Raw genomic sequence first — 461373 nt, forward strand, 5'->3', positions numbered from 1 at the left:
GATCCTTGTTGGCCTTGGCCGTTTCGAGTTCCGTGTTCGTCAGGTCGCGGGTGTTCCTGGTCTCGACGACGATCTGCCCGGAGCGGGTCGGCGGGTGGTTGACCTGGATCCGCTCGTAGCCGGTCGCCAGCCAGTCGCTCCTGGCCTTGACGGGCTTCTTGGTGGCGTGCCACGCCTCCATGCGCCGCCCGCCGATACTCCCGGGCTCCTCCAGATACCTCACCTGGTGGCCGGACAGAGCCATGGCTTCGAGGTTTCCGCTACGGAAGCCGAGGTGCTTGACTCCGCCCTCGCTCTGCCGTCGCAGATACTCGTAGAGCTTCATCTGCCCGATGCGGGTGTCCCCGCCCCAGGTGCGGACTCCGTCCTTGTCGTTCCAGAAGTCCGTCAGATCATGGACGTCCAGCCCGCGACCACCGTCCCGGTGCTTGGCGGCCATCTCCGGATACTTGCTCTTCCGCGCGCGGTTGACCGCGGCATCGCCCGCGATGATGACGAGCGGGCCGGGCTGCCGACCCCCGGTCCGCTCGTGCAGGGCGTCGAGGATCTGTTCCATGCCGGTGTGGCTGGTGTCGTGCTCGACGTGGATCTCGCCGCGTTTGCCGCTGAACCGCGACCACAGCACGATCACCTCACGGCCCTTGTCGACGGTGATGCCCCGGCCGCCCAGCCAGTCGGCGACGGCGTCCTGCTGCGCGGGCGGGAAGCCCTCGTCGTCCAAGCCCCACGCTCGCCGCAGATCCTTGCGCCGGTCTGCGCTGAAGTTCTCGGCGACCCACTTGGTGCCTTCGTTGATCGGGAGGTTCAGCTTGGCCAGCTTGGTCCTCGACAGGGTCCCGCCGGCGGCTTCCACCGCCGCCCCGTTGAGATCAATGAGGACCTTCTCGGCCGCCTGCCTGGCCGCGGGCCCCTTCATGCTGTCGGCCCGCACGTGGTGCACACGGTCCGCTTCGACACCGCTGTCTCGGTAGAACCGGGCGATCTCGGCGCCCTTGTCCCGGGCATCGGCGCCCTCGGGGCCGCTGACCACGGTGACGTGCAGCGTCGGGTCGCCGAGCAGGGCTGCGGCGATGGCGAACTGGTCGCCCGTCGCGTAGCCGGGCTGTGTCAGCGAGCTCGTGTACGTGACGTCGGAGGTCGTGCGGTCCTTGTTGTGCAGGGCCGCCTTCTCCTCCTTGGTCGGCTTCTTCCTCCCGCCCCCGAAGTTCTGTGCGCCCTTGTTCCTCTTGTCGCCGTTGCCTCCGATGGATGCGCTGGGGACGGGGGGTGCGAGGGGCTCGCCGTCGGACCGGCCCATGGCGAGGTCCGCGTCCATGGCCGTGTCGACGCCGGACAGCGTGCTCAGGCCGAATGCCTCCTCCTCGCCGGAGAGTCCTGGCACGGGCGCCGGACTGCTGAGGGACAGCGGGACGAAGTCGCCGCCGCGGCGGCGGAGCCGGATGTGCGGGTCGCCTTCGGCGGGGGGACCGGGGTAGGTGTGGGCGGTGCCGTTCTCCTCGATCAGGGTGACGGTGGTGCCGGTCGCGGCGGCGGCCCACTCGGCCACCGCGCGGTCGGCTTCGGGGCCCCACGGGGCTTCGGCGAGGTGGCGCCGCAGGTGGTCCTCGCGGGCCTTCGGGCTCGGCGCGGGCGTGCCTGCCCGGAGGGTGAGGGGCGGGGGCGTGAAGAGCGAGTCGCGCTCCGCCGGGTCGCCGGGGAGGCCGTTCAGGCGCATCAGCCGGGTGGGCGGTGCCTCGGAACGGACGCGCAGCCGCGCCGCCTCGGCTGTGGGCAGTTCGGGCCGCTCGGCCGCCTGGCGCAGGGCTGTGGAGAGCGCCTCGAAGAAGCCGTTGCCGCGACCGGTGGGGGCGCCCTGGGTGTAGGTGGCGCCGTCGGGTGCGGTGAGTACGCCGTCCCGGTCCAGGTGGTAGCGCGGGCCGGTGGCGTCGGCGGGAGGCATCCAGGGCGGGGTGGCGTGGCTGCGGTGCGCGGGCGGCTTGGCGGACTGCTCCTCGGAAGCGGGGCGTGAGGGGTCCGCGTTCGCAGTGTTGCCGCCCGAAGTGCCGCTGTTGGACACGGAGTTGGCAGGGCCGGGCAGCGGAGTGGCGACCGGGGGAGGGGTGCGGGGCGGGAGAGCGGCGTGGAAGAAGCCCCCGGCGGCGAACAGGACCGGGTCGGTGGCCGGGTCGACCGCTGCCGGGTCGGTGCCGTGCGGGAGGAAGAGCTGCTCGCGGCCCTCGCCGGTGACCACGGTGAGCGGGGTGCCGAGGACCCGGGCGGCGAGGGCGGGCAGCAGGTCGGCGCCACCGTGGTCGCCCGCGCGGCGCTCGGGCGGGGCCGGTTCGCCGTCCGGGGCACCCGTGCCGTCCTGCCTCGGCTCGCTCGCGAACGGGCGGGAGAGGGCCGCGGTGGCCAGCGCCACCCGCTGCGCGGGGGTCGCCCAGAAGGTCTGCGGGAGGCGGCCGAAGGCGTCGAACTCGGCCTGCTGCGTGGCCGTCAACTCCACTCCGGCGGAGTCCAGTTCGTCCTGGGTGAAGGTGTCGGCGGCGTCCAGGGCGAGGGCGTCGAGCAGGTCCTCGTTGCCGTCCGCGCCCAGCGCCCAGGCGAGGCGGTCGCGAGCGGTGCCGATGGCTTCGCCGGTGACGACCGGGTCGCCGGGGTTCGCCGTGAAGCGGTCGGCGAGGTCGGTGCCGAGCAGGTGGGGCAGCCTGTCGCGGCCCTGGGCGGCGGCGAGCAGCGCGTGGAAGAACGAGGCACCGTCGTGCGGCATGTCGTGCACCTTGCGCACCGTGGCGCCGTCCGGCGAGATGAGGGTGCGCGGGGCGGGTCCGGTGCCGTCGATGATCTTGTACGGTTCGGGCGCCTCGGAGCGCCATCCCGGCTCGACGTACTCCTGCGCCCGTTCCGGTGCCGGGACCGAGGCCGAACCCTGGTGGTGTGCGGTGAGGCGGGAGGCGGCCAGGTGCAGCCGGTGGTGGTCCGCGGCCGCGGCGTCGGTGCGCCCCTCCCAGAGACGGACCTCATCGCGGGCGGCCTGCCAGGCCGCGACGGAAGGGGACTGGGACATGGCCTGCGGCAGGACGGTCGCGGTGTCGGGGTGGTCGTCGCCGAGTGCGGCCTGTTCCTCCGCGGTCAGGTCGAGCCACGTCTCGCGGGCCCGCGCCCGGGCGTCGTAGTAGCGCTTCTCGGCTTCGGCGAGGTCGCCCTGAGCCAGGGCCAGGTCGTCCCAGGCGGTGCGGAGGTCGTCGGGGAAGGTGGTGTCGTCGAGGAGGCCGTATTCGCGGGCGATGTCCTCGCGCAGCCAGACCAGGGCGGTGGTCTCGGCCTCGGCGGCACGTGGGCCGCGCCTGGCCTTGCCGAGCGCGTGCAGCGGACGGCTGTCGGTGATCCGGTGGTTCGCCTCGGCCACCGACAGCCAGCTCACCGGCAGCGCGAAGAGCATGCTGCGGCCGGTGACGACCTTGAGGTGGGTGCCGAGGGTGGTGTCCGCGGTGCCCTTCAGCGCGGTGCCGTCGTTCGCGCCGCCGATCGGGAGCGTGGCGCCCGGATTGGTGACGCCCGCGTTGCTGTTGCCCGCCAGCGGCGAAGTGCCCACCGCGCCCTCGACGTTGTCGGTGATGCCGGCCTCCAGCGCGTCGGAGGTGTTCGCACGCCGCATGGCCTCCATGCGCGGTTTGTTCTCCACGGAGAGCAGCCGGGCGCCGGTGCGGTGCATCTTCGCGTAGAGGCGGGAGTCGGCGGTGTGGGACTGGCCGAAGAGGCGGGCGGAGGACTGGGTGGGCAGCGGCGAGCCGTTCGCGCCGAGCGCCTCCCGGAAGCCGGCGGTCAGGCCCCCTTGGGTGGTGGCCTCCTGCTGGGCCTGGGCCGGAGCGGTGCCGAGGCCGGTGAGCGGGGTGAGGCGGGCGGAGCGTACGCGTTCGGAGAGGACCCCGCCGGTGTGCCGGCCGCCGAGGTCACTGTCGCCGAGGCCGTCCGCCCGGGCGGTGGCGAGAGTGAGGGCGTCCTGCACGTTGGCCGCGCCGCGGATGTCCACGGCGAGGATGCCGGAGCCGGTCCGGTCGTCGAAGGGGAGGACGTCGGATTCGGTGCCGCCGGTGCCGTCGGAGGTGGTGCGCCAGGCGGCGATGCCGTCCGGGCGGGCCTGGTCGGCGGTGAGCATCCTCACCGCGCGCTCCGGTTCCGGCACGTCCTGCTCGGTGACGGCGCCGTCGGCACCGTCACCGATCGGGGTGAGCAGGCCGGCCGGGAGGATCTCGTGGAGGCTTCCGACCGAGGCGACGGCGCGGGGCGCGAGGCGTTCTCCGGTCGCGTTCGTCATGGAGACGGTCAGCACGTAGTCGGTGACGACCTCGGCGTGCGCCTGGGTGGTGGCGATGTTCGGCATCGAGGTGCTGCCGCTGGTCTCGGTCCTGTTGCTCGACCGCTGCTTGGCCGCGGTGCCCTGGAGCGAGGGGTTGGCGGTGAGGACGCCGCTGTCCGCCCCGCGCTCACCGGCGCTGAGCGTCACATCGGCGCCGCGGTCCTGCGAGGTGCCGTCGACGTCGTCGCGGGCGATGGTGCGGTAGTCCTCCAACTCGTAGCCGGTGCGCAGCCGTTCCACGGTGGTGGTGACCGGGGTCAGCTTGAACCGGACCTGTCCGGGGCTGCCGCCGACCGGCAGGTGGTGCGGGCTGGACCAGGCGCGGTAGCGGACCGGCAGGGTCATCCCGTCGGTGGTCAGCTCGTGCAGGTGGGAGCGGAGGAAGTCCGGGGAGAGCCGCTGGAGGACCTGCTCCCGGTCGTGCGAGGGCACCCCGATCTTCTCCATCCGCCCCATCAGCTGCTGCGCCGCGTGGCTCGCGTCGAGCCGGCCGCTGGGGTGGGTGGGGAAGCGGCGGCCGCGCAGGAAGCCGGGCAGCCGGTAGCCGCCGCCGAGGTTGTGCGGGGTGGTGGTGCCCAGTCCGTCCGGGGCGAGCCCGGCCTCGATGGCGTCCTGCATCGGCAGGTGGAACATCACCGCGTCGCGGACCCGCTGGAGCGCGGCGGCGGCCCGGCGCGGGGCGAGGCGGCGGCCGAAGGGCTCGGAGAGCCGCCCGGCCGTGGAGCTGATCCGGTTCCCGGCGTGGGTGCCGACCGTGCCCATCGCAGCGGTCCAGCGGTCCCGCACGGCGACGGTCTCGGCGGCGTCGGCGACCACCAGATACATCCGCCCGGTGAAGGTGAGGATGGTGTTGCGCCCCCGGGTGAGGGTCTGCGCGACGCTGCGGCCCTTGCCCCGGGCGTACTGGAGGGCGGTCGAGTAGGTGCCGGACACCGCCTGCCGGCCGGGGGCCTGCTGGAGCGGTGTGTCGGAGCCCTGAACGCCGACAGTGGTGCGCGAGACGGTGCTCGCGCTGCCGGCGACGCGGTGCTCGTTGCCGATGGTGGTCTCGAAGTTGCCCGGCTTCGGGTCGCTCTTGACGCGTATGTTGTGCAACTCGCCGCGGACCGCGGCCTTCAGGTAGTGGGTCCGGAACGGCCCGGCGCCGGTCAGCCCGGTGATGCGGGAGCCGAACGGGCCCAGGTACTGGCCGAGTTGACCGGCAACACTGAGGTTCGCCATCGCCCGGCGCAGCGCGGTGCGCACCGGGGCGCCGGGTGCGCCGACATGCCACGAGGTGCCGGAGGCCCGGTCGGCGGTGTCCTGTACGAGCTGCTGGCGCTCCCGGCCGCCCTCGACGCTGAGCACCACGTGCGGGGCGCTCAGCAGCTTCCCGGTGAGCCGCCGGTCGGCAGAGTCCGTCCTCGGCAGCGGGCGGGTGCCGTCGAGGAGTTGGCTCGCCTCGACCGAGGGGAGCCGCTGCGGTGCGGGGGGCGCCGGGGCGGGCCGGCCGGGCGGCGGGTCGGCGGGGACGTGGCGCTCGGAGCCGTGCGCCGCGGGAACCGCCAGCTCCACCCGGCCCACGGTTTCGCTGCCCCGGCTGAACAGCGGCCGCTCCTCGACCTTGCTGACGAAGACGCCCGCGCCGAGCAGGCCGACCGAGACGAGCCGGGTCCAGCCGCGCGGGCGGCGGTGGCCCTCGAAGGAGGCGCCCAGCTCGACCTGGTAGCTGTAGAGGTCGGATCCGTTCTGCCACGTCAGGTGGTCGTGGGCGACCGCGACCGTGTTCCGGGCGGCCTTCTGGTCCGTCTTCGCGTGGCGGGCGCCGAGGGACGCGTTGCCGGTCTGGCGCGGCAGCCCGGCCCCGGGCACCTTGTCGTGGTCGCGCGGCGAAATGCCCAGCTCGACACCCCCCGAGAGGGTGCTGGATGCTTGCTCCCCCTGGCCGGATATCTCGGTGCCGATCACCGCGTTGCGCAGCGAGCGCTCGCTCATGGTCGTCTCGAACTGCCGGTCGGTGAGACGTGCCTTGAGGATCAGGGTGTAGTGGCCGCGGCGCACCTTGCCGTCCTCGGTGAGGGCGACCGGCACCCCGGTGGTGGTCAGGTCGTCCAGGCTCTGCGCCAGGCTGGGCCGGTTCAGCGCCTCGCGTACCTGGCGGTCGTTGTGCAGCGCGGTCCGCATCCGGCCGTCGCCGTACCAGAGCTTGGCGAGACGCGGGTACCGCAGCATCACCGGCGGAACGAACAACGACGGGTACGAGCGGTGCAGGGTGTCCAGGACGGTGTCCGCGAAGGCCCGCACGGGGTCCTGGGGGGCGGCGGGTTGCCGGTTCTGGTCCTGCTGGGCCTGAGGCTGCTGGTTCTGGTCCTGCTGGGCCTGAGGCTGCTGGTTCTCGTTCTGCGGTCGTGCCTGGTCCTGGTCCTGGTCCTGCCCCTGGTTCAGCTGGTTCTGCGGGTGGTTGGGGCGGAAGCCCTCGGCGCGGACCTGGCCGCTCAGGTGGACCGGATCCTCGCGGGTGAGGTACCACGGCACCGGCGGCTCGGCTTGCGGGTCGGGGCCCGCCTGGCCGGGCGTGCGGCCGTCCCAGCCCGCGAGGCGGCGCGCGTCCTGGGTGGATATCCAGTCCAGGCTGACCACTCGGACCGGACGGGCCGCCGCCGGCGGCTCCCCGGGCCCCCGCACCATCAGGGTGCGCTCCACCCGGTACAGCGCGACCGGGTGGTTGCTGACGCGGCCGGTGGTCTTCCGGGTCGCGTCGTTGCCGAGGTAGTGGCCGCGCCCGGTGGTGAGGTCAGCGCGGAAGAGCGGGCCGCCCTGGAGGCGTACGTCGGTTTCCGGGCCGACGAGGGTGTGGTTCGGCCCGGCGGTGACCTGGAGGCCGAAGCGGGTGTCGCGGACGTGGCCGCGCTCGTTCTGGTAAGTGGTCTGGGCGAGGTCGCGCAGCTCCGCCTTGACCGACTCGGTGACCAGGGTGGCCCGCTGCGGCACCGACCGCTCCACGATCAGGTGCCCCAGAGGGTGCTGTCCGCTGCCCCGGGTCAGCTCGGGCCCGGTGACCGGCCCGGAGAGCCTCCCGAACAGGCCGAGCAGCCGTCCCGGCCGGACGTACGAGACCAGGGTGCGGTGCGCCGAACTCCCTGGCCGCGCACCGGAGATGGCGAGCGCCACGTCCTCCGGGGGGTCCGCCAGGTACAGCCCGGTGGTGTCGGTGACCCGCGGCTCGACCCCGTCCGGGAAGGTGAGCGCCTTCGGCGCCCGCTGGGGTCCCTTGAAGGGCACGGTGAGGTCGTCCGGCAGCCGCCAGCTCAGCCCGTCCCTCATGCCGAACTCCGCGGCATGCACCTGTGTGTGCTGCCAACGGGGGCCCGGCGCCGGCGGGTTGGTCCGGTCGGTCGGCCTGTCGCCCGGGCCGGTGGTCTTCGGTGCCTCGGTGACGCGTTCCACCCGCACCCTGTAGTACACGTCGTCCAGGTGCAGATGCGAGCTTTCCGAGGCGCGCCACTCGGACTGGTTGTACGCCTGGGTGCCCTGGGCGTAGTCGGTCCGACGCGTCCAGCCCAGCGAAACGCCGATCTTCAGCAGCCAGTTGAGCGGCGGGCCCATGCTCAGGGCGGCGGCGATCCGGCGCCCGACGCCGACACTGCGCCCGCCGCCCGTACCGGCCTGACCGCGTCGCATGGTGTCCACGCCTACGGTGCCGCCGTTCGCGTCGGCGAAGCGCTCCCAGCGGTGGTACGGGATGGCTTCGACCGTCATCTCGTGGCCGACCCCGGACTTCTCCCGGCCCACGAAGCGGGCGCCGCGCGGGGCGGTGAAGGCGCCGGGCTGACTGTTCAGCAGGCGCAGCAGCTCCCCCTCGTCGAACTGGGCGCGCAAGTGCTTCGGCAGCTTGCCGAGGATTTCCCTGGCCACCTGCTCCGGCGAGCGCAGGGTGGTGACGCCCGGGCCGGTGAAGAGCCCGGTCGGGGTGGCCTGCGGGGTCCCGTCCATCCGGCCGCCCGGGGTGCCGTCTCCCGGGTCGGCGTCCGGGCTGAGCAGGACGGTCGGCAGTCGGCTGCCGTCCTCGAAGGCGACGGAGCGCGGCGCCGGGCCCGGCGGCGGGGCGTCCGGACCGGTCAACAGCCGGGCCGGGCGGTGCCGTTCGAGCTGGGTCTCCAGCGGCACCGGGTCCCCCCGGTCGGGGGTCTCGGTGCCGGGCGCCTCGGTGTCGGGGCCGAAGAGGTCGTTGACCCCGCCCATGCCGCGCAGCCACTCCGTGAACGGGTCCGAGCCGTCCGGGTCCGGGGTGGTGGCCGGGGCTGCTTCGGTGGGGACCGGGACCGGGACCGGGGCGGGGGCCGGGGCGGGGACCAAGGCGTCGTAGTGGTCGATGCCGTTGTACGCGAGGTGCAGGGTGCCGCTGCGGCCGCCCGGGTTGAGGGAGGTGACGAGGACGTTCCCCGGCGACTGCGGGTCGGGAAGGACACGCCGCAGGTCGAGGTCGAGGGTGTGCGCCAGCGCCTGCGGGAGCAGGTCGGCGAAGGGGGACGACCAGAGCCCGGGGAGATCGGCCGCCGCGGCGATCAGCTTCTCCGTGCCGAGACGACGCGCGTCCGCGGGCGCGGGCGCCACGTCGGCGAGGTGCGGGTAGGTGCTGTCCCGGAGGATCTGCCGCCACAGGCCGGGGTCGCCGTCGGTGACGACCGCCTGCGCGATCCGGTTCCACTCCTCGGTGATCCGGCTCTGCTCGTCCGGGTCCCGCACCCCGGCGACGGCGTCCATTCGCAGGTCGTCCACCACGGCGAGCACCGGGTCCGGGGTCGCTTCGGCCGCCGCGGCGGCCAGTTCTGACCCGGTCATCCGGTCGCGCAGCAGGCTGCGCAGTCCGGCGATGTTCCGTGCGGCCCACGCGGGCGGAACGTCCTGGCTGCGCGCGCTGTCGAGCAGCGCCCGGAAGAGGCCGTTCCCGCCGCCTGGGGTGCGCAGCCGCCGGAAGGCCAGGCCGTCCGCGTGCACCGTGTTCGCCGGGCCGGCTGTCGCGTCGCCCTTGCTGAACACGGTCAGGTCCTCGGCGAGGCTCTCCGGGTGGCTCGGCGCGGGTGCCAGGTCGGGCCTGCGGCGGGCGAGTTCGGCGGTGTCTTCGGGGCTCAGGGCCAGCTGGGAGAGCGGCAGCGGATCGCTGGAGAGCGACCAGGTGACCTGCGCGGAGGGCGCGTAGACGAGACCGCGTACGTCCTCCGGCGAGACCGGGGTGGTCGGCGGGAGCGCGGGCGGCGGCGGGGGCAGCAGGGCGTCGAGCGTGGTGTCGGGCCCGGCAGAGGAGCGCAACTCGGCTGCGGCGCGCAGGAATTCGGAGTACTGCTCGGGTGTGGGGTCTGCCGCCGGATCGGTGGTGGTGTCGCCCGTCGCGTCGCGCCGGTCGGTGACCATCCGGCGCAGCAGGTCCGGCGTCATCCGTCCGTCGCCGTAGCGGGCCGCGGTGTCCGGCCCGAGCCAGCGCAGGCCGTCCACGAACGCGAGCCCGGCGAGCAACTCCCGGTTCTCCGGACGCTGTTCGGCGTCCGGGCCGAGAGTGTCGCGCAGGGTGCGGATCTGCTGGAGGGTACGGGCCCGGGCGAAGGCGTCGGCCGGTTCCGGTCCCGCGTGCAGCCCGGCGTCGCGCGCCAGCCCGTCCAGGTCGGCACCGGACGGCTCAGGGGTGAAGAGCCGCCAGCGGCCCGGCCCGTCCGGCCCCTCGGTGAGCACCGCGCGGACGTCGCCGTCCCGGTCCCGGGCCGTGCCCACCTCGGTGGTCGGCGCGTACACCGGCCGCCCGGTCCGGTTCGCCACGTGCTGTGCCACCGGCAGGCCCGCCACCTCCGGCTGCTGCCCGGTCTCGCAGGAGAAGAGGACCAGCGGCCGGTCCTGATCGCCGTCCTCCGCCCAGGACTTGAGCACCACGCCGGCCTGTACGCCGCTCAGCCTCACGGTGGGGCGCGCCGCGTCCTCGGTGCCGAGCGTGACGGTACGGGAGGTGCCGTGCCAAGCGACGTAGTCCGCGCCCCGCTCGGTACCGGAACCGGGGAGCGCGGTCGGCGGGCCGGTGAAGACGGTACGCGGAGCGGGCGGCGCCGTGGCGGTCTCCGGGGCCGGGGGAGCGGAAATGGTGCGCACGCCGCGGAAGGTGTCCTGGCCGAGCAGCGCGCGACGCCCCGCGCCGTGCGCCGTATTGTCCTCGGCCGGGCTCTGCGAGATGGTCAACGTCCTTACGGCGCGCCCTGGTCGAGGCTTCACGGCCGCGTCCGGCACCCAGCGCCGCAGCTGCGCGACGGGCACGGTGTGGCCGTCCAGGGTGGTGACGACCGGCTCGCCCTCGGGCCGCGCGGGACCGTTTCCGTCGTCGGCGGTACTGCCGCTGTCCGCGGGCCGCACGACGATCCTCCCCGGCGGCGGGGGTGCCACGGGGGTTGTCTCAGGGGAGTTGTCCCGCGTGGTGGGCGGGGGCGGAGGCGGGGTGGTGCCGTTCCCGGGCCCGTGCCCGCCGCCGAGGCCGGTGACACGTCCGCCGGCTCCGTTGCCGTTGCCCGACTCCAGGTGCAGGTCGGTGGCCGTCTCGGTCCAGGGGCGGGACAGGGTGGCGAGTTTGGCCGCGGCGGGAGTGGTGGTGGCCGTGGAGTTCGGCCCGACTCCGTTGCCGGGTACGGGAGTTGTCGCCCCGGAGAGCGGCTTCGGGGGCTTGGCCGGGGTGGTGACCGGCTTGCTGTCGGTGGTCGCGGAACTCTCGGTGGCGGGGCGGGGTGCCGGGGTGGGCGTGGCGGGGGCGGGGGCCGGGCCGAGGGCGTCGGCGAGAGGCAGCAGCACGTCCGCGCCCGGGAAGGTGCTGTCCGTGGTGCCGGTCGGCGTCGCGGCGGGCGGCGGGCCGCTGAGCGGGCGGACCCGGACCGGGGCGCCCGGTCCCTCGCGGGTCAACTCGACGGCGGCACGTACCGGGCGCCCCGCCCCGTCCGGCGTGACCGGCGGCCCGAGAACCACGGCCCGGTCCGCCCCGGCCCTGTCCAGCAACTCGGCCGCCTCCGGCGCTCCCTCACCCGGGGGCGGCACCTCCGAGACCACGATCGTCAACGGCGGCTGGGAGGGCGAGGGGTTCCCGGCAGGAGTGGGACCTGCCTTCACGTCGTTGACGCCGCTGATGTCGCGTACGTCGCCGGTGCCGGTGTACGAGCCGGTGGTGCTGACCTTCGGCGGGGCGGGGGTGGTGCCGGCGGCAGGGGTGGGGACGCTGTCGACGGAGTGGGAAGTGCCCGTGGTCTGCGGGGAGTTGACGGTGTCCGGGGAGGTGGTGTTCTCCGGGGAGTCGACGGTCTCCGGAGAGGCGGTGCTCTCCGGAGATGTCGTGTTCTCCGGCGACTGCGAGGTCTGAGGGGCACCGTCCGTCGTGGTCCGCGAACCGTCCGCCGGGGCCGTACGGTCCGAGGCCGCGCTGTCCGGAGCCATGCCGTCCGGGGCCGTACGGTCCGGGGCCGCGCTGTCCGGAGCCATGCCGTCCGGGGTACGGGTGCCCTGGGGCGGCGTGGCGGAGGCTGCCGGGGTGCTTCCGGCGGTGGGGACGCCACCCGGCCGGGCGCCGGAGCCCGTGCTGGGTGCGGCGGATGTGTTGGAGTTGTTGGAGGCGGCGGGACCGCCGACACCCTGCCCCGGCACCGCACCCGTACCGCTGCCCTGCTCGGCCACCTCCTGCGGGGAGTTCCGGACGGTGTGCGCGGGGGAGTCCGCGGCCGCATTCGCGGGGGAGTCCACGACCGTGTTCTCCGGAGACACTTCGGGCGCGGCACCGTCCCCATTGGCGGTGATGTCGGCCTGGGCGTCCGCGCCGTGGTCCACCACCGAGCCGTCGGTGTCCCCGGTGGGACCGGCGACGGGGCTGATCGTGGTCGTGGGGCTGCTGCCGAAGGCATCCGGGGTGGTGGTGATCGGGGTGTCCACCGTGACAGGGGCGCCGAAGGTGTCGAGGGCCCGGCGGACGTTGTCGGCGTCGATCTGGGCGGCGGGGCTGTTCCCCGCGGGCACCACCCGGACCTCGGGCTGCTGCGACAGGTTGCCGTGCAGGCTGTCGCGGACTCCGATCTCGGTGCTGCCGGGCGGCTGGGAGCCGCGCAGGGCGGCAAGGTCGCGCAGCGCCTGCTCGCGGACCTCTGCGGGGCCGTTGTGGACCTGCTGCCACAGTGCGTTCTCGGCGGCCGACACGGGCAACGAGCCCGGGGAGTAGGCCGGCGGGTCCTGGGTCGCATACGGCGGCGGGTTCTCCGCGAAGCCGGGCGGGGGAGACTGGATGCCGGTGAAGTCGCCCTGACCGGTGCTCTGTTGGGTGACGGGCGGGGGCGAGGTGACAGCGGAGCCGTCGCCGCCCGTGGTGTCCGTACGCGAGGGACCGTCGGTGCGGTCGGGTCCGTCGCCGTCACGGGAGCGCGAGGAGCCGGCGGAGTCCCGCGTGCCGGAGCCGGTGTCGCCGCCGGAAACGGTGGGCGGCGGGGTGCGCAGTTTGTCGATGGCGTTGCGGAGTTCGGCGCCGCTGTTCAGCGCGGTGTCCGTGAGCGTCGCCTCGACCTGGCTGCTGATGCCCGCGCCGACGAAGGTGGACCAACTGGTGGACCAGTCGCCTTCGAAGGCGCCCTTGATCAGGATCTCGGCCAGCGACTCGCCGGAGCCGGCGGCGAGGAAGTCGGCCGTCCCCTTGATCCCGTAGTGCCCGGCCAGCGCGCCCGGCCGGTCGGCGTTGTTGTGCAGGAGCTGGTTGTTCCGCCACAGGTTGGGGTTGTTCCGGAAGGAGAGCGGGTTGTCCCGGGTGGTGTTGGGGCCGTTGGGGTCGGGGCCGTTCGGGTTGGGGTTGGGGTTGGGGCCGTCGTTCGGGGTGTTGCCGCGGTTGGGGCCGGGGTTGTTCCTGAGGTCGGGATTCGGGTTGTTCCGCAGGTTGGGGTTGTTCTTGAAGTTGAGATCCGGGCCGTTCTTGAGGAAGTTGTTGTCGTAGCTCCTGACGAGGCCCTTGGCGAAGTCGTTGAAGATGCTGGTGAACAGGCCCGCGGCGGCGCCGAACGCGGCGGACTTGGCGATGTCCTTCCAGTCGAAGCCGTCGGGGCGGCGGCCTTCCGGGGCGAAGTTCATCATCGCCAGCCGCACCGCGAAGGTGGTGAACGCCTCCTGGAACGCCTCGGACAGGGTCGGCGCGATGTGAAGCCGCTGCAGCAGATGGCTCATCGTCGCCAGGATCATGAACCGGCTGCGCATCTTGGCCATCATGATCTGGCTGGCCGATGCGCCACCCGTGAAGAAGGACATGGCCAAGTAGATGGCGATCTCGAGGAGCAGCCGGATGACCTCGGCGATGATCTGCCACTTGGACTCCATGATGTCCATGGAGGTCTTGCGCCGGCCCTCGGCGATCTTGTCGAGCTGCTCGGCGAACTCGCGCAGGTAGTTCTTGCCGCCGTCGCCGATGAACACGCCCATCGCCTTCGCGTACGACTTGGCCAGATCGTCCGGCATGACCTCGGCGATGTCGTGGATCGACTTCTCGATCAGCGAGGACATCCGGACGACCTTCCCGCTCAGCCCGGAAAAGGGCTGGCGGCTGTCGAAGGCGAGGTCCTCGTCGGCGTCCATGATCCTTTCCCCGGTGAGGATGAAGATCATCGCGTTGACCCGTGGCGATGGCTGGATGCTCATCGGGGGCCGTCCTGGAGGCCGCGCGGGCAGGACGGAGCGGCCGCTCCCGAAACGGTGCGGGAGCGGCCGGCGGTGCGGAGGTCAGCGGCGGCCATGCCCGCCCGGGCCGCCGTCGCCGTTCAGTCCGTCGGCGTTGATGCGGCTGTTGCCCTTCTCGATTCCCTCGATGTTGCGGTCGCGGGTGTCCTTCACCATCCGGACCTGGCTGACCGTGGCGTCGGTGATGCCCACCAGCGCGTCGCGGACGGACATCATCGTGTCCTTGGTGGTCTGCCTCTCCTTCTGCTCCTGCGGCTTGGCCTTCTCGGCGAACTCGCCCTCCGTGCCGGGCCACCTGACCGTGGGGATCAGCTCGTCGAGGAACTCCTCGGTCATGCTCTTGGCCAGGGAGCCGATCTCCTCCAGCTGTCCCGCCAGGGCCTCGATGCGCTGCGGGTCCACGTAGTAGCGCTGTCCCACGGTCAGTCCTCCCCGTCCTCGCCGAGCGCGTCCCGCCAGGCAGGTGTCTCCTGGCCGGCGCGTGCCGTGTCCTCGTCGTCCTCGCGCAGCACCTCGGGGCCGAAGATCCGTTCCCAGTCCAGCTCGAAGCCCTTCAGCTCCGGCACGTTGCTGCTGGGCTCGGCGAAGGGTGCCATCGCCTTCATCACATGCCGGTTCATCTTCAGGCGCGCCGCGTTCGCCGCCTCCAGGACGCTGGCGGCCAGCTCCTGGGGGGACATGTCGCGGTACTTGTTCTCCAGGAACTCGATCCCGGTCAGCTCACCCTGCGGGCCCGCGGTCGCCCGGACCGCGCGGTCGGAGGAGAGCACCGCGAACGACGCCTGCCGCAGCTCGCGCTCGGTGCGCGCGACCGCCTCCTGGGCTGCCTCGAGTTCGGCCATCGCCTTCTCCAGGCGCTTCTCCAGCGGTTCCGTCACGAGTGCCCCTCCCTGCTCCGCCGGTCTCTCCGTACGTCCGGTCCGCTTGTCCGGCCCTGGTCGCCGGTTCGTTCCTGCCCGGTGAGGGCCCCGCCACGGAAGCCGCGGACGGGTGGGATGCGTCGCCCCGCGGTGGTCACCGCCCGATGACGGCCGGGGCGCCGCCCTCTTCGGTGCCCCACACGTCCGCGTCCTCCTCCAGGTAGTCGGCGGAACTGGTGGACCTGCGGCCCGGCTCCGCCTCCTCCTCGGCACCGTCGCCGCCGGTGGTCGCCACCCGGGAAGCCGGGGCCAGGAAGGTGTCGCTGTCCTCCTGGCGGTTCCACGGGCTGCGCCGGCGGCGGTTGCGGCGCTCGCTCTCTTCGGCCGCGTCGACCAGGACGGCGCGCACCCGCTCGCCGTTGCCCTTCTCTCCCCCCGCCCCCATGCCGCCCATGCCGCCGCCCATCGGCATGCCGGGGCTGCCGGGAGTGCCGGGCATGCCGGGGGTACCGGCCGCGGAGGCGGGACTGAGCGGGGTGCCCGCGCTGCCTGCGGCACCGTCCGAGAGCGGGGCGGCGGCGGCTGAGTTGAAGCCGTCCGCGGAGAAGGAGCCCGCATCGGAGAGGCCGCCGGAGGTCGCGGTGCTCGCGTTGCCGCCGCCGAGGCCCAGCTCGGAGAGCGGCACATCCCGGGAGGTGGTGCGGTCCCCGCCGCCGGCGCCGAGGTCGTCGAGCAGGTCCGAACCGCCGGATTGCCCGGGCGAGTTGAGGTCCCGCAGATCCACCTTCTCGGTGTTGCCCTGCGTGTCGGTGACGGTGGCCACGCCGGTGTCCGGGTCGATGACCTGGGTGCTGCCGTCCGGGAACGTGGTGGTCAACTGACCGTTGTCCAGGGTGGTGGTCGAGCCGTCGGGGTTGGTCACCTCGGCCCCGTGGGTGAGGTCGGCGGTCGTGGTGGAGCCGTCCGGCTGGGTGGTGGTGAGCATCCCGTTGTCCGGGTCGAAGGTGGCCTTGCTGCCGTCCGGGAACGTGGTGGTGAAGTCGCCGTCGTCGAGCGCGGTGTGCCCGCCGGTCGGGGTCTCCAGGCCGGTCTGGTCGCCGTTGAGGTTCCCGAGGTTGCCCAGGTCGCCGACCGACTCGGTGGGCAGGTCGGCGTTGATGTCGCCCAGGTTGCCGAGGTCTCCGGGGCCGTTCTGGCCGTTGAGATTGCCCAGGTTGCCGAGGTTCTCGGTGGTGGTGGTGCCGTCCGGGTTGGTGGTCGTCGCCTGGCCGGTCGTGGGATCGACGGTCTGGGTGGTGCCGTCGGGGAAGGTGGTCGTCAGCTTGCCGTCGTCGCCGAGGGAGGTGACCGAGCCGTCCGGGTTGGTCACCCTGGCCCCGTCGCCCAGGTTCTGCGTGGTGGTGGTGCCGTCCGGGTGGGTCGTGGTCAGCGTCCCGTTGTCCGGGTCGAACGAGGTGCTGCTGCCATCCGGGAAGCCGGAGGTGAGCTTGCCGTCGTCGAGCTGGGTGGTGCCGCCGGTCGGGGAGTCGAGGGAGCCGCCGGTGCCGTTGTTCAGGTCGCCGAGATTGCCGAGGCTCTGGGTGACCGCGTCATTGGCCGCGGCGTTGTTCTTCGCGCCCGGACCGTTGTTGAGAGCGCCGAGGTTGCCCAGGTTCTGGGTGACCGGGGGCGGGGTGGCAGTGGACTCCTGCCGGCTGTCGCCGCCCGGGCTGTTCATGTCGCCGATGCTGCCCAGGGATTCGGTGACCTGGTCGTTCAGGTCACCGGTGTTGCCGAGGCTCTCGGTGACCGGCCTGTCCTGGTTCAGCAGGTCGTCGAGGTTGCCGAGGCTCTGCTCCGTGACCTTGTTGGGATCGTTGAGGCCGCCGAGGCTCTCCTCCATGGCCTTGGCCTGCTCCTCGGCCTCGCGCTTGGCCTCCTCCTGCTCGCGACGCTGCTCCTCGCGCAACTCGTCCTGGTACTTCTTGTCTTCCTCGCGCTGGTGCTTCTGCTCTTCGCGGAGCTCGTTCTGGTTCTTCCTGTCCTCTTCTCGCTGCTGGTTCTGGTCGTTGCGCAGCTCCTCCTGGTACTTCTTGTCCTCTTCTCGCTGCTTGTTCTGCTCTTCGCGGAGCTCGTTCCGGTCCTTCTTGTCCTCTTCCCGCTGCTTGTTCTGCTCGTTGCGCAGCTCCTCCTGGTACTTGCGGTTCTCGTCGTTCTCTTTGTTGATCTTGTCGTTCTCGTCGTCCAGCTTCTTCTTCTCGTAGTCGTCGCCGGCCGTGGAGGTCGACTTCGGCTCGGGCAGGTTCCCGGAGAAGTCCTTGGCCAGTTCGAGGAAGTGGTTGTTCAGCTCCGCCTGCACCTTCTCGGCGGCTTTGCCCAGGTGCTCGTCGATGCCCTGTGCCCACATCTTGGCTGCCTTGTCGCCGACCTTCGCCCAGTTCGCGACGTCGTTGAGGTCTCCGTACTCCGTGTGCTCCTGGGTGAAGCCCGCCTGGGGCTCGTGGTAGTACTTGTGCGTGATCGAGCGGGGGTTGCCCGATGACCGGACCTTGATCTCTGTCTTGGCGACGTTGTTCGCGTCCACCCACTGGGCGAGGTCGTCCAGGACGTAGCGCAGCACCTGGTGCGGGTCGTAGTACGGGGATTTGGCCCAGTCCAGCCATGCCTGCAGCAGGGTCCTGGCGGCATCCTCCAGGTAGCCGCGGCCCAGCGACAGCGCGCGCGAGTAGACCGTGCTGCCGCTGCCGGTGCCGGTATCGCTGCCGGTGCCGGCCTGGGAGCTGAAGGAATCGACGTAGCTGTCGTAGTTCTCGCGGACCTTCTTCAGCAGGCTGCGAAAAACCTCCGCCGCCTCGCCCTTCCAGCTTGCGTCGTCACGGCCGAAGCGGTCCTCCCAGTCCTTCAGTATCTCCGCGTGGTTCTTGAAGAACCTGGCCGCGTAGTCGAAGGACGCCCCGGTTTCGTCGAAGGATTTCAGGTCCACCTTGGCGGCGTCGGGCACTTCCAGGTTGCTGAACCGGGCGCCGCCCTCGGTGCCGCCGTCCCGCAGTGCCATGAGTGCCGTCCGCGGCCCGTTCATGTACTGGGCGAGCGCGACGCTGCTCAACTTGGCCTTGTTGTAGTCCGTGAACGCGTTGCCCTCACGGACCTGGGCGTCATCGACGTTGTCGGAGCCGGGGCCGGCGAAGATGATCTCGTCGCCGGACTTCACGCGGCCCTCGAAGACGATCCGGGCCTGCTTGATCGACTCCTTGGAGCCCCTGTCGAAGAACCAGATGTCGTAGTCCTCGCCCGCGTTCGTCAGGAAGCCGGAGTCCTTGACGAGCCGGCTGAGTTTGCGGTCCGAGATCTCCATCCGGAAGAGCTTGCCGCCGTGTTCGGAGCGGAGGCTGTCGAAGACGGAGTTGCGGTCCGGCAACGGATAGCCGGTGATGTGAGTGACCAGGGTGGCCCAGATGTCGCTCGACGGGTCGCTCTTTTCCCCGTACTCCCTGACGTTCTTGACGGAGTTGCGATCGTACCGATCGGCCACCGGGCGCCCTTTCTGGTCGTTGTCTGTCATCCGTGACGGTGCACGGCGTCCTTACGCGGGTGTGCAGTCGGGCGTTCCCACGCGGGCGCTCCGGGCGGTCGTGGCCCCGGCCGGCACGCGCGGAACGGGCTCACTTGTCGTCGTCGTCCTTCTTGTCGCCATCATCCTTCTTATCCGAGCTGTCGGAGCTGTCCGAGCTGTCCGAGCTGTCGGAGCTGCCGGCGGTGAGGGCGTCGACCTCGTCGAAGGTCTGAAGCAGTGTCTGCGCGTCGATCGCGTTGAGGTTCTTGTCCTTGGTCTTGTTGGCCTCGTCGATGGTCTCGGTGAGCGCCTCCCTCAACTCCTTGAAGAGCTCCATCTGGTCACCGAGCAGCTTGTCGATCGCCGTGGCCGCGGCGGTGATGTCCTTGATCAGAGTCGGCCCCGAGACCAGCGGGTCCTCGACCATCTTGCCGATGCGCAGGATCTGCTGGCCCTTCTCGAGGTTCTCCGAGGAGATGTGCCCGTCGAGGAGGTGGCCGAGCGGGCGGGCGCTGCCGTCGCCCTCCTCGCGGTGCTTCTTCGCGGCGGTGTACGCCGACTCCACCTCGTGATCCCGGAAGTTCTCCAACTGCTTGAGGTCGAAATGTTTGGTGTCGGCCTTCTCACCGGCCATGGGGCGTCCTCCTGCCGCTTGGTACCGGACGGGTGTACGAGAGCGGGACGGTCCGGCCGGCCGGCGCCGACGCGCGCGGACGGCCGGACCGGTGGGCCCGGGGCCGGGCGCGGGGGGTGTGCGCCCGGCCGGTGCTAGCGGGCCCGGACGTTGCCCCAGTTGTCGGCGCTCTTGCGCTCGTCGCGGGAGTGGTTGTCGTGGATGCTCTGGATCAGCTCGCCGCTGTCGCCGAGCAGCAGGGCCATGTTCTTGGTGGCCTGGTCCCACTCCGCCTGGACCTGGATGTACATCTGCTGGTCCGATCCCTCCCAGGAGCTGATGAGCGGCTTCAGCTCGTCCTCCAGGTTGTTGAGGGTCGTGATGATCTGCTGGGTCTGGTCCTTCAGTTCCTCGATGGCCCTCTGGACCACGGGGTACTGCACGTCGATGACGCCGTCAGCCATGACGTCTCCTCTCGGGTGGCCGGGCGCCAGGGCCCGGGAAGCTCACGGTGGCCGGCCTTGCCGAAACGGGCCGGCGCCGGAAGGGGGCGGGTCAGCGCAGTGCTTCGAAGACGCCCTGGGTGGTCTTGCTGTTGAGGACCTCGGTCAGGTCCTGGTTCTCCTTCGCCAGCCGGTTGGCGGAGGTCACGTTGTCCTGGAGTGCGTCGGTCATCTTGCTGATCTGGACGACGACCTTCTGCGCCTCGGCGTTCCAGCTGCGGAAGAGCTTCAGCAGGGCCTGCCCCTCGTCGCCGCCGACGCCCGAACGCGCGGCGATCTCGGCGACATTGTTCTGGGCTTTCTCGACCTGGCCCCGGGCCGACTCCAGGGATGAGACGCCCCCCAAGCCCTTGGCATGATCCGCTTTCCTTGCAGCACTGTCCGCCATGTCACGCTCCCTTCGTTCGAGTGAGTCTCGTCGCAACGTCGTCCGCTGAGGCTAAGGAGAATCGCGCTTTCCGCGCAACGTGTGCAGTACAAAATTGACCATCGGTCAGCTCTCCAACAACCCTGGGTGTGAGAGGAGTTGTCCAGAGGTTTCACCGGAGGGCGAATATGCCTGCTTCGCCAGGCGAGGAAGCGGGAAGTGAACTGTTTGCCGGGCGATGCGATTCGGGCGGGAAACGGGCGCGTGAAGAAGGCAAACGGTCACCGATGCAGCCCGTTTCCGAAATGTCCACGCTGCCCTGCGGGGATTACGTGAGTCTTACGGCAGAATTTTCTGAAGCTTTTTCTGAGACTCCACTCCGCGCCCCGCCATCCTTCCCGTCGCCTTACGGCGCGACACGGGGCCGGCCGCGGATGTTCCCCCGCGCCCGGCCCCGGTGCGACTCCGCCGACTCGGCGCCGTCGGCGCCGAGTTCGGCCGGTGTTCTCCCTGCCCTCGCCCTACTCCTTTTGCTCGGTGCTTGCGTATTCCTTGTCCCGCTCAGCGTGCTCAGCGTGCGGTGCCGGCTCTGCCGATGGCCTGGGCGGTGCGCCCGGTGTCGGTCTTGTCGGCGTCGCCGTCCGGCCCCCGCTTCTCCGTTCGCTCGGTGGTGCCGCGCTTCTCCGTTCGCTCGGAGGCACCGCACTCCGGAGCCGTGACCTCGGCTTTCGCGGAGCCCGAGGCGGCGGCCGGGTCCAGGTTCGCGCCCGTCGGGAAGGCCGCGAGCAACGGCGCCGGGACCGAGCCGATGTCCCCGGCCTCGTATCCGAGCGCAGCGAGCGCGTTCTTGGAGGAGACCCGGTACTTCACGCCGTTCTCCGCCACCAGATAGGTGGTCCCCGCGTGCGCGGCGCCGCTCGCGTGCAGGGCCCGGACCAGGGCGCCGTGCCCGGGTCGTACCACCGCGGCGTCCGGCGGGGCGCAAGCCGGCTCCAGTGGCTTGGAGGTACCTTCCGGCACCGCGACCGGGGCGAGCCGGGGCAATGGGGCCAGCACCGAGCTGATCCGGGCGCCGCCGTCCCCGCTGTCCACCTTCGCGCAGAGCGCGGTGCCGCGCGGCGCGGCCTGCGGGATCGGCGGCGCGTCGGGAAGCTCCGCGGACCGGGCCGGGCCCGCGTCCTCCGCCCGGTGTTCGCGCAGCGCGTCCGCGCCGACCGTGCGCGCCTCGGGCGACTGCCCCTGGTAGGCGTCCTTCTGGGTGGCCGGGTCGCCCAGCACCAGGGCGGCGCCGAGCCGGGTCAGCGGCACGAGGCCGTCACTGCGCAGCAGGTGGTACTTGCTGCCGCCGCCGGGCACGGTGACCTTGAACAGCTGGCCGATCCGGCTGGTCTCGCCGCCGAGTCGGGGGCCCTCCTCACCACGCCCCGGCACCGCCGGCGGGCTCAGCTCGGGGCCGGGCGCCAGCGCGTCCAGGAAAGCCGCGGAGACCGGCATCGCCCGCTCGGAGCCGTAGCCGAGGGCGTTGCGGGCGTCGGAGGCGCGGTCCAGGGGCAGCCTGCTGCCCCGCCACACCAGGTACTCCGTGTCGTCCGGGCCGCGCACCAGCACTCCGCGGTCTCCCTCGATCCCGCGGGCGTCCACCGGGGCCCCGGCGACCACGGTGGTGGCGCCCGGCTTGTTCACGCCGGTGCTCGCCGTGACACCGGAGGTGCTGGGCAGCGCCCCGCCCCGCCCGGTGACGCACATGTGCCAGGCGCCGTCGTCGAGTTGGCCGGGCTCGGGCACGGAGTCCGGGGCGCCGGGGATGCCGACGGGGGCACCCACCGGGATGTCCCGCAGCGAGGCGGTGCCCACGTCCTCGGTCGCCAGGTCGGAGCCGCCGATCAGCCGCGCCGAGGCGTAGTTGCGTACCGGGTGCAGCACGCCGTCGGCGCCGGTCCACAGGTAGCGCGCGCCGGTGTCGCGGTTGACCACCAGGTGCGCACTGTTGCGCCAGCCGTCGTTCCCGCCAGGGCGCAGCAGCCCGTAGACGGTGGTGCCCGCGCCGATCAGGACGGTGACCAGCACGCCGAAGATCACGCCGCGGGTGGTGCGCCCGAGCGGGCTCTCCGGGGCGTCCGGGTCGGCCGTCAGCAGGCCCGAGCTGAGCCTGCCCATCATGAAAGTGTGGGCATGCACCTGGTCGCGTTTGGACTGCACAGCCTCTCCTCAACTCGTTCTCGATGACCCGGTGTACGGGGTTGCTCAGCCGAACAGGCCGCGCAGCCAGCCGAAGAGGCCCGCCACCCACAGGCTGAGCGGCAGCAGCGCGACCGCGAAGAGGGTGTGCGCCAGCTCCGCCGCGCGGCCCCAGTACGGCAGCACCCGGCGGCCGGGCACCGTCCAGGCGGCGATCACGAGTCCGGCCGCGGCGGCGAGCAGCACCGCGAAGACCACCGTGCGCCCGTCGGCGCCGCTGTCCACCGCCCAGGCGCGGGCGAGCAGCAGCAGCCCCCCGATCCCGGGCACCGCCAGCGTCAGCCGCTGCCCGATGTGCCCCAGGCCCCGGCAGTGCAGGAGCAGCAGCAGGCTCAGCGTGAGGGAGGTCAGCACCTCGGGCAGGTTCGGGCGTTCGGCGAGGACGACGAGGGAGGCCGCGGCGACGGTGCCGGTGGCGGCGAAGAGCGCGGTGACCCAGCGCCCGGCCAACTCGGTGCGCTCGGCGACCTCCCCGCCCGCATAGGGCTCGATGCCCTCCTGGAGCTGGCTTGCGGAGGACGGCAGCGAGGGCATCCGCATCCCGGCCAGCTTGAAGGCGAACGGCGCCACCGCCCCGGCGCTGAGGGCGATCACCGCCACCACCAGCGCCACGGCGGCCGGCACGTCCAGGCCGGTGTATCCCATCAGGGCCCCGGCGACCGCGGTGGCCACCGCGACCACCGCGGTGGCCAGGAGTGCCGGAGCGCCGACCGCGGTGGCGGCGAGCGCGAGGACCGCGCCCCCCGCGCCCGCCGCCCCCGCCGCGAGCAGCCGCGCACCCACGACCCGCGCCGCGTCCGGGCCGGTCACGTCGCCGCCGGGCAGGACCCAGCCGGCCAGCGCCAGGCACGGCGCGACCAGCAGACCGAGGGCGGTCGCGGACAGCCGGTCGCCGACCGCGCGGCTGGCCGAGCCCGCGCCCGCGAGCAGCAGCAGCCCGGTCACACCCGCGCAGGCCGCCCTCGAGGAGGCGGTCACCCCCGGCCAGAACACCAGCATCAGGGCGGCCGCCACGGTCGCCACCGCGGTGCCCACCAGCAGGCCGCGGGCCGCGCCGGCGTGCCAGTTGTGCAGCCTGCGTCCTGCGGTGTCGGCTATCCCGTCCACCAGGTCGTCGAGCCGGGCCTCGGGCAGCGCCTCGGTGTGCGGGCGCAGATAGAGCACGGCGCCGTCGTCGAGCCCGGCGCGGGCCAGAGTGGTCTCCTCGTCGAGCGGGACGTCGCCGAGCCGCTGGAGCACCCAGCCGGCGTGGTCGAGTCCGGCCTCCTCGGCCTCCTCGCCGACATAGCGCAGCAGCGTGGGCAACAGGTCGGCGACCGGCACGTCGGCGGGCACGGCCAGATCGACGGAGACGCTCGGCGCGCGTACGGTCAGGCGGCACAGTTCGGCCACCGCACTGTCGGTCATCAGCTGAACTCTCGACTTCCGTAGGGGCTTTGGCAGGGGACACCCACCGGGAAAGGGGGAACGTGCGAAGAGTACGGAAGGCTCACGCGGCCGGGAACGGGGGGGCAGGGCAGGGAATTTGGGTTCGGGCGCCCGGCAACCGCCTTTCCGGCGTGGACAGGTCGCGTTCCGTGAATGCAGACTACTGCCGACGCCCGCCGGATTGTGCTGCGGACCGGACTTCCGCCCGGTACGGAGTCGAGCCGGTACGGTAGTTGTCCGCCCCCGCGGTTCCCGACCGGAACATTCGCCCGGATTTCACCATCGCCCGGGAACCGCAGGAATCAGTCGGTGCGGCACTTTCCCATGCCGGGTGTACCGGCATTCGGTGCGGGCCGGAAAGCCCAGTGAACCCGGAGGTTCTGTTCCTTGAGTGTGGTGCTGTTTCGCCGGCCGGCCCGCAGGCGCGGACCGGAGATGCCCGAGGGGCAATTGACCCTCCAGGAGCCACCGGTCCTGGCCGAGACGGTGCCGGACACCTCGGCGATATGGACCTATCTGCCGATGGCGCTGATGTCGGTGTCGATGATGCTGATGTTCCTGCGCCCCGGCGGCGGGAACGGCGTCTTCATGTATCTGGCGATGGGCGTCATGGCGCTCTCCGCCGGCGCCATGCTGCTGGGGCAGCTGATGCGCCGCTCCAGCGAGCGCAAACACCGCCTGAAGGGCGAACGCCGCGACTACCTCCGCTACCTGGCGCAGACCCGCAAGCGGGTGCGTGCCACCATCGTGGAGCAGCAGCGGGCGCTCGCCTGGCGCCACCCCGAGCCCGCCTCGCTCCGCGCGCTGGCCCGCACCTCGCGATTGTGGGAACGCCGCCCGGCCGACGAGGACTTCGGCGAGGTCCGGCTCGCGGTCGGCGAACAGCAGCTCGCGCTCGCTCTGAACCCGGTCTCCACCCGCCCGGTCGAGGACCTCGAACCGCTCTGCGCGCACGCCCTGCGTCGCTTCATCCGCGCCTACTCCACCATCCCCGAACAGCCCCTCGGCCTCTACCTGCGCTCCTCGGCCCGGATCCTGCTGCGCCCCGAGGAGACTCCCGGCGAGGAGCCTGCCGAGCCGGGCGTCCCGCCGTACGGGGAGAGCGGCGGAGCCCGGGCGGAGGCCAGCGCCGACGCCGTACGTGCCCTGGTGCGCGCCGCGGTCGGCCAACTGGCCGTATTCCACGCGCCCGAGGAGCTGTGTCTCGCGATCTGCGTCAGTGACGAGCGGCGGCCCGACTGGGAGTGGGTCAAGTGGCTGCCGCACGCGCTGCATCCGCACGAGGAGGACGGCGCCGGCCAGGTCCGCCGGATCACCGCCGATCTCACCGAGCTGGACGACCTGCTCGGCGCCGAGTTCGCCGAGCGCCCCGGCTTCGACCCGGACGCCCGCCCCGGCCGCGACGAGCCCTACACGGTCGTCGTCCTGGACGGCGTCACCGTCCCCGAGGACCACCGCTGGGAGGGGCACGGCTACCGCAACGCCGTGGTCCTCGACATCTCAGGGGCGCTGCGCTGGCGGCCCGGCCGCAACACGTTGCGACTGACCGTCGGGCCGGACCGGGTGAGCCTGGTGCGCACCGACCGCAGCCGCAAGGAGCGTTCCGTCCCGCTCGGCCGCCCGGACCGGCTCGGCCCGCTCGGCGCGGAATCATTGGCCCGGATGCTCACCGCGCGCCGCATCAGCCTGGGCACCGACATCGCGCAGCCGATGGATTCCGATGTCGAGCTGACCACCCTGCTCGGCATTCCCGACCTGCATCGGCACGATCCGCAGACCCTCTTCGACCGGCACACCGGCTCCGCCCGGCTGCGGGTGCCGGTCGCGGTCGGCGTGGACGGCCGCCCGGTGGAACTCGACATCAAGGAGTCCGCGCAAGGAGGCATGGGCCCGCACGGCATGCTCATCGGCGCCACCGGCTCCGGCAAGAGCGAACTCCTGCGCACCCTCGTCCTCGGCCTTGCCTTGACCAACTCCTCGGAGACCCTCAACTTCGTCCTGGTCGACTTCAAGGGCGGCGCCACTTTCCTCGGCCTGGAGGAACTCCCGCACACATCCGCCGTCATCACCAACCTCGCCGACGAAGTCGCCCTGGTGGAACGCATGCAGGACGCCCTGCACGGCGAACTCATGCGCCGCCAGGAGCTGTTGCGCTCCGCCGGCAACTACACCTCCGCCCTGGAGTACGAGCGGGCCCGCGTCGCGGGGGCCGAACTCACCCCGCTGCCCAGCTTGTTCGTAGTGGTCGACGAGTTCAGCGAACTCCTCTCCGCCCACCGGGAGTTCATGGACCTGTTCGTGATGATCGGCCGCCTCGGCCGCTCCCTCGGGGTGCACCTGCTGCTCGCCTCGCAGCGCCTGGACGAGGGCCGCATGCACCAGTTGGAGAGCCACCTCTCGTACCGCATCGGCCTGCGCACCTTCTCCGCCATGGAGAGCCGCGGCGTGCTCGGCGTGCCGGACGCCTACGAGCTGCCGGCCCAGCCCGGCAGCGGCTACCTGAAGTCCGGCGTGGAATCCCTGACCCGGTTCCGCGCCGCCTACTCCTCCGGCACCTACCGACGCCGCACCGGCGCGGTGGTCCAGGCCCGGGTGGCCAGCCAGGTGGTGCCGTGGATCAGCGGCTGGGTGGTGCCGCGCACCCTGGAGGCGCCGCCCGAACCGGAGCCGGAGACCGAGGAGACCGGTGACGAGGAGGCCTTGCTCGACGTGGCCCTCGACCGGCTGCGCGACTCCGGCCCCGCCGCCCACCAGGTGTGGCTGCCGCCGCTGGACGAGCCCTCCCCGCTGGACGCCCTGTTGCCCGGCATCGCCCCCGACCCCGAGCGCGGCCTCACCGCCGCCGGCTGGCCCGGCACCGGCAGGCTGCGGGTCCCGGTCGGCCTGGTGGACAAGCCCTTCGAGCAGCGACGGGACCCGCTGGTCGTGGACCTCTCCGGGGCCGGCGGCCACATCGCCATCGCGGGCGGTTCACAGAGCGGCAAGTCCACCCTCGCCCGCACCCTGATCGGCGCCCTCGCCCTCACCCACACCCCCACCGAGATCCAGTTCTACTGCCTCGACTTCGGCGGCGGCGGCCTCTCGCAGTTCGCCGCGCTTCCGCACGTCGGCGGCGTCGCGGCGCGGCTCAACCCGGAGCGGGTGCACCGTGCCGTCGCCGAGGTGATGACGCTGCTCGCCCGCCGCGAGCAGTTCTTCGTGGACCACACCCTCGACTCCATGCAGTCCTACCGCCGCCGCCGGGCTGCCGGAGAGTTCCCCGACGAGCCCTTCGGCGACGTGTTCATGGTGGTCGACGGATGGTCCACGGTCCGCCAGGACTACGACGACCTGATCCCGAAGTTCAATGAACTCGCCGCCCGCGGCCTCAATTACGGCATCCATCTGCTCATCACCACCACCCGCTGGGTGGAGCTCTCGGCCCAGGTCCGCGACCAGGCCGCCACCCGCCTCGAACTGCGGATGGGCGACCCGATGGACTCCGAGATCGACACCCGCAAGGCCCGCTCGGTGCCGCGCAGCGGCGGCCGCGGCATCACCGCCGACACCAAGATGCACTTCCTCGCCGGCCTGCCCCGACTCGACGGCAGCGGCTCGCTCGACGACCTCGGCGACGGCGTCTCCCACCTGGTCACCGAGGTGTCCCGACACTGGTCCGGCGCACCCGCCCCGCAGGTCCGGATGCTGCCGCACCGGCTCCCGCTGGCCGAACTCCCCGCGCCCGAGCCCACCGAGGGCGGCGGAATGCGGCTCCCGCTCGGCATCGACCAGGACGCCCTGGAACCGGTCTGGCACGATTTCAGCCGCACCCCCCACCTGATCGTGGTCGGCGACACCGAGAGCGGCAAGACCAATCTGCTGCGCCGCGTCACCGAGGGCATCACCGCCCGGTACGCCCCCAACGAGGCGAAGATCATCGTGGTGGACTACCGCCGGACCCTGGTGGACACCGTCCCCGAGGAGTACCGCATCGGGCACGCGATCTCCCTGGACAACCTCAAGGAGACCGTCGACGGCGCGGCCCGCGCGATGAAGACCCGTATCCCCGGTGCCGACATCGCCCCCGGCCGGATGCGCCAGTGCGACTGGTGGACCGGCCCGCGGCTGTTCATCCTGGTCGACGACTACGACATGGTCTCCGGCAACTCCTTCCAGAGCCCCTTCGAGCCCCTCTTCGAGCACCTGAGCCTCGGCTTCGAGATGGGCCTCCATCTGGTCGTCGCCCGTAGCGCAATGGGAGCCGGCCGCGGCCTCAGCGACGCCCTCCTCCGTCGCCTCGACGAGGCCAACAACCCCGCCGTCCTCCTCTCCTGCCCGCCCACTGAGGGTCGCCTCTTCGGCAACGCCAAACCCCGCAACCTCCCGCCCGGCCGAGCCCTCCACATCGCCCGCCGCCGGGAGCGGTTGATGCAGACGGCACTGGTGGAGGAGAGCCCGGGACAGGGGAGCTGAGAGAACGGCGAGGACGAAGAGTACGGAGACGTAGGGGACAGCGGGGGACACCTGGGGTGGCCCCCGCTGTTCCCTGTCTTTCGGATCAGCCGGCTGCCCAGGAGCACCACCCCGTGGGCCCGCAGGCCCCGCAGCCGTACGGCGTGGACCGGAACATCGGGCCATGCCCTTCCGGCCAGCTCGGGCCCGCGACGCCTGGCACGGCTGCCCGGGAGCTTCGCCCGGGAGGTGCCCCCAGCTGCGTTGTCGGGGCATGCGCGTAGGCCAACTACGAGGACGCTCCTCCGCCTTGCGACTACTGCTGGGAGGTGCCCCCACCCCAGTTGGCGCTGGGAGCCCCCACCCCAGCTACCGCTGGGAGGTGTCTCCCCCAGCACCAGACGCCGGGGGCTGATCCGAGCCGATCCCAAGACGCTGTCCAGGCGTCCTCGGCCCTCGGCTCATTCCTTCACCGCGCCGTTCATTCCTTTCCCGCACCGCCCGCTTTCGCCGGACGCCAACCCCGGGCGCGGGCCCGGGGAAGTGCGAACGCGGCCCAGAGGATGGTGAGGACGACGGCGGTGCCGAGGAGGACGAAGAAGGTGGCGCGGTCCGCGGCGCGGTCGGCGGCGGAGGTGTCGCGGAGGGTCACGGGACCGGCGGCGCGGTCGGTGTCGACGCGCGAACCGGAGTCGCCGAGGACGGTGGTGACGGCGGCGTAGGGATCGAGCTGTGGGATGTCGGCGGGGTAGGCGGTGGCCGTCAAGCGGCGGGTGACGGCGGCGGGAGAGGCGTCGGTGCGGGCGGCGCGGACCACCGCGGCGGCTCCGGCGGCGTATGCGGTGGCCACCGAGGCGCCGCCGCCGAGGTAGTGGCCGTCGCCGCGCGGGCCGCCGGAGACAACTCCGGCGCCAGGGGCGGCCAGGTCGATGCCGTCGGCGGGCAGGGAGCCGTCCGGGCGGGCACCGCTGGGGAGCATGTCGGCGACCGAGAGGACGCCGGGTTCGCCGGCGGGCCAGTAGGTACGGGACGGGATCTCGTCGGTGCCGGCCCTGGCCGGCGGATCGGGTGCGGCGGCGGCGACCACCACCGCGCCCGCGCGTCGGGCCTCGGCGACCGCGCGGGTCAGCGCCGGGTCGCGGCGGGGCAGGGCCGCCGTCACCGCGATCACCCCGGCCCGGGCGGCGGTCGCCTCGCGCACTGCCCGCGCGACGAGGTCGGCGCCGGCCTTGCCGCGCTGGTCGGTGCCGCGCAGGGCCAGGACTTTCGCGCCCGGGGCGACCCCGGCGAGGCGCGAGCCGTCCCCGCCGGTCCCGGCGATCAGCCCGGCCAGGAAGGTGCCGTGCCCGACGCAGTCGTCACCGGCTGCGCCCTGGGCGGTGATCCGGCCCCTGAGCCCGGCGGCGCGGGGGGCCACCCCGGTGTCGATCAGGGCGACGGTCACGCCCGCGCCGGTGCTGTGCCGGTGGAGCCGGTCCAGGTCGAGGCGTTGGCGCGACCAGTCCTGCTTCTTCGCCTTCTCGCGCGAGGCGGGGGTGCAGGCCGCCTGCTCGGCCTCCGGATCGAGCGCGGAGGGCATGCCGGGCAGGCCCTGGCCCTTCTTCCCGTCCGCCCGCCCATAGGCCGTGGGCATGCCCGGGAAGGGCGCAGCCTGGACCGGAGCGGCCGCGGGCAGCAGCAGGGCGGCGGCGAGGCCGGTGCCGGACAGCAGGCGGGCGACCCCGCCGGCGCGCGGCCTCACCGGGCCGCCTTCGGGGCCGCGGCCGCGACGTCCTCGGGGAGGAGGACGCGCAGGTCGTCCAGGGTGGGAGCGGCCAGCGAACTGAGCCTCCCCGCCTGGCGGGTGACCATCGACTCGACCACCTGGCGGGCCAGGCGGGCGTTGCCGAACGAGCGGTCCCGGGGCAGCGAGTCGAAGTACTTCCTGAGCAGCGGGCCGGTGCCGGGTCCGCACTCGTAGCCCATGCTGGTGGCCTGGGTGCGCACGATGGTGACCAGTTCCTCGGAGGTGTAGTCGGCGAAGGCGACCCGGCGCGGGAAGCGGGAGGACAGCCCCGGGTTGGAGGCGAGGAAGCGGTCCATCTCGTCGGTGTAACCGGCGACGATGACGACCACTTCGTCGCGGTGGTCCTCCATCAGTTTCAGCAGGGTGTCCACCGCCTCCTGGCCGAAGTCGGCGCCGCCGCCGCGCGGGGTGAGGGTGTAGGCCTCGTCGATGAACAGCACGCCGCCGCGGGCCCGTTCGAAGACTTCCCGGGTCAACTGGGCGGTGTGGCCGATGTAACGACCGACCAGGTCGGCGCGGGCCGCCTCGATCAGCTGTCCTCGCTGAAGGATGCCGAGCTGGGTCAGGATCTCCCCGTAGAGGCGGGCGATCGTGGTCTTGCCGGTGCCGGGCGGGCCGGTGAAGACCAGGTGGTGGCTGAGCGAGGGCACCGGCAGTCCGGCGGCGGCACGGTGGCGGGCGGTGGTGATGAGGTTGACCAGGTCCGTGACGTCGCGCTTCACCTCGGCCAGGCCGATCATGTCGCCGAGGCGGGTCAGCGGGTCGTTCTCCGGGGCGGCGGTCTCGGCGGCCTTGGATGCGGCGGTCGCGGAGACGTCCTCCGGCAGCAGCAGCTGCAGGTCGTGCTCGCCGACCTGCTGCTGGGTGGCGAGGCGGACCGCCTGCCGGTCCACCATCTCCTCGAACACCCCGCGCGCGGCACGGCCGTTGCCGAAGCCGGCGTCCCGCGGCATCGCCTCGAAGTGCGTAGCCAGCGCCGCCGCGGTGCCCTCGCCCAGCTCGTACTGGTGCTGGGCGCACATGTTCTCCATGATGGCCACCAGTTCGGGCACCGAGTAGTTCTCGAACTCGATGGTCCGCGAGAAGCGGGAGGCCAGACCCGGGTTGGAGCCCAGGAAGGAATCCATCTCGCCCGAGTAGCCCGCCGCGACCACCACCACGTCGTCGCGGTGGTCCTCCATCAGTTTCAGCAGGGTGTCCACCGATTCGCGGCCGAAGTCGGCACCGCCGTTGCCGCTGTCCGCGGTGAGCGTGTAGGCCTCGTCGATGAACAGCACGCCGCCGAGCGCCCGTTGGAAGGTCTCGGTGGTCTTGATCGCGGTGCCGCCGACGATCTGCGCGACCAGGTCGGCGCGGGAGACCTCGACCAGGTGCCCGCTGCGCAGCGAGCCGAGTTCGGCCAGGATCGCCCCGTAGAGGCGGGCGACGGTGGTCTTGCCGGTGCCGGGCGGGCCTGCGAAGACCAGGTGGCGGCTCATCGGCGGGGCGGGCATGCCGAGCTGTTCACGGCGCTGGGCGAGCTGGGTCAGGTTGACCAGGGTTCGCACCTGCTGCTTGACGTTCTCCAGGCCGATCAGCTCGTTGAGGGCGCCGAGCGGGCCGTCGGCGCGGTCCGGCGGAGGCGCGTCCGCGGCGCCGGAGCCGGCCGGGTCCGTGTTCTCGGCACTGCCGGTGCCCCAGGCGTCCCGCTTGCCGTTGCCGGTGCTGTTCAGGCCTTCCACGGCGAGCCGTTCGCCGGGCACGGTCTGCACCAGGCCGCCGCCCTCGTTCTCCCGGGCCAGGCAGTTCAGCAGCGAGACCGGCGCGGTGGACTCCACCCGGAAGCCGTCCTGGGCGCCTCCGGTGACCTCACAGCCGCTGAGCGAGGCGAGCGCGTCCTCGCGGAGCAGAAAGCCGTGGCCCTGGGGGGCGTGCACCGCGGTGCGGTTGGCGGTCAACTCGCCGCCCGCGGCGACCACCACGCCCTCCTCGCCGGATATCTCGATACGGAAGTCGCGGACGGTGACGTTGCCGCCGTCCTCCACGACCAGGCCGCTGGTGGCCGTGTCGGAGACCCCGCCGCCGGCCAGGTAGAGGGTGCTGCCGGAGGCCACGCGCACACCCGCGCCCTTCGGCCGTACGATCTCGCAGTCCTCCGCGCGCCCGCGGGCGTCCTGGGTGGCCGCGATGCCGTCGCCGGAGGGCTCGACCAGTCGGGCCCGGCGCAGCAGCGGGTTGGCGCCGCCGCGCACCGCGACCGCGGGCGAGCCGCCGATCACCTCCAGGCGGTCCAACTCCGGTGCCGAGTCCTCCTCCAGGAGCAGCGCGGTCTCGCCGCAGTCGCGGACCGTCAGGCCGATCAGCGCCGGGGAAGCGGCCCCGGCGACCCGCAGCGCCGCGCCCTGTGCGCCGTCCACCCAGCAGTCCTCGAAGGTGCCGCGGGCGCGGTCGGTGACCAGCACGCCATGGCCGCGGGTGCGCGAGACGCGGCAGCGGCGCAGGACCGGGTCGGTACCCGCGGCCAGCGCGATCCCGTTCCCGGAGGCCCCGGTGACCCGGACGTCCTCCAGCGTCGTACGGCCCTCGCTGCTCAGGTGCACGCCGGTGCTGGTGTCGTGCACCACGGTGCGGACCACCGAGGTGGTGCAGTTCTGCTCCAGGGCGATGGAGGGCTTGTCGGTGGACGAGATGTCGCAGTCCTCGACGGTGCCGCGGGCCTCGCCGTTGGCCAGCAGGCCGTTGCCGCGGGCGTCGCGCACCGTACAGCCGCGGATGCGCGCGTCGCCCTGCTCGGACAGGACCAGGCCGCTGGTGCCCAGATGCTCCAGGGTGCAGGACTCCACGGTGGTGGGCGTGGTCGAGGTGACCACGATGCCCGCGCCCTGCGGGTTGCTCACCCGGCAGTCCCGCAGCGCGAGCGAACCGGTGCCCCCGGCGAGCATCGCGGTCCAGGCTGCGCCGACCACCTCGCAGCCGTCGAACGCGGCCTGCCCGCGCCGCACGTCCACGGCGGGCTGCTCGGCGTCGCCGCCGCGCAGGGTCAGCTCGGAGAGCATCACGGCGTCGGCGCGCAGCGCGAGCACGCTGCCCGAGCGCGGCCGGATCTCCACCGTGCCCCGCCCCTCGGCGGCGGTGAGGGTGACCCGGGTCTGGATCACCAGGTTCTCCGCGTACGTCCCGGGCCGGACGCTGATGAGCGCGCCGGTACGGGCGGCCGCGAGTGCCTCACCGATCGTCCGGTAGCGGTCCCGGTCCCCGGGACCGACCGTCAGTACCTGGCGCGACACGCACCAACCTCCTTGCTTCGGCGGCGTCTTCGGCGGCGCCCCACTTCGCCGGGGGGCGCGTGCCGGCGAGCCGACGGTGCCATCATGCCGCGCCCTTCGGGCGGGCGGGGGTGTTCGAGAGCGGTGCTCCCGGTCCGGAGCGTCCGGTCAGACGCTCCACTTCTGGTTGTCGGTGCCCGCGCAGCTCCACAGTTGCAGCCAGGCCCCGTTGCCCCGGTTGTTGTCCTTGATGTCGACGCACTTGCCGACGACGGTGTTGACCAGGTCGTGGCTGGGGTTCAGGACGAACTTCTGGGCGGCGTTGCCGTTGCACCAGGCGATCTGGATGGGGGAGCCGTCGTTGAAGTTCGCGTTGGCCACGTCCAGGCACTTGTCCTTGATGCGGACGGTTCCGTCGGAGGCGAACCGCCACTTCTGCGCCTCGCTGTTGTCGCAGTCCCACACGAACAGCTTCCTGCCGTCGCTGAAGTTGCCGCCCGGTACGTCGATGCAGCGGCCCGAGAGATGACTCCACAGGGAGACGGGGGAACCGAGAGCCGGGCCCGAACCGGCCTTCGCGGGCCGGTTCTTCTCGCCGCCGGACCTCTTGCCGCCGCCTTGCTCCTTCGGCCGGTCCTTCTGGCCGGCGTCCTTCTCCGGCTCGCCCTTGTCCTGCGCCGGGGCGGACACGGGGGCTTCCCGCACCGGCTTACCGGGCTTGCCGGAGCCCTTCTCGCCGTCGCCCGAGGAACCGGTGTCGGGCGGGGTCACCGCGAAGTCGCCGGGTGCCTCAGGAGAACTCCCGTCGAGCACGGTTCCCGCCGCCCCAGGCGCCTTGCGGTCCTTGGCGTCGTCCCCGCCGAGCACCAGGAACGGCACCGCCACGAACAGCGCCCCCGCGACCGCGGCCCCGGCCAGTACGGCCTTGCCCGGCCGCCCCACCGGCCCGGTCCGCTGCTGCGGCCGGTCGATCGCGGTCACGGTCATGGTCCGTACGAGCGCGGGCAGCCGGCTCTTGGCCGCCGCGGCGGCACCGGGGTCGGCCTCGGGTTCGGACGGGGTGCCCGAGGCGGTCCCGGCCTCGGGCTCGGCCACGGTGGTCCTGCCCTGCGCGGTCCTCTTCTCGGCCTCGGAGGCCTTCGTACCGGCCTCGGCCGCGGTCGTCGCCTCTGCGGGCTCGGGCTCGGGCTCGGGCTGGGGTTCGGGCTCGGGCTGGGGTTCGGGCTTGGGTTCGGGCTCGGGCTGGGGTTCGGGCTCGGGTTCGGCGAGTGCGGCGGCCACGGCGGTCGCGGTGGCGTCCGTCCTCTCGTACTTCTCGCCGTCGGAACCGGACTCCGCGCGCGCCGCCGGGGATACCGGGGTTTGCTGGGCCGGGCACGTCACGGGGTCCTCCCTGTGGTGTGGGGCCAGGGTTCAGGAGAGCTGTCGGTCCGGTCCGCGAAGGGGCCCGCGACCGGAGAGCCGGTACGGTCCGCCGGGCCGGAGGGTGCGCCGGGGTCCTCCTCCGCGGCGTCTGCTGCGGGCGTCCCCTCGTGGCCCGCCCCGCGTACGGGGGCGGGAAGGCTGTCGGCCGGGACGATCAGGGGGGCCGCGGCACCGGCGTTGACCATCAGCAGGGTGCCGGGACCGCTCAGTGAACGGGCCAACTCCCGTGCCGGAAGCGTGTCATGGTGAAGCGCCTCGGACAGGAACTCGTGTGCCGGTGAGGTGAACAACAGCGCCACCGGGGCCCCGTCCCGCCCGGCGGCCGTGAGCGGCCCGCCGTCCGGCCCGCGCACCACGGTGACCTCCGCCTCCGCGAGCGCCGCGAGTGCCTCGTCCACCGAGCCGTAGCCGGTGGCGGCCCGTTGCGCCGCCGCGTCCACCGGGTCGGTGGGCTCCGGCCAGCCGAGCACCCGCGCCGAGGGCCGGTACGCCGGGTTGGCGCGGTAGTCGCCCACACCCCCGCTCTCGTCCGACTGCCATTCCCCCAGTACCGCCCACTCCGGCGGTGTCCGCTCCTCGGTCCACTCCGGGTCCACCACTCCGATCCAGTGCCCTGGTGCCCGGCGGGCAGCGGCGCGCACGGCTTCGGGTATCGCGGGGGTGCCGGCGGCTTCGGTGGTGCCGGAGGCGCGTGGTTCGGGGGCGGGTGGTTCGGGGGCGGCGACAGGGCCGGAGACATCGGGCAGCACCAACGGGGCGCCATGCCTGGCCTCTTGCCGTTCTCCGGGCCGCATCTCCACCTGAACTCTTGGGTCCGTACGAACTCTTGGGTGCCGAACGGCATGTGCACACGCCGACACTGCTCAGTCGGGGACGTCAACAGAATGCCACACCAGCCTTGTCCGTTGGGGTTCGTGAAAGGTCCGTATCGGTCGCCTGCGTGCCCGTTTGCTGCCCGGATGCAGAACTTTCCGGGAGTAGTGAGGCGCGGGTGGACAAAGCGACCGGACGGTCGGGGTGGGTGAGCGGTTACCTTTCCCCACCACGGCACAAGTGGGTACGCCGTCCAACCCGTTGAATTCACGCCTTCCGGCCGGAGGTCCGGGCCGGGGCCGTACGCGAAGATCTCGCAGCACGGAAAGGCATCGGATCCGCCTCCGGCCGGCACCGCGCCGGGTCACACGCGACCCGACGAACAGGACCGCGCCGAACCGGCTGACCTCGACGCAGCACTCGCCCAACGCCCGCCCGGCGCACCGGCGTTCGTCCGTGACCGGTGGCTACGCGGGCCTCTGCCCACCACCGACAGCTCTGCCCCTGAGGAGGAGTAACCGCATGTCCGCCGAGCACCACACCCCCGGCGCGAACGTGGCGGCTGCCGCCGCCCCCCGCGTACAGGAGGCCGGGACCCAGCCCGCGTCCTCCGCTCCGCCCGAGGACGCGTCGAGCCCGGTCGCCGCCCCAGAGGACACGCCGAGCCCGGCAACCGCCCCCGAGGCGGAGTCCGGCACCACCCCGACGGGGAAGACCACCACCGCCCCGCCCCCGCCCTCGGCCGCCGCCGGCACGACCGAGGCGCCCGAGGAGGGCGTCGGCGTGGCGGCTGCTGTCGGGACGACGCCGCCGGGCGTCAAGGCCGGTACCGGCGTCGACGGCGGACGCCCCCGCAAGCCGGTCCTGGCGGGGGCCGCGATCGCGGGCGCCGTTCTGATCGCCGTACCGCTGCTGCTGATCGGGGGCGCGAAGGACAAGGAGCGCCCCGACGACGGCAAGGCGCTGACCGGCTCCGACACCGTCCTGAACCCGGACCCCGCCCCCGCCGCCCTCGACGACTACGTGGCCGAGAAGTCCAGCCCGTCCCCGAGCAAGGAGAAGCCGAGGAAGAGCGAGGCCCCCAAGCCCGTCGTGCCGGCGGAGGAGCCCAGGACGAGCAGCCCGCCCAAGAAGAAGCCCAAGCCCAAGGCGGCCCCGAAGCGGAACTGGAGCACCGAGACCGTCTCCGCGCCCAGCGTCCTGGAGGTCAAGCAGGCCTGGACCACCAACCGCATCCGCATGACCATGCAGACCGACGGCAACCTCGTCGTCTACAACGAGAACGGCAACGCCATCTGGGCGTCCATGACCTTCGGCGACAACCATCGGGCGATCTTCCAGACGGATGGCAACCTCGTCATCCACAACGCCGACGACCGCCCCATCTGGGCCTCCAAGAGCCACGGCCACGAGGGCGCCCAGATGGTCCTCCGGGCCGACGGCAAGGTGGCCATCGTGGACAACGGCAAGGTCGTCTGGTCGACCTGAGCCCGGGCGGCGTGGCCCGTCGCCGGACCCTGCCGCTACGTCGAGGGCCGTGATCGCGCGACGGGTCGCCCGGCCCGTCGCGCTGCCCCATGCGTCCTGGTACTCCAGTCCGGTTGCGCGAATTTGCCAGGGCACCCGGCTGGGAACGGCTACGGCCACCGCGTGAACTTCAGAGGTTGTGCGAACTCCCGAGGATCGTGCGGTGGCCGCAGGTGATGCGTAGGCCCTGCCGCCGGAGGGCGAAGTTGGCCCAGCTCATGAAGCGGATCGCGGACCGATCAGGCCGAGGTGTTGTGCTGGTGCGGTGCTCCGGTCGACCCACAACGCCCGTACGGTGGGCGGCCGGATGGTTGTCGAAGGCGCCCAGGTGGTGGTCGGGGACGTCAACCGTCCGGAGAGCGAGGTGGGTTACGAAGCGCTGCGCCGTCGCCACCACCAGCGCTGGTCGCCACCACCAGCGCCGGATGAACGCGGCCGCGGCGCGGGCGGCGACCACGCTCTCGTCCGCTGTGCTGCCGTTCGACCGCCGATGGCTCCCGCACCGGCTCGACCGCCCACCGGCCGGCGCTCGGACCGTCGTACCGCCTTCGGGCGGTACGACGGTCCGGCGGCCCGTGACGTAGGACCCCCGTGCGGGTATGGGCCGTTCGCAGGCGGGCCGTCAATGGACTCTTCTACGGTTCTTCGGGGCTGTTCGGGCCGCGCCGATTCGAAACTAGGCAGTGGACCCGGTAGAACAGGGTGCCCCGCTTCCGCAGGACCTTGATCGTTTCGGTGCTGTGACTGTCCACGCCACCGCAATCAGCCCAGCTCAGCCGAGCCAATTGAAGCGGTGAGGCCAGGCTCGTATCCGAGGTGATCGACCGACAGGTTCCGACCCCAGCGGCAGGGGCGCATCCGATACGACGTTCAGGTGCGGCAGGATCGCGACTCGCAGGCAAGGAATGGCAGTTCGTCGAGCTGCGAAGGGCGCATGCCAAGTGGCGAGCTCTTCCTTGGCCTGCTGCGATGTGGACGTCCTTCCATCTCGTACGATCAGTCGGATCGCGGAGGCGCCGGGGCAGCCACCCGGCTTGTGACGTCGATGGGGGACTGGCATGCCTGACGAACCACAGAAGAAGGTGGACGAGTCCGAGTTCCTGGGGATCACCAAGGATCCGGCGGCGGCGCGTCTCCTGCGAAAATCGCTGGAGGCGGTTGCGGCGGGCGGGGCTGGAGACGCTCTGAAGGAGATGGCGCAAGAGGTTCTCTCCGGCCGTGTGGGTCTGCGCCAGGCGATGGATATCTCGGCGTATTCTGGCCAGCTGGTTGAGCAGGTCCATTCTGTCATGGAAGAGAAATGGGATTCGCTTTCGGAGAAAGAGCGTGAGGAGCTGGCTGCCGAAGGTCAGAGGGTCCTTGAAAAGCAGCGACAGGAAATCGAAGAAGAGCGTCAGCAGATGCAGGGCCAGAAGTCGTCCAAGAGTTCTCACGCCGGCGGTTGGTCGCTCTACTAGGCGATCAATTTCGAACCCCTTTGGCGCAAGATCGAGAATTCCCTGCCAGTGGGGCTGATGGTGGGTGTAATTCGCAAACTTGGAGGACAGATTGAATTTCCGTGTCGAGACTTCTGACCTGGACGGCTTCGCCAAACTTGTCGGCCGGGGTGCTGACGACTCGGGTCGCGCCGCCGACTATACGTCGAATGCAAAGCTTGAAGCAGAAGGTGGAAAGCTGTGGGACATGGTTGCCGGTGACCATGATAAACACCTCCACGAGGCAAAGAAGACCCTTCAGAAGCTTCAGTCAATCCTGGAATCGGGCAGCGCTGAACTGGGGAAATCATCCGAGTACTACAAGGAGACCGACCGGGACCAGGCGGCAAAGTTGGATGCCACCTACCCCGGGTCAAAAAAGACTGGTGGTGGGAAATCCGGCAAGGCGGCAGGCGATTTCACCGACGCGGAGGATGCTGCGTCCGCCTTGAAATCGGTAGGGGGCGGTGACGGGTATATCGACGGCCATGTCGCCGAGTACGACATGAATCCTGTGTCGAAAACAATTGGTACGGCACTGGATGTTGGCAGTCCATCGGCATGGATTGTTGAACTCTCCAAACTGACTATCGGATTCGATCCCTATGACTTTGTGAATGGTGTCATCCTTGGTTCCTGGGGCGAATACAGCGATTGCTCACAGGTCTGGGGTAACCTGGGGAGATTTTGTGATTCCCTCCATCGCAATATAAAGAAGGGGAATCAAGCGCTGAGCGCCACCTGGGATGGAAATTCCGCCGATGCGGCGTGGGTGTATTTCGATGAACTATCCCAGAAGATCACTCAGGTCAAAGAAGCTTTCGAGTCTTTGAAAGAAAACTACGATGCGGCCGCGCTCTATGTGTTTGAGCTCGGCGAAATGCTCAAGTCGATGCTGGCCGGCCTTGCCGACCAGCTGCTCGCTTGGGGCGCTACGTGGGTTGCATCGCGCGCAGTGGCTTTTGTTCCAGTTGGGGGATTGGTTGGTTCGGCTGCCCTGATGGCGCTGGCGGCAGCGCAACTCGTGGTCATTATGGAAACGTGGAACACAATTGCTTCGTCCCTTGATGCGGCATCTAAGGCATTGGGTCTTATCAATACCACGATGAAGGCAGGCGTAGCTGCCTTTTCGTCCGTGAAGGACTTCCCTGTCGTCGGCTCCGGTTACGACAACAAAGCTCTATGAGGTGCAGGTTCGAGGGGGTCGGGAGGTAGCTGGCAGGGGTTCACCCATCGGGATCTGGAGGGCGCTGAGCGAACCGTGCCGGGATCCTTAGGCCTGCGGTCACCACTGCACCTGGTTCGCTGATCTTCGCGGCTGAGTCATCTTCAAGGATCAGTGGCATGCGCGGCTGACAAGCCGTCCCACTTCCGCCGCCGCTCGCTGCCTACCGCATACTCCCCTCCTTGGGGGTCTGAACGAAAGCTCAGCGCTCGGCCTAGAACGTTCTTTGAGTCCTCATCAGTTCGTTGGAAGGGCTCTGTGCGCGTGAGGTGAGGTTCCCGGAGGTGTCAGGGTGTTGGCCCGGCTGCCGCGTGTCATGCGGGGGGACAGGTGGGTGGTCATACAGGTAGGGCTGGAGCCGCCCGCGCCACCGACAACCGCCGCCTGACATTCTCCAATTTTCACACTGGCGGGCACCTCTCCGGGAGGGGACCTGCGAAGGCAGGCAGGCTTACTGGCTCACCTGCCCACTCGACGTCATGGAGCCAGCACCCGAAGCGGGGCTGTTTCATGGGTCTGTCGATGTCATAGGGTCTGTCCATGCCAACAACGAGTTACCCGCGGCCCACCATCGGAGGCCGCGCCGCTGGCGTCGTCGGTCTGCTGGTAGCCCTAGGCGTCTGCGGCGTATCCGTATCCCAGGCCGCCGTCGCAAGCGGATTCCTGGGCACTGCAGGCAAGCTGACCGTCAGCGACTGCCACAGCGGGAGTGGCGGTCGCGGAGGCATGCGCCACTGTTATGGCACCTTCCGTCCGTCCGGGGCCGATGACGGTGATGGCCCCGTGAGCGATCCGCAGGCCCGAGTGAACACCCGGGAAGCCAACCCCGGCGACACGATCCAGGTCCGCAAGGGCAGCGACGGCTACGTCGTCGCCGGCATGGGTTCTGCCTGGGTCAATGTCGCTTTGGCTTTCCTGGGCCTGCTGATCGGTTCAGCAGCGCTACCCGTAACGGCGAGTGGCGTCTTTCCGCGAAGGGGCGCGTCGAATCAGGACTTCTTCGCAGCGGTACGCGGCACCCGGATCGCCTGGTTCGCCAAGCGCCTGGCGCTCGTGTCCACTGCCGGAATTGCCATATCTGCCTACCTGGCCTGGCTGTTCTGACTCCGCGTACGCCACGAACTCGGCTCACGCCCTACCCGAACACGAGACGCGGATCCTGAGACGGTCCTTACCCACTCGCTGTGCTGGATCAGCAGGCTGGCTATGGATGCCGGAGGGCATGGGGTCCGTTGCCTTGGTACAGGCCGCCGCCAGGCTCCGTCAGGAGATCCAAGCGGCGGGGGTGAGGCCCGAAGAGATGACCGCTGGCGAAGCGACGTGGCTGCGCTGAGCAGCACCAGCCCCTCTAGCGGGTGGCGCGCCCGCCCTGGCCGCGGCTGCCCTCACTCAGCTCGTACGCCGTCTCCGGGTCCGCGAAAGCAGGGGCAAGATGTTGGACCCCAACACGTCCGGCCCTGCCCCATGCGCACGGCACCCGGCCACTTGGTCGAACTCGGCGACCCCATCGAGGTGCTGCAAGCCGAGGTGTTGTGCTGGTGGGGTGCCCCGGTCGACCCACAACGCCCGTACGGTGGGCGGCCGGATGGTTGTCGAAGGCGCCCAGGTGGTGGTCGGGGACGTCAACCGTCCGGAGAGCGAGGTGGGTTACGAAGCGCTGCGCCGTCGCCACCACCAGCGCTGGTCGCCACCACCAGCGCCGGATGAACGCGGCCGCGGCGCGGGCGGCGACCACGCTCTCGTCCGCTGTGCTGCCGTTCGACCGCCGATGGCTCCCGTACCGGCTCGACCGCCCACCGGCTCGACCGCCCACCGGCTCGTCAGTACCACCGGGGCGTCCGTACCACCGGCCGGACTGCGTGCCGGACCGGCAGCCAGCGCCGTAGGACTCCCGTGCGCCGGTGGGCCGTTCGCACCGGTCGGCCTCAACCACCTGGCCACGGGGCGCAGATGACTTGGCGATGCGTCACGCCGCCGAGGTCACCAAGGAGAACACCGCGCCCTCCGGGTCCTCCACGGTGGCGAGCCGCCCCATCGGGCTGTCCCGCGGCGGCTGCACGACCTGCCCACCCAGTTCCGTGACCCGCTGCGCCGCCGCGTCGGCGTCGGTCGTCTCGAAGTACGTCATCCAGTGCGGACCGCGGTTGCGCGGCAGCGCGCTGCCCATGCCGTGGATCGTGGCCACCGGCCGTCCGTCCAGATGCAGCGTCTGGCAGTCGTGGTTCTCGGTGGTCACCGCCTCCGCCTCGTGGCCGAAGACCGCCCCGTAGAACTTCGCGACCGCGGTTTCCTGGGTGAGGAGTTCGTTCCAGACCGGTGTGCCCGGCTCACCGGCCAGTTCACCGCCCACGTGATCGCGCCCCTGCCAGACACCGAAGACCGCGCCTGTGGTGTCCGAGGCGATGACCATCCGGCCCGCGCTGCCGGCGTCGAGGGGGCCCACCCCCACCGTCCCGCCGCAGGCGCGGATCTGTTCGGCCGTGACGTCCGCGTCGTCGGAGGCCAGATACGTCGTCCAGGCCACGGGAAGCTGCCGCCCGTGCGGCAGTTCACCGATCCCGGCGACCACGCGGCCGTCGAGGTACGCCTGGACGTACGGGCCGAGTTGGCGTGGGCCCGGGCCGAACGTCCAGCCGAACAGGGCGCCGTAGAACTCCTGGGTCGCGGCCAGGCTGTGAACCATCAGGCTCATCCAGCAGGGCGTGCCCGGTGTGCGCCGGGTCGGTGCACCGGTCATCGTCACTCTCTCCTCGGACCATCGTGGTGGTCGTGCCGGGGAACGGGCGCGCCGACTTCGTGGGTGTACTGCGGGACGCCCGTCCAGATGCTTGCACCACGGAGCGCGCTCCAACCCTCGGCCGCGCCGCAATCTGCCGGTTACCGCCGGAGGATGCCCGATTTGGCATGTGCCCCGCCCCGGATCCGCACTGCGCGGTACAGATACGGCGGACCGTCGCGCCCGCCGTCCCCGGTGACGTCACGGGCGCCACAACAGCCTCACGGGTGTACGGCGCGGCGCGGGGACGACTGCGCGAGGATGGGAATCATGAATGCCATCATCAGCGCATCCGAACTCGCGAGTGTCCTGTCGGGGGAACGCCCGCCGGTCCTGCTCGACGTCCGCTGGCAGCTCGGAGGCCCGCTGGGGCGGTCCGCCTATGAGGCGGGGCACCTGCCCGGGGCCGTCTTCATCGACCTGGAAGCCGACCTCGCGGGTCCCGCGGGCGAGGGCCGCGGCCGCCATCCCCTCCCGGACCTCGAGGTCTTCGGCGCGGCGATGCGCAGAGCGGGTGTTTCGGGCGATCGTCCGGTCGTCGTCTACGACGGCGGGCTGGGGTGGGGCGCGGCGCGGGCGTGGTGGCTGCTGCGATGGGCGGGGCACGAGGACGTACGCGTCCTGGACGGCGGCCTCGCGACCTGGACCGCCCAGGGGCGTCGTGGGCTCTCGGCCGAGGCCCCGGAACCCGCGGAGGGCACGTTCGTGCCGCGGCCCGGCGCTCTCCCCCTGCTCTCCGCCGACGACGCGGCCTCCCTCGCGCGCACCGGTGTGCTGATGGACGCGCGAGCGGGGGAGCGGTACCGCGGGGAGGTGGAGCCTATGGACCCGATCGCCGGGCACATCCCGGGCGCGCTGTCCGCCCCCACGACCGACAACGTCACGGACGACGGCCGCCTCCGGCCGGCGAAGGCGCTGCGCGAACGGTTCTCGGCGCTCGGCGTCAAGCCCGAGGTGCCGGTGGGCGTCTACTGCGGCTCGGGCGTCTCGGCCGCGCACGAGGTCCTGGCGCTGGCCACCGCGGGCATCCCCGCGGCGCTCTACGTCGGTTCCTGGAGCGAGTGGTCCGCCGACCCCGACCGCGCGGTCGCCACAGGGGCGGATCCGGGCTGACCCGCCTCCTCACCCGTACGAGGCGGTGCCCGTCAACTCCCAGGTGGCGCGCCCCACTCAGTGACGCCCGCGGCACCTGGGAGTTGACGCAGCAATGCGGTCAGTCTCGGGCACACGGGAAAGCCCCCGGCCTTCAAGGCCGGGGGCTTCCTCACCGGTCCGCCGGTGGCGGGCCGTCAGTCGGCTGTCGGTCCTGCTGCTAATCCTGCTTCTTGCGGCGGGTGCCGAAGACGATCTCGTCCCAGCTCGGGACAGCTGCCCGGCGGCCCGGGCGGACGCCGTCCGCCTCGGCCTGACGGTCCGTGGTGCCGGTGAGCCGGTCCCGGTGACCGGCGACCGCGCGCGGCATCAGCACGTCCGCGTACGCCGAACCCGCGCCCGCAGCGGCCGGGGGAGCCGCCGGCTCCTCGGCGGGCTCCGGCTCCTCGCCGGGCTCCTCCTCCGGCGCCACCGACGTCTCCGGTACGACCATGTCGCCCCGGAAGCTCGGCACCGCCTCCAGAAGGCTCGTCAGCGAGTCCCTCTCACCGCTTTCGTCCGGCTCGGGCGCCGAAGCCTGAGCCGACCGGTCGGCGGGCCGCTCGCCGGACCGCTCGCGCGGCAGCCGGGCGATCCGGGGTACGAACGGGAAGCTCGGCTCCGGGGTGTCGTCCGTCTCGCCGATCAGGGCCCGCGCCTCGTCGTCGACGGCCTGTACGAGCCGCCGCGGCGGGTCGTACGTCCAGCTCGCCGAGTGCGGCTCGCCCGCGACGCGGTAGACGAGCATGACCTCCCAGGTGCCGTCGTCCCGGCGCCAGGAGTCCCACTGGACCGTGTCCCGGTCGGCGCCGCGCAGCAACAGCCGCTCGGAGACGGCTTCGCCGAGCTGCGGCCCGGTGTTCTCGCCGGGCCGGCGCACGGGTGTCTTCCTGGCCCGCTCGGCCATGAAGGCGCGCTCGGCGAGGACGGGTCCCTCGAAGCGCCGGACGCGGTCGACGGGGATGCCGGCGAGCTGTGCGACCTCCTCAGCGGAGGCACCGGCTCGTATACGCGCCTGGATGTCGCGGGGCCGGAGGTGGCTCTCGACCTCGATCTCGATCTGGCCGAGCCGCGCCCGGTCGTTGCGTACGGCGGCACGCAGCCGCTCGTCGATCGGAAGCGTGTACTCCGTGCTGTCCGCAGCCTTGAGCACCAGCCGTGTGCCGTCGTTGCTGACGGCCACGACACGCAGTTCGGGCATGGGGACCTCCCGGGTGGTGCCTGCCGACGTCACGTGCGTCGCTGCTTCCGCTAGTCGAGTGTGGCCTGCCCGGGTGCAGCCTGCCACATCATTGCCGAGTTGCCTGGCGTGTCGGGCATGCGCCCGGATACGCCGTTATGACACGGTTACTTTTTTGCAACTCTCAGTGACCGTATCGGTTGTCCTGTGCACCGTTGCCCGTGTCCCGCCGCGGCTCCACCGATCCGAGTGCCACCTGCGGCGCCCCGATGGGTCCGGCGGCAGGATGGGAAACCGGAGCCAGGGCTCGCCACAGTACTCCATTCGTGCCATGCCGGTGCAGTCGCCGCGCCGCGGAACTTGCCGTGCGCAAGGGAGTTGGGTGTGGAGCTCGTGGTGAACTGATGAGGGCTTTCACGGAATCCGCTGAATCGGAATAACTGATTCCTTCCTCAGTGATCGCCACCGGGGCGGGCCTCGGCCCGTCAACCGCCCGCCAACCACGGCCCGTTCGCGGATCGGAGCCCCGCGACAGGCCGACAGGAGGCGGACGGGGCGCGGAGCGTTCTCCCGTACGCCCGGCGCTATGCACCCGGTTGGGCGATTCCACCGCCTCGGGTGGCGGCTCGGGCGGGAGTTCGGGCCATAGGTCCGGCCGACATCGCGCTCGGCCCGTGGCGCGAACGCGGTCCGTGAGGGAAAGGCCCGAACTCCGTACGCAGCCAAGTGGCCCGGCCGCGCCCCGGAGTGATCCGGCGTCCGATCGGCTCAGTCGCCGAGGACGCGCCGCAGATACGCGTTGCCGAACACCCGCTCCGGGTCCAGCCGGTCGCGCAGCGCCGTGAACTCACCGAACCGCGGGTAGACATCGGCCAGGTAGGCGGCGTCGCGGGTGTGCAGCTTGCCCCAGTGCGGCCGCCCCCCGTGCGCGGTCATGATCCGCTCGACGGCGGTGAAGTACGCCTGGTGCGGGGTGCCCCGGTACATGTGCACGGCGATGTACGCGGTCTCCCGGCCCGACGCGGTGGACAGCGTGATGTCGTCGGCAGGAGCGGTGCGCACCTCGACGGGGAAGCTGATGCGCAGGCTCGAGCGGTCGACCATCGCCTTGACCTCGCGCAGCGCCTCCATGGCCGCCGTCCGCGGAAGGGCGTACTCCATCTCGATGAAACGGACCCGGCGGGGACTGGTGAACACCTTGTAAGGGATGTCCGTGTAGGTGCGGGCCGACAGGGCACGGCTGGAGATCTTGGCGATGCCGGGGATGGCCGCGGGCACCGCCCGGCCTGCCGAACAGACGGCCTGGAAGACGCCGTTGGAGAGCAGTTCGTCCTCGACCCAGCCGCCGATCCGTCCGAGCGGGGCGGCCGGGCCCGCGCTGCGGTTGTTGCGCTTGGTGTTGCAGTTCTCGGTGTGCGGGAACCAGTAGAACTCGAAGTGCTCGTTCTCCATGACGTGCTGGTCGAACTCCGCGAGGACCCGGTCGAAGGCCATCGGCTCCTCGCGGGCGCTCAGCAGGAAGACGGGCTCCACCGCGAAGGTGATCGCGGTGACGACGCCGAGAGCGCCGAGCCCCAGACGCGCCGCGGCGAAGATCTCCGAGTTCTCCTTGTCGGAGCACTGCAGGACCGAGCCGTCGGCGGTGACCAGCTCAAGGGCCTTGATCTGAGCGGACGTCGAGGCGGAGTCGCGGCCCGTGCCATGGGTACCGGTGCTGGTGGCCCCGGCCACCGTCTGCTCCATGATGTCGCCCATGTTGGCCAGCGACAGGCCCTCGGCCGCGAGGGCCTCGTTGAGCTGCTTCAGAGGGGTGCCGGATCCGATGGTGACGGTTCCCGCGGCACGGTCGATCTCCCGTATCCCGGCGAGGCGTTCGGGGCGTATGAGCACCCCGTCGGTGGCGGCGACAGCCGTGAAGGAGTGGCCGGTGCCGACGGGCTTGACCGTCAGCCCGTCCTCGGCCGCGGCAGCGATGATCCGGCCCAGATCCTCCGCGGAGGACGGTGCCACGGACCGTGCCGGGCGGGTGGTGACGTTCCCCGCCCAGTTACGCCACGCGGTGCTCGGTGCGGTCATCTGCGGATGCCCCTCCCCGCTCGGTTGCCGGCGCGAGCCGGCGGTACCCCAGGAAACCCACCGCCGCCGCGAGCGCCCCGGCCGCGGCCGGTACCGCGTACCCCGCGTCCGCCCCGGAGGTGTCCACCACCCATCCCGCGGTGGCCGAGCCGAGTGCCATGCCGACCGCGACCCCGGTACTCACCCAGGTCAGCGCCTCGGTCAGCTTCGCGCGTGGTACGTGCTGTTCGACGAGGGCCACGGTGGTCACCATGGTCGGCGCGATGGACAGGCCCGCGACGAAGAGCGCCACGGCCAGAAACGACAGGCTCCCGGCCAGTTGGAGGGGGATCATACTCATGGCCATCACGACCACGCCCAGCAGCCACCGCCGATCGGCCCGCCCCTTGAGGTGCAGCAGTCCGAAGACGGCCCCGGCGACGCACGATCCCAGTGCGTAGACCGCGAGCACCAGGCTCGCCGCGGCCTTGTGCCCCTCCTCCTCGGCGAAGGCCACCGTCACCACGTCCACCGAGCCGAAGATGGCGCCGGTCGACACGAACGTGGCCACCAGGACCTGCAAGCCGGGGGAGCGCAGCGCGGAACCCTTGGTGTCGTGGCTGCGCGGATGCGGCACCGGCTCCGTGGCGCGCTGGGCGGTCAGCCACAGCACGCCGATGATGAGGAAGACTCCGGCCAGCAGCGGCCCGGCCGCCGGGAACCAGGCCGTGGACAGCCCGATCGAGAGCACCGGGCCGAGGATGAAGCAGATCTCGTCGACGATCGACTCCCAGGAGTACGCGGTGTGCAGCAGCCGCGGGGAGCCTGCGTGGATCGCCGCCCAGCGCGACCGGATCATCGAGCCGAGACTGGGCACGCATCCGCCGCCGGCGGCGAAGACGAACAGGGTCCAGTCCGGCAGCCTCAGTTCGGCGCACAGCAGCACCCCGCCCACGGCGACGACCGAGACGAGCGTGGCCGGCCGCAGGACGCGCCGCTGGCCGTACCGGTCGACCAGCCGGGACACCTGCGGGCCGATGAGGGCCGCGGACAGAGCGATCGTGGCCGAGAGCGCACCGGCCAGCCCGTAGCGCCCGGTGAGCTGGGAGATCATGGTGATGATGCCGACGCCCATCATGGACAGCGGCATCCGGCCGAGAAGGCCCGCGGCGGAGAACGTCTTCGTGCCAGGGGCGGCGAAGATCGCGCGGTAGGGGCTGGCCAAGTGGACTCCGCTGGAGAAGGACCGGAGGGGCGCCGTAAGGAACGTTCGGAGCCGATACAGCTTACGGCTGAACCGGGGGTCCGGCGCCAGGCGATTTCCGGGCGCACCGGTACGACGCTCGCGTGGCACCCGTACGACGCCGGAGCGCGGTCCCGCACAGGGGCGCCCGCCCCGGAGCCTCCGCGAGGGTGGCAGGATCGAGGACATGCCCGAACAACCGGCCCACGCCCCGTACGACGCCCTGCTGCTCCTCTCCTTCGGCGGCCCCGAGGGGGAGGACGACGTGGTCCCGTTCCTGGAGAACGTCACCCGCGGCCGCGGCATCCCGCGCGAGCGCCTGGCCGAGGTGGGGCAGCACTACTTCCTCTTCGGCGGCGTGAGCCCGATCAACGCCCAGAACCGCGAGCTGCTGCACGCGCTGCGCAAGGACTTCGCCGACCACGGTGTCGATCTGCCCGTCTACTGGGGCAACCGCAACTGGGCGCCCTATCTGACGGACACCCTGCGGGAGATGGTGGCCGACGGGCGGCGGCGCGTCCTGGTCCTCGCCACGAGCGCCTACGCCTCGTACTCGGGCTGCCGGCAGTACCGGGAGAACCTCGCGGACGCCCTGGCCGCCCTGGAGAAGGAGGGGCTGCCGCTGCCGCGCGTGGACAAGCTGCGCCACTACTTCAACCACCCCGGGTTCGTCGGGCCGATGGTGGACGCGACTCTCGCGGCCCTCGAGGAACTGCCCGCGGACGTGCGCGCCGGTGCCCATCTCGCGTTCACCACGCACTCCGTCCCGACGTCCACCGCCGACACCTCGGGCCCCCTCGACGCCCACGGCAAGGGCGGTGCGTACGTCGCCCAGCACCTGGACGTGGCCCGGCAGATCGCGGCGGCGGTCCAGGAGGCCACCGGGACCGAGCACCCCTGGCAGCTCGTCTACCAGTCGCGCAGCGGCGCCCCGCACATCCCCTGGCTGGAACCGGACATCTGCGACCACCTCGAAGCCCTGCAAGGGGCCGGGGTCCAGGCGGCGGTGATGGTGCCGATCGGCTTTGTCTCCGACCACATGGAGGTCAGGTACGACCTCGACACCGAGGCCGCCGCGAAGGCACAGGAGCTGGGGCTTCCGGTCACGCGGGCCGCCACCGTCGGCGCCGATCCGCGCTTCGTCGCCGGCCTCCGCGATCTCGTCCTGGAGCGCGCGGCCCGGGAGCAGGGGCGCGTGGTCGAACGCTGCGCGCTCGGCGGGCTCGGTCCGAGCCACGACCTCTGCCACGTGGGCTGCTGCCCCGCCCGCGTCCCGCGGCCCGCCGCCGCGGGAGGCGACAGCCCGTACCCCCGACCGCAGGAGCAGGGAACACTGTGACCGACCGCCTGAAGAACGAACTCCTGGACCTCGCCCTCGAGGCCGCCCGGCGGGCAGGTGCCCTGCTGAGCGAGAGCCGCCCGGCCGACCTCGGCGTCGCCGCGACCAAGACCAGCGCCATCGACGTGGTCACCGAGATGGACATAGCCTCCGAGAAACTGATCACCGGCTATCTCTCCGAGGCGCGCCCCGACGACGGCTTCCTCGGGGAGGAGGGCGCGAGCATCGTGGGCACCAGCGGGGTGCGCTGGGTCATCGACCCCATCGACGGCACGGTCAACTACCTGTACGGGCTGCCCGCCTGGGCCGTCAGCATCGCCGCGGAGATCGACGGCGAGACAGCCGTGGGCGTCGTGGAGATCCCCAGCCGCGGCGAGACCTTCTCCGCCGTGCTCGGCGGGGGCGCTCGCCTCGGGGACCGGCCCCTGGACAGCCGCCCGTCGCCGCCGCTGGACCAGGCTCTCATCGGCACCGGTTTCGGCTACGTCGTCGAGCGCAAGCTCGGCCAGGCCGAGGTGGTGCGCCGCGTGCTGCCGCAGGTCCGGGACATCCGGCGCGGCGGGTCGGCGGCGATCGACCTGTGCGACGTCGCCTGCGGCCGGCTGGACGGCTACTACGAGCGGGGGCTCAACCCGTGGGACTACGCCGCGGGTGAGCTGATCGCCCGCGAGGCGGGCGCGCGCACCGGCGGCCGGCCGGGCGTGGCCCTGTCGACCGAACTGGCCGTCGCCGCCCCGTCAGGGCTCTTCGAACCGCTCCAGCGGATGCTCGACGAACTGGGCGCCTGGCACGACTGACTCCCCTCGGCCGGCTGTCCCTCGGGGGCCGGAAGAGCCGGCGACGGCCGATGCCCCGGACGGGCGGAGTTCCAGGAAAGGCGGAAGCTCCAGGAAAAGGCGGAAGCGCCCCGGCACCTCTCGGGTGCCGGGGCGCTTCCGCAAGGGTCGGGGCTCGTCAGGAGGTCAGTGCGCCGACTTCCACACCGTGTTCGGCGGCCAGGCGGTGCAGGTCGTCCAGCTCTCCCTGCTCCACGTCGGCGAGGAAGTCGTCGCCCGTCTCGCGAGCGCGCATGAGGTCGGTCTCCGTGGTTCGTATGCGCTGCAGCAGTCCTGCGGTGAACGCGTCCATGTGCGCCCCCTCGTCGTGGGTCGGTGGCACTGGGGATGTGCCTACGGCGGGTGACCACGGGCCCGGATCCTGCGGGGGACAGCAGGACGCGCCGAACTGCGCACGGGCTGTGATCTCGGGTGTGCCCTCGTCCTCCCCCTCCACCACCTCAGAGAAACCTCAAAAAGCGGGGAATCCGAATTTCTCGCTCCGCTCGCACCCCTTACCCCCGGTTTAAGGGGCTTCGAGGCAGGATGGAGACGCTCGGAAGCCGGCATCCGGCCTGACCACAGGCCCGTAGGGAAGGACAACCCCCGTGCGCGTACTCGTCGTCGAGGACGAGCAACTGCTCGCCGATGCGGTGGCCACAGGACTGCGCCGGGAGGCCATGGCCGTCGACGTCGTCTACGACGGCTCCGCCGCCCTGGAGCGCATCGAGGTCAACGACTACGACGTGGTCGTGCTCGACCGCGACCTTCCGCTCGTCCACGGCGACGACGTGTGCCGCCGGGTCGTGGAGCTGGGCCTGCCGACCCGCGTGCTGATGCTCACCGCCTCGGGTGACGTCAGCGACCGCGTGGAGGGGCTGGAGATCGGCGCCGACGACTACCTCCCCAAGCCCTTCGCCTTCACCGAGCTGACCGCGCGCGTCCGCGCCCTGGGGCGCCGTACGACCGTCGCGCTCCCACCCGTGCTCGAACGCGCGGGGATCAAGCTGGACCCGAACCGGCGCGAGGTGTTCCGCGACGGCAAGGAGGTGCAGCTGGCGCCCAAGGAGTTCGCGGTGCTGGAGGTGCTGATGCGCAGCGAGGGAACGGTGGTGTCGGCCGAACAGCTCCTGGAGAAGGCCTGGGACGAGAACACCGACCCCTTCACCAATGTCGTCCGGGTCACGGTCATGACCCTGCGCCGCAAGCTCGGCGAGCCGGCCGTGATCGTCACCATCCCCGGCTCCGGCTACCGGATCTGACGCAATGGCCCAGACACCCGCACCCCCGGCCGCACCCCCGAAGCCCACCTGGGACCCGCGGGAGCCCTCGCGTCCCTTCCCCTGGCTGCGCCCCACCATCCGGATACGGCTCACCCTGCTCTACGGCGGCATGTTCCTGATCGCGGGCATCCTGCTGCTCTCGATCATCTATCTGCTGGCGGCGCAGGCGCTGAACGTCGGCAACGAGCCGCTGTTCAAGCTGCTGCCGGGCAGCAAGGTCGCCCTGACCAGCAACACCTGCCCCGGCCTGAAGGAGGGGATGTCGGCCGACCAGGCCAACGTCGTCCTCGACTCCTGCATGGACCACCAGAAGGAGCTGGCGCTGGACGACCTGCTCCGGCGCTCCCTGCTGGCCCTCCTCGGCCTCAGCGTCGTCGCCTTCGCCTTCGGCTACGCGATGGCGGGCCGGGTCCTCTCGCCGCTCGGCCGGATCACCCGTACGGCCCGCCAGGTGGCGGCCACGGACCTGTCACGCCGGATCGAACTGGACGGCCCCGACGATGAGTTGAAGGAGCTGGCGGACACCTTCGACGAGATGCTCGACCGGCTCGCCCGGGCCTTCGACGCCCAGCGGCGGTTCGTGGCCAACGCCTCGCACGAGCTGCGCACCCCGCTGGCCATCAACCGCACGCTGCTGGAGGTCCAGCTCTCCGACCCCGAGGCATCCCCGGAGCTGGCCCAGCTCGGCAAGACGCTGCTGGCCACCAACGAGCGGAGCGAGCAACTCGTCGAGGGCCTGCTCCTGCTCGCCCGCAGCGACAACGAGATCGTGGACCGCAAGCCGGTGGACCTCGCCGAGGTCGCCTCACGGGCGGTGGAGCAGATCCGGGGGGAGGCCGAGGCGCAGGAGGTGGCGGTGCGCGGCGTGCGCGAACCCGTCGTCGTCCGGGGAAACGGCGTGCTGCTTGAGCGGATCGCGCTGAATCTGGTACAGAATGCCGTCCGCTACAACCACTCCGGAGGCTGGGTCGAGGTCACCACCGAGGCACTGCCGGGACAGGCGCTGCTGGTGGTCTCGAACACGGGACCCGTGGTGCCGGCGTACGAGCTGGACAACATCTTCGAACCGTTCCGCAGGCTCCGGTCGGAGCGGACGGGAAGCGACAAGGGTGTGGGGCTGGGGCTGTCGATCGTCCGGTCGGTCGCGCGTGCCCATGGCGGTGCCATCACGGCCGAGCCGCGGGAGGGCGGCGGGCTGGTGATGCGCGTCACCCTCCCGGTGTGAGTGTTCGAGGGCATTTTCGCTTTGAGTGGAATTTTCCGAGTTATCCTCGGAAATCTCCGTGTCCGACCATGTGTGATCGATCACATGGACGATTTTTCGGCCATCTACACAGTGTGATCACAAGGGGTGGTGAAAGCCGGGAAAATCCGGGTTTCCCAAGGTCCTGATCACGGGAAGTACACGGGGAGGCCCTGTGTAGTGCGACAACAGGACCGTGTACGGTCCCGATCGCCATCCAAGCCGATCACCTCTTCAGGGGTGCGGTTGGGTGTCGATTGAGTAACAGACCTTGATGTGAGGCAAAATCTCCGCCTCGGGTCGGGCACAAGTCCGGCCTCTCACGCGTTACGTGCGCTGGAGACACCGCAGACACCCAGAGGGGGAGAGCGACATGGCAACGGACTACGACACCCCACGCAAGACCGATGACGACCTCAACGAGGACAGCATTGAGGAACTGAAGGCCCGCCGGAACGACAAGTCGACTTCGACCGTCGACGTCGACGAGTTCGAGCAGGCCGAGGGCCTGGAGCTGCCCGGTGCGGACCTCTCCAACGAGGAGTTGTCCGTACGCGTGCTGCCCCGTCAGGCCGACGAGTTCACATGCATGAGCTGCTTCCTCGTCCACCACCGCAGCCAGCTCGCCGCGGAGAAGAACGGCCACCCGATCTGCCGCGACTGCGCGGCCTGAGAACAGGCGGCCGTGACGGGCTCCACGCCGCCCCGTCGGGAAACCTTCGGGCGGTGGCGGTCTCATCCGGATGCACGCGTCGAGCGGGGCCGGGCGGCCTCGCTCGCGAACGCGGCGAGCCGTGGGCTGACCAAGGGCCGACGGGGGGCACGCCTCGGTATCTCGGTGATCGTTGACCGGATCGTCGAGACTGCGCCGCGCATTCCGGTGCGCGACCTCGCCGCACTCCGCCGCCAGTTCCCCGGCCTCGCCCCCGAGGAGCTGGCGGACCGGCTGGTGGCCGGAGCCGTCAAGGGGTCCGCGGCCGTCGGCGCGAGCGTCGGCGCGGCCGCGATGATGCCCGTGCCGCCGGCGCTGCCCGCCGAGCTCGCCGCCGAGATCGTCGGTGTGGCCTCGGTGGAGCTGAAACTCATCGCCGAGCTGCACGAGGTCTACGGCCTCCGCCCGCCCGGGACCCTGACCGAACGCGGCACCGCCTACCTGGGCTCCTGGGCCGACGAGCGAGGTATCGACGTCTCCAGGCCTCTGACCGTCAACGCGGCCCTCGGGGTCCAGATGCGGCGGGAACTCCGCCAGCGTGTCCTCAAGCGCACCGTGCGCAACCTGCCGAACCTCATGCCGTTCATGATCGGCGCGGCGGTCGGCGCCATGATGAACCGGCGCGAGACCGGGAGACTCGCCGGAAAGATCCGGGCCGACCTGCGCAAGCGCCAGGTCCCCTGGGAGGCGCTGCCTCCCGCACCAGGACTGATCGAGGAGTTCGAGGAGCCGGGCGGCCCCAAGGCCCTTCAGGACCCTCCGAAGCCCCCCGGCGAATGATCCCGGGGCACCGTCCGTAGAGGGATCCGCGCCCTCAGGCCCGTACGGCCTGCAGCGCCGCCGCCAGACCCTCCGGGTCCCGGGTCGACAGGTACAGGTACGGCGTCGGGTCGGCCGGGTCGCTGACCTCCACCCGCAGAGCGGTGGGGATGTAGCTGCGCAGCAGCAGAAACGCCCGGGGATCGGCCTTGTACGTGCGCCAGGCGGCCGCCTCCTCCGCGTCCAGCACCTCGGTGGCCCCCAGGGCCTCGACCGGGACGCGAGCGTCCCCTGCGACCAGTGAGCCCGCCACCACGCGGATCCGCACCGAGCCGTACGCGCTGACCACGACCGTCGCCAGCGCCACGCCGCCGACCAGCCCGCCCAGCATCGGCAACGGGCCGAGGGGGACCAGCATCAACGCCACGGAGAGCCCGGCGAGCGCGGCGACGAGCCACCATGACCGGGGCGCTGTCAGGCGTTCTTCGTAGGACTGCATGCGCACAAGCTTGGCACGCCCTCACCGGCTGTCCGCCCGCGCGGGTAGGGTCAGCACTCGTGAGTGCACCATCTGTATCGCTGAAGCCGCCGGCGGGCGCCGCCCCGCCGCAGCGGCACCCCGAGGCGCCCGCGCCCGGTGAGCTCCTCGGGTCTCACTACGACCAGTGCTTCGGCTGCGGCGGGGACCAGCCGCACGGCCTGCACCTGGAAGCGCGTGCGGGCGAGGGCGTCAGCGTCACCGCCGAGTTCACGGTCAGGCCGGCCCACCAGGGAGCGCCCGGCCTGGCCCACGGCGGCGTGCTGGCCACGGCCCTGGACGAGACCCTGGGCTCGCTGAACTGGCTGCTGCGGGTGATCGCGGTGACCGGGCGGCTGGAGACCGACTTCGTACGGCCCGTCCCCGTCGACACCGTGCTGCACCTGGACGCGCGGGTGACCGCACGGCACGGCCGCAAGATCTACTCCTCCGCGGTCGGCCGCATCGGCGGTCCCGACGGGCCCGTCGCCGTGCGCGCCGATGCCCTCTTCATAGAGGTCAAGGTGGACCACTTCATCGAGCACGGCCGTGACCAGGAGATTCAGGCGGCACTCTCCGATCCGGACCAGGTGAAGGTCGCCCGCGCATTCGAGGTGAACCCGTGAGCCGTGCCCCGGTCGACGTGCTGATCCGGCGGGTGGACCCCGAGGTGCCGCTGCCCGCATACGGCCACCCCGGCGACGCCGGCGCCGACCTCGTGACCACCGAGCCGGCCGAGCTGGCCCCCGGGGAGCGGACCGTGCTGCCCACCGGGGTCTCGATCGCCCTCCCCGACGGGTACGCGGCCTTCGTGCATCCCCGCTCCGGACTGGCCGCCCGCTGCGGCGTAGCCCTGGTGAATGCCCCCGGGACGGTCGATGCCGGGTACCGTGGAGAGATCAAGGTGATCGTGGTCAATCTGGACCCGCGGGAGACCGTACGGTTCGAGCGGTTCGACCGGGTTGCCCAACTGGTCGTCCAGCAGGTCGAGAAGGTGCGCTTCCACGAGGTGGCGGAGCTTCCCGGCTCCGCGAGGGCCGACGGGGGCTTCGGGTCCACCGGCGGTCATGCCGCTGCGGGCGGCTCCGCCGGGGGAAATGATTACGCAGCGGTCGTTGCCGACCGGGAAGGACAGTGACGTGTTCGGACGTCGTCGCAAGGAACGCGCAGACACGGAGAGTGTCGCAGGCGCAGCCGACAGGCCGGCCGACGGCGTCGGCCCGGACGAGTTCGAGCCGGACGACGCCGCCCAGGACACCGGCGAGCACCGCCGGGTGAGCCTGCCGCCGGCCCCGCGGCCCGAGGGCCCGTGGGACATCTCCGAGGCTCACAACCCCGGCGAGGGGCGTGTGGACCTGGGGGGCATCCTCGTCCCCGGGGTCGAGGGCATGGAGCTGCGGGTCGAGGTCGCCGGTGACTCCATCGTCGCCGCGACCGTGGTGCTCAAGGACAGCGCGGTACAGCTCCAGGCCTTCGCGGCACCCAAGCGCGAAGGCATCTGGAGCGAGGTCCGCGGCGAGATCGCGGGTGGCATCACCCAGCAGGGCGGTGTCGTCGACGAGGTCGAGGGCCCGCTCGGCTGGGAGCTGCGTGCGCAGGTTCCCGTACAGCTGCCGGACGGCACCAACGGTGTGCAACTGGTGCGCTTCATCGGGATCGACGGGCCGCGCTGGTTCCTGCGCGGTGTGATCTCGGGGCAGGGCGCCGTGCAGCCGCAGGCCGCCGGGGTGCTCGAGCAGATTTTCAAGGACACGGTCGTGGTGCGCGGCGAGGGGCCGATGGCTCCGCGCGACCCGATCGTGCTCAAGCTGCCGGAGGACGCCCAGATGGTGCCCGAGGGCGTGCAGCAGGACCAGGCAGAGGGCTCGCGGTTCGCGGGCGGCGTGGACCGGCTGCAGCGCGGACCGGAGATCTCCGAGGTGCGCTGACGGCGGCTTGATCCAGCCCGAACGGTGGGCCGTACTTCCCGGTGGGGAGTGCGGCCCACACGCGTCGAGCGGTGGACCTACCGTGCCATCGGCGCCGACCCGGACACCGGGATGCGCCGGCCGGCGCATCTGCGTGGGTCCTCGCCTTCTCGGCCGTCGGCGCTGTTCCTCTACGCGTTGGGGCGGCTGCAAGGCGTGCTTCCCGGCTCGCTGGGCTTCGTCTCGATCGGCCCCGACCGGGCGTTCCACACGGCCACCTCGCTCGTCTCCAACACCAACTGGCAGTCGTACTACGGCGAGCAGGCCATGGGCCACGTCGTGCAGACCGGCGGCCGCGCGACGGCAGAACTTCTTCTGACGGCCGTGGGCATGACGGTCGCCGCCGCGCTCGTGCGCGGGTTCGCGTGGTCCCTGACCGGTGAACTCGGCCACTTCTGGGCGGACTTGGTGCGTGGCACCGGTCACGGACCGCACCCAGGGCCGGATCGCCGGATTCCTCGGCGATCCGCGGGTCAACGTCCTGGAGCTCAACACCGCGCTGAGCAGGCTCGCCGAGCACTGACGCCCCACCGCCGCACGCGGTCCGCCCCCGTACCTCCACCGAAGGCACGGGGGCGGACCGCATGCGCAGTCGTGCCGGCTACCAGACGTCCCCGTCGCGCCAGTCGCACACCAGGACGCCCTTCGGGTCGAGCCGGGCACGGACCGCCAGGACGTACAGACCGCCCTCGTCCCCCTCCGTGCGCTCGATGCCCGATGTGGCGAGCACGCAGGCGGGGCCCTGCCAGAGCTGCCAGCCCCGGGCCGTGTAGAAGCCGGACGTCCCGTCGGACGAGGACAGCGCCCCCAGCTCGTACGCCCCGCGCACCACCCGTTCCAGCTCCGTCATCACCGCAGCGCCGAGCCCCTGCCCGCGCCGGTCGGCGCGGACCGCGACCCCCTCCAGATAGCCGGTGCGCAGGGCGCGGCCGCCGTGCAGCAGGCGCCGCTGCACCACGGCTCCGTGCCCGACCAGCTCGTCGTCTTCCCACGCCGTGGCGTGCACCCCGCCCAGGGTGTGATCCCAGTCCGTTTCCGAGAAGTCGCCGTCGAAGGCGGCGTCGAGGAGCGTCCGGATGGCCTTGAGCTCGTTGTCGCCCAACTCCGCGGTGTGCGCGGCCCGTACGTCTGTCATACGACTCATCCTCGCAGCCTCCGCGGCGCCGCACGAGGCTCGCCGGAAAGGCCGTGACAGGGATTCCGCTTCCTTCCGTTTCATGCCGCGCGGATGCCCGAGGGAGGCGCGTCAGGGTTGCGTCAATACGCACCCTCAGCCCGCCCGATGCCCGATTTGTTCGGTCTCCCGCCCGTACAGTCGACAGCACGGCGGACCATCACACCGAGGACACATCGGCACTCCGAGAAGACAATGGAGCCATGGCACGCGGCAAGCTCAGGATCTACCTCGGCGCGGCGCCGGGCGTGGGCAAGACCTACGCCATGCTGTCCGAGGCGCACCGCCGCGTGGAGCGCGGCACCGACTGCGTCGTGGCCTTCGTGGAGTGTCACGGGCGGCCGCGCACCGAGGTGATGCTCCATGGTCTGGAGCAGGTCCGGCGCCGTGAGCTGGAGTACCGCGGCAGCGTCTTCACGGAGATGGACGTGGATGGCGTCCTCGCCCGCCGCCCCGCCGTGGCACTGGTCGACGAGCTGGCCCACACCAACGTCCCCGGCTCCCGCAACGCCAAGCGCTGGCAGGACGTCGAGGAACTGCTCCAGGCCGGGACCGACGTCGTCTCCACCGTCAACATCCAGCACCTGGAGTCGCTGGGCGACGTGGTCGAGACGATAACCGGCGTCCGGCAGCGCGAGACCGTGCCGGACGAGGTCGTGCGCCGCGCCGACCAGATCGAGCTGGTCGACATGTCGCCCCAGGCGCTGCGCCGCCGCATGGCGCACGGCAACATCTACGCCCCCGACAAGGTGGACGCCGCCCTGTCGAACTACTTCCGCCCCGGCAACCTCACCGCCCTGCGCGAACTGGCCCTGCTGTGGACTGCCGACCGGGTCGACGCCTACCTCCAGCAGTACCGCAGCGAGCACGACGTCTCGACGATCTGGCAGGCCCGCGAACGCATCGTCGTCGGCCTCACCGGCGGACCCGAGGGCCGCACGCTCATCCGCCGCGCCGCACGCATGGCCACCAAGGGCGCCGGCGGCGAGGTCCTGGCCGTCTACGTCTCCCGCAGCGACGGGCTCACCTCCGCATCCCCGAAGGAACTGGCCGTCCAGCGCACCCTGGTCGAGGACCTCGGCGGCACCTACCACCACGTCGTCGGCGACGACGTCCCCGAAGCGCTGCTCGACTTCGCCCGCGGCGTCAACGCCACCCAGATCGTGCTGGGCTCCAGCCGCCGCAAGACCTGGCAGTACGTCTTCGGCCCCGGCGTCGGCGCCACCGTGGCCCGCGAGTCCGGCCCCGACCTGGACGTCCACATCGTCACCCACGGCGAGGTCGCCAAGGGCCGCGGTCTGCCCATGGCCCGCGGGGCGCGGCTGGGACGCTCCCGGAACCTGGCGGGCTGGGGCGTCGGCGTGATCGGTCCCGTCCTGCTGTCCCTGCTGCTGACCAGCCTGGAGCCCGGCCCGGGCCTGGCCAACGACGTCCTGCTGTTCCTCTCCCTGACCGTGGGGGCCGCCCTGCTCGGCGGACTGCTGCCCGCCCTCGCCTCGGCGGCCGTCGGCTCCCTGCTGCTGAACTACTACTTCACGCCCCCCACCCACACCTGGACGATCTCCGATCCGGAGAACATCGTCGCCATCGCGATCTTCTTCGCGGTCGCCGTGGCCGTCGCGTCCGTCGTCGACCTCGCGGCCCGCCGCACCCACCAGGCGGCACGGCTGCGCTCCGAGTCCGAGATCCTCTCGTTCCTCGCCGGGAGCGTGATACGCGGCGAGACGAGCGTCGAGGCGCTCCTGGAGCGGGTCCGGGAGACCTTCGGCATGGAGTCCGTCGCCCTGCTGGAGCGGCAGAGCGAGGTGGACCCGTGGACCTGCGCGGCCGCCGTGGGCACCAAGCCGCTGCTGCGCCCCGACGAGGCCGATGTGGACGTACCCGTCGGCGACACCATGGCCCTGGCGCTCAGCGGCCGCGTCCTGCCCGCCGCGGACCGCCGTGTGCTGGCCGCCTTCGCCGCACAGGCCGCGGTCGTCCTGGACCGGCAGCGGCTGGTCGGGGAGGCCGCACGGGCCCGCGAACTCGCCGAGGGCAACCGGATCCGCACCGCGCTGCTCGCCGCCGTCTCCCACGACCTGCGCACCCCGCTCGCCGGGATCAAGGCCGCGGTGACCTCCCTGCGCTCCGCCGACGTGGCCTGGTCCGAGGAGGACGAGGCCGAGTTGCTGGCCGGGATCGAGGAGGGCGCCGACCGGCTGGACCACCTGGTCGGCAATCTCCTGGACATGTCGCGGCTGCAGACCGGCACCGTCACCCCGCTGATCCGCGAGGCCGACCTCGACGAGGTGGTGCCCATGGCGCTCGGCGGCGTCCCCGACGGCAGCGTCGTCCTCGACATCCCCGAGGACCTGCCGATGGTGTACGTGGACCCCGGCCTGCTGGAGCGCAGCGTCGCCAACATCGTCGAGAACGCGGTGAAGTACAGCCCGGACGGCGAGACCGTCCTGGTTTCCGCCAGCGCGCTCGGCGAGCGCGTGGAGGTCCGCGTGGCCGACCGGGGGCCGGGCGTTCCCGACCCCGAGAAGAACCGGATCTTTGAACCGTTCCAGCGGTACGGCGACGTGCCGCGCGGCAGCGGCGTCGGACTGGGGCTCGCGGTGGCCCGCGGCTTCACCGAGGCCATGGGCGGAACGCTGGCGGCCGAAGACACCCCCGGCGGCGGCATGACCATGGTGCTGAGCCTGCGGTCCGGCCCCGGCCGCCGCCCTGTCCACCCCGGTCTTCCCGCGGCGGCCACCTCATGACGGCGGCAGCGCGATGACGACCCACGACGCGACCGGGCGCGGCATCCCGGCCCCGGCACGACCTCGTACGGCAGAAAGGCGACGCCCATGACGCGGGTGCTCGTGGTGGAGGACGAGCCGCAGATCGTCCGCGCCCTGGTGATCAATCTCAAGGCCCGCAAGTACGAGGTGGACGCCGCCCCGGACGGCGCGACCGCCCTCCACCTGGCTGCGGGCCGCCACCCCGACGTCGTGCTCCTCGACCTGGGCCTGCCCGACATGGACGGCGTCGAGGTGATCAAGGGGCTGCGCGGCTGGACCCGGGTGCCGATCCTCGTCCTCTCCGCGCGCCAGACCTCCGACGAGAAGGTGGAGGCGCTCGACGCGGGCGCCGACGACTACGTCACCAAGCCCTTCGGCATGGACGAGCTGCTGGCCCGGCTGCGGGCCGCCGTACGGCGTGCGGAGCCCGGCGGAACGACGGGCGACACCGCGGTCGTCGAGACCGAGGGCTTCACCGTCGACCTCGCCGCGAAGAAGGTCGACCGCGGCGGGCGGGACGTACGGCTGACCCCCACCGAATGGCACCTGCTGGAGGTGCTGGTCCGCAACAGCGGGCGGCTGGTCAGCCAGAAGCAGCTCCTCCGCGAGGTCTGGGGGCCGTCCTATGGGACCGAGACCAACTACCTGCGCGTCTACATGGCCCAGCTCCGCCGCAAGCTCGAGGACGACCCCTCACACCCCCGGCACTTCATGACCGAGCCGGGGATGGGGTACCGCTTCGAGCTGTGACGGCTTCCTCCGCGGGTGACGTAGGGCACGGCCGGTGCCGTACGGGCCCGGGTCCCCGGACCGGAAGTCGCCCGCAGGGATGGGACGGTCCGGCACGCAGTGATCGGGCGGGCCCGGCCCCGGTACGCTTCCCGTATGAGTGCTGTCCCCCGTTCACAGAAGCCGGCAGGGCGGTTCCGGCGCATGCTCGACCGGCTGTCCTCCAGCGAGGAGGAACTGCACGCCGACGAGCTGCAGCAGGCGGCGGAAGCCGCGGGATGCACGCGGATCTCCGAGTGCGGCGACCGTCAGATCGTGAAGGTCACCGGCACCCTGCGGACGGTCACGCTGCGACCGCGGGCCGGAGTGCCCGCGCTGGAGGCCGAGCTGTTCGACGGTTCGGCCGCGCTCGACGTCGTCTGGCTCGGCCGGCGCTCCATCGTGGGCATCGAACCGGGCCGCAAGCTCATCGCATCGGGCCGGATCTCCATGAGCCACGGCCGCCGGGTGCTCTTCAACCCGAAGTACGAACTCCGACCGCTCGGACAGGAGTAGCCCCGGTGACCACCCCGGACAAGCAGCCCCCCCAGCACGACGCCCGGCCCGCCGAGGACGGCGCGCCCGGCCACGAAAGCAGGGCCGCCACGGAGGCGGCCCTTTTCGAGGCGTTCGGCGGTGTACGCGGCCTGGTGGAGACCACCGTGCCCGGCCTGGTCTTCGTCGCCATCTACACGGTGAACAAGGACATCCACCTCGCGGCCATCGCCGCCCTGGTGCTCGCCGTGCTGCTCGGCGTCGCCCGGCTGGTCCGGAGGGACACGATCAAGCACGCCTTCAGCGGGGTGTTCGGGGTCGCCTTCGGTGTCGTCTTCGCGATGATGACCGGCAACGCGAAGGACTTCTACCTGCCCGGCATGTTCTACACGCTGGGGTTGGCGGTGGCGTACATCGCGACCGCGATCGCGGGCGTCCCGCTGCTCGGCCTGATCCTGGGCCCGGTGTTCAAGGAGAACATGTCCTGGCGCACCCGGAACCCCGGGCGCAAGCGGGCCTACACCAAGGCGAGTTGGGCCTGGGGGCTGATCCTCCTCGCCAAGTCGGCGATCCTCTTCCCGCTCTACCTGTGGGCGGACGCGACGAAGTTCGGCTGGGTGCTCATCGCGCTCAAGATCCCGCCGTTCCTGCTTGCCGTCTATCTGACCTGGATCTTCCTCGCCAAGGCGCCGCCGCCGATCGACGTCTTCGCCGAGATGGAGGCGAAGGAGCAGGCGAAGGAGGACGCCGAGCGGGCGGAGAAGGAGCGGCTGGAGCAGAAGCGCTCCGGCGCACCCGCGGCCGACTGACCGACCGTCGGCGGAACGTACGCCGAAGGGCCCGGGAACCAGCTGGTTCCCGGGCCCTTCGCCGTAGCGCTGTGCCGTGCGGCTACTGGACTTCCTGCCGCACCGACAGCAGGTCCTCCAGCTGCTCCTCCCGCGCCTGGGCGGCGACGAACAGCAGCTCGTCCCCGGCCTCCAGGGAGTCCTCCGGGTTGGGCGTGAGGACGCGGTTGCCGCGGATGATCGTGACCAGTGAGGTGTCCTCGGGCCAGTCCACGTCGCCGACGCGGGTCCCGGCCAGGGCCGACTCCGGCGGCAGCGTCAGCTCGACCAGGTTCGCGTCGCCGTGGCTGAAGCGCAGCAGCCGTACGAGGTCGCCGACGCTCACGGCTTCCTCCACCAGCGCCGACATCAGACGCGGCGTGGACACCGCGACGTCGACGCCCCAGGACTCGTTGAACAGCCACTCGTTCTTCGGGTTGTTCACCCGGGCCACCACGCGCGGTACGCCGTACTCCGTCTTGGCCAGGAGCGAGACGACCAGGTTCACCTTGTCGTCGCCGGTGGCCGCGATGACCACGTTGCAGCGCTGCAGCGCCGCCTCGTCCAGCGAGGTGATCTCGCAGGCGTCGGCCAGCAGCCACTCGGCCTGCGGCACGCGCTCGACCGAGATGGCGGTCGGCGCCTTGTCGATGAGCAGGACCTCGTGCCCGTTCTCCAGCAGCTCGCCGGCGATCGAGCGCCCCACGGCGCCCGCGCCCGCAATGGCGACCCTCATCCCTGCGCCTCCTCGGGCCCCTCGGCGAACGCGGCCTCGACCTTCTCGACCTCGTCCGCCCGCATCATCACGTGCACGAGGTCGCCCTCCTGCAGGACGGTCTGGGACGTCGGCAGGATCGCCTCGCCCAGCCGGGTGAGGAACGCGACGCGTACACCCGTCTCCTCCTGCAGCTTGCTGACCTTCTCGCCGACCCAGGCCGGGGAGGCGTGCACCTCCGCGAGCTGGACGCGGCCGCTCGGGTCGCGCCACAGCGTCTCGGCGCCGGACGGCAGTAGCCGCCGCAGCATCTGGTCGGCGGTCCACCGCACGGTGGCCACGGTCGGGATGCCGAGGCGCTGGTAGACCTCGGCGCGGCGCGGGTCGTAGATACGCGCGGCCACGTTCTCCACGCCGAACATCTCGCGCGCCACCCGGGCGGCGATGATGTTGGAGTTGTCGCCACTGCTGACCGCGGCGAACGCGCCGGCCTCCTCGATCCCCGCTTCGCGCAGAGTGTCCTGATCGAAGCCGACGCCGGTGACCCGGCGGCCGCCGAATCCGGAGCCGAGGCGACGGAAGGCCGTGGGGTCCTGATCGACGACGGCGACCGTGTGCCCCTGCTGCTCAAGGGTCTGGGCCAAAGCGGAGCCCACTCGGCCACAACCCATGATCACGATGTGCATGAGGCCTCTACCCTGCACCTTCCCCTAGTGCTGTGACCTGCGCAAACACCGTCCATCATCCTTCCGCGTCCCGAGTGGCGGCAACTCATCGCCGGTGCCGTCGCCGGTAACGCTACCCGCGAACCCCGCAAGTGCGCCCATGGGCGGCTGGGCTCCGGAGGGAGCGACGGCTTACGATCCTCTGCGTGTCCAAACTGACCGACCTGCCCAAGCGGATTCTCATCGGCAGGGCCCTGCGGAGCACGCAGCTGGGGGAGACGCTCCTTCCGAAGCGGATCGCACTGCCCGTCTTCGCCTCCGACCCGCTGTCGTCCGTGGCGTACGCGCCCGGCGAGGTCCTGCTCGTGCTCTCCGTGGCGGGGGTGTCGGCGTACAGCTTCAGCCCGTGGATCGCCGTCGCCGTCGTCGTGCTGATGTTCACGGTCGTCGCCTCGTACCGGCAGAACGTGCACGCCTACCCGAGCGGCGGCGGCGACTACGAGGTCGCCAACACCAACCTCGGCCCCAGGGCAGGCCTGACCGTCGCCAGCGCGCTGCTGGTCGACTACGTCCTCACCGTCGCCGTGTCCATCTCCTCGGGCGTGGAGAACCTCGGCTCGGCGATCCCGTTCGTCGTCGAGCACAAGGTGCTCTGCGCGATCGGCATCATCGTGCTGCTGACGCTGATGAACCTGCGCGGCGTCAGAGAGTCGGGCAAGCTCTTCGCGATCCCCACCTACATATTCGTGGCCGGCGTCTTCGTGATGATCGCCTGGGGCGTCTACCGCGGTGTCGTCCTGGGCGACGACATGAACGCCCCCACCGCCGGCTTCGAGATCGAGGCCGAGCACACCGGCCTCGCCGGCTTCGCCCTCGTCTTCCTGCTGCTGCGCGCCTTCTCCTCCGGCTGCGCGGCGCTCACCGGCGTCGAGGCGATCAGCAACGGCGTCCCCGCCTTCCGCAAGCCCAAGAGCCGTAACGCGGCCACCACGCTGCTGCTCATGGGCGGCCTCGCCGTCACGATGTTCTGCGGCATCATCGGCCTCGCCATGGCGACCGACGTCAAGATGGCCGAGAACCCGGCGCACGACCTGCTGAACAACGGCACGCCCGTCGGGTCGGGCTACGTCCAGAACCCCGTCATCTCTCAGGTCGCCGCCGCCGTCTTCGGCAACGGGACGTTCTTCTTCATCCTGCTCGCCGCGGCCACCGCACTGGTGCTGTTCCTCGCGGCCAACACCGCGTACAACGGCTTCCCGCTCCTCGGCGCGATCCTCGCCCAGGACCGCTACCTGCCGCGTCAGCTCCACACCCGCGGCGACCGCCTCGCCTTCTCCAACGGCATCGTGCTGCTGGCGGGTGCCGCCGTGCTGCTGGTGTGGATCTACGGGGCCGACTCGACCCGGCTGATCCAGCTCTACATCGTCGGCGTCTTCGTGTCCTTCACCCTCAGCCAGACCGGCATGGTCCGGCACTGGAACCGGCACCTGAAGACCGAGACCGACCCCGCCAAGCGCCGCCACATGATCCGCTCCCGCGCGATCAACACCTTCGGCGCCTTCTTCACCGGCCTGGTGCTGGTGGTCGTCCTGGGCACCAAGTTCACCCACGGCGCCTGGGTCGCCCTGCTCGGCATGGTCATCTTCTACGTGACGATGTCCGCGATCCGGCGCCATTACGACCGGGTGTCCGAGGAGATCTCCGCGCCCGACGAGCCCGGCGACGAGGCGGTGCGCCCCTCCCGCGTGCACTCCATCGTCCTGGTCTCCAAGGTCCACCGGCCGACGCTGCGGGCCCTCGCCTACGCCAAGCTGATGCGCTCGGGCAGCCTCGAGGCGCTCACCATCAACGTCGACGCGGCGGAGACCAAGGCGCTCCGCGAGGAGTGGGAGCGGCGCGGTATCGACGTACCGCTGAAGGTCCTCGACTCGCCCTACCGCGAGATCACCCGGCCGGTGATCGACTATGTGAAGCGGCTGCGGCGCGAGAGCCCGCGGGACGCGGTCAGCGTCTACATCCCGGAGTACGTGGTCGGCCGCTGGTACGAGCATCTGCTGCACAACCAGAGCGCGCTGCGGCTGAAGGGACGGCTGCTGTTCACGCCGGGCGTGATGGTGACCTCGGTGCCGTACCAGCTGGAGTCCTCGGAGCTGGCCAAGCAGCGCGCCCGCAAGCGCGAGGCGTGGAACGCACCGGGCTCGGTCCGGCGCGGCCCGGTCGGCGCGCCCACGCAGCGCGACAAGGCGGGCAACGGCGGGAAGAACGGCACGACGGCGGGGAAGTAACCGCACGACGGCGCGGAAGTAGCGGCACGACGACGCGGAAGTGCGGAAGTAGAGCCCCGGCCTGCCGGGGGAGTGGTCCGTGGGGCGGCCGTCGGGTTCGGCTGCGCGGAGAGGCGGCGCAGCGCACTCGGGGCGGGGCGGCCGTCGGTTTGTGCGCTCCGGCGGGCGGCGCAGCGCACTCCGGGTGGGGCCGCCGCCGGGTTCGGCCGCCGCGGCGGGCGGCGCCGCGCACCTCCGGCCGGACGTAGACTGGACGGCTGTTGTCCATAACGTCGTCCCGCACCCACCGCCATGCTCAGGAGCGCCTCCCTCGTGTCCACAGATTCCGCCGCAGCCGCCCCGTCACTGGTCGGCGAGGACTACGAGGTCGAGGTGGGGCCCGTCGCGCACGGCGGGCACTGCATCGCCCGCACCCCGGAGGGGCGGGTGCTCTTCGTCCGGCACACCCTCCCGGGCGAGCGTGTCGTCGCCCGCGTCACCGAGGGCCGGGAGGACTCGCGCTTCCTGCGCGCGGACGCGATCGAGGTGCGTCAGGCGTCGCCGGACCGGGTCGAGGCACCGTGTCCGTTCGCGGGACCGGGCAAGTGCGGCGGCTGCGACTGGCAGCACGCGGCCCCGGGTGCGCAGCGCCGGCTCAAAGTCTCCGTCATCACCGAGCAGTTGAGCCGCCTGGCCGGACTCACCCCGGAGGAGGCGGGCTGGGACGGCACGGTCGAACCCGCGCCCGGCGACAAGGTCGCCAAGGGCGAGGTCCCGCCCTGGCGCACGCGCGTACAGTACGCGGTGGACACCGAGGGCAACGCCGGGCTCCGCAAGCACCGCTCGCACGAGGTCCAGCCGGTCGACCAGTGCCTCATCGCGGCACCGGGCGTCACCGAACTGGGCGTGGAGAAGCGGGAGTGGCCGCAGATCGCGGGCGTCGAGGCCATCGCGGCGACCGGCTCGCACGACCGCCAGGTCATCCTCACCCCGCAGCCCGGTGGACGGTTGCCGATCGTGGAGCTGGACCAGCCGGTCTCGGTCATGCGCGTCGACGAGAAGGCCGGGGGAGTGCACCGCGTCCACGGGCGCCCCTTCGTACGCGAGCGCGCCATCGGCCGTACGTGGCGCGTCGGTTCGGGCGGCTTCTGGCAGGTCCACCCGAAGGCCCCGGACCTGCTCGTCGAGGCGGTGATGCAGGGGCTGATGCCGCGCAAGGGCGAGATGGCGCTCGATCTGTACTGCGGGGTGGGGCTGTTCGCGGGAGCGCTGGCCGAACGCGTCGGCGAGAAGGGCGCGGTGCTCGGCATCGAGTCCGGCAAGCGCGCCGCGGAGGACGCCCGGCACAACCTGGAGGACCTGGACCGGGTCCGCATCGAGCACGGCAAGGTCGAGTCGGTCCTGCCGCGCACGGGCATCACAGAGGCGGACCTGATCGTCCTGGACCCGCCCCGCGCGGGCGCGGGCAAGGCGACGGTCACCCACATCGCGGGCCTGGGCTCGCGCCGCATCGCGTACGTGGCCTGCGACCCGGCGGCCCTGGCCCGCGACTTGGGCTACTTCGCCGAGGCGGGCTACAAGCCGCGCAAACTGCGGGCGTTCGACCTGTTCCCGATGACGCACCATGTGGAGTGCGTGGCGGTGCTGGAGCCGGCGGCAAAGGGATCGTGACACGCGTCCCCTCCGTCGTGGCGAGGCCGTGACGGGGTAGAAGGGGAGAGTGGACAGCGTCGGTTGGTTCGTGGTGGCCGTGGTTCTCGCGCTCACGGCAGCGGGGTGTGCGGCAGTCCTGCTCGTACGCCTCATCCGGGCCCGGAAACTGCTGAGGGACGCCGGCGTTCCGTTGCGGTCCAAGGCCCTGTTCTGGACGGCGGTCGTCTACACGGTCTCCCCGGTCGACCTGATCCCGGACCCGGTCTACCTGGACGACATCGGGGTGCTCCTGCTGGCTCTGCGCGCACTCCACTCCGCAGCCGCTGCCGGCAGGCCCGGTGGGGGACCGCCACGGGCGGGGCTCGGTGCTGACGGCGAGCAGGGCGGCGACCGCGGCCACCGCGAGTGGCTGGGGACAGGCCGGACCCGCGGCTGATCGCCGCATGTGTCGTCAGCTCATCCGCGTCTCGGGTCCCGCGCGTCACGGTTACCCGTACACGACGAGGGCCGTCGCCAGGCGCCGCGCGCCGCCGGCGGGGTATCGGCTTTGCCTGACGAAGATTTACAGTGCCGTCAGCAGCGGGCAAGATTACGTCTGTGATCCAGGGCTTGACCGGCCGATCGGGTCACCAACCTGTCTGTACAGGCGAGTTGATTGCCTTGGAATCATCGGTAGCCGTGGGGAAATGGCTGCGCTGTGCCAAAAGTGTGTTTCCGTACGCCCGTTGGGGCGTGTCGACATGACATCGGGTGTTCAGGACGAGTCGGCCTGTCCCGGAGCTCCGTTGAGCACTCCCCGTGAGCGCGGCGGACGATGAGCGGTGGCTGACGCGCGCCCTTGCCGAACTCGAGTCCCCGGACACCGTGCTCTTCCTCGTCGAGGGTGTGGCCGGCGCCGGGAAGAGCCGACTCGTCGACCGGGTGCCGGCCTGCGGCGGGGTGTGTGGCGCGGAGCGGCTGACTGTAGTGCTGACGGCGGCCGGTGGCCGGGTGGTGCGGTGGCGTTCGCCGGAGTCCGAGCCCGTCCGCACCCCACTCTCGGCTCTGGTCCGCTCATCCGGCCCCGTACTTCTCGTCGTCGAGGACGTCCATCAAGCCGATCCCCGGTGGCTGCACCAGCTTCGGCGACTGCTTGAGGATCCTCCTCCGGGGCTCGTCTGCCTGCTCACCTACCGACCGGAAGAATTGCCCGCGCCCGGGCTCGTGTTGGGCCGCACTGCACACCTTCCCGCGCGTCTCGACGTACAGCGGTTGCGGCTTGCTCCGCTGAGCCCGGCCGAGGTGGGTCAGATGGCCGCGGCCCGCCTGGGAGAGGGGCGCTGTCCGCCCGAGGTGGTGTCCGCGCTGCATCTGCGCTCCGCCGGCAACCCCCAGGTGGTCGTCGACCTGCTGCGCGCGTTGACAGGCGTCGCGGGGCGCGGAGACGGGGAGTTGCGCGTCGAGGACGTCCACGCCGTGGGCGTGCCCGCCCGTCTGGCCCAACTGGTGCTCGGAAGGGACGAGGCGCTCGCCGACGAACACCGCCCCGTGGTGCGGGCGGCGGCCGTGCTCGGCGCAACGGCCCTCACGACCATGCCCCTCTCCGGCCCCGCCTCGGCCATCGCGCCCGGTGTCTCCTCCGGAACCGCGGCCGCCACCGTGCCCGAACTGGCCGCGATAGCAGGGCTCGACGATGAGGACGGGCGTCTGGCGGTGGTCGCCGCACTCGAAGACGCCGTCCTTCAGGAGGGCGATCAGGCCCGCTACGGGTTCCCCATCCCCTTGGCGAGCATCGCCGTCTACGAGGGGATGCCGGGCCCCGTACGCCAGGAGCTGCATCGCCGCGCCGCCGACGTTCTCGCTCTGCGGCGGCCGGTGCCCTGGGGGGACGTGGCCGCGCACCGGCTGTCCGGCGGTCAGATGCGCCACTGGGCGCGGGCCGTCGCGCAAGCCGCGTTCGGGCACACCCGTCGCGGTGAACACGAGTCGGCGGCCCGTCTGTTGGAGGAGGCACTGGCGTCTCCGGCCGCACACACCGAGGTACGCGTACATCTCGGCCCGTTGCTCGCTCGGAGCGCCGCCTGGGCATCGGGAACCGACCGGACGGCCGTCCTGCTCGCGGAGATCGCCGATGACGAGGGTCTGCCCGAGGACGTGCGCGTGGAAGTCCGCCTCCATCTGGGCCTGTTGCTCCACAGCCAACGAGGGCTCGGCGAACGGGGGCGCAGTGAGCTGCGGGCCGTGGCGGATCGCGTGCGGACGCAGCCCGCAGCTGCCGCGCGGGCGATGTCCGAGCTTGCCAAGACGCACTGGCCGGGTACGGCGCTGTCCGAGAACCTGCGCCGGCTGCGGCAGGCGGAAGCGGCGGCCGACGACAGCGGAGATCCGTGCGCGCGAGCGGCGGTCGCGGCCGACCGGGTGGCGGTGCTGATGAGCATCGGCGACCCCGGCGCGTACCGGCTGGCGGATCAACTGGCGGATGGCGCCCACGTTCCTGACGCCCACGTTCCTGGAGCCCACGCTCCTGGCGCCCACGTTCCTGACGTCCACGTTCCTGGCGCCCACGCTCCTGACGCCCACGTTCCTGGCGCCCACGCTCCGGCGTCCCAGGGGCACACCGCTCGCGGCCTGTACGACGCGGCCCACGCCGCGCTCTGGCTGGGCCACAGCACCCGTGCCGGCCGGCTCCTGCGCGCGGGTGCCGACCGTGCCGTACGGTACGGCGCCCGCAACCTCGAACGTGCCGGGCAGGGCACCGCCCTTCTTCTGGACTGGACATCGGGTCGCTGGACGAACCTGACCGAGCGCTGCCAGGCGACGCTCCGCGACGGCCATCCCCTGTCGGGCCCCGCCGCCCGCGTGGTCCTCGGTCTGCTGGCTCTGGCACGGGGAGAGCGCGGGGAGGCCGCGGCATGGCTGTCCGCCGACGGCCTGCCGGGACCGGACCGAGGGCCGGTCCCGCTGCTGTCGGCGGCCGCAGCCGCACGCGTACGGCTCGCGCTGGCCGGTGCCGACAGCGCGAGTGCGGTGGCCGAGAGCGTCGTGGCGTGGGCCGCGCTGCGCGAGAAGGGAGTGTGGGCCTGGGCGTCCGATCTCGCTCCCTGGGCGGTTCGGGCGATGGCGGGTGCGGGGCAGCGGGGGCCCGCAGCGGAGATGACCGCCGAACTCGCCGCGTTCGCGGACGAGGCCGGTGCGTGGGCGGCGCCGGCTGCGGCCGCGGCATCGCTGTGGTGCCGGGGCATCCTCGCGGAGACGGGTGATGAGCCGGGCGGGGCCGCGGCGGCCTACCAGGAGGCGAGCGCGTCGTACGGGCGGTTGCCACGCCCGTACGAGGCGGCTCTGACGCTGGAGGCCGCGGGGCGTTGCGCCATGGCCGCCGCGCCGGGCGACACCGACGCCGCGCTGCGCGAACTCACCGCGTCCGCAGACCGGTTCCAGGACCTCGGTGCGGTCCGGGACGCCACGCGGGTTCGTGCGCTGCTGCGCGCGCACCGGGGCGAGGGACCGAACCGGTCGCCCGGGCGGCCGAGTTACGGGACCCGGCTCTCGCCGCGCGAGGAGGAGGTCTCATCGCTGGCCGCGGCCGGGATGCGGAACAAGGAGATCGCGGCCACCCTCCACCTCTCGGCGCGGACCGTCGAGCAGCATGTCTCGCAGGCGATGCGCAAGCTCGGGGTGGCGTCCCGAAGGGACTTGGCCGGGCCTCGTACATCCGAATAAGACCGATGTTTAACCCGTATCCGTAGGGCGTCGAATTCGGACGTCGGTGGTGATTCCGCGGCATACAGTCGTTCCGCCGGACTGTTGAGCGCGCGGACGTCGACCGATGAGGTGTGACGGCCGCGCGTCGGCGGACCGGTGCCCGTACACGGCTCCCGGGGGGAGAGCCGGCCGGATGTCCAGCCGTTTCACCCGGCTGTTCACCCGATCCACGTGTGCGGAGTCCGCCCTCGGGGGCGGCGTGCTTCCACCCCCTGCACCGCCGAACCCGGGGAACGCCCGTCCACGGATGCGCAGGGGCACCGGCCCGCTCGTTCCGGTTCGACGAACCGGAACGGCGCCGCGTGTCCACCGACCCGGAACCAGTACGGATCCGCGGCGCACGGTCACCCTGCCGTCGTCGCGACCGCTGGACCCTTGCGCATCGTGCACCACACGTCGGAGACCATCTGTGAGCTCACTCCATTCCATCGCCGTGATAGGTGGCGGCGCCGCCGGGACCGCTTTCCTGGCCGCGTACGCCCGCGAACTGTCCGCCGACAGCACGGCCTTACCCGCGGACGTGTACGTCTTTGAACCGACCGAGCGCTTCGGGCCCGGTGTCGCCTACGCACGCGACACGCTGGCGGCGCTGCTGAACCGCCCGATGTCCGCGATGTCCGTGGACCACAACGATCCCGGCCACTTCCGTCGCTGGCTGAGCCGTTCGGCGTCCCGAAGACACACCGCCGTCCTGCCGACGCCCCGGGAAGCGATGCCGGTGTTCGCTCCTCGCGTCGCCTTCGGCAACTACCTGGAAGGCGTGTTCCGGCACGCGTGTGACGATCTCGAACACCTCGGTGCCCGTGTCACGACCGTGCGCGACGCGGTCACCGAACTCACCGAGGAGCACGGGGTGTACACGGTCTCGACCGCGGGCGGAGGCCGCTTCACCACCGGAAGCGTCGTCCTGGCGGTGGGATCGCTGCCCCCGGCCGACCTCTTCGGGCTGAGCGGCGCACCCGGGTTCGTCGCCCAGCCCTACCCCCTGGCGCGGTCGTTGCAGAGCGTGGACGGGGCGGACGAGGTGCTGGTGCTCGGGTGCGGGCTCACGGCCATCGACTGCGCCCTCGTCCTCAGCGAGCAGGGCCGACGCGTGACGCTGGCGTCCCGCTCCGGTTTCGTACCGGACGTGCGAGCCGAGGCCACTGCCCGTTGGGACGATACGGAGCATGCCTTCGGCGCTCATTCACTGGCCTCGTCCGGCTCGGTGAGGCTGGCGGACGTCTATTCACTGATCGACACCCATCTCCGTGACCGGGGCACCAGCCTGAGGCACGCGATCCGGCCCTACGCCGAGCGCCGGCCGGTCCCGGACCTGCTGCGCTCCCGGCTCGCCGATCTCGGGCCCGTCGGTCTGCTCCAGCGTTGCGTCACCGGGATGACGCCCGCGTACTCCGCGCTCTGGCGGGCACTGCCGCCCGAGGACCAGCAGACCTTCCTCCGCAAGCACAACCGGGTCTTCTCCTGTGTGCGCAACCCCATGCCTCCGGAGAACGCGCGCAAGCTGATCCGCCTCGCGGATGCCGGGAGCCTGGATTTCCGGCGCGGCATCACAGGGGTGCGCGAGGAGGCGGGCGGCGGCTTCACCGCGGCATTCGCCGACGGGAGTTCGACCCGGTACGACCGCGTGGTCAATGCCGTCGGCCGGACGATCGACATCACCACCGCTCCCGAAGGATCGCTGCTGCGCGCGCTGTCGCGCCGTTCCTTGGTGGCGCCGCACCCGGCCGGAGGCGTCCGGGTGGAACCGGCGACCAACCGCGCGCTCCGTCCGGACAGTTCACCGCGCACCGGCTTCTACGTCGTCGGTGACCTTTCCTCGGGGGTGCACTTCCACTCCAGTTCCATGGAGTACGTGGCCCGGCAGGCGGCGCGCGTCGCCCGGCACACCGTGAACGCGTCCGGCCGGTACGAACTGCAGGCGGTCTGATGGGCGCCGGTGCCGGACTCTCCCGTGGGCTGACCCTGTGCCTGATGTCGCTGGTGTGTGTGCCGCAGCTCGCGCTCGCGGCCTTCGTCCCCGCCATCCCGGCGATCAGTGAGCACTTCGGGGCGGGCGAGTCCGACCTCAGCCGTTCGATGGTCGGTTACATGACCGCGTATGCGGCGTCCATGATCCTTACCGGTCACCTGGCGGACCGGTACGGACCCAAGCGGACCCAACTGGCCGCTCTCGCCCTCTTCGCAGGCGCTTCGGCCCTCTGCCTGCTGGCGAGTGGTGTGGCGGTCTTCATCGTGGGCCGGGTCCTCCAGGCGCTCGGTGCGGGCGCGGGCACGGTGATCGCCCGGCTCTGGGTGCAACGGGAGCTGCCGGCGCAGGAACGGCTGAACGTACTCACCGCGCTGACCACGGTGATCGCGGTGACCCCCGCGGTCTCCCCGCCGCTGGCCGGCCTGCTGGTGCAGTACACCTCCTGGCGGTCGCTGTTCGCCTGCATGACGGCGCTCGGGGTGGCAACGCTCATCGGGGCGGTTTTCCTGCTGCCCTCGGCAGGATCCGGCGACGCGCCCCCGGCCCCGGCCGCGCGGGGCACGGAACAGCCGGACACGAGGGCGGTCCGGGCACCGGCGGCACGGAGGGCCACGGATACGGAGAGCCGTACCCGGATCCGTACGAAGGCGGCCGGGCACGGGTCCGGCGGACTGCTCGCGGCGTACCGGAACGTCCTGGCGGACCGGGACTTCACGATGTTCGCGATCACGATCAGCCTCGCCTGGTGTGTGTACTTCACCTTCACCACGTACTCCAGCCACGCCATCCAGACCGGACTCGGTGCTTCGCCGGTGGAGTACGGAGCGCTCTACACCGTGGTGATCGCGGGCTACGTCTCGGGCAGCACCGTCGCCAAGCGCCTCGGGCGGGCCCGGTCGCTGGAATGGATCGCCCGTCTCGCGGCCCTGACGGCGGCTGTTGCGGCCCTCGCGATGACGGCCGGCGTGCAGTTGTGGCCGTCCGACCCGCTGAGCCTCGTCGTACCGATGGGGTTCTGCATGGTGGGGGTCGGGGCGATGTTCCCCACGTGCCAGGCCGGGATGATGCGCTACCGCGGGGAGCACGCAGGGGCCGCCTCGGGACTGTTCTTCGCCCTCCAGATGGCCTCGGGCGCCGCGTATGCGGGCGTGACGGGATGGGGCGGCGATCCCGGGTACCGGGGGCTCGCGGTGGCCATCGCCGTGCCCGCGCTCGTACTGCTGCTGTTCTGCGCCGTCATGATGCGCTCGGCCCGGGGTTCTTCCGGTGGGCGTACGGCGGAGGCGCCGGTGGATTCCTCCCGCGGTGTGTCGGTCCGGAGCTGACCGACGGAAGGAAGGCGGCTGCCCGCCGAGGCGGCGGGCCCGGCGGGCAGCCGCGACGCACGCGCGTCATGGACGGGGCCCGACCCGACTCGCGATCAGGAGATGCGGGCGTCGGCAGTCGGGCGGAGGGCGCGTCGCTCACCTGGTGGGGACCGGCATCTCTCTGCAAGGGCTCGGCGGCCCATCACGGCGGCCCATCACGGCCCCCGGTTTCCCGCGCGCCACGCGCCGTATGCCGAAGCCGGCGAGGACTGTCCGCAATTCATCGCTCGGGCTTCAATTCACCTGTGTGCCATGCCTCTTCGACGCATCGTCCCGTTTTCCGGTGAAGGCATCGGGCACTCGCATTCGTGGCGCTCCGACGATCGGAGCGGACGCGGAACCTCAACTACGAGAGAGGGGTGGAGCATGCTTTTCCTCGTGGCCGCACTCATGCTGCTCGGGGTCGTCCTCGGCGCGGTGACGCACGTCCCCGTACCGGTCGCAGTCATCGCCGCCGCCGTGATCATCGGCTGGCTGGCGTTCTACGGGATCCGGAAGCGTACGGCCCACCACCGGCACGGTTGAGTCGGCCGGCGTCGACGGTGCGTCGCGCTCACCGGAGCCGGAATCGGCCGCCGATGTGCGCCCGCTCTCACGCCGGATCAACGGCTCCGGCCGAGGAGCGGGAAAGAAAGGCCGGAAGCAAGCGACTTTCAATTTTCGCCTCAGGCAGAGGACGGTGAACAACGGAATGCCCACGCACACGTCCGAGAAGCGCATCACGTCCAGCATCCGTACGACGCCCACCCCGCCCCATTCCAAGGCGGCCGCATGGCGGAATGCGGACAGCATGGCCGTCGCCTCATTCGTTCTGGGCCTCGTCGGACTGCTGGTGTTCAATGTCTTCCTCGGCCCCGCCGCCCTGGTGCTCGCGGGGCTTGCCCTGTGGCACGGCACGCGGCACCGGAACAGGGCGTACCTGGGCTTCGTCCTCGGCGTCGCCGACCTCGTCGTCTTCTTCGCCGTGACCGCGGCGGACAACACCGTGACCTGGTGACCCGAGGACCGCATCCGCCCGCCTGCCCCTCCGCGGGCGTCACCGGTGGGCCCGGGACCGGCATCGGATGGCGGCCCCGTGCCTGCCTGCGTGCGAGTGAACGGAGAGGGTCCGCCCTCGCGTCACCCCCGGCCACGTGATCGGGCCTCCTATGTTGGCTGGCGTGCTACTGAGTTGTGCGTTCGTGAATCTCAAGCCCGGGGTCGGGAAGACGACCAGCGCCGTGTGGCTGGCGCACGCGCTGCATGAGTCCGGCTTCTCGCCGCTGCTCGTCGACGGCGACCCCGCCGGCTCCGCCCTGCGCTGGAGCGAGCTGGCCGACGGATTTCCGTTCCCGGTCGTCGCCCTGCCCGTGGGCGATGTGCACCGCCGGGTCAACGACTTCCTCGGCAACCGGCAGGCGGTCGTGCTGGACGCGCCACAGCTCGAGGACCACCCGCGCATCGCCCGCAGCATCATGCGGTACGCCAACGAATGGATCGTGCCGGTCACCCCAGCCCCCATCGAGCTGGACCGGATGGCTCCCATCCGGGGCGAGATGGGTGACGTGCAGTCCCTACGGGCGGAGCCGGCCCGTACGGCGGTGCTGCTGAACCGTACGAATCGAGCCGACGCCACGCGCACCGGTCCCGACTCCGATGCCCGTGAGGCACTGAACGAGTGGGGCTTCGAGGTGCTGGACACCCACATCGCCCGGCTCGATCTGTACGCGCAGTCGTTCGGGAGCCCGGTGCAGGCCAAGGGCTCGGCGTACATGGATCTCGCCGAGGAACTCATCGAGCGTCAGGAAGCCGTATGAATCAGCGCAAGGACAGGTACCGCGCGGCCCTGCAGCGTGGGGAGGACCCGCCGGCACCGGGGCCCCGCCCGGCCAAGGTCACCACGCTGAACAGCCGGTACGTCCGGGTGACCATCGAGGTCGCACCCGATCTGGAGCAGGATCTGACCCGGTGGGTGAGCACGCCGGTGTCCGCGCTGGTGCTCGCCGGGTCGACCCTCCTTCGCACCCTGACCGGCACGGCCACCGAGGTCTGCCGTCCCGCCGGCGACGGCACCCGCCGCGCGCAGGCGCAGTAGCGCGGCCCCGCACCGACATCGAGGCCCCCTCACCCGCCGGTGAGGGGGCTTGCTCACGGCCGCAGCTCAGCCCGCCCAGCGCCCCGTCAGGAACGCGAGGGCGAAGACCGTGGTCAGCGGGCCCATGAGGCAGAGATAGACGGACTTCATGCGCGGATACCGCAGGCTCCAGGACGCGAGGACGATCCACAGCGGCCACCACAGGAGCGTGGCCCGGGGCATGGACGTGTACCAGTACGAGGTGCCCAGCGCCCACAGTGCGAGAACGATGTACACGGCCTCCGGCCAGTGCCGTCGGCGGATCAGCAGCACCAGCAGCAGGAGCCCGATCACCATGACCAGGAGCTCCGCCTGGAACATGAAGGCGTATCCGGTGGGCCGGCTCCGGCCGAAGGCCGCGTGCCAGGTGTGCGCCCAGGCGTCCCAGGGGGTGTGGAAGGTGCGGTACCAGCCGCGTTCCTGGGCGTGCTTCCACGCCATCCAGTCGCCCGAGTGCGCCTGCAAGTACCAGCTGTAGAGCACCGCGGGCACGGCGGGCAGGGCCAGCCACGGCCAGCGGCGCCCGTGTCCGCACCTGCGGGCCGACAGAAGGAAGTGCACGGCGATCGCGGCGGCGAGGAAGAGGCCGCTGACCCGTACGGTCGTGGCCAGGGCGGTCAGGGCCGCGGCGAGAGGCCAGTTGCACCGGTGGGCGGCGAGCCAGGCGGGCAGGGCGAGGGCGAGGAACAGTGCCTCGGTGTAGCCGGCGGAGAGGAAGACCGCGCACGGGGAGAGCAGCAGGAAGGTGACGGCGCGCCGGCCGACCCTCGGATCGGGCAGGTACAGGCCGGCGATCCGTGCCAGGGCCAGTACGGCGACCGCGCCCGCGACGAAGGAGATCAGCAGCCCGGCCAATGTCCAGTGCGGGACGACGACATGGACCGCACGGAGGAGGAGCGGGAAGCCTGGGAAGAACGCCACCCGGTTGTCCGGGGTGGAGCGCGACGCCCCGGTCTCCCCGGGGAAGTAGCCGTTGCGCGCCACATGCAGATAGTGCGCCCAGTCCCACTGCTCGAACGGCGCCAGGACGGGGCCCGGATCGCGGGCGTCGCCCTCGGACGGAAACAGCCAACGCGCGGCGTAGGCGGTGACCCACAGCCCGACGCGGGTCAGGAGGTAGAGCCACAGCACGTCGCGGTCGGTGCGGGTCAGCCGGGACAGCAGGTGTGTTCCGAGGTGACGCAGCCGGGAGGGCGTACGCGTTCCGGTGGGGGACAGCCGGGAGCATGTAGGTGTTCCGGACGGGGGCTGCGACGCGGCGGGGCGTGCGTTCCATGTCCTGCCGTGGACATGGCCCGGCCGCGTCCTCCGGCGCCTGCCCCGGCCGTTCCCGGGGCGGCGCGGCGCGGCGGGCCGCATCGGTGTCTCGGCACGCCCCGGAGGTGCGGGGGAGCGCTCACGCAGAGCGGGTGACCCAGGTGGCAGAGCGGGCATGGGGGGACTCCAGGAGGGCATGCGGGCGCACGGGACCGCCCGTTGGCGGTCCGGCTGGTCGCCGACGTAGGGGAAGAAGGGTGGGGAGGGCGGGGCTACGGGGTGGTGGTCGAACTGCCCGAGGGGAAGACGGACTCGCTGCCCGCGGAGTTCGGAGGGAACACCGAGTTCCCAGGGACGGTGGGAGGGGGAGTCACCGTGGGAGTCGGAGGGGGCATGCTTCCCTGCGGGGCCGTGCCGGTGGCGGATTCGGGTGCGCCGGGCGTGGACGAGGGCGCCGTCGTACCGGGCGGGACGGTGGAAGTGGGCGACGGCGGCTCGCTCGTGGGCCCCAGCGGCGACTCTCCGGGCGAGGGCTTGACGGCCGGGACCACCGAGGTCTTCTGCCCGGGCAGAAGCGTGACCGCGGCAGCACCCCCGCCCGCGAGGAGCAGGAACGCTCCCGCCACGGCGACGGCGACGCGGCGCCGGTGCACCCGCCGGCCGCGCTCGGCGATGTGCTCCACGGGTGCGGCGACCGCCCGCGCCTGCCCGTGGTCGGCGACTTGCTGGAACAGGGACCGCAGCGGGTCCTGGGGCTCAGGCACCGGGGGCTTCCTCCTCGATTCGCGGTTCCTGCAGGCGGTGGGCGAGTGAGGCCCGCCCGCGGGCCAGATGAGTCTTGACCGTGCTGGCGGACAGGCTCGTCTCCCCGGCGATCTGCTCGACGGTGAGGTCGCACAGGTAGTGCAGGGCCAGCGTCCGGCGCTGCTGCGCGGGCAGTTCGCGCAGCGCGTCCACCAGCGCCACCTGCTCCGGACCCGGCCCCTCGACGTGGGGTGGGGCGCCGCTGCGTCTCCAGGCGTCCGCCGTACGCCGCCGGAAGCGCCAGCGGCTCACGGCCAGACGCCAGGCGACGGTGCGGATCCACGCCTCGGGCCGCCCGTCACGGTCGAGCTGCCCACGCCGGTTCCACGCCTTGACGAACGCCTCTTGCACGACGTCCTGCGCCTCGTACAGGTCGCCGAGCATCACATACAGCTGTCCCGTGAGCCGCGCGACCGTCCGGGCGTAGAACTCTTCGAACTCCTCGACGGTCAACTGCCACTCCCGGTCTCTCGCTTCACCGGGCATACGCCTGGCGGGGGACTTCCGGTCGACATCGCATCCGGAAAACCGGCGTGAGGGTTGTCACGCAACCGACAGGGCGGAATTCGCGTCACGTGCCGGCGGATGCAGGCAGGGCGGCTCCGTCCGGGCGCGGGAACCCCGGATTCGTACGGCGTTGCCCTCGCGGCACGGCGGGCACGGCGGGCACGGTCCTGTGCGCGGCGCCGGCGTCGGTCTGCGGCCATCGATCCTCCAGCGGCGTCGGACCGTTGCGGCGGTCTCCACGGGTGGGTCACCCCGCGTCGTGGCTTGCGCCGGAGGAGGCAGGGGTCTCCTCGGTGAGATCGCCGCTGTCACCGGGCCGTTCCCCCGGAGGTGGCTTTTTCGTGGCACCACGAGATGCCCGGGGCGCCCGGCCACTGCCGCCCTCGTTCCTGGCCGGAGCCGTCCCGCCGGCCTCCTCCCGCCGCGGCGTCCCCTCCCCGGCCCGACCATGGAGGCTGACAATCCCCGCGGCCCGGTGCCACAGTTGGGACATGCATCCCGCTGCCGCACCACGTCGGTCGCTCGCAGCCGCCGGGGCGGCGCGTGAAGTCGTCGAGCTGCTCGAGGTGTTGTGGGAACGAGGGCGGGACAGCGTGTCGACCGCCCCTGTGTCGGCCTCCCAACTCCGTGTGCTCTACATACTGGACCGCGACGAGGGCATCAATCTGCGCACGCTGGGCGAGGTGCTGGGCGCGGCACCCTCCTCCGTCAGCCGCCTCTGCGACCGTCTCCAGGGGCTGGGGTTCGTCGAACGCAGCGCGAGCCCGGCGAGCCGCCGGGAGGTGGAGATCCGGTTGACGGACCGGGGCGAGGCGTATCTCGCCGATCTGCGCGCCCGGCGCGAGGAGGCGCTGCTGATGGCGATCGGCACCATGCCCTCCGCCGCACGCCAGGCTCTGGCCGATGGGCTGGCCGGTTTCCGCATCGCGGTGGAGGAGGCGGATCCGCTGAGGGGCCGGGTGGGACCGTACGTTCGAAGCGGTCAGCCTGACCAGGTTCCGGCAGTCCCGCTAGATCGCTAACATTTGTTGCTCGACAACAGATCGCAGACAGATCGCAGACCGGACAGCGCAGACCACGGATCGCACGACCTCGGATCGCCGGGCCGTCGCCGCAAGCGGCGGCCACCATCGCGGCCCGACGCCCCGACGTCCCGGTGGACGCAGCACGGTCGGAGAACGACTCGATGATGAAGGGAACCGCGTGAGCACGAGCGAGGCCACCGTACGAGAACGCCTGACTCAGGCTCTGGCCGAACGCGAGGACGAGATCGCCGACCGCTGGGTCCAGCTCCAGATGGAACAGGTCGTCCTCGGAACCGACATCAGCGAGGCCGAACTCCGCGAAGAGGCCCGCATCCTCGTCAGCGCCCTGACCGGCGGTCTGGCGAGCGGAGTTCCGGTGAACCGGCTCGTCACCTCCCACAGCGACCTGAACGAGGCCGTGACGGAGCTGTCGCTGCGCCGGGCCCGCGCCGGGGCCACGCCGACCGCGACCTCGCTCGCGGTGCTGGCCCTCAAGGAAGCCCTGCTCCACGCCGTACAGGGCGGCACGCGCGACGCCGAGGAGCTCTTCACCGCCGCCGTGTTCATCAACCGGCTGCTGGACCCCGCCGGCGCGCTGTCGTTCGAGGTGTACGTCGAGGGCCGCGAGGAGATCATCCGCCGCCAGAGCCAGCAGCTCATGGAGCTGTCGACCCCGGTCGTCCGGCTGTGGCGCCAGGTGCTGGCCGTTCCGCTGATCGGCACCCTCGACACCGCACGGACCCAAGTGGTCATGGAGAACCTGCTGCAGGCGATCCAGGAGCACGAGGCGCTCGTCGCGATCATCGACATCACCGGCGTCCCGACCGTGGACACCGCCGTCGCCCAGCACCTGATGCAGACGGTCAACGCAGTACGGCTGATGGGCGCCGACTGCGTCATCAGCGGCATCCGGCCGCCGATCGCGCAGACCATCGCCCAGCTCGGCATCGACCTGTCGACGATCCTCACCCGGGCCACGCTCGCCGACGCGCTCTCGGCCGCGGTCAAGCTCACCGACGGAGCGGCACCCGAAGAGGAAGCGCTGTCCCTCCGGTGACCACGCGCCGGCCTACGGGCGTTCCGATCCTGCGGCTGGGCGACGTCCTGGTGACAGGGCTGCTCAACGAGCTCGACGACACGGCCGCGATGGCCTTCACCGAGGAGCTCACCGAACGTGTCTCCTCCGAGGGCGCGCGCGGGGTCCTCATCGACATCTCACGGCTGGAGATCATCGACTCCTTCGTGGCCCGCACCATGATGGAACTCAGCACGGTCGCCCGTCTGTTGGGCGCCCGGGTCATCGTCGCCGGCATGCGGCCCGCCGTGGCGATCACCCTCGTCGAACTCGGCGTCGAACTGGTCGGAGTGGAGACCGCGCTCAACGCGGAGCAGGGCATGACCGCTCTGGGCTGGCAGCAGACCGACCGTATCGAGCGGCCGTCGGAAAGGCCCCGGCATGGCGCTCCCCGGTGAGCCGGCGCTCGCCGCGTCCGTTCCGCCCCAGCCGGGGGGACGTCAACCGGACCAGGGGGATGCGGTGACGTACGAGGTGCGGACGGAAGAGGACCTGCTGGAGGTCCGGCACGCGGTGCGTGCGGCGACCGTCGAGGTCGGCTTCGGGCTCGTCGACCAGACGCGTGTGATCACCGCGGCCAGTGAACTCGCGCGCAACGCCTTCGTGCACGGCGGTGGCGGCACGCTCACCATCGACTACCCGCGGCGTTCGGGCGCCCGAGGGCTGCGCCTGGTCGTCAAGGACGACGGACCCGGCATCGCGGACCTCAACACCGCCCTCCAGGACGGATTCACCACCGGCGGGGGACTGGGCCACGGTCTCGGCGGCGCGCGCCGCCTCATGGACGACTTCGCCGTCCACTCCTCCTCCGGCGAGGGGACGATCGTGATCGCCACGCGGTGGAGGGCGCGGTGACGGCCTCGGTCGCTCCGCCGACCGTCCAGGTGCGCGTCGACCACCACAGCGCCGTGCACCTGGCGGCCGCGTCGGCGCGCGGTGTCGCGCAGCAGTGCGGTATGCCCGGCGCGCTGCCGGACCAGGCGGCGGTCATCGCCTCCGAACTGGCCAGCAACCTCCACAAGCACGCCAGGGACGGCACGCTCTACGTACAGCCCCTGCCGCTCGGCGAGGGGCTGGAGATCCTCACGGCGGACCGCGGCCCCGGGATCCCCGAGATCGAACGCTGTATGTCCGACGGCTACACGACCTCGGGGACGCTGGGGGCGGGCCTCGGCGCGGTCAGCCGGATCGCCACCGTCTTCACCATCCGCAGCAGGGCGGGTGAGGACTCGGACGCCGGAACCCTGGTCTGCGCCCGCCTGACACCACCCGGCGGCCGGGAAGCGGCACAGCAGTCCATAGGAGCGCTGTGCCTTCCGGTCGAGGGGGAGGAGGAGTGCGGAGACGCCTGCGCCGTGGTCGACACCGGTGAGAGCCGCACCGCCACCGTCGTCGACGGGCTCGGCCACGGTACGGACGCGGCGCACGCGGCCCGTACCGCGCTCCAGACCTTCCACAGCAGCCCCGAACGACCGCTGCCCGAGCTGCTCGCCGCCATGCACCGTGCCCTCCGCCACACGCGCGGTGCCGCCGTCGGTGTCCTGCGCCTGCACGACCGACAGGCCGACTACTGCGGGATCGGGAATGTCCGGGTGGTGACGCTCTCGGGCCGGCAGGTGGACCACCGGATGGGCGGACAGCCCGGAATCGTCGGCTGGAGCATGCCTTCGCCGCAGGTCCGCCGCCTGCCCCTGCCCTCCGGAGCGACCGCCGTCCTGCACAGCGACGGCGTGGACGCGCGGTGGGCCCATGCGTCACCGCTTCATCTGCTGAGACTCCCCCCACCCTTGCTGTCCGCCGCGCTCGTTCACGGTCACCGCCGTTCGCGCGACGACGCCACGGTGCTCACAGCCAAGCAACCCCAGAGGCCGCGATGACCCCCACCCCCCTCAGATGCGCCACCAAACCGGAGCTGGTGCGTGCCGTGCGTGCCGCCGCCCGGGCCCAGGCGCTTCCCGTGGACGTGAGGGCCCGGCTCGTCCTCGCCGTGAGCGCTGTCGCCGAGGACGTGCTGGCGGCGGGGGAGCCCGTCAGCCTGACGTGGGGTGCGGACGCCCGATCCGAGGACGGTGCGTGCCTCCTCACCCTCGCGTTCGGCTCTCCGCGGGCCGGGGCCGCGAAGGGCGGGACCGAACTCGCCCTGCCCGCCGCGTCGGTGACGGCCGACGCGGTGGTCTGGAGGCTGCCGGTGGCCGCCGGCATCACGGACGGCGCGGATCGTAGGGGCCGGGTGAGCGGCACAGGGGACGCGGGCACCGGCGACGCGGAGGCGCGCGCCTCGGACCTGGCCGACTTCGAGGAGGAGCTGCGGGCCGTCGTCACCAGGGCTGACGCACTGAGCGCCGACCACCGGCGCCTCAAGGACGAACTCTCCGAGACCAACAGCGGCGTTCTCGCGTTGTACGTGCAACTCGACGAGCGGGACGAGGCGCTGCGCAACGCACACGGCCAGACCCTCCGCGAGCTCGAGGACGCGCTGCGCCCGGCCCCCATCAAGGTCGACGGCGTCGAACTCGCCGTCCACTACGAGCCCGCCGGGACCGACGCGCCCACCGGCGGAGACCTCTACGACTGGTTCGTCCTGCCCGACGGCACTCTGCACATCACCATCGTCGACGCCCTCGGCCACGGCGTGACCAGTACGCGCGGCGCGCTCAACGTCACCCACGCCGTACGGACCCTGGCCCTCGAAGGGCACGACCTGCGGTCGATCGTCGGCCGCACCGACGAGATCCTGCTGTCCTTCGACCGGCAGACCATGGCCACCGTGCTCCTCGTCCGGCTGAACCCGGTCACAGGCGAACTGCTGCTCGCCAACGGGAGCCACCCGCCCGCCCTGCTGCTGCGCGCCGAGGGTACGGCCGGCTATCTCGAGGTGCGCGGACGCGGCATCGGCTTCCCCCTGCCGGGCAGCGACGGGCTGCTCACCGAGCAGATGGCCCCGGGAGACCTCCTCGTGCTCTACACCGACGGTCTCACCGAGAGCCGCCGGGACCCGCTGGAGGGCGAGAGCCGCCTCATCGAGGCGGCGCGCAAGCATGCGCTCGGGCCCATCGACCACATCCCCGGTGCCATCGCGGACGATATGCACACGGTGATCCTCCACCCCGACGACACCCTGGCCCTCGCGGTGCGGCTCTCGGGAACGGGCTTCACCCGCGGCTGAGGCGAGCCGAGCGCGGCGTCCATCCGCCGTACGGCGTACGGGTGTTGGAGCATCCCGTCGCACGCCGGGGACCGCCCGCGCAGGGACCGCCCGCGCAGGGGCCGCCCCGCCAGTTACTGCCCGCGCAGGGACCCCCACGACCACGCCGGGAACCGCCCGCGCAGGGACCGTCGAAGCCGCGGGCCGTCCACGCCGGGGCCGTCCACGCCGGGGCCGTCCACGCACGGGCCCCCACGACGTGACCGGCCCACCGCTGTGACCGCGTGCGGCGGACGGTGCCCCCGCCGGGCACCGTCCGCCGCGGATCGCGTACGGGGCTCATGCCCCGATGAGCCTGCTGAACTTCTGCTCGTAGGCTGTCTCCTCGTCCTGGCTGAGCGAGCGGAACGTGTGCGACTTCTCGGTCATCTCCTCGTCCGGCAGAATGAGCGGGTTGTCCGCCAGGTCCGGATCGATCTGCTCCAGCTCCTCGCGTACCCCGTCGACCGGGCACACGTAGTTGATCCAGGCGGCGAGACGGGCGGCCACCTTGGGCTCGTAGAAGTAGTCGATGAGCCGCTCGGCGTTCTGCTTGTGGCGCGCCCTGTTGGGGATCATCAAGTTGTCGGTGGAGGTCATGTAACCGGCGTCCGGTATGGCGAACTTGATCTCCGGGTTGTCCGCCTGGAGCTGGACCAGGTCACCGGCCCAGGCCAGACACGCGGCGATTTTGCCCTTCTTGAGGTCGTCGATGTAGTCGTTGCCGGTGAAGCGGCGGACCTGCCCGCGGTCCACCGTGCGCTGGAGGCGTGCGATCGCGGCGTCGTAGTCGTCGGTGGTGAACTGCTCGGGACGCTGGGACATGTCGAGGAGCGTCATGCCGACGGTGTCGCGCATCTCCGTCAGCAGGCCGACCCGGCCCTTGAGGCGCGAGTCCTCCAGCAGTTGTTCCATGGAGTCGACTTTTCGCCCGTCGGTCGCCTTCTCGTTGTACGCGATCACCGCGAAAATGCCGGTCCAGGCGTAGGAATAAATGCGCGCGGGATCCCAGTCGAGGCCACGGAACTGGGCGGAGAGATTGGCATATGCGTTGGGCAGATTGCTCACGTTCAGCTTCTGCACCCAGCCGTTGCGGACGAATCGCGCGGCCATCCAATCGGTGAGGCAGATCAGGTCCCGCCCGGTGCCCCGCCCTCCGTGCAGGCGCGGCTTGATCTTCTCGTAGAATTCGAGGTTCGAGTTGATGTCCTCGGTGTACTCGACCTTGATGCCGGTGCGGCGCCGGAAAGTGTCGAGTGTCGGGTGGCTCTTCTTGTCCTCGCTGACATCGATGTAGCCCAGCCAGTTCGAGAACCGGACCGTCTTCTCGTCCCCGGAGAAGTCCTCGATGTCGCTGCTCGCACTCTGTCCCCCGGACGGTCCGCCGCAGCCGGCGACGACGCCGGCCCCGGCTGTGCCCAGCGCGAACGCGCCCGCCGTGCGCAGCATCGATCTGCGCGTCAGTGCGCCCCGGCCGCTGGTGAGACTGCGCAGCATCGCCTCCCGCTGCGGCCGGGTGAGCCCGTCCGGCCGGTGGTGCCGCTCCATGTGGTGGCCGCCTCTCTGAACAATCCATGGCGGAAGAGGCCGGCCACTTCGGGTATCGGCCCCCTCGCCTCTGCCGTCAGACACTACGCACGGAAACGGTGACCGGGATCCCGAATTCCCCGAAATTCTTACGGCAGTTCGTGGGAGCGATGTGATTCCGCGCAGTGTGTCGGGCTATGGGTGAGTACGGCTAATCGCGGCGGCGGGTTTCATCGCCTCCCGACATCGTGACCCGTACGCCTTTCATCGCGCGTAGCGTGCCTGCGCTGACAGAACAGTCAGAATGGCGGCCGCCTTCCAGCGCCCGACCGGGGGCGGCCCGGGTGCGCTTCCGAGGTGTTCGAAATCCGGGCTCCGGAGAATGCATGGCGCAACACCACGGCTTTTTCTCCGTGGTGTCCAACGGGATTTCGGTGGTGCCGAGTCCGGGACTCCGGCGCCGCGGGTGCGTCATCGGGGGCGGAGCGTCCGGCCCGCGGCCCGGCGGTCCGTTCTGCCCTCCGGAAGAACCGCATGCCCTTTCCGCGCCGTACAGCCAGTGGCCGCAACGGCCTCGGTGGGACCACGGAAGGACATCACGGAGTGAACGACGAACGACCGGCCCCGCGCCGGCATCGCAGGCCGAAACATGCGCTGATCGCCTGCGCATTCCTGGGGGTTCTCGCCTCCTCCCTCGCCGCATTCGGCGCCCAGACCCCCGCCCGTGCCGGTGAACGCCCCACTGCCGTCGTGCACATGGGCGACTCCTACGCATCGGGCGAGGGCGGGCGCTGGGCGGGAAACACCAGCGAACCCGACGAGCCCGGAAATCACGACTTCCGCGGAACGGACCTCGCGAAATACCGTGACGCCTCCGGAAAGTGGCGTACGGACAAGAACCGCGTCTACACCGCGGACTCCATCGACAACCGCTGCCACCGCTCCGACAGGTCGGCCATCGCCTCCACCCCGGCGATCGACGTCGACGCCCGGATCAACCTCGCCTGTTCGGGCGCGAACGCCAAGAACGTCTGGCGCAGCAGCCACGGCGGCGAGTCCACCCGCGGCGAGGCTCCCCAGGCCGACCGGCTCGCCGCCCTCGCCAAGACCCATGACATCAAGGCGATCTACCTGGGCATCGGCGGCAACGACGCCGGCTTCGCCAAGATCGCCTACATCTGCATCCGCGGCTATCTGACGACGCCCCCCGGGCTGGAGAACCGCTGCCGGGCGAACATCCGCAAGGAGTTCGAGCCCCGCTTCGAGGAGGTGCGGAAGCAGGTCGTCAAGTCGCTCAAGGAGATCCGGGCGGTCATGTCCGAGGCGGGCAAGAGCCCCTCGGAGTACCGGCTCTACCTCACGGGCTACCCCAACGTGTTCCCCGACGCCCGCAATGTGGCGTACAAGGAGCACGGCCCCGGCCGCGCGTACACCGGGCACTGCCCGCTCTGGGACGAGGACTTCGACTACATGGAGAAGGGCTTCGTGCCGCGCCTCAACGCCAGTATGCGGCTCGCCGCCCACCAGGTGCAGGACGTCGCGTTCCTCGACACCCGGGACACCTTCGACGGCCACGGCGTCTGCGACAAACGCACGGTGCGCGGGGTGACGGGCGAGCCGGCGAAGCACCCCGAGAAGGCCGAGTGGGGGCGGTTCCTGGACTACGACCACCGCTTCCTCGACCTCCTCACCATCCACGGCCAGGGCGACGGCGGCCAGGAGAGCCTGCACCCCAACGCCTACGGCCAGCAGGCGCTCGGCAACTGCCTGGAGAAGGCGTACCGGCGCAGCTACGCCACCGTGAAGTGCAGCGGCGGCCCCGGGCTCGCACCCACGGCGATGACCATGCGGGCGGACGCCACCCCGCAGTTCCACCACCCGGGCGCGGCACCGATCCCGGGGAGCAGCGAGGACAGGCCGTACAGCACCAGCGTGAAGGTGCCCTCGGGGCTGGACACCCCGGGCGGTCTGGGCCTTCTCGAGGTCGAGCTCGACCACCCGCGCAATACGGACCTGAGTATCGAACTCCGTACGCCCAGCGGCAAGGTCCACACCCTCGCGCGGGCCGGGACGCTGTCCGTCCACACCAAGGTGAAGCGGTTCACGGTCCCGCTGGAGAAGGAGGAGGCGGGCACGTACACGCTGAAGGTCCGCGACCACACCGGCGGCAGGAACGGCACGGTCACGAAGTGGAGCCTGGCGGCATTCTGACCCGGCCGACGCCGGTACGGTGACCGGCCCCCGTCCCGCGCGGGGTCCGGTCAGCCAGGCGGCGTCCGACTTCTTCGGGCGCCGCCTCCGGTCACTTCTCCTCGGTCCCGGTCCGGCATCGCCGATCACCTCCTGCGACGCCCGCTCGCCCTTGCTCAAGTCGCACCGAAAGTACGGCACTTCGCATACGACGGCGATCTTGAGTCCCTCGGCCTGGCGTGCCGCGGTGGCCGGAACGGCCCGCGACGAAGGACCTGCCGCCGGCCACTGGAGAAACCCGGTGCCGCTCTCCCTCTCGGGTGCCCTCACGTGCGCCGGTCCACAGATCCGACAGTTCCCGCCGCAGATCACCACTACCGGCCCCACGCCCGTGGCCCGACGCTGGAGCCATGAACAGCTCGACCTCCCCGGCCGTCACCACGCTCACCAGCAGCGTGAACGGCCTGCACAGCAACACCCACCTTGTCCACGCGCCCGACGGCATCATCGTGTTGGACCCGCCGATGCTTCTCTCGGACGCGCGAGCCGTCCGCGACCACATGCGCGACCTGGACGCGCCGCTCGCCGCCGTCATCTACACCCACCCCCACCCCGACCACGTCAACGGCGGTACGGAGATCCGCGGTGACCGCGGGGTCCCGGTGTACGCCACACCTGAGACCGACCAGGTCAGCAGGGAGATCGACGGTCCGAAGCGGGAGTTCTGGACCCCGATGTTCCCCGACGACTACCCCCCGGTCACCACGTTCGCGACCGTACTGGTCAAGGGCGGTGAAACGGTGACGATCGCCGGCCTGGACTTCGCCGTCCTCGACATCGGTGCGGGCGAGTGTGCCACCGGAGCGCTGTGGATCACCGGCGACGAAGCCTTCGTCGGAGACCTGGCGTACTCGCACGTCCATCCCTGGCTCTACGAAGCCCGCACCCACGCATGGCTCCGCCAACTCGACAGCGCCGAACCCGTACTGGCGGGCAAGCGCCTGCACGTCGGGCACGGCCCCGCAGGCGGTGTCGAACTGCTGGAGAAGCAGGCGCGCTACATCCGCGTCTACCAGGACACCGTGCGTCGGCTCTCCGGCGGGCGGCCCAGCCTCGACGATGCGGCCAAGGCCGAACTGCTGCGCACCATGGACCAGTTCTGGCCCGGCGCACCGTTGAGCAACCTCGTGACGATGAGCGCCGACCCCGTGGCCGCCGAACTCGGCCAGTCGGCAGAACTGCCCTCCTGAGGCGTGCTGATGCTGCTCCGGCCGTCGCGAACTCCCCGGGGCGGGAGCGCCACGGGCGCAGCGTGGTCGCCTGTTGGTTCGGCATCGGAGGCGTAGCCGGGGCGCCTCCCAACCCGCCCGGGAGCGGACGGTCGGGACGCGGCGGAGGTCCTCAGCCCTCCGCCGCCTCCCGCGGAAGGCGGACGCGGAAGACCGTGCGGCCCGGCCGGCTGGTGAGATCGACGACGCCGCGGTGGGCCGCTGTCACCGCGTGGGTGATGGCCAGGCCCAGGCCCGTGCCGCCCTCGCTGCGCGAGCGGCCGTTGTCGGAGCGGACGAAGCGGTCGAAGATCCCGGACTGCATCTCCTGCGGTATGCCCGGCCCGTCGTCCTCGACCAGGACCTCCACCCCGCCGTCCCGCTCGGCCAGCGCAACCGTGACGCAGGTGCCGGACGGCGTGTGCGTACGGGCGTTGGACAGCAGGTTCGTCAGCACCTGCTGCAGTCCGCGCTCGTCGCCGTGCACCACCACCGGCTCCTCCGGCAGGTCCATCACCCAGCGGTGTGCGGAGCCCGCGGCACGTGCGTCGCTCACCGCGTCCAGGATGAGGCGGGTCAGGTCCACCGGTGCGCTCGCGAGGGTGCGGCCCGCGTCCAGCCGGGCCAGCAGCAGGAGGTCGTCGACGAGTTCGCCCATCCGTACGGACTCGCACTGGATACGGCCCAGGGCGTGGTGGACCTCGTCCGGCACCGGCCCCGTGTGGCGCATCGCCAGCTCCGCGTGACCGCGGATCGAGGCGACCGGGGTGCGCAGTTCGTGGCTGGCATCCGCGGCGAAGCGGCGCAGCCGCTCCTCGCTGGCGTGCCGGCGGGTGAGCGACTCCTCGACGTGCTGGAGCATCCGGTTGAACGCGCCGCCCACGCGGCCCACTTCGGTGCGCGCGTCGGCGTCCGGTACGCGCGGCGGCATGGCGACCTCGCCGTCCGAGAGCGGCAGCCGGGCGACGTCGGAGGCGGTCGCGGCCACGCGGCGCAGCGGCCGCAGCGACAGCCGTACCCACACCGCGCCTGCCACGCCGGTGACGAGCAGCGCCGCCCCGAACACGATCGCCGCCACCATCTCCAGGTTGCGGACGGTGTCCTCGACCGGTTCCAGCGGCAGGCCGGTGACGAGGGTGTCGCCGACCGGTCCCGTCGTGCCGATCACGCGGTACTCGCCGAGCGTGGAGAGCGTGATCGTGCGGCCCTTGTGGTCCGCGGGCACCTTCGTCAGGGCGCGGCGGTCGGCGCCGGTGAGCGGCACGACGCGTTCGGACCGGTCGCGGACCACGGCGGCCCGGGTCACCCTCCCGCCCAGCACGCAGGCGCCGAAGGTGCCGGCGGCCTGCCCTCGGGTGTCGGGCCCCCCGCCGTACGGGGTGCGCTTCTTCGCCGGGTCCAGGCTGGCCGGGAAGTGCGCGCCGACCGTGGTCAGTTGCTGGTCGACACGGTGGAGCAGGAATTGCTGGAGCGCGGTGGTGGTCGCGACGCCGACGGCCAGACAGCTCAGCGCGAGCAGCACCACCAGCCCGAGGGTGAGCCGCGCCCTCAGGCTCCGTGGCGCGGGCAGGCGGGGGAGTCCCTTCGGAAGGCGAAGGCGTCTCCCGGGCGGGCGCGGGGGGCGCGGGGGGCGCGGCGGACTCGGAGGACTGGGGGGACTCATCGCGGATCCGGCTTCAGGACGTAGCCGACGCCGCGGACGGTGTGAATCAGCGGGCTGCGACCTTGGTCGATCTTCTTCCGCAGATAGCTGATGTAGAGCTCCACGACGTGCGCCTGGCCGCCGAAGTCGTAGGACCACACGCGGTCGAGGATCCGGGCCTTGGACAGGACGCGGCGCGGGTTGCGCATCAGGAAGCGCAGCAGCTCGAACTCGGTCGGGCTCAGGTCCACGACCTGGCCGCCCCGGGTCACCTCCCGGGCGTCCTCGTCCATCACCAGGTCCCCGACGGTCAGCAGCTTCGCCGTGTCCGTGGCCCGCGTCATGCCGGCCCGGCGCAGCAGCCCGCGCAGCCGGGCGAGCACCTCCTCCAGGCTGAAGGGCTTGGTGACGTAGTCGTCGCCGCCCGCCGTGATCCCGGCGATACGGTCCTCCACCGCGTCGCGCGCCGTCAGGAACAGCACGCACACGCCCGGCGCCTCGGCCCGCAGCCGGTGCAGGACCTCCAGCCCGTTGATGTCGGGCAGCATCACGTCCAGCACCACCGCGTCGGGGCGGAACCCGGTGGCGGTGGCGACCGCCTGCTCGCCCGTGCCCGCCGTCGCCACGTCGAAGCCCTCGCTGCGCAGGACGTCGGCCAGGATGCCCGCCAGGTCGGGTTCGTCGTCGACGACGAGGACGCGCACCGGCGAGCCGTCGGGGTGGTGCAGGCCGGCGGGGGCGGGCGTGCGGGACTCCGGCGTACGCGGGTCGGGCGTACGGGTCTCAGCCGTACGGGTCTCGGCAGATCTCATGGTCCCGGCAGTATCGCTCGCCGACCTCTGGGTTTCCTATGAGTCCGGATACCGGTCACCGGCCGCTCCCGGCGGGCCGGCGCCCCGGGTTTCCCGCGGCAGCACCGCTCTCCCCGCCTCCGCGCGCCCCCGCCGGGCACGCTCCCGGGCCTCGCGGCTCAGAGGAAACACAGAGGAACCGCTGCCACGGTGAGCCGACCGCCGCCCGGGGCAGCCGAACCAGCCCCGGCGGCCCGCAGCCATCCGACCCGGGGAGAAGTGATGACCACCGCCCAGCAGACCACCGGCGCCGGCCCCCGGCGCGCACCGCAGCACGCGCCGCCGCGCGTCCGGCCGCCCTGGTACGTGACGGGTGCCGCGGTCCTGCTCCTCGTTCACGCGGGTGCCGCCGCCGTGATCGTCCTGTGGTGGGGGAACACGGAGTCGGTCGTCGGCCTCGGCGGATGGCTGATCAACGCGGGCCGGCTGACCGGTCTGCTCGCCGGATACGCCTGCGCGGTGCTGCTCGCACTGATGGCGCGGATACCGTTCCTGGACCGCACGGTCGGGTCCGACCGGCTCGCCCGCTGGCACGCGATGGGCGGGCGCTACACCGTGTCCCTGGCCGTCGCCCACACCCTGCTGATCATCTGGGGCACCTCGGCCACCTCCGGGACCGGCGTCGTCGACCAGACGACCACCCTGGTCTTCGAGTACGAGGACATGCTCTGGGCCGCCATCGGCTTCCTGCTCCTCCTCACCGTCGGGACCGCCTCCGCGCGCGCAGCCCGGCGCCGGCTGTCGTACGAGACCTGGCACTTCCTGCACTTCCTGACCTACCTCGCGGTCTTCCTCGCCTTCTTCCACCAGCTCTCCAACGGGACGGACTTCGCGGGCAGCAGCACCGCGACCACGGCCTGGTACGCGCTGTACCTCGGCGTCGCCGCCGCGCTGCTCTGGTACCGCTTCCTCACCCCCGTACGGCGCGCCCTGCGCCACCGGCTGCGCGTGGCCGAGGTGCACCCCGAGGCCCCCGGCGTCGTCTCCGTCCACATCACCGGCCGGCACATCGAGAAGCTGGGAGCGAGGCCCGGGCAGTTCTTCCGCTGGCGCTTCCTGACAGCGGGCCACTGGTGGACCGCCAACCCGTACTCGCTGTCCGCGCCCGCCGGACCCGGTTCCCTCCGGATCACGGTCAAGGCGGCGGGCGGCCACAGCCGGGCCCTGGCCTCCCTGCGCCCGGGCACCCGCGTCTGGGCCGAGGGCCCGTACGGCGCCTTCACGCCGGAGCGCCGCAGCCGTACGAAGGTGCTGCTCGTCGCGGGCGGGGTGGGCATCACGCCGCTGCGGTCGCTCTTCGAGACGCTGCCCGGCCCGGTCACCCTCCTGTACTTCGCGCGCAGCTTCCAGGACCTCGCTCTGCGCGAGGAGCTGGACGACATCGCGGCCGCACGTGGCGCGGGTGTGCACTACGCGGTGGACGAGCCGGGCGGGTCCTCGGTGGCCCTGACCCCGGAGTCGCTGAGCGCGCTGGTCCCGGACCTGGCGGGCCACGACGTCTATCTGTGCGGGCCTCCCGGGATGACGGCGGCGGCCCGAACTGCTTTGCGCGGCGCGGGAGTTCCGCGCCACCGCATCCACCACGAGACGTTCGCGTTCTGACAAGCCCCCCACGAAAGGCCGATCATGAAACGAGTCGCCCTCACGACCACCGCGACCGTCGCGGGCCTGGTCCTGCTGCTCTCGCTGAAGCCCCACGAGGAGCCGGAGGCAACCGCCTCGCGAACGCCTGCCGCCGAGCCGCGCCCCAGCACCTCGGCGAGCGGCACGGCGTCCGCCTCACCGGAGGCGGCCGAGGCCAGCGGTGCCTTCACCGGGGACACGGTGAACACCGAACGCGGGCCGGTGCAGGTGAAGGTCACGCTGGACCGGGGCCGGATCGCCGCGGTCGATGTGCTCCAGGGCGTCCACGAGGGCGGCCCCAGTGCCGACGCCGTGCCGAAGCTCAAGCAGGCGACGCTGACCGAGCAGTCCGCGGACATCGACAGCGTCTCCGGAGCCACGTACACCAGCGAGGGCTACATCACCTCCCTGCAGAGCGCGTTGGACCGTGCCGATGCCTGAGCAGGAGCGGCTGCGCCATGTGGAGCACGCCATGGGCACGGTCTTCTCCTTCGACGTCCGCGGCCCCGCGACGCCCGCGGTACGCGGCGCGCTGGCCGAGGCCGTCGCCTGGCTGCACCAGGTGGACGCCCTCTTCTCGACCTACCGTCCGGAGAGCCAGATCAGCCGGCTGGACCGGGGGGAGCTGACCGTGGCGGAGTGCGACCCGGACGTGGCCACCGTGCTGGAGCTGTGCCGGTCCGCGGCCCGGCTCAGCGGCGGCTGGTTCGACGCCCGCGCCGGCGGGCGCCTCGACCCCTCGGCCATGGTCAAGGGCTGGGCGATCGAGCGGGCGTCGCAGATGCTGTACGACGCGGGCGCCCGCGACCACAGCGTCAACGGCGGCGGAGACGTCCAGTGCCGGGGCGAGGCGGCGCCCGGCACCCCCTGGCGGGTCGGGGTCGCGCACCCGTTGCGGCGGGGGGAGTTGGCGACGGTGGTGTCCGGGCGGGATGTGGCGGTCGCGACCTCGGGCACCGCCGAGCGCGGGCATCACATCCTGGACCCGCGCACCGGCCGGCCGGCGGCGGGGCTCGCCTCCGTCACGCTGGTGGGCCGTCACCTGACGGAGGTCGACGCGCTGGCCACCGCGGTGTTCGCGATGGGGGAGGAGGCCCGTACGGGGGTGGGGCGGATGACGGGGGTGGAGGCGTTCGCGGTCACGGCGGAGGCGGCGACCTGGTGGACTCCGGGGTTTCCCGCTCACGTTCCGGTCGTCACGGTCTGACGGGACCGACTCCCCAACGGTGCGGCCTTCATCACTTCTCGGCGGTGCGCCCTTCACCGGGATGTCATCCCTCGGGTCCGCCGGTCCGCGCCATGGCAACAACTTGTCGCTACCGACCAGTAGTCGGAACGACTTCTTCCGTCCATCATGAAGCGTGAGCATGCCAGCGGCCCTTCAACGTACCCACGAAGGACCGGAATTCCCCGTGTCGGAATCTGCGACCCAGGAGTGAACCCCCCATGCATGGACGCAACTGGACAACACGGATAGCGGTATCCGTCGCCGCGGTGGCTGTCACCTCGGTGACGGCGGTCGGCGCGGCGCCGGCCACCACCGCATCCGCACCGGCCGCCGCAGCGAGCGCGCCGAGCACGTACGCCGTGCCGGCGGCGCCGTCCCAGGCGGCAGGCGCCCGGGCCGGGTTCGCGGACGTCGACTACGCGACCTGGAAGAGCGATGTCAGCGCGGTGACCGACGTCGCCCGCCCCTATCTCGAACAGCGCATCTCCCAGGGCTCCGGCGAGAAGATGGCGATCGTCCTCGACATCGACAACACCTCGCTGGAGACGCACTTCCACCCCTTCTGGGAGTACCCGACGCCCCCGGTCCAGCAGACTCTGGACCTCGCGCGCTACGCCAAGTCCCGTGGTGTGGCGGTGTACTTCGTGACGGCACGGCCCGGCATCATCTACTCGATGACCAAGTACAACCTGGAGAAGGCCGGTTTCCCGATCTCGGGTCTGTACGTGCGTGATCTGCCCGACCTCTTCGAGGAGGTCAGCAAGTACAAGACCGCCAAGCGGGCCGAGATCGAGGCCAAGGGCTACAAGATCATCGCGAATATCGGCAACACCCCGACCGACATGGCCGGCGGTCACGCCGAGAAGACCTTCAAGCTTCCCGACTACGACGGCGCCCTGTCCTGAGGCCTGTCCTCAGGCCTCCGCCCTCGCGCGCCTGAACTGCCCGGCGTGATCGGGCGGTTCTCCGGATCACCACCGCGCCGCCCCTGCCGGACTCCTCCGGGAGGGGCGGCGCGTCGTGTGCCGGTGGGTCGTCAGGCGCCGAGCGCCGCCCGCGCGGCCGGCATCGCCCGCTCGCGGTCCTCCGGCACCAGGCCGATGCGCGTACGGCGGTCCAGCAGGTCGCCCTCGTCCAGCGCCCCTTCGTGCCGGACGGCCCAGCGCAGCTCCGCGCCCGTGATGCCCGCGGCGACCGGTTCGAGGAGCGCGGGGTCGTCCGCGGCCTCGGCCAGGACGGCGGCGGCCTCGCTGCCGTACCGGGCGACCATCCGCGGCGGGGCCGCAACGGCCCCCGACCGGGCGGGAGTCACGGCGCCGATCAGCGGCAGCGACTGCGTACGGCAGGGTTGTGCCGCCAGCCCCGCCCTGGCCAGCCCTGCGTCGACGGCGTCCTCGGCCATGGCCCGGTACGTCGTGAGCTTGCCGCCGACCGCGGTGATCACCCCGGCGGACGAGGTCAGCACGGCGTGCCGCCGCGAGAGGTCGGCGCTGCGCCCCGTCCCGGAGTCCAGCAGCGGACGCAGCCCCGCGTACGTGCCGATGACGTGCTCGCGGGTCAGCGGCGCTGCGAGCACCTCGGAGAGGACGCCGAGCAGGAAGTCGATGTCGTGCTCCGGCGCTTCGGGTACGTCGGGGACCGGCGTGTCCAGCGGCTCGTCGGTCAGGCCCGCGTAGATCCGGCCGTCGGCCTGCGGCAGCGCGAAGACGAAGCGGTTGGTCTCGCCGGGCACGGGGACGGTCAGCGCGGCCCGCGGGTGGCCGAGCGCCGAGCCCGGCAGCACGATGTGGCTGCCGCGGCTGGGCCGCAGCCGTACGCCGGAGGCCAGCGTGTCGGCCCAGACGCCGGTGGCGTTGATGACGCACCGCGCGCGGACGGTCAGCGGCTCGCCGGTGAGTTCGTCGCGCAACTCCGCGGAGTTCCCGTCCAGTTCGACGGCCGCGCACCGGGTGACGATGTGCGCGCCGTGCGCCGCCGCGGTGCGGGCCAGCGCCACCACCAGCCGTGCGTCGTCGGTGAGTTGGCCGTCGTAGGAGAGCTGGCCGCCGCGCAGGCCCGCGGGGCGCAGGGCCGGGGCGAGGGCGAGGGTGAGGGCCGCGGAGATCCCGCGCGAGGGCGGCAGGGCGCCGGCCCCGGCGCGGGCGGAGAGGCGCAGCACGTCACCGGCGAGGAAGCCGGCGCGCGTGGTGGCCGCCCGCAGGAGCGGGGTGTCGTCGTGGACGGGCAGCACCATGGGCAGGGCGCGCACCAGATGGGGCGCGGTGCGGCTCATCAGCAGGCCCCGCTCGCGGGCGCTCTCGTACGCGATGCCGACGTCGCCGGTGGCGAGATAGCGCAGGCCGCCGTGGACGAGCTTCGAACTCCAGCGGCTGGTGCCGAAGGCGAGGTCGTGGCGCTCGGCGAGGACCACGCTCAGCCCGCGGGAGGCGGCGTCCAGGGCGATGCCGGTGCCGGTGACACCGCCTCCGACCACGAGGACGTCGATGTCGGGCCGGTGGGTGAGGTGGTCAAGTGAGCGTTCGCGCCGCGCGGCGTTGAGGGAGCCGGGCCGGTTCGCGGGGCGGCGGTTCATCGCGTTGCCTCCAGCGGTCGCAGGTATCCGTCGAGGAGCAGGCGCAGCTCGTCCAGGAGCCGGTCGTCGGTGAGGGTGTCCGCGACGAGGCGGCGCGAGGTCGCCACGGACTGCACGGTGAGCAGGACGATCCGGGCGAGTCGCTCCGCATCGTCCTTGCGGATGGAGCCGTCGGTGCGGCCGGCGTCGATCTCGGCGCGGATCAGGTCCAGTGCCGCGCGCTGGCTGGATCCGAAGCGGTGGAAGACGTACGTGGCCAGCACGTCGGTCTCGGTGTCGACGAAGCGGTTGAAGAGGGGGTGGGCCCAGAGCGCGCCGACCGTGCCCGCGCACTGGTGGATCAGGCGCTCGCGGGCCGTCGCCTCGTCCGCCTGCAGGGCGCAGGCGTCGAAGACCGTACGCAGTTCGCGGGTCAGCAGATCGGCGACCAGCGAGGAGATGTCGGACCAGTGCCGGTAGACGGTGGGGCGGCTGACGCCTGCGCGACGGGCGACATCGGTGAGCGTGGTGCGGCGGACTCCGAAGGCCTCGATGCACTGCCGGGCTGCGTCGAGGATCGCGTCCTCTCTTTTACGCATTGACGTCATGTGTAACACTGTACTCCATGACTCGTCCCCAACACCGCGTCGGTGAGATGGCCTGGAACGCCTGGGGCGACCCCGGGCAGGCACGCACTCTCAACGACTCCGTACGCCAGTTGATAACCCAGGCGCTCAGCGTCACGACCGAGGCGGAGGCCCCCGTTCCGGAGGCCGACCTCTCGCTCGCCCCGAGCGCTCTGCCCGACGCCGCCCACGCGGCCCTCACCACCGTCGTCGGCACCGAGCACGTGCTCACCGACGCCACGACGCGCGTTCTGCGCACCGGCGGCAAGAGCACCCCCGACCTGCTCCGCCGCCGCGCCGGAGATGTCGCCTCCGCCCCCGACGCCGTCGTGCGCCCGGGCACCCACCAGGAGGTGGAGGAGGTGCTGGCCGCCTGCGCCTGGCACCAGATCGCCGTCGTGCCCTTCGGCGGCGGCACCAGCGTGGTCGGCGGAGTCGAACCGCTCCGCGGCCGGTTCGCCTCCCTGATCAGCCTCGACCTGCGCCGTCTGGACCGTCTGGTCGAGCTGGACACCGAGTCGGGGACCGCCACCCTGGAGGCGGGCCTGCGCACTCCGGAGGCCGAAGAGCTGCTGAACGCCGAGGGGTTCACACTCGGCCACTACCCGCAGAGCTACGAGTTCGCCACCATCGGCGGGTACGCCGCCACACGCTCCTCCGGCCAGGCATCCGCCGGGTACGGGCGCTTCGACGACATGGTGACCGGGCTGCGCGTCGCCACCCCGCGCGGCACCCTCGACCTCGGTCGTGCCCCCGCGTCCGCCGCCGGGCCCGACCTCCGTCAGCTCTTCCTCGGCTCCGAGGGCGCCTTCGGCGTCATCACCGAGGTGACGGTGCGCGTGCGCAGGGTCCCGGAGGGGCGCCGCGACGAGGCCTGGTCGTTCCCCGACTTCGCCCGCGGTGTCGCTGCGGTGCGCGCACTCGCGCAGTCCGGCGCGCTGCCCACCTCGATCCGTATCTCGGACGAGACCGAGACCTTCGTCAACGCCGCTGTCGCCGGGTCCTCCGCGCCCGAGGGCTGCCTGGCCGTCGTCGGCTACGAGGGCAACGAGACGCGGATCGCCGAACGCCGCGCAGCGGTCGACGCCGTCCTCCGGGAGCACGGCGCGTCCCCGCTCAGCGAGGACACGGCCGGCGACTGGCGGCGCTCCCGCTTCTCCGGCCCGTACCTGCGGGACGCGCTGCTGGACACCGGCATCCTCAGCGAGACCCTGGAGACCGCGGCGAACTGGGCCGATATCACCCGGCTGCGGGAGCGCGTGACAGCCGCGCTCACCGAGAGCCTCGGTGCGGACGGCCCCGCCCCGGTGGTCTTCTGCCACCTCTCCCACGCCTACCCGTCGGGCGCCTCGCTGTACTTCACCGTGGCCACGGACGCCGGGGCCGAGCCCGAGAAGCGGTGGCGGGCCGCCAAGCGGAGCGCGAGCGACGCCATCGCCGCGAGCGGCGCCACGATCACCCACCACCACGCGGTCGGCGTCGACCACGCCCCGTGGATGGAGGCAGAGATCGGTCCCCTTGGTGTGGAGGTGCTGGCGGCGGTCAAGAAGACCGTGGACCCGCTCGGCGTCCTCAACCCCGGCAAGCTCATCCCCACGACGTCATGACGGGCCGCCGCGCCGCGGTGCTGGTCAATCCGGCCGCGGGACGAGGAGCCGCCCGGCGGGCCGCCGACGAGGCCGTACGGGGCCTGAGTTCGGCCGGCTGGCAGACGGGCGTCGTCATCGGGAAGGACGCGGACGACTCCCTCGCCGGCGCACGCGAGTGCGTTGCGTCCGGGGTCGACGTGCTCGCCGTCGCCGGCGGCGACGGCATGGTCAGCATCGGCCTCCAGGCGGTGGCCGGAACCGACACACCTCTGGCCGTCATCCCCGCGGGAACCGGCAACGACTTCGCCCGGTCCCTGGGGATCCCGCGCGACGACACGGCGGCCGCGGCGCGCCTGATCGTGGAGGGCGTACGCCGGTACGTCGACCTGGGACGCTGCGGGGACCGCTGGTTCGGGACGGTGCTGACCTCGGGCTTCGACTCGCTCGTCACCCACCGAGCCAACTCCATGTCCTGGCCGCGCGGCCGGGCCCGCTACAACCTGGCGATCCTCGCCGAGCTGGCAAAACTGCGACCGCTGCCGTTCTCGCTGCGCCTGGACGGACGCACCGTGGAGCTGGACGCCACACTCGTGGCCGTCGGGAACGCCCCGTACTACGGGGGCGGGATGAAGATGTGCCCCGAAGCGGACCTGGACAGCGGGCAGTTGGCCGTCACGGTCGTCGAGGCGGTGGGACGGACCGAACTGGTCAAGGTCTTCCCCCGCGTCTACAAGGGCGCACACACCACGCACCCCCGGGTGCGGACCTACACGGCCCGCACGGTGGAGATCGACTCACCGGGTGTCTTCGGGTACGCCGACGGGGAGCTCGTGGGCGATCTGCCCGCGCAGGTGACCTGTGTCCCGCGGGCGGTCGCGGTGATGACACCGGGGTAAGTGGTCCGTGCAGACCGGCCGGACGTTGGTCCGATGTGCCGCTGACCGACGTGCAAGGGGATCGGATCGAGCCCTGCTTCAGGGCCGGACGGCCGAAGCGAGGTGGTCGCCGGCGCATGCGCCGCGCTGAGCAGCGCCGGTGACGACCGAGAGGTGGGGCAGAAGCCTCGATCCTGGCGACCCCGTCCAGCACCCGAAGGGGGAGCCGGCTCTGGTCGAGGGTGAGGCAGCGGCGGCCTAGACGACGGGAGGGCGCCCCAGGCGGGTCATCCGCCACACCGTGGTCCACCGCATGGGCCGCCTGGGGCCGCATGACTCACGCAGGCCCTCGGCAAAGCCTGCCGCCCAGGCTCGCAGGCCTGTCAGAGACCGTGTGCGTACCACCGTCAACACGGTCCAGACGCCGAGGTAGAGGGGCACGAGGAGGGCCGGAAGGTGGCGCTTGGCCAGCCACACCCGGTTTCGGGCCACCATGCGGAAGTAGACCGCGTGGCGGGTCGGCGAAGTCCAGGGGTGCTGCAGAACCAGCTGCGGTTCGTAGAGCACCTTCCATCCCGCGTCCAGGGCTCGCCACGCCAGATCGGTCTCCTCGTGGGCGTAGAAGAACGGCTCGGGCCAGCCACCGATCTGCTGGAGCATAGGCATCGACAAGCCGTGTCCGCCGCCGAGGAAGGTCGTCACCAAGCCGCCGCGCATCGGGTCCCCGGCCCGTAGCCGGGGAACATGCCGACGCTGCGTGCGACCGCGTTCGTCAGCAATGCGGAAACTGACGATGCCCAGTCCCGGGTCGGCCTCATAGAGGTGGACGAGCCGGGTGAAGACGTCAGTGCTGATCAGCAATCCGTCGTCGTCGAGGTCTACCACGATGTCGATGTCACCGAACTCCCGGAGCCGGGCCAGGGCGGCGTTCCGGCCCCCTGCGATGCCCAGGTTCTCCGCGAGCTCCACCCCCGTAACCGCTTCGGGAAGGGGCGGCAGTGGTGCGCCATTGGCGACGACCACCACCCGTGCGGCAGGTGTGTCCTGCTCGGCGACCGAGTCGAGGAGGTCGGCCAGTTCAGCGGGCCGATTCCCCATCGTCAGCACGGCAACGCCGACGCGCAGATGACGCACGGATGAACTCTCCGTTCCTCAGGGCCGGTGTCCGCGATGGTATCCGGCTCCGGTAGCGGCCACTGCCGGACGCAGAAGGACTCATGCCGTCCATCCGCCCAAGTGACTACGGGACCGCTCCCGCACCAGGGACGCTGCACGGCAGCCCGGACGAGCAACTGGAAGATGCGGACCTGGCCGAGTTCCTCGCCTTCTGGGAGGGTCAACCCCGGGGAATACGGCCCTTGCTGACCATCGCGGCCCGCACCCGCTCCTCGGCCAGGCCGCGCCCCGCGTCGTGCGGTGTGACGTTGCGCCGTGCCGCCTCCTCCAGCACCGTCGTGGTGTTGGCCCGGAGCCGGGAGGAGACGGCCCGGAAGATCTGCGGCGTCTCCGGCCGGAAGCCGGAGTAGCGTCCGTCCATCGCGAACGCCGCCGCCACCACGCCGCCGGCGTTGGCCACGATGTCCGGGACCACGGTCACTCCACGTGCGGCCAGCACGGTCTGCGCAGACGGCGAGGTGGGCAGATTGGCGCCCTCGACGACCAGGCGCGCCTTGATCCGGTGGGCGGTGTCGTCGTCGATGACGTCCTGGAGCGCGGCAGGCACCAGAACCTCGCAGTCAACGGTGAGTTCGGCGTCGGACGGCAGGGCCGTCCCACCCTCGTAGTGGGCCAGGCAGTGGTCTCCGTACGCCTCCCGGGCGCGCAGCAGCGCGGGGACGTCGAGCCCGGCGGGGGCGTGGAGGGTGCCGTGGGCGGTGGAGACGGCGACGACCCCGGCGCCCAGTTCGGTGAAGCGCTGCGCCGCCGCGGCGCCGACGGCGCCGAAGCCTTGGAGGGCGACGCGCGATCCGGAGAGCGGAAGGCCCAGCGTCCCGGCGGCGGCGTCCGCGGCCTCGGCGACGCCGTACCCGGTGACGCCGAGCTTGTCGTACGCGACGCCGCCGAGATGCTGGGGAGTGCCCACCGCGGCGCCGCGGTCGCCCAGTTCGTCCTGGATGATCGCGGCGTCGTCCTCGGTCAGCCCCATGTCCAGGCCCATCACGTACTCCCGGGGGACCTCGTTGGACAGCGCCCGGGCGAACGCGCGCAGGACCGCCTCCTTGTCCGGTGCCGCCGGGTCGGCGACGATCCCGGCCTTGGCCCCGCCGTAGAAGAGGTCGACACCGGCCCACTTCCACGTCATCACCCGGGCCAGGCGGGCGACTTCGCCGACCGTGACCGTGGGGCCCATCCGGGTCCCGCCCTTGCCGACGCCGCGCGCGGTGTTGTCGATGACCAGCACGCCCTTCATGCCGGTACGCCGGTGGGAGACGACGACGATCTTCTCGGGGCCCCAGTCGTCGACGAGCGAGAGCGAGTCGGTCACGGTGCGGGTCCTTCCTTCTTCCTTCATCGGTGCGCGCATCGGTTGCGCGGGAGGGGAGGTGCGAGGGTTCACGGGAGCGCGCGGGCGATCAGCTCGGCGAGGTGGGTCGCCTCCCGGCCGCCGTGCTGGGCGATCTGGGTACGGCAGCTGAAGCCGTCGGCGAGGACGACGGTGCCGGGCGGGGCGGAGCGCACCGCGGGCAGCAGGACCTGCTCGCCCGCGGCGACCGACACCTCGTAGTGCCCGCGTTCGAAGCCGAAGTTGCCCGCGAGACCGCAACAGCCCGATTCCGACACGGTGTTGTCCACACCCATCCGGCGCAGCAGCGCGGCGTCGGCGCCGAAGCCCGAGGTGGCGTGCTGGTGGCAGTGGGTCTGGCTGAGGGAGTCCGCCTCGACCCGCGGTGGCGCCCAGTCCGGGGCGCCGGACTCCAGGAGTTCGGCGAGGGTACGGGTGGAGGCGGCCAGGGCGCGGGCGGCGGGGTCCCCGTCGAGGAGCTCGGGGAGGTCGGTTCTCAGGGCCGCTGTGCAGCTCGGCTCCAGCCCGACGACCGGTATGCCCTCCTCCACGGCGGAGGCCAGGGAGCGGACCGTACGCCGGCCGATCCGGCGGGCGACGCCGAGCTGGCCCGTGGTGATCCAGGTCAGTCCGCAGCACTGGGTGCCGTCCGGGACCCGGACGCGGTAGCCCGCGCTCTCCAGGACGGCGACGCCGGCCCGGAGAACTCCGGGTGTGAAGTGGTTGTTGAAGGAGTCCGCCCAGAGCACCACCGGCCCGCGGGCGCCGCTGCCCCGCGGGGCCCGGTCGCGGAACCAGTCCAGGAAGGTCTGCTGAGCGAACGGCGGGATCGTGCGCTCGGGCGCGATCCCGCCGAGCCGCTTGAGCAGGGGCGCGGTGGCCCGGGAGGAGGTGAGGGCGTTGACGGCGCGGGGGGCGCGGGCCGCCGCCCGGGCGATCAGCGGCAGCCAGCCCATCGAGTAGTGGGATGCCGGGCGCAGCCGGCGGCGGTAATGGTGGTGCAGGAACTCGGACTTGTACGTGGCCACGTCGACGCCGACGGGGCAGTCGGCGCTGCACCCCTTGCAGGACAGGCACAGATCGAGGGCGTCGCGGACCTCGGCCGACCGCCAGCCGTCGGTGATGACCTCGCCCTGCGTCATCTCGTACAGCAGCCTGGCCCGTCCGCGGGTGGAGTCCTTCTCGTCCCGGGTGACGCGGTAGCTGGGGCACATCACACCGCCGCCCGGCCGGGCCGTACGGCATCTGCCGACACCGACGCAGCGGCGGGTGGCCTTGGCGAAGTCGCCGTCGTCGGCGGGGAAGGGGAACACGGTGGCGAGGGGGAGAGGGGTGCGGCGCGGGGAGGTCCGCAGGTCCGCGTCCATGGGAAGCGGGCGCACGATCATGCCGGGGTTGAGCCCGTTCTGCGGATCCCAGGCGTCCTTGAACCGCTCGAACAGGGCGATGACCTCCGGCGGATACATCAGGGGCAGCAGCTCGGAGCGGGCCTGCCCGTCACCGTGTTCGCCGGAGAGCGAGCCGCCGTGCTCCGCGACGAGCCGGGCGGCCTCGGTGACGAAGGCGCGGAAGACGGCAGTGCCGTGCTCGGTGGTGAGGTCGAAGTCGATCCGTACGTGCAGACAGCCCTCGCCGAAGTGCCCGTACACCGCGCCGCGCAGACCGTGCCGGTCCAGGAGACGGGTGAAGCCCCGCAGATAGGACCCCAGCCGGTCGGGCGGCACCGCCGCGTCCTCCCACCCGGGCCATGCCTCCGAGCCGTCGGGCAGGCGGGTCGCGAGCCCGGCCCCGTCCTCCCGGATCCGCCACAGTGCCCGTGCCCGTACGGGATCGGTGACGGTCTCGGCGCCGGTGCATCCCTTCGCCTCCCGTGCGGCCGCGCTCAACGCCGCTGCCGTCGCGGTGAGTTCGCCGTCCGTACGACCGCCGAGTTCGGCGAACAGCCAGGCCCCTGCCGGGGGCAGGCTGTCGATCGCCTCCCGTACGGACGGCCGGGTGACGATGTCCGTCAGGGCGGTGTCGAGCCCTTCCAGGGCCAGCAGGGGGTGGCGCAGCAGGTCCGGTACGGCGTCCGCGGCGGCGCAGGCGTCGTCGAACCCGAGGACCACCAGCGCTCGTTCGGGCGGCGGGGCGATCAGGGCGACCGTCGCGGAGAGGATCACCGCGCAGGTGCCCTCGCTGCCCACAAGGGCCTTGGCGAGGTTGAAGCGGCGCTCGGGAAGAAGGTGTTCGAGACCGTAGCCCGAGACCTGGCGGGGGAAGCGGGCCAGTGAGGTCCGCAGGGTCTCCAGGTTGCCGCGGGCGAGGTCGTGGAGGGCGGCGACGAGCCGGCCCCGTTCGCCGCCCTGGGCGACAGCGGCCTCGATCTCGGCCGGGGTCATCTCGCCGACGGTCAGGACGGCGCCCCCGTAGGTGAGCACCTCCAGCTCGACGACGTTGTCCACGGTCCGGCCCCAGGCCACCGAGTGCGAACCGCACGCGTTGTTGCCGATCATGCCGCCCACCGTGCAGCGGCTGTGCGTCGAGGGATCCGGGCCGAACCGCAGACCGTGTCCGGCGGCCGCGGCCTGGAGGTCGTCCAGCACGGTCCCCGGTTCGACGGTCGCGGTCCGCGCTCCCGGGTCGAGCGAGAGCACCCGGCCCATGTGGCGGGAGAAGTCCAGGACGACGCCGGGGCCGACGGCCTGGCCCGCGGTGCTCGTCCCGGCTCCCCGCGAGGTGACGGGGACGCCGAGCCGGCGGCAGACGGCGACCGCGTTGATCACCTGCTCGCGGTGGCGGGGGAAGACCACGGCCAGCGGCACCCGGCGGTAGTTGGAGGCGTCCGAGGCGTACTGGGCCCGTCGGCCCGCGTCGGAGGAGACCTCGCCGCAGTCCGCGAGCGCCAGGGCTCCGGCGACCGCCGCCGGGTCGGGGATCCGGCCGCCGGCCTCAGCAGTCGTCGCCACGTGTGCTCGCTCCTTCGGGGGGGGTCCGGCCCGGCGACCGTCCGCCGGGCCCACTCCACCCTGGAGGCCGGTCACCGCAGCGACAAGAGCCAGCAGCCCGACAGAATGCGCGCCCCAGGCCAAGCAGGTCTTACCCTTGAGCCAGGGGTTGCACCCGCAGCGCCGACCGCACCGGACCGTCCCGAGGAGCCGGCATGCTCAAGCCCGTCCATCTGCTCACCCTGCGCGCCGTGTGCCGGAGCGGGTCGTTCGCCGTCGCCGCCCGGGAGCTCGGCTACACCTCCTCCGCGATCTCCCAGCAGATCGCCGCCCTGGAGAAGGACACCGGCCTCGTCCTCTTCGAGCGCGAGGCCCACGGCATCCGGGCCACCGCCGCCGCCCACCGCCTCGTCGACGCCGGCGCCCGGGTGCTGGCCGCCCTGGACGATCTGGACCATCACGTACGGGAGTTGGCCACCGGTACCGCCGGGCGTCTGCGGCTCGGCAGCTTCCCCACCGCCAGCGTCCGGCTCGTCCCCGCCGCCCTCACCGCCTTCGCCGCCTCGCACCCCCGGGCGGAGATCCGGCTGGAGGAGGGCGAGCCCGACGAACTCCTCGGGCCCCTCGCGGGCGGCGATCTGGACGTGGCCCTCGCCTATGAGTACGGGCTCAGCCCCCGCCAGTGGCCCGACGGACTCACCGCCCACCCCGTCCTCCGCGAGGACCTGCTGCTCCTGCGCCCGCGCGACAGCGACCTGGCCGCGGAGCTGCCGTCCCTCGCCGGGGCGCGCTGGGTGACCAGCCGGGAGGGCACGGCCGGGGCGCTCTCCCTGAACCGGCTGTGCGCGGCGGCGGGATTCACCCCCGCCGTCGGTTTCCGCAGCAACAACTACGACGTCGTACGGGAGTTGGTCTCCGCGGGATTCGGCGTCGCGGTCGTGCCCGCGCTCGGGCACGTGGAGGACGAGCGGATCCTCGCCACCCGCCTCGGGCGGCGCTCCGCCTTCCGCCGCGTCGTGGCGCTGCACCGCGGGGCCAACAGCAATCCGCTGCTCCCCGCGGTGCTCACCGCGCTGCGCCGTGCGGCTCCCGGCGATGCCGCTCATGTGCGGCCGGTCGGCTCCTGAGGCGGAGGCGCAGAGGTGCTTCGCCCGCCGGCACCGTTGTCGCCCGGTCCCTCGGCGTCCTCGGGCCCGTCGGTGTCGGAGAGTTCGTCCAGCGCGTCCAGGTCCACCGAACCCCCCGGCATCACCCGGCGCGTCCTGCGGTAGCCGTACAGCGCGTAGATCGCCAGCCCCACCAGCAGCCAGGCGCCCAGCCGCAGCCAGGTCTCCCAGCGCAGGAACGACATCAGCCAGACCGAGAAGACAATGCCCAGCACCGGTACCACGGGCATGCCGGGGCAGCGGAACCCGCGGCGCAGATGGGGCTTGGTGTACCGGAGGACCAGCACGGCGGCGGAGACCACCACGAAGGCCAGCAGCACGCCGATGTTGGTGAGTTCGGCGACGGCGTTGATCGGCAGCAGCCCGGCCAGGACGGCGGAGATGATGCCGATCAGCCAGGTGGCGCGGTGCGGGATCCTCGTACGGGGGTGGATGGCGCCGAACCAGGCGGGCATCAGCCCGTCCCGGCTGAGCGCGTACCACAGCCGGGAGGCGCCCATCATGAACGAGAACGTCACGGTCACGATCCCGATGACCGCGCCCACCGCGATGACATTGGCCAGCCCCGAGAGCCCCACGCTCTGGAAAGCGCTGGAGAATCCGCTGGTGGGGTTGAGGTCGGAGTAGTGCTGCATGCCGGTCAGCACCACACAGGCCAGCACGTACAGCACCATCGAGATGCCGAGCGACAGCAGCATCGCCTTGGGCAGCTTGCTCCGGGCCTCGACGGACTCCTCGGCGGCCGTGCTCAGCGCGTCGTAACCGAAGACGGCGAAGAAGACCGTAGCGGCCCCGGTGAAGGCGCCGCTGAGCCCGAAGGGGGCGAACGGATCCAGGTTCCCGGTGTTCACCTTGGTCATGCCGACGATCACCACCACCAGCACGATGGCGATCTTGACGATCGTCAGCACGGTCTCGACCCGGGCCGAGGTGCGCGTGCCGCGGGTCAGCAGCCAGGCCACACCGAGGCAGATCAGCACGGCCACGAGGTCGATCCGGTGCCCCTCCCCGGTGCCGGGCGCGCCGAGCGCCCAGGTGGGCAGATCGAGGCCCACCGCCTCCAGCAGGAACCCCACGTAGCCGGACATGCCGATGGCGACCACGGCGACGATCGCGGTGTACTCCAGCAGCAGGTCCCAGCCCACGATCCAGCCGACGACCTCCCCGAGGACGGCGGCGCAATAGGTGTACGAGGAACCGGCCTTCGGCACCATCCCGGCGAACTCGGCGTAGGCGAAGGCCGCGCACAGCGAGGCCGCACCGGCGACGAGGAAGGAGATCACGACCGCGGGGCCGGCCACGTCCCGGGCGACGGCCGCGGCCAGGCTGAAGACGCCCGCGCCGATGATCGCGCCGATCCCGATCATCGTGAGCTGGGTCAGGCCGAGGGTGCGCACCATGCGCTCCCCGGCGGGCTGTTCGGAGGGCAGGGTGCGCCGGAAGATGCCTCGCGGGCCTCGTCCCAGCAGATCCGGCAGTGTCGAACGTGAGGTGCTGTTCGGGGACATCGTCTCTTCCTTGTCCGGTCGTCCGGCTGACGGCGGGCCCTTGACGGCGGCCGTCGTGGGGAGCGGGTCACCACATGGCTGGACACCTTGCCCACGGCGCGCGGGCGGGAGAAGACCTCGCAGAGCGACACCTTCCCGGCCTGAGGGCAAGAAGGATTGAGCCTGCTCGCGGGGCGGGACGGGGGAGGAGATTCAGCTCCCGGCGCCGGGACCGCCCAACTGCCGCCCGTCGCCGAGCTGTTCGTCACCGGCGAGTTCGCGCAGGATGTCGACGAGCGCCGTCACCGTCGGCCGGGACTCCGCCGAGGCCCGGACCACGACGACGATATGGCGCTCGAACTCCTCCCGGAGCGGCACCACGTCGAAGGCCGACGCACGCAGCCGCAGCATCAGGTCCGTCACCGTGGATACCCCGATGCCCGCCTCGACCAGCGCCAGTGTCGCCGCCGTATCGGTCACCACATGCCGTACGTCGGGCTCGACGCCCGCCCGACGGCACGCGGTCCGCACCGCGCGCCCGTAGTAGGTGTCGGCCGCCGGCAGGATCCAGCCGAGGTCGCGGGTGTCGGCGAGCGCGACCGGGCCGGAGCCGGGCATCGTCCCGGTCGGTACGGCCAGCGAGAACCGCTCCCGGTACAGGCGGCGCAGCCGCAGGGCCGGGTCGCGGGGGATGGGGACATCCGGATAGTCCAGGCCGAGCGCGAGGTCGACGGCCCCGGCGGCGACGGCGTCGAAGACCTCGTCGACGTCCATGTCCTGGCTGTGCACGCTCAGGGCCGGGTGCCGTTCGCGGACCCGCCGGAGCGCCAGCGGCAGGATCTCGGCCGCGGCGGTCGCGAACAGCCCCACGTGCAGGACGCCGGCGATGTCGCCCCGCGCCCGCTCCAGCGCCTCGACGGCCTCGGCCTCGGTGGCCAGGATCCGCTCGGCGTGCGCGGCGAGGGTGACCCCGGCGTCCGTGAGCTCCACCCGCCGCCCGACCTTGCGCAGCAGCCGCATCCCGGTCGCCTTCTCCAGCGCCGCGATCTGCTGGGAGACGCCGCCGGGGGTGTAGCCGAGGGCGTGGGCCACCGCGGTGATGGTGCCCCGGCGGGGCAGCTCGACCAGCGACCGCAGCTGAGCACTCGTCCACTCCATACAGCCACGCTAATAGGTCGAGTGGAAAAACCGTTCATGGACGTCAACGGTCGGCGGGATGCACGATGGCCCGGAGCCGCTGATCAGCAACCTCCTCCGTCATGCCAGCCCGCGCCGGACCCCGCGAACCCCTCGCGCACCCCGGCCGGCCACAGAGAGGGATCGGTCTTGTCCATCTCACCCACGCCCGGCCCGCTCCCTCCGTCCGCCGAGGTGGTGATCATCGGCGGCGGGGTCATGGGCACCAGCATCGCCTTCCATCTCGCCGAGGCCGGGATCACCGACATCGTCGTCGTCGAGCAGGGTGCCCTGGGCAGCGGAAGCTCCGGCAAGCCCATCGGCGGGGTCCGCGCGCAGTTCTCCGACCCGCTGAACATCGAGATCGGCGACCGGAGCCTGCGCGCGTACCGTGACTTCCCCCGCCGCCCCGGCGCGGACATCACCCTCGACACCGTGGGCTATCTGTTCCTGCTGACCACCGAGCAGCACGCCGCCGACTTCGAGATCAGCGTCGCCATCCAGAACGAACTCGGCGTCCCCAGCCGCATGATCGGCCCCGCCGAGGCGCAGCGCCTGTGCCCGTACGCCGCCACCGACGGCCTGCTCGCCGGCGCCTACTCCCCGGCCGACGGCCACGCCCGCCCCGGGCTCGTCGTCCAGGGCTACGCCGCGGCCGCCGCCGCGGCCGGTGCGGTGATCGCCCCGCACACCACCGTCACCGGCATCGACACCACCGGCGAGCGGGTGAGAGTCGTCCACACCAGCCGCGGCCCGGTCCGCTGCTCCACCGTCGTCTGCGCGGCCGGGGCGTGGTCGGCCGGGATCGGCCGGATGGCCGGGGTCGAACTGCCGGTGCGGCCCGTACGGCGCCAGCTCGCCTTCAGCGCACCGCTCGACCCCCCGGCCCCGCGGATCCCCTTCACCATCGACTTCGCCTCCAGCGCGTACTTCCACAACAGCGACGACGGACTGCTGTTCGGGCTCGCCGACCCGGACCAGGAGGAAGGGTTCGACACCACCTGGACCCCCGGGTGGATGGACCTCTTCCGCGCCGCGGCCCGCCGCCGCGCGCCCGCCCTCGCGGACATGGAGACCTCCGGCGGTTGGGCCGGGCTCTACGAGGTGACCCCCGATCACAACGCCCTGATCGGGCGGGCCCGTTCACCGGAGAACTTCCTCTACGCCACCGGATTCTCCGGCCATGGCTTCCTCCAGGCCCCGGCCGTCGGCGAGATCGTGCGCGACCTGCACCTGGACCGTACGCCGGCCGTGGACGTCACCCCGCTCGCCGTCGACCGTTTCACCGCCGGTGCCGATATCCGTCCCGAAGCCCACATCGTGTGAGCCGTACCCCACCGAAAGGCAGAGACCAGCCCATGTTCAGCCAGTGGCAACTGCGCGCGGCGTTCGCGCACCGGCTCTCCGAGATGTACGGACGGGAGGTGCCCGCGTACACGACGCTCGTCGATGTCTCCCGCGAGGTCAACGAGGACGTACTGCGCGCCGAGGGCGCCGGCGCCGAACGCCTCGGTTCCATCAGCCGCGTCACCGCCGAGCGCCACGGCGCCATCCGGGTCGGCACCCCGGACGAACTGAACCAGGTCGCCCGGATCTTCGGCGCCCTGGGCATGCGCCCGGTCGGCTTCTACGATCTGCGCGAGGCCGCCTCCAGCGCCGTGCCCGTGGTCTCCACCGCCTTCCGCCCGGTCGACGCCGAGGAGCTGGCGCGCAACCCGTTCCGCGTCTTCACCTCGATGCTCACCCCCGCCGACCCCCGGTTCTTCGACACCGAACTGCGCGAGCGCCTCGAACGGTTCCTCGCCGAGCGGCAGCTCTTCCCGCCCGAGCTGCTCGCCCTCGCCGACCGGGCCGAGGCCGAGGGCGAGCTGCCCGACGCCGAGGCCGGGCGCTTCCTCCACCTCGCCGTCCGGGCCTTCGAACTGTCCACCGAGCCGCTGGACCAGGGCTGGTACGAGACCCTGGAGCGCGTCTCCGCCGTCGCCGCGGACATCGGGGGCGTCCGCAGCACCCACATCAACCACCTCACCCCGCGCGTCCTGAACATCGACGAGCTCTACCGCCGGATGACCGAGCGCGGCGTCACCATGATCGACACCATCCAGGGCCCGCCCCGCTGGGACGGCCCCGACGTCCTGCTGCGCCAGACCTCCTTCCGCGCGCTGGCCGAACCCCGCCCCATGCGCTCAGCGGACGGCCAGGTGACCAGCGGGGCCCTGCGGGTGCGCTTCGGCGAGGTCGAGGCGCGCGGCATCGCCCTGACCCGGCAGGGCAGGGCGCTCTACGACGACCTGCTCACCCGTATCGACGACCGGGCGGCGAAGGACGGCGGGGACCGCCAGGAGATCGCCCGCGCCCTGTGGGAGGAGAAACTCCCCGCCACCGAACGCGAACTGGCCGCTTCCGGCCGGGCGTTCTTCACCTACCACCCGGTGCCCGGTCGCCCCCGGGACGGCAGCCCGCCCCCCGCCGGCCTGGCCGAACTCCTCGACCAGGGCTGGGTGGAGGCCAGGCCCATCGTCTACGAGGACTTCCTGCCCCGTTCGGCGGCGGGCATCTTCCAGTCCAACCTCAGCGACCAGGGCTCGCGCAACGACAGCCACTCCGCCGTCCGCTACGACAGCGACTGGCTCTCCGGCGCCGTCGGCCGCGAGGTGCTCGATCCCTTCTCCCTGTACGAGCGGCAGCAGAACCGGTCCCTGGAGCAGGTGGCCCGGGACCTGGACCTGCCGGGCCCACCCACGGCCTGACGCCGCCGCACACCGTCCACCCATACGGAAACCCCGAAAGGACCACCCCTCATGACCGGCAATGACGTCACCCTTCCCAGCACCGACGATCTGCGCGAGCGGGCGATCGCGGCCCTGCGGCGCGTGGGCGCCGAAGTGCCGGAGGGAAGCGACTTCGCGGCGCGGACGCCGATCACCGGCGAGGACCTCTTCGGTCTGCGGGCCACCACCGACGCCGAGGCGGACGAGGCGATCCGGGCGGCCGCCGAGGCGTTCCGCACCTGGCGCGTCACCCCGGCTCCCCGCCGCGGTGAACTCGTGCGGCGCCTGGGCGAGTTGCTGCGCGAGCACAAGAGCGACCTCGCCGACCTCATCACCGTCGAGGCGGGCAAGATCCGCTCGGAGGCGCTCGGCGAGGTCCAGGAGATGATCGACATCTGCGACTTCGCCGTGGGCCTCTCCCGCCAGCTCTACGGGCGCACCATCGCCTCGGAACGCCCCGGCCACCGCCTCGCCGAGACCTGGCACCCGCTCGGCGTCGTCGGCGTCATCTCCGCGTTCAACTTCCCGGCCGCGGTGTGGTCGTGGAACACCGCCGTCGCCCTGGTCTGCGGCGACACCGCGGTCTGGAAGCCCTCCGAGCTCACCCCGCTGATCTCGCTCGCGTCCAGCCGGCTGCTGGCCCGCGCGGCCGAGGACGTCGGCGCCCCCGCTGCTGTGCACGGCCTGCTGCTGGGCGACCGGGACCTGGGCGAACGGCTCGTCGACGACCGGCGGGTGGCGCTCGTCAGCGCGACCGGGTCGACCCGTATGGGCCGCGAGGTCGGACCGCGGGTCGCGGCCCGCTTCGGGCGAAGCCTGCTGGAACTCGGCGGGAACAACGCCGCCGTCGTCGCCCCGTCCGCCGATCTCGACCTGGCGGTCCAGGGCATCGTGTTCGCCGCGGCGGGCACGGCCGGACAGCGCTGTACGACGCTGCGGCGCCTCATCGTCCACCGCGACCTCGCCGACACCCTCGTCGACCGGCTCACCACCGCGTACCGCAAGCTCCCGATCGGCGACCCGTTCGAGGAGAGCACCCTGGTCGGGCCGCTCATCTCCGAGCGGGCCCAGGAGGCCATGGAGGACGCGCTGACCCGGGCGCGCGCCGAGGGCGGCACGGTCCTCGTCGGCGGCGGCCGGCGCGCGTCCGGTACGGCACCGCGGGCCGCGTACGTGGAGCCCGCCATCGTCCGGATGGAGCAGCAGACCGGGGTTGTTCGCGAGGAGACCTTCGCGCCCATCCTCTACGTCCTGACCTACGACACCCTGGAGGAGGCCATTGACCTGCACAACGACGTGCCGCAGGGGCTCTCGTCCAGCATCTTCACCCGCGACCAGCAGGAGGCGGAACGCTTCCTGTCCGCGGAGGGCTCGGACTGCGGCATCGTGAACGTCAACATCGGCACCTCGGGGGCCGAGATCGGCGGGGCCTTCGGCGGCGAGAAGGAGACCGGCGGGGGACGGGAGTCCGGGTCCGACTCCTGGCGCGCGTACATGCGCCCGGCGACCAACACCATCAACTACTCCAGCGAGTTGGCGCTCGCGCAGAACGTCAGCTTCCTCTGATCCCGCCTTCGCCCGGCCCGCCCGCCCCGTCCCGGTACTGCCCGCGGGCGGGGCGGTTCTCCGGCGGGTGGGGCGGCCGCGGAGCGGCGCGTACGGCCTCCGGATCCCCGCGGAGCAACGGGTCCGGTCCCAGGAGGTGCAATCTGGCGGGACCGGGGTGAAAATAGCAAGATGGCTGCCTTGTACACAGCCCCTTGTCGTCGGCAGCCGGGCCCGAGCGACCCGGCCCGAGCCGCGCTGTTCCACCACCGGCAGATCGCGGGCGATGCGCGTCGCCGCTCCGCCGGCGGTGCCCCGGAACCCGTCCCCGCACGATGCGAGGTCTGAACCGTGGACACCTGGGCGACCTGGACGACTGCCGGCGTGATCTCCGGCCGGGGCGGCGTCATGACCGACGAGGTGGGAGCCATCACCGGCGACCTCACCGTCCACACGACGTGGCTGGAGGGGGAGGCGGCGGTGGCCGTCCAGTACACCGGTGCGGAGGACTGGTACACCGTGACCGGCAGCCCGATCCATGCCGGCGACGAGCTCACCGGCAGGGCCGTGCACCAGAAGGCCGTCGAGACGATCAGATCCGGCCATGCCGCGCGTCTGTCGACCGAGGACCAGGGTCTTCCGGGCGGCGCGTAAGGAGTGCGGGGCGCGGGCCATTCGGAGCAGGGCACGAGTGGCGGCCCGAGGGCAGGCTCCACAGCTCCTACGGTGCGGAGATGACCAACGCTTCCACACCTTCAGGACAGGACCTGACCAGGCGTGTTGCCCTCCGGGGGCTCGCCGCGGGAGCCGGTGCGGCCGCCGTCACCGCGGCGGTCGGCGGCACGGCCTTCGCCGCCGCTCCCACGCCCCTCTCCGCGGGCCCCTCGACCCCGTCCGAGCCCGCCGGCAACCCCACCCCCGGGGTGATGCAGCTCTTCGACGACCCCGGGTTCAACTTCACCGGCCTCCTGGCGCTCGGTGCCGCCGGGTACGGCTCCTCGGAAGTCGGTGAGGTCCTCACGGCCGTCAACGCCATCAACGCGGCGGGCCTGAGCAACCAGACCTACACCGACACGTTCCGCTCCTGGGGCCGCCGGCTGGCCAAGTCGGCCGCCGCGGCGGGTGCGAGGGAACAGACCGAAACACAGCGCGCCCAGGCGATCCGTGCGTCCCAGTACTACGCCCAGGCGCTGTTCTACGTCCTGGGCACCGACGACCCGGGCGCCGAGGAGAACCTCTACTGGGCGACCCGGGAGCAGTGGGACACCTTCGCCCGGCAGTGGGTCCCGGCCGCCCTGCAGACGACGGTGAACTGGGGCAAGGTGAAGATGCCGGTCTGGCTCTTCCGCCCCGACACCAGCGGCAGGCCCCGCCCCACGGTCATCCTCACGAACGGAAGCGACGGCCAGAACGTCGACATGTGGACCTACGGTGTTCCGGCCGCCCTCGCGCGCGGGTGGAACGCACTGGTCTACGACGGTCCGGGGCAGGGCCAGATGCTGTTCGTCAACCAGATCCCGTTCACCAGGCGTTGGGACCATGTGGTGACCCCGCTGGTCAACTGGCTGACCCAGCGCAGCGATGTCGACCACCGCCGCATCGCCCTCACCGGGCTGAGCATGGGCGGCGACCTCGTCGGACAGGCCGCCGCCTTCGAGCACCGCATCGCCGCACTGGCCTCCATGCCCGGCTGCCTGTCGCCGTGGCTGGCGTTCCCGCCCGAGGTGCGGGAGATCCTCAAGCCGACCAAGGCGGAGACCAACCGGTACTGGAACGAGGAGATCGTGCCGACGCTCACCCCCGAGCTGGCCTTCCCCCTCAAGAAGCGGTTCGAGCCGTTCGACCCCGCCGTGATGCGCGCCGCCCGGCAGGGGCGCATCTTCACGGACTTCTGGACCCCGGCCCAGGCGGTCATCGCGCTCGACATCACCAACGTCGTGCCGCAGATCCAGTGCCCGACGCTCGTTCTGGACTACGACGACGAGCAGTTCTACCCGGGGCAGCCGAGGGAGATGTACAACCTGCTCCGCTCGCCCAAGAAGTACATCAAGCTCACGCGCGCGCAGGGGGCGCAGCTCCACTGCTCGCCGATGGCGCCGCAGACCCACTGCGAGACGGTCTTCGACTGGCTGGACCGTACCCTGCACGTATGACAGCCGCGGCCGGCCCTGCGCCCGGCCGGTAGTTGGGCCGCCCCCTTTCAGGGGGCGGCCCAACTCCTTTGAGAGCCATGTGACTTCCACCGCACCGGTGCAACGTCGTGGCGTCCTACGGCTGGTGACGGCCCTCGGGCGGCGTCGACGGGACATGGCCCACGTCACACCTACGGGTGGCCCGGTGTCGCTCCGCCCGATCATCGGACCGCGGTCACTAAGGTTGGCGGGATGGTGATAACCAGTGAGCTCATCCACGGGGAGGTCCGGTGAACAGGCATGACGTCACCGATGAACAGTGGGAGGGGCTTGCCGATGTGGTCCCGCTGCGCGGCAGTGACGCCTGGCCGTCCTGGCCGGGCGAACCCACGCTGCCGGGCCGGGGACAGCCGCAGGCGGAGACCGAGCAGGACCGGCGCTTCGTGGTGCTCAGGGTGCAGTGCTTCGCCGACGCGCGGGAGGTCGCTGACTGCCTGATGGAGCAGTCGCCGGTGCTGGTGGATCTCACGGCCGCGGAGCCGGAGGTCGCCAAGCGCGTTCTCGACTTCGCCAGCGGTGTCGCGTTCGGTCTGGGCGCGCGGATGCACCGCGTGGACACCAACGTCTTTCTGCTGACCCCGTCGGGGATGGAGGTCGAGGAGCCCCGCCTGGGGGCGGCGGCAGCCGCCGACTGACCGGGTACCCCGATCGTGGGAAGGGCGGGGCGGTGGAACGGTTCCGCTGATCCGCCCCTGCTTACGGTCCGGTCATGGATACATCCCACGTCTGCGGCATCGTCGCCGGTGCCCCTGCCGACCGCACCTCCTCCTCCTCCACCACCACCGCCCCGGTCACCAGAGCCGCCTCCGTCCCGGTCGGGGACAGCGCCGCCGCGGTCCGGGCCGACCGCCCGACCGTGACCGAACTGCGGCTCTCCTCCTACAAGTCGCATCGTGGAGCCGCCTTCCCGCTGGGGCCGCTGACCGTGTTAGCCGGCCCCAGCGGCAGCGGTAAGTCCACCGCCCTGGAGGCGTACGCGGCGCTGTCGCGGCTCGGCGGAGGCGCCGCGCTCGGCGAGGTGTTCCCGGATGCAGCGGCGTGTGTGCCCGAGTGGGCCCGGCCGGACGCCCAGCACCGCCGCGGCTTCCGGATCGGCTGCACGGTCACGGGGCCCGCGGGTGTGGTCCGCCTCGATGTCGCGGTCCAGGCCGAGCCCGAACTGCGGGTGGTGGGCGAGCGGTTGACATGCGACGGGCAGGTCCTGCTGTCCACCGCGCTGCGCGACCCGGGGCGCCGTACGGTCCAGGCGGCCTGGCACACCGCGGGCTCCGTACCGGTGACGCGGGCCCCGCTGCCGGACGACCGGCTGGGTACGGCGCTGCTGCCGCTGCGCGTCGCCGGCAAGACGGCCGGCCAGCGCCTGGTGCTGGCAGCCGCGGAGCAGGCCGTGGTGGCGTTGCGTGCGGCGTTCGTCTGCGACCCGCTGCCCGAGACGATGCGCGCGCCGGTCGCGGTGGGGGAGGGCCGGCTGTGGCGCGGCTGCGGGAATCTGGCCGAGGTGCTGCGGCGTACGCGCGCGGAGTGCGCGACCCGGCACGCGGCCCTGATCGCCGCCTGCCGCGCCGGCTGCACGGGCGCGGTGGAGGACCTGACCGTCGAGTGGCTGGGGGACGGGACCGTACGGGCCGTGCTGGACCGGGGAGCACAGGGGATCACGCCCGTCGGGCGGCTGGGCGACGGGGAGTTGAGATATCTGGCCCTGGCGCTGGTGCTGCTGACCGGGCCCGGTGTGCTGGAGATGGACCCGGCGGCGGAGGTGCTGCCGGCGCAGCAGGCAATGACGGTGCTCGCCGACGGCCTGGACCGCTGCCTGGACGCGCGGCAGGCCCGCGAACTCCTCGCGCTGGCCGTACGGATGGGGCGGCGCGGGCACGTACGGCTGGTGGGGTCGGTGCGGGACGCGGGGCCGGCCGCGGCGGTCGCGGGGGTGTCGGTGGTAGACCTGGGGGTGTGAACGAGGCATCCGAGACCTCCCGGAGACACGGCCCCGGCGATCCGGCGTCGCTGCAGCGCAGGCTGGCAGCGTTCGCGGCGGCGCGCGACTGGGGGCCGTACCACACGCCGAAGAACCTGGCGGCGGCGCTGAGCGTCGAGGCGTCGGAGCTGCTGGAGATCTTCCAGTGGCTCACGCCCGAGGAGTCGGCGCGGGTGATGGAGGATCCGGGGAACGCTCACCGGGTGACCGACGAGGTGGCGGATGTGATGGCCTATCTGCTGCAGTTCTGCGAGGTGTTGGGGATCGATGCGCTCGCCGCCCTGTCGGCGAAGATCGACCGGAACGAGCGCCGCTTCCCGGTTTCGCAGAGTGAGCGGCCTCATCGTCACTCTCCGGAGTGAGTACACGCCCATGACAGCGCTTAGTTGTCCCAAAATTCGGAATCCCCCTGGCTTTTCCGATGATTGTCCATCACGCTGGGTAGTGGTTGGGTGACGACCTCGGCCGGAGGTCGGCACGGAGCGTAAGGGGGACGTGCGGATGGATGCGGTTGGACTGATCCGAGCCACCCGCCATGCCCTGGCGCGGACGCGGCACGTCCAGGACATCGTGGCCGAGGCGTGGCAGGCACAGGCGCTGGCGGAGGCCGTGGGCAGCCATCTCGCGGTCAACGGCCCGCTGGAACTGCGGTCGGAGGCGCGGGGGTTGAGCGAGGCGGGCGGCAGGGCCTGCCGAGCGCTCCGCAGTCCTCCCGCGGGCCGTGCGCGCGCGACCGAGCTGACGGGGGTGCAGGATCCGCGCAGCGCCCTGCTGGACCTCGGCGGGCTGCTCGGCGAAGTGGGGATAGCGCTGGTGGCGGTGGCCTGCGGGGCGGACGAGGAGATGCTCTACTGGCAGTGCGTCGAGGCCATCGACGCCGCCGACGAGTCGAGCGACCGGGTGCGGGGGTTGTTGCGGCAATTGGACGCCCGTGAGCGGCTGCAGCCGGACATCGCGGCGAACCGTCCCGATGTTGCCGCGGAACCGTCCTGAGGCGCCGCGGATCCGCACCGGCGGTGCAGGATGGATGCATGGACCTCCGCATCTTCACCGAGCCCCAGCAAGGGGCGAGCTACGAGACCCTGCTCTCCGTCGCCAAGGCCACCGAGGACCTCGGATTCGACGCCTTCTTCCGCTCGGACCACTACCTCCACATGGGCTCGGTGGACGGTCTTCCGGGCCCCACCGATGCCTGGATCACCCTGGCCGGTCTCGCCCGCGAGACGCGGCGGATCCGGCTCGGCACGCTGATGACCGCCGGGACCTTCCGGCTGCCCGGGGTGCTCGCCATCCAGGTCGCCCAGGTCGACCAGATGTCGGGCGGCCGGGTGGAACTGGGCCTGGGCGCAGGCTGGTTCGAGGGAGAGCACACGGCGTACGGCATCCCGTTCCCCAAGGAGAAGATCGCGCGCCTGGAGGAGCAGCTCGAGATCGTGACCGGCCTGTGGGCCACGGAGGTGGGCAAGACCTTCAGCCACCACGGCAGGTACTACCAGCTCGAGAATTCGCCCGCGCTGCCCAAGCCCGCGCAGCCCAAGGTGCCGGTGCTGATCGGCGGCATGGGTGCCTCCCGCACGCCGAAGCTCGCCGCGCAGTACGCCGACGAGTTCAACGTCCCGTTCGTCTCCGCCGAAGCGAGCGAGCAGCAGTTCGGGAGGGTCAGGGCGGCCGCGGAGGCCATCGGCCGCCCGGGCGACGACCTCGTGTACTCCAACGCGCTGGTCGTCTGCGTCGGCCGGGACGATGCCGAGGTGGCCCGCCGGGCCGCGGCGATCGGCAGGGAGGTCGACGAGCTGAAGGAGAACGGGCTCGCGGGCTCCCCCGCCGAGGTCGTCGACAGGATCGGGCGGTACGCGGCGGCCGGCTCCTCCCGGATCTACTGCCAGATCCTCGACCTCCACGACCTCGACCACCTGGAGCTCATCTCCTCGCAGGTGCAGTCCCAGCTCGGCTGAGGAGCCGTCATGTCCGCCCATGCCCCCGCCAGGCCACTGGCCGCCGCCCTTGCCGAAGGACCCGTCGTCCTGGACGGCGGGCTCTCCAACCAACTCGCCGACCAGGGCTGCGACCTGAGCGACGCGCTCTGGTCGGCGCGGCTGCTGGCCGACGCGCCCCAGCAGATCGAGGCTGCGCACATCGCGTACGCGGCGGCGGGGGCGCAGGTGCTCATCACGGCGAGCTACCAGGCGACGTACGAGGGCTTCGCCCGGCGGGGGCTGGGGTGGGCGGAGACTGCCGTGCTGCTGCGGCGCAGCGTCGAACTCGCCCGGCACGCCGCGGCGTGCCGGGCGGGCGAGGTGTGGGTCGCCGCCTCCGTCGGCCCCTACGGCGCGATGCTCGCCGACGGCAGCGAGTACCGCGGCCGGTACGGGCTGAGCGTGCGCGAGCTGGAGCGCTTCCACCGGCCGCGGATCGAGACGCTCTGCGAGGCGGGCCCGGATGTGCTCGCCCTGGAGACGGTGCCGGACGCGGTCGAGGCGGAGGCGCTGCTGCGGGTGACCGAGAGGACCGGGATTCCGGTCTGGCTCTCGTACACGGTCCGGGGCGAGGCCACCCGCGCCGGACAGCCGCTGCACGAGGCGCTGGTTCTCGCCGCGGGCCGTCCCCACGTCATCGCGGCCGGCGTCAACTGCTGCGATCCGCACGACGCAGACCGCGCGGTGGAGATCGCCGCGGAGGTCACCGGCAAGCCGGTCGTCGTCTACCCCAACAGCGGGGAGGTGTGGGACGCGGACGCCCGCGGCTGGCGGGGCGGCTCCGCGTACGATCCCGCGCGGGCGGCGCACTGGCGCGACGCGGGGGCCCGGCTCATCGGCGGCTGCTGCCGGGTGGGACCGGACCTGATCGCCGCGGTGGCACGCCGCCTCGGGACGGCGGGTCAGGGCCGTTCGTCAATGTGATCTTGGTTCGCGGTCTCATGCTTGCGTGATGCGTCGCCATGAACGGTCCGAGAGTGCGTGCTCACCGCCGCACGACAGTGCCGCAGACCCACAGGCGTCACCTTTGGTGACAGGGAGCAGCGTTGGCCGGGCAACGATCGTTCATTGGCCCTGTCCCCGGCGAGGACTCTCGGAGCGGGAAGGTATCCCGCACCTCGCCGGGGAAGGGCGTCTGCGCCAGAACCCGGGCTACTGGTCCGCGATCACTGACGCTCAGTGGCCGGAGGGCCGAACCTTCCGTGAAGCCGCCGCCGCACACCCATGGTTGATGGTTCCGATGGTGCGGGAGACCTCGGTGGCCCGGCACTGGTCGGTGTTCCGGGCGCCGAAGAGCGTCAGGACCAGGTTGTTGGGGTTGGAGCCGTTGTTGTTCTGGCGGCTGGACTGCGCGGTGTTCTGCTGGAACTGGTCCCCCACGGTGGCGGAGCCGCCGGATGCCCATGCCCCTGGGCCGTCCGCGGCGAGCGCCTGCGCCCAGGGATGCCCACCCGCTCACCGCCAGGACCACCATGGCTGCGGTCGCCGCCTTGTGTCCGCGCTCTTGTGCATTCCGGCCTCCCATTGTGATTCATCAGCCTTTTGGGCAACCGGTCAACGGCGGCTCTTGAAAAGGGAAATGGAGGCATGAAAGGAATCGCCTTGAACAGCCCACGCTTCACCAGCGACAACGAGCAGCTCTGTCGATCTGTTTTGTGGCTGCACCTGTCCTCGGGGTGATGCTGCAGTAGTTCATGTGAGAGGCGCTCGGAAGCCGAGGGCTGTGCTCTCCGGGGGCGCGTAAATCCGATACTTCGGTAAGGAGCGTCAACGCGGCTCGTGGGTCGGTGGGTCGGTGGGTCGGAACGTGGGAGCCCATTACTTCTCGGAGAGGGGTGAACACCGCGCGGGCCACTGATCCCGGGCGCGACCAGCCACAGCCCGACCCCGCCGCGCCGGTGACCACGGTCATCGGCGCGGCCGCGTTCCCGCGCAACGGCGCGGGGACACTGGCCGGACGATGCGGGCGCAGCAAAGAGGGGCGGCCGCCGAGGGTGCCTTCTGTCGCGCTGTCATACGCGCCTGGTCGACGTGCGCGTCCAAGCCGAACAGCCCCTGGTGCATGCACGGGGAAGGCTTCAACGGGGGTGAAGGGGCCGCCTCTTGGCCGGGCGGCGGCCGTCGGGCCTCCACGAGAGGTAGCGCCCCCATGAGCAGGGGCCCCGAGGCAGGTGCCTTGGGAGGCATGCCCCGGAGCCCCTGCGGCCCTGCAGAGGATGACCAGGCCGCACACTGCTCCAGCAGAAGGATTCACATTCTCAGTGCACTCTCCTCAACGCGGGGATACGCGTGACGTTACGCGATTTCCCAAACGGCCCAATGCGCTGGCCGATGTGCTCCACAACCCGAATCGACGAACATGCCTCATAGGTATTCCGGTGCGTCGGGGGCCCGTTCCCCCCGACATAACTCCTGCCCGAATCCCTCAATGCCGGTTGCGGCAGACATAACGCTCTTCATCTCTTCGACTCAACTCGCTCTTCTCTCGAGGCTGTTCCGTGCGAGACAAGCGTGTGGGGCCGTTTGGGCGGATTGCGGGCCTTCGGGCACCCCTCCATGAAGCAAGCTCGTTGTCCGGATAGTCCAAGCTATTCGGAATTCCCTCCCGGGACGCACGAGTGAAGGTTCAACGGACGGTGACGGCTGCCATGGTCGTCCTGGCAGTCAGTGGTCTGGTCTCCCTCGGCACGGGCACCGCGTTCGCGGATGGCCCGCAGGCGACGGCAGGCGGCGGCTCCGCCTCCGATGGTGACCTGTTCCAGCAGAACATCGCGCAGGAAGGCCGCCAGAGCAATAATTGCGGCAACCCCAACAACCTGGAGGCCACTCTCTCCGGCGGTCGCGCGAGTGCCCAATGCCAGGCCATCGACACCTCCCGCAACATCGGCTCCGTCTACCAGTAGCCCAGCACCGCCGCTCACCGCACCGTTCTCGGAAGTGGCCTTCCTCGAACGGTGTGGTGAGAGAGCGGTCCGTTGTTCCGCCTGGGCCCCGGCACCGAATGGCCGATGGCCGCGCGGCGCTTGCGGGAGTGCGGTCCGCCCGCCTCGTAGGGTCTCCACCGTGACGATCACGCGATACCCGCGGAGAACCGCCGCGAGACGGGCCGACGCTCCGGCCGTCCGCGGACCGTGGAGAGACCGCCCCCAGGACACCCCGCCGCTTCGTCCCGTCGCCGTCGCCGTCGTCGTCGTGCGCGTGACCGCGGCCCATGACTGACACCGGACTCTTGCGCCGGGCCGGGTACGTCCCCGGCCCGGCGCCGGTGTTCTACGAGGAGCTGGGGGCATCCGGTACCGGGCACCCCACCATCGTGCTGGTCCACGGAGGCGGCTTCTCCGGTTCCTGCTACCTCACGACGCCGGACGGCAGGCCCGGTTGGGCCTTCGACTTCGCGCGCCACGGCTACCGCGTGATCGTCCCGGATTGGCCCGGCGTCGGCCGCAGTGCCTCCGTCCCGCCCGACGCCGTCGACGGGGAAACCGTGGCCCGGGCACTGTGCGCCCTGCTCGACCACCTGGGACGGCGGACGGTGCTCCTCGTGCATTCCATGGCGGGGCCGTACGGCTTCAAGGTGCTGGAGACCCACGGCCACCTCGTCCGCGCCCTCGTCGCGGTCGCGCCCGGCCCGCCCGGGAATATCCAGCCCGTCTCCGAGCCGCTGCACGAGACCGCGGCCGAGGTCACGATCGCCACACCGTCCGTCACCCTGACGGTTCCCCGCACGGGGGTCTGGCGGCCGACCACCGAGTTCGTCGAGCGGAAGCTGATGGGCGCCGGCACCCGCCTCGCCCCGCGGGACGTGCCGGCGCTCCTGGCGCAGACGGCACCGGTCCCCGTACGGCTCCTCATGGGCCGCACCAACCTGCACGGCGCGCAGCTCACCGTCGAACGGCGTGATCACTTCGCCGGGAAGCCCGTACTCGTCCTGACCGGTTCCGACGACAGCGACCACCCCGGGGCGACGGACCGCGCGACCACGGAATGGCTGCGCGAGACGGGAGCGGACGCCGACCACCATCTGCTGGGCGACCAGGGTGTTCACGGCAACGGCCACATGCTGATGTCCGAGGACAACAGCAGCGGGATCGCTGATGCCATCGCCGCGTGGCTGGCCCGCCACTGACGGCCCTCACTGCCCCACGAGCGGCGGTCCCACCGTCTGCCCGCTCGGCATATGAGCAGGAAATTTCCTGGTTGCCGGGGTGCGCATCGGGCCATACTCGGACACGTGTTCCTGACGATCAGTACCACCGGCAGCCCTGAACGCCCCGCCACCGATCTCGGATTCCTGCTGCACAAGCATCCCGGGAAGGCGCAGGCGTTCTCCACCGCGCACGGCACCGCGCACGTCCTCTACCCCGAGGCGACGCCCGAGCGCTGCACCGCCGCGCTGCTGCTGGAGGTGGATCCGGTGGCGCTGGTGCGCCGCGGCCGGGGCAAGGGCCGCGGCGGGGCGCCCGACACGGCGCTCGCCCAATACGTCAACGACCGCCCGTACGCCGCCTCGTCGCTGCTGGCCGTGGCCCTCAGCAGCGTCTTCTCCAGCGCGATCAAGGGACAGTGCAAGGCCCGGCCCGAGCTCCCGGAAGTGCAGCTTCCGCTGCGCATCGAGGTGCCCGCACTGCCCGCCAGGGGCGGCCCCGAGCTCGTTGCGCGCCTCTTCGCGCCGCTGGGCTGGACCGTCACGGCCGACCCCGTGCCCCTGGACCCGAAGTTCCCCGAGTGGGGCGAATCGCGGTACGTACGCCTGACCCTGGAGGGCGAGGTGCGGCTCGCCGACGCGCTGCGCCACCTGTACGTACTGCTGCCGGTGCTCGACGACGCGAAGCACTACTGGGTCGCCCCGGACGAGGTCGACAAGCTGCTGCGCGCGGGCGACGGCTGGCTGTCCGGGCACCCGGAGCAGCAGTTGATCACCAGCCGCTATCTCGCGCGCCGCCGCGGCCTGACCCGGGAGGCGATGGAGCGGCTGGAGCTGGTCCGGCTCGCCGACGCCGACGACATCGAGGTCGAGGAGATCGACAACGCGGTCGACGAGGCGACGGACACCGAGGAGAAGCCGGTGCCGCTGGCCGTGCAGCGGCGTGCGGCGATCGTTGCGGCGCTGCGGGAGTGCGGCGCGAGCCGGGTGCTCGATCTCGGCTGCGGACAGGGCCAGTTGGTCCAGGCGCTGCACCAGGACGTGGGGTTCACCGAGATCGTGGGCGTCGATGTGTCCATGCGCGCGCTGACGGTCGCCGCCCGCAGGCTGCGGCTGGAGCGGATGGGAGAGCGGCAGGCGGAGCGGGTGACGCTGATGCAGGGCTCGCTCGCGTACACCGACGCACGGCTCAAGGGGTACGACGCGGCCGTGCTGAGCGAGGTCGTGGAGCATGTCGACCCGCCTCGGCTGCCCGCCCTGGAGTATGCCGTCTTCGGCGCGGCCCGCCCGCGGACCGTCCTCGTCACCACCCCCAACTCCGAGTACAACGTGCGCTGGGAGTCCCTCCCGGCCGGGCACGTACGCCATGCGGACCACCGCTTCGAGTGGACGCGGGAGGAGTTCCGGATCTGGTCCCGGGAGGTGGCCGAACGGTACGGCTACGGCGTCGGGTTCGCTCCCGTCGGCGACGACGACCCGGAGGTGGGGCCGCCGACCCAGATGGCCGTCTTCCACCGGGCCGATCCTTCGGAGGACGGCCCCCGCGGGAACGACCGCAGGGAACGGCACCACACCGCTGAGCACCACAGCACCGAAACCGCCACCGAAACCGGTACCGAATCCGCCACCGGAACCGGCACCGGAACCCGCGAGACCACGAAGGAGGGGAAGGCCGCATGACGACGGAAGAGAACGCCGCGGAGCCCACCGCGACGACCACCGGGGATCGCACCGGGGACCGCACAGGGGAGCGCACCGCGGAACGGGGGAATCGCACGCTGCCCGTCACCGACCTCGCCCTCGTCGTCCTCATCGGCGCCACCGGCTCCGGCAAGTCCACCTTCGCCGCACGGCACTTCACGCCCACGTCGGTGATCTCCTCCGACTTCTGCCGCGGGCTCGTCAGCGACGACGAGAACGACCAGAGCGCCAGCCGCGACGCCTTCGACGTCCTGAACTACATCGCGGGCAAGCGGCTCGCGGCCGGCCGGCTGACCGTGATCGACGCGACGAGCGTCCAGTCCGAGAGCCGCAAGCAGCTCGTCCGGCTGGCCCGGGAGCACGACGTCCTCCCGGTCGCCATCGTCCTCGATGTGCCCGAGGAGGTGTGCGCGGAGCGCAACGCGACCCGCCCCGACCGCGCCGCCCTGCCCCGCCATGTCATCCGGCGCCACCGCCGCGAACTGCACCGTTCGCTGAGGCACTTGGAGCGCGAGGGCTTCCGCACGGTGCACGTCCTGCGCGGTGTGGAGGAGATCGAGGCCGCCGAGGTCACCTTCGTACGGCGCTACAACGATCTGCGGCACCTCACCGGCCCGTTCGACATCATCGGCGACATCCACGGCTGCCTTTCCGAGCTGGAGACCCTGCTCGGCACGCTCGGCTACACCGTCGAGCGGGACACCCTGGGACGCCCCGTGGGCGCCGTACCGCCGGCGGGCCGTACGGCCGTCTTCGTCGGAGACCTGGTCGACCGCGGCCCGGACAGCCCGGGCGTGCTGCGCCTGGTGATGGGCATGGTCGCCGCGGGCACGGCGCTGTGCGTGCCCGGCAACCACGAGAACAAGCTCGGCCGGCACCTCAAGGGCCGCAAGGTCCAGCACACCCACGGACTGGCCGAGACCGTCGAGCAGTTGGAGAAGGAGGACGAGGAGTTCCGGACGCGCGTACGGGAGTTCATCGACTCCCTCGTCAGCCACTACGTACTGGACGAGGGCAGACTCGTCGTCTGCCACGCCGGCCTGCCCGAGAAGTACCACGGCCGCACCTCCGGCCGGGTCCGCTCGCACGCCCTCTACGGTGACACCACCGGCGAGACGGACGAGTTCGGCCTGCCCGTGCGCTATCCGTGGGCCGAGGAGTACCGCGGCCGCGCGGCCGTCGTCTACGGCCACACGCCCGTCCCGAACACCTCGTGGATCAACAACACGATCTGCCTGGACACCGGCGCGGTCTTCGGTGGCCGGATGACCGCGCTGCGCTGGCCGGAGCGCGAGATCGTCGACACCCCCGCCGAGCAGGTCTGGTACGAGCCCGTGAAGCCGCTGGCCCCGCAGGCGCCGGGCGGCCACGACGGCCGGCCGCTCGACCTCGCGGACGTCCACGGGCGGCGGGTCGTGGAGACGCGGCACGCAGGGCGGATCGCGGTGCGCGAGGAGAACGCCGCGGCGGCGCTGGAGGTCATGAGCCGCTTCGCCGTCGACCCGCGGCTGCTCGCCTACGTGCCGCCGACCATGGCGCCGACCGCGACGTCGAAGCGGGAGGGTTTCCTGGAGCACCCGGAGGAGGCGTTCGCCTCGTACCGGGCGGACGGGGTCGGGCGGGTCGTGTGCGAGGAGAAGCACATGGGGTCGCGGGCGGTGGCGCTGGTCTGCCGTGACGCGGAGACGGCGGCGAAGCACTTCGGGATCTCGGGCCCCGCCGGCTCGTCCGCCGCGGCCGGACCGTCCGAAGTGTCCGGCGCGACCGGCCCGACCGGCGTACTGCACACCCGTACGGGCCGTCCCTTCTTCGACGACGAGGCCATGACCGAGGAGATCCTCGGACGGCTGCGCGCCGCCGTGACTGCGGCCGGTCTGTGGGAGGAGCTCTCCACCGACTGGCTGCTGCTGGACGCGGAGCTGATGCCGTGGTCGCTGAAGGCGTCCGGTCTGCTGCGCACGCAGTACGCCGCCGTGGGCGCCGCCTCCGGTGCCGTCTTCCCGGACGCGCTCGCCGCGCTGGAAGCGGCGGCCGCGCGCGGGGTGGACGTCGGCCGGCTGGCTGCCGTCCAGCGCGAACGGGCGGCGGACGCCGCGGCGTTCACCGAGGCGTACCGTCGCTACTGCTGGTCGACCGACGGGCTGGAGGGGGTGCGTCTGGCGCCGTTCCAGATCCTGGCCGTCCAGGGCCGCAGCCTCGCCGGGCTCCCGCATGACGAGCAACTGGCCCTGATCGACCGGCTGATAGGCCACGACGCGTCGGGGCTGCTCCGGACCACCCGGCGGCTGACGGTCGACACCGGCGACGAGGAATCGGTCCGGGACGGCGTGGACTGGTGGCTGGAGATGACTGCGGCCGGCGGCGAGGGCATGGTCGTCAAGCCGCTGCAGGCGCTCGTACGCGACGCCTCGGGGCGGCTGGTCCAGCCGGGCATCAAGTGCCGGGGCCGCGAGTACCTCCGGATCATCTACGGACCCGAGTACACCCGGCCGGAGAATCTGGAGCGGCTGCGCGCCCGGCACCTGGGGCACAAGCGGTCGCTGGCCCTGCGCGAGTACGCCCTGGGGCTGGAGGCCCTGGACCGGCTGGCGGACGGCGAGCCGCTGTGGCGGGTCCATGAGGCGGTCTTCGCGGTGCTGGCGCTGGAGTCGGAGCCGGTCGACCCGCGGCTGTAGCGGCGGGAGGGGCCACCGGGGGCGGGGCGGATCGGACGGTCCGCCCCGCCCCGAGCGCTTCACCGCTGTCGCGCTGCCATCGCGAACCGGCCCGGGCCCCGAGTGAGCCGTGTCTCACCGGTCCGCCGCGCCCTTGTCTATGCAACGAGTTGCATAGAAGACTGCGGGCATGGCCCTCGAGCACGCGATCCTCGTCTCCCTGCTGGAGCAGCCCGGCTCCGGATACGAGCTGGCCCGGCGGTTCGACCGGTCCATCGGCCACTTCTGGACGGCGACCCACCAGCAGATCTACCGCGTGCTCAAGCGCATGGAGAGCGACGGGTGGATCGACGTCCGCGACGTGCCGCAGGACGGCCGGCCGGACAAGAAGGTCTACTCCGTCGCCGACGAGGGCCGGGCCGCGCTCTCGGTCTGGCTGCACGAACCCGTGGAGCCGGAGAGCGTCCGCCACGACCTGGCGGTCAAGGTCCGCGGTGCCGCGTTCGACGACCCCACGGCACTGATCGCCGAGGTGGAACGGCACCGGTCCGCCCATGCCGAGCGGCTCGCCCGCTATCTCTCCGGGGAGGAACGCGACTTCCCCGACCCCGGCGCCCTCGACCCCGGACAGGAACTCCAGCACGTCGTCCTGCGCGGCGGCATCGCCTATGAGCGCATGACCCTCGACTGGCTCGACGACGTCCTGGCGACCCTGCGCCGTATCGGCGGCGGCGCCTAGCACCGCGATCCGCTCACCTCAGCACGTCATCCGCTCACTTCAGTACGCCCTCTCACCCTCGCCCAGGAAGGCGCTCGCATCATGGCCGACGCCCTGCTGTTCAACCCCGCCACGTACGACCCCGCCCACTTCGACCCCGAGACGCGCCGCCTGCTGCGCGCCACCGTCGACTGGTTCGAGGAGCGCGGCAAGCGGCGGCTCATCGAGGACTACCGCAACCGTGTCTGGCTGGAGGACTTCCTCGCGTTCGCCGCCAAGGAGCGCCTCTTCGCCACCTTCCTCACCCCGGCCGCCGACGGAGGCGGCGAGGAGAGCAAGCGCTGGGACACCGCCCGTATCGCCGCCCTCAACGAGATCTTCGGCTTCTACGGGCTGGACTACTGGTACGCCTGGCAGGTCACCATCCTCGGCCTCGGCCCCGTCTGGCAGAGCGACAACGCGTCCGCCCGTGCCCGCGCAGCCGAACTCCTCGACCAGGGCGAGGTGTTCGCGTTCGGTCTCTCGGAGAAGTCGCACGGCGCCGACATCTACAGCACCGACATGATCCTCACCCCGGACGCGGACGGCGGGTTCCACGCGACCGGCTCCAAGTACTACATCGGCAACGGCAACGCGGCCGGGATCGTCTCCGTCTTCGGCCGCCGCTCCGACATCGAGGGGCCCGAGGGCTACGTCTTCTTCGCCGCGGACAGCCGCCACCCCGACTACCACCTGGTCAAGAACGTCGTCGACTCCGGCAAGTACGTGAGCGAGTTCCGCCTGGAGCGCTACCCCGTACGCGCCGAGGACGTGCTGCACACCGGCCGCGCCGCCTTCGACGCCGCGCTCAACACCGTCAACGTCGGCAAGTTCAACCTGTGCACGGGCGCCGTCGGCATATGCGAGCACGCGATGTACGAGGCCGTGACCCACGCCCACAACCGCATCCTCTACGGCCGCCGCGTCACCGACTTCGCCCATGTGCGCCGCGAGATGACCGACGCCTATGTCCGCCTCGCCGGCATGAAGCTCTTCAGCGACCGGGCCGTGGACTACTTCCGCAGCGCGAGCCCCGAGGACCGCCGCTACCTCCTCTTCAACCCGATGACGAAGATGAAGGTGACCACCGAGGGCGAGAAGGTCATCGACCTCCTGTGGGACGTCATCGCCGCCAAGGGCTTCGAGAAGGACACCTACTTCTCCCAGGCGGCCGTCGAGATCCGCGGCCTGCCCAAGCTGGAGGGCACGGTCCACGTCAACCTCGCCCTGATCCTGAAGTTCATGGGGAACTACCTCCTCAACCCGGCGGAGTACGCCCCGGTTCCCACGCGCCACGACGCGGCCGACGACGCCTTCCTCTTCCGCCAGGGCGCGGCGCGGGGGCTGAGCGCCATCCAGTTCCACGACTGGCGCGCCGCCTATGACGCCCACGCCGACCTGCCCAACGTCGCCCGTCTCCGCGAGCAGGCCGACGCGCTGTGCACGCTCATCACCACCGCGGCCCCCGACGCCGAGCAGGCCAAGGACCTCGACCTGCTCCTGGCCCTCGGCCAGCTCTTCGCGCTCGTCGTCCACGGCCAGCTCATCCTGGAGCAGGCGGAGATCACCGGACTGGACCGGGACGTCCTCGACGAGCTCTTCTCCGTGCTCGTCCGCGACTTCTCCGCCCACGCCGTCGAACTGCACGGCAAGGATTCGGCCACCGAGGCGCAGCAGGAGTGGGCGCTCGGCGCGGTCCGCCGCCCCGTCACCGACGCCGACCGCTCGGCCCGCGTCTGGGCCCGGGTCGAGGCGCTCTCCGGCGCGTACGAGATGAAGCCGTGAGAGCGGTGTACGAAAAGAAGGCCTGAGTAAAGCCGCGCAGGCCGCCCGCCTCGGCCAGGATGGGTGCATGGCATTCCATGTGGATTCCGAGGCCGGGCGGCTGCGCCGCGTCATCCTGCACCGCCCGGACCTGGAACTGAAGCGGCTCACTCCGTCCAACAAGGACGCACTGCTCTTCGACGACCTGCTCTGGGTGCGACGGGCGCGGCAGGAGCACGACGGATTCGCGGACGTGCTCCGCGAGCTCGGTGTCGAGGTCCATCTCTTCGGCGATCTGCTGGGCGAGAGCATGGAGATCCCCGAGGCGCGCCGGCTCGTACTGGACCGGGTCTTCGACGAGAAGGAGTACGGCCCGCTGGCCACCGACCACCTCCGGGCGGCCTTCGAGCACCTGCCGATATCCGAACTCGTCGAGGCGCTCATCGGCGGCATGACCAAGCGGGAGTTCCTGGAGCGGCATCCCGAGCCGGTCTCCGTCCGGTTCCACGTGATGGACATGGACGACTTCCTGCTCGCGCCGCTGCCCAACCATCTGTTCACCCGGGACACCTCCGCCTGGGTCTACGACGGTGTGTCGATCAACGCGATGCGCTGGCCCGCCCGGCAGCGGGAGACGGTGCACGCCGAGGCGATCTACCGGCACCATCCGCTGTTCACCCAGTCCGGCGCCTTCCACGTCTGGTCGGAGGGGCAGGGCGCCTATCCGTCGACGATCGAGGGCGGCGACGTGCTGGTGATCGGCAACGGCGCCGTGCTCATCGGGATGAGCGAGCGGACCGCGCCGCAGGCGGTGGAGATGCTGGCCCGGGGCCTCTTCGCGGCGGGTTCCGCGCGCACGATCGTCGCCCTCGACATGCCGAAGGCTCGGGCGTTCATGCACCTGGACACGGTCATGACGATGGTCGACGGGGACACCTTCACGCAGTACGCGGGGCTGGGGATGCTCCGCTCGTACACCATCGAGCCCGGCTCGGGCGAGCAGGAGCTGAAGGTCACCGACCATCCGCCGGAGCACATGCACCGGGCCATCGCGGCCGCGCTCGGCCTCGACGGCATCAACGTCCTCACGGCCACGCAGGACGTGCACTCGGCGGAGCGGGAGCAGTGGGACGACGGCTGCAATGTGCTGGCGGTCGAGCCGGGCGTGGTCGTGGCCTACGACCGCAACGCGACCACCAACACCTTCCTCCGCAAGCACGGCATCGAGGTGATAGAGATCCCGGGCGGTGAGCTGGGGCGGGGCCGGGGCGGCCCGCGCTGCATGAGCTGTCCCGTGGAGCGGGATCCCGTGCGGTAGGCCGCCCGGGGGAGGGGATCGTATAGGGATGCGGGTGGTCGTATAGACTTCCATCGAACATTGCCGTAGTCGTGACCGAGGAGCCCCCCGATGGCGACAGACCTCACCGGCCGCCACTTCCTCAAGGAGCTGGACTTCACCGCCGAGGAGTTCCGTCATCTCCTCGATCTGGCGGCGGAGCTGAAGGCGGCGAAGCGGGCCGGTGCCGAGGTGCAGCGACTGCGGGGCAGGAACATCGCCCTGGTCTTCGAGAAGACCTCCACGCGGACGCGCTGCGCCTTCGAGGTCGCCGCGGCCGACCAGGGAGCCTCGACCACGTATCTCGACCCCGCCGGCTCGCAGATCGGGCACAAGGAGTCGGTGAAGGACACCGCCCGCGTGCTGGGCCGGATGTTCGACGCCATCGAGTACCGGGGCCACGGCCAGGACGTCGTGGAAGAGCTGGCGGAGCACGCCGGGGTCCCGGTGCTCAACGGTCTCACCGACACCTGGCACCCGACCCAGATGCTCGCCGACGTGCTCACCATCGTCGAGCACAGCGAGGGCTCCCTGGAGTCGCAGGCCCTCGCCTACCTCGGCGATGCCCGCAACAACATGGGCAACTCCTACCTCGTCACGGGCGCGCTGCTCGGCATGGACGTACGGATCGTGGCGCCCCGCCGGCTCTGGCCCGCGGACGCGATCATCGCCCGCGCCCGCGAGCTGGCGGCCTCCTCCGGCGCGCGGGTGACCCTCACCGAGGACGTCAGCGAGGGCGTGCGGGGGGCGGACTTCATCGCCACCGACGTTTGGGTGTCGATGGGAGAGCCGAAGGAGGTCTGGGACGAGCGGATCGAGCTGCTCGGGCCGTACGCGGTCACGATGGACGTGCTGCGCGCCACCGGCCGCCCGGACGTGAAGTTCCTGCACTGCCTGCCCGCCTTCCACGACCTCGGTACGGTGCTCGGTCGGGAGATCCACGCGCGCCACGGGCTGACCTCGCTCGAGGTCACCGACGAGGTCTTCGAGTCGGAGCACTCGGTGGTCTTCGACGAGGCGGAGAACCGGATGCACACCATCAAGGCCGTGCTGGTCGCCACTCTCGCCGGGCCCGCTGCCTGACCGCACGGCGGATCGCCGGCCCGAACCGCCCGACCGCCGACCGTCCCACTGCCTGTCCGCCCGACCGGCATACGGTCTGTCCGCCCGAGGGCACGGCCTGCCCGCCCGACCGCAGGGGCCCGCCTTGACGTACGCCCGCCCGCCCGACTCGGGCGCCTTCCACGACCCGCCACCCGCGACCCACCGGAACTCCGGAACGGCCGCAGGCGTCTTCAGTCGTATCGCGTACTCGTGACGACAGTCATGAAGAGGTGATAGCTTCGGTGGGCAGGTATCAGCCGTCCGGCGAGGGAGGCCGTACTCCATGAGCCCGTTCACCGGTTCCGCCCGAGCGACCGAGGAATGGCGGCACTTCCGCCTCACCCGGGACGGGGGAGTCGTCACCGTCACCCTCGACCGCCCCGACAAGCTGAACGCCCTGACCTTCGAGGCGTACGCCGATCTGCGCGACCTCATCGCCGAGTTGGCCCGGGACGGGTCCGTGCGTGCCCTGGTGCTCGGCGGCGAGGGCCGGGGCTTCTGCTCCGGCGGCGACGTGGACGAGATCATCGGCGCCACGCTCTCCATGGACACCTCCCAGTTGCTCGACTTCAACCGCATGACCGGGCAGGTCGTCCGGGCGCTGCGCGAGTGCCCGTTCCCGGTGGTCGCCGCGGTCCACGGCGTCGCGGCCGGAGCCGGTGCCGTCCTCGCGCTCGCCGCCGACTTCCGTGTCGCCGACCCGTCGGCCCGCTTCGCGTTCCTCTTCACCAAGGTCGGGCTGTCGGGCGGCGACATGGGCGCGGCCTATCTGCTGCCGCGCGTGGTCGGGCTCGGGCACGCCACCCGGCTGCTGATGCTCGGCGAGCCGGTCCGCGCGCCGGAGGCCGAGCGGATCGGCCTCATCAGCGTGCTCACCGAAGAGGGGCAGGCCCATGCCGAGGCGAGCGCCCTCGCCCGGCGGCTCGCCGACGGCCCCGCGATGGCCCACGCCCAGACCAAGGCCCTGCTCACCGCCGAACTCGACATGCCGCTCGCCGCTTCGATCGAGATGGACGCCTCCACGCAGGCGCTGCTGATGAACAGCGACGACTACGCCGAGTTCCACGCCGCGTTCACCGAGAAGAGGCAGCCCAAGTGGCAGGGCAGGTAGCCGGGTCCGGCCCGATGCGGATCGCGGTCGTCGGCGGAGGTCCGGGCGGGCTGTACGCGGCCGCGCTCCTCAAACGCCTCGACCCGGCGCGGGAGGTCACCGTCTGGGAGCGCAACGCCCCCGACGACACCTTCGGATTCGGGGTCGTCCTCTCCGACGAGACGCTCGGCGGCATCGAGCACGCCGACCCCGTCGTCCACCGCGCGCTCCAGGCCGAGTTCGTCCGCTGGGATGCCATCGACGTCGTGCACCGCGGGCACACCCTCTCCTCCGGCGGCCACGGCTTCGCCGCCCTCGGCCGCCGCCGGCTCCTGGAGATCCTCCACGAACGCTGCCGCGGCCTCGGCGTCGAGCTGCGCTTCCGCGCCGAGGCGCCGCCCGCGGCCGAACTCGCCGCCCGCCACGACCTGGTGATCGCGGCCGACGGCGTGCACAGCCTGACGCGGGACGCCGCCCGCGACGCGTACCGGCCCCGGATCGAGACCCACCGCTGCCGCTACATCTGGCTCGCCGCCGACTTCGCCTTCGACGCCTTCCGCTTCGAGATCGCCGAGACCGAGCACGGCGTCATGCAGCTCCACGGCTACCCCTACGCCCCTCCCGGCACGGCGCGGCACCCGCACGGCGCGTCCACCGTCATCGTCGAGATGCGCGAAGAGGTCTGGAGCAGCGCCGGCCTCGACCGGTGCGACGAGACCGAGTCCACGGAAGCGTGCGCGAAGATCTTCGCCGACGCGCTCGGCGGCCGTCCGCTGCGTGGCAACAACTCCAGCTGGATCGCCTTCCGTACGGTCGTCAACGACCGCTGGTCGCACGGCAATACGGTGCTGCTCGGCGACGCGGCCCACACCGCCCACTTCTCCATCGGCTCCGGCACCAAGCTCGCCGTCGAGGACGCCCTCGCGCTCGCCGCCTGCCTGGAGGAGCAGCCCGACCTGCCCGCGGCGCTGGCCGCGTACGAGACCGAGCGGCGCCCCGTCGTGCAGTCGACGCAGCGCGCCGCCCGCGCGAGCCTGGAGTGGTTCGAGGACCTCGGCACGTATCTCGACCAGCCGCCACGGCAGTTCGCATTCAATCTGCTGACCCGCAGCCGCCGCATCACCCACGACAATCTGCGGCTGCGCGACCCGGGGTTCGTCGCCGCCGTCGAGCGGGAGACGGGCGTGGAGCCCGGAACACCGCCGATGTTCACGCCGCTCCGGCTGCGCGGACTGACCCTGCGCAACCGTGTCGTCGTCTCGCCCATGGACATGTACTCCGCCGAGGACGGCACCCCGGGCGACTTCCACCTCGTCCACCTCGGCGCGCGGGCCCTCGGCGGCGCCGGCCTGGTCATGACCGAGATGGTGTGTGTGAGCCCCGAGGGGCGGATCACCCCCGGCTGCGCGGGACTGTACGAACCCGGGCACGAGACGGCGTGGCGGCGCGTCACCGACTTCGTCCACGCCCAGGCGCCGGGCGCCGCCGTCGGAGTCCAGCTCGGTCACTCCGGCCGCAAGGGTTCCACCCGGCTCATGTGGGACGGCATCGACCAGCCGCTCCTGGAGGGCAACTGGCCGGTGGTGGCTCCCTCGCCGCTGCCGTACCGGTCGGGTGTCAACCAGGTGCCGCACGCGCCGGACGCCTCCGAACTGGCCGGAATCCGCGAGCAGTTCACGGCAGCGGCCCGCCGCGCCGCGGACGCCGGGTTCGACCTTCTCGAACTCCACTGCGCCCACGGCTACTTGCTCTCCAGCTTCCTCTCCCCGCTGACCAACCGGCGCACCGACGCCTACGGCGGCGACCTCACCGCGCGGCTGCGCTTCCCCCTCGAAGTCTTCGACGCCGTACGGGAGGTGTGGCCGGACGACCGGCCGATGACCGTCCGCATCTCGGCCACGGACTGGGCCGAGGGCGGCACCACGGGCGAGGACGCCGTCGAGATCGCCCGCGCCTTCGCCGCCCACGGCGCGGACGCCATCGACGTCTCCACCGGCCAGGTGGTGCCCGAGGAGCGGCCGGAGTACGGACGCTCGTACCAGACGCCGTACGCCGACCGGATCCGCAACACCCTCGGCGTCCCGGTCATCGCGGTCGGCGCCATCTCCTCCTGGGACGACGTCAATTCACTGGTGCTCGCGGGCCGCACCGACCTCTGTGCCCTCGCCCGCCCGCACCTCTACGACCCGCACTGGACGCTCCACGCCGCGGCCGAACAGGGCTACACGGGCCCCGGCGCCCCCTGGCCGCTCCCGTACCAGGCGGGCAGCCGCACCCCGCCGACGGGCCGCACGGACGGCCCGAAGCCGAGGCTGAGCCTGGGGGCGGGCGGGAAGAGCTGACGGATCGGCGGATCGGCGGGCATCGCCATCGCTGCTCCCTCCTGGTCACCGAAGGTCCGCCCCGACATGGTCGGAATAGTCCCCGCGCGGGGAAGTGGTCGGATGAACCAACGATCGGCAGCGGCCGGGGTCATGCCGCCGACAGCACGCTCCGCGCGTAGGCCGTCGCCGGAGTGCGGAGTCTGGCGTGGAGGGCCGTGAAGACCTCCGCGCTGCGGGCGCCCGGCCAGTCGGCGGGGAGGAGCTCGGGGGCCAGGCCCGGGTCCGCGTACGGGACGTGCCGCCAGGAGTCGATCATCAGCAGATGGTCGCGGTACGCCTCCTCGCGGTCCGTCGTCCGCCGCGACGTCCAGCGCCGGAGCATCGGCTCGTGCTCGTCCAGGAACGCCTGGTGGAGTTTTGCGATCGCGTCCAGGTCCCACCAGCGGGCCACCGCGCCGGGTGTCGGCTCGAACCCGGTGTGCGAACCGGTGAACAGGTCGACGTACGGGGCGAGTTCGAGCCGACCCAAGGTGTGGCGGGTCTCCTCCAGCAGATGCGCGGGGGCGATCCATACGCCCGGAGCGGCCGTGCCGAATCCGAGGCGGGCCAGCCGGGAGCGCAGCAGATGGCGCTTGTTCCGCTCGTGCTCGGGGACGGAGAAGACGGCCAGGACCCAGCCGTCGGCCAGCCGCGGCGGCCGGCGGCCGAAGATGCGGCGGTCGCCGTCGTCCAGGAGCTGCCGGGCGCCCTCTGAGAGGACATACCCGGCCGCGCCGTCGGCCGTACGGGCCGGGGCCAGCAGTCCGCGCCGCTTCAGCCGGGAGACGGCTGAGCGGACCGACGGCGGGTCCACCTCCACCGCACCCAGGAGCCGGATCAGTGCGGCGATCGGCAGCGGCTCGTCCCCGGGTGTGCGCCCGCGCCCGTACGCGCCGTAGAGCGTGACGATCAGGGAACGGGGGGTGTGCTCGGCCACGTGATCACTCTAGAGGGTGAGCGGACGGTGAGGTTGTCCGCCCGGTGTCCGCCCCGCTCCGCCCGGTGTCCGTCTCCGCACGCTCGGCCTCCGCACGCTCGGCCTCCGCGTTGCGGAGCCGGAAGCGCTGCAGCTTGCCCGTCGCCGTACGGGGCAGTGCGTCGAGGAAGACGATCTCGCGCGGGCACTTGTACGGCGCTATCCCCGCCTTGACGAACTCCCGCAAGGAGGCGACGGCTTGGGCATCCCGGCGCGCGCCCTCGCGCAGGACCGCGTACGCCACCACGACCTGGCCCCGCTCCTCGTCCGGCCGGCCGACGACCGCCGCCTCCAGGACGTCGGGGTGGCGGAGCAGGGCGTCCTCGACCTCGGGCCCTGCGATGTTGTACCCGGCGGAAATGATCATGTCGTCGGCGCGGGCGACGTAGCGGAACCAGCCGTCGGGCTCCCGTACGTAGGTGTCGCCGGTCATGTTCCAGCCGTCCCGGACGTACTCCCGCTGCCGTTCGTCGGCCAGATAGCGGCAGCCCGTCGGGCCGCGCACCGCGAGCAGCCCCGGTTCGCCGTCCGGGACGGGCAGCCCGTCCGCGCCCACGACGCGAGCCTGGAAGCCGGGCACGGGAACCCCGGTGGTGCCGGGCCGGATCGCCTCGTCGGCGGCGGAGATGAAGATGTGCAGCAGCTCGGTCGCCCCGATGCCGTTGATGATCGGGATCCCGGTCCGCTCGTGCCAGGCGGTCCAGACGGCCTCGGGGAGGTTCTCCCCGGCCGAGACGCAGCGGCGCAGCGAGGACAGATCGTGGCTGTCGAGCCCGTCGAGCATCGCCCGGTACGCGGTGGGGGCGGTGAAGAGGACCGACACCCGGTGGCGTTCGATCGCCTCCGGGAGCTGCCGCGGTCCGGACTGCTCCAGCAGCAGCGCGGACGCCCCGGCCCGCATCGGGAAGATCACCAGGCCGCCGAGGCCGAAGGTGAAGCCGAGCGGCGGGCTGCCCGCGAACAGGTCTTCCGGGCGGGGCTTCAGCACGTGCTCGGAGAAGGTGTCGGCGATGGCGAGCACATCGCGGTGGAAGTGCATGCACCCCTTGGGCCGTCCCGTGGTGCCGGAGGTGAAGGCGATCAGCGCCACGTCGTCCGCGGAGGTGGCGACGGCCTCGTAGACCTCGGGGTGGGACGCGCTCCGGGAGAGGAGGTCCTCGGGGCCCTCCCCGCCGTAGGTGCAGATCCGCAGTTCCGGAACCTCGGCCTTCACCAGGTCGTCGACGGCGCGGATGTCGCACAGCGCGTGCCGGATCCGGGCCGTCTCGCAGATGCCCGCGAGCTCCAGCGGGCGCTGCGCGGCGAGCACGGTGACGGCGACCGCGCCCGCCTTCATCACGGCGAGCCAGCAGGCGGCGAGATGGGGCGTGGTGGGGCCGCGCAGCAGGACGCGGTTGCCCGGCACGACGCCGAGATCGGAGGTGAGGACATGCGCGATCCGGTCGACGCGGGCGCGCAGCTCGCCGTACGACCAGATCTCGCCCGTGCCGTCGACGAACGCGGGCCGGTCGGGGCCGAACCGCTCCACCGTGGTGTCCAGCAGCTCGGCGCCGCAGTTGAGCCGGTCCGGGTAGCGCACTCCGGGCAGGTCGAAGAGCAGCTCCGGCCACTGGTCCGGTGGCGGCAGGTGGTCGCGTGCGAAGGTGTCTCGGTGAGCTGACGGCTTGAGCTCCATGGCGGGTGTGCCCCCTCGTACGCGGTCCTTGAATGGGGTGGATTCAGGCCCGTGCGGTTGCGGATGAGCGTAACGTGATGGTGACGACAGTCAAGAGTCCGCGATACGAGAGAGGGTTCCCGATGCCCGTGTTCGCGCTCGATCCGGAGCAAGAGGAATGGTGTGCGCAGGTGCGCGGGACGGCCGCGGAGCGGCTGCGGCCGCTCGCCGAGAAGGGCGAGCCCGGCCGGGTCAACCGGCCCCTGGTGGCCGCACTCGGTGAACTCGGCCTGCTGGAGCGGGTGTTCCCCGGATGGGCACCCGGCGCGCCCTCCGGCGTTCCCGCGGGGGAGAGGCGTGTCTCGGCCCTGGACCTGTGCCTGCTGCGCGAGTCCCTGGCCCGGGAGTGCACCGAGGCGGAGACCGCGCTCGCCCTGCAGGGCCTGGGCGCGTACCCGGTGGTCCAGGCGGGCAGCGGGGAGCAGCGTGCACGCTGGATCCCCGAGGTGGTTTCCGGCCGGGCGGTCGCCGCGTTCGCGCTGAGCGAGCCCGCGGCCGGCTCCGACGCGGCCGCGCTGGAGCTCGCCGCGGAAGCCGACGGGGCCGGCGGCTGGCGGCTGACGGGCGAGAAGTGCTGGATCTCGAACGCCCCCGAAGCCGATTTCTACAGTGTCTTCGCCCGCACGGGTGAGGGCGCGGGTGCCCGTGGCATCACGGCCTTCCTCGTCCCGGCCGACCGCCCCGGCCTGTCGGGCGAGCGGCTCGACATGCTCTCCCCGCATCCCATCGGCTCCGTGCGCTTCGACGGCGTACCGGTCACCCCCGACGATGTGCTGGGCGAGCCCGGCCAGGGCTTCGGCGTCGCCATGCGGACCCTGAACCTCTTCCGGCCGAGCGTCGGCGCGTTCGCCGTCGGGATGGCGCAGGCCGCGCTCGACGCGGCACTGGCGCACGCGGCGCGGCGCACCGCGTTCGGCGGGCCGCTGAAGGACCTCCAGTCCGTCTCCCACCAGCTCGCCGAGATGGCGACCCGTACAGAGGCGGCTCGGCTGCTCGTCCACGCGGCCGCGGCCGCGTACGACAGAGGTGCCGCCGATGTCGCCAAGCGCGCGGCCATGGCCAAGCTGCTCGCCACGGAGACGGCGCAGTACGTGGTCGACGCCGCGGTCCAGATCCACGGCGCGCGCGCCCTTCAGGCGGGGCATCTGCTGGAGCACCTCTACCGGGAGGTCCGGGCGCCGCGGATCTACGAGGGCGCCACCGAGGTCCAGCGCACCATCATCGCGAAGGAGCTGTACCGATGAGTGAGGACACGAACGGCGGCCCGGGTGGCGCGGGTGGCGCGGACGGCGCGGACGGCGCGGATCGTGCGGGTGGTGCGGGCAGTGTCGGCGGTGCGGGCAGTGCGGGCAGTGCGGGCAGTGCGGGTGGCGCGGGCGGTGCGGGTGGCGCGGGCGGTGCGGGTGGCGCGGGCGGTGCGGGTCGCGCGCGCGGTGCGGGCGGTGCGGGTCGCGCGCGCGGTGTGGAGGGCGCGGGGCGAGGCGCCCTGACGCGTATCAACCCGCCCGAGCTGTCCCCGCCGACGGGCTTCAGCCATGCCGTGACCGCAACCGGCAGCCGGCTGGTCTTCCTCGCCGGGCAGACGGCCCTCGACGGCGACGGCAAGGTCGTGGGGGAGACGTTGCCGGAGCAGTTCGGCACCGCGCTCACCAACCTCCTCGCGGCCCTGCGCGCCGCGGGCGGGGGGCCCGAGCACCTCGCGCGTGTCACCGTCTACGCCACGGATGTCGCCGACTACCGTCACCACGCGGCCGAACTCGGCCGCATCTGGCGCCGGTTGGCGGGCCGGGACTACCCGGCGATGGCGCTGATCGGGGTGGTCAGACTCTGGGACGAGCAGGCGATGGTCGAGGTGGACGGGTTCGCGGTCCTGCCGTAGGAGGCAGCCCCGCGGCAGGGCTCGGTCCTGCCGCGGGACGCGGTCCCGTCGCCGTGCGCGATAGCGGCCGCAGAGCTTGCCCTGCCACAGGGCTCGGTCCTGCCACAGGGCTCGGTCCTGCCACAGGGCGTGGCAGGGTAGTTGGGAGACGTTCCGCCTGAAGACTCGGTGCGGCCGCGGGGCTTGGCCTGCCGCAGTCCCCGGCCTCATCGGAGCGCGCGGTCCGGCCGTGGGTGTGGTCCGGCCGTGGGTCGTGGTCAGGCCGGAAGCGCGGTCCTGTTACGGGACTTCGGTTCCGCCCCGGGACGCGGCGGGGGCGTGCCGGTACGGCGACGGCGGCGTGCGGCGTACGGCGTACGGTCAGCCCGCCGCGCGCGGGGCCACCAGGCGCAGCTCATACGCGAGGATCACGGCCTGTGCCCGGTCCCGTAGCCGCATCTTGCCGAACAGCCGGTTGATATGGGTCTTCAGCGTGTTGTCGCTGATCGTGAGGCGCTCGGCGATCTCGGTGTTGTTCAGTCCCTGGCCGATGAGCGTGAGCACCTCGACCTCGCGCGCCGTGAGGTCCCGGACGGAGGTCGGGGGCCGCCGGGGGCCGCGCTGGCGTGCGAAATCGGCGATGAGGCGCTTGGTCACCTCGGGAGCAAGCAGGGCGTTGCCCTCGGCCACCACCCGTACCGCGTGCAGCAGTTCGGCGAAGGTCGCGTCCTTGAGCAGAAAGCCGCTGGCTCCGGCGGCCAGGGCGTCGTAGACGTACTCGTCCAGCCCGAAGGTGGTGAGCATCAGGACTTTGGTCCCGTCGCAGGGCGTCCTGTCGTCGGGCGTTCCGCCGTCGGGTGTCTCGCCGCGCGGGGCGAGTATGGCGCGTGCCGCCTCGATGCCGTTCATCCGCGGCATGCGGATGTCGAGCAGCGCGACGTCCGGGCGCTGCTCGGCCACGATCCGGACCGCTTCCTCCCCGTCCTCGGCCTCGCCGACCACCTCGATGTCGTCCTGCGTGGCCAGCAGGTTCACAAAGCCGCTGCGCACCATGGCCTGGTCGTCCGCGATGATCGCCCGTATCACCATGGCGCCGCACCATCTCTCCGGCGCCGTCCGCTCCGCCCGTTCACGACGATGACCTCCCCGGATCCTCGGCGAGGGGGAGCAGCGGGAACCACGCCTCGATGAGGAAACCGCCCCCCGGTCCCGTACCTGTGGACAGGTCGCCGCCCAGCAGCGTGACCCGCTCCCGCATGCCGATGATGCCGTGCCCGCCGGGCGGCTTCTCCTTGGGCGGCCCCGGGCCGTCGTCGGTGATCCGGAGCAGTATGCGGTCCGGCCGGCGGGCGAGGGCGACCACGGTGTGCGCACCGGGCGCGTGGCGGCGGGCGTTGGTCAGGGCCTCCTGGACGATGCGGTAGACGGACAGCTCCACGGACGGGAGGAGGACGGGCCGGGGGTCCTCGGACCGCAGTTCGGCGCTGCCACCGACCGTCCGGTGCTGTTCGAGCAGGTCGGCGAGCCGGTCCAGGGTGGGCTGGGGCGCCACCCCGCTCTTTTCTCCGCCGTCCGTGCGCAGGGCGTTGAGGAGGTTCCGCAGCTCGCAGAGCGAGTCGCGTGCGGTGCCCGCGATGAGCTGGAACGCCTCGCGCCCCTCGGGCGGGAGGCCCGGTGTGGTGTACGTGGCGCTCTCGGCCTGCACCGCGATCATCGAGACCGAGTGGGACACCACGTCGTGCAACTCGCGTGCGATGGCGGCCCGTTCGGCGTCGGCGGCCCGGCGCCGCTCCACCGCGATCAGCCGGGCGTGGGCGGTGGAGCGCTCCTCCCGGCTGCGCACCGCGTCCCCGATGCTGACCGCGGTCACCATGCTGGCGGCGAGCACGAAGAACTCCGTGTAGTACGTCAGCCAGTACGCCTGGTGCAGCGACGGGAGCAGGAACCCGTACGCGATGAGGTGCCCCGCCTGGAGCACCGCCGCGGAGGAGACGGCGGCGATGTGGAGCACGACGGACGGCAGGATGCGGTGCCGGGCGAGGGTGTAGAAGCCGATCAGCCCTGCGACGGCCGACGTCGCGAACACCTCGCGCCAGAACAGGATGCTCGCCAGCGCCGCGAGCACCGCGACGACGGCGACGGCCGGACGCGCCCGCCGCCACATCAGGGCGGCCACGGCCACGATCGCCATCGCCAGATCGAGTTCAGAGGTCCCGGGCGTGCGCTCCACCAGTACGTACGCGGCACAGGTCAGCAGCGCTCCGCTCGCCCACGGGTAGACCGGGGACGTGACCACGGCGCGCGGTGCCACATGGGCGGACTCGACGCTCGACCGGAAACCGGTCCAGGTGGGGGACGTCATGGCGTCGATTCTTGGGCACGGGAAGGCGGAGCGCGTCACCTCAGAGGGTGATCCCTACCCCTGGAGTCAACCTCGGGGGTGAGACGGGAATTGGCCGCCTCGTGTGACGAAATGCCGGTTGTGCCCGGCTTAATGTCGTGGTCCTGATGCGACGAGGTGTCCCGCTTCCGCACTCCGGACGGCGCGCAGCCGGACGTACGGACGGTGGCCACGGCGGCGTTCAACTCGGTGTTCGACGCGACGCTCACCTCGGCGTTCGATGCGGCGCTCACCTCGGTGTCCGCGGCGTTCGCGGTGCCCGCCGCGGCCTCGACGCCGCATCGGTGATCAGGACTTTTCCACACGACCGCCCGCCGCGGGCCTGGTTCCGCCTGCCCGAAAGAGAGATCCGCCCGTGTCCGGAAAGCCGTCCCTGAGGGCGATAGCCCGCGCCGTACTGGTACCGCTGGCTGCGGTTTCCCTGACCCTGGGGCTGACCGGATGCTCCTCCGTCGACACCGTCTCGCCGGAAACCGCGAGGGCGGAAGGAGCGGAGGCCGGATCGCTGGGGAAGGCGCGACGGGGCGGTTCCGGGGCCGTCGACTGCGAGAAGGCGAAGTGCATCGCCCTCACCTTCGACGCCGGACCCGGCCCCGCCACCCCGCGGCTGCTGGACACCCTGAAGAAGGAACGGGTGCCCGCCACCTTCTTCCTGCTCGGCAAGCGCCACATCGAGCGGTACCCCGACACCGTCCGCCGGATCGCCGACGAGGGCCACGAAGTCGCGAACCACACCTGGTCGCACCCGCGCCTGACCGACGTCTCCGACGACCGGATACGCGAGGAACTCGACCGTCCCCAGCGCGCGATCGAGAAGATCACCGGACACCGCCCCCGGCTGATGCGCCCTCCCCAGGGCCGTACCGACGAGACCGTCTCGAAGATCAGCAAGGAACTCGGCCTGGCCCAGGTCCTGTGGAGCGTCACCGCCAAGGACTACGAGACGAACGACTCCGCCCTCATCGAGCAGCGCACCCTTGAGGGTGCCGACCGCGACGGCATCATCCTGCTGCACGACATCTACCCGGGGACGGTGCCCGCCGTGCCCGGCATCATCGAGCAGTTGAAGAAGCAGGGGTTCACCTTCGTCACGGTGCCGCAGCTTCTCGCACCGGGCGTCCCGGTGCCGGGGGAGGTCTACCGGCCGTGAGCCGGAACGGAAGGCGGGGCGGCGCGGTGCGACGGGCGTCGCCGGGCCGGGCCCGGCGACGCCGTCACCGTGACGAAAGCCCCCCGGCTGCCTGGGTGCCCTCCTCGTTTCCCGAGGCGTCCCCGAGGTACGAGCCCGCGAGCAACGCGCCACCGCAGAGGAAGCCCGTGAAGCCCACTGCCCACCGCCACCCCCCGCTGACATCGAACATCAGCAACGCGGCACAGGCGATGGCAACCGTGAAGCAACCCAGCGTCATCACCCCGACGTAGCGCGGCCACTGGGCATGCGGGTCCCAGAGCCGGAGCGGTCGTTGGGATCCTGAGGGATCCAGCTTCTCCACGGGCGCGCCACTGTCGGACAAGGTCCGTGCGTGAGCGACCTTGAGTGATCCGTGCGCCACCCATCCCGCGTCGGAAACCAGAACGGCGGGCGTCGTCTTCGGCGAACCGCTCCTACCGCCACTTCCGTGGCGGGCGTCCCACGACAGCCACAACGGCTGCCCCGTGACCGCAGGGGGCAGATCGTGTTCCGTGATGTTCAGCAGGAAGTGAACGGTGCCCGCGCCGGTGTTGATGCCCAGGCCCTTTGCCTTGTCGTCCTTGCGGGCGCCCGAACATGTGCCTCGTACGGCCTTGTCCCGTCGTCCCAAACGGGAGAAGGAACGCAGCCCCAGCGCTCTGATCGGCCTGCCGATGGCCACGCAGAGGACAAAACCCCACACGGCCAGGAGGATCGTGACCGAGGAGCGCGGCAGCGTGTCTCCCCGCACCTCGTGGCCGAGGGTGTGTTCATCTCCCGCCACCGCACCCAGTCGTGGCTCGGCAGGCGCGTACAACACGGATACCCGGTCACCCGGGCGCAGTTCATCGTGCGATTCGGCGCTCACTGTCGCGGGCACGGACGTGGTTCCGTCCGGCAGCCGAACAACCGCTGTCGATACGTAGTAGCTCTTGCCTCTACTCGGGTCGTGGTACTGGGAATCGATGACCTTGCCGACCGGGACTTGGGCGAAGTCCGCACCGGCTGACTGGATCCGCTCCACCAGGTCCGGCCTTTGCGGTGTCCCGGCTGCCATCGCGAGCAGACCCGTACACAGGGCGAAGGCACCGAGACCGAGGCACTGGGTCCGCAGCACCTGGCCCCACCGGGAAGGAATCGTCCGTGGGAGTACCGGGGATGCGTCCCCGTCCCCGTCCATCTCTGTGTTCGTAGTGGCGAACTCCTCCGCGGCCACGGCGCTGAATTGTTGCCGCCCACCCATCCTGCGCTGGTGCAGAAGTACCAGGGTGGCGCATGCCAGGACACAACCCAGCGAGATCAGGATGGCCGACCGGCGCATGGCCGGATCCGAGTTGAACAGCCATAGCCCGAGGACGGCCGTCCAGGCCGCGCATCCGAAGCCGGCGCACCACGCGCCGAACCGACGCGAGTTGCCGGACCGGACAGCAGCGACTGTTTCGTGCATCACCCGAAGACCTCTCCGATGGTGTCCAGCCGTTCGTGTCCAGCCGTCGTATGGCCATGGTGGTGACGGGGCTGGACGCCGAGGCCGCCCAGGATGACGTTGCCGGGGAACCTCCACGAGGAGCCTACGGAAGTCTTCCGAAGCGCGGCAGTGCGGGGTTGATCAGCGTCGAGTGCACGCCGGCCGGCCGGTCGTCCATCGCGGAACCGCAGTGGGCGACCTGCTGATCCGGCGTCAAAGCGGAACGCGGGGCGCCGGTCGCTGACGCTTTCCGGGCGGTGCAGAGATGGCGGCGGGGCGGGTGATGCGCGGAGGAGGCTCTGTCCGCGCGCCCCGAACTACCGCCGGTTTGACGTCGGTTGGCGGGGGAAGACGCACCACACCAGACCCCCTGCGGCCTGCGTGTCCACTCCGCTCCGCAGTCGTCGTGGCCGGAAGCGGTCATTCGATGTCTGTCTTCTTTCGAACTTTTGTCATTCCTGCGCTGGCCTGACACGGTTCTAGCGGAGACTTGTCGCAGTTCATCTTGTTTCGTCCCGTGCGACCGAAGAGGCTTATAGCCAGAGTCCGGTGCTTTGTCTTCAGCGCCGACTCCCCGCCGTCGACGGCGCGCAGACACCGCGCCCGCAGCGATTCGCCCGACGGCCCCTTCGTGGCGAAGAACCGCCCCTGGACCGGCCCCGGCTCGGAACGAGCGCGGAACGGCCGGCGGGTGCCACCGGCAACCGGATGCGCACCCCGCACTCCCGTACGCGGTCGGCAGCTCAGCGCCCCGAAAGGCACCCCAAGCGCTCGTGGTCCCGCAACTCCCGCAACTTCCCAGGCGGGCAAGGGGGTTCATCGCTGCCCTGACGCAGGCGGTGGACCTGAGGAGAGGAAGAGGAATGGATAGCGCGGTAATCGTCGTGGGCGCAGGCCCCACGGGGCTGATGCTCGCAGGTGAGCTGAGGCTGGCGGGCGTTCCCGTCGTGGTCCTGGAGCGGCTCGCCGAGCCCACCGGACAGTCCCGCGCGCTGGGCCTGACCGTACGGACCATGGAGATCTTCGACCAGCGAGGGCTGCTCGAGCGGCTGGGCGACGTACAGACCAACCCCATGGGCCACTTCGGCGGCCTGCTCGTGGACTTCACGATGCTGGACAGCCCGCACCGCACCGCCCACGGCATCCCGCAGGGCAGGACCGAGAGCATGCTCGGCCAGTGGGCGACCGAGCTGGGCGCCGACATCCGACGCGGATGCGAGGTCACGGGGATCACCCCGGACGCGTACGGGGTCGATGTCGAGGTCCGCGGGCCCGAGGGTCCCGGGCGGCTGCGCGCCTCCTACGTCGTGGGGTGCGACGGGGGCCGCAGCACGGTCCGCAAGCTCGGCGGGTTCGACTTCCCGGGCACCGCGGGATCCCTGGAGATGCTCCTGGCCGATGTGCGGGACTGCGACATCGAGCCGCACCCCTTCGGCAGGCGGCTCCCGCGCGGTATCGCCATGTCCGCCCCGCTGGGCGAGGGGGTGCACCGCGTCATCCTGCGCGAGCACGGAACACCGGTGCGTTCCGAGCCCGCGGAGTTCGAGGACGTCGCGGCGGCATGGCAGCGGATCACCGGGCAGGACATCAGCAACGCCACACCGGTGTGGGCGAGTTCGTTCAGTGACGCCGGCCGTCTGGTCAGCACGTACCGGCGCGGCCGGGTGCTGCTCGCGGGCGACGCCGCGCACATCCATCTGCCGGCCGGCGGCCAGGGCATGAACGTCGGCATCCAGGACGCCGTCAACCTGGGCTGGAAGCTGGCCGCGGTGGCCGGCGGCTGGGCCCCGCCCGGTCTGCTCGACAGCTACCACCGCGAGCGTCATCCGGTCGGCGAGCGGCTGCTGATGAACACCCGGGCGCAGGGCCTGCTGTTCCTCGGCGGCGACGAGGTCCAGCCGCTGCGGGACGTCCTCGGGGAACTCATCGGCCGGCCCGAGGTCGCGCGCCACCTCGCCCACATGGTCACCGGCCTGGAGATCCGTTACGAGACGGGGCCGGGCGACCACCCCCTGCTGGGCAGGCGCCTCCCGCACCAGGAGCTCGTCGCGGACGACCGCAAGACCAGCACCACCGAACTGCTGCGCCCGGCCCGCGGGCTGCTGCTCGACCTCGCCGACGATCCCGCCGCCCGGCGGATCGCCTCCGGCTGGCACGGCCGGGTCGATGTCGTCACCGGCAGGCCCCACGCGCCCGCGGCCGACGGCCCGTTCGCGGACACCGGCGCCCTGCTGGTCCGGCCGGACGGTCACGTCGCCTGGGCGGCACCCGAGGGCGGCGATCTGCCGCGGGCACTGCACCGCTGGTTCGGCGCACCGCGCTAGCGGTCGCGGCCCCGGCCCGGCCCCGGCAATAGGGCTCCGGCCTCGGACGCGGTCACGGTGACCGCACCGCCGACGCACCGCACCGACCGCACCGCCGCAGTACGAGCCGCATCGCGCCGCAGCGCCGCGGTACGAGCCATCGCGCCGCAGCGTCCCGGTACGAGCCGTGCCCGCCGCACCGCGGCAGGGCCATGGGCGCCGCACCGCACTCAGACACGGAACGAGAAGAGGACACCCATGCACTCCACCCTGATCGTGGCCCGGATGGATCCGGGCTCCAGCGGCGACGTCGCCCGGCTCTTCGCCGACTTCGACGCCACCGAGATGCCCCACCGGATGGGCACGAGACGCCGTCAGCTGTTCTCCTACCAGGGGCTCTACTTCCATCTGCAGGACTTCGACCACGAGGGCGGCGGCGAGGCCATCGAGGAGGCCAAGACCGACCCGCGCTTCGAGAAGATCAGCGCCGATCTGCGGCCGTTCATCGACCCGTACGACCCCGCGTGGAAGACGCCGTCCGACGCGATGGCCGAGCGGTTCTACGTGTGGAATCCGCAGGGGAGTGGTTCCCGGTGACCCGGCGTGTGGTCATCACCGGCATCGGCGTCCTCGCGCCGGGCGGTACGAGCACCAAGGACTTCTGGGCGCTGCTGACCGACGGGCGGACCGCCACGCGGACACTGTCGCTCTTCGACCCGTCGCCGTACCGGTCGAGGATCGCCGCCGAGGTCGACTTCTTCCCCGCCGAACACGGCCTGCTGCAGCAGGAGATACGCCGGATGGACCGGGCCGCCCAGTTCGCGGTGGTCACCGCCCGGGAGGCGGCCGCCGACAGCGGCCTGGAGATGGAGCAGGTCGACCCCGCGCGGATCGGTGTGACCATCGGCAGCGCCGTCGGCGCCACCATCAGCCTGGAGGACGAGTACCGGGTCGTCAGCGACGACGGCCGGCTCCACCTGGTGGACCACCACTACGCCGTGCCGCACCTCTACAACCAGCTCGTACCCAGCTCCTTCGCGGCCGAGGTCGCCTGGACCGTGGGGGCCGAGGGCCCGAGCGCCGTCGTCTCGACCGGTTGCACGTCCGGCATCGACGCGGTCGGCCATGCGGTCGAGCTGATCCGCGAGGGTTCGGCCGACATCATGCTCACCGGCGCGACCGAGGCACCGATCTCACCGATCACCGTGGCCTGTTTCGACGCGATCAAGGCGACCAGCACGTACAACGACGATCCCGAGCACGCCTCGCGGCCGTACGACAAGACCCGTACCGGCTTCGTGCTGGGCGAGGGCGCGGCGGGGTTCGTGCTGGAGGAGCTGGAGAGCGCGCGGCGGCGCGGGGCCCACATCTACGCGGAGATCGGCGGATACGCGTCCCGCTGCAACGCGTACCACATGACCGGTCTGCGCTCCGACGGCGCCGAGATGGCCGAGGCCATCCGCGTCGCCCTGGACGAGGCCCGGCTGGACCCCACGGACATCGACTACGTCAACGCCCACGGGTCCGGCACCAAGCAGAACGACCGCCACGAGACGGCGGCGTTCAAGAGCAGTCTCGGCGAGCACGCCCACCGCGTGCCGATCAGCTCCATCAAGTCGATGGTCGGCCACTCGCTGGGCGCCATCGGGTCGATCGAGATCGCCGCCTCGGCGCTGGCCATGGAGCACAACGTGGTCCCGCCGACGGCGAATCTGCACACCCCGGACCCGGAACTCGATCTGGACTACGTCCCGCTGAACGCCCGTGAGCACCGCACCGACAGCGTGCTCACCGTGGGCAGCGGATTCGGCGGCTTCCAGAGCGCGATGGTCCTCACCCGGCCCGACAGGAGGGCAGCATGAGCACGTCCGTCGCCGTCACCGGAATCGGCGTCACCGCGCCCAACGGGCTCGGCACCGACGCCTACTGGCAGGCGACCCGTGAGGGCGTCAGCGGGATCGGGCCCGTCAGCCGGTTCGACGCCGAGCGGTACCCCGCCCGGCTGGCGGGCGAGGTGCCGGGCTTCGAGGCCGCCGAGCACCTGCCCAGCCGGCTGATCCCGCAGACCGACCACATGACGCGCCTCGCCCTGGCCGCCGCCGACTGGGCGCTCGCCGACGCCGGCGTGACGCCGTCGGACCTGCCCGACTACGACGCCGGGGTGATCACGGCGGCGTCGTCCGGCGGCTTCGAGTTCGGCCAGAACGAGCTGGAGAACCTCTGGAGCAAGGGCAACAAGTACGTCAGCGCCTACCAGTCGTACGCCTGGTTCTACGCCGTCAACACCGGCCAGATCTCCATCCGCAACGGCATGCGAGGACCGAGCGGTGTCGTCGTCAGCGACCAGGCGGGCGGTCTCGATGCCATCGCCCAGGCCCGCCGGCAGATCCGCAAGGGCACTGCGCTGATCGTCTCCGGGGGCATCGACGGGTCGATCTGCCCGTGGGGCTGGGTGGCGCAGATGGCCGCGGGCCGGATGTCCACCAGCAACGATCCCACGCAGGGCTACCGGCCCTTCGACCGCTCCGCGCAGGGCCATGTGGCGGGCGAGGGCGGTGCGTTGGTGGTGCTGGAGGACGCCGAACGCGCCCGTGAGCGCGGTGCCCGCGTCTACGGCGAGATCGCCGGATACAGCGCCACCACCGATCCCAAGCCGGGCAGCGGCCGTCCGCCGGCCCTGCGCCGGGCCATCGCCGGCGCGCTCGCGGACGCGGGCCTGGAGCCTGAGGACATCGACGTGGTGTTCGCCGACGCCGCGGCGGTGCCCGAACTGGACCGGATCGAGGCCGAGGCGATCACCGAGGTGTTCGGACCGGGCGGCGTCCCGGTCACCGCACCCAAGACCATGACGGGGCGCCTCTACTCGGGCGCCGCCTCCCTGGACGTGACCGCCGCCCTGCTCTCGATCCGCGACGGACTGATCCCGCCCACGATCCATGTCACGCCCGACCCCGCGTACGGGCTGGACCTGGTGGCCGGTACGGCGCGGTCCGCGACCGTACGGGCCGCCCTGGTCATCGCCCGCGGATACGGCGGATTCAACTCCGCCATGGTCGTCCGCGCCGCCTGACCGCCGGACGTCCCGACACACGCGCACACCCTCACACGAGCACACCCACGAGAGGACAACCACCCATGACTGCCAAGGACTTCACCATCGACGACCTCCGCCGCATCCTGCGCGAAGGCGCCGGCGAGGAGGCCGATCTGGACGGTGACATCGCCGACGTCACCTTCGAGGAGCTGGGCTACGAGTCGCTGGCGCTGCTCGAGACCGGCGTCCGTATCGGCCGCGAGTACGGCATCGAGCTGGAGGACGCGACGCTGACCGACGTCGAGACGCCGCGCCAGCTCGTGGACGCCGTCAACGAGCAGCTTTCGGCGGCCCGGACGGCCGCCTGACGGCTCCACGCCGGGACACGGCGCGTACGCGACCCGTACGCGCCCCGCACACACCGCACCGAACAGAGCACACCGCACGGACGGGACAGCGACGGCGGCCGGTACGCACCGGCCGCCGCTCGCCCTCCCGTTCCGTATGAGTGCCACACCTCTTGGGAGACATACGCATGACCGCGCACCAGCAGCCGGTCGCCCTGGTCACCGGGGCCACCAGCGGAATCGGGCTGGCCGTCACGAAGGCCCTCGGGGCCCTGGGACACCGGGTGTTCCTCTGTGCCCGTACCGAGGAGTCCGTCATCACCACCGTCAAGGAGCTGCGGGAGGAGGGTCTTGACGTCGACGGCAGGGCCTGCGACGTCCGCTCGGCCGAGGACGTGACCGCCTTCGTCCGTGCCGCGGTCGACACCTTCGGCACCGTCGACGTCCTGGTCAACAACGCCGGCCGCAGCGGGGGCGGCGTCACCGCCGACCTCACCGACGAGCTGTGGGCGGATGTCATCGACACCAACCTCAACAGCGTCTTCCGTATGACCCGCGAGGTGCTCACCACCGGCGGCATGCGCCACAAGAGCCGCGGCCGCATCATCAACATCGCCTCCACCGCCGGGAAGCAGGGCGTCGTCCTGGCCGCCCCGTACTCCGCCTCCAAGCACGGTGTCGTCGGCTTCACCAAGGCGCTCGGCAACGAGCTGGCCCCCACCGGCATCACCGTCAACGCCGTCTGCCCCGGCTATGTCGAGACGCCGATGGCCGAGCGCGTGCGCCAGGGCTACGCCCGGGCCTACGACACCACCGAGGCGGCCATCCTCGAGAAGTTCCAGGCCAAGATCCCGCTCCGCCGCTACTCCACCCCCGAGGAGGTCGCCGGCCTCGTCGGCTACCTGACCACGGACACCGCCGCCTCCATCACGGCCCAGGCCCTGAACGTCTGCGGCGGTCTCGGCAACTTCTGATCCACGGCCCGGCACCAGCGAGGAGAAACCCATGTCAGCTCAGCAAGGACTCCGCGAGGTCGAGCACGAGATCACCGTGCTCGCCCCGGCCACCGCGGTCCACCGGCTCATCGCCGAGGTGGAGAACTGGCCGCGGATCTTTCCCCCGACCGTCCACGCGGAGCAGGTCGAGCGCTCGGGCGCCGAGGAGCGCATCCGCATCTGGGCCACCGCCAACGGCGAGCCCAAGCACTGGACTTCGCGCCGCACCCTGCACCCCGACGCCCTGCGCATCGACTTCCGCCAGGAGGTCTCCGCGCCTCCGGTGGCGTCGATGGGCGGAAGCTGGATCATCGAGCCGGTCGACGACTCCACGGCGCGCGTCCGCCTGCTGCACGACTACCGCGCCGTCGACGACGATCCCGAGCAGCTCGCCTGGATCGACCGGGCCGTGGACCGCAACTCGACCGCCGAACTGGCCGCCCTCAAGGCGAACGTGGAACTGGTCACCGGCTCCGAGGGCCTGCTGCTGTCCTTCGAGGACACCGTGCAGATCGGCGGCTCCGCCAAGGACGTCTACGACTTCCTGAACGAGGCGCAGCTCTGGTCCGAGCGGCTGCCGCACGTGGCATCCGTACGGCTGGGGGAGCCGGCACCCGGCCTGCAGACCCTGGAGATGGACACCCGTACCAAGGACGGTTCGACCCACACCACCGTCTCCGTCCGCGTCTGCTTTCCCCACCAGAAGATCGTCTACAAGCAGACCGTCCTGCCGGCGCTGATGACGCTGCACACCGGCTACTGGCTGCTGGAGGAGAACGCGGACGGCGTCGCCGTCACCTCGCAGCACACGGTGGCCATCAACACCGCCAACATCGCCGCGGTACTGGGGCCCGACGCCGACCTCGCCCGCGCCCGCTCGTTCGTCCGGGACGCGCTGAGCGGCAACAGTCGCGCCACCCTCGGCCACGCCAAGGAGTTCGCCGAGAGCCGCCGCTGACACGGCGTCACCCGCCGTGTCCCGCATCCCGAGCCGGCCATCACCAGGAGCCCCCATGCCAACCCTCGACATCCCCCGTTCCGCGATCGACCTGTACACCGACGCGTCGATCATCGACCCGTACGACGACTACCGGGCGCTGCGCGACCTCGGGCCCGTCGTCCGCCTGGACCAGTACGACGTGTGGGCGGCCGCGCGGTACGACGAGGTCTACGAGGCCCTCCATGACCACGAGTCGTTCATCTCCGGTGAGGGCGTCGGCATCACCGAGCAGCTCAACAAGGCGCAGCACGGTTCCAGCCTCACCAGCGATCCGCCGTACCACGACCTCGTCCGCGGGCTCGTCGCCCGCCACCTGACGCCCAAGGCGCTGCGCGAGTTCCACACCTACATCCAGGAGTGGGCCGACAAACTCGTCGACGAGCTGATCGCCCGCGGGGAGTTCGACGCCGTCACCGACTTCGGCCAGGCGTTCCCGCTCGCGCTGGTGCCCGACCTGCTCGGCTGGCCCGTCGACGAGGGTCGGGAGCGGCTGCTGGACTGGGCCGCAGCCGGCTTCAACGCCTTCGGCCCGCTCAACGAGCGCACCCGGGCGGGCTTTCCGCTGCTGCAGGAGATGGGTGAGTTCCTCCACCGGATGTCCCTCCCCGGCAATCTGCGCCCGGACAGCTGGGGCGCCCAGCTCGTCGCCGACGCGCAGGACGGGAAGATAGCCGACGAGCTGCTGCCCGCGCTCCTCGGTGACTTCCTGGCCCCCTCGATGGACACCTCGGTCAGTGCGCTGTCCAGCATGCTGTGGCTGTTCGGTGCGCATCCGGGCCAGTGGGACCTGCTGCGCTCCGACCCCGCGCTGATCCCCAACGCGTTCAACGAGATCGTCCGTCTGGAGTCGCCGCTGCGCGGCTTCACCCGGCTCCTGACCCGTGACCGTGCCCTGGGCGAGGCCGAGTTGACGGCCGGTTCCCGGGTCCTGCTGCTGTATGGGTCGGCCAACCGGGACGAGCGGCACTGGCAGTCGCCCGAGACGTTCGACATCACCCGCGCCGCCGCCTCCGGGCACCTGGGGTTCGGCCACGGCATCCACGGCTGCGTCGGCCAGGCGCTCTCCCGGCTGGAGGGCCACTCGCTGATGACCGCTCTGGTCAACCGCGTACGCCGGATCGAGGTCGGCGAACCGGCGTGGCGCCTGCACAACACCATCCGGGGCATCGACCACCTCCCCGTCGTCCTGCGCGCCTGAGCTCGCGCACGGAACCAAGGAGCCACGCAGACATGAAGGTATCCATCGACTTCGGCCGGTGCGAGGGGCACGGCCTGTGCGAGGAGGCCGCGCCGGAGCTGTTCCGGCTGGACGACGAGGGCGATCTCGTCGCGCTGTTCGACCACGAAGAGGCCCTGCCGGCGGCCCGGCGGGCCGCGGCGGAGCGTGCCGTACGGGTGTGTCCCATCGGTGCGCTGAAGGTCGCGGACCGCTGAGGGCTGTCCCCTCACCCCCCGGTGGATCAGCGGTGCGGCAGGCACGTACGCCCGGCACGCCCGGCACGTACGCAGGCACGCCCGGCACACCCGTCACGTACGCGGGCAGCCGGCACGCCCGGCACCAACCGGCTTGGGCCGGAGGGCGGTCGGCGCCCGCGCCTGCCGCACCCGCACGAACACCGACCGAACTCACACCGAGAGGTGCCGCAAAGATGGCGGAGTACATCAGCGACCACGCCGTGGTGCTGGGCGGAAGCATCGCGGGCCTGCTGGCCGCGCGCGTGCTCGCCGACGCCTACGCCCGGGTGACCGTGGTCGACCGCGATGTGCTGACCGGGACGGAAGGGCCGCGGCGCAGCATCCCCCAGGGGCGTCAGATCCACGGCCTGCAGCCGCGGGGTCAGGAGATCCTCGAGGACCTCTTCCCGGGCTTCACCGACGAGATGGCCGCGCACGGCGCGCAGATCCAGGACACCGTGAACCAGGGCCACTGGTACTTCCGCGGCCGGCTGCTGCGGAAGGCCCCCAGCGACCTGGTGACCGTGGCGGCGAGCCGGCCCCTGCTGGAGGCCCGGATCCGCGACCGCGTCCTGAAGCTGCCGGAGGTGTCCTTCCTCGAGGAGCACGACATCATCGGCCTCACGACCACGCCCGACCGCGGCCGGGTCACCGGCGCACGGGTGCACCCCCGCGCATCCGGCGGCGCAGTACGGGAGATACCCGCCGACCTGATCGTGGACGCCACCGGGCGCGGCACACGCACTCCGCTGTGGCTCGCCGGTTTCGGCTATCCCGATGTCGAGGAGGAGCGGCTGGAGATCGGGGTCGGCTACGCGACCCGCCACTACCGGCTGCCGCCCGGGACCCGGCACGACGGCCGCGCCACCATCGTCATCGCTTCCCCCGAGGACCCGCGCGGCGCGATCTGCGCGGAGGTCGAGGGCGGACGGATCCAGCTCGCCGTCAACGGCATCCTCGGCGACTTCCCGCCGACGGACCCGGACGGGTTCGAGCGGTACGTCAAGTCCCTGCCGGTTCCCGCGCTGTACGAGCTGACCCAGGAGGCCGAACCGCTCGACGACCCCGTCGCGCACCGCTTCCCGGTGAGCCTGCGCCGCCGGTACGAGAAGATGGCCCGCTTCCCCGACCGGCTGCTCGTCACCGGCGACAGCGTGTGCAGCTTCAACCCCGTCTACGCCCAGGGCATGACGGTGGCCGCGCTCGGCGCCATGGTGCTGCGCCGCCATCTGCGGGCGGGCCACGCTCCGCAGCCGCTGCCGTATCTGAGCGACCTGGCGCGCGAGGCGGTGAGCCCGTCGTGGGAGGCGAACGCCGTCAACGACCTGCAGTTCGCCGGAGTTCGCGGCGAACGCACCCTGAAGACCCGCATGATCCAGGCGTACGGCCGGCTGGTGCAGGCCGCCGCCGCGCACGACCCGGACGTGGCCCACGCCTTCGTGCGCGTGCTGTCCCTGGCCGACCCCGGTACGGCGCTGATGAGCCCGGCCGTGCTGCTGCGCGTACTGCGCCACCGTACGGCGGGGGTGGGACGGTGACCCGGTGCCGCCTGGTCGTCGTCGGGGGATCGCTGGCCGGGCTGCGCGCCGTCGAGGCCGCCCGGGCCGGGGGATTCACCGGGTCCGTCACGCTCGTCGGGGCCGAGGACCACCTGCCGTACGACCGTACGGTGCTGTCCAAGGCGTTCCTGGAGTCCGGGACCGAACCGGCCGTCCCCCACTACCGCGACCCGGCGTCGTACCGCGACGAACTCGGCGTGGAGCTCAGGCTCGGCGCGCCCGCCACGGCCCTGGACACCGAGGGCCGCACGGTGACCGCGGGCGGCACCGACATCCCGTACGACCGGCTGGTCATCGCGACCGGTGTGCGCTCCCGGACACTGCCCGGCACCGGCTCCCTCGCCGGCGTCCACACGCTGCGGACGGTGGACGAGGCGCGGGCGCTGCACGCGGCGCTCCGCACCGCACGCCGCGTCGTGATCGTGGGCGCCGGATTCATCGGGGCCGAGGTGGCGTCCGCGGCCCGCGCCCGCGGGGCCGAGGTGACGCTGCTCGACGCGCAGCCGGCACCGCTGGTCCGCTCGGTCGGGGCTCACATGGGCGCCGTCCTGGCCGACTTGCACGGTGTACACGGCAGCCGGCTGCGCTGCGGGGCGGGCGTGGACCGTGTCGAGGGCGACGGCCGGGCCGAGCGTGTGGTGCTGTCCGACGGCACCGTCCTGGCCACCGATCTGCTGGTCGTGGGCGTCGGCGCGGAGCCCGCCACCGACTGGTGTGCCGGCTCGGGCGTGAAGACGGGCGACGGCGTCCTGTGCGACCGGTATCTCGCCACCTCCGCCCCCGGCGTGTACGCGGCCGGTGACGTGGCGCGCTGGCACAACCCGCTCTTCGGCCGGGACATGCGGCTGGAGCACTGGACCAACGCTGCCGAGCAGGGCGCACTGGCCGCGCGCAACGCGCTCGGCCTCGGCGGCGCGGCGGAGGCGTGCGCGGCGGTGCCGTACTTCTGGTCCGACTGGTACGGCGTCCGCATCCAGTTCCTCGGTGTCCCCGACGCCGAGGAGACCGAGGTCTTCGGAGACATCGCCGGCCACCGGTTCGTCGCGCTCCACCGCAAGGGCGACCGGCTCACCGGCGTCCTGACGGTCGACCGTCGCGGCGAGACCGCCAAGTACCGGCAGTTGCTGCGCCGGCGTACGAGCTGGCGGCAGGCGCTGGAGTTCGCCGCCCGCCGGGAGACCGGATCCAACCCCGTGGCAGGAGTGACGTAAGTGGACACACAGGTGATCGTGGTGGGCGCGGGCCCGGTGGGCCTGATGCTCGCCGGGGAGCTGCGGCTCGGCGGGGCCCGCGTGGTCGTCGCCGAGCGCGCGACCGAGCCGTCCACCGAGTCGCGGGCAACGACGCTGCACGCCCGCACCATGGAACTCCTCGACCAGCGCGGGCTGCTGGACCGCCTGGGGGAGCCGCCCAACGACCCGCGCGGCCACTTCGGCGGCCTTCCCCTGGACCTGGGCGGCACCGGCAGCCCGTACCCGGGACAGTGGAAGGTGCCCCAGACCCGCACCCGGGAAGTCCTCCTGGACTGGGCGGCCGGGCTGGGCGCCGACATCAGGACCGGACACGAACTGACCGGCCTGGAGCGGCGGGACGACCGCGTCGAGGCCGTGCTGCGCACGCCGGAAGGGGAGACGCTGCGGCTGAGCGCGGCGTATCTCGTCGGCTGCGACGGCGAGAACAGCGCGGTACGGCGGCTCGCCGGTGTCGCCTTCCCCGGCACCGACGCGACCCGGGAGCTGCTGCGCGCCGACGTCGCGGGGATCGAGATCCCCGACCGCCGCTTCGAACGGTTCCCCGGCGGGCTGGCCATCGCGGGCCGCAGGCCCGACGGTGTCACCCGGGTGATGGTCCACCGGTTCGGCCGGCCGGCCGTCCGCCGTACCGAGGACCCCGCCTTCGCGGAGGTCGCGGCCGCATGGCGGGAGGTCACGGGTGAGGACATCGGCGGCGGCACACCCCTGTGGGTGAACGCCTTCGGCAACACCCGCCGGCAGGCCGCGCAGTACCGCACGGGACGAGTGCTGCTCGCGGGAGACGCCGCCCACGTCCAGATGCCCGTGGGCGGACAGGCGCTCAACCTGGGCCTCCAGGACGCGGTCAACCTGGGGTGGAAGCTCGCCGCCGAGGTGAAGGGCTGGGCCCCGCCCGGCCTCCTCGACAGCTACCACGAGGAGCGGCACGCGGTCGGCCGCAGGACCCTGGGCAACATCGAGGCACAGTCGCTGGTCCTGCTCGGCGGCGAGGAGGTGGCGGACGCACGGTCCGTCATCGGCGAGTTGCTCGGGTACGACGGCGCCGCCCGGCATCTGGCCGGGATGATCACCGGCCTGGACATCCGCCACCCGGCCGCGGACGACGGCCACCGACTCCTCGGTGCGCGGCTGCCGTTCGCGGAACTGCGCACCGGGCCCGGCGCCTCCACCCGTACCGCCGACACACTGCGGTCCGGTCACGGCGTCCTGCTCGACCTCGATCCGGACGCACCGGAGCATGCCGAGTTGCGCGCCGAGGCGGCGCTCCGGGCGGACCGCGTCCGCGTCGTCGCCGCGACCCTCACGACCACCGGGCCCGCCGGCGACTCCGCGGGCCCCGATGGATCCGGGGGCACCGGCGAACTCGCGGGCGTGGGCGCCGTTCTGGTGCGCCCCGACGGCCACATCGTCTGGTGCGGCGAGGAGGGCGCAGGTGCCCTGCGCACCGCACTGCACCGCTGGTTCGGCGCCCCGTCCTCCGCCGGCGCCCCGTCCTCCGCAGCCGTCCCGTCCTCCGCCGGCGCCCCGTCCTCCGCAGGCTCCCGCGCATTCCACCGATCCGCAGACCACACCGTGAACAGGAGCACCACCATGGGCACTCTGGTGAACAAGACCGCGCTCGTCACCGGCTCGAGCCGGGGCATCGGCCGCGCCGTCGCCGAGCGGCTGGCCGCCGACGGCGCCCTCGTCGTCGTCCACTACGGCCGCGGCAAGGAAGCCGCCCAGGACACCGTCGACGGCATCCGGGCCACCGGCGGACGGGCGTTCGCCGTACGGGCGCCGCTCGGGGTCCCGGGCGACGTGGACGCCCTCTTCGACGGGGTCGAGGAAGGGCTGAAGGAGCACACGGGCGGCATCGAGCTGGACATCGTCGTCAACAACGCGGGCATCATGGGCGGCCTTACGCCCGAGGAGACCACGCCGGAACTCTTCGACAAGCTGATGGCCGTCAACGCCAAGGCGCCCTTCTTCATCGTCCAGCGCGCCGCGAAGAATCTGCGCGACGGCGGCCGCGTCATCAACATCTCCTCCGGCCTCACCCGCTTCGCCAACCCCGAGGAGATCGCGTACGCGATGACCAAGGGCGCGGTCGAGATGATCTCCCTGCACTGGGCCCGGCACCTGGCCGCGCGCGGCATCACCGTGAACAGCGTGGCGCCCGGCATCACCAACAACGGCAGCCCGGTCTTCGACAACCCCCAGGCGGTCCAGGCCATGGCGCAGCTCTCCGCCTTCGGCCGCGTCGGCGAACCGTCCGATGTCGCCGACGTGGTGGCCTTCCTGGCCTCGGAGCAGTCCCGGTGGATCACCGGTGCCTTCATCGACGCCACCGGCGGCACGCTCCTCGGCTGAGACCCGCCCCGTCCCTCACACCGTCCTCGACCGAAAGGAGGGGTCTCTCATGGGCAGGGTCGCCTTCGTGTTCCCCGGCCAGGGTTCGCAGCGGGTCGGCATGGGCGCCGACCTCACCAAGCACTGGCCGTACCTCATCGACACCTACTACGGGCCCGCCGACGAGATCCTCGGCCTCCCGCTCTCCTCCCTGTGCTGGGAGGGACCCGCCGAGACGCTCCGGGACATGCGGATCACCCAGCCCGCCGTGCTGCTCACCAGTGTGGCCACGCTGGACGTGCTCCGCACCCAGGGCGTCTGGCCGGACGCCGTGGCCGGGCACAGTCTCGGGGAGTTCAGCGCGCTGGTCTGCGCCGGGGTGCTGGAGTGGCGGGACGCGCTCCGACTGGTGCGGGTGCGCGGTGAGTTGATGACCTCGGTCACCGAGCAGGTGCCGGGCAAGATGGCCGCGGTCGTGGGCCTGACCCTCGATCAGGTCGAGGAGTTGTGCGGACGGGCGGCGGCCGACACCGGTGAGGTCGTGGAGATCGCCAACCACAACGACATCACCCAGGTCGTCATCTCCGGCCGGGTCGGTGCCGTCGACCGCCTGGTGGAGCTCGTACACGACGCCGGGGCCGACCGGGTCGTCGTCCTGGAGATCGGCGGGCCCGCCCACTGCAGCCTCATGGGCGGTATCGAGGAGGAGTTCGCCGCGGCCCTGGACGACGTCGAGTTCCGCGAGCCCGTCGTTCCCATGTACTCGGGCAGTGGCGGTGAGGCCGTCACCAGTGCCGCCCGGGCGAGGAAGTTCCTGCGGCGCCAGCTCACCGGGCGGGTGCTCTGGACGGACGTCGTGGGGCGCATGGCGGCCGAGGGGGTGGACCGCTTCGTGGAGGTCGGGCCCGGCAAGGTGCTGAGCCGGCTCTGCGGCCGTCTCGCCCCGGGCGCGCAGACGCACCGCACCAACGACGTCCACCAGGTGAAGCTCGCCGTGGACGCGGTCCTGCCGGGGGAAGGGGGTGAGAGACATGCGCGCCAGACTCGCTGAACTGCACGCGATCCGTGAGCAGGCTCTGCGTGGGCCGAGTGATCGTGCGACCGAGGCTCAGAAGGCCAAGGGCAAGCTGGCTGTGCGTGAGCGGATCGACCTTCTGCTGGACGAGGGTTCGTTCCATGAGGTGGAGCCGTTGCGGCGGCATCGTGCTACGGGTTTCGGTCTGGAGGCGAAGAAGCCGTACACCGATGGTGTGGTGACGGGTTGGGGGACGGTCGAGGGGCGGACGGTGTTCGTCTATGCGCATGACTTCCGGATCTTCGGTGGGGCGCTGGGTGAGGCTCATGCGACGAAGATCCACAAGATCATGGACATGGCCATCTCGGCGGGTGCTCCGCTGGTCTCGCTGAACGACGGTGCGGGTGCGCGTATTCAGGAGGGTGTTTCGGCGCTGGCGGGTTACGGCGGCATCTTCCAGCGCAATACGCGTGCTTCGGGTGTGATTCCGCAGATTTCGGTGATGCTGGGGCCGTGTGCGGGTGGTGCGGCGTATTCGCCGGCGCTGACGGATTTTGTGTTCATGGTGCGGGAGACCTCGCAGATGTTCATCACCGGGCCGGATGTGGTGCGGGCGGTGACGGGTGAGGAGATCAGCCAGAACGGTCTGGGTGGTGCGGATGTGCACGCCGAGACTTCGGGGGTGTGTCACTTCGCGTATGACGACGAGGAGACGTGTCTGGCGGAGGTGCGGTATCTGATCTCGATGCTGCCGTCGAACAATCGGGAGAATCCGCCGGTCTCGGCGTCGGAGGATCCGGCGGATCGGCGTTCGGATGTGTTGCTGGATCTGGTGCCTGCTGATGGCAACCGGCCGTATGACATGCGGAAGGTCATCGAGGAGATCGTCGATGACGGTGACTATCTGGAAGTTCATGAGCGTTGGGCGCGGAACATCATCTGTGCGTTGACGCGTCTTGACGGTCAGGTGGTGGGTGTCATCGCGAATCAGCCGCAGACGCTCGCGGGTGTGCTGGACATCGAGGCGTCGGAGAAGGCTGCGCGGTTTGTGCAGATGTGCGATGCGTTCAATATTCCGATTGTGACGTTGCTGGATGTGCCGGGGTTCTTGCCGGGGGTGGATCAGGAGCACGGTGGGATCATCCGGCACGGGGCGAAGTTGTTGTACGCGTACTGCAATGCGACGGTGCCGCGGATCTCGTTGATTTTGCGGAAGGCGTACGGCGGGGCGTACATCGTGATGGATTCGCAGTCGATCGGGGCGGATCTGACGTATGCGTGGCCGACGAATGAGATCGCGGTGATGGGTGCGGAGGGTGCGGCGAATGTCATCTTCCGCAAGCAGATCGCCGAGGCCGATGATCCGGACGCGATGCGGTCCCGGATGGTCAAGGAGTACAAGGCGGAGTTGATGCACCCGTACTACGCGGCCGAGCGTGGTCTGGTCGACGATGTCATCGACCCGACCGAGACCCGCGCCGTCCTCATCAGCTCCCTGGCCATGCTCCGCACCAAACACGCCGACCTGCCCCGGCGCAAACACGGCAACCCCCCGCAGTGACACGAGGAGATACGGGAACCATGAGCATCACCGACATCGGCGCCCTCATCCGGGTGGAGAAGGGCCACGCCGGGCCCGAGGAACTGGCCGTCATCACCGCGGTCCTCCTGGCCCGGGCCGGCGCGCACACCGGAGCCGGGCGGTGCCCCGACGGCCGGAGCGCGGCCGGCTGGCGCCGCCTGGAGAGGGAATCCGGCTACAACGCCCCGCACAGTTGGTGCAGTTGACATGACACAACAGCCGCACGACGCACGGGAGATCCCCGCCATGGCCCACCGCCGAGTCGCCCTGCTGCTCCCCGGACAGGGGGCACAACACGCCGGTATGGCCGTGCCGCTGTACGAGCACGACCACACCTTCGCCGCGATCGTCGAAGACTTCTTCGACCTGATGGGGGAGGAGGGCTCCCGCATTCGCGCGGACTGGCTGGGGTCCGATCCGCAACTCCCGGTCGACGACGGCCGCCGCGCACAGCCACTGCTGTTCGTCATCGGCTACGCCATCGGCCGGGTGCTGGAACGCCGCGGGATACGGCCCGACGTCCTGCTCGGCCACAGCGTGGGCGAACTGGCCGCGGCCTGTCTGGCCGGTGTGTTCGACCTGGAGAGCGCCGCCCGCATCATGCTGGCCCGCTCCCGCGTCCTGGCCACGGCCCCGCCCGGCGGCATGCTCGCCGTCGCCGCCGCCCCGGAGCGGGTCGAGTCCGGGATCGCCCCGGAGTGGGCGGAGCGAGGTGTCGTCGTGGGAGCCGTCAACGCCCCCGCGCAGACCGTGCTCGCGGGCCCCGAGGCCGAACTGGCTCTCGCCGCGGCGGCGTTGAGTGAGGCGGGTCTGGTCGTACGGCGCGTACGGGCGCGGGAGCCCTTCCACTCCCCGGTGCTCGACGAGGCGGCGCTCGACTTCGAAAAGGCCGTCGCAGCCGAGACGTTGAACCCGCCGCGGGTCGAGATCCGCTCGGCGCGGACCGCCCGCACGGTGCGACCCGAGGAGGCGGTCGACCCGGCCTTCTGGGCCCGCCAGATGGCCGAGCCCATCCTCTACTGGCCGGCGCTCGGCGCACTGCTTGACGACGGGGCGTTCACCTTCGTCGAGGCGGGGCCGGGTCGTTCCCTGTCCGCGCCCGCCCGCCGCCACCCCGCCGTACGGTCGGGCCGCAGCGGTGTGGTCTGCACCCTTCCCGCGGAGGGCGGGGACTGCCTGCGGGTGTGGAACGCGGCGACGGAACAACTCGGCGCGCTCCTGGCCCCGGAGGCCATGGCCTCCGGGTGAGCCACGGATGTCACTCCGCGGGACCGGCCTGCCCGGGGACGGCGCCGCGCTCGATGGAGCCGTCCCCGCGTGGAGAGCCGTCCTCCTTCGGGGAAGTGGCGTCCTCCACAGAGCCGTCCCCCTCCGGGGCGATCAGAGCGCGGATGACCGGGGTCGCCACGCGGATGAGGTCCTCCAGCGACGGTTCGCTGACGTCCGGGACGCGCAGCAGATACCGCCCGCTGGCGATCCCGAGCATGATCACCGAGAACAGCCCGGCCCGCAGCCGGGCGTCGGGCAGGTCGATGCTCCGCGCGATGGCGTCCACGGACTGCGTGGTCACCTGACGGCGCAGCAGTTCGGCGGACTCCTCGCTCGTCATGCTGGTGCGCATCAGGACGGCCATGGGGCTGTCCGGTGTGGTCGCCCAGCGGCCGAGCATGGTGCGCAGATAGTTCTCGGCCGTCGACTCGGGGTCCCGGGTGGTGAGTTCCTCGATGGGGATGTCGAAGTGGACGGCCTGGCGGAAGAGGGCCTCCTTGGTGCCGAAGTACTGCATCACCGAGGACTTGTCCGCGTCGGCCGCCGCCGCGATCATGCGGATCGTCGCCCGGTCGTAGCCGACCCGGCCGAACGTCTCGCGAGCCGCCTGCAGGATGCGCTGCCGGGTGCGCTCTCCCTTGCCGTCGGGTCGGGGAACGACGACCGGCGCACCGGCCCGCTGCTTCCGGTCGGAGTCTTCTCTGGCGGTGCCGGCCACGGGATTCCTCTCCATCGGGGCGCGTCGATTCTACGGCGGGGCGGCCTCCGCACCCGGGCAACCGGGGCCGGAGACCGCGGGGTTGTGTGCGCTGCGGCCGAGGCGGGTGTGCCGCGGCCACAGCGCCGCGTCGGTCAGTCCTTGGCGGAGTCCATGACGTACGCCCCGTCCTTCGTGCCCTCGGTGTTCTTCGCCTCCGCGGGCGGCCCGGCCTGTGCCTGCCGCGGGCTCCGGGTGTTGACGGCGAGCAGCAGGATCACCATGGCGGCGGCGTACAGGGCCGCCACCGCGAGGTACGCCCGGCCGTAGCCGTGGGTCAGGGCGTCGGCCGCACGGGCCAGCAGCGTGCCGTCGTCCGCGGCGAGTGCCCGGAAGAACGTGGCGGAGGCGTCGGGCAGCCGGTCGTCGGCCGCGCCGGACGCGAGCCCCGGCAGGAAGGCCAGGCCAAGCGCTCCGCCGACCTGCGTCGAGGTGTTGAGGACCGCGGACGCGATGCCCGCGTCCTGCTGCGACACCCCGCTGACGGCGCCGAGCGTCAGCGGTACGAAGCTCATGCCGAGGCCGAGGGAGGTGATGAGCATCGCCGGAGCGAGGCGCGTGAGGTAGTCGGCGCCGGGGTCCAGCGTGCTGAACCACAGCACACCGAGGGCGCTGACGGCCAGGCCGGGCGCGACGATGGCGCGCGGGGCGAACCGGCCCGCCAGCCGCGGCCCGAGGAGCCCGGCGGAGACGAACATGCCGATGCTGAACGGGAGATAGGCCAGCCCGGTCCGCATCGCGGAGTAGCCGAGGATCTGCTGCATGAAGAGCGTGAGGAAGTAGTACATGGCGAACATGCCCGCGCCGATGAGCAGCATCGTGGCGTAGGCCCCGCCGCGGTTGCGGTCGCGCAGCAGCCGCAGCGGCAGCATCGGGTGGCTGCTGCGGGCCTGGAGGACCAGGAAGACGGTGAGCATGACGGCGGCGGCGATCAGCGAGCCCATGGCGGCTGCGTCGTCCCAGCCCTCCGAGCCGCCCCGGGTCAGGCCGTACACCAGCGAGGTCAGGCCCACCGTGCCGGTGAGGGCGCCGGGGACGTCGAGCCGGCCGGTGCCGCGCGAACCGTCCTTGAGGACACGCGTGCCGATGATGACGGCCGCGCCGATCGGGATGTTCACCAGCAGGACCCAGCGCCAGTCGAGGTACTCCGTCAGCAGGCCGCCGAGCAGCAGGCCGAGGGTCGAACCCAGCCCGTTCATCGCGCCGTAGACGCCCATGGCCCGGTTCCGTGCGGGGCCTTCGGGAAACGTCGTGGCGATCAGGGACAGGGCCGCCGGAGCGGTGATGGCGGCGCCGACGCCCTGGAGCGCGCGCGCCCCGATGAGGACGCCCTCGTTGGGGGCGAGGCCGCCCAGCAGGGACGCGAGCGTGAAGACGACGATGCCGATGCGGAAGACGCGCAGTCGGCCGAAGAGGTCGCCGGCGCGCCCGCCGAGCAGGAGCAGCCCGCCGAAGACGAGCGCGTACGCGGTGACCACCCAGGCCAGGTTCGCGCTGCTGACGCCTAAGTCGGTCTGGATGCTGGGCAGCGCGATGTTCATGATCGTGCCGTCCAGGATCAGCATGAGCTGAGCGGTGACGATCACGGCCAGGGCGAGCCCCAGCCGTTCGCCGGGCGGCGTCCGGGCCGCCTCGGGGGCGGGAACGGACCGGGCTTCGACAGGCATGGCCTCTCCAAGGGTGCGAGCGCTGACGCGCCGCCAGCAGAAAAATGTACGAGCGGTTAGAAGTGTACGCGTGTTTTGTTTTGACGGAAGGGAACACCGATGACCACAGGGCTTCATGACGGACCGTCGGACGGCGGAGCCCCCGCGGAGGCCGGTACTCCGCTCGGCGTCTGGACGGGGACGGTGACCCACGACGACCAGACGGACGAGTTCACGATCTCCTTCACGCCCGACGGAGTGGTCACCCACGTCACGCCCGTGAGCACCGGCAGGGGCACCTGGACGGGGACGGAGACCGGGTTCCGCTACATGCTCAAGGAGTCCTTCGATCCCGGTGCCGGCATGCCCGGTTACGTCACCGTCAACGTCGAAGCGCAGCGCTCCGGACGTACGTACCGGGGATCCGGCAAGGCGACGGTCCATACCCCCGACGGGACCGTCCTCCACTCCACCTGGGCCGAGATCACCGCCGCGCAGCAGAGCGCGACGGGCCGGGACCTGCTGCGCGATCGCCGGGCCGGCGGGGCACCGGAGCGGACCCCGCGGGCCGGTTCCTCACCGGCGGAGCACCCGCGGGCCGACCGTGCACCGGCGCGGCCCTCGGAGCCCGCCGTTCCGGCACAGCACCCGTACCCCCACGAACCGGAGGCATCAGTGATGACCGCACCGACCCGTACCGACGAGCCGCTCGCGGCGGCCAAGGTCGCCATGGTGGCCGCGGCCCAGGCCGCGGAGGCCGACGCGGGCCGCCGCGTCCAGCCCGGGGTGATCGAGGCGCTGGACCGGGCCGGGTTCGCCCGCTGGTTCGTTCCCGAGCGCTGGGGCGGACAGCCCCGCTCGTACACCGAACTCACCCGTTCCGTGGCGGAGTTGGGCCAGGCCTGCTCCGCGACCGCCTGGCTGGCCTCCCTGTTCGCCTTCGCCACCCGCTACGTCATCTGCCTGCCCGAGCAGGCCCAGTCCGAGGTGTGGAAGAACGGGCCGGACGCCCGCGTCGTCGCCGTCGTCAAGCCGCTCGGCACGGCCGCACCGGTGGACGGCGGCTGGCGCCTGACAGGTGCGTGGACCTTCGTCTCCGGCGTCGAGTACGCGGACTGGGCGCTGCTGGCCGGACCCGCCCCCTCCGGCCCGCCGTCCGCCGGCGGCACCCCGCCGCGGTTCTTCCTGGTGCCCCGCGAGGACTTCGCGTACGAGGACACCTGGAACTCCCTCGGCATGCGCGGCACCGGCAGTCACACGCTCGTCCTCGACGACGTCCTCGTCCCCGAACACCGCTCCTGCCTGCGCGAGGACGCCATGAAGGGCCGGAGCGTGGGCGTGCCCGGACCTCCCGTGCCGACCCTCGCCGTCAACGGCCTGACCTTCGTCGCCCCCGCCCTCGGCGCCGCGTTCGGGGCGCTCAAAGCCGCCGCGGCCGGTGTGGCGGTCACCCCGACAGGACCCCGAGCGGACGCCGGGCAGGCGTACCAGGTCGGCTACGCCCGCGCCGCGGGGGAGATCGACGCCGCGCAGCTGCTGATCGAGCGGATCGCGGAGACCGCCGACAGCGGCGCGCTCAACCCCGGACTGGTCCGGCGCAGCCGCCGCGACGCCGCCCTGGCCCTGGAGATGCTCACGGGAGCGGTCGACGGGCTCCTGCGCACCGGCGGCACCCGTGCCCAGGAGGAGGGGCAGCCGCTGCAGCGCTTCTGGCGCGACGTCCGGTCCGTGGCCAGTCACGCCGTCGTCCAGTTCGAGCCCGCGGCGCTGGACTGGACCCGCGGCCTGGCCTCCTGACGCCCCGACAGCCAACTGCCTGCCCCCGCGGACAACCTGCACCCGCGGACAGCCTGCACCCGCAGACATCCCAACCCCGAGGAGAGACATCGTGATACTGGTGACCGGCGCGACGGGACATGTCGGCCGTCCCCTCGTCGACCTGCTGCTGAAGGCGGGTGCCGACGTCAGGGCACTGACCCGCGACCCCGGACGGGCCCGGCTGCCGCAGGGTGTGGAGGTCGCCCGCACCCAGGACCTGCCGATGGAGGGGATCGAGTCGGTCTTCTTCGTCCTGGCCGCGTTCCCCGAGGGCCCGGCCGAGCTGATCGAGCGCGCCGTGCGGCACGGCGTACGGCGCATCGTCGCGCTGTCCTCGTACACCGCACGCGACGACGACCCCAAGAACTTCATCGCCGTACGCCACCGTGATCTGGAGCGCAGGATCGAGGAGTCGGGGCTGGAGTGGACCTTCCTGCACCCGGCCGGGGGGCTGGCCGTGACCGCGCTGGAGTGGAGCGAGCCGATCAGGACCACCGGCGTCGCCCGCGGCCCGTTCGCCCGCGCCCACTCGGCCCCGCTCCACGAGCGCGACATCGCCGAGATCGGTGCCCGCGCGCTGCTCACCGATGAACTCCTGGGCGCCAGGCCGCTGTTCAGCGGACCGGAGTCGATCACCTACGCCGACCGCGCCCGCATCATCGGGGAGGCGATCGGCAGGCCGGTGCGGTTCGAGGAGATCACGCACGACGAGGCCCGCAAGGAGATGAGCGACGTCGGCATCCCGGCGGGGGCGATCGAGGCGCGGCTGAAGATGTTCGCCCAACTGGTCGACCGGCCCCACGAGATCTCGCCCGTGGAGCAGTTCCTCGGTACGCCCGGCCGCACCTTCGCCCAGTGGGCGGCCGACCACGCCGCCGACTTCCGTTGATCCCTGCTCCGGGGCCGCCCGGCGCGGCCCCGGAGCGACCCATCCAAGAGAGGCTGATCATGACGCGGGATCACTTGTCGCTGGCAGTCGTCATCGGCAGCGGACGGAAGGGGAGGACCGGCGCGACCGTGGCGCACTGGTTCGCGGGACAGGCCCGCCTGCGGGCCGATCTGCGGACCGACGTCGTCGACCTGGCCGAGTTCCCCCTCCCCGGGGAGCCCGTCGCGCAGCCGCCCGGCGACGTGGCCCAGTTGCTCGCCCATCTGACCCCGCGACTGGCGCGAGCGGACATGTTCGTCCTGGTCACGCCGGAGTACAACCGCTCCTTCCCCGCCTCGCTGAAGGCCGCCATCGACTGGCACGACGCGGAGTGGCAGGCGAAGCCGGTCGGCTTCGTCAGTTACGGCGGCAGGTCGGGAGGGCTGCGCGCGGTCGAGCAACTGCGCCAGGTCTTCCCTGAGTTGCATGCCGTCACGGTGCGCGAGGCGGTCAGCTTCCACGACGTCTGGGACCGCTTCGACGGGGACGGCAACCCCAGGGACCCGGAGGGCTCCAACGCCGCCGCGACGGCACTGCTCGACCAACTCGCGTGGTGGGCCCGGGTGTTGCGGGAGGGGCGGGACCGGTATCCGTACGGACGGGCCGCGCGGCCGCGCCTGGTGCCTGCCGCGGTGGGGACGGCCTGACGCGGCCGGTCCCGCCTCGCCCGTACGAACACCGCCCGCACGGCCGGCCGCACGGACCGGTGATCGTGTGGGGGAACACGCCCGCAGGTACGGATCGGTGGTGGCGACCCGTACATGCGGACGGGTGCCACCGGTGCACCGTCGCGAGGTGCCCGGCAGACCGTTGTCCGCGAGGTGCCCGGCACCCGTTGTCCGCGAGGCGGCCGGCAGACCGTTGTCCGCGAGGTGCCCGGCACCCGTTGTCCGCGAGGCGGCCGGCGCACCGACGCCCTGCACCGCCCGTCCGCCCGCAGGCCGGCTTTCCCACCGCTGATCAACCGCCCGCCCGCCGCCCGCCCGCCGCCCGCCCGCCGCCCGCCCGCCGCCCGCCCGCCGCCCGTGTGCTCCTGCCCGTCCGGGCGGCCCGGCCCGGCCCGGTACGCACCGTGAACCGTGGAGGGATCCCGCCATGCCGATTTCGACGACCCTGCCCGCCGCCCACGGCACGTCACCCCTGCCCGGAGCGGCAGCCCGGCCCGCCGTACGCGACATCGTGCTCGACGCCGGTGGCATCCGGCTGTCCGCTCTGCTCGCCGAGCCCCGCACGCCTCCGCGCGCCACGGTGCTGGCCGTGCACGGCGGAGGCATGCGGGCCGGGTACTTCCACGGCCCCGCCCACCCCGATCTGTCGCTGCTCACGCTGGGCGCCGAGCTGGGCTTCACCGTGCTCGCCGTCGACCGGCCCGGCTACGGGCTGTCGTCCGGCGACCTGCCCGAAGGGCTTCCGCTGGCGGAGCAGACCGCGCTCCTGCGGCGCGGGTTCGCCGACTTCGCCGAGCGCCACTCGCTGGGCGCGGGGGTGTTCGTGCTGGCCCACTCCTACGGCGGCAAGACCGCTCTGACCCTCGCGGCGGACCATGGTGATCTGCCGCTGCTCGGTCTCGGCATCTCCGGCTGCGGCTACCGGTTCGCCCTCGAACCCGGGGCGCGCGGCGCGCAGTCCGAGGGGGGCGCGACGCCGTCCGCGCAGGACCCGAAGCAGTCCGTGCAGGACCCGACGCAGTCCGCCCCGGGCGGGACGCAGTCCGCGGCGGACCCGACGCCGGACGAGCTGAGGTGGCGACGCGAGTTGGGACGCAACAACTGGGGGCCGCTGCGGCTCTATCCGCCCGACACCTTCCGGCTCTGCCGCCCTCTGGTCGCCCCCATGCCGCCCCGGGAGGCACAGGAAGTGCCGCGCTGGCAGCGGACGTTCGAGCACCTCGCGCCCCGGATACGGATCCCGGTGCGCTTCACCTTTGCCGCGTACGAACAGCGCTGGCGGCACGACCCCGAGGCGCTCGCCGCCCTGCGCGGACTGCTCCCGGAGGCGGCCGTATCGATCGACCGGCAGCCCGCCGCGGGGCACAACATCAGCCTGGGCTGGGCCGCTCGTGCGTACCACCTGCGACTGCTGGGCTTCCTCGAAGAGCGTCTCCTCGCTCCGCCCGGTCCGCCCGGTCCGCCCGGTCCGCCCGCTCCGCTCGGTCCGGTCAGTGCGGTCAGTGCGGTCAGTCCGGTCAGTCCGGTCTGTCCGTCCGCTCCGCGCGCCTGAGGCGACGTGGCCCGGGCCCCTGTTCGCCCAGCCGGTCCGAGGGGTTGACGATGTGGCAGCGCTCGATGGTGAGGCATCCGCAACCGATGCAGTCGACCAACCCGTCGCGCAGCATGGTCAGTTCGTCGATGCGCCGGGTCAGCAGATCGTGCCAGCCGTCGGCGACGTCGGCCCACTCCTCCTTCGTCGGAACCCGGTGCTGGGGGAGTCGTCCCAGGACGTCCCGGATGACAGGCAGCGGGATGCCCGCCTGCTTGGAGACGGCGATGACGGCGACGCGGCGCAGGGTGTCGCGGTGGTAACGCCGCTGGTTCCCCACGGTTCTTCGGCTGCGTATCAGCCCCTCGCTCTCGTAGAAACGGATTGCGGAACTGGCGACTCCGCTCCGCTCGGCCAACTCGCCTACCGTTAATTCCTTTGTCTGCCACGGAATGTTGGGCATGCGGGCCAGGATAGCCAGATTTTCATCTCCATCCCACCTCGGTGCACACCCCACCGACCGCACCCTGACGACTAGTATGAACAGCCGTACGTCTCTCCTGTTGCACCATCCGGAAAGGGATCTGCCATGAAGACGAATCGTGCCGAGGAGTTGCGTGCCGCGGTGGGAGGGTTGACGTTATTCCCGGGCGACGAAGGCTTCGAAGAGCAGCACAGTGGCTGGAATTTGACGGTCACCCACGCCCCCTCCGTGATCGTCGTGGCCGACTCCGCCGCCGACGTCGCCGCCGCCGTCCGCCACGCCGCCGAGGCCGGCCTTCCGGTCGCCGTCCAGTCCACCGGTCACGGCGTCTCCGTACCGGCCGACGGCGCCGTGTTCATCAGCACCCGCCGCCTCAAAGACCTCTCGGTGGATCCGGGCGCCCGGACGGCGCGCCTCGGAGCGGGCCTGATCTGGGGCGAAGTCGTCGCCGAGACCGCGAAGTCGGGGCTCGCCCCGCTCAACGGCTCGTCGCCCGACGTCGGCGTCATGGGGTATCTGACCGGCGGTGGACTGCCCGTCCTCGGGCGGACGTTCGGCTTCGCGGCCGACCATGTGCGGTCCCTCGAGGTCGTCACGGCCGACGGACAGGTGCTCACCGTGACGCCCGACTCCGACGCCGACCTGTTCTGGGCGGTGCGCGGCGGCCGCAGCAACTTCGGTGTGGTCACGGCGGCCGAGATCGACCTGGTGCCCATGGACCGGCTGTACGGCGGCGGTCTGTTCTTTCCCGGTGAGCAGTCGGAGCGCGTGCTGCGCACCTACTTCGCCTGGCTCGACGGCCTGCCGGAGGAGATGTGCTCCTCCATCATCCTGCTCCGCTTCCCGGACCACCCGGCGGTCCCCGAGCACAACCGCGGGCGGTTCCTGGTCCATCTGCGCATCGCGTACACCGGGTCCGCGGAGGAGGGCGAGCGGCTGATCGCCCCGTTGCGCGCGCTCGGTCCCGAGGACGACACCGTCGAGGAGATGCCGTACACCCGGGTCGGCGAGATCTACCGCGACCCGCCCCGCCCGACCCCGGCGTGGGCGCGGACGGCGGTGCTGCGCTCGTTCGGCGAGGACGCGGTGGACGCCTTGGTGGCGGTCGCGGGTCCCGGTGCGAACCTGCCGCCGGGCGGTGTCGAGGTGCGCCATCTGGGCGGCGCGCTGAGCAGGCCCGCGGCGGTGCCGAGTGCTCTCGCCCGGCCCGAGGGCGAGTTCCACCTGTTCATGAGCATGCCCGCACCCGCCGAATCCGCAGACGTTTCGCGCAAGGCCGAGCAGAGCGTGCTGGACCAACTGGGCGCCTGGGACACCGGGATGATGCTGCCCAGCTTCATGTTCAGCAGCGACAGCGCGCCCGACCAGGTGCGCCGCGGCTACCGCCCCGAGGACTACGAGCGGCTGGCCCGGCTCAAAGCCGCGTACGACCCGGGGAACATCTTCCGGATCAACCACAACATCCCGCCGGTGCCCGGGGCCTGACGGTCCGGGGCAGGCGGAGAGCACAGAGGGCGGGCCGTCCCCATGTGGGGGCGGCCCGCCCTCTGTGTTTTGGCGCAGTGCCCGCGATCGTGCCGTGGCGCTCCACCGCTTGCCCGGTGCGCCATGCCGTTTCAGCGATGCTTTTCAGCCACGACCCGCGAAAGAAAGGGGGCGCCGTGATCGAGGAAATCGTTCCGGCGACGGTCTCCGCGGCCGATCTCAGGGGAGAGACGACGGACGCTTCCCTTTCCGCGCTCTTTCCTCAGGAAGCGGTGGTGGTCAGCCGTTCCGTGAACCGCCGGAAAAGAGAATTCGCGGACGTACGGATGTGTGCCCGGAGGGCTCTGGAAAACCTCGGGCATGACCCGGTGCCCGTATTGCCGGACGCCTGGGGTGCACCGCGCTGGCCGTCCGGAATCACCGGCAGCATGACCCACTGCGCCGGCTACCGCGCTGCGGCCCTCGCCCGCCGTGCCGACGTCCTCGCGATCGGCATCGACGCCGAACGCGACGGGCCGCTCGGTGAGGGCACCCTCCCCGTCATCGCACTCCCCGCCGAGGCCGAGTCCGTGACTCGGCTGAGCTCGATCCGGCCCCAACTGTGCTGGGACCGGATGCTGTTCAGCGCCAAGGAGGCCGTATTCAAGGTCTGGTATCCGCTGACGGGGCAGCGGCTCACGTTCCGGGACGCGGAGATCGTCTTCGATCCGTCCGCCGGTACGTTCACCGCACATCTCCGGGAGTCCGGAGCGGCACGGAGGTTCCCCTCCGGGCTCCCTGGTCGCTGGCTGGCCCGCGACGGCCTGCTGGTCACCGCTATCACGGTGCCCGCCGGCGCGTAGCCGAAGGGCACCGCGGTGACACGGAGCGCCTGCGCGGCGGCTCTCCGGCCATGCGCCGGACAGCGGGTGACGTCGCGTCAGCGCGATGCGGCGGCCTCGAAGTCCGCGGCGTGGTGGCCGACCCACTCGCGATAGGTGTGGGCCGGACGTCCGGTGACCTGCTCGATGGTCGGGAGCACCTCCGCGGTCGTTCCCTGCCAGGACGCGAGCTGGTCGAGAAGGAACGAGGCGGCCTCCTCGGGCATCTGGCCGACCAGGTGCTTCAGGGCTTCCTCCCGGCTCAACTCCTCGAACCGCACGGGCCGGCCGAGCGTTTCCGCGATGATCCGTACCCGCTCGATCTGGGTGAGGGACTCCGGGCCGGTGAGTGTGTGGACGCTGCCGGCCCGCGCCGTCCGCAGGGACTGCGTGGCGACCGCGGCGATGTCGCGCTCGTCGACGGGTGCGGCCGCGGCCGTGCCGTAGGCCGAGCGGACCACGCCGCCGTCCGCGATCTGCGCCGCCCACCCGAGGTCGTTGCGCATGAACAGGCCGGCGCGCACGAACGTGTGCGGGATGCCCGACTTGGCCACGGAGGCCTCGCAGTCGAGGTGGGCCTGTCCGATCCAGCCCGGCTCCGGGAACTCCACGGCGGACGACGACATCAGGACGACATGCTCCACGCCCGCGGTCCTGGCGACGTCGAGAAAACCGTCGAGGGCGCCGAACACCGGGAAAAGGAAAACCCGGTCGATGCCCCGCAGGACATCGGTCAGCGATTCCGGGCGGGTCAGGTCGCCGGGCAGAACCTCAACGTCCGCCGCCATTCCGGAATTTCCGGGGTCGCGCGTGACGGCGCGGACCTTCTCCCCGGCGTCCAGAAGCTGACCGACGATATTGCGGCCGACGTTTCCGGTGGCTCCGGTGACCAGAATCATGAATGTCGCTCCCTCGGTAGGTGCTGAGCCGACGCCGCCCGCGAGTGATCGATGGCCAGGTCAACGTTGGTGTCACCAACGTTAGCAGATTCGTGGGTACGGCCAACAGATCTGCTACGGTCCTTGCGTGGACGCGAAGGCTCTCTCCCAGGCCCCGGCCCGACTGCACGCCTTGCCGAGCTGGCAGATCACCCAGATCGCCACCCATGCCGGCCGGCTCGTGTCGGAGGCTCTCGGCGCCGTCGACTCACGGCGCTACCACTTCGCGCTGCTCGCGGCACTCGAGGAGTTCGGCCCGCTCAGCCAGGCCGAACTCGGGCGCCGATGCGGGATCGACCGCAGCTACATCGTCGAAGCGGTCAATGAACTCGAGGCGTCGGGCCAGGTCGTCCGCGCGACCGACCCCGCCGACCGCCGGCGCAACACCATCACCGTCACCGAGGGCGGAGTGGCCCAGCTCCGGCGCATCGACACGGCCCTCGCCGAGGCTCAGGACGCCGTGTTCGCGCCGCTGTCCGCCGCCGAACGCGACCGGCTGGCCGCCCTGTTGGGGCGCGTCCTGGAGCACTGCGCCGAGCTGCGCGGCTGACCTCCCCTCACCTCTCCCGCACTCTTCCTGTTTTCCCTCTCCGTTGTGTCAGCGGATCGTCATGTGACGGTCAGCCGTATGCGGACATCGCACCTGGAATGTCGCGGAACGGTCTCCTCGAAGACCCTGGCTGGGCTGCGCGCAATGCTTCGGAACAGTCTTCGTCAGGTGACGGACAATTCACCAGTTCCCCTCCCATGTCGGTCCGATACTGGAGGGGTTCGAGAACAGTTCGTCGAGGGGGGAAACCGATGACGAAGCAATATCAGGGTGTTGCGCACATGGCGGGGGCCAACAGCACGTGCGAGGGGGTGCATTGCCGGAAAGCGTCCGCATCCGGAGCCGTACGCCATGGGGAGCGTCCGCTGCTCGGAACCCGCCTGTGCTCGTCCTGCCTGGGCGCCATGGCGCGCACGCTGACGAGCCTTCCTGCGCTCCACGAGGAGTGCGGGCGCGTGCTCGGGGGATCGGGGCAGCGCCGGTTGGAGCGGTCGCCCGGCCGCACCACGCCGGGGATGCCGCTCAACACGGCCGCCGTGGAGGCCCGTGAGGCGATGATGCGCGTCCTGGCCTCGTGGAGCGGCCTGGTCGTCGACGAGCGCGGTACGTCCGTCCCGCGCCGTGACGTCCGCGTGCTCGCCGCCTTCCTTCTGCGCCATGTGGATTGGCTGGCAGGGCACTCCGCCGTCGCCGAGCTGACCGCGGAATTGGAACGGCTCCTGGCGTTCGCCGGACGGGTCGTCGAACCGCCCCAGGTGCAGCGCATGGTCATCGGCGCGTGCGCCCGCGAGGGGTGCGGGGGAACCCTCAGCACCTACGCAGGACCGCGCCGGAACGGCCCGGAGGACACCCGGATCGTGTGCACCGCCGAGCCGGACCACAACTGGGCCATGCACGAGTGGGTGAGCCTCGGGCGCCGGTCGCCCGTGGCGGGGAGCCCGAAGGCCACGGACGGCAGGCCCGCCGCCGGCCGCACCCTGTGGCTGCGTGCCACGGACATCGCCGCCCTGTGGCAGGTGCCGCGCGGGACGGTCTACCGGCTGGCCAGTGAGCACGCCTGGAGACGCGGGAGCCGGGCGGGGAAGACCTACTACCACGCCGAGGACGTGGAGCGTTCGCTCGCGGGCCGCGGTCGCGGCCCGCGAGCAGAGGTGGCCGTCGGCTGACGGAGGCGGGTCCGGGGCCGCCTGACGGAGGCGGTCCCGGACCGGCCGAGAAGGGCGTCGGCTACGGGGGTCCTCAGCCCAGGCCGATCCGGAAGCCGATTCCTCGTACGGTCACGATCCAGCTGCTCGAACCCAGCTTCACCCGCAGGCTGTTGACGTGGGTGTCGATCGTGCGGCCCATCGTCCAGCCGTCGTTCCACACCTGGTTCATCAATTCCTTGCGGGTGAGGACGACACCCGGACGAGAGGCGAGGGCCACCAGGAGATCGAACTCCTTGCGTGTCAGGGAGATATGGTCCTCGCCCAGCCTCACCTGCCGCGAAAGAACGTCGATATGCAGCGTGCCATGGGTGAGGGTATTCGTCTCCTTGGGCCGGGCCTGGGTGCGGCGCAATATCGCCTGAATACGGGCGACGAGTTCCCGGACACCGTACGGTTTGTCGAGACAGTCGTCCGCTCCTGCCTGAAGTCCCAGGACGCGGTCGAGTTCGCTCCGGCCTTCCGTGGCGACAATGATGGGCGTATCCGTTACTTGTCTGATGGCCCGGCAGACCTCCAGGCCGTCCATGTCCGGCAACCCCAGATCGAGAAAGATGAAATCCACCTCGTGGTGAATCGCCAGTGCTTCTTTCCCGGTGGTCGCCTGCTCGGTTTCGTAGCCGTGACGTTGGAGAGTGGAGACGACCAGGTTCGCGGTTGCGGGTTCGTCTTCCACAACGAGCATGCGCATTGCGCTTCTTATCCTTCGCGTAATCGGTGTCCGCCACGGAGGACTGCGCAGAGCGCATGGCGGCGCCGAAAGGGTGGAGGGAACCTCCGAGGGCCGGGCGGCCCAGGGCGGTCGGCGGCGCCGTGGGGCGACCGGGATACGGGGAGAGCGGGCGCTGGTCAGGGTTTTGCCGGCCCGTATCGCCTATGCGGTATCGCCTACGCGCCTGTCCGGGGTACAGGCGCACCAAGTTCCGGGTGGGCGGGGCGATATGGCCGCCCCCACCTCTATCCGAGCCTCTGCTCGGCTCGGGCCATTCCTGCTTCTGCATCGCCGGGTCATTGTCTCCGTCCGGCGGTGAGGCCTTTCCGGACCGCATGCGTGGCCCGTGGAAAACATGTCGGGACGTAGTTTTTTCAAGTTCCCTTTCTCGCGGGCGCGTTCACAGGAAACGGTGTGCGTCGGACGTTCCCGAAGCAGGTCAAAACATATGGGACAACCATTCATGATCGTGACAGGAGAACCCCCGTGAGGAGCGGCGCGAGCGGCCATCCACCGCGTTCGCACCGTCACCACCGATCTTGTGGACCGGGGGCCCAAAGTTCAACCACCCTTTAGCGTTTTGGCGAAAGCGGATCCGTTTGGTTCGGGGGACGCTCGTCGCAGGGTGAAATTTGCCCCGGTTTGTGGCGCGGTGGGCGGCGGACGGCCGATCCTTCCGGCCTGCCTCAGCGTGGGCGAGCTGCGGAGAGGAGTCCGAAACAAGCCATTCGGCCGGAACGCCCGGAGACGTTCGCCACATACTCAATTTTGCCGCTCCGGCCCACTTTACGAGATGTTGTCACACGGGCGACGCGACCGCAGCGGATCTCGGCCGATCGCCCGGAAGGCCATCGCCCGACGGTGCTCGGCGGCGGTGCGGGTCGAGGAGCTCGATGCTGCGCTTGGGCCGGGACAAGGGCGGCCGTCCCCGTGGCCGCGCCCGCGATGAGAGTGGCGAGCCGCAGCCTGCTCCGCCGAAGAGTCGACGGAGACGGCGAGGACGGCGCAACGGCCGCAACCGCCGCAACCGGCGCGGGAGTAGCCGCTGATGACGATGTCGGGCCAGAGGCCGAGGGGCGTGCGGAGGCCGCCGACGGGGCGGGCCTCCGGAGCTCTGCGTGCAGAGGGCAGCCGATGCGCTGTCGCCCGCGTGGCGGACGGCCTGGGCGGCCAACTGCGGCCGACCGTCAGGGAAGTGGCGGTACGTGGAGCCGAGCGGGCTCCGGCGTGCTTGGCCGGCTCACGCGCGCCGGTGGGCGCCCGGTCTCCGGAGGCTGAGCGTGTCCGCCGCCCCCGCCGCGATCCTCTGCCGCGACGGTGGGCCGGGGCCTCGTCGTCGTCGTCGTCGACCCCCTTGCTTATAACGGTCGTTATATCCTAGCCTCGCCGTCGGATATAACGACCGTCATAATCGTCGGCCGACGCGGGAGAAGCCGCCACCACGTGCTGCCTCGCCGACGCGCGAGTGCCGACGATGTCCTGTGAGGAGCTGACATGCCCGCCTTGCCCGCCCTTCCCCCCGACCCCGACAGCGTCACCACCGCCGCCCTGGACCGCGGCGGTTGGAGTCCCTATCCGCTGGGTGAAGACGTCGTCGAAGGCGAGCCGGACTGCCGGATCAAGGTCCTGCGCACGGTCGGAGTGCGGACGCCCACCAAGGTCGTAGCCTTCTTCACGGCCGAGCCGTCCGCCTTCAGGTGGCACTTCGTCAACGACGAGGCGTTCGTGCTTCTGGAGGGTCGCCTCACCCTCACCCTGGACACCGGCGAGCTGTACGAGATGCGCGCCGGTGACGCGAGATCGCTGCCGGGCGGCCGTGAAGGCCTCTGCGAAGTGCACGAGCCCAGCCGCAAGTTCACCGTGGTCAGCAGCGCGTGACCTCCCGCGGCCGCAGGGCCGCGGGAGGTGAGGGGCGGGGGCGCCGGGTCCCTGAGGGTGTCGCCAACGAGCCGCGCCCGAGGGTTCATCGCCATCCGCACCGGGGCGCACCGTTCCGACCCACCGGCCGGAACGGCGGTCGGTTGACAGATGGATGACCGTGAGTGCGTCCTGCCTCCGGCTCTCCCCGGGACCCGCGGCACTCGCGGGAGAGGCACTACGGGATGTTGGCCGCCCTGTCCCGCAGGGCCCGCAGGACGTCCTGGTAGAGGCGGACCTTGATGGTGCCGAGCGTCGGACCCGCCTTGGCGGCGAGCGACGCCGCGAGATCGATGGAGCGCTGCCGGACGGTGTCCTGGTCCGCGGTCTCGTCGACGATGCCCGCGGCCAGTGCCTCGTCCCCTCCGTAGCGGTGCCCCGAGGTCACCATCCTGTGGGCCGTCTGCGGGGTGAGCCGGGAGCGGATGAGCGCGGTGAGACCCGGAGTGAAGGGGATCTCGATGTCGACCTCGGGCAGGCAGATGTAGCCGCGGTCCGCGCGCATCACGCGGTAGTCGTGCGCGAGGGCCAGGATCGCGCCCGCGGCGAAGGCGTGCCCCTGCACGGCGGCCACCGTCGGTACGGGGAGCGCGAGGAGTCGCGCGACGAGATCGTGCATGGAGTCGGCGTACGGGATCAGCTCCTCTGGGTGGGCGCCCACCCACGCGAGGTCGAGCCCGTTGGACCAGAACTTGCCGGTCGCCACGGTGGTCAGGGCCCGTGGTCCGGTGGCCGCCTCGATCTCTCCGAGGGCGTCGTTCACCTCCCTCATCCAGTCCGGGTGAAAGCGGTTCTCGTCCGAACCCAGATCCAGGACGAAGACGTCGTCGAAGCGGGTCAGTTGGGGCATGTCGGCAGTCCCTTCCGGTGATGCATCTACGATGCCCGCTCAAGTTACTGACCGGTAGATGTGCGCTGATGAGCATTCCCTGCTCAATGCAGTCCGCGTAGGGCGCAACGCCATCGACGTGCGGACTTCTCACAGCGCCCCTGGTGGGGCGGCTCCGGCGCTCCCCGGCGAGGCGTCCTCCGCGCCCGGGCGGATTCGCACGCGGGTGGCCGAATGCCGGACCGAACGCGGCACTTCCGGGTCGCGCGCACGGTGACCCGTGGCGGCTTCGGCAGCCGGGCCCCTCGCGCCGAGTTCGCCGTCGCCCGGGCAGCGGGGCCGATCCGAACATTCCCCTGCCCCTCCCGCCTCAGCCGTCACGCCGGGCCCGCGACGCCACCCACCATGCGGGCAGACGTGGCCCGGGGGAGGAGCGTGCCCGTAGGCTGGCCCTGCAACTGGTTCGCCCTGCCCGCCAGGCAGGAGCGTCGCAAGAGGGAACCCGGTGGAAATCCGGGACTGCCCCGCAGCGGTGAGCGGGAACGACCGCCGTCATCAGCACTGGGCCCGGCCGGGCCTGGGAAGCGACGGCCAGTAGGTGCCCTCTTCGGAGGGCGTGCCCGCGAGTCCGAAGACCTGCCCGTTGCCCGCGCGTGACCGATCACGCGTGGATATCCCGGTGACCTCGTGGGCGGGTCCGGGGGAGTACGGATTCGGCGGATGGCCGCGCATGCCGCGCGGGCCCCTGCTGTCGATTCCGTCACCCTTCGCGCTCCGACGGTCGCTCCGGGATCTCAAGGAGTCATCTCGCGAAGGAGATTTCCGTGACAGCGAAGTCCGCAGCCGCGGCAGCACGGGCGACCGTGTACGGCTACCCCCGTCAGGGCCCGAACCGGGAGCTGAAGAAGGCGATCGAGGGCTATTGGAAGGGCCGGGTCGACGCCGGAGCCCTCCGGTCCGTCGCCGCAGACCTGCGCAGCGCGAACTGGCGGTCGCTCGCAGACGCCGGGGTCCACGAGGTGCCGACCGGCGACTTCTCGTACTACGACCACGTCCTCGACACCACGGTCATGGTCGGCGCGATCCCCGAGCGCCACCGTGCTGCCGTCCAGGCCGATGCGCTGGACGGCTACTTTGCGATGGCGCGCGGAACCCAGGACGTCGCTCCGCTGGAGATGACCAAGTGGTTCGACACCAACTACCACTATCTCGTACCGGAGTTGGGACCTGACACGGTGTTCCGCACCGACTCCGCCAAGCAGACCGCAGAACTGAAGGAAGCGCTCGCCCTGGGCCTGACGCCTCGTCCGGTCCTGGTCGGCCCTGTCACCTACCTCCTGCTCGCCAAGCCGGCGCCCGGGGTGGCCGCGGACTTCGACCCGCTGACGCTCCTCGACCGGCTGCTGCCGGTGTACGCCAATGTCCTCGCCGATCTGCGGGCGGCGGGCGCCGAGTGGGTTCAGCTCGACGAGCCGGCCCTCGTGCAGGACCGTACGCCCGCCGAGCTCAACGCCGCCGAACGCGCCTACCGTGACCTCGGCGCGCTCACGGACCGGCCGAAACTGCTGGTCGCCTCCTACTTCGACCGGCTCGGCGCTGCCCTGCCCATACTGGCCAAGGCTCCCGTCGACGGCCTGGCGCTCGACTTCACCGAATCGGCCGCCTCCAACCTCGAGGCACTCGCCGCCGTGGGCGGACTGCCCGGCAAGCGCCTGGTCGCCGGCGTCGTCAACGGGCGCAACATCTGGGTCAATGACCTGGAGAAGTCGCTCGCCACCCTCGGCACCCTGCTGGGCCTGGCCGGCTGCGTCGATGTCTCCGCCTCCTGCTCGCTCCTCCACGTGCCGCTCGACACGGCAGCCGAACGCGACATCGACCCCCGGGTCCTCCGCTGGCTGGCCTTCGCCCGCCAGAAGACGGCCGAGGTCGTCACCCTCGCCAAGGGCCTGTCCGAGGGCACAGCCGTCATCGCCGCCGAACTCGCCGCCAACCAGGCCGACCTGGCCTCCCGCGACGGCTCGCCGATCACCCACGACCCGTCCGTACGCGCCCGGGCCGCGGCCGTCACCGACGCGGACGCACGCCGCTCCCAGCCCTACGCCGAGCGGGCCGCAGCGCAGCGGGCCCACCTCGGTCTGCCGCTGCTGCCGACGACCACGATCGGATCGTTCCCGCAGACAGCCGAACTCCGCACCGCACGGGCCGACCTGAGGGCCGCCCGTATCGGCACGGACGGGTACGAGGAGCGCATCAAGGCGGAGATCCGCGACGTCATCTCCTTCCAGGAGAAGGCCGGCATCGACGTCCTGGTCCACGGCGAGGCCGAACGCAACGACATGGTGCAGTACTTCGCCGAGCAGCTCACCGGATACCTCGCCACCCAGCACGGCTGGGTCCAGTCCTACGGCACCCGCTATGTGCGCCCTCCGATCCTCGCGGGCGACATCTCGCGGCCCGGGCCGATGACGGTGCGCTGGACGACGTACGCCCAGTCACTCACCAGCCGGCCGGTCAAGGGCATGCTCACGGGCCCGGTCACGATGCTGGCGTGGTCCTTCGTCCGCGACGACCAGCCTCTGGCGGAGACCGCCCGCCAGGTCGCCCTCGCCCTCCGCGAGGAGGTGAACGACCTGGAGGCAGCGGGTACGTCGGTCGTCCAGGTCGACGAGCCCGCCCTCCGCGAGACCCTGCCGCTTCGCGTCGCCGACCGCCCGGCGTACCTGGAGTGGGCCACGGAAGCCTTCCGGCTCACCACCAGCGGGGTCCGTCCGGACACCCAGATCCACACCCACATGTGCTACGCCGAGTTCGGCGACATCGTCCAGGCCATCGACGACCTCGACGCGGACGTCATCAGCCTGGAGGCCGCGCGCTCGCACATGCAGGTCGCCCGTGAACTCGCCGAACACGGCTACCCGCGCGAGGCCGGGCCGGGTGTCTACGACATCCACTCCCCGCGCGTGCCCGGCGCGGACGAAGCGGCGGCGTTGCTGCGCAAGGGACTTGAGGCGATCCCCGCCGAGCGGCTGTGGGTCAATCCCGACTGCGGCCTGAAGACCCGCGGCTGGCCGGAGACGCGCGCGTCCCTGGAGAACCTGGTCGCCGCGGCCCGCACGGTCCGTGGGGAACTCTCCGCCTCCTGAGACGACGGACGGCCGGGGAGGCACGCGACTGCCTTCCCGGCCGTCCCCGTGCCCGGCCATGACCGGCCGCGACCAGCCGTGACCGGCCGCGACCGGGGAGGTCCGACGGAGCTCTGGCAGGCGCGGCATATCGCTGTCCTCCCCGGCATACGCGCCGCCACATCCGCGGAGCCGTCGCAGGCGAAGGCGTCCTAGGGTCGGGGTATGCGCATCGTCTCCCTGCTGCCCGCGGCCACCGACATCGTCGCCGAACTCGGCCTGATCGACGATCTGGTGGGTCGTACGCACGAGTGCGACTGGCCGGCCGGACAGGTGGAACACGTACCGGTGGTGACCGCCGCCGGGTTCGACGCCGAGGCGATGTCCAGCCGTGAGATCTCCCGGGCTGTCGGGGGCGCCACGCACCGGGGATCATCGCTGTACACGCTCGATGCCGAGATCCTGAACGCCCTTGAGCCGGACGTGGTGCTCACCCAGGATCTCTGCGATGTCTGTGCGGTGTCGTACGAGGCGGTGTCGCAGGCCGTCCGGGTTCTCGACGAGGGCGGCCCCCGGGTGCTCAGCCTCGAGCCGCGCACGCTGGAAGAGGTACTGGACTGCCTGGCCCGCGTGGGTGAGATCCTGGGGGTGGCCGACCGGGGACGCAGGCGGGCAGCCGAACTCCGTACGCGTCTGGCGGCGGTGGAGCGAATGACAGCCGGGCGTCCGCGTCCCCGGGTGGCGGCGATCGAATGGCTCGATCCGCTCTGGCCGGCCGGGCACTGGGTCCCGGAGCAGATCCGGTACGCGGGCGGCCTGCCGCTGCTCGCCTCGGCGGGGGAGCACACGAAGCCGGTGGAGTGGGAGGCGGTACGGGCCGCGCGACCGGAGGTGATCGTGCTGATGCCGTGCGGCTTCGACCCCGGCCGGACGCTGAGCGAGTGGGAGGGCCTGCTGACCGGACTGCCCGGATGGCACGACCTCCCGGCGGTGGCGGACGGAGCGGTGTGGGTCGTCGACGGTCCCGCGCACTTCAACCGTCCGGGGCCGCGGGTGGTGCGGGGCGCGGAGGTCCTCGCCGGAATTCTGCACGGGGTCGACGCCGGTAGCCCGCTCACGGGATCCGAAGCACAGCGGGTCGTCGGCTGAGACCCGCTCAGCGTCGTTTCGGTGCGCGCCGGTCAGCGCCCCTCGCGGTCGAGGACCGGCGGCGGAACGAGGGTGCTGCTGTTCTGCGTGCTGCCTCGCGCAGGCACACGGGGCAGCCGTGATCCCTGCCTTCCACGCCCGCCCGGCTCGCCCCAGGCTCCACCCAACTACGCCCGGCCCCGGCCCGCCCGGGACCGCGGCGAGCCTCGGGGAGCCCGCCCCGAAGGAGCCCTGGCTCAGACGCAACGCCCGCGTGAAGTCCCGCAGTTGCCGCGCCGCCGCACTTCTTTCCGGCCCGCATCCTGCGGGACGGACGTATGGGTGCGGCGGCGCGCGGTGTGTCAGATGTCGCGGAAGATGTCGATCTGCGCGCCCACCGAGTTCAGGCGCTCCGCCAGGTCCTCGTAACCCCGGTTGATCACATACACATTGCGCAGCACGGACGTGCCCTCCGCCGCCATCATCGCCAGCAGCACGACCACGGCGGGCCGCAGGGCGGGCGGGCACATCATCTCGGCGGCGCGCCAGCGCGTGGGCCCCTCGACCAACAGGCGGTGCGGGTCGAGGAGTTTGACGTCCGCGCCGAGGCGGTTGAGGTCCGTCAGATAGATCGCCCGGTTGTCGTAGACCCAGTCGTGGATCAGGGTGGAGCCCTGGGCGGTGGCCGCGATCGCCGCGAAGAAGGGCACGTTGTCGATGTTGAGCCCGGGGAACGGCATCGGGTGGATCTTGTCGATCGGCGCCCGCAGCTTGGACGGCCGTACGGTGAGGTCGATCAGCCGGGTGCGGCCGTTGTCCGCCGCGTACTCCGCCGTGCGCTCCGTGTCGAGCCCCATCTCCTCCAGGACGGCCAGCTCGATCTCCAGAAACTCCACCGGTACGCGACGGATCGTCAGTTCCGACTCCGTGACCACGGCAGCGGCCAGCAGGCTCATCGCCTCCACCGGGTCCTCGGACGGCGCGTAGTCCACATCGCGGTCGATGGTCGCGGTGCCGTGCACGGTGAGGGTCGTGGTGCCGACGCCCTCGACCTTGACGCCCAGTCGCTCCAGGAAGAAACACAGGTCCTGGACCATGTAGTTGGAGCTGGCGTTGCGGATGACGGTGACGCCGTCGTGGCGGGCCGCGGCCAGCAGCGCGTTCTCGGTCACGGTGTCGCCGCGCTCGGTCAGCACGATGGGGCGGCCGGGGGCGACGGTGCGGTCGACCTGCGCGTGGTAGGTGCCCTCGGTCGCGGTGACTTCGAGACCGAAGTGCCGAAGGGCCGTCATATGGGGCTGTACGGTGCGGGTTCCGAGGTCGCAGCCGCCCGCGTACGGCAGCCGGAAGTGTTCCGTACGGTGCAGCAGCGGGCCCAGGAACATGATGACGCTCCGGGTCCTGCGCGCCGCCGTCGTGTCCATCGCGTCGAGGTCGAGCTTGGCCGGCGGGACGAGCTCCAGGTCGCCGTCGTCGTTGAGCCACCGTGTGCGGACGCCGATGCTCCCCAGCACCTCGAGAATCCGGAAGACCTCCTCGATCCGCGCGACCCGACGGAGCGTGGTGCGGCCGGAGTTGAGCAGCGAAGCACACAGCAGCGCCACGCACGCGTTCTTGCTCGTCTTCACATCGATGCTGCCGGACAGCGGGCGTCCGCCGACGACTCGCAGATGCATGGGGCCCGCGTAGCCGAGGGAGACGATCTCGCTGTCGAGCGCCTCGCCGATGCGGGCGATCATCTCCAGGCTGATGTTCTGGTTCCCGCGCTCGATGCGGTTGACGGCGCTCTGGCTGGTGCCCAGTGCATCGGCGAGTTGCGTCTGCGTCCATCCCCGGTGCTGACGGGCGTCACGGATGAGCTTGCCGATGCGTACGAGGTAGTCGTCTGCCATGAGCCGAGGTTATCTCAGATATGAGATGAGCCTGACATTGGAGTCGGGTGTGTTTCGGCTGAAAAGGTGAAAAGTGCCCTCGGGGTGCGATTCATGACGTCGGGACAATGCGTGTCACGATGCTTTCCATCAGGGCATCCAGCGAGCCCGGAGCCTCCGGAGTGCCGGGTGGCAGCGGCGGATCCCCTGCGTCCGACGGATCCGGTGCACCCGCCGGTTCCATCGTGAGGACCCCCGGAAGCGTCAGATGCTCGACGATCAGCCCGAGCATCGCGAAGTACAGCACCAGCACCGTCGTACGGTCGCCGGGCAGCCCCGCGTCGAGGTGGAAGCGGACGTTCCCCTCCAGGTCCTCGCGGATCGTGCGGGTGAGCGCGTCCCTCAACTCCGGCCGCCTGGTGGCCTCCAGGCGGAGTTCCATCAGTGCCACATAGCCCGCCCGGTCCCGGGAGATGCGGTCCATCACATCCCGCATCAACGCGCCGACGAGTTCGCGCGACGGCGGCGCCTTCATGGCCTCGGCCAGGGCGCCGGGGTCCGGGCCGAGACGTTGGTGGATGTGGCGGCCGGCCTGATTGAAGAGGTCGTCGCGGTTGGCGAAGTAGTTCGAGGACGTGCCGGCGGGTACGCCTGCCTCGGTGTCCACGGCCCTGAAGGTCAGGCCCCTGGCTCCTTCTCTCGCCAGGACCTCGATCGCGGCGTCGACGAGCGCCACCCTCCGCTCCGGGTTCCGCACCATCTCGCGTCCTCCTTCAGGAGCTCCGGGACATGCCGTGCGCCGCGGAAACCCTCTTGCAGCAACCACTACGCATGGAGCACTATACATGAAGTGGTTGTTTTCGTCGGGCCTCGCCGTCCCGAGCCCGTATCCCGTCTCCCGGGTCCCGATCCCAGGTCCCGAACTCCGAAACGCGAAAGAGGACGTATGCGCACGCTCACCTACTACGTCGGAGTCAGTCTCGACGGCTTCATCGCCGCCCCCGACGGCTCGTACGACTTCTATCCGCTGGGCGACGACCTCCTGACCCACATGGCGACGGAGTACGCGGACGCCCTGCCGACCCCCACCCGCGCGGCACTCGGCATCGACGCCCCCACCACACGCTTCGACACGATCGTGATGGGGCGGGCCACCTACGACCCGGCACTCGAGGAAGGGATCACCGACCCGTACGAGCATCTGCGGACCTATGTGGTGACGCGGAGCATCGCCCAGAGTCCGGACCCCGCCGTGACCCTTGTCTCCACCGACCCGCTCGCGGCGGTACGGGAACTCAAGCGCGAGGAGGGGCTGGGCATCTACTTGGCGGGCGGGGCGCGGCTCGCGGGCGCGCTGCTCCCGGAGATCGACGAGCTGATCGTGAAGACGTATCCGATCGTCATCGGCAGCGGAATCCCCATGTTCTCCGCGGAGTTCGAGGTCGGGCAGTTCCGGCTCACCTCGTGTCGCGCCTTCGGGAGCGGGTCCACGGTCACGACGTACGAGCGGGCGCGGGGGGCCGGGTGACCGCCGCTGCCGGAGGTCCGGGGGTGGCGACCGGGCGTCCGGCGGGAGGGTCGGGCGTTCCGTGCCTGGTCAGCGGCTGGGGCATGACCGGGCAGCGGTGATGTACTAGAGTTATCTCGACATCGAGATATCTTGCGAGAGGCGCACCGCTGCCGCCCCTCGGTAAGGGTTACCTAACTAAGCCTTACCTTAGCGGACCGGCCACGAGCCGGGGCGGCAGGATCGCGTGAGTAACGCGTAATTGATGAAGGAGACTGTCGTGTCGGCGAACAGCTTCGACGCCCGCAGCACGCTGCGCGTGGGCGACGAGTCGTACGAGATTTTCCGGCTGGACAAGGTCGAGGGCTCCGCCCGTCTGCCGTACAGCCTGAAGGTGCTGCTGGAGAACCTGCTCCGCACCGAGGACGGCGCGAACATCACCGCCGACCACATCCGCGCGCTGGGCGACTGGGACGCGAGCGCCCAGCCCAGCGAGGAGATCCAGTTCACCCCGGCCCGCGTGATCATGCAGGACTTCACCGGTGTGCCGTGCGTGGTCGACCTCGCCACCATGCGCGAGGCCGTCAAGGAACTCGGCGGCGACCCGGCGAAGATCAACCCGCTGGCCCCGGCCGAGCTGGTCATCGACCACTCCGTCATCGCCGACCGCTTCGGCACCCCCGAAGCCTTCTCCCAGAACGTGGAGCTGGAGTACGGCCGCAACAAGGAGCGCTACCAGTTCCTGCGCTGGGGCCAGACCGCCTTCGACGAGTTCAAGGTCGTGCCCCCCGGCACCGGCATCGTCCACCAGGTGAACATCGAGCACCTGGCCCGCACTGTCATGGTCCGGAACGGCCAGGCGTACCCCGACACCCTCGTCGGCACCGACTCGCACACCACCATGGTCAACGGCCTCGGCGTCCTCGGCTGGGGCGTCGGCGGCATCGAGGCCGAGGCCGCGATGCTCGGTCAGCCGGTGTCGATGCTCATCCCGCGGGTCGTCGGCTTCAAGCTGACCGGCGAGATGCCCACCGGCACCACCGCCACCGACCTCGTCCTCACGATCACCGAGATGCTGCGCAAGCACGGCGTCGTCGGCAAGTTCGTCGAGTTCTACGGCGAGGGCGTCTCGTCCGTGCCGCTGGCCAACCGCGCCACCATCGGCAACATGTCGCCGGAGTTCGGCTCCACCGCCGCGATGTTCCCGATCGACGGCGAGACCATCAACTACCTGAAGCTCACCGGCCGTTCGCCCCAGCAGCTCGCGCTCGTCGAGGCGTACGCCAAGGAGCAGGGCCTGTGGCTGGACCCGTCCGCCGAGCCCGACTTCTCCGAGAAGCTCGAGCTGGACCTCGCCACGGTCGTCCCCTCGATCGCCGGCCCGAAGCGCCCGCAGGACCGCATCGTCCTGGCCGAGGCCGCCGAGAAGTTCGCGCAGGACGTCCGCAACTACGTCCCCGTCGCGGACCTGGACGAGGCGGGCATGGAGTCCTTCCCGGCCTCCGACGCCCCGGCCGTCACCAACGGCGTGCCGACCAAGCCGACCCCGGTGATCGCCCCCGACGGCACCCAGTACGAGATCGACCACGGCGCCGTCACCGTCGCCGCCATCACCTCGTGCACCAACACCTCGAACCCGTACGTCATGGTCGCCGCCGCGCTGGTGGCCAAGAAGGCGGTCGAGAAGGGCCTCACCCGCAAGCCGTGGGTCAAGACCACCCTGGCCCCCGGGTCCAAGGTCGTCATGGACTACTACGACCGCGCCGGCCTCACCCCGTACCTCGACAAGCTGGGCTTCAACCTCGTCGGGTACGGCTGCACCACCTGCATCGGCAACTCCGGCCCGCTGCCGGACGAGGTCTCCAAGGCCGTCAACGATGCCGACCTCGCCGTCACCTCCGTGCTGTCCGGCAACCGCAACTTCGAGGGCCGGATCAATCCGGACGTCAAGATGAACTACCTGGCGTCCCCGCCGCTGGTCGTCGCCTACGCCATCGCGGGCTCCATGAAGGTGGACATCACCCGGGACGCGCTCGGCATCGACAAGGACGGCAACCCGGTCCACCTGACCGACATCTGGCCCTCCGAGAAGGAGGTCGAGGAGGTCGTCGCCTCCGCGATCGGCCAGGAGATGTTCAGCACCAGCTACGCGGACGTCTTCGCGGGCGACGCCCAGTGGCAGGCGCTGCCCGTCCCCACCGGCAACACTTTCGAGTGGGACCCGCAGTCCACCTACGTCCGTAAGCCCCCGTACTTCGAGGGCCTGACGATGGAGACCTCCCCGGTCGAGGACATCGCGGGCGCCCGCGTGCTCGCCAAGCTGGGCGACTCGGTCACCACCGACCACATCTCCCCGGCGGGTGCGATCAAGGCCGACACCCCGGCCGGGAAGTACCTCACCGAGCACGGTGTCGAGCGTCGTGACTTCAACTCCTACGGCTCCCGCCGCGGCAACCACGAGGTCATGATCCGCGGCACCTTCGCCAACATCCGCCTGCGCAACCAGATCGCGCCGGGCACCGAGGGCGGCTACACCCGCGACTTCACGCAGGACGGCGGCCCGGTCGGCTTCATCTACGACGCCTCGCGCAACTACATCGAGCAGGGCACCCCGCTGGTCGTCCTCGCGGGCAAGGAGTACGGCTCCGGCTCCTCCCGCGACTGGGCCGCCAAGGGCACCGCGCTGCTCGGCGTCAAGGCCGTCATCGCCGAGTCGTACGAGCGCATCCACCGCTCGAACCTCATCGGCATGGGCGTCCTGCCGCTGCAGTTCCCCGAGGGCGCCTCGCCGCTCAGCCTCGGCCTGACCGGCGAGGAGACCTTCGACATCACCGGTGTCACCGCCCTCAACGACGGCGGCATCCCGGAGACCGTCAAGGTCCGTGCGGGCGAGGTCGAGTTCGACGCCAAGGTGCGCATCGACACCCCGGGTGAGGCGGACTACTACCGCAACGGCGGCATCATGCAGTTCGTGCTGCGCTCGCTGATCCGCAAGTAACGGCAGCCGGACGTTTCGGGGCGGGCTCCCTGTAGGGGGGCCCGCCCCGACCGTGTGCGTCTCACGCATACGGCAGGACCGCACCCCCTGTTCGAAGAGGGGTGCGGCCCTGCCGCATGGGGTTTCGGATTCCCTTTCGGGGACCTGGATCCTAGGAGAGCAGCTCGATTTCGGCCAGAGTCGCGGCACCGCCGACTGCTTCCAGCCGGTAATGCGGATAGGTGTCGGCTTTGGCGACCTTGAAGACCCGGGTCTGCCGGTTCCAGGCGAAGGACTCGCCGGATCTGCGGTCGATCTCCTTCCACGTCTTGCCGTCGGCCGAGCCCTTGAGGACCCAGCCCTTCGGCGCCTCGGCCGCCTTCGCCGAGGTGAGCGTGTAGTACGTCACGCGAGAGCCGGACTTCAGCGAGGGTTCCGCCGAGGTGAAGGACTCCTCCGTCTTCGAGGTGTCGTCCGTCAGCTTCGACCCGTCCCTCTCCGCCACGTCCCGCATCGGGGACGGCGGCTTGTCGCCCTTGGTGAGGGAGGTGGGTCCGGCGTCGGCGCCCGTACCCCACTTCGAGGGCTCGGGGCCCATGGCGAATTCCAGCGTCCCGCCCTTGGCGATGGCGGAGTGCGGCAGAGCGGTGGAGTTCCACGCCTTGCCGTTCACCTTCAGGCCCTGGACGTAGACGTTGCGCGCGCTGTTGCGCGGGGCCTTCACGACCAGGTCGCGGCCCGGCAGGTGCACGGTGGCCTTGGTGAACAGCGGGGAGCCGATGGCGTATTCGGGGCTGCCCATCACCAGCGGGTAGAAGCCCAGCGCGCTGAAGAGGTACCAGGCCGACATCTCGCCGTTGTCCTCGTCGCCGGGGTAGCCCTGGCCGATCTCACTGCCGAGGTAGAGGCGGGAAAGCACGTCGCGGACCTTCTCCTGCGTCTTCCACGGCTGGCCGGCCGCGTCGTACATGTACGGGATGTGGTGCGAGACCTGGTTGCTGTGCCCGTACATGCCCATCCGGACGTCCCGCGCCTCGGTCATCTCGTGGATGACACCGCCGTAGGAGCCGGCGAGATCGGGGTCGGCCGTCTCGGGCGTGGAGAAGAAGGTGTCCAGCTTCTTGGCGAAGGCGGACCTGCCGCCGTAGAGGTTGGCGAGACCGCGGGTGTCCTGCGGGGCGGTGAAGGCGAAGTTCCAGCCGTTGGTCTCGGTGTAGTCGTGGCCCCAGACCCGCGGGTCGTAGTCGCCGGGCTCGACCCGCCATTGGCCGTCCGGGCGCTTGCCCTGGAAGAAGTCGATGTCCTTGTCGAAGTGGTTGACGTAGGACTGGGCGCGGCTGCGGAAATAGGCCGACTCCTCCTTGTAGCGGGCCTTCTTCGTCTTCGCGTGGAGCGCTTCGCCCATCTTCGCCAGGCCGGAGTCGTTGAGATATCCCTCCAGCGCCCAGGACATGCCCTCGCGCGTGTCGGTGCTCGTGAAGCCGCGGAAGACCGAGGTCTCCATGCCCTTGCGGCCCACGCCGGGGGAGGGCGGGGCGACGGTCGCGTTCTTCAGCGCGGCCTCGTAGGCGGCCTCGCCGTCCAGGCCCACCCCCTTGAGGTACGCGTCGGCGAAGGCCACGTCCGAACTGGTGCCGGTCATCAGGTCGGCATAGCCGGGCGAGGACCAGCGGGAGATCCAGCCGCCGTCCTTGTACTGCTGGATGAAGCCGTCGGCCATCGTCGCGGCCCGGTCCGGGGTGAGCAGGGAGTACGCGGGCCAGGTCGTCCGGTACGTGTCCCAGAAGCCGTTGTTGACAAAGACCTTTCCGTCGACGATCTTCGCGCCGGTCCGGGTCGGGGTGTCTTCACCGGTGGCGTCGGAGAACGGGCTGGCGTACCGGTACCGAGGCTTCTGCCGGCTGCCCGTGTTCTCGTAGCCCGAGTTCGGATACAGGTAGAGCCGGTAGAGGTTCGAGTAGAGCGTGGTGAGCTGGTCGCGGGTCGCGCCCTCGACCTCGACACGGCCGAGGATGTCGTCCCACGCCTTCTGGGCGCGCGCCTTGACCGACTCCAGGGTGTCGGAGGCGGCGATCTCCTGCGCGAGGTTGGCCTTGGCCTGGTCGACGCCGATCAGGGAGGTGGCCAGGCGCAGGGTGACCGTGCGGTCCGCGCCCGGGGCGAACCGCATGAAGCCGGTGACGTCTTTGCCGCCGCCCCCGGACAGCTTGCCGCTGTCGCTGACGGGCGTGTCGAAGACGCCGTAGACGAACATGCGGGTGGCGCCCGTGGACAGACCGGACTTCACATCGGAGTATCCGGTCACGACTCCGCTGTCGGGGTCGAGGCTCAGCCCGCCGGAGTTGTTGACGTTGTCGAGGATCACGCTCGCGTCGGCGCCGGGGAAGGTGAACCGCATCATCGCGGCGTGGTCGGTGGGCACGATCTCGGTCTTCAGACCGTTCTCGAACGTCACGCCGTAGTAGTGCGGGCGGGCGGTCTCGTTCTCGTGCCGGAAGGGGAGGGCGCGGGCCTTCCGTCCGGCGTCGGGGGTGCCGGATGCGGTCGACGGCATCACCTGGAAGGTCTGCCGGTCACCCATCCAGGGGCTGGGTTCATGGCTGGCGCCGAAGGCCTGGAGGGTGGGGAGGTTGTCGGCGTTGTTGGCCTTGGCGTACTCGTACAGCCAGCTCGTCGAGCCGGCGTTGGTCATCGGCGTCCAGAAGTTGAAACCGTTCGGCACCGCCGTGGCCGGGACGTTGTTGCCGCGCGAGAAGCTGCCGCTGGAGTGGGTGCCGCGGGTGGTCGACGCGTAGTCCGAGAGATGCGCGGGCGGCTTCTCGGCCTTTTCGGGCGCGATGGAGACGTCGTCCACCCAGCCGCGGAACTTCGCCGGGCCCTTCGGGGCGTCGTACGCGACGAGGACGCGGTCGATGGTCTTGCCCGCGGCGACCCGCCCGATCAGGGACTCCTTGTGGTTCCACTGATTGACGTAGAGGGTCTTGGAGGAGCCCTGGCCCTGCGGTGTGAGCCGCGCGCCGTGCTGGTCGACGGCGGCGAGGTCGCTCAGATACGTCCCGTCGGTGAAGGCCAGGTCGAGCGAGACATGGGTGGCGGGGTACTTGAGGTCGGTCTCACCCATGGACGGATAGACGCGGTACGAGAGCAGGGTCCGGGCCGTGACAGGAGTGTCGACGTCGAAGACCTTGTTGTACGAGTACGCCCGGTCCTCGGCCTGGTGGGTGCCCGCGTAGCGCAGGGCGCGCAGCCCGGTGAAGCCGGTGTTGGCCTTGGCGGTGGGACCGCCGGAGGGGCCGCGGTCGGCGTGGGTGCGCATGTCGGAGGGGGCGGGCTCGCCGGTGTCCTCGCCCGCGAGCTGGAGCTCGGCGAGCTGGGTGAGGTCGTCGCCGTTGTTGGCGGTGATGTCGAGCCGGTAGTGCCGGTACTCGGTGGAGTTGTCCGCGTCGAACTCGCGGGTCTCCTGGCGCTTCTCGAAGACCTCGTCCTCGCGGGAGTCCAGGTCCTTCCAGCTCTCCCCGTCGTTCGAGCCCTGAAGGGTCCAGGTCTTCGGGTCGCGGGACGCCTCGTCGTTGGCGGAGGTCAGGGCGTAGCGGACGACCTTGACCGGCTCGTCGAGTTCGAATTCCAGCCACGCGGTCTTCTCGAAGGCCAGCCATTTGGTGGTGGCTTCGCCGTCGACCAGGTTCTCCTTGATCTCGCCGCCGTCGGTGTTCTCCGCGCTGGCACGCACGTCGGTGACCTTGCCGGTCACATTGCCCGGAATGCCGGAGCTGTCACCTCCGTCGACCCCTGAGGCTTTTTTCTTGCCGCCAGGGCCGGTTTCCACGGTATTGTTCCAACTTGGCTGGGGATCGCCGGACTCGAAGGAAGAGGAAAATTCCTGCGAGGTTCGCACCGGTTCGCGCGGGGCGAGCGCCACCGCCGAGCCCTGGGACGTCGCGGCCAGCACAACGGTCGCCACCACGGCGACCGTGCGTCCGAGCCTGCGCCATCGTCTGCGCTGCATCTCCAGCCCCTCCACGGATCTTGACAACGTTGTCAACCGGGTTGCGCAGGATTAAGTAATGGTTGATGGGGTCGGTGGTGTCAAGGGAGTTGGGGATGCCACTCCGACGGGTTATCAAATGGCGCTCGACAGGTGTCCGTTCGGCCCCGTTTTATCCAGTGGCTGTTCGTCCGTTTTTCCCGGAGGTCTCAACTCGGGAAAGACTGCCGGGCAAACCTGCATTCGATCTTGCCCGCCGCGGCGGAAGTGGACTATACCTGTCGGCGTCTGCCAGCCGTTTGGCACCGGCTGCGGGCCCGGGGGATCGGAGGGCGACGGCGGGGGAGGCGTTGATCGCGTCAACTGCCGGGCCCTCACACCGTTCCCGCGGCACCCTGCACGACCCCAGCTTCAATATGACCGCGGTGGCGGGTCCCTTCGCCGGAGGCGATTCCGTACGGGCGACCAGTACACCGCCTGAGTCCTGGAGAAGGCGAGGACTTGAGCATGGGATCCACCTCCGGCCACACCGACGAGGGCTTCGGCCGTCGTGATCTGATCAAGCGTTCCGCTGCTGTCGGTCTGATATCCGTCCCCACGATGACCTTTCTCGCCTCGTGCGCCAGCAGTGACAGTGGCGCCGACAACAAGGTCGAGAAGGGCAAGAAGACCGCCAAGAACCCGCTGGGCGTGAATGACGGCGCGCCGCTCGAGATCGTCATCTTCGACGGCGGTTTCGGCATCGAGTACGCCGAGGACGCCAAGGCCGTCTACGAGAAGACCTATAAGAAGGCTAAGGTCAAGTTCTCCTCCACCCAGAAGATCCAGTCCGTGCTGCAGCCGCGCTTCAATGGCGGCACCCCGCCGGACCTGATCGACAACTCCGGCGCCGAGCAGATGGACATGGGCGTCCTGGTCGGCAAGAAGCAGCTCACCGATCTCACACCGCTGCTGGACGCCCCCTCCATCGACGACCCGAAGAAGAAGGTGCGCGACACCCTGCGCCCCGGTGTCGTCGAAATGGGCCAGTTCGACGGCGACCCGGTCTGGATCATGTATTACGCGTACACCGTCTACGGCGTGTGGTACTCCCAGACCGCGCTGGAGAAGCTCGACGCGGAGTACCCGGAGACCTGGGACGACATGCTCGCGCTCTGCGCGAAGGCAAAGAAGAAGGGCATCGCGGGCTGGACATATGCGGGCAAACACCCGTACTACATCCCCTTCAGCCTCTACCCGTTCATCGGCAAGATCGGTGGCCGGGAGGTGCTCGACGCGATCGACAACCTCGAGCCCAACGCCTGGAAGCACCCGGCGGTCAAGGCGGCCTTCGAGGCGTACTACGAGCTCTTCAAGAAGGGCTACATCCTCAGGGGCACCCCGGGCCTGGACCACATCCAGTCCCAGACCGCCTGGAACGAGGGCAAGGCGCTCTTCATCCCCAACGGCTCCTGGGTGGAGAACGAGGCGAAGAAGACCACGCCGAAGAACTTCGAGATGCGCGTCGCGGCACCGTCCGGCCTGGACAGCTCCGACAAGCTGCCCTTCGGCACGATGTGGGCCTCCGGCGGTGAGCCCTTCATCGTCCCGGCGAAGGCGAAGAACCCCGACGGCGGCATGGAACAGCTCCGCATCATGCTCAGCGAGGCGTCGTCGAAGAACTTCACCCAACAGGTCTCCTCCCTCACGTCCTTCGACGGAGGCACCGACGGCCTGACCCTGCCGCCGGGGCTGACCTCCGGGATCGCGGCCCTGGAGAAGGCGGGGGACAACGTCCTCAACCCGCGTATCCAGGACTGGTACGTGGCCCTGCAGAAGGAGAAGATCGGCGTCGCCGGTCTCGGGGAGATGATGGCCGGCCGCCTCACTCCGGCCGAGGCCGTCAAGAAGATCCAGGCCTTCGCCGACGAGGCGGCCAAGGACAGCTCGATCAAGCACTACAAGCACCAGTGAGGCCGGGGCCGGGGGGACCCTCCCGCGGGTGGCGGCGCCGGAGGCCCCGGTCGCTGCCGCCCGTGGCGGGGCCTTCCGGCCCGGCGCAGTTGCCGGCGGCAGCACCCGCAGGGAGATCGAGGTCGGTCCATGCAGCACGGTAAATACCGGTTCATCGTGGGGTTCCTGGCGGCCCCCCTGGCGATCTACGTCCTCTTCGTCATCTGGCCGTTCATCCAGTCCATCTACTACTCGTTCACGGACTGGAGCGGTCTGAGCCCGGAATTCGCGATGGTCGGCTTCGACAACTACAGCCGGATGCTCGACGACTCCGTCTTCTGGAAGTCGTTCCAGCACAGCGCGCTGTTCGTGCTGCTGCTGCCGCTGGTCACGATCGGCCTCGCGCTGTTCTTCGCGTTCATGCTGAACGTCGGCGGGCGGCGCGGAAAGGGCACCGCCGTCGGCGGTGTGCGGGGCAGCGCGTTCTACAAGATCGTGTACTTCTTCCCGCAGGTGCTGTCGATCGCGATCGTCGCCCTGCTGTTCCAGTTCGCGTACAACCCCAACAGCGGCGCCATCAACTCGGCTCTTCAGGCGGTCGGCCTCGACTCCGTGCAGCCGAACTGGCTGGGCGATCCGGACCTCGCGCTGTGGTGCGTGATGGCCGTTCTGGTGTGGAGCACGGTCGGCTTCTTCGTCGTGCTGTTCTCCGCCGGCATGTCGTCCATACCCAATGACTTCTACGAAGCGGCGCTGCTGGACGGCGCCAACCGGATCACCACCTTCCTCCGGATCACCCTGCCGCTGCTCTGGGACACCGTGCAGTCGGGCTGGGTCTACATGGGCATCCTGGCGCTGGGCGCGGAGTCCTTCGCGGTCGTGCAGATCATGACCGTGGGCCCGAACGGGGGCGGCCCCGACTACTCCACGACGGTGCTCCCGCTGTACGTCTACCAAAAGGCCTTCCGCGACGGCCAGGCGGCCTACGCGACGACCATCGGTGTCGCCCTGCTCATCGTCACGCTGGCCTTCGCGGCCGTCGTGATGCGGCTGGGCCGGCGCGAGCGGCTGGAGTACTGATGAAGACGACCGAGACCCCTCCCGCCGGCGTCACGGGAGACCGCCCTCCCGTCGTGAAGACCGGTCCCGCGCCGAAGGGGACGGGGGAGAAGCGCGATGGCAAGGTCCTGGGCGTCTTCTCCCACGGGATGCTGATCCTCTGGGCCTTCATGGTCGTCATGCCGCTGCTGTGGGCGGTGATGACGTCCTTCAAGACGGACCGGGAGATCTTCACCTCGCCGTGGGCGCTGCCGACCTCCCTGGAGTTCGGCAACTGGTCCCGCGCCTGGACGCAGGCGCACATGAGCGACTACTTCCTCAACACGGTGCTGGTGGTCGGCGGCTCGCTCCTCGGCACCATGCTCCTGGGATCCATGGCCGCCTATGTACTGGCCCGGTTCACCTTCCCGGGCAACCGCTTCATCTACTTCCTCTTCATCGGCGGGATGAGCTTCCCGATCATCCTGGCGCTGGTGCCGCTGTTCTACGTCATGAACAACATGGCCCTGCTCAACACGCTGCACGGCCTCGTCCTCGTCTACATCGCGTACTCGCTGCCGTTCACGGTCTTCTTCCTCACGGCCTTCTTCCGGACGCTGCCCACATCGGTGGCGGAGGCGGCGTTCATGGACGGCGCCTCGCACACCCGGACGTTCTTCCAGGTGATGCTGCCGATGGCCAAGCCGGGTCTGATCAGCGTCGGGATCTTCAACTTCCTCGGGCAGTGGAACCAGTACATGCTGCCGACCGTGCTCAACACCGAACCGGAGAAGAAGGTGCTCTCCCAGGGCCTGGTCCAGCTCGCGGTCAGCCAGGGCTACAAGGGCGACTGGTCGGGGCTCTTCGCGGGTCTGGTGATGGCGATGCTGCCGGTCCTCGCGGCGTACATCGTCTTCCAGCGGCAGGTCGTCGCGGGTCTGACGGCGGGTGCCCTGAAGTAGGAGGCGGAGGACGCCCCGGCGTTCGGGACGGCGAGGTACGGGCACCGGCGCGTGCCCGTACACCGGCATGTGCACGAGAGGGCGTACGGGCCCCCGACCGGGACGTGTACGGGGTTCGGCGTGTGATAGCGCTCATTCGACGCCTGCCCCGCTCAAGGTCTTGACGAGAGACAACCTCTGGGGCTCATCTTAGAGTTCACATGTTGTACACGACGGGGTCTCACCGTGGCGGCTCCGTCCTGCCCCCTGCTGGGAGTGATCAGACCGTGGTGGAGACTCCGGGATCGCAGTCGTCGCTGCACCGGGCCAATCTGGAGCGGGTCGTCCGCGCGGTCCGGCTGGCCGGTTCCCTGACACAGGCGGAAATCGCCCGGAGCACCGGGCTGTCCGCCGCCACGGTCTCCAATATCGTCCGGGAACTGAAGGACGGCGGCACGGTCCAGGTGACGCCCACGTCGGCCGGCGGCAGGCGGGCGCGCAGCGTCTCCCTCAGTGGCGACGCCGGCATCGTGGTCGGCGTGGACTTCGGCCACACCCATCTGCGCGTCGCCGTGGGCAATCTGGCCCACCAGGTGCTCGCCGAGGAGGCCGAGCCGCTGGATGTGGACGCCTCGGCCGCCCAGGGCTTCGACCGCGCCGAGTCGCTGGTGAGCCGGCTGGTCGCGGCGACCGGCATCGGCCCGGAGAAGGTCATCGGCGTGGGGCTCGGCGTACCGGGCCCGATCGACGTCGAGTCGGGGACCCTGGGTTCCAGCGCGATCCTGCCCGGCTGGGTCGGGACCAACCCGCGCGAGGAACTGGCCGGACGGCTCGGCGTGCCCGTGCACGTCGACAACGACGCCAACCTGGGCGCGCTCGGCGAACTGGTCTGGGGCAGCGGCCGCGGTGTGAAGGACCTCGCGTACATCAAGGTCGCCAGCGGTGTGGGTGCCGGTCTGGTGATCAACGGGCAGATCTACCGCGGCCCCGGCGGCACCGCCGGGGAGATCGGGCACATCACGCTCGACGAGTCAGGGCCGGTCTGCCGCTGCGGCAACCGCGGCTGCCTGGAGACCTTCACCGCAGCCCGGTACATCCTCGGACTGCTGCATTCGAGCCACGGACCCGACCTCACTGTGGAGCGTATGGTGCAGCTCGCGCGCGAGGGCGACCCGGGCTGCCGGAGGGTCGTCGCCGATGTGGGCCGCCACATCGGCAGCGGCGTCGCGAACCTGTGCAACCTCCTCAACCCCAGCCGGGTGGTGCTCGGTGGGGATCTCGCGGAGGCCGGTGAGCTGGTGCTCGCCCCGATACGGGAATCGGTGGCGCGGTACGCCATCCCGAGCGCGGCGCGGCAGCTCTCGGTGGTGCCGGGAGCGCTCGGCGGACGCGCGGAGGTGCTGGGCGCGCTGGCTCTCGTCCTCAATGAGATGGGCGATTCAACCCTTTTGGATGGATCCTTTGCGGCTCCCGCACCCGCCTTCACTTAGATAACGAATGGCACCGTTGCCATCTCGTTAAGGATTTACTTCTTGACGCTCACGTGGCGGCCGAGTTGACTTCCAGCCACCTCGGCCGCAACGACGCGGCCTCGTCAGGGAGGTTCCACGGATGAACGCAACGATGCGTCGCGTTGTGATCGGTACGGCCGCGGTGTCCATGGCTCTGTCCATGGCAGCGTGCGGCAAGGCCGGCAGCGACAGCGGTGACAGCGACAACAAGACGATCGGTCTTCTCCTGCCGGAGAACAAGACGACCCGGTACGAGACCTTCGACCGCCCGTTCATGGAGAAGAAGATCAAGTCGCTCTGCGACGACTGCGATGTGGCGTACAACAACGCCAACCAGGACACCGAGACCCAGAAGAAGCAGTTCGACGCCCTGATCACCAAGGGCGTCAAGGTCATCATCCTGGACGCGGTCGATGCCACCGCGACCAAGTCCTGGGTCGACGCCGCCGCCAAGAAGGGCGTCAAGGTCGTGGCCTACGACCGCCTGGCCGAGGGCGACGTCTCCGCGTACGTCTCCTACGACAACGAGAAGATCGGCCAGCTCCAGGGCGAGGGCGTCCTCAACGCGCTCGGCGACAAGGCCAAGGACAGCCGCGTCGTCATGATCAACGGCTCGCCCACCGACCCGAACGCGGCGCTCTTCAAGTCCGGTGCCCACAAGGTCCTCGACGGCAAGGTCAAGAAGGTCGTCTACGAGCAGGACATCCCGGACTGGTCGCCGGACGAGGCCAACAAGAAGATGGCCGCCGCCATCACCTCCCTGGGCAAGACCGGCTTCGACGCCGTCTACTCCGCCAACGACGGCATGGCGGGCGGCGTGACCACCGCCCTGAAGTCCGCGGGCGTCACGAACGTGCCGGTCGGCGGCCAGGACGCCGAACTCGCCGGTCTGCAGCGGATTCTCTCCGGCAGCCAGGCCTTCACCATCTACAAGGGCATCAAGCCCGAGGCGGAGACCACCGCGGAGATCGCGGTCAAGCTCCTCAAGGGCGAGGACATCGCCTCGATCGCCCCGGAGAAGATGGACAGCAAGAGCAAGAAGGGCATCCCGACCAAGCTCTACGACGCGACGATCGTGACCGACAAGAACATCCAGGACACGATCATCAAGGACAAGGTCTACACGGCCGACAAGATCTGCACCGCCGACTTCAAGGCGGCGTGCGACAAGGCCGGCATCAAGTAACCACGGTCGTTCCGGCCGTAGGTCCAAGGGCCTCTCGCTCCGTGGTGCCCAGGCCCCCGGGCCCGGGCTCACGGGCCCTTCAGGCCCACGGTCCGTACGGCGGAAGCCCGTCCGGTACCCGCCCCGCCATCACCCCGCCGGCGGTGCGGGTACCGGACAATCCCCCGTAAACCCCTCTTGCTCTCGCATTCCCCGCGCGTCCCCGATGCGCGCGGTGTCCCCGCCGGTCAGGCGGTGAAGGAGATGATTCACGTGTCCGCTACGCCCGTGCTGGCGTTGCGCGGGGTCTCCAAGCGGTTCGGCGCCGTCCAGGCGCTCACCGATGTCGATCTGGAGATCCGTACAGGCGAGGTGGTCGCCCTCGTCGGCGACAACGGCGCCGGAAAGTCCACCCTGGTCAAGACGATCGCGGGCGTGCACCCGATCGACGAAGGGGCCATCGAGTGGGAAGGCCGGCGGGTGTCCATCAACCGGCCGCACGACGCCCAGGACCTCGGCGTCGCCACCGTGTACCAGGACCTCGCCCTGTGCGACAACCTCGATGTCGTCGCCAACCTCTTCCTCGGCCGAGAGCTGCGGCGCGCGAGCGTCATCGACGAGGTGGCGATGGAGAAGCGCGCCAAGGAGCTGCTGGAGACCCTGTCCATCCGCATCCCCAGTGTGCGCATCCCGATCGCGTCGCTCTCCGGCGGTCAGCGCCAGGTCGTCGCGATCGCCCGTGCCCTGATCGGCGAGCCCAAGGTCGTCATCCTCGACGAGCCGACCGCCGCCCTCGGCGTCGAGCAGACCGCGCAGGTCCTCGACCTGGTCGAGCGGCTGCGCGAGCGGGGCCTCGCGGTCATCCTCATCAGCCACAACATGGAGGACGTCAAGGCCGTCGCGGACAAGGTCGCCGTGCTGCGGCTGGGACGCAACAACGGTGTCTTCCCGGTGAAGGACACCTCCCACGAAGAGATCATCGCCGCCATCACCGGCGCCACGGACAACGCTGTGACGCGCCGTCAGGCGCGCACCGCGGAGGTGACCAAGTGAGCGACACCAAGAGCCCCGACGTCATCGACGACAGTGCGGCGCCGATTCCGGTCGTCGACCCGCGCCTCCTCGTCCGCGAGGAGGGCCTCAAGGGCTATCTGACCGAGTTCAAGCGCAAGGTCCGCGGCGGTGAGCTCGGCTCGATCCCCGTCGTCCTGGGCCTGATCGTCATCGGCGTCATCTTCCAGTCGCTGGACGCCAGCTTCCTGTCAGCCGACAGCCTCAGCAACATCAGCATCTACGTCGCCGGCCAGGGCATCATGGCCGTCGGCATCGTCTTCGTGCTGCTGCTGGGCGAGATCGACCTGTCGGTGGGATCCGTGGCGGGTGTGGGCGCGGCCATCTGGGCGGTGCTCAGCGTCACGCACGACATGGGCGACAGCCTCTCGGTCCTGATCGCCATCGCCGCGGGCGCGTTCATCGGCGGTCTGCACGGCTTCTTCTTCGCCAAGGTCGGTGTCCCGGCCTTCGTGGTCACCCTGGCCGGCTTCCTCGGCTGGAGCGGTCTGCAGATCTGGCTCATGGGCCAGGAAGGCAGCATCAACACGCCGAGCGGCAGCATCGTCGACCAACTCACGAACCACTACTTCGAGGACATTTCGGCCGCATACGGTCTCGCCCTCGTCGCGTCCGTGGCGTACCTCGCCTCGATGCTCCTCGACAGCCGCCGCCGCAGGACCGCCGGGCTGCCCTCCCGCCCGGTCAGCGAGATGGCCCTGCGGACGGGCGTGGTGGCCGCGCTGTCCTTCATCGCCGCCTACGAGCTCAACCAGTCGCGGGGCCTGCCGCTGGCGCTCGTGATCTTCCTGGTGGTGCTGGTCGTCGCCGACTTCGTGGTGCGGCGCACCACTTACGGCCGGCAGATCTTCGCCGTCGGCGGCAACGCCGAAGCGGCCCGCCGCGCCGGTATCAACGTGGACAAAATCCGCATCACGGTCTTTGCGATCGCGGGCACCCTGGCCGTCGTCGGCGGCCTGTTCATCGCGAGCCTGTCCGGCGGCGCCACCAAGAGCCTCGGTGCCGGCAACACGCTGATGAACGTGATCGCGGCGGCCGTCATCGGCGGCACCAGCCTCTTCGGTGGTCGCGGCAAGATCTGGTCCGCGCTCCTCGGGATGCTCGTGATCCAGTCGATCCAGCAGGGCCTGAACCTGCTCGGCATGGCCAGCGAGATCCAGTACATGATCACCGGAGCGGTCCTGCTCGCCGCAGTCGTCATCGACTCGGTCTCGCGCAGGACCCAGAAGTCGGCCGGCCGTACCTGACCAACCGGCCGCTTCACGGCGCGTGCCCGGCACCTCGGGGGTGCCGGGCACCGCTGTGTTCTCGGCCATTTGCGTGACGGACATCGCACCTCCCGTCGAACGCCGCGGCAGGCGGAACATTAGACTCGACAGACCGGCAAAGCTCGACAGCTCAGCTCGACTGCAAGGAGGCACGGGTGGCGTTGCTGACCCGCATCAGGGGACCGCGCGATCTCGACCGGCTCGGCCCGGAGCAGCTCAACCAGCTTGCGGCAGAGATCCGAGACTTCCTCGTCGGCGCGGTTTCCAGGACGGGCGGCCACCTCGGCCCCAACCTGGGCGTCGTCGAGCTGACCATTGCCCTGCACCGCGTCTTCCACTCGCCGAAGGACCGGGTGCTCTTCGACACCGGGCATCAGAGCTACGTCCACAAGCTCCTCACGGGTCGTCAGGACTTCTCCCAACTGCGCGCCAAGGGCGGCCTGTCCGGCTACCCCTCCCGCGCCGAGTCCGAGCACGACGTCATCGAGAACAGCCACGCCTCCACGGTGCTCGGCTGGGCCGACGGCCTCGCCAAGGCCAACCAGGTGCAGAAGAAGGACGACCACGTCGTCGCGGTCATCGGTGACGGCGCGCTGACCGGCGGCATGGCGTGGGAGGCGCTCAACAACATCGCCGACGCCAAGGACCGCCCGCTGGTCATCGTCGTCAATGACAACGAGCGCTCCTACGCACCCACCATCGGCGGCCTGGCCAACCACCTCGCCACCCTCCGTACCACCGACGGCTACGAGCGCTTCCTCGCCCGCGGCAAGGACATCCTCGAGCGCACACCGGTCGTCGGCCGCCCGCTCTACGAAACCCTGCACGGCGCGAAGAAGGGCCTGAAGGACTTCATCGCCCCGCAGGGCATGTTCGAGGACCTGGGCCTGAAGTACGTCGGCCCGATCGACGGGCACGACATCGACGCCCTGGAGTCGGCGCTGCAGCGAGCCAAGCGCTTCGGCGGCCCGGTCATCGTCCACTGCCTGACGGAGAAGGGCCGCGGCTACACCCCGGCCGTCGAGGACGAGGCCGACCGCTTCCATGCCGTGCCGGTCATCCACCCCGACACCGGCCTGCCCGTCTCGGCCGCGGGCGCCGACTGGACCTCGGTCTTCGGCGAGGAGATGGCCGAGCTCGGCGCGGAGCGCGAGGACATCGTCGCCATCACCGCGGCGATGCTGCAGCCGGTCGGCCTGCACAAGTTCGCGAAGGCCTTCCCCGACCGCGTCTACGACGTGGGGATCGCCGAGCAGCACGCGGCCGTTTCCGCGGCGGGACTGGCAACCGGCGGACTGCACCCGGTCGTCGCCATCTACGCCACCTTCCTCAACCGGGCCTTCGACCAGGTCCTCATGGACGTGGCCCTGCACAAGTGCGGCGTCACCTTCGTCCTGGACCGCGCCGGGGTCACGGGCTCCGACGGCGCCTCCCACAACGGCATGTGGGACATGTCGATCCTTCAGGTCGTGCCCGGCCTGCGGATCGCCGCCCCGCGCGACGCCGACCAGCTCCGCGCCCAGCTGCGCGAAGCGGTCGAGGTCGACGACGCGCCGACCGTGGTCCGCTACTCCAAGGGTGCGGTCGGCCCGGCCGTCCCGGCCGTCGGCCGGATCGGCGGGATGGACCTGCTCAGGGGCCCGGCGGACGACACGGACCGGCCCGACGTCCTGCTGGTCTCCGTCGGCGCGCTCGCCCCGATGTGCCTGGAGATCGCCGACCTGCTCGACAAGCAGGGCATCTCGGCGACCGTCGTCGACCCGCGCTGGGTCAAGCCCGTCGACGAGCAACTGCCCGCGCTCGCCGAACGCCACCGCGTCGTCGTCACCGTCGAGGACAACGGCCGCGCCGGCGGCGTCGGTTCCGCCGTTGCCCAGGCGCTGCGTGACGCGGGCGTGGACGTGCCGCTGCGCGACTTCGGCATCCCGCAGCGCTTCCTCGACCACGCCTCCCGCAAGGAGGTCATGGCCGAGATCGGGCTCACCGCCCCGGACATCGCCCGTCAGGTCACCGGCCTGGTCGCCAAGCTCGACGGACGGTACGAGGACGAGCCCTCCGGGGACGAGCCTGCCGAGGCCGCACGCGACTGACCCGCGGCACCCTCCAGCGGCAGGGCCGGTCGGAGTGCTCCGACCGGCCCAGCGCTTTTCCCACGCACCGTCACCATCGAGTGAATCCGGCGTTCCTTTCGCTGTAATCCTGGCCACATCCGGCGGGTGCGAGAACGATGGCGCGGACGGGCGAGCGTGGAGGAGTGCCGGGTGAGTACCCACGAACCGAAAAGCCGCAGTGCCGGAGGGGTCTTCCGGACCAAAAGCATCGAACAGTCCATCCAGGACACGGAGGAGCCGGACCACGCGCTGACACGGTCCCTCTCCGCCCTCGACCTCATGGTCTTCGGTGTCGGTGTCATCATCGGCACCGGCATCTTCGTCCTCACAGGAGCCGCTGCCAAGGATCAGGCGGGCCCGGCCACCGCGCTGGCGTTCGTCGCCGCGGGCATCGTCTGCGCCCTGGCGGCCCTGTGCTACGCCGAGTTCGCCTCGACCGTGCCGGTGGCCGGATCCGCGTACACCTTCTCGTACGCCTCGATCGGCGAGCTGCCGGCCTGGATCATCGGCTGGGACCTGGTGCTCGAATTCGCCCTGGGGACGGCGGTGGTGGCGGTCGGCTGGTCCGGCTACGTGCGGTCGTTGATGGACAACGCGGGATGGCATCTGCCCGACACGCTGGCAGGCCCCTCCGTGGCCGAGGGATTCGGCTTCGACCTGCTGGCTTTCCTGCTGGTGCTCGTGCTGACCGGGATCCTCGTCCTCGGGACGAAGCTCTCGGCGCGGTTCACCGCGATCGTGGTCGCGATCAAGGTGACGGTGGTGCTGATGGTCATCATCGCCGGTGCCTTCCTCATCGACTCCAAGAACTACGACCCGTTCCTCCCGCCGTCCCGACCCAGTACGGGGGGCTCGGGCCTGGACGCCCCGCTGGTCCAGATCATGTTCGGGTACGAGCCCACGGACTTCGGCGTCCAGGGCATCTTCACCGCCGCCGCCGTCGTGTTCTTCGCCTTCATCGGGTTCGACGTCGTGGCCACCACGGCGGAGGAGACCCGGAATCCGCAGCGCGACATGCCCCGCGGCATCCTCGGCTCGCTCGCCATCTGCACGGTGCTCTACGTCGCCGTCACCATCGTGGTGACCGGCATGCAGAAATACACCCAACTATCCGTGGACGCTCCGCTGGCCGACGCGTTCAAGGCGGTCGGCTACCCCTGGTTCGCGGGCGCGATCAGCCTGGGTGCCGCGGTCGGCCTCACCACGGTCTGCATGATCCTGCTGCTCGGCCAGACGCGGGTGTTCTTCGCGATGAGCCGCGACGGGCTGCTGCCCCGGTTCTTCTCCAAGACCCACCCGCAGTTCGCCACCCCGTACCGCTCGACGATCCTGCTCGGCGTGATCATTGCGATCATCGCGGGCTTCACCAGCATCGAGGAGCTGGCGGAACTGGTGAACATCGGCACGCTCTTCGCGTTCGTCGTGGTCGCGATCGGCGTCATCGTCCTGCGCCGTACGCGTCCCGATCTGCACCGGGCATTCCGTACGCCGTGGGTCCCGGTGGTTCCGATCCTCTCGGTGGCCGCCTCGCTGTGGCTGATGCTGAATCTGCCGGCCGAGACGTGGGTGCGGTTCGGCGGCTGGATGATCCTCGGCTTCATCGTCTACTTCCTCTACGGGCGCGCGCACAGCCGGATGAGCTCCACGACGAAGCTGTAGGGCCCACGGCACGACGAACGGCGCCCGCCTGCGAGTGAAGCAGGCGGGCGCCGTCGTGTCGTACGGGCGGGGCCCTGGATCAGGCGGGGACGCTCGCGACGCCCGGCTTGAGGAACCGCTTGCCGTTGGCGCGCTCCGAGACGCCCTCACGGTCCAGGTACGGCGTGATGCCGCCCAGGTGGAAGGGCCAGCCGGCGCCGGTGATCAGGCACAGGTCGACGTCCTGCGCCTCGGCCACCACGCCCTCGTCCAGCATGAGCTGGACCTCCTGCGCGATGGCGTCGAGCGCGCGGTCGCGGACCTGCTCCTCCGTCAGGACGGTGTCGCCGACCTGGAAGAGCGCGGCCACCTCGGGGTCGAGCTCGGGCTTGCCGGAGTCGTACTTGTACAGGCCGCGCTTACCCGCCTCGACGACCCGGCCGAGGTTCTCCGAGACGGCGAAGCGGTCGGGGAAGGCCTGGTGCAGGGTGCCGGCGACGTGGTGGGCGACCGCCGGGCCGACCAGCTCGAGCAGCACGATCGGCGACATCGGCAGACCCAGCGGGGCCAGCGCGCGGTCGGCGACCTCGACCGGGGTGCCCTCGTCGATCGAGCGCAGCACCTCGCCGAGGAAGCGGGTCAGCACGCGGTTGACGACGAATGCCGGGGCGTCCTTGACCAGAACGGCCGACTTCTTCAGCGTCTTGGCCACGGAGAACGCGGTGGCCAGCGACGCGTCGTCGGTCTTCTCGCCGCGGACGATCTCCAGCAGCGGCAGGACCGCGACCGGGTTGAAGAAGTGGAAGCCGACGACCCGCTCGGGGTGCTGCAGCTTCGAGGCCATCTCGGTCACCGACAGCGAGGAGGTGTTGGTGGCGAGGATGGCGTGCTCCGGCACGACCGCCTCGACCTCGGCGAACACCTTCTGCTTGACGCCCATCTCCTCGAAGACGGCCTCGATGACGAAGTCCGCGTCGCCGAAGGCGGCGGCCTTGTCCAGCGAGCCGCTCACCAGGGCCTTGAGGCGGTTGGCCTTGTCCTGGTTCACCCGGCCCTTGAGGAGCAGCTTGTCGATCTCCTCGTGGACGTAGCCCACGCCCTTGTCGACGCGCGCCTGGTCGATGTCGGTCAGGACGACCGGCACCTCCAGGCGGCGGGCGAAGAGCAGCGCGAGCTGAGAGGCCATCAGACCGGCGCCGACGACGCCGACCTTGGTGACCGGGCGGGCCAGCTTCTTGTCCGGCGCGCCGGCGGGGCGCTTGGCCCGCTTCTGCACGAGGTTGAACGCGTAGATGCCGCTGCGCAGTTCGCCGCCCATGATGAGGTCGGCGAGGGCCTCGTCCTCGGCCTCGAAGCCCTGGCCGAGGTCGCCGTTCTTGGCGGCCGCGATGATGTCCAGCGCGCGGTAGGCGGCCGGGGCCGCGCCGTGCACCTTGCCATCGGCCACGGCCTTGCCGCGCGCGACGGCCTGGTCCCATGCCTCGCCGCGGTCGATCTCCGGCCGTACGACCTCGAGTTCGCCCTTCAGCACGGCGGCGGTCCAGATCAGGGACTGCTCCAGGAAGTCCGCGCCCTCGAAGATCGCGTCGGCGATCCCGAGTTCGTGCACCTGCGCGCCCTTGAGCTGCTTGTTCTGGTTGAGGGAGTTCTCGATGATGACGCTCACCGCGCGGTCGGCGCCGATGAGGTTCGGCAGGATGGCGCAGCCGCCCCAGCCGGGGACGAGGCCGAGGAAGACCTCGGGCAGCGCGAACGCCGGCAGCGCGGCCGAGACGGTGCGGTAGCTGCAGTGCAGCCCGACCTCGACACCGCCGCCCATCGCCGCGCCGTTGTAGTACGCGAACGTCGGCACGGCCAGGCCCGACAGACGCCTGAAGACGTCGTGGCCGCCCTTGCCGATGGCCAGCGCGTCCTCACGGCGCTTCAGCAGCTCGACGCCCTTGAGGTCGGCGCCCACGGCGAAGATGAACGGCTTGCCGGTGAGACCGACCGCGACGATCTCGCCGTCCGCGGCCTCCTTCTCGACCTGGTCGATCGCCGTGTTGAGGTTGGCGAGCGACTGCGGGCCGAAGGTGGTCGGCTTGGTGTGGTCCAGGCCGTTGTCCAGCGTGATGAGCGCGAAGCGCCCTGCCCCCAGCGGGAGGTCGAGGTGGCGTACGTGTGCCTGTGTCACGACCTCGTCGGGGAAGAGCTCTGCTGCTCCCTTGAGAAGCTCTGCTGTGGTGGTCACTTGTTCCCCTCGAAGTGCGGGTTCTCCCAGATCACGGTGCCGCCCATGCCGAAGCCGACGCACATGGTGGTGATGCCGTAGCGGACCTCGGGCTGCTCCTCGAACTGGCGGGCCAGCTGCGTCATCAGCCGGACGCCGGAGGAGGCGAGCGGGTGGCCGTAGGCGATGGCTCCGCCGTACTGGTTGACCCGCGGGTCGTCGTCGGCGATGCCGTAGTGGTCGAGCAGGGCCAGCACCTGGACGGCGAAGGCCTCGTTGATCTCGAACAGGCCGATGTCGCTGATCGAAAGACCTGCCTTGGCGAGGGCCTTCTCGGTCGCAGGGACCGGGCCGATGCCCATGACCTCGGGCTCGACGCCCACGAAGGCGTAGGAGACCAGGCGCATCCGGACCGGCAGGCCGAGCTCCTCGGCCACGTCCTCGGCCGCGATGAGGGAGGCGGTCGCACCGTCGTTCAGACCGGCCGCGTTGCCCGCGGTGACCCGGCCGTGCGCACGGAACGGCGTCTTGAGGCCGGCCAGGCTCTCCAGCGTGGTGCCCGGGCGCATCGGCTCGTCGGCCGTGGCCAGGCCCCAGCCGGTCTCGCCGGCCTCGGCGTTGGAGCGCCGCACGGAGATCGGCACCAGGTCCTGCTGGATCTTGCCGTTGGCGTACGCCTTGGCGGCCTTCTCCTGGCTGCGCACCGCGTACTCGTCGACGCGCTGCTTGGTGATGTGCGGGAAGCGGTCGTGCAGGTTCTCCGCCGTCATGCCCATGAACAGGGCGGACTGGTCGACCAGCTTCTCCGAGACGAACCGCGGGTTCGGGTCCACGGCCTCGCCCATCGGGTGACGGCCCATGTGCTCGACACCGCCGGCGACGACCACGTCGTACGCACCGAAGGAGATCGAGCCGGAGGTGGTCGTGACGGCGGTCATCGCACCGGCGCACATGCGGTCGATGGAGTAGCCGGGGACCGACTGCGGGAGACCGGCGAGGATGCCGGCGGTACGGCCCAGGGTCAGGCCCTGGTCGCCGATCTGGGTCGTCGCGGCGATGGCGACCTCGTCGATGCGCTCCGGAGGCAGGCCGGGATTGCGGCGCAGCAGCTCGCGGATGCACTTGACGACCATGTCGTCGGCCCGGGTCTCGTGGTAGATGCCCTTCGGGCCCGCCTTGCCGAACGGGGTACGGACGCCGTCGACGAAGACGACGTCCCTAGCGGTACGAGGCACTTGGCTCTCCTCCTGATGCGGAACGGGGCGCTGCAAGGCTGCCGTGCGGCGGCGGCTCTGACCGCCATGCTACTTATGAGTAACCAAGCTGCCCACCCCTGCCGCCCGGAGCGTCGCAGATCACACCCGGTTGCGGGCAGCGGTGGCGCGGACAGGAGCCCGTACGGAACCGGAACGCACCTGCGTACGGCCGTGCACGGGGTGCCGGCCAGGGCTCCGTCGCCCGTGCGCGGCTCCTCCCGGGCGACCGTCACAGGGATCCCGGAGCCGCGGGCGGAAGGCGTCAGGCCTCGGCCTTCAGGGCCTGCGTCAGCAGCGACACCGTCTGCTCGATCTGCCACTGCCGCGCGCCGTGATCGCACAGGAAGGCCGACACGGCCTCCGGCGTCGCATCGGCCGGGGGCTCCCAGCACAGCCGCCGCACCGTGTCCGGCGTGATCAGGTTCTCCTGCGGCAGGTTCAGGTCCTCCGCGAGCTGCGTCACGGCCGCCCGGGCCGCCGACAGCCGGGCCGCGGCGGCCGGGTCCTTGTCCGCCCAGGCGCGGGGCGGCGGGGGTCCCGTCACCGGCTGGCCCGGCTGGGGGAGCTCCGTCTCCGGCAGAGCGCGCGCCCGGTCGACCGCCGTCTGCCACTGATCGAGCTGCTTGCGCCCCATCCGGTGCCCGAAACCGGGCAGCATGGCGAGCGCCTGTGCGGCCGTGGGCAGCGCGAGGGCGGCCTCCACGATGGCCGCGTCGCCGAGCACCTTGCCGGGGGAGACGTCGCGCCGCTGCGCGATCCGGTCGCGCACCGACCACATCTCCCGTACGACGGCCATCTGCCGGCGCCGGCGCACCTTGTGCATGCCCGACGTACGGCGCCAGGGGTCCTTGCGGGGCGGGGCCGGGGGCGCGGCGGCGATGGCCGCGAACTCCTGGCGGGCCCACTCCAGCTTCCCCTGCTGCTCCAGCTCCTGCTCCAGCGCGTTCCGCAGGTCGATGAGCAGCTCGACGTCGAGCGTCGCGTAGCGCAGCCAGGGGTCGGGCAGCGGGCGGGTGGACCAGTCGACGGCGGAGTGGCCCTTCTCCAGGGCGTAGCCGAGGACGTTCTCGACCATGGCGCCGAGCCCGACCCGGGCGAACCCGGCGAGCCGCCCGGCGAGCTCGGTGTCGAACAGGCGCTGCGGGATCATGCCTATCTCGCGCAGGCACGGCAGATCCTGGGTGGCGGCGTGGAGCACCCACTCGGCATCGCCCAGCGCGGTGTTCAGCGCGGAGAGCTCCGGGCAGCCGACGGGGTCGATGAGCGCGCTGCCCGCGCCCTCGCGGCGGAGCTGTACGAGATAGGCCCGCTGTCCGTAGCGGTAGCCGGACGCCCGCTCGGCGTCGACGGCCACGGGGCCGGTGCCGGCGGCGAAGGCGGCCACGACCCCGGCGAGGCCGTCGGCCGTGGCGACCACCGGGGGGATGCCCTCCCGGGGTTCGAGCAAGGGGACCGGTGCCTGTTTGAGTTCGGGGCCCTCAGGGGTGTCCGCCGGTGAGGCATTGCTCCTGGGGGTTCGCAGTGTGCGGTCTTCTGCGGTCTCTTGGGCATCGGTCACTCGTCAAGGGTATCCGTGGATGCACGGCGCCCGCCGACGGAACGTTCCGTCGGCGGGCGCCGTCGCCGGTTCTGTCCGGCGACTCAGTGAATGATTCCGGTACGCAGGGCCACCGCCACCATGCCCGCGCGGTCGCCCGTTCCGAGCTTCCGCGCGATCCGCGCGAGGTGGCTCTTGACGGTCAGCGCGGACAGTCCCATCGAGACGCCGATGGCCTTGTTGGACTGGCCCTCCGCAACCAGCCGCAGGACCTCGACCTCTCGGCCGGACAGTTCGCGGTAGCCGCCCGGGTGCCCGGGGGCGCCGGGCGGGCGGCGGTGCATACGTGCGGCGGCCGCACCGATCGGCGCCGCGCCGGGACGGCCCGGGATGCCGAGGTTGGTGCGGGTTCCGGTGACGACATAGCCCTTGACGCCGCCGGCCAGAGCGTTCCGAACGGCGCCGATGTCGTCGGCGGCGGACAGGGCGAGGCCGTTGGGCCATCCCGCGGCGCGGGTCTCGGACAGCAGGGTCAGGCCGGAGCCGTCGGGGAGGTGGACGTCGGCGACGCAGATGTCGCGGGGGTTGCCGACGCGGGGGCGGGCCTCGGCGATGGATGACGCCTCGATGACGTCCCGCACCCCCAGGGCCCATAGGTGGCGGGTGACGGTGGAGCGGACGCGTGGGTCGGCGACGACGACCATGGCCGTCGGCTTGTTGGGACGATAGGCGACCAGGCTTGAGGGCTGCTCGAGGAGAACGGACACCAGGCCTCCTGGGTGGAGTGCGGGACGGGCCGACCGTGGGGCAAGTCGGGGCGATCCGTGCGGGAAGGGTCACAGGTTCCTTCGGCAGCAAACCCGGGCAGCTTTAGTAAATGATCACGATTTGGTGAGTAACAATTCGGGCAATTCGGATGCACGATCGATCAGCAATGATCCGTGGCGTTCCCGAAGGCACGCCGGAGCACCGCGGGGCGCGGTGCGGCGGAGGCCGGGTACGTACGGCGGGACGGACCGCCCCGGTGGGTACGCCCGCTCAACGAGCGTCAGGGGGGCCGGTGGCGGGGGAGCGGGCGTGAAGAGCCGGGAACGAGTGGTCCCCGTACGGGGGTTCAGCGCGTAGCGCACCCCGTACGGGAGTGCAGAGGTTCACGGCCCGTGGAGGAATCGCCGGGGACCGCGGCCGAGAAGGGGCTCAGCGGGACCGCGGCGCCGGGGCCGGGCCGGCGGCCCCGCCCCGGTTCAGCGGGACTGCGGGCCCCGGCGCTGCGGCAGCGTGACCACGGCCGCTTCGGGACCGCCCGCCGGGGGCAGCCCGCCGGTCTGGCACAGCAGCTCGCACCACGCGATCAGATGGGCTCCCGCGTCCGGCAGCCCGCCCTTGTTCTCCAGCGGCGTCCAGGAGGCACGGATCTCGATCTGGGTGGCGGGCGCACGGTTCGCGAGCCCCCCGAAATAGTGCGAGCCCGCGAGGGTCACGGTCCCGCTCGGCTCCTTGTACGCGACCCCGCGCGCCTCGAACGCCCCGGTCAGCCAGGACCAGCACACCTCGGGGAACAGCGGATCGGCCGCCATCTCCGGTTCCAGCTCCGCCCGTACGAGCGTCACGAGACGGAAGGTGCCCTTCCAGGCGTCGTGCCCGGCCGGGTCGTGCAGCAGGACCAGCCGCCCGTCGGCAAGATCCTTGCCGTCCTGGACGACCGCCGCCTCCAGTGCGTACGCATGCGGGGCGAGCCGCTGCGGCGGGCGGGCCTGATCCACTTCCATCTCAGGCCGCAGCCGCGCAGTGCGCAGCGCCTCGACCGCCTGCCGGAAGGCGAGTGGATTCCCATCCTCTTCCGTGTTGCCGGTGCCGTCAGCACCATCCGAGAGTCGTCCCTGAGCCGCAGCCATGAGCATGAAGGGTAGGCGGAACCGCAGCCGGCGGGGGGCAGGACACCCGGGAGCGCACCGCCTGTTCCGCAGCATGCGAAGATTCTGGGCGTGAGTGGCAATGTACGCCCGACGGGCCAGCAGCAGACCAGCACGGCAGCCGCGGAGTCGGCATTCCTCAAGGCATGCCGCGGTGAGCCGGTGCCGCACACCCCGGTGTGGTTCATGCGGCAGGCCGGCCGCTCACTGCCCGAGTACCTCAAGGTGCGCGAGGGCATCCCCATGCTCGAGTCGTGCATGCGGCCCGAACTGGTCACCGAGATCACACTGCAGCCGGTGCGCCGCCACAAGGTCGACGCCGCGATCTACTTCAGCGACATCGTCGTCCCCCTCAAGGCCATCGGCCTCGACCTCGACATCAAGCCCGGCGTCGGGCCGGTCGTCGCGGAGCCGATCCGTACCCGCGCCGATCTTCAGCGGCTGCGGGCCCTGGAGCCGGACGACGTTGCGTACGTGACCGAGGCCGTCGGCATGCTGGCCGGAGAGCTGGGCTCCACTCCGCTCATCGGTTTCGCGGGCGCGCCGTTCACCCTCGCCAGCTATCTGGTCGAGGGCGGCCCGTCGCGCAACCACGAGCACACCAAGGCCATGATGTACGGCGACCCGGAGCTGTGGGCCGACCTGCTGGACCGGCTCGCGGACATCACCTCGGCCTTCCTCAAGGTCCAGATCGAGGCGGGCGCCTCGGCGGTGCAGCTCTTCGACTCCTGGGTCGGTGCCCTCGCCCCTGCCGACTACCGCCGCTCGGTGATGCCCGCCTCTGCCAAGGTCTTCGACGCGGTGGCCGGTTACGGCGTCCCGCGCATCCACTTCGGGGTAGGTACGGGCGAGTTGCTCGGGCTGATGGGCGAGGCCGGGGCGGACGTCGTCGGCGTCGACTGGCGGGTGCCGCTGGACGAGGCCGCGAGGCGGGTCGGCGGGGGCAGGACGTTGCAGGGGAACCTGGACCCTGCGGTGCTGTTCGCACCGCGCTCGGCGATGGAGTCGGCCGCGCAGGACGTGCTGGACTCGGCGCGGGATCTGCCGGGGCACGTCTTCAACCTCGGGCACGGGGTGCTGCCGACGACGGACCCGGACGCGCTCACCCGTCTCGTGGACTACGTCCACACGCACACGCAGCGCTGAGCCGGGACCGGAAGCGGGAGCCGGGCCCGCGGCGGGGGAGCCGGGCCCGCGCCGATCGTCAGGGCGGGCCGGGGCCCAGCAGGGTGAACGTGCCGTACGCGGCGGAGGCCGCGGCCGCCGCCGCGAGTACGGCCGCAGCCCGCGCCCGCCACAGCCGTACCAGGGCCAGTGCCGCGGGCAGCAGCAGCGGGAACGCCGGCATCATCAGGCGCGGTCGCGAACCGAAGTAGCCCGCCCCCACCAGCGAGACGAAGACCATCGCCGCGGTGAAGACCACCACCGGCAGCGGCTGCCGCTGCCGCACCAGCAGCCACAGCAGCCAGAGGACGAGGGCGAGCGCCGCGCAGAGCCCGAGACCGGCGAAGACGTTCGACGTCAGGTTCTGCCAGACGAAGCCCGCCAGCGCCCGCCCGCCGTCGAAGCCGTTGCCCCACTGCCCCTGGATCTCGAAGTAGGCGAAGAGGCTGCCGTTGCGCACCGCCACATAACTCACGTACGCGAGCCAGCCCATCGGGGCGAGCAGGACGCCCAGCACCATCCGTCCGTGGTCGCGCACCAGGTCGCGCGGGCGGGCACCGGCGCGGTACGCGCGGACGAGGGTGACCGCCGCCGGTATCGCGATCGCCGCGACGACCGCGACCGCCGAGGGGCGGGTCAGCCCGGCGAACACCGCCAGCGTGCCGGCCGTGATCCAGCGCCGGGTCAGCACCGCGTACACCGCCCATGCGGCCAGGGCCGTGAACAGCGTCTCGGTGTACGCCATCGACTGCACGAAGGCCGTCGGGTACGCGCCCCACAGCGCGGCCAGCAGCACGCCCGCACGCCGCCCGTGGAGATGGGCGCCGACCGCGTAGATCCCCCATGCGGCGACCAGCGAGGCGGTCCACGAGACCAGGAGCCCGGCGTCCGGGACGCTCAGCGGCGTGATCTCGGAGATGCCCCGCTCCAGGGCCGGGAGGAGGGGGAAGAAGGCGAGGTTGGAGTGGACGCCGCCGTCCGGGACGAGCACCTCGTAGCCGTAGCCCTCCGTGGCGACCCGCGCGTACCAGAGGGAGTCCCAGCGGGCGCTGAGCAGCGTGTGCGGGTTCTTCCCCGCGACGGTGGCGGCGACGGCCAGCACGAGGAGGCCCAGCAGCCGCACCGCCGCGTACGCCTGAAGGGCGGGCGCTGCCGCCCGCAGCGCGGCGGTGGCGCGCTCGCGGCGGGCGGCGCGGGGTGGCGTGGACGTGGTGGGGACCGTCCGGGTGAGCTCCGGCATGGAGGCGATTATCGCCCGGATGCGCCCAACGCAGACCCTCGGGGCCGGACCGCGGGGATCACGGGAGGTCACTGGGGGCCCGCGGCGCCCGGGCGTGGACTCGCGCGGGCCCGGATGCCTTCCGGCTCGACGGCTCGACGGCTCGACGGCTCGGGCGCCTCGGTGCTTCGACGGCTCGGCGCCTCGGCGGCGTCGGACCGGGGACGCGGCAGGGGCCCCGGTGCTCCCGGCGCGCGGTCAGTCCCCACGCAGGTCGCGTGCCACCGCTGCCTTCGCCTTGCGCGCGGCGACCAGTACCGGGTCCCACACGGGCGAGAAGGGCGGTGCGTAGCCCAGGTCGAGCATGGCCATCTGGTCCACCGTCATCCGGGCGGTCAGGGCCACGGCCGCGATGTCCACGCGCTTGCCCGCGCCCTCGCGGCCGACGATCTGCGTGCCCAGCAGCCGCCCCGTTCCGCGCTCCGCGATCATCTTGACCGTCATCGGGCGCGAGTCCGGGTAGTACCCGGCCCGGCTCGTCGACTCCGCCGTCACGGTCACGTACTGCAGCCCGGCCTCCTTCGCCTGGGACTCCAGCAGGCCGGTCCTGGCGATCTCCAGATCGCAGACCTTGCTGACGGCCGTGCCCACGACGCCCGGGAACGTCGCGTAGCCGCCGCCGACGTTCGTGCCGATGACCTGGCCGTGCTTGTTGGCGTGTGTGCCCAGGGCGATGTGCCGGTGCCGGCCGGAGACCAGGTCCAGCACTTCGACGCAGTCGCCGCCCGCCCAGATGTTGTCGTGGCCGCGCACCCGCATCGCCGGGTCCGTGACCAGGCCGCCCGACTCGCCGAGCGGCAGACCGGCGCGGCGGGCGAGCTGGGTCTCGGGCCGTACGCCCAGGCCCAGGACGACGACGTCGGCCGGGTACTCCGTGTCCTTGGTGACGACCGCGGAGGCACGCCCGTCGTCGCCCTTGCGGATCTCGGTGACCTCCGCGCCCGTCACCGTCTCGATGCCGAGACCGCGCATGGCGTCGTGCACGAGCCGCCCCATGTCGGGGTCGAGCGTGGACATCGGCTGCTGGGCGCGTTCCAGAACGGTGACCCGGCAGCCACGGTTCACCAGCGCCTCGGCCATCTCCACACCGATGTAGCCCGCGCCGACGACGACCGTGCGCAGGCCCGAACCCCGCTGCCTGAGCCCGTCGATCAGGGTCTGTCCGTCGTCGAGCGTCTGGAGCCCGTACACCCCCGGCGCGTCGATGCCGGGGATGTCCGGGCGCAGCGGGCGGGCGCCGGTGGCCACGACGAGGTGGTCGTAGCCCTCCCAGTGTTCGCCGTCCCCGTTGTCCAGGTCGCGGACGCGCACCCGCTGCCTGCCGGTGTCGATCTCGGTGACCTCGGTGCGCATCCGCAGGCCGATACCGCGCCTGCGGTGCTCGATGGGCGTACGGGCGACCAGGCCGCCGGGTCCGGAGACCAGGCCGCCGACCCAGTACGGGATGCCGCAGGCCGAGTAGGAGGTGTAGTGCCCGCGCTCGTAGGCGAGGATCTCCAGGTCGCCGGGGCCCTTCAACCTGCGGGCCTGGGACGCGGCGGACATGCCCGTCGCGTCCCCACCGATGACCACCAGCCGCTGCGCCCGCGCCGTCATCGCGTCGTTCCCTTCTCAAGGGCGCGCGGTGTGCGCGCACGGTCCACGCTACGGGCGCGACGCGGCTCAGTCCTCCTCTCGGGACTCCGCCCGGGTTCCCTCCGGGGTTCCTTCACGCGTCCTGGAACCTGCGGTCGCCGCTGGCTCCGCCGGGGGCGCGGTCTCGTGGGCCGGGGCGGGAACGGCCATCGCCGGCGCGGGTGTGACGCCCCGTCGGCCGTTCCGGTCCGCCCGTGCCCGCGCCGTGCGCCAGACCACCAGCAGCAGCATCAGAGCGGCGGCGAAGGGCAGGACGGCTCCGACCACGACCGCCAGCCAGCGCACCATCGTCACGAAGGCGTTCCAGCCGCCGCCGAGGGCGTCCGCGAAGCCGGCCTCGTCGTCCTCGCCGCTGTCCGGCTTGGGCGTGGTCTCGGTGAGCCGGAGCGTGATGGTCGCCATGCCCGTACGCTCCCGGAGCGACTTCTGCTGGGCCTTGAGCGCTTCCAACTCGGCCTGCCGGGTGCCGAGTTCGCCTTCCAGGGTGACGATGTCCGAGAGGTTCTCGGCCCGGTCCATCAGCCCGCGGACCCGGGCGACGCTCGCCTCCTGGGACTTGATGCGGCTCTCGACGTCCACGACCTGGTCGGTCACGTCCTGCGCCTCGACCTGACGGGTGATCAACTTGCCGGTCCCCGCGAGGTCGTCCAGGACGCGCCCGAACTCCTCCTGCGGTACGCGCAGCACGATGCTCGACCGCTCGTGGCCGTCCCGGTCGCGGTCGGTCGTCTCGTCCCCGACGTAACCACCCGCGTTCTCCGCGGTGGTGCGGGCTTCCTCGGCCGCACCGGGGACGTCCTTGACCCGTACGGACAGGGTGGCGGTGCGGATGATGTGCGCCGGGCCGAGCTTCGGCGCCTTCCGGGCCGGGGCTTTCGCGTCGCCCGTACCGGCCTGCTGCTGCCCGGTGTCGGCGGCCCCCTCACGCGCCTTGGCCGGCGGAGCCGCCTCCCCGTTGTGCGCCCCTCCCGCGGAGGCGGGCGCCGCCTCGCCGCGCGCCCCGTCCCTCGCGGCGGAGCCGTCCGTCGCGGAATCCGATGAACTCCCGCACGCGGCAAGGCCGAGCGAGGCGGTGAGCAGAACGCCGGCGAGGACGGCGAGCGACCGGTGCCGGGACCGCCGGCGCGCGGCCGGAGGCGCGTACGCAGGCCGGAACTCCGACGCACGGGGTGGCGCGGACTGCGGGCTGAACAACGGACGCGGCATGGTGGTCCCCCCAAGGGCCGGTGACGTCAACTGCCCGTTGGACGGGGGCCGCCCGGGGCGGGTTGCGGGTCCACGGTCCCGAAGAGGTCACGGTCGGGACTCGTTCCGGGTCTGAGACAGTGGGGAACATGGAGCAGGCGGAACGTCGTACGGAACAGCGCGCGGACCCACATGTCGTGGTCATCGGCGGCGGCATCGCGGGACTCGCGGCCGCGCACCGGCTCACCGCGTCGGGCGTACGGGTGACGGTTCTGGAGGCGTCCGGGCGCCTGGGCGGCAAGCTGCACGCGGGCGAGATCGCGGGCGTACCGGTCGACCTGGGCGCCGAGTCGATGCTCGCGCGGCGGCCGGAGGCCGTGGAGCTGGCGCGCGAGACGGGTCTGGCCGACCGGCTGCGGACCACCGCCACCGCCTCCGCCTCGATCTGGACGCGGGGCGCGCTGCGGCCCATGCCGAAGGGACACGTGATGGGCGTGCCCGGCGACCTCGCCCCGCTCGCCGCGTCCGGGGTGATCTCGCCCGAGGGCCTCGCCCGGATCGAGCAGGACGCCGAGCTGCCGCGCACGGAGCCCGGCGAGGACGTCGCCGTCGGCGCGTACATCGCCGAGCGCCTCGGCCGCGAGGTCGTCGACCGGCTCGTCGAACCGCTGCTCGGCGGTGTGTACGCGGGCGACGCCTACCGGATCTCGATGCGCGCCGCCGTCCCGCAGCTCTTCGAGGCCGCCCGCACCCACCGCTCCCTGACCGAGGGCGTCCGCGCGATCCAGGCCCGCGCCGCGCAGGCCCCCGCCGGCCCGGTCTTCATGGGCATCGACGGGGGTGTGGGCCGGCTGCCGCTCGCCGTCGCGGACTCCGTGCGCGCCGCGGGCGGCCAGATCCGCACCGGCACCCCCGTGCACCGCATGACCCGTACGGGCGGGACCTGGGAGATGGTGGCCGGTGACACGCTGATCGAGGCCGACGGGGTGGTCCTCGCCGTTCCCGCCCCCGAGGCCGCGCGCCTCCTCGCCGCGGAGTCCCCGGCCGCGACGGCCGAGCTGACGGCCGTCGAGTACGCCTCCATGGCCCTGGTCACCCTGGCCTTCCGCCGGGACGACCTCGCCACGCTGCCGGACGGCAGCGGCTTCCTCGTACCGCCCGTCGACGGCCGGACGATCAAGGCGTCCACCTTCTCCAGCCGCAAGTGGGGCTGGCTCGGGGATGCCGACCCCGGCCTCTTCGTGCTGCGCACCTCGGTCGGGCGCCACGGCGAGGAGGCGATTCTGGAGCGCGAGGACTCCGAGCTGGTCCGGCTCTCCCTGGACGACCTGCGCGAGGCCGCCGGTCTGAGCGCCCGCCCCGTGGAGTCGGTGGTCACTCGCTGGGACGGCGGGCTGCCCCAGTACCCGGTGGGCCACGTCGCGCGGGTGGCCCGTATCCGCGAGCAGGTGGCGAAGGTTCCGGGGCTGCGCGTGTGCGGCGCCCTCTACGACGGCGTGGGCATTCCGGCGTGCATCGCGAGCGCGCGGACCGCGGCCGACGAGCTGGTGGCGACCCTGGCGGAGGGCACCGGCGGGAGCGAGCGAGAATGAGGGCATGACTGCTGCTCCTGAGAACCCCGAGGCCGGTAGGGGCCCGAACGCCGGCAAGAAGGCCAAGGACCTCAACGAGGTCATCCGCTACACCCTCTGGTCGGTGTTCAAGCTGCGCGACGTCCTGCCGGAGGACCGCACCGGGTACGCCTCCGAGGTGGACGAGCTGTTCGAGCAGCTCGCCGCGAAGGACGTCACCGTGCGCGGCACGTACGACGTCTCGGGGCTGCGGGCGGACGCGGACGTCATGATCTGGTGGCACTCGGAGACCGCCGACGCGCTCCAGGAGGCGTACAACCTCTTCCGGCGCACCCGCTTCGGCCGTGCCCTGGAGCCGGTCTGGTCGAACATGGCGCTGCACCGCCCCGCCGAGTTCAACAAGTCGCACATCCCGGCCTTCCTCGCCGACGAGACCGCCCGCGAGTACGTGTGCGTGTACCCCTTCGTGCGCTCCTACGACTGGTACCTGCTCCCCGACGAGGACCGGCGGCGGATGCTCGCCGACCACGGCAAGATGGCCCGCGGCTTCCCCGACGTCCGCGCCAACACCGTCGCCTCCTTCGCCCTGGGCGACTACGAGTGGCTGCTGGCCTTCGAAGCGGACGAGCTGCACCGGATCGTCGACCTGATGCGCCATCTGCGGGCCTCCGAGGCGCGGTTGCACGTCCGTGAGGAGGTGCCCTTCTACACCGGGCGCCGCAAGGCGGTGGCCGAGCTGGTGGCCGGACTGGCCTGAGCCGCGACGGATCCGCCATCGGCGGCGGATGGACCGGACACGGCGACGGCCGGACCCCGAGGGGTCCGGCCGTCGCCGTGTTCCGGAAGGTCACCGGTCCGGTGTCAGATCACCGGCCTGGGGATGGCGCGCCGGTCGCGGCGGTCCTGCACCGCCGTCTCCGGCTCGGGCTCGGCGTGCGGCCCGCACGCCGCCTGCCGCCCCGGCGTCCGGCCCGTCAGCAGGTACGTCTCCCAGTGCCGGTTGACGCACGCGTTCTCACCGCCGCCGATGCCGTGCGTGCCCGAGCGCCGCTCGGTGACCAGCGACGCGCCGCTGAGCCTGCGCTGCAGTTCCAGGGCGCCCGCGTAGGGCGTCGCCGCGTCCCGCTCGGCGGCCAGGATCAGCACCGGCGGCAGCGCGCGGGCGGCCGTCCGTACGTCGAGCGGCTTCTGCCGGGTCTCCGTCCAGTACGCGCAGGGCAGGTTCATCCAGGCGTTGTCCCAGGTCTCGAACGGGGCGGTGCGGGCGAGGCGGGTGTTGTCCTCGTCCCAGACGCGCCAGTCGGTGGGCCAGGGGGCGTCGTTGCACTCGACGGCCGTGTAGACGGCGTTGCCGTTCTCCTCCGCCTCGGCGCCCTCCACAGCGGGCTTGGCCTGCTCGACCATCGGCTTGTCGTTGCCGCGCAGGTACTCCGACAGCGCGTACGCCCGCCGCGGCCAGAACGCGTCGTAGTAGCCGACCTTCAGGAACGCCGCCTGGAGCTGCGCCGAGCCGACCGTGCCGCCCGCGGGTGTGCGCTCGATCTTCGTCCGCGCCTTCTCGTAGGAGGTCAGCACCTCCTGCTGCGTACGGCCGAGGTGGTAGACGTCGTCGTGCTGGGCGACCCAGCGTCGCCAGTCTGCCCAGCGGCTCTCGAAGGCCTGGGACTGGTCGAGGTTGTTGCGGTACCAGACCTGGGCCGGGTCGGGGTTGACCGCGCTGTCGAAGACCATGCGGCGGACATGGCCGGGGAAGAGGGTCGCGTAGACCGCCCCGAAGTACGAGCCGTACGAGGCCCCGATGAAGTTGATCTTCTTCTCGCCGAGTGCGGCCCGGAGGACGTCGAGGTCGCGGGCGTTGTTGAGCGAGGTGTAGTGCCGCAGGGCGGCGCCTCCGCGCAGAGAGCAGCCCTGCGCGTAGTCCTTGGCCCGGTTCTTGCGGACGGTCTTGTACTCCTCGTCCGGGTGGATGGGCGCGTTGGTCGGGGACTTCATGAACTCGGCGGCGTTCTGGCACGACAGCGGCGCTGAACGGCCGACACCGCGCGGTGCGTAGCCGACGAAGTCGTACGCCTTGGCGACCGGCCGCCACTCCGCCAGTTCGCCGTAGAGCGGGAACTCCATGCCGGAGGCGCCGGGACCGCCCGGGTTGAAGACCAGCGCGCCCTGGCGCTCCGACTGCGTGCCGGTGTTGCGGGCGCGGCTGACCGTCAGGGAGATCTTCCTGCCCTCGGGCTGTGCGTAGTCCAGCGGTACGGACACGGTCCCGCACTGCACCGGCTTGGGCAGGTTCTCGGTCTTGTGGCAGCGGCCCCAGGTGATGCCCGTCGCGGCGGCGCGCGCGGCCGCGGCGGTGGTGCCGCGGGCCTCGGGCGAGGTCTCGTCCGCGGTGCTCCACGCGGCTCCGGCGGGAGTGCCGTCGCCCGGTGCGCGCGGGGGAGTGGCGCTGCCGGCGGGGGCGGTGGCGAGTGCGGTGAGGACCAGCGACCCGAGGGCGCCGTACAGCGCTACTGCTCTCACGCGTCATCCCTTCGTCTGGACGTGCCGTTTCATCGGGAACGTCCGCTTCATCCTGATGTGATGGACGTGCCGCTCCGGCCTCCCCGGGCGGGGCGCGGCGACGGGGTTTCCGGCCCGGGTCGCAGACGGCTCGTCAGAGCGGGGAACCGGGCCGTTCATCATCTTGTCGGCGGTGATCGCCGCGGCCGGTCACTGACACGTGGCGGTCACTCGGTCAGCGGAGTGGCACTTCGCCGAGGCGCGCGGGACGCCGTGGACGGGGGGCATCGCACACGAATGCCCCGGGTCCGGGTCCGGGGCCGGGGGCGGGGTGCGGTTCGCCGTCCTCCGGCGGTCAGTTCTCCGGGCGCGGGCGGACGTCGCCGCCGCCCTGGAGCGCGGCGCGCAGCTCGGGGTCCTTGAGGGCCGCGGGCCCGCGTACGGCGAACGCGGTGAGGCCCGACGCTCCGTCCCCGCTCCGGCCGACGGAGTCCGCGGCGATCCGTCCCAGCAGCCGCATGCCCGCCGGTGACGCCCACAGGCTGCTCGTCCGCATCTCCAGATGCGCGATGGCCAGGGCGCCCGAGATGAGCGCGAGCGGCAGCGCGAACCAGGCGACGACGGGAGCGGCTCCGGCCTCCGGCGGCAGCATGAACAGCGACACCGTGCCGGTCAGCACCACCAGCAGGGCCGCGAACTGCCCCTGGCGCACGGCGGTGGCGATGTTGGTGACGGCGGTGGAGGGGACGGCGAGACCGGCCGCGACCAGCCGGTCGGCGAGCGAACGTACGGCCTCGGCGGCCCCAACTGCCGTACGGATCGCGGAGACCCGGGACTGACCGTCCGGGCCGATCGCCGTGATCACCGAACGCTCCAGCTCGTCACCGCCGTCGGGGTCGACCACCGTCGCCCATCCCGTGTGGGCGAGCAGCAGCCGTCGCTGGCGGGCCAGCGAGAGCAGCGTCAGATCGGCGACCCGGCGCGGGCCTCCGGCCAGGAACGCGGCCTCGTAGACCGAGACGGCGGCAGGGGTGGGGAGTTCCGTGTCGTGGTCGGCGGCGGTGAACACCGCTCCCGCCGCCCGGCCCGGCCTGCGCGAGGCGGTGGCCGCGGCGCCGACCAGGCGCACCGCCGAGGCGACGGCGGCTGCGCAGGCGACGAGAAGGAACAGAACCCACATACGGGAGTTTCTACTGAGAGGGGGCCATGGAGCGCCAGTCTTCTTTCACGATGCGGACGCGGGGACTGCCGGGAGTCACGATGCGTCGTTCTCCGTGGAGTCCGTGGGGATGGTTCGGTGCGGTTTCGCCCGTTCTGCCATGGTGTGTTACGTATCGGGCTTCTGCGGCTTCTGCGGCTTCTCCGGTTTCTCCGGCTTCTCCGGAAGGGTCGCGGGCGGTGGCAGCGAGAAGCTCGGCGCGGGTTCGGCCGTACCGGCGGGCGGCGGCGAGAGGGCGGGTGGCGCGGACGGGGGCGGCGGGCCTGTCGGGGGTGCGGCGGCGCCGTCCGCCTCCTCGGTGGCGATGGCGTCGAAGTCGACGAGACCGGTGCGTTCGAGCATCGTGATGTGGTCGAGGACGGTGGTGTTGGCGTCGTCGGCCAGTTCGCGGACCAGGCTGTTGCGCGTGGTGTGCCGGATCTGCGCCACGACGGCGAATACCTTGCCGTGCGCCATGCGCAGGATGTTGGCGAACTTCCGCGCGTAGACCTCGCCGGACGCGGCCGTCAGCTCACCGAGCCAGCGCTGCTGCTGCTCGTTCGGATCGGCGGGGATCTCCATGCCCAGCCGCTGCGCGACCTCGCGGACCCGGGCGTCGAGGAAGGTGTGGCCCTCCATCAGGTGCTCGCCCGCCTTCGCGACCGCCGGGGTCGGCGCGCGCTGCACCGCCTGCTCACCGGCGGGGAGTTCCCACAGTCCGGCCAGCCGCACCCGGACGACGAAGTCCCGGTCGGCGGCCGACAGCGGGCCCCAGCGCGTGGTGACGGTCCCGGCCTCCAGGCGGGCGAGGCCGGTGCCGGATCTGTCGTGATATGTCCAAATCGGGAAGACCAGGGCGGCGAGCGTCGCGGTCAGCGCGGCGAGGACCAGCCCCGTGCTGTTCATGGATCGCATGGTGCGTGCCTCCTGCGGCACCGCACGCTAGTGCGACCGAGGATGATCCTGTGCGGGTTCGCGGAATCTCACGCTCCGCGCACCGTCCGCGCCACCCGGTGGCGACCTTCGGCGGGAGCTCGCGGCCTCACGCCGCCCGTACGCGTCCCCGTAGCGCCGTGTGCAGCATCCGCGCGAAACGGCCGGCCGGCAGGGGCGTGGGACCGGAGCGCTCCAGCCACCAGGTGTCGAGCCGACGCCGTACGGCCGGGTCCGCGACCGGGTTCCGCGCCGTCCGCTTCGCCGCCGTACTCGCTGTCGCGGCCGCGGGCCCCGTGGGCAGGGCCAGCAGATACTCGGCGAACTCCAGCGCGTCCTGGCGGTAGCCGCCGGTCATCGGGTGCCGCTGCGCATAGCCGAGGAACGCGCTGCGGTACGCCGTGCCCAGGATCTCCGGCAGTTCGGGCGCGACCTTGGCGACCACGTCGGCCCGCTTGGCGGCCAGCGCCCGGCTCTGTATGCACAGCCGCTGCCGGTCGAAGCCTTCCGGGGCCGGTGTCCCCGCCACGAGCGCGGACAGCAGCGACGCCTGGGTCAGCCCGACCCGCTGGCGCGCGCTCTCCTCCGCGGGCGCGACCGGACCACGGCCGGCGCCGCGCGGTGTCCGTACGGGGCCCGCGCCGCCCGCAGCCGTACCGGTGTCGCGGCCGGCCTCCAACACCCCGCGGATCGCGTCCAGTTCACCCGCCAGCTCCTGCGCCGCCGGGAAGTCCTCGTCCCGTTCCAGCAGCACGCCCGGAGGGTCGATGCGGGAGCGCAGTTCCGCGAGGACGTCCAGGACCGGCCGGGTCACCGGGTGCGCGTGGCTGTCGTGCCACACGCCGTCCTTCTCGACGCCGCCCGCCACATGCACGTACGCGATGGCCTCGACCGGCAGTTCGTCCAGGGCCTTCGCCGGGTCCTCGCCGCGGTTGACGTGGTTGGTGTGGAGGTTGGCCACGTCGATGAGCAGCCGCACTCCCGTACGCTCCACCAGCTCGGCCAGGAACTGCCCCTCGGACATCTCCTCGCCCGGCCAGGAGATCAGCGCCGCGATGTTCTCCAGCGCCAGCGGCACGGGCAGCGCGTCCTGGGCGATGCGGACGTTCTCGCACAGCACGTCGAGCGCGTCGCGGGTGCGCGGCACGGGCAGCAGATGGCCCGCCTCCAGCCGGGGCGACGCGGTGAGCGTCCCACCGGCCCGTACGAAGGCGATGTGCTCGGTGACCAGCGGGGCGCCCAGCGTCTCGGCGCGTTCGGCGAGGGAGGCGAGGCGTTCGGGGTCGGGGCGCTCGGCTCCGCCGAGACCCAGCGACACGCCGTGCGGGATGACGGTGATGCCGCGCTCGCGCAGCCGCTGCAACGGCTCGGGGAGGTGGCCGGGGCAGATGTTCTCCGCCACCACCTCGACCCAGTCGAGGCCGGGCAGCTGGGCCACCGTGTCGGCGATCTCGGGCCGCCATCCGATGCCCGTACCCAGTTTGTCCATGGCCGGCCTCCTCCCCTCGTGTGTTCGACAGGTGCCCGGGTGATGGCCCCGGCATGCCCGGTCGAATCCTGATGAGCTGTGATTCAGAGCTTGATTTGAGGTTCGACGGCCCGCCCGGGCGCGGGGTTCCCCCGGCCGCCCCGGGACGCCGCCCCGGACGCGGCCCGGCGCACGAGGCGTCCTGGCCTCCGGCGCACGAGGCGTCCTGGCCTCCGGCGTACGAGGAGGACGTCCGGCTCCCGACATGCGACGGCCTGCGGTGCCCCCGGTGGGGCGCCGCAGGCCGTCGGACCGGCTCTCGTCGGGATGTCCCGTCGTGCGTCGTCCTCGTCAGTTCCCGTAGTCGGAACCGGGGCCGTGGTCCGTGCCGCTCCCCGATCGCGAACCGAGCTGCGGTGCCGTCGTGGAGTCCGCGGTGGCGTCCCCGGTGGGGCTCGGCGACGGCTTCGACGTCGTCTCGACTCCGTCACCCGGCACGACGGGGATCGGGGCGGGGACCACGGTCGAGGTGGGCGGCGGCGGGCCGGTCGGACTGGCCGGCGGGGCGTTGGCCGTGTCGTTCGCTATGGCGTCGAAGTCGACCATGCCGGTCCGCTCCAGCATCGTGATGTGGTCGAGGACGGTCACGTTGGCGGCGTCGGCGAGCTGGCGGACCAAGGTGTTGCGGGTGGCGTTGCGGGTCGCGCCGATCTGGCCGAAGAACTTGCCGTGGGCCGAGCGCAGGAGCTGCGCGAACTTCCGCTGGTAGGTGATGCCTTCCGCTTCCGTCAGCTCACGGAGCCAGCCCTGCTGCTGCTCGTTCGGCTGGTTCGGCAGCTCGACCCCGAGCTTTCCCGCGGCGAAGCGCACGCGCTCGTCGAGGTCCGTGTGCCCGACGATCAGGTGGTCGCCGCAGTCGCGGACCGACTTGGTGGGTGCGCGCTCCATGGCCTGCTGTCCCGCGGGCATCTCCCACAGCCCTGCCAGCCGCACCTTGACCAGGAAGTCCCGGTCCTGGGCGGAGAGCGGGCCCCACTGGGTGGTCACCGTTCCGGAGTCGAGGTTCGCCTGGCCGGTTCCCGAGCGGTCGGCGTAGGACCAGACGGGGAACAGCAGCGCCCCGAGCGTCGCGACGAGGGCCCCGATGATGAGCTTCGTTCCGTTGATGTGTCGCAAGGTGTCTCGCATTCTCCTGTCGCGGCACACGCGTAAGAGGTCCCGGCCTGCTGCCGGGGAGGTCGAGTTGCGTCAGCCAAGCGCGAACTGAGCGGTCGGTCAAGCCGCGCACTCAGCCGCCCAGGGCGGACCGGGTGGCGCAGGGGAATACGGAACGTCGGCGCCCCGTGTTCAGTCCGATCCCGGCAAACGGCCGGGCGCACCCGGCTTGACCGGCTTGACCGACTTGAGTGTTTTCCGCAACGCCGGGTGCTCGGCGACGACCGTGCACGAGCCGGGCGCGATCTCCGTGAAGCCCGCGTCCCGTACGACCGGCAACCCGCTGCGCGTGAGCTCCGCCCAGCGCGAGGGCTCCGCGGTGCGCACCGCCAGAGCGAAGCCCGACGCACGCCACATCTCCCGCTCCGCGTCCGGCAGTTCCCACCAGGTGAGCTGCGCCCCGTGTCCCGCCTGGGCCATGGCCTTGCCCGCCGACATGGAGATCTCCGGGCTGAGCCACAGCACCGGAACACCCGGATCCGGGGCGGACGGCCGCTCAGGGTCGTCCAGTTCGGTGCCCGAGACCTGCAGCTTCGCCAGCTCCTTCGGCCACCCGTCGAGCGGCACCGGCGGGAAGACCCGTACCTCCGCCTCCGCGCCCGTCACCGTGATGCCGGGCAGCGTCCCGGCACGCCGCCACTCGGCGCCGCGCGCCCGCCGGACGACCTTGCGAATCCGGGCGTCCTGCCAGTCCCGTACGGTCGCGAACCACGCGCCGTCCTCGCGCGACGCCCGCTCGTCGGCCAGCAGGACGAGCACCGCGCGCGCCGCCGTCTCCAGCGCGTCCGTACGGGCCGGGGGCGCGGCCTTCTCGATACGGACCACCAGGGGCAGGACGAACTGCGGGGCGGCGTCGCGCGCGGCCACCTCGTGCGCGAAGGGGCTGGTGCCCTCGACGGTGCGCCCGGCCGGTTCCGCGGGGGCGGCGGGGTGTGCGGAATCGGGGCGATCGGCGGGGCGGCCGGAGGCGTCGGCACTGGTCACGCGCCCAGTCTGCCAGCCGCCCTCACGCGCGCGTCAGGCACCCGTACCGCTGTTGTGAGTACCACGGCTGCTGGCCGGATCCGGTCGTTCCGGGAGACGATGCGCCGCATGCAAAGTGATCTTTTCGCCTCCCACAACATGGCTCAGCCGTCCACCGAGCTCGGTATGGCCATGCAGAATTCGAAGTCCATCAAGTACACGCTCAACGGCGAGTGCTACGCACGGCAGGGCGCGATGGTCGCCTTCCGCGGCGACCTCGCCTTCGAGAAGCACGGCCAGGGCGCCGGCTCGTTCCTCAAGCGCGCCGTCACCGGCGAGGGCCTGGCCCTGATGGCCGTCCGCGGCCAGGGCGAGGTGTGGTTCGCCCACGAGGCCGCCAACTGCTTCATCGTCGACCTCGCCCCCGGCGACAGCCTGACCGTCGGCGGGCGCCATGTGCTGTGCTTCGACCCGACCCTCTCGTACGAGGTCAAGACGGTGAAGGGCGCGGGCATGGCCGGAGGCGGCCTGTTCAACAGCGTCTTCACCGGCCATGGCCGGCTCGGCGTCACCTGTGAGGGCGCGCCCATAGTGATCCCGGTCTCGCAGTCCGCCCCGGTCTTCGTCGACACGGACGCGGTCGTCGGCTGGAGTTCGCAGCTCCAGACCTCCCTGAACCGGTCCCAGGGCATCGGCTCGATGATCCGCGGCGGCTCGGGCGAGGCCGTGCAACTGAAGCTGGAGGGCGAGGGCTTCGTCATCGTCCGGCCGACCGAGGTCACGGCACGGCCGGCCGGCTCTTCATCGTCGGAGTGACGCCGCACGCGGCACCGTCCGAAGCTGCACAGCGAGGGCCCGTCGGCTTGGCCGGCGGGCCCTCGCTGTGGCTGCGGGCGGGGTTCAGAACGGCCCGTGGAGCGTGCCGAGCCGATCGGTCAGGCGCAGGTTCTCGGAGTAGTCCACAGGACAGGCGATGACCGACACCCCCTCACTGTCCAGAGCCTCCCGCAGCACCGGCAGCAGCTCACCGGCCGCGGTGATCCGGTGGCCGCGGGCGCCGAAGCTCTCCGCGTAGGCGACCAGGTCCGGGTTGGTGAAGCGGGTGTGGCTGTGACGGTCGAGTTCGAGCTCCATCTTCCAGGTGATCAGCCCGTATTCCTCGTCGACCAGGACGAGGACGACGAGGGGAATGCCTTCGCGCACGGCCGTTTCCAGCTCCTGGGAGTTCATCAGGAACGAGCCGTCGCCCATCATCGCCAGCACGCGCCGCTCCGGGCGGGCCAGCTTGGCGGCGATCGCACCGGGCAGCGCGAACGCCATCGTGGAGAGCCCGTTGGAGAGCAGGCAGGTGTCCCGTTCGTACGCGGGGTAGAGCCGCGCCATCCACATCTTCCCGGCGCCGGTGTCGGCGAGCACGATGTCCTCGCGGCCCAGCGCTGCGCGCACGTCGGCCACCACGCGCTGCGGCACGAGCGGGCAGACGTCGTTGCCGCGCCCGTACTCCAGCTCTTCGGAGAGCAGGGCCCGGATGCGCTCGCCCGACCCCTCGTACGGGAAGGGCTTGCCGACAGCGGCCGCGAGCGCGTCCAGGGCGTGCGAGGGGTCGCCCTTCACGCCGACGGCCACCGGGTAGTGGACGTCGACCTCGGCGGGGAAATGGTGGATGTGGACGATGCGCTTGTCGCCGTCCGGGTTGATCTTCACCGGGTCGAACTCCTGGAGTTCGTACCCGACGCAGATCAGGGCGTCGGCGGTGTCGAAGCCGAAGTTGGTGTAGTCGTGACGCATGAAACCGACGGCGCCCAGGGCGTTGGGGTGGTCGTCGGGGAAGACGCCCTTGCCGTGGAAGGTCGTCGCGACGGGGACGTTCAGGCGCTCGGCGAAGCGGACCAGAGCCGCCGACGCCCCCGCCCTGGCGGCGCCGTGCCCGGCCAGGAGGACCGGTCGGCGGGCCGAGGCCAGCACCTCGGCCGCGCGCTCGATCTGCGCGGACGAGGGCGCGTCGGCATGCACGACGTCGATCTGCAGAGGGGACAGCGGCGACTCCGGTGCGGTGGCCTCGATGTCCTCGGGGACGGCCAGGAACACCGCCCCGGGCCGCTCGCTCTGCGCCGTCTTGAACGCCTTGCGCACCATCTCCGGCACCGCGTCGGGGTGCTGGATCCGGGCCGACCACCGGGTGACCGGGGCGAACATCGAGACCAGGTCGATGACTTGGTGGGACTCCTTGTGCACGCGACGGAGCGAACCCTGCGCGGCGAGCGCCACCAGCGGAGCGCTGTTGGTCATGGCATCCGCGGTGCCCAGCAGCAGGTTGATCGCGCCCGGTCCGAGCGTGGCCGAGCACACTCCGGCCCGGCCGGTCAGCCGCCCGTACATCTCGGCCATGAAGGAGGCAGCCTGCTCGTGGCGTACGAGGACATAGCGGATGCCGGAGCTGTTCAGCGCGTCGACGAACCGGATGTTCTCCTCGCCGGGAATCCCGAAGACGTAACGCACCCCTTCGGCCTCGAGACAGCGCACCAGCAGGTGGGCCACGTCCTCGGTGACGGCTGATCCGCCCTCGTCACGGGCGCCGGGGGGTGTCATGCGGCGAGCGTATGCAGGCCGCCGGACGACCGGCCATGCTCCGGCCGCCGGTCGGGTGAGCGGCCCCGGGGCGGCCGGCCGGGCCGTCGGCGGCGGTGCGTGGACCGGGGGCAAGGCGGCCGACCGGGCCGTCGGCGGCGGTGCGTGGACCGGGGGCTGGACGCGCCGTCAGCGACGGTGTCCGGGACTCCAGCCGGGGTCCCGTCCCGTCGACGCCAGGAGCACCTCGATCGGTGCCGCACCCTCCCGTACGGCGACGGGTTCGCCGAAGACCTTCATCGTCCGTGCCGTCGGGCCCATCTCCTCGATGAGTGCGGAGAGCGTGCGGACGCTCTCCGCGTCCGGCGTGTACTCCTGGCCGGTCGCCCGCGCCAGGTCCCAGCCGTGCACGGTCAGGTCCAGCAGCGCCATGCTGCCCAGGGTCCGGGCGGGGAGGTTCATGCTCCCCGCCACGCCTTCGTCGGCTCCCGGCGCGCCCCAGGCCGCGACGAGCCGGCCGGTCTCGTCCGCGAAGCGGGAGCGCCAGTCCCCGTCGAGGTAGTCGGGGGTGGTGGTGAAGTCGGCGTCCTCGCGGGCGGCGATCGCCTGGAAGCCGACGACCACGTGGAAGAGGTGGTTGAGCAGGTCCCGCACGGTGTACTCGGCGCACGGCGTCGGGTCGCCGAGCCGGCCGTCGTCCACACCGCGCACCACCGGCACGGCCTGCCGGGCCGCCGCTTCGAGCCGTTCACTGATCAGGGTCGTCATGGGGGCGACGGTACGAGCGCCCTGACGGCCCGGCTTGAACAAACGCGACACCTCACGCCCCGCACCCCGCGGCATAGGATCGCGGACATGGCGGCACCGCGGCGCGACACCCGGGGCATCATCGACGCCCCGGAGCTCTTCGCGCGCGTACGCTTCCGCCGCCGCGAGCCCGCCGAGCCGCTCCGGCCGTATCTCGAGCACTACTGGCTCATCGACTGGGACCTGTCCGAGCCCTACGCCTCGCACGTCGTACCCCACCCTTCCGTGAACGTCGTCTTCCAGCGCTTCGCGGGCCGGCCCGACTTCGCGGAGGTCGCGGGCATCGGGCTGGAGCTGTTCACGCAGAAGCTGGAGGGCGCCGGGCGGGTGTGCGGGGTCCAGTTCCGGGCGGGCGGCTTCCGGCCGTTCGCGCCCGGCCGGCCCGTCTCCCGCTGGACGGGGCACCGGCTGCCGCTCACCGACGTCTTCCAGGGCACCGGCACAGACACCCGCGCCGATCCGGCCTCCGTCCTCGGTCCCGAAGAGGAGGACGCCCGCGTCGCCGCGCTCGACGCCTTCCTCCTCGGCCTGCGCCCGCAGCCCGATCCGTACGCCGAATCGGCCATGGCCGCCGCCCACCGCATCCGTGAGGACCGCACCCTGCGGCGCGTGTCGGAGGTCGCCCGGGCCGAGGGGCTGTCGGTGCGCAGCCTGCAGCGGCTCTTCGCCGGGTACGTCGGCGTCAGCCCCAAGTGGGTCATCCTGCGCCACCGCATCCATGAGGCGCTGGAGCGCTCCGCCACCGCCACGACGGGGGTGGACTGGGCCGGGCTCGCCGCCGAGCTCGGCTACAGCGATCAGGCCCACCTCGTCCGCGACTTCACGGCGACGATCGGCGTCCCGCCCACGGCCTACGCGCGCTGAACGCCGGTCCTACGGGGTACGTGCCGTGAGCGCCGGTCCGCGGACGCATGGTGCTGCGACTCCGCGCTGCACGGGCCTCCGCGTCACACCGGGCGGCTCTCCGCGTCACGGCCGGCGGGCGGTCCGGTCGGTCCCGACCGGAGGCACACTGGAAGATGCGGCCGGCTCCGGGACGGATCACGGAGCGCCGGGCCGACCGCGGTGATCCGAGGAGGTGGCACCCCATGAACGCGCACGGGCACGACGCGAGCGCCGACCCCACCGACCGGGACACCCGGCTCGCGTCCGGACCCCCGTACGCCGACTGCGTGCTGTGCGGCGAGCCGACCGAGTACGGTGCCGGGCATCCCGGCGCGACCCTCTGCCCGGTGTGCGAGTGGCAGGAGGCCGAGCGCGCCTCCTGCGGCGGCTGACTCCGGCCGGATTCTGCCCCTACTCCCTTGCCCTGCCCGCGACTTGGTCCTGCACCCGGTCCCGGGCGCCCGGCTCCTGCCGCTCATCCTGCGAGGCCTGCCCCCGGATGTCCTGCTGCTGGGTCTCCTGCTCCTGCCCCTCGCCCCGCGTACGGCTGATCAGCTCCGAGACCCGGACGAAGCGGTAGCCCTGCGCCCGCAGCTCGGGGACGATCCGCCGCACCGCGGCCTCGGTCGCCGGCGCGTGGCTGAGCGTGGCGTGCATGACGACCACCGAGCCGGGCCTCACCTGCGACAGCACCTGCTCCGCCACCCGGTCCGCCGAGTCCGTGGAGGCGTCCCCGCTCAGTACGTCCCCCTGGACCGCGGTCACCCGCGTCGGGGCGACCGCCCGCAGCGCCCCGTCGTCGAAGCAGCCGCCGGGGAAGCGGAAGTACGGCACGGGGTCCGGGACCCCGGCCCGGCGGATCGCCGTGTACGCGCGGTCGACCTCCTGGCGCATCGCCCCCCGGTCGACACGTGGCATGCCCGCGCGGCAGGGTCCGGAGAAGGAGCCGAGACCGTAGCTGTGGTTGCCGACCTCGAAGAGCGGGTCGCGGCCCAGCGACCGCGCCTGGTCCGGGTATTCGTCCGCCCACCGACCCGTCATGAAGATGGTCGCGGGCACCTGCAACGTCCGTAGGGAGGAGACGAGTTGGGGGTTGTCGAAGCGTTCGCCACCGGCGGCGCGCGTAGCGTGCTCCGGGGCCATGTCGGCGTTGAAGGTGAGCGCCACGACCTTGTCGTCCTCGCCCGCACCCCGGGTGAAGACCGCCGCGCGGCCGTCCGCCGCCGGGAGGGTGGGCGCCGCCGGGGCACCGGCCGCGGGGCCCCCGACCTCGAACCGGCCGTGGCCGGGGTCCGAGGAGCCGGAGGATATGGCCGGGTCCGCTGCCCGGCTGCCGCCGTCGTCCGTGCCGCCGCAGGCGGCGAGTGCGAGTGCGAGCAGCGGCATCAGGGCCGAGGCGGCCCGACGGCGTGCACGCGTGCCGGGCTGTTGCGCAAAGTGTTGGATCATGTTCGGAGCGTAAAATCAAGCTCCTGTGTCGGCATGTCTTCCACCTCCGATCGGGTCCCGGCTCCCGGGCCCGCGTCACCGGAGGCTCGGGTACGGCCCGAGGCCCGGAGGCCCGGAATCCCCTTGAGCCCGGAACCCACTGAGAGCCCGGAAGCCCGGAATCCCCGAGAGCCCGGAGGCCTGGAACCCCGAGAGTCCGGAACCCCCGTGAGCCCGGAACCCACCGAGAGCCCGGAAGCCCGGAACCCCGAGAGCTCCGGACCACCCGGCCGTACCCCCGCCGCCCGTCCTCGCGTCGGACGGCGGGGGAGCGGCGAGCGGGCAGCCCGTTACGGCGACCGCCGGGGCGGAGGCGTCAGCGCCAGGGGCCCGTGACGGCGAACGTCGTGCCGGGGTTGTAGCAGTTCACGTACATCGAGCAGCCGTCGGCGGAGAACGTGACCCCCGCGAACTCGCCCCACTCCGGCTCCTCCGGGGTGCCGATGTTCTGGCGCCCGCGCGCCATCGCGTAGACCTTCCCGCGCTTGGTGAGACCGAAGACGTGCTGTGCGCCCTCGCCGTCCTCGCAGACCATCAGGCCGCCGCCCGGCGCGAGCGTGATGTTGTCCGGCTCCTCGCCGGGCATCTGCAGGTCCGTGTCCGGGCCGAAGACGACGATCAGGGTGAGCCGGCGGTGCTTCGGGTCGTACCGCCAGATCTGGCCGTAGTGGTCGGCGGCCGATCCCTCGGCGCTCTTTGCGAAGCTGGAGACGAAGTAGACGCAGCGACCGCCCCAGTAGCAGCCCTCCAGCTTCTGGGCGTGGGTGATGCCCTTCGGGCCGAAGTCCTGGAACCGGATCGCCGTCTCCTTGGCCAGCGGGTCCGGTACGTCCACCCACTCGATGCCGTCGAACGTCGTGCCCGTCTCCTGTACGGCGGACAGGTCCTTCACGCCCGGAACACGCATCGCCTGGAGACGGCCGCCCGCGTGCAGCGAGCCCCTGCCGCCCATCGGCTTCTTGGGCAGGAAGCGGTAGAAGAGCCCGAAGGGCTTCTCGAAGGCGTCCTCCGTCTCGTAGATCACGCCGTTGCCGGGGTCGACGGCGATCGCCTCGTGCTGGAACCGGCCCATGGCGGTGAGCGGCTCGGCGGAGGTGTGGCGCGGGTCGTACGGGTCGACCTCGAAGATGAAGCCGTGGTCCTTGGTGTAGCCGTTGGTGCCGGCCCGGTCCTCGGTCTCCTCGCAGGTGAGCCAGGTGTGCCAGGGGGTGGGACCGCCCGCGCAGTTCACGGCGGTGCCGGCGATGGCGACCTGCTCGCCGAGGACGCGGTTGCCCCGGCCCAGCTCCAGGGCCGTACAGCCGCCCAGGCCCTCCGGGTCGTACGTGATTCCCTTCACGGCCGGGACGCGGATCTTGGCATCCACCCGGTTCTCGTGGTTGCGCACCAGGTGGGTGCGGCCGTCACGGCCGGGGAAGGCGGCCATGCCGTCGTGGTTGCTGGGCACCTTGCCCTGCCCGGAGCGCAGCTCGTCGCCCTCGCGGGACAGGACGGTGTAGCGGAACCCTTCGGGAAGGTCGAGGAGGCCGTCCGGGTCGGGCAGCAGGGGGCCGTAGCCCGCCTCTCCGCCCCAGTCGTGGGCCGTGGCCGAAGTACCGGCGAAAATCTCCGAGATGGTCCCGGCGAAGGCGATTCCCGCCCCCAGCGCCCCGGAACGGGCGAGGACCTGACGTCGTGTGGCAGACATGGGCAACTCCCTGTTGGCGGACAGAGATATGACCATGCCGTGTGTATCACGTGGTCACGCCCCACGGGAACCTTCAAGAACGGCGTCGCACGGCCGGTCCGCGCCCCGTGTGCGCCCGGGCCCGCGATCCGGCGCGCCCCCGTACGGCCGAGGGGCGGCCGTACGTGTGAGGGCCGGCCGTCGGCGGGCGCCCCGCCCTCCGGCCTCAGCCCTGGAGCAGCGGCTTGGCGTCGCGTGCGAGGGCGGTGAGCCGCGAGATGGCGCGGAAGTACTTCTTCCGGTAGCCGCCCCGGAGCATCTCCTCGCTGAAGATCCGGTCGAAGGAGATGCCGGAGGCCACCACCGGCACCTCGCGGTCGTACAGCCGGTCGGCCAGGACGACGAGCCGTAGCGCCGTCGACTGGTCGGGCACGGCCCGCACATCGGTGAGGCAGACGGCGTCGACGCCGTCGCAGAGCGCGCCGTAGCGGCTGGGGTGCACGCGGGAGAGGTGGCCGAGCAGGGAGGGGAAGTCGTCGAGCGAGGCACCGGCGGTGCGGTAGGCGACGCGGGTGACCTGCTCGTCGTCGTACGGGGCGGGGGCCTCCGGCAGTCCGCGGTGGCGGTAGTCCTCGCCGTCGAGCCGCAGCGGCCGGAAGTGTGCGGACAGGCCCTGGATCTCACGGAGGAAGTCGGCCGCTGCGAAGCGGCCCTCGCCGAGCTTGCCCGGGAGCGTGTTGGAGGTCGCGGCGAGTGCCACGCCCGCGTCGACGAGCCTGCCGAGGAGTGTGGAGACGAGGACGGTGTCGCCCGGGTCGTCCAGTTCGAACTCGTCGATGCAGAGCAGCCGGTGGCCGCTGAGGGTCTTCACGGTCTGCTGGAAGCCGAGGGCGCCGACGAGGTTGGTGAGCTCGACGAACGTGCCGAACGCCTTGAGCTCGGGCGTCGCCGCGGTGGCGTGCCAGACGGAGGCGAGGAGGTGCGTCTTGCCCACGCCGTAGCCGCCGTCGAGGTACACGCCGCGGGGCCCGGCCGGGGCCTGCGGCTTCCTGCCGAACCAGCGCCGCTTCCCGCCCTGGGCCGCGGTCGCCCCGCCGATCCCGGCGGCGAAACCGCTGAGCACGGTGACGGCCTCGGCCTGGCTGGGCTGCGCGGGGTCGGGCACGTACGTGTCGAACCGCACCGAGTCGAACCGCGGCGGTGGCACCATCTCCGCCACGAGTCGCTCGGCGGGCACATGCGGCTCCCGGCCGCACAGCGCGAGCGGGCTCCCGTCCGGGGAGGGGACGGGGGCGGGGGGCGGCTCGGAAGCGGAAAGGGAGGAGGACACAGCTCCTCAGAGTAATCCCTCGGGCCAGGGCCCCCGACTCTCCGTCCCTTGCCGCTACGCACCCCGGCGCGAGCCGGTGGGAGGCGCCCTTTCGCGCTCGGGGCGAGCCGGTGGGAGGCGCCCTTTCGCGCGGCGCTCCGTGCCCGGGCCTCCCGCCCACCCACCCCACACGCGCCGGGATTCCGGCCCCGGCCCGGGGTGGCCCGGCCCGATGCGAGCGGTCTCTCCCGTGCCTGCCCCGCCCCCTGCCTCGCCCGCCGACGGCGGGCCGGGCGCCCCGTCCGTCCCGTCGTCGCAGCGTGTCAGACTTCCCGCATGCGACGCCTGTTCCCGCCCGGTACCGCGACCGGTGCCACCGAACCGCTCGCCGATCGCGAGTGGAGCATCGACGAGCTCGCCGACGCGTACGCGTATCCCGATGAGCCCGGGACCTCCGGGCGCGCCTGGCTGCGCGCCAACATGGTGACGTCGCTCGACGGGGCGGCCCATCACGACGGGCGATCGCAGCCGCTCTCCTCGGACGCCGATATGCGGATCTTCGGCGTCCTGCGCGGGCTCGCCGATGTCGTCGTCGTCGGTGCCGAGACCGTGCGCCAGGAGGGCTATCGCCCCGCCCGTGCCCGCAAGGCCTTCGCCGATCGCCGCGCGGCGCTCGGCCAGATGCCCGCGCCCGTGATCGCGGTGGTCACCGCGAGCCTTGACCTGGACTTCGCGAGCCCGCTGTTCGCCGAGCCGCTCGTGCCCACCGTCGTCCTCACGGGCGCCGCGCACCACGCCGACCGTGCCGACCGGGCGCGCGCCGCCGGTGCGGATGTGATCGTCGCCGGGGACGGCGAGGGCATCGACCCGGCCCGTGCCGTCCGGGCGCTCGCCGACCGCGGACACACCCGGCTGCTGACGGAGGGCGGCCCGCGTCTGCTGGGCCAGTTCGCGTGCAGCGGGGTGCTCGACGAGCTCTGCCTGACGGTCGCCCCCGTCGTGACGGTGGGCGCGGCGCCTCGGATCATGGACGGGCACGCGATCGCCGACCCCGAGAGATTCGCCCTGGCGTCCCTGCTGGAGGAGGTCGGCTTCCTTTTCACCCGCTACCGTCGCATCTGACCTGGTCGCATCTCACCCGTGGTGCGGAAAGATGGTTTCCGCGGAGCCGTTCCGTAAAGCCGTTTCCGTAACGCCCGGGACGAGAGTCCGCGACCCACGAGGACGGAGGGTCCTGCCGTGTTCACGACCGTACTCATGATCGAGAAGCCACTGGTTCCGGATGATGTGGAACTCGTCACCAGCCTGCACGGCGATGAGAAGACCTCTTTCGTCGTCCTCATGCAACCGCAGGGCGATCAGGACCTGCTGCTGCGCGCCCTGGACGACGTGGCGCTCGGCGAACTCGACGAGGCCGTACGCGAGGGGCAGGAGCCCGAGGGCCACGCCGCTCTCCAGCCCGCCGAGCGGGCGCTCCAGCACTCGCTGGAGGCCCTCCGCGCCGCCGGCAGTCAGGCCGTCGGCCAGATCACCGAGAAGCACCCCGTCGACACCCTGCGCTCGGTCGTCGAGGAGACCGGGGCCGACGAGGTCATCGTGCTGACCCGGCCGCATCTGGTGGAGGAGTTCTTCCACCGCGACTGGACCTCCCGCGCCCGCCACAAGGTCGGCGTCCCGGTGCTCAAGCTGTACGCCCACACCGAATAGGCTGGCTGCGCACAGCGAGTACAGCCAGTACAGCGAGCACCGCGCGCACCGTACGGATCGTGAGGACCGTACGGGCGTGGGCGACGGATCCCGTACGGACCACGGACCGGCACCACCGGCGCGTACGGGCTCGTCCCGCCACACCGATCTGGGAGACGCACGCATGGCATCCGGCATCCCCTCCGCCATGGACCGACCGCACTTCATCGGCATCGGCGGCGCCGGGATGTCGGGCATCGCGAAGATCCTCGCCCAGCGCGGCGCCAAGGTCGCGGGCAGCGACGCCAGGGAGTCCGCGACGGCGGAGTCCCTGCGCGCGCTCGGCGCGACCGTGCACATCGGCCACGCCGCCGAGCATCTCGCCGATGACGCGACGAGCGTCGTCGTCTCCTCCGCGATCCGCGCCGACAACCCCGAGTTGGTCCGCGCCGCCGAGCTCGGCGTTCCCGTCGTGCACCGCTCCGACGCGCTCGCCTCGCTGATGCACACCGAGCGCCCGATCGCCGTCGCCGGTACGCATGGCAAGACCACGACCACCTCCATGCTGGCCGTGGCGCTGTCCGAGTTGGGCCTGGACCCCTCGTACGCCATCGGCGGCGACCTCGCGGGCCCCGGCACCAACGCCCGCCACGGCGAGGGCGCGATCTTCGTCGCGGAGGCCGACGAGAGCGACCGCAGCTTCCAGAAGTACGACCCCGAGGTCGCGATCGTCCTCAACGTCGAGCTCGACCACCACGCCAACTACGCCTCGCTGGACGAGATCTACGAGTCCTTCGAGGCGTTCGTGGACAGGATCCGCCCCGGTGGCTGCCTCGTCGTCGGCGAGCACTCCGGCGCCCGGGAGCTGGCGGGCCGCGTCTCGGGCCGTGAGGGGCTGACCATCGTCCGCGTCGGCGAGGACGTGGGCGCCGACTTGCGGATCCGGCAGATCACCCCGAAGGGCATGACGAGCGAGGTCACCGTCGTCATCGGTGCCGAGGGCGACGGTCCCGGCGCGAGCGGGGAAGGCGGCACCGCCGAGGAGCTGACCTTCACCGTCTCCGTCCCCGGCCGCCACTACGCCCACAACGCGGTCGCCGCGCTCGCCGCCGGTGTCCGCCTCGGCGTCGCCCCCGCCGACCTCGCACGCGCCCTCACCGCCTACACCGGGGTGGGCCGCCGCCTCCAGCTCAAGGGCGAGGCCCGCGGCGTCCAGGTCATCGACTCCTACGCCCACCACCCGACCGAGATGAACGCCGACCTGGAGGCGCTGCGCGGTGCCGCGGGCGAGGACTCCCGCATCCTCGTCGTCTTCCAGCCGCATCTGTTCTCGCGCACCCAGGAGCTGGGCACGGAAATGGGCGCGGCGCTCGCCCTCGCCGACGCCTCGGTGGTCCTCGACATCTATCCGGCCCGCGAGGACCCGATCCCCGGCGTCACCAGCGCCCTGATCATCGACGCGGCCGCGGCGGGCGGGGCCGACGTGCGCCCCGAGCACACCATGGCCGCCGTCCCGGACGTCATCGCAGGAATGGCGAGGCCCGGTGATCTCGTTCTCACCATGGGGGCGGGCGATGTGACCGACCTCGGTCCCAGGATCCTCGCCCGCCTGGAGAGCTGAGGAGAGAGAGCCGAGATGGCCTACGAAGTCCAGAAGACGGACGAGCAGTGGCGCGCCGAGCTGTCCCCCGAGGAGTACAAGGTGCTCCGCGAGGCCGGCACCGAGCCCGCGTTCACCGGCGAGTACACGGACACCAAGACCACCGGCGTCTATGAGTGCCGGGCCTGCGGCGCGGAGCTGTTCCGCTCCGACACCAAATTCGCCTCGCACTGCGGCTGGCCGTCCTTCTACGACCCCAAGGACTCCGACGCGGTCGAGCTGATCGAGGACCGCTCCTTCGGGATGGCCCGCATCGAGGTGCGCTGCGCCCGCTGCGGCTCCCACCTGGGCCATGTCTTCGAGGGCGAGGGCTACCCGGTGCCGACCGACCAGCGGTACTGCATCAACAGCATCTCGCTCCGGCTGGCCCCCGAAGAGGGCTGAGACGGAGCGGTAGCGACGTGGGCCCCACCGCCCGGCCGGGCGGTGGGGCCCACGTATGCCGCAGGTGCGGTCAGGCCGTGATCGTCGCCGGGTCGCTGACGCCCGGACGTCCGGTCTCGACATGGCCCGCGAAGCGGCGCAGGAAGGTCTTGTCGCCGTCGGAGGCCACCGACACGTCGTACCAGTGCTTGCTGCGGCGCAGCTCGACGGTGTGCGTGACGCTCGCACCGGCGCGGACCTTGAAGGTCTCGGGCTGCCCGCCGTAGGCATTGCTCACGGTGAGGTCGACGTCCGAGCCGCCCTTGTTGGTCAGCTTCAGGTCGAGGTTGCCCGTACGGGCGTCATGACGTGCCGTCACCTCGGGTCCCGCGGTCTTCCCCGGACCCTTGAAGGTGCGCAGGAAGCCGTTCGGGCCGAAGACCGAAAGATCGTACGCGTCCTGGGAGTTGGCGGTGCTCCATGTGTCGGAGATGGTCCTGCCCGGCCCGGTCGAGTACACCCACGGTCCGTCGTTGCGGTTCCCGGAGGTGACGGTGAAGGCCGCGCCCGCCTCGTCCCCGCCGCCGAAGTCCAGAGTGATCCCGGTCGAGGCCGCCACCGAACCGTCCACCACGGGCGCGTACTTCAGCGGCCGCGTCGGCCGTGAGCCCGACTCCTGCTTGGGCAGGGCGGGGTTCGCGGGCACCTTGGGGATGTAGTCGTCGTGGCGCTCGTGGTCCGGCGGCTCGTACGCGTCGGTGTCGGGCAGCGGCACGGAGCCGGGGTCCGCGGTCCCGAAGTCGAAGGCCGAGGTGAGGTCGCCGCAGATGGCGCGCCGCCACGGCGAGATGTTCGGCTCCTCCACGCCGAAGCGGCGCTCCATGAACCGGATGATCGAGGTGTGGTCGAACAGCTCGGAGCAGGAGTAACCGCCCTTGCTCCAGGGCGAGACGACGAGCATCGGCACGCGCGGTCCCATGCCGTAGGGACCGGCCTCGTACTTCGCGCCGCCCTCGTAGAGGTCGCCGCTGACGTCGGCCGTGGACAGGCCCTGTGCGGCGGAGGACGGCGGGAACGGCGGCATGACGTGGTCGAAGAAGCCGTCGTTCTCGTCGTACGTGATGAACAGCGCCGTCTTGCTCCACACCTCCGGGTTGGAGGTGAGGGCGTCGAGGACCTGCGCGATGTACCAGGCGCCGTAGTTCACGGGCCAGTTGGGGTGCTCGCTGAACGCCTCCGGGGCGGCGATCCAGGAGATCTGCGGGAGCTTGTCCGCCTTCACATCGGCCTTGAGGCGGTCGAAGTAGCCGTCGCCCTCCTTGGCGTTGGTGCCCGTGCGGGCCTTCTCGAAGAGCACGTCACCGGGCTTGGCGTCGCGGTACTTGTTGAAGAAGAGAAGGGAGTTGTCGCCGTAGTTGCCGCGGTAGGCGTCGTCGATCCAGCCCCACTTGCCGTTCGCGTCCAGGCCGTCGCCGATGTCCTGGTAGACCTTCCAGGAGATCCCGGCCTTCTCCAGCCGCTCGGGGTAGGTCGTCCAGCCGTACCCCACCTCCTCGTTGCCGAGGACGGGCCCGCCGCCGGTGCCGTCGTTGCCCGCGTAACCCGACAACATGTAATAGCGGTTGGGGTCGGTCGCACCGATCATCGAGCAGTGGTAGGAGTCGCAGACGGTGAACGCGTCCGCGAGCGCGTAGTGGAACGGGATGTCCTCCCGCGTGAGATACGCCATGGTCGTCGGCGTCTTCGCGGGTATCCACTGGTCGTACTTGCCGTCGTTCCACGCCTGGTGGCCGCCGCCCCAGTCGTGGTTGAGACCCTGGAGGAACTGCATTCCGAGGTTCTCCACCTCGGGCCGGAACGGCAGCACTTCCTTGCTGCCCTCCGCCTGGTGCCACACCGACTTTCCGCTCGGCAGCGAAGCGGGCCGGGGGTCACCGAAGCCGCGTACGCCCCGCAGCGAGCCGAAATAGTGGTCGAAAGACCGGTTTTCCTGCATCAGCACCACAATGTGCTCGATGTCGTCAATGGTGCCGGAGCGGCGGGCCGCGGGGATCGCGGTCGCGCGATCGATGCTGAGGGCCAGCATGCTGGCCGCCGCTGTGCCGCCGGCGAGCTGCATGAAGCGCCGGCGATTGAGTTCCGACATGGGGGGCTGACCTCCGTGGCCGCTCGGAAAGTGTCGATCCCAGGCAGCCTACGGGTGGCAATGCTGGGGAAAACACCATGTCGACCGCGCTATTCTGCGCGGCCTCCCGGAGGAGGGAATCGTCGGCCGGGAGGTTCAGCCCCGGGCTGCGGCGAAGGCCACGAAATCCGACCAGGCGGCGGGGGAGAACGCGAGCTGGGGGCCCTGCTTGTCCTTGGAGTCCCGGACGTGGACGGTGTCGGGGCAGGTGGCGACCTCGACGCAGCTGTCGCCGGCGCTTCCGCTGTGGCTCGACTTGTGCCAGGGGAGCGCGACTTCAACGCACTCGTCGCCGTCGCTTCCGCTGTAGCTGCTCTTGAACCAGGCCAGCTCGCTGGTACTCATAACGCTCCTCGCATCTGCGTCAGCAGGCTCGCCGAGTCTTCGGGGGTGAGAGCCTGTGAACGCAGTTTCGCATAACGCATCTGGAGCACGCTGACCTCTTTCCGGTCAGAGATCAGCTGGCCGCTGCGTTGCCCTTCGGAGTAACCGAACCATTGGTGGTCGGGTGTCTCCAGCAGCCGGATGGGCCCGTTCAGCCCGGCATGTTCTTCCCGTACCAAGGGCATGACCTGGATCTCGACATTTCGTAGCGCTGCGCACTCCAGTAGATGGTCGATGAGCCCGCGAGCAGTGTCTGCTCCTCCTGTGCGGCGCCTGATCAGTGCCTCTTCGGCGATGAAGCTGAAGGATGTGTTTGGCCTCTCCTTGAGTAGGCGCTGGCGTTCCAGGCGAGCTGCGAGCTGGGTCTCGATCTCGTGGTCGGCCAGTGGAGGCACTCCACTGTGAAACACGGCCCGCGCGTATGCCTCCGTCTGCAACAGACCAGGGATCGCGCGGCACTCGTACATGCAGAGACTGACGGCCTCTTCCTCCAGACTCGCCCACTGCCGGAACCAGGACGCCAGGCCCGGCCTTCGCGCCAAGTGGCGGGCCGCCGCCCGTAGCGCTCCGAACGCGTCGAGGGCCTCCTCCGCCCGCTCGATGAACTCCGGCTGCGGGAAGCGGCGGCCCTGCTCGATGGAGGCAACCGTTTCCGGGGCGTAGCGGACGAGCGGGGCCAGCTCCTCCTGGGTGAGGCGCGCCCGTTCGCGGAAGACCTTGGCCACCGCCCCGAACGCCTTGAGGCTGTCCACCGGCTCCGGCTCGTTGTTGCTCGTCATGTCCGTCCCTCCATGAGCCAACTCGCCCATGGTCACGGTCCGTTACCCCCGCTGTCCACTCAGGGTGGCCGTACGCTGACCCTGTGTACGGGTCCGGTCAGGCGCCATCCCACGCCGACACCGTTCGACTCGGCGGCCACGAGCGGTGGTTCGGCCGGGATCGGCACCTGCCCGCCCGGCTCAGTGGCCGGGCAGGGAGCTGCGGAGTTCGGCGCGGAAGGTGGGGCAGTCCAGGAGGGAGGGGGCGCGGCAGGTCAGGGCGTGGCCGAGCCGGTCCCGGGTCTCTTCCAGGGCCGCGATGCGGCGGCCGATGTCCTGTGTCTTCTCCCTGAGGCGGGTGCGCAGGACGTTCGGGGCGCACTCCAGCAGCTCACCCAGTTCGTTGAGGGAGAAGCCCGCGGCGCGGGCGTTGAGGATCAGCGCGATCCGGTCGAGGGCGTCGGGGCGATAGGTCCGCCGCAGGCCGTTGCGGCCCGCTGGTTCCAGAAGACCGAGCCGCTCGTAGTAGCGGAGGGCGGAGGCAGCGACTCCGGTGCGCTCGGCGACCTCCCCGATGTCCAGCAGACGCTCGCCCATGCCTCCTCCTCCCGTCGTCCCCGGACCTTGGCGTGCTGCCTCGACGTGAAGCTCCGCCATGGTGCGCGGTCCACGCGCCGAGGTGGGACTCCGCGATGACGTGAAGCCGACTTCACCGGTGAGGGTAGCGGCAGCCTCGCCGACTTCGAGATCCGCCACCGGAACCGAGCGCGCCCGTACGGTTCTTGGCCCGGGAGTTCTTACGACGCGCTGACGTCACGGCCGTTCACTCCCGTCGCGGGACTGCCACCGGCCACGGTGATGTCGAGCGCCATCACCCCCCGGTGGCGCGCGGCGGAACCGGCGCCCCCGAGCGGCCTCCCCCATGGCTCGGGGGCGCCACCGTCCTTCCGCGCGTCCCCGGCGCGGACCGCCACGTCCACGCCTCGTCGCTTCATTCGCTCGCTCGTGCCGCTCCCGCGTACCGCCTCGCCGTTGGGTGGCTGATTCATCCGATAATTGACTGGCCAGGCGGCCCCGTCCCGGCCACCATGGCCAGATGCTGAGCACCCTGATCGCCTTCCTCGGCGCCTGCACGCTGATCGCCGCCACGCCCGGACCGAGCACCGTCCTGATCATCCGGCAGTCGCTGCAGAGCAAGCGTGCCGGTTTCTTCACCGTGCTCGGCAACGAGTCCGGGGTCTTCATCTGGGGCGTCGTCGCGGCCTTCGGGCTCACGGCCCTGCTGGCGGCCTCCCAGCTCGCGTACGACGTGATGCGGATCGTCGGCGCCGTGGTGCTCGTCTGGTTCGGGATCCAGGCGATCCGCTCGGCCCGCCGGCACGGCAAGGACGGCGAGACGGGGGAGCCCGCGCGCATCGTGGTGGTCTCGTCCTGGCGCTCGTACCGGGCCGGGCTGCTGATGAATCTGGCCAACCCGAAGTGTGCGATCTTCGCGATGTCCTTCCTGCCGCAGTTCGTGCCCGACGGGGCACCCCAGCTGCCCACGATGGTGGGCCTCGCGGCGCTGTGGGCCGTCTACGAGATCGGCTGGTACAGCGTGTACGTGTGGTGCGTCGGCCGGATGAAGAAGCTCTTCGACCGGGCCGTGGTGCGGCGCCGGATGGAGCAGATCTCGGGCGGCGTGCTGGTCGCCCTCGGCATTCGGATGGCCCTGGAGAGCTGAGCGCCGCGGCCCGCACCGGTGACCCGCACCGGCCCGCACCCGCGGCTCCCGCCCGGCCCGCGGTCCGATGGCGTCACGGCTCCAGGACATTCCCGAGCCGAGGCGGATGCGGACTGCGATGCTGGGGGTGGGGCCGCCCGCGGCCGGCCGCAGCGAGCGCCGGGCCGGTTCGGCACCGGAGCCGACTTCGATGAGGAGACCGCAATGGACGCGACACCCGCCCCCTTCACCGGCGAGGTCTACGCCGCCCGGATGGAGAACGCCGCACGCGCGGCCGCGGAGGCGGGGCTCGCGGGCCTGCTGGTGTCCCCGGGGCCGGACCTCGTCCATCTCACCGGCTACCAGCCGGTGGCCACCGAGCGGCTCACCCTGCTCGTGCTGGCACCGGGCGAGGACCCGGTGCTCGTGGTGCCCACGCTGGAGCGCGGCGACGCGGAGCACGCGGCGGGGGCGAGCGCCCTCTCCTTCCAGGACTGGGCCGACGGCAAGGACCCGTACGGGGCAGCCGCGCCGCTGCTGGACCCGTCGGGCCGCTACGGCGTCAGCGACAACACCTGGGCCCTGCACCTCCTCGGTCTGCAGAGTGCCCTGCCCGCCACCTCGTACAGTGCCCTGACCGACTGCCTGCCCATGCTGCGGGCGGTCAAGGACGCCGCGGAGCTGGAGCGGCTGGCCGCGGCGGGTGCGGCGGCGGACACCGTGTACGAGGAGATCCTCCGGGTCCGCTTCACCGGCCGCCGGGAGAGCGACATCGCCACCGAGCTGGCCCATCTGCTCACCCAACTCGGCCATTCCCAGGTCGATTTCACCGTGGTCGGCTCGGGGCCCAACGGCGCCGACCCGCACCACGAGGCCGGTGACCGGGTCATGGCGCCGGGCGACATGGTCGTCCTGGACTTCGGCGGCCTCAAGCACGGCTACGGCTCCGACACCTCCCGCACCGTGCACGTCGGCGAGCCCACCTCCGAGGAGCAGGCGGTCCACGACGTCGTACGCCAGGCCCAGCAGGCCGCCTTCGAGGCGGTGCGGCCGGGCATCGCCTGCCAGGAGGTGGACCGGGTGGCGCGTGCGGTCATCACCGGGGCCGGGTACGGGGATCGGTTCATCCACCGCACCGGGCACGGCATCGGGGTGACCACGCACGAGCCGCCGTACATGGTCGAGGGTGAGGAGCAGCCGCTCGTGCCCGGCATGTGCTTCTCCATCGAGCCGGGGATCTATCTGCCCGGCCGGTTCGGCGTACGGATCGAGGACATCGTCACGGTCACGGAGGACGGCGGGCGGCGGCTGAACAACACCGCGCGGGAGCTTGCCGTCGTCGAGTGACGGGCGTTCCCGGCCGGGTGTGACCGCGAGATCGGGCCCCGGTGAAACATTGGTGAAGGACTGGCTGAGTGGCTGAACCACTCACGCCTCAGGGCAGTCCCTACGTGATGCGGCCACGTCCAATCGGGGCCCCGGGCAAGGGAGTTCCGCGGGTGACGTGGCCGGGACACGAGCCGACCAAGACGGAGGACGACCCCTCATGCCCATGCGCGCCCTCACCGCCGCTGCCGGTGCTGCTCTGCTGGCCACGCTGACGCTGACGGCCTGCGGTTCCGAGGACTCCGGCGACGCCTCGGGAGGCGGGAGGACCACCTCGTCCCTGCCCTCCGACGACCCGGAGGACTCCGAGCACTCCGGTGACAACGGCAAGGGCCCGACCACAAGCGGTCCTGGGGCGACTGTCGACACCGACACGAGCACCGGCGGCAGCGGTGACGACGGCGGGGCGGGCACGGGCGGCTACGCGCTGGTCTCGTGCACCACGAACACCACCGAGGTGAAGTTCCTCGCGTCAGCGGCGAACGCGACCGACGCCGGGCCCGCGAAGGGCACCGTCCTGGTCCGCAACATCTCGTCCGCCCCGTGCACCCTGTCCGGCGCGACGACCCTGACCGCCAAGGACGACCAGGACAGGCACGGTTCGGTCTCGACCGACAACGCGGCCGCGGGCCCGTACGCCATCGACATCCCGGCGCACGGGCAGGTCTCGGCCGTCGTCGGGTATCTCGACTCGGTCTTCGACGGCAAGGGCAAGGGCGCGGTCGCGTGCGCGGTCAAGGCGTCCGAGGTGGAGATCGCACTGCCCGAGGACGAGGCCCGCGGAGTGCAGGTGACGGAGGAGAACGGCGACCCCGCCCACTTCACCGTCTGCGCCCCGCGGAAGGTGACGTTCGGCGCCTTCAAACGCTGACCGGCCCGCCCCCCCCCGTAACGACCCGGCCGTTCAGGACCCCATCGGCCCTTCCCCGCACGCCACTTGACCGACCCTCCCCCATGCACCGCACCCGACGGGCCGTCACCTTGCCCCACTCTCATGGCACGGCCGCCCGTCATGCCCCCCGACCCGTCACCTCACAAGGGAACCCATGTTCACAACGGATGCGGCCCACCCCTGGACCGCGGAGCTGTCCGCGAACGACCTCGGCCGGCTCGGCGCCGAGGAGTTACGCAGAACGGATCCGGTCGCCATCGGCCCATACCTCGTCCTCGCCCGGCTGGGCGGCGGAGGCATGGGCCGCCTCTTCCTGGCGCGGGAGCCGGAGACCGCGGAACCGGGCGAGTACGGTGCCCGCTCCCTGGTGGCCGTCAAGGTGATCCGCCCGGAGTACGCCGAGGACACCGGATTCCGTACCCGCTTCGCGCGTGAGGTCGAGGCCGTACGGCGGGTGCACGGCAACTACACGGCGGAGCTGCTCGGTTCGGGCTTCGACGAGGAGGAGCACCTGTGGATGGCGACCGCCTTCGTCCCGGGGCCGGGCCTCGACGTCGCGGTACGCCGCCACGGGCCGATGCCCGCACCGGTGGTGTGGCGGCTGGCCTGCGAGGTCGGGGAGGCGCTGTCGACGATCGCCAACGCCGGGATCGTCCACCGCGATCTGAAGCCCTCCAATGTGCTGCTGGGCCACGACGGGGCGCGGGTCATCGACTTCGGGATCGCCCACAGCACCGACGCCACCATGCTCACCATGGCCGGTCAGCAGGTCGGCACACCCGCGTTCATGTCCCCGGAACAGGCCGAGGGCCGGGAGGTGACTCCCTTCTCGGACGTCTTCTCGCTCGGCTCGGTCCTGGCCTTCGCGGCGACCGGCGTGGCGCCGTTCGGTGAAGGGGCGACAGGGGACGTCGTCCACCGCGTGATCCGCACGGAGCCGAGCGCGGACGTCCTCGGGGAGGTCGCGCAGTCCGACCCGGAACTGGCCGAGTTCATCGGCCGGTGCCTCAGCAAGAACGTCCAGGGGCGGCCGAGGCCACGCGAGGTCGTCGACATCGCGCGCCGGCATGCACCCGCCCACGACTGGCCGGGGCCGGTCGCCGAGGTCGTCGCCTCCCGCGCCGGCTGGAGCGGGCGCGTCGCCAAGGCCTCGCGCGGGGGCGGGCGGACGACCCGCCGGCGCGCCGACGTGCCGGGGGCGTCCGACGCCACGCTCGTCCAGGGGACGCAGCCACCCGGGCGCCGCCGCCGGGCTCTGCTCGCCGGTGGGGTGGCTGCCGCGGCGGTGGTCGTGGTGGCCGCGGGCGCGATCGCCCTCCTGGCGCCGGGATCGGGCTCCTCACAGGAGGAGAGGACCGCACGGGCCCGCTCCGGCGGGCCGGAAACCGGGTTCACCGAGTCCGGGCCCACGGCGTCGAAGTCCGCGAAGCCCCGCGGCAAGCGCTCGCCGGCGTCAGCGAAGAAGAGCCCGAGCCCGTCCGCGTCGCGCAGGGACGCGGCGGCAGCCACCCCCGGCTCCGCGGCGACGGGCCCGGCCGACGGGGCGTGGAGTTCGTGTCCGCCGTCCACCGGGAACCGGCTCACGCAGAAGGGCGACAAGGGCCGGAGCGTCGTCTCCCTGCAGTGCATCCTCCAGGCCCGCGGGTACGACATCGGCTCCGGCGGCGTGGACGGGGTCTTCGGGAAGGGCACGGAGGCGGCGGTCAAGCAGTTCCAGCAGAGCCGGGCGCTGGAGGCCGACGGCAAGGTGGGCGACAACACCTGGACGGCACTGCGCGGTTGAGACGGCGGGGCGAGGACGGTCTGTACGGGACGGGGCCTGTGCGCGTACGCGACCGGGCGCCCGTGCCTATACGCGACCGGGGTGTGCGCGTATCGGACCGGGGCCGTGTTGCGCGACCGGGCCCAGCCTCTCCCCGGCCTCCGCGCCGCGGCCGTCAGCCGCCGACGGCCACCACCGCCGCGGACTCCGGCGGGAGGCGGAGCAGTCCGTCCCCTTCCGGAGGCGCGCACGTTTCCCATGCCGCCAGGACCTCCGCCCGCCCGTGGCCGACCGGCACCTTCACCTCGCCGTCCCCGGACAGATTCACCGCGGTCCGCACGGCACCGCGCGTCACCACCAGCCACCGCTCCCGCGCGTCGTACGCGACCCGGACCGCCGTCAGGTCCGGGTCGGTCAGCTCGGGGCGGGCCCGGCGCAGCGCGATCAGTGAGCGGTGCCAGGCCAGGAGCCGGGCGTGCGGGGCGCGGTCCGGCTCGGACCAGTCCAGGCACGACCGGTCCCGGGTGGCCGGGTCCTGCGGATCGGGGATGTCGGATGCGGCCCAGCCGTGCCCGCCGAACTCCCGTCTGCGCCCCTCCCGTATGGCTGCCGCGAGCTCCGGGTCCGTGTGGTCGGTGAAGAACTGCCAGGGTGTCCGCGCCCCCCACTCCTCGCCCATGAAGAGCATCGGGGTGAACGGTGAGGTGAGGACGAGCGCCGCCGTACAGGCCAGCAGCCCGGGGCTGAGGTGCGCCGCCAGCCGGTCGCCCAGCGCGCGGTTGCCGACCTGGTCGTGCGTCTGCGCGTAGGCCAGCAGCCGGTGAGCGGGCGTCATGCGCGGGTCCAGCGGACGGCCGTGGGTCCTGCCGCGGAAGCTGGAGTATGTGCCGTTGTGGAAGAAGCCGCAGGTGAGGGTCTTGGCGAGGGCGGCGGGTGCCTCGTGTGCGAAGTCGGCGTAGTAGCCCTGCGCCTCACCGGTGAGCGCGGAGTGCACGGCGTGGTGGAAGTCGTCGTTCCACTGGGCGTGCAGACCCAGTCCGCCGGCCTCGCGGGGCGTCGTGGTGCGAGGGTCGTTGAGGTCGGACTCGGCGACGAGGAACAGCGGACGCCCGGCCCCGGCGGCCAGGGTGTCCACGGCGGCGGACAGTTCGGCCAGGAAGGGCTGAGCGCGCGTGTCGTGCAGGGCGTGCACGGCGTCCAGGCGGAGGCCGTCGAGCCGGTAGTCGCCCAGCCAGCCCAGCGCGCTGCCGATCAGGTACGCCCGCACCTCGTCGGAGCCCGGTGCGTCGAGGTTCACGGCGTCACCCCACGGCGTGTGGTGCGTCTCGGTGAAGTACGGGCCGAAGGCCGGGAGGTGGTTGCCGGAGGGGCCGAGGTGGTTGTGCACCACGTCCAGCACCACGCCGAGCCCGTGCGCGTGGGCGGCGTCGACGAAGCGCTTCAGCCCGTCCGGGCCGCCGTACGGTTCATGCACCGCCCACAGCGACACACCCTCGTAGCCCCAGCCGTGTGTGCCGGGGAACGGGCACACCGGCATCAGCTCGATGTGCGTGACCCCCAACTCGGCCAGATGGCCCAGCCGTCGGGCCGCCGCGTCGAACGTGCCCTCGCGCGTGTACGTGCCGATGTGCAGCTCGTACAGCACCGCGCCGGGCAGCGGCCTGCCGTGCCACGGGTGCCGCCACACGAAGCGGGCGTGGTCCACGACGGCGCTGAGCCCGTCCGGGCCGTCCGGCTGGCGGCGGGAGCGCGGGTCGGGCAGGACGGGGCCGCCGTCGAGCGCGAAGCCGTAGCGGGCGCCGTCGCCGGCCTCCGCCTCGGCCCGCCACCAGCCGTCCCGGCGGGTGTCGTGCTCCATGGGATGTGCCGCACCGTCCAGGTGCAGCTCGACCCGTCCGGCCTCCGGCGCCCACACCTCGAACAGCATTGACGGCTCCTCGGTCGCTCCTCGACACCCGTCCTCACCGCGTCACTGCCTCACTGCGTCACTGCGTCACCGCGTCACCGCGTCCCCAGGTTCTCGCGTACCCGCGGGAGCGCCGCGTACGGCCGGTCGCCGTCCCGTGCGGTCAGCCGAGGTCCTTCTCGCTCAGCGGACTGCCCGAGCTGGCCGAGACATCCAGGGTGCGGACGCTGCCGCCCGGCGCTATCTCGATGACGGGCACCGCCTTGCGCTCGGGGGATCCGTCGTTGCTCAGGGAGATCAGCCCGCTGGCGCCTTTCACCGACTCGACGCCGTGCAGCGACTTCCAGATCTGGATGGTCTGCGAGCCGGTCACCCGGCCGTTGGACTCCGACGCCCGGGCCGCGAGCCGTACGCCGGACACCGCGGTGATCACGGAGTCATGGCCCATGATGGCCTGGCCGTCGTCGAGTGTCTCCTCGGGGAACGCCGAACGGTAGCGGCCCCCGTCCCCGAAGGAACCCACGCCCCACCCGGGGTAGGCGGCGGCCTTCTTCTTCCACGCGCCCGGGTGGGCGAGGCCCGTGTAGAGCAGCCGGACGTTCCCGCTGCGCAGGGTCTCCTTGATCTGGTCGAACCCCGCGGCCTGCGCGGACTGCGACACGTCGTCCCCGGAGAGGACCACCAGCTCGCGGTCGCTGCAGGGGCGGTCCTTGAGCGGGGCGAGGAAGCGCGGCAGATCGATGCCGCGCCCCGCGAAGTAGACGACGTCCGGCTTCTCGGCGCACAGCTGGGACATCCGTGTCTTGAACGCCGTGGCCACGCCCTCGCGCGAGGAGTCGTACTCCTCGACCTTCCCGGCCAGCCGGTCCTTCGGGAAGGCGCGCAGAAAGGCCTCGCCCAGGGTGCGGGTGTACTGGTCGTCGGGGCGGGAGTCCTGTATCACCAGCACCCGCTTGCCGGTGTACGGCTTGCGCTTCAGCAGGGCCGCGGCGGCGGCCGCCTCGTCGGCGTTGGTCGGCGCCACCCGCACCAGGCCCTTGACCTTGCTGAGCGTGTCGGCGGTGAGGACCGAGCCCGTGGCGGCGAGTTCGAGACCGCCGTCCTCCCGGTCCGCGGTGATCGTACGGATCATCGCCTCCGTGGCGTCCGTACTGGTGCCGAGGCCCGCCACGGCGACGATGCGGTCGCGCTCGACACGCTCTCCGATCCGTTGCAGCGCGGCGGTGCGCTGCTCCTTGCTCACGCCGCTGTTGGCGAGCAGCAGCTTGACCTTGGGGGTGTCGCCGTACTTGTCCTTGTGGTTGGCCTCGTACTGAGCGGTGTAGGCGCCCTGCAGCTCATGGCGGACGGAGTCGGGGGTGTTGCTGTCCCCGGGCCGGGGGATCATCGGCATCAGATAGACGATGCCGACAAAGCTCGGGCCGCCCGCCTTCGCGCTCTCGCGCGCGACCCGCTCGTTCTCCGCACGGATCAGCCGGGAGACCTGGGCGAGGTTCTTCCCCGTCTTCGGCGTGCCGTCGCTGAAGAGATACGAGCCGTCGGTCACGCCGACGCACTGCTCGGGGGTGCCGACCCGTTCGACGCCCGTGGCGCAGGAGGTGTCCTCCGGGCGCAGCAGCCAGACGAGAGCACCCGCGAGGAGGGCGAGCAGGGCGAGGGCCGACACGGCGTTCCAGGGCCAGCGGGCCCACAGCGGGCGGTTGCGTACCCAGGATCCAGTCGGCGGCATGGGAGTCCTTCCGTTGGCTCGTGTCGTACGGCACGCGGCCCGTGCCGTCGGACTGAAGGCGGCCGGCGGACCGTGGTCCTCCGGCCGGAGAAGCGGTCCGCCCGTGCGCCGCCGGCCGTCGCGGTGGTCCGCGGGGGAGTCGGGGCGGTCCGTGGGGGAGAGTCGGGTCGCTGAGGGGAGTGGGGTCGGTCCGTGGGGAGAGTCGGGTCGGTCCGGCAGGCGGAGAAATCGATCCGTCAGTCGGAGAAGCGGGCGGCCTCGTCCAGCAGCGTGTCCGCGTCCGCGTCGGCGGACATGGCGAGCTGCCGGAACATCGCGCTGATCTTGTAGTTGAGTTCGGGGCTGCCCGGAGGCAACCGGTTGCGCGGATCCCCGGCCAGCCACAGCGCGGCGCACAGCTCGGCCAGCGGCCGTCCGAGCGCCCGGTCCGTGTACGCCTCCGGGGCGTGCTCGTGCGCCAGTTCGCCGGAGCGGCGCGTCGGCGGGGCGTCCGAGAGCTGCGCGCGGTACACCGGCGCCGCGGTCACGTGGTACAGCTCCCGCAGCCAGGGCCGCAGGTCGGGGGCGGTGAGACCGGTGGAGAAGTACCGCACGACCTCGTCGAGACGGTTGATCGCCAGCCGGTGGTAGAGGGAGTCCAGCGGCTGTCCATGGCGGTGGTGCCAGTCCGCCAGCGTGCTGTGGATGGACTGCCACTCCTCCTCGGTGCCGGCCGGCGGACCGGACAGCTCGTCGAGCAGCAGCAGCCGCAGCCACGGGTGCAGGACGGGACGCCCGTCGTAGGTCGTGTCGGGTACGTCGGCGCTGCCCGGGTGGCCGGACCAGGTGCGCAGATAGCCCGAAGGGCCCTTCCCGCCACGGGTGTTGGCGTCCTCGGGCACCGGGCGGGACAGCCACAGCCGGGTGCGCAACTCCCGCATCACCGTCTCCCTGTCGTGCTCCGGCCGGCCGTTCAGCAGGCCCGCGTTGACGGCCGCCTTCGGGGTGCGGGCGGCGGCGATCAGGGTCGCGGCGGCACGCTGACCCGCCGTCAGCCCGTCCAGGAGATGGCCGCGGACGGCGGCGGCGAGCTGGGGGCCGCGCGCGGCGCCGGGGCCGACGGCACCCCGCTCCTCGACGGGAGCGTCCAGCAGGCCGTGCAGATCGTCCTCGGGGCTGTGCTCCAGCAACCGGTCGATGGCTCCGTGGAGTTGGGTCACGCTCCACGGGTGCCCGTAGGTGAGGCGGTGCACCAGCGGGGTGCTGCGGGGGAGCACCCCGGCTTCCGGCCGGCCGGTGCGACGCGCGGCAGCCGACTCGAACCGCGAGGCCTCCAGGGCCACTTCGACCTCGTCGAGGTCGCGCAGCCGCAGCGGATACCACCAGTCGTACAGCGGTGTCCCGGCCCCGGCGCGCCAGGCGGCGTACGAGGCGTCGGCGGGGTGGACGGTGTGCGGGTCGTCCGGGCCGCCGTCGCAGGGGCCCGGCACGGCCTGGGTGGTGGCGCTGGTCGCGACGATCAGCAGCGGGTCGTACATCTCGGCCCTGGCCCGCTCGGTGCGCAGCGCCAGCAGCAGGTCGAGGAAGCGGGTGGCGCCGTGGTTGTGGTCGATGTCGTCCAGCAGCGCAAGTGCGCTGTGTCCGCGGCGGGTGCGGTGGTACGCGGCGATCAGGTCGTCGAGGAAGGCCAGGCACAGCCGCCGGTCCACGAAGTCCCGGTCGGCCGCGATGCCGGTGCGGTTGCGCCGGTTGAGCTCCACCAGCTCCTCCAGCGCGCTGGCGGGGCCCGACGAACCGTACGAGGCCAGCGCCCGGTTGAGGAACGTGCTCGCCGGCATGTACTCGAACCCGCGCAGCAGCACGCCCAGGATCAGGTCTATGCCGGGAACGGGGGAGAGGCCCAGCGTCTCCACCAGACCGGCGATGCCCTCGCCCGCGTCCGCCGCCGTCCCGCGGTTGCGGGCCTGCCGCAGCGCGCGCCGCAGCTCGCGCGTGGCCTGCGTACGGTCGGTCAGCGAGAGCTGCGGCTGCACGGCGAGCAGGCCCAGCAGCAGCCGCGGGAAGCGCAGCGGCTTGCTGCCGCGGTGCTTGCGGGCGAGCAGGAACGCCAGGTGCAGCGCCACTTCGTGCGGGCGCTGCTCGGCGGCCGCGGACAGGTCGATGCGGGCGACCGGCGCGCCTTCGGTGACGGCCTCGAAGTGGTCCAGCGCATGTGTCTTGCCGCTGCCCGGGCGGCCCAGCAGGACGACCACGGGCAGCGGACGGTCCTGCCCGGGCGGGAGGCGCGTCCAGCATTCGCGCACGAGCCCGGCCACCTCGGCCAGCCCTGCGGGCGGCGCGTGGCCCGCCTGCGCGGTGGCAGCCTGAAGCATGATCTCCCCCTTCCGGTACGCGGGCGCCGTTGGTTCGGATCGGATACGGACGGCGCACACGCGGTCACGGTCGCAACATCGTTTCACGAAGTGACGGAGGAGACACAGGAATTGACGCAGCGTTTCCCGGCCCGCCCGGGGCGGCGGGCTGCTGCGCGACCGGGCGCCGGGCGCACCGACGGCCGCGCCCGGCTCGCTCCCCCTCCCTCCACGGGCTCCCTCCCCGGGCTGCCAGCCGTGCCCGTCCGGCCCGTACGGCCCGGGATCGCCCGCCGCCCGCACGTCGGCGCGGCAGGCCGTACGGGCGCGGGCCGGGGGAGGGCGTCAGCGCCACCCGGACGGGGCTGTTGCGGCAGGCCGTACGGGCGCGGGCCGGGGCCGTACCGTCCCGACCCGGCGGGCAGGCCGCCCCGCCGGGCGGGAAGCCCGACGCTCACACCGAAGTGCCGCGCACGGTCGGGGCCGTGACACCACCGGGCTTCAGACGAGGTTGATGCGTTCCTGGGTGACCGGGTAGCCCGCCTTCGCGAAGGCGGCGGCCATCGGGAAGTTCTGCTGGTCCGTCGCCGCCGCGATCCACTCCGCCCCCTCCGCGACCAGCCGGTGCGTGCAGTCCACCAGCAGCTCGTACGCATAGCCGTGACCGCGTTGCTCCGGCAGGACGCCGATGAAGCCGACGCAGGGACCGCTGAGGTTCCCTGCCGGGACGTGGATGCCGACCTGCGTGCCCTCCGCGTCGTACGCGAGCTGCCACCAACCGCGGGGCGACGGCAGCCACTTCAGGAGGTCCAGCTCCTCGCGTGCCGCCGCCTCCGCGCCGTCCCTGTCGGCGGTGTGCCGCGCGTGGGCGTCGAGACTGCCCTCGCCGATGCGACGCAGCACGTCCAGGACCACGTCGTCGTCCGGTTCCGGCCGGAAGGTGAGCCTGCCGGGCCGCTCCGGCAGCCCGCACCCGGGTGTCCACACATAGCGGTACCGCTCGACGAGCGGAGCCAGACCGGCGGCGATGGCCGCGTCGATACGTGCCTGCGCCTCGACCCGTACCTCCGGCTGCTCGCGCCAGCCCGGAGGTAGCAGCAGGTCGTACTCGGCATGCAGCGGCGCCGCGCGCAGCAGCCGGACGGCGGCCTCGGCCTCCCCGTCCGCGAAGTCGAACCAGTCCAGAACCATCGGCTTGTCGTCATCGGGCGCGCCCCACCACGCGGCCCGGGCGACGACCCTGCCCTCGCGCAGCGCGACCCAGGTCCAGTCGGGGCGGTACTGGCCGCCCTCATGGACGGGGCTGTAGCCGTGGCCCACGAGAGAGCGGCCGAGCAGCGTGGTGGCGGGGAGGGTGGAGAAGAGGTGGGCATCGCTCTCGGTGAGAGCGCGAAAGACCAGTTCGGTCACGGGAGTTCCTTCCGGAAGGCGGCTGCGCGCTCCCGGCGGATGAGTCAGGCCGGCTCGTTCAGCCGGAGAACGCCCGGGAGTCGGGGCGGGAGCGCATGAACGGAATGCGGAGCATGTCTCTCGCCTCCTTCCTCGTACGTGGGCGTCGCGGGGACCGTAACCCGCTGCCGGAGCGGCCGTCCATCGGTTTCCGGCAGGTGTGGAGGCGGGCCCGGCCGTCGTGTTCGCAGCTTTCACTGGTTTTCGTTGCATTCGCGGAGTTCGGCGGTGGCTGCTGAGTACTCGGTGTACTGGACACCCCGTGCCTCCGCGCCGGACAATCGGCGCGTGACGCAACACGACCTCCCGACGCCTTCGCCCACCACGCTCCCGGCGCGGTTGTCGGACGCCGACCGGGACCGCGTCATCGAGGTCCTGAGGGAAGGCGCCGCCCAGGGGCGGTTGTCCCAGGACACCTTCTTCCGCCGGATGGAGCTGGCCTTCGAGGCGAGCGGCCGGGACGAGCTGGACGCCCTCACCGCGGACCTGCCGCAGGAGAGCAGGCTGTCCCGGATCGTGTTCGGGACGGTCGCCAGGGCTTCGTCGTTCACGGCGCGGGTGCGCCGGGCGTGGTTCCTCGAACGCCTGCCGAAGCTGCTGATGCCGGAGCCGGGACCATATCCGCTGCGGATCGGCCGCGACCCGGCGAACGGGCTGCGGCTGAACGACGACACGGTCTCCCGCGTCCACGCCGAACTGTCCCGTGACGGCGCCCTCTGGGTGCTGTGCGACCTGGGCTCCACGAACGGCACCTGGGTCAACAGCCGCCGTGTGACGGGGCGTACGGTCGTCCGGGCCGGCGACCAGGTGACCTTCGGGAGCATCGCCTTCCGCCTCGCCGCGCGCTGACCTACGCGGTGTCGCTGCGACGCCTGGGTACGTGATGTGCAGCGATGCCGGTGCACGGGTGTCGTTGCGGCGCCGATGTACGCGGTGTCGCCGCGATGCCGACCTACGCGGTGTCGCCGGGCGCCGACGTCCACCGCGTCGCCCACCGCCGACGTGCGCCGTGGCCCATGAGGGCCCGCGTGACCCCGTGGCGCCCGCGTCCGTGGCATCCGCGCCCGCGGCGTCACGCCCACGCAGCCTGACGCGTGCACGGCGAACCGCACCGGCGGGCGCACCCGCGGCGGATCGCGGTGCGACCTCGGGGACGGCGACTCGTAGCGCACCGCCCTCGGCGGAGAGACCATGGAGACATGGCAAGGAAAGGTTCCGTCGGCAGCAGGGCCCACCGGGCCGCGCTGACGGCTGTCCGGGAGGCCCTGGAGCGGGGTGAGGTGCCGGTCGAGGCGCCCGAACTGGTCCAGGGAACCTCCGGAGATTTCTGGGTGGCCCCCGACGGCAGGGTGTACGTACGGCCGGTGGAGGTGCTCTCCTCCGGCACGGCCCGTGCACAGCGGGTACCGGATGTCCAGCTCGTCGTCGTTCCCGGCGGCCGCTTGGCGGGCGAAGGGCCTGCGGGCCCGGAGTTGCGCGGGTCGGCCCCGTGGACGGACGACATGTCGCGGCTCTGCCACTGGCAGCCCGCCGACGGCAGTCGGCTGGTCATCGACGAGGTCTGAGCGACGGAACGGACCGAGACGCTCCGCGTGGTCGGAGCGGGGGTTGGCGTGTGCTGCGCCAGGCTCCGCGCGGTGGTCGGAGCGCGGGAGGACGTGTGCCGCTCCAGGCTCCCTTCGGTGGTCGGGGCGGGGGCGTGGGCCGCTCCCGATCGGCCTGCCCGGGTCGGACCCCGCGGGATGAGGACCGTTGACCACCTATCGTGACCGGCCGGCTCCCGATGGCGAACCCCTCACCCCCCGCCGGAAGATCACCCCGCCCCGGTCCGGGTGAAGCCCGGCCCGCCCGAGCCCGGCCCGCCCGAGCCCGGCCCGCCCGAGCCCGGCCCGCCCGAGCCCGGCCCGCCCGAGCCCGGCCCGCCCGAGCCCGGTCCGGCGGAGGGCCGCTTCCCCTCCGCCGTACCTCGACACCACCCCGCCCGCAGGGAGGTCACCACCCGCGCTCAACCGCGTACCAGCAGTGCCACCGGGCTCTCCGTGAAGAGATCCGCGGCCCGCACCCGGTCCCCTCGCACCGTCCGGCCGCGCGACAGCAGGTCCGTCCAGGGGCCTTCGTCCGGGAGGGCCAGTGTCGTGTCACGCCAGCCGCCCGACTCTTCCAGGCGGCGTGAGAGGCGTGTGACCGCCGTGACCGCCCCGCCCCCGCGCGAGAACGCCACGCAGTGCGCCGCCGCAGATCCGGTCACGATCAGCGCTTCGTACGCCCCCGACTCCCCGAACCAGCCGGGGTGTTGGCGGCGCAGCCGCAGCGCCGTCGCGGTGAGGCGGAGCTTCTCCTCCGTGACGCCGTCCGGTGTCCGGCCCTCGTCCAGGGCGGCGATCAGGCGCGGCCGGAAGCGGGCCGGATGCCGGTTGTCCGGGTCCACGAGGGCCGCGTACTCCAGCTCGGTGCCCTGGTAGACGTCCGGTACGCCCGGCATGGTCAACTGCGTCAGGGCTGTGCCCAGGATGTTCGCGCGGGCCGCGGCCATGAGCGTGCGGCCGAAGGCGGCCATCGCGTCCCGCGGCGGACCGCAGGGCCCGGCCCGCAGGAACGCCTCGACCGCCGCCTCGTAGTCCGGGTCGCCCTCGGTCCACGAGGTGCGCAGCCCGGCCTCGCGCACGGCCTTCACCACCGCCGCAACGATCCGGTCCGCCGCCCGGCCGTCCGTGCGGTCCGCAACCCCGCCCCCGCCCTCGTCCTCGTTCCCCTTCGCCCCGTTCCCGTTCCCCTCGTCCCCGTTCCCGTTCCCCTCCGCCCCGTTCCCGTTCCCCTCCGCCCCGTTCCCGTTCCCCTCCGCTCCGGCCCCGTTCCCGTCCGCCCCATCTCCCTCCGCCCCGTCCGCGTCCGGGAAGCCGAGCCCGAAGACGGTCTGCCAGGCCGTCCAGGCGACGTGCGGGTCCGGGGCGCGAGTGCCGTCGCCGCGCGCGATCTCCTTGGTCACCCGCTCCAGCAGTTCGGCCCATTCGTCCGGTGCCTCGGTGAGCAGTGCGATCCGGGCGCGTACGTCGGCGCTGCGCTTGGTGTCGTGCGTGGATACCGCCGTTCCGCTCAGCGGCCAGTCGCGCTGGAGCCGTACGCAGAAGGCGTGGAAGGCGTCCGCCGAGACGGCCGGGCCGCCCGGCTCACCGCCGACCTCCCCGGCCGACAGCAGCGGCACGTACCGGTAGAACGCCGTGTCCTCCACGGACTTGGCGCGCAGCGCGGAGGAGGTCTGGGCGAAGCGCGCGCAGAACGCGGTGTGGTCGGGGCCCGCGCCGAGAAGCCCGAGCGCCAGATCCCGTACGAGGTCGACGGCCTCCGCCTCCTCGGGCACGGTGAACACGGTTCGCGCCCGCCGCGCCGCGCTCCGCAGCATGTCCGCGTCGCCCTCCGGGACCCGCTCGCCCGCGATCGCGTACGGCCGGTAGACCGGCAGCCGGACCAATACCTCGCGCAGGGCCGCGCGCAGCGCCCACGGGGCGTGGTCGCGCAGCTCCACGTCCGCCTCGCAGATCCGGGCGGCGATCCGGGCCAGCCAGGACACCTCGGCGGCCAGCTCGTGGGTGACCACCTTGTACGCGGCCCGGCGCGCGGTCGCCGACCACTCGCCGCCCCGGTCCGGAGGCTGCGCCGTGAAGCCCCGGTAGACGCCGAGCAGCTCGGTCGCGCCCGACGGGTCGACGAAGAGCCCGTCCACGCGGCGGAGCGCGTCGTAGCCGGTGGTACCGGCGACCGGCCAGTCCGCGGGCAGCCGTTCGCCGCCGGTGAGGATCTTCTCCACGACCGTCCAGCGGTCGCCGGTCGCCCGGTCCAGCCGCCGCAGATACGCCCCGGGGTCCGCGAGCCCGTCCGGGTGGTCGACGCGCAGCCCGTCCACCACGCCCTCGCGCAGCAGCTCCAGCACCTTGGCGTGCGTCGCGTCGAACACCTCCGGGTCCTCCACCCGTACGCCGATGAGCGTCGAGACGGTGAAGAACCGCCGGTAGTTCAGCTCGGTGCGGGCCAGCCGCCACCAGGCGAGCCGGTACCACTGGGCGTCCAGCAGCTCCGGCAGCGGCAGATGCGCGGTGCCGGGCCGCACCGGGAAAGCGTGGTCGTGGTAGCGCAGGACGTCGCCGTCCAGGCGGATGTGGTCCAGCTCGTCACCGAGCCGCCCCCCGAGCACGGGCATCAGCACGCGCCCGCCGTGCAGGTCCCTGTCGATGTCGAACCAGCGCGCGTACGGGGACTCCGGTCCGTCCCGCAGCACCTCCCACAGAGGCCGGTTCAGATGCTCGGGGGCGGGCACGGCCATGTGGTTCGGCACGATGTCGACGACGAGACCGAGCCCGTGCTCCCGCGCGGTACGGGACAGTGCGCGCAGGCCGTCCTCGCCGCCCAGTTCGGCCCGTACGGCGGAGTGGTCCACCACGTCGTAGCCGTGCGTCGAGCCCGGCACCGCCTCCAGCACCGGCGACAGATGGAGATGGGAGACGCCGAGCGAGGCGAGGTAGGGAACGGCCGCGGCGGCGGCGCCGAACGGGAACTCCGGCTGGAGCTGGAGACGGTAGGTGGCGGTGGGCGGCGCGACGGGCCGCGGTGTCTCGGGCACAGGCGTCATGGAGCAGACGTACCCGTTGTGCCGGACGTCGCAGCATGGTCGTACGCGCTCGGCCGGATCCTGCCGGGCGGCCGTCCGGGAGACGGCGGGCCCGGCCGTACCGCCGTACGCCTGATCCGTGCCCTGCCATCCCCTCAAGCAGGGCGTTGCAGCACCGTCAGGCTCCGGTCGATCAGCATCAGCCGGTCGCCCGCCTTCACCTTGCGGCCGGTGCCCGGCTCCACGCCCTCCGAGCAGGCCGTGTCCACGACGACCTGCCACTGCCGCCCGTGGTTGACCGGCACCACGAAACCCAGCGTCTCCTCGCTCGCGTTGACCATGAGCAGGAACGAGTCGTCCCTGATCCCCTCACCGCGCGGTCCCGGCTCGGAGATCGCATTGCCGTTGAGGAAGACCGTCAGGGACCGCGCCCACGAGGCCTGCCAGTCGCGCTGCCGCATCTCCTCGCCCTCCGGCGTGAACCAGGCGATGTCCGACAGCTCGTCGTGCGTGCCCTCCACCGGCCTGCCGTGGAAGAAGCGGCGGCGCCGGAAGACCGGATGGTCGCGGCGGAGCCAGACCATCGAGCGGGTGAACTCCAGCAGTGCACGGTCGTCGTCCGCCCCCGGCCAGTGCACCCAGGAGAGCGCGTTGTCCTGGCAGTACCCGTTGTTGTTGCCGCCCTGGGTGCGCCCGAACTCGTCGCCGTGGCCGATCATGGGCACGCCCTGCGACATCAGGAGGGTGGCGATGAAGTTCCGCTGCTGCCGGGCGCGCAGGGACAGGACGCCCGGGTCGTCGGTCTCTCCCTCGGCGCCGCAGTTCCAGGAGCGGTTGTGGCTCTCGCCGTCCCGGTTGCCCTCGCCGTTGGCCTCGTTGTGCTTGGCGTCGTAGGACACCAGGTCGCGCAGGGTGAAGCCGTCGTGGCAGGTGACGAAGTTGACCGAGGCGATCGGCCGCCGCCCGTCGTTCTGATAGAGGTCGGAGGAGCCGGTCAGCCGAGACGCGAACTCCGCGAGGGTCCGCGGTTCGCCCCGCCACAGGTCGCGCACCGTGTCCCGGTACATGCCGTTCCACTCCGACCACAGGGGCGGGAAGTTGCCGACCTGGTAGCCGCCCTCGCCGACGTCCCACGGCTCGGCGATCAGCTTCACCTGGCTGACCACCGGATCCTGCTGCACCAGGTCGAAGAACGAGGACAGCCGGTCCACCTCGTGGAACTGGCGGGCCAGCGTCGCCGCCAGGTCGAAGCGGAAGCCGTCCACATGCATTTCGGTGACCCAGTAGCGCAGCGAGTCCATGATGAGCTGCAGCACGTGCGGGCTGCGCATCAGCAGGGAGTTCCCGGTGCCCGTGGTGTCCATGTAGTACCGCTGGTCCTCCGCCAGCCGGTAGTACGAGGCGTTGTCCAGGCCGCGGAAGGACAGCGTCGGGCCCAGGTGGTTGCCCTCGGCCGTGTGGTTGTAGACCACGTCGAGGATGACCTCGATGCCCGCCTGGTGCAGTGCGCGGACCGCCGACTTGAACTCCAGCACCTGCTGGCCGCGGTCGCCCCACGAGGCGTAGGCGTTGTGCGGGGCGAAGAAGCCGATGGTGTTGTAGCCCCAGTAGTTGGCCAGGCCGGAGTCGACCAGCCGGTTGTCGTGGACGAACTGGTGTACGGGCATCAGCTCCAGCGCCGTCACGCCCAGCTCCGTCAGGTGCTCGATGACCGCGGGGTGGGCGAGCGCCGCGTAGGTGCCGCGCAGCTCCTCCGGCAGGGCCGGGTGGAGCATCGTCAGACCCTTCACATGGGCCTCGTACAGGACCGTGCGGTGGTAGTCGGTCCGCGGCGGCAGGTCGTCGCCCCAGTCGAAGTACGGGTTGACCACGACGGAGGCCATGGTGTGCGGCGCCGAGTCGAGGTCGTTGCGGTCGCCCTGCCGGCCGAAGTGGTAGCCGTAGACGGCCTCGTCCCAGTCGATCTCGCCGCTCATGGCGCGCGCGTAGGGGTCGAGCAGCAACTTGGCGGAGTTGCAGCGGTGTCCCTGGGACGGCTCGTACGGTCCGTGGACGCGGAAGCCGTACCGCTGGCCCGGCATGATGCCGGGCAGATAGGCGTGCCGGACGAACGCGTCGGACTCGCGGAGCTCGACCGCGGTCTCGGAGCCGTCGTCGTGGAGCAGGCAGAGCTCGATTCTGTGGGCGGCTTCGGAGAACACCGCGAAGTTGGTTCCCGCGCCGTCGTACGTGGCGCCGAGGGGATACGCCTGTCCGGGCCAGACCTGCATGATGTCGACTCTTCCACTTCTGATCCGGGCCGCGCGAGACGGCGAATTCCCCTGTCGGAGGCCGAAAAGGAATCCTTGCCCAGCCATCGGGCCTGCGAGGCGCTTTCGTTCAGATCTTCCCGAAAAGCGGAGCAACCTCCTACGACAACAGGTCGTCCTACCGGGTGACCGCCGCATCCACGCGTGCGGACTCGGCCGGGGGCCGGATTTCGGGATTCAGGGGCCGGATTCATGAGGGGGAACATGTGCGCAGGGTGATGCACCGCCACCTGGGCAAGGTGGTGGCGGGTGCGGCTATCGCGGTGACTGCGACCGCGGTGATGGTCGGGGTGACGCTGCCGGGGAATGCCGGCGCGGAGGACGGGCAGAGCTCGTCCGGCACCTCGGCCCGGGGCCAGGACGGGGCGCAGCTTCAGCCGGGTGTGGTCGAGGAGCAGGCGCCCACCGGGGAGAAGGGCACGGGGCGGGACGCCCTCACCGACGACGAGCTGAAGCGGGCCGAGAGCCTCGCGCTCGGCCAGGGGCTGCGCGAGCGCAGCGAGAACGCCAGGGGGAGCAGGGGGCCGCAGTGGCTGAGCACGGATCTCGCCGAGCAGCAGCCGTCGGAGGCCGGTGACGCCTCGGCGGCCCGCCGCGCCGAGATCGCGTACTACGACTACAAGAACGACGCGCTTGTCACCAAGACCGTCAACCTCACCACGGGCAAGGTCGAGGACACCGACACCCAGAGTGGTGAGCAGCCGCCGCCGACCCGTGCCGAGGCGGCCGAGGCGGTGAAGCTGCTGCTCGCCGATCCGCTGAGCGCAGGACTGAAGAAGGACTACCGGGACGCGACCGGCAAGGCGCTCAGCGAGCCCGAACAGCTCGAGGTCACCGGCATGATCTACCGGGTGGACGAGGAGAACAGCGGCCCGGCCGCGCTGCGCGAGTGTGGCGACCACCGGTGCATGCGGCTGTTCACCAAGGTCAGGAACGGACCGTGGATCGACACCCGGCACCTCGTCGTCGACCTCAGTGAACGCAGCGTCGGCCGCATCACCTGAGCCGAGCGCCTGAGCACAGCGGTTGAGGCGAACGGTTGAGGCGAACGGTTGAGGCGATCACCTGAGGGCTCGGCCTGCCGAGCGTCGAGGACCCGGGCCCTCAGCATGTGAAGCACCTCAGCGCATCAAGCACCTCAGCACATCAAGCACTTGAGCACTTCAAGCACCTGAGCATCGAGGGCCGGAGCGCACGCCAGCAGCCCCGGGCCTCCCCTCCGTCGCCGGACTCCGGCGTCCACTCCTCGTCGGCCGCGCCAAGGGCCGATCCCACCGTCGCGACCGCGATGCGCCGACCCGCACCGCGGTGACCGCAAGAAAGCGGAGCCACCTTTCCATGCGTGAGAACAGAGACAGCAGCGGCAGTCGCCGCACCGCGTTCGGCCGCGCCCGGATACGGATCCCGGCCGTCGCCGCGGCGGCCGTCCTCGCGGGCTCGGCCTTCGCGGCCGCCCCCGCCCAGGCCGCTGCCCCGAAGACGCCCCAGGCGCCCAAGGCCCCGGCCGCCGCGGCCGACTGCAGCGCCGCGTCCCGCATCGAGCAGAAGCTCAGCGGCGGCACGACCTGGCGCATGTGCTGGCACTCCGAGTCCAGGGCCGGGCTGGTGCTGGACAAGGTGACGTACCAGCCGAAGGGCGAAGCCCGCCCGATACCCGTCCTGACCACCGCCAAGCTCGGGCAGATCCATGTCCCGTACGACAACGGCGGGAACGAGTTCGACGACCTCACCAGCTACGGCTTCGGCGAGGGCGTGCAGAACCTCGGCACGGGCGAGTGCCCCGGCGGCACCCTGAAGAAGGTCAAGCTGCCCCACGCCGAGGCCGTCAACGGCCTGTGCGTCACCACGCGGGCCCGCGGGCACGCCTACCGCGCGGCCTCCGACACCAGCAGCAAGGTCTGGTCGGCCCAGGGCAAGGACCTGCTCATCTACTCGGTCAACAAGGTCGGCTGGTACGAGTACATCACCGAGTGGCGCTTCTCCGACGACGGCACCATCTCCCCCCAGGTCGGGGCCACCGGGAACCTCTCGCCGGACGACTACGACGCCTCGGACGGCCGCGGCTGGCCGGTCGGCAAGGGCGCCAAGGACTACGCGACGAGCCACAGCCACAACATCTTCTGGCGGCTCAACTTCGGGCTCGACGGCTCGCCGAAGTCCAAGGTGCAGCAGTTCGACGCGACCACCACCCCGCGCTCGGGCGGCACGCCCACGACGAAGACCAAGAGCACCGGCATCACCAAGGAGCTGGCCGGCAAGAGCGGCGAGCAGCGCTGGTGGCGCGTGGTCAGCACGGCGGGCAAGAACAAGGACAACCACCCGCGGTCGTACGAGATCGTCCTCGGGCACACCAACAAGTACCCGGGCCGCCCGTACACGCGGAACGACGTCTACTTCACCGAGTACGACAAGTGCCAGCAGTTCGCCACCCACAACCGCCGCTGCTCGGCGACCGTCGGTACTGGCAAGAGCGTCGACACCTATGTCAACGGTCAGTCCCTCAAGCACCCTGTCACCTGGGTGAACATCGGCTTCCACCACGTCGCGCGCGACGAGGACCAGACCCCGATGCCCGTCCACTGGCAGGGATTCCAGCTCGCACCCCGTGACGTGACCGCCATGAACCCCCTGACACCCCCCGGACTCACTCAGCAGAACGGTCAACCGACCGGTGGCTGAGATGAGTTGACGGACCAGTCGACGGATGAGGGTGCACCGCCCTCCGCCCACGCAGTACCCTTCCTTGATCGTGGAACCGGGGGGCGGAAGGCGGTGCACTGGTGAGCTCGGGCGGCGGTCTGGAGCTGCCACCTGGCGACAGGGGCCGGCAGGACGGCCCGGGTGGGGTCCCCCCGGGTGCGGTGTCCGTGGCACGCCCGATGGAGATCGGGGCGGAACTGGAGTGGGGCGCCGACGCCTGGAGCGAGGTCCGCACCCGGGCCCGCAGGGCAGGGCGCGCCTACATCTGGCTGAATCTCGTCGAACAGCGTCTGCGGGCCGTGGTCGCCGCCGTGCTGCGCCCCATCTACGAGCCGGTGCACGGCGACGAGTGGGTGGTCGCGGCCGCCGGGCCCGCGGGGCACGAATGGGTGCAACGGGCCGTCGCCGTCCGTGAGGTGAGCCGGCGGAAGGGCTATCTGCTCGACCCCGCCGACGACAACGTTCTCAGCTTTCTCACGCTGCCCCAGTTGCGCGAGCTGATGGTCCAGCACTGGCCCTGCTTCGAGCCGTATCTCGACGACCGCCGCGACGTCGAGCTCGCTCTCGACGAGCTGGAGGTGGCGCGCAACGTCGTCTCCCGCAACCGCGCCCTGTCCGAAACCGTACTGGCCCAGGCCGAACGCGCCTCGGGCCGGCTGCTGGAGATCCTGGGCAGCGGCGCGGGCACGCCCTCGGCCGACCGGCTCCCCGTCGACGCCGTGGAGGACCTGGTCGGCGACCGGTACGCCGATGTGGTGGGCGTCCACACCGACCGGGTGCGGTTGCAGCGGCAGTTGCCGGCAGAGGACCTCTTCGGAGGTGCCAGGCGGCTGGACGCGATCGGGATAGGCCTGAATCTGCTGGTGCAGAACTACTCGGGCCGGCGGCTGGTGCGGCTGGCCGAATCGGGCTGCCGCGCCCGGCTGCTGTTCCTCAACCCGGCGAGCAGCGCCGTGCGCCGCCGCGAACGCGAACTCGGCCTGAAAAAAGGTGAGTTGAGCCGCTCCGTCGAGATGAACATCATGCACATGCGCCGGGTGCGGGCCCGGCTCCGGGACACCGGAGGCTTCGAGGTCCGCGTCTTCGACGAGACGCCGCGCTTCACCGCGTACCTGGTCAACGGCGACGGTCCGGACGGGCTCGCCGTCGTCCAGTCCTATCTCCGCAGGACGCGGGGCATGGAGGCGCCGGTGTTCGTGCTGCGGGGAGGCGGCCGGGACGTGGTGCAGGGCAGGGGCGGCGGGAGCGAGGAGGCAGGGCTCTTCCCCACGTACCGGGAGGAGTTCGAGAGCGTCTGGACGGACTCGCGCCCGGTGTCGTGAGGCTGCTGCGTGATACGGACTCGTGCGACGACCACGTCGGGGATGCGGGCGCCGGGTTCGCGGGTGCGGTGCGTTCGCCCCCTACCGCCTACCGCCTACCGCCTACCGCCCTACCGGGAGTTCCGGAGCTTCGGGGCCCCGCGCATCCGCCTGTGGCCGTCGTCGGAGACCTTCTCCGTGATGTCCTGGCGATCGAGATGTTCCAGAAGGGGGACGACGACGCGTCGCGGCGCGTCCAGAGCGGCTCGCGCGTGGCTCACCCGGAACGGCTGGATTGGCCAAGGGAAACGCGGCAGTTGCCCTGCTGGGCGAAGCCGTGGAAGTACTGGCCGAGTCCGATGCGACGCTGGACCATGCGCGTGCCCTCGCCGATCTCGGCACCGCCCTGTGCAGGACCAACCGGCTCGCGGACGCCCGTCACCACCTCCGGCACGCCGCGAGCTCCGCGGAGCAGTGCGGCGCGACCTCGCTGGTGCGCCACGCCCGCGCCGAACTCGTCGCCGCGGGTGCCCGGCCGCGCAGCCGGGCCCACTTCGGCATCGAGTCCCTCACCCCGACCGAGCGCCGGGTGGCGACGCTGGCGGCCCGGGGGCTGAGCAACCGGGAGATCTCCGAGCATCTCTTCGTCGTACGGCGCACCGTGGAGCTGCACTTGAGCAGCACCTACCGCAAGCTGGGAATCCGGGGGCGAGCGGATCTGCCCGCGCGGATGCCCGCGGACCGGCCCTGACGGTCGACGACGTCCGGTGTCGCCTTCCCTGCCGGATCCGTGTGGGGAAGCGGATCGACAGGGGGGGTGGGCTTGCCGGGGCTCGGGCGAGGAACGCACGGACCAGCGAGGTGTGCCGGCTGACAGCCACGTCTGGTTCGCCGCCGGGTGGATTGCGGGCTCGTGGTTGCGGTGCCGACGCCTCCGCATCCCAGGTCGCCGGCCTGGCGCAGTAGCGGCGCCGACGGCGCAGAATCGCCTGGAACTGCTTGTGGGCGAGGCGGCATCGCAGGCTGATCAGCCACCCTCCCCATCCCTGAGCACTCACTGGTCTCGCCGGTGGACGCCGGCGGCCGCGACCGCGCATGCGGCGCACACCCACACCGCGTAGACGGTCCAGGCTCCGCCGGTGGTCTGTCCCTCTTTCACCCTGACCGCCCGTCAACGTCCCTGTGCGCACCCGCCCTCGGGGCCCGGCCGTGGACTGTCAGTGGTGCGTGCGAGGGTGAAGGCCGATGGGGGAGCGGGACGAATGAGGGGGTCCGCGGCTATGGGCTGGCACCGGGGTTTGCTGATCGGCTTCGACCTGGAGACGACGGGCACCGACCCGCGCGACGCACGGATCGTCACCGCTGCCGTCGTCGAGATGGAGCGCGGGGAGCCGGTGCGTCACCGTGATTGGCTGGCCGACCCGGGGGTGGACATTCCCGAGGAGGCCGTGGCGATCCACGGGGTCACGAACGAGCGGGCGGCGGCCGAAGGGCGCCCGGCGCGCGAGGTCGTGGAGGAGATAGCCGCCGCGCTCGTCGGCTACTGGTCGGCCGGCGTCCCGGTCGTCGCGTACAACGCCGCCTTTTATCCACTCACTTCAATAACGTCTCAGATGTCTCAGCCCGCAACGGTGAGCGGGGCCCTGCGATGAGCTGGACGAGCCGGCCGCTGGCGGCCTTCGACCTGGAGACCACAGGCACGGACATCGAGACCGACCGGATCGTCACTGCCGCGATAGTCGCCGTGGACCCGGACGGGCGACTTCCGGAACCTCGGACATGGCTCCTCGACCCCGGGGTGACAATCCCGCAGCAGGCTTCGGCCATCCACGGCATCTCCACTGACCACGCCCGCGAGCACGGGACCCAGGCGGCTCCAGCGATCGAGGAAATCACCTCGGCTGTCGCCGAGGTGCTGAACTCGGGGACTCCGCTGGTCGTGATGAACGCGCGGTACGACCTCTCGCTCCTCGACCGTGAGTGCCGACGGCATGGGATAAAGACATTGGGTGACCGGTTGTCCGGAAAGGCGTCGCCGGTCATCGACCCCTTGGTCCTGGACAAGCACGTGGACCGGTACAGGAAGGGGTCGCGGAACCTTCAGGCCCTCTGCACGCACTACGGCGTGCCGCTCGATCACGCGCACAACGCAGTCGCGGACGCGGTGGCCGCGGTACGTGCCGCGCGGTCGATGGGGATCAAGCACACGGTCATAGGGGCGTTGGCCCCGGCGGACCTGCACAACCTTCAGGTACGGGCGGCAGCCGAGCAGGCCGCGTCGCTGCAGAAGTACCTTCGACGTACCTCTGACCCGAAGGCGACTGTCGAGGCGGCGTGGCCCATCATCCCGTTCGTTGGCTGACGGTCTGGTCGGTCGCGATGATCGGCAATTCCGCCCGCGAGTTCACGACCGTGCGGGTTGGTTGGCGATCAGAAGGGTGATGTCAGCGGGACGGAAGCCCAGCCGAGTGTAGATGCGGGCTACGGCGTCCTCCGCGTAGGCGAGGAAGATCGTGTGCACACCGTGGTCGCGGGCACGGCTGGCCAAGGCCGTCGTTACGGCGGCTCCAAGACCTTGGCGGCGAGCGGTGGGGAGGGTGCCGATGCCGCCGATCTCGGTGGCGCCGTTCGCCGGGTGGTAGTGGCCCGCGGCGAGTGGAGTGCCGTCAGGGGCGACGGCGGCGACGACTACCTTGTGTCCTGCACGGATGGTCGGGGCGGTCGTAGCGACCGTGCCGTCCGCGACCAGTTCAGCGGCCACCACCGAAAGTTCTGTGCCACCCGCTGAGCCCACCTCGGTGCCCCCTTCGGCGAAGGCCAGGCGGGGGAGAGCGAGGGCCGCGGGCAAGGCCGGATCGTCGGCCGCCAGGACACGGATCGTGACACCGGCGGGCAAGGTCTGAGAGGGGAGTGGGTTGCGCGGGTCGAGCACCATCAGGGGGCGTTCCGCTACAGGGAGACCGGTGGCCTCGATGTGGGCACGCAACCCCGGTGCCGCCTCGGCGAGCCACTCGAAGGCTTCCGGAACACCGAGTTCACGCTGTCGGGTGCGTACCTGGGAGATGTCGGCGCGGGTGATGACCTCCGAGTCCGCCGTGGCAGGTTGCGCGTGACTTGGGCCGCCGTAGTAGGGGGTTCCTGGGTCCTTTCGCACGAACAGTCGTAACGGGCCGAACTCCTCCACGTCGGCGAAGTGCAGCGGCACTGTGGCGTAGTACTGCTCGATATGACCACGCAGCGATGGGTCGCTCATGCAGCGCATCCCACCATGGGCGGCGCAGGACTGCACCTGAGATTTCAGCGGCGGCCGTCGATACGGGTGACGCGATCGTGATGGTCGGTCGCCTCTGCGAGACGCTGATTCTCCAGGGTGAGGAACTGCACGTGCTGGGCGAGGACGTTGATCGAGGCGCGCAGCTCACGCACCTCGCGCGCGTGTGCCCGACGAAATTCGCGCTCTGCTGCCTTGAGGGCCTGGACCTCCTGCCTGAGCGTCATGGAGGAAGAAGCCGTGTCCTCCTGCTCGGCGACGAGCTTTCGGAATTCGGCCACGGCGTGGGGGCACCGGTAGGCGCTCGCCCTGCTGACGCCGGCTTCAACGGCCAGGGAGGCCACGGTGAGCGCACCATCGCTGCGCGTAGGTTCTCCGCGAAGGAGACGCTTGGAGGCCGCACGCAGAGCCTCTTCGATGGGTTCACTCGTTGGCATGCTCGACTCCTTCAAGCACCTTGTCGATGTCGCTCAAGTGTTGCCGGAGAGCAGTGCGTTGCAGGTCGGAGATTCCGACGAAGGCGAGTGCTCGCTCGGTCTCTCCGCGTGCCGATTCCCAACCCGGACGGTGCCGAGTGGTGATCGTCGAATTCGAGCAGCGATCCGGACGACAGTTGTTGAGCATCGGACGGTCGTCGCCGCCTGCGACCCGGCACAGGGCGGTCTCGGGCTGGTAGTAGCAGTCGTTCAGTGTCCCGACGTGCAGGGTGCGGGCTGACGTCTTGAGCATGGCGTGGAGGCGACGCTCATCGACCACTCGGCCGGGGAGGTCCTGAAGTTCTTCCCGCACACGCGCGAACTCGTTGTCAGTTCGCGCGCCGCCAGGTGCCGCGGAGCGGACACCGGCTTTGAAGTCCTCGTAGCGCTCCACGACATCGGCCAGCCGCGCCAGAGCCTCTTCCGCGGCGACCTCCGCACGGAAACCCGAGGCGGAGGTCCCGGCGTATCCCTCGAACATGGCCACGGAGAGATGCTTGTACTGGATCATTCCCGCGACCGTGCCGTAGGGGCGGTGGGCGATGTGCCAAGCCACGGTTCTGCGGAACTGGCGAGTAGTGAGATTCCACGGTTCCCCATCCACGTCGGGTACAGGGAAACCGATGCGCGTGCACTGTGCTCTGAACTCGTTGAGGTTCTCGTTCATGCGGTTGGCTGAGACGGTCGTATACCGCTCGTGGCTCACCGGTCGGCAGAACAGCGCCTCACGGTGGGGCAGACGCTCCAGGACAGCGATGGCTTCGGCAACAGGCTCGATGACCACCCAGCTCTGTGCCATGCCACGCCCGCCTTTGACGAGTCGTGAACGGACCTTGTGCCGGACGACGACGCCGTCCGCGCTCCGCTCGGTGTAGTGGCAGCCATCCCGGAGTTCTTTGACCTCCGAGTCGCGCATGCCGGACAAGTAGGCGATGAGGATGTAGCAGGCGGTTCTCAGGAGCCGTTCCTCGTAGGGCACCGCGGCGGGGCTGAATCTGGCGCGCCAGGGAAGGCCGGTCTGCGGATGTGGCGCGATGAATGTGTCCATGCCGCCGGGCTCAGGTCCCAGTCGCTCCAGTGCTCGGTCGACGCGCTCGTCGTAGACGCCGCCGCCGACTCCCCGGCCGGCTCCCGATTTCCGCATGACGTACGTGTAGGCGGGCGAACCGGCCAGGTGCGCTTGCCGCCCGAACTGGTCCACCACGGGGACCCCTCGTCCGTCGTGGGCGAGGCCGTCGAGATAGCGCTCAAGCCGACCGAGGGAGAGTCCGTGGATGTCTTCGACAGAGGCTTCCAGTTCTGTGAGCTCAGCGCGGGCGTTGATGATGTCCCCTGCCGCGGTACGGACATAGAACAGCGCTGCCTGAACCAATGGGCCGATCACCGTCGGGGGGATACGGGGGGTCGTGTTCTCACGCTCGCGCCTTGGTTCGGCACCGATGACTCGGGTGAGGGAGCGGCCGTTCCACGGGTTGACGACCAACGCGTCGGTGGTGAGGGCCGGTGCGGCGAGGTGCAGACGGGGGATCACCTGGAGCCGCTGGCGAAGGCCGCTCGTCAGCAAGCCCTCGCCCCGGCAGTGAACGAGGTAGGCGTCGAGAACCGGTTGCGTGACCGCGTCCAGGCGGAGGCTGCTGTGCTCGGTGTCGAGGAACCGGAAGAAGCACCGCAGATTCCACCACTCGGACGCGACGGTCGAGATGGACGGAAGCGGTCCACGGACCGGACGGGTGTTGAGCCGCCAGAAAAGGAATTCGCGTGCGGCTTCGCGTCGCACGGAGGAGCTGAGGGACTTGAAGTCGATCAGAAACTCGCTGGGGTACCTGTTTCCGGCAAAACCGGCTACGCCGAGGTTCCAGACGTCATCTGCGAACCGCGGCATGAGGGACGGGTCGCCGACCAGAGGACGTCCGGACAGAACGGGCGCGGTGTCGGAAGGACGTGCGGTGCCGTGCCCGAGCGGAAGTGGCTGTGCGGGCATCAGTGGCCTCCGAACAGGGTGGAGGGAAGGAAGAGGAGGGGATCGGTGGACTCGGCTACGGCCTTGGCGCTGAGGACGTCGTTCTCGCTGAACTTCGGAAGGACCAGTCGCAGGATCTGCTGGCGGGCCTTGCCGAAGCGCTCCGTCCACTCAGCTTCTGGCATCTTGGCCCGCTCGGCCTCGATGTGGTTGAGGAACCCCAGGATGGCCGGGAGCTTCCTCCGGGTGATGACAGCGTTTCCGCAGCCGAGACAGCCGAAGAACGATACTGGGCACGCTTTGCCCTTGGTGCCGAATGGTGAGTCGAAGAAGTCACGGCAGGACGAGAGCCACAGATCGGACTCACCTGACAGGAGCGGGCCGACTTCTGTCGGCGAGATCCCGACCAACTCCGTTGCATCGGCGGGCTGTTGAATGAGATGTGCTTCCACCTCCGGCGTGAGGACCGAAGGAGCACGGGCCTCGTCCAGCGCATCCTGTAAGCCATCTGCCACAGCCTGCTCATGGAGATCGCGCAGCGAGGGGATGTCCGCGTAATGCGCGGCGGCCACATCGGGCGAGTGTCCCTGTACGAAGGCCGACATCCTCCCTCCAGTGACCGTGTACACGGCGGCTTTGTAGGTTTTCCGCAGCCGCGACATGCGCAGTTCGACGGGTCGGACCCCGTCGCTGATGCCGTGCCGGGAGACGAAGCTCTGAGCCATGTAGGTCACCGCACTCGCACTGAACCCGGTGATCAATCCGCCTTCCTTGGTCCGGAACTGCCACAAGGCGGGTGAGCCGGTGATTTCCCTGACGGAGGCCGTGAGCCGAAGGGCCAGCCGTAGCAGCCCGCCAGGTGAGTTGGGCGAGCCGTCCCTGACCCGGAGCGTGTTCCATTCCTGCCCATGCCGACGACGCTTGAGGTACTCAACCTGCACGTAACCGCGATTCGGATTCTTGATGCATCCGGTGGTCAGCTCCCTCGCTGCTTCCACTTCCATGCCGCTTTCCAGGCAGAACAGAAGGAGCAGCGCGAACACGTCGCGGCTGGTCGCGTAGAGCAGGGGTGCGAGGCGACCGGGAGAATGTTCGTCAGCCGCGGCCTGACCGACCAGGTCGGCCAGTTCCTGACGCGTGAACTGACCCTGCCTCTTGCAGATCTCCCACGCCACGTTGGCGTCGGAGTCCCATTCTGCCACCCGAGGGTCCTGTCCCCGGGACAGGAGCGTTGGTCCCTCCACCGTCAACTGTCGGACGGCACGATCGACATCGGAGCGCGCGGCAGCGCGCAACTGCTCCACCACGTGCGGCGCATAGGCGTCGCGAGGGGCGTAGAAGCCGACCGGACCTGCCGAGGTATGGGCGAGCCGCCGAACCATGGCAGGTGAGAAGTCGCCATGTCTGTCGTTCAGACGCCGCAAGATCCAGACGATGTCGGCGATACGCGCGTACGGAGTTCTCGACGACTCCGGGTGTCTTTCGCGTAGATGGCTCTCGAACCCGTCGAGATGGCTGGGGAGGAGGTCACCTACACGCAGTTCCGCGTCTTCCGTGGATGCGATCCAGCGTGCCCACTCCCGGCACGAGCGGGCGCGATTCCGCAGGGTATACGGCGATCCTGTGCCTTGGCCCACCGCACACGAAGCCGCCAGTTCCGCCCCCAGTGCCCGCAACAGTCGCTGCTGAGGCTCCCGGGTCCAGTCCACGACGGCTGCCCGGTCGTCCGGGAAAGTTACTTCGATCCTCAATGGTCCAAGCGCTGTGGCGGCCGGCTCGGCAGTCTGCTGCACCGGCACATGCATCCGGGCCCGACGCTGCCCCCGACCTACCACGAGTTCACTCCCCACACCTGTTCCACGGGCCGTTGAACTTCCTGAGCGACCTGAGCAGCCGTGGCCGCGACCTCGGACGTCCACGCATCCACCGCACCGTCGATCAACGACTGCGCCTGGTCCGTGCAGTCGAGGTAGATGTACGTCGTCGTGATCGAGGAGTGCCCCAGCAGCCGGCGCAGGTGGTCGAGTGGGTCGCCGATGATCCGGCGGTACACGCCGTCGGCCATGTCCTGCCTGTCCACCGAGCCGATCTGCTCATGGATCAGAGCCGAGAGCAGATGAACGGCGAAAGTGTGCCGGAGCACATGGGGCGTGGCCGCGACATCGAACCCGTTGGTTCGGCACCTCTCCGAGGCCCGCACGAAGACGGACTCCCAAGCGGACAGGGTCACGGGACGTGCTTCCTGACCGAGCCACACACAGGCGGGGCCGAGGAGACGGTCCTGCTCGTCCGTGAGGAAGAGGCGGGACCGGATCGATGGCGCAATACGTGACCAGGGAACTTTGCGCAGTCGGCCGTCTTTCGTCGGCATGCGTACACCTCGCTGATCGGCGTGGCTCCCCAGCACCGCACCGGCCGGAAGCGGGCAGCCTCGGGCGCGCCAGCGGTCCAGCACCAAGGAGCGTTCAATCTCCATGTAGTCGGCCATGGCTGCGACGATCCGGTTGGGGAGTAGGATCCTGCGCCCCTTGTCCCGCTTCGCGGTCGGCGGCGCCAGGTCGAACGCCACGCTCCTCCTTCCATCCTGGCGGTCCGGGCCCGGAAGTTCCGGCCAGCACAGCGACGCGGCCTCCTCGATACGCAAGCCGGTGGTGACCAGCAGCTCCGCCATGACGACGTTGCGTTCCGCGTTTCGGCCCCGGAAGGACGGGTCGGTGGCTCCTGAAGGCCGTTGACCGCGCAGTCCGACATCGCGGAAGGCCGCATATCGAGGCACGGAGAGGAACTGGACGTCCCCGCGCTTGGCGGCCCTCTCCACTGCGCGGTTGTGGCGAATGGGCACCTGTCGACCGAAGTCGGCCGATCGTGAGCTGTCGTGGTACTTGAACGGCGTCCGCGTGACCAGGCCTTCGTCCGTCGCCCAGTTGTAGAACTTGTCCAGGGCCGCGACGCCCCGATTCCAGGTCGAGGCCGAGACGACCTGCGTGGGGTCGGGTGCTACGCGCCGAGCTCGGTGGAAGGCCGTGATGTCGTCACGGTCGGCTTGCCAGACGGTTTTGCCTCGATGTTCGTGGAGGAACCGCCCCCAGGTCAGCAGATCGAGAGCGTACGCCCGCCAGGAGTTCGCCGACCTCACGCCGAGTGTCGGCAGGGACCACAGGAAGCGGTTCAGGTGTACGTCGTAGCTGCCGTCCTCGCTGAGGATGAACGGCGCACCGGCATGCAATCCATGCCGCTGCAGTGCCTTTTGCGCTTCGGCTACCCCGGCTGCTTCCAATGCCTCCGGGTCGGTGAAGAAGATCTCCATCTGATCGCACCCCCTGGCCGATCAACGATGAGGGAGGCAGCGAGACACGGTCATGCGTGGATAACGCCTTCGACCTGACCATGCTCGCGGCGGAGTTGCGGCGGCACGGACTGCGGTCGCTGCCCGAGCGGCTGGGCGGGGGAGAGGTCGGGCCGATCGTCGACCCGTACACCATCGACCGCGCCGTGGACCGGTACCGCAAGGGGAAGCGCACCCTCGTGGCGACGTGCGGGGAGTACGGGGTGGTGCTCTCGGCCGCCCACCAGGCGAGCGCCGACGCGATCGCCGCGGTGCGGGTCGCGTGCGCTGTGGCCGAACGGCACGCGCGGGTGGCCGAGTTGGAGCCATGGGCCCTGCACCGCAGCCAGGTGAGCTGGTACGCGCGCTGGGCGGCGGGCTACCAGAAATGGTTGCGGCAACGCGACCCCGAGGCCGTTGTGGACGGGAGCTGGCCGCTGCGGGTGCTGCCGTCGTAGGCCGCACGTCGTAGGCGTACCGGTGGTCGTAGGCCTACCGGCGGGCGGAACCGGCGGGCGGCCGAGTCGGGCGGAGCCGGTCAGCCGGCCGAGCGGGCTTCCGCGCCCGTGCGTGGCCCGTGCGTGGCCGCCCGTGCGTGGCCCGTGCGTGGTTCGAGCCGGGCGGCGGGGCCTTCAGAACGCGTGCCAGCGGACCTCGGGATCATCCGCTCGCAGTGAGGCGACGCGGCGGCGGAACTCGGCCAGCGCGGCCGCGTTCGCCGGTGCGTGCTGGGCCACCCACGCGCAACTCGCGATCTCCCGGGCGCCGCGCAGCACACTGCATCCGTCCCACTCACGGACGTCCCAGCCGTACGCGGCGGTGAAGGCGTCGTACTCGGCGGGATCGAGCCCGTAGCGGTCCCGGGTCAGCACCATGACGACCAGGTCGTGTTCGCGCAGGTCGCCGGAGAAGGTCTCCAGGTCCACCAGGACAGGACCTTCCGGCCCGACGTGCACATTGCGCGGCAGCGCGTCGCCGTGGACGGGACCCGGCGTCAGGCGGGGGACGAGATGTCCGACCGCGGCGGCGATCCGGTCGCGCCTCTCGCGCAGAAAGGCCGTGTCGGACGGGTCGATCGCGTCCCCGGCCGACTGCAGCCACCGCTCCACGCCGCCGAGCAGTTCGCGCTTCGGCAGCGCGAACGGCGGTGCGGGCAGCCGGTGCACCAGCCGGAGCAGCGCGGCCAAGTCGGTGGCACGGGCGGGCCGTACGGCGTCGGGCAGGCGCTGCCAGACGGAGACGGGATGCCCCTCCACGAGCCGGGCCTCCGGCTCGGCGGGCCGTACCGCGGGGACATCCTGCTCCGCGAGCCAGGCCGCGGTGCGCAACTCACCGCGCATGCGGTCGAGGAGTTCCGCACTGCGGCCGACGCGGACGACGGGACCGTGGTGGGGAAGCGCGAACACGGCGTTCTCGCCGAGGGCGAGGAGCCGGGCGCCGGGGGCCGCGTGGCCCGCGGCGGCGAGGACATGGCGCGCACGCTCCTCGGTGAACGCGGCGGTCTCGAACTCCCGCGCCATACCTGTGCCCTCCGCGGTTCGCGTACAGATACGGCCCATCTTCGCAGGCCCACGGAGGCCACCGCTCACGCAGCAGTGTGACGGTGGAGCCGTGAAGCCCGGAGCCCGATGTGCCCACCGCGGCGGCTCAGTCGCGTGATCGCTGCTGCCGCGGGACGGGGCCCTCGGGGACGGAGTGCCGCGCACCCGGACCCCCGGCGCGAAAACGGCCCCTTCGCGCACGACATGTCCGGTGGCCGGTCTTGACGGTTGCCGCGTACCTCCGGACCATGACCACGGTCGCCGCCGCGAAGTACCTCGCACCGGGCGGCCGTTCGTCAGGACGAGCGCGCGCCGGCCCGGCGCCGCCGGTCGCCGTACCGGAAGGAGCGCCGTGACCGCCGTCGTCAACGGCCCCCGCGCGGCCCGCCCGTCGCCGCGCCGCGGTGGCGTGGGACCGATGCCGCGCACCCGCGCCTGGCTGCTCGTACTGCCCGCGCTGCTCCCGATCCTGGTCCTCAGCGTCGGCCCGCTCCTCTACGGCATCGCGCTCGCGTTCACGGATGCCCAGTCGGGTCGTACGGAGGCCACCGAGTGGATCGGCCTTCTCAACTTCTCCGACCTGCTGCGCGACACCCTCTTCTGGGAGTCGTTCCGGATCGGAGCGGTCTGGGCGGTCGGGGTGACCGTCCCTCAGTTCCTGCTCGCCCTCGGTCTCGCCCTGCTTCTCCACCAGGATCTCCGTCTGCGCTGGCTCGCCCGGGCCCTCGCGATCGTGCCCTGGGCGATGCCCGAGGTCGTCGTCGGCATCATGTGGCGGCTGACCTACCACCCCGACGCGGGCATCCTCAACGAGACCCTGCGGGATCTGCGTCTCGGCGACGGCACCGACTGGCTCGCCGGGCTCTCCACCGCCCTGCCCGCTGTGATCGTCGTCGGTGTCTGGGCCGGTATGCCCCAGACGACCGTGGCGCTGCTCGCGGGTCTGCAGACCGTGCCGCGCGAACTGCACGAGGCCGCGGCGATGGACGGCGCGGGAGCCTGGCGGCGGTTCCGTACGGTCACCTGGCCCGCCATCAGACCGGTGGCCCTGGCGATCAGCGCGCTCCAGCTCATCTGGAACGTCAATTCCTTCGCGCTGGTCTACGTCCTGACGAGCGGTGGTCCGGGCGGACGTACCCGGCTCCCGATGCTCTTCGCGTACGAAGAGGCGTTCCGTTACGGGCAGTTCGGCTATGCGGCCGCCATGGGCTGTGTGATGGTGGCGCTGATCTCCCTCCTCCTCGCCGTGTACCTGGTGGGCAGGCTTCAGGAGCGAGGTGAGGAGCGGTGACCACCACGGGACCCGGATCCAGGAGCGAGCCCCGCACCCGCTCCCGCCCGACCGCTCGCCGCAACGGCAACCGCAACGGCAACCGCAACCGCAACGGGAAAGGCAACGGCAGCCGCATCAGCCGCAGCCGTACCGTCAGCCGCCGGGCCGGCCGGGCGGGCCGGTACGCCGCCCTGCTCTGCTACATGGTCTTTCTCGCCTTCCCCCTCGTCTGGCTGCTGTCGACCGCCTTCAAGCCCCCCGGCGAACTGGCCTCCCTGCACCCCACCTGGTGGCCCAGGAACCCCACGCTCGCCAACTTCAGGCAGGCCTTCGACGAGCAGCCTCTGCTGCGCGCCGCCGCCAACAGCCTGATCGCCGCCGCGTCCGCCGCCCTCATCGCCGTCGCCGTCGCCACCCCCATGGCGTACGTGATGGCCCGGTACCGCAACCGGCTCACCGGTGCGGCGACCGGCTGGGTCGTCGTCAGCCAGGCGTTCCCCTTCGTGCTCCTGATCATCCCGCTGTTCCTGATCCTCAAGAGCCTCCGCCTGATCAACTCCCTCCCCGGACTGATCGCGGTGTACGTGGTGTGGGCGCTGCCCTTCGCCCTGTGGATGCTCGCCGGCTATGTACGGTCTCTGCCGCGCGAGTTGGAGGAGGCGGCCGCGGTGGACGGCGCCGGACCGGTCCGCATCCTCGTCTCGGTCACCGCCCCGCTGCTGGCGCCGGGCATCGCCGCCACCGCCCTGTTCGCCTTCATCACCGCGTGGAACGAGTTCTTCTTCGCCCTCGTCCTCCTCAAGTCCCCGGAGAAACAGACGATGCCGGTGATCCTCACCCGGTTCATCGGCGCCGAGGGCGTCGCCGACCTCGGACCGCTCGCCGCCGCGGCGCTGCTCGCCACGCTGCCCTCCCTGGTCCTGTTCGCCTTTCTCCAGCGCCGGATCACCGGCGGCATGCTGGCGGGGGCGGTGAAGAGCTGATGCGGCGACGGCGGTTCCTCGGCGGTACGGCCGCGGCGCTGGCCGCGTCCTGCGCACCGCTGTCCGGTTGCGGCGGAGGCGCGGAGCGCGGTGGACGCCCCCGGCTGCGCTTTCTCTCGCTCGCCTGGCAGAAGGAGTCGGTCGAGGCCAACCGGCAGCTCGTACGCGCCTGGAACCGAGTGCGTCCGGACGTGCCGGTCGACTACGTCCAGGGGAGCTGGGACAGCGTCCACGACCAGCTCCTCACCTCCTTCGAGGGCGGCGAGGCCCCCGACGTCATCCATGACGCCTCGGACGATCTGGCCGACTTCGCGTACGGCGGCAGTCTCGCGGACCTGAGCGGGCGGCTGCCGCGGCGGCTGCGCGAGGACATCCCGGAGCGGAGCTGGGAGGCGGTCACGTTCGGCGGCGGTGTGTACGGCGTGCCGTTCCTCCAGGAACCGCGCGTGCTCGTCGCCAACCGTGCGCTGCTGGACTCCTCGGGCGTCCGGGTGCCGACCCCCCGATCGCCGTGGAGCTGGGAGGAGTTCGAGGACGCGGCGCGCGCTCTGACGCGCCGGGGCGCGTACGGCGTCGCCTGGCCGCTCAAGGAGCCCGTGTCGGCGACCCTCAACCTCGCGCTCTCCACCGGCGGCCGGATCTTCCGCCGCCGCGCGGACGGGTCGGCGGAGATCCGCTTCGACGCCGTCGACCAGCAGGTGCCGCGCATCATCCGCGACCAGGTGGTGCGCCACGGCACCGCGTCCCGTACGACATTGGGCATGGGCGGCTCTGACACCCTCCCCGGCTTCTTCGCCGGGAAGTACGCGATGGTGCCGCTCGGCTTCTCCTTCCGTCAGCAGCTCGACCAGCAGGCGCCGAAGGGCTTCGCGTGGACCGTGCTGCCCGCGCCCGCGGGCCGGGGCGGCCTCCGGCAGGGCGTGAGCCCGCAGACCCTGTCCGTCGCGGAGGCCAGCCCGTACCAGGACGAGGCGGTCGCCTTCATCGACTTCGTGCTCCGTCCGCGCAACATGGTGCGGCTCGCGCTCGGCGACTGGATGCTGCCCACCGGCACCGCCGCCCTGCGGGATCCCGCGCTGCACACCGAGGAGCACGACTGGGCGACGGGCACCGCACTGGCCGCGCATCTGCGTCCGGCGCCCGCCCAGGCCGTGCGCGGCTATCCGGAGTGGAAGGACAAGGTCGCGACCCCGGCGCTCCAGGAGTTCTACAGCGGGGCGATCGGCGAGGACGAGCTGGGGGACCGGCTCGTGGAGGACGGGAACCTCGTGCTCGCGCGCTATCAGCGGTAGCGGCACCGGGCGACGACGGCACCGCGCGACGACAGCGTTCTGGGCGACGACAGCACTGCGCGACGACAGCGTTCGGGCGACGACGGCACCGCGCGACGACAGCGTTCGGGCAAAGGCTGCCGGCTGCGGAGTGACGGGCGCCGTTGCGAGGAGCGGCAACGGGGCGGGGCGGCAACAGGCAGTGCGCCAACGGGCAGTGCGGCGGCGCGCGGTGGCAGCGGAATCCGATTGCACGATACGTATCGTCTCGTCTAGCGTGTGGGTATGACCTCACCGAAGCGTGCCCATATCGCCATGTTCAGCATCGCCGCCCACGGGCACGTGAACCCGAGCCTCGACGTCATCCGCGAACTCGTCGCCCGCGGCCACCGCGTCACCTACGCGATCCCGGAGTCGTTCGCCGAGAAGGTCTCGGAGAGCGGTGCGGAACCCCGGATCTATCACTCGACCCTCCCCGCCCCCGACGATCCCCCGGAGGCGTGGGGCGAGGAACTGATCGACCAGATCGAGCCGTTCCTCGACAACGCGATCCAGGCACTGCCGCAGCACCTGGAGGCGTACGAGGGCGACGAACCCGACCTCGTCCTCCACGACATCGCCGGCTACCCGGCCCCGCTGCTCGCCCACCGCTGGGGCGTGCCGGCTCTCCAACTCTCGCCCTGCATGGTGGCCTGGGAGGGGTACGAGCAGGAGATCGGTGAGCGGATGACCGCCGGGCTCATGGGCACCGAGCGCGGACGGGCGTACTACGCGCGGTTCCGGGCCTGGCTGGAGGAGAACGGGATGCCGGGCGTGGACCCGGACCGGTTCGCGGGGCGCCCCGCCCGCTCCCTCGTCCTCATCCCCCGGGCGCTCCAGCCGAACGCCGACCGCGTGGACGAGTCCGTCTACACCTTCGTCGGTGCCTGCCAGGGCGACCGCGCCGGGCAGGGCGACTGGAAGCGCCCGGCGGACGCGGAGCGGGTGCTGCTGGTGTCCCTGGGCTCGGCGTTCACCAAGGAGCCGGAGTTCTACCGGCAGTGCCTCGCGGCCTTCGGCGGTCGGGACGGCTGGCATGTCGTCCTGCAGATCGGCAGGTTCGTCGACCCGGCGGAGCTCGGCGAGATCCCGGACACCGTCGAGGTCCACCCCTGGGTGCCGCAACTCGCCGTCCTCCGGCAGGCGGACGCCTTCATCACCCATGCCGGGGCGGGCGGCAGCCAGGAGGGGCTGGCGTGCGGGGTCCCGATGGTGGCCGTCCCGCAGGCCGCCGACCAGTTCCAGAACGCCGCCGTGCTGGAGTCGCTCGGCGTCGCCCGGCATCTGCCCAAGGAGGAGGTCACGGCAGAGGCGTTGCGTGAAGCGGTGCTGGCGCTGGTGGACGATCCGGCCGTGGCGCGCCGGTCGGAGGCGATCCGGCGCGAGATGGCCGCCGAGGGCGGTACGCGCCGGGCGGCGGACCTGATCGAGGAGTTGCTGCCGCGCCGGTGAGGCGCGGCCGGTGCGGCAGAGGTGGCGCGCAGGAGCGGTGCGCTGGAGCGGTGCTCAGAAGCGATGCGGCACGGCCATTGCGGCCGAGGCGCGCGGCCTCGCGCAGTCGTGAAGTACGCGCTCCACCCCGGTCGGTCGCCGGACCACAGCCGGTGAGGCAGGGCAGTCCCTCCGGGGTGCCCTGCCGCGCCGGCACGTCCGACCCCGGGCGACGAACCTGATGTGGCCATCGACCTGGATACCTACCCAGACGGTTACCCCGGTCGAAAGGTTGTGTCGGGCGGATCTTGTCTCTCGGATGACGGCATTCCTAACGTCGGGTGAACTGAGCAATTCCCCCCGCGCCGGAAGATGGTCATGCGCCGAGAGATACCGCCCCTTGCCGAGGTGCGCCGCACCACGGAGAAGAAACGCGACGCCTGGTGGACCGTGCTGCTGGTGGACCCGGTCGCGACTCCGCTCGTGCGCTGGACCGCCATGTGGACCAGGATCACCCCGAACCAGATCACCTGGTTCGCCCTGTTCCTCGGCCTCGGTGCCGCAGCCTGCTTTGCGGCCGGAAGCTGGGGCTGGCTGATCCTCGGCGCCGCGCTGTACCACGTGAGCTTCATCCTCGACTGCATGGACGGCAAGCTCGCCCGGCTCACCGGCACCGGCTCGGTGTTCGGGGCCTGGCTGGACTACGTCTTCGACCGGGTACGGGTCCTGGCCTGCGCCGTGGCCCTGATGGGCGGCCAGTTCGCCCGTACCGGCGAAGTCGTCTACCTCTGGCTCGCCCTCGCCGTGGTCTTCCTCGACATGCTGCGCTACGTCGACGCGTTGCAGATCTTCAAGATCCGGCACGGGATGCGCAAGCAGATCAAGGCCCGGGTGCGCGAGGCCCGGCAGGCGGAGGACGAGCGTGAACTCGCCTTCATGGAGGACCTGCTGGAGCAGAACCCGACCGCCGACCTGGAGCAGGACCAGAACCGGACCGTCGCCGAGGCCGCCGAGGCGGCCGGTCTGCCGGAGGGCGAGGAGCCGGAGCGTCCGCAGACCGCGGTGGTCGATCTGCACCAGGAGTTCCGCCACCGGTTCCCGTGGTACTCGCGCTTCCGGACGCTGCTGCTCCGCCACCGCATCCGCACCCACCTGGTCAGCGGCATCGAGTTCCAGATGGCCGTGTTCATCATCGGCCCCCTGGTCGACGCGGTGGCGGGGGTGACGGTCGGCGCGGGCGCGCTGCTGCTCTCCTTCGAACTCGCCATCATCTACAAGCTGTTGCTGTCCACGCGGGACTTCACCCGCACCCTCGAGTCGTTCGAGAAGACGGCCTGACCCCACGACGGCGCAGCGGCCCCCGGCGGCCCGAGAGCCGAGGCCGGCCAGGGCCGGGCAGACAGGGCCCGCGCGCGCCCCTGACCGCGTCCCGGCCCCGGGCAGGGTTCCGACTCCCGCTCGTCCGCACGCCGACACCGTGCGGACGAGGGAGTCGACGTGCATCCCGGGGCTGAGCCCGCCACCGGGTGAGGGCCAGTGCCGAGCCCCGCCGGCAGGCGTACGGACCCGGGGCAGACCGCCCCGAGCAGGCGTACGGGTCCGGGGCACACCGCCCCGAGCAGACGTACGGACCCGGGGCACACCGGCCCCGAGCCCGTACGTACCCCGTGCCGGAGCTAGACCCTCACGGGCTCCGGCTCCTCACCGCCTTCCAGGGCGGTGGTCATGGGCGGCGCGGTGAGCGCCGGTTCGTCGTGCGAGAGATCGGGCAGCCGCCGCAGCCATCTCGGCAGGTACCAGTTCCGCTCGTCCAGCAGGACCATCACGGCCGGCAGCAGCACGCCCCGGATGACGGTGGCGTCGATGAGGACCGCGGCCGCGAGCCCCACGCCCATCTGCTTCATGCTCTGCATCGACAGCGTGCCGAAGATCGCGAAGACCGCCACCATGATGACCGCCGCGCTCGTCACCACCCCGGCCGTCGTGGTGATGCCGTGCGTGATCGCACCCCGTGTGGTGAGGCCGCGCATCCGGGCCTCACGGATCCGGGACACCACGAACACGTGGTAGTCCATGCTCAGTCCGAAGAGGATCACGAACAGGAAGAGCGGCAGCCAGGACACGATCGCCCCCACTCCCTCGGCGCCGACCAGGCTCGCGCCCCAGCCGTGCTGGAAGACGGCGGTGAGGATGCCGTACGCGGCCCCCACGGACAGCAGGTTGAGCACGATCGCGGTGACCGCGATCGTCAGCGACCGGAAGCACAGCAGCATCAGGACGAAGGCGAGGACGACGACGAACGCGAAGACCGGCGCGACGCTGGAGGCGAGTTTGTCGTTGAAGTCCACCGAGGCCGCCGTCGGGCCGCCGATCGGCGCGCTGACTCCGGGTACGTCGCCGAGCGTCGCCGGCCGTACGTCCTCGCGCAGGGTCCGCAGGCTCTGCTCGCTGCGCGCCTCGTCGGAGCCCCCGGTGAGCGGGACCCGGAGGACCGCGACGTTCGCCGCGCGGTGCACGGTCACCTTGACCGGGCCCGTCGATGCGCCCGAGGAGACCGCGAGGCCGCGGAAGTCGTCGATGGCGGCCCGTACCGGGGCGGAGGTGATGTCCTCGGCCTCGACCACGACCTCCGCGGGGTCCTGGCCGCCGGGGAAGGCCTCGTTCATGTGCTGGTAGGCGCGCACGACGGGCAGATCGTCGCCCAGCTCCTGTTCGAGCGTCAGGTTCGCGGTGTTCATCCCGATCGCCGGGAGCGCCAGCAATACCAGCGCACCGCCCGCGAGGGCGACGGACGCCCGCGGCCTGCGCAGCACGCCGCCGAGCACCTTCCGCCAGAAGCGGCTCTCGCCGGTGCCCCCGCCGCCGCGCCTGATCCGGCTCAGCAACGGCAAGCGGCCCTTCTCGACGCGCTCACCGAGCAGGGACAGGAGCGCGGGCAGCACGGTGACCGATCCGAACATGGCCACGGCCACGACCATCAGCGTCGCCAGGCCCATGGACCGGAATTCGGCGATGCCGGTGAACAGCATCCCGGCCATGGCCACGATGACGGTGACGCCCGAGACCAGGATGGCCCGGCCGCTGGTCGCCGCCGCGATGCGGAGCGCCGTACGGGCGTCGTGGCCCGCGGCCCGTTCCTCGCGCTCGCGGCGCAGATAGAACAGGCAGTAGTCGACACCGACCGCCAGGCCGACGAGCAGCATCACGGAGTTCGCCGAATCGCCCATGGGCACGACATGGCTGACGACGGCCACCAGACCCGTCGTGGCCAGGAACGCGGTCATCGCGAGCGCCACCGGCAGCAGTGCGGCGACGAGGGCCCCGAACGCGATGAGCAGAATGCCGAGCGCGATGGGCAGGGCCGAGTACTCGGCCTGCTGGAAGTCGTCACCGAACGCGTCGTCGAAGACCTTCTCGGAGCTGGCCCCGCCGAACTGCTCGACCCGCAGCCCCTGGCCCTCGTGCGCGTCCGCGACCCTCCCCACCGCGTCGAGGACCGGTTGGACCTGTTCGGCCGCGGTCTCGGCGTCGCCCCGCATCTCGAATCGCACCAGCGCCGCACGACCGTCCCGCGAGAGGGTCCTGGAGTCGTACGGGGACACCACTGCGGTGGCTTCGCCCGTCTTCCGTACGGCGGTGATCACGTCGTCCACCGCGGTGCGGAAGGCGGGATCGGTCGCCTTGGGGCCGTCGCTGCCACGGGCCTGGACGAGCACCATCTCGCCGGCCGGCTCCTTGATGCCCGCCTCGTCGAGGATCTTCACCGCACGCCCGTACTCGCCCGGCACCTCCTCGCTCGCCGGGACCTCCGCCCGGCCCGTCATGGAGCCGACGACGAGGGCGAGTACGACGAAGAGCAGCCACCCGCCCACCGCCGCCCACCGGTGCTGTGCGCTCCAACTCCCGGCGCGGGCCGCGAAACCGCGCGGCCTGATGTCCGCCGGACCGGTGCCCGTTCCCCGGGCGGTCCCGCGTTCCGTCCCCCGTCTCCTGCGGTGTGTGCGTTGCCTGTCGCCGGCCACTGTTTCCCCCTCGGAACGCGCTGACGGCACCGTGCCGCCACCGCGCAATGACGCTAGGGCGCGGGGTGAAACGGACCCATCCTGCTGACCGGTGATCCGTGCGGTGGTGTTCTCCACCGAACGGAGGGGGGACATCCCTACCCCCTCCTGTCGAGGCCCCTTACAGGTAAAGGGAGTTGAGGTCCGGCGCTTCAACTCCGCCCGATATGGAGCGATTCCGGGGCGTTGGGAATGTGTGGCTCACATCACAGATTCGAACTGACATTGATTTTGCGGCCGCCAATCAGACAGTGTTTCGAGTTACCGGGGCGTAGTAATTACTGCCCGGGGGAGCTTTGGTGGCAAAGCTTCGCTTCCCCCCACACTGCACACGAGGAGATTTCTCTTCATGGCCTCACACAAGCGTTACAGCAAGCGCCGGCTGACCGTCGCGATATCCGCCTCCGTGGCCGCGATCGCCGGAGGAACCCTGCTGACGCTCCCCGCGGGCGCCGCTCCGCCCCAGGGGAAGATCTACGGTGCCGAAGCCAAGGGCGCCGTCGAGGGCAGCTACATCGTTCTGATGGACGCCGAGGACGGCGGCCAGTCCATCGCCAAGGCCGGCAAGTCCGACCTGGCCAAGGAGTACGGCGGCAAGCTCAAGCGCAACTACACCTCCGTGGGCGCCTTCTCCGCCAGCGGCCTGAGCGAGGACGAGGCGAAGCGGCTCGCCGCCGACCCGTCCGTCAGCAAGGTGGTGCAGAACAAGAAGTTCAGCATCAACGCGACCCAGGAGAACCCGCCGTCCTGGGGCCTGGACCGGATCGACCAGGAAGACACCAAGGGCGACAAGAAGTACACCCACCCCGACACCGCCGGTGAGGGCGTCACCGCGTACGTGATCGACACCGGTGTGCGCATCACCCACAAGGACTTCGAGGACCGTGCCTCGCACGGCTTCGACGCCATCGACAACGATGACTCGGCGGACGACGGCAACGGCCACGGCACCCACGTCGCGGGCACCATCGCCGGCAAGGACCACGGTGTCGCCAAGAAGGCCAAGGTCGTGGGCGTTCGCGTCCTCGACGACGAGGGCTCCGGCACGACCGAGCAGGTCGTCGCGGGTATCGACTGGGTCACCGAGAACCACAAGGGTCCCTCCGTCGCCAACATGAGCCTCGGCGGCGGCGCCGACGAGGCCATCGACGCGTCCGTGAAGAAGGCGATCGCCTCCGGCGTCACCTTCGGTGTCGCGGCGGGCAACGAGTCCGCCGACGCCGGCCAGGGCTCGCCGGCCCGGGTCAAGGAAGCGATCACCGTCGCATCCAGCACCGAGAACGACGAGCAGTCGGACTTCTCCAACTTCGGGAAGGTCGTGGACATCTACGCGCCGGGCTCGGAGATCACCTCCGCCTGGAACGACAGCGACACCGGCACCAAGACCATCTCCGGCACCTCGATGGCGACCCCGCACGTGGTGGGCGCCGCCGCCGTGTACCTCGGTGGTCACACGGACGCCAAGCCCGATGACGTGGCGAAGGCGCTGACCGACGGTGCCACCCCGGACAAGATCACCAACCCGTCCGAGGGCACCCCGAACAAGCTGCTGAAGGTCGTGGAGTAACCCCCTCCCGCCCTACCGCAGTCGCCGGCCGCCGCGCTCTCCCCCACGGAGCACGGCGGCCGGTCCTTTGGTGCACGGCATCACGTATTGCGACGTGTCGTACGTCGGGCGGGGCGGGTGTCCGCACCGTCGGATTTGCGTCCTCGGGGATTCGCTGCCCGGCTCCCGCTCACTCGGTCCATCCGATCCGGAAAAGCCCCGCAAGCGGTGCGGGCGAAATTGCGCGGGCACCACCGGCAATACACCGCCGCTCTGTGGTGGTTCATATTCGCAGGGTGATCACGGTGTCCGGAACATGAGAACTCCGAGGGTCATCGACACGAATTCCCTTATGCATCCGGATACTTCGGGCAGGACGGCCAGGAGGCCTATTCGGTACATCGGGAGGAATTCCTCCCCGCTGTGCCGCGCGTCAGGGTCAGGACCAGGGTGGTGCTGCCGTTGTCCTCCCGGATGTCCCGCGAGTGGACGAATCCGATCCGCTCCAGCAGCGTGACGGACGTGCGATTCGGTGCCGCCACGGTGGCATGCACCGCATCAAGCCCGAGCGCGTCGAAGCCGTACGCCACCAGGGCCCGCGCGATCTCGCCCCCGAGCCCTCGTCCCCAGACTCCGGGCGTGAGCGCGTAGACGATCTCGTGGCCGGCCACCGCGTCCGTGGGTTTGATCTCCGCGTGCCCGACCGTACGGCCGTCGAGCCGGACCGCCCACACGTCGAACAGGCCCTGCGCGTACACCTTGCTGAAGACGCGGCCGAAGAGCGCCCGGTCCTCCGCCTCGCTCTGCGGGCCGTCCCCCATCCACCGCGAGACACGGGTGTCCTGGAAGAGGGCCACGAAGTCCTCCTCGTCGGCCGGGGTGTAGGGCGTCAGCAGCAGGCGCTCGGTGCGCAGGTCGGGAGTCACGGCAGGGGACCGTAGGCGGAGGGCAGCCGGTGCGGCAACCGGTATTCCCGTAGGGTGCGGAGCGTGACGACGTACGTGGCGCTGTTGCGCGGGATCAATGTGGGCGGCCACAAGAAGGTCCCCATGGCGGACCTCCGCGATCTGCTCACCGGGCTCGGCCACGGCGGGGTCCGGACGCTGCTGCAGAGCGGCAACGCCGTCTTCACCAGCGATGAGCGGGACACCGGCCGGCTCCTCGCCGGACTGGAGAAGGCCATCGCGGGGCGCTTCGGGTTCGAGGTCGCGTGCCTGGTGCTGAGCGCCGGCGAACTGCGGGCGATCGCCGACCGCAATCCGTTCCCGCCCTCGTCCATCGAGCCGTCGAAGATGTTCGTGACCTTCCTGTCGGGCCCGGTCGATCCGGAGCGGCTCGCGCACATCGACCCGCAGGTCCATCTGCCGGACGAGTTCCGGGTGGGGGAGCGCGAGCTGTTCCTGCGCTGCCCGAACGGCATCGGGCGCAGCAAGCTCGCCGAGGTCCTGGGCAGGACCGACCTCGGCCTCACGGCCACGGTCCGCAACTGGAACACCGTCACCAAACTGCTGGCGATGACGGACGCCTGAGCCCGCGCGTCCGCCGCCGGGCCCCGCGCCCCGTCGTACGCCCCCGCCGGCAACCGGAAGGACACCATGCTCGAGGAGCTCGGCGACTTCTGCACCGACGCGCTCGCCACACACCACTGCCCGTCGGTCTCCGTCGCGGTGGCCGAACACGGCGAGGTCGTCCACGCCGCGGCGTACGGGAGCGCCGACCTCGCCACAGGACGCCCCGCCACACCCGGCACGGCCTACGGTCTTGCGTCCATCACCAAGCCCGTCACCGCGACCGCCGTCTGCCTCGCCGCCGACGCCGGGCTGCTGGACCTGGACGCACCCGTGCCGGGCGACTACGGCGGGACGGCGCCCACCGCACGTCAACTCCTGCGGCACCGGGGCGGGTTCGCCGCCCACTACGACTGGGACTACGGCGACGGCGGACGCCGGATCGACGCGGACCGCTACGCCGTGCTGCACCGGGAACCGGGCACGGCCTTCGAATACGCCAACCTCGGATACCGCGCCCTCGGCGGGCTGCTGGAGCGGATCACCGGGCAGGAACTCGGCGCCTTCGTCCGGCAGCGGATCTTCGAACCGCTCGGTCTCACCGACTGCCGGCTCGGCCGCACCTACCCCGGCCCGGCCCCGTCGGCGGCCCGCCACACCATCGACGGGCGCCTGTACCCGGACTACGGCTGCAGCCACCCCGGAGCCACGCTCGGCTGGGCGACGGCGAGTGAACTCGCCCTGTTCGCCCAGTCCTTCGACCGCCTGCTGAAACCGGAGACCGCCGAGGCCATGCGGGATGCCCGGCCCGTCAACCGGCACCTGGGATACGGGCTGGGGTGGTGCGTCTCGTACGGCGACGGGCCGCTGGTCCTCAGCCACGGCGGCGGCGGGGGCGGGGTCGCGGCGATGCTGGTCGCGGTGCCGGAGAGGCAGCTCTCGGTGGCGGTGCTGACCAACTCCACCGGCAAGGCGGCCCGCGACGCCGTCGTCCGGCACGTCCTGAGCACGCTGGTCCCGGGGTGGACGGATCGGCACATCTCTCCCGCGCCGGACGACCCCGTACACCCGGTGACGCTGCCGGAAGCGGAGTGGAGCGGCGGGATCGTCACGCCCGAGGGGGAGGTGCCGGTCGCGCTGCGCATACGCGAGGGCGGGCGGGCCGAACTGCGGCTGGACGGCCGGAGCGCCCTCGCGCCCGCCCTTGCCTCCGCCGCCCGGGACCTGGGGGCCGAGTTCGCGGTGCAGCTGCCCACGGCCGACGCCCGGGTGAGCAGTCCGCTCCTGGGGCTCGAACTCCGCCTGGAGAAGGAGCGGTTGACCGGGGTGGCGCGGGCGTTCAAGAGCGGTGACGCGGAAGGGCTGCTGGGTAATCTGCTCAGCCACCCGTGCGCGCTGGAGAGGTGCTGACCGGGCGCGCGTCACGACTGCTCTCACGTGTCCGGGCCGCCGCACCAGCACGTCGGGTCGATCCGCCCTGCGGGCACCAGCGGTCGGAGTCAGTGCCGCCTGTTGTGCCGCCGCCACGAGAAGCCACCGGGCAGCCGCACCGTCGTCGTACGGCGGCCGTGACGATGCCACGTCATATGCGCCTTCCTCGGGCCGACCGACACCGACCAGCCGTGCGGGCCAAGATTCAGATGCAGGAGCTTGGGGATGATCGTCACGCTCTTGTGGTAGTGGATCGGCATCGTGGGGCCTCTCTCGCGTCGGCAGGTCGGCAGGTCGGCAGGTCGGCGGATCGTGGATCGATGCATCGACAGATCGATGGATCGACCTCCCCTTCCATCATGTCGGATTGCCCGCGATGTCCCCGAGGGCCGAGACTGGGCGCGTGACTCCTAACCCCGAGGTCGTGCTGGTGGGTGTGCCCCTGCATTGCGTGGGCATGCCCGAGCCGGGCGACCCGCTCACCGGAACCGAACGAGCCCCTGCCGCCCTGCGCGCCGCGGGTCTCGCCGACGCCGTCGCCGCCGTGGCGGACCTCGGCGACCTGGACGTACGGCTCACCGGCCCCGACCGGGACGCCGACACCGGCGTCCAGGGCTGGCCCACGGTGCGCGCCGCGACCGAGAAGGTGCGCGCGCGGATCGCCGAGGTCATCGGCGCGGGCCGGGTGCCACTCGTACTCGGCGGCGACTGCACCGTGCTGCCCGGGGCACTGGCGGGCGCGCACGACGCCCTCGGGAACGTGGGACTCGCCTACCTCGACGGGCACCTCGACCTCTACGACGGCACGACGTCCACCACGGGCGAGCCCGCCGACATGCCGCTCGCCGTCGTGACCGGCAACGGCCCGTCGGCCTGGGGCGAGGCGGTCGGAGCGCCCTTGGTGTCCCCCGGCCGGCTGGCGCTCCTCGGGCCGCGTGACCGCGCGGAGGCGGCCGACCGGAACGCGGCCATGCCGGAGGACATCGGACTGCGCCCCGAGGCCGGCCCCGAGGACCTGCGCGCCCGCGGCATCCCGGAGGCCGGGGCGGAGGCCCGCGACCAGCTCTCCGTCGGTGCCTCCAGCCGCTTCTGGGTGCATCTGGACGTCGACGTCCTCGACGAAGCGGCCTTCCCGGCGACGGACTACCTGATGCCGGACGGGCTGACCCTCGGCGAACTCCACGCTCTGATGCGGCCGTTGACGGCCGACACCGGGTTGCTGGCCGGGCTGTCGGTCGGCTGCTACAACCCGGCCAAGGACCCGGACGGCTCCGGGGCCGAGGCGCTGGTCTCGCTGCTGGGGGAGCTGCTGCGGCACCCGTGACCGTGCACCGCTGACGAGGCGGCCGAGTACGGGTGGCCGTACGGAGCCGCTTGGTCGCGCCGGGTGCCCGGGACGCGAACACGCGCTCCGGGCAACCCGGTTACCACTTCCCGGTCCGGTCCCGGTCCTGGACCTCAGGCCTCGCTCGCCGGTCCCGTCAGAGTCTCCCGGTCCGGCTCTCCCGGCCCCCGTACGGCCCGGCCCCGTACCGCCCGTCCCCGTCAGCCGTCGAGCTGCGCCGGGCAGAGCCGTCGCGGCTTCTTATCCGTACGCAGCTCGGCGTCCACGCACCCGCCCGGCAGCCCGTCGTGGGCCTTGGTGCCGAAGTTGGCGGTGACGGTCAGCGCGCCGTCGCCGAACACCGTGCGCTGGACGCTGCGGTCGCCGGTCAGCCACCGGAACGACGTCATCTCCTCGGTCCCGGCGGACCGGTGCAACGGCGAGAAGTACTTCTGCAGCGCGGCCAGTTCGGGGCCGTTCTTCTTCAGTGCCGGCCCGTCGAGCACATAGTTGAGCGGAGTGTTGTAGAGCATCGCGAGCAGCGCCCGCGTGGTCTTCTGCTGCGGCAGCTTGTCGTAACTCAGCTCCCAGCGCTCGGCGTTGACCAGCGAGCCGTGCAGCGCCGTCTCGTGGAGCGGGACCCGGTACTTCGGGTCGTACATGGCCGTGGCCAGTTCCTTGGGCAGCTTCACCGGCTTGAAGAAGGCGCCCGGGGCATTCTCCGGGTAGTAGCCGCCCCACTTCTTCCTGTCGCGCTCCAGCTTCCACAGCCCGTCGGCGACCGGGGTGCCGGAGCCGTGGTCGAAGGCCAGCACCTGGTTGGCCCACGGCTGGGCGGACTCCGATCCGAGCACGAGGCCCTTCTGCAGGCGGCCCATCCGGGCCAGTCGCATCCGGCGGTCGCCCGCCTTGGTCATCTCATGGCCCTTGCCGTGGTCGCGGAACACCTCTCCCGTGGCGTCCACGTCGAGGAAGTAGGAGTCCGCGCCGTTGGCGACCATGGAGCGGGTGCGCCGTTCGAGGTACTGCTTGCGCGGTTCGGCCTTCTCGAAGGCGCGCGAGCTGAGGTAGCAGCCGCGCCCGCCGAAACCCTCCTCGGGGGTGCCGTCGGCCTTGCGGACACAGAAGTCGGGGTAGACCCGGTCCGGCCAGACCGAGGTGGGGCTGTCGGCCTTCTCGGGGTCCTGGCCGTTGGCGAACGTGTCGTACGGGCCGACGAGATAGCCCGCCTTCTTCGCGGCGCTCACGGCCCGGGCGTTCATCGGGCCCGGGCCGGAGTCGTAGCCGAGCCACATCCGGTCCACGCCCAGCTTCTTCAGCTCCTGGACACCGGACGCGGCCCGCGCGTCGCCCCATGTGTAGGCGTGGAAGGCGCCGAGCAGCTTGCCGTTCGCCGGGTTCCGCGCGATCTTCTCGCGCAGGCTGCCGAGTCGGCCGTGCTGGGAGAGGTAGGACCGGTAGTCGGCGGCGGGGGCGACCGGATTGCCGTCGGTCAGCGAGAAGGAGACGTCGTAGTCGCGGGTGCCCTCCCCCGCGTCGAAGGCGTGCGAGGCGGTCGCCCGCAGCCTGCCGCCGCTGGAGGCGAAGCGCAGCGAGGTGCCGATGTCGGTCGGTGTGAGGTAGCCGACGCCGCGCCCGCCCATCGAGTAACCCCACAGGGGGAGGGACAGTTCGGCGCCGACGTCCACGGTGGAGCCGCCGAGGCCGCCCTTGCCGGAGTCGGCGTTCCAGAACCGGTCGCGTACGGGGATGTCCAGGCCCTCCCCGCGCGGCAGTTGGACGGACTCGGCGCCACGGTCGGTGCCGGTCACCGGCCAGCCGACCTTCTGATCGCGATCCGACCGCATCGTGACCCGCAGCCGACCGCGCTCGGAGCGCGCGGTCACGCTCAGCCCCTTGTCCGGATAGCTCCAGCGGGCCTGGCCGGACGTACGGGTCACGGGCCCCGGCTTCCCGAGCGCGCCGTCGGCCGGGGCGGACAGGACCATGGGTCGTCCGTCGCCGGTCCGTGCCGTCACCTCCAGCGAGGTGGTGTCGATGATTGCCGTGCCGCCCTTGACGGAGAGTTCGACCCGGTCGCCGCCGTCCGCGGTGCCGGCGGTGGCGATGCCGTAGCCGGTGGCGCCGACGGCGACCGCGGTGAGGGCGAGGGCGATGGGGAGGACGTGCCGGGGTCGCCTCTTGTGGCGCCGCGCTGTCCTGGTCTGCGGGAGATCCGTAGTCATGGACGCATGAATAGTCCGCGGATCTAAGAGCGTTCTAAGCGTCCCTCCGGGCGGCGCCCCGGGCGAGCAACCGCGTCACGCCCCGGGCGGTCCGCCCGCGTTCAGGCCGACAGCGCCACCAGACTCGGCCGCCGCGCCTCGTCGTAGCGCCGCAGCAGCAGCCGCGCCAGTTCCGGAGCCGGGCCCAGCACACCCGCCAGCACATCGGCGCCCGCGTCCCGCGCGCCCCCGGCGATGCGGTCCGGCAGAAAGCCGGGCGCGATGACGTACGGCGCGACCGCGACGCGCTCCACGCCCTCGGCGCGTAGCGCGCGCACCGCGTCCTCGGTGCGGGGAAGGGAGGCGGAGGCGAACGCAGGCCGCACGGCGCACCATCCGGTGTGCCGCCACTCCCGCGCGATATCAGCGATCACTGCGATCGCCTCCGGGTCGGAGGAGCCCGCCGAGGCCAGCACGACCCCGGTCGAGGCCCGGTCGCCGGGGCGCACCCCGGCGTCGTGCAGCCGCCGTTCGAGGGTCGCCGTCAGCAGCGGCGACGGGCCGAGGACATCCGCCTGCCGTACGGACAGCCGCGGCAGGCGGGACGAGGTCTCGCGCAGCACGGACGGGATGTCGGACTTGGCGTGGAAGGCACGGGTGAGCAGCAGGGGCAGGGCGACGACATCCCGTACGCCGCCCCCGGCCTCCGCCTGTTCCGCGTTCAGCCGCTCCAGCACCTGCGGCACGCTCGGGGCGTTGAAGTCGAGGAAGGCGGTCTCGACCCGCAGCCCCGGCCGCAGGGACCGGACGCGCGCCGTGAGCGCGTGCACGGTCGCGGCATGCCGCGGATCGCGGCTGCCGTGGGCGATGAGGAGGAGTACGGGTTCGGGCATGGGAATCAGCTCTTGGCGAGAAGTCCGCGATTGCGCAGGACCCACCGCTCCAGCGGGCTGAAGATCAGCAGGTCGATCGCGATACCGACGATGAGGATGAGGATGATGGCGAGGAAGACGCCCGCCATGTCCGCGTTGTTGCGCCCGTTCTCCAGCAACTGGCCGAGGCCCAGGCCCAGATCGGGGGAGGAGGCGATGATCTCCGCGGCCATCAGCGAGCGCCAGGAGAAGGCCCAGCCCTGCTTCAGGCCCGCGAGGTAGCCGGGCAGCGCGGCCGGCATCACGATGTGCCAGGTGCCGCGGAGCCCCGAGGCGCCCAGGGTGCGTCCCGCACGCAGGAACAGCGGCGGCACCTGGTCGACGCCCGAGACCAGCCCGTTGGCGATCGAGGGGACGGCGCCGAGCAGGATCACCGCGTACATCATCGAGTCGTTGAGCCCGAGCCAGATGACGGCCGGGGGCACCCAGGCCACCGACGGCAGCGACTGGAGACCGGAGAGGATCGGGCCGATGGCCGCCCGTACGAACTTCACCCGGGCGACCAGCAGGCCGAGCGGCGTACCGATGGCCAGCGCCAGCAGGAAGCCGGACAGGCCGCGCGAGACGCTGGTCCACACGACGCCGAACAGCTCGCCCTGGAGCCAGAGTTCGGTCACGCTCTCCCACACCGCCGACGGCGCGGGCAGCTTGTAGGCCTCGGTGACCTGCGCCGACACCAGCACCTGCCACACGACGAGCACCAGCGCGACGGCCACCGTCGGCGGCAGCACCTTCTGCACCAGCACCTGGCGCAGCGGGGTACGGCGCACCTGCACGGTGTCCAGGGCGTCCAGACCCGCCTCGAGCCCGGCCAGGTCCTGGGCGTCGTCGGACTTCCCGGGCCGGACCGCGCTCCTGGTATCAGTGCTGGCCATGGCGGCGGATCTCCCCACGCAGTTGTTCGGTGATCTCGATGGACAGCTCGGCGACCGCGGCGTCCTCGATACGGCGCGGCTGGGGGATGTCCACCCGCCACTCGCGCGCGACCCGGCCGGGCCGCGAGGACATCAGGACCACGCGCTCGGCCAGCCGTACCGCCTCGCGCACGTTGTGCGTGACGAACAGGACGGAGACGTCCGTCTCCCGCCAGATGCGGGTGAGTTCGTCGTGCAGCACATCGCGCGTGATGGCGTCCAGCGCGGCGAACGGTTCGTCCATGAGCAGCAGTTGGCTGTCCTGCGCCAGCGCGCGGGCCAGCGCCACGCGCTGCCGCATACCGCCGGACAGCTCGTGCACCCGCTTGCCGTGCGCGCCCTTGAGCCGTACGAGCTCCAGCAGCCGCTCGGCCTCGTCGCGCCGCTCCTGGCGCGGGACGCCGCGGAGCTTCAGGGCGAGTTCGATGTTCTTGCCCGCGGTCAGCCACGGGAAGAGGGCGTGCTCCTGGAACATCAGGGCCGGGCGTCCGCCGGGGACCTCGATGCCCCCGGCGGACGGCCGGTCGAGCCCGGCGACCAGGTTGAGCAGGGTCGACTTTCCGCAGCCGGAGGCTCCCAGGATGGTGACGAACTCACCCGGGGCGATGTCCAGCGTGATGTCGTCCAGGACGAGCTGCTGGGCACCGGGCCGGCCGAAGGACTTCGAGACATGGTCGATGCGGGCGGCGTACGACACGTCGATGTCGGTGTCGGCAGCCTTGGTGAGGGTGGCGGACATGGGTGTCACCTCCTGGGAGATCCGGGTGCGGTCACTTCTCGCCGAGTCCTGCGTCGTCGACGGGGGGCTTGCCTTCGGCCTTCAGCACCTTGTTGAGCGGGGCGAGGTCGTAGATGCCGTGCAGATCCGTCTTCTCCAGCAGCCCGGCCTTGACCGCGTGCTGCGCCTCGGTCTCCAGCGTTGCGGCCAGCGGGTCGTCGGTGGTCTCGATGCTCTTCCACGCCGGGTCGAGGACCTCGGGCGGCAGCGGCTTGCCGGAGAGCTTCTTGAGAGCGGCGTTGGCGGAGGCCTTCGCCTTCTCCGGGTTGTCCTTGATCCACTGGTTGGTCTTCACCGAGCCGCGCAGCACGGCCTCGACCACGTCCGGGTGCTCGTCGAGGAACCGCTGCGACACGATGAGGTTGGTGATCACGAACTTCTTGTCGGGCCAGAGCGACCCCTCGTCGAGGAGGACCTTCCCGCCCTCCGCGACGAGCTTGGAGGCGGTCGGCTCGGGCACCCACGCGCCGTCGATCGCACCGGACTTGTAGGCGTCCGGGGTCACCTTGTTGTCCGTACGGACCACCGAGACGTCGCCCTTGCCGCTCTGCGGGTCGACCTTCCAGCCCTTCTCGGCGATCCAGTTGAGGAACGCCACGTCCTGGGTGTTGCCGAGCTGCGGGGTGGCGATCTTCTTGCCCTTGACGTCGTCGAGGGACTTCACCTTCTTGGGGTTCACGACCAGCTTCACGCCGCCCGACGCCGAGCCGCCGATGATCCGCAGGCTCTGTCCGTCGGACTTGGCGAAGCCGTTGATGGCGGGGGAGGGGCCGATCCAGCCGATGTCGATGGAGCCGGAGTTGAGGGCCTCGATCTCCGAGGGGCCCGCGTTGAAGGTGGAGGCGCTGAGCCTGGTGCCGCCCAACTCCTTCTGCAGGATGCCCTGCTGGTCACCCACGAGCGCGGTGGCGTGGGTGAGGTTGGGGAAGTAGCCGATCCTCACCTCGTCGGTGGAGAGCTTCTTGCCCTTCGGGGCGGGGGCTTCGGCCTTGTCCGTCTCCTTGGCCTGCGAGCCGTAGCCGCAGGCGCCCAGGGCGCCCGCCAGGAGCGGGAGGACGGCGGCCGCGGCGAGGATGCGGCCCCGACGGGACGGCTTCGCGGAAGAGCCGGATGGTCGGGAAGCGGAGGTGCGATCGGCAGACACGGGAGGGTGTTCCTCTCGGAGGGCCGGGGCGCTCTAGGGGGCGCCCGGCAGGTCGGAAGGTCTTCGGTACGGGGGGTGCGGACGGGAGATGGGGCCGTTCATCGGCGCACACATCGCCCGGTGCCGCCCTGCCCGCTGCCGAGGAGTCCGCTGCCGATGCGGCCGCCCTCCTTCGCGAAGGTCGAGAAGACATCAACCATGATCAGAAGTCCCACCCCTCGTCGTCCTGACCGGTCGCGGCCTCCGCGGCCTCCGCGGCCGCCTCGGCGAACGCCGTGCCTGCCATGCCCGCCGTCAGCGTGGTGCCGTCGGAGGGGTCGATGAGCAGGAAGGATCCGGTACGCCGCGACTCGGCGTACGCGTCGAGGGGGAGCGGCTCGGCGGTCCGCAGGACGACCCGACCGATGTCGTTGGCCGCCAACGCGCCCGGAGCCGGGTGCTGCGAGAGGTCCGCCAGGGTCAGCCGCGACGGGATGTCCTTGACGATCGCCTTCACCGTACGGGTCGTGTGCTTGAGCAGCACGCGTGCGCCGGGCCGGAGCGGGCGGTCGTGGAGGTGGCAGACCGTGGCCTCGATGTCCTGCGTGGTCGCGGGCGCGGAGGCGGTCGGCACGATGACGTCGCCGCGGGATATGTCGAGGTCGTCCGCGAGCCGTACGGTCACCGACTGCGGTGCCCACGCCACGTCGACGGGGTCACCGAGCGCGTCGATGCCCTCGATGGTGCTGGTGAGCCCCGACGGCAGGACGGTGACCTCGTCGCCGGTGCGCAGGATGCCGGACGCGATCTGGCCCGCGTAGCCGCGGTAGTCGGGGTGCTCGGCGGTCTGCGGGCGGATGACGTACTGGACGGGGAAGCGGGCCGGGTCGTCGGTGGGGTCGGTGCCCACGGAGACGGTCTCCAGGTGCTCCAGCACGGTCGGGCCGCCGTACCAGTCCATGTTCGCCGACGCCGTCACCACATTGTCCCCGGCCAGCGCCGAGATGGGGATCGCGGTGATGTCCGGGACGCCGAGCGAGGCGGCGTAGGCGGTGAACTCCTCGGCGATGGCGGCGAATACGGGCTCGGCGTACTCGACCAGGTCCATCTTGTTGACGGCCAGCACCACATGGGGCACGCGCAGCAGCGCGGCCACCGCGGCGTGCCGCCGGGTCTGCTCGACCACGCCGTTACGGGCGTCCACCAGCACCACGGCCAGCTCGGCGGTCGAGGCGCCGGTGACCATGTTCCGGGTGTACTGCACGTGCCCGGGGGTGTCGGCGAGGATGAACCGCCGCCGCGGCGTGGCGAAGTAGCGGTAGGCGACATCGATGGTGATGCCCTGCTCCCGCTCCGCGCGCAGCCCGTCGGTCAGCAGCGCCAGGTCCGGCGTCTCCTGGCCGCGGCTGCGGGAGGCGTGCTCCACGGCCTCCAACTGGTCGGCCAGCACCGACTTGGAGTCGTGCAGCAGCCGGCCGACGAGCGTGGACTTGCCGTCGTCGACCGAACCGGCGGTCGCGAAGCGCAGCAGCGACGTGGCCGCCGTCTGCTCCAGGATCGTGCTCGTGCTCGTCATGGCTAGAAGTACCCCTCGCGCTTGCGGTCCTCCATGGCGGCCTCGGACAGCTTGTCGTCGGCGCGCGTGGCGCCCCGCTCGGTGAGCCGGGACGCCGCGATCTCCGCGATCACGGCCTCGATGGTCGTGGCGCCGGAATCCACCGCGCCGGTGCAGGACATGTCGCCGACGGTGCGGTAGCGCACCAGCCGCTTCTCGACCCGCTCGCCGTCCTTGGGGCCGCCCCAGTCGCCGGGCGCCAGCCACATGCCGTCGCGCCGAAAGACCTCGCGGTCGTGGGCGTAGTAGATCTGCGGGAGTTCGATGTTCTCCCGGGCGATGTACTGCCAGACGTCCAGCTCGGTCCAGTTGGACAGCGGGAAGACGCGCACATGCTCGCCGGGGGAGTGACGGCCGTTGTAGAGCTGCCACAGCTCCGGGCGCTGACGGCGCGGGTCCCAGCCGCCGAACTCGTCGCGCAGCGAGAACACCCGCTCCTTGGCGCGCGCCTTCTCCTCGTCGCGCCGGCCGCCGCCGAAGACCGCGTCGAACCGGTTCTTCTCGATGGAGTCCAGCAGGGGCACGGTCTGCAGCGGGTTGCGGGTGCCGTCCGGGCGCTCGCGCAGCTCGCCGCGGTCGATGAAGTCCTGGACGGAGGCGACGTGCAGACGCAGCCCGTGCTCGGCGGCCGTACGGTCCCGGTAGTCGATGACCTCGGGGAAGTTGTGCCCGGTGTCCACGTGCAGCAGCGCGAACGGCACCGGCGCCGGGGCGAACGCCTTCAGCGCCAGGTGCAGCATGACGATCGAGTCCTTGCCGCCGGAGAAGAGGATCACCGGCCGCTCGAACTCCCCCGCCACCTCACGGAAGATGTGCACCGCCTCGGACTCCAGAGCGTCCAGGTGCGTCAGCGCGTACGGATTGTCGGTGCTCTCGCCGGTCTCGGCAACCGTCGTCATGCCAGTCCCCTCTCAACGAGCAGTGAGTGCAGCGCAGCGGCCGACTCCTGCACGGTCTGGGTGTGCGACTCGATGCGCAGGTCGGGCGTCTCCGGCGCCTCGTACGGGTCGTCGACGCCCGTGAGCCCGGAGATCTCGCCCGCGGCCTGCTTGGCGTACAGCCCCTTCACATCGCGGACCGAGCACACCTCGACCGGGGTCGCGACGTGGACCTCCAGGTACGCGGTGCCCTCCGCCTGGTGGCGCTTGCGCACCGCCTCGCGGGAGTCGGCGTACGGGGCGATGACCGGGACGAGCACCTTCACGCCGTTGCTGCTGAGCAGTTCGGCGACGAAGCCGATCCGCTGGACGTTGGTGTGGCGGTCCTCGCGGGTGAAGCCCAGACCCGCGGAGAGGAACTCCCGGATCTCGTCACCGTCGAGCACCTCCACCCGGTGGCCCTCGCCGCGCAGCCGCTCCGCGAGCGCATGCGCGATCGTCGTCTTGCCTGCGCTCGGCAGACCGGTGAGCCACACCGTGGCGCCCGCGTCGGGCACGCTCATCGACATCTCCTGGTCGCTCATCAGCCGTGCAGTCCGCACTCGGTCTTGTCCCGGCCGGCCCAGCGGCCGGCGCGGGCGTCCTCGCCCTCCAGCACCCGGCGGGTGCACGGGGCGCAGCCGACGGAGGCGTAACCGTCGGTCAGCAGCGGGTTGGTGAGCACGCCGTGCTCGGCGACGTAGGCGTCCACGTCGTCCTGCGTCCAGCGCGCGATGGGGGAGACCTTGACCTTCTGCCGCTTCTCGTCCCAGCCGACGACCGGGGTGTTCGCCCGGGTCGGGGACTCGTCGCGGCGCAGTCCGGTCGCCCACGCCTCGTACGCGGCCAGGCCCTCCTCCAGCGGTGCGACCTTGCGCAGGGCGCAGCACAGGTCCGGGTTCCGGTCGTGCAGCCTCGGCCCGTGCTCGGCGTCCTGCTCGGCGACCGACCGGCGCGGGGTGAGCGTGATGAGGTTGACGTCCATCACGGCCTCGACCGCGTCACGGGTGCCGAGGGTCTCCGGGAAGTGGTAGCCGGTGTCGAGGAACACCACGTCCACACCCGGCCGTACGCGCGCGGCCAGGTGTGCCACGACGGCGTCCTCCATGGAGGAGGTCACGCAGAAGCGGCTGCCGAAGGCCGCGTCGGCCCAGCGCAGGATCTCCGGCGCGGGCGCGTCCTCCAGGTCGCGGCCCGCCTGCTCGGCCAGCTCCCGGAGCTCGACCGCGGTGCGTTGCGGTGCGGTTGTCATGATGTGCTGCCCCCTTCGTCCGGTTCGCGCCGCAGGCCCTGGGCCAGCAGCCCGAGAAACGACAGGCGGAACGCCCGGTTGCAGGACGCGCATTCCCAGGCGCCGTGGCCCTCCTCGGAGGGCCGAAGGTCCTCGTCGCCGCAGTACGGGCAGTAGAACGGCGCGGCTCGCTCACTCATGACAGCGACTCCTCCGAGGCCCGGGCCGCCCACTGCGCGAACCGCTCGCCGTCCTCGCGCTCCTCCTGGAAGCGGGTGAGCACGCGCTCGACGTAGTCGGGCAGTTCGGCGGAGGTGACCTTCAGGCCACGGACCTTGCGGCCGAAGCCGGCCTCCAGGCCGAGCGCGCCGCCCAGATGCACCTGGAAGCCCTCGACCTGGTTGCCGTCCGCGTCCATCACAAGCTGGCCCTTGAGACCGATGTCCGCGACCTGGATACGGGCGCAGGCGTTGGGGCAGCCGTTGACGTTGATGGTGACCGGCACGTCGAAGTCCGGGAGCCGGCGCTCGAGTTCGTCGATGAGCGAGGCGCCGCGCGCCTTGGTCTCGACGATCGCGAGCTTGCAGAACTCGATGCCGGTGCAGGCCATCGTGCCGCGCCGGAACGGCGAGGGCTTGACCTGGAGGTCCAGCGCCTCCAGTCCGGAGACCAGCGACTCGACCTGGCCCTCCTCGACATCGAGCACGATCATCTTCTGCTCGACGGTGGTCCGCAGACGGCCCGAACCGTGTGACGCGGCCAGGTCGGCGATCTTGGTGAGGACGGTGCCGTCGACGCGGCCGACGCGCGGTGCGAAGCCGACGTAGTACCGGCCGTCCTGCTGGCGGTGGACGCCGATGTGGTCGCGCCACTGCTGCACGGGCTGCTCGGGCGCGGGACCGTCGATCAGCGTGCGCTTCAGGTACTCGGTCTCCAGCACCTCGCGGAAGCGCTCGGCACCCCAGTCGGCGACCAGGAACTTCAGCCGGGCGCGGGTGCGCAGCCGCCGGTAGCCGTAGTCGCGGAAGATGCCGATGACGCCCGCCCAGACGTCCGGCACCTCCTCCAGGGGCACCCAGGTGCCGAGCCGGACACCGATCTTGGGGTTGGTGGAGAGACCGCCGCCCACCCACAGGTCGAAACCGGGGCCGTGCTCGGGGTGGTTCACCCCGACGAACGCGACGTCGTTGATCTCGTGGGCCACGTCCAGCAGCGGTGAGCCGGAGATCGCGGTCTTGAACTTCCGCGGCAGATTGGAGAATTCCTTGCTGCCGATGAAGCGGCGGTGGATCTCGTCGATGGCCGGGGTGCCGTCGATGATCTCGTCCTCGGCGATGCCCGCGACCGGGGAGCCGAGGATCACGCGGGGCGTGTCGCCGCACGCCTCGGTCGTCGAGAGCCCGACACCCTCGAGCCGCCGCCAGATCTCGGGCATGTCCTCGATACGGATCCAGTGGTACTGGATGTTCTGGCGGTCGGTGATGTCCGCGGTGCCGCGGGCGAACTCCTGGGAGACCTCGCCGATGACGCGGAGCTGCTCGGTGGTCAGCCGCCCGCCGTCGACGCGCACACGGAGCATGAAGTAGCTGTCGTCCAGCTCCTCCGGCTCCAGGATCGCGGTCTTGCCGCCGTCGATCCCGGGCTTGCGCTGGGTGTAGAGGCCCCACCAGCGCATCCGCCCGCGGAGGTCGGCGCCGTCGATCGAGTCGAACCCGCGGTGGGCGTAGATCGTCTCAATGCGTGTCCGCACATTGAGACCGTCATCGTCCTTCTTGTTCTGCTCGTTGGGGTTGAGCGGCGTGAAATGACCCTTGGCCCACTGGCCCTCGCCGCGGTGGCGGCCGGCCTTGCGGCGGGTCGTTGCAGCGCTCGCGCGTTCTGGGGTGGCGGCCATGGGAAATACGTCCTTCGGGGCGGGTCAAAGGGTGCGGGTACGGCGGGGTGGCACACGTCTGACCTGCGATGCAGCAGGTGTCCTCGGCACAGCGCGGCAGCGCGTGCGGCAGGGGGATCAGGAGTGCGCGCTCGTCCGCGACGATGGGGACGGCGGTCGGTGCGACGCTCGAAACGGCGGTGCTGTGACTGTCAGCCCGCCGGACAGATGGCGCTGGACATGCGTCCGAGGTCGACGTGGCGTCGACTCACCAAGGCAGTTCCAGTGCGAGACATGACGAAAGCGTGTCATGGCGCTCTCGGGAGCGTCCACCGACATCCATGATGTGGACAGCATTGTCCCGCTCTGCGAGACGATGTGGCGAGGGTCACGCGCCCGTGCGCGGGCGCCATGCACCGCGCGTGGGGCCGGGCTCAGGCCCTGCGCCGGCCGCCGCGCCCAGGTGCGGGATCGGGCCCAGGTGGCGATGCGGTGATCGGGCTGATCGGGCTCAGGCGCCGGGCCACGGGCCGGGCGGCGGCGTCTCCGGCTCCTCGGCCGTCGTGGTGTCGAAGAGCCGGAAGCCGCGCCGCCGGTAGTTGTCCAGCGCGTGCGGGCCGTCCTTGCTGCAGGTGTGCACCCAGACGCGCTTGGTCGGGGAGAGCCGCGGATGGCGCTCGGCCAGGTCCCACGCGCGGGCCGTGCCCTCGCCGAGGAGATGGCCGCCGATACGGCGGCCGCGGAAGGCGGGGAGCAGACCGAAGTAGGCGATCTCCACGACGCCCTCGCCCTGGGCCTCCAGCTCGATGTACCCGGCCGGGGTCCCGTGCTCGTACGCGACCCAGGTCTCCACGCCCGGCCGGTCGAGGAAGGCCTGCCACCGCTCGTACGGCCAGACGAGCCGGTCCGTCCAGATCACATCGCCGCCGACGGCCGTGTAGAGGAAGCGGCTGAACTCCGGCGAGGCGGCCTCGGAGCGGACCACGCGGACGCCGCTGTCGGCCGCGGGCGGGTCCGCCGGCGCCAGGTCGGCGGGCGAGGTCTGCTCCAGGGACCAGGTGGTCACGGTGATGCTCATGCCCCACAGCCAATCACGGCCGTCCGGCCGCTCCCACCCCGGTCCGGGATCGGGAATCGCATATGAGGCCTTGGTGCGGTGTGCTGCGTCACGCCCGCGGCTGGTGCCGGAGTCCGCCGGGACGCCGGACGGGCGTCTCACGGTTCGGACCCCCGTGCCCCGTACGAGCCCGGTGCCGTCCGGCGCCCGTCACCGGGCGCCGGGTCCGGCGCATGCGGGTCATCGCCCGACGGCCGGTCCGTCAGGGGGTCATCGCACGTCGGTCATCCGGGCGAAGACGACCACGTTGCCCGTGTAGCCCTTCGCCTTGGAGAAACCGCCACCACACGTTATGACGCGCAGCTCCGGCTTGCCCGTGTCCCCGTAGACCCGCTCGGCGGGGAACTTCTGCTTGTCGAACACCTCGATGCCGTAGATCTCGAAAACGGCCGTACGGCCGTCCTGCCGGACCACCTCCACCTTGTGGCCCTTCCTGAGGGCACCGAGGTTGTAGAACACGACGGGCCCGGTCTTGTTGTCCACGTGCCCGACGATGACCGCGGTCCCCTTCTCGCCGGGTGAGACCGCGTCCTTGTACCACCCGGCCAGGTTCTTCTCCGTCGCCGGAGGAGAGGCGACCCACCCCTCGGGGTCGAGGCCGACCTGCGTCAGCGGGGCGTTGATCCGGATGGCGGGGATGACCACGCGGCTCGGCACGGAGGCGCCCAGCGGCTCGGGCGGCGGCTTCTGCGGCGCGCTCGTCGCCGGTGCGGGTGAGGCCGCGGTACGGGAGTCGGCCGCGGATTCGGAAGTCGGCTGCGGCGGTCCCGACTCCTGCGCGGCGCCGTTCCGTATGAGGGCCACGCCGATGAGGAGGGCGAGGATTATCAACCCCCAGGGCGAGCGCTTCTTGCGCTCCGGCGCGTAGGCGCCGCGGCCGGAGCCTTTCTTCGAAAACATCGGTCTCCCCTTGACGTTGTCCGCGCTATCCGGGTTGTCTCATTCGTCCCGCCCCGTCTTCACGGCACGGTAGGACGCGGCGATGGGAGCGGCGACCGTGGGCGGGCGAACGGGTGGCCTGCGCCAAACGGGCCGGAGCGCCCCACCCGGCCGGAGCATCGCCGCATGCGCGCCGTGCCGGGGCGCGCGAGCGTAGGAGCATGGACGCCTCCCGGGCCGTCGTGGCCGCCGCTGTCGCCGTGGCCGCTGCCGGCCTGCCCGTACTCGGACTGTCCGCCTCGCCGGCCGCCGCGGAAACGGGCCGGCGGCCGGGTCCGGGCGACATCGTGGTCTCCCCGAGGACGGTGAAGCAGGGCGACACCGTGACGATCACGGTCGGGGGCCGGAGCTGCCGCGGTACGGGCCGTGCCTATGACGCGATCGTCGAGTCCAACGCCTTCCCGCGCACCCGGCTCACCGGGCAGCGCGGTTCCTCGTCCTCGGTCGCCAGGCCCCGGATCTTCAAGGCCGTCGAACCCGGCCCGCACACCGTCGCGGCCACCTGCGGCGGTTGGACGGTCACGGGCGGGCGCTTCCGCGTGGAGCCGCGCGACGGCGGCCGGACCGCGGAGGACCGGGCCGCGGGCGGCGGCGCCGAGCGGGAGAAGGCGGGACAGAAGGCGGGCAGGCCGGGGAAGGCGGGGAAGGCCGACGGGGCGAAGAAGCACGGCACCGCGGCGGACCGGGCCGCGAAGGAGCGCGAGGCGAGGAAGGACGGCAGGGGTACGAAGGCAGGTGCGGCCGACGCCCGCGCCACAGCCGGCGCCGCCCGCGGGTCCGCCGACACCGTCGTCCCCCCGCACGGCGTGGCCACCGCCGCACCGCCGCCCGTGCAGAGTGCCCCGGCGATCCCGCAGAGGCCCGTCCGGGGCGGTATCGGCGGCGGATCCCAGCGGGTTCCGCCCGTCACCGTCGCCTTGGGAGTCGGCCTGGTCGCGGGGTCGCTGGCGGCCGGCGGCTACTACCTGATCCGCCGCCGCCCCTCGGACCTGACCTCGTAGCCCTCGCGGACCCGGCCCCGCGCGCCCCTCGCCTGCGGCTGCCGGGCCGCGCCCATGGCCTCAGCCGTCCGTGGCGCCCGAACCGCGCGGACCCGAACGATCCGGACTGCCCGGACCGCTCGGACCGGAGCCGCGCGAACCCGGAACGCTCGGACCCCGACCGCCCGCGCCGCGTGCGGCCACCAGCGCCGGTGCCGTCGACTGCGGCAGCAGGTCCGACGCGTCGGGCGGGGTGAGCAGTTCCACCCGGACCCCGTCGGCGAAACGGTACGGCCTGTGGTCGAGCACCCCGGCCAGCGTCCGCCGTACGCGCGAGAGTTCGGCCCGCACCGTCACCTGCCGCCCCGGCTCGCCGAAGAGGTCCCCGGCGAGCTGCGAGGCCGTGCGGCCTTCGGGATGGCGCGCCAGGACGTACAGCAACTCCGCATGGCGGGGCGTCAGTTCCTGGCTCCAGCTCCCCGCCGCGCCCGTCACCGACAACACCGGCTGCCCGGAACGCCGCAGATCCAGGACGACCCGGCTCGGCTCGGCCCCGTCTCCGCCGGTGACGGCGTCCTCGACGCGCAGCAGCCACCCGTCCGGCAGTGGCTCCGCGCTGCACAGGCCCACCGCGGGGATCCGGACCCAGCCGGCCGAGAGCGACTTGGGGAGCTGCACCCGGTCCAGCGGCAGCATGCCCGTCACCCCGGCCGTCCATCCGGCGCGGTCCACCGCCAGCGCCCGGCCGCCCACCCGGGCCAGGACCGGTGAGGCCACCGCTCTCAGCCGGTCGATCGCCACCCGGTGCTGCTCGCGCAGTTCGGCCTCGGCGACCCGGGCGACGGCCGTGACCAGCGCGAGTGTCGAGGGGTGGATCGCGGCGGCCGGGCCGGTCACGTTGACCACGCCGAGCAGCCGGCCGTCACGCGGGTCGCGTACGGGCGAGGCCGCGCAGGAGAGCGTGTGGAACGCGCGGACGAAGTGCTCGGCGGAGTGGACCTGCAACGGCGTACGGGAGACCAGCGCCGTGCCGATGGCGTTGGTGCCCGCCACCTCCTCGGCCCAGCTCGCGCCCACGCAGAAGCCGAGCTGGTCGGCCTTCCGCTGGACGGCCGCGTTGCCGTCCCGCCACAGCAGCCGGCCCTCGGCGTCGGTGACCACCATCATGTGCCACGCCTCGTCGGCCTCCGCCATCAGACCCTCGCGCAGGGTGGGGAGCACCGAGGCGAGCGGGGTGGACCGGCGCCGGTGCTCGACCTCGTCCAGCGCCAACAGCCCCGAGTGGCCGCCCTGGTCGGGATCGACGCCGTGCCCCAGGACCCGGTGCCACGACTCCCCGATCACCTCGCGGGGGGTGAACCGCGCGGGCGTGCCGGACAGCGCGGCCGCCCGTACGCCACTGAGGAGACGGGTGGCATGGCGAGTTCCCATGGCCGACAGCCTGGCCATGTGCAGCGGTTCGTCGTTCACGGATCCGGTCTCCGAAATGGACAGGAAGGGCGATCGAAGCGGGAAAATGCTGGTCCGGGCGGTCGTGCTCTCCTTGTGACGGCGTGCTCTCCCCATGGTGCCGCCGGTCGCCGCGACAGGGTGGGTACTTGGCGCAATTGCTGCAACCCTCCGCAACGTTTGTGCGCGACCGTGCGAGCGCACCAGAGTGGGGCACGTACGCGGACGGGGGTGGTGCCGTGTCGGCGCGGTGCCACCCCTGTTCGGAGGGCGGGCGGCTCCCTCGGATGCCTCCCCAGGATCCTCAGAGCGGTACGCGCGCACGCTCCACGACCGACGCCAGGTCGAGGGTGTGCGGAAGCGTGCCGAACGACCCGCCCCAGTCGCCGCCCAGTCGTGAGGCGCAGAACGCGTCCGCGACCTGGGGCGGCGCGAACCGTACGAGCAGCGAGCCCTGGAGCGTGAGGGCCATCCGCTCCACCAGCCGCCGCGCCCGTGCCTCGATGCCGCTCAGATCGGCGAGTTCGGTGAGCATGTCCTTGATGGCGCCGTCCAGGCGATGGTCGGCGCCGCGGGCCTGTCCGAGTTCGGTGAGAAACGCGTCGAGGGCGGCGGGTTCGCGCTGGAGCGCGCGCAGCACGTCCAGCGCCTGGATGTTGCCCGCCCCCTCCCAGATGGAGTTCAGCGGCGATTCACGCAGCAGCCGCGGCATACGGGAGTCCTCCACGTAGCCGTTGCCGCCCAGGCACTCCAGTGCCTCGACCGTCAACGGGATGCAGCGCTTGGTCACCCAGAACTTGGCGGCCGGGACCGCGAGGCGCAGCAACTGCCGCTCCGCTTCCGTCTCCGAGTCGTACGCCGCCGCCAGCCGCAGTGCCAGGGTCGTCGCCGCCTCGGACTCCAGCGCCAGATCGGCCAGGACGTTGCGCATCAGCGGCTTGTCGATGAGCGGGCCGCCGAAGGCGTTGCGGTACGCGCTGTGGTGCACGGCCTGTGCCACCGCCTGGCGCATGACGGCCGCGGCCCCCGTCACGCAGTCCAGCCGTGTCGCCGCGACCATCCCGATGATGGCGGCGATGCCGCGGCCCTCCTCGCCGACCCTGCGCGCCCAGGTCGTCCCGTCGAACTCCACCTCGGCGGAGGCGTTGGAACGGTTGCCGAGCTTGTCCTTGAGCCGCTGGATGCGGAACGAGTTGCGCGTGCCGTCCGGCAGTACGCGGGGGAGCAGGAAGCAGGTGGGGCCACCCACGGCTCCCGTGCGGGAGGTGCCCTCGGGCACCTGGGCCAGCACCAGGAATCCGTCCGACATGGGAGCCGAGCAGAACCACTTGTGGCCGGTGAGGACGTATTCGCCCTCGGCGCCGAGCGGCTCGGCCCGCGTGGTGTTGGCCCGTACGTCGGATCCGCCCTGCTTCTCGGTCATCGCCATCCCGAGGAGGGCGCCCGGCTTCCGGTCGACGGGCCTCAGCTCGGGCACGTAGACCCGTGAGGTCAGCTTGGGCTCCCACACGGCGGCCAGGTCCGGGTCGGTGCGCAGGGCCGGGACCGCGGCGTGCGTCATCGACACCGGGCAGCCGTGGCCCGCGTCGTTCTGCGTCCAGACCAGGAAGGCGGCAGCGCGCCGCACGTGTCCGTCGGGGCGGGTCCAGGCGTCGGTGAGCCCGTGGGAGACGGCCTTGCGCAGGAGCCGGTGCCAGGCGGGGTGGAACTCCACCTCGTCGGTGCGGTGGCCGTAGCGGTCGTGCGTGTGCAGCACCGGCGGGTGGCCATCGGCCTCGTCGCCCCACTCCTGAACCTGTGCGGAGCCCGCGGCCCGCCCCAGCTCCCCGAGCTCCTCCCGGACCTCCTGAAGCCGCTCCGGTGCGGTGTGCCGGGCCACGGCATCGGTGAGCGCGGCGTCCGCTCCGAAGACGTCGTAGCCGGTGAGCGGCGGGGCTTGATTGGTGACGGTGTGAGTCGAGGCTCCCATGACAGATACGTTAAGGAGGTGCGAGCAGCAGAGTCATCCCCCAAGCGGTCGGCGAGCCGCTGGCGCAGGGCACGCGCCCTTTATCCGCATGTGTCCAAAAGGCGAGTGGCCTGGCTGCTGCTGAAGGACACGGTCAACTCCTGCGTGGAGTACCGGATTCTGGGCCTGGCCGCCGAGGCGGCCTTCTTCTCGCTGCTGTCCCTGCCGCCGCTGCTGCTCGGCCTCATCGGGCTGCTCGGCTACCTGGACGCCTGGACCGGCACCGACACCATCGACAGCATCCGGCAGAACATCCTCACCGCCTCCGGGACCGTGCTCTCCGACCGGGGCGTCGACGAGATCGCCCGGCCCCTGCTGCACGACGTGACCCGCGGCCGCCCCGACGTCATCTCGATCGGCTTCGCCCTCGCCCTGTGGTCCGGGTCCCGGGCCGTGAACGTCTTCATCGACACGATCACCGTCATGTACGGCCTCGACGGTGTCCGCGGCATCGTCAAGACCCGGCTGCTCGCCTTCCTGCTGTACATGATCGGCCTGGGCGTGGGGGCGGTCGCGCTGCCCCTGATGGTCGCGGGCCCGGACGCGGTGATGGACATCCTGCCGTGGAGCGAGGGTCTCGTACGGGCCCTGTACTGGCCGGTGGTCCTCGTCCTGTCCGTGGCCTTCCTGACCACGCTGTACCACGTGTCCGTACCCGTACGGTCACCGTGGGTGGAGGACATCCCGGGTGCGCTGGTGGCCCTGGCGATGTGGGTGCTCGGCAGCTTCCTGCTGCGGATCTACCTCATCAACGCCGTCGAGGGCCCGACGATCTACGGATCGCTGGCCGCGCCCGTGGCCGTCCTGCTCTGGATCGGCGTCTCGGCCTTCGCCGTCCTGGTCGGGGCGGCGGTCAACGCGGCGATCGACCGGGTGTGGCCGTCGGTCGCGACGGCCGCGGCGCGCGAGGCGAACGAGCGCGTCCGCGAGGCCGCGGCCGAGGAGCTGATCGCGCGGGCGGCGGCGCAGCGAGCGGCCCGGGCCCGTCTGGACGACAGCGAGGAGGAGTGGGAGGACGAGGGCGGCGACACCGAGCCGCCGTCCGAATTCCCCGAGCGGTGGGCCCAGTTCCTGCCTCCGGAGGACGTCCGGGCGCGGCTGCACGCCAAGCGGGACGACTAGCGGGCCGGCCGGGCGCCACGGGCGGGTGCCGTGAGGGGCCGGGCGGCCGGTCAGCGGCGGTGGCGGGTGAGAAGCTGGGCCGCGCGGGGCGCCTCCTCGTGCATCAGCCGGCCCACGAGCGCGCCGCCGAACACGATGACCCCGACGCCCACCAGCCACGACTGGACGACCAGGACCGTGCCGAAGGGGCCGTACGTCACGGCGTTCGACGCGATGAGCGGCGAGAACACCAGCCGGGAGAACACCCGCAGACCGATCAGGCCGACGGCCGTCGACACCGCGCCCGGCAGCAGCGGGCCCCAGCCGACGCGCCCGCCGAGCAGCATCCGCTGCGACCACCAGAAGAACAGCACGGCGCTGATCGCCGCACTGAGGAAGTGCCACAGCGACCGCAGGAAGTCGTTGGCCGTCGGCTGGCGGTCCTGCGTGATCTGGGCCGACACGAAGAGATAGCCGATCAGCGCGGCCAGCCAGACCAGGTGCCGCCACATGGTGTGCCAGCGCGCTCCGGGAAGCTCCCACACCTTCTCGTAGCCGGTCTGCACGGCGGAGCCGAACGTCAGGCCGAAGACGCAGAGCGCGGCGAGACCGAACGCCGTCGTGGCCTCCAGCGCCTGCCGGGGCGAGGCGAACAACTCCTCGACCTCGGCCTGGGCCGTCGTCGACACCCCGAGACCCTCGCTCAGCCACTCGGCGAAGCCCTGGCCGTTCGCGGGGTCGACCGCCGCGACGACGATGAGCAGCGGCACCAGCGTGAGGAACCCGAGCGCGGCGAACCCCATCGAGCGATGCATCAGCTCCAGCTCCCTCGCCCGCTGCCAGCCGCGGGCGGCGGCGGAGCGGAGGAGCCCGTGGTACAGCCTCCTCCATGCCGATGCCTCGCTCTCGGCCCCGGAAGAGTTCTCGCCCATGGAATGTCGCTACCCCGTCGGCGTCACCGGGGTGCGACGGGGCACGGAGAGCCCCCGGAATGGCTCAGACCGTGAGCCGCTCGCCCGGGGCGATGACCCGCACGTCCGTCCCTGGGGCCGCGAGCCGCGCGGCGCGGACGTAGTTCTGCGGGTCGCGGTCGGTCTTGGTGATCAGCCGGTCACCGACCGGCCCGCTGGAGTACGCGTAGTGGTGCGGCACCGCCACCCGGGGCCGCAGCCACGAGGTGAGAGTGGCAGCCTCCTGCGCGCTCATCACCACCTGCCGGTTGAACAGCGGGCGCAGCCGCAGTCCGTTGGTCGGGACGAGCAGCAGGTCGATGTCGGGGAAGCGGCCGGCCAGCTCCTGCAACTCGGGGACCAGCAGGGTGTCCCCGGCGAAGTAGACGGTCTGGCCGCCGCCTTGGACGACGAACGTGACCTCGTAGACCCTGTGCCGGGCAGGGACGGCGGTGATGGTCAGCTCGTCGCGGCCGAATGACCCGCCGGCGATGCCGTCACGGCCGGTGGCGGGCTCACGGCCGGTGGTGATGTCACCGGCGGCAGCGGTGGTGGCGGCCCGCCCGGCCCGGCCCGCGTGGGCGCCGAGCCGGGTGCTCTCCCACGGGTAGAGGGCCCGGACCTGGCGGAACCCGGCCTTCCTGGCCCGTTCGACGACGGGCGCCGCCACGAGCATCGGCACGTCCTTGTCGCGGTAGGACGCGAACGACTCGAGGTCGCAGTGGTCGAAGTGGTGGTGGCTGATGAGGACGGCGTCGAGGTCGGGCAGGTCCGCGACGCCGAAGGCGATCGGCTCCCCGGGGTGATACGCCGCCCGCTCGCTGAACCAGGGGTCCGTGAGCAGTGTGAGGCCGCCGATCTCGATCAGATGGCAGCTGTGGGTGACCCTGGTGACGGCGAGCGGTGCGTCCATGGCCTGCTCCCGGGTATGCGGAAGGCCTCTCCCCACCCAGTCTCACACCACGGCCGCGACGCCGCTCCCCGGCGGGGAGTCACTCCTCGGTGCTCTTGCTGATCTCCCAGAAGCGGGGGACGGTCGAGGCGTCGAGGCTCCAGGCGATCCCGAACACGTTGTCCCGGGCCACCGCGTACTGCTTGCCCTGCCACAGCGGCAGTACGGGCAGGTCGTCGGCGACGATGGACTGTATTTCCGCGAACTTCCCGGCGGTCACGAGCCGGTCGGGCTGGGACACCGTCTCCGGGATGAGCTTGTCGACGATGCGCTTCGACAGGTAATTGTTCGCGACGACGTTGTTCCGGCTGAAGAACGGCGAGATGAAGATGTCGGGGTCCGGGTAGTCGGGCACCCATCCCTTCACGTACGCACCGTACTTGCCCTTGGCGATGCCCTTTTCGTATTCGTCGAGGGGCACGCTCTTCACGTCGACGTCGAACAGCTTGCTCGCGTTGAGCTGCCGGGCGAGCTCCTTGACCGCGGACACGGTGCTGGGCCCGAAGCGTATGGGGGTGGCCCACAGCGTCATCCTGACCTTGCCGTTGACGCCGTCCTTGCGCAGGGCCGCGGCAGCCTTGTCCTGCTGCGGACGGTCGCCGTACTTGTCGAAGAACGGCGTCTTGTGGCCGGTGATCCCCGCCGGGATCACCGAGTAGAGCGGCTTGGCGGTGCGCTGGTACACATCGCGGACGAGGGCCTGCCGGTCGACGAGATAGGCGATGGCCTTGCGGACACCCAGCTTGCCCACCACCGGGTCGCGCATGTTGAAGACCATGTGCATCACCTCGGCGCTGGCGCCGTCGACGACCTCCACGCCCCGCCGGTCCGCGGTGGTCGCGGTCTCCAGCTCGTGAATGTCCTCGGCCGCCAGGCCGCGGTAGGCGAAATCGACGCCGCCGTTCTGCACGGACTTGCGCAGACCGGCCTGATCGCCGTCGAAGAACTTCATCGTCATACCGGAGTTCTGGACGTCGGCTTCGCCCTTGTACCCCTCATTGACGGAGAAGACGGCTTTCTTCCGGTCGAACGAATCCAGTGTGTAAACACCCGAACCGACGACCTTGCCGTCCGTGCGCAGTTTGTCCGCGGGGTACTCGCTGTGGTCGACGATCGCGCCCGCGCTGGAGGCGATCTTCATGGGGAACGTGGCGTCGGAGTTCTTGAGATGAAAGACGACCGTCTTCTCGTCCGGAGTCTCCACACGGTCCAGTGACTGGAGGAGATAGGACGGACCCTTGGGGTCATTGATCTTCAGCGTGCGCTTGAAGGAGTACGCCACGTCCTCGGACGTGAGGTTGTTCCCGTTGCTGAACGCGAGACCGTCCTTGAGCTCACAGCGGTAGACCGTGCTGTTGCCGTCGGTGAACGAGCAGCTCTCGGCGGCTTCGGGCTGCGGGGTATTGGATCCCCGGGGGAAGCTGATCAGCGACTGGAAGACGTTGTTGAACACCATCCAGGAACCCACGTTGTAGCCCGAGGCCGGGTCGAGGGATTGCACCTGGTCGGTCGTCCCCATGACGACCGCCTCCCCCTCGCCGCCGCTGCCGGCCTCTCCCGCGCCACACCCCGTGAGCAATCCCGCGACTGTCCCCGCTCCGAGCAGGCCTGCCAGCCACTGGCGACGTATCCACAACTGCACGTTCTTCACACTTTCCGTTCGCCTACCGGTGCCCGAAGGCGCCGTGGGGGGAGTTGGCGGCCGCTCGCGGTCCCCCAAAGTCCCTGATTGGGGAGGAAATTCGGGGAACTGCTCCCCGGAGAAGAGCGGATCCGATCCATACCGTAGACGCCGTACTGACTCGTAGTACAGCCGGGGGGAGAACTCGGTTCGCCTGTTGGCAAGGCGAATCGCCGAGGGTCGCCGAGACGGTCACGAAGTCGGTCATGGAGACGATCAGGAGACGGTCACGGAGAGAGGCGCCGAAAAACCATTGGCGCCCCCGTACAGAGCCGGATTAAGCTGCGCGGGAACCCGGCGGCGGCCTTTACCGGCCCCCGTCGCCCAGCTGTGGAAGACCGGGAGGTGAGGACCGATGACTGTCATTGCGATGAGCGCTGCCCGCATCCAGAAGACCATCGTTCCCACCCCCCTGGTCTCCGGCTGACCGACGGCCCGCGCCTCTTCCGGCCGCCGTCCTCCTCGCCGAGGGACCATCCCTCGAAGGGTTCACTCCGTTGAACAACCACATCCCGCACCCGCTCACGCCCTACGGCTGGGACAGCGGGTTCGCAGATGACTTCACCCCGTACGCCGACCAGGGCCTCTGCCCCGCGCGGATCGTGCGGGTCGACCGCGGGCGCTGCGACGCCGTGGTCGCCGATCCCGGCGGCGACGGCATCCGGACCGTACGGGCGGACACCGCGCCCGTGTGGTCGCCCGATCCGCTGCGCATCGCGTGCACCGGCGACTGGGCGGCGCTCGACCCCGACCGGGAGGTCGTACGGGCGCTGCTGCCGCGCCGTACCGCGTTCCTCCGCTCCGCCTCGTCCAAGAAGTCGGACGGCCAGATCCTCGCCGCCAACGTGGACCACGCCATCGTCGCCGTCTCCCTCGCCGTCGAGCTGGACCTCGGCCGCATCGAGCGCTTCCTCGCCCTGGCCTGGGAGAGCGGGGCGCGGCCGATGGTCGTCCTGACCAAGACCGACGTCGTACCGGACGCGGCCGGGCTCGCGCACCTCGTCGCCGACACGGAGGCGACGGCTCCCGGCGTCGAGGTCCACGCGGTCAGCGCGATGACCGGGGAGGGCCTGGACGTGCTCGCCGCCTCCCTCGGGGACGGCACGGCCGTTCTCCTCGGCCAGTCGGGCGCGGGCAAGTCCACTCTTGCCAATGCCCTGTTGGGCGAGGAGGTCCAGCAGGTCCACGGCACGCGAGACAGCGACGGCAAGGGGCGGCACACCACGACCACCCGCGATCTGCTGCCGCTGCCCGGCGGCGGCGTCCTGATCGACACCCCGGGGCTGCGCGGCGTCGGGCTCTGGGACGCCGAGGAGGGCGTCGGTCAGGTCTTCTCCGAGATCGAGGCGCTTGCGAGCGCGTGCCGTTTCCACGACTGCGCGCACACCGTGGAGCCCGGCTGCCGGGTGATCGAGGCGCTGGAGAGCGGCGAACTCCCGGAGCGCAGGCTCGAGAGCTACCGCAAGCTGCTGCGCGAGAACGAGCGGATCGCCGCCCGTACGGACGCCCGGCTGCGCGCGGAGATCCGGCGGGACTGGAAGCAGAAGCAGGCGCTGGGGCGGCACATGATGGAGCAGAAGCGGGGGAGGAACCGCTGACGGTCCGTTTCGCCGTTCCGTTGATCGGCTGTTGTGGGATCGATCCGCTGAGCCCGATCGACACCTCAGCCGATGTGCTGGGGTTCGATCGATCCGCGGAGCCGATCCGAGCGGAGCTGATCCGCGGAGCTGATCCGCTGAGTCGATCTGCTCAGTCGATCTGCTGAGTCCGGGCCCGTCGGATCCGACGGGCCCGGACCCCGCGGGCGGACGTGAAGTCCCTTTGCGCGGAGACCGGTTGGCGTGACCGTAGGCGCCGCCCGGCAGGGGGCGTTCTGTATCGGATGCCCCGAGCACCGGCACCCCCACAGCCGCTGCGCGGGCCGGGACGGATGAGAGCCCGAGGGCCGGCGCGGGTGCGGACCCGCCCAGCCCGGGGCGGACGCGAGTACTGGCACGGGGGCGGACCCGGGGCGGGGTGCCGGGGCGATGCGCTCAGCCTTCCAGGCCCCAGCTGTGAACCTTCCGCGGATGGATGCGGATGACCTCCTCGCTGAAATGCGGGCCGAGCTCGTGCGGACCGACGAGCAGCTCCGCCTCCCCGCGTACCTCCACGCCTCGCACCACCCACGGCCGGACGCTCGCCAGGTCGTCGACGACCAGGGCGACCTTCGGATTCGCCTGCAGATTGCGCCACTTCTTGGTGGCGCCCATGCGATAGCCGCCGATAAGGACCGTCCCGTCCTCCTGCGGGAAGAAGCCGACGGGGTTCGCCTGGGGCTGCCCCGTCGGGTCCACGGTCGCCAGCCTCCCCAGGCGCTGGGTCTTCAGGTACGCGCGCTCGGCCTCGCTCAGATCGGTCATGGCGCCAGGATCACACCGGCACCACCTGCCCGCATCGGCATCCGGACCCAGGCCGTATGGGGCCGGGACGGGGCCGTACGACATCCGGGAATCAGGGCGTACGCGCCGGGACCCGGGCGTACGGGCCGGACCCGGGGCGTAGGTCGTACGGAGTGCGGACCCGGGTGCGTACGGCGGGCTGGGCTTGGCCGGTGCGGGCGGCGCGCGGGACTGGGTGCGTACGACGCTCGGGTGCCCGCGCGTACGGCGTGCGAGGCAGACGCCCCCGCGGTCAGCCGGCAGCCACCGCACCCGTCCACGCGCCCACGACGAGCAGGCACGCGAAGAGCTCGACGAGCACGGCGAGGCCGATCGCCCGCATCGCCGTCCGGGTCGACGCCCAGGCGTTGCCGTGGTCGCCGAGCCGTGCCCGCTCGGCGCCGTAGAGGCCGGCCACGAAGCCGATGACGGCGCCCACGACGGGCACCAGGAAGAACCCCACCATCGCCGCCGCCCCACTCGCGTACAGCGTCTGCCAGGGGATCCCGGAGTCCTTCATCCGGCGTGTGGGGAGCAGCCACTTGAGCGCCTGGTTCAGCAGGAGGACGGCCGTCGCCCCCATCAGCACCCACCAGGCGAGCGCGGTCTTCTCGGTGAGCGCCCACCACACCACCCCGCCCCAGACGATCGGGGGGCCGGGTGCGCCGGGGATCAGTACGCCGAAGAGGCCGAGCAGCATCACCAGTCCGACCGCGACCAGTTGCCAGGTCCCCATGGGCCCAGCCTGCCGGAAGGCGCCGGAGAGCGCTTCCCGGCGGGAGGCGGAGGGAGGCGGAGGGTGGCGGTGGGCCGGAGAGCGGGACCGGTCGGCGGTCGGGGAGCGGGCCGTTGCGGTCGGTCGTGGAGAGGTGGGGGAGAGGGGAGGAGGGGGAGAAGAGGAGGAGGGGGAGAAGAGGAGGAGGGGGAGAGAGGGGGTGGCAGGTGGCGCGAGGGGGCTGGTCGCTCGCCGACCGGGATCTGCGGAGGCCCGCCCCTCGGCCGGCGGCCCTCCGTCCCGGCCCCTCTCCCGTCCGGCTGCGCCTCGGTCCCGGCCGCCCCTCTGTGCCGGTCCCTCTGTCCCGGCCCCTCTCCGTCCCGGCGGCCCTCCCGCCCGTCGCACCTAGCGCTCGGGCGCCAGGCGGTCCTTGCGTGCCACCCATCCCAGCTCATAGGCGTGCCAGCCGAGCTGCAGCCGTGTGAACACCCCCGTCAGCTCCATCAGCCGTTTCACCCTGCGCTGCACCGTGCGCAACCCCAGTTCGAGCTGCTTGGCGACGCTCGCGTCGGTCAGCCCGGCCAGCAACAGGGAGAGAATCTCCAGGTCGGTGGCGTCCGGGCCGTCGGACCTGCCCTCGTACGGGATGCCGTCGGTGTCCAGGTGAAGCGGCAGGGCCTCGCGCCACACCCGGTCGAACAGGCCCGTCAGCGATTCGAGCAACCCGCTGGCGTGGACGACCACGGCGGAGGGCTCCGAGGCACGGCGCGTCAGCGGGACCATCGCGAGCGCGCCGTCCGCGACCACGAGCTTGGTGGGGACCCGGTCGATGACCCGTACCTGTTCCCGGCGGCCGAGCGCCGCCCTCAGCTCGGTGATCCCCGATGGCCCGGACAGGACGTCGCGCTCGATCACCACGCGATAGCGGACGCCGCGGTTCGACGCCCGCTCCTCCGCGTCGTTGTCCATGCCCCGCACGGTGGTCGGATTGCCCGTGACCAGTGCGCAGACCTCTTTCGTCGCGCCGAGCTGGAGCTGGAGGAAGCGGTGGGCGACCGCGGCCGCGCCGGTCACGACCTCCACCAGATCGTGCACGGCGGGCTCGGCGGCTTCGGCCCGGTACTCCTCGGTGAGCAGTGCCGCCGCGAGTTCGGCCTGTTCCAGCTCGTGGCGCTGTTGCCGCAGCAGCGCACCCAGCGCCACGGCGGGCGGGGCGGCCACCCAGCGGCCGGGGCGGGCTGAGGACTGGGCGGCGAGCCCATGCCGTTCGAGCCGCCGCAGGGCGAGGACGGCCTCCTCCTCCGGCAGCGTCAGCCGGTGCGCCAGGTCCGAGACCTCGGCGGCGCCGAGTCCGACCAGCGTGCGGTACGCCGACTCCTGTATCTCGTCGAGACCGATCGCGCTCAGCATCTGACTCCCCTGGATCCCTGGGCACCCGATTCCCCTGCCCCTGATGACTGACGCCTGTCCGCCGGCAGGGCGCCGACGGTCGTACGGCGGTGGTGATGTTGGTACGGCGGTACGGAGTGGTGCGATGGAGTGGTGCGACGGCGGTGGTGACGGTGGTACGGCGTGGCGATGATGGCGGAAATGAGCCACGGCGCAAACCCGCCGCGAGCATCATCCCCGTACAACCGGCCACTCTGCCAAGGTGTCGGAACTGTGGTACAGGCCAATGCCCCGTCAGCCCGCTGGGCCCTGCGCAGCCGTGCGCCGGAGGTGACGGTCCCGCCACGGTGACGCCGCCGGGCGGGTCCTGCCGTGGGGGAAGGGCCCGTCCGCCGGCCCGGCGCACACCGGTACGTTCGCATGCACGGACGAGCTCGCGCGCCCTTCCGAAAAGGGCGTGGCGGTGGACAATTGAGGGCATGAGCCAGCCCGGGGAGCGCCACGAGGACGACTGGTGGCGGGAGTTGTACGACGAGGCCGCACCGGACACGGGGCCCGTGGCCGGAACGGACTCGGTGGACGACCGATTCGACTCCGCCGCGCGGGCCGTCGGGGAGCCGGAGTCTCCGTCACCGGGTCTGCCGTCCGTGGACGGGCCATCACCGGACGGCATGTCAGAAAGCCTGTCCACGAAGGATGTCGGGCCGGACGCCTCGTCATCGGGCAATGGGCCAGGGGATGTTGCATCGCCGGAGCTCCCGGGCGATGGCGGAGATCGGCTCCCGGCAACACCGTCGGATGACCCCATGGCAACGCCGTCGGGTGCCCCCGCGCCGGACATCCCCACCCCGAGGCGGGTGCCGTCCGCGCCGGACCTGCCCCAGCGCGCTGCTGAGGAAGGCGAGTGGTGGCAGAGCGCGCCCCCGATGGTGGACACCTCCCAGTCCGGGCCGCGCCCCGAGGCGTGGCCCGAACCGACATGGCCGCCCCGCGACCTCCCGGGCGCCCGCCCGCCGATGCACCGAACGCCGGCGACCCGTCCCCCGCACCCGCGAAGGCCGGACGCGGGCGCTCGCCCCACCCGGCAGCGGCGGGAATGGTGGCAGGGGATCGCCCCCGCCCCGCCCGGCGGCCGGTCTCCGGCCCACCGGCCGCTCGTCCCCCCGACCCGCCCGCCCTGGGAGCCGCCACCGGGAGCAACTGCCGCGTCCGATACGGGTGATGGGGGAGCGGCAGACCCTCGCGCCGCCGGTCATGTGCCGGGCCACGGAACCGCACCGGTCCCCTTCGACGAGGGGGATGTGCAGCGAGGGCCGGATGCGACGCTCAGGCTGCGGACCGTATCGGCGCCGGGACAGGAGGACCCACCGCCGCCCCTCCGTACCGGGGAGAAGGCGTCGCCGGCGCCGTCCGGGCCGGGCGACCGGCCCTTGCCCTACCCGCCTTTGTCCGAGGCGCCGTTGTCCACGGCGCCCTCGGCCGAGGCGCCGTTCGCCGACCCGCCGTTGTCCGACGAGCGGTTGGCCACCCCGTCGTTGTCCGACCCTCCGGCGGCCGGATCCGGACCGGCCGCGGTCCCGCCCCGTACCGGCCGAGCCGGTGACGGTGACGGTGAGCGCGAGGGCGCGGGGACGACCGTCGGAGACACCGGCGCCGGTGGCCCGCTGCGGCAGCCCGGCGAGGCCGGGTTCACCGGCCGGCATGGGCCCGCCCACGAAGCCGAGCCCACCGCACTGCCGCTCGCCGACCCCGGCGCCCTCGACGACCTGGTGCCGGACACCGTCCTCGACGGCGCCCGCTATGGCTCCCTCGTGCTGCGTACTGCGTCGCTGCGCGGCGAGGCGGCCCGCCACCGGGGCCGCCCGCGGCGCGACGCGCTGCTCACCGCGCGGTTCGGAACCGGCGAGAACGCACTGCTGCTGGTGGCCGTGGCCCGCGCCCTACCGCCCCCCGACGCCGACGCCGACGCCGACGCCGACGCCGGCACCGCGCACGGCGCCGCGTCCGACCTCTGCCACTGGATCGGTACGGCCGTCGGCCGCAGCCATGTCCGGCTGGCCGAGGACGTCCGTGGCGGCCGGCGCGCCGCCCTCAAGTCCGGCCTGCACCGGCTCACCGACCGTGCCTACGGCCGCCTCCGTGCCCGTGCGACCGAACTCGGCCTGGATCCGGTCGAGTTCACCGCCACTCTCCGATGCCTCCTGCTCCCCGCCGACCCTGCATGCCGTACGCGTGTGTTCTTCGGCGTCGGCGGAGGCGGCCTCTTCCGTCTCCGCGACGGCGCGTGGCGGGACCTCGAACCCGCCGCCCCCGGAGGCGCCCCGGCCACCCCGCCCGGATCCGAGTCCTCACCCGGAGTCGAGTCACCATCCGCAGCGGAGTCCGGCGACGGAGCCCGAGCCGGGGCCGACGCCGGTGACCGGCTCACCATCGACCTCGGCGCTCTCCCGGCCGCCCCGACCGTCCACACCGACCCGATCGTCCACACCGACCCGACGGTCCCTACCGGCCCGACCGTCCACACCGACCTCGCCGAGCCGTTCCGTTTCCGGGCTTCCGTCGCCCGCCCGGGTGACACCCTCCTCCTGTGCAGTGCGGGCCTGGCGGAGCCATTGCGCGGCGATCCCGCCCTCGCCGGCGCGCTGGCCGAGCGCTGGGTCGCTTCTTCCCCGCCGGGACTGGCCGCCTTCCTCGCCGACGTGCAGCTCCCGGTCACCGGCCATGACGGCGACCGGACGGCGGCGGCCGTCTGGGACATCGGGACCTGGTCCGCGCAACCCCGGCCGCAGGCAGGCGCCCGTACCGCCCAGTGAGGTGCCCGTACCCGCCCAGGCAGGCGCCTGTACCTGACCAGGCAGGCGCGTGTACCGGTCGCAGCGAGGGCACTCGTACGCCGTACCGCGTAGCCCGTACCGCCCCCCCCGCCCCGGCCGGGAGGCGCGAGCGCGCGGACCGTGGGTTGATGGACGAGGGGGGTGACGGACCAGGGGGAGGGAATGGCCCGACCTCGACCCCGGAGAAGGAACCCATGGCCAAGCAGAGCGTGGCGGAGCAGTTCGTCGACATTCTCGTACGGGCCGGTGTGCGGCGGCTCTACGGAGTCGTCGGCGACAGCCTCAACCCCATCGTGGACGCCATCCGCCGCAACTCCGCCATCGACTGGATCCAGGTCCGCCACGAGGAGTGCGCGGCCTTCGCCGCAGGGGCGGAGGCACAGCTCACCGGCAGGCTCGCGGCATGCGCCGGGTCCTGCGGACCGGGCAATCTGCACCTCATCAACGGCCTGTACGACGCGCAGCGTTCGATGGCTCCCGTCCTCGCCCTCGCCTCGCACATCCCCAGCAGCGAGATCGGTTCCGGCTACTTTCAGGAGACCCATCCGGACCAGGTGTTCCAGGAGTGCAGCCACTACTGCGAGCTGATCTCCAGCCCCCGGCAGATGCCGCGGGTGATGCAGACGGCCGTGCAGCACGCGGTGGGCCGCAGCGGTGTCAGCGTCGTCGCACTGCCCGGCGACGTCGCCTCGCAACCCGCTCCGGAGCGGGCCGAGGAACATGCGATCGTGACGTCCCGCCCGACCGTGCGGCCCGGTGACGCCGAGATCGAGGAACTCGTCCGGATGGTGGACCGGGCCGACCGGGTCACGCTGTTCTGCGGCAGTGGCACGGCGGGCGCGCACAACGAGGTCATGGCGTTCGCGGAACGGGTGAAGGCCCCGGTGGGCCATGCCCTGCGCGGCAAGGAGTGGATCCAGTACGACAACCCGTACGACGTCGGGATGAGCGGCCTGCTCGGGTACGGCGCCGCCTACGAGGCGACCCACGAGTGCGATCTGTTGATGCTGCTGGGCACCGACTTCCCGTACGGCGCGTTCCTGCCGGACGACGTCAAGATCGTGCAGGTCGACGTGCGGCCCGAGCACCTCGGCCGGCGCTCCAAGCTCGACCTCGCGGTGTGGGGCGACGTCGCCGAGACGCTTCGCTGCCTCACCCCCAAGGTCCGGGTCAAGAAGGACCGGCGGTTCCTCGACAAGATGCTCAAGAAGCACGCCGACGCCCTCGAAGGGGTCGTCAAGGCGTACACCCGCAATGTCGAGAAGCACACGCCGATCCACCCGGAGTACGTGGCCTCCGTGCTGGACGAGGAGGCTGCCGCGGACGCGGTCTTCACCGTCGACACCGGCATGAACAACGTCTGGGCGGCGCGCTATCTCACCCCCAACGGCCGTCGCCGCGTGATCGGTTCGTTCACCCACGGTTCGATGGCGAACGCGCTGCCGCAGGCGATCGGGGCGCAGTTCCTCGACCGGAAGCGGCAGGTGGTGGCGATGTCCGGGGACGGCGGTTTCGCCATGCTCATGGGCGAGTTCCTGACCCTGGTGCAGTACGAGCTGCCGGTGAAGGTCGTGCTCTTCAACAACTCATCGCTGGGCATGGTGGAGCTGGAGATGATGGTCTCCGGCCTCCCGTCGTACGGCACCGGCAACCGGAATCCGGACTTCGCCGCGATCGCGACGGCGGCGGGTGCCTACGGGGTGCGTGTGGAGAAGCCGAAGCAGGTGCGCAGTGCGCTGCGGGACGCCTTCAAGCACAAGGGCCCGGCACTGGTGGACATCGTGACCGACCCCAACGCGCTGTCGATCCCGCCCAAGATCAGCGCGGAGATGGTGACCGGCTTCGCGCTCTCCGCGAGCAGGATCGTGCTGGACGGCGGGGTGGGCCGGATGGTGCAGATGGCCCGCTCCAACCTGCGGAACGTCCCGCGTCCGTGAGGCTGATTCGTACGGGTGACGGACGGGCGTCACTGCGGCGCTGACGGACGTGCGTCACTACGGAGGTGACGACGCGCGTCACTACGGAGGTGACGGGCGGGCGTCACTACGGAGGTGACGGGCGGGCGTCACTGCGCCGGTGACGGGCGGGCGTCATTACGGAGGCGACGGAAGGGACGTCACCGGGCCGACAAGCCCGTACGCGGTCCGGGCTCGGCCGTACGGGTGGAAGGGCCGGGCACCCGGTATGCCCGCGGGGCGTGCGCGGGATGTTCCGATTGTCGACTGTTGTGCAGCGGGTGACCGCAGCGACCGTCCTCCCCTGAGGCCCGGCACCGTTCTCCCGGCGGTGCCGGGCTTTGCCGTGCGTACCCCTGGGCATGCATGAGCAGGAGCCAGTTCGCACCAGATCGGACCGATACGGCTTACGGGGCGGGGGAGATGGCGGGGCAGCGCGGAGATTCCGTACTGAACAAGCGCCTGCGGAGGGCGGACCTGGCGGCGGTCGCCGAGGTGCGCGAGTCGCTGAGGGAGCTGCTGAGGCAGCAGTCGTGGGGGAAGGAGGAACAGGCCGATGTCGCCGAGCTGCTCATCAGCGAGCTCGTGACCAATGCACTGATCCACACGGGTCGCGGGGCGGAGGTGACGGCGACGCTGGTCGCGGGCCACACGCCGGCGGGCTTGGTCACCGCGTCACCGGACGAGGACCGGCTGAGGGTCGAGGTCAGGGACTTTGCCGACCGAAGGCCCGTCGTCCGGAGACCGGACGGTGAGGGGACGGGCGGCCGGGGGATGATGCTCGTCCAGACGCTGGCGGACGCCTGGGGTGTGCGGCCGATGGGGGCGGGGAAGGTCGTGTGGTTCGAGCTGGCCGGCGAACCGGTCTGACCGACCGTTCCGGCCGTACGAGCCATGTGGGTCACGTGAGTTGGGGCCCAGGGCCTCGGTCTTCGAGGCCTTCCGGTCCGGCGTCACGGCGTCACGGCGTCGCGGCCTCATGCTCCGGGGGCGTACGGGTCGTCCGCACCCTTCGTGCGAACCTGCCCGTACGCGTCCGTCCGTCGGCTCAGCCGAATTGCTGCTCGAGGTCCTTGAGTTTCCGCTCGAGGGAGTCGAGCCGGGGAATCGTCAGGGTGTCGTCCTCCGCGGTGAGGTCGACGGTCACGGGCCGGTCCTGTCTACTGCCGTCCGACGGACTGCTCTCGCCGCCGTCCGCCGACGCGGCGCGGAGCACCGGCCGTACGGCCACCGGGCCCGGCTCCACCATGGGCGTCTCCGCCCGGGACGCGGCGGGTGGGAGGCCCGGGGCGTCGACGACCTGCCGCCCACCGCGGCGGCCCCACAGCCCGTGCTGCCGGCTGAGGGCGCGGAGCTGCGCCCGCTCCCGCTTCTCCTGGTCGCGCCTGTGCAGACGGTGCTGTTCCTGCTGACGCCGGTCCTCGCGCACTTCGTCGACCGCCTCGTCCAGGCTCCGTACGCCCTCGAGCAGCATCAGCGACCAGGCGGCGAAGGTCTCGCGAGGGGCACGCAGCCAGCGGACGACACGGATCTGCGGCAACGGCCGTGGTACGAGACCCTGTTCGCGCAGCGCGGCCCTGCGGGTCTGCTTGAGCGCCCGGTCGAAGAGGACCGCGGCGGACAGGGACATCCCGGCGAAGAACTGCGGGGCGCCCGCGTGGTCGAGTCCGCGCGGTGCGTGCACCCAGTTGAACCAGGCCGCCGCACCCGCGAACGTCCAGACGAGCAGGCGGGATCCGAGTGCGGCGTCGCCGTGGCTGGCCTCGCGGACGGCGAGGACGGAGCAGAACATCGCGGCACCGTCGAGGCCGAAGGGCACCAAGTACTCCCAGCCTCCGGAGAGGTTGAGGTTCTGGCGCCCGAAGCCGACGAGGCCGTGGAAGGAGAGGGCGGCGGCTACGGCGGCGCAGCAGAACAGCAGCACGTAGGCCGCGGAGCCGTAGACGGTCTCCTTGCGCCGCCGCCGCTCCTCGCTGCGCTCCCAGGAGTCCGCGGGCCGGGCGTCCTTCCCGTCGCGCCGGCCGCGGGTGATGACGACCGCCGCGACCATCGTGCCGGCGAGCAGCACCAGGAGCGGGATGAGCCAGTTCAGCGACGAATCCGTAAGTCTCATCTCGGTCCTTGCACTCGCTTCCGTCACGCTGTTGCCGTGGGCCGAGTACGGACGCGGCACTCGACGGCGTCATCTTGGCGGAAACGGGCCTTGCCCCAAGGGGTTTCGGCCCAAGAGCGGCGCACGGCATTCGAATAGGGCCGGAAAGCTCGAACTCCCGTACGCAGTACGGGAGTTGCGTTCGGGGCGTCTCACCCGGACGGGTGGTTCAGTCGTGATCAGCTTGCGGTGAGGCGTGCGATGCGCTCCGCATCGCAGGTCCGGGGGCAGGTCACGCAGGTGTCCTCGGGGCGCAGCGTGTAGAAGAGGCAGCAGCTCGCCCGGTCGCGGGTGGGCAGCACCTCGCCCTTGGGCCCGGTCAGCTCGCGGAAGGCCGAGCTGCCGACGTACGGGGTGGTGCTGCCGGGCAGCAGGCGCTCCAACTCGGCCATCGCGCGCCGCTCTTCGCCGAGCAGATGGCCGACGTACCAGAGGCCCTCGACGATCTCGTCCGTCGCCATGCCCCACAGCGCGCGCGGGCCGCGGCGCATCCGCGGCCTGAACCCGTCGAGAACGGGGCCGAGATGCTCGGCAACCGCCTCGCGAACCTCGGCCCGCAGTGCCTCCTCGTCCGGTACGGTCCGCGCGTTCGGCAGCGCGGCCATCGGGTCGTCGGGCAGGCAGGCGAACTCCCGTACGCGCAGGGTCATCCGGCCGAGCGTCCGCTGGAAGGACACCTGGCCGACAGGGATCCGTGGCACACGGCGCAGCAGGAACCAGGGGACGGTGATGAGCAGGCAGGCGGGCCAGGCGTAACGGTGCAGCCCGAAGCTGGCGATGACGTCCGGGCGGGCCTGCTGGCCGTAGTCCCGCAGGACTTGGGTGTCGTCCCAGGCCAGGAACGCGTCGAGTGCCGGGCCGCCCTCGGCCAGCTCGGTGGCCGCGACCCAGCCGTCGCCGTGGCGCGGCGCCTCCTCGGTCACGCCCAGCCCGGGGAACACCTCGGCCAGCCGGGCGTAGGCCGCGGCGACGGGCGACGAGGCAAGGGCCGGGACGGCCGGAGCGACGGACATGCGCGGACCACCGAATCTCGCGATCGTTAGCAGGTAAGCCTTACCTTACCGGATGGTATCGATGTTTGAACTGCGGGTCGGGGCCCCTATGGTTCTGGGGGGCATTTCACGGAGGGCGATCAATGGATCAGGGCAGCGCACGGGCAGCGGGGCCGCGCCTGCCTGCCGCCGTGCCCTCGCCCGCGACGTCCCCCGAGACTCCCGCGACTCCCGCACAGTCCCCTGAGACTTCAGCGTCTGAGACTGCAGCGTCGGCCGGGACCGAGGGGGCGCCCGAGGTTCATGGGGCAGCCGGTACTCATGGGGCCTACGGAACTCACGGAACCTACGGGGATGCAATGGCCGCCGGTGCCCGTGCCCGCGTGACGCCACAGCGCACCGTCGAGGGCCACGATGGGCGGCCGGGAGCTGCCACCGCGCGTGAGGGCGGCGCAGAGCCCGAGGGCCCCCGGCCGCAGGACGCAGGGGTCCCCCCAAACCCGCCACGGGGCGCTGATCCGTCCGGGGGGCGGGAGACTGCTGCGGCATCGGGCGGCACGCCTCGCGGGCCGCTGCCCTCGGGCGTCGCCGGACCGGCCGATGCGGCGGGATCCGTCGACGCGACCGGACCAGCCGTTCCGGCCGGTCCGGCGGGGGCCTTCGTCACGCCCGGGGCGCGTGCTCCTGATCGCTCCGGCGGTGACGTCCCGGGTGCACCCGGTCACCGCTCACCGCAGGTACCGGCCCCGGCTCGCGGGCAGGTACCGGCCCCGGCTCGCGCGCCCCGGTCCTCCCGCCCCGTCCGAGCGGCGAAGGGCGAGCCCCACGCGCCGCGGAGGCTTCCGCAGCGCCACTCCGTACGCGGCCAGATCCTCGACGCACTGCGCAACGCGCTGGTCTGCGGCGAACTGACGGCGGGCGAGGTGTACTCGGCGCCCGCACTCGCCGAGCGCTTCGGCGTCTCCGCGACCCCGGTGCGCGAGGCGATGCAGCAACTCGCTTGCGAGGGCGCCGTCGAGGTCGTCCCCAACCGCGGTTTCCGGGTGGCCCGCCGTACGACCCGCGACCTTGCCGAACTGGCGGAGATACGGGAGCTGATCGAGCTCCCGGCCATGCTCGAACTCTCCCGCACCCTGCCGCCCGAGCGGTGGAATGAACTGCGGCCCCTCGCCGCCGACACCGTCGCCGCCGCTGCCCGCGGGGACCGCGTGGGCTACGCGGAGTCCGACCGTGCCTTCCACCACGCTTTGCTCTCCCTCACCGGAAACCGCCAACTCGCCCTGCTCGGCGACGATCTGCACCGGCGGGCCCAGGGGCCCCTCGACTGCGGCGGCCTCGTGCGCTCGGCGGACCTGATCGCGGACGCGGCCGAGCATGCGGTTCTCCTCGACGCACTCGCCGCCCAGGACCTGGCGGTCGTCGAGCAGCTCGTGCGCGAACACATCTCCGGCGCGCGCCGCTCCGCCTGAGCGCGACTCCTCGGTCCCGACCGCAACTCCCCGCGTCCGACCCGCAATTCCGCACATCCGGCTGCCGTCGCTCCGTTCGCCCGAAGGCGTCGCCGCCCGGCGGTCCGTACTCGCGCGGCCTCAACTCCCTTGCGAGAGCGCTCAGTCGGTGCTGTGCGGCTGCTTCCGTGGCGATGCGTCGGACGCGGCGGGTGAGGAGCGCTTCGTACGGGCGTAGTGGCGTCGGGCGCGGTCGCGGTTTCCGCAATCGCCCGAACTGCACCAGCGTCGCGTGTGGCTGCGGGTGCGGTCGAGGAACAGCCAGCCGCAGCCCGGGCCTTCACAGAGACGGACATCGCGCACCTGTGCGCCGGTGAGCAACTCCTCGGCAAGCAGCGTGAGTCGGTGGCACAGCCCATCGACCGTACGGGGTGGGTCCGTCCAGGAGAGCGGCAGCGTGGGCGCCCACGCGCTGCGCCGGCGGGCATCCAGAGACAGTCGGTGGAAGGCGCGTACGTCGGCGGTCGCGGGTTCGCGGTCGTGCGCGGCGGCGTCCAGCAGTCCGTGTACGACCTCCCGCATCCGGCGCACCCCCCGCAGCGCGGTCTCGGCGTCCTCCGGGTCGGCCGCGACCGACGCCCGCAGGACGCGGGCGTCCTCCGGGTCCGCCAGGCCGGTGGCCTCCACCCAGGAGACGAGGGCAGGGGCGTCGCCGAGGTGGTCGGTGCGGCGCTCGGGGACCAGGCGCCAGGACACGGTGTTCACCAGGTCCACCGCCGGGTGCCCGCCGATCATGGGCCGCGCCCGGTCGTCCCAGACTCCCGCGGTCTTCGCAGGCTTCGTGATCTTCGCGTCCTCCGCGGCGCTCACGGCCTCTCGCTCGCGCATGGGTCCCCTTCCTCCTGCCTCTGCCCTCGCCCTCATCTCTAACGAGCATAATCCGATTTTGGTTGTTAGGCTCGTCGCTATGGAACGCAACACCGCGGCGGGCGCGCACCCGGACGACGGAGCCGGTAACGGTGCTGGTGCGGGTGCCGAGCACTCGCAGGAGGGCCCCCGGCAGGGCTTCCGCGCGGGTCTGCGTGTCGGCGTCGGTCTGGGCGCGGCGACCTTCGTGCTCGGCGTCACCTTCGGCACGGAGGCCGTGGCACACGGCTGGGGCACCCTCGCCCCGATCGTCTGTTCTGTGCTCGTGGTCTCCGGGTCGGCACAGTTCGCCCTGCTCACAGCCCTGGCGGGCGGAGCGGGCGCGGTCACGGCCGTGACCGCGGCGGCACTGATCAACGCCCGTTTCATCCCCATGGGCGTCGCGGTCGCCGGCGATCTGCGCGGCGGCCGGGCGCGCAGGGCACTGGAGGGTCAGACCGTCATCGACGCGTCATGGGTGGCGGCACACCGTGGCGGCGGCAGGTTCGACCGAAGGAAGCTCTTCGGCGCCACGGCGATTCAGGCGCCCGCGTGGGTCGCCGGGACGGCGCTCGGCGTCGTGCTCGCCCCGTCACCGGCGCTCGTCGACGCCTTCGGGCTGGACGTCGTCTTCCCTGCGTTCTTCCTGATGCTGCTCCTGGAGGAGGTCCGCTCCTCGCCCAGGGCGCGTCTGGCGGCCGGGCTCGGCGGAGCCGTCTCGGCGGGTCTCGTACTCGCCGTTCCGGCGGGCATCGCACTCCTGGGCTCCACGACGGGGGCGTTCCTCGGGCTGGTGAGCCGCCGCCGTCGCGGACACGATGCGGGCGAGGTACGCGAAGAGCCGGACGCGCGCGAAGAGCCGGACGCGCGCGGAGAACCGGAGGACCGCGGAGACCGGCGGGCCCCCGTACCGCCGACCGCGTCGCCCCGCCCCGACTCCGGCCCCGTAAGCGATCCCGACTCGGCATCCGATCCCGACGCCGTGGCCCCGCCCGCGCAGGGGGCGAGTGAGGAGAGGAGGCATCCGTGAACACCCTGTCATGGGCAATCCTGGGTGCGGCCGCTGTGAGCTTCGCCTTCAAGGCCCTCGGCCCCGCCGTGCTCGGGGACCGTCGACTCCCCGCCCCCGCACAGGCGGTGATCGCCCTCCTGGCGCCCGCACTGCTCGCCGGTCTCGTCGTCGTCGCCGTGACCGGTCCGGGGTGGAAGGACCTGGACCTGACCCTTGTCGCCGGTCTCGCGGCGGCTGTGGGGGCTCGGTTGTGCCGGGCCGGCATCCTCGTGGCGGTTCTGGCCGGTGTCGTGGTGACCGCGCTGTTCAGACTCGCGCTCGGTGCCTGACGCCACGCGCACACGAGTCGTACGTCCCTCCCGGCCCACCGTCAACGCCTCTCGCGGACATCGTCGTAGCGGCACGGCCGACGACGGCCATGCGGGCCGGGTCCGCGAGGTGAAACGGGCCCGCGGCTGCTGACGTTCGGGGAGACGACGGCCGAGGTCGCGCGGGCCGCGGGCCCGGGCCGTGAGGTTCGGTATGTGCCGGTCGGCATCGAGGCGTTCGCGACCGCGGCGGCGTCACGGGGCGTTCCGGAGGATGTCCTCCGGCGGGTGACCTGTCTCCTCACCGAGGCTCCGGACGGCCTCAACGCGAGATGACGGACGGTGTCCGGCGGGCCGAGGGGCGCGCGCCGCGCGGCTTCTCCGTCTTTCGCGCGCCAGGCGGCGGTGAGCGGCGCGTGACGGGTCTGGCGCCCGCCACGACGCCATCGCAGAGGAGAACCGCCCATCGAGGGCACCCGGCTGAGGGACTGTCACCAGACGTACCCAGTCACCGGACATACCCAGTCACCCGACGTACCGGGTCGCCTCACGTATCCGGTCACCCAGACGTACCCCGCCACCAGGCGTACCCCACAGGCGCGTTCAGGCCACCGATCCGATGCGGCCCGCCGGGACCGCGCCGCCGTGGTGGATCGGGGTATGGGCGCCCGTCAGCGGGACGCCGGTGCCGCCCCGGCGGTCCGCGACGATCTCCGCGGCGATCGACAGCGCGGTCTCCTCGGGCGTACGGGCCCCCAGGTCGAGTCCGATCGGCGAGCGGAGGCGGGCCAGTTCGATTTCGGTGACTCCGGCCTCGCGCAGGCGCTCCAGCCGGTCGAGGTGGGTGCGGCGGGAACCCATGGCGCCCACGTAGGCGACCGGGAGCTTCAGTGCGCGCTCCAGCAGCGGAACGTCGAACTTGGCGTCGTGGGTGAGGACGCACAGCACCGTACGGCCGTCCAGCTCCTGGGATTCGAGGTAGCGGTGCGGCCAGTCCACGACGATCTCGTCCGCCTCCGGGAAGCGCGCGGCGGTCGCGAAGACGGGGCGCGCGTCGCAGACCGTGACGTGGTGGCCGAGGAACTTGCCGACCCGGACCAGAGCCGCGGCGAAGTCGATGGCACCGAAGACGATCATCCGCGGCGGCGGGACACTGGACTCCACGAGCAGCACGACCGGTTGGCCGCAGCGGCTGCCGTCGGAGCCGATCTCCACCGCTTCCGTACGGCCCGCGTCGAGCAGCGCGCCCGCCTCGCCCGCCGCCGTACGGTCCAGCTCCGGATGGCCGCCGAACGAGCCGTCGTAGGAGCCGTCGGGCCGTACGAGCAGGGCACGGCCGGTCAGTTCGGTGGGCCCATCGACGATGCGCGCGAGGGCCGCGGCCCGCCCGCCGGCGGCCTCGGACAGCGCGGCCGCGAGTGTCTCGCGTGCCGCGGCTTCCGCGGGCGAACGGCCCGAGCGCACCGGGGTGATGAGGATGTCGATGACGCCGCCGCAGGTCAGGCCCACGGCGAAGGCGTCGTCGTCGGCGTAGCCGAAGCGCTCGAGCACGGACTCGCCCGTCTCGAGCGCCTCTTGGCACAACGCGTAGACCGCGCCCTCCACACACCCTCCGGAGACGGAGCCGATCGCCGTGCCGTCACCGTCGACCGCGAGAGCGGCACCGGGCTGCCGGGGCGCGCTGCCGCTGGTGGCCACCACGGTGGCCACGGCGAAGTCACGGCCCTGCTCGCACCACCGGTGCAGCTCGTCGGCGATGTCCAGCACGGCGATCACCTTCTCCTTCGGGGGCGGGTAGTGGGGGGCTGGGTCAGCAGGGGGAGCACCAGGGCTACTTGACGCCCAGCAGATGCTCGATCGGGTCGAGGGCGAAGTAGGCCAGGAAGATGCCGGTGAGCACCCACATGAAGGCGCCCGGCTCGCGCCACTTGCCCTGCGCCGCCTTGATGGCGGTGTAGGCGATGACGCCCGCGCCGACACCGGCGGTGATGGAGTACGTGAACGGCATCAGCGTCACGGTCAGAAAGACCGGGATGGCGATGGACCGGTCGCCCCAGTCCACATGCCGGGCGTTCTGCATCATCATCGCGCCGATGACGACCAGTGCGGCGGCCGCGACCTGGCCGGGCACGATCTGGGTCAGCGGGCTGAAGAACAGGCAGGCCGCGAAGAACAGGCCGGTGACCACGCTGGAGAGACCCGTACGGGCGCCCTCGCCGACGCCGGTCGCCGACTCGATGAACACGGTCTGCCCGGAGGCGCCCGCGGCACCGCCGACCGCGCCGCCGGCACCGTCGATGAACAGCGCCTTGCTCAGCCCCGGCATCCGGCCCTTGGAGTCGGCCAGCTTCGCTTCCGTGCCGACCCCGATGATGGTGGCCATCGCGTCGAAGAACCCGGCAAGGACGAGCGTGAAGACGATCATGCCGACGGTCATCGCGCCGATCTCGTCCCAGCCGCCGAACTCCACATGCCCGAAGAGGGAGAAGTCGGGGCTGGAGACGGCCGCGCCGTCGAGCTCCGGCGGGGCCCCGCCCCAGGTCTTCGGGTCCAGGTTGCCGACGGCATTGACGACGACGGCTATCACCGTGCCGATGACGATGCCGATGAGGATCGCGCCCGGGACGTTCCGTGCCTGCAGCATGAAGATGAGCAGCAACGTGACGCAGAAGATCAGGACGGGCCAGCCGGTCAGTTCGCCGCCGGTGCCGAGCGTGAGCGGCGCCGAGGCGTTGTTCATGTGCACGAAGCCCGCCTTCACCAGCCCGATGAGGGCGATGAACAGGCCGATGCCGATGGTGATGGCGTGCTTCAGCGCCAACGGGATCGCGTTCATGATGAGTTCGCGGAGCCCGGTGACCACCAGAAGCATGATGACGACGCCGTACATCACGCACATGCCCATGGCCTGCGGCCACGTCATGTTGGGGGCGACCTGCGAGGCGATGACGCCGGAGACGCTGAGCCCGGCGGCCAGCGCCAGCGGGACCTTGCCGACAAGGCCCATGACCAGGGTCGTCAGGGCGGCGGCGAATGCGGTGGCCGTGATGAGACCGGTACGGCTGAGGGTGTTGCCCGAGACGTCCTCACCGCCGAGCAGCAAGGGGTTGAGCAGGAGGATGTACGCCATCGCCATGAAGGTGGTGATGCCGCCGCGCACCTCCCGAGCGAGGGTCGATCCTCTGTCGGAAATGTGGAAGTACCGGTCGAGCCAGGACCGGCCGGCGGGCGGACGCGAGCCGGAGCCCGCCTCCTCCGCCGAGGTCCTCGGCTGTACTGACGACTGGGTCATGATGCCTACTCCCAAGGTTCACAGGGGCACCCGCGGGGGGTCGTCCGCGGGATTTGGGATGTTGAGTTGGCTGCACGACCCGGGGGAACGGCCCGAGACGAACGGGGTACCGCGAGCGGTGCGGTACGTATCCGGCACCGCGAACGGTGCGGTCCTGCGTGTGCGGCACCGCGAGCGGTGCGGTACCGCGGTGGGGGGCTTCCGGGCGGGTACGGGACGGGGAGGCCGGTCCGCACCCACCCGGAGTCGGTTCACGTGCCGGTGATGTGCTCGGGGCGCACCGGTACGCGGTTGAGGGCGAGCCCGGTCGCCTGGCGTACGGCGGCGACCACGGCCGGGGTGGAGGACAGCGTCGGCGCCTCGCCGACACCGCGCAGGCCGTACGGCGCGTGCTCGTCGGCCAGTTCGAGCACGTCGACGGGGATGACCGGCGTATCGAGGATGGTGGGGATCAGGTAGTCGGTGAAGGAGGGGTTGCGGACCTTCGCGGTGGCCGGGTCGACGACGATCTCCTCCATGACCGCGAGACCCAGGCCCTGTGTCGTACCGCCCTGGATCTGGCCGATCACGGACAGCGGGTTGAGCGCCTTGCCGACGTCCTGGGCGCACGCCAGCTCGATGACCTTGACCAGGCCCAGTTCGGTGTCGACCTCGACGACGGCACGGTGCGCGGCGAAGGAGTACTGGACGTGGCCCTGGCCCTGTCCGGTGTGCAGGTCGAGCGCCTCGGTCGGGCGGTGGCGCCATTCCAGTTCGATGTCGACCGACTCGTCCTCGAGCACGTCCGCCAGCCCGGCCAGCACCTCGCCGCCGTCGGTGACGACCTTGCCGCCCTCCAGCAGGAGTTCGGCGGTGGCCCACGCCGGATGGTAGGTGCCCAGCTTCCGCCGGCCCATCTCCAGCACGCGCTCGCGCACGGCCTCGCACGTGTGCTTGATGGCGCCGCCGGTGACGTACGTCTGGCGGGAGGCGGAGGTGGAGCCTGCCGAACCGACCCGGGTGTCGGCCGGGCTGATCGTCACCTGGGTGACGCCGAGTTCGGTACGGGCGATCTGTGCGTGCACGGTCACGCCGCCCTGGCCGACCTCCGCCATCGCGGTGTGCACGACGGCGACCGGTTCGCCGCCCACGACCTCCAGGCGGACGCGAGCCGTCGAGTAGTCGTCGAACCCCTCGGAGAAACCGACGTTCTTGATGCCGACCGCGTAGCCGACGCCGCGGACGACACCCTCGCCGTGGGTGGTGTTGGACAGCCCGCCCGGCAGAGCGCGGATGTCCGCGCCCTCGCCCGCGGTCTCCCACTGCTTCTCCGGCGGCATCGGCATCGCCTTGACGCGGCGCAGCAGTTCGGCCACCGGGGCGGGGGAGTCGACCTCCTGGCCCGTCGGCATGATCGCGCCCTGCGACATGGCGTTGATCTGCCGGAACTCCACCGGATCCATGCCGAGTTCGGCCGCCACCTTGTCCATCTGCGCCTCGTACGCGAAGCACGCCTGGACCGCGCCGAAGCCGCGCATCGCGCCGCAGGGCGGGTTGTTGGTGTAGAGCGCGATCGCCTCGATCTCGGTGTGGTCGATGACGTAAGGGCCGGCGGCGAGCGAGGAGGCGTTGCCGACGACCGCGGGGGAGGACGAGGCGTACGCGCCGCCGTCGAGGACGATCCGGCACGTCATGTGCGTGATCCGGCCGTCCCGGGTGGCCCCGTGCTCGTACCGGAGCTTGGCCGGGTGGCGGTGGACATGGCCGAAGAAGGACTCGAACCGGTTGTAGACGATCTTGACGGGCTTGCCGGTGCGCAGCGCCAGCAGGCAGGCGTGGATCTGCATCGACAGATCCTCGCGGCCGCCGAACGCGCCGCCGACGCCCGACAGCGTCATCCGCACCTTCTCCTCGGGCAGTCCGAGGACGGGCGCGATCTGGCGGAGATCGGCGTGCAGCCACTGGGTGGCGATGTAGAGGTCGACGCCGCCGTCCTCGGCGGGCACGGCGAGCCCGGACTCCGGGCCGAGGAACGCCTGGTCCTGCATGCCCACTTCGTACTCGCCCGAGACGATGACATCGGCGCGGGCGCGGGCCGCCTCCACGTCGCCGCGGACGATCGGCTGCCGGTGGACGATGTTGGGGTGCGGTACGTGCCCCGCGTGGTGGTCGTCACGGCCCGGGTGCAGCAGCGGCGCGCCGTCGGCGGTCGCGCTCGCCTCGTCGGTGACGACGGGCAGTTCGGCGTACTCGACCCTGATCTTCGCGGCGGCGCGGCGCGCGGTCTCCGGGTGGTCGGCGGCGACGAGGGCCACCGGCTCACCGTGGTGGCGGACCCGGCCGTGGGCGAGCACCGGGGTGTCCTGGATCTCCAGGCCGTAGTGCTTGGTGTCGGTCGGGAGGTCGTCGTAGGTCAGCACGGCGTGGACCCCGGCCTGGGCCAGTGCCTGCGAGGTGTCGATCGAGACGATCTCGGCGTGGGCGTGCGGGCTGCGGAGGGTGTAGCCCCACAGCATGTCCTCGTGCCACAGGTCCGAGGCGTACGCGAACTCGCCCGTCACCTTCAGGGTGCCGTCCGGGCGCATCGTGGACTCGCCGATGCCGCCCTTGGTCCGGCTGCCCTGGGTGAGGTCGATGGGTGTGCGGGTGACGCCCATGCGGTCAGGCCCCCTTGTCCGCGGTCTCGGCCTCGCCGCGGGCGGCCGCGAGGCGGACCGCGTCGAGGATCTTCTCGTAGCCCGTGCAGCGGCACAGGTTGCCCGACAGGGCCTCGCGGATGTCCGCGTCCGACGGCTCGGCGTTGCGCTCCAGCAACTCGTCGGCGGCCACGAGCAGTCCGGGCGTGCAGAAGCCGCACTGGACGGCACCGGCGTCGATGAACGCCTGCTGGACGGGGGAGAGCTCGGCCGCTCCGCCGGTCTGCGAGTCGGCGGGCGCGGGCTGCCATCGCTTGGCCCGATCCACACTCGTACCGCAGGCGCTCGATGCACAACCGCCCTCGGCGCGCTCCCTGGCGTAGTCGGCCAGGCCCTCGACGGTCACGACCTCGCGGCCCTCGACCTGACCGGCGGCGACCAGGCAGGAGCAGACGGGCACACCGTCGAGGCGGACCGTGCAGGAGCCGCACTCGCCCTGCTCGCAGGCGTTCTTGGAGCCGGGGAGGCCCATGCGCTCGCGCAGCACGTACAGCAGGCTCTCGCCCTCCCACACGTCGTCGGCCTCATATGGGCGGCCGTTCACGCGGAAGTTCACGCGCATCGCTGTGTCCTCTCGTTGCCGCGGTACTCGTCCCAGGTCCAGCCCAGGGTGCGGCGGGCCATGACCGCGACCGCGTGGCGTCGGTACTTCGCGCTGCCGCGCACGTCGTCGATGGGGTTGCAGGCCGCCGAGCACAGCTCCGCGAACTGCCGGGCGACGGACGGGGTGATCGTCCGGCCGTTCTCCCAGAAGCCGCCCTCCTCCAGAGCCGCGGCGAGGAACTCCTCGGCCTCGCGGGCACGTACGGGCGTGGGCGCGGCCGAGCCGATGCCGGTGCGCACGGTCCGCGACTCGGGGTGCAGGGCCAGGCCGAAGGCGCAGACGGCGATGACCATCGCATTGCGGGTGCCGACCTTGGAGAACGCCTGCGGCCCGTCCGCCTTCTCGATGTGCACGCGGCGGATCAGCTCGTCGGCCTCGAGCGCGTTGCGCTTCACGCCGGTGAAGAAGTCGTCGATCGGGATACGGCGTGTGCCGCGCACGGAGGCGACCTCGACCTCGGCGCCCGCGGCGAGCAGCGCCGGGTGCGCGTCACCGGCCGGAGAGGCCGTGCCGAGGTTGCCGCCCACGCCGCCACGGTTGCGGATCTGCGGCGAGGCCACGGTGTGCGAGGCGAGCGCGAGACCCGGCAGCTCGCCCCTCAGGTCCTCCATGATCCGCGTGTACGGAACGGAGGCGCCGAGCCGTACGGTGTCCTCGCCGACCTCCCACTCCCGCAGCTCGGCGATGCGGTTCAGGTCGAGCAGGTACTCGGGCCTGCGATGGTCGAAGTTGATCTCGACCATGACGTCGGTGCCGCCCGCGATGGGAACAGCCGTCGGGTGCTCGGCCTTCGCGGCGAGCGCCTCCTCCCAGCTTGCGGGGCGAAGGAAGTCCATGAGGGGCCTCTTCTGGAAAAAGTGGGTCGGGGCAGGACCAGCGGCGAGGACGGGAGGTCGGGAAGGACCGCGTCCCGGCTGGTTGTTCATGTCCTGTTCACGCGCCGTGGAGCCAGTACACCGACCTGCACCCGGCCGGGTGCAGTCACCAAAACCATGAAGCGGTTGGGTGGGCGCGGCCCCCGTCTTGTAGATTCGAACGAAAGACGGGGGCGGGAGATCTCGCGGCATCGTCCCGGAGGGACCGTCCGGGGGCCGCGGAACCCGCACGGGACCGTGGACCACAGATGAGGATCGGCGGCGAGGAGATGCGGCTGCGCGCACTGCTGGAGACCGGCACCCTGGGCCTGCGGCTGCTGGCCGGCGAGGACGAGCTGGACCGCACCGTGCGCGGCGTGATGACCACGGACCTGCGCGACCCCAGCCGCTATCTGTCGGGCGGCGAGCTGGTGCTCACCGGCCTCGCCTGGCACCGCAGACCCCAGGACTCCGAGCCGTTCGTCCGCATCCTCGTGCAGAACGGCGTCAGCGGGCTCGCGGCAGGCGAAGCGGAGTTCGGCTCCGTACCGAAAGACCTGGTCGTGGCCTGTGCCCGGCACCGGCTGCCGCTGTTCGCCGTGGACGAGGCGGTGTCCTTCGCCTCGATCACCGAACACGTGGTGCGCCAGGTCTCCGGCGAGCGGGCGGGCGACCTCGCCGCGGTCGTGGAACGGCACCGCAAGCTGATGACCGCGGGCCCCGCGGGCGGCGGCCCCGAGGTGGTCCTCGACCTGCTCGGCAGCGACCTCGACCTGCGCGCCTGGGTCCTCTCGCCCACCGGCCGGCGGATCGCCGGAGCCGGTACCGACGGCTCGGCCACCCTGCCCGTCCCGCTGCGCCCGGCGCTGGCCGGAGAGCACCTGGCGGCGGTGCGCAGCGGGCGCCGCGGCCCGTACCGGCTGGTCACGCAGGCCGGGACGTACTCGCTGTTCCCCATCCGCAGCTCGGGCAGCCGCCCCGGCGCGGGGGCCGGCCGCACCGTGGCGGCGGACATACGGGAGACCGTGCTCTCGGACTGGCTGCTGGCGGTCGAAGCCGACGCCGGGGACTGGCCCGCCGAGCGGCTCGACCTGTTGCAGGGCGTCACCCAGCTCATCGCGGTGGAGCGGGAGCGCCGCGACGCGGCCCGTACGGTACGCCGCCGGCTGGCGCAGGAGGTCCTGGAGCTGGTGCAGACCGCCGCGCCACCCGCCGAGGTCGCCGCCCGGCTGCGGGTCGCCGCGCCCGTCCTGCTGCCCGGCCTGGGCGCCGCGCCGCACTGGCAGGTCGTGGTGGCCCGGGTCGAGTGGGAGGACTCCGGCCTCGACAGCGGCCCGATCACCCAGGCGCTGCTGGAGGAGATCCTCGTGGACCCGCAGTCCGGCGGCCCCGAGCCGTCGGACCGTATCGCGGTCGCGCACGCGGGGGAGGAGGCCGTCGCGCTGGTGCCGCTGCCGTCGCTGCCCGACGGCGAGGACGGGCAGGTCCAGGGGCTGCGGGCCGAGGAGTTGCTGGCGGCGGTCGCCGAACCGCTCGGGCGCGGACTGGACGGCGACGGCCGGCTGACGATCGGGGTCAGCGCGGTCGTCCACTCCGCCGAAGGACTGCGCGGGGCGCTGGAGGAGGCGCGCCACGCGCGACGGGTCGCGGCGGCGCGTACGGGACGGGTGTGCGCGGCCGGGCATCAGGAGCTGGCCTCGCACGTGCTGCTGCTGCCGTTCGTCCCCGACGACGTCCGCCGGGCGTTTACCGCGCGCCTGCTGGACCCGCTGCGGGACTACGACCGCAGGCACCGGGCCGAGCTGATCCCGACGCTGGAGGCGTTCCTCGACAGCGACGGTTCGTGGACGCGGTGTGCCGGGCGGCTGCATCTGCATGTCAACACGTTGCGGTATCGCATCGGGCGGATCGAGCAACTGACGGGGCGTGACCTTTCGCGGCTCGAGGACAAGCTGGACTTCTTCCTGGCGCTGCGCATGAGTTGAGCGGCGGCGGGGCGCGAGTGCCGCCCGAGAACGCCCCTCGAACGGGTGGCGCACAGGGGGCGTTCGGAAACCGCAGGAAGGTGCCACCGGAGAGCTCCGGGCAGCCGGACCGCCCGGCTCCGGCACCCCGCGCGGTCGTCACCACCCGGGCACGGGCGGTCCACGGCACCCCGGCGCGGGCGTCCGCTACGGCATCCGGTGAGAGCCCCGGCCTCCGGTGAGAGCCCCGCCGGAGGCCCCAGGCCAATGCCCCAGGCCCTGAGCCTTGGGCCCGGCCCACGTCACCGATGCTCAAGACAGCGCAAGACACCGCAAGACACCGAGGCTTGAGGGCCGAGGTCCGAGGCGGGCACCGAGGCCCCTCGGTTCCGTGCACCGCTGCGGTGCCGAGTCCGCCGCTTGGCCTGAACTCCCGCCCTGCGATGGCCGGAACGCCTGTCGCTCGTACGGGCGATGCGAGTCCGGCGTCCTCACAAGATTGTGAACGGATTCACCCATCCCCTATCCACCGCCGCGGAATCCGTGCTGAGATGCGCCCAGACTTCCGGCTCGACGGTGCGCTTGGGGAGGGAATGTGGCGGATACCGCCATGTCACGTTCAGGACGTTCGGGACCACCGGGAAGGCCCGATGCGGCCGACCGGGAGCACGCGCAGCATCCGCGCAGCATCGCCGTATGGCGGCTGCGCTCCCGCGGCTGCTGGGACGACGCGGCGGGGCTGCTCGCCCCGCACGCGGCTCACGACCCGGCCGTGGCTTTGCAGCGCGCCGCCCTGCTGGGCGAGCGCTGTCTGTTCACCGCTGCCGGCTGGTCCGAGGCGGAGGACGCACTTCGCGCCGCGGAGGCGCTGGCGAGCTCGGACGACGAGCGCGGCGCGGCCGCCTGCGAGCGGGGGCACCTGGCGTACGCGGCCACGGTCCTCGGCGTCCGCGACCGTGCCGACGAGGCCCGCGCGGCGCTCGGCAGGTCGGCCGCCCTGCTCGCGCCCTCGGCCGCCGGCCGCCCGCTGCTGGACTTCCGGCGCGGCCTGGTCGCCGAGCATCTCGCGGACAGCCCGCAGTCCGCCGAGGCCGCCTACCGCCGCGCGCACGCGGGGGCCACCGCGCGGGGCGACATGCTGCTGTGCTCCTTCACCTACCGACATCTGGCCGGACTGGCGCTGCGCGACGGCGAACTGGCCGAGGCCCGGCACGGGTTCGCGGAGTCGCTGCGCATCCGCGAGGAGCTGGGATACCTCATCGGCACGGCCCCGGCGCTCGTGGCGCTGGCCGGCGCCGAGCCGGAGCCGGAGGCGTCGAGGCTGCGGGAGGAGGCGGGACGGCTGTTCCGTCTGCTGGGGGGCGTACCGACGTGGCTCGCCGACCAGTTGGCCCCGGAGGCAGCGGCCTAGGACCGTCACGGGGGGCGTCAAAGGGGGCGTCACAGGGGTGTTGACCGCGAGCAGGCTCCGGTGCAGGGGCAGCGCCCGGCGGTTGCGGGGATCGCAGACGGAGGATCGGCCGCGTACCGGGCGTACGCGGCCGGCCCGGGCGACGCGGCGCGGTGCCCCACCAGGCGCCCGAGCAGGACGCCCCGTCGACGGCAGACTCCGCGAACCGCGCAGCGACGGCCCGGTCCGATGGCGATGGCCCGCCCGTACGGCGAAGGCCCGGTCGCACAGCGGTGGCTCGCCCGTGCGGCGATGGCCCGCCCGGTACTGCGAAAGCCCGCCCGTACGGCGAAGGCCCGGGCGGGTGCCGGTGGCACCCGCCCGGGCCGCGGCCGACGCGGGGAGTTCAGCCGCCCAGGGGTGGCACGGTCAGCCCGTGGTCACCGCCGTGTCGTCGATCAGGAAGCTGGTCGCCTTCGACCCGTCCTCCGTGCCGGTGAACTTGATCGTCACCGTCTTGCCCTTGTACGCGGACAGGTCAAGCGTCCGTTGGGTGTAGCCGCTCGGCGTGGTGTTGGAGTACGTGGCCAGGGTGGTCGTCGTGCTGCCCGAGACGACCTGGGCCTTGAGCGTGTCGTACGCCGTCGAGCCGGTCTCCGCCGTGTCGATGGCGAGGTGGAAGCCGAGCTTCGGCGAACCCGAGGACGGGACGGCCACCGACTGGGAGAGCGTGTCGGTGTGCGCGCTGCCGTAGCCGTTCAGCCAGGCGTAGTACGAGCCCGCGAACGGAGCCCCGTCGGCGCTGTTGGTGATCACACCGCTGCTGGCGCTCCAGTTCGTCGCCCCCGACTCGAAGCCGGGGTTCTTCAGCAGGTTGGAGCCGCCGGGCGTGGTGGTGCCGCAGGTCGTGGCGGTCGCGGCGACGGCCACGCCGCTCCATGCCTTCTCCACGGCCGCGCACTGGGTGCTGCTCGCGCCGTAGAGGTCGATGGCGGCCTTGATGCTGCCGGTGCGTGCCTCCGCGTAGGTGCTGCCGGAGGTCAGGTACGTGGTGAGCGTGCGGTACCAGATCTTGCCCGCGTCGGCGTTGCCGATCCCCGTAACGCTGGAGCCGTTGCAGGTCGGGCTGTTGCCCCAGCTCGATGAGCCGGAGCCGGCGGCGAGCAGGTAGAAGAAGTGGTTGCCGACGCCCGAGGAGAAGTGCGGGTCCAGGTTCTTGGTGTTGCTGGTCCAGCAGCTCTGCGAGACGCCGTCCTTCTTCGGGTCGTCCATCCAGCGCAGCGGGGTGCCGTCGCCGCGGATGTCGATCTTCTCGCCGATGAGGTAGTCGGGGGCGTCCTCGGGGTTGTCGGCGTCGAACTCGACCAGGGTGCCGAAGATGTCGCTGGTGGACTCGTTCAGTCCGCCGGACTCGCCCTCGTAGACCAGGTCGGCGGTGGCCGAGGTGACGCCGTGGCTCATCTCGTGGCCGGCGACGTCGAGTTGGGTGAACGGCTTCTGCCCGGGGGCACCGTCGCCGTAGATCATGCTGAAGCTGGTGTCGTCCCAGCCGGCGTTGTCGTAGTTCTGCCCGTAGTGGACGAAGGATCGGGCGCCGACGCCGTCGTTCTTGATGCCGTTGCGGCCGTGCACGGACTTGAAGTAGTCCCACGTCTGCTGGATGCCGTAGTGGGCGTCGACGGCGGTGGTGGCGCGGTCGGTGAGCTCGCCGTTGCCCCACACGTTGTCCGTGTCGGTGAACGCCTTGCCCCAGCCGGCGGGCGGGATGTCGCCCGGCGCGGTGAGGTTCTGGGCGTCACGCGTCTCGCCGTTGCCCCGCGCGCCGTCCTTGAGCTGGTAGCCGCCGGAGACGGCGGTGGTGCCGACCGTCACGTCGCCGACCTGGAAGCCGTGGCCGGTGCCGTCGGCGGTGTGGAAGTCGTTCCAGCTGCGGACCGTCTTGCCGGTCTCCGCGTCGACCAGGGTGTTGAGGTGGCTGGGGGACTGGTCGGGCGCGATGCCGTCGACGACGACCTGCCAGACGAGGCGGGGCTTGCCGGAGAGGGCGTCGACGACCAGTTTCGAGGACGTCGTGTGCGTGGTGCCGCGCTTGGCCTTGAACCGCCTCTCGGCGGTCCTTTCGGCCTTCTTCGCGCTCACCTTCGCGTCGGTCGACAGCGACAGGGGCGACTTCAGGGTCAGGCTGGTCTCGCGCAGATTGCCGTCGGGCGCCGAGTGGACGACGACGTCGCCGCCGAGCACCGGAAGGCCGCGGTAGGTGCGGTCGAGGTGGACGTGGCGCGTGCCGTCCTTGTCGATGCGTACGGCCTGGGAGGAGAACGTGTCGAACGAACTCGCCCTGACCGCACGGGGATGGTCGGCCGCCGCCTGCTTGGCGTCCCGCAGTGCCTCGCTCGTGCTCGCCTTCGGTGGGGACGGCCGGGGGTCCTCGGCCGCGGAGGCGGGGATTCCCGCCAGGGATATCAGGAGACCGCCGGCGGCAAGCGCCAGGGATCCCACGAGAAGGGGTCTCTTCATGGAGCGGGAGCGTGCTCCTCGGGACAACTCCCGGTCAACGAGATCCGAACTCTGTTAATTGAGGATGTCTGTGAAAAGGGCATGACATTTGCTCACCAGGGGCGACACCCACGGACACGGAAGCTATGGTCAAAACTGTTCACAGAGTGACCACGTTGGCCCGGAGGTGATCGTGGTAGCCGGTTCGCGGGCCGTGCCCGCCGATCTGATGGACGCACTGCGCAACGGGCCCTTCGAAGCCGCCCTCGACAGTGCGATCCGAGCAAGTGGTCTGAGTCTGGACCGTATTCAACACCGCCTCGCCCTCCGCGGCGTCGAGGTCAGCGTCACGACCCTCAGCTACTGGCGGCGTGGCCGCAGCCGCCCCGAGCGCCCGCGCTCGCGCCAGGCGGTCCGGCTGCTCGAAGAGCTGCTGGAGGTTCCGACCGACGCGCTCGTCTCGCTGATCGGCCCTCAGCGCCCGCGCGGCCGCTGGACCAACCGCGAGCTGGACGTGCTGGAGACCGCACGCCTCTGGCAGGGGTACGAGAGCCTGCCCGGGCTCCTGGGCGATATGGCCTCCGCCGACGACGGCCTCACCCGCCTCGCCGCCCACGACCGCTTCGAACTCGACGCGAACGGCGCCGAGTCGGGCTGCCGTACGACCCTGGTGCTGCGGGCCGAACGCGAACGCGTGGACCGCTGCCTGATCATCACGCGCGGCGACGACCCCGCCCGCGGACTCCCCGAGCTGAGCGACGTGCGCAACGCCCGCCCCGGCCGCGTCCGCGCGGACCTCGCGGTGCCGATCGCCGCGACCGAGCTCTTCCTCGACCAAGTGCTCGCCGAGGGAGAGACATCGGTGATCGAGTACCGGCTCACGTACCGGAAGACGGGCGCCCCGTCCCACGAGTGCGGCCGCGGATTCCGCGCCACCGCCAGCCTCTACACCCTCGAGGTCGCCTTCGACCAGGCCGCCGTCCCCGTCCGCTGCCACCGCTGCGCCGGCCCGTCGGTCATGGCCCCGCTGCCGAGCGTCGACCCGGTGTGGATCAGCAGCTCGGGCCGTACGCACCTGGTCGTCCAGAACCCCGCGCCCGGATTCCACTCCATGCGCTGGGAGTGGGTCTGAGGGCGCGCCCGCCCGCTCGGCCCCGGACCGCCCGCTCGGCCCGGCCCGGCCCGTCCGCGCGGGTCGCCGGTGCGGGCCGCACAATGGAGGAGAAGCGTGCCGGACCCGTCGGGGAGGCGATGACCTGCCATGGCCTACGTCGTCGTGAGCGCGCTGAGCCACATCGGGCTGGTGCGCGACCGCAACGAGGACAGCCTCGTCGTCGGTCCCTGGACGCTGTGCAGCACGGTCACCGAGAGCCCGCAGACCCTGCTCTTCCCGCTCGGCACCCCGCTGGTCGTCGCGGTCGCCGACGGGCTCGGCGGGCACCCGGCGGGCGAGGTGGCCAGCGCCATGGTCGCGCGCCGCCTCTCGCGGATCGGGCCGGACCTGGACAGCGAGGAAGCGGTACGCGACGCGCTGGAGGGCTGCAACCGGGCGGTCTACGCGGCCGCGGACGACGACCCCGACCTGATCATGATGGGGACGACCGTCGCCGGGCTCGTCGTCACCGAGGAGCGGGTCATCTGCTTCAACGTGGGGGACAGTCGCGTCTACGCCCTGGCCGACGCCGACGCCGACGCCGACGCCGACGCCGACGCCGACGCCGACGCCGACGAGGACACGGACGGGGAGGGCGCCGCGGGGGACGGCGCCGCGGACGGCGGCGGCAAGCCGCGGCTGCGGGAGCTGAGCGTGGACGACAACCCGCCGCTCGCCCCGGGACAGCGCACCACGACCATCGTCACGCAGACGCTCGGCGGCACCCCCGACTTCAGCCCGGTCGACCCGCACGTCTCCAGCGAGCCGCTCTCCGCCGGTACCCGGCACCTGATCTGTTCGGACGGGCTGACGGACCCGCTGCCGGACGAGGGGATCGAGCGCGTGCTGCGCGAACACGCCGATGGCAGGGCCGCGTTCGAGCTGTGGAAGGCCGCCATGGACGCGGGCGGACCCGACAACATCACGCTCGCCGCCGTCCGTATCGGCGAGTAGCGAGCACCGTGTCCCCTGCGGCGGGCACCGTGTCCCCTGCGGACAGAAGCTGTCCGCAGGACTGCCTAGCGTGGTCGTCATGACGAAGCGCACCGGCACCGCCGCGCCCGCCGCCCTGACCACCCGGGCCCTCAACCGGGCGTTCCTCGACCGCCAGCTTCTGCTCCGCCGGACCCGGATGTCCCCGGCCGACGCCGTCGAGCACCTCGTCGGCGTCCATGCCCAGGTCCCCAAGGTCCCGTACTACGCGCTCCACGCCCGCCTCGCCGGCTTCCGCCCCGAGGAGCTCTCCGACCTCCTCGCCTCCCGCCGTACCGCACGCATCGCGCTCCACCGCTCCACCCTCCACCTGGTCACCGCGCGGGACTGCCTCGCCCTGCGGCCGCTGCTCCAGGAGCTGCAGGAGCGGCGCTTCCGCGGGTCGTTCCGCAAGCGGGCCGAGGGCGTGGACCTGGTCAGGCTCGCCGAGGTGTCACGGGCCCTGGTGGAGGAGCGGCCGCTGACGTTCAGCGAGCTCGGCACCGCGCTCGCCGAGCACTGGCCGGACCGGGACCGGCTCACCCTCTCGATGGCCGCACGGGCCCTGCTGCCCCTCGTCCAGGTGCCGCCGCGCGGCCTGTGGGGGCAGGGTGGCCTCGCCCGGCACACCACCGTGGAGCAGTGGCTCGGCGAGGCGTCGGGCGCGCCGTCCGCGGAGGCCCTGGAAGCGATGCTGGAGCGCTATCTGGCGGCCTTCGGCCCGGCGTCCGTGCGCGATATGCAGATCTGGTGCGGGCTGACCCGGCTGCGGGAGGTCGTGGACCGCATGCGGCCGCGGCTGCGCACCTTCCGCGACGACCGCGGTGGTGAGCTGTACGACGTGCCCGACGGCCCGCTGCCGGACCCGGAGACGCCTGCCCCCGTCCGGTTCCTGCCCGAGTTCGACAACCTCTTCCTCTCGCACCACGACCGCACGCGGGTGGTCGCGGACGACTTCCGCGACCGCACCTGGAAGGGCAACCAGGCGTTCCCCGTCTTTCTGGTCGACGGCTTCATCCGGGGCGTCTGGCGCATCGAGCAGGAGCGGGCCGGTGCGGTGTCCGTGCTGGTCGTCGAACCGTTCGTGCGGGTGTCGAGCGCCGAGCACGAGGGCGTCGAGGCGGAGGGGGCGCGACTGCTGGCCTTCGCCGCCCCCGGCGCCGCGCACGAGGTGCGCGTCGCCGGGAGCGGGCGCTGAGTGTCCCGTTGCCGGGAGCGGCGCTGAGCGTCCCCGCCCGCGCCGGGCGAGGGGCGGGATGTCAGGTCGCGCTCGTGATCACCGCGAAGTCGGCGCCGCACGGATCGGTGAGCCGCGCGAAGCGCCCCACGCCCTCCGCCTCCACGGGATGCAGCGCGATCGAGCCGCCCAGCGCCTCGCTCCGCGCCGCCGTCACATCGCAGTCCTCCACCTCGAAGTACGGCAGCCAGTGCGCGGGTACCCCGGCCGGAGGCGCGAGCGGCATGATGCCGCCGAACGAGGTGTCCCGCCCGCCGTCCGCGAGGGTCAGCACGGTGTACGTGGTGCCGGCGAACGGCATCACCTCGGCGTGCCAGCCGTACACCGTCCCGTAGAACGCGCGCGAGGCGTCCGGCTCCTGGGTGTGCAGCTCGGTCCAGCACAGTGTCCCCGGGGCGTTGACGCGCTGGAAGCCGGGGTGGTCGCGCGGCTGCCAGGACGCGAACCGTGCCCCGGCGGGGTCGGTGAACGCGGCCATCCTGCCCTCGCTGAAGACGTCCATCGGCGGGAGGCGCACCGTGCCGCCCGCCTGCTCGACCGTCTTCGCCGTCGCGTCGGCGTCGGTGGTGTGGAAGTACACCGTCCACGCGCTCGTCGCGCCCTGCTCCGTCAGCGGTCCGACACCGGCGATGCGCTGCCCGTCGAGCAGGAACTCCGCGTAGTCGCCCGCCTCCGGACCGTGGCCCTGGGTCTCCCAGCCGAAGAGTCCGCCGTAGTACGCCCTGACCGCCCCGAGATCCGGGGTGCCGAGGTCGACCCAGTTGGGCGCCCCCGGCGCGAACCGCGTGCTGAGCATGGTGGCTCCCCTCCGTCCGTACGAGGTACATCCTCAGCGTGGACCCGGCGCGACGCCTCCGCACCCCGTCGCCCGCGTCCCCGCGTCCCGGACGGGCCCTCATGGATGCGGGGACGGGGGGTACACGCACCGCCGAACGGTCCCATCTCCCTGGAGGTGCCTGCGAGATGGCATTACCGCGTCGGTCCGATGCTGCCACCCACGACGACTCAACCGGCTCGGGGAACTCCCCGGCCGAGACCCGGGAGCCCCCTCACCGGCCCATGGCTCCCGAACCCCCCGAATCCCCGCGCACCCCACGCCGCCCGCCCCGTACGCGCATGGGCCCGCCGTGGTGGATCACCGTCCCGCTCTCGCTCGTCGTCCTGCTGGTCCTCATCGTGGCCGCGGGGCAACTGCGGCTGCTGCCGGGCCTGGAGAACCCGTTCGGGGTGGAGACCGAGGACCGCACGGGGCCCGCCGTGCTGAAGTCCGTTCAGGACATGAGCCGGTACGAGGCGGCCGCCGGCAACTTCCAGGTCGTGGTCGACCTGGACAAGGACGCGCGGTTCCTGCCCGACGCGGTGCGCGGCGACCGGACGCTGTTCGTCGGCAACGGCAGCGTCGGCGCGTACGTCGACCTGGGCGCCCTGGAGAAGGACGCCGTGGCGGTCACCGAGGACCGCAAGGGCGCCACGCTGCGGCTGCCGCGGGCGCATCTGAAGAAGCCCGTCCTGGACGTGGAGCGCAGTTACGTCGTGGCGCGGGAGCGCGGGCTGCTCGACCGCGTCGGTGACGCCCTCTCCGACAACCCCGGCGACGAGCAGGAGGTGCGCAAGCTGGCCGCACGGCACATCGGGGACGCGGCCGAGGAGAGCGACCTGGTGGGGCGCGCGGAGTCCAACACCCGGAGCATGCTGGAGAATCTGCTGCGTTCCCTGGGCTTTGAACAGGTCTCCGTCACCTTCAAGGGGAAGCCCTGACGGCTTAGGGGACACGGCGTGCGCCATGCTCCACCCGCCAGGGCGGAGCGTCAGGGCAGAAGCCCCACCCGCCGGGGCGGCGCTCGCGTCCTTGCCCTCGCCCCGGACCGGCGGAGCTCAAGGCAGAAGCCCCACCCGCCGGGCCGCGACGACCGCCTCCAGGCGGGTGTGGGCGCCGAGTTTGCGCATCGCCGAGCGGAGATAGCCCTTCACCGTCTCCGGCCGCAGTCCCAGCCGCTCCGCGGCCGTCGCATTGGTCACGCCGGCCGCGACGCAGGACAGCACGTCCAGTTCGCGGGGTGTGAGACGGACGCGCGGTGGCCGGAGTCCGGGGTTCGGCTCACCCGGCGCCCCGAGGATGTCCGCTCCGGCAGCGGCCGTACGGGCGTCAGGGCCCGAGGCGGCGGCCAGCTGCCCGCAGACGGTGAGGATCTCCTCCCGCAGGGCGGGGTCAGCCACCCGCGGTGCCAGCGCCCGCAGTGCGCCGTACGCCTCGCGGACCTCCTCCCACGCGGCGGCCCCGAGCGGATGCCCGGCGTCGCCCGCGGTCACCGGGCGGGAGGCCAGCAGCCGCTGCGCCGCATCCCGTATGGCCAGCGCCTGTTCCAGTTCGCGGGCGGCCTCGACCGCGGCGCTCAGTGTGCGGTCGCCGAGGTTCAGCGGCTCGCGTACGGCGCCGTAGAGCACGCCGCGCACCCGGCGCCGTACGACCACGGGCACGGCGAGCACCGCGCCCAGCCCCTCCTTGGCCACGGCCGCGTCGTATTCGTGGCTGATGGCGCGTGAGGCCTGGTAGTCGGAGACCGCCACGGGACGGGTGAGGGCGAGGGACTTCCCGCCCAGGCCGTTGCCCGTCGACACCACGAGGCCGCGCAGCGCGGTGCTTCTCGCGCCGCTCAGCTCGGCGATGCGGAACTGCCGGTTGTCCTCCAGAAGTCCGCCGAACGCGACCGGCAGGCCGCTGGTGCGGCGCAGGTTCAGCAGCGCCGCCCGCACCTCGGCCGCTTCGCCCGTCTGCGTCACCGCCAACTCCTTCACCCCCTTCCGGGGGTAGTGAGACCCAGGTCACTGATTACACGATGCTAGCCAGCGGTCGGGCAATGAGGAGGACACATGGCGGCAACCGGTGCGACGGAAGAGTTCCGGGAAGCCCGGGATTTCCTGCTCCGGCACAGAGAGGACTACGACGCGGCCTATGCCGGTTTCCGCTGGCCGCGTCCCGAGCGCTTCAACTGGGCGCTGGACTGGTTCGACCGGATCGCCGAGGGCAACGACCGCCCCGCCCTGCACATCGTCGAGGAGGACGGCACCGAGGCCCGGATCACCTTCGCGGAGATGCGCGCCCGTTCGGACCGGGTCGCGAACTGGCTGCGCGAGCAGGGCGTACGGCCCGGTGACCGGATCGTCGTCATGCTCGGCAACCAGAACGAGCTGTGGGAGACCGCGCTCGCCGCGATGAAGCTGCGGGCCGTGGTCATCCCCGCGACCCCGCTGCTCGGCCCGCTCGACCTGGTGGACCGGGTGGAGCGCGGCGATGCCCGGCACGTGATCGTACGGGCCGAGGACACGGCCAAGTTCGCGGAGGTGCCCGGCGACTACACGCGGATCTGCGTGGGCGGGGCCGCGCCCGGCTGGCTGCGCTACGAGGACGCGTACGGCGTCTCCGCGGACTTCGCGCCGGACGGGCCCACCGGCGCCTCCGACCCGCTGATGCTCTACTTCACCTCCGGCACGACCGCCCGGCCCAAGCTGGTGGAGCACACCCATCTGTCGTATCCCGTGGGCCATTTGTCCACGATGTACTGGATCGGGCTGCGCCCCGGGGACGTCCACCTCAACATCTCCTCGCCCGGCTGGGCCAAGCACGCCTGGAGCAACCTCTTCGCCCCCTGGAACGCCGAGGCGACCGTCTTCATCCACAACTACACGCGCTTCGACGCCCCCCGCCTCATGGCGGAGATGGACCGCTGCGCGGTGACGAGCTTCTGCGCGCCGCCCACCGTCTGGCGCATGCTCATCCAGGCCGACCTCACCCAGCTGCGCACGCCTCCGCGCGAGGCCGTCGCCGCGGGCGAGCCGCTCAACCCGGAGGTCATCGAGCGGGTGCGGGAGACCTGGGGGGTGACCATTCGGGACGGATTCGGGCAGACCGAGACGGCCGTACAGGTCGCCAACACCCCCGGCCAGCCCCTGAAGACCGGATCCATGGGCCGCCCCACCCCCGGCTTCACGGTCGCGCTGCTCGACCCGGTCAGCGGCGAACCCGGCGACGAGGGCGAGATCTGCCTCGACCTGACCGGGGAGGCGGGCGCCCCGGTCGGCCTGATGACGGGCTATCACGGCGACCCGGAGCGTACGGCCGAGGCCATGGCCGGCGGCTACTACCGAACGGGGGACATCGGGTCGCGCGACGAGGACGGCCACATCACCTACGTCGGCCGCTCCGACGACGTCTTCAAGGCCTCCGACTACAAGATCTCCCCCTTCGAGCTGGAGAGCGCACTGCTGGAGCACGAGGCCGTCGCGGAGGCGGCCGTCGTGCCCGCGCCCGACCCCGTACGGCTCGCGGTGCCCAAGGCGTACATCGTGCTGGCTTCGGGCTGGGAACCGGGCCCGGAGACCGCGAAGGCGCTCTTCGCGCACTCCCGCGAGGTCCTCGCGCCCTACAAACGCGTTCGCCGCATCGAATTCGCGGAATTGCCCAAGACGGTTTCGGGGAAGATCCGCCGTATCGAACTGCGCGAGCGCACCGCCCGTACTCCTGAGGGAAGCGCTGCCGAGTACCGCGAAGGGGACTACACATGACCGAGCTCTCCTACAGCAGCGGCATCGGTACCGGCCCGCTGCTCGGCGACACCATCGGGGCCAACCTGGCCCGTGTCATCGCGGCGCATCCCGACCGCGAGGCCCTCGTCGACATCCCGACCGGCCGGCGCTGGACATACGCCGAATTCGGCCGGGCCGTGGACGACGTGGCCCTCGGCTTGCTGGCCAAGGGCGTGCGCAAGGGCGTCCGGGTCGGGATCTGGGCGGTCAACTGCGCCGAGTGGGTCCTGGTCCAGTACGCGACCGCCCGCATCGGCGCCGTCATGGTCAACATCAACCCGGCCTACCGCGTGCACGAGCTGGCCTACGTGCTGAAGCAGGCCGGCACCGAGGTGCTGGTCGCCTCCGTGGCCCACAAGACCAGCGACTACCGGCGGATGGTGGAGCAGGTCCGCGCCGACTGCCCGGCCCTGCGCGATGTGGTCTACATCGGCGACCCGACCTGGCACGGCCTCATCGCGGCAGGCACCCAGGTGCCGCGCGAGCGGCTGGAGGCCCGTGCGGCCGAGCTGAGCTGCGACGACCCGGTCAACATCCAGTACACCTCGGGCACGACCGGCTTCCCCAAGGGCGCCACCCTCTCCCACCACAACATCCTCAACAACGGGTACTGGGTGGGGGAGATGATCGGCTACACCGAGCGGGACCGCGTCTGCCTGCCGGTGCCCTTCTACCACTGCTTCGGCATGGTCATGGGCAACCTCGGCGCCACCAGCCACGGCGCCTGCATCGTCGTCCCGGCCCCGAGCTTCGACCCGGAGGCCACGCTCAGCGCCGTCGAGCGCGAGCAGTGCACCTCGCTCTACGGCGTGCCGACGATGTTCATCGCCGAGCTGAATCTGCCGGACTTCGCCACGTACGACCTCTCCTCGCTGCGCACCGGGATCATGGCCGGTTCGCCCTGTCCTGAGGAGGTCATGAAGCGGGTCATGTCCGAGATGCACATGGCCGAGGTATCGATTTGCTACGGGATGACCGAAACCTCCCCTGTCTCCACCCAGACCCGGCGCGACGACGATCTGGAGCGGCGTACGGGGACGGTCGGGCGCGTGCTGCCGCATATCGAGGTGAAGGTCGTCGACCCCGCGACCGGGCGGACCGTGGAGCGCGGTGAACCGGGCGAGCTGTGCACCCGCGGCTACAGCGTGATGCTCGGCTACTGGGAGGAGCCCGAGCGGACGGCCGAGGCGGTCGACGCGGGCCGCTGGATGCACACCGGCGACCTCGCCGTGATGCGCGAGGACGACTACGTGCAGATCGTCGGCCGTATCAAGGACATGATCATCCGCGGCGGGGAGAACGTCTATCCGCGCGAGATCGAGGAGTTCCTCTACACCCACCCGAAGATCGCCGACGTACAGGTCGTGGGCGTACCGGACGAGAAGTACGGCGAGGAGATCCTCGCCTGCGTGGTGCTGCGCGACCCGGCCCAGCCGCTCACCCGCGACGAACTCGCCCGCTACTGCCGGGGCCGGCTCGCGCACTACAAGGTGCCGCGCCATCTCCGGATCATGGAGGCCTTCCCGATGACGGTCAGCGGGAAGGTGCGCAAGGTGGAGCTGCGGGAGCAGTTCGCGGAGGGAGCGGGGGAGAAGCCGCCGGGGCAGACCCGGGGGCGGACGCGGGACGAGCAGTCGGAGGGAGAGCCATCGCAGGGGCAGCCGTCGGAAGGGCAGCCGTCGGGTCCGTCGGCCGACCGGCTCACCCGGGCATAGCTCCGCACGTCGCCTCGATGCGTCGCTCTCTGCGCTCTCTGCGGTCTCCGACGCCTTCGCGTTCTCCGCGTTCTCCGGTGCGCCGGTCGCATCGCCGAATCGGCGCGGACCCGTCCGCCCGGGGGTTCGCCGCGGGACGTCCCGGCCCCGGGCAGGCGTAGGGGCGCGGCAGGTGTACGGGCGCGGGCAGGCGTACGGGCGCGCGACGCCCGCGCCGGGAGTCCTGCCCTCCGGCGCGGGCGCCGCGCGCCCCCTGGCTCACCTTCTCGTGACGGGCCCCGCACGCTCACCCGGTGACGCGCGGCGCCGCGCGTCACTCCGTGGCGTCGCGGTGGATGCCCAGCGTTTCCTGCGCCTCGGGGGAGAGGCCGAAGACGACGTCGGGTCCGCCCTCGGGGAGTACCCCGAGGGACACCAGTTCCTTGTCGGCCAGCGACCGGAGTTGCTGACGGACGGCCTCGCCCATCTGCTCGGCGAGGTCGTCCTCGGTCGGGTTGTCACCGGCCGCGAGTCTCTCGCCGAGGTAGGAGATGAGCGCGCGTTCCTCGCTCGTCATGTCGAGTTCCATGATTCGACGGTAATCCTGCGACCGGGCCGCCGCCGCCTCACGCCCCCATGCGGATGAGGTCGTCGGCCGCGTCGTTGACCGGCTGCGGTGTCCCCGTCAGGTCCATGACGAAGAGCGGCACATGCAGTTCGTCGGCGCGGGCGCGGGCGTCGCGCGCGTAACCGGCGAGGGAGAAGAACACACAGCCGGTGGACGAGACGAGGCCGTCCAGCCAGAGGCACTCCACGTCGCGCAGCGCCGAGGGCCGGGTCGTGGGGTCCACGCGGGCGACGACGCCCCGGCCGCGCAGATCCACCCCGGAGGCCGTGCGCTCCGCGGAGGGCATGACCTCCTGGAAGCCCAGCCACTTCAGATACTGCGCGGCGGCGGTGATCGCGTCCCGGCTCGTACGGATCGTCACCGGCCGGAACGCCGGGCGCAGCACGGCCGAGGACGGAGCCTGCGCGACGGCGCCCGAGCCGGACGGCGCGGAGGACCCGAGGCCGCCCGAGCCCGTGGTCGTCGGACTGGTCGCCGACGGTTTGGGCGGAGGGGGTACCGGGACGCGCAGCAGCACGCCGCACGGACAGCCCAGCTCCGGCTGCGGCCACTGGCTCTCCCGTTCACAGGAGGGACAGCGGACGGTCACCCACGCCTCCTCCCACGTGTGGTGGACCACCGGCTCGGGCTCCACCCCTTTCCGTACGGGCACCGTCAGTGGTGCCCCGCAGGCGCAGGGGAAGGTGAGCGGGGAGAAGGAGTGCTCGCGGCGGCACGCCGGGCACCGCACCGGCACGCTCTCGGCCATGTTTCGGCTCCAGCACGGTTCCGTAGTAAGGGTGTTGACTCCATGGTCCATGAAGCGAGTGGTGTTGGGGAGAGACCTGCGACATTCGTTCGTGGCAGATGGGGTGCGCGCGCTGCGTACTGTGCCGTGCCGGACGCCCTGCATCTGCTCCGGAGGGGCGCCCGGTGCTCTCCGGGCGCCCCTTGAGGCCGGCTAGCGCAGCGGCGTGATCGCGGTGGGGGCGTGGCCCGGCTCCGTGGCGATCTCCTCGAATTCCACGACCTTGTCGAGGTCGCCGCTCGGGCTCATCGCGATGTTGGTGACCCGCTCCAGGATGGCTTCGACGACCACCGGCACCCGGTGTTCCGCGGCGAGCTTCTTGGCCTCCTCGAAGGCCGGCAGCAGGTCGCCCGGATCGGTGACGCGCAGGGCCTTGCAGCCCAGCCCTTCGGCGACCTTGACGTGGTCCACGCCGTACACGCCGAGTTCGGGGGTGTTGATGTTCTCGAACGAGAGCGAGACCTGGAAGTCCATGTCGAACGCCTTCTGCGCCTGGCGGATCAGGCCCAGGTACGAGTTGTTCACCAGCACGTGGACGTACGGGATGTTGAACTGGGCGCCCACCGCCAGCTCTTCGATCATGAACTGGAAGTCGTAGTCGCCGGACAGCGCGACCACGCTCGCCTCCGGGTCGGCGGTGGCGACACCGAGCGCCGCCGGGACGGTCCAGCCCAGCGGGCCCGCCTGGCCGCAGTTGATCCAGTGGCGCGGCCGGTGGACGTGCAGGAACTGGGCGCCTGCGATCTGGGAGAGGCCGATCGTGGAGACGTAGACGGTCTCCGGCCCGAAGGCCCGGTTCATCTCCTCGTAGACGCGCTGCGGCTTGATCGGCACGTCGTCGAAGTGGGTACGCCGCTGGAGGGTGGCCCGGTGCTCGCGTGCGGTGGCCGCCCACGCGGTGCGGTCCGGCAGCCGGCCCGCGTCCTTCAGCTCGCGCGCGACCTCCACGAACAGCCGCAGCGCGGCTCCGGCGTCCGAGGCGATGCCGTAGTCGGGTGCGAAGACCCGGCCGATCTGGGTGGGTTCGATGTCGACATGGATGAACGTGCGGCCCTCGGTGTAGACGTCGAGGTTGCCGGTGTGGCGGTTGGCCCAGCGGTTGCCGATGCCGAGGACCGCGTCGGAGGCGAGCATCGTCGCGTTGCCGTAGCGGTGCGAGGTCTGCAGGCCGACCATGCCGGCGTTGAGATCGTGGTCGTCGGGGAGGATGCCCCAGCCCATCAGGGTCGGGACCACGGGGATGCCGGTGATCTCGGCGAATTCCACGAGGAGTTCGGACGCGTCTGCGTTGATGATGCCGCCACCGGCGACGATCAGCGGACGCTCGCTCTCCGCGAGCAGGGCCAGGGCCTTCTCGATCTGCCGGCGGGTCGCGGCCGGTTTGTAGACGGGCAGCGGCTCGTACGTCTCGGGGTCGAACTCGATCTCGGTGAGCTGGACGTCGAGCGGCACGTCGATCAGCACCGGTCCGGGGCGTCCGGAGCGCATCAGATGGAAGGCCTGCTGGAAGGCGCCGGGCACCTGTGCGGGCTCCAGGACCGTGATCGCCATCTTGGTGACGGGACCGGCGATCGCGGCGATGTCGACGGCCTGGAAGTCCTCCTTGTGCAGGCGGGCGGTGGGAGCCTGGCCGGTGATGCACAGGATCGGGATCGAGTCGCCGGAGGCGGAGTACAGACCGGTGATCATGTCGGTTCCGGCGGGGCCCGAGGTGCCGACGCACACGCCGATGTTGCCGGCGCGGGTGCGGGTGTAGCCCTCGGCCATGTGGGACGCGCCCTCGACGTGGCGGGCGAGCTTGTGCTCGATCCCGCCGGAGGCGCGCAGCGCCGCGTAGAACGGGTTGATCGCCGCGCCGGGGACGCCGAACGCGGTGTCCACGCCTTCGCGCTTGAGGATTTCCACTGCCGCGCGAGCGGCCGTCATTCGAGGCATCGAGAACTCCTGAGTCGACCATCGTCCGTCGCGCCCGTATCGCAGAACCCGCTCTGTCATGACTTCCGCATCATGAAAGTTAGCTTCTGCTATATGGAAGACAATCTAGGAGGTGGAGGTGAGGGCGTCAAGAGCGGTGCGGACGTGGCGCAGGCGCGGCAGGGGAACCGTGCGGGCCTCACCTGCGGTAGTCGAGCGGGCATGCGGAAGGCGCGGAGCCCGTGGTGCGCGGACTCCGCGCCTGCGGATCGAAGGGGGCGGCGGGTTGCGGGAGTTGAAGGCTTTCGCGTCCGCTGGTCCTGCCGTCCTGCCGTCCTGCCGTCCTGCCGTCCTGCCGTCCTGCCGTCCTGCCGTCCTGCCGTCCTGCCGTCCTGCCGTCCTGCCGTCCTGCGGTCCTGCGGTCCTGCCGTCCCGCCGGTCCTGGTGGGTCTTCACGTCGCTGTGCCGTCCGCGCGGCCGGATAAGGCCGTGCCGGCCACTGGAAGCGCGCATAAGGGGTGCCGGGCCGCCGCGAGGCAGGCGCCCACTCACCCCTCCCTTCGGGGGAGTTCTGCCACCGCACTGGCAGTGCTGCCGCCGCGGCGGCCCGGAGCGTACCCGGTCGGCCCCCTCATCCGGACCGGCCGGCTACGCGCGGCGGGCCGACGGAACGCCGGCCCGCGCGTTCAGTTGTCGCGCAGTTCGCGGACCGCGGCCTCGACCCGCTTGCCGTACTCGGCGTCCGCGGCGTGGAAGTGGGCGAGGTTCTTCTCGACCACGTCGTCCCGGCCGACCTGGGCGAGGCCGCCCGCGATCGTGGCGACCAGGCGCTGCTTCGCCTCCTCCGTCATCAGCCGGTAGAGCTCGCCGGCCTGGAAGAAGTGGTCGTCCTTGGTGTGGGCCGGCGCCTCGTGGGTGCCGGTCCAGCCGGAGACGGGCAGCGGGGCCGAGAGCGCCTGGTCCGTCTGTGCCGGCCCCCGGTGGGAGTTGGGCTCGTAGTTCTTCGCGTACCGGCCCTGGGAGTTGGTGGCCATGAGGCCGTCCCGGCCGTAGTTCTGCGCGGTCGTCGCCCGGGGTGCGTTCACCGGAAGCAGGGTGTGGTTGACGCCCAGTCGGTAGCGGTGGGCGTCCGCGTAGGCGAACAGCCGGCCCTGGAGCATCTTGTCCGGGGACGGGCCGATGCCGGGAACGAAGTTGTTGGGCGAGAACGCGGCCTGCTCGACCTCGGCGAAGACGTTGTCCGGGTTGCGGTCGAGGACGAGGCGGCCGACCCGCTGGAGCGGGAAGTCGGAGTGCGGCCAGACCTTGGTGAGGTCGAACGGGTTGAAGCGGTACTCCGCCGCCTCGGCCGCCGGCATGATCTGCACGTACAGCGTCCAGGACGGGTTGACGCCCCGCTCGATCGCCTGCAGCAGGTCGGTCTGGTGCGAGTCGGGGTCCTTGCCCGCGGTCTCGGCGGCCTGCTCGTTCGACAGGCAGCGGATGCCCTGGTTGGTCTTGAAGTGGTACTTGACGAAGAAGGCCTCGCCGGTCGCGTTCGTCCACTGGTAGGTGTGCGAGCCGTACCCGTTCATGTGGCGGTACGAGGCGGGTATGCCGCGGTCGCCCATCAGCCAGGTGACCTGGTGGGTCGCCTCCGGTGCGTGTGCGAGGAAGTCCCAGACGTTGTCGGGCTCCTGCTTGCCGGTGAACGGGTCGCGCTTCTGCGAGTGGATGAAGTCGGGGAACTTCAGCGGGTCCTTGACGAAGAAGACCGGGGTGTTGTTGCCGACGAGGTCGTAATTGCCCTCCTCGGTGTAGAACTTGACGGCGAAGCCGCGCGGGTCCCGTACGGCGTCCGCGCCGCCGAGGCTGTCCGCCACCGTCGAGAAGCGGACGAAGACCTCCGTGCGCCGGCCGGCCTCCTTGAGGAAGTCGGCCCGGGTGAAGCCGGTGACGTCGTCGGTCACCTCGAAGTAGCCGTACGCGCCGGAGCCGCGGGCGTGCACCACGCGCTCGGGGATGCGCTCACGGTTGAAGCGGGCGAGCTTCTCCAGCAGGTGCTGGTCCTGGAGGAGGAGCGGGCCACCGGCTCCGGCGGTGGCGGAGTTCTGGTTGTCCGCGACGGGGGCGCCGGACTCCGTGGTGAGAATCCGGGCGTCGGGCGTGCGCTGAGACATGGCGACCTTCCGTGCGGGAGACCTGCGGACGGAAGGGTTTCCGTCGTACGGAGCCTAGGTATGGGTGAATCCGAACGTCAACAGTTTGTTGAAGTGCTGGAGAGGCGGAAGAAGGCGTGCCGAAAGCGGAAGGCGGCACAGCGCGGAAGGGGGGAACGAGATCCGGGCGGCGGCACTTTGGGCGCGACAGGACTGGTGTCAGCGCCGCCGCCCGGACGTTGAGGGCCCCGGAGCTCCGGGGAGGGTGTCAGACCTGCTGCCCCGAGAGGCGCTCGACGGCGCGCAGCAGGGCGGAGTGGTCCAGGCCGCCGTCGCCCTGCGCGCGCAGGGAGGCGACGAGCTGGGCGACGACGGCACCCACGGGCAGGGCGGCGCCGACGCTACGGGCGGCGTCGGTGACGATGCCCATGTCCTTGTGGTGAAGGTCTATGCGGAAGCCCGGTGCGAAGTCCCGTTGCAGGAAGTTGTCCTTCTTGCGGGCCAGGACGGTGGAGCCGGCCAGCCCGCCGTTCAGGACGTCGAGTGCGGCCGCCAGATCCACGCCCGACTTCTCCAGGAACACCACGGCCTCGGCGCACGCCTGGATGTTGACCGCGACGATGAGCTGGTTGGCGGCCTTGACCGTCTGCCCCGACCCGTGCGGTCCGCACAGGACGATCGTCCTGCCGAGCGCGTCGAAGATCGGCTCGGCCTGCTCGAAGTCGGCCCGCTCGCCGCCCACCATGATGGACAGCACCGCCTCGATCGCGCCCGCCTCGCCGCCGGAGACCGGGGCGTCCAGTACGCGGATGCCCTTCGCGGCCGCGGCCCGTGACAGGTCGACGGAAGTCTGCGGGGTGATGGAGGACATGTCGATCAGCAGCGCGCCGGACCGGGCGTTCTCCAGGATGCCGTCCTCGCCGTAGGCGATGGCCTCGACCTGGGGGGAGGCGGGGACCATGGTGATGACGACATCGGCGTCCGCCACCGCGTCGGCGACGGAGGAGGCCACGGAGCCGCCGGCGGCGGCGAGCCGGTCGAGCTTCTCCTGTTCGAGGGTGTAACCGGTGACGGAGTAGCCCGCCTTGATGAGGTTCTCGGACATGGGGGAGCCCATGATGCCCAGCCCTATCCAGGCGATCTTCGGAAGGTTGCTCATGAGAAGGGTGCCTCTCTGGGACGTCGGGGAGGTCGGAGCCGCACGCCGGAGCAGGGGAACCGGTGCGCGAACGGCGGGTGCGGGGGCGGGTGTTGAGGGCCTGCCCGGTGCGGTGGACGCCGGATGGGTATCGCGTGCCCATGCCGTACGGCGGGTGATGGGGCGCGGTGCGGCGTGCGCCGGTCAGTGCCGGGCCGCGCGCCGGTCGGCGGGCAGCCAGGCGAAGGCGCTCTCGGCGGGGGACTTGTACTCCAGGCCGAACCAGCCGTCGTAACCCGCCTTGCCGAGATGGTCGGCGAGGCCGTCGAAGTCCAGACCGCCCGAACCGGGGGCCCCGCGGCCGGGGTTGTCGGCGATCTGTACGTGCCCGGTCTTCGCCGTGTGGCGGTCGATGACGCGGTGCAGGTCCTCACCGTTCATGGACAGGTGGTAAAGGTCCATCAGGAAGCGGGCGTTGCCCAGTCCTGTGGCGGCGTTGACCCGGTCCACCACCTCGACCGCGGACTCCGCGCTCACCAGGGGGTAGTCCGGCGATTCGGGCCGGTTGAGCGCCTCGATCAGCAGGGTCGCGCCGACCCGGTCGGCCGCCCGCGCGGCGAGGACCAGGTTCTCCAGCGCCAGCGCGTCCTGGACCTCCGGATCGACGCCCTGGACGCGGTTGCCGTAGAGGGCGTTGAGCGCGGTGCAGCCCATGGTCTCCGCGAAGTCGGCGGCGACATCGATGTTGGCCCGGAAGCGGTCGGACTCCTCGCCGGGCAGTGACAGTGCGCCGCGGTCCGGGCCGGGGAGCTCACCCGCGTAGAAGTTGAGGCCCACGAGGTGGGTGTCGGCGGCGTTCAGTGCGTCGCGCAGGGCGCCGAGCGCCGCCTGCTCGGGGGTGGGGGTGTCGGTCCAGGGCCACCACAGCTCGACCGCGGTGAAGCCGGCCTCGGCTGCCGCCGCGGGCCGCTCCAGCAGGGGGAGCTCGGTGAAGAGGATCGAGAGATTCACATCGAAGCGCTGGTCGCTGAGGCCCATCAGGGTCGCGTCCCTTCCGTATTGCGGAAGTTAGTTTCTGCTTAACGGAAGGGTGCCTCTGGTCTCCGAGGGCTGTCAAGTGGGGCTGCCGGATCCTCCCGGCGGGGCGCTAGGTTGAGTGGCGTGAAACTCAGGGTGGAATTCACGACCGAACCGTTCGATCTCGACCAGCCGCCGCACCATGCCGTCGTCGCGCGCGAGATCGTCCAGGCCGCCGAGCTGGATGCCGTGGACGTCGGCCCGTTCGGCAATACCGCGGAGGGTTCCGCGAGCGCGGTGCTCGCCGCCGTGAACAAGCTGCTGCGCAAGTCCCTCGACGCCGGCGCCACCCGGGTCTCCCTCCAGGTCAATGTGGTCGGGGAGGGCGAGGAATGACCCTGCCCGACGACCACCCGTTCATCGCGGCCGTGAAGCCCCTGGTCGACGCCATGGGCGGGGACATGGTCGCCCCGGAGGCCGCCCGGGGCGACGACGTCGTCCTCGCGTGGGAGGGCCGGGACGTGGTGGCCGTACGGCTGCCGCATCTGTCCGACTCCCTCGACCACATCCTCGCCGAGCTGGAGCGGCGCCACGGTGTTCCGCTCTCGGAGTTGCAGCGCAAGGAGAAGCAGTCGGTCGTCCGGATACTGGAGGCACGCGGCGCCTTCTCCGTACGGCACGGGGTGGAGACCGTCGCCTCGGCCCTCGGGGTCAGCCGCTTCACCGTCTACAACTACTTGAACCGCGAGGCCGCGGCCAAGGGGGAGTAGGGCCACCGGCACCCCGGGGCGGGTGTTCCCGGTCGTGGCGGGGGCGACGCGCGAATTTCAACAAAGTGTTGACGCGGCGAGGTGTGAGGGCGTTAGCTGGTCGCAGCCCACCGCACCAGGCCACGGAGGCTTCTCGTGACGTCGAGCACCCAGCACACGCCGGGCGCGACCCCAGAACCCCCGGCGGGCCTCGCCCGGTTCAACGCCTCCGGCGAGACGGCGGCCCGCGCCGCGCTCCACGAGGCGTGCGCCAGTACGGCATGGGGCCGCGCCCTGCTCACCCACCGCCCGTACGCCACGACCGATGCGCTGCTCGCCGCGAGCGACGCCGCCATGGCGGGCCTCACCGCGGACGACCTGGCCGAGGCCATGGCCGGGCACCCGCCGATCGGGCGGCCCAAGCCGGGCGATGCCACCTCGCGGCGCGAACAGAGCGGCGTACAGGAGTCCCTGCGCGCCGAACTCCTCGAACTCAATCTGGCCTACCAGGACAGGTTCGGCCATGTCTTCCTCATCTGCGCCACCGGCAGGACCGGCGACCAGATGCTGGATGCGCTCAAGGAGCGGATCGGCCACGACGCGGACACCGAACGCGAGATCGTCCGTACCGAGCTGGGCAAGATCAATCGCATCCGGCTGTCGCGCCTCGCGGAAGGACCGTCATGACGGACACCGTCACCGTCTCCACGCACATCCTGGACACCAGCATCGGACGTCCCGCCCACGGCGTCGCCGTCGAACTCTCCGTACGCCCCGGTGCGCGGGCCGACTGGGCCGCGCACGGGGCGTCGGCGACCGACGCGGACGGGCGCTGCAAGGACCTCCCGGCGCTGCCGGAGGACACCACGCACGTACGGCTCCGCTTCGAGACCGCGCCGTACTTCACCGATCAGCAGAACCAGCACGACGAGCAAGGCAAGCAAGCCGAGGAACAGCAGGACGCCCCCCGCACAAGGGACAGCGGAGCCTTCTTCCCGGAGGTGGCGATCGTGTTCGCCGTCGAGCCGGGTGAGCACTACCACGTGCCGCTGCTGCTCAACCCGTTCGGCTACTCCGTATACCGAGGGAGCTAGCACCGACATGTCATCCGCCACCCCGCCCGCCCGCCCCGTCCTCCTCGGCCGGAACCAGTACGGCAAAGCGGAGAACCGCGTCGTCCGGATCACCCGGGACGGCAGGACCCACCACATCAAGGACCTCAACGTCTCCGTCGCGCTCTCCGGCGACATGGACGAGGTGCACTACAGCGGCAGCAACGCCAACGTCCTGCCGACCGACACCACCAAGAACACGGTCTACGCCTTCGCCAAGGAGCACGGGATCGAGTCGGCCGAGCAGTTCGGCATCCACCTCGCCCGTCACTTCGTCACCAGCCAGGAGCCGATCCACCGCGCCCGCATCCGGATCGAGGAGTACGCCTGGGAGCGCATCGAGGCTTCCGACTCGGGCTCCCGCTTCATCGGCGCCGACGAGATCAAGCACTCCTTCGTCCGCAAGGGCCAGGACGTCCGTACCGCCCAGATCACCTACGACGGCGAGAGCTGGGAGGTCCTCACCGGACTCAAGGACCTCACCGTCATGAACTCCACCGACTCGGAGTTCTGGGGCTATGTGAAGGACAAGTACACGACCCTGCCCGAGGCGTACGACCGCATCCTCGCCACCGAGGTGCAGGCCTGCTGGCGGCACAACTGGACGGACGAGACGGAGCGGATGCCCAACTGGGAGCGGTCGTACGCGCAGTCCCGCAAGCATCTGCTGGAAGCCTTCGCCGAGACCTACAGCCTCTCGCTCCAGCAGACGCTCTACCACATGGGCGCGCGCGTGATCAACGGCCGCTCCGAGGTCGACGAGATCCGCCTCTCGCTGCCGAACAAGCACCACTTCCTGGTCGATCTGGAGCCGTTCGGCCTGAAGAACGACAATGAGGTCTACCTCGCGGCCGACCGCCCGTACGGCCTCATCGAGGCCACGATCCTGCGGGAGGGAGCCGAGCAGCGGATCCCTGTCGACGTCACCAACCTCTAGACCTCCGACCGCCCATCCCCTCCGACGCACGCGCCGGCGTCCGCACCACCCGAGGGAGAGCGGGGGCATCTGCGCACGCGAGCACCACCGCGGACCCGGTCGTCACCCCGCCCGGCCCCCGGGTCCGCGCCACCGAAGGAGAACGAGGAATCGCCATGGCAGCCCAGCGCATCGTCATCGAGAACTGCGCGATCGCCACCGTGGACGCGCAGGACACCGAGTACGCCTCGGGCCATGTCGTGGTCGCCGACAACGTGATCGAGTCCGTGGGGCCGGGACCGGCACCCGCCGGACCGGAGAACGTCGTCCGGCGCATCGACGGCACCGGGCATCTCGTCACGCCCGGCCTGGTCAACACCCATCACCACTTCTACCAGTGGCTCACCCGCGGACTGGCCCAGGACTGCAACCTCTTCAACTGGCTGGTCACGCTCTACCCGGTGTGGGCGCGTATCGACGAACCCATGGTCCACGCGGCCGCGCAGGGCTCGCTCGGGATGCTCGCCCGCGGTGGCGTGACCACCGCCATGGACCACCACTACGTCTTCCCGCGTGGCGCCGGCGATCTGCTCGGCGCGGAGATCCGTGCCGCCCGCGAGATGGGCGTCCGCTTCACCGCGGCCCGCGGTTCCATGGACCGCGGCGAGTCCGACGGCGGACTGCCGCCGGACTTCGCGGTGGAGACCACGGAGGCGGCGCTGATCGCCACCGAGGAGGCGATCGACACCCATCACGACGCGTCGTTCGGCTCGATGCTGCAGATCGCCGTCGCGCCCTGCTCGCCGTTCTCGGTGTCGACGGAGCTGATGCGCGAGGCCGCGGTCCTGGCCCGGCGCAGGGGCGTACGGCTGCACACCCACGGCTCGGAGACCGTGGAGGAGGAGAAGTTCTGCCACGAGCTGTTCGGCATGGGCCCGACCGACTACTTCGAGTCCACGGGCTGGCTGGGCGAGGACGTGTGGATGGCGCACTGCGTCCATATGAACGACTCCGACATCGCCGCCTTCGGCCGTACGGGGACCGGCGTCGCGCACTGCCCGTCCTCCAACGCGCGCCTGGGCGCCGGGATCGCCCGGGTCCCGGACATGCTCGACGCCGGAGTCCCGGTCGGCCTCGGCGTTGACGGCACGGCCTCCAACGAGTCGGGGGAGCTGCACACCGAACTGCGCAACGCCCTCCTCGTCAGCCGCCTCGGCCCCCGCCGCGAGCACGCGCTGAATGCCCGTCAGGCACTGCGCCTCGGTACGTACGGCGGTGCCCAGGTCCTCGGCCGCGCGGGCGAGATCGGCTCGCTGGAGGCGGGCAAGCTCGCGGACCTGGTGCTGTGGAGGCTCGACGGCATCGGGCACTCCTCCATCGCCGACCCGGTCGCGGCTCTCGTCCTCGGCGCGGCCGCCCCGGTCGCCCTGTCCCTCGTGGGCGGCAGGCCGGTCGTGGAGGACGGCCGCCTCACCACGGCGGACGAGGACGCGATCGCGCGTGTCGCGCGGGAGCAGGCCCGGCGGCTGGCCCGTATCGCCGAGGTCGGCTGACCGGCCGTTCGGCGTCGCGGTCCCCGGACGGGCCGTGGGCCACAACTGAACATCGCCTCCGGCACATCGGTGCCGGACGGCGCCGGCCGGCGGACCCCAGGCGAAGCCCCGCGGACCGCCGGCCGGTACGGACCCCGGCCGGGAAGGACGGTTCCTGGCCGGTGCCGCCGCGGCCCGAGCGGGGCAGCGGCAGCGGCCGGGCCAGGGCGCAGCGGACTCAACTCCGCGCCCCGGTCCGGCCGTTCGGCGTCGCCGGCGGGCCACCGCAGCCGTGGGGGACGCGTCAGCCGACGTGGTAGGGGTCGCCGTAGACCTTCCAGTCCAGCGGTGTGTCCAGATCCAGATTGCCCCGGTCGAGGAAGACCCGCTGGGCGGTGTCGACCCGGCTGGTGTCGCTGTGTGCCTCCTCCTCCTCCTTCATCGCCTTCACCCGGGCGTCCAGGAACGCGTGCAGATACCGCTTCTCGTCACCGCCCTGCGCCGGGGGCTTCGCGTGGCGCATCGCGTTCTCGCGGATCGAGCCGAAGCTCGCCGAGTCGCCGCCGTCGCCGTGCATCACGATGGCGTCGTAGTACGCGAACTGGCCGAGCGTGCCGACCCCGTCCGCCTTGGCGCGGCGGACCGCCGGGTCGAAGTAGACGCGGTCGCGCTCCTCGTCCTGGGCCCGGGTGAACTCCGGGTCGTCCGCTGCCCTTTCCCAGTCGCGGGGGAAGCCGGGGTCGAGCCCTTCGTGCGAGTCGGAGCCGTCGACCTCACGCAGTGCGGGCAGATAGCGCGCGAGCACGTTGTCCGGCGTGCGCTCGGTGTAGCGCTCCACGAGGTCCAGCATGTCGCCGGTGCCGGAGCAGAAGCCGATGATGCCCGCGGTGTAGCCGCGGCCGTCGCCGATGTCCTCGATGTAGCCGTACTGCGCCTTCCAGTCCAGCGAGGAGTTCTCCGCGCTGGACACGAGCTGCATCGCGATCTCCTTCTTCTCCGGGTCGTCGAGCCCGGAGGAGGCCCGGGCGGCGGTCGCGTGAGCGGGATGCGGGTGCTCCGCGGGAGCGCGACCACCGGTCGTGGCCGTCGCAGCGACGGCGGTGGCGGGGAGCGCGAGCACGGCGAGGCCGAGCAGGAGCCGGGAGGCGGGCCGAAGTCCGCTCCGCGGTGGGCGAGTTGACATGAACTCCTCCGATGGGGGCGGGGCGTCGGCGCGAATCATCAGGAAACTTTCCTATCAGGCCTGGGAGCTGACGGATACCCATCAGGCGCGGAGGTGCGTCGACGTGGCGTTGCTCACGCCGTGCCGCCAGGTCCGGAACAACTCCCGCGAACAGAACGGCAGTTCGGGCCGGGGTACGTGACTACTCAGGTCTGCCCGCCGGTTGAAACCACTACGGTCCCTCAACCCTCTAGAGAACAAAGGCGTCCCTGGAAGCCGGAGAAACTACACAGAGCCCTGAAACAATTACGTTTACCGGTACGTATTGTTATGTGTGTGGGGTCGGCGGGTGGATCGGCCGGCTCGCTGAACGATGGCGCGAACGCAGTCGCGTCCGAGAGGAGGGTCGTGGAGAGACGCTGTCGCCCCTCCCCGCAAGAGGAGGAGAACTCATGCGACCGTTCGCGTTGAACTACGCCCGGCCGGCCGTGCACGCACCCGTCACGCCTCCCTACGCCTATGAATCCACACGTCAGTTGAACGTCCTCCCCGACGGGCGTCCGGCCATAGTGGAGCCCGCCGTGCTGCTCGCAGCCGGTACCACCACCTCCACCGCCGGTTCCAAGACGCATTTCGACGACTGACTGAACTCCCCATGACCGTACTGGTCCTGACGTGTGAAGAGGATGTGACCGCGGACATGGTGGTGTCCGCGCTCGACGACCGCGGCGTCCCCGTCGTCCGCCTCGACCCCGCCGACCTGCCCGGGGAGGTCGCCCTGTCCGCCGAGTACGTCCAGGGCGACTTCCACGGCCATCTCTCCAGCGGTGGGCGCCTGGTGACCATGAGCGGGCTGCGCTCGATCTGGATCCGCCGGCCCGGCGAGCCGGGGGCGAACGCCGTGGAGCAGTCCGCCTGGCTGACCACCGAGTCCACACACGCCCTCTACGGGGCGCTGAACTGCACGGCGGCGCGCTGGATGAACCATCCCGCCGCCGCCGCGCAGGCCCGCCACAAGCCGTGGCAGCTTCATGTCGCCCACCACAGCGGCTTCGCCGTACCCCCCACGCTGATCACCACCTTCCCGCAGATGGCGCGCGAGTTCGCGGAGCGCTACCGGGACCTGGTCGTCAAGTCCGTCTCGGGAGCGCACCCCAGCAATCCGCCGATGACGCTGCCGACCACCCGTATCGCTCCGGACGCGGACTTCGCGGGCGTCGCTGCCGGGCCCACCCAGCTGCAGCAGCGGGTCCCCAAGTACGCGGACATCCGCCTGACATGCGTCGGGCAGGTGATGTTCGCCGCACGGAAAGCGTCCGATCCCGACCCCGAGCAGGTGGACGGGCGGTTCACGGAGGACGGGTCGGGCTGGGAGCCCACCGTGGTGCCGGACCGTATCGAGAAGGCCGTCCGGACGTACATGGAGCACGCCCGGCTCGCCTACGGCGCCTTCGACTTCGCCGAGGACGCGGAGGGCACCTGGTGGTTCCTGGAGTGCAACCAGGGCGGGCAGTTCGGCTTCATCGAGCTGGACACGGAACAGCCGATCGCCGAAGCCGTTGCCTCCTGGCTGGCCACCGGAACCGCCTGAGACGCAGGCGCGCCCCGGCCCGTATGCCCGCGTTGTTCGGCGGGGTGACGGGCCGGGGCGCATCAACGCGGTGGTTCCGAGCCGGAGTTGAACGGGACCGGACCCGGCCTCAGAACAGCCGGGACCCGGAATTCGGAGCCCCGTGGGACCCTGAGCTCAAGGTCCCGTGGGACCCCGAGCTCAAGGACCGGTCGGGCCCGGACGTCAGGGCCGGCCCAGGAGTTCGTACGCGGGCAGGGTGAGGAAAGCCGCGTAGTCCTCGTCGAGCGCGACCTTGAGCAGCAGGTCGTGCGCCTGGTTCCAGCGACCCGCGGCGAAGGCCTCCTCGCCGATCTCCTCACGGATCGCGGCCAGTTCCTCGGCGGCGACCCTGCGGGTCAGCTCGGGTGTCGCCTTCTCGCCGTTCTCGAAGACCACGCCCGCGTTGATCCACTGCCAGATCTGGGAGCGGGAGATCTCCGCGGTGGCGGCGTCCTCCATCAGGTTGAAGATGGCGACGGCACCCAGTCCGCCGAGCCACGCCTCGATGTAACGGGTGCCCACCTGAACGGCGTTGCGCAGTCCTTCGTAGGTCGGCCTGGCCTCCAGCGAGGCGATGTCGATGAGCTGCTCGGCCGTCACCCGGACGTCCTCGCGCAGCCGGTCCTTCTGGTTCGGCTTCTCGCCGAGAACCGCGTCGAAGCAGTCGCGGGCCACCGGCACCAGGTCCGGGTGCGCCACCCACGACCCGTCGAAGCCGTCACCGGCCTCGCGGTCCTTGTCCGCCTTGACCTTCTCCAGCGCCTTGGCGTTGACCTCGGGGTCGCGGCGGGAGGGGATGAACGCGGCCATGCCGCCGATGGCGTGGGCGCCGCGCTTGTGGCAGGTGCGGACGAGGAGTTCGGTGTAGGCGCGCATGAACGGGGCGGTCATCGTCACCGCGTTGCGGTCCGGCAGCACGAACCGCGGGCCGCCGTCACGGAAGTTCTTGACGATGGAGAACAGGTAGTCCCAGCGGCCCGCGTTCAGTCCGGAGGCGTGGTCGCGCAGCTCGTAGAGGATCTCCTCCATCTCGTACGCGGCGGTGATCGTCTCGATCAGGACGGTGGCGCGGATGGTGCCCTGGGGAAGGCCCAGGTAGTCCTGCGCGAAGACGAACACGTCGTTCCAGAGGCGGGCCTCCAGATGCGACTCCAGCTTGGGGAGGTAGAAGTACGGGCCCTTGCCCAGGTCGAGAAGGCGCTGGGCGTTGTGGAAGAAGTAGAGCCCGAAGTCGACCAGTCCGCCGGGCACCGGACCGATCTCGCTGCGCAGATGGCGCTCGTCCAGATGCCAGCCGCGCGGGCGCATGACGACGGTCGCCAGCTCCTCGGCGGGCTTCAGGGCGTACGTCTTGCCCTCGGGGCTGGTGAAGTCGACGCGGCGCTCGTAGGCGTCGGTGAGGTTGAGCTGGCCGCCGACGACGTTCGCCCATGTGGGGGCGGAGGCGTCCTCGAAGTCGGCGAGCCACACCTTGGCGCCCGAGTTGAGGGCGTTGATGGTCATCTTGCGGTCGGTGGGGCCGGTGATCTCCACGCGCCGGTCGTCGAGGGCGGCGGGCGCCGGAGCGACCTGCCAGTCCCCCTCGCGGATGTGCGCGGTCTCCGGCAGGAAGTCCAGCGTGCTGGTCCGGGCGATCTCCGCGCGGCGCTCCGCCCGGCGGGCGAGCAGTTCGTCGCGGCGGGGGGTGAACCGCTCGTGGAGGGCGGCGAGGAACGCGAGGGCCTCGTCGCCCAGGACTTCCCCCTGCCGCGCGGGTGCCTGGCCGGGGTCGACGTCGACGATGGCCAGCGGTGACGGCGCTGGTGCGGGCATGAGCGGTCACTCCAATACGGCGGTCATGAGGCGGTCATACGGTGGTCGGTGCCTGAAGGGCCGCCGGAACACGGGGGCGGCACGGGGTGCCGTCGGATCCGGGAGGCGGTTGCGGGCGCCGTCCGTGGTCGAGGATGCTTCTGACCAGTGGAGAATAGTTTCCTCATAGTGGAAGTACAAGGTGTGTTGACGTCGAGATAGTTGTTCGGGTGATCCACGGGCCGCCGTATGGCTCTCAGTGCCACCCCTTTTACGCTCCTTCCATGCTCGGGAACGGGCGTCACCGGCTCCTGCGGCATTCCGTACGGCCCGCGTACCCCATCCGTTCGCGCGTCCTTCCGCGCATCCTCCGCCCGTCCTTCCGCCTGTTCTTCCGGCCGTCCTCGCGTCCGTAGTCGCCACGCCCTCAGTCGAGGAGTGTCAGGTCCTCGGGGGTGTCGATGTCGTCGGGGGCCGCGATGTCCGAGCAGTCGACGACGTCGATCTCCCTCTCGTGCCGCCGCAGGTACGCCCTCGCGCCCCGGTCGCCGGTCGCCGCCTCGCCGACCCCCGGCCAGTGGTCGGCGCCCAGCAGCACCGGATGGCCGCGCCGTTCGCCGTACGCGGCCGAGGCCAGGCCCGACGGCGACGCGTACGCCGCCCGAACGCGCGCCACCGCGTCCGCGCCGATGCCCGGCTGGTCCACCAGTGCGACGACCACCGCCTGCGCCCCCGTACCGGCAAGGGAGTCGAGCCCGGCCCGGAGCGAAGTGCCCATGCCCTCCGCCCAGTCGGGGTTGGGGACCAGCACGCAGCCCGGGAGGTGAGCCCCGGCGCGTACGTCGTCCTCGGCGGCGCCCAGTACCACGTGCACCGGCGCGCAGCCGCCGTCGAGGAGTGCGCGGGCGGCGTGTTCGACCAGCGGGCGCCCCCGGAAGTCCAGCAGAGCCTTGGGCCGTCCGCCCAGCCGGCGGCCGCCGCCGGCGGCGAGAAGCAGCCCCGCGACCTGGGGCCGGCGGGTCGCTTTGGGGGCCTCCGAGAGGCCTGTCGGTGAAGGTCTCATGCGCCCTGCATATACCGGATCCACCGCGAGGGCTGAATTTCGCCCTCTGTGTGGCGCCGGGTGCGGAGAGTGGCGTTAACTGATCCGCGGCCTCTCATGTCGAGGGAGCGACCCGCGGGGCCGGAGGAGTTGTGGGAGGGGGCAGCGTGGCACGGAGCAACCAGATGGTCCGCGGCAGGCCGACGGGCGCCGCGACAGCGGAGGGCGCCGTAGTAGTGGAGCAGAGGCGATCGGCCGGCAGCGGCCAGGACCTGGGGACGGAGGACCCCAGGGTGGCGGAACTGTGCGCCGCCGTGTCCCGCCTGCGCCGTGAACTCGCCGCTCATCCCGCGGACTTGTCCGACCGGGGCGTCGCCGAGGACGAGCTGGCCACGCTGGACGCCATGGCTCGCGCGGGTGCCCCAGAGGTGCCCCGGCTGCGCCGGTCGCTGCTGCTGGTCGCGGGCGCGCTGGGTTCGGTGAGCGCGCTGGCCCCGGCACTGGCCGACATGCGTGCGGTCATCGACAGCTTCAGCGACGTGCCCTGCCCGCGCGGGGGTGACTGACGCCCCGGGCACCCGCCGGCCCCCGGGGTGCCTGGCGCCATCCCTCGGCTCCCCGGGTGTGGCGCCGCAGGGCCCCGGGGATGTGAACTGCCGGACGGTGCGGCGGCCTTGATGCGAACGGCGCCGTCGCTGCCGCGCCTCCGTACGGCCGTTGCCGAACCTGTGCGATCACCGCCGTGCCCATACCGCCGTTGCCGAACGACCTACGGGCGTTGCCTCGCCCCGTACCGCCGTTGCGGCGACCCGCGTGATCCGCGCGCATCGCTCGGTCTTTCGGACGGCGGCCGGTGCGCGCCCGGGGGGCCGCGCACCACGGCGCCGCATCTCAGCCGCCGTTGCCGTTCTGCCCGCTCCCCGGCTGGCCCGTGCTGGCGAGCGCCACCGACAGCTCCGCGGCGACCTCCTGCAGCAGCGGTACGATCTTCTCCGTCGCCGCGTCGGTCACCCGGCCCGCGGGCCCGGAGATGGAAATGGCGGCCGCCGTGGGGGAGTCGGGCACGGATACGGCGAGACAGCGGACGCCGATCTCCTGCTCGTTGTCGTCCACGGCGTAGCCGAGCTCGCGCACGTGGCGCAGTGCCGCCAGGAAGCCGTCGGGCGTCGTGATCGTCTTGTCGGTGGCGGCGGGCATGCCCGTGCGCCCGAGCAGCGCCCGTACCTCGCCCTCCGGCGCATTGGACAGCAGCGCCTTGCCGACGCCCGTGGAGTGCGGCAGCACCCGTCGCCCGACCTCGGTGAACATCCGCATCGAGTGGCGCGAGGGCACCTGCGCGACGTACACGACCTCGTCGCCGTCCAGCAGTGCCATGTTCGCGGTCTCGCCGGTCTCCTCGACCAGCCGTGCCAGGTGCGGGCGGGCCCAGGTGCCCAGCAGCCGGGCCGAGCTCTCGCCGAGGCGGATCAGCCGCGGGCCCAGCGCGTAGCGGCGGTTGGGCTGCTGGCGTACGTAGCCGCAGGCCACCAGGGTGCGCATCAGCCGGTGGATCGTGGGCAGCGGCAGGCCGCTGCTGGTGGAGAGCTCGCTCAGCCCGACCTCCCCGCCCGCGTCGGCCATCCGCTCGAGCAGGTCGAAGGCGCGCTCGAGGGACTGCACGCCGCCGGTGGCGGTGGACTTAGGCGTTGCGGAGGTGCTGTCGCTGGACGGCGGCACGTCGCGTTCCTTTCGGGGCAGGTGGCGCCGACCGCCGCGCGGTTGCGGACGCCGCGGCTGTTCCGGCGGGGACACCACGGCACGACCGGCAGAACGGCAGCTTACCCGGGGACCGGAGATCCTCACATCGGTCGTGCGTCGGCGTTCGCGCCGGTCACGGGGTGTTTTGCGGTCCGATCGGGCAGGTCGGGGAGGGAGCGGGCGGTCCTCCATCGGGCGTGATCATGTTTCGACCGGCGAAACTCTCCTCCCATGTGGTGGAAACCTCTCAGTGGAGAGTGGGTCTTGACGGGCGTGCGTGCGGCGTGAAGACTCGTTTCAACAGAACGTTGAAATTTCTGAGGGAGAGGAGCCCGGGTGCCGGAAACCGGCCTGGTACTGCGCTCGACGCGCGTGATCACCCCGGAGGGGACGCGCCCCGCGGACGTCGCCGTCACGGGCGGCACGATCACGGCCGTACTGCCGTACGACACCGAGCCCCCGGCCGGTGCCCGGGTCGAGGACGTCGGGGACGACGTCCTGCTCCCCGGCCTCGTCGACACGCACGTCCACGTCAACGACCCCGGCCGCGCCGAATGGGAGGGCTTCGCCTCCGCCACGCGCGCCGCCGCGGCCGGAGGCGTCACCACGCTCGTCGACATGCCGCTCAACAGCATCCCGCCCACCACGACCGCGCAGAGCCTGGAGCTCAAGCGCAGCGTCGCCCGCGGCAGGACGCACATCGACGTCGGCTTCTGGGGCGGCGCCGTCCCCGGCAACGTCAAGGACCTGGCGCCCCTGCACGAGGCCGGTGTCTTCGGCTTCAAGTGCTTTCTGCTCCACTCCGGTGTGGACGAGTTCCCGCAGCTCGACCCCGCCCAACTGGAGGAAGCCATGGGCGAGATCGCCGGCTTCGGCGGCCTCCTCATCGTCCACGCCGAGGACCCGCACCTCATCGGGAGCGCACCGCAGGCGCCCGGCCGCCGCTACGCCGACTTCCTCGCCTCCCGCCCCCGCGCCGCCGAGAACACGGCCATCGAGGGGCTGATCACCCTCGCCCGGCGGCTGGAGGCCCGCGTGCACATCCTGCATCTGTCCTCCTCCGACGCCCTGCCGCTGATCGCCGAGGCCAAGCGGGACGGCGTACGGCTGACCGTCGAGACCTGCCCGCACTACCTCACACTCACCGCCGAGGAAGTCCCCGACGGGGCCACCGAGTTCAAGTGCTGCCCGCCCATCCGCGAGGCCGGCAACCGGGATGCGCTCTGGCAGGGGCTGGCCGACGGCACCATCGACTGCATCGTCTCCGACCACTCGCCCTCCACCCCCGACCTCAAGCGCTTCGACACCGGCGACTTCGCCGAGGCGTGGGGCGGCATCTCCTCCCTTCAGCTCGGCCTCCCGGCGATCTGGACCGAGGCCCGTACGCGCGGCCACGGCCTGGAGGACGTCGTGCGCTGGATGTCCGCCGCCCCGGCAGGGCTCGCCGGGCTCGGCCGCAAGGGCGCCATCGAGGCCGGCCGCGACGCCGACTTCGCGGTCCTGGCGCCCGAGGAGACCTTCACCGTGGATCCCGCCGAACTGCACCACCGCAACCGGGTCACCGCCTACGCAGGGCGCACACTGCACGGCGTCGTGCGGTCCACCTGGCTGCGCGGGCGGCGGATCGCCGACCACGGAACGACCGCAGAGCCCACCGGCCGACTTCTCGAGAGGCAGCAGCACTCATGACCGTGCATCAGCCCGGCTCCGGTTCCGTCGAAGGCCACGGCGAGGGTTCCGCCGAGGTGCCCCGCTTCACCGGTGACGCGAACCCGTACGGAGGCGGTGACCCGTACGCCGATCACCGCACCGCCGACTTCCCCTTCACCCACCTGGTGGACCTCGCCGACCGGCGGCTGGGCGCGGGCGTCATCGCGGCCAACGACGAGTTCTTCGCCCACCGCGAGAATCTGCTGACGCCCGAGCCCGCCCACTTCGACCCCGAGGCCTTCGGGCACAAGGGCAAGGTCATGGACGGCTGGGAGACCCGGCGCAGGCGCGGCGCGGGCACGCTGGCGCCGCACCCGACCGCAGAGGACCACGACTGGGCCCTCGTACGTCTCGGAACGCCCGGAGTCATCCGCGGAATCGTCGTCGACACCGCCCACTTCCGCGGCAACTACCCGCAGGCGGTGAGCATCGAGGCCACCGCGGTCGACGGCTCGCCCTCGCCCGAGGAGCTGCTCGCGCCCGAGGTGAAGTGGACGGAGATCGTCCCCCGTACGGCCATCGGCGGCCACGCCGCCAACGGCTTCGTCGTCGAGGCCGAGCAGCGCTTCACGCATCTGCGCGTCAACCAGCATCCCGACGGCGGCATCGCCCGTCTCCGCGTCCACGGCGTGGTCGTCCCGGACCCGGCATGGCTCGCCGCCCTCGGCACGTTCGACGTCGTGGCGCTGGAGAACGGCGGCGCGGTCGAGGACGCCTCCGACCGCTTCTACTCCCCGCCCGCCAACACCATCCGGCCCGGACGGTCGCGGAAGATGGACGACGGCTGGGAGACCCGCCGTCGCCGCGACCGGGGGCACGACTGGGTGCGCTACGCGCTCAGCGGGCAGGCCGAGATCCGCGCCGTCGAGATCGACACGGCCTATCTGAAGGGCAACGCGGCGGGCTGGGCGGCGGTGTGGGTGCTGGACGCCACCGGCGGCGCGGACCCGTCGGACCACGAGGCGGCCGCCTGGACGGAGCTGCTTCCGCGCACCCGGCTCCAGCCCGACACGCTCCACCGCTTCGTGCTCGACGCCCCGGCGCCGGCCGCCACGCACGTCCGGATCGACATCTTCCCGGACGGCGGCATCGCCCGGCTGCGTCTGCACGGCTCGCTGACGGAGGAGGGCGCGCGGCGTCTCGCGGCCCGTCACGCGTCGCTGAACGGCTGACGGCGCCAGGCTCCGGCTCCCGCCCGGGCGCTCCGGCGGGGGCCGGAGCCTGCGGGTGCGCGGACGGGACGGTCCCGTCGGTGGCGTGCGGGCGGGTGGCGGTCGCGGGGGAGGGCTTCGGCGGGGGCGGGCGGCCGTACGGAGCCCGACGGGCGTACGAACCCGCGTGGCGATACGGAGCCGGGCGGCGATACGGAGCCGGGTGGGCGGCGTACGGAGACGCGCGGCCGCGCCGAGGTCGCGCGGGCCCCGGCACCCGGGGGGACCATGGGCCTATGAACACGACAGTCCGGCTCGCGCAACAGCCCGAGGCCGATGAGCTGCTCGGACGCAGCCCGCTCGCGGCCCTCGTCGGCATGCTCCTCGACCAGCAGGTCCCCATGGAATGGGCCTTCACCGGCCCGTACACCATCGCGGCGCGCCTGGGCGGTGACGATCTGGACGCCCACGAGATCGCCGCCTACGAGCCGGAGGCGTTCGCCGAGCTGCTCTCGGCCAAGCCCGCCGTGCACCGCTACCCGGGCTCCATGGCCAAGCGTGTCCAGCAGCTCTGCCAGTACCTGGTCGAGAACTACGACGGCGACCCGGCCCGGGTGTGGCGCGAGGCCGCCGACGGCAAGGATCTCCTCGCCCGCCTGAACGCCCTGCCCGGCTACGGCAAGCAGAAGTCGCAGATCTTCCTGGCGCTGCTGGGCAAGCAGTACGGGGTGACACCCGACGGATGGCGCGAGGCGGCGGGCTCCTACGGCGAGGAGGGCTCGTACCGCTCGGTCGCGGACATCACCGGGCCCGAGTCGCTGGGCAAGGTGCGCGCGCACAAGCAGGAGGCGAAGCGCGCCGCGAAGGCCGCGCAGGCCACCAAGAAGTCCTGAGGCTGACAGGGAGTCCTGAGGTCGTCCGGGGGGCCGTTCAGAGGTCGCGTCGCATGCAGACCCGCGGCCATCGGTCCAGCCCGTAGGCCGCTTCCCGCCGCCGGATCGTGCGCAGCCCGGGGGACAGGGCGCTCTCCTGAAGGCGGTGGAAGCCGCAGCGCGCGTAGTAGGGCGCGTTCCAGGGCACGTCGGCGAACGTGCAGAGGGTGAGGGCCGGGATGCCGCCGGCCGTGGCGCGGTCCGCGAGATGGGCCAGCAGGGACCTGCCCACGCCGCGGCGCGCGTGGTGCGGATGGACGGACACCTGCTCCACGTGGAGGTTGCCGTCGACCGGTTCCGCGATGAGGTAGGCGCTGGGGCGGTCGGCGCCGTCGACCGCCACCCAGGCGAGCCCGGCCCGCTGGTAGCGGGCCAACTCGCTTACGGGGAGCGGTGCGTCGTCCGCGATCTCGGGCATGCCGATGTCGCGGAAGCACTGCCCCGCGGCCCTTTCGATGTCCTGGAGGAGCGGGAGTTCCCCGTCGCGGACGGCCCGGATGCTCATGCGGCCATGCTCTCTCGTACCGTGAGTGGCCACCACTCGGTTTCGGGTGTCCGGGGAGATATGTCGACATGTTGTGGCGGTCGTCCCCGGGGAGTCCGGCCGGCAGTCGGAGGGCGACACCAACAGCGTCTCGACTGCCCCGCTTTGGACCCATTTGGATGCGGGGATCCTGTGAACTCCTGGGGAACTTCGGTGACTTGGCGTTGACATGACATGCTCTACGCGCGTCATGCTGAACGGTATGCGAATCCCCCCACGATTCCTCAGGATCGGCGCCCTCGGCGCCCTCTCTTCCGTCCTTCTGATCGGCGGTCCCGCACTCGCGTCGGCGACGCCCGACGCCGGACCCGCCCCCGTCCAGCGCACGCAGGTCGTCCAGCAGGTCGCCGACGTCGGCGACATCTGCGAGTCCAAGCTGCCGAAGGAGGCGAACGAGACTCTCGACCTGATCGAGAAGGGCGGCCCGTACCCGTACCCGGAGGACGACGGCGTCTTCTCGAACCGGGAGGGCGTCCTGCCCGACCAGAAGTCCGGGTACTACCACGAGTACACGGTCGAGACTCCCGGCTCCCCGGACCGCGGTGCCCGGCGCATCGTGACCGGTGAGAAGGACAAGGAGGACTACTACACCGCCGACCACTACGAGTCCTTCGACCTCGTCGACTACAGCTGCTGACGCAGCGTCCGGTTCGAACCACCCGCCGCGGCGGCCGCTTTCCCCCACAAGCGGCCGCCGCTCGGCGTATGCGGCTCCGTGCCACGGCGTTCAGCCGCCCGACCGAGCCCCGGTCGGTCGGCTCGGAGGAGCGGTTGCCGACGACCACGCCTTCGCACGGGGACGTACGGCGCCTTCGCGAGCGGCAGCAGGCGGTGGCCGCGCGCCCTTCGCCCGTCCACCGAGGTACGAGGTCTGCGTCGGCCCGGGATGCGCGACGGCCGCGGGCGCCCGCCCGCAGCCGTCGCGCACGTCGCCTTCCAGGCCCGACCGGGCGCCCTACAGGTCCCGCACAGAGCTTGTCGCCGAACCGTTCTCGCGGATCTCCCGTAACGCCTGGGCGATCAGCGGGCGATGGACAGGACGTCAACCGTGTCCAGGCCGGTCGCGGCGGCTGACGGCGGGGTGTCGGTCACGACGGATCGGCTGACTTCGCTGCTTCTTTCAGGCGGTCGGCGGCTCGGCCGGACAGGATGCCGTGCGTCGCAGTGACACCCCGTGAACAGCAGGAGCATCCGGCGCTCGGCGGACCGCACGACCTGCTTCACCGGCTGCTTCCCTGGCCGAGGACCGGGTAGTCGGTGTAGCCACGGTGGTCGCCGCCGTAGTAGGTGGACTCGTCGGGGGTGTTGAACGGACCGTCGGCCCGGATTCGGGCGGGCAGGTCGGGGTTGGCGAGGAAGAGGGCGCCCAGGGAGACGGCGTCGGCGAGGCCCTCGTCGAGAACCTGCTGGGCGGTGTCCGCGGTGGCCGGGAAGGAGTCCGGCGTGGCGTGCGGGTTGAGCACCAGGCTCCCCTGCCAGAGGGCGCGGATGACACGGGTCACCGGTCGGGTGACCATCTCGGACACCTCGAGGAAGGCCAGCTCCGGCAGGGCCGGCACAAGGGCCGCGTACAGCGCCTCGGTGTCGCCCTCGGCGATGTCGTTGTAGGGGTTGCCGGGCGAGAGGCGCACGCTGGTGCGCTCGTTGCCGATCGCGGCCGCGACGGCCTGGGTGACCTCGACCGTGAAGCGGATACGGCCGGCGATCGAGCCGCCGTAGGCGTCGGTGCGGTGGTTGGTGTTCTCGGCGAGGAACTGGTGCAGCAGGAAACCGTTGCCCGCGTGGATCTGCACGCCGTCGAACCCGGCCTCGACCGCGTTGTGGGACGCGGTGACGAAGTCCTCGACGGTGGCGGCGATCTGAGCCGACGTCAGCTCCCGCGGGACCGGGTAGTCCTGCGGGCCTTCAGGGGTGAAGCACTGGCCCGTGGCAGCGATCGGCGAGGGCGCGACGGACTGATGAGCGCTGCCGTAGAGGGACGGGTGTCCGATGCGGCCGGAGTGCATCAGCTGGACGACGATCCTGCCGCCCCTGGCGTGTACGGCGTCGGTGACGGCGCGCCAGGTCCTGACCTGCTCGGGGTCGTGGAGGCCGGGGGTGTTGAGGAAGCCCTGGCCGACCTGGGAGGCCTGCGTACCCTCCGTGATGATGAGGCCGGCGGACGCGCGCTGGGCGTAGTAGTCGGCCATCAACTCGGTGGCGGTGCCGGAGGAGTTGGCCCGGTTGCGGGTCATCGACGCCATGAGGAGGCGGTTCTTCAGCTCGATCTTGCCGAGCGTGATGGAGTCGAACAGGGAGGGCATGAAGTTCCTTACCGTTGTCAGGAGACCGTTGTCAGCAGCCGGCGGCCTGATGGCGGGCGTAGGCGGCGGCCATGCGGCCCCCGACCTCGGCGGTGGAGATGAGGACGGCCATGTTGGCCTGCGCGGTACGGCCCCCGGTGGCTCTGTCGACCGCGTGCATCAGGTACTTGGTCAAACCCTGGCCGCTGACGCCGTCCCGCTCGGCCTGCGTCAGCGCATCGGCGATCGCGGCCTCGGCCTCGGCGGGGTCGACGGCGTCCTCTTCGCGCGGTGGCGTGGTGATGACCACGCCACCGGGGTGGCCCGCGGCCCAGTGGGTGGCGACGACCGAGGCGATCAGGTCCTCGTCGTCGATGCGGTGCGGGGCCTTCACACCACTGGAGGCGCAGTAGAACGCGGGGAAGTCGTCCGAGCCGCAGGAGATCACCGGGACGCACTGCGTCTCCAGGTACTCCATGGTCAGCTTCAGGTCGAGGATCATCTTCGCGCCGGCGCAGACCACCGCGACCTTGGAGCGGGTCAGCTGGATCAAATCCGAGGAGATGTCCATGGTCGTGTCGGCGCCGCGGTGGACGCCGCCCAGACCGGCCGAGGCGAAGAACGGGATCCCGGCGAGCTCGGCGGCGACCAGCGAGGAGGCGACCGTGGTGGCGCCACGGCCGCCGCGGGCCAGCACCACCGGCAGGTCGCGGCTGGAGACCTTCGGGATGCCGGACTCGGACGCGAAGCGCTCGATGTCCTGCTCGGTCATGCCGACCCGGATCGCGCCGTCCTCGATGCAGACGGTCGCCGGGATCGAGCCGCTCTTGCGCACGGCGGCTTCGACCTCGTACGCCGTCCGGGCGTTGTGCGGGTACTTCAGGCCGTGCGTGATGACATTGGACTCCAGCGCGACGACCGGGCGGCCCTCGTGCAGGGCCTCGCGGACCTCTTCGGTGCAGACGATCGGGATCGCGGAGCTCGCGGGACTCATCGGGTTCCTTCGGTAGGGAGTGGCTCGGAGTGGTTCGGCTGCTTCTCCAGCAGGTGCGCGTTCGCCTCGATCTCCGGCTGGTGCACGGTGTTCGTCCACCGGGACGGCTCGACCGGGTCCCCGGCGATGGACACGGCTCCCCGATCGGTGCCGAACATCCGGGTGACGCGGTGGATCGACGAGGTCACCGGGGCGGCCTTCTCGGCCTCGGTGAACGTGCGGGAGAAGGTGTTGCTACTGACGTGCGGCACGGCAGCGGATCCGTTTCGGTGTGGTGAGGGGGGCCTCGCCCCGCGGCGGGGGAACTCGCGGGGCGAGGGGCTCTACGGGTGACTGGCGCTCGGCTACCGACCGCCGTCCGCGTGCCGGATGTTGGCGATCAGTTCCCCGACGCCGTGCTGCTTCAGCACGCTGTAGTGGTCGCCGTCGAGGTCGATCACCCGGGGCGGCCGGGCGGAGTAGCCGGAGCTGCTCTCCAGGAAGGAGTAGTCGTCGCCGCGCGCCTTGAAGATCGTCACAGGGGCTTCGATACGGCGCTCCTGCAGTTCGCGGAAGGTGTACTCGAACTCGTAGGTCTCGGCGATGACCCGCGTGATGCGGCGAATCGTCCCCTCGTCGAGAGCGGGCATCCGCTTGTGCACGAAGGCCACGAAGGAGTTCTCGTCCGTGACCTCACGCAGGCAGGTCTCTACGGCGGGGCCGTGGGCGGTGCCGGCGAACACGGAGAACAGGATGGTGACGTAGGCCGGGTTGGCGAACGAGGCCTCGCGGCCCCAGCGCTGCCCGTCCTGCCCCCGGACCTCGGGGTTGCCGGGGCATATCAGCAGTACGGTCTCCACCTTCTCGCCGAACTGCTCCAGCTGCCAGGCCGCCTCGAAGGCCACACGGGCGCCGAAGGAGTAGCCCCACAGCGTGTACGGTCCCGAGGGCTGAACCCGGCGGATCTCGGCGATGTCGGCCATCGCCATCTCCCGAATCGTCGGGTACGGCACCTCGCCGGGGTTGATGCCGTGCGCCTGGATTCCGGTCACCGGCCGATCGAGGTCCACGCCCCCTGCGAGCAGCCGCAGGTTCATCGGGTAACCGCCCAGTCCCGGCCAAGCGAACACCGGGGTGCCGGAGTCGGCGCGGTGGAGCGGCACCAGACGGGAGCTGCGCACCGGCGCACCGCCGTCGACCCGGGCGGCCAGGTCCTCAAGCTTCGGCGTCTCGAAGAGCACCTGGAGGGGGAGCTGCGTCCCGAACTCCTTGTTGATCCGGTTCACCAACGCCACGGCGTGCAGGGAATTGCCGCCCGAGGCGAAGAACTCGTCCTGAGTGGACACGCTCTCGTAGGTGAGCATCCGGCCCCACTCGGCCGCGATCCACTGCTCGGTCGGCGTCGCCGGGGCGACGTAGACGCCCGAGGCGTTGGCCGCAGTCACCTCCGGCAGCTGAACAACGGCCTTGGCATCGGTCTTGCCGTTCGCGCAGAGCGGCAGTTCGTTCACCACGACCACCCGCGCGGGGATCATGTAGTCGGGCACGAACTGCGCGAGGTCGTCGCGGATCACCTCCGCCGGGCCCTGGGTGTGTACGGCATCCTCGTTCATGCCCTCGTGCGCGGTCTGCTCGGACGTGATGAGGCCGCCGACGAAGAAGTACGAGGCAGGGGCCGCAGGGATCTCAGCGGCGGCGAGCAGGTCGTCCAGGCGCCGTGAGGCCGGCAACGGGTTGCCGGTCTTCGAGGAGTACCCGGACGACATGAAGCCCATGCCCGGGATGCGCTGGAGCCGGTGCAGCAGCGTGCCGAGCACGATGTAGTGGCGCCATTCCTCCTCCGCACGGGACACCGCGCTGATACCGATCGACGCCCGGTCGTACACGCCCTGGTTGATGGCGATGACGTGCCGCCGCTCCACCATCTGCTCGCTCAATGACTGCAGTTCCCCGTCCCGGTAGCGGTACGAGCCGGCCGGCAGCCCGGCCACTCGGTCGCCGTGTGCCTGCACGAACAGCTCGACCTCGTCCGTGCGCTGGCGTCCGTCGTGCGCGGTGACGGCGAAGGTGCCGAGGTAGTGGTCCTCGTCGGCCACGTCGAGCCGTGACGTGACGGAAGGGTCGAAGCCCAGGGGGCTGACGGTCAGCCCATGGCTGGGCAGGACCTCCTCCAGCACGCCGAGTATGTGACCGGTCTCGAACTCCAGCACCTCGACGATGTTGTTCTTGTAGACGGGCTCGATGGCCTGCCGCTTGCCGAGGAAGTGCAGCTTCAGGCCGGGGGTACGGCCGACTTCGGGGAGATCGCCGACGCGGACCAGGGTGTGGTCGACGGGGTGGTGGTAGTAGACGCCCGACAGGCCTGCCGGCCCGTCGACCTCCAGGTAAAGCTGGGTGGCGTAGAGGGCCCCGGGCGAGGCGTAGGCGTACTTCGACAGCAGCCGCTCCTCGCTGCGGAACGGGCCCAACCAGCGGAGAAGCGCGCCGAGTTCGCCGAGCGTCAGGTCGGTGACCTCACGCGGTGCGGCGGCCTCGACCGACCGTGGGGCGAGCAGTCCGAGCACGTCGTCGACGGTCATCCCGCCGCCGTCGTAGAACCGGTAGCTCTTACGGGCGAAGGCCACCCGCCGCTGCTCCTCGGTGCCCTCCCGACCGGGCAGTTCGATGGCATGGCGGCCCGCCAGCTGCTGCTCCTCGCGCAGGCCCGGGTTGGAGAGCTGGGCCTTGACCTGGAGCTTTGACGCCTTCGACTGATGGTGGGCGGCGTCGCTGCGGCCCTGGTCCATCACCGCGGCCGTACGCTCGTTGAGCTCGACCGCTGCGACGAGGGTCTTGCCACCGGTGCGGGGGTCGTCGGTGACGACCGCGGCGGCCTTGCGCACCCAGGTGTGCTCCTCGATCCGTGAGGCGACCTCTTCCAACTCGACCCGGTAGCCGCGCAGTTTGACCTGGTTGTCGGTGCGGCCCATGAACTGGATCGTGCCGTCCGGGTTCCAGTGGGCGAGGTCACCCGTGCGGTAGAGGCGCTCGGCAGGGTCGAACGGAGATGCAAGGAAACGATCCTGTGTCACCTGGGGCAAGCCGATGTAACCGCGGGCCACCTGGATTCCGCCGATGAACAGCTCCCCGCTCTCGCCGATGTCCACCTGCTGGTGGTTCTCGTCGAGGATGTAGCAGGTGACGTTGTCGGCCGGGACGCCGACCGGGATGATCCCGGGGGACGACTGGTCGAGGGCGTCCGGGTCGACCCAGAACGACGTGGCGTTGATGGTCGTCTCGGTCGGGCCGTACAAGTTGACCAGCGAGACGCCGGGCAGCGCACGGAACAGGTCCTGTGCCAAGGTGCGGGTGAGGGCCTCACCTCCCGAGAAGACGTCCGTCAGGGAGGAGCAGGCGCCGAGCTCTTCGCTGTCGACGAGAGCCTGCAGCAGCGTCGGCACACCCTGCAGGGCGGTCACCCGGTGCTCGCAGATCATGGTGATGATGCCCTGCGGGTCCCGGAAGAGACCCGGGGTGCCCATGACGACCCGGGCGCCGACCGCGCACGCCAGAATCTCCCACTGGGCGGCGTCGAAGCTCATCGGCGTCTTCTGCAGGATGGACACGTCCGGGCCGAGGTGGCCGCAGTTGTCCAGCCAGCGCAACTGCGAGACGATGCTGCGCTGTTCGATCATCACGCCTTTGGGTTTACCGGTGCTGCCGGAGGTGTAGATGACATAGGCGAGATGATCGCTCTGAGCGTCGGGCAGCGTGAGAGGGGTGCCGACCGCCGGGGCGTCGGCGGCTGTGACCACGGTCGTGCCCTCGGGGACCAAACGGCAGAGCCGGTCGCGCAGGTGCGGCTGGGTGACGACGACTCGGACGCCCGCGTTCTCGACCATGTACCTCAGCCGGGCCTCGGGGTACTCGGGTGACATCGGCAGGTAGGCGGCGCCTGCGGTGAGGATGCCCCACACACCGGTCACCAGATCCGCGGAGGGTTCGGTGTAGAGCCCGACACAGGTGTCGGGTGCGACGCCGAGCGCGGCCAGGTGGGAGCCCAACCGGTCTGCCTCGGCCTTGAGTTCGTGGAAGGTGAGGTCACCGCCGACGGCGGTGACGGCGATGTCGTCGGGGCGCAGCCGCGCCTGACGGTGCAGCAGGCTGCGCAGCGACGCGTACTCGGATAACAGTCCGGACATGGGCGCCTGGATGGTCATTGCGGGTGATCCCCCGTGGTTGTGGGTTGGAAAAGGCCCGGCCGGTGGCCGGGCCGACTGTGCCGGAGTTGGTCTGTTCTGCCGGCACACGATGTGGGTGAGGACGACGGCCGCGATCGCGGCCGCCGCCGAGCGGCTGCAGCGGTCAGAGGGGCAAGCTGCCGGCAGCCCCAGCCCCCCTCGTGCGAGGGCGGCTGGAAGGCGTGTCAGGCGTTCGGGATCGGCGCCCTACAGGGTGCCGAGGAGGTGATCGACGACCGCCGGGAAGGTCTCCACCGTCCAGGTGGGCTCGGCGGCTTCGAGTTGGGCCGGGGAGTGGATGCCGTACGTGACGGCGATGGAACGCATGCCGGCGTTGTGAGCCATGAACACGTCGTGCGTCGTGTCTCCGACCATGATGGCCCGGCTCGGGTGGTGGCCGAGTTCCGCGGCGATGAGGAGGCCTGACTCCGGAGCCGGCTTCGGCTGGGTGACGGCGTCCGCGCCGACGACCATGGCGAAGTCGTCGCGAATGCCGGCCGCCACCAGAAGGACGTCGGCGCTTGCGGTGAACTTGCTGGTGGCGACAGCCAGGGTCATGCCGTTGGCGCGCAGGCGAGCGAGACCTTCGACCACGCCGGGGTAGAGCAGTGTCCGGGCCTGGGGCACGATCTGCTCGCGATAGAGCACCTGGTAGCGCGCGACGGCCGCCTCCACGGGGTCGGCCGTGGAGGGGAGGCCCATGAGGTATGCGAAGGCCTCGGCCAGGGGGCGGCCGATGGTGCTGCGGATCGCGTCGGCGGTGATGCCGTGGATGCCGAGCGAGGCGAAGGTGTCGGTGAAGGTCGTGACGATGGCGTTCGGCGTGTCGATGAGGGTGCCGTCGAGGTCGAACAGGACCAGGCGTGTCATGACCGCTCCTGTGTCGGGCGCAGCCGGCGGCTGCGCCGCCTCGGTGATGTCAGGCGACTGGGTCATGAGTCCGCTCCTTCACAGGGTGGATGTCGTCGTGCGGTCGGACTTTTCGCGCGGGCATTCTCTGGACGAGCAGGACCGAGGCCACCACCGTCACCGCGCCTGCCGCCTGAATGAACGTCAGCTTCTGGTGAAGGAAGGCGTAGCCGAGGAGAGTTGCCGCCAGCGGGCTGGCGAAGCCGAGCATCGACACCGTCAGCGCGGGCAGCCGCTCGATGCCGCGGAACCAGACGGCGTAGGCGAAGAGCGCCCCGATGAGGCTGAGATAGCCGAAGCCGGCGATGTTGGACCCGGTCAGGCGAGCAGGAAGACCTTCGGTGAAGAGGGCCACCGGGGCCAGCAGCAGGCCGCCGACGGCGAGCTGCCAGCCGGTGAAGGTGAGCAGGCTGACACCCGGTGGCCGGCCCCAGCGCTTGGTCAGGACGATCCCGGTTGCCATGCAGGCGGCTCCGCCCATGCCGGCGAGCACTCCCACCGTGTCGAGTTCGGCCTTGGGGCCCAGGACCAGCAGCCCGACGCCGAGCGCCCCGAGCAGGCAGGCGGCGACCTGCCGGCCGCGTATCGCTTCCCGCAGCAGCAGTGCCGACAGCAGCAGGACGATGACCGGCTGGATGGAGCCCACGAGTGCGGCCACTCCACCGGGCAGGTGGTACGCGGCGACGAAGAGCAGGTAGAAGAAGACCCCGATGTTCAGGGCCCCCAAGGCGAGGGCACGCCACCACCATCTGCCCTGGGGCAGGGTCCGGCCCACCGCGGTGAGGATCAGTCCGCCTGGCAGGGCCCGGACCGCCGCCGCGAGCAGGGGACGGTCGGGCGGCAGTAGTTCGGTGGTCACCAGGTAGGTGCTGCCCCACACCATGGGTGCCAGGGCCGTCAGCGCCGAGTCGAGCCCGGTTCGGTCCTTCACGAGGTGCCGGCCCGCGGGAGCGTGCCGAAGAACCTGTCCCCGAAGTCCCCGATCCCGGGAACCATGAAGGCGTGTTCGTTGAGACCGTCCTCCACGGCGGACGTCACGATCCGCACGGCCGGGGCCTCACGGCCGACGCGCTCCAGTCCCTGAGGCGAGGCCAGGAAGTTGATCAGCACGATCCTCTCGTCCTGAACTCCGCTGCTGCGCAGCACATCCAGCGCGGCGAGCGCCGAGCCCGCTGTGGCGAGCATGGGCTCCAGCAGGAGGACATGGCCTTCGGCGATGTCGGCGGGAAGGTTCTTGTAGAGCAGATCAGGAAGCTTGGTCCGCTTGTCCCGCTGAATCAGGATCTTGCCGATGCTGATGCCGGGCAGCATCTCGCGCAGCTCCGTCTCCATGCTCTCGCCCGCGCGCACCACCGATACGCCGCACAGGGGCGAGGTGAAGCCCAGCCCGTCGTACGTCTGCCCCACCGGGGTGGTGACCTCGCGCTTGTCGAAGGGCAGCAGATCCAGCCCCGCTTCGAGAAGCAGGCGGATGATCCTCCGGGAGAAGACCGCGAAGTCCGTCTGGGAGGCGTTCTTGTCACGGATGACCGTGTGCATCGCACGTAACTGATTGGTCTGCGGCAGCAGCACCACATTGCTGACCGGTGTCATAGGTCCCCTCCTGGCGGCAGGCGAACGCGGCACACAACTGCCGCTCGGAGCCGTACCGCTGAACTGCGCCGGGCGCAGACGATCACCGTCTGCACTCCGGCCTCACGTCGAAGTGTTCATGATCGAACGTTCCGATGTCGAACTGTTCACCGATGCTAGAAAGTTGCTAGCTTGGTGTCAAACAGTTTGATGTCGAATGTTCGGGTGTCGAATGAATGACGTAGTTGACGTGATCCTGAATCAATGGGCTGATAAACGAGCAGATCTGGATGTCTCACCCATGGCGCCCATCGGCCGAATCCACCGCGCGTACCGGCTGCTCTCCAAGGAGATCAGCGACCACATGCACACCCACGGCCTCGAGTCGTGGGAGTTCGACGTGCTGGCCACCCTCTGGCGCAACGGCCCCCCGCACACCCTGACTCCGAAGGACCTGGTGGCCACCTCGATGGTCGGGTCGTCCGCGCTGACCAACCGGGTGGACCGCCTCGTGCGCCGCAATCTGGTGACGCGTCAGGTCGACCCCGACAACCGCCGCCGACTGCTCATCACCCTCACCGACGAAGGGCGGGCGCTCGTCGACCGCGTGGTGGTCAGCCACGTGGAGAACGAGCGCCGCCTCCTCGGTGGCCTCCAGGAGGACGAGCGCGAAACCCTCAACCACCTGCTCCGCAAACTCCTGCTCAGCCTCGGAGACGCTCCCCACGCGGCATTCCGCGACTGAGGGGAAGCCGGCGACCGTCAAAGGCGTCCGGCTCGGTGCCGACGCCCCGGAGGCGGCGAGCCCTTCGGGTCCCGGGGCCGTACGGACGTGGAGTCCGAGGCGGTAGGGGAGTCCGGCCCGGACGCTGCGACGGCATGGCCGGTCCCGTCCGGTCCCGCCTGCGCGCCCTCGGCGATGTCACTGAGGGCGCCTTCGGTCTCTCCCGAGTCGTGACCGGTTTCCCCGGGGCGGCGTGCCGGGTGCTGCCGGCCCTCGGTCGGTACCGCCCCGATGTCCCGCAACTCCGGCCGATCCAGGGCCGATTGACCACACGCGGCCATGGTCAACGGCGGCTCCCTGCGAGGGCCAATGGCGGCTCCTCGCGTGGGCCAATGGCGGCTCCCCGCGGGGGCCTTGCCGAGACCAGGGCTCGCTCATCTCCCCGATCGGCAGGGAGAGCGGCGCGCGGGAGAGCCGATCCTGGTGCTGCTCGTGGAGACGACCCGCTCGTACGGGCCGGGTTGCGGCTCACTCTCGGCGGCACGTCCGACGTCGAGATCGCGGGCAAGGCGGCGGATAGCGTTGAGGCGCTTTCCCCGTCGACAGGCAGGAGCCGGATGTGGTGCTGGTGGGCATCTGCATGCCCTACGGACGGCCTCGCGACGGCAGTGAAGCTGCGGCGGCACGAACGGGCCCCGGAGGTCGTCACGTTGACGACCGTCAATGAGACGATCATACACGGCGCGCGCTTCGCCGGGGCCGCCGGCGCGGGCGGTCGGCAACGGGCGGCCGTGACTTCGTGATGAGCGTCGCGACGGTCAAGGTGGTCTCGCGCATCCTGACCCGGCTCGGCCTCAATGACCCTGTCCGGAACGCGCTGCTCGCAAGCGACGCCGGACTGCCGGACGGTGAAGCGGAGCTGTGGCGGGGGCTGCGCGCGGGAGCGGTGGGCCCAACTCCCTTCGCGGCCCGAAGGCTTGACGGCCCTTTCCCGTATCGGTTAAACCAAGTCGTGAACTAAGGTTCAGACCAATCCCCGGTGAGAGCTCCATGCCCCGTCGGCGGCTTGTTGTATGGCAGGTGCATGCCACCCGCATGCTCCTGCCCGGACTTCCGCCCGCGGACCCTCCCCCCCCCGGCAGCCCCCGCCATGCCCACCCGGACCGGCCACTCGGTGCGCCGGACCACCGGAACGGCGGCGGGACGCAGACGAAGGAGCACCCCCACATGACCACCAGCGATACGGCCACATCCACCGCCCAGGACCCGGACCGCGACGGGGCGCCCGCCACACGCAGGCGCACCCGTACCCGTACGGCCGTGATCGGTGCGGCGGCCGCGGCAGCCCTGACCGCGACGTTCCTCGCCCCCTCCGCACAGGCGGGCCCCGCCGCGCAGCGCGCGCAGTCCCCGGCCGCCGTCACCTTCAGCGACGACTTCGACGGTCCGGCGGGCAGTCCGGTCGACGGCAGCAAGTGGCAGCTGGAGACCGGCGACAACGTCAACAACCACGAGCGGCAGTACTACACGAGCGGTACGGACAACGCTGCCTTGGACGGTCAGGGAAATCTGGTCATCACGGCGAAGAAGGAGAACCCGGCCGACTACCAGTGCTGGTACGGCCGGTGCGAGTACACCTCCGCCCGCCTCAACACCGCGAGCAAGTTCACGCAGAAGTACGGGCACTTCGAGGCGCGGATGAAGCTGCCGAGCGGGCAAGGGGTCTGGCCCGCGTTCTGGGCACTCGGCGAGGACATCGGCAGCGCCGGATGGCCCGCCTGCGGTGAGCTGGACATCATGGAGAACGTCGGCAAGGAGCCGGGCACCGTCCACGGCACCCTGCACGGCCCCGGGTACTCCGGCGAGGGCGGCATCGGCGCGGGCCACACGCTCCCCAACGGCGAGAAGTTCTCCGACGACTTCCACACCTTCGCCGTCGACTGGGCCCCGGACTCGATCACGTGGTCCGTGGACGGCACCGTCTACCAGACCCGTACGCCCGCCGATCTCAACGGCAACAAGTGGGTCTTCGACCACCCGTTCTTCCTCATCATGAACTTCGCGGTCGGCGGCTACTGGCCGGGCGACCCGGACGACAGCACGGTCTTCCCCCAGCAGCTCGTCGTGGACTACGTACGCGTCACTGCGTAGTTGACGCCCCTGCGCATCCCCGGAGGTCACCCGGCAGGTCGCCCGGAGCCCTACCGCAGGCTAGGTTGCCTGCGGGAGGGAGACACCCATGGGCGAGCCGAGCCGGCGGACCGTGCGCGATCTGCGGCGCGCCAACCGCGCCCTGCTGCTGCGGCATCTGTACTTCGAAGGCCCCTTGAGCAGACAGGAATTGGGGCCCGCCACGGGTCTCAGCTCCGGCTCCGTCAGCAATGTCGTCGGCGAACTGGTCGCGGACGGGCTGGTCGAGGAGGCAGGCTCGGCGGCCTCCGACGGCGGCCGCCCCCGTACCCTCCTGCGCGTCGCTCCCGGCAGTGGGCGTCTCGTCGGCGTCGACGTCGGCGAAACCCGGGTGCGTGTCGCGCTGTTCGACCTCGCGCTGGCCGAAATCGCCTCTGCCGACCTCCCGTTGGCGGGGCACGGGCATGACGTGGACCTCGTCGTCCGGCTCATCCTCGACGGCCTCGACGCGGTCCTGAACGACGCGGTCCTGAACGACGCGGTGCTGAATGATGCAGTCCTGAACGACGCGGTGCTGAACGATGCGGGCCTCAGCGACGCGCCGGTCCTCGGTATCGGCATCGGCGTACCCGGCATCGTCGACGCCACCGGACCCGATGGGGCCGTGGTCCACGGTCAGGCGACCGGCTGGGACGGCGTACCGCTCGAAGCGCTGCTGCGCCGGTCGACCGGCCTGCCTCTGCACATCGACAACGGTGCCAAGACGCTGGGCCGGGCCGAGACGTGGTTCGGCGCCGGCCGCGGTGCCCGCAACGCCGTGATCGCACTGATCGGCTCGGGCGTCGGCGCGTGCGTGATCACCGACGGCGCGCCCTACCGGGGCGCGTCGAGCAGCGCCGGGGAGTGGGGCCACACCACGCTCCGGGTCGGCGGCCGCCGATGCCGCTGCGGCGCCCTCGGCTGCCTTGAGGCCTACGTCGGCGCGGCGGCCGTGCTGGACCGCTGGCGCGAAGCGGGCGGCGACCCGACCGGGCCGGACGAGGAGTCCTCCGTCGCCGAGCTGATCGCGACCGCGGACCGCGGAGATCCGGCGGCGGGCGCGACCCTCGACGAGACCGCGGAGTACCTCGGCGCGGGCATCGCCGACCTCGTCAATCTCTTCAACCCCGAGCGGATCGTGCTCGGCGGCTGGGCGGGCCTGATGCTCGGGCCCCGGCTCCTGCCCGCCGTACGGACCGCCGCAGCGGCTTACGCCCTGCGCCACCCCTGTGCCCAGACCTCGATCGAGCTCGGGCGCCTCGGCCCGGACGCGGTGACGGTCGGCGCGGCCACCCTTCCGCTGGGGCGTTTTCTGGACGGCGGAGGAGCTGGACGGGCCCCCGAGCGCGTACCGGATCCCGAGCGCCGCCCCGCCATGGGGCGCTTCCCGGCCCCCGGCCACGCGCCCGCCCCTGAACACGCCTCCACCCCCGGCCACGCGCCTGCCCCTGAACACCCCTCCACCCCCGGCCACGCGCCTGCCCCTGAACACGCCTCCACCCCCGGGCACGCGTCCGATCACGTACCGGCAGCGGTGCGTCGTCCGGCCTGACCAGGCGTCCATCCCGGGCCGGCCATCGCAACCCGACGGCCGCCCGACCCTTCCCGGCCGGACGGGCCGGACGGGCCGAACAGCCGGACCGGCCGGACGAGTGGGGCCGGGAACGCCGTGCCCCGGCGCGGGCGTTGCCGCAGCCGACCGGTACGGTTCCGGCAGATGCGAGCGTACGAGGCGTACGGGCGAGCAGCGGAGGCAACGGTGGGCAACGGGCCCTGGGTGGTCACCTGCGGGGAGGCCATGCTGCTGCTCCTCGCGGAGCCAGGCATTCCGCTCGACCGCGCCGTGCACTTCCGCCGCTCCGTCGCGGGCGCCGAGTCCAATGTCGCCGCGGGCCTCGCGCGCCTCGGCCACCCCACGCGCTGGATCGGCCGGGTCGGAGCCGACCCGGCGGGCGAGGCCGTGCTGCGCGAGCTGCGTGCCGACGGCATCGACGTGTCGTACGCGGAGGTGGACGAGGACGCTCCCACCGGGCTGCTGCTGCGCGACAGCCACCCGCGGCGGGCCATCGACGTCCAGTACTACCGAGCGGGATCCGCCGCCTCCCGGCTGGCGCCCGGGCACCTGCGCCCGGAGGCGCTGGACGGCGCCCGGCTGGTCCACGTCTCGGGGATCACGCCGATGCTGTCCCCGACCGCGGCCGAGGCGACGGCCCGCCTGATCGAGCTGGCGAGGGCGGCCGGCGCGACCGTCTCGTTCGACCCCAATGTGCGGCGCAAGCTCGGCGGCGCCGACGATTGGGTACGGACGGTCGGCCCGCTGCTGCGCGAAGCCGATCTCGTCCTCGCGGGGGAGGAGGAGCTGGAGCTGCTCACCTCGCGGCCCGCCGATCAGGCCGCGGCCGAGCTGCTGGACGCGGGCCGCCCCCGTACGATCGTGATCAAGCGTGCGGACCACAGCGCGACCGCCGTCACGGGCGGGGCGCAGTGGACCCAGCGGCCCTTCGAGGTGCCGCTCGCCGATCCGGTCGGCGCGGGCGATGCCTTCGCCGCCGGTTACCTGTCCGGTCGGCTGCGCGGACTGTCCGAGCCGGAGGCGCTGGCCGAAGCGGCCTGTGTCGCCGCGCTCGTCGTCCAGGCCCCGGCGGACACCGACGGTCTGCCGACCGCCGCCGCCCGGGACCGTGCGCTTGCCGCCTTCACCGAGGGCGGGGATTCCGTCCACCGATGACCCGCCCATCGCCGTCCGCCCCCACGCCGACCCGCTGATCCGACGGCCGGCCCGGCCCAGAGCCCACCGGCCCCGAGACTCCCCCCAAGAGCACCACGTACGACAGAGCACCACGTACGACGCACAGAGCACCACGTACGACGCACGCTGGACCACGTACGACGCACAGAGCACCACGTACGACGCACGCTGGACCACGTACGACGTATCGCGTATGACGTGCGACTCGACGCGCGCCCGACCGAGAAAGGCGGCCAACTGCCGTGTTCCGCTGGGAGATCACCCGTGCCGCGCTGGCACAGCGGGTCTTCGCCATCATCCGTACCGGGAGCTACGACGAGGCCGCCGCCGCGGCCGACACCCTGATCTCCGGGGGGCTCAGAGCCCTGGAGATCTCGCTGACCACGCCCTTCGCGCTGGAGGTCGTCACGACCCTGAGCCGTGAGGTCGGTGACGAGGCGCTCATCGGCGCCGGGACGGTGCTCGACGCCCCGTCCGCGCGCATGGCGATCGACGCGGGGGCCCGCTTCCTCGTCTCGCCGTCGCTGGACGCCGAGGTGATCCGTACCGCCCATCGCTACGGCGTGCCGATCTTCCCCGGTGTCGCCACCCCGAGCGAGATCGTGCGGGCCATGGAGCTCGGCGCCGACGCCATCAAGGTCTTCCCGGCGTCGGACCACAGCCCGCGCTGGATCTCGGACGTGCGGGCGGCGCTGCCGCAGGCACCGCTGCTGCCGACGGGCGGCGTGACGGTCGAGGACGCTCCGGACTGGATCGCGGCGGGTGCGGCCGCCGTCGGCCTGGGTTCGGCTCTCTCGGAGGGGGACCGTGACGCCGTGGCGAAGAGGGTCGCGGACCTTCTCGCGCGGGTGGCGGAGGCGGCCCCTCCGTCCAGCACCGTCTGACGCGCCTGCGCCGGGCGGGCCCGGCGCCGCCCGGGTGCCACTTGGCCCCGCCTGGTGCCGCCCGGCCCCGATCGGCGACGTTCGATCCGCGATGCTTTGGGCGTCGAAGACCAGGTGGCGGGCGCATTTCCCGTCGGCGGCCGGAGTTGGCCGAAGTCCGATCCTCCATCCGGCCGACGCGGCACCTGCGTGCGCCTGCCTAGGGTGGCGTCAGTCGACCGAAGGGCGGGGCAGCTCATGGCCGAGCGCACGGAACCGGAGAAGACCGCGATCGTCGATCTCACCGCCGACGGGGGAGCGGCGTTCAGTGCCGACCCCTACCCCGTCTACGCGGAGCTGCGCGCCCAGGGCCCCGTGCACCGCATCCGTACGCCCGAGTTGGGCGAGGTCTGGCTGATCGTGGGCCACGACGAGGCGCGCGAGGCCCTGAGCGACGGGCGATTCAGCAAGGATTGGCGCACCGCGGGATGGTGGGACGGCTCCGTCACCGCGCTCAACGCGAACATGCTGGAGGCCGATCCGCCGCACCACACCCGGCTTCGGAAGCTGGTGGCACGGGAGTTCACGCCCCGCCGCGTCGAGGCGCTGCGCCCGCGTGTCCAGCAGATCACCGACGAGCTGCTGGACGCCATGCTGGCCGGGGAGGACAGCCGCGCCGATCTGGTCGACGCCCTCGCCTTCCCGCTCCCGATGACCGTCATCTGCGAGCTGCTGGGCGTACCGTCCCTGGACCGCGAGACCTTCCGCGGGTGGTCCAACGAGATCGTCGCCGCCACCAGCAAGGAGAACGAGGCCGCTGCGGTCGCCGCGATGCACGACTATCTCGTCGAGCTGATCGAGGACAAGCGGTGCAGTGAGCCCGGCAAGGACCTGATGAGCGCTCTGATCCGTACGCGCGCGGAGGACGGGGACCGGCTCTCCTCGGACGAACTCCTGGGCATGGCTTTCCTGTTGCTCGTCGCCGGCCATGAGACCACCGTCAACCTCATCGCCAACGGTGTGCACGCCCTCCTCACGCACCCGCGTCAACTGGCCGCCCTGCGCGGCGACTTGTCCCTCATGGACGACGCGGTGGAGGAAATGCTGCGGTATGAGGGGCCGGTGGAGACATCGACGTTCCGTTTCACCCGCGAGGCGGTGGACATGGGCGGCACGGTCATTCCGGCGGGACAGCCGGTCCTGGTCGGCCTCGCCTCCGCCGACCGCGACCCCTCCCGATTCCCCGCCGCGGACCGCTTCGACATCCGCCGGCCGGCGATCGAGGGGGGAAGCCGCGCCCATCTGGCGTTCGGCCACGGCATCCACTACTGCCTGGGAGCCCCGCTGGCCCGGCTGGAGGGCCGGACCGCGATCCGTACGCTGCTCGAACGCTGCCCGGAGCTCGCCCTGGAGACCTCGGACCCCGCGGCGCTTCCCCGCCTCCCCGGCCTGCTGATGCGCGGCTTCCGGAGCCTTCCGGTGCGCTGGGCGTGACGCGCGGGCGGCGCCCCGATCGGCTGCAGCCTGCCGCCCGCAGTCAACGTTCAGGCGGGGCTGAGGCGTTCATAGCAGTCGTAGTTGCGCTGGGAGGAGATCTTGCCGTCCCGGAAGGTCAGGAAGGTCGCGATGTGGGCCCGCAGGACGTGGCCCGCGGGCAGGTCGCCCAGGGGGCGGGCGATGGTGCCGGTCCACAGCACCTCCAGAGCCACCTGATGCTCCGAAGCCACCGCGTTGAGCACCTCGAAGCTCTGCTCCGTCAGGCCCTTGCGGCCGGCTTCGGCCGCGGTGCCCAGGCCGGCGAGATCGCGTACGGCGCCGTCGGGGTAGAGCGCGTTGGGCAACTCGTGGTGGACGGCGTCCTCGTGGAAGAAGGCGGCGAGTTCGTCGCCGGTGGCGAACCGTGAGACGGCCGCGTGGTAGCGGACGGCCAGGTCGATGAGCGGGTGCTGCTGCAATGCGGTCTGCTGAAGCTCGGACATATCTACAACCATAGTTGCACAACCTTGGTTGTCAAATGCAGAATGGAGCCATGCGACAGGACGTGGAACCCCATGAGCTGGACACCGGCACCCTGGCCCTCTTCGTCGGCTTCGCCGCGGCAGGGGCCGTCCAGGACGAGCTGAGCGCCCGGGGCTTCGGCGATCTGCGGTTCTCCCACGGCTACGTCTTCCAGCACCTCATCGATGGACAGCCCACGGTCGGCGAACTGGCCGACCGGCTGGACATGACCCAGCAGGGTGCCTCCAAGGCCGTCGCCGAACTCGAACGCCTCGGCTACGCCGAGCGCGTCCCGGACGACCGCGACGCCCGCATCCGCCGCGTACGGCTGACCGCGCGCGGGCGCGAAGGGGTCGAGGCGGCGCGCACCGCACGGGCAGAGCTCGATGACCGCCTGGCCGCGCGGTTCGGGAAGCGGAAGCTTGCCGAGCACCGCACGCTGCTGGCCGGGATCCTGGACGGACTCGGCGGCGCCGCCGCCGTCCGCCGCCGGGACGTCAGACCCCCGCAGTGATCGGAGCGGGGCGCCGGGCGGAGGCGCCGTACCGTGGGCCCATGGGCACCGTCTCGCTGGTCACCGGCGGCAATCGCGGCATCGGGCGGGAGACGGTACGCCGGCTCGCGGGGCGCGGGCACACGGTCCTGCTCACGGCCCGGTCGCAGGACGCCGCCGAGGCCGCGGCGGCCGACCTGGTGTCCGCGGCCGAACCGGGCGAGATCCTGCCGCTGCGGCTCGATGTCACCGATGCCGCCTCGATCGAGCGCGCGGCCGCGACGGTCGCGGAGCGGCACGGCCGCCTCGACGTCCTGGTGAACAACGCGGCCATCGCCTACGACACCTGGCAGCGGCCCTCCGGCGCGGACCTCGACGTCGTACGGGAGGCCGCCGAGACCAATCTCTACGGACCCTGGCGGATCATCCAGACCTTCGCCCCGCTGCTGCGCGCGAGCGCCCACCCGCGCATCGTCAACGTCTCCAGCGAAGCCGCCTCACTGGCGAGCATGGGCGCGGGCACCCCCGCGTACGCCGTCACCAAGGCCGGGCTCAACGCCCTGACCGTGATGTTCGCGGCCGAGTTCCGCCGCGACGGGATGCTGGTCAACGCGGTCTGCCCCGGCTGGGTCGCCACCGACATGGGCGGGGCCGGAGGGCGGCCCGTGGGGGAGGGGGCCGCGAGCGTCGTCCGGGCGGCGACGCTTCCGGACGACGGGCCGACGGGCGGGTTCTTCCGGGACGGGCGGCCGCTGCCCTGGTGACCGCGGGCGGTACGGGAGCTGCCCGGGTGCACGGTTTGTCCGGACAATCGAACTTCACGACTTCCCGTCATCAGTGCTTACGGCTAGTCTCGCCTGCGTGGCGAAGCAGCAAGAGGCAGACTCCACCAGGTCTCTCCAGCTCAGCGTGGACCGCAGCAGCCCGGTCCCCCTCTACTTCCAGCTCTCCCAGCAGCTCGAGGCGGCGATCGAGAAGGGCAGACTCGCACCCGGCAGCCTGCTCGGCAACGAGATCGAGCTCGCGGGCCGGCTCGGCCTGTCCCGGCCCACCGTCCGCCAGGCCATCCAGTCGCTGGTGGACAAGGGGCTCCTGGTCCGCAGGCGCGGGGTCGGCACCCAGGTCGTGCACAGCCAGGTCAAACGCCCGCTCGAACTGAGCAGCCTCTACGACGACCTCGAAGCCGCCGGTCAGCGCCCCGCGACCCGCGTCCTGGTGAACACCACGGAGTCCGCCACCGCCGAGGTCGCGGCGGCGCTCGGTGTCCCCGAGGGCTCCGAAGTGGTCCTCGTCGAACGGCTGCGCCTCGCACACGGCGAGCCCATGGCGCACCTGTGCAACCACCTGCCCGCCGGACTCCTCGACCTGGACACCGCGCGGCTGGAGTCCACGGGCCTGTACCGCCTCATGCGCGAGGCGGGCATCACGCTGCACAGCGCCCGCCAGGCGGTCGGGGCGCGTGCCGCATCCGCCGACGAGGGCGAGCAGTTGGGGGAACCGGAGGGGGCGCCGGTGCTGACGATGCAGCGGACGACGTTCGACGACACCGGCCGCGCGGTCGAGTTCGGGTCGCACATCTACCGGGCGTCCCGTTACGCCTTCGAGTTCCAGTTGCTCGTCCGGCCCTGAAGACCCAGACCCTGAAGACCCAGGCCCTGAAGACCCAGGCCCTGAAGCGGTGCGTGTGCGTCCGGCCTTGAAGGGCCGGGCTCGGAAGCGGGCCTCCCGTAGGACCCCTGAAGCGGGGCTCCCGCGCGCGCCCGGGGTCCTCCCCGTACGGTGCTGCACCGGTGCCCGCCCCCGGGCCGCACACCCCGTCCGCGTAAGAATGTTCGGACAAAGTATTGACGCGGCCAGTCGCCCGCCGTTAGAACTCCTCCAGCCGCAACGATGCGGCTCAGGAGGGAAGGCGGAGCCACCATGGCGGGCAGACCCAGGATTCGTACGGCGGCGGTGCTCACCGCGGCCATCGCGCTCGCGGTCGCCGGTTGCAGCAACTCGGGCGGCAAGGACGCCGAGGACGCGCCCGCGGGCGGCGGCAGCGGCAAGGGCGTGGACACCCCGCGGATGAAGATCGCGATGGTGACGCACTCCGGCGAGGGCGACACGTTCTGGGACATCGTCCAGAGCGGCGCCAAGCAGGCGGCGGCCAAGGACAACGTGGAGTTCCTCTACTCCGCGAACAAGGAGGGCGACGAGCAGGCCCAGCTCGTCCGTACCGCGATCAACAAGAAGGTCGACGGCCTGATCGTCACGCTCGCCAAGCCCGACGCCCTGAAGGACGAGATCGCCCGGGCCGTCAAGGCCGGCATCCCCGTGGTCACCATCAACTCCGGCGGCCAGTACTCGCAGCAGTTCGGCGCCCTGTCGCACATCGGCCAGGACGAGGCCGTGGCCGGTGAGGCCGTCGGCGAGGAGCTGAACAAGCGCGGGAAGAAGAAGGCCCTCTGCGTCATCCACGAGCAGGGCAACGTCTCCCTGGAGGAGCGCTGCGCGGGCGCGAAGAAGACCTTCAGGGGCTCGCTGCAGACGCTCAACGTCGAGGGCACCAACATGCCCGCCACCCAGTCGTCCGTCGAGGCCAAGCTCCAGTCCGACAACGGCATCGACGCGATCGTCACGCTCGGCGCGCCCTTCGCCGCGGCCTCCGTCAAGGCGAAGGAGCAGTCGGGCAGCAAGGCCGAGATCGACACCTTCGACCTCAACGCCCAGGTCGTGAAGTCGCTGAAGGCCAAGGAGATCGGCTTCGCGGTCGACCAGCAGCCGTACCTCCAGGGCTACCTCGCGATCGACGAGCTGTGGCTCAACAAGACCAACGCCAACGTCCTCGGCGGTGGGAAGCCGGTGCTCACCGGGCCCGCGGTCGTCACCGAGAAGGACGTGCCGCGGCTGGAGAAGTACACCGCCCGCGGCACCCGATGACGAGGCGGGAAACGCCCGTCACCGATACTTGGTCGGCCGTGCCCGGATCCTCCCGGACACGGCCGCACCAGGACAGACATCAGGCGGTACGGCGCGCGGCGCGCGCCCCGCGCAGGGAGAGAGGCACGTCTTCGTGGCACGGGTTCGGACAGGCACGCGAGCGATGGGCGCCGTGATGGCGGCGACACTCGGCGCGACCCTGGCGGGATGCAGCAGTACGGGCGGCAAGCGCGCGGAGGAGCGCGCGGCCGAGGCCACCACCGGCCGGGCCGCCGTGAGCACGCCCCGCTGGACCTTCGCCATGGTCACCCACTCCGGCGACGGCGACACCTTCTGGGACATCGTGCAGAACGGCGCCGAGCAGGCTGCCGCGAAGGACAACATCAAGTTCCTCTACTCGCACCACAAAGAGGGCCAGCAGCAGGCGCAGCTCGTCCAGAGCGCCATCGACCGCGGCGTCGACGGCCTCATCGTCTCGCTCGCCAAGCCCGACGCGATGAAGGACGTCATCGCCAAGGCGGTCAAAAAGGGCATACCCGTTGTCACCGTCAATTCCGGCTCCGCGCAGTCCAAGCAGTTCGGCGCGCTCTCGCACATAGGCCAGGACGAGACCATCGCCGGCGAGGCCGTCGGCGAGGAACTCAACAAGCGCAAGAAGAAGAAGGCTCTCTGCGTCCTGCACGAGCAGGGCAACGTCGGCCACGAGCAGCGCTGCGACGGAGCGCGCAAGGCCTTCGACGGGGACATGAAGAACCTCTACGTCGAGGGCACCAACATGCCCGAGGTCCAGTCCTCCATCGAGGCCAAGCTCCAGACGGACAAGAGCATCGACTCCGTCGTCACCCTCGGTGCGCCCTTCGCCGACACCGCCGTCAAGGCGAGGGAACAGGCGGGCAGCGACGCCGAGATCGACACCTTCGACCTCAACGCCAAGGTGGCCCAGTCCCTGAAGGACGGGGACCTCGGCTTCGCCGTCGACCAGCAGCCGTACCTCCAGGGCTACGAGGCGGTCGACCTCCTCTGGCTCCACCACTACAACGCCGATGTCCTCGGCGGCGGCCGGCCGGTGCTCACCGGCCCGCAGATCATCAGCGAGAAGGACGCCGCCGAGCTGCAGGAGTACACGAAGCGGGGAACGCGATGACAGTCCTTGCCAAGACACCGACCACCACCCGGGACGACCGGCTGCTCGAAACCTCCCTGATACGCCGCCTCATGGGCCGGCCCGAGCTGGGCGCGACCGTCGGCGCCGTCGCCGTCTTCATCTTCTTCGCCGTCGTGGCCGACAGCATCCTGCGGGCGCAGAGCCTCAGCACGGTCCTCTACGCGTCGTCGACCATCGGCATCATGGCCGTCCCGGTCGCCCTGTTGATGATCGGCGGCGAGTTCGACCTCTCCACCGGCGTCATGGTGACGTCCTCGTCGCTGATCTCGTCGATGTTCAGCTACCAGATGACCGCCAATATCTGGGTCGGCGTCGCGGTCTCGCTCGTCCTGACCCTCGGCATCGGCTTCTTCAACGGCTTCCTGCTGGTCCGTACGAAGCTGCCGAGCTTCATCATCACGCTCGGCACCTTCCTGATGCTGACCGGCCTCAACCTCGGCTTCACCAAGCTGATCAGCAGCACCGTGTCGACCAAGTCGATCGGCGACATGGAGGGCTTCGAGTCGGCGAAGGCACTCTTCGCCTCCCGCCTGAGCATCGGCGACGTCGACCTCCAGGTCACCATCCTGTGGTGGTTCGCCCTCGTCGCCCTCGCCACGTGGATCCTGCTGCGCACCCGTATCGGCAACTGGATCTTCGCCTCCGGCGGCGGGCCCCAGGCCGCGCGCGCCGTCGGTGTCCCGGTGGCGAAGACGAAGATCGGGCTCTACATGGGCGTTGCCTTCTGCGCCTGGATCTCCGGACAGCATCTGCTGTTCAGCTACGACGTCGTCCAGTCCGGCGAGGGCATCGGCAACGAGTTCCTCTACATCATCGCGGCCGTCATCGGCGGCTGTCTGATGACCGGCGGCTACGGGTCCGCGATCGGATCGGCCGTCGGCGCCTTCATCTTCGGCATGACCAGCAAGGGCATCGTCTACGCCGAGTGGAATCCCGACTGGTTCAAGTTCTTCCTCGGAGCGATGCTGCTCCTGGCCACCCTGCTCAACGCATGGGTCCGCAAGCGGGCGGAGGCACGCGCATGACCGCACTGGTCCGGCTCACCGACGTGAGCAAGTTCTACGGCAACATCAAGGCCCTCCAGGGCGTCTCCCTCGAAGTGCACGCGGGCGAGATCACCTGCGTCCTGGGCGACAACGGCGCCGGCAAGTCCACCCTGATCAAGATCATCGCGGGACTGCACCGGCACGACGCGGGCGTCTTCGCCGTCGACGGCGAGGAGACCTCCCTCGGCTCCCCGCGCGAGGCGCTCGACCGCGGCATCGCCACCGTCTACCAGGACCTCGCCGTCGTCCCGCTCATGCCGGTCTGGCGGAACTTCTTCCTCGGCTCCGAGCCCACCCGGGGCAAGGGCCCCTTCCGCCGCCTCGACGTGCGGAAGATGCGTGAGACGACCCGTACCGAGCTGCTGCGCATGGGCATCGACCTGCGCGATGTCGACCAGCCGATCGGCACCCTGTCCGGCGGCGAGCGCCAGTGCGTGGCCATCGCCCGCGCCGTCTACTTCGGGGCCAAGGTGCTCGTCCTCGACGAGCCGACCGCGGCGCTGGGCGTCAAGCAGTCCGGCGTGGTCCTCAAGTACGTGGCTGCCGCCCGGGACGCCGGCCTCGGCGTGGTGCTGATCACGCACAACCCGCATCACGCCTACCTCGTCGGTGACCGTTTCGTCCTGCTCAAGCGCGGCACCATGTCCGGCAGCTACACCAAGGACGGGATCACCCTCGACGAGCTGACACGGCAGATGGCGGGCGGCTCGGAGCTGGAGGAGCTGAGCCACGAGCTGAAGCGGGCGCCCGTACCCGAGCATCTGAAGGCGGCCGCCGACCAGGCATGAGGTGCTCGGACCGGACGTGCGGAGGCCGGCGTCGGTCCCGTTTGGCAGAATCGCCAGCAGTACCGCATGTCCGCGACCACCTAGGGACGAGATGAGCACGTACCGCGAGCCGGCACCCCGCGGCTCGGCCAGGGCGACCGTCCTGCGTACCGTCGGCACCCGCGAGCGCCGCTCGCACCTCACCGCCCCTCGGGTCCCCACCGTCGGCATCGACATCGGCGGCACCAAGGTCATGGCCGGTGTCGTCGATGCCGACGGCAACATCCTGGAGAAGCTGCGCACCGAGACGCCGGACAAGTCCAAGAGCCCCAAGGTCGTCGAGGACACCATCGCCGAGCTGGTTCTCGACCTCTCCGACCGGCACGACGTCCACGCGGTCGGCATCGGGGCCGCCGGCTGGGTCGACGCCGACCGCTCCCGCGTCCTCTTCGCGCCGCACCTCTCCTGGCGCGACGAGCCGCTGCGCGACGCCCTCGCGGCCCGCCTCGCCGTCCCCGTCATGGTGGACAACGACGCCAACACGGCGGCCTGGGCGGAGTGGCGGTTCGGCGCCGGTCGCGGCGAGGACCACCTCGTCATGATCACGCTCGGCACGGGCATCGGCGGCGCCATCCTCGAGGACGGCCAGGTCAAGCGCGGTCGCTACGGGGTCGCGGGCGAGTTCGGGCATATGCAGGTCGTCCCCGGCGGCCACCGCTGCCCCTGCGGCAACCGCGGCTGCTGGGAGCAGTACAGCTCGGGCAACGCCCTGGTCCGCGAGGCCCGTGAGCTGGCCGCCGCCGATTCCCCGGTCGCGTACAACATCATCGACCGCGTCGGCGGCCAGATCTCCGAGATCACCGGGCCCCTGATCACCGAGCTGGCGCGCGAGGGCGATGCGATGTGCGTCGAGCTCCTCCAGGACATCGGGCAGTGGCTCGGCGTCGGCATCGCCAACCTCGCCGCCGCCCTCGACCCCTCCTGCTTCGTCATCGGCGGCGGTGTCAGCTCGGCCGACGACCTGCTCATCGGCCCGGCCCGGGACAGCTTCCGCCGCCATCTCACCGGGCGCGGCTACCGTCCGGAGGCCCGTATCATCAAGGCGCAGCTCGGCAACGACGCGGGGCTCGTCGGCGCCGCCGACCTCGCCCGGCTCGTCGCCCGCCGCTTCCGCCGCGCCACCCGGCGCCGCGTCGAGCGGTACGAGCGCTACGAGCGATACGCGCAGTACGCACAGGGCCTCCGAGGGAGCCGTCGATGACCATGGCCGACCGCCCGGCCGTCCCCCGCCAGACCCCGTCCGCCCCCGGCGACGGGGGAGAGGGCCCTCAGCGGACCCCTCCCAGCACCCGCCGGCGGGTCCTGACCCTGATCATCGTCGTGCTGCTCATCGGCATTCCGGCGGGCTATCTGGCGATCTCCGCGAACCAGAGCCGGGACAGCGGCAAGGACAAGGAGGGCAAGGCCGCCGCGACGGGCCTGACCGAGGGCTGGCCGTCCCGGGTGTCCCGCCGCATCTACGACGTGCCCATCCCGGCGTACTCCGCCGACGTCGCGTCCTACGAGTCGAACTCCTGGAAGATCAGCAAGCTGTACGTGCAGTTCGTCACATCGCAGGACGGGCTGGACCAGTTCCTCGGACGCATCGGAACCAGCCGTTCCTCCCTGGAGCAGGGCAAGGTCACCATCAGCACCAAGGAGGCGGCGACGGTGGGCTGGCAGCTCGGCGCGGGCGAGAAATCGAAGTGGGCGGGTACCGTCCACAAACACCCCAAGCCCCAACCCGTGCAGGACATCACGGTCGATTTCGCGAACAAGGCCCACCCCAAGGTCTACGTCGTCTCCACCGTGACCCCATGACCCAGCCGCCCCGAGGCGGCGGATAGCGTGGCGAACGTGAGCGAGAGCAAGACCCTTCAGCACCGGATGGACGGCCCGCAGGACGCCCCTGTGCTCGTCATCGGCCCCGCCCTTGGCACCACCTGGCACATGTGGGACCGGCAGATTCCCGAACTCGCCCGGCGCTGGCGGGTTCTGCGCTACGACCTGCCCGGTCACGGCGGTGCCCCCGCCCACCCCGTAGCCTCGGTCGCCGACCTGGGCGACCGCCTGCTGGCGACCCTCGACGAGCTGGGCATCGACCGCTTCGGCTACGCGGGGTGCGGGCTGGGCGGCGCGGTCGGCGTCGATCTGGCGCTGCGCCGGCCGCACCGGCTGGCCGCCCTCGCGCTCGTCGCCGCCTCCGCGCGCTTCGGCACCGCGGACGAGTACCGGCAGCGCGGTGTGATCGTGCGCACCAACGGGCTGGAGCCCATTGCCCGTTCCGTCCCGGAGCGCTGGTTCACGCCCGACTTCGCCTCCGTCCAGCAGGCCATCGCCGACTGGTCGGTGCAGATGGTGCGCACCACCGACCCCGGCTGCTACATCGCCGCCTGCGAGGCCCTCGCCGCCTTCGACATCCGCACCTCGCTGGACCGGATCGGCGTGCCCACGCTTGTCGTCGCCGGATCCGAGGACCCGGTCACCACGCCCGCCGACGCCCGTGTGCTGGTCGCCGGAATAAAGGATGCCCGGCTCGCGCTCGTCCCCGGCACCTCGCACCTGGTCCCGGTCGAACAGCCATCGGCCGTCACCGATCTGCTCGTACGCCACTTCGACAGCTCCGGGCAGGACAAGCACAGCGGCGGGGGGCAGACCACCCTGCTGCGGCCGGTGCCGTCCAGCGCCTCGCCGCAGACCGGCAGCCAGGCCGTCGTCCCGCCGGACGCGGAGCCCGGGTCCGCCGAGGCCCCGCCCGAGGTGGAGGCACCGCGCCCCGACCCGTACGAGCAGGGTATGAAGGTGCGCCGGGCGGTGCTCGGCGACGCCCACGTGGACCAGGTCGCGGTCGACACGGACGACTTCACGAGCGACTTCCAGGAACTGATCACCCGCTACGCGTGGGGCGAGGTGTGGACCCGGCCGGGCATCGACCGCCGCACCCGCAGCGTCATCACGCTCACCGCGCTCGTGGCCGGCGGCCACTTCGAGGAACTGGCGTTCCACACCCGCGCCGCGCTGCGCAACGGCCTGACCCCCGCCGAGATAGGCGAGGTGCTGATGCACACGGCCGTCTACTGCGGCGTCCCGGCGGCCCATTCGGCATACCGGGTGGCGCGGGAGGTCATACGGCAGGAGACGACGCCCCAGGAGTAGATTCTCCCGGCAGGCCGGCGCGGGACGTCACAGGCAGGACGTCACGGGCAGGACCGCACAGCCCGCACGTCACCGGACCCCGGGAGGACACCCCGTGCAGCTCACGAAGAAGGGCCACGCCTGCATCCGGCTGGAGAAGGACGGCCGGGTGCTGGTCGTCGACCCGGGCGCCTTCAGCGAGAAGGACGCCGCGGTCGGGGCGGAGGCGGTGCTGATCACTCACGAGCACCTCGACCACTTCGACGAGGAGCGGCTGCGCGCGGCCCTGGAGGCCGACCCGTCCGCCGAGATCTGGACCCTGCGCAGCGTCGCCGAGCAGATCGCGTCCGCCTTTCCCGGGCGGGTCCACACGGTGGGCCACGGCGACACCTTCAGCGCCGCGGGCTTCGACATCGAGGTGCACGGCGAACTGCACGCCGTCATCCACCCGGACATCCCCCGGGTCACCAACGTCGGTTACCTGGTGGACGGTTCGGTGTTCCACCCCGGCGACGCGCTCACCGTCCCCGAGCGTCCCGTCGAAACCCTGATGCTGCCCGTGCACGCGCCCTGGAACAAGGTCGCCGAGGTCATCGACTACGTCCGCGAGGTCGCCCCGCGGCGCGCGGTGGACGTCCACGACGGGCTGCTCACCGACATCGCGCGGCCGGTGTACGACCGAATGCTCGGCCCGGACGGTCCCGGTGTCGCCGGTGCCCACCACGACCGGCTGGCCCCGGGGGAATCCCTCGCGCTCTGAGCGCGGACCGGACTGTCGGTGGCCCGCTGTACATTCGTCCTCATGCGCATCGCCACCTGGAACGTCAATTCGATCACCGCCCGGCTGCCCCGGCTGCTGGCCTGGCTGGAGAGCAGCGGCACGGACGTGCTGTGCATCCAGGAGACCAAGTGCACCGACGAGCAGTTCCCGCGCGAGCAGCTCCGCGCGCTGGGCTACGAGTCGGCGGTCAACGCGGACGGCAGGTGGAACGGCGTCGCGATCGTCTCCCGCGTCGGCCTGGGCGAGGTGACCCACGGCCTGCCCGGCGGTCCGGACTACGACGGTGCCCAGGAGCCCAGGGCCATCTCCGCGACCTGTGACGGCGTCCGCGTCTGGTCGGTCTACGTGCCGAACGGCCGCGAGGTGGACCATGCGCACTTCGCGTACAAGCTGCAGTGGCTGGAGGCGCTGGGCGCCGCGGTGACCGGGGACGCCGCGGCGGAACGGCCGTTCGCGGTTCTCGGCGACTTCAACATCGCGCCCACGGACGAGGACGTCCACGACCGCTCCGCCTTCGAAGGGCTCACGCATGTGACCCCGGCCGAGCGGACCGCCCTCGAATCGCTGCGCGGCCTCGGCCTCACCGATGTCGTCCCGCGCCCGCTCAAGTACGACCACCCGTACACGTACTGGGACTACCGCCAGCTCTGCTTCCCCAAGAACCGCGGGATGCGGATCGACTTGGTCTACGGGAACAAGGCGTTCGCGGGCGCGGTCAAGGACAGCTACGTGGACCGTGAGGAGCGCAAGGGCAAGGGGGCCTCGGACCACGCACCGGTCGTGGTCGATCTGGACGGTGCGGCCGTCCGCCAGGCCTAGCCGGGGCAGGGCTCCCGGCGCGGGCGGCGGGGAGTCCGCTGCCCGCGACCGGGAGTCGTCACGGGGCCAGCAGCCGCAGGTCGATGGAGTCGGCCAGGGCCTGGAGTCCCTTGTCCCCGGGGTGCAGATGGTCGCCGCTGTCGTAGGCCGGAAGCATCCGCTGCGGGCGTGACGGGTCGCGGATCACCGCGTCGAAATCGAGCACCGCGTCGAAGGTCCCGGCGTTCTGCCGGAGGAACGCGTTGACGGCGGTGCGCCGTGCGTCGACCTCCGGCGTGCAGTCCGGATAGCCCTCGCAGGGGGCGATCGTCGCCGCGACGACCCGCAGCCCGTGCGCCTTGGAGCGTTCGGCGATGGCGCGCAGGCCCGCGATCACCTGCTCCGGCGTGGTCCCCCAGCGCACATCGTTGATGCCCTCGAAGACCACGACCGTACGGGCCCGGGTCTGGGCCAGCACATCGCGGTCCAGCCGGTGCTGGGCGCTCACGCCGCCCGTGTCCGCGCTCACCCCGTCCCCCGGGTAGCGGTCGGTGACGATCCGGTTCGCCGAGATGCCCTGGTTGAGCACGCCGTAGCGGGGGACCGCGCTCTGGGCCTGGAAGCGGCGGGCGAGGACGTCCGGCCACCGCCGGTTGCCGCCCACCGTCGACTTGTCCCCGTCCGTGATCGAGTCGCCGAGGGTCACCACCGAGCCGGGGCCGCCGCCGGTGTCCACGCCGGTGAGGAAGGGCCAGGTGCTGATCGTTTCCGTGTACGCCTCTCCGCCGCTGTCGGCCGTCCGGTCGCCGCTGCCCTGCGTGCTCACATAGCTGATCTGGTTGGTCCTGCTGTGCAGCGGCGCGGCCGTGACCGGGTCCGGCAGATGCAGGCTGACCAGGAGGTTCGCATCGGCCGGTACGCGGAAGTCCGCCGGGTCGCTGAACGCCTCGGCCCCGGCGGGGATCACCGCCTCCTGCCGTCCGCCGAACGTCAGTCGCCGCGGGGACCCGGCCGCCGCCGCGCCAGCCCCCTGGACGGCGACCGACGCGTGCCCGATGCGCACCGGCGCGGACGCGAAGGTGTTGGCGAGCCGGATGCGGATGCCCCGGCCGCCCGCGCTGGTGTGGACGACGAGCCGTACGGTCCGGTCGGCCCACGGCCCGACCGCGGCGTAGCCGGAGGCGCTCGCCGACCACGTACCGGTCCATCCCGGCGCCGGGCTGCGCACGGCTGCCGCGAAGATGTGCAGATCGGCGGTGGGCCCGGGGTCCGGGGGCAGGACCACCGACGCGATCTCCCGTCCGCGCTCGACCGGCACGGTCACCGCGTACAGCCGGACCTTCTCGGTGCGCTGCCCGCCCGGGGTGTTGATGTGCGGCAGCGCGACGGCCTTGGTCGCGAGCGGCCCGGTGCGCCAGTCCGGGACGGCGAGGGTGTACGCGGTGCGTCCGCCGTCGCGGTAACGCACCGTGCCGGCGCCGGCCACATCGGCGCCCGCCCCCGTCGACGCGACGAGGAACGACACCGCGTCGCCCCGGCCGCGCAGCCGTACCGCCTGGCTGTTGGCCCGGACGTTGTCGGGCCGCCCGGCCGCGGAGCGGGGCCAGGTCAGCCGGGCGCCGTCGAGCGCGAGGATACGGCCGGGTGTCCAGCCCGCCGCGCGGAGGTCCTGTGCGGACAGTGACTGACCGGTGCCGTCGAAGTCGGCCTCGGTGGGGCGGGCGTCGTCACTGACCGCCGTGTTGTCGAAGAGCCGCTCCAGAGGGAGCGGCTCCGTACGGCTTTCCTGGGCGACGGCGGGGGACGGTGCCCCGCCCGCGGCGACGGCGACGGCCGCCCCGACTGCGACGATTCCGGTGATCCATCGCCGTGCGACGAGCATGTGGCCGTCCCCTCCCGCATCCGCAGTGATCCGACAGGTGCGGGATGAAAGTAGGGAGGCGGCAGGGCGCCGTCAATGATCCCGGTCTGAACCGCGGTTGAATTCCTGCCATCGAGCGCGCCCTGTGGTGCATGCGGGGGGCCGGATGCGAACCTGAGTGGTATGAACATCCCCTTCTTGGACAACTGGCGCAGGCGCCACGGGCGCCCGTCCGTGGCGGTGCTGCCGTCCGAGGCGGATTCCGAAGGAGTGGCCGAGCTGCTCTCCGAATGCGAGCTGCTCCGCAGCAGGGCGGTCGGAGCCGGGCTCGAACTCGACGACTCCGTACGGTCGTTGGAGGCGCTCGACCAGCTCCTGCCGCGCTGGCGCGACGACCCCGAGGAACTGGCGTGGCTCGGCAACGACGCGGGTCTCTACCTGGGGACCGTGATCGTACGGACGGTGGCCGGGGCCGCCTGGCAGGTCTGGCCGAACGGCAAGCCGGTGATCAGGCTCGCTTCGGGCCGTGAGATCGACGTCGTGGTCGCGGGCCTGGACTGGGCCGCCACCGGGGCTCCCGAGCTGTCCCAGATCTACGCGGAGGCGTCGGAGGGCTGACCGTCCCCGCCGTACGGGCCGGTGCCCGGGACCGTACGTGCCCGGCCACCCCCGTGTCGGCGACGGCCCCGATCGTTCCCCGGAGTCGAGCCCACCATACGGTTAATGGCCTTTGGTGCGTGTCATGGGGAACTGCCGCTTTCGGCCGGATAGTTTGCGCTGACCGCGCGAACAGCCGAGAGGGGGCGGGGGCGCCATGGCCGCCGAGGGAGCCGACGCCGGAGGAGCCGACAACGGGGGAGCCGACAACGGGGGAGCCGACAACGGGGGAGCCGACAACGGGGGAGCCGACAACGGGGGAGCCGACACCGCCGTATCAGCCGATCCGCTGATCGAGCTGCGCGGCGTGAACAAGCACTTCGGGACCCTGCACGTCCTGAAGGACATCGATCTCACCGTGGGCCGCGGCGAGGTGCTGGTGGTCATCGGCCCGTCGGGCTCCGGCAAGTCCACCTCTGCCGCGCCATCAACCGCCTGGAGACCATCGACTCCGGCACCATCGCGGTCGACGGGGAGCCGCTCCCCGAAGAGGGGCGGGACCTCGCCAAGCTCCGTGCCGATGTCGGCATGGTCTTCCAGAGCTTCAATCTCTTCGCGCACAAGACGGTGCTGGAGAACGTGGCGCTCGCCCCGGTCAGGGTCCGCAGGCGCCGCAAGGACGAGGCCGAGCAGCGGGCGATGGAGCTCCTCCACCGTGTCGGGCTCTCCTCCCAGGCCCCCAAGTACCCGGCCCAGCTCTCGGGCGGACAGCAGCAGCGGGTCGCGATCGCCCGCGCCCTGGCCATGGACCCGAAGGTGATGCTCTTCGACGAGCCGACCTCGGCCCTGGACCCGGAGATGATCAACGAGGTGCTGGAGGTCATGCGCCAACTGGCGCAGGAGGGGATGACGATGGTCGTCGTCACCCACGAGATGGGCTTCGCCCGCGCCTCCGCGAACCGCGTGGTCTTCATGGCGGACGGCGCGATCGTCGAGGACCGCACCCCCGAGGAGTTCTTCACCGCGCCGGAGACGGACCGCGCCAAGGACTTCCTGTCCAAGATCCTCAAGCACTGAGCGGGGTGACGGACATGCACCGCGCCACCACCGCGCTCCTGCGCCGCCTCGTCGCCGTCCTCACCTTCGCCGTCCTCGCCCTGCTGGCCGCCGCCTGCGGAAAGGAGGGCAGCCCGCCCGTCAAGGGACCGCAGCCCGACCAGCTCCCGCAGTACCGCGTCAACGAGGGCTACGAGCTGCCGCAGTCGCCGACCTGGCGCAAGGCGAAGGCTCGCGGCCACCTCGTCGTCGGCGTCAAGGAGGACCAGCCGTTCCTCGGTGAGAAGGACCCGGCGACCGGCGCCTACACCGGCTTCGACATCGAGATCGCGAAGATGATGTCCGCCTATCTCGGCTTCGAACCTGGCACGGTCGACTTCACGACGATCGCCTCCGCCAACCGCGAAACCGCCCTGCAGAACGGTCAGGTCGACTACTACGTCGGCACCTACACCATCAACGATCTGCGCAAGAAGCAGGTCGGATTCGCCGGCCCCTACTACATGGCCGGCCAGTCCCTGCTCGTGCGCGCCGACAACAACGACATCAACGGCCCCGGCGACCTCGCGGGCAGGACCGTCTGCTCGGCCGCCGGTTCGACGCCGCTGCAGCGGATCGAGAAGGACTACCCCGAGGCCGAGCCCGTCGCGTACGACACGTACTCGATCTGCGTCGACAACCTCCTCACCCTCCAGGTCGACGCGGTCACGACGGACGACACGATCCTCCTCGGCTATGCGGCCAAGGTGCCCGATGAACTGAAGGTCGTCGGCCCCACCTTCTCGGACGAGCCCTACGGCATCGGCGTCCCGCGGAGCGACAACACGCTGCGCCTCGCCCTCGACGACGGGCTGGAGGCGAGCGAGAGGAACGGCGACTGGAAGAAGGCCTACGACGCCACCCTCGGCCTCTCCGGGCATCCGGCCCCCGAGCCGCCCCCGATCGACCGCTACCCGGCGGGCTGACGCCGCGGAACCGCGTCCGCCCCGGGCGATGCAGGTGATGCAGGCGATCCAGGAGACCTAGGAGTTCAAGGAGCCCGATGGACGTCCTCCTCGACAATCTCTCGCTCTACGGCGAAGGGCTGTGGGGCACCGTGCAACTCACGCTCCTCGCCTCGCTCCTCGCGCTCGGGCTCGGCGTCGTCATGGCCGGATTCCGGGTCGCGCCCGTCGGCTCGCTGCGCGCCTTCGGCACGGTGTGGGTGACCGTACTGCGCAACACCCCGCTGACCCTGCTGTTCTTCGCCGTGCTGCTGGGGCTTCCCCGCTTCGGGCTCGTACTGCCCTTCGAGACCTTCGCGATCCTCGCCCTGGGCTGCTACACCTCCGCCTTCATCTGCGAGGTGGTGCGCTCGGGCATCAACACCGTCCCGGTCGGTCAGGGCGAGGCGGCGCGCAGCCTGGGCATGTCCTTCGGCCAGTCGCTCGGCATGGTGGTGCTGCCGCAGGCGTTCCGTACGGTCATCCCGCCCATCGGCTCCACGCTCATCGCACTGGCCAAGAACAGCGCCATCGCGGGTTCGTTCAGCGTCACCGAACTGCTCGGGGTCTACAAACCGCTGGGCGAGCTGGGCTACAGCATCGTGTGGTCCTTCGTGTGGATCGCGGTCGGCTATCTGATCGTGACCCTCGCCATCAGCCTGCTGTTCAACGTGCTGGAGAAGCGCTGGGGGGTTCCGCGATGACCACCACCACCGCGCTCTACGACGTCCCGGGCCGCAAGGCCCGTGCCCGGCACCGCTGGTACGGCATCGCGGCGACCGTGGTGCTCCTCGGCCTCATCGGCTGGATCGTGTATCTCCTCGCCGACACCGGCCAGTTCGAGGCCGAGAAGTGGCGGCCCTTCGAGTACCGGGGCATCCAGGAGCTGCTGCTCGACGGGCTGGGCAACACCCTCAAGGCGTTCGGCCTCGCCGCCGTGCTCTCCCTCGTCCTCGGCGCGGTGCTCGCCTGCGGCCGGCTGTCCGAGCACCGGCCGCTGCGCTGGCTCGCCACGCTGTTCGTCGAGTTCTTCCGGGCCATGCCCGTGCTGGTGATGATCTTCTTCGTGTTCGTGGCGCTGAAGGTGCAGCCGCTGCCCGCCCTGGTGACGGGGCTGACGCTCTACAACGGCTCGGTCCTCGCCGAGGTGTTCCGTGCGGGCGTCAACTCCGTCGAGCGCGGGCAGCGCGAGGCCGCCTACTCGCTGGGCCTGCGCAAGACGCAGGTCATGGCGTACGTCCTGGTCCCGCAGGGCGTACGCGCCATGCTGCCCGCCATCATCAGCCAGCTCGTGGTGGCCCTGAAGGACACCTCGCTCGGATTCCTCATCACCTACGAGGAGTTCCTGCAGGCCGGAAAGCTCATCGCCACCAACCTCAACTACGACCTGCCCTTCATCCCGGTCGTCCTGGTGATCTCCCCGATCTATATCGGGATGTGCATGCTGCTGTCGTGGTTCGCCAACTGGGTCGCCCGTCGCGAGCGGCGGAGCGTGAAGACCCGGGCCGCGGAGGTGGCGCAGCCCGGGCCGACCGATGTGCTATCGGGCCCCGGCGGACGCGGCTAGGGGAACCTCCACGTAGGAGGGGTCGTCGGCGGGGGAGGAGAAGGTGAGCTTCGCCCGGCTCGGGTTGTGCTCGGCGTAGAGGGGATCGACGGTGTCGACGACGACGGCGAGCTTGTGCCCGGCGGGGACGTCGTACGCCGTCGAATACAGCTCCATGTCCACGCCGAACGGCTCGCCCGGCGTCTTCCCGTGGAAGGTGTACGGGGCGTGGCTGATCAGTTTGCCGACGCCCAGCGGCCCCACGTCGTAGAGGTAGGCGATCGCGGTGCCGCTCTTCTCGGTGCTGGTGACGGTGGTGTGCAGCTTGACCGTGCCGCGGACGCGCTGCCGGGTGTCGTAGCGCTCGGTCTGCCAGACGGCGGCGAAAGCGCGCGGCAGCAGCGGGACGGAGGCCACCGGCGGCAGCTTGAAGAGCTGGTCGAGCGCGCTGGAGAGGATGACGATGCCGCCGTCGGCGCCGGAGTCGACGTTCGCGTGGATCCGCTTCGAGCCGTCGAGGGGGATGCGGCGGGTCTGCGCCGGTACGGACGCCCAGCTCTCGTAGCCCTCGTAGTCGCCGGCGGAACGGGACTTGAGCTGGACGGGCTTCTCCTTCTCGACGCCGTTGTCCGTGTCCTTGAGGTAGTGGTCGAGCCAGCGGCGGGCGTTGCTCCATGTGTCGTTCGGGAGGCCGAGCAGTCCGGCGATCTCCGGGGTGGCGTGGTCGCCGGGGCGGAGCTCCAGGCGCTTGGGACCGGTCAGTTTCTCGTAGAAGTCCGCGTACTGGTTGGGCGGGAAGATGGAGTCGCCCCAGGCGTTGCCGAGCATGATCGCGGCGCCGTTGGCGTTGATGCGGTCGACGTAGGTGGCGGGGGAGCGCTTGCGCCCCCACTCGATCAGCTCCTGCTCGTCGTCGATGTCCTTGTCGAGGAACTGGCCGAGCATGTGCTGGAATTCGGGGCTCGGGCGGCCCGTGATGTAGCCGGTTCCGGCGAGGAACGCGGAGGCCTGGAGGTGCTGGGTGCGGCCGCTGTAGATGGAGCCGACGAGGTCGGCCCAGCCGCTCATGGAGACCACGGCCCGTACGCGCTTGTCGAAGGCGGCGGTGAGCAGGGAGATCCCGGCGCCGTAGGACATACCGGCCATGCCGACCCGCTCGGGGTCGGCCGGGGTGTTGTCCAGTGCCCAGTCGATGACCTTGCGGGCGTCGGCGACGTCCTTGGGGCCCGCGACCTCGATGTTGCCGCCGGATTGCCAGAATCCGCGGACGTTGTAGCTCAGCACGATGTAGCCGGAGTCGGCGAGCTTCTTCGCCTGCGCCAGGTATTCCACCTGGGGCACGGCCCAGCTCGTGGGCAGGACGACGACGGGGTAGCGACGGTTCGCCGCGCCGGGGTCGTCCGCGTCGCTCGGCGTCACGACATTGGCCTTGAGTACGGTTCCGTCCTCGCCGCGGATGTCGACGAACCGTACGCCCGCGACATCGGCGGCCGAGGCGGAGTTCGTGAGGGCGGGTGCCTGGGCAGGGGTCTGCGCCGGGGCTGCTCCGGCCGCAGGGGCGAGGCCGAAGGTCGTGCCGGCGAGGACGGCGGCCGAGACGGCACCGACTGCGGAGGTACGCAAAGCCTTGCGCGGGTGTGGGTGTCCCATGGGTCGGCTCCTGACGTCGGTACTGACGTGGGGGGTGTCAGCACGCGCGCTGAAAAGTAACCCGAAGGTAACCTCTGGCCACTACCGCTGGTAACGCTGAGGAGAGTTACGCCTGAGTAACAATCTTCGCCTCTCAACTATCCGCAGGCGGCGCGGTGCTGGGCTCCGGAGCCGGGCTCATCGCGGCCCGCGTGACATCCGCGACGAGTTCCACCACGTCAGGCCCGTACGCGTCCGAATTCACCACCTTCAGCAGTAGCGCGAAGGAGTGCGAACCGTGCTTGCGGGCCAGCCGGGTGTGGTTGCGGGCCAGATACCGCACGGCGGCGTGATTGGCGTTGGAGTGCTGACCGGAGGCGAGGAAGACCGGGCGGCCGTTCTGCCCGGCGGTCAGCCGGGCCAGGAGCACATGCTCGACCGTGCCCTTGTCCATGCGGTAGCGCTCGCCGCCGATCGTGAACGCACCCCGGTCCGGCCCCGGTTCACTGTCCGTGTTCACCACGACGCCCGGCACCAGCGACGGCAGGTGCGCCGCCATCCGCTGGTTCGACACGGGACCGCCGATGCAGAACTCCGTCCGTTCCCCGAAGCCCTGCTCCGCCGCGTCGTGCGCCACGATCTGGGCGTTCGCCCCGCAGTCCTTGATGATCGCGGACAGTTCCAGCAACGCGAAGACATCGCGCCGGGCGACCGTCCAGTCACCGCTGCCGGCCGCCCGGTTGACCACCAGCAGGCACTCGGAGTTCGTGGGCAGCCCGAAGAAGCGCTGCTTGCGCCGGAGCGTGCGGCGCCACAGATACGTACGCACGCACCAGCCGACGGCGGCGCTGATGCCGGCGGCTATCACGCCGAGGAGAATGTTGCGCACGTCATCGTTCATGGGCCGGGATGGTAGCGCTGTCATGCAGCCTGTTCGAGAGGGAAGACGCTGCTGACGGCCCGCGGCCCCCGGGATAGGCTGCGGCCCCACAGCGCTCACATGGAGGTCCCATGCGTCGATCCGCCGTCCGGAGTCTGTCGCTGCTGGCCGCCGGAGCGGCCGTCGTCTCCATGGCCGCCGCGGCCGCGCCCTCCTCGCCACCGGTCCCCGGCCAGGCCGGTACGCAGCCCAAGTCCCCCGTCGCGGTGGGCCACGGCGGCGCGGTCGCGAGCGTGGACCCGGACGCCTCGGCCGCCGGCATCGAGGTGCTGCGGCGCGGAGGCAACGCGGTGGACGCCGCCGTCGCCACCGCCGCCGCGCTCGGCGTCACCGAGCCGTACTCGGCCGGGGTCGGCGGCGGGGGCTACTTCGTCTACTACGACGCCAAGCAGCGCACCGTCCGGACCATCGACGGCCGCGAGAGGGCACCGCTCGGTGCGGACAAGGACCTCTTCCTCGAGAACGGCAAGCCGATCCCGTTCGCCGACGCCGTCACCAGCGGGCTGAGCGTCGGCACCCCCGGCACGCCCGCCACCTGGGACGCGGCGCTGGACGCCTGGGGCACCAAGCCCCTGGGCCAGGTGCTGAAGCCCGCCGAACGGCTCGCCCGCGACGGCTTCACGGTCGACGCCACCTTCCGGCAGCAGACCGCGGACAACGAGGCCCGCTTCCGCGACTTCCCCGCCTCCGCCGAACTCTTCCTGCCCGGCGGCCGGCTGCCGGAGGTCGGCACCACGTTCAAGAACCCCGATCTGGCGAAGACCTACGCCACGCTCGCCGAGAAGGGTGCCGGCGCGGTCTACGCCGGCCCGATGGCCCGCGACATCGTCGACACGGTCCGCAAGCCCCCGGTCGATCCCGCCTCGGAACGCGTGGCACGCCCCGGTGATCTGCGGGAGAAGGACCTTCGCGCGTACCGCGTGAAGCACCAGGCACCGTCGCGGACCGCGTACCGAGGGCTCGACGTGTACGGGATGGCGCCCTCGTCCTCGGGCGGGACCACGGTCGCCGAAGCGCTCAACATGCTGGAGAACAGCGACCTCTCCGAGCTGAGCCGGGCGCGGTATCTGCACCGCTTCATCGAGGCGAGCCGTATCGCCTTCGCCGACCGCGGCCGCTGGGTCGGCGACCCGGCGCACGAGGACGTCCCGACGAAGGGGCTGCTCTCACAGCGCTTCGCCGACTCCCGCGCCTGCCTCATCAGCGACGACGCGGTACTGAAGAGTCCGGTCGCCCCCGGTGACCCGCGGAACCCGGCGGACTGCAAGGCGGGCGACAAGGCGGCGCCCACCACGTACGAGGGCGACAGCACCACGCATCTGACCGCCTCCGACAAGTGGGGCAACGTCGTCGCGTACACCCTCACCATCGAGCAGACCGGCGGCAGCGGCATCACGGTCCCCGGACGCGGATTCCTGCTCAACAACGAGCTGACCGACTTCTCCTTCGCCCCCGCCGACCCGGCGGTCCACGACCCGAACCTGCCCGGTCCGGGCAAGCGGCCGCGCTCGTCGATGTCGCCGACGATCGTGCTCGACGACGGGCGGCCCGTGGTGGCCCTCGGCTCGCCGGGCGGCGCGACGATCATCACCACGGTCCTGCAGACCCTGACCGGTCACCTGGACCGCGGCCTTCCGCTGGTCGACGCCATCGCCGCACCGCGCGTCAGCCAGCGCAACGCTGCCACCACGGAGATGGAGCCGGGCCTGTGGAACAGCCCGGTACGCGGTGAACTCGAAGCCCTGGGCCATGCGTTCAAGCAGACCCCGGAGATCGGCGCGGCCACCGGCATCCAGCGTCTCCCCGACGGCCGCTGGCTCGCGGCCACGGAGAAGACCCGCCGGGGCGGCGGCTCGGCGATGGTGGTGCACCCGACGGGGCGGCCGTAGGGGCCCGGCAAGTGGTCCGCGGCCTGTGGTCCGTGGCCCGTGGCCTGCGGCTCATCCCGCTCCTGTGCGGATCCGCCGCAGGCCCTGCGCAAGGTGTGGTCACCCGCATCCCGTGCGGGTGATCCCCGCCAGGCCCGGGACGGTGAGCTGTTGGCCCACCCGGAGTTCGGTGGTCTTCAGGCGGTTCATCCGGACCAGTTCGGCCACCGAACTTCCGTACCGGCACGCCACCGAGGAGAGCGTGTCGCCGGGGTGGACCGTGACGACGTGCTTCGGCCGGAGGCCCAGGACGGGAAGACACCTCCCGCCGTACGACAGGTCCGTCGGGCCGCAGGTCGAATGCGGATGGCCGGAGGGGAGGCCCGGGGCGACACTGCCGCCGACCGGTGGGGAGAGGCGCGGGGCCGGAGACGCCGCGAGACCCGAGGGCGTCGGGAGCGCCGGCTGCGGGATCGCCCCGCCCGGGGCGGAATCGGCCGGGGTCGGGAACGCCGGCGTCGGCAGGCCCAGTGCGGGGCCGTCCACGGGCCGGACCGCCGACGGTCCCGGTGACGGCTGGTCCTCCTTCATGAAGCCCGCGAAGAAGATCAGGCCGATGACGATGACCGCCGTGAGGGCGGCGACATTGACCGTGCCCTTCCGCGCCGCGGCGTCGGGTGGCGAGCCGACCGGTCGCGGGGGCACCCGCAGTGCGGAGGCCTGGCCGACCCCGTCCAGCGGGACGCCGGTGTTGATCCCGCAGAGCACGAGATGGAAGCGGAGCGCGGGGATCTCGGAGGGCCGTTCGACCGCGGAGCGCACGCGCGCGTAGAGCTCCGCCGCGTCCGAGTCCAGCGTGACGAGCCGGCCCGGGCCGGTCCACTCGACGCTCCAGCTCGCCCGGTCCGCCGTGACGAGCCCCTGCCCCACTTGGGCCCAAACGGCGGTGAACAATTGCTCCTTGCCCAAGCCGCCCCACTGCCGCGCGCCCCAGCGCGTATCGCGGAGGGCGTCCGCCAGTTCGGAGCCGCGCCCGGATTCGAGCAGATCGAGCAGGTCGCCGAGCGTCGGCGTTCCCGCGCCTCCCGGAGCGCCGGCCGCACCGCCTGCCATTCCGCCGGACGCCCCGCGGGACGCGCCGTCGGCGGTCGCGTCCGACGTTCGGCCCCACGTCCTGCCCGACGTCCTGCCGGACCCGCCGATGAGACCGGCCGGCTCGCCCAACTCCTCGATGGCGCGTATCACTTGGAGCTCCGCGGCTTCGTCGATCCAGTCCTGCCACGGCCGGTGTTCCAGTCGCACGCCGCCTTCACCGCGCACCAGCGCCGACCACACGCCCTCCGGAACGGTCCCCGAGGCTCCGCCCAGCAGGGTCAGCGCGGGCGAACGGTCGCGTACGGCCGGGCCCCCGGCACAGCGGTCCAGGGCGGCGAGGCGCCGCCGCAACGGAGGGTGCGAGTCGAACCGCGACCTGGCCCGCTCGGGCAGTGCGCGGTGGCTCCGCGCGAGCGCCGCCTCGTAGTCGGGGTCGGTAACCATCAGCCCGAACGCGCGCAGCGGATCGTCCGGTACGCGGCCGATGTCGCGCATGGGATCGAGGAACCGGGCGCGGAAGTCCTCCCACGCCGCGCCCAGTGTGTGCACCAGCGACAGGGCTTCGGCCGTCGCCTCCTTGCCCACGACCGCCGCCGCTGCCGCATCCGCCTCGAACTCCTGGCGGCGGCGTACGGCGAACGACGCGGCGTCGTACAGCCACGCGTACGCCGACAGCACACGGAACTGGAGGCCGGAGTAGGCCGCGACCATCCGGTTGCCGGCCGCCGCCTTCGCGATACCGCGCAGAGTGGTGTCGAGGGCGGCCGAGCCGCGGTAGACCGTGGCGCCGAACCGGGTGTGGCGGCGCGCGTAGTGGCCCAGTTCGTGGCAGAGCACCGCCCGCATCTGGTCGGCGCGCAGGCCCGCCAGCAGCGGCACCCCGATGTACATCCGCCGCTGCGCGACCCCGAAGCCGAACCGGGTCTCCTCGCTGACCGCGGCGTTGACGTCCAGGGTGAGCCGGATATCCGTGGGGGCGGGGGCCCCGACCCGCTCGGCGAGTTCCGTGACGGTCCGCCACAGTTCGGGGGCCTGCCTCCGGCTCACCCGCACCGAGCCCGGTTCCGCGTCGGGAGTGGCGCCGCCCGTGAACAGTCCCCGTACGACCGCGACGACCGCGGGGGCGCCGAACGCCACGAGGTAGAGCGGCGTGGGCGACGACAACGGCTCGCCCGAGCTGAACACCAGGTAGAGCGTGAGGAGGGCCAAGGCGAGGTAGACGAGGACGATCGTCCAGGCCAGCACATAGAAGCCCGCCACCAGGGCCAGCGCGAGCAGCGCCCGCAGGGCCGCGCTCACGCGTCACCGCCCTGAGCGTCGCCAGGTCGACCGTGGCTCGTACGGCCCGGTCGACCGTAGCTCGTACGGTCCGCTCCACCCTGGCTCGTACGGCCCGGCTCCTCGCCCTTGCTCGTACGGTCCGTGTCGCCCCCGCCCGTACGGCCCGGCGCCCCGTCCCGCTCCTCCGCCGTCACCGCGTCGCGGATCCGCTCCAACGTCCGCCGCTCCGCCGTGAATCCACCGCGGAGCCAGACCTCCGTCCGGCGCAGCAGCTCGGACAGCTCGGAGAACTCGGACGGTTCGGGGAGCCCGGACGGTTCGTACCGCGGATCACCGGGACCCGGCGTCCCGGCGGCGAGCCGTGCCCGGGGCGCTCCCGGACCCACCAACGCGTCGTGGCCACGGGCCCGTTCACCGGCACCGCCGGTTCCCCTCTCCGGCATGCCCAGCACCTTCTCCAGCCTCTTGCGGCCCTTGAACAGGCTGGCCGCGACGCCGCCGCGGCTCAGCCCCAGCTCTCGCGCGATGGCCTCCTGCGACATGCCCTGGAGGCAGTGCAGGACCACGATCGTGCGCTGCCGCTGCGGCAGGGCGGCGAGCGCGGTCAGAACGGCGCGCGCCTCGACGGTCCGCTCCACGGCGGCCGCGGGCGGGTGCGGTACGGCGTCCAGCTCGGCGGGGCGCCAGCGGGCCCGGCGCCGGGAGACGGCCGACAACCGCTGCCGGACGACCCGGAAGACCCAGGCGTCGGGGGCGTCGTAGGTGCGTAATCGGTCCCATCGGCGGAAGGCCTCCGCGTACGCCTCCTGCACCGCGTCCTCGGCGTCCTGCCGGTGTCCGCACAGGACGAGGGCTCGCGCCAGCATGCCGGGAAAGGAACGTTCGAAGAATGTGCCGAACTCCTCGGGTTCGGGCTGCTCACCAACGACGTGAAGGAGCGCCCTCTTCCCACCGGCCTTCCCACCGGCGTCATCAGCTCCGGTCGACTCGGTCGTCACCGCATCCCCCTCGCTCCGCGCACCCCGCCCGCAAGTCCAGCCGGGCGCTCTCCGGGCCGCTGTGCTCCATGACGACATCGGTGCGCCCTGCGTGCAGCGCAAGGGAAAAGATACGCGTCCGCTCCCTCGACATCAGCCAGAAGAGCACGACTCTGGGCACGGCCGCGGCCACGGAGAGCACAACGGCGACGATCACCGAGTCGGCCACCATCACGTCACCCCCTGCCTTTCGTTCGCTTCGGGTCCACACCCGGTAACAGGCTTACGCGGCCGATGTGTTCACCGTCGTTTCCAAAAAATCCCGGGGGCGGTCCCGGCAGGACTGTGGTGTCACGGCTGCCGGCCATCGGTGGCCGGTAGCGTGGCCGGATGGTGACGTACGACGCGTATGGGGAGCTTGGCGAGGCCGCCTGGTCGTGGGTGCTCAGTCAGGTACGTGAGGACGAGGGCCCGTGGTTGCCCGAGTCGGTACCGGAGGACGGCCAGGCCATGGCACCGGCGAAGGACCGTGACACGCTCTACGCCGGTATTGCCGGCCTGGCCCCGGTGTTGGCGGAGATCGCGCAGAACCGGCAGCTGAGCGACAGGGAACAGGCCCTGGCGGCAGGGATCGTGACCCGGCTTTCGGAAGAGGCCGAGGACAGAAGGGAAGCGTCGCTGTACGAAGGTCTGGCAGGCGACGCGATGGCGCTGAAACTGCTGGCCCCGGGTGCGGAATCGGTGGCGCTGAAGCGGGTGGCGGAGCTGGCGACCGGTGAAGGCTGGAAGACCACCCACGAGTTCGAACCGGATTCCGATGCGCCGTTGAACGACCTCGTGATGGGCACCTCGGGTGTGGTGCTGACGGCCGTCTGGGCGGGTGGCGAGTTCGCGGAGAGGATCGCGGCCACGGGCGGCGAGGCCCTGTTGCGAGCCGCTGACCGTACGGAGGGCGGCCTTGATTGGGGGATGGCGCCGGGTTCGGAGTCGAGGATGCCGAATTACTCGCACGGCACGGCCGGGGTTGCCGCGGCACTGGCAGTAGCGGGTGCGGCGCTCGGCCGAGAGGACTTCGTCGAGGCTGCGGTACGGGGAGCCCAGCACCTGCTGTTCGTCGGTTCCTTGGAGAGCAACGGCTTCATCGTTCCGCACACGATCCCGCCGTCCAAGCGGGAGGTGGAGCCGGTGACGTACACGTGGTGCCACGGCCCGGCGGGCACCTCGCACCTTTTCGCGGCGCTGTCGCACGCGGGTGTGGCAAAGGTGGCGGGGCAGGAGGTCGGCGAGCTACGGCACCGCTGCCTGACCTCGATCCTCACATCGGGAGTTCCCGAACGCCTGCGGCCCGGCTTCTGGGACAACGACGGCCGCTGCTGTGGAACGGCGGGAGTGGGGGACGTACTTCTGGACGCCGCGCAGGACTGCGAGGAGGGGCCATGGGCGGAGCGCCTCGTGCAGGCTGCGCGGAGGATGGGTGACGCGCTGGTGGAGCGGACGATCCAGGACGAGGCGGGCGCCCGTTGGCGTTTCCTGGAACACCGCAAGGAGGCACCGCTCCTGCCGCCGGGCACATCATGGATGCAGGGCGCGGCGGGTATCGCGGCCTTCCTCCTGCGCCTGAGCCGGTTCGTCGAGACCGGTCCGAACGCACCGGTGGTGGACCGCCCGGACCAGTGGTGGGCAGTACCGGCGCACCTGCGCAGTACCTCCTCGTGATGCCGGCCGGGCATGCGGCCCGGGCCCGCCGGATGTTCGTCGACGTCCACCGCCCGATCACCGCCGACGAACTCCGCAAGGGCACCGCCCGGTTCGCCAAGGACGGCGTAAGGGCGTGCCGGGTGACCGCCAAGACGCGGCCGTGGATGGGCGAAGTGGGTGTACCTCCGTCGACGCCGATGACGGAGACAACTCCCCTTTGTCGACCGCAGTTCAAAACTGACAGGTCTCCGGGTATCGCATTGAACGATCTGCCCTCGGATTCCCTGGCCCGCTGCCCCGCGATCTAACCGCAGGCAAGAACGGCGAGTTACCGGCAGGGAAGATCATTGTTGGCCAAGTGATCTGAACTCATGTTATGTTCCTGTCGCACCGAACGACCCGGCCGACCAACCGGGTTGGAGGGCGAGAGATTCAGTTCCTCTGTGTGATCTGACCACTCGCCAGGATCCGAACGGTGCGGTAATCGGGGGAAGAAGTCCGGGGGGACCTTTGGTTTCCACGCCTGTTCAGGTCGCCCGTTCGGGCTTCCTCCCCCTTGCGATTTTCACGCAAGGGAGATTCTACATGAACCGCAATACGCTGCGGATGGCGGCTGTCTCGGCTGTCACCGCCATCGCCATCGGCGGTGGCGCCGGTCTGGCCCAGGCGCACCAGGCCCCTGCGGCCGTTCCCCACGCCGTCTCGGCCACGCAGCAGGCCCAGGCTCAGCAGGCCGCGCGCGCCTTGCTGGCGAGCCCGCTGGCTGCCGAGCTTTCGGCCGCCGAGCGGACCGAGATGAACAAGATTGTCACCGGCAAGCTCTCGGCCGCCAGCAAGTGGAGCGCCATCAAGGCCGCCTTCAGCAGGGTCGGCGGCTTCGCCAAGGCCATCGGCGGTAAGTTCAGCGACTTCAAGAAGTGGTACGACGGCCTGTCCTGGTGGGTCAGGGCCCCTCTCGCGGCCGTCTCTCCGGGCCTGACGCTCCTTGAGATCTACAACGCCCTCCGCTGACGACGGCCGGGCCGAAGTACTTGCGGCCCTCTGATTGAACCGGCGTCGGTTGGGTCTGCCCGGACAGACCCAACCGGCCACCGGTACATGGCGATACGGCGACACGGAGCGTTCCAGATGACCGATACCAGCATTCCCCGCACGGCCACCGAAGGCACATGGGCCGTGCCTCTTCTGGCGCTTGTGCCATTGGCGCTGATCAGGCTCCTCACGGAGCTTTCCACTCCATGGCTCTTCATTTCCTGGGTGTTCTGCGCCCTGTCCGTCCTTTTGGTCGCGGCAGGATGGACGACGGTATTCCGTTATGGGACGCGCGGACCGGGGGCATGGGGTACATGCATTCTCGTGCACGCGGTACTGGCCTGGCAGTTGATTGCCCTCGTGAGGCACTAAGGGCTGTCCCTTTACGGCGGCTGTTTCGGCTATCGAACTCCCGAGAGGAAGCGCGCGTGGAAAAGGGCGACGTGCTCGTCGAGGCGCAGAGCCTCGGCCGGTCCTTCGGTCCCAAGCGGGTTCTGGACAACGTCTCGCTGACCCTCCACGCCGGCGAGGTGACAGGCTTCGTCGGCGCGAACGGGGCGGGGAAGTCCACCACGTTCCAGCTGATGCTCGGCCTGCTGCGAGGTGAGGGCAGGACCCTCTTCCTCGGACGCCGGCTGCACGAGTGGGGTGCGCCCGGGACAGTCGTCGGGGCGGTCCTCGGAGGCGTGGCCGGGCATCCGAAGCATCGCGTGCGTACCCATCTGCGGATGGTGGCCGCCGGTTCCGCAGCCCCGGACCGGCGCGTCGACGAGCTGCTGGAAACCGTCGGACTGACCGAAGCGGCCCATCTACGGCTCGAGCAGCTGTCGTTGGGAATGTCGCAGCGTGTGGCCATCGCACAGGCCCTCGTGGGCGATCCGCCCGCGCTGATTCTCGACGAACCGGCGAACGGGCTCGACCCCCACGCGATCCGCTGGCTGCGCGACTTCCTCCGGGCCCAGGCCGATCAGGGCCGGGCGGTCCTGGTGTCCAGTCATCTCCTGGGTGAGATGGAGCAGCTTGCCGACCGCGTGGTGGTGCTGTCGCGTGGCCGGGTCGTCGCCGCTTCGCCGATGGCCGAGTTGCTGGCCGACGCGGCCAGCCGGCGGGTGGTGACCGTGCAGACGCCGGATCTGCCGAAGCTGGCCGCTCTGGTCGAGGCGCGGGGCGGGCTGCTCGCGCCCACCGGCGGTCAGTGCGCGAACGTCCAAGGCCTGGACCGGATACAGATCGGCACCCTCGCCTCGGAGAGCGGGGTGCCGCTGTACTGGCTGCACGAGGAAGGGCCGTCCCTGGAGGACTTCTACCTGGGCATTGCGGAAGAGGAGTTCAAGATCTCGTGAGGCCATCAGCGACGTCGGCGATGAGGACCCCGGTGGTCGTCGCCCCTGCCGAAGCGTTCCGCAGGGCCTGCCGGTACGAGTGGCGGCATCTGACAGGACTCCGGTCGACCTGGGCGCTGCTCGGCGTGGTGGCGGTCCTGAGTCTCCTCACGGGCATCACGGTCCTGCTCGACCTCGACAGGAATCACGCGGTCGGTTCGGCGGCGATGGCCGATGTCATCGCGTGGACCCCGTTGGCGACCCAGGTCCCGGCCCTCTGCTTCTTCATGCTGGTCCTCGGCACCGGACCCGTCTCGACCGATCTGGTCAGGGGAGCCGCCCGCACCACGTGGCTGGCATCGAACGGACGGAGCACCGCCTACGCGGCGAAGTGTGTGGTCGGCTTCCTGGTCGGGGCCGGCGTGGCCGCCGGTAGCGCGCTGCTGGGCGGCCTCTCCTCCGCACTCGTCCTGGCGGTGGCGGGAGCACCTCAGCCTGCGTGGGCCGGAGTTCTGGTGCCGGCCCTCCGTTTCGTCGTGTGGGTGGGCTGCTGGGCACTGCTGTGCCTGGCGCTGGTGGCCCTGGTCCGCAGCCGGATCGTTCCGGTACTGATCCTGTGCATGTGGCCGCTGATCGGTGAGCGCATCGTGGGAGGTCTGCTCGGGTACGTGCCGGGCCTGAACGGCGTGGGTGACTGGCTGCCATTCGCGGCAGGCAGGGCCATGCTCACCGATGTATCCGCCTACCCGGCCGACGACCGGCCCTTCGCGCAGGCGCTGGTCGGATCGCACCTGTCCACGCCGACGGCGACGGCGGTGTTCTGCCTGTACGCCGTGCTGATCACGGCGGCGGGGCGTTGGGCCTACTGCCGACGGGACGCCGCAGGGCGCTGAGCAGATTCGGGGACTCTGCGACCGATTCGGGGGCTGTGCGACCGGGTCGGGGACTGTGCGAGCCGACCTGTGCGACTTGCCCGGGGAATCGAGGCTCTTCGCTGGATTTGAGCGGCGCAGAGCCCGGCACACAGGCCAGGCTTTGAGAAGCGGGGCGAGTGTTCCGGTCCGGTCCCTTCAGGCACCTGTCGGCCCTGGCGGAGAACGACCCGCGGATCCTGCCGATCACCGCACCGCCCGGCGAAGGCGAGGCCGGATCTGCCCTGCCTACCGAACGCTTCATGCGCCCGGCACCAGGGGCCTGGCCCTAGTGCTGCCCACCATGGCCACGGCCGACGCCATGTGGTCCCGGATCAGCAAGTACGGCCGCGCCAACTGCCGTACACCGTCACGGTCACCCTGCTGCACACCCTGGCCTGGCTCGGATTCCGACTACACCCGTGTCGCCTCGATATCTTCATTGGCGACGCGAAGCCGGCGGGCGAGCCGGCCGGACGGTTCGTTGGCGAACCCTGCGGATCAGCACTCCAGCCAGTCCTCTTCGGACCAGGCGAGCTCGAGGGACCGGGAGACTAGCTTGTTCTTCTCCTGGCTGTCGTACAGCTCGAACACGTCCGTCCGGAGGAACACCACCAGGTCGACACTGTCCAGCCGGGGAATCCGGGCCTCGGCTGTTGGGGTCATACTTGTCTGACCACCGAGGCGCGGTGAGCCTCCTGTGGCTCCCGCTGTTCTCAGCGTGCGGGATCGGCGCGACGGCGGCTCGTGGCTGCTGCAATTGCCGGAGCCAGGAAGCCTGCAGCTGCAACCCAGGCCCGCCATGCACCGTTGTCGTGCGCGAGCAACAGAACGCTCATGCACCCCAGTGCGATCATCAGTCCCGCCAGCACTGGTTTCGATACGGTGGTGGCCCAGCCCGCGCCGAAGTCGAGAAGTTCGACACGCCTCTCCGGATCAGGGTGAGCCGATTTGTTCGGAATGTCATGGGCGGCTTGGTCAGCCGCCTGCGTCGGTACCGCGCCGGGCAATTGCCAGCCGTCGTCGCCGACGAACTCCGCAAGAACGTCCTTGCTGCGGCGCTGATCGGGGTGCCACAGCAGCCAGCCCCGCGCACCCGAGAGAGCGGCAGCCGCGTGCTGGGTGGACATCTGGGAGTGGAAGGGCAGCCGGTACTCGGAGCCCTCCACACCCAGGAACAGGCAGGGCAGCTGACGGGTGTTCTCCCGGCGCTTACGCTCTGCAGCGGGGCCCGTGCCCTCGGCCGGTGGGGAATCGACATGCTTCCCTGCGCCCGTGAGGGTGACGCGGAAGGCTACCCACCCGGAGTCGACGGAGCGTGACGGGCGTCGCGTACGGCTCTGCACCCACCAGCCGATGAGCAGTGCAAGCGTTACAAGAAGTCCGAATGCGGCAATCGTCCATGCCGTGGCGGCCTCGACAGCTCTCCCGGCCAACAGCCGCTCGACCTCCGGCCGCTGGTCGTCGCCGACCGCTCCCAACTCCGGGCGGTCCGGCGCGTACGCCACGAAGAGGTCACTGCCAACGCTGTGCCGACGGTAGACGTCCGCGGTGAAGGTGGCCGGAACGCTGGGCTTCCCGCCTCCGGCCGCGGGGAGCAGAACGCCGTACTCGGCTGTGGCGCCCGATCGTCGCCCGTGCCCTTGGACCTCTTCGTTCTCGACCGTGACGATGGGGCGCTGTTCTATCGTCACCCCGGCCTCGACCAGCGCGGCGTTCTTCTCGGGGTAATGAGGGTCGGCAACCCCGAGAGCAATCCACAAGGCCAGTAGCGCGGGAACGGACACGAGAACGGCCGCACTGCGGATCGCCTTGTGCCGACCCCCGGCCAGCCGCGAGGGGGCCGCACCCTGGACATGCCCCCGGGTGACCGACGCTGCCTGCGCCGCGAACTCGTAGGACTTGGCACGGGACAGACTTCCGGCGCGTACCGCCGCTGTTCCCACCGCCAGAACGCACACGCCGAGACACACCAGGCAGAACAACACCACGAACTCGCGGAGCCGGGTGGAACCGAGGAAGAGCCATGCAGCGGTCATGACTACAAGCGCGGTGGGCGCTACAACGGCGACGAATCGGCCGCTTCGACTCCATGCCGCCCCGACCGAGCGGGTGTCTTCGCTCTTTTCGTGGCCCGCCTTCTCGAACCGGTCACGACTCATCCGAACGCTCCGTACTTCCGGGGATCCGGTCGGCTCTGCAGATCCTTAGCTTCCCCTTCGGCTTCCTTGCGTGCCTCGGATGCGGATCCGGGTTTGTCTTCGGGCGCCTCGGCATTGGGATCGCCATACACCACTGCGTCGATCTCTTTGACGATGTTGCCTTCGATGCCGAGGCCGACGCTGATCGGGGCATTGGTCGCGACGTCGCCGGCCATGCCGCGAGCGCCGGAGAATGCCTGACCATCCGTTGCGCGATGGACTGCCGCGCTGCCGGATCCTGAGGTGAGACCACCGAACGCTGCTCCAAGGGCCATTTGAGAAGCGTCGAACTTCTCGCCGTTCCGCAGGTTGTTCACGGTGTCCCCCGCCAGAGATGCTGCAGCACCCGCGGTGGCCCCTCCGGTCGCACTGCCCACCAGGCCGCCTCCGAGTCTTTCCGTCAGAGGGCCGGCGATGTACTTTCCGCCCAGTGCGCCGAAGGCGCCGTTGGCCATGTTGTTCCCGAGTTCGAACTCACCCTTCGTGGCAAGGCTCGTAGCGATACCGGTGCCGGTACCGGCAGCCCACTGCACCCCCAGTTCCACAGTCAAACGTTGCAACTTGCCGGCGCGTGCGAACGTTCGAATGCCGCGAAACATGCGGGCGGCCATGCTGAGCAGCTTGCCCAATTTCGAAGCAGCGTTTGCAGCCTGCAGTGCCAGCCGTGCGGCGTTGGCGGCGCCGGCAGCCGCCGAGAACCCCAGAGTGACGAAGGAGAGAGCGACAGACGCCCCGATCGACACTCCGATCTCCACATAGATCTGGTGGATCTGGTCGTTGATCTCCTCGATGTTCTTGGCGGCTTCGTCCAGGCCCTTGGCCGCTTCCTCAAAGAGGGGGACGGTCTCACGGACCGCATTGCCGACCTTCGTCCAGTGCGCGGAGAAGGCATCGGCCGAGTCTCCTCGCCAATGCTCGCCGAGCTTCATCTCCACTTGCTTGTCGACGGCGCGGTACGCCTCCTCGAGCGCGTCACTCATGTCCCGCCAGCCCTTGGCCGCTGCGCGCAGCACGTCGGGCCGCCCGCCAGGGTTGACCAACTCGATACCGGCTTCGTAGACCTGTTCTGCCACACCCTCGCTCATGCCCGTTCCCCTTTGAAGATTCCCTCCAGGGCTTCGTCCGCGGCTTCCGAGTTCTTGGCGTTGTCCTTGAGTGACTGACCGATTTCATCGAAATGCCGGGCCAGATTGTCCAGCGAAGTGGCTACGTCCGAAGCGAGTTCAATGTAGGCGGAGGTCACATCTTCGGACTCCGTCAAGAATCCGAATCCGTCATGGATCTGTTCCGCATCGGTCTGGCTGCGGAAGTCCTTGATGGCGCTGGTGAGGTCATAGGCCCGAGAATCAAAAGCACCGGCGAGCTTCGTGAGCTCTGGAGGATCGATGTAGAAATCTTTGGGCATGAAGTACCTAATTCCCGGGGCAGGATGTCGAGCCAGCTGCTGACGCCGGTTGGCGTGCTGTGTGGATGAGGCCGGCGCTGTAGGGACCATAGTCGGTGCCACCAAGGAGCGGATGCCCCGGGCCGCCTTTCGCCACATGGGAAGGGCTGGTCCGGGCTCGCCTGCTGGCGGCAAGTCTGCGGGGCGGGCCGTGTCATCAACCGATCTGTTGAACGGGGTTGCTTGCCGTCCCGGTGCGATCTGGAGGGCGTCGTGGCCGAGACGTTCGAGCATTGCTTCGCGCCGGGGGATCGGCGCCATCGGGGAACGCGCATGACACAGCGAATTTACGGCTCCGGGCTCCGTGGTCGGCCTGCCCGGCCGTCGACAGCCGTTCCCCGCTCCAACGAAGCGATCCTCCCCGGCGAACACCGTTCCGGTACTAGGCTCGGGCGGCATGACGCCACCCCCGACGGTCCCGGTCGAACTCGGCCGCAGCCCGTACGTCAGCCTGGTGACCCACCGCCGTGACGGCACCCCCGTGCCCACGCCCGTCTGGGCCGCCTCGGACGGCGAACGCCTCTATGTCTGGACCCGCAGCGACTCCGGCAAGGTCAAGCGCATCCGCAACAGCGGCCACGTCTCCGTGACCCCCTGCGACGCCCGCGGCCGTATCGCCGAGGGCGCCACGGCCGTGGAGGGCGAGGCCGAGCTGCTGGACGCCGACGGGCTGCGCCGCGTACGCCGGTTGCTCACCGGCAAGTACGGCTGGCGCTTCCGGATCGTCGACGGCGGGGGTGCGCTCGTGCGCCTCGGCAAGCGTCCGCACACGGGAATCGTCATCACGCTCTGACACCGTGGCGCGTGCGCCATCCGAAAACCGTCTGTAGCACGGCTGTCACACGGGCCTCATCCGGCCGGTGTCGAATGCCAGCGGGCCCGGAGGCCGCGGCCTCCGGGGGAGAGGGGCCGGACAGTGCTGGACGAACAACTCCCGGGCGACGTCCGCGAGTTCGCGGGGTACCTGCGTCAACTCCTGGACGCGCTCGATCCGGAGGCGGGCTGGTACGGGGTGTTCGCGCAGCGCGACCCCGACGGCGTACGGGCGTGCCTGGAGGGCCGCGAGGTGCTGCCGTGGGACGTCGTGGACTCCCTGCTGCAGGATCTCGCCGTGCGGCACGGGGCCCGGTTCGCCGAGAGCCGGCGGCCGCGCACCCGGGAGCTGCACCGCGCCGCGATCGCCGCGTACGACCGGTGGGTGGGCGGCCATGACGCGCTGCTCGACCGGCTGGACGTCATGCTGCGCGAGAAAGCCCATGCGGGCACGCGCGAGCGTGAACTCGGCACCGCGCTGGGCTCGGTGGAGGACCGGGCGGAGGCCGGGCGTCTGGAGGCGGAACTGGCGTGGGCGCGTGACGACCGCGAGCGGGCGGCGGCCCGTTGCGCGGAGTTGAGGGCGCGGTTGGACGCGCTGGAGCACGGGGTTCCCGAGCGCGACACGCGCCCGCATGCGCAGTTCCCGCATGCGCAGCCCCCGTACGGGGCACCCCCGCATGCGCAGTCCCCGTACGGGACGCCGCCGCACACGCAGCCCCCGTATGCCCGGTTCCCGCACGCGCCGTCCCCGCACGCGCAGTTCCCGCACGGGGCGCCCGCGTACGCGGAGTCCGGGCACGCAGACCCCGCGAACGCCGCGAACCCCGGCGCCGCGCACGATCACTTCGCTCACACCGATCCTGTACGCGGCACCTCTCCACCCGCCGACCCTCCACCCGCCGACCCTGCGCCCGCCGACAGCGCCCGAAGACGGACCGACGGCCGTGATGTGCCGTTACGGGGCGCGCGGTTCGCCGGAATCGAGTCCGCGAGCGGCACCGAGGCGCCGGCCGTGCCCGACACCGCCGAGCCACCCGCCGACGCCCCCGGGACACCGCGCGGCGCCCGCTTCGCCGGTGCCTACGCCGCAGCCAAGCAGCCGCGCGCTCCGAAACAACCCCGGGCGGGCAGGCGCGGCAACCGAGACCGAGACCGAGACCGAGACCGAGACCGAGAGCGCCGCCGCGACCGCGACGAGGCCGCCGCCTCCGACCCGCAGCCGTCCCCCGAACTCGCCGCCGCCGGGCGGGCCACCGACGAGGCCGTGGCCCGGCTCGCCGCCCTGCGCGCCGACGGCAGCGGCGGCGAGGCTTACGTCCTGCTGTGCGAGGCCGTCGCCTGGCCCGCCGACCGGCTGCCCCTGCTCGTCGCAGCGCTGGAGCGGTCCGGTCTCGCGGCGGACGTCGCGACGCTGCTGTGGGAGGCGTCCTGCCTGCCGCCGCCCGCGCTGGCCGCCGCCGCGGCAGCCCTCGCGGACGCCGGTCGCGGCGACGACTGCCGTACTCTGCTGCGCCAGGCCGTGGCCCGTCCCGCTCCCGAACTCGCCGCCACCGTCTTCGTGCTGCGCGCCGAGGACCGTACCGGCGAGACGCGCGCGCTGCTCGATGCGCTGCTGCGCTCCCGTACGCCGGAGGAGGCGGCCCGGGTCGCCGAGGCGGATCCGGAGACGCTCGTGCCGCTGCTCCTCGACGCGGCCGCCGGCGTCTCCACGCACCGGCTCCGCGATCTCGCCCATGTCCTGCGCCTCGCGGGGCTGCAGGGTGTGCCCGACACCGTCTGAGTGCGGCCCGGCACGGTCCGAATACGGTGGATTCCTGCCGCGGACGAGCGGGAAAAGAGCGGGCACGATGACCGGAAAACACCCCCGGGGAGATAACACAGAGTGCCCGATGTCGCCCGTTGCGGCACGAAACGTGACCGACTCGGCGGCGTACGGGCTATGGTCTTGCCACGGTGCGTAGCGGGGCTTACGTTCTCCATCTACGCCCGCATCTACGCCCGTAGAGGTGGCGTAATCAGCTCTCTGAAACCGGCGGGGAGCGGGCCCCGCCGCGCCCGCACAGCGCACTGAAGGAGCAGCTCATGGCCAATGTCGTCCGTGCCGCACTGGTCCAGGCGACTTGGACCGGCGATACCGAGTCCATGATCGCGAAGCACGAGGAGCACGCCCGGGAGGCGGCCCGTCAGGGCGCCCAGGTGATCGGCTTCCAGGAAGTCTTCAACGCCCCCTATTTCTGCCAGGTGCAGGAGCCCGAGCACTACCGCTGGGCCGAGCCCGTGCCCGACGGGCCGACCGTGCGCCGTATGCAGGACCTCGCCCGCGAGACCGGCATGGTCGTCGTCGTCCCGGTCTTCGAGGTCGAGCAGTCGGGCTTCTACTACAACACCGCTGTCGTGATCGACGCCGATGGCTCCGTCCTGGGCAAGTACCGCAAGCACCACATCCCTCAGGTCAAGGGGTTCTGGGAGAAGTACTACTTCAAGCCGGGGAATGTGGGCTGGCCCGTCTTCGACACCGCAGTGGGCAAGGTCGGCGTCTACATCTGCTACGACCGCCACTTCCCGGAGGGCTGGCGCCAACTCGGCCTGAACGGGGCCCAGATCGTCTACAACCCCTCCGCCACCTCCCGCGGACTCTCCGCCTATCTCTGGCAGTTGGAGCAGCCGGCGGCCGCGGTCGCCAATGAGTACTTCATCGCCGCGATCAACCGCGTCGGCCAGGAGGAGTACGGCGACAACGACTTCTACGGCACCAGCTACTTCGTCGATCCCCGGGGCCAGTTCGTGGGCGAGACCGCCAGCGACAAGGAGGAGGAACTCGTCGTACGGGACCTCGACTTGGGCTTGATCGAGGAGGTCCGGCAGCAGTGGGCCTTCTACCGGGACCGCCGGCCCGACGCGTACGAGGGGCTGGTCCAGCCGTGACGTCGCAGTCCCATCCCGAGATGCACCCCGCTCTGCTGAGCCGTCACCGGGCCGTCATGCCCGACTGGCTGGCGCTCTACTACCGCGACCCGATGGAGATCACCCACGGCGAGGGCCGCCACGTCTGGGACGCCGAGGGCAAGCGCTACCTCGACTTCTTCGGCGGCATCCTCACCACGATGACGGCGCACGCGCTGCCCGAGGTGACCAAGGCCGTCGCGGAGCAGGCCGGCCGGATCATCCACAGCTCGACGCTCTACCTCAACCGCCCCATGGTGGACCTGGCCGAGCGCATTGCCACGCTCTCCGGGATCCCCGACGCGCGGGTCTTCTTCACCACCTCCGGCACCGAGGCCAACGACGCGGCCCTGCTGCTGGCGACCACCCACCGCCGGTCGAACCAGATCCTGGCCCTGCGCAACAGCTACCACGGGCGCTCCTTCTCCACCGTCGGCATCACCGGCAACTCCGCCTGGTCGCCGACCAGTCTGTCCCCGCTCCAGACGCTGTACGTGCACGGCGGTGTGCGCAGCCGTGGCCCGTACGCACAGTTGACGGACGATCAGTTCATCCGGGCCTGCGTCGGCGACCTGGAGGACATGCTCGGGCAGACCCGGCCCGAGTCGATTGCCGCGATGATCGCCGAACCGGTGCAGGGCGTCGGCGGGTTCACCCTCCCGCCCGACGGACTCTTCGCCGCTTTCCGTGAAGTCCTCGACCGCCACGGCATCCTGTGGATCTCTGACGAGGTGCAGACCGGCTGGGGCAGGACGGGCGAGCACTTCTGGGGCTGGCAGGCGCACGCCGAGCACGGCCCGCCCGACATGCTCACCTTCGCCAAGGGCATCGGCAACGGCATGTCCATCGGCGGTGTCGTCGCCAGCGCCGAGGTCATGAACTGCCTGGAGTCCAACTCCATTTCGACCTTCGGCGGCAGCCCCGTCACCATGGCCGCCGGCCTGGCCAACCTCGCGTATCTCATCGAGCACGACCTCCAGGGCAACGCCCGCCGCGTCGGCGGTCTGCTCATCGAGCGGCTGCGCGCCGTGGCCGCCGGACTGCCGATCGTACGGGAGGTGCGCGGCCGTGGCCTGATGCTCGGGATCGAGCTGGTGGACGCCGACGGCGCGCCCTCGCCGCAGGCCGCGTCGCTGGCCCTGGAGTACGCCCGCGAGGAGGGGCTGCTCATCGGCAAGGGCGGCCGCGAGGGGCACGCGCTGCGTATCGCCCCGCCGCTGTCGCTCAGCGTCGCGGAGGCCGAGGAGGGCGCGGCGATGCTCGAAGCGGCCCTGAAGCGCGTGCAGTCCGAGATCGAGGGGAAGACGCAGTCATGACGCGCACCGTCATCCGGGGCGGCCTGGTCATCACCGCCGCCGAGGAGACCCACGCCGACGTCCTGATCGAGGACGGCAGGATCGTCGCCCTCGCCGCGCACGGCAGTGCGGCGGGGGAGAGCTGGACCGCCGACCGCACGATCGACGCCACCGGCAAGTATGTGATCCCGGGCGGTGTCGACGCCCACACCCACATGGAGCTGCCCTTCGGCGGCACCTTCGCCTCCGACACCTTCGAGACCGGGACCCGGGCCGCGGCCTGGGGCGGCACCACGACGATCGTCGACTTCGCCGTCCAGTCCCAGGGGCAGCCGCTGCGTGCCGGACTCGACGCCTGGTACGCCAAGGCCGACTCCAACTGCGCCATCGACTACGGCTTCCACATGATCGTCTCGGACGTCAACGAGGGCACCCTGAAGGAGATGGACCTCCTCGTCGCGGAGGGCATCACCTCGTTCAAGCTCTTCATGGCCTACCCGGGCGTCTTCTACAGCGACGACGGCCAGATCCTGCGCGCCATGCAGCGTTCCGCCTCCAACGGCGGCCTGATCATGATGCATGCCGAGAACGGCATCGCCATCGACGTCCTCATCGAGCAGGCGCTGGCCGAGGGCCGCACCGACCCCCGCTACCACGGCGAGGTGCGCAAGGTGCTGCTGGAGGCCGAGGCCACGCACCGGGCGATCCAGCTCGCCCGGGTCGCGGGTGCCCCGCTCTACGTCGTGCACGTCTCCGCCGAGGAGGCCGTCGCCGAACTGGCCCAGGCCCGCGACATGGGGCTGAACGTCTTCGGCGAGACCTGCCCGCAGTACCTCTTCCTGTCCACCGACAACCTCGCCGAGCCGGACTTCGAGGGCGCCAAGTACGTGTGCTCCACGCCCTTGCGGCCCCGCGAGCACCAGGCCGCCCTGTGGCGGGGCCTTCGCACCAACGACCTCCAGGTCGTCTCCACCGACCACTGCCCGTTCTGCTTCAGCGGACAGAAGGACCTGGGACGCGGGGACTTCTCCAAGATTCCCAACGGCCTTCCGGGCGTGGAGAACCGCATGGACCTCCTCCACCAGGCCGTCGTCGACGGGCACATCTCCCGCCGCCGCTGGATCGAGATCGCCTCCGCGGCCCCGGCCCGGATGTTCGGCCTCTACCCGCGCAAGGGCACCATCGCCCCCGGCGCGGACGCCGACGTCGTCGTCTACGACCCGCACGCCGAGCAGGTCATCTCCGCCGAGACCCACCACATGAACGTCGACTACTCGGCTTACGAGGGGAAGCGGGTCACCGGCAGGGCCGAGACCGTCCTCTCGCGCGGTGAAACCGTCATCGACCGGGGCGAGTTCACCGGGCGGGCCGGCCACGGCCAGTACGTGCCGCGCGGCACCTGCCAAAATCTGATCTGAGAGAGGCGCCATGGACTTCGGACTCGTCCTGCAGACCGACCCGCCCGCGTCGGCCGTCGTCGGCCTGATGAAACGCGCCGAGCGGCAGGGGTTCCGGTACGGCTGGACCTTCGACTCCGCCGTGCTCTGGCAGGAGCCGTTCGTCATCTACAGCCGCATCCTGGAGCACACCGAGCGGCTGACCGTGGGGCCGATGGTCACCAATCCGGGCACCCGCACCTGGGAGGTCACCGCCTCCACCTTCGCCACGCTCAACGAGATGTACGGCAACCGCACCGTCTGCGGTATCGGCCGGGGCGACTCCGCGATGCGCGTCGCGGGCCGCAAGCCCAACACCCTTGCCCGCCTCGGCGAGGCCATCGACGTCATCCGCGACCTCGCCGAGGGCCGGGAGACGGTGATAGAGGGCGAGACCCTCCGCCTCCCGTGGGTCAAGGACGGAAAGCTGCCGGTGTGGATGGCGGCGTACGGGCCCAAAGCCCTCGCGCTCGCCGGGCAGAAGGCCGATGGATTCATTCTGCAGCTCGCCGACCCGTATCTGACGGAGTGGATGGTCCGCGCGGTGCGGACCGCCGCGGAGGAGGCGGGCCGTGACCCGGACGCGGTGACGATCTGCGTCGCCGCACCCGCGTACGTGGGCGACGACCTGGCCCATGCGCGCGATCAGTGCCGGTGGTTCGGCGGCATGGTCGGCAACCATGTGGCCGACCTCGTCGCCCGCTACGGGGAGCACTCCGACCTCGTCCCCGAGGCCCTGACGGACTACATCAAGTCCCGCGAGGGCTACGACTACAGCCACCACGGACGGACAGGGAACCCCTCGACCGACTTCGTCTCGGACGAGATCGTCGACCGCTTCTGCCTGCTCGGCCCGCCAGAGGCGCATGTGGCGAAGCTGAAGACGCTCCGTGACCTGGGCGTCGACCAGTTCGCGGTCTACAACATGCACGACGCCAGGGAATCCACCATCGACGCCTACGGCGAGCACATCATTCCCGCGCTCGCCGAATGACGCCGTAGGGCCCGGCGACCGCCCGGACCGCTCACCGTCGTCCCTCCGGACCCGCTCCCGTCGTCCCGCCCCGCCGTTCCGGGGCGGGACGACGGTGAATCAGGTACTTCTCCGCGAACGAACGGCTCCCCATATGAAAGACAGAGTCCCCGCCGGCCGACCGCCGTCCCCGATACCACGCCAAGTGACCCATCCCGACGGCCGGGTGGAACTCCCGCCCGGCACCGAGCTGCCCGACGGCCGGTTCTCGAACCAGGACCTGCGGCCCGTCCCCCTCTCGGGCCGCCACTGGACCACGTACAACTTCGCCGCCCTGTGGGTCGGCATGGCGCACAACATCCCGTCCTGGACGCTCGCCTCCGGACTCGTCGCGCTGGGCATGGGCTGGCAGCAGGCCGTCCTCACCATCGCCCTGGCCAATGTCATCGTGCTCGTCCCGATGCTGCTGACCGGGCACGCGGGACCCAAGTACGGCATCCCGTTCCCCGTCCTGGCCCGCGCCTCCTTCGGCCTCCGCGGAGCCAATCTGCCCGCCCTGATCCGCGCTGCCGTGGCCTGCGCCTGGTTCGGCATCCAGACCTGGATCGGCGGGCAGGGCATCTACATCCTGCTGGGCAAGCTGTTCGGCGGCGGCTGGGAACGCGCCGGCGAGATCGGCGGCTACCCCTGGACCATGTGGCTCTGCTTCGTCATCTTCTGGGCGCTCGAACTCGCCATCATCCACCGGGGCATGGAGACTCTGCGGCGCTTCGAGAACTGGGCCGCCCCCTTCGTCCTCCTCGGCGCGCTCGTGCTGCTGATCTGGATCGCGAACAAGGCGGGGGGCTTCGGCCCGCTCCTCGACCAGCCCTCGAAGCTCGGCTGGGGCCCCGAGTTCTGGACGGTCTTCTTCCCGTCCCTCATGGGCATGATCGGCTTCTGGGCCACCCTGTCGCTGAACATCCCGGACTTCACCCGCTTCGGCAAGGGCCAGCGTGCCCAGGTCTGGGGCCAGTCCCTCGGCCTGCCCACCACCATGACCGCCTTCGCGCTGCTGTCCGTGCTGGTCACCTCCGGCTCCCAGGCGGTCTACGGCGTGCCGATCTGGGATCCGGTGGTGCTGTCGGGCAAGACGGACAACGCCTTCGGACTGATCTTCGCCCTGGTGACGGTCCTCATCGCCACCATCTCGGTCAACATCGCGGCCAATGTGGTCTCGCCGGCCTACGACCTGGCCAACCTCGCCCCGAAGGTCATCAACTTCCGTACCGGCGCACTGATCACGGGTGTCATCGGCGTCGTCATCTTCCCCTGGAAGCTCACGGAGACGCCCGAGTTGTACATCTTCACCTGGCTCGGTGTGGTCGGCGGACTCCTCGGCACGGTCGCGGGCATCCTCATCGCCGACTACTGGATCATCCGCCGCACCGTGCTGGACCTGGCCGACCTCTACCGGCCCGAAGGCCGCTACTGGTACGCCTCCGGCTGGAACTGGAGAGCGGTCGTGGCGTTCGCGGTCGGCGGTCTGCTGGCGGTCGGCGGTTCGTACTCTGCACCGGGCAAGGGCCCCTTCCCGGAGGACGGCCTCATTCCCTTCCTCCAGCCGCTCGCCGACTACGGCTGGGCGGTGGGGCTGGGCGCGTCGGTGCTGCTGTACACGGTGCTGATGCTGCCGCAGCGGCCGGCGGTCCCGCCCCGCTGAGGCCGGCCCTCGGCTCGCGGTGCGGTGGGAGGCCCCCGGCCCCTCCTGGTGCGGCCCGGTCCTCGTCACCGGGCCCGCCGCCGTACGGCCCGTCCCTCCCCGGGAAGAGAGGGACGGGCCGTACGCGCCTCGAGGCGAAACTCAAGGCGAAACTCAAGGCGAACTCGACGCGAACTCAACGTTGTTGCAGGGAAGTTGGTCGCCCTGGTGGGGCTCTCAAGACCTACGGCCGTCAGCTCTCCGCCCTCGCGAGGCGGGCCGTACGCTCCGCCAGATCGGTGATGCGCGCGCCGTCGAAGCCGAAGACCGCGCTGCGCACCGTGTCCCGCAGCGGTTCGGTCCACTGCGCGGGGATCGCGGACGCCCCGCACAGCACGCCCGCGACCGAACCCGCCGTCGCGCCGTTGGAGTCCGTGTCGAGCCCGCCGCGGACCGTGAGGGCGATGGTCGCCGTGAAGTCGCCCTCGCCGTAGAGGAGTCCGGCGGTCAGGACAGCGGCGTTGGGGACGACATGGATCCAGTGCAACCGGCCGGTCTCGGCCTCCAGTTCGGCGAGGGTGCCCTCCCAGCTCAGGCCCGCGTCGTGGAGGGCGGCCGTCCTGCGGACCGTACGGGCCAGGCGGCACCCGGCGGGGATGTGCTCCAGCGAGGCGTCCAGCGCGGCGCGGACCGACCGGGCCGTGAACGCGGCGGCGATGAGGGCGGCGGCCCACATCGCGCCGTAGACGCCGTTGCCCGTGTGGGAGAGGACGGCGTCGCGACGGGCCAGGCCGGCGGCGCGGCGCGGGTCGCCGGGGGAGGTCCAGCCGTGCACGTCGGCACGGATGAGGGCGCCGATCCAGTCCTGGTACGGGTTGTCGACGGTCGCCGCGACCGGAGGCTTCAGCCCCCGTGCCAGATTGCGGTAGGTCGCGCGCTCCGCGGTGAAGGTCTGCAGATACGGCAGCCGCAGCAGCCAGAGTTCGCCGACTTGCTCGGTGGTGAAGCCGAAGCCGCGGGTCTCCAGCAGATGCAGGCCGAGGATCGCGTAGTCGACGTCGTCGTCGCGGGCGCTGCCGCGGATGTTGCCGCGCGTGCACTCCGGCCACTCCGGGCGCAGCTCGAACTCGGCCGGATCCAGGGGGTGTTCGGGGGTCGGTCCCGGGATGTAGTCGGTGAGGGGGAGCGCGTCCGCACGGCGCAGGTAGCGGTCGATCCGCTGCCGCGTCCAGTGGTCGCCGCGCTCGACGGGCTTGCCGAGCATGTTGCCCGCGATCCGGCCGAGCCAGCCGCCGAGGATCTTGTCGTCGAGGACGTCCGGGGCGAGGGCCGCCGGCCCGGGGACGGCGGTGCGATGCGCAGTCATGTCTCCGGTGTACTCGACGGGGCCGCACGCCGGACGTATTTGGCGCCGTGGTTCCGGTGCCGAGTCCGCGTGCCGGGCGCGGGGGCCGCGGCCGGTTTCCCTACGGCCTCCGCTACCGCGCGGCCGGGGTCTCGCCCCGCGTACCCCATGGCTCGTACGGTGAGGCGCGTACCGCGCACCGGCAGTCCTCTCGCGCACCGGCAGGACCTCGCGCACCGGCAGTCCTCTCGCGCACCGGCGGACCTCGCGTACCAGCAGGACGTCGCGTACCGGCAGGACGCCGCGCCACCGCATGAGGTCGCGCCACCGCATGAGGTCGCACAATGGCAGGAAGGAGCGCTGGCGATGTTCACCACCCGGCCGACCCTCCAGGGCACCTTCGGCATGGTGTCCTCGACCCACTGGCTCGCCTCCCAGTCGGCCATGGCGGTCCTGGAGCGCGGCGGCAACGCCTACGACGCGGCCGTCGCCGCCGGATTCGTGCTCCATGTCGTCGAGCCGCACCTCAACGGGCCCGCAGGCGAGGTGCCCATCATCCTCGCCCCCGCGGGCGGCCGCGTGCAGGTGCTGTGCGGCCAGGGCCCGGCACCCGCGGGCGCCACCATCGAGCACTACACCTCGCTCGGCCTCGACCTCGTCCCCGGCACGGGGCCGCTGGCCGCCGCGGTCCCCGGCGCCTTCGACGCATGGATGCTGCTGCTGCGGGACCACGGCACGCTCCCTCTCGCCGATGTGCTCGGATACGCCATCGGCTACGCCGAGCACGGCCATCCGCCCGTCGAGCGGATCGGGTCCACCGTCGAGGCGGTGCGCGAGCTGTTCGAGACGGAGTGGACGTCCTCCGCCGAGCTGTATCTGCCCGGCGGCATGCCCCCGGCCGAGGGCGCGCTCATGACCAACCCGGCGCTCGCCGCGACTTGGCGCCGCCTGATCAGCGAGGCGGAGGCGGCGGGCGGGGACCGCGAGAAGCAGATCGAGGCCGCACGGCGCGTCTGGCGCGAGGGTTTCATCGCGGAGGCGCTCGCCGTGGCGGCCGCACGCCCGGCCATGGACACTTCGGGCGAGCGCCACTCCGGCACCCTCACAGGCGACGACCTCGCCGCCTTCTCCGCGACGTACGAGGAGCCCGTCCGCCATGCGTGGGGCGGCTGGACGATCTGCAAGGCCGCCGGGTGGTCCCAGGGCCCTGCCCTCCTGCAGCAGCTCGCGCTGCTCCCCGACGACCCGGCCGAACTGCCGTACGGGACCGCCGAGTACGTGCACCGGCTCATCGAAGGGTGCAAGCTCGCGATGGCCGACCGCGAGGCCTGGTACGGGGACGCGCGGGGGCCCGGGACCGTACCGGTGGAGGATCTGCTCTCGCGCGCGTACAGCCTGGCGCGCCGTGCCCTGATCGGCCCCGACGCTTCGTACGAGCTGCGCCCCGGCAGTCCGGGCGGGCGCACCCCGGTCCTGAGCGAGCATGTGCGCAGGCTGGCGGCGGGAGAGGCCGGCGCCCTCGCGCAGGCGGGCGGCCCGGGCGCGCTCGGCGCGGGCGAGCCGACGGTGGGCGCGCCCGGGCCGACGGTGGGCGCGGGCGGGCCGACCGTCGACGCGGGCGAGCCGCGGGTCGGCGGGAACGGCGCGACGGCGGGCGACACCTGCCACCTCGACATCGTCGACCGCTGGGGCAACATGGTCGCCGCGACACCCAGCGGCGGATGGCTCCAGTCCAACCCCGTCATCCCCTCACTCGGCTTCCCGCTCGGCACCCGGCTCCAGATGGCCTGGCTCGACCCGGGACTGCCCAACTCGCTCACCCCGGGCCGACGCCCCCGTACGACCCTCACGCCCTCGCTGGCACTGCGCGGCGGAGTCCCCGTGATGGCCTTCGGCACGCCGGGCGGCGACCAGCAGGACCAGTGGCAGCTGCACTTCTTCCTGTCGGTCGCGCTGCGCCCGGCCGTACGCGGCGGGCTCGACCTCCAGGGCGCCATCGACGCCCCGAACTGGCACAACGACAGCTTCCCCGGGTCCTTCCACCCGCGCGGGATGCGGCCGGGCGGCGTCACGGTCGAGTCCCGTACCGGGGCGGAGGTGATCGAGGGGCTGCGGCGGCGCGGCCATGACGTGACGGTCGGCGAACCGTGGTCGGAGGGGCGGCTGTGCGCGGTCGCCCGCGACCCCGGCACGGGCGTGCTGTCCGCGGCGGCGAACCCGCGCGGTATGCAGGGGTACGCGGTCGGCCGGTGACGGAGGGCGGCGGGACGCGCGGAGAGGCGCGCGAAGGAATCGGGTGCGCGAACGGACGGGGTGCGCGAGGACGGGGCGAGGGGCGAGTGGAGGGGGACGGGGCCCGCGAAGGGACAGGGCGCACGGAGATGGGGGGGCGCGCGAAGGGACGGGGCATGCCCGCGCCCCGGAGGTCCCGCCCAGTGCACTGAGCGCGCAGGGCGCGGAGGCGCTGCGCACCGAGCCTGCCGGGCGCGGGTGATCCGGGGCGGGCGGCGGCGGCCCTGCGGCCTTCACCTCCACGTCACCCGGCGTCCCCCCGCCCGCCAGCAACGGTGTCGGTGGTCCGTGGTTCCATGGCGGGGTGATCGATGAATTCCTGTCCGGACCCGCGGCCGCACGCCATCTGTACGACGTCGAGGAGGCGCTGCGCTCTGCCGCGGCGGCCGAGATCATGCCGCGTTTCCGGCAGCTCGCCGCACACGAGATCGTCGAGAAGAACGGCCCGCACGACCTGGTCACCGTCGCCGACCGGCTCGCGGAAGAGCATCTGACGACCTCGCTGACCAAGCTTCTGCCCGGCTCCGTGGTCGTCGGCGAGGAGGCCGTCCACGCGAATCGCGGCATTCTCGCCGAGTTGAGCGGCGAAGCGCCGGTCTGGATCGTCGACCCGGTCGACGGGACACGGCAGTTCGTGCACGGCGACCCGGGCTTCACCACGCTCGTCGCCCTCGCGTACCGGGGCGAGGTGCTGGCCTCCTGGACGTATGCCCCGGCGCTCCTCGGTCTGATGGCCGTCGCCGTACGGGGCGGGGGAGCCACGCTGGACGGCGTACGGCTGCGCTCGGGCCGGCCGGAGACGGACGCGGTGCTGGAGGTCGCGGTCTCCCACCCCGACTTCACGACGCCGGAGGAGGACGAGGCACTTGCCCGGCTCGAGGTCGAGGGCGTGGCACCGCGGCCCTGCGGCTCGGCGGGCCTGGAGTATCTGCGCGTGGCTCAAGGAGCCCTCGCGGCCGTGGCCTTCGGCTGGGAGAACCCCTGGGACCACGCCGCGGGCCTGCTGCTGGTCGAGGAGGCGGGCGGAGCGAGCGCGACGGTCGCGGGCGAGCCGTTCCGGGTCACCGGAGGGAACGCCCTCCCGTTCACGGCTGCCCGCGACCGGGCGACGGCCGACCGCCTCCTCGCGCTGATGCGGGGTGCGGGCGCCGGCCGCGACACGGCACGCTCCGGAGCCTGAACCGGGGGTTCGCGCGGCGGACTGCGAGTCGCCGGGCGTACGCGCCGCCCCTAGCGCCCACCGGCCCGACGCGCCTTCCGTACCGAGCTGTGGCCGGGCGTCCGTCCGATGGTCGATGTGTTGTGCCGTGTGGCCACGTCGTCGAGCCCCAGGCCGTCGAACGCGGCGAGTTCGTGTTCGTTGGTCATGAGCCCGGGGCCCAGCGGTGGTCGGGCGGTGGGCATGCTCGCCACCCAGGGGTGGCGGCTGTACAGATCGCGGTTTTCGTGCGCGACAGCCTCCACCTTCGTGCGCCATGGGGCGGCCACGGGCCGGCCGCAACGCGGGCGGTCGGCCCGTGAGACAGGAAGCGTCGGTCCTGGCCCTCGTCGTCCTCGACGGCGTCCGGGTCCCGAAAGGGGCGCAGGCCCCGGCCGGGGCCGCCGGCCTTGATGCTGCGCGAGTCCGTTCGCCCTGATCCTCAGCCGGTTGCGAGGGCCGTCCGTACGGAGGCCACCACGGCATCCGCCGCGTCGAGGGTCGCCGCCAGGTCGGCGGGCGTACGCCCCGGCGCCGCGAGCAGCGCTTCGGCGCGTACGCGGAAGTCCCCGGGCGCGCCCGGCAGGGCGGCGGCCGCCGGCAGCGCGCCCTTCTCGTTGAGGCACCACGCCCGATGGCCGGCGTGCAGGGCCTGGCAGAGGAGGCCCACCGCCCGTGACAGGCTCAGCACCACATGCAGGACGTCGCCCGCCCGCGCGGACTTGCGCGCCGTGCTGAGGCAGAACTCCGCCTCCCACAGCCCCGCCGCCATGAGCGCGTCGCGCAGCGGCCCGGGGTAGTCGATGGTCCGCCGCAGAGCCGCCAACTCCCCGCCGGGATCGGCCAGTACGCGCCCCAGGGCCACCTCCCCCACGTATGCCGGGGACCAGAACCCGAGGGGATGCCCGGCCTGTATCCCGACCTCGTACCTCCCCTCGCGGCACTGCGCCCAGACCTCCTCGACGCGGTCCAGGTCGCGCCAGATCCAGTCGACGTGCGCCTCGCCGACGGTCAGCCAGGCCCCGCCGTTCACCCACGGTCCCCAGCCGCCCGGTGCCGCGATCTCGACGTCCTTCCCGGTCACCTCGGCGGCGAGCCGCCGCAACGCGTCCAGGTCCGGCCCTCCGCGGTAGTAGACGCCCAGGTCCCAGTCGGAGTCCGGGCGGTGCGTGCCGCGGGCCCGGCTTCCTCCGAGCGCGACGGCCCGGACGCCGCCGACGCGGACGAGTCGTTCCGCCATGGAGCGGACGGCGGGCTCGTCGCCGGACCCGGCGCTCACCGCGCCGGGTCCGGCGCGTGTTCCGCGGGGCGCAGGCCCAACGCGTCGTGGTGCAGCGGCATTTCACCGTGCTCGTCCCGCGGTGCGCCTCCGTGCCCCTCGCCTCCCTGGGCGCCGCCCGGGCCGCCCGCGGGCCTCTCGCCGCGGCGCAGCTCGTTCAGACGCTGCCATCCCGCGTCCGAGCGCTCCCCGAGCAGGACCCAACTCACCAGGACCTCCAGCATCACCGCGTCGTAGGCGTCCGACGTACGCCGGTGGCGCCGCGGATCGCCCTCGACCAGCGCCCCGGTGATGATCCGTGCGCCGCCGTTCGCGGAACCGCCGGATGTCCCCGGCCCGCCCGGCCCGCCCGGCCCGCCTGCCCCGCCCGATCCCTCCGGCCCGTCCGTGCCGGTGTCCGGGGCCGGCGCGAACACGGCCTCGTAGATGCGGTGTCCCGTCCAACTGCGATGGAGGAAGAGCCGGTCGCCCTCGGCGAAGACGTTCCATCGCTCGTCCATGCCTCTGGCCCGGTAGCCGAGCCGGATGCGGTCCCATTCGGCGGCTGACCAGACGCGGGCCGGGAGGAGCGAGAGGGAATCCGCCTTCGAAAAGCCATGCACCTTACGGAAGTCGGTGCGGACGATGCGTTCCATGCGCGAGAGGGTAAGGCCTTCCCGGAGGGCTCCAGTAGCTCTCCGGGATGCGCCGTCGCACTCGTCCGGAATACGCCCGTCCGGCCCTGCACGCGACGCTACGTGATCTTTGTCGGAGCCGTCTTGTCCCAGGTGGGGCGGGGTTGTCCCGCTGTGGCTGCACCTCCGCGGCGCCACTCGCCCGACCCCGGCGTACGGATCTCCACGCCGCTCGCCCCGGCCATTTGCATCGCCCCGGGCCGGAAGGGGCCGCCCGGGGCCGGCCCGTCACACGCGCCGCCTATCCTGGGCAGAGCCCCATGGCGGCAGGTCGCCGTCCGGGGGACCGGCCGTCGGATGACGAAGGAGTCTCGCGGTGCCGTCGATGCTCGATGTGGTCGTGGTGGGGGCCGGGCCGAACGGGCTGACTGCCGCTGTCGAACTGGCCCGCCGCGGCTTCGCGGTGGAGCTGTACGAGGCAGGGGACACGGTCGGCGGCGGTGCCCGCACCGAGGAGCTGACCCTCCCCGGATTCCGGCACGATCCATGTTCGGCCGTCCACCCCTTCGGCGTGGGCTCACCGGCCTTCGCCGACATGCCGCTCGACCGCTACGGCCTCGAATGGGCGCACGCCGAGCTGCCGATGGCCCATCCGTTCCTCGACGGCACCGCCGCCGTCCTCGCCCACACCGTGGGCGAGACCGCAGCCTCCCTCGGCCACCGCGACGCCGGCGCGTACCGCCGTCTCGTCGCGCCCTTCATCGGGCACTGGGACACCCTGGCCGCCGACTTCCTGCGCCCGCCGTGGCTCGGCTTCCCGCGCGACCCCCTGCGCTTCGCCCGTTTCGCACTGCTCGGACCGCAGCCCGCCGCGCTGGTGAACCGCCGGTTCCACGACGAGAGGGCACGCGCCCTCTTCACCGGACTCGGCGCACACGCCGTCACCGGCCCGGGCACCATCGTCACCGGCGGCATCGCGGTGATGTTCGCCCTGGCCGCGCATGCGGGGGGCTGGCCCGTGGCACGCGGCGGCTCGCAGGCCGTCTCGGACGCGCTGGCCGGCTACTTCCGCGACCTGGGCGGCACGATCCGGACCGGCACGACGGTCAAGCGCCTCGACGAGCTGCCGCCCGCCCGCGCGTACGTCTTCGACACGTCGCCCACCTCGCTCGCCCGGATCGCCGGACTCGGCAACGCCTACGCCCACTACCGTTACGGCCCTGCCGCCTTCAAGATCGATTACGCGCTCTCCGGTCCCGTGCCCTGGACCGCCGAGGAGGCGCGGCGCGCCGGCACCGTCCATGTCGGGGCCTCCTCCCGCGAGATCGCCGTCGCGATGAGCCGGGCCGGGCGCGGCGAGCAGCCCGAGACACCTTTCCTGATCACCTCTCAGCCGACGGTCGCGGACCCGAGCCGTGCCCCGGAGGGCAAGCACGTCCTCTGGGCTTACGGGCATGTCCCGAACGGCTGGAGCGGTGACGCCACCGATGCGATCGAGCGGCAGATCGAGCGGTTCGCGCCCGGCTTCCGCGACCTGGTGCTTGCGCGCGCCGTCGCAGGCCCGCCGGAGCTGGCCGACCGCAACGCCAACTACGTCGGCGGCGACATCGCCTGCGGGGCGTTCTCCGGGCTCCAGACCGTCCTGCGCCCCAAGCTCGCCCGCGTCCCGTATGCCACGGCCCACCCGGCGGTGTTCCTCTGCTCCTCGGCGACGAGCCCGGGCCCGGGAGTCCACGGCATGTCGGGGCACCATGCGGCCCGCGCGGTCTGGCGCAGGCTGCGGGCGTTCGACGCGGCCTGAGCCGACACGACCTGACCGTCGGAGCTACGACGGGCACCGCGGGACGTACGTGAGCCATGGCCGTACAGCCCGACGTCGGCGGCCGCCACGTTGATGTCGGATTTCCGCCAGCCATGACCACCGTCCGTAGCCGATGCTGGGAGCCATGCACACCGACACCGACCGGTGCGTGCGCGCCGTACAGGCGAAGGACGCCCGCTTCGACGGCTGGTTCTTCACCGCGGTCCTGACCACCGGCATCTACTGCCGTCCGAGCTGCCCGGTCGTGCCGCCCAAGCCGGAGAACATGCGCTTCCACCCCAGCGCGGCCGCCGCCCAGCAGGCCGGATTCCGTGCCTGCAAGCGCTGCCGTCCCGACGCCAGCCCCGGCTCCCCGGAGTGGAACGAACGAGCCGATCTCGTCGCCCGCGCCATGCGGCTGATCGCGGACGGCCTGGTCGACCGGGAGGGAGTGCCCGGCCTCGCCGAACGCCTGGGCTACAGCACCCGCCACATCGAGCGGATGCTCCTCGCGGAGGTCGGTGCGGGCCCGCTCGCCCTCGCCCGCGCCCAACGGGCCCAGACCGCCCGGCTGTTGATCGAGACGAGCGCCCTGCCGATGGGCGAGATCGCCTTCGCCGCCGGGTTCTCCAGTATCCGCACCTTCAATGACACGGTCCGCGAAGTCTTCGCCCTGGCACCGGGCGAGCTGCGCGCTCGCGCGAACCGCGCCTCCCCCGCGGGGCCCGACGGCCGCCCGACCGCCACCACCGGAACGATCGCACTGCGCCTGCCCTACCGCGCCCCGCTCTGCCCGGACAACCTCTTCGGGCACCTGGCCGCCACCGCCGTGCCCGGTGTGGAGGAGTGGCGCGACGGCGCGTACCGGCGCACGCTGCGTCTGCCGTACGGGCAGGGCGTCGTGGCACTGAGCCCCCGACCCGACCACATCGGCTGCCAGTTGGCCCTCACCGACCTGCGCGACCTCACCATCGCGATCAGCCGCTGCCGCCGCCTCCTCGACCTCGACGCCGACCCGGTGGCGGTCGACGACCTCCTCAGGGCCGATCCGCTGCTCGCGCCGCTGATCGACAAGGCTCCCGGCCGGCGGGTCCCTCGTACGGTCGATGCGGCCGAGTTCGCCGTACGCGCGGTCATCGGCCAGCAGGTGTCCACGGCAGCCGCCCGTACGCACGCGGGGCGTCTGGTCCTCGCGCACGGCGAGCCCGTCGACGACCCGGCCGGCGGACTCACACACCTCTTCCCCGGCCCCGAACGGCTCGCCGGCCTCGGTCCGGAACAGCTCGCGATGCCCCGCACCCGCCGTACGACGCTCACCACGCTCGCCGCGGCACTCGCCGCGGGGGAGATCGCGCTCGGCGCGGGCAGCGACTGGGAGCAGGCCCGGGCCCGGCTCGCCGAGCTGCCCGGCATCGGCCCCTGGACGGTCGAAGTGATCGCCATGCGCGCCCTCGGCGACCCCGACGCCTTCCCGGCGAGCGACCTCGGACTGCGGCGCGCCGCACAGGAGTCGGGCCTGCCGTCCACACCGGCCGCCCTGATCCGGCGGGCGGCGGACTGGCGGCCCTGGCGGGCGTACGCCGTCCAGTACCTCTGGGCGACCGACGACCACCCCATCAACCACTTGCCGGCAGGCTGAACCGCCCGGCGCACTCCACAGGAGCCCCGATGTCCACGATGCCCACCGCACGCGCCGCGACGGCCGTTCCCGAGCGCACCCACTCCGTGGTCGACAGCCCGCTCGGCCCGCTCACGCTCGTCGCCACCGACGGCGTCCTCAGCGGCCTCTATATGACCGAGCAGCGGCACCGCCCCCCGCAGGAGACCTTCGGCGTCCCCGACGAGACGCCGTTCGCCGAGGCCGTGCGGCAGCTCGACGCCTACTTCGCGGGCGACCGCACCGACTTCGACCTCCCGCTCCACCTGCACGGCACGCCCTTCCAGCAGCGCGTCTGGACGGCGCTGCTGGAGATCCCGTACGGCCGGACCCTCTCGTACGGGGAACTGGCCGACCGCCTGGGCAACCCCAGCGCGTCGCGCGCCGTGGGTCTGGCCAATGGCAAGAACCCGGTCAGCATCATCGTCCCGTGCCACCGGGTCGTCGGCGCCGGCGGCAGTCTCACGGGCTACGGCGGCGGGATCGACCGCAAGCGCCGCCTGCTGGACTTCGAGTCCGGGGCGCTGCCTCTCGGGTGACGGGCGGGCCCCACGGGAAACCGGCGGAAGACCGGGTGGAAGACCGGTGGAAGAGGCGGCGACGGCCCAACGGCACATGCTCGCCCCCGAGTTCGACTCGGAGTGTGCCTGCCCTGGCCGCGACGGGGCGGCTCAGGCGTCAGGCGCCGGAGCCGTCCGCCGCGATCCGGGTGAGCAGGGCGGGCAGCGCCGTGCCGATCGGCTCGCGCACCACCTCGTCCGCCAAGTCGTCGTACGGCGTCGGCTCGGCGTTCACGATGATCAGCCGGGCGCCGTGGTCCGCCGCGATGCCCGCCAGCGAGGCGGCCGGCTGCACCTGGAGGGTCGTTCCCACCGCGATGAAAACCTGGGACGCCTGGGCGATGGCCATGGCCTCGCCCAGCACCTCCGGGTCGAGCCGTTCGCCGAACATGACGGTCGCCGACTTGAGGATGCCGCCGCACTCCCGGCAGTCCGGGTCGTCCTCGCCGGCGGCGACCCGGTCCAGCGCCGCGGCCATCTCGGAACGGGCGTTGCAGCAGGTGCACTGTACGACCCGGGCCGTACCGTGCAGTTCCAGCACCTTGCGGGCGGGAAGCCCGGCCACCTGGTGCAGCCCGTCGACGTTCTGTGTGATGACCCGGACCGGAACGCCGGAGCGTTCGAGCTCGGCGACCGCATGGTGCGCCGCGTTCGGCTTCGCGCGGAACGCCGGGCTCTCCCGCCGCATCAGCCAGGACCGGCGCCGGATGTCGGGGTCGGACATGTAGGAGCTGTACGTCACGAGCTTCTCGGCCTCGGGGTCCTTGCGCCACAGGCCGTTCGGCCCGCGGTAGTCGGGGATCCCGGAGTCGGTGGAGATCCCGGCCCCGCTGAGGAGGGCGACGAGGGGCCGCCGCGCACCGTCCGCTCCGCTGTGATCCGCTCCGACGCTCTCCGCGTAATCGCCGTTGCTCATGGCGCGAGCCTACGCACGCGGCGAGGGCGGGAGCGAGAGCTTTCGCCGGGCCCGAGGCCGGGCCCACCGCACCCGGGGCCGGAACGGTTCAGGCCGACGGGGTACGGCCGTCCTCCAGCTCCACCGGGCCGCTCCCCGCGGCCAGCGCCGCGAGGGCGCCTTGGATACGGCGGTCGAGTCCGCTGTCGACCAGTGCGCCGGCCTCGTCCGGGGGCACCATCCGCCAGGACACCAACTCGGCCTCCTGGAGCCGGATCGCGGCGAGACGGTCCTCATCGAGCACCCCGCCGTCGTACAGGTACGACACGAGCGGCGGGCGGGTCGTGCCGCGGACCCAGTCCACGGCGAGAAGTGGGCCGAGCTCGATGTCGAGGCCGATCTCCTCCGCCGTCTCGCGCCGTGCGCCCTGCCGCGGCGTCTCGCCCTCGTCGGATTCGACGGTGCCGCCGGGCAGCAGCCACCTGCCGTCCTCGCGGTAGTTGGGTTCGACCAGCAGGATGCGGCCCTCCGCGTCACGGAAGACCACGCCCGCCCCGGCGAGCACCTTCGGGAGTCCGGCGATGTAAGTGGCGTAGTCGATGGTCACGGGCGCGAGCCTAGCGCCCGTCCGTGGCCCCCCGCGGACCGCTCCCGCCCCCGCTCCCCGTACGTGCGCATCCCAGCATGCGGCACCGCGGATCCCGGCCTGGGCAGGGCCCCTCACCTCCGGATAAGGTCGCACCCGGCGCGACCGCATGTTCGATGGCAAGGGGTAGTAAGTGGCGGACGCAGCAGTTGAGGCAACCGGACGCGTGCTGATCGCCGCGGACAAGTTCAAGGGCTCGCTCACGGCCGTCGAGGTCGCCGAGCGCGTCACCGCCGGGCTACGGCGGGTGGCTCCCCGCATCGAAGTCGAGTCCCTTCCTGTCGCCGACGGCGGGGACGGGACGGTCGACGCGGCGGTCGCGGCCGGATTCGAGCGCCGCGAGGTGCGGGTCACCGGGCCGCTCGGAGCCGAGGTCACCGCGGCGTACGCGCTGCGTGACGGCACGGCCGTCGTCGAGATGGCCGAGGCCTCGGGCCTCCGGCATCTGCCCCCGGGCGTGTTCGCACCGCTGACGGCCACCACGTACGGCACGGGCGAGCTACTGCGCGCCGCCCTGGACGCCGGGGCGCGCACCATCGTCTTCGGCGTCGGCGGCTCCGCGACGAACGACGGGGGCGCCGGCATGCTGTCCGCGCTCGGGGCGCGACTGCTCGACCGCGACGGGGAGGAGATCCCGCACGGCGGCGGCCCGCTCCGCGAACTCGTCTCCGCCGACCTCTCCGGCCTCGACGCACGGATCGCCGAGACGGAGATCATCCTCGCGAGCGATGTCGACAACCCGCTGACCGGGCCGAAGGGCGCAGCCGCCGTCTACGGCCCGCAGAAGGGCGCGAGCGAGGAGGACGTCGAGATGCTCGACGCCTCCCTCGCGCACTACGCGGAGGTCATGGAGGAGGCCATCGGGCCGAAGGCGGCCGACTACGCACGCTCGCCCGGCGCGGGCGCGGCGGGCGGTATCGGCTACGGCGCGCTGGTCGGGCTCGACGCGAGCTTCCGGGCGGGGATCGAGGTCATGCTGGACGTCCTCGGCTTCGCGGCCGCGCTCGAACGGGCGGACCTCGTGATCACGGGCGAGGGCTCGCTGGACGAGCAGACCCTGCACGGAAAGGCCCCCGCGGGCGTCGCGGCGGCGGCGCGGGCGCGCGGGACGCGCGTGGTCGCTGTGTGCGGGCGCCGGGCGCTGAGCGACCGCGAGCTCGTGAAGGCGGGCATCGCCCGCGCGTACGCCCTGACGGACCTGGAGCCCGACCCGGCGACGTGCATCGCGAACGCGGGGCCGCTGCTGGAGCGGGCGGCCGAACGCCTGGCGGCCCAGGAGCTCCGCTCCTAGCCGCCTCTCGGGGCCGGTATGTGGGCCGTCGATCGTGCTGCCGCGGGATGAGGCGCCGGTCCTCGGGCCGAGCCGGCTGTCCGGCCCGTTCAAGATCATCAACTGCGCCTCTTGCGGCTGGGCCGGGCTGGGCTGGGCCGGGCTGGGTCGGGCCGGGCCGGGCTGGGCTGGGCCGGTCTCGGGACGCGACGCGGGGCGGCGCGGCAACGGGCCACCGTCGGCTCAGCGGCACCTGTATCCCGAGGGCGCCGGGCAGCTGCGGTGCTGAACGCTTCATGGGCGGGTGAGTCCGGCCCCCGTCGGGCTCTGTCCGAGCCCCGGTCTGCCGACCGCTCGACCACTGAGCGCCGGCGCCGTAGCCGTGTGCACACTGTGACGGCTCTCGCACCGGAACTGTCGCGACGGGGTGCGCCCTGGTGGCCGGTGTGCCCGTCCAGGCCCTTGCCGGTACCGGCCTCGCGGACGCCGGGCTTCGCGGGTCCTCGGACATGGCCGGGCCCCTGGGCTCCGCGGGTCCCGGGGCGTTGCCGGGCCTGGCCCCTGCCGGTCCTCGTTTCTGGTCCGCGGGCATTCACCGGTGGTTCCTGGACCTTGCCGGTGGTCCCCGGACCCTGTCGGACCGGACCCGACTTCGCCCGTTCTCCCGGGGCGCCCGCCCCTGTGATCGCGGCCCTAGAGCCATGGGACGCCCGCCCAGGAATGACGAGGGGCCCGAGCCGGATTCGGCTCGGGCCCCTCGTCATGGCGTTCGTCGTCGCGTGCCCCCGCGGAGCGGCTACGGCAGTTGCGCCGTCCGCGCCTCGCGGCGGTTGTCGCGGAAGGTGTTCACCCGTCGCGCCGTGGCGAAGAGGGGAATCACCGCGCCCAGCACCAGCTGCAGCGCGCAGCCGGTCTGGAGCAGGAGCTGCCCGCCCGGGGCGTCGAACGCCCAGGCAGCCAGCATGCCCATGCTGACCACGATCCAGCCGAGCATCGCCACCGCGAGGCGTCCTCGTGGCTTCGGGTACTCGACGCGGCTCACCATCAGCCAGGCGACGCCGATGATGGCCAGCAGCGTCGGGATGAACGGAAGCTCCAGCAGGACGATCGAGACGACCGTCAGCGCACCGAACGGGCTCGGCATGCCCTGGAAGATCCCGTCACGCAGTGTCACGCACGAGAATCTCGCAAGCCGCAGCACCACCGCCAACAGCACCACGATCGCGGCCACCGCCGACACCCGCTGGTGCGCGTCGTCGGCGACCATGCCCCAGACCACGACGAAGTACGCCGGGGCGAGGCCGAAGCTGATGAGGTCGGAGAGGTTGTCGAGCTCCGCTCCCATCGCCGAGCTGCGCAACTTGCGCGCCACGAGCCCGTCGAAGAGGTCGAAGACCGAGGCCAGCAGCATCAGCATCACGGCCGTGGCCGCGCTGTGCCGGGCCATGCCGCCGTCCTCGCTGCCCGTGAGGTGCGGGATGAGAACGCCGGTGGTGGTGAAGTAGACGGCCATGAAGCCGCACGTGGCGTTGCCCAGAGTGAGGGTGTCCGCTATCGACAGCCGCGTGGACAGCGGCATGTCGTCCATCTCGTCGGAATCCGCCTCGACCTCGGGAACCCAGGCGGCGGAGGCCTGAGGCTCGGGATCAATCACGGTCAAGACGAGTCACCCCCGCGATCGTGGGCTGTCCGACCTCGACGTCCACCTCGACCCCCTCGGGGAGGTAGATGTCGACGCGAGAGCCGAAGCGGATCAGGCCGATCCGCTCGCCCTGCTCCACCTTCGTGCCCTGCGGCACGTACGGGACGATGCGACGGGCGACGGCGCCGGCGATCTGCACCATCTCGATGTCGCCGAGCTCGGTGTCGAAGTGCCAGACGACCCGCTCGTTGTTCTCGCTCTCCTTGTTGAACGCCGGAACGAAACCGCCGGGAATGTGCTCGACGGACGTCACCGTGCCCGCCAGGGGCGCGCGGTTGACGTGGACGTTCAGCGGGCTCATGAAGATCGCGACGCGGGTGCGCCCGTCCTTCCAGGGCATGATGCTCTGCACGACGCCGTCTGCCGGAGAGATGACCCGTCCCTGGGTGATCTCACGCTCCGGGTCGCGGAAGAACCACAGCATGCCCGCCGCGAGTGCGGTGGTGGGTACGGCAACTGCCGCCCATCGACCCGAGCGACGGGACCGGGCAAGGCTGAGGGCTGCGGTGGCCACGGTCGGAAGGAGCCACGGCGACGCTCCGCGCGCTAGGCGGACGCGGCCGCGTGGTGCAGAGGATTGGCTGTGGGGCATGGATGACCTTCGTAGCGGATGATGCCGCATGGCGCTGGGGGACGGCACGGCTTTCCGGGATGGTATCGGTAACGCGTGGCAACTGGGCAAGCCAGAAGCCGAGTCGATGCTCGAAAGACCAGTGACAGGGTGTGATCTTCTTCGCGAAGAAATCTCCCCAATTCGGACATTTACCCCTGGAACCGGTATTCCTCGAGCAGTCGGCGGCCGATGATCATTTTCTGAATCTCGGCAGTGCCTTCACCGATCAGAAGCATCGGTGCTTCACGGTAAAGGCGCTCGATCTCGTACTCCTTCGAGAAGCCGTAGCCGCCGTGGATCCGGAAGGCGTCTTCCACGACCTCTTTGCAGTACTCGGAGGCGAGGTACTTCGCCATCCCTGCCTCGAGGTCGTTCCGCTCCCCGGAGTCCTTTTTGCGTGCTGCGTTCACCATCATGGCATGCGCGGCCTCGACCTTGGTAGCCATCTCGGCCAGCTTGAACTGGATCGCCTGGTGCTGGGCGATCGCCTTGCCGAAGGTGTGGCGCTGCTGAGCGTAGGAAACGCCCAGCTCGAAGGCGCGCTGGGCGACGCCGCAGCCCCGCGCGGCGACATTGACGCGGCCGACCTCGACGCCGTCCATCATCTGGTAGAAACCGCGCCCGGTCCGCCCGCCGAGCACGCGGTCCGCGGGGATGCGCAGACCGTCCATGATGAGCTCGGTGGTGTCGACGCCCTTGTAGCCCATCTTGTCGATCTTCCCGGGGATGGTGAGGCCCGGCTTGACCTCGCCGAATCCCGGCTCCTTCTCGATCAGGAACGTCGTCATCGACTTGTGCGGCGCGGTGCCCTCGGGGTGGCCCTCGTCCGTGCGGCACAACACCGCCACCAGCGTGGACGAACCGCCGTTCGTCAGCCACATCTTCTGGCCGTTGAGGACGTACTCGTCGCCGTCCTTGACGCCCTTGGACGTGATCGCAGACACATCCGAGCCGAGTGCCGGCTCGGACATCGAGAACGCTCCGCGCACCTCGCCGAGCGCCATCTTCGGCAGGAAGTAGTCCTTCTGCTCCTGCGTGCCGTGCTGCTTGAGCATGTACGCAACGATGAAGTGGGTGTTGATGATGCCCGACACACTCATCCAGCCGCGGGCGATCTCCTCCACGCACAGCGCGTAGGTGAGAAGAGACTCACCGAGACCGCCGTACTCCTCCGGGATCATCAGCCCGAAGAGGCCCAGTTCCTTGAGCCCCTCGACGATCTGTGCGGGGTACTCGTCGCGGTGCTCCAGCTCGGTGGCGACCGGCAGGATCTCCTTGTCGACGAAGTCCCGCACCGTGGACAGGATTTCCTGCTGAATGTCGGTCAGCCCGTGGGTCTGCGCGAGACGGCTCATCACTTCTCCTGCGCCTTCTTCGTGGTGTCCTGCAGCTCGGGGCGGCCGGGCTGCTCGCCGCCGCGCTCCTTGATGTACGTCTCGGTGGGGACCATCACCTTGCGCCGGAAGACGCAGACCAGGGTGCCGTCCTGCTTGTAGCCCTTGGTCTCGACGTAGACGATCCCGCGGTCGTTCTTCGACCTCGACGGCGTCTTGTCGAGAACGGTCGTCTCGCCGTAGATGGTGTCGCCGTGGAAGGTCGGCGCCACATGCTTCAGCGACTCGATCTCGAGGTTGGCGATCGCCTTGCCGGAGACGTCCGGGACGGACATGCCGAGCAGCAGGGAGTAGATGTAGTTCCCCACCACCACGTTCTTGCCGAAGTCGGTCGTCTTCCCCGCGTAGTTGACGTCCATGTGGAGCGGGTGGTGGTTCATGGTGAGCAGACAGAAGAGGTGGTCGTCGTACTCGGTGACCGTCTTCCCGGGCCAGTGCTTGTAGACGGCCCCGACCTCGAACTCCTCGTAGGTGCGTCCGAACTGCATGGTGGTTACGCCTCCGGGGCCTGGAACGTGGACGTGCGGGACATGCCGGCGGCGCGGCCCTTGCCCGCGATCACCAGGGCCATCTTGCGGCTGGCCTCGTCGATCATCTCGTCGCCGAGCATCGCCGAGCCCTTCTTGCCGCCCGCCTCGGACGTGCAGTAGTCGTACGCGTCCAGGATCAGCTCGGCGTGGTCGTAGTCCTCCTGGGAGGGCGAGAACACCTCGTTGGCCGCGTCGACCTGACCGGGGTGCAGCACCCACTTGCCGTCGAAGCCCAGGGCCGCGGCGCGGCCGGCGACCTCACGGAAGCCGTCCACGTTCTTGATCTGCAGGTAGGGGCCGTCGATCGCCTGGAGGTCGTTGGCGCGGGCGGCCATCAGGATCTTCATCAGGATGTAGTGGTAGGCGTCCGCCGGGTAACCGGGCGGCTGCTCACCGACGACCAGGGACTTCATGTTGATGGACGCCATGAAATCGGCCGGGCCGAAGATGATGGTCTCGGTGCGCGGCGAAGCCTGCGCGATCTCGTTGACGTTGTTCAGACCCTGCGCGTTCTCGATCTGCGCCTCGATGCCGATCCTGCCGACCTCGAAGCCCATCGTCTTCTCGATCTGGGTGAGCAGCAGGTCCAGCGCGACGACCTGCTGGGCGTCCTGGACCTTCGGCAGCATGATGCAGTCGAGGTTCGGGCCCGCGCCCTCGACGACGGTGACGACGTCGCGATAGGTCCACTCGGTCGTCCAGTCGTTGACCCGCACAACCCTGGTCTTGCCCGTCCAGTCACCCTCGTTGAGGAACTTCACGATGGTGTGGCGGGCGTCCGGCTTGGCGAGCGGCGCGCACGCGTCCTCCAGGTCCAGGAAGACCTGGTCGGCCGGCAGCCCCTGGGCCT

Annotated in this window: 368 protein-coding genes, 11 pseudogenes and 1 riboswitch (1 of these 380 only partly in view); of the genes and pseudogenes, 216 read left to right on the forward strand and 163 right to left on the reverse strand. The window is 71.5% G+C overall.

The genetic code is table 11. From position 1 onward, the window contains the following. The 9 genes and pseudogenes from ACGFNH_RS11915 to eccD all read right to left on the reverse strand — a co-directional run. A pseudogene (locus ACGFNH_RS11915) lies at positions 1-13999 on the reverse strand (hypothetical protein); the annotation flags it as partial. Positions 14000-14080: 81 nt separating this feature from the next. After that, positions 14081-14458, reverse strand: coding sequence for a hypothetical protein (locus ACGFNH_RS11920; protein WP_393652946.1), 378 nt, complete (start codon positions 14456-14458; stop codon positions 14081-14083). Between the two features lie 2 nt (positions 14459-14460). Further along, positions 14461-14916 carry a YbaB/EbfC family nucleoid-associated protein gene (locus tag ACGFNH_RS11925; RefSeq protein ID WP_393652947.1) on the reverse strand — a complete coding sequence of 152 codons (456 nt, stop codon included), beginning with the start codon at positions 14914-14916 and terminating at the stop codon, positions 14461-14463. Positions 14917-15052: 136 nt separating this feature from the next. Continuing rightward, positions 15053-18409 (reverse strand): AAWKG family protein, encoded by a 3357-nt coding sequence (locus tag ACGFNH_RS11930; protein ID WP_393652948.1) that lies wholly within the window; start codon positions 18407-18409, stop codon positions 15053-15055. Between the two features lie 130 nt (positions 18410-18539). Then, the gene (locus tag ACGFNH_RS11935) at positions 18540-19064 is read right to left on the reverse strand and encodes a type VII secretion system-associated protein (protein WP_393652949.1); all 525 of its coding nucleotides are present in this window, start codon (positions 19062-19064) and stop codon (positions 18540-18542) included. 134 nt (positions 19065-19198) lie between these two features. Continuing rightward, positions 19199-19507: a WXG100 family type VII secretion target gene (locus tag ACGFNH_RS11940; RefSeq protein ID WP_393652950.1), complete on the reverse strand. Its 309-nt coding sequence runs from the start codon at positions 19505-19507 to the stop codon at positions 19199-19201. Positions 19508-19598: 91 nt separating this feature from the next. Then, a complete protein-coding gene (locus ACGFNH_RS11945; protein ID WP_393652951.1) occupies positions 19599-19934 on the reverse strand; it encodes a hypothetical protein in 336 nt (111 codons plus the stop codon). Positions 19935-20483: 549 nt separating this feature from the next. Next, positions 20484-22112 carry a type VII secretion protein EccB gene (gene eccB, locus ACGFNH_RS11950; protein ID WP_393652952.1) on the reverse strand — a complete coding sequence of 543 codons (1629 nt, stop codon included), beginning with the start codon at positions 22110-22112 and terminating at the stop codon, positions 20484-20486. 45 nt (positions 22113-22157) lie between these two features. Further along, the gene (eccD, locus tag ACGFNH_RS11955; protein ID WP_393652953.1) at positions 22158-23558 is read right to left on the reverse strand and encodes a type VII secretion integral membrane protein EccD; all 1401 of its coding nucleotides are present in this window, start codon (positions 23556-23558) and stop codon (positions 22158-22160) included. A 456-nt stretch (positions 23559-24014) separates the two neighbouring features. On the opposite strand from eccD, the gene eccCa reads away from it, so the two are divergent. Next, positions 24015-28031 (forward strand): type VII secretion protein EccCa, encoded by a 4017-nt coding sequence (eccCa, locus tag ACGFNH_RS11960; protein WP_393652954.1) that lies wholly within the window; start codon positions 24015-24017, stop codon positions 28029-28031. Positions 28032-28491: 460 nt separating this feature from the next. Here the strand turns inward: eccCa and ACGFNH_RS11965 are convergent, their stop codons facing one another. The 4 genes from ACGFNH_RS11965 to ACGFNH_RS11980 form a co-directional block, all read right to left on the reverse strand. After that, complete coding sequence (locus ACGFNH_RS11965; RefSeq protein WP_393652955.1) at positions 28492-29751, reverse strand: S8 family serine peptidase; 1260 nt, start codon at positions 29749-29751, stop codon at positions 28492-28494. Continuing rightward, positions 29748-33062 (reverse strand): right-handed parallel beta-helix repeat-containing protein, encoded by a 3315-nt coding sequence (locus ACGFNH_RS11970; RefSeq protein ID WP_393652956.1) that lies wholly within the window; start codon positions 33060-33062, stop codon positions 29748-29750. The genes ACGFNH_RS11965 and ACGFNH_RS11970 overlap by 4 nt, the downstream gene beginning before the upstream one ends. Positions 33063-33209: 147 nt before the next feature. After that, complete coding sequence (locus tag ACGFNH_RS11975) at positions 33210-34424, reverse strand: ricin-type beta-trefoil lectin domain protein (RefSeq protein WP_393652957.1); 1215 nt, start codon at positions 34422-34424, stop codon at positions 33210-33212. After that, positions 34421-35260, reverse strand: coding sequence for a type VII secretion system-associated protein (locus tag ACGFNH_RS11980; protein ID WP_393653537.1), 840 nt, complete (start codon positions 35258-35260; stop codon positions 34421-34423). Before ACGFNH_RS11980 ends, ACGFNH_RS11975 begins: the two co-directional genes overlap by 4 nt. A gap of 541 nt (positions 35261-35801) precedes the next feature. On the opposite strand from ACGFNH_RS11980, the gene ACGFNH_RS11985 reads away from it, so the two are divergent. The 6 genes and pseudogenes from ACGFNH_RS11985 to ACGFNH_RS12010 form a co-directional block, all read left to right on the forward strand. After that, positions 35802-36767: a mannose-binding protein gene (locus tag ACGFNH_RS11985; RefSeq protein WP_393652958.1), complete on the forward strand. Its 966-nt coding sequence runs from the start codon at positions 35802-35804 to the stop codon at positions 36765-36767. Positions 36768-37046: 279 nt separating this feature from the next. After that, positions 37047-37209 (forward strand): annotated as a pseudogene (locus tag ACGFNH_RS11990) (thymidine kinase); the annotation flags it as partial. A 655-nt stretch (positions 37210-37864) separates the two neighbouring features. Next, a complete protein-coding gene (locus tag ACGFNH_RS11995) occupies positions 37865-38263 on the forward strand; it encodes a hypothetical protein (RefSeq protein WP_393652959.1) in 399 nt (132 codons plus the stop codon). A gap of 79 nt (positions 38264-38342) precedes the next feature. Beyond that, positions 38343-39467, forward strand: a complete 1125-nt coding sequence (locus ACGFNH_RS12000; protein WP_393652960.1) for a hypothetical protein — start codon at positions 38343-38345, stop codon at positions 39465-39467. Positions 39468-40289: 822 nt separating this feature from the next. Next, a complete protein-coding gene (locus ACGFNH_RS12005) occupies positions 40290-40610 on the forward strand; it encodes a hypothetical protein (protein ID WP_393652961.1) in 321 nt (106 codons plus the stop codon). Positions 40611-40991: 381 nt separating this feature from the next. Then, a pseudogene (locus ACGFNH_RS12010) lies at positions 40992-41187 on the forward strand (thymidine kinase); the annotation flags it as partial. A gap of 285 nt (positions 41188-41472) precedes the next feature. Here ACGFNH_RS12010 and ACGFNH_RS12015 read toward each other — a convergent pair. Then, positions 41473-42243: a VOC family protein gene (locus tag ACGFNH_RS12015; RefSeq protein WP_393652962.1), complete on the reverse strand. Its 771-nt coding sequence runs from the start codon at positions 42241-42243 to the stop codon at positions 41473-41475. A gap of 309 nt (positions 42244-42552) precedes the next feature. Here ACGFNH_RS12015 and ACGFNH_RS12020 point away from each other — a divergent pair, with 309 nt between their 5' ends. Then, on the forward strand, positions 42553-43395 hold the full coding sequence (locus ACGFNH_RS12020; RefSeq protein WP_393652963.1) for a sulfurtransferase: 843 nt from the start codon (positions 42553-42555) through the stop codon (positions 43393-43395). A gap of 199 nt (positions 43396-43594) precedes the next feature. Here the strand turns inward: ACGFNH_RS12020 and sepH are convergent, their stop codons facing one another. The 3 genes from sepH to ACGFNH_RS12035 form a co-directional block, all read right to left on the reverse strand. Further along, on the reverse strand, positions 43595-44647 hold the full coding sequence (sepH, locus tag ACGFNH_RS12025) for a septation protein SepH (RefSeq protein ID WP_393652964.1): 1053 nt from the start codon (positions 44645-44647) through the stop codon (positions 43595-43597). A gap of 714 nt (positions 44648-45361) precedes the next feature. Beyond that, positions 45362-46669 (reverse strand): D-arabinono-1,4-lactone oxidase, encoded by a 1308-nt coding sequence (locus ACGFNH_RS12030; RefSeq protein WP_393652965.1) that lies wholly within the window; start codon positions 46667-46669, stop codon positions 45362-45364. Next, the gene (locus tag ACGFNH_RS12035; protein ID WP_393652966.1) at positions 46641-47873 is read right to left on the reverse strand and encodes an MFS transporter; all 1233 of its coding nucleotides are present in this window, start codon (positions 47871-47873) and stop codon (positions 46641-46643) included. The genes ACGFNH_RS12030 and ACGFNH_RS12035 overlap by 29 nt, the downstream gene beginning before the upstream one ends. A 205-nt stretch (positions 47874-48078) precedes the next feature. On the opposite strand from ACGFNH_RS12035, the gene ACGFNH_RS12040 reads away from it, so the two are divergent. Both ACGFNH_RS12040 and ACGFNH_RS12045 read left to right on the forward strand, forming a co-directional pair. Continuing rightward, positions 48079-49230 carry a ferrochelatase gene (locus ACGFNH_RS12040; protein WP_393652967.1) on the forward strand — a complete coding sequence of 384 codons (1152 nt, stop codon included), beginning with the start codon at positions 48079-48081 and terminating at the stop codon, positions 49228-49230. Further along, positions 49227-50027, forward strand: a complete 801-nt coding sequence (locus tag ACGFNH_RS12045; RefSeq protein WP_393652968.1) for an inositol monophosphatase family protein — start codon at positions 49227-49229, stop codon at positions 50025-50027. Before ACGFNH_RS12040 ends, ACGFNH_RS12045 begins: the two co-directional genes overlap by 4 nt. A 157-nt stretch (positions 50028-50184) precedes the next feature. Here ACGFNH_RS12045 and ACGFNH_RS12050 read toward each other — a convergent pair whose 3' ends face one another. Then, the gene (locus ACGFNH_RS12050; protein WP_393652969.1) at positions 50185-50358 is read right to left on the reverse strand and encodes a hypothetical protein; all 174 of its coding nucleotides are present in this window, start codon (positions 50356-50358) and stop codon (positions 50185-50187) included. A gap of 295 nt (positions 50359-50653) precedes the next feature. On the opposite strand from ACGFNH_RS12050, the gene ACGFNH_RS12055 reads away from it, so the two are divergent. The 4 genes from ACGFNH_RS12055 to ACGFNH_RS12070 all read left to right on the forward strand — a co-directional run bounded on the left by ACGFNH_RS12055 (position 50654) and on the right by ACGFNH_RS12070 (position 54063). Further along, positions 50654-51307, forward strand: a complete 654-nt coding sequence (locus ACGFNH_RS12055) for a response regulator transcription factor (RefSeq protein WP_393652970.1) — start codon at positions 50654-50656, stop codon at positions 51305-51307. Positions 51308-51311: 4 nt separating this feature from the next. Continuing rightward, positions 51312-52553, forward strand: a complete 1242-nt coding sequence (locus tag ACGFNH_RS12060) for a sensor histidine kinase (protein WP_393652971.1) — start codon at positions 51312-51314, stop codon at positions 52551-52553. Positions 52554-52944: 391 nt separating this feature from the next. Continuing rightward, complete coding sequence (locus ACGFNH_RS12065) at positions 52945-53244, forward strand: DUF4193 domain-containing protein (RefSeq protein ID WP_393652972.1); 300 nt, start codon at positions 52945-52947, stop codon at positions 53242-53244. A 126-nt stretch (positions 53245-53370) separates the two neighbouring features. Then, on the forward strand, positions 53371-54063 hold the full coding sequence (locus ACGFNH_RS12070; protein WP_393653539.1) for a hypothetical protein: 693 nt from the start codon (positions 53371-53373) through the stop codon (positions 54061-54063). A 34-nt stretch (positions 54064-54097) separates the two neighbouring features. Here ACGFNH_RS12070 and ACGFNH_RS12075 read toward each other — a convergent pair whose 3' ends face one another. Continuing rightward, positions 54098-54541 carry a DUF3093 domain-containing protein gene (locus tag ACGFNH_RS12075; RefSeq protein WP_393652973.1) on the reverse strand — a complete coding sequence of 148 codons (444 nt, stop codon included), beginning with the start codon at positions 54539-54541 and terminating at the stop codon, positions 54098-54100. A 59-nt stretch (positions 54542-54600) separates the two neighbouring features. Here ACGFNH_RS12075 and ACGFNH_RS12080 point away from each other — a divergent pair, with 59 nt between their 5' ends. The 5 genes and pseudogenes from ACGFNH_RS12080 to ACGFNH_RS12100 form a co-directional block, all read left to right on the forward strand. Beyond that, a complete protein-coding gene (locus tag ACGFNH_RS12080; protein WP_393652974.1) occupies positions 54601-55185 on the forward strand; it encodes a PaaI family thioesterase in 585 nt (194 codons plus the stop codon). Further along, complete coding sequence (gene dut / locus ACGFNH_RS12085; protein WP_393652975.1) at positions 55182-55697, forward strand: dUTP diphosphatase; 516 nt, start codon at positions 55182-55184, stop codon at positions 55695-55697. The genes ACGFNH_RS12080 and dut overlap by 4 nt, the downstream gene beginning before the upstream one ends. Before the next feature lies 1 nt (position 55698). Further along, a complete protein-coding gene (locus tag ACGFNH_RS12090) occupies positions 55699-56487 on the forward strand; it encodes a DUF3710 domain-containing protein (protein WP_393652976.1) in 789 nt (262 codons plus the stop codon). Between the two features lie 60 nt (positions 56488-56547). Then, positions 56548-56946: pseudogene (locus ACGFNH_RS12095) on the forward strand (potassium-transporting ATPase subunit KdpA); the annotation flags it as partial. A gap of 1 nt (position 56947) precedes the next feature. Then, positions 56948-57049: pseudogene (locus tag ACGFNH_RS12100) on the forward strand (potassium-transporting ATPase subunit C); the annotation flags it as partial. A gap of 78 nt (positions 57050-57127) precedes the next feature. On the opposite strand, the gene ACGFNH_RS12105 reads toward ACGFNH_RS12100, so the two are convergent. After that, positions 57128-57670 carry a GNAT family N-acetyltransferase gene (locus ACGFNH_RS12105; protein WP_393652977.1) on the reverse strand — a complete coding sequence of 181 codons (543 nt, stop codon included), beginning with the start codon at positions 57668-57670 and terminating at the stop codon, positions 57128-57130. A 233-nt stretch (positions 57671-57903) separates the two neighbouring features. On the opposite strand from ACGFNH_RS12105, the gene ACGFNH_RS12110 reads away from it, so the two are divergent. From ACGFNH_RS12110 to ACGFNH_RS12125, 4 genes are all read left to right on the forward strand, one after another. Further along, positions 57904-60447 carry a DUF4118 domain-containing protein gene (locus tag ACGFNH_RS12110; protein ID WP_393652978.1) on the forward strand — a complete coding sequence of 848 codons (2544 nt, stop codon included), beginning with the start codon at positions 57904-57906 and terminating at the stop codon, positions 60445-60447. Positions 60448-60534: 87 nt separating this feature from the next. After that, positions 60535-61218: a response regulator gene (locus tag ACGFNH_RS12115; protein ID WP_393652979.1), complete on the forward strand. Its 684-nt coding sequence runs from the start codon at positions 60535-60537 to the stop codon at positions 61216-61218. Between the two features lie 135 nt (positions 61219-61353). Continuing rightward, the gene (locus tag ACGFNH_RS12120; RefSeq protein ID WP_393652980.1) at positions 61354-61752 is read left to right on the forward strand and encodes an OB-fold nucleic acid binding domain-containing protein; all 399 of its coding nucleotides are present in this window, start codon (positions 61354-61356) and stop codon (positions 61750-61752) included. Between the two features lie 5 nt (positions 61753-61757). Next, positions 61758-62540 carry a DUF3159 domain-containing protein gene (locus tag ACGFNH_RS12125; RefSeq protein ID WP_393652981.1) on the forward strand — a complete coding sequence of 261 codons (783 nt, stop codon included), beginning with the start codon at positions 61758-61760 and terminating at the stop codon, positions 62538-62540. An 82-nt stretch (positions 62541-62622) separates the two neighbouring features. Here the strand turns inward: ACGFNH_RS12125 and ACGFNH_RS12130 are convergent, their stop codons facing one another. Next, entirely contained in the window at positions 62623-63294 is a 672-nt protein-coding gene (locus ACGFNH_RS12130) for a potassium channel family protein (protein ID WP_393652982.1), read from the reverse strand. Then, positions 63291-63959 (reverse strand): potassium channel family protein, encoded by a 669-nt coding sequence (locus ACGFNH_RS12135; protein WP_393652983.1) that lies wholly within the window; start codon positions 63957-63959, stop codon positions 63291-63293. Before ACGFNH_RS12135 ends, ACGFNH_RS12130 begins: the two co-directional genes overlap by 4 nt. 185 nt (positions 63960-64144) lie before the next feature. Here ACGFNH_RS12135 and ACGFNH_RS12140 point away from each other — a divergent pair, with 185 nt between their 5' ends. The 10 genes from ACGFNH_RS12140 to ACGFNH_RS12185 all read left to right on the forward strand — a co-directional run bounded on the left by ACGFNH_RS12140 (position 64145) and on the right by ACGFNH_RS12185 (position 77009). Continuing rightward, positions 64145-66223 carry an APC family permease gene (locus ACGFNH_RS12140; protein ID WP_393652984.1) on the forward strand — a complete coding sequence of 693 codons (2079 nt, stop codon included), beginning with the start codon at positions 64145-64147 and terminating at the stop codon, positions 66221-66223. A 312-nt stretch (positions 66224-66535) separates the two neighbouring features. Next, positions 66536-67873, forward strand: coding sequence for a class I SAM-dependent RNA methyltransferase (locus ACGFNH_RS12145; protein WP_393652985.1), 1338 nt, complete (start codon positions 66536-66538; stop codon positions 67871-67873). Between the two features lie 49 nt (positions 67874-67922). Beyond that, the gene (locus ACGFNH_RS12150) at positions 67923-68291 is read left to right on the forward strand and encodes a YkvA family protein (protein WP_393652986.1); all 369 of its coding nucleotides are present in this window, start codon (positions 67923-67925) and stop codon (positions 68289-68291) included. A 362-nt stretch (positions 68292-68653) separates the two neighbouring features. Further along, positions 68654-71554 carry a LuxR C-terminal-related transcriptional regulator gene (locus tag ACGFNH_RS12155; RefSeq protein ID WP_393652987.1) on the forward strand — a complete coding sequence of 967 codons (2901 nt, stop codon included), beginning with the start codon at positions 68654-68656 and terminating at the stop codon, positions 71552-71554. A 451-nt stretch (positions 71555-72005) separates the two neighbouring features. Then, on the forward strand, positions 72006-73526 hold the full coding sequence (locus ACGFNH_RS12160; protein WP_393652988.1) for an FAD/NAD(P)-binding protein: 1521 nt from the start codon (positions 72006-72008) through the stop codon (positions 73524-73526). Continuing rightward, positions 73526-74893 (forward strand): MFS transporter, encoded by a 1368-nt coding sequence (locus ACGFNH_RS12165; protein ID WP_393652989.1) that lies wholly within the window; start codon positions 73526-73528, stop codon positions 74891-74893. Before ACGFNH_RS12160 ends, ACGFNH_RS12165 begins: the two co-directional genes overlap by 1 nt. Positions 74894-75313: 420 nt before the next feature. Then, positions 75314-75460, forward strand: coding sequence for a hypothetical protein (locus tag ACGFNH_RS12170; protein WP_393653617.1), 147 nt, complete (start codon positions 75314-75316; stop codon positions 75458-75460). Between the two features lie 265 nt (positions 75461-75725). Next, the gene (locus ACGFNH_RS12175) at positions 75726-75932 is read left to right on the forward strand and encodes a DUF4190 domain-containing protein (RefSeq protein WP_393653541.1); all 207 of its coding nucleotides are present in this window, start codon (positions 75726-75728) and stop codon (positions 75930-75932) included. Positions 75933-76116: 184 nt separating this feature from the next. Continuing rightward, positions 76117-76731, forward strand: a complete 615-nt coding sequence (locus ACGFNH_RS12180; protein WP_393652990.1) for a hypothetical protein — start codon at positions 76117-76119, stop codon at positions 76729-76731. Further along, positions 76728-77009 carry a hypothetical protein gene (locus tag ACGFNH_RS12185; RefSeq protein WP_393652991.1) on the forward strand — a complete coding sequence of 94 codons (282 nt, stop codon included), beginning with the start codon at positions 76728-76730 and terminating at the stop codon, positions 77007-77009. The genes ACGFNH_RS12180 and ACGFNH_RS12185 overlap by 4 nt, the downstream gene beginning before the upstream one ends. 66 nt (positions 77010-77075) lie before the next feature. Here the strand turns inward: ACGFNH_RS12185 and ACGFNH_RS12190 are convergent, their stop codons facing one another. The 3 genes from ACGFNH_RS12190 to ACGFNH_RS12200 all read right to left on the reverse strand — a co-directional run bounded on the left by ACGFNH_RS12190 (position 77076) and on the right by ACGFNH_RS12200 (position 79562). After that, a complete protein-coding gene (locus ACGFNH_RS12190; protein WP_393653543.1) occupies positions 77076-78407 on the reverse strand; it encodes a mannosyltransferase family protein in 1332 nt (443 codons plus the stop codon). 170 nt (positions 78408-78577) lie between these two features. Continuing rightward, complete coding sequence (locus ACGFNH_RS12195; protein ID WP_393652992.1) at positions 78578-79069, reverse strand: hypothetical protein; 492 nt, start codon at positions 79067-79069, stop codon at positions 78578-78580. Further along, positions 79062-79562, reverse strand: coding sequence for a SigE family RNA polymerase sigma factor (locus tag ACGFNH_RS12200; RefSeq protein ID WP_393652993.1), 501 nt, complete (start codon positions 79560-79562; stop codon positions 79062-79064). Before ACGFNH_RS12200 ends, ACGFNH_RS12195 begins: the two co-directional genes overlap by 8 nt. Before the next feature lie 545 nt (positions 79563-80107). On the opposite strand from ACGFNH_RS12200, the gene ACGFNH_RS12205 reads away from it, so the two are divergent. From ACGFNH_RS12205 to ACGFNH_RS12230, 6 genes are all read left to right on the forward strand, one after another. After that, positions 80108-80638: a MarR family transcriptional regulator gene (locus ACGFNH_RS12205; protein WP_393652994.1), complete on the forward strand. Its 531-nt coding sequence runs from the start codon at positions 80108-80110 to the stop codon at positions 80636-80638. A gap of 181 nt (positions 80639-80819) precedes the next feature. Then, positions 80820-81698 carry an STAS domain-containing protein gene (locus ACGFNH_RS12210; protein ID WP_393652995.1) on the forward strand — a complete coding sequence of 293 codons (879 nt, stop codon included), beginning with the start codon at positions 80820-80822 and terminating at the stop codon, positions 81696-81698. Beyond that, entirely contained in the window at positions 81695-82114 is a 420-nt protein-coding gene (locus tag ACGFNH_RS12215) for an STAS domain-containing protein (RefSeq protein WP_393652996.1), read from the forward strand. The genes ACGFNH_RS12210 and ACGFNH_RS12215 overlap by 4 nt, the downstream gene beginning before the upstream one ends. A gap of 64 nt (positions 82115-82178) precedes the next feature. Beyond that, positions 82179-82571 (forward strand): ATP-binding protein, encoded by a 393-nt coding sequence (locus ACGFNH_RS12220; protein WP_393652997.1) that lies wholly within the window; start codon positions 82179-82181, stop codon positions 82569-82571. Next, entirely contained in the window at positions 82568-83593 is a 1026-nt protein-coding gene (locus ACGFNH_RS12225) for a SpoIIE family protein phosphatase (protein WP_393652998.1), read from the forward strand. The genes ACGFNH_RS12220 and ACGFNH_RS12225 overlap by 4 nt, the downstream gene beginning before the upstream one ends. Continuing rightward, entirely contained in the window at positions 83590-84882 is a 1293-nt protein-coding gene (locus ACGFNH_RS12230; protein ID WP_393652999.1) for a PP2C family protein-serine/threonine phosphatase, read from the forward strand. Before ACGFNH_RS12225 ends, ACGFNH_RS12230 begins: the two co-directional genes overlap by 4 nt. 318 nt (positions 84883-85200) lie before the next feature. On the opposite strand, the gene ACGFNH_RS12235 is transcribed toward ACGFNH_RS12230, so the two are convergent. After that, a complete protein-coding gene (locus ACGFNH_RS12235; protein WP_393653000.1) occupies positions 85201-86448 on the reverse strand; it encodes a PotD/PotF family extracellular solute-binding protein in 1248 nt (415 codons plus the stop codon). A 582-nt stretch (positions 86449-87030) separates the two neighbouring features. Here ACGFNH_RS12235 and ACGFNH_RS12240 point away from each other — a divergent pair. Both ACGFNH_RS12240 and ACGFNH_RS12245 read left to right on the forward strand, forming a co-directional pair. Further along, entirely contained in the window at positions 87031-88638 is a 1608-nt protein-coding gene (locus ACGFNH_RS12240; protein ID WP_393653001.1) for a proprotein convertase P-domain-containing protein, read from the forward strand. Between the two features lie 389 nt (positions 88639-89027). Continuing rightward, positions 89028-89867 (forward strand): MBL fold metallo-hydrolase, encoded by an 840-nt coding sequence (locus ACGFNH_RS12245; protein WP_393653002.1) that lies wholly within the window; start codon positions 89028-89030, stop codon positions 89865-89867. Between the two features lie 151 nt (positions 89868-90018). On the opposite strand, the gene ACGFNH_RS12250 is transcribed toward ACGFNH_RS12245, so the two are convergent. Further along, positions 90019-91410 (reverse strand): sensor histidine kinase, encoded by a 1392-nt coding sequence (locus ACGFNH_RS12250; RefSeq protein WP_393653003.1) that lies wholly within the window; start codon positions 91408-91410, stop codon positions 90019-90021. Between the two features lie 134 nt (positions 91411-91544). Next, positions 91545-92339: a response regulator transcription factor gene (locus ACGFNH_RS12255; protein ID WP_393653004.1), complete on the reverse strand. Its 795-nt coding sequence runs from the start codon at positions 92337-92339 to the stop codon at positions 91545-91547. A 261-nt stretch (positions 92340-92600) separates the two neighbouring features. Between ACGFNH_RS12255 and ACGFNH_RS12260 the strand changes: the two genes are divergently transcribed. The 4 genes from ACGFNH_RS12260 (at position 92601) to ACGFNH_RS12275 (ending at position 96134) form a co-directional block, all read left to right on the forward strand. Continuing rightward, positions 92601-93980, forward strand: coding sequence for a ferric reductase-like transmembrane domain-containing protein (locus tag ACGFNH_RS12260; protein ID WP_393653005.1), 1380 nt, complete (start codon positions 92601-92603; stop codon positions 93978-93980). 24 nt (positions 93981-94004) lie between these two features. Then, complete coding sequence (locus tag ACGFNH_RS12265) at positions 94005-94442, forward strand: FMN-binding protein (RefSeq protein WP_393653006.1); 438 nt, start codon at positions 94005-94007, stop codon at positions 94440-94442. Beyond that, complete coding sequence (locus ACGFNH_RS12270; RefSeq protein ID WP_393653007.1) at positions 94435-95208, forward strand: FAD:protein FMN transferase; 774 nt, start codon at positions 94435-94437, stop codon at positions 95206-95208. Before ACGFNH_RS12265 ends, ACGFNH_RS12270 begins: the two co-directional genes overlap by 8 nt. A gap of 239 nt (positions 95209-95447) precedes the next feature. Then, positions 95448-96134 (forward strand): HAD family acid phosphatase, encoded by a 687-nt coding sequence (locus ACGFNH_RS12275; protein ID WP_393653008.1) that lies wholly within the window; start codon positions 95448-95450, stop codon positions 96132-96134. Between the two features lie 131 nt (positions 96135-96265). Here ACGFNH_RS12275 and ACGFNH_RS12280 read toward each other — a convergent pair whose 3' ends face one another. After that, the gene (locus ACGFNH_RS12280) at positions 96266-97801 is read right to left on the reverse strand and encodes a glycerol-3-phosphate dehydrogenase/oxidase (RefSeq protein WP_393653009.1); all 1536 of its coding nucleotides are present in this window, start codon (positions 97799-97801) and stop codon (positions 96266-96268) included. Next, positions 97798-98388, reverse strand: a complete 591-nt coding sequence (locus ACGFNH_RS12285; RefSeq protein ID WP_393653010.1) for a TetR/AcrR family transcriptional regulator — start codon at positions 98386-98388, stop codon at positions 97798-97800. Before ACGFNH_RS12285 ends, ACGFNH_RS12280 begins: the two co-directional genes overlap by 4 nt. Before the next feature lie 17 nt (positions 98389-98405). Between ACGFNH_RS12285 and ACGFNH_RS12290 the strand changes: the two genes are divergently transcribed. Together ACGFNH_RS12290 and ACGFNH_RS12295 are read left to right on the forward strand one after the other, a co-directional pair. Beyond that, positions 98406-100013, forward strand: a complete 1608-nt coding sequence (locus tag ACGFNH_RS12290) for an FAD-binding oxidoreductase (RefSeq protein WP_393653011.1) — start codon at positions 98406-98408, stop codon at positions 100011-100013. Further along, positions 100010-100891: a diacylglycerol kinase gene (locus tag ACGFNH_RS12295; RefSeq protein WP_393653012.1), complete on the forward strand. Its 882-nt coding sequence runs from the start codon at positions 100010-100012 to the stop codon at positions 100889-100891. Before ACGFNH_RS12290 ends, ACGFNH_RS12295 begins: the two co-directional genes overlap by 4 nt. Before the next feature lie 237 nt (positions 100892-101128). Here the strand turns inward: ACGFNH_RS12295 and ACGFNH_RS12300 are convergent, their stop codons facing one another. From ACGFNH_RS12300 to ACGFNH_RS12310, 3 genes are all read right to left on the reverse strand, one after another. Further along, positions 101129-102004: a glycosyltransferase family 2 protein gene (locus ACGFNH_RS12300; protein WP_393653013.1), complete on the reverse strand. Its 876-nt coding sequence runs from the start codon at positions 102002-102004 to the stop codon at positions 101129-101131. 202 nt (positions 102005-102206) lie between these two features. Then, the gene (locus tag ACGFNH_RS12305) at positions 102207-103355 is read right to left on the reverse strand and encodes a Glu/Leu/Phe/Val dehydrogenase (protein WP_393653014.1); all 1149 of its coding nucleotides are present in this window, start codon (positions 103353-103355) and stop codon (positions 102207-102209) included. A gap of 68 nt (positions 103356-103423) precedes the next feature. Next, positions 103424-106321 (reverse strand): FAD-binding and (Fe-S)-binding domain-containing protein, encoded by a 2898-nt coding sequence (locus tag ACGFNH_RS12310; RefSeq protein WP_393653015.1) that lies wholly within the window; start codon positions 106319-106321, stop codon positions 103424-103426. Positions 106322-106515: 194 nt separating this feature from the next. On the opposite strand from ACGFNH_RS12310, the gene ACGFNH_RS12315 reads away from it, so the two are divergent. Beyond that, the gene (locus ACGFNH_RS12315; protein ID WP_393653016.1) at positions 106516-107427 is read left to right on the forward strand and encodes a LysR substrate-binding domain-containing protein; all 912 of its coding nucleotides are present in this window, start codon (positions 106516-106518) and stop codon (positions 107425-107427) included. On the opposite strand, the gene ACGFNH_RS12320 is transcribed toward ACGFNH_RS12315, so the two are convergent. Both ACGFNH_RS12320 and ACGFNH_RS12325 read right to left on the reverse strand, forming a co-directional pair. Further along, positions 107403-108974 carry an amino acid permease gene (locus ACGFNH_RS12320; RefSeq protein WP_393653017.1) on the reverse strand — a complete coding sequence of 524 codons (1572 nt, stop codon included), beginning with the start codon at positions 108972-108974 and terminating at the stop codon, positions 107403-107405. The two genes, ACGFNH_RS12315 and ACGFNH_RS12320, sit on opposite strands and share 25 nt — an antisense overlap. A gap of 192 nt (positions 108975-109166) precedes the next feature. Then, positions 109167-110111, reverse strand: a complete 945-nt coding sequence (locus ACGFNH_RS12325) for a LysR family transcriptional regulator (RefSeq protein WP_393653018.1) — start codon at positions 110109-110111, stop codon at positions 109167-109169. A gap of 168 nt (positions 110112-110279) precedes the next feature. On the opposite strand from ACGFNH_RS12325, the gene ACGFNH_RS12330 reads away from it, so the two are divergent. The 11 genes from ACGFNH_RS12330 (at position 110280) to mmuM (ending at position 121512) form a co-directional block, all read left to right on the forward strand. Continuing rightward, the gene (locus tag ACGFNH_RS12330) at positions 110280-111455 is read left to right on the forward strand and encodes an NAD(P)/FAD-dependent oxidoreductase (protein ID WP_393653019.1); all 1176 of its coding nucleotides are present in this window, start codon (positions 110280-110282) and stop codon (positions 111453-111455) included. A gap of 32 nt (positions 111456-111487) precedes the next feature. After that, positions 111488-112879, forward strand: a complete 1392-nt coding sequence (locus ACGFNH_RS12335; protein ID WP_393653020.1) for a 2-oxoadipate dioxygenase/decarboxylase family protein — start codon at positions 111488-111490, stop codon at positions 112877-112879. A gap of 51 nt (positions 112880-112930) precedes the next feature. Continuing rightward, a complete protein-coding gene (locus ACGFNH_RS12340) occupies positions 112931-114466 on the forward strand; it encodes an aldehyde dehydrogenase family protein (protein ID WP_393653021.1) in 1536 nt (511 codons plus the stop codon). 330 nt (positions 114467-114796) lie between these two features. Continuing rightward, positions 114797-115099, forward strand: coding sequence for a hypothetical protein (locus tag ACGFNH_RS12345; protein WP_393653022.1), 303 nt, complete (start codon positions 114797-114799; stop codon positions 115097-115099). 80 nt (positions 115100-115179) lie between these two features. After that, the gene (locus ACGFNH_RS12350) at positions 115180-116598 is read left to right on the forward strand and encodes an alpha/beta hydrolase family protein (protein WP_393653023.1); all 1419 of its coding nucleotides are present in this window, start codon (positions 115180-115182) and stop codon (positions 116596-116598) included. 269 nt (positions 116599-116867) lie between these two features. After that, on the forward strand, positions 116868-117272 hold the full coding sequence (locus ACGFNH_RS12355; protein ID WP_393653024.1) for a cell division protein SepF: 405 nt from the start codon (positions 116868-116870) through the stop codon (positions 117270-117272). A 74-nt stretch (positions 117273-117346) separates the two neighbouring features. Continuing rightward, positions 117347-118591, forward strand: coding sequence for an AAA family ATPase (locus tag ACGFNH_RS12360; RefSeq protein ID WP_393653025.1), 1245 nt, complete (start codon positions 117347-117349; stop codon positions 118589-118591). Continuing rightward, positions 118588-118974 (forward strand): nucleotide pyrophosphohydrolase, encoded by a 387-nt coding sequence (locus ACGFNH_RS12365; protein WP_393653026.1) that lies wholly within the window; start codon positions 118588-118590, stop codon positions 118972-118974. Before ACGFNH_RS12360 ends, ACGFNH_RS12365 begins: the two co-directional genes overlap by 4 nt. A 139-nt stretch (positions 118975-119113) precedes the next feature. Beyond that, positions 119114-119605 (forward strand): DUF6099 family protein, encoded by a 492-nt coding sequence (locus ACGFNH_RS12370; RefSeq protein WP_393653027.1) that lies wholly within the window; start codon positions 119114-119116, stop codon positions 119603-119605. Between the two features lie 38 nt (positions 119606-119643). After that, positions 119644-120567: an LLM class F420-dependent oxidoreductase gene (locus ACGFNH_RS12375; RefSeq protein ID WP_393653028.1), complete on the forward strand. Its 924-nt coding sequence runs from the start codon at positions 119644-119646 to the stop codon at positions 120565-120567. 9 nt (positions 120568-120576) lie between these two features. Continuing rightward, entirely contained in the window at positions 120577-121512 is a 936-nt protein-coding gene (mmuM, locus tag ACGFNH_RS12380) for a homocysteine S-methyltransferase (RefSeq protein ID WP_393653029.1), read from the forward strand. Positions 121513-121764: 252 nt separating this feature from the next. Here mmuM and ACGFNH_RS12385 read toward each other — a convergent pair whose 3' ends face one another. Continuing rightward, positions 121765-121968, reverse strand: a complete 204-nt coding sequence (locus ACGFNH_RS12385) for a hypothetical protein (protein ID WP_393653030.1) — start codon at positions 121966-121968, stop codon at positions 121765-121767. A gap of 1256 nt (positions 121969-123224) precedes the next feature. Between ACGFNH_RS12385 and ACGFNH_RS12390 the strand changes: the two genes are divergently transcribed. The 10 genes from ACGFNH_RS12390 (at position 123225) to ACGFNH_RS12435 (ending at position 137480) form a co-directional block, all read left to right on the forward strand. Further along, entirely contained in the window at positions 123225-123491 is a 267-nt protein-coding gene (locus ACGFNH_RS12390; protein ID WP_393653031.1) for a hypothetical protein, read from the forward strand. Positions 123492-123799: 308 nt separating this feature from the next. Beyond that, on the forward strand, positions 123800-124714 hold the full coding sequence (locus ACGFNH_RS12395) for an alpha/beta fold hydrolase (protein ID WP_393653032.1): 915 nt from the start codon (positions 123800-123802) through the stop codon (positions 124712-124714). Positions 124715-124819: 105 nt separating this feature from the next. Further along, positions 124820-126412 (forward strand): 3' terminal RNA ribose 2'-O-methyltransferase Hen1, encoded by a 1593-nt coding sequence (locus ACGFNH_RS12400; protein ID WP_393653033.1) that lies wholly within the window; start codon positions 124820-124822, stop codon positions 126410-126412. Continuing rightward, positions 126409-129108 (forward strand): polynucleotide kinase-phosphatase, encoded by a 2700-nt coding sequence (locus ACGFNH_RS12405; protein WP_393653034.1) that lies wholly within the window; start codon positions 126409-126411, stop codon positions 129106-129108. Before ACGFNH_RS12400 ends, ACGFNH_RS12405 begins: the two co-directional genes overlap by 4 nt. Positions 129109-129277: 169 nt before the next feature. Next, positions 129278-129826 (forward strand): PadR family transcriptional regulator, encoded by a 549-nt coding sequence (locus tag ACGFNH_RS12410; protein WP_393653035.1) that lies wholly within the window; start codon positions 129278-129280, stop codon positions 129824-129826. 81 nt (positions 129827-129907) lie between these two features. Beyond that, complete coding sequence (locus ACGFNH_RS12415; RefSeq protein WP_393653036.1) at positions 129908-131629, forward strand: acyl-CoA dehydrogenase family protein; 1722 nt, start codon at positions 129908-129910, stop codon at positions 131627-131629. A gap of 67 nt (positions 131630-131696) precedes the next feature. Next, positions 131697-132926, forward strand: coding sequence for an arginine deiminase (locus ACGFNH_RS12420; RefSeq protein WP_393653037.1), 1230 nt, complete (start codon positions 131697-131699; stop codon positions 132924-132926). 90 nt (positions 132927-133016) lie between these two features. Continuing rightward, positions 133017-134027, forward strand: a complete 1011-nt coding sequence (gene argF / locus ACGFNH_RS12425) for an ornithine carbamoyltransferase (protein ID WP_393653038.1) — start codon at positions 133017-133019, stop codon at positions 134025-134027. Positions 134028-134331: 304 nt separating this feature from the next. Further along, positions 134332-135159 carry an enoyl-CoA hydratase family protein gene (locus ACGFNH_RS12430; protein WP_393653039.1) on the forward strand — a complete coding sequence of 276 codons (828 nt, stop codon included), beginning with the start codon at positions 134332-134334 and terminating at the stop codon, positions 135157-135159. 14 nt (positions 135160-135173) lie between these two features. After that, positions 135174-137480: a bifunctional salicylyl-CoA 5-hydroxylase/oxidoreductase gene (locus ACGFNH_RS12435; protein ID WP_393653545.1), complete on the forward strand. Its 2307-nt coding sequence runs from the start codon at positions 135174-135176 to the stop codon at positions 137478-137480. Between the two features lie 130 nt (positions 137481-137610). Here the strand turns inward: ACGFNH_RS12435 and ACGFNH_RS12440 are convergent, their stop codons facing one another. Further along, a complete protein-coding gene (locus ACGFNH_RS12440; RefSeq protein ID WP_393653040.1) occupies positions 137611-138438 on the reverse strand; it encodes a PaaX family transcriptional regulator C-terminal domain-containing protein in 828 nt (275 codons plus the stop codon). Positions 138439-138442: 4 nt separating this feature from the next. After that, positions 138443-140152, reverse strand: a complete 1710-nt coding sequence (locus ACGFNH_RS12445) for an AMP-binding protein (RefSeq protein ID WP_393653041.1) — start codon at positions 140150-140152, stop codon at positions 138443-138445. Positions 140153-140274: 122 nt separating this feature from the next. Between ACGFNH_RS12445 and ACGFNH_RS12450 the strand changes: the two genes are divergently transcribed. Together ACGFNH_RS12450 and ACGFNH_RS12455 are read left to right on the forward strand one after the other, a co-directional pair. Beyond that, the gene (locus ACGFNH_RS12450; RefSeq protein ID WP_393653042.1) at positions 140275-141435 is read left to right on the forward strand and encodes an acyl-CoA dehydrogenase family protein; all 1161 of its coding nucleotides are present in this window, start codon (positions 140275-140277) and stop codon (positions 141433-141435) included. Between the two features lie 242 nt (positions 141436-141677). Continuing rightward, positions 141678-142070, forward strand: coding sequence for a RidA family protein (locus ACGFNH_RS12455; RefSeq protein WP_393653547.1), 393 nt, complete (start codon positions 141678-141680; stop codon positions 142068-142070). A 360-nt stretch (positions 142071-142430) separates the two neighbouring features. Here ACGFNH_RS12455 and ACGFNH_RS12460 read toward each other — a convergent pair whose 3' ends face one another. Beyond that, positions 142431-143138, reverse strand: coding sequence for a response regulator (locus tag ACGFNH_RS12460; protein ID WP_393653043.1), 708 nt, complete (start codon positions 143136-143138; stop codon positions 142431-142433). Positions 143139-143178: 40 nt separating this feature from the next. After that, the gene (locus ACGFNH_RS12465; protein ID WP_393653044.1) at positions 143179-144411 is read right to left on the reverse strand and encodes a sensor histidine kinase; all 1233 of its coding nucleotides are present in this window, start codon (positions 144409-144411) and stop codon (positions 143179-143181) included. Positions 144412-144567: 156 nt separating this feature from the next. Here ACGFNH_RS12465 and ACGFNH_RS12470 point away from each other — a divergent pair, with 156 nt between their 5' ends. Together ACGFNH_RS12470 and ACGFNH_RS12475 are read left to right on the forward strand one after the other, a co-directional pair. Next, positions 144568-144738 carry a hypothetical protein gene (locus ACGFNH_RS12470; RefSeq protein WP_393653045.1) on the forward strand — a complete coding sequence of 57 codons (171 nt, stop codon included), beginning with the start codon at positions 144568-144570 and terminating at the stop codon, positions 144736-144738. 67 nt (positions 144739-144805) lie between these two features. Continuing rightward, positions 144806-145600, forward strand: a complete 795-nt coding sequence (locus ACGFNH_RS12475; RefSeq protein WP_393653046.1) for a polysaccharide deacetylase family protein — start codon at positions 144806-144808, stop codon at positions 145598-145600. 64 nt (positions 145601-145664) lie between these two features. On the opposite strand, the gene ACGFNH_RS12480 is transcribed toward ACGFNH_RS12475, so the two are convergent. Continuing rightward, positions 145665-147068, reverse strand: coding sequence for a hypothetical protein (locus tag ACGFNH_RS12480; protein WP_393653047.1), 1404 nt, complete (start codon positions 147066-147068; stop codon positions 145665-145667). Positions 147069-147952: 884 nt separating this feature from the next. On the opposite strand from ACGFNH_RS12480, the gene ACGFNH_RS12485 reads away from it, so the two are divergent. The 16 genes from ACGFNH_RS12485 (at position 147953) to ACGFNH_RS12560 (ending at position 165211) form a co-directional block, all read left to right on the forward strand. Next, positions 147953-149413, forward strand: a complete 1461-nt coding sequence (locus ACGFNH_RS12485) for an FAD-dependent monooxygenase (RefSeq protein WP_393653048.1) — start codon at positions 147953-147955, stop codon at positions 149411-149413. 237 nt (positions 149414-149650) lie between these two features. Further along, on the forward strand, positions 149651-149989 hold the full coding sequence (locus ACGFNH_RS12490; protein WP_393653049.1) for a TcmI family type II polyketide cyclase: 339 nt from the start codon (positions 149651-149653) through the stop codon (positions 149987-149989). Next, on the forward strand, positions 149986-151254 hold the full coding sequence (locus tag ACGFNH_RS12495; protein ID WP_393653050.1) for a beta-ketoacyl-[acyl-carrier-protein] synthase family protein: 1269 nt from the start codon (positions 149986-149988) through the stop codon (positions 151252-151254). Before ACGFNH_RS12490 ends, ACGFNH_RS12495 begins: the two co-directional genes overlap by 4 nt. Next, positions 151251-152462 carry a ketosynthase chain-length factor gene (locus ACGFNH_RS12500; protein ID WP_393653051.1) on the forward strand — a complete coding sequence of 404 codons (1212 nt, stop codon included), beginning with the start codon at positions 151251-151253 and terminating at the stop codon, positions 152460-152462. The genes ACGFNH_RS12495 and ACGFNH_RS12500 overlap by 4 nt, the downstream gene beginning before the upstream one ends. 65 nt (positions 152463-152527) lie before the next feature. Continuing rightward, positions 152528-152794 (forward strand): acyl carrier protein, encoded by a 267-nt coding sequence (locus tag ACGFNH_RS12505; RefSeq protein WP_393653052.1) that lies wholly within the window; start codon positions 152528-152530, stop codon positions 152792-152794. A 167-nt stretch (positions 152795-152961) separates the two neighbouring features. Further along, positions 152962-153747: a 3-oxoacyl-ACP reductase FabG gene (gene fabG, locus ACGFNH_RS12510; protein WP_393653053.1), complete on the forward strand. Its 786-nt coding sequence runs from the start codon at positions 152962-152964 to the stop codon at positions 153745-153747. Between the two features lie 31 nt (positions 153748-153778). Further along, entirely contained in the window at positions 153779-154726 is a 948-nt protein-coding gene (locus tag ACGFNH_RS12515) for an aromatase/cyclase (protein ID WP_393653054.1), read from the forward strand. A gap of 55 nt (positions 154727-154781) precedes the next feature. Beyond that, positions 154782-155966, forward strand: coding sequence for a cytochrome P450 (locus ACGFNH_RS12520; RefSeq protein ID WP_393653055.1), 1185 nt, complete (start codon positions 154782-154784; stop codon positions 155964-155966). 32 nt (positions 155967-155998) lie between these two features. Continuing rightward, positions 155999-156202 carry a ferredoxin gene (locus ACGFNH_RS12525; protein WP_393653056.1) on the forward strand — a complete coding sequence of 68 codons (204 nt, stop codon included), beginning with the start codon at positions 155999-156001 and terminating at the stop codon, positions 156200-156202. Positions 156203-156417: 215 nt separating this feature from the next. Continuing rightward, entirely contained in the window at positions 156418-157761 is a 1344-nt protein-coding gene (locus ACGFNH_RS12530) for an FAD-dependent oxidoreductase (RefSeq protein ID WP_393653057.1), read from the forward strand. Next, complete coding sequence (locus tag ACGFNH_RS12535) at positions 157758-158993, forward strand: NAD(P)/FAD-dependent oxidoreductase (protein ID WP_393653058.1); 1236 nt, start codon at positions 157758-157760, stop codon at positions 158991-158993. Before ACGFNH_RS12530 ends, ACGFNH_RS12535 begins: the two co-directional genes overlap by 4 nt. Continuing rightward, complete coding sequence (locus ACGFNH_RS12540; RefSeq protein ID WP_393653059.1) at positions 158994-161387, forward strand: SDR family oxidoreductase; 2394 nt, start codon at positions 158994-158996, stop codon at positions 161385-161387. A gap of 49 nt (positions 161388-161436) precedes the next feature. Continuing rightward, positions 161437-162417, forward strand: a complete 981-nt coding sequence (gene fabD, locus ACGFNH_RS12545; protein WP_393653060.1) for an ACP S-malonyltransferase — start codon at positions 161437-161439, stop codon at positions 162415-162417. Next, on the forward strand, positions 162398-163942 hold the full coding sequence (locus tag ACGFNH_RS12550) for an acyl-CoA carboxylase subunit beta (RefSeq protein WP_393653061.1): 1545 nt from the start codon (positions 162398-162400) through the stop codon (positions 163940-163942). Before fabD ends, ACGFNH_RS12550 begins: the two co-directional genes overlap by 20 nt. A gap of 20 nt (positions 163943-163962) precedes the next feature. Beyond that, a complete protein-coding gene (locus ACGFNH_RS12555; RefSeq protein ID WP_393653062.1) occupies positions 163963-164169 on the forward strand; it encodes an acyl-CoA carboxylase subunit epsilon in 207 nt (68 codons plus the stop codon). A 1-nt stretch (position 164170) separates the two neighbouring features. Beyond that, complete coding sequence (locus ACGFNH_RS12560) at positions 164171-165211, forward strand: acyltransferase domain-containing protein (RefSeq protein WP_393653063.1); 1041 nt, start codon at positions 164171-164173, stop codon at positions 165209-165211. Positions 165212-165221: 10 nt separating this feature from the next. Here ACGFNH_RS12560 and ACGFNH_RS12565 read toward each other — a convergent pair whose 3' ends face one another. Continuing rightward, positions 165222-165950: a TetR family transcriptional regulator gene (locus tag ACGFNH_RS12565; protein ID WP_393653064.1), complete on the reverse strand. Its 729-nt coding sequence runs from the start codon at positions 165948-165950 to the stop codon at positions 165222-165224. A 134-nt stretch (positions 165951-166084) separates the two neighbouring features. Then, positions 166085-167656, reverse strand: a complete 1572-nt coding sequence (locus ACGFNH_RS12570) for an MFS transporter (RefSeq protein ID WP_393653065.1) — start codon at positions 167654-167656, stop codon at positions 166085-166087. 99 nt (positions 167657-167755) lie between these two features. Between ACGFNH_RS12570 and ACGFNH_RS12575 the strand changes: the two genes are divergently transcribed. The 4 genes from ACGFNH_RS12575 (at position 167756) to ACGFNH_RS12590 (ending at position 172601) form a co-directional block, all read left to right on the forward strand. Then, positions 167756-169432: an acyl-CoA dehydrogenase family protein gene (locus tag ACGFNH_RS12575; protein ID WP_393653066.1), complete on the forward strand. Its 1677-nt coding sequence runs from the start codon at positions 167756-167758 to the stop codon at positions 169430-169432. A gap of 91 nt (positions 169433-169523) precedes the next feature. Further along, complete coding sequence (locus ACGFNH_RS12580) at positions 169524-170342, forward strand: NAD(P)H-binding protein (protein WP_393653067.1); 819 nt, start codon at positions 169524-169526, stop codon at positions 170340-170342. A 59-nt stretch (positions 170343-170401) separates the two neighbouring features. Continuing rightward, a complete protein-coding gene (locus ACGFNH_RS12585) occupies positions 170402-171028 on the forward strand; it encodes an NADPH-dependent FMN reductase (protein WP_393653068.1) in 627 nt (208 codons plus the stop codon). Positions 171029-171476: 448 nt separating this feature from the next. Further along, on the forward strand, positions 171477-172601 hold the full coding sequence (locus ACGFNH_RS12590) for an alpha/beta hydrolase (RefSeq protein ID WP_393653069.1): 1125 nt from the start codon (positions 171477-171479) through the stop codon (positions 172599-172601). Here ACGFNH_RS12590 and soxR read toward each other — a convergent pair. Beyond that, positions 172567-173043, reverse strand: coding sequence for a redox-sensitive transcriptional activator SoxR (gene soxR / locus ACGFNH_RS12595; protein ID WP_393653070.1), 477 nt, complete (start codon positions 173041-173043; stop codon positions 172567-172569). The genes ACGFNH_RS12590 and soxR overlap by 35 nt on opposite strands. Before the next feature lie 126 nt (positions 173044-173169). Here soxR and ACGFNH_RS12600 point away from each other — a divergent pair, with 126 nt between their 5' ends. Both ACGFNH_RS12600 and ACGFNH_RS12605 read left to right on the forward strand, forming a co-directional pair. After that, positions 173170-174549 (forward strand): FAD-binding oxidoreductase, encoded by a 1380-nt coding sequence (locus tag ACGFNH_RS12600; protein WP_393653071.1) that lies wholly within the window; start codon positions 173170-173172, stop codon positions 174547-174549. 137 nt (positions 174550-174686) lie between these two features. Then, on the forward strand, positions 174687-175391 hold the full coding sequence (locus tag ACGFNH_RS12605) for a 4'-phosphopantetheinyl transferase (RefSeq protein WP_393653072.1): 705 nt from the start codon (positions 174687-174689) through the stop codon (positions 175389-175391). A gap of 77 nt (positions 175392-175468) precedes the next feature. Here the strand turns inward: ACGFNH_RS12605 and ACGFNH_RS12610 are convergent, their stop codons facing one another. Beyond that, positions 175469-176308 (reverse strand): NmrA family NAD(P)-binding protein, encoded by an 840-nt coding sequence (locus tag ACGFNH_RS12610; protein WP_393653073.1) that lies wholly within the window; start codon positions 176306-176308, stop codon positions 175469-175471. A gap of 127 nt (positions 176309-176435) precedes the next feature. Between ACGFNH_RS12610 and ACGFNH_RS12615 the strand changes: the two genes are divergently transcribed. Both ACGFNH_RS12615 and ACGFNH_RS12620 read left to right on the forward strand, forming a co-directional pair. Further along, positions 176436-176897 carry a MarR family winged helix-turn-helix transcriptional regulator gene (locus tag ACGFNH_RS12615; protein ID WP_393653074.1) on the forward strand — a complete coding sequence of 154 codons (462 nt, stop codon included), beginning with the start codon at positions 176436-176438 and terminating at the stop codon, positions 176895-176897. 251 nt (positions 176898-177148) lie between these two features. Further along, the gene (locus tag ACGFNH_RS12620) at positions 177149-178063 is read left to right on the forward strand and encodes a helix-turn-helix domain-containing protein (RefSeq protein WP_393653075.1); all 915 of its coding nucleotides are present in this window, start codon (positions 177149-177151) and stop codon (positions 178061-178063) included. Positions 178064-178136: 73 nt separating this feature from the next. On the opposite strand, the gene ACGFNH_RS12625 is transcribed toward ACGFNH_RS12620, so the two are convergent. Continuing rightward, positions 178137-178793: a response regulator transcription factor gene (locus tag ACGFNH_RS12625; protein ID WP_393653076.1), complete on the reverse strand. Its 657-nt coding sequence runs from the start codon at positions 178791-178793 to the stop codon at positions 178137-178139. A gap of 1515 nt (positions 178794-180308) precedes the next feature. Here ACGFNH_RS12625 and ACGFNH_RS12630 point away from each other — a divergent pair. Next, positions 180309-180692, forward strand: coding sequence for a cupin domain-containing protein (locus tag ACGFNH_RS12630; protein ID WP_393653077.1), 384 nt, complete (start codon positions 180309-180311; stop codon positions 180690-180692). A 217-nt stretch (positions 180693-180909) separates the two neighbouring features. On the opposite strand, the gene ACGFNH_RS12635 is transcribed toward ACGFNH_RS12630, so the two are convergent. Further along, positions 180910-181581 carry an enoyl-CoA hydratase-related protein gene (locus ACGFNH_RS12635; RefSeq protein WP_393653078.1) on the reverse strand — a complete coding sequence of 224 codons (672 nt, stop codon included), beginning with the start codon at positions 181579-181581 and terminating at the stop codon, positions 180910-180912. A gap of 169 nt (positions 181582-181750) precedes the next feature. On the opposite strand from ACGFNH_RS12635, the pseudogene ACGFNH_RS12640 reads away from it, so the two are divergent. The 3 genes and pseudogenes from ACGFNH_RS12640 to ACGFNH_RS12650 form a co-directional block, all read left to right on the forward strand. After that, positions 181751-181887, forward strand: a pseudogene (locus ACGFNH_RS12640) (short-chain fatty acyl-CoA regulator family protein); the annotation flags it as partial. A gap of 115 nt (positions 181888-182002) precedes the next feature. After that, positions 182003-182219: riboswitch (cobalamin riboswitch) on the forward strand. A gap of 165 nt (positions 182220-182384) precedes the next feature. After that, entirely contained in the window at positions 182385-184703 is a 2319-nt protein-coding gene (gene metE, locus ACGFNH_RS12645) for a 5-methyltetrahydropteroyltriglutamate--homocysteine S-methyltransferase (protein WP_393653079.1), read from the forward strand. A 204-nt stretch (positions 184704-184907) separates the two neighbouring features. Further along, complete coding sequence (locus ACGFNH_RS12650; protein WP_393653080.1) at positions 184908-185831, forward strand: cobalamin-binding protein; 924 nt, start codon at positions 184908-184910, stop codon at positions 185829-185831. Positions 185832-186172: 341 nt separating this feature from the next. Here ACGFNH_RS12650 and ACGFNH_RS12655 read toward each other — a convergent pair whose 3' ends face one another. Both ACGFNH_RS12655 and ACGFNH_RS12660 read right to left on the reverse strand, forming a co-directional pair. Beyond that, on the reverse strand, positions 186173-187702 hold the full coding sequence (locus ACGFNH_RS12655) for a helix-turn-helix domain-containing protein (RefSeq protein ID WP_393653081.1): 1530 nt from the start codon (positions 187700-187702) through the stop codon (positions 186173-186175). 91 nt (positions 187703-187793) lie between these two features. After that, positions 187794-188441, reverse strand: coding sequence for a TetR/AcrR family transcriptional regulator (locus ACGFNH_RS12660; RefSeq protein WP_393653082.1), 648 nt, complete (start codon positions 188439-188441; stop codon positions 187794-187796). Between the two features lie 186 nt (positions 188442-188627). On the opposite strand from ACGFNH_RS12660, the gene ACGFNH_RS12665 reads away from it, so the two are divergent. Together ACGFNH_RS12665 and acnA are read left to right on the forward strand one after the other, a co-directional pair. Next, a complete protein-coding gene (locus ACGFNH_RS12665; protein WP_393653083.1) occupies positions 188628-189209 on the forward strand; it encodes a dihydrofolate reductase family protein in 582 nt (193 codons plus the stop codon). Positions 189210-189468: 259 nt separating this feature from the next. Further along, positions 189469-192186 carry an aconitate hydratase AcnA gene (gene acnA / locus ACGFNH_RS12670; protein ID WP_393653084.1) on the forward strand — a complete coding sequence of 906 codons (2718 nt, stop codon included), beginning with the start codon at positions 189469-189471 and terminating at the stop codon, positions 192184-192186. A gap of 151 nt (positions 192187-192337) precedes the next feature. Here acnA and ACGFNH_RS12675 read toward each other — a convergent pair whose 3' ends face one another. Beyond that, positions 192338-196171, reverse strand: coding sequence for a GH92 family glycosyl hydrolase (locus ACGFNH_RS12675; RefSeq protein ID WP_393653085.1), 3834 nt, complete (start codon positions 196169-196171; stop codon positions 192338-192340). A gap of 486 nt (positions 196172-196657) precedes the next feature. Here ACGFNH_RS12675 and ngcE point away from each other — a divergent pair, with 486 nt between their 5' ends. The 9 genes from ngcE (at position 196658) to ACGFNH_RS12720 (ending at position 208846) form a co-directional block, all read left to right on the forward strand. Continuing rightward, positions 196658-198103: an N-acetylglucosamine/diacetylchitobiose ABC transporter substrate-binding protein gene (gene ngcE, locus ACGFNH_RS12680; RefSeq protein WP_393653086.1), complete on the forward strand. Its 1446-nt coding sequence runs from the start codon at positions 196658-196660 to the stop codon at positions 198101-198103. Positions 198104-198232: 129 nt separating this feature from the next. Then, entirely contained in the window at positions 198233-199162 is a 930-nt protein-coding gene (locus ACGFNH_RS12685; protein ID WP_393653087.1) for a carbohydrate ABC transporter permease, read from the forward strand. Beyond that, entirely contained in the window at positions 199162-200082 is a 921-nt protein-coding gene (locus tag ACGFNH_RS12690) for a carbohydrate ABC transporter permease (RefSeq protein WP_393653088.1), read from the forward strand. Before ACGFNH_RS12685 ends, ACGFNH_RS12690 begins: the two co-directional genes overlap by 1 nt. A 269-nt stretch (positions 200083-200351) precedes the next feature. Then, positions 200352-201551 carry an ROK family protein gene (locus ACGFNH_RS12695; protein WP_393653549.1) on the forward strand — a complete coding sequence of 400 codons (1200 nt, stop codon included), beginning with the start codon at positions 200352-200354 and terminating at the stop codon, positions 201549-201551. A gap of 121 nt (positions 201552-201672) precedes the next feature. After that, the gene (locus tag ACGFNH_RS12700; RefSeq protein WP_393653089.1) at positions 201673-202758 is read left to right on the forward strand and encodes a sugar ABC transporter substrate-binding protein; all 1086 of its coding nucleotides are present in this window, start codon (positions 201673-201675) and stop codon (positions 202756-202758) included. A gap of 243 nt (positions 202759-203001) precedes the next feature. Next, positions 203002-203790 (forward strand): ATP-binding cassette domain-containing protein, encoded by a 789-nt coding sequence (locus ACGFNH_RS12705; protein ID WP_393653090.1) that lies wholly within the window; start codon positions 203002-203004, stop codon positions 203788-203790. Further along, positions 203787-205055 (forward strand): sugar ABC transporter permease, encoded by a 1269-nt coding sequence (locus ACGFNH_RS12710; RefSeq protein WP_393653091.1) that lies wholly within the window; start codon positions 203787-203789, stop codon positions 205053-205055. The genes ACGFNH_RS12705 and ACGFNH_RS12710 overlap by 4 nt, the downstream gene beginning before the upstream one ends. A gap of 176 nt (positions 205056-205231) precedes the next feature. Next, on the forward strand, positions 205232-207166 hold the full coding sequence (gene dxs / locus ACGFNH_RS12715; RefSeq protein WP_393653092.1) for a 1-deoxy-D-xylulose-5-phosphate synthase: 1935 nt from the start codon (positions 205232-205234) through the stop codon (positions 207164-207166). Positions 207167-207337: 171 nt separating this feature from the next. Then, positions 207338-208846, forward strand: coding sequence for an amino acid permease (locus ACGFNH_RS12720; RefSeq protein ID WP_393653093.1), 1509 nt, complete (start codon positions 207338-207340; stop codon positions 208844-208846). 79 nt (positions 208847-208925) lie between these two features. Here ACGFNH_RS12720 and ACGFNH_RS12725 read toward each other — a convergent pair whose 3' ends face one another. The 5 genes from ACGFNH_RS12725 to ACGFNH_RS12745 all read right to left on the reverse strand — a co-directional run bounded on the left by ACGFNH_RS12725 (position 208926) and on the right by ACGFNH_RS12745 (position 215722). Then, the gene (locus tag ACGFNH_RS12725; RefSeq protein ID WP_393653094.1) at positions 208926-211055 is read right to left on the reverse strand and encodes a 3-hydroxyacyl-CoA dehydrogenase NAD-binding domain-containing protein; all 2130 of its coding nucleotides are present in this window, start codon (positions 211053-211055) and stop codon (positions 208926-208928) included. Then, positions 211052-212269 carry a thiolase family protein gene (locus ACGFNH_RS12730; RefSeq protein ID WP_393653095.1) on the reverse strand — a complete coding sequence of 406 codons (1218 nt, stop codon included), beginning with the start codon at positions 212267-212269 and terminating at the stop codon, positions 211052-211054. Before ACGFNH_RS12730 ends, ACGFNH_RS12725 begins: the two co-directional genes overlap by 4 nt. A 283-nt stretch (positions 212270-212552) precedes the next feature. After that, positions 212553-213848: an HRDC domain-containing protein gene (locus tag ACGFNH_RS12735; RefSeq protein ID WP_393653096.1), complete on the reverse strand. Its 1296-nt coding sequence runs from the start codon at positions 213846-213848 to the stop codon at positions 212553-212555. An 83-nt stretch (positions 213849-213931) separates the two neighbouring features. Next, positions 213932-214594, reverse strand: coding sequence for a response regulator transcription factor (locus tag ACGFNH_RS12740; protein WP_360858984.1), 663 nt, complete (start codon positions 214592-214594; stop codon positions 213932-213934). 477 nt (positions 214595-215071) lie between these two features. Then, entirely contained in the window at positions 215072-215722 is a 651-nt protein-coding gene (locus ACGFNH_RS12745; RefSeq protein ID WP_393653097.1) for a DUF3000 domain-containing protein, read from the reverse strand. A gap of 90 nt (positions 215723-215812) precedes the next feature. Here ACGFNH_RS12745 and hemE point away from each other — a divergent pair, with 90 nt between their 5' ends. Then, positions 215813-216886, forward strand: a complete 1074-nt coding sequence (gene hemE, locus ACGFNH_RS12750; protein ID WP_393653098.1) for a uroporphyrinogen decarboxylase — start codon at positions 215813-215815, stop codon at positions 216884-216886. Between the two features lie 58 nt (positions 216887-216944). Here hemE and ACGFNH_RS12755 read toward each other — a convergent pair whose 3' ends face one another. The 3 genes from ACGFNH_RS12755 to ACGFNH_RS12765 form a co-directional block, all read right to left on the reverse strand. After that, on the reverse strand, positions 216945-218144 hold the full coding sequence (locus ACGFNH_RS12755; RefSeq protein ID WP_393653099.1) for a hypothetical protein: 1200 nt from the start codon (positions 218142-218144) through the stop codon (positions 216945-216947). Between the two features lie 237 nt (positions 218145-218381). Further along, the gene (locus ACGFNH_RS12760; RefSeq protein ID WP_393653100.1) at positions 218382-219779 is read right to left on the reverse strand and encodes an FAD-dependent oxidoreductase; all 1398 of its coding nucleotides are present in this window, start codon (positions 219777-219779) and stop codon (positions 218382-218384) included. A 66-nt stretch (positions 219780-219845) separates the two neighbouring features. After that, positions 219846-221024 carry a DUF4349 domain-containing protein gene (locus tag ACGFNH_RS12765; RefSeq protein ID WP_393653101.1) on the reverse strand — a complete coding sequence of 393 codons (1179 nt, stop codon included), beginning with the start codon at positions 221022-221024 and terminating at the stop codon, positions 219846-219848. A 128-nt stretch (positions 221025-221152) separates the two neighbouring features. Here ACGFNH_RS12765 and hemG point away from each other — a divergent pair, with 128 nt between their 5' ends. Then, a complete protein-coding gene (gene hemG / locus ACGFNH_RS12770) occupies positions 221153-222595 on the forward strand; it encodes a protoporphyrinogen oxidase (RefSeq protein WP_393653102.1) in 1443 nt (480 codons plus the stop codon). Positions 222596-222599: 4 nt separating this feature from the next. Next, positions 222600-223331: a hydrogen peroxide-dependent heme synthase gene (hemQ, locus tag ACGFNH_RS12775; RefSeq protein WP_393653103.1), complete on the forward strand. Its 732-nt coding sequence runs from the start codon at positions 222600-222602 to the stop codon at positions 223329-223331. A 104-nt stretch (positions 223332-223435) separates the two neighbouring features. On the opposite strand, the gene ACGFNH_RS12780 is transcribed toward hemQ, so the two are convergent. The 6 genes from ACGFNH_RS12780 to ACGFNH_RS12805 all read right to left on the reverse strand — a co-directional run bounded on the left by ACGFNH_RS12780 (position 223436) and on the right by ACGFNH_RS12805 (position 230868). Then, the gene (locus ACGFNH_RS12780) at positions 223436-225091 is read right to left on the reverse strand and encodes an alpha/beta hydrolase (protein WP_393653104.1); all 1656 of its coding nucleotides are present in this window, start codon (positions 225089-225091) and stop codon (positions 223436-223438) included. Between the two features lie 334 nt (positions 225092-225425). Next, the gene (locus tag ACGFNH_RS12785; protein ID WP_393653105.1) at positions 225426-226250 is read right to left on the reverse strand and encodes a TIGR04222 domain-containing membrane protein; all 825 of its coding nucleotides are present in this window, start codon (positions 226248-226250) and stop codon (positions 225426-225428) included. A 147-nt stretch (positions 226251-226397) separates the two neighbouring features. After that, positions 226398-227183: a DUF4142 domain-containing protein gene (locus ACGFNH_RS12790; RefSeq protein ID WP_393653106.1), complete on the reverse strand. Its 786-nt coding sequence runs from the start codon at positions 227181-227183 to the stop codon at positions 226398-226400. A gap of 127 nt (positions 227184-227310) precedes the next feature. Beyond that, entirely contained in the window at positions 227311-228690 is a 1380-nt protein-coding gene (locus ACGFNH_RS12795) for a DUF692 domain-containing protein (RefSeq protein WP_393653107.1), read from the reverse strand. 330 nt (positions 228691-229020) lie between these two features. Then, a complete protein-coding gene (locus ACGFNH_RS12800) occupies positions 229021-229845 on the reverse strand; it encodes a DUF4142 domain-containing protein (RefSeq protein ID WP_393653108.1) in 825 nt (274 codons plus the stop codon). Positions 229846-230016: 171 nt separating this feature from the next. Next, positions 230017-230868 (reverse strand): peptidyl-tRNA hydrolase, encoded by an 852-nt coding sequence (locus ACGFNH_RS12805; protein WP_393653109.1) that lies wholly within the window; start codon positions 230866-230868, stop codon positions 230017-230019. A 108-nt stretch (positions 230869-230976) separates the two neighbouring features. Between ACGFNH_RS12805 and ACGFNH_RS12810 the strand changes: the two genes are divergently transcribed. Next, positions 230977-231663 carry an AIM24 family protein gene (locus ACGFNH_RS12810; RefSeq protein WP_393653110.1) on the forward strand — a complete coding sequence of 229 codons (687 nt, stop codon included), beginning with the start codon at positions 230977-230979 and terminating at the stop codon, positions 231661-231663. An 84-nt stretch (positions 231664-231747) separates the two neighbouring features. On the opposite strand, the gene ACGFNH_RS12815 is transcribed toward ACGFNH_RS12810, so the two are convergent. Both ACGFNH_RS12815 and ACGFNH_RS12820 read right to left on the reverse strand, forming a co-directional pair. Further along, positions 231748-233436 (reverse strand): acetolactate synthase large subunit, encoded by a 1689-nt coding sequence (locus ACGFNH_RS12815; protein ID WP_393653111.1) that lies wholly within the window; start codon positions 233434-233436, stop codon positions 231748-231750. Positions 233437-233604: 168 nt separating this feature from the next. After that, positions 233605-234183, reverse strand: a complete 579-nt coding sequence (locus tag ACGFNH_RS12820; protein ID WP_393653112.1) for a TIGR03086 family metal-binding protein — start codon at positions 234181-234183, stop codon at positions 233605-233607. 87 nt (positions 234184-234270) lie between these two features. Here ACGFNH_RS12820 and ACGFNH_RS12825 point away from each other — a divergent pair, with 87 nt between their 5' ends. Together ACGFNH_RS12825 and ACGFNH_RS12830 are read left to right on the forward strand one after the other, a co-directional pair. After that, entirely contained in the window at positions 234271-235086 is an 816-nt protein-coding gene (locus tag ACGFNH_RS12825; protein ID WP_393653113.1) for a DUF6597 domain-containing transcriptional factor, read from the forward strand. 224 nt (positions 235087-235310) lie between these two features. After that, on the forward strand, positions 235311-235499 hold the full coding sequence (locus tag ACGFNH_RS12830) for a hypothetical protein (protein ID WP_393653114.1): 189 nt from the start codon (positions 235311-235313) through the stop codon (positions 235497-235499). Positions 235500-235518: 19 nt separating this feature from the next. Here the strand turns inward: ACGFNH_RS12830 and ACGFNH_RS12835 are convergent, their stop codons facing one another. The 3 genes from ACGFNH_RS12835 to zapE form a co-directional block, all read right to left on the reverse strand. Continuing rightward, a complete protein-coding gene (locus tag ACGFNH_RS12835) occupies positions 235519-236556 on the reverse strand; it encodes a polysaccharide deacetylase family protein (RefSeq protein ID WP_393653115.1) in 1038 nt (345 codons plus the stop codon). Between the two features lie 355 nt (positions 236557-236911). Then, positions 236912-238282: an alkaline phosphatase PhoX gene (locus ACGFNH_RS12840; RefSeq protein ID WP_393653116.1), complete on the reverse strand. Its 1371-nt coding sequence runs from the start codon at positions 238280-238282 to the stop codon at positions 236912-236914. A gap of 205 nt (positions 238283-238487) precedes the next feature. Continuing rightward, on the reverse strand, positions 238488-239519 hold the full coding sequence (gene zapE, locus ACGFNH_RS12845) for a cell division protein ZapE (protein WP_393653551.1): 1032 nt from the start codon (positions 239517-239519) through the stop codon (positions 238488-238490). Between the two features lie 387 nt (positions 239520-239906). Between zapE and ACGFNH_RS12850 the strand changes: the two genes are divergently transcribed. The 4 genes from ACGFNH_RS12850 to msrB all read left to right on the forward strand — a co-directional run bounded on the left by ACGFNH_RS12850 (position 239907) and on the right by msrB (position 243300). Then, a complete protein-coding gene (locus ACGFNH_RS12850) occupies positions 239907-240692 on the forward strand; it encodes a pyrimidine reductase family protein (RefSeq protein WP_393653117.1) in 786 nt (261 codons plus the stop codon). Positions 240693-240809: 117 nt separating this feature from the next. Beyond that, a complete protein-coding gene (locus ACGFNH_RS12855; RefSeq protein WP_393653118.1) occupies positions 240810-241277 on the forward strand; it encodes an indole-3-glycerol phosphate synthase in 468 nt (155 codons plus the stop codon). A 163-nt stretch (positions 241278-241440) separates the two neighbouring features. After that, positions 241441-242877: a UDP-N-acetylmuramate--L-alanine ligase gene (gene murC / locus ACGFNH_RS12860; protein WP_393653119.1), complete on the forward strand. Its 1437-nt coding sequence runs from the start codon at positions 241441-241443 to the stop codon at positions 242875-242877. Positions 242878-242892: 15 nt separating this feature from the next. Next, on the forward strand, positions 242893-243300 hold the full coding sequence (gene msrB, locus ACGFNH_RS12865) for a peptide-methionine (R)-S-oxide reductase MsrB (protein ID WP_393653120.1): 408 nt from the start codon (positions 242893-242895) through the stop codon (positions 243298-243300). 70 nt (positions 243301-243370) lie between these two features. Here the strand turns inward: msrB and ACGFNH_RS12870 are convergent, their stop codons facing one another. The 5 genes from ACGFNH_RS12870 to ACGFNH_RS12890 all read right to left on the reverse strand — a co-directional run bounded on the left by ACGFNH_RS12870 (position 243371) and on the right by ACGFNH_RS12890 (position 247655). Then, the gene (locus ACGFNH_RS12870; protein ID WP_393653121.1) at positions 243371-245425 is read right to left on the reverse strand and encodes a phosphocholine-specific phospholipase C; all 2055 of its coding nucleotides are present in this window, start codon (positions 245423-245425) and stop codon (positions 243371-243373) included. Between the two features lie 135 nt (positions 245426-245560). Further along, on the reverse strand, positions 245561-245809 hold the full coding sequence (locus ACGFNH_RS12875; RefSeq protein ID WP_393653122.1) for a DUF397 domain-containing protein: 249 nt from the start codon (positions 245807-245809) through the stop codon (positions 245561-245563). Beyond that, positions 245806-246627 (reverse strand): Scr1 family TA system antitoxin-like transcriptional regulator, encoded by an 822-nt coding sequence (locus tag ACGFNH_RS12880; RefSeq protein ID WP_393653123.1) that lies wholly within the window; start codon positions 246625-246627, stop codon positions 245806-245808. Before ACGFNH_RS12880 ends, ACGFNH_RS12875 begins: the two co-directional genes overlap by 4 nt. 180 nt (positions 246628-246807) lie before the next feature. Next, complete coding sequence (locus ACGFNH_RS12885; protein WP_393653124.1) at positions 246808-247203, reverse strand: MerR family transcriptional regulator; 396 nt, start codon at positions 247201-247203, stop codon at positions 246808-246810. Between the two features lie 200 nt (positions 247204-247403). Then, positions 247404-247655 (reverse strand): hypothetical protein, encoded by a 252-nt coding sequence (locus tag ACGFNH_RS12890; RefSeq protein WP_393653125.1) that lies wholly within the window; start codon positions 247653-247655, stop codon positions 247404-247406. Positions 247656-247702: 47 nt separating this feature from the next. On the opposite strand from ACGFNH_RS12890, the gene ACGFNH_RS12895 reads away from it, so the two are divergent. The 4 genes from ACGFNH_RS12895 (at position 247703) to ACGFNH_RS12910 (ending at position 252369) form a co-directional block, all read left to right on the forward strand. Then, positions 247703-248329 (forward strand): LysE family translocator, encoded by a 627-nt coding sequence (locus ACGFNH_RS12895; RefSeq protein ID WP_393653126.1) that lies wholly within the window; start codon positions 247703-247705, stop codon positions 248327-248329. Between the two features lie 204 nt (positions 248330-248533). Further along, positions 248534-249655, forward strand: a complete 1122-nt coding sequence (locus ACGFNH_RS12900; RefSeq protein ID WP_393653127.1) for a M24 family metallopeptidase — start codon at positions 248534-248536, stop codon at positions 249653-249655. A 199-nt stretch (positions 249656-249854) separates the two neighbouring features. Next, a complete protein-coding gene (locus ACGFNH_RS12905) occupies positions 249855-250565 on the forward strand; it encodes a DUF4232 domain-containing protein (RefSeq protein ID WP_393653128.1) in 711 nt (236 codons plus the stop codon). A gap of 175 nt (positions 250566-250740) precedes the next feature. Then, positions 250741-252369 (forward strand): protein kinase, encoded by a 1629-nt coding sequence (locus ACGFNH_RS12910; RefSeq protein ID WP_393653129.1) that lies wholly within the window; start codon positions 250741-250743, stop codon positions 252367-252369. Between the two features lie 154 nt (positions 252370-252523). On the opposite strand, the gene treZ is transcribed toward ACGFNH_RS12910, so the two are convergent. From treZ to ACGFNH_RS12930, 4 genes are all read right to left on the reverse strand, one after another. Continuing rightward, complete coding sequence (treZ, locus tag ACGFNH_RS12915) at positions 252524-254275, reverse strand: malto-oligosyltrehalose trehalohydrolase (protein ID WP_393653130.1); 1752 nt, start codon at positions 254273-254275, stop codon at positions 252524-252526. A gap of 142 nt (positions 254276-254417) precedes the next feature. Beyond that, positions 254418-255983 (reverse strand): ABC transporter substrate-binding protein, encoded by a 1566-nt coding sequence (locus tag ACGFNH_RS12920; RefSeq protein WP_393653131.1) that lies wholly within the window; start codon positions 255981-255983, stop codon positions 254418-254420. Between the two features lie 236 nt (positions 255984-256219). Next, a complete protein-coding gene (locus ACGFNH_RS12925; protein WP_393653132.1) occupies positions 256220-258334 on the reverse strand; it encodes a hypothetical protein in 2115 nt (704 codons plus the stop codon). A gap of 480 nt (positions 258335-258814) precedes the next feature. Continuing rightward, positions 258815-259723, reverse strand: coding sequence for a GNAT family N-acetyltransferase (locus ACGFNH_RS12930; protein ID WP_393653133.1), 909 nt, complete (start codon positions 259721-259723; stop codon positions 258815-258817). A 327-nt stretch (positions 259724-260050) separates the two neighbouring features. Between ACGFNH_RS12930 and ACGFNH_RS12935 the strand changes: the two genes are divergently transcribed. Next, positions 260051-260611, forward strand: coding sequence for an FHA domain-containing protein (locus ACGFNH_RS12935; RefSeq protein ID WP_393653134.1), 561 nt, complete (start codon positions 260051-260053; stop codon positions 260609-260611). Positions 260612-260961: 350 nt separating this feature from the next. Beyond that, on the forward strand, positions 260962-261327 hold the full coding sequence (locus ACGFNH_RS12940; RefSeq protein ID WP_393653135.1) for a hypothetical protein: 366 nt from the start codon (positions 260962-260964) through the stop codon (positions 261325-261327). Positions 261328-261767: 440 nt separating this feature from the next. Here the strand turns inward: ACGFNH_RS12940 and treY are convergent, their stop codons facing one another. Both treY and glgX read right to left on the reverse strand, forming a co-directional pair. Beyond that, the gene (treY, locus tag ACGFNH_RS12945; RefSeq protein ID WP_393653136.1) at positions 261768-264386 is read right to left on the reverse strand and encodes a malto-oligosyltrehalose synthase; all 2619 of its coding nucleotides are present in this window, start codon (positions 264384-264386) and stop codon (positions 261768-261770) included. A 134-nt stretch (positions 264387-264520) separates the two neighbouring features. Further along, positions 264521-266635, reverse strand: a complete 2115-nt coding sequence (gene glgX, locus ACGFNH_RS12950; RefSeq protein WP_393653137.1) for a glycogen debranching protein GlgX — start codon at positions 266633-266635, stop codon at positions 264521-264523. Positions 266636-266880: 245 nt separating this feature from the next. Between glgX and ACGFNH_RS12955 the strand changes: the two genes are divergently transcribed. The 3 genes from ACGFNH_RS12955 (at position 266881) to ACGFNH_RS12965 (ending at position 270696) form a co-directional block, all read left to right on the forward strand. Further along, positions 266881-267678, forward strand: coding sequence for a Tat pathway signal sequence domain protein (locus ACGFNH_RS12955; protein WP_393653138.1), 798 nt, complete (start codon positions 266881-266883; stop codon positions 267676-267678). A 334-nt stretch (positions 267679-268012) separates the two neighbouring features. Beyond that, positions 268013-269353, forward strand: coding sequence for a copper amine oxidase (locus ACGFNH_RS12960; RefSeq protein ID WP_393653139.1), 1341 nt, complete (start codon positions 268013-268015; stop codon positions 269351-269353). A gap of 188 nt (positions 269354-269541) precedes the next feature. Beyond that, the gene (locus tag ACGFNH_RS12965) at positions 269542-270696 is read left to right on the forward strand and encodes an SAV2148 family HEPN domain-containing protein (protein WP_393653140.1); all 1155 of its coding nucleotides are present in this window, start codon (positions 269542-269544) and stop codon (positions 270694-270696) included. A 110-nt stretch (positions 270697-270806) separates the two neighbouring features. Here the strand turns inward: ACGFNH_RS12965 and ACGFNH_RS12970 are convergent, their stop codons facing one another. Then, positions 270807-270956 (reverse strand): SelB C-terminal domain-containing protein, encoded by a 150-nt coding sequence (locus ACGFNH_RS12970; RefSeq protein ID WP_393653141.1) that lies wholly within the window; start codon positions 270954-270956, stop codon positions 270807-270809. A gap of 14 nt (positions 270957-270970) precedes the next feature. Between ACGFNH_RS12970 and ACGFNH_RS12975 the strand changes: the two genes are divergently transcribed. The 3 genes and pseudogenes from ACGFNH_RS12975 (at position 270971) to ACGFNH_RS12985 (ending at position 273037) form a co-directional block, all read left to right on the forward strand. Further along, positions 270971-271426, forward strand: a complete 456-nt coding sequence (locus tag ACGFNH_RS12975; RefSeq protein WP_393653142.1) for a LuxR C-terminal-related transcriptional regulator — start codon at positions 270971-270973, stop codon at positions 271424-271426. A 529-nt stretch (positions 271427-271955) separates the two neighbouring features. Then, positions 271956-272291 (forward strand): annotated as a pseudogene (locus ACGFNH_RS12980) (exonuclease domain-containing protein); the annotation flags it as partial. Positions 272292-272323: 32 nt separating this feature from the next. Then, complete coding sequence (locus ACGFNH_RS12985) at positions 272324-273037, forward strand: 3'-5' exonuclease (protein WP_393653143.1); 714 nt, start codon at positions 272324-272326, stop codon at positions 273035-273037. A gap of 42 nt (positions 273038-273079) precedes the next feature. Here ACGFNH_RS12985 and ACGFNH_RS12990 read toward each other — a convergent pair whose 3' ends face one another. The 5 genes from ACGFNH_RS12990 to ACGFNH_RS13010 all read right to left on the reverse strand — a co-directional run bounded on the left by ACGFNH_RS12990 (position 273080) and on the right by ACGFNH_RS13010 (position 279689). Continuing rightward, positions 273080-273928, reverse strand: coding sequence for a GNAT family N-acetyltransferase (locus tag ACGFNH_RS12990; protein WP_393653144.1), 849 nt, complete (start codon positions 273926-273928; stop codon positions 273080-273082). A gap of 44 nt (positions 273929-273972) precedes the next feature. Next, the gene (locus ACGFNH_RS12995; protein WP_393653145.1) at positions 273973-274290 is read right to left on the reverse strand and encodes a hypothetical protein; all 318 of its coding nucleotides are present in this window, start codon (positions 274288-274290) and stop codon (positions 273973-273975) included. A 79-nt stretch (positions 274291-274369) separates the two neighbouring features. Beyond that, positions 274370-275986, reverse strand: a complete 1617-nt coding sequence (locus tag ACGFNH_RS13000; RefSeq protein ID WP_393653146.1) for an integrase — start codon at positions 275984-275986, stop codon at positions 274370-274372. A gap of 416 nt (positions 275987-276402) precedes the next feature. Continuing rightward, a complete protein-coding gene (locus ACGFNH_RS13005; RefSeq protein WP_393653147.1) occupies positions 276403-278175 on the reverse strand; it encodes a hypothetical protein in 1773 nt (590 codons plus the stop codon). 35 nt (positions 278176-278210) lie between these two features. Then, on the reverse strand, positions 278211-279689 hold the full coding sequence (locus ACGFNH_RS13010) for a tyrosine-type recombinase/integrase (protein WP_393653148.1): 1479 nt from the start codon (positions 279687-279689) through the stop codon (positions 278211-278213). 65 nt (positions 279690-279754) lie between these two features. On the opposite strand from ACGFNH_RS13010, the pseudogene ACGFNH_RS13015 reads away from it, so the two are divergent. Then, positions 279755-280165 (forward strand): annotated as a pseudogene (locus ACGFNH_RS13015) (3'-5' exonuclease); the annotation flags it as partial. A 174-nt stretch (positions 280166-280339) separates the two neighbouring features. Here ACGFNH_RS13015 and ACGFNH_RS13020 read toward each other — a convergent pair. Next, the gene (locus tag ACGFNH_RS13020; protein WP_393653149.1) at positions 280340-281227 is read right to left on the reverse strand and encodes a phosphotransferase; all 888 of its coding nucleotides are present in this window, start codon (positions 281225-281227) and stop codon (positions 280340-280342) included. A 439-nt stretch (positions 281228-281666) separates the two neighbouring features. Between ACGFNH_RS13020 and ACGFNH_RS13025 the strand changes: the two genes are divergently transcribed. The 5 genes and pseudogenes from ACGFNH_RS13025 (at position 281667) to ACGFNH_RS13045 (ending at position 287583) form a co-directional block, all read left to right on the forward strand. Beyond that, a complete protein-coding gene (locus ACGFNH_RS13025; RefSeq protein WP_393653553.1) occupies positions 281667-282539 on the forward strand; it encodes a carbohydrate ABC transporter permease in 873 nt (290 codons plus the stop codon). 185 nt (positions 282540-282724) lie between these two features. Continuing rightward, entirely contained in the window at positions 282725-283504 is a 780-nt protein-coding gene (locus tag ACGFNH_RS13030; RefSeq protein ID WP_393653555.1) for a carbohydrate ABC transporter permease, read from the forward strand. Further along, positions 283504-284796: an extracellular solute-binding protein gene (locus ACGFNH_RS13035; protein WP_393653150.1), complete on the forward strand. Its 1293-nt coding sequence runs from the start codon at positions 283504-283506 to the stop codon at positions 284794-284796. Before ACGFNH_RS13030 ends, ACGFNH_RS13035 begins: the two co-directional genes overlap by 1 nt. A 227-nt stretch (positions 284797-285023) precedes the next feature. Continuing rightward, positions 285024-286266: pseudogene (gene mgt, locus ACGFNH_RS13040) on the forward strand (macrolide-inactivating glycosyltransferase). 357 nt (positions 286267-286623) lie between these two features. Next, positions 286624-287583: a CDP-alcohol phosphatidyltransferase family protein gene (locus ACGFNH_RS13045; protein ID WP_393653151.1), complete on the forward strand. Its 960-nt coding sequence runs from the start codon at positions 286624-286626 to the stop codon at positions 287581-287583. 338 nt (positions 287584-287921) lie between these two features. On the opposite strand, the gene ACGFNH_RS13050 is transcribed toward ACGFNH_RS13045, so the two are convergent. Next, positions 287922-290117, reverse strand: coding sequence for an MMPL family transporter (locus tag ACGFNH_RS13050; RefSeq protein ID WP_393653152.1), 2196 nt, complete (start codon positions 290115-290117; stop codon positions 287922-287924). Positions 290118-290655: 538 nt separating this feature from the next. Between ACGFNH_RS13050 and ACGFNH_RS13055 the strand changes: the two genes are divergently transcribed. Then, positions 290656-291873, forward strand: coding sequence for a S8 family serine peptidase (locus ACGFNH_RS13055; RefSeq protein WP_393653153.1), 1218 nt, complete (start codon positions 290656-290658; stop codon positions 291871-291873). Positions 291874-292241: 368 nt separating this feature from the next. On the opposite strand, the gene ACGFNH_RS13060 is transcribed toward ACGFNH_RS13055, so the two are convergent. Further along, the gene (locus tag ACGFNH_RS13060; protein ID WP_393653154.1) at positions 292242-292778 is read right to left on the reverse strand and encodes a GNAT family N-acetyltransferase; all 537 of its coding nucleotides are present in this window, start codon (positions 292776-292778) and stop codon (positions 292242-292244) included. Between the two features lie 63 nt (positions 292779-292841). Between ACGFNH_RS13060 and ACGFNH_RS13065 the strand changes: the two genes are divergently transcribed. Both ACGFNH_RS13065 and ACGFNH_RS13070 read left to right on the forward strand, forming a co-directional pair. Next, positions 292842-293381, forward strand: coding sequence for a DUF1697 domain-containing protein (locus ACGFNH_RS13065; RefSeq protein ID WP_393653155.1), 540 nt, complete (start codon positions 292842-292844; stop codon positions 293379-293381). 66 nt (positions 293382-293447) lie between these two features. Continuing rightward, entirely contained in the window at positions 293448-294770 is a 1323-nt protein-coding gene (locus ACGFNH_RS13070) for a serine hydrolase domain-containing protein (protein ID WP_393653156.1), read from the forward strand. 89 nt (positions 294771-294859) lie between these two features. Here the strand turns inward: ACGFNH_RS13070 and ACGFNH_RS13075 are convergent, their stop codons facing one another. After that, a complete protein-coding gene (locus tag ACGFNH_RS13075) occupies positions 294860-295051 on the reverse strand; it encodes a DUF4236 domain-containing protein (RefSeq protein WP_393653157.1) in 192 nt (63 codons plus the stop codon). A gap of 143 nt (positions 295052-295194) precedes the next feature. On the opposite strand from ACGFNH_RS13075, the gene ACGFNH_RS13080 reads away from it, so the two are divergent. Continuing rightward, complete coding sequence (locus ACGFNH_RS13080) at positions 295195-296115, forward strand: arginase family protein (protein ID WP_393653158.1); 921 nt, start codon at positions 295195-295197, stop codon at positions 296113-296115. 221 nt (positions 296116-296336) lie between these two features. Here the strand turns inward: ACGFNH_RS13080 and ACGFNH_RS13085 are convergent, their stop codons facing one another. From ACGFNH_RS13085 to ACGFNH_RS13150, 14 genes are all read right to left on the reverse strand, one after another. Next, a complete protein-coding gene (locus ACGFNH_RS13085; protein WP_393653159.1) occupies positions 296337-298340 on the reverse strand; it encodes a glycoside hydrolase in 2004 nt (667 codons plus the stop codon). A 101-nt stretch (positions 298341-298441) separates the two neighbouring features. After that, positions 298442-299212: a sirohydrochlorin chelatase gene (locus ACGFNH_RS13090; protein WP_393653160.1), complete on the reverse strand. Its 771-nt coding sequence runs from the start codon at positions 299210-299212 to the stop codon at positions 298442-298444. 5 nt (positions 299213-299217) lie between these two features. Further along, positions 299218-300126, reverse strand: a complete 909-nt coding sequence (locus tag ACGFNH_RS13095) for an ABC transporter permease (RefSeq protein ID WP_393653161.1) — start codon at positions 300124-300126, stop codon at positions 299218-299220. Further along, positions 300113-300904: an ABC transporter ATP-binding protein gene (locus ACGFNH_RS13100; protein ID WP_393653162.1), complete on the reverse strand. Its 792-nt coding sequence runs from the start codon at positions 300902-300904 to the stop codon at positions 300113-300115. The genes ACGFNH_RS13095 and ACGFNH_RS13100 overlap by 14 nt, the downstream gene beginning before the upstream one ends. 31 nt (positions 300905-300935) lie before the next feature. Continuing rightward, a complete protein-coding gene (locus ACGFNH_RS13105) occupies positions 300936-302018 on the reverse strand; it encodes an ABC transporter substrate-binding protein (RefSeq protein ID WP_393653557.1) in 1083 nt (360 codons plus the stop codon). 271 nt (positions 302019-302289) lie between these two features. Then, the gene (locus tag ACGFNH_RS13110; RefSeq protein ID WP_393653163.1) at positions 302290-303642 is read right to left on the reverse strand and encodes a sulfate adenylyltransferase subunit 1; all 1353 of its coding nucleotides are present in this window, start codon (positions 303640-303642) and stop codon (positions 302290-302292) included. A 2-nt stretch (positions 303643-303644) separates the two neighbouring features. Next, positions 303645-304580: a sulfate adenylyltransferase subunit CysD gene (gene cysD, locus ACGFNH_RS13115; RefSeq protein WP_393653164.1), complete on the reverse strand. Its 936-nt coding sequence runs from the start codon at positions 304578-304580 to the stop codon at positions 303645-303647. After that, the gene (gene cysC / locus ACGFNH_RS13120) at positions 304577-305143 is read right to left on the reverse strand and encodes an adenylyl-sulfate kinase (RefSeq protein WP_393653165.1); all 567 of its coding nucleotides are present in this window, start codon (positions 305141-305143) and stop codon (positions 304577-304579) included. The genes cysD and cysC overlap by 4 nt, the downstream gene beginning before the upstream one ends. Continuing rightward, complete coding sequence (locus ACGFNH_RS13125; RefSeq protein ID WP_393653166.1) at positions 305143-305850, reverse strand: phosphoadenylyl-sulfate reductase; 708 nt, start codon at positions 305848-305850, stop codon at positions 305143-305145. The genes cysC and ACGFNH_RS13125 overlap by 1 nt, the downstream gene beginning before the upstream one ends. Continuing rightward, positions 305847-306029 carry a hypothetical protein gene (locus tag ACGFNH_RS13130; RefSeq protein WP_393653167.1) on the reverse strand — a complete coding sequence of 61 codons (183 nt, stop codon included), beginning with the start codon at positions 306027-306029 and terminating at the stop codon, positions 305847-305849. Before ACGFNH_RS13130 ends, ACGFNH_RS13125 begins: the two co-directional genes overlap by 4 nt. Beyond that, a complete protein-coding gene (locus ACGFNH_RS13135; protein ID WP_393653168.1) occupies positions 306026-307723 on the reverse strand; it encodes a nitrite/sulfite reductase in 1698 nt (565 codons plus the stop codon). The genes ACGFNH_RS13130 and ACGFNH_RS13135 overlap by 4 nt, the downstream gene beginning before the upstream one ends. A 191-nt stretch (positions 307724-307914) precedes the next feature. Next, positions 307915-307998, reverse strand: a complete 84-nt coding sequence (locus tag ACGFNH_RS13140) for a putative leader peptide (RefSeq protein ID WP_393653558.1) — start codon at positions 307996-307998, stop codon at positions 307915-307917. Between the two features lie 215 nt (positions 307999-308213). Further along, entirely contained in the window at positions 308214-308780 is a 567-nt protein-coding gene (locus ACGFNH_RS13145; RefSeq protein ID WP_393653169.1) for a GNAT family N-acetyltransferase, read from the reverse strand. Positions 308781-309029: 249 nt separating this feature from the next. Next, positions 309030-309719 (reverse strand): class F sortase, encoded by a 690-nt coding sequence (locus ACGFNH_RS13150; protein WP_393653170.1) that lies wholly within the window; start codon positions 309717-309719, stop codon positions 309030-309032. A 200-nt stretch (positions 309720-309919) separates the two neighbouring features. Here ACGFNH_RS13150 and ACGFNH_RS13155 point away from each other — a divergent pair, with 200 nt between their 5' ends. Continuing rightward, positions 309920-310759, forward strand: a complete 840-nt coding sequence (locus tag ACGFNH_RS13155; protein WP_393653171.1) for a hypothetical protein — start codon at positions 309920-309922, stop codon at positions 310757-310759. Between the two features lie 60 nt (positions 310760-310819). Here the strand turns inward: ACGFNH_RS13155 and ACGFNH_RS13160 are convergent, their stop codons facing one another. Continuing rightward, positions 310820-312208, reverse strand: a complete 1389-nt coding sequence (locus tag ACGFNH_RS13160; RefSeq protein ID WP_393653172.1) for a GAF domain-containing protein — start codon at positions 312206-312208, stop codon at positions 310820-310822. Positions 312209-312491: 283 nt separating this feature from the next. Beyond that, positions 312492-314156, reverse strand: a complete 1665-nt coding sequence (locus ACGFNH_RS13165; RefSeq protein WP_393653173.1) for an acyl-CoA dehydrogenase family protein — start codon at positions 314154-314156, stop codon at positions 312492-312494. Positions 314157-314174: 18 nt separating this feature from the next. Here ACGFNH_RS13165 and ACGFNH_RS13170 point away from each other — a divergent pair, with 18 nt between their 5' ends. After that, positions 314175-315317 (forward strand): YihY/virulence factor BrkB family protein, encoded by a 1143-nt coding sequence (locus tag ACGFNH_RS13170; protein ID WP_393653174.1) that lies wholly within the window; start codon positions 314175-314177, stop codon positions 315315-315317. A 50-nt stretch (positions 315318-315367) separates the two neighbouring features. Here ACGFNH_RS13170 and ACGFNH_RS13175 read toward each other — a convergent pair whose 3' ends face one another. From ACGFNH_RS13175 to ACGFNH_RS13185, 3 genes are all read right to left on the reverse strand, one after another. Further along, the gene (locus ACGFNH_RS13175) at positions 315368-316228 is read right to left on the reverse strand and encodes a YhjD/YihY/BrkB family envelope integrity protein (RefSeq protein WP_393653175.1); all 861 of its coding nucleotides are present in this window, start codon (positions 316226-316228) and stop codon (positions 315368-315370) included. A gap of 64 nt (positions 316229-316292) precedes the next feature. Then, the gene (locus tag ACGFNH_RS13180) at positions 316293-317159 is read right to left on the reverse strand and encodes an MBL fold metallo-hydrolase (RefSeq protein WP_393653176.1); all 867 of its coding nucleotides are present in this window, start codon (positions 317157-317159) and stop codon (positions 316293-316295) included. A 79-nt stretch (positions 317160-317238) separates the two neighbouring features. Next, on the reverse strand, positions 317239-318717 hold the full coding sequence (locus ACGFNH_RS13185) for an ABC transporter substrate-binding protein (protein WP_393653177.1): 1479 nt from the start codon (positions 318715-318717) through the stop codon (positions 317239-317241). 659 nt (positions 318718-319376) lie between these two features. On the opposite strand from ACGFNH_RS13185, the gene rsgA reads away from it, so the two are divergent. Next, a complete protein-coding gene (rsgA, locus tag ACGFNH_RS13190; protein ID WP_393653178.1) occupies positions 319377-320477 on the forward strand; it encodes a ribosome small subunit-dependent GTPase A in 1101 nt (366 codons plus the stop codon). A gap of 435 nt (positions 320478-320912) precedes the next feature. On the opposite strand, the gene ACGFNH_RS13195 is transcribed toward rsgA, so the two are convergent. The 3 genes from ACGFNH_RS13195 to ACGFNH_RS13205 all read right to left on the reverse strand — a co-directional run bounded on the left by ACGFNH_RS13195 (position 320913) and on the right by ACGFNH_RS13205 (position 323424). Continuing rightward, positions 320913-321281, reverse strand: a complete 369-nt coding sequence (locus ACGFNH_RS13195; protein ID WP_393653179.1) for a PPOX class F420-dependent oxidoreductase — start codon at positions 321279-321281, stop codon at positions 320913-320915. Between the two features lie 271 nt (positions 321282-321552). Beyond that, on the reverse strand, positions 321553-322035 hold the full coding sequence (locus tag ACGFNH_RS13200) for a DUF456 domain-containing protein (RefSeq protein WP_393653180.1): 483 nt from the start codon (positions 322033-322035) through the stop codon (positions 321553-321555). Positions 322036-322419: 384 nt separating this feature from the next. After that, a complete protein-coding gene (locus ACGFNH_RS13205; protein ID WP_393653181.1) occupies positions 322420-323424 on the reverse strand; it encodes a helix-turn-helix domain-containing protein in 1005 nt (334 codons plus the stop codon). A gap of 1439 nt (positions 323425-324863) precedes the next feature. On the opposite strand from ACGFNH_RS13205, the gene ACGFNH_RS13210 reads away from it, so the two are divergent. The 3 genes from ACGFNH_RS13210 (at position 324864) to ACGFNH_RS13220 (ending at position 329062) form a co-directional block, all read left to right on the forward strand. Further along, positions 324864-326216, forward strand: a complete 1353-nt coding sequence (locus ACGFNH_RS13210) for a protein phosphatase 2C domain-containing protein (RefSeq protein ID WP_393653182.1) — start codon at positions 324864-324866, stop codon at positions 326214-326216. Positions 326217-326431: 215 nt separating this feature from the next. Then, positions 326432-328174, forward strand: a complete 1743-nt coding sequence (locus ACGFNH_RS13215; RefSeq protein ID WP_393653183.1) for a pyruvate dehydrogenase — start codon at positions 326432-326434, stop codon at positions 328172-328174. Between the two features lie 384 nt (positions 328175-328558). Beyond that, positions 328559-329062: an ATP-binding protein gene (locus tag ACGFNH_RS13220; RefSeq protein ID WP_393653184.1), complete on the forward strand. Its 504-nt coding sequence runs from the start codon at positions 328559-328561 to the stop codon at positions 329060-329062. A 178-nt stretch (positions 329063-329240) separates the two neighbouring features. On the opposite strand, the gene ACGFNH_RS13225 is transcribed toward ACGFNH_RS13220, so the two are convergent. Further along, a complete protein-coding gene (locus tag ACGFNH_RS13225; RefSeq protein WP_393653185.1) occupies positions 329241-330305 on the reverse strand; it encodes a DUF2637 domain-containing protein in 1065 nt (354 codons plus the stop codon). Between the two features lie 218 nt (positions 330306-330523). After that, complete coding sequence (locus ACGFNH_RS13230) at positions 330524-331357, reverse strand: (2Fe-2S)-binding protein (RefSeq protein ID WP_393653186.1); 834 nt, start codon at positions 331355-331357, stop codon at positions 330524-330526. Between the two features lie 551 nt (positions 331358-331908). On the opposite strand from ACGFNH_RS13230, the gene ACGFNH_RS13235 reads away from it, so the two are divergent. After that, entirely contained in the window at positions 331909-332805 is an 897-nt protein-coding gene (locus tag ACGFNH_RS13235; protein WP_393653559.1) for an FCD domain-containing protein, read from the forward strand. Positions 332806-332946: 141 nt separating this feature from the next. Here ACGFNH_RS13235 and ACGFNH_RS13240 read toward each other — a convergent pair whose 3' ends face one another. Then, positions 332947-333672, reverse strand: coding sequence for a CGNR zinc finger domain-containing protein (locus ACGFNH_RS13240; RefSeq protein WP_393653187.1), 726 nt, complete (start codon positions 333670-333672; stop codon positions 332947-332949). A gap of 79 nt (positions 333673-333751) precedes the next feature. Between ACGFNH_RS13240 and ACGFNH_RS13245 the strand changes: the two genes are divergently transcribed. Together ACGFNH_RS13245 and ACGFNH_RS13250 are read left to right on the forward strand one after the other, a co-directional pair. Further along, complete coding sequence (locus ACGFNH_RS13245) at positions 333752-334720, forward strand: AzlC family ABC transporter permease (RefSeq protein WP_393653188.1); 969 nt, start codon at positions 333752-333754, stop codon at positions 334718-334720. Continuing rightward, positions 334717-335031 (forward strand): AzlD domain-containing protein, encoded by a 315-nt coding sequence (locus ACGFNH_RS13250; RefSeq protein WP_393653189.1) that lies wholly within the window; start codon positions 334717-334719, stop codon positions 335029-335031. The genes ACGFNH_RS13245 and ACGFNH_RS13250 overlap by 4 nt, the downstream gene beginning before the upstream one ends. A gap of 582 nt (positions 335032-335613) precedes the next feature. On the opposite strand, the gene ACGFNH_RS13255 is transcribed toward ACGFNH_RS13250, so the two are convergent. From ACGFNH_RS13255 to ACGFNH_RS13275, 5 genes are all read right to left on the reverse strand, one after another. Beyond that, positions 335614-336777, reverse strand: a complete 1164-nt coding sequence (locus tag ACGFNH_RS13255) for an XdhC family protein (protein WP_393653560.1) — start codon at positions 336775-336777, stop codon at positions 335614-335616. A 64-nt stretch (positions 336778-336841) separates the two neighbouring features. Continuing rightward, entirely contained in the window at positions 336842-338302 is a 1461-nt protein-coding gene (locus tag ACGFNH_RS13260) for an NCS2 family permease (protein WP_393653190.1), read from the reverse strand. 251 nt (positions 338303-338553) lie between these two features. Next, the gene (gene pucD, locus ACGFNH_RS13265) at positions 338554-340938 is read right to left on the reverse strand and encodes a xanthine dehydrogenase subunit D (RefSeq protein WP_393653191.1); all 2385 of its coding nucleotides are present in this window, start codon (positions 340936-340938) and stop codon (positions 338554-338556) included. A 4-nt stretch (positions 340939-340942) separates the two neighbouring features. Further along, positions 340943-341539 carry a (2Fe-2S)-binding protein gene (locus ACGFNH_RS13270; protein ID WP_393653192.1) on the reverse strand — a complete coding sequence of 199 codons (597 nt, stop codon included), beginning with the start codon at positions 341537-341539 and terminating at the stop codon, positions 340943-340945. Further along, positions 341530-342417, reverse strand: a complete 888-nt coding sequence (locus tag ACGFNH_RS13275) for an FAD binding domain-containing protein (RefSeq protein WP_393653193.1) — start codon at positions 342415-342417, stop codon at positions 341530-341532. Before ACGFNH_RS13275 ends, ACGFNH_RS13270 begins: the two co-directional genes overlap by 10 nt. 308 nt (positions 342418-342725) lie before the next feature. Between ACGFNH_RS13275 and ACGFNH_RS13280 the strand changes: the two genes are divergently transcribed. Both ACGFNH_RS13280 and ACGFNH_RS13285 read left to right on the forward strand, forming a co-directional pair. Next, complete coding sequence (locus tag ACGFNH_RS13280; protein WP_393653562.1) at positions 342726-344420, forward strand: PucR family transcriptional regulator; 1695 nt, start codon at positions 342726-342728, stop codon at positions 344418-344420. A gap of 589 nt (positions 344421-345009) precedes the next feature. Continuing rightward, complete coding sequence (locus ACGFNH_RS13285; RefSeq protein WP_393653194.1) at positions 345010-345810, forward strand: hypothetical protein; 801 nt, start codon at positions 345010-345012, stop codon at positions 345808-345810. Between the two features lie 408 nt (positions 345811-346218). Here the strand turns inward: ACGFNH_RS13285 and ACGFNH_RS13290 are convergent, their stop codons facing one another. Beyond that, positions 346219-348306: a M4 family metallopeptidase gene (locus ACGFNH_RS13290; protein ID WP_393653195.1), complete on the reverse strand. Its 2088-nt coding sequence runs from the start codon at positions 348304-348306 to the stop codon at positions 346219-346221. Positions 348307-348478: 172 nt separating this feature from the next. Between ACGFNH_RS13290 and ACGFNH_RS13295 the strand changes: the two genes are divergently transcribed. The 3 genes from ACGFNH_RS13295 (at position 348479) to ACGFNH_RS13305 (ending at position 351608) form a co-directional block, all read left to right on the forward strand. Continuing rightward, on the forward strand, positions 348479-349417 hold the full coding sequence (locus ACGFNH_RS13295) for a hypothetical protein (RefSeq protein WP_393653196.1): 939 nt from the start codon (positions 348479-348481) through the stop codon (positions 349415-349417). A 129-nt stretch (positions 349418-349546) separates the two neighbouring features. Further along, positions 349547-350392 carry a PP2C family protein-serine/threonine phosphatase gene (locus ACGFNH_RS13300; RefSeq protein WP_393653197.1) on the forward strand — a complete coding sequence of 282 codons (846 nt, stop codon included), beginning with the start codon at positions 349547-349549 and terminating at the stop codon, positions 350390-350392. A gap of 79 nt (positions 350393-350471) precedes the next feature. Further along, positions 350472-351608, forward strand: coding sequence for a winged helix DNA-binding domain-containing protein (locus ACGFNH_RS13305; RefSeq protein WP_393653198.1), 1137 nt, complete (start codon positions 350472-350474; stop codon positions 351606-351608). 61 nt (positions 351609-351669) lie between these two features. Here ACGFNH_RS13305 and ACGFNH_RS13310 read toward each other — a convergent pair whose 3' ends face one another. Continuing rightward, on the reverse strand, positions 351670-352443 hold the full coding sequence (locus ACGFNH_RS13310; RefSeq protein ID WP_393653199.1) for a VOC family protein: 774 nt from the start codon (positions 352441-352443) through the stop codon (positions 351670-351672). Between the two features lie 263 nt (positions 352444-352706). On the opposite strand from ACGFNH_RS13310, the gene ACGFNH_RS13315 reads away from it, so the two are divergent. Continuing rightward, positions 352707-353405, forward strand: a complete 699-nt coding sequence (locus ACGFNH_RS13315; RefSeq protein WP_393653200.1) for a DUF4230 domain-containing protein — start codon at positions 352707-352709, stop codon at positions 353403-353405. 117 nt (positions 353406-353522) lie between these two features. Here ACGFNH_RS13315 and ACGFNH_RS13320 read toward each other — a convergent pair whose 3' ends face one another. After that, positions 353523-354428: a response regulator transcription factor gene (locus tag ACGFNH_RS13320; RefSeq protein WP_393653201.1), complete on the reverse strand. Its 906-nt coding sequence runs from the start codon at positions 354426-354428 to the stop codon at positions 353523-353525. A 90-nt stretch (positions 354429-354518) separates the two neighbouring features. On the opposite strand from ACGFNH_RS13320, the gene ACGFNH_RS13325 reads away from it, so the two are divergent. After that, entirely contained in the window at positions 354519-356210 is a 1692-nt protein-coding gene (locus tag ACGFNH_RS13325; RefSeq protein WP_393653202.1) for an AMP-binding protein, read from the forward strand. Next, positions 356207-357946, forward strand: coding sequence for an AMP-binding protein (locus tag ACGFNH_RS13330; protein WP_393653203.1), 1740 nt, complete (start codon positions 356207-356209; stop codon positions 357944-357946). Before ACGFNH_RS13325 ends, ACGFNH_RS13330 begins: the two co-directional genes overlap by 4 nt. Before the next feature lie 313 nt (positions 357947-358259). Here the strand turns inward: ACGFNH_RS13330 and ACGFNH_RS13335 are convergent, their stop codons facing one another. The 6 genes from ACGFNH_RS13335 to ACGFNH_RS13360 form a co-directional block, all read right to left on the reverse strand. After that, the gene (locus ACGFNH_RS13335; RefSeq protein ID WP_393653204.1) at positions 358260-358514 is read right to left on the reverse strand and encodes a hypothetical protein; all 255 of its coding nucleotides are present in this window, start codon (positions 358512-358514) and stop codon (positions 358260-358262) included. Positions 358515-358551: 37 nt separating this feature from the next. Continuing rightward, positions 358552-359301, reverse strand: a complete 750-nt coding sequence (locus ACGFNH_RS13340; RefSeq protein WP_393653205.1) for a hypothetical protein — start codon at positions 359299-359301, stop codon at positions 358552-358554. Between the two features lie 192 nt (positions 359302-359493). Beyond that, positions 359494-361275: a glyoxylate carboligase gene (gene gcl / locus ACGFNH_RS13345; RefSeq protein ID WP_393653206.1), complete on the reverse strand. Its 1782-nt coding sequence runs from the start codon at positions 361273-361275 to the stop codon at positions 359494-359496. Between the two features lie 665 nt (positions 361276-361940). Further along, on the reverse strand, positions 361941-363413 hold the full coding sequence (locus tag ACGFNH_RS13350; protein WP_393653207.1) for a catalase: 1473 nt from the start codon (positions 363411-363413) through the stop codon (positions 361941-361943). A 247-nt stretch (positions 363414-363660) separates the two neighbouring features. Further along, positions 363661-364551, reverse strand: coding sequence for a 2-hydroxy-3-oxopropionate reductase (locus ACGFNH_RS13355; protein WP_393653208.1), 891 nt, complete (start codon positions 364549-364551; stop codon positions 363661-363663). 183 nt (positions 364552-364734) lie between these two features. Then, entirely contained in the window at positions 364735-365568 is an 834-nt protein-coding gene (locus tag ACGFNH_RS13360) for a TIM barrel protein (RefSeq protein ID WP_393653209.1), read from the reverse strand. A 123-nt stretch (positions 365569-365691) separates the two neighbouring features. Between ACGFNH_RS13360 and ACGFNH_RS13365 the strand changes: the two genes are divergently transcribed. The 6 genes from ACGFNH_RS13365 (at position 365692) to ACGFNH_RS13390 (ending at position 369877) form a co-directional block, all read left to right on the forward strand. Further along, complete coding sequence (locus tag ACGFNH_RS13365) at positions 365692-365943, forward strand: hypothetical protein (protein WP_393653210.1); 252 nt, start codon at positions 365692-365694, stop codon at positions 365941-365943. Beyond that, entirely contained in the window at positions 365940-366317 is a 378-nt protein-coding gene (locus ACGFNH_RS13370; protein WP_393653211.1) for a helix-turn-helix domain-containing protein, read from the forward strand. The genes ACGFNH_RS13365 and ACGFNH_RS13370 overlap by 4 nt, the downstream gene beginning before the upstream one ends. 135 nt (positions 366318-366452) lie before the next feature. Continuing rightward, complete coding sequence (uraD, locus tag ACGFNH_RS13375; RefSeq protein WP_393653212.1) at positions 366453-366983, forward strand: 2-oxo-4-hydroxy-4-carboxy-5-ureidoimidazoline decarboxylase; 531 nt, start codon at positions 366453-366455, stop codon at positions 366981-366983. Next, positions 366980-367390: a hydroxyisourate hydrolase gene (gene uraH / locus ACGFNH_RS13380; protein WP_393653213.1), complete on the forward strand. Its 411-nt coding sequence runs from the start codon at positions 366980-366982 to the stop codon at positions 367388-367390. Before uraD ends, uraH begins: the two co-directional genes overlap by 4 nt. Positions 367391-367397: 7 nt before the next feature. Beyond that, positions 367398-368345 (forward strand): factor-independent urate hydroxylase, encoded by a 948-nt coding sequence (pucL, locus tag ACGFNH_RS13385; RefSeq protein ID WP_393653214.1) that lies wholly within the window; start codon positions 367398-367400, stop codon positions 368343-368345. Between the two features lie 155 nt (positions 368346-368500). After that, entirely contained in the window at positions 368501-369877 is a 1377-nt protein-coding gene (locus ACGFNH_RS13390; protein WP_393653215.1) for an 8-oxoguanine deaminase, read from the forward strand. A gap of 283 nt (positions 369878-370160) precedes the next feature. Here ACGFNH_RS13390 and ACGFNH_RS13395 read toward each other — a convergent pair whose 3' ends face one another. Further along, complete coding sequence (locus tag ACGFNH_RS13395) at positions 370161-371039, reverse strand: chitosanase (RefSeq protein WP_393653216.1); 879 nt, start codon at positions 371037-371039, stop codon at positions 370161-370163. 431 nt (positions 371040-371470) lie between these two features. Here ACGFNH_RS13395 and tgmA point away from each other — a divergent pair, with 431 nt between their 5' ends. Both tgmA and tgmB read left to right on the forward strand, forming a co-directional pair. Continuing rightward, complete coding sequence (tgmA, locus tag ACGFNH_RS13400; RefSeq protein WP_365254120.1) at positions 371471-371662, forward strand: putative ATP-grasp-modified RiPP; 192 nt, start codon at positions 371471-371473, stop codon at positions 371660-371662. An 11-nt stretch (positions 371663-371673) separates the two neighbouring features. After that, entirely contained in the window at positions 371674-372609 is a 936-nt protein-coding gene (tgmB, locus tag ACGFNH_RS13405) for an ATP-grasp ribosomal peptide maturase (protein WP_393653217.1), read from the forward strand. Between the two features lie 204 nt (positions 372610-372813). On the opposite strand, the gene aceB is transcribed toward tgmB, so the two are convergent. Both aceB and ACGFNH_RS13415 read right to left on the reverse strand, forming a co-directional pair. Beyond that, positions 372814-374442, reverse strand: a complete 1629-nt coding sequence (gene aceB, locus ACGFNH_RS13410; protein ID WP_393653218.1) for a malate synthase A — start codon at positions 374440-374442, stop codon at positions 372814-372816. Positions 374443-374848: 406 nt separating this feature from the next. Further along, positions 374849-375484 (reverse strand): NTP transferase domain-containing protein, encoded by a 636-nt coding sequence (locus ACGFNH_RS13415; RefSeq protein WP_393653219.1) that lies wholly within the window; start codon positions 375482-375484, stop codon positions 374849-374851. A 164-nt stretch (positions 375485-375648) separates the two neighbouring features. Here ACGFNH_RS13415 and ACGFNH_RS13420 point away from each other — a divergent pair, with 164 nt between their 5' ends. Further along, entirely contained in the window at positions 375649-376029 is a 381-nt protein-coding gene (locus tag ACGFNH_RS13420) for a DUF5955 family protein (RefSeq protein WP_393653563.1), read from the forward strand. Positions 376030-376354: 325 nt separating this feature from the next. On the opposite strand, the gene ACGFNH_RS13425 is transcribed toward ACGFNH_RS13420, so the two are convergent. Continuing rightward, positions 376355-377179: an IclR family transcriptional regulator gene (locus ACGFNH_RS13425; RefSeq protein WP_393653220.1), complete on the reverse strand. Its 825-nt coding sequence runs from the start codon at positions 377177-377179 to the stop codon at positions 376355-376357. A gap of 357 nt (positions 377180-377536) precedes the next feature. Here ACGFNH_RS13425 and allB point away from each other — a divergent pair, with 357 nt between their 5' ends. The 3 genes from allB (at position 377537) to ACGFNH_RS13440 (ending at position 380954) form a co-directional block, all read left to right on the forward strand. After that, a complete protein-coding gene (allB, locus tag ACGFNH_RS13430) occupies positions 377537-378889 on the forward strand; it encodes an allantoinase AllB (RefSeq protein ID WP_393653221.1) in 1353 nt (450 codons plus the stop codon). Beyond that, entirely contained in the window at positions 378886-380082 is a 1197-nt protein-coding gene (gene alc, locus ACGFNH_RS13435) for an allantoicase (RefSeq protein WP_393653222.1), read from the forward strand. Before allB ends, alc begins: the two co-directional genes overlap by 4 nt. Before the next feature lie 275 nt (positions 380083-380357). Continuing rightward, positions 380358-380954, forward strand: coding sequence for an HhH-GPD-type base excision DNA repair protein (locus ACGFNH_RS13440; RefSeq protein ID WP_393653223.1), 597 nt, complete (start codon positions 380358-380360; stop codon positions 380952-380954). Between the two features lie 37 nt (positions 380955-380991). On the opposite strand, the gene ACGFNH_RS13445 is transcribed toward ACGFNH_RS13440, so the two are convergent. Continuing rightward, on the reverse strand, positions 380992-381498 hold the full coding sequence (locus tag ACGFNH_RS13445; protein WP_393653224.1) for a GNAT family N-acetyltransferase: 507 nt from the start codon (positions 381496-381498) through the stop codon (positions 380992-380994). Positions 381499-381739: 241 nt separating this feature from the next. On the opposite strand from ACGFNH_RS13445, the gene ACGFNH_RS13450 reads away from it, so the two are divergent. Further along, positions 381740-382174, forward strand: coding sequence for a ribonuclease domain-containing protein (locus ACGFNH_RS13450; protein WP_393653225.1), 435 nt, complete (start codon positions 381740-381742; stop codon positions 382172-382174). A gap of 583 nt (positions 382175-382757) precedes the next feature. On the opposite strand, the gene ACGFNH_RS13455 is transcribed toward ACGFNH_RS13450, so the two are convergent. From ACGFNH_RS13455 to upp, 7 genes are all read right to left on the reverse strand, one after another. Further along, positions 382758-383840 carry an alkene reductase gene (locus ACGFNH_RS13455; protein ID WP_393653226.1) on the reverse strand — a complete coding sequence of 361 codons (1083 nt, stop codon included), beginning with the start codon at positions 383838-383840 and terminating at the stop codon, positions 382758-382760. Positions 383841-383871: 31 nt separating this feature from the next. Then, positions 383872-384813: a pseudouridine-5'-phosphate glycosidase gene (locus ACGFNH_RS13460; RefSeq protein ID WP_393653227.1), complete on the reverse strand. Its 942-nt coding sequence runs from the start codon at positions 384811-384813 to the stop codon at positions 383872-383874. Next, entirely contained in the window at positions 384810-385064 is a 255-nt protein-coding gene (locus ACGFNH_RS13465) for a hypothetical protein (RefSeq protein ID WP_393653228.1), read from the reverse strand. Before ACGFNH_RS13465 ends, ACGFNH_RS13460 begins: the two co-directional genes overlap by 4 nt. A 93-nt stretch (positions 385065-385157) precedes the next feature. Beyond that, positions 385158-388973 carry an amino acid adenylation domain-containing protein gene (locus ACGFNH_RS13470; RefSeq protein ID WP_393653229.1) on the reverse strand — a complete coding sequence of 1272 codons (3816 nt, stop codon included), beginning with the start codon at positions 388971-388973 and terminating at the stop codon, positions 385158-385160. A gap of 246 nt (positions 388974-389219) precedes the next feature. Further along, complete coding sequence (locus tag ACGFNH_RS13475; protein WP_393653230.1) at positions 389220-389948, reverse strand: HAD family hydrolase; 729 nt, start codon at positions 389946-389948, stop codon at positions 389220-389222. Beyond that, positions 389932-390804, reverse strand: a complete 873-nt coding sequence (locus ACGFNH_RS13480) for an EamA family transporter (protein ID WP_393653565.1) — start codon at positions 390802-390804, stop codon at positions 389932-389934. Before ACGFNH_RS13480 ends, ACGFNH_RS13475 begins: the two co-directional genes overlap by 17 nt. 44 nt (positions 390805-390848) lie before the next feature. Then, the gene (gene upp / locus ACGFNH_RS13485) at positions 390849-391514 is read right to left on the reverse strand and encodes a uracil phosphoribosyltransferase (RefSeq protein ID WP_393653231.1); all 666 of its coding nucleotides are present in this window, start codon (positions 391512-391514) and stop codon (positions 390849-390851) included. A gap of 280 nt (positions 391515-391794) precedes the next feature. Here upp and ACGFNH_RS13490 point away from each other — a divergent pair, with 280 nt between their 5' ends. The 7 genes and pseudogenes from ACGFNH_RS13490 to ACGFNH_RS13520 all read left to right on the forward strand — a co-directional run bounded on the left by ACGFNH_RS13490 (position 391795) and on the right by ACGFNH_RS13520 (position 399492). Continuing rightward, positions 391795-392238 carry a MarR family winged helix-turn-helix transcriptional regulator gene (locus tag ACGFNH_RS13490; RefSeq protein ID WP_393653232.1) on the forward strand — a complete coding sequence of 148 codons (444 nt, stop codon included), beginning with the start codon at positions 391795-391797 and terminating at the stop codon, positions 392236-392238. Positions 392239-392738: 500 nt separating this feature from the next. Beyond that, positions 392739-393136: pseudogene (locus ACGFNH_RS13495) on the forward strand (response regulator); the annotation flags it as partial. 308 nt (positions 393137-393444) lie between these two features. Then, complete coding sequence (locus ACGFNH_RS13500) at positions 393445-394368, forward strand: family 16 glycosylhydrolase (protein ID WP_393653233.1); 924 nt, start codon at positions 393445-393447, stop codon at positions 394366-394368. 88 nt (positions 394369-394456) lie between these two features. Beyond that, on the forward strand, positions 394457-395938 hold the full coding sequence (locus ACGFNH_RS13505) for an ROK family protein (protein ID WP_393653234.1): 1482 nt from the start codon (positions 394457-394459) through the stop codon (positions 395936-395938). A gap of 246 nt (positions 395939-396184) precedes the next feature. Next, the gene (locus ACGFNH_RS13510) at positions 396185-397114 is read left to right on the forward strand and encodes a sugar kinase (RefSeq protein WP_393653567.1); all 930 of its coding nucleotides are present in this window, start codon (positions 396185-396187) and stop codon (positions 397112-397114) included. A 263-nt stretch (positions 397115-397377) separates the two neighbouring features. Then, the gene (locus tag ACGFNH_RS13515) at positions 397378-398019 is read left to right on the forward strand and encodes a bifunctional 4-hydroxy-2-oxoglutarate aldolase/2-dehydro-3-deoxy-phosphogluconate aldolase (protein ID WP_393653235.1); all 642 of its coding nucleotides are present in this window, start codon (positions 397378-397380) and stop codon (positions 398017-398019) included. 237 nt (positions 398020-398256) lie between these two features. Next, positions 398257-399492, forward strand: a complete 1236-nt coding sequence (locus tag ACGFNH_RS13520; protein ID WP_393653236.1) for a cytochrome P450 — start codon at positions 398257-398259, stop codon at positions 399490-399492. 50 nt (positions 399493-399542) lie between these two features. On the opposite strand, the gene ACGFNH_RS13525 is transcribed toward ACGFNH_RS13520, so the two are convergent. Continuing rightward, positions 399543-399977, reverse strand: a complete 435-nt coding sequence (locus ACGFNH_RS13525) for a nuclear transport factor 2 family protein (protein ID WP_393653237.1) — start codon at positions 399975-399977, stop codon at positions 399543-399545. A 50-nt stretch (positions 399978-400027) separates the two neighbouring features. Here ACGFNH_RS13525 and ACGFNH_RS13530 point away from each other — a divergent pair, with 50 nt between their 5' ends. From ACGFNH_RS13530 to ACGFNH_RS13585, 12 genes are all read left to right on the forward strand, one after another. After that, positions 400028-400510, forward strand: coding sequence for a MarR family winged helix-turn-helix transcriptional regulator (locus ACGFNH_RS13530; RefSeq protein ID WP_393653238.1), 483 nt, complete (start codon positions 400028-400030; stop codon positions 400508-400510). A gap of 41 nt (positions 400511-400551) precedes the next feature. Beyond that, positions 400552-401253 carry an SDR family oxidoreductase gene (locus tag ACGFNH_RS13535; protein ID WP_393653239.1) on the forward strand — a complete coding sequence of 234 codons (702 nt, stop codon included), beginning with the start codon at positions 400552-400554 and terminating at the stop codon, positions 401251-401253. A gap of 145 nt (positions 401254-401398) precedes the next feature. After that, the gene (locus tag ACGFNH_RS13540) at positions 401399-402118 is read left to right on the forward strand and encodes a GntR family transcriptional regulator (RefSeq protein WP_393653568.1); all 720 of its coding nucleotides are present in this window, start codon (positions 401399-401401) and stop codon (positions 402116-402118) included. A 291-nt stretch (positions 402119-402409) separates the two neighbouring features. After that, on the forward strand, positions 402410-403411 hold the full coding sequence (locus ACGFNH_RS13545; RefSeq protein ID WP_393653240.1) for a sugar ABC transporter substrate-binding protein: 1002 nt from the start codon (positions 402410-402412) through the stop codon (positions 403409-403411). Between the two features lie 163 nt (positions 403412-403574). Continuing rightward, on the forward strand, positions 403575-404555 hold the full coding sequence (locus ACGFNH_RS13550; protein ID WP_393653241.1) for a sugar ABC transporter substrate-binding protein: 981 nt from the start codon (positions 403575-403577) through the stop codon (positions 404553-404555). Continuing rightward, a complete protein-coding gene (locus ACGFNH_RS13555; RefSeq protein WP_393653242.1) occupies positions 404552-405601 on the forward strand; it encodes an ABC transporter permease in 1050 nt (349 codons plus the stop codon). The genes ACGFNH_RS13550 and ACGFNH_RS13555 overlap by 4 nt, the downstream gene beginning before the upstream one ends. Further along, positions 405598-406410, forward strand: a complete 813-nt coding sequence (locus tag ACGFNH_RS13560) for an ATP-binding cassette domain-containing protein (RefSeq protein ID WP_393653243.1) — start codon at positions 405598-405600, stop codon at positions 406408-406410. The genes ACGFNH_RS13555 and ACGFNH_RS13560 overlap by 4 nt, the downstream gene beginning before the upstream one ends. Positions 406411-406501: 91 nt before the next feature. Beyond that, complete coding sequence (locus ACGFNH_RS13565; RefSeq protein ID WP_393653244.1) at positions 406502-407650, forward strand: ROK family glucokinase; 1149 nt, start codon at positions 406502-406504, stop codon at positions 407648-407650. Beyond that, the gene (locus ACGFNH_RS13570; protein WP_393653245.1) at positions 407647-408249 is read left to right on the forward strand and encodes a hypothetical protein; all 603 of its coding nucleotides are present in this window, start codon (positions 407647-407649) and stop codon (positions 408247-408249) included. Before ACGFNH_RS13565 ends, ACGFNH_RS13570 begins: the two co-directional genes overlap by 4 nt. Positions 408250-408315: 66 nt before the next feature. Next, complete coding sequence (gene pcaC, locus ACGFNH_RS13575) at positions 408316-409584, forward strand: 4-carboxymuconolactone decarboxylase (RefSeq protein WP_393653570.1); 1269 nt, start codon at positions 408316-408318, stop codon at positions 409582-409584. A 94-nt stretch (positions 409585-409678) separates the two neighbouring features. Beyond that, positions 409679-410323 (forward strand): MBL fold metallo-hydrolase, encoded by a 645-nt coding sequence (locus tag ACGFNH_RS13580; protein WP_393653246.1) that lies wholly within the window; start codon positions 409679-409681, stop codon positions 410321-410323. A gap of 42 nt (positions 410324-410365) precedes the next feature. Further along, entirely contained in the window at positions 410366-411163 is a 798-nt protein-coding gene (locus tag ACGFNH_RS13585; protein WP_393653247.1) for an exodeoxyribonuclease III, read from the forward strand. 58 nt (positions 411164-411221) lie between these two features. On the opposite strand, the gene ACGFNH_RS13590 is transcribed toward ACGFNH_RS13585, so the two are convergent. Further along, positions 411222-413024 (reverse strand): SGNH/GDSL hydrolase family protein, encoded by a 1803-nt coding sequence (locus ACGFNH_RS13590; RefSeq protein ID WP_393653248.1) that lies wholly within the window; start codon positions 413022-413024, stop codon positions 411222-411224. A 162-nt stretch (positions 413025-413186) separates the two neighbouring features. On the opposite strand from ACGFNH_RS13590, the gene ACGFNH_RS13595 reads away from it, so the two are divergent. The 5 genes and pseudogenes from ACGFNH_RS13595 (at position 413187) to ACGFNH_RS13615 (ending at position 417206) form a co-directional block, all read left to right on the forward strand. Continuing rightward, positions 413187-413621, forward strand: a complete 435-nt coding sequence (locus ACGFNH_RS13595; RefSeq protein ID WP_393653249.1) for a DUF6278 family protein — start codon at positions 413187-413189, stop codon at positions 413619-413621. A 328-nt stretch (positions 413622-413949) separates the two neighbouring features. Next, a pseudogene (locus ACGFNH_RS13600) lies at positions 413950-414677 on the forward strand (amino acid ABC transporter ATP-binding protein). Between the two features lie 14 nt (positions 414678-414691). Further along, positions 414692-415621, forward strand: coding sequence for a glutamate ABC transporter substrate-binding protein (locus ACGFNH_RS13605; protein ID WP_393653250.1), 930 nt, complete (start codon positions 414692-414694; stop codon positions 415619-415621). A 77-nt stretch (positions 415622-415698) separates the two neighbouring features. Next, entirely contained in the window at positions 415699-416343 is a 645-nt protein-coding gene (locus ACGFNH_RS13610) for an amino acid ABC transporter permease (RefSeq protein ID WP_393653251.1), read from the forward strand. Beyond that, entirely contained in the window at positions 416340-417206 is an 867-nt protein-coding gene (locus ACGFNH_RS13615; protein WP_393653252.1) for an amino acid ABC transporter permease, read from the forward strand. Before ACGFNH_RS13610 ends, ACGFNH_RS13615 begins: the two co-directional genes overlap by 4 nt. Here ACGFNH_RS13615 and ACGFNH_RS13620 read toward each other — a convergent pair. Then, positions 417180-418835 (reverse strand): alpha/beta fold hydrolase, encoded by a 1656-nt coding sequence (locus ACGFNH_RS13620; RefSeq protein WP_393653253.1) that lies wholly within the window; start codon positions 418833-418835, stop codon positions 417180-417182. The two genes, ACGFNH_RS13615 and ACGFNH_RS13620, sit on opposite strands and share 27 nt — an antisense overlap. Before the next feature lie 133 nt (positions 418836-418968). Further along, entirely contained in the window at positions 418969-419715 is a 747-nt protein-coding gene (locus tag ACGFNH_RS13625) for a hypothetical protein (protein WP_393653254.1), read from the reverse strand. A 110-nt stretch (positions 419716-419825) separates the two neighbouring features. Between ACGFNH_RS13625 and ggt the strand changes: the two genes are divergently transcribed. Then, positions 419826-421643 carry a gamma-glutamyltransferase gene (gene ggt, locus ACGFNH_RS13630; protein ID WP_393653255.1) on the forward strand — a complete coding sequence of 606 codons (1818 nt, stop codon included), beginning with the start codon at positions 419826-419828 and terminating at the stop codon, positions 421641-421643. Positions 421644-421742: 99 nt separating this feature from the next. On the opposite strand, the gene ACGFNH_RS13635 is transcribed toward ggt, so the two are convergent. From ACGFNH_RS13635 to ACGFNH_RS13645, 3 genes are all read right to left on the reverse strand, one after another. Continuing rightward, positions 421743-424016 (reverse strand): M48 family metalloprotease, encoded by a 2274-nt coding sequence (locus ACGFNH_RS13635; protein ID WP_393653256.1) that lies wholly within the window; start codon positions 424014-424016, stop codon positions 421743-421745. Then, on the reverse strand, positions 424013-424864 hold the full coding sequence (locus ACGFNH_RS13640; RefSeq protein WP_393653257.1) for an RNA polymerase sigma factor: 852 nt from the start codon (positions 424862-424864) through the stop codon (positions 424013-424015). The genes ACGFNH_RS13635 and ACGFNH_RS13640 overlap by 4 nt, the downstream gene beginning before the upstream one ends. Positions 424865-424970: 106 nt before the next feature. Beyond that, positions 424971-425207, reverse strand: coding sequence for a hypothetical protein (locus ACGFNH_RS13645; RefSeq protein ID WP_393653258.1), 237 nt, complete (start codon positions 425205-425207; stop codon positions 424971-424973). 158 nt (positions 425208-425365) lie between these two features. Here ACGFNH_RS13645 and ACGFNH_RS13650 point away from each other — a divergent pair, with 158 nt between their 5' ends. The 4 genes from ACGFNH_RS13650 to ACGFNH_RS13665 all read left to right on the forward strand — a co-directional run bounded on the left by ACGFNH_RS13650 (position 425366) and on the right by ACGFNH_RS13665 (position 429920). Beyond that, complete coding sequence (locus ACGFNH_RS13650) at positions 425366-426691, forward strand: lanthionine synthetase LanC family protein (RefSeq protein ID WP_393653259.1); 1326 nt, start codon at positions 425366-425368, stop codon at positions 426689-426691. Between the two features lie 567 nt (positions 426692-427258). Next, positions 427259-427684 carry a hypothetical protein gene (locus ACGFNH_RS13655; protein ID WP_393653260.1) on the forward strand — a complete coding sequence of 142 codons (426 nt, stop codon included), beginning with the start codon at positions 427259-427261 and terminating at the stop codon, positions 427682-427684. A gap of 449 nt (positions 427685-428133) precedes the next feature. Continuing rightward, a complete protein-coding gene (locus ACGFNH_RS13660; protein ID WP_393653261.1) occupies positions 428134-429048 on the forward strand; it encodes an ABC transporter ATP-binding protein in 915 nt (304 codons plus the stop codon). Next, positions 429045-429920, forward strand: a complete 876-nt coding sequence (locus tag ACGFNH_RS13665; protein ID WP_393653262.1) for a hypothetical protein — start codon at positions 429045-429047, stop codon at positions 429918-429920. Before ACGFNH_RS13660 ends, ACGFNH_RS13665 begins: the two co-directional genes overlap by 4 nt. A gap of 519 nt (positions 429921-430439) precedes the next feature. On the opposite strand, the gene ACGFNH_RS13670 is transcribed toward ACGFNH_RS13665, so the two are convergent. The 4 genes from ACGFNH_RS13670 to ACGFNH_RS13685 are packed head-to-tail and all read right to left on the reverse strand — an operon-like array spanning position 430440 to position 433544. Next, positions 430440-430604, reverse strand: a complete 165-nt coding sequence (locus ACGFNH_RS13670) for a hypothetical protein (RefSeq protein WP_393653263.1) — start codon at positions 430602-430604, stop codon at positions 430440-430442. A gap of 50 nt (positions 430605-430654) precedes the next feature. Further along, on the reverse strand, positions 430655-432100 hold the full coding sequence (locus ACGFNH_RS13675; protein ID WP_393653264.1) for a hypothetical protein: 1446 nt from the start codon (positions 432098-432100) through the stop codon (positions 430655-430657). After that, positions 432097-433224, reverse strand: a complete 1128-nt coding sequence (locus ACGFNH_RS13680) for a WXG100 family type VII secretion target (RefSeq protein ID WP_393653265.1) — start codon at positions 433222-433224, stop codon at positions 432097-432099. The genes ACGFNH_RS13675 and ACGFNH_RS13680 overlap by 4 nt, the downstream gene beginning before the upstream one ends. Then, positions 433221-433544 (reverse strand): hypothetical protein, encoded by a 324-nt coding sequence (locus ACGFNH_RS13685; RefSeq protein WP_393653266.1) that lies wholly within the window; start codon positions 433542-433544, stop codon positions 433221-433223. Before ACGFNH_RS13685 ends, ACGFNH_RS13680 begins: the two co-directional genes overlap by 4 nt. A gap of 436 nt (positions 433545-433980) precedes the next feature. On the opposite strand from ACGFNH_RS13685, the gene ACGFNH_RS13690 reads away from it, so the two are divergent. The 7 genes from ACGFNH_RS13690 (at position 433981) to ACGFNH_RS13720 (ending at position 442748) form a co-directional block, all read left to right on the forward strand. Beyond that, positions 433981-434376, forward strand: coding sequence for a PPOX class F420-dependent oxidoreductase (locus ACGFNH_RS13690; RefSeq protein ID WP_393653267.1), 396 nt, complete (start codon positions 433981-433983; stop codon positions 434374-434376). Between the two features lie 123 nt (positions 434377-434499). Further along, positions 434500-436179, forward strand: coding sequence for a hypothetical protein (locus ACGFNH_RS13695; RefSeq protein WP_393653268.1), 1680 nt, complete (start codon positions 434500-434502; stop codon positions 436177-436179). A 302-nt stretch (positions 436180-436481) separates the two neighbouring features. Next, positions 436482-437324, forward strand: a complete 843-nt coding sequence (locus ACGFNH_RS13700) for a nitrilase-related carbon-nitrogen hydrolase (protein ID WP_393653269.1) — start codon at positions 436482-436484, stop codon at positions 437322-437324. Between the two features lie 20 nt (positions 437325-437344). Beyond that, the gene (locus ACGFNH_RS13705) at positions 437345-438658 is read left to right on the forward strand and encodes an aspartate aminotransferase family protein (protein WP_393653572.1); all 1314 of its coding nucleotides are present in this window, start codon (positions 437345-437347) and stop codon (positions 438656-438658) included. Then, entirely contained in the window at positions 438655-440055 is a 1401-nt protein-coding gene (hydA, locus tag ACGFNH_RS13710) for a dihydropyrimidinase (RefSeq protein WP_393653270.1), read from the forward strand. Before ACGFNH_RS13705 ends, hydA begins: the two co-directional genes overlap by 4 nt. Positions 440056-440065: 10 nt before the next feature. Then, complete coding sequence (locus ACGFNH_RS13715; RefSeq protein ID WP_393653271.1) at positions 440066-441067, forward strand: TIGR03842 family LLM class F420-dependent oxidoreductase; 1002 nt, start codon at positions 440066-440068, stop codon at positions 441065-441067. A gap of 133 nt (positions 441068-441200) precedes the next feature. After that, positions 441201-442748 (forward strand): NCS1 family nucleobase:cation symporter-1, encoded by a 1548-nt coding sequence (locus ACGFNH_RS13720; RefSeq protein WP_393653272.1) that lies wholly within the window; start codon positions 441201-441203, stop codon positions 442746-442748. A 232-nt stretch (positions 442749-442980) separates the two neighbouring features. Here ACGFNH_RS13720 and ACGFNH_RS13725 read toward each other — a convergent pair whose 3' ends face one another. Then, positions 442981-444093 carry an ADP-ribosylglycohydrolase family protein gene (locus ACGFNH_RS13725; RefSeq protein ID WP_393653273.1) on the reverse strand — a complete coding sequence of 371 codons (1113 nt, stop codon included), beginning with the start codon at positions 444091-444093 and terminating at the stop codon, positions 442981-442983. 345 nt (positions 444094-444438) lie between these two features. On the opposite strand from ACGFNH_RS13725, the gene ACGFNH_RS13730 reads away from it, so the two are divergent. Together ACGFNH_RS13730 and ACGFNH_RS13735 are read left to right on the forward strand one after the other, a co-directional pair. Beyond that, entirely contained in the window at positions 444439-446325 is a 1887-nt protein-coding gene (locus ACGFNH_RS13730) for a gamma-glutamyltransferase family protein (RefSeq protein ID WP_393653574.1), read from the forward strand. 343 nt (positions 446326-446668) lie between these two features. Beyond that, positions 446669-447544, forward strand: a complete 876-nt coding sequence (locus ACGFNH_RS13735; protein ID WP_393653274.1) for an inositol monophosphatase family protein — start codon at positions 446669-446671, stop codon at positions 447542-447544. Positions 447545-447594: 50 nt separating this feature from the next. On the opposite strand, the gene ACGFNH_RS13740 is transcribed toward ACGFNH_RS13735, so the two are convergent. The 3 genes from ACGFNH_RS13740 to ACGFNH_RS13750 all read right to left on the reverse strand — a co-directional run bounded on the left by ACGFNH_RS13740 (position 447595) and on the right by ACGFNH_RS13750 (position 449476). Beyond that, entirely contained in the window at positions 447595-447768 is a 174-nt protein-coding gene (locus tag ACGFNH_RS13740) for a hypothetical protein (protein WP_393653275.1), read from the reverse strand. A 236-nt stretch (positions 447769-448004) separates the two neighbouring features. Continuing rightward, positions 448005-448802 carry a nucleotidyltransferase domain-containing protein gene (locus ACGFNH_RS13745; protein WP_393653576.1) on the reverse strand — a complete coding sequence of 266 codons (798 nt, stop codon included), beginning with the start codon at positions 448800-448802 and terminating at the stop codon, positions 448005-448007. Between the two features lie 35 nt (positions 448803-448837). Next, positions 448838-449476 (reverse strand): hypothetical protein, encoded by a 639-nt coding sequence (locus ACGFNH_RS13750; RefSeq protein WP_393653276.1) that lies wholly within the window; start codon positions 449474-449476, stop codon positions 448838-448840. Between the two features lie 355 nt (positions 449477-449831). Here ACGFNH_RS13750 and ACGFNH_RS13755 point away from each other — a divergent pair, with 355 nt between their 5' ends. The 3 genes from ACGFNH_RS13755 (at position 449832) to ACGFNH_RS13765 (ending at position 453452) form a co-directional block, all read left to right on the forward strand. Further along, the gene (locus tag ACGFNH_RS13755; protein WP_393653277.1) at positions 449832-451256 is read left to right on the forward strand and encodes a phytoene desaturase family protein; all 1425 of its coding nucleotides are present in this window, start codon (positions 449832-449834) and stop codon (positions 451254-451256) included. 145 nt (positions 451257-451401) lie between these two features. Then, entirely contained in the window at positions 451402-452895 is a 1494-nt protein-coding gene (locus ACGFNH_RS13760; protein WP_393653278.1) for an AlkA N-terminal domain-containing protein, read from the forward strand. Between the two features lie 29 nt (positions 452896-452924). Further along, positions 452925-453452 (forward strand): methylated-DNA--[protein]-cysteine S-methyltransferase, encoded by a 528-nt coding sequence (locus tag ACGFNH_RS13765; RefSeq protein ID WP_393653279.1) that lies wholly within the window; start codon positions 452925-452927, stop codon positions 453450-453452. Positions 453453-453591: 139 nt separating this feature from the next. Here the strand turns inward: ACGFNH_RS13765 and ACGFNH_RS13770 are convergent, their stop codons facing one another. Both ACGFNH_RS13770 and ACGFNH_RS13775 read right to left on the reverse strand, forming a co-directional pair. Next, on the reverse strand, positions 453592-454389 hold the full coding sequence (locus ACGFNH_RS13770; RefSeq protein WP_393653280.1) for an NAD-dependent deacetylase: 798 nt from the start codon (positions 454387-454389) through the stop codon (positions 453592-453594). Positions 454390-454477: 88 nt separating this feature from the next. Continuing rightward, a complete protein-coding gene (locus tag ACGFNH_RS13775) occupies positions 454478-454975 on the reverse strand; it encodes an NUDIX domain-containing protein (RefSeq protein WP_393653281.1) in 498 nt (165 codons plus the stop codon). 172 nt (positions 454976-455147) lie between these two features. On the opposite strand from ACGFNH_RS13775, the gene ACGFNH_RS13780 reads away from it, so the two are divergent. After that, positions 455148-456305, forward strand: coding sequence for a glycerate kinase (locus ACGFNH_RS13780; protein WP_393653282.1), 1158 nt, complete (start codon positions 455148-455150; stop codon positions 456303-456305). Between the two features lie 775 nt (positions 456306-457080). Here the strand turns inward: ACGFNH_RS13780 and pssA are convergent. From pssA to ACGFNH_RS13805, 5 genes are all read right to left on the reverse strand, one after another. Next, positions 457081-457944, reverse strand: coding sequence for a CDP-diacylglycerol--serine O-phosphatidyltransferase (pssA, locus tag ACGFNH_RS13785; RefSeq protein WP_393653283.1), 864 nt, complete (start codon positions 457942-457944; stop codon positions 457081-457083). After that, positions 457931-458578: a phosphatidylserine decarboxylase gene (locus tag ACGFNH_RS13790; protein ID WP_393653284.1), complete on the reverse strand. Its 648-nt coding sequence runs from the start codon at positions 458576-458578 to the stop codon at positions 457931-457933. The genes pssA and ACGFNH_RS13790 overlap by 14 nt, the downstream gene beginning before the upstream one ends. Positions 458579-458748: 170 nt before the next feature. Beyond that, positions 458749-459954: an acyl-CoA dehydrogenase family protein gene (locus tag ACGFNH_RS13795; RefSeq protein ID WP_393653285.1), complete on the reverse strand. Its 1206-nt coding sequence runs from the start codon at positions 459952-459954 to the stop codon at positions 458749-458751. Continuing rightward, positions 459954-460481 (reverse strand): MaoC family dehydratase, encoded by a 528-nt coding sequence (locus ACGFNH_RS13800; protein WP_393653286.1) that lies wholly within the window; start codon positions 460479-460481, stop codon positions 459954-459956. Before ACGFNH_RS13800 ends, ACGFNH_RS13795 begins: the two co-directional genes overlap by 1 nt. 5 nt (positions 460482-460486) lie before the next feature. After that, a protein-coding gene (locus ACGFNH_RS13805) for an HpcH/HpaI aldolase/citrate lyase family protein (protein ID WP_393653287.1) crosses the window boundary here: on the reverse strand, positions 460487-461373 show its 3' portion. 91 nt of this gene lie beyond the right edge of the window; the window shows 887 of its 978 coding nt (coding positions 92-978); its start codon lies beyond the right edge, outside the window; its stop codon occupies positions 460487-460489.

Origin of the sequence: Streptomyces sp. NPDC048639 (genome assembly GCF_043199075.1) — a bacterium.
Classification (GTDB): Bacteria; Actinomycetota; Actinomycetes; order Streptomycetales; family Streptomycetaceae; genus Streptomyces.

What these genes read in the sequence shown, in the direction of transcription:
- ACGFNH_RS11935 (WP_393652949.1), bottom strand. Translation starts at nt 19,064, where the DNA reads ATGGCCGGTGAGAAGGCCGACACCAAACATTTCGACCTCAAGCAGTTG.
- ACGFNH_RS11940 (WP_393652950.1), bottom strand. Translation starts at nt 19,507, where the DNA reads ATGGCTGACGGCGTCATCGACGTGCAGTACCCCGTGGTCCAGAGGGCC.
- ACGFNH_RS11945 (WP_393652951.1), bottom strand. Translation starts at nt 19,934, where the DNA reads ATGGCGGACAGTGCTGCAAGGAAAGCGGATCATGCCAAGGGCTTGGGG.
- eccD (WP_393652953.1), bottom strand. Translation starts at nt 23,558, where the DNA reads ATGACCGACAGTGCGGTGGCCGAACTGTGCCGCCTGACCGTACGCGCG.
- eccCa (WP_393652954.1), top strand. Translation starts at nt 24,015, where the DNA reads ATGCCCGAGGGGCAATTGACCCTCCAGGAGCCACCGGTCCTGGCCGAG.
- ACGFNH_RS11980 (WP_393653537.1), bottom strand. Translation starts at nt 35,260, where the DNA reads ATGCGGCCCGGAGAACGGCAAGAGGCCAGGCATGGCGCCCCGTTGGTG.
- ACGFNH_RS11985 (WP_393652958.1), top strand. Translation starts at nt 35,802, where the DNA reads ATGTCCGCCGAGCACCACACCCCCGGCGCGAACGTGGCGGCTGCCGCC.
- ACGFNH_RS11995 (WP_393652959.1), top strand. Translation starts at nt 37,865, where the DNA reads ATGCCTGACGAACCACAGAAGAAGGTGGACGAGTCCGAGTTCCTGGGG.
- ACGFNH_RS12015 (WP_393652962.1), bottom strand. Translation starts at nt 42,243, where the DNA reads ATGACCGGTGCACCGACCCGGCGCACACCGGGCACGCCCTGCTGGATG.
- ACGFNH_RS12020 (WP_393652963.1), top strand. Translation starts at nt 42,553, where the DNA reads ATGAATGCCATCATCAGCGCATCCGAACTCGCGAGTGTCCTGTCGGGG.
- ACGFNH_RS12030 (WP_393652965.1), bottom strand. Translation starts at nt 46,669, where the DNA reads ATGACCGCACCGAGCACCGCGTGGCGTAACTGGGCGGGGAACGTCACC.
- ACGFNH_RS12040 (WP_393652967.1), top strand. Translation starts at nt 48,079, where the DNA reads ATGCCCGAACAACCGGCCCACGCCCCGTACGACGCCCTGCTGCTCCTC.
- ACGFNH_RS12050 (WP_393652969.1), bottom strand. Translation starts at nt 50,358, where the DNA reads ATGGACGCGTTCACCGCAGGACTGCTGCAGCGCATACGAACCACGGAG.
- ACGFNH_RS12060 (WP_393652971.1), top strand. Translation starts at nt 51,312, where the DNA reads ATGGCCCAGACACCCGCACCCCCGGCCGCACCCCCGAAGCCCACCTGG.
- ACGFNH_RS12065 (WP_393652972.1), top strand. Translation starts at nt 52,945, where the DNA reads ATGGCAACGGACTACGACACCCCACGCAAGACCGATGACGACCTCAAC.
- ACGFNH_RS12075 (WP_393652973.1), bottom strand. Translation starts at nt 54,541, where the DNA reads ATGCAGTCCTACGAAGAACGCCTGACAGCGCCCCGGTCATGGTGGCTC.
- ACGFNH_RS12105 (WP_393652977.1), bottom strand. Translation starts at nt 57,670, where the DNA reads ATGAGTCGTATGACAGACGTACGGGCCGCGCACACCGCGGAGTTGGGC.
- ACGFNH_RS12110 (WP_393652978.1), top strand. Translation starts at nt 57,904, where the DNA reads ATGGCACGCGGCAAGCTCAGGATCTACCTCGGCGCGGCGCCGGGCGTG.
- ACGFNH_RS12115 (WP_393652979.1), top strand. Translation starts at nt 60,535, where the DNA reads ATGACGCGGGTGCTCGTGGTGGAGGACGAGCCGCAGATCGTCCGCGCC.
- ACGFNH_RS12120 (WP_393652980.1), top strand. Translation starts at nt 61,354, where the DNA reads ATGAGTGCTGTCCCCCGTTCACAGAAGCCGGCAGGGCGGTTCCGGCGC.
- ACGFNH_RS12130 (WP_393652982.1), bottom strand. Translation starts at nt 63,294, where the DNA reads ATGAGGGTCGCCATTGCGGGCGCGGGCGCCGTGGGGCGCTCGATCGCC.
- ACGFNH_RS12135 (WP_393652983.1), bottom strand. Translation starts at nt 63,959, where the DNA reads ATGCACATCGTGATCATGGGTTGTGGCCGAGTGGGCTCCGCTTTGGCC.
- ACGFNH_RS12165 (WP_393652989.1), top strand. Translation starts at nt 73,526, where the DNA reads ATGGGCGCCGGTGCCGGACTCTCCCGTGGGCTGACCCTGTGCCTGATG.
- ACGFNH_RS12175 (WP_393653541.1), top strand. Translation starts at nt 75,726, where the DNA reads ATGGCCGTCGCCTCATTCGTTCTGGGCCTCGTCGGACTGCTGGTGTTC.
- ACGFNH_RS12185 (WP_393652991.1), top strand. Translation starts at nt 76,728, where the DNA reads ATGAATCAGCGCAAGGACAGGTACCGCGCGGCCCTGCAGCGTGGGGAG.
- ACGFNH_RS12190 (WP_393653543.1), bottom strand. Translation starts at nt 78,407, where the DNA reads ATGCGGCCCGCCGCGCCGCGCCGCCCCGGGAACGGCCGGGGCAGGCGC.
- ACGFNH_RS12205 (WP_393652994.1), top strand. Translation starts at nt 80,108, where the DNA reads ATGCATCCCGCTGCCGCACCACGTCGGTCGCTCGCAGCCGCCGGGGCG.
- ACGFNH_RS12230 (WP_393652999.1), top strand. Translation starts at nt 83,590, where the DNA reads ATGACCCCCACCCCCCTCAGATGCGCCACCAAACCGGAGCTGGTGCGT.
- ACGFNH_RS12235 (WP_393653000.1), bottom strand. Translation starts at nt 86,448, where the DNA reads ATGGAGCGGCACCACCGGCCGGACGGGCTCACCCGGCCGCAGCGGGAG.
- ACGFNH_RS12245 (WP_393653002.1), top strand. Translation starts at nt 89,028, where the DNA reads ATGAACAGCTCGACCTCCCCGGCCGTCACCACGCTCACCAGCAGCGTG.
- ACGFNH_RS12255 (WP_393653004.1), bottom strand. Translation starts at nt 92,339, where the DNA reads ATGAGATCTGCCGAGACCCGTACGGCTGAGACCCGTACGCCCGACCCG.
- ACGFNH_RS12260 (WP_393653005.1), top strand. Translation starts at nt 92,601, where the DNA reads ATGACCACCGCCCAGCAGACCACCGGCGCCGGCCCCCGGCGCGCACCG.
- ACGFNH_RS12265 (WP_393653006.1), top strand. Translation starts at nt 94,005, where the DNA reads ATGAAACGAGTCGCCCTCACGACCACCGCGACCGTCGCGGGCCTGGTC.
- ACGFNH_RS12270 (WP_393653007.1), top strand. Translation starts at nt 94,435, where the DNA reads ATGCCTGAGCAGGAGCGGCTGCGCCATGTGGAGCACGCCATGGGCACG.
- ACGFNH_RS12275 (WP_393653008.1), top strand. Translation starts at nt 95,448, where the DNA reads ATGCATGGACGCAACTGGACAACACGGATAGCGGTATCCGTCGCCGCG.
- ACGFNH_RS12280 (WP_393653009.1), bottom strand. Translation starts at nt 97,801, where the DNA reads ATGAACCGCCGCCCCGCGAACCGGCCCGGCTCCCTCAACGCCGCGCGG.
- ACGFNH_RS12285 (WP_393653010.1), bottom strand. Translation starts at nt 98,388, where the DNA reads ATGACGTCAATGCGTAAAAGAGAGGACGCGATCCTCGACGCAGCCCGG.
- ACGFNH_RS12290 (WP_393653011.1), top strand. Translation starts at nt 98,406, where the DNA reads ATGACTCGTCCCCAACACCGCGTCGGTGAGATGGCCTGGAACGCCTGG.
- ACGFNH_RS12295 (WP_393653012.1), top strand. Translation starts at nt 100,010, where the DNA reads ATGACGGGCCGCCGCGCCGCGGTGCTGGTCAATCCGGCCGCGGGACGA.
- ACGFNH_RS12315 (WP_393653016.1), top strand. Translation starts at nt 106,516, where the DNA reads ATGCTCAAGCCCGTCCATCTGCTCACCCTGCGCGCCGTGTGCCGGAGC.
- ACGFNH_RS12320 (WP_393653017.1), bottom strand. Translation starts at nt 108,974, where the DNA reads ATGTCCCCGAACAGCACCTCACGTTCGACACTGCCGGATCTGCTGGGA.
- ACGFNH_RS12325 (WP_393653018.1), bottom strand. Translation starts at nt 110,111, where the DNA reads ATGGAGTGGACGAGTGCTCAGCTGCGGTCGCTGGTCGAGCTGCCCCGC.
- ACGFNH_RS12335 (WP_393653020.1), top strand. Translation starts at nt 111,488, where the DNA reads ATGTTCAGCCAGTGGCAACTGCGCGCGGCGTTCGCGCACCGGCTCTCC.
- ACGFNH_RS12340 (WP_393653021.1), top strand. Translation starts at nt 112,931, where the DNA reads ATGACCGGCAATGACGTCACCCTTCCCAGCACCGACGATCTGCGCGAG.
- ACGFNH_RS12350 (WP_393653023.1), top strand. Translation starts at nt 115,180, where the DNA reads ATGACCAACGCTTCCACACCTTCAGGACAGGACCTGACCAGGCGTGTT.
- ACGFNH_RS12360 (WP_393653025.1), top strand. Translation starts at nt 117,347, where the DNA reads ATGGATACATCCCACGTCTGCGGCATCGTCGCCGGTGCCCCTGCCGAC.
- ACGFNH_RS12370 (WP_393653027.1), top strand. Translation starts at nt 119,114, where the DNA reads ATGGATGCGGTTGGACTGATCCGAGCCACCCGCCATGCCCTGGCGCGG.
- ACGFNH_RS12375 (WP_393653028.1), top strand. Translation starts at nt 119,644, where the DNA reads ATGGACCTCCGCATCTTCACCGAGCCCCAGCAAGGGGCGAGCTACGAG.
- mmuM (WP_393653029.1), top strand. Translation starts at nt 120,577, where the DNA reads ATGTCCGCCCATGCCCCCGCCAGGCCACTGGCCGCCGCCCTTGCCGAA.
- ACGFNH_RS12395 (WP_393653032.1), top strand. Translation starts at nt 123,800, where the DNA reads ATGACTGACACCGGACTCTTGCGCCGGGCCGGGTACGTCCCCGGCCCG.
- ACGFNH_RS12405 (WP_393653034.1), top strand. Translation starts at nt 126,409, where the DNA reads ATGACGACGGAAGAGAACGCCGCGGAGCCCACCGCGACGACCACCGGG.
- ACGFNH_RS12410 (WP_393653035.1), top strand. Translation starts at nt 129,278, where the DNA reads ATGGCCCTCGAGCACGCGATCCTCGTCTCCCTGCTGGAGCAGCCCGGC.
- ACGFNH_RS12415 (WP_393653036.1), top strand. Translation starts at nt 129,908, where the DNA reads ATGGCCGACGCCCTGCTGTTCAACCCCGCCACGTACGACCCCGCCCAC.
- ACGFNH_RS12420 (WP_393653037.1), top strand. Translation starts at nt 131,697, where the DNA reads ATGGCATTCCATGTGGATTCCGAGGCCGGGCGGCTGCGCCGCGTCATC.
- argF (WP_393653038.1), top strand. Translation starts at nt 133,017, where the DNA reads ATGGCGACAGACCTCACCGGCCGCCACTTCCTCAAGGAGCTGGACTTC.
- ACGFNH_RS12430 (WP_393653039.1), top strand. Translation starts at nt 134,332, where the DNA reads ATGAGCCCGTTCACCGGTTCCGCCCGAGCGACCGAGGAATGGCGGCAC.
- ACGFNH_RS12435 (WP_393653545.1), top strand. Translation starts at nt 135,174, where the DNA reads ATGCGGATCGCGGTCGTCGGCGGAGGTCCGGGCGGGCTGTACGCGGCC.
- ACGFNH_RS12445 (WP_393653041.1), bottom strand. Translation starts at nt 140,152, where the DNA reads ATGGAGCTCAAGCCGTCAGCTCACCGAGACACCTTCGCACGCGACCAC.
- ACGFNH_RS12450 (WP_393653042.1), top strand. Translation starts at nt 140,275, where the DNA reads ATGCCCGTGTTCGCGCTCGATCCGGAGCAAGAGGAATGGTGTGCGCAG.
- ACGFNH_RS12460 (WP_393653043.1), bottom strand. Translation starts at nt 143,138, where the DNA reads ATGGTGATACGGGCGATCATCGCGGACGACCAGGCCATGGTGCGCAGC.
- ACGFNH_RS12465 (WP_393653044.1), bottom strand. Translation starts at nt 144,411, where the DNA reads ATGACGTCCCCCACCTGGACCGGTTTCCGGTCGAGCGTCGAGTCCGCC.
- ACGFNH_RS12480 (WP_393653047.1), bottom strand. Translation starts at nt 147,068, where the DNA reads ATGCACGAAACAGTCGCTGCTGTCCGGTCCGGCAACTCGCGTCGGTTC.
- ACGFNH_RS12485 (WP_393653048.1), top strand. Translation starts at nt 147,953, where the DNA reads ATGGATAGCGCGGTAATCGTCGTGGGCGCAGGCCCCACGGGGCTGATG.
- ACGFNH_RS12490 (WP_393653049.1), top strand. Translation starts at nt 149,651, where the DNA reads ATGCACTCCACCCTGATCGTGGCCCGGATGGATCCGGGCTCCAGCGGC.
- ACGFNH_RS12500 (WP_393653051.1), top strand. Translation starts at nt 151,251, where the DNA reads ATGAGCACGTCCGTCGCCGTCACCGGAATCGGCGTCACCGCGCCCAAC.
- ACGFNH_RS12505 (WP_393653052.1), top strand. Translation starts at nt 152,528, where the DNA reads ATGACTGCCAAGGACTTCACCATCGACGACCTCCGCCGCATCCTGCGC.
- fabG (WP_393653053.1), top strand. Translation starts at nt 152,962, where the DNA reads ATGACCGCGCACCAGCAGCCGGTCGCCCTGGTCACCGGGGCCACCAGC.
- ACGFNH_RS12515 (WP_393653054.1), top strand. Translation starts at nt 153,779, where the DNA reads ATGTCAGCTCAGCAAGGACTCCGCGAGGTCGAGCACGAGATCACCGTG.
- ACGFNH_RS12520 (WP_393653055.1), top strand. Translation starts at nt 154,782, where the DNA reads ATGCCAACCCTCGACATCCCCCGTTCCGCGATCGACCTGTACACCGAC.
- ACGFNH_RS12525 (WP_393653056.1), top strand. Translation starts at nt 155,999, where the DNA reads ATGAAGGTATCCATCGACTTCGGCCGGTGCGAGGGGCACGGCCTGTGC.
- ACGFNH_RS12530 (WP_393653057.1), top strand. Translation starts at nt 156,418, where the DNA reads ATGGCGGAGTACATCAGCGACCACGCCGTGGTGCTGGGCGGAAGCATC.
- fabD (WP_393653060.1), top strand. Translation starts at nt 161,437, where the DNA reads ATGGGCAGGGTCGCCTTCGTGTTCCCCGGCCAGGGTTCGCAGCGGGTC.
- ACGFNH_RS12550 (WP_393653061.1), top strand. Translation starts at nt 162,398, where the DNA reads ATGCGCGCCAGACTCGCTGAACTGCACGCGATCCGTGAGCAGGCTCTG.
- ACGFNH_RS12555 (WP_393653062.1), top strand. Translation starts at nt 163,963, where the DNA reads ATGAGCATCACCGACATCGGCGCCCTCATCCGGGTGGAGAAGGGCCAC.
- ACGFNH_RS12560 (WP_393653063.1), top strand. Translation starts at nt 164,171, where the DNA reads ATGACACAACAGCCGCACGACGCACGGGAGATCCCCGCCATGGCCCAC.
- ACGFNH_RS12570 (WP_393653065.1), bottom strand. Translation starts at nt 167,656, where the DNA reads ATGCCTGTCGAAGCCCGGTCCGTTCCCGCCCCCGAGGCGGCCCGGACG.
- ACGFNH_RS12575 (WP_393653066.1), top strand. Translation starts at nt 167,756, where the DNA reads ATGACCACAGGGCTTCATGACGGACCGTCGGACGGCGGAGCCCCCGCG.
- ACGFNH_RS12585 (WP_393653068.1), top strand. Translation starts at nt 170,402, where the DNA reads ATGACGCGGGATCACTTGTCGCTGGCAGTCGTCATCGGCAGCGGACGG.
- ACGFNH_RS12590 (WP_393653069.1), top strand. Translation starts at nt 171,477, where the DNA reads ATGCCGATTTCGACGACCCTGCCCGCCGCCCACGGCACGTCACCCCTG.
- soxR (WP_393653070.1), bottom strand. Translation starts at nt 173,043, where the DNA reads ATGCCCAACATTCCGTGGCAGACAAAGGAATTAACGGTAGGCGAGTTG.
- ACGFNH_RS12600 (WP_393653071.1), top strand. Translation starts at nt 173,170, where the DNA reads ATGAAGACGAATCGTGCCGAGGAGTTGCGTGCCGCGGTGGGAGGGTTG.
- ACGFNH_RS12605 (WP_393653072.1), top strand. Translation starts at nt 174,687, where the DNA reads ATGCTTTTCAGCCACGACCCGCGAAAGAAAGGGGGCGCCGTGATCGAG.
- ACGFNH_RS12610 (WP_393653073.1), bottom strand. Translation starts at nt 176,308, where the DNA reads ATGATTCTGGTCACCGGAGCCACCGGAAACGTCGGCCGCAATATCGTC.
- ACGFNH_RS12620 (WP_393653075.1), top strand. Translation starts at nt 177,149, where the DNA reads ATGACGAAGCAATATCAGGGTGTTGCGCACATGGCGGGGGCCAACAGC.
- ACGFNH_RS12625 (WP_393653076.1), bottom strand. Translation starts at nt 178,793, where the DNA reads ATGCGCATGCTCGTTGTGGAAGACGAACCCGCAACCGCGAACCTGGTC.
- ACGFNH_RS12630 (WP_393653077.1), top strand. Translation starts at nt 180,309, where the DNA reads ATGCCCGCCTTGCCCGCCCTTCCCCCCGACCCCGACAGCGTCACCACC.
- ACGFNH_RS12635 (WP_393653078.1), bottom strand. Translation starts at nt 181,581, where the DNA reads ATGCCCCAACTGACCCGCTTCGACGACGTCTTCGTCCTGGATCTGGGT.
- ACGFNH_RS12650 (WP_393653080.1), top strand. Translation starts at nt 184,908, where the DNA reads ATGCGCATCGTCTCCCTGCTGCCCGCGGCCACCGACATCGTCGCCGAA.
- ACGFNH_RS12655 (WP_393653081.1), bottom strand. Translation starts at nt 187,702, where the DNA reads ATGGCAGACGACTACCTCGTACGCATCGGCAAGCTCATCCGTGACGCC.
- ACGFNH_RS12660 (WP_393653082.1), bottom strand. Translation starts at nt 188,441, where the DNA reads ATGGTGCGGAACCCGGAGCGGAGGGTGGCGCTCGTCGACGCCGCGATC.
- ACGFNH_RS12665 (WP_393653083.1), top strand. Translation starts at nt 188,628, where the DNA reads ATGCGCACGCTCACCTACTACGTCGGAGTCAGTCTCGACGGCTTCATC.
- ACGFNH_RS12675 (WP_393653085.1), bottom strand. Translation starts at nt 196,171, where the DNA reads ATGCAGCGCAGACGATGGCGCAGGCTCGGACGCACGGTCGCCGTGGTG.
- ngcE (WP_393653086.1), top strand. Translation starts at nt 196,658, where the DNA reads ATGGGATCCACCTCCGGCCACACCGACGAGGGCTTCGGCCGTCGTGAT.
- ACGFNH_RS12685 (WP_393653087.1), top strand. Translation starts at nt 198,233, where the DNA reads ATGCAGCACGGTAAATACCGGTTCATCGTGGGGTTCCTGGCGGCCCCC.
- ACGFNH_RS12690 (WP_393653088.1), top strand. Translation starts at nt 199,162, where the DNA reads ATGAAGACGACCGAGACCCCTCCCGCCGGCGTCACGGGAGACCGCCCT.
- ACGFNH_RS12700 (WP_393653089.1), top strand. Translation starts at nt 201,673, where the DNA reads ATGAACGCAACGATGCGTCGCGTTGTGATCGGTACGGCCGCGGTGTCC.
- ACGFNH_RS12705 (WP_393653090.1), top strand. Translation starts at nt 203,002, where the DNA reads ATGATTCACGTGTCCGCTACGCCCGTGCTGGCGTTGCGCGGGGTCTCC.
- ACGFNH_RS12745 (WP_393653097.1), bottom strand. Translation starts at nt 215,722, where the DNA reads ATGGCTGCGGCTCAGGGACGACTCTCGGATGGTGCTGACGGCACCGGC.
- ACGFNH_RS12755 (WP_393653099.1), bottom strand. Translation starts at nt 218,144, where the DNA reads ATGCCGGAGCTCACCCGGACGGTCCCCACCACGTCCACGCCACCCCGC.
- ACGFNH_RS12760 (WP_393653100.1), bottom strand. Translation starts at nt 219,779, where the DNA reads ATGACGGCGCGGGCGCAGCGGCTGGTGGTCATCGGTGGGGACGCGACG.
- ACGFNH_RS12765 (WP_393653101.1), bottom strand. Translation starts at nt 221,024, where the DNA reads ATGCCGCGTCCGTTGTTCAGCCCGCAGTCCGCGCCACCCCGTGCGTCG.
- hemG (WP_393653102.1), top strand. Translation starts at nt 221,153, where the DNA reads ATGGAGCAGGCGGAACGTCGTACGGAACAGCGCGCGGACCCACATGTC.
- hemQ (WP_393653103.1), top strand. Translation starts at nt 222,600, where the DNA reads ATGACTGCTGCTCCTGAGAACCCCGAGGCCGGTAGGGGCCCGAACGCC.
- ACGFNH_RS12785 (WP_393653105.1), bottom strand. Translation starts at nt 226,250, where the DNA reads ATGTGGGTTCTGTTCCTTCTCGTCGCCTGCGCAGCCGCCGTCGCCTCG.
- ACGFNH_RS12790 (WP_393653106.1), bottom strand. Translation starts at nt 227,183, where the DNA reads ATGCGATCCATGAACAGCACGGGGCTGGTCCTCGCCGCGCTGACCGCG.
- ACGFNH_RS12795 (WP_393653107.1), bottom strand. Translation starts at nt 228,690, where the DNA reads ATGGACAAACTGGGTACGGGCATCGGATGGCGGCCCGAGATCGCCGAC.
- ACGFNH_RS12810 (WP_393653110.1), top strand. Translation starts at nt 230,977, where the DNA reads ATGCAAAGTGATCTTTTCGCCTCCCACAACATGGCTCAGCCGTCCACC.
- ACGFNH_RS12815 (WP_393653111.1), bottom strand. Translation starts at nt 233,436, where the DNA reads ATGACACCCCCCGGCGCCCGTGACGAGGGCGGATCAGCCGTCACCGAG.
- ACGFNH_RS12820 (WP_393653112.1), bottom strand. Translation starts at nt 234,183, where the DNA reads ATGACGACCCTGATCAGTGAACGGCTCGAAGCGGCGGCCCGGCAGGCC.
- ACGFNH_RS12825 (WP_393653113.1), top strand. Translation starts at nt 234,271, where the DNA reads ATGGCGGCACCGCGGCGCGACACCCGGGGCATCATCGACGCCCCGGAG.
- ACGFNH_RS12830 (WP_393653114.1), top strand. Translation starts at nt 235,311, where the DNA reads ATGAACGCGCACGGGCACGACGCGAGCGCCGACCCCACCGACCGGGAC.
- ACGFNH_RS12835 (WP_393653115.1), bottom strand. Translation starts at nt 236,556, where the DNA reads ATGATCCAACACTTTGCGCAACAGCCCGGCACGCGTGCACGCCGTCGG.
- ACGFNH_RS12840 (WP_393653116.1), bottom strand. Translation starts at nt 238,282, where the DNA reads ATGTCTGCCACACGACGTCAGGTCCTCGCCCGTTCCGGGGCGCTGGGG.
- ACGFNH_RS12850 (WP_393653117.1), top strand. Translation starts at nt 239,907, where the DNA reads ATGCGACGCCTGTTCCCGCCCGGTACCGCGACCGGTGCCACCGAACCG.
- murC (WP_393653119.1), top strand. Translation starts at nt 241,441, where the DNA reads ATGGCATCCGGCATCCCCTCCGCCATGGACCGACCGCACTTCATCGGC.
- msrB (WP_393653120.1), top strand. Translation starts at nt 242,893, where the DNA reads ATGGCCTACGAAGTCCAGAAGACGGACGAGCAGTGGCGCGCCGAGCTG.
- ACGFNH_RS12870 (WP_393653121.1), bottom strand. Translation starts at nt 245,425, where the DNA reads ATGTCGGAACTCAATCGCCGGCGCTTCATGCAGCTCGCCGGCGGCACA.
- ACGFNH_RS12875 (WP_393653122.1), bottom strand. Translation starts at nt 245,809, where the DNA reads ATGAGTACCAGCGAGCTGGCCTGGTTCAAGAGCAGCTACAGCGGAAGC.
- ACGFNH_RS12880 (WP_393653123.1), bottom strand. Translation starts at nt 246,627, where the DNA reads ATGACGAGCAACAACGAGCCGGAGCCGGTGGACAGCCTCAAGGCGTTC.
- ACGFNH_RS12885 (WP_393653124.1), bottom strand. Translation starts at nt 247,203, where the DNA reads ATGGGCGAGCGTCTGCTGGACATCGGGGAGGTCGCCGAGCGCACCGGA.
- ACGFNH_RS12890 (WP_393653125.1), bottom strand. Translation starts at nt 247,655, where the DNA reads ATGAATCAGCCACCCAACGGCGAGGCGGTACGCGGGAGCGGCACGAGC.
- ACGFNH_RS12895 (WP_393653126.1), top strand. Translation starts at nt 247,703, where the DNA reads ATGCTGAGCACCCTGATCGCCTTCCTCGGCGCCTGCACGCTGATCGCC.
- ACGFNH_RS12900 (WP_393653127.1), top strand. Translation starts at nt 248,534, where the DNA reads ATGGACGCGACACCCGCCCCCTTCACCGGCGAGGTCTACGCCGCCCGG.
- ACGFNH_RS12905 (WP_393653128.1), top strand. Translation starts at nt 249,855, where the DNA reads ATGCCCATGCGCGCCCTCACCGCCGCTGCCGGTGCTGCTCTGCTGGCC.
- ACGFNH_RS12910 (WP_393653129.1), top strand. Translation starts at nt 250,741, where the DNA reads ATGTTCACAACGGATGCGGCCCACCCCTGGACCGCGGAGCTGTCCGCG.
- treZ (WP_393653130.1), bottom strand. Translation starts at nt 254,275, where the DNA reads ATGCTGTTCGAGGTGTGGGCGCCGGAGGCCGGACGGGTCGAGCTGCAC.
- ACGFNH_RS12920 (WP_393653131.1), bottom strand. Translation starts at nt 255,983, where the DNA reads ATGCCGCCGACTGGATCCTGGGTACGCAACCGCCCGCTGTGGGCCCGC.
- ACGFNH_RS12925 (WP_393653132.1), bottom strand. Translation starts at nt 258,334, where the DNA reads ATGCTTCAGGCTGCCACCGCGCAGGCGGGCCACGCGCCGCCCGCAGGG.
- ACGFNH_RS12940 (WP_393653135.1), top strand. Translation starts at nt 260,962, where the DNA reads ATGGCAAGGAAAGGTTCCGTCGGCAGCAGGGCCCACCGGGCCGCGCTG.
- treY (WP_393653136.1), bottom strand. Translation starts at nt 264,386, where the DNA reads ATGACGCCTGTGCCCGAGACACCGCGGCCCGTCGCGCCGCCCACCGCC.
- glgX (WP_393653137.1), bottom strand. Translation starts at nt 266,635, where the DNA reads ATGCAGGTCTGGCCCGGACAGGCGTATCCCCTCGGCGCCACGTACGAC.
- ACGFNH_RS12960 (WP_393653139.1), top strand. Translation starts at nt 268,013, where the DNA reads ATGCGTGAGAACAGAGACAGCAGCGGCAGTCGCCGCACCGCGTTCGGC.
- ACGFNH_RS12985 (WP_393653143.1), top strand. Translation starts at nt 272,324, where the DNA reads ATGAGCTGGACGAGCCGGCCGCTGGCGGCCTTCGACCTGGAGACCACA.
- ACGFNH_RS12990 (WP_393653144.1), bottom strand. Translation starts at nt 273,928, where the DNA reads ATGAGCGACCCATCGCTGCGTGGTCATATCGAGCAGTACTACGCCACA.
- ACGFNH_RS13010 (WP_393653148.1), bottom strand. Translation starts at nt 279,689, where the DNA reads ATGGAGATCTTCTTCACCGACCCGGAGGCATTGGAAGCAGCCGGGGTA.
- ACGFNH_RS13020 (WP_393653149.1), bottom strand. Translation starts at nt 281,227, where the DNA reads ATGGCGCGGGAGTTCGAGACCGCCGCGTTCACCGAGGAGCGTGCGCGC.
- ACGFNH_RS13025 (WP_393653553.1), top strand. Translation starts at nt 281,667, where the DNA reads ATGCCGCGCACCCGCGCCTGGCTGCTCGTACTGCCCGCGCTGCTCCCG.
- ACGFNH_RS13030 (WP_393653555.1), top strand. Translation starts at nt 282,725, where the DNA reads ATGGTCTTTCTCGCCTTCCCCCTCGTCTGGCTGCTGTCGACCGCCTTC.
- ACGFNH_RS13035 (WP_393653150.1), top strand. Translation starts at nt 283,504, where the DNA reads ATGCGGCGACGGCGGTTCCTCGGCGGTACGGCCGCGGCGCTGGCCGCG.
- ACGFNH_RS13045 (WP_393653151.1), top strand. Translation starts at nt 286,624, where the DNA reads ATGCGCCGAGAGATACCGCCCCTTGCCGAGGTGCGCCGCACCACGGAG.
- ACGFNH_RS13055 (WP_393653153.1), top strand. Translation starts at nt 290,656, where the DNA reads ATGGCCTCACACAAGCGTTACAGCAAGCGCCGGCTGACCGTCGCGATA.
- ACGFNH_RS13070 (WP_393653156.1), top strand. Translation starts at nt 293,448, where the DNA reads ATGCTCGAGGAGCTCGGCGACTTCTGCACCGACGCGCTCGCCACACAC.
- ACGFNH_RS13075 (WP_393653157.1), bottom strand. Translation starts at nt 295,051, where the DNA reads ATGCCGATCCACTACCACAAGAGCGTGACGATCATCCCCAAGCTCCTG.
- ACGFNH_RS13085 (WP_393653159.1), bottom strand. Translation starts at nt 298,340, where the DNA reads ATGACTACGGATCTCCCGCAGACCAGGACAGCGCGGCGCCACAAGAGG.
- ACGFNH_RS13090 (WP_393653160.1), bottom strand. Translation starts at nt 299,212, where the DNA reads ATGCCCGAACCCGTACTCCTCCTCATCGCCCACGGCAGCCGCGATCCG.
- ACGFNH_RS13095 (WP_393653161.1), bottom strand. Translation starts at nt 300,126, where the DNA reads ATGGCCAGCACTGATACCAGGAGCGCGGTCCGGCCCGGGAAGTCCGAC.
- ACGFNH_RS13100 (WP_393653162.1), bottom strand. Translation starts at nt 300,904, where the DNA reads ATGTCCGCCACCCTCACCAAGGCTGCCGACACCGACATCGACGTGTCG.
- ACGFNH_RS13110 (WP_393653163.1), bottom strand. Translation starts at nt 303,642, where the DNA reads ATGACGAGCACGAGCACGATCCTGGAGCAGACGGCGGCCACGTCGCTG.
- cysD (WP_393653164.1), bottom strand. Translation starts at nt 304,580, where the DNA reads ATGACGACGGTTGCCGAGACCGGCGAGAGCACCGACAATCCGTACGCG.
- cysC (WP_393653165.1), bottom strand. Translation starts at nt 305,143, where the DNA reads ATGAGCGACCAGGAGATGTCGATGAGCGTGCCCGACGCGGGCGCCACG.
- ACGFNH_RS13125 (WP_393653166.1), bottom strand. Translation starts at nt 305,850, where the DNA reads ATGACAACCGCACCGCAACGCACCGCGGTCGAGCTCCGGGAGCTGGCC.
- ACGFNH_RS13130 (WP_393653167.1), bottom strand. Translation starts at nt 306,029, where the DNA reads ATGAGTGAGCGAGCCGCGCCGTTCTACTGCCCGTACTGCGGCGACGAG.
- ACGFNH_RS13135 (WP_393653168.1), bottom strand. Translation starts at nt 307,723, where the DNA reads ATGGCCGCCACCCCAGAACGCGCGAGCGCTGCAACGACCCGCCGCAAG.
- ACGFNH_RS13140 (WP_393653558.1), bottom strand. Translation starts at nt 307,998, where the DNA reads ATGTCTCGCACTGGAACTGCCTTGGTGAGTCGACGCCACGTCGACCTC.
- ACGFNH_RS13145 (WP_393653169.1), bottom strand. Translation starts at nt 308,780, where the DNA reads ATGAGCATCACCGTGACCACCTGGTCCCTGGAGCAGACCTCGCCCGCC.
- ACGFNH_RS13150 (WP_393653170.1), bottom strand. Translation starts at nt 309,719, where the DNA reads ATGTTTTCGAAGAAAGGCTCCGGCCGCGGCGCCTACGCGCCGGAGCGC.
- ACGFNH_RS13155 (WP_393653171.1), top strand. Translation starts at nt 309,920, where the DNA reads ATGGACGCCTCCCGGGCCGTCGTGGCCGCCGCTGTCGCCGTGGCCGCT.
- ACGFNH_RS13165 (WP_393653173.1), bottom strand. Translation starts at nt 314,156, where the DNA reads ATGGGAGCCTCGACTCACACCGTCACCAATCAAGCCCCGCCGCTCACC.
- ACGFNH_RS13175 (WP_393653175.1), bottom strand. Translation starts at nt 316,228, where the DNA reads ATGGGCGAGAACTCTTCCGGGGCCGAGAGCGAGGCATCGGCATGGAGG.
- ACGFNH_RS13180 (WP_393653176.1), bottom strand. Translation starts at nt 317,159, where the DNA reads ATGGACGCACCGCTCGCCGTCACCAGGGTCACCCACAGCTGCCATCTG.
- ACGFNH_RS13185 (WP_393653177.1), bottom strand. Translation starts at nt 318,717, where the DNA reads ATGGGGACGACCGACCAGGTGCAATCCCTCGACCCGGCCTCGGGCTAC.
- ACGFNH_RS13195 (WP_393653179.1), bottom strand. Translation starts at nt 321,281, where the DNA reads ATGACCGATCTGAGCGAGGCCGAGCGCGCGTACCTGAAGACCCAGCGC.
- ACGFNH_RS13200 (WP_393653180.1), bottom strand. Translation starts at nt 322,035, where the DNA reads ATGGGGACCTGGCAACTGGTCGCGGTCGGACTGGTGATGCTGCTCGGC.
- ACGFNH_RS13205 (WP_393653181.1), bottom strand. Translation starts at nt 323,424, where the DNA reads ATGCTGAGCGCGATCGGTCTCGACGAGATACAGGAGTCGGCGTACCGC.
- ACGFNH_RS13215 (WP_393653183.1), top strand. Translation starts at nt 326,432, where the DNA reads ATGGCCAAGCAGAGCGTGGCGGAGCAGTTCGTCGACATTCTCGTACGG.
- ACGFNH_RS13220 (WP_393653184.1), top strand. Translation starts at nt 328,559, where the DNA reads ATGAGCAGGAGCCAGTTCGCACCAGATCGGACCGATACGGCTTACGGG.
- ACGFNH_RS13225 (WP_393653185.1), bottom strand. Translation starts at nt 330,305, where the DNA reads ATGAGACTTACGGATTCGTCGCTGAACTGGCTCATCCCGCTCCTGGTG.
- ACGFNH_RS13230 (WP_393653186.1), bottom strand. Translation starts at nt 331,357, where the DNA reads ATGTCCGTCGCTCCGGCCGTCCCGGCCCTTGCCTCGTCGCCCGTCGCC.
- ACGFNH_RS13240 (WP_393653187.1), bottom strand. Translation starts at nt 333,672, where the DNA reads ATGCGCGAGCGAGAGGCCGTGAGCGCCGCGGAGGACGCGAAGATCACG.
- ACGFNH_RS13245 (WP_393653188.1), top strand. Translation starts at nt 333,752, where the DNA reads ATGGAACGCAACACCGCGGCGGGCGCGCACCCGGACGACGGAGCCGGT.
- ACGFNH_RS13260 (WP_393653190.1), bottom strand. Translation starts at nt 338,302, where the DNA reads ATGACCCAGTCGTCAGTACAGCCGAGGACCTCGGCGGAGGAGGCGGGC.
- pucD (WP_393653191.1), bottom strand. Translation starts at nt 340,938, where the DNA reads ATGGGCGTCACCCGCACACCCATCGACCTCACCCAGGGCAGCCGGACC.
- ACGFNH_RS13270 (WP_393653192.1), bottom strand. Translation starts at nt 341,539, where the DNA reads ATGCGCGTGAACTTCCGCGTGAACGGCCGCCCATATGAGGCCGACGAC.
- ACGFNH_RS13275 (WP_393653193.1), bottom strand. Translation starts at nt 342,417, where the DNA reads ATGGACTTCCTTCGCCCCGCAAGCTGGGAGGAGGCGCTCGCCGCGAAG.
- ACGFNH_RS13280 (WP_393653562.1), top strand. Translation starts at nt 342,726, where the DNA reads ATGCGGCTGCGCGCACTGCTGGAGACCGGCACCCTGGGCCTGCGGCTG.
- ACGFNH_RS13285 (WP_393653194.1), top strand. Translation starts at nt 345,010, where the DNA reads ATGTCACGTTCAGGACGTTCGGGACCACCGGGAAGGCCCGATGCGGCC.
- ACGFNH_RS13290 (WP_393653195.1), bottom strand. Translation starts at nt 348,306, where the DNA reads ATGAAGAGACCCCTTCTCGTGGGATCCCTGGCGCTTGCCGCCGGCGGT.
- ACGFNH_RS13300 (WP_393653197.1), top strand. Translation starts at nt 349,547, where the DNA reads ATGGCCTACGTCGTCGTGAGCGCGCTGAGCCACATCGGGCTGGTGCGC.
- ACGFNH_RS13305 (WP_393653198.1), top strand. Translation starts at nt 350,472, where the DNA reads ATGACGAAGCGCACCGGCACCGCCGCGCCCGCCGCCCTGACCACCCGG.
- ACGFNH_RS13310 (WP_393653199.1), bottom strand. Translation starts at nt 352,443, where the DNA reads ATGCTCAGCACGCGGTTCGCGCCGGGGGCGCCCAACTGGGTCGACCTC.
- ACGFNH_RS13315 (WP_393653200.1), top strand. Translation starts at nt 352,707, where the DNA reads ATGGCTCCCGAACCCCCCGAATCCCCGCGCACCCCACGCCGCCCGCCC.
- ACGFNH_RS13325 (WP_393653202.1), top strand. Translation starts at nt 354,519, where the DNA reads ATGGCGGCAACCGGTGCGACGGAAGAGTTCCGGGAAGCCCGGGATTTC.
- ACGFNH_RS13330 (WP_393653203.1), top strand. Translation starts at nt 356,207, where the DNA reads ATGACCGAGCTCTCCTACAGCAGCGGCATCGGTACCGGCCCGCTGCTC.
- ACGFNH_RS13335 (WP_393653204.1), bottom strand. Translation starts at nt 358,514, where the DNA reads ATGGAACTCGACATGACGAGCGAGGAACGCGCGCTCATCTCCTACCTC.
- ACGFNH_RS13340 (WP_393653205.1), bottom strand. Translation starts at nt 359,301, where the DNA reads ATGGCCGAGAGCGTGCCGGTGCGGTGCCCGGCGTGCCGCCGCGAGCAC.
- gcl (WP_393653206.1), bottom strand. Translation starts at nt 361,275, where the DNA reads ATGCCTCGAATGACGGCCGCTCGCGCGGCAGTGGAAATCCTCAAGCGC.
- ACGFNH_RS13350 (WP_393653207.1), bottom strand. Translation starts at nt 363,413, where the DNA reads ATGTCTCAGCGCACGCCCGACGCCCGGATTCTCACCACGGAGTCCGGC.
- ACGFNH_RS13355 (WP_393653208.1), bottom strand. Translation starts at nt 364,551, where the DNA reads ATGAGCAACCTTCCGAAGATCGCCTGGATAGGGCTGGGCATCATGGGC.
- ACGFNH_RS13360 (WP_393653209.1), bottom strand. Translation starts at nt 365,568, where the DNA reads ATGGGCCTCAGCGACCAGCGCTTCGATGTGAATCTCTCGATCCTCTTC.
- ACGFNH_RS13370 (WP_393653211.1), top strand. Translation starts at nt 365,940, where the DNA reads ATGACCCTGCCCGACGACCACCCGTTCATCGCGGCCGTGAAGCCCCTG.
- uraH (WP_393653213.1), top strand. Translation starts at nt 366,980, where the DNA reads ATGACGGACACCGTCACCGTCTCCACGCACATCCTGGACACCAGCATC.
- pucL (WP_393653214.1), top strand. Translation starts at nt 367,398, where the DNA reads ATGTCATCCGCCACCCCGCCCGCCCGCCCCGTCCTCCTCGGCCGGAAC.
- ACGFNH_RS13390 (WP_393653215.1), top strand. Translation starts at nt 368,501, where the DNA reads ATGGCAGCCCAGCGCATCGTCATCGAGAACTGCGCGATCGCCACCGTG.
- ACGFNH_RS13395 (WP_393653216.1), bottom strand. Translation starts at nt 371,039, where the DNA reads ATGTCAACTCGCCCACCGCGGAGCGGACTTCGGCCCGCCTCCCGGCTC.
- tgmA (WP_365254120.1), top strand. Translation starts at nt 371,471, where the DNA reads ATGCGACCGTTCGCGTTGAACTACGCCCGGCCGGCCGTGCACGCACCC.
- tgmB (WP_393653217.1), top strand. Translation starts at nt 371,674, where the DNA reads ATGACCGTACTGGTCCTGACGTGTGAAGAGGATGTGACCGCGGACATG.
- aceB (WP_393653218.1), bottom strand. Translation starts at nt 374,442, where the DNA reads ATGCCCGCACCAGCGCCGTCACCGCTGGCCATCGTCGACGTCGACCCC.
- ACGFNH_RS13415 (WP_393653219.1), bottom strand. Translation starts at nt 375,484, where the DNA reads ATGAGACCTTCACCGACAGGCCTCTCGGAGGCCCCCAAAGCGACCCGC.
- ACGFNH_RS13420 (WP_393653563.1), top strand. Translation starts at nt 375,649, where the DNA reads ATGGTCCGCGGCAGGCCGACGGGCGCCGCGACAGCGGAGGGCGCCGTA.
- alc (WP_393653222.1), top strand. Translation starts at nt 378,886, where the DNA reads ATGACCGTGCATCAGCCCGGCTCCGGTTCCGTCGAAGGCCACGGCGAG.
- ACGFNH_RS13440 (WP_393653223.1), top strand. Translation starts at nt 380,358, where the DNA reads ATGAACACGACAGTCCGGCTCGCGCAACAGCCCGAGGCCGATGAGCTG.
- ACGFNH_RS13445 (WP_393653224.1), bottom strand. Translation starts at nt 381,498, where the DNA reads ATGAGCATCCGGGCCGTCCGCGACGGGGAACTCCCGCTCCTCCAGGAC.
- ACGFNH_RS13450 (WP_393653225.1), top strand. Translation starts at nt 381,740, where the DNA reads ATGCGAATCCCCCCACGATTCCTCAGGATCGGCGCCCTCGGCGCCCTC.
- ACGFNH_RS13455 (WP_393653226.1), bottom strand. Translation starts at nt 383,840, where the DNA reads ATGCCCTCCCTGTTCGACTCCATCACGCTCGGCAAGATCGAGCTGAAG.
- ACGFNH_RS13460 (WP_393653227.1), bottom strand. Translation starts at nt 384,813, where the DNA reads ATGAGTCCCGCGAGCTCCGCGATCCCGATCGTCTGCACCGAAGAGGTC.
- ACGFNH_RS13470 (WP_393653229.1), bottom strand. Translation starts at nt 388,973, where the DNA reads ATGTCCGGACTGTTATCCGAGTACGCGTCGCTGCGCAGCCTGCTGCAC.
- ACGFNH_RS13475 (WP_393653230.1), bottom strand. Translation starts at nt 389,948, where the DNA reads ATGACCCAGTCGCCTGACATCACCGAGGCGGCGCAGCCGCCGGCTGCG.
- ACGFNH_RS13480 (WP_393653565.1), bottom strand. Translation starts at nt 390,804, where the DNA reads ATGGTGTGGGGCAGCACCTACCTGGTGACCACCGAACTACTGCCGCCC.
- upp (WP_393653231.1), bottom strand. Translation starts at nt 391,514, where the DNA reads ATGACACCGGTCAGCAATGTGGTGCTGCTGCCGCAGACCAATCAGTTA.
- ACGFNH_RS13490 (WP_393653232.1), top strand. Translation starts at nt 391,795, where the DNA reads ATGGCGCCCATCGGCCGAATCCACCGCGCGTACCGGCTGCTCTCCAAG.
- ACGFNH_RS13500 (WP_393653233.1), top strand. Translation starts at nt 393,445, where the DNA reads ATGACCACCAGCGATACGGCCACATCCACCGCCCAGGACCCGGACCGC.
- ACGFNH_RS13505 (WP_393653234.1), top strand. Translation starts at nt 394,457, where the DNA reads ATGGGCGAGCCGAGCCGGCGGACCGTGCGCGATCTGCGGCGCGCCAAC.
- ACGFNH_RS13510 (WP_393653567.1), top strand. Translation starts at nt 396,185, where the DNA reads ATGCTGCTGCTCCTCGCGGAGCCAGGCATTCCGCTCGACCGCGCCGTG.
- ACGFNH_RS13520 (WP_393653236.1), top strand. Translation starts at nt 398,257, where the DNA reads ATGGCCGAGCGCACGGAACCGGAGAAGACCGCGATCGTCGATCTCACC.
- ACGFNH_RS13525 (WP_393653237.1), bottom strand. Translation starts at nt 399,977, where the DNA reads ATGTCCGAGCTTCAGCAGACCGCATTGCAGCAGCACCCGCTCATCGAC.
- ACGFNH_RS13530 (WP_393653238.1), top strand. Translation starts at nt 400,028, where the DNA reads ATGCGACAGGACGTGGAACCCCATGAGCTGGACACCGGCACCCTGGCC.
- ACGFNH_RS13535 (WP_393653239.1), top strand. Translation starts at nt 400,552, where the DNA reads ATGGGCACCGTCTCGCTGGTCACCGGCGGCAATCGCGGCATCGGGCGG.
- ACGFNH_RS13545 (WP_393653240.1), top strand. Translation starts at nt 402,410, where the DNA reads ATGGCGGGCAGACCCAGGATTCGTACGGCGGCGGTGCTCACCGCGGCC.
- ACGFNH_RS13550 (WP_393653241.1), top strand. Translation starts at nt 403,575, where the DNA reads ATGGGCGCCGTGATGGCGGCGACACTCGGCGCGACCCTGGCGGGATGC.
- ACGFNH_RS13555 (WP_393653242.1), top strand. Translation starts at nt 404,552, where the DNA reads ATGACAGTCCTTGCCAAGACACCGACCACCACCCGGGACGACCGGCTG.
- ACGFNH_RS13560 (WP_393653243.1), top strand. Translation starts at nt 405,598, where the DNA reads ATGACCGCACTGGTCCGGCTCACCGACGTGAGCAAGTTCTACGGCAAC.
- ACGFNH_RS13565 (WP_393653244.1), top strand. Translation starts at nt 406,502, where the DNA reads ATGAGCACGTACCGCGAGCCGGCACCCCGCGGCTCGGCCAGGGCGACC.
- ACGFNH_RS13570 (WP_393653245.1), top strand. Translation starts at nt 407,647, where the DNA reads ATGACCATGGCCGACCGCCCGGCCGTCCCCCGCCAGACCCCGTCCGCC.
- pcaC (WP_393653570.1), top strand. Translation starts at nt 408,316, where the DNA reads ATGGACGGCCCGCAGGACGCCCCTGTGCTCGTCATCGGCCCCGCCCTT.
- ACGFNH_RS13585 (WP_393653247.1), top strand. Translation starts at nt 410,366, where the DNA reads ATGCGCATCGCCACCTGGAACGTCAATTCGATCACCGCCCGGCTGCCC.
- ACGFNH_RS13590 (WP_393653248.1), bottom strand. Translation starts at nt 413,024, where the DNA reads ATGCTCGTCGCACGGCGATGGATCACCGGAATCGTCGCAGTCGGGGCG.
- ACGFNH_RS13595 (WP_393653249.1), top strand. Translation starts at nt 413,187, where the DNA reads ATGAACATCCCCTTCTTGGACAACTGGCGCAGGCGCCACGGGCGCCCG.
- ACGFNH_RS13605 (WP_393653250.1), top strand. Translation starts at nt 414,692, where the DNA reads ATGCACCGCGCCACCACCGCGCTCCTGCGCCGCCTCGTCGCCGTCCTC.
- ACGFNH_RS13610 (WP_393653251.1), top strand. Translation starts at nt 415,699, where the DNA reads ATGGACGTCCTCCTCGACAATCTCTCGCTCTACGGCGAAGGGCTGTGG.
- ACGFNH_RS13615 (WP_393653252.1), top strand. Translation starts at nt 416,340, where the DNA reads ATGACCACCACCACCGCGCTCTACGACGTCCCGGGCCGCAAGGCCCGT.
- ACGFNH_RS13620 (WP_393653253.1), bottom strand. Translation starts at nt 418,835, where the DNA reads ATGGGACACCCACACCCGCGCAAGGCTTTGCGTACCTCCGCAGTCGGT.
- ACGFNH_RS13625 (WP_393653254.1), bottom strand. Translation starts at nt 419,715, where the DNA reads ATGAACGATGACGTGCGCAACATTCTCCTCGGCGTGATAGCCGCCGGC.
- ggt (WP_393653255.1), top strand. Translation starts at nt 419,826, where the DNA reads ATGCGTCGATCCGCCGTCCGGAGTCTGTCGCTGCTGGCCGCCGGAGCG.
- ACGFNH_RS13640 (WP_393653257.1), bottom strand. Translation starts at nt 424,864, where the DNA reads ATGCTGGCGCGAGCCCTCGTCCTGTGCGGACACCGGCAGGACGCCGAG.
- ACGFNH_RS13645 (WP_393653258.1), bottom strand. Translation starts at nt 425,207, where the DNA reads ATGGTGGCCGACTCGGTGATCGTCGCCGTTGTGCTCTCCGTGGCCGCG.
- ACGFNH_RS13650 (WP_393653259.1), top strand. Translation starts at nt 425,366, where the DNA reads ATGGTGACGTACGACGCGTATGGGGAGCTTGGCGAGGCCGCCTGGTCG.
- ACGFNH_RS13655 (WP_393653260.1), top strand. Translation starts at nt 427,259, where the DNA reads ATGAACCGCAATACGCTGCGGATGGCGGCTGTCTCGGCTGTCACCGCC.
- ACGFNH_RS13670 (WP_393653263.1), bottom strand. Translation starts at nt 430,604, where the DNA reads ATGACCCCAACAGCCGAGGCCCGGATTCCCCGGCTGGACAGTGTCGAC.
- ACGFNH_RS13675 (WP_393653264.1), bottom strand. Translation starts at nt 432,100, where the DNA reads ATGAGTCGTGACCGGTTCGAGAAGGCGGGCCACGAAAAGAGCGAAGAC.
- ACGFNH_RS13680 (WP_393653265.1), bottom strand. Translation starts at nt 433,224, where the DNA reads ATGAGCGAGGGTGTGGCAGAACAGGTCTACGAAGCCGGTATCGAGTTG.
- ACGFNH_RS13685 (WP_393653266.1), bottom strand. Translation starts at nt 433,544, where the DNA reads ATGCCCAAAGATTTCTACATCGATCCTCCAGAGCTCACGAAGCTCGCC.
- ACGFNH_RS13690 (WP_393653267.1), top strand. Translation starts at nt 433,981, where the DNA reads ATGACGCCACCCCCGACGGTCCCGGTCGAACTCGGCCGCAGCCCGTAC.
- ACGFNH_RS13700 (WP_393653269.1), top strand. Translation starts at nt 436,482, where the DNA reads ATGGCCAATGTCGTCCGTGCCGCACTGGTCCAGGCGACTTGGACCGGC.
- ACGFNH_RS13705 (WP_393653572.1), top strand. Translation starts at nt 437,345, where the DNA reads ATGCACCCCGCTCTGCTGAGCCGTCACCGGGCCGTCATGCCCGACTGG.
- hydA (WP_393653270.1), top strand. Translation starts at nt 438,655, where the DNA reads ATGACGCGCACCGTCATCCGGGGCGGCCTGGTCATCACCGCCGCCGAG.
- ACGFNH_RS13715 (WP_393653271.1), top strand. Translation starts at nt 440,066, where the DNA reads ATGGACTTCGGACTCGTCCTGCAGACCGACCCGCCCGCGTCGGCCGTC.
- ACGFNH_RS13720 (WP_393653272.1), top strand. Translation starts at nt 441,201, where the DNA reads ATGAAAGACAGAGTCCCCGCCGGCCGACCGCCGTCCCCGATACCACGC.
- ACGFNH_RS13725 (WP_393653273.1), bottom strand. Translation starts at nt 444,093, where the DNA reads ATGACTGCGCATCGCACCGCCGTCCCCGGGCCGGCGGCCCTCGCCCCG.
- ACGFNH_RS13730 (WP_393653574.1), top strand. Translation starts at nt 444,439, where the DNA reads ATGTTCACCACCCGGCCGACCCTCCAGGGCACCTTCGGCATGGTGTCC.
- ACGFNH_RS13740 (WP_393653275.1), bottom strand. Translation starts at nt 447,768, where the DNA reads ATGCCCACCGCCCGACCACCGCTGGGCCCCGGGCTCATGACCAACGAA.
- ACGFNH_RS13745 (WP_393653576.1), bottom strand. Translation starts at nt 448,802, where the DNA reads ATGGCGGAACGACTCGTCCGCGTCGGCGGCGTCCGGGCCGTCGCGCTC.
- ACGFNH_RS13750 (WP_393653276.1), bottom strand. Translation starts at nt 449,476, where the DNA reads ATGGAACGCATCGTCCGCACCGACTTCCGTAAGGTGCATGGCTTTTCG.
- ACGFNH_RS13760 (WP_393653278.1), top strand. Translation starts at nt 451,402, where the DNA reads ATGCACACCGACACCGACCGGTGCGTGCGCGCCGTACAGGCGAAGGAC.
- ACGFNH_RS13765 (WP_393653279.1), top strand. Translation starts at nt 452,925, where the DNA reads ATGTCCACGATGCCCACCGCACGCGCCGCGACGGCCGTTCCCGAGCGC.
- ACGFNH_RS13770 (WP_393653280.1), bottom strand. Translation starts at nt 454,389, where the DNA reads ATGAGCAACGGCGATTACGCGGAGAGCGTCGGAGCGGATCACAGCGGA.
- ACGFNH_RS13790 (WP_393653284.1), bottom strand. Translation starts at nt 458,578, where the DNA reads ATGCCCCACAGCCAATCCTCTGCACCACGCGGCCGCGTCCGCCTAGCG.
- ACGFNH_RS13795 (WP_393653285.1), bottom strand. Translation starts at nt 459,954, where the DNA reads ATGAGCCGTCTCGCGCAGACCCACGGGCTGACCGACATTCAGCAGGAA.
- ACGFNH_RS13800 (WP_393653286.1), bottom strand. Translation starts at nt 460,481, where the DNA reads ATGCAGTTCGGACGCACCTACGAGGAGTTCGAGGTCGGGGCCGTCTAC.